This is a genomic window from Kitasatospora humi (assembly GCF_020907985.1).
Taxonomy (GTDB): domain Bacteria; phylum Actinomycetota; class Actinomycetes; order Streptomycetales; family Streptomycetaceae; genus Kitasatospora; species Kitasatospora humi.
Map to the genome: position 1 here is coordinate 1 of NZ_JAJJPA010000002.1, position 372569 is coordinate 372569.

At 71.9% G+C, this 372569-nt stretch carries 319 protein-coding genes, 1 tRNA gene and 6 pseudogenes; 177 read left to right on the plus strand and 149 right to left on the minus strand.

Going from position 1 to position 372569, the window contains the following annotated elements:
* The 8 genes from LN042_RS02500 to LN042_RS02535 all read right to left on the minus strand — a co-directional run.
* On the minus strand, positions 1 to 1092 hold a 1092-nt coding region (locus LN042_RS02500; protein WP_230048086.1), incomplete at its 3' end, for a glycerate kinase family protein.
* Positions 1089 to 1925 carry a sugar phosphate isomerase/epimerase family protein gene (locus tag LN042_RS02505; protein WP_230048087.1) on the minus strand — a complete coding sequence of 279 codons (837 nt, stop codon included), beginning with the start codon at positions 1923 to 1925 and terminating at the stop codon, positions 1089 to 1091. The genes LN042_RS02500 and LN042_RS02505, both read right to left, overlap by 4 nt.
* Positions 1922 to 3070 (minus strand): dihydrodipicolinate synthase family protein, encoded by a 1149-nt coding sequence (locus LN042_RS02510; RefSeq protein WP_230048088.1) that lies wholly within the window; start codon positions 3068 to 3070, stop codon positions 1922 to 1924. Before LN042_RS02510 ends, LN042_RS02505 begins: the two co-directional genes overlap by 4 nt.
* Positions 3070 to 4221, minus strand: coding sequence for a Gfo/Idh/MocA family protein (locus tag LN042_RS02515; protein WP_230048089.1), 1152 nt, complete (start codon positions 4219 to 4221; stop codon positions 3070 to 3072). Before LN042_RS02515 ends, LN042_RS02510 begins: the two co-directional genes overlap by 1 nt.
* Before the next feature lie 129 nt (positions 4222 to 4350).
* Complete coding sequence (locus LN042_RS02520) at positions 4351 to 5331, minus strand: hydroxyacid dehydrogenase (RefSeq protein ID WP_230048463.1); 981 nt, start codon at positions 5329 to 5331, stop codon at positions 4351 to 4353.
* 122 nt (positions 5332 to 5453) lie between these two features.
* Positions 5454 to 6368, minus strand: a complete 915-nt coding sequence (locus LN042_RS02525) for a carbohydrate ABC transporter permease (protein ID WP_230048090.1) — start codon at positions 6366 to 6368, stop codon at positions 5454 to 5456.
* Positions 6365 to 7327, minus strand: coding sequence for a carbohydrate ABC transporter permease (locus LN042_RS02530; RefSeq protein ID WP_230048091.1), 963 nt, complete (start codon positions 7325 to 7327; stop codon positions 6365 to 6367). Before LN042_RS02530 ends, LN042_RS02525 begins: the two co-directional genes overlap by 4 nt.
* Positions 7324 to 8673, minus strand: coding sequence for an ABC transporter substrate-binding protein (locus LN042_RS02535; protein WP_230048092.1), 1350 nt, complete (start codon positions 8671 to 8673; stop codon positions 7324 to 7326). The genes LN042_RS02530 and LN042_RS02535 overlap by 4 nt, the downstream gene beginning before the upstream one ends.
* 286 nt (positions 8674 to 8959) lie before the next feature.
* Between LN042_RS02535 and LN042_RS02540 the strand changes: the two genes are divergently transcribed.
* Together LN042_RS02540 and LN042_RS02545 are read left to right on the plus strand one after the other, a co-directional pair.
* Positions 8960 to 10894, plus strand: coding sequence for a DUF2264 domain-containing protein (locus tag LN042_RS02540; RefSeq protein ID WP_230048093.1), 1935 nt, complete (start codon positions 8960 to 8962; stop codon positions 10892 to 10894).
* Positions 10895 to 10899: 5 nt separating this feature from the next.
* Complete coding sequence (locus tag LN042_RS02545; RefSeq protein ID WP_230048094.1) at positions 10900 to 11679, plus strand: sugar phosphate isomerase/epimerase family protein; 780 nt, start codon at positions 10900 to 10902, stop codon at positions 11677 to 11679.
* A 70-nt stretch (positions 11680 to 11749) separates the two neighbouring features.
* Here the strand turns inward: LN042_RS02545 and LN042_RS02550 are convergent, their stop codons facing one another.
* Positions 11750 to 12808, minus strand: coding sequence for a LacI family DNA-binding transcriptional regulator (locus LN042_RS02550; protein WP_230048095.1), 1059 nt, complete (start codon positions 12806 to 12808; stop codon positions 11750 to 11752).
* A gap of 334 nt (positions 12809 to 13142) precedes the next feature.
* Here LN042_RS02550 and LN042_RS02555 point away from each other — a divergent pair, with 334 nt between their 5' ends.
* The 3 genes from LN042_RS02555 (at position 13143) to LN042_RS02565 (ending at position 15868) form a co-directional block, all read left to right on the plus strand.
* On the plus strand, positions 13143 to 14273 hold the full coding sequence (locus LN042_RS02555; protein WP_230048096.1) for a LacI family DNA-binding transcriptional regulator: 1131 nt from the start codon (positions 13143 to 13145) through the stop codon (positions 14271 to 14273).
* Between the two features lie 154 nt (positions 14274 to 14427).
* Positions 14428 to 15348, plus strand: coding sequence for an aldose 1-epimerase family protein (locus tag LN042_RS02560; RefSeq protein WP_230048097.1), 921 nt, complete (start codon positions 14428 to 14430; stop codon positions 15346 to 15348).
* Positions 15349 to 15382: 34 nt separating this feature from the next.
* Complete coding sequence (locus tag LN042_RS02565; protein ID WP_230048098.1) at positions 15383 to 15868, plus strand: gluconokinase; 486 nt, start codon at positions 15383 to 15385, stop codon at positions 15866 to 15868.
* Here the strand turns inward: LN042_RS02565 and LN042_RS02570 are convergent.
* A complete protein-coding gene (locus LN042_RS02570) occupies positions 15825 to 17624 on the minus strand; it encodes a cation:proton antiporter (protein ID WP_230048099.1) in 1800 nt (599 codons plus the stop codon). The genes LN042_RS02565 and LN042_RS02570 overlap by 44 nt on opposite strands.
* Positions 17625 to 17974: 350 nt before the next feature.
* Between LN042_RS02570 and LN042_RS02575 the strand changes: the two genes are divergently transcribed.
* From LN042_RS02575 to zwf, 6 genes are all read left to right on the plus strand, one after another.
* The gene (locus tag LN042_RS02575) at positions 17975 to 18226 is read left to right on the plus strand and encodes a hypothetical protein (RefSeq protein WP_230048100.1); all 252 of its coding nucleotides are present in this window, start codon (positions 17975 to 17977) and stop codon (positions 18224 to 18226) included.
* Positions 18227 to 18560: 334 nt separating this feature from the next.
* Entirely contained in the window at positions 18561 to 20630 is a 2070-nt protein-coding gene (locus LN042_RS02580; protein WP_230048101.1) for a hypothetical protein, read from the plus strand.
* Between the two features lie 82 nt (positions 20631 to 20712).
* Complete coding sequence (locus tag LN042_RS02585; RefSeq protein WP_230048102.1) at positions 20713 to 22533, plus strand: glycoside hydrolase family 15 protein; 1821 nt, start codon at positions 20713 to 20715, stop codon at positions 22531 to 22533.
* A 29-nt stretch (positions 22534 to 22562) separates the two neighbouring features.
* Entirely contained in the window at positions 22563 to 23513 is a 951-nt protein-coding gene (locus LN042_RS02590; protein WP_372495665.1) for a cyclase family protein, read from the plus strand.
* 137 nt (positions 23514 to 23650) lie between these two features.
* Positions 23651 to 25231 (plus strand): GMC oxidoreductase, encoded by a 1581-nt coding sequence (locus LN042_RS02595; protein WP_230048103.1) that lies wholly within the window; start codon positions 23651 to 23653, stop codon positions 25229 to 25231.
* Positions 25232 to 25247: 16 nt separating this feature from the next.
* Positions 25248 to 26621, plus strand: coding sequence for a glucose-6-phosphate dehydrogenase (zwf, locus tag LN042_RS02600; RefSeq protein ID WP_230048104.1), 1374 nt, complete (start codon positions 25248 to 25250; stop codon positions 26619 to 26621).
* A 6-nt stretch (positions 26622 to 26627) separates the two neighbouring features.
* On the opposite strand, the gene LN042_RS02605 is transcribed toward zwf, so the two are convergent.
* Positions 26628 to 27575, minus strand: a complete 948-nt coding sequence (locus LN042_RS02605; RefSeq protein ID WP_230048105.1) for a DUF389 domain-containing protein — start codon at positions 27573 to 27575, stop codon at positions 26628 to 26630.
* 199 nt (positions 27576 to 27774) lie between these two features.
* Between LN042_RS02605 and LN042_RS02610 the strand changes: the two genes are divergently transcribed.
* The 3 genes from LN042_RS02610 to LN042_RS02620 all read left to right on the plus strand — a co-directional run bounded on the left by LN042_RS02610 (position 27775) and on the right by LN042_RS02620 (position 31690).
* The gene (locus tag LN042_RS02610; RefSeq protein WP_230048106.1) at positions 27775 to 29178 is read left to right on the plus strand and encodes an NAD(P)/FAD-dependent oxidoreductase; all 1404 of its coding nucleotides are present in this window, start codon (positions 27775 to 27777) and stop codon (positions 29176 to 29178) included.
* Positions 29179 to 29244: 66 nt separating this feature from the next.
* Positions 29245 to 30657, plus strand: a complete 1413-nt coding sequence (locus LN042_RS02615; protein WP_249800556.1) for a cytochrome ubiquinol oxidase subunit I — start codon at positions 29245 to 29247, stop codon at positions 30655 to 30657.
* A complete protein-coding gene (locus tag LN042_RS02620; protein WP_230048108.1) occupies positions 30650 to 31690 on the plus strand; it encodes a cytochrome d ubiquinol oxidase subunit II in 1041 nt (346 codons plus the stop codon). Before LN042_RS02615 ends, LN042_RS02620 begins: the two co-directional genes overlap by 8 nt.
* Before the next feature lie 44 nt (positions 31691 to 31734).
* Here the strand turns inward: LN042_RS02620 and LN042_RS02625 are convergent, their stop codons facing one another.
* Positions 31735 to 32769: a hypothetical protein gene (locus LN042_RS02625; RefSeq protein ID WP_230048109.1), complete on the minus strand. Its 1035-nt coding sequence runs from the start codon at positions 32767 to 32769 to the stop codon at positions 31735 to 31737.
* Between the two features lie 401 nt (positions 32770 to 33170).
* Here LN042_RS02625 and LN042_RS37115 point away from each other — a divergent pair, with 401 nt between their 5' ends.
* The gene (locus LN042_RS37115; RefSeq protein WP_283843534.1) at positions 33171 to 33296 is read left to right on the plus strand and encodes a hypothetical protein; all 126 of its coding nucleotides are present in this window, start codon (positions 33171 to 33173) and stop codon (positions 33294 to 33296) included.
* On the plus strand, positions 33296 to 34234 hold the full coding sequence (locus tag LN042_RS02630; protein ID WP_230048110.1) for a class I SAM-dependent methyltransferase: 939 nt from the start codon (positions 33296 to 33298) through the stop codon (positions 34232 to 34234). The genes LN042_RS37115 and LN042_RS02630 overlap by 1 nt, the downstream gene beginning before the upstream one ends.
* Before the next feature lie 119 nt (positions 34235 to 34353).
* Here LN042_RS02630 and LN042_RS02635 read toward each other — a convergent pair whose 3' ends face one another.
* A complete protein-coding gene (locus LN042_RS02635) occupies positions 34354 to 34947 on the minus strand; it encodes an AAA family ATPase (RefSeq protein ID WP_308191754.1) in 594 nt (197 codons plus the stop codon).
* 301 nt (positions 34948 to 35248) lie between these two features.
* Here LN042_RS02635 and LN042_RS02640 point away from each other — a divergent pair, with 301 nt between their 5' ends.
* Positions 35249 to 35476, plus strand: a complete 228-nt coding sequence (locus LN042_RS02640) for a hypothetical protein (protein ID WP_230048111.1) — start codon at positions 35249 to 35251, stop codon at positions 35474 to 35476.
* Positions 35477 to 35663: 187 nt separating this feature from the next.
* Positions 35664 to 36092 (plus strand): DUF6098 family protein, encoded by a 429-nt coding sequence (locus LN042_RS02645; RefSeq protein ID WP_230048112.1) that lies wholly within the window; start codon positions 35664 to 35666, stop codon positions 36090 to 36092.
* A gap of 77 nt (positions 36093 to 36169) precedes the next feature.
* Here LN042_RS02645 and LN042_RS02650 read toward each other — a convergent pair whose 3' ends face one another.
* Positions 36170 to 37012, minus strand: coding sequence for a hypothetical protein (locus tag LN042_RS02650; RefSeq protein ID WP_230048113.1), 843 nt, complete (start codon positions 37010 to 37012; stop codon positions 36170 to 36172).
* Complete coding sequence (locus tag LN042_RS02655) at positions 37009 to 37578, minus strand: potassium channel family protein (RefSeq protein ID WP_230048114.1); 570 nt, start codon at positions 37576 to 37578, stop codon at positions 37009 to 37011. Before LN042_RS02655 ends, LN042_RS02650 begins: the two co-directional genes overlap by 4 nt.
* A gap of 448 nt (positions 37579 to 38026) precedes the next feature.
* Between LN042_RS02655 and LN042_RS37120 the strand changes: the two genes are divergently transcribed.
* From LN042_RS37120 to LN042_RS02670, 3 genes are all read left to right on the plus strand, one after another.
* Positions 38027 to 38875, plus strand: coding sequence for a glycoside hydrolase family 30 protein (locus LN042_RS37120; protein ID WP_283843535.1), 849 nt, complete (start codon positions 38027 to 38029; stop codon positions 38873 to 38875).
* Positions 38862 to 40478 carry a ricin-type beta-trefoil lectin domain protein gene (locus LN042_RS37125; protein ID WP_283843540.1) on the plus strand — a complete coding sequence of 539 codons (1617 nt, stop codon included), beginning with the start codon at positions 38862 to 38864 and terminating at the stop codon, positions 40476 to 40478. Before LN042_RS37120 ends, LN042_RS37125 begins: the two co-directional genes overlap by 14 nt.
* A gap of 281 nt (positions 40479 to 40759) precedes the next feature.
* The gene (locus LN042_RS02670; RefSeq protein WP_230048115.1) at positions 40760 to 41479 is read left to right on the plus strand and encodes a G1 family glutamic endopeptidase; all 720 of its coding nucleotides are present in this window, start codon (positions 40760 to 40762) and stop codon (positions 41477 to 41479) included.
* 109 nt (positions 41480 to 41588) lie between these two features.
* Here the strand turns inward: LN042_RS02670 and LN042_RS02675 are convergent, their stop codons facing one another.
* From LN042_RS02675 to scoE, 5 genes are read right to left on the minus strand one after another with little or no spacing between them, the layout of a single operon-like run.
* Entirely contained in the window at positions 41589 to 43163 is a 1575-nt protein-coding gene (locus LN042_RS02675; RefSeq protein WP_230048116.1) for a long-chain-fatty-acid--CoA ligase, read from the minus strand.
* Between the two features lie 9 nt (positions 43164 to 43172).
* On the minus strand, positions 43173 to 48470 hold the full coding sequence (locus LN042_RS02680; protein WP_230048117.1) for a type I polyketide synthase: 5298 nt from the start codon (positions 48468 to 48470) through the stop codon (positions 43173 to 43175).
* A gap of 33 nt (positions 48471 to 48503) precedes the next feature.
* Positions 48504 to 48761: an acyl carrier protein gene (locus LN042_RS02685; RefSeq protein WP_230048118.1), complete on the minus strand. Its 258-nt coding sequence runs from the start codon at positions 48759 to 48761 to the stop codon at positions 48504 to 48506.
* Between the two features lie 56 nt (positions 48762 to 48817).
* A complete protein-coding gene (locus LN042_RS02690; RefSeq protein ID WP_230048119.1) occupies positions 48818 to 49363 on the minus strand; it encodes an FcoT family thioesterase in 546 nt (181 codons plus the stop codon).
* 5 nt (positions 49364 to 49368) lie between these two features.
* Positions 49369 to 50262, minus strand: coding sequence for a (3R)-3-[(carboxymethyl)amino]fatty acid oxygenase/decarboxylase (gene scoE, locus LN042_RS02695; protein WP_443667695.1), 894 nt, complete (start codon positions 50260 to 50262; stop codon positions 49369 to 49371).
* Positions 50263 to 50908: 646 nt separating this feature from the next.
* On the opposite strand from scoE, the pseudogene LN042_RS02700 reads away from it, so the two are divergent.
* A pseudogene (locus tag LN042_RS02700) lies at positions 50909 to 51502 on the plus strand (oxygenase MpaB family protein); the annotation flags it as partial.
* Between the two features lie 5 nt (positions 51503 to 51507).
* Here the strand turns inward: LN042_RS02700 and LN042_RS02705 are convergent.
* On the minus strand, positions 51508 to 52467 hold the full coding sequence (locus LN042_RS02705) for a LacI family DNA-binding transcriptional regulator (protein WP_230048121.1): 960 nt from the start codon (positions 52465 to 52467) through the stop codon (positions 51508 to 51510).
* A 295-nt stretch (positions 52468 to 52762) separates the two neighbouring features.
* On the opposite strand from LN042_RS02705, the gene LN042_RS02710 reads away from it, so the two are divergent.
* The 6 genes from LN042_RS02710 to LN042_RS02735 all read left to right on the plus strand — a co-directional run bounded on the left by LN042_RS02710 (position 52763) and on the right by LN042_RS02735 (position 62960).
* On the plus strand, positions 52763 to 54064 hold the full coding sequence (locus LN042_RS02710; protein WP_230048122.1) for an ABC transporter substrate-binding protein: 1302 nt from the start codon (positions 52763 to 52765) through the stop codon (positions 54062 to 54064).
* A 2-nt stretch (positions 54065 to 54066) separates the two neighbouring features.
* Positions 54067 to 55032, plus strand: coding sequence for a carbohydrate ABC transporter permease (locus tag LN042_RS02715; RefSeq protein ID WP_230048123.1), 966 nt, complete (start codon positions 54067 to 54069; stop codon positions 55030 to 55032).
* Between the two features lie 101 nt (positions 55033 to 55133).
* Positions 55134 to 55946, plus strand: coding sequence for a carbohydrate ABC transporter permease (locus LN042_RS36820; protein WP_230048124.1), 813 nt, complete (start codon positions 55134 to 55136; stop codon positions 55944 to 55946).
* Positions 55943 to 57829 (plus strand): DUF5107 domain-containing protein, encoded by a 1887-nt coding sequence (locus tag LN042_RS02725; protein WP_230048125.1) that lies wholly within the window; start codon positions 55943 to 55945, stop codon positions 57827 to 57829. The genes LN042_RS36820 and LN042_RS02725 overlap by 4 nt, the downstream gene beginning before the upstream one ends.
* 106 nt (positions 57830 to 57935) lie before the next feature.
* Positions 57936 to 60407, plus strand: coding sequence for an RICIN domain-containing protein (locus tag LN042_RS02730; protein ID WP_230048126.1), 2472 nt, complete (start codon positions 57936 to 57938; stop codon positions 60405 to 60407).
* Positions 60408 to 60548: 141 nt separating this feature from the next.
* Positions 60549 to 62960 (plus strand): ricin-type beta-trefoil lectin domain protein, encoded by a 2412-nt coding sequence (locus LN042_RS02735; protein ID WP_230048127.1) that lies wholly within the window; start codon positions 60549 to 60551, stop codon positions 62958 to 62960.
* Between the two features lie 208 nt (positions 62961 to 63168).
* Here LN042_RS02735 and LN042_RS02740 read toward each other — a convergent pair whose 3' ends face one another.
* From LN042_RS02740 to LN042_RS02775, 8 genes are all read right to left on the minus strand, one after another.
* Positions 63169 to 65241, minus strand: a complete 2073-nt coding sequence (locus LN042_RS02740) for a SpoIIE family protein phosphatase (RefSeq protein ID WP_230048128.1) — start codon at positions 65239 to 65241, stop codon at positions 63169 to 63171.
* Positions 65242 to 65580: 339 nt separating this feature from the next.
* Positions 65581 to 66681 (minus strand): SAM-dependent methyltransferase, encoded by a 1101-nt coding sequence (locus tag LN042_RS02745; RefSeq protein WP_230048129.1) that lies wholly within the window; start codon positions 66679 to 66681, stop codon positions 65581 to 65583.
* A 36-nt stretch (positions 66682 to 66717) separates the two neighbouring features.
* Positions 66718 to 66954 (minus strand): acyl carrier protein, encoded by a 237-nt coding sequence (locus LN042_RS02750; protein ID WP_230048130.1) that lies wholly within the window; start codon positions 66952 to 66954, stop codon positions 66718 to 66720.
* A gap of 23 nt (positions 66955 to 66977) precedes the next feature.
* Positions 66978 to 68378, minus strand: coding sequence for a preATP grasp domain-containing protein (locus LN042_RS02755; protein WP_230048131.1), 1401 nt, complete (start codon positions 68376 to 68378; stop codon positions 66978 to 66980).
* A complete protein-coding gene (locus LN042_RS02760; RefSeq protein ID WP_230048132.1) occupies positions 68372 to 70873 on the minus strand; it encodes an amino acid adenylation domain-containing protein in 2502 nt (833 codons plus the stop codon). Before LN042_RS02760 ends, LN042_RS02755 begins: the two co-directional genes overlap by 7 nt.
* Positions 70866 to 72656, minus strand: coding sequence for an ABC transporter ATP-binding protein (locus LN042_RS02765; protein WP_230048133.1), 1791 nt, complete (start codon positions 72654 to 72656; stop codon positions 70866 to 70868). Before LN042_RS02765 ends, LN042_RS02760 begins: the two co-directional genes overlap by 8 nt.
* On the minus strand, positions 72653 to 74371 hold the full coding sequence (locus LN042_RS02770; protein ID WP_230048134.1) for an ABC transporter transmembrane domain-containing protein: 1719 nt from the start codon (positions 74369 to 74371) through the stop codon (positions 72653 to 72655). Before LN042_RS02770 ends, LN042_RS02765 begins: the two co-directional genes overlap by 4 nt.
* Positions 74372 to 74444: 73 nt before the next feature.
* Positions 74445 to 75500, minus strand: coding sequence for a methyltransferase (locus LN042_RS02775; protein ID WP_230048135.1), 1056 nt, complete (start codon positions 75498 to 75500; stop codon positions 74445 to 74447).
* Between the two features lie 1011 nt (positions 75501 to 76511).
* On the opposite strand from LN042_RS02775, the gene LN042_RS02780 reads away from it, so the two are divergent.
* From LN042_RS02780 to LN042_RS02830, 11 genes are all read left to right on the plus strand, one after another.
* The gene (locus LN042_RS02780; protein WP_230048136.1) at positions 76512 to 77645 is read left to right on the plus strand and encodes a glycine amidinotransferase; all 1134 of its coding nucleotides are present in this window, start codon (positions 76512 to 76514) and stop codon (positions 77643 to 77645) included.
* A 40-nt stretch (positions 77646 to 77685) separates the two neighbouring features.
* Positions 77686 to 77871, plus strand: a complete 186-nt coding sequence (locus LN042_RS02785) for a hypothetical protein (RefSeq protein WP_230048137.1) — start codon at positions 77686 to 77688, stop codon at positions 77869 to 77871.
* The gene (locus LN042_RS02790; protein WP_230048138.1) at positions 77868 to 79127 is read left to right on the plus strand and encodes a cytochrome P450; all 1260 of its coding nucleotides are present in this window, start codon (positions 77868 to 77870) and stop codon (positions 79125 to 79127) included. Before LN042_RS02785 ends, LN042_RS02790 begins: the two co-directional genes overlap by 4 nt.
* Complete coding sequence (locus tag LN042_RS02795) at positions 79124 to 79951, plus strand: O-methyltransferase (protein ID WP_230048139.1); 828 nt, start codon at positions 79124 to 79126, stop codon at positions 79949 to 79951. The genes LN042_RS02790 and LN042_RS02795 overlap by 4 nt, the downstream gene beginning before the upstream one ends.
* A complete protein-coding gene (locus LN042_RS02800; protein WP_230048140.1) occupies positions 79948 to 81030 on the plus strand; it encodes an LLM class flavin-dependent oxidoreductase in 1083 nt (360 codons plus the stop codon). Before LN042_RS02795 ends, LN042_RS02800 begins: the two co-directional genes overlap by 4 nt.
* Positions 81023 to 81940, plus strand: a complete 918-nt coding sequence (locus tag LN042_RS02805; RefSeq protein ID WP_230048141.1) for a 3-oxoacyl-[acyl-carrier-protein] synthase III C-terminal domain-containing protein — start codon at positions 81023 to 81025, stop codon at positions 81938 to 81940. Before LN042_RS02800 ends, LN042_RS02805 begins: the two co-directional genes overlap by 8 nt.
* Positions 81941 to 82047: 107 nt before the next feature.
* Positions 82048 to 83928 (plus strand): condensation domain-containing protein, encoded by a 1881-nt coding sequence (locus LN042_RS02810; RefSeq protein ID WP_230048142.1) that lies wholly within the window; start codon positions 82048 to 82050, stop codon positions 83926 to 83928.
* Between the two features lie 46 nt (positions 83929 to 83974).
* Positions 83975 to 85234 carry an ATP-grasp domain-containing protein gene (locus tag LN042_RS02815; protein WP_230048143.1) on the plus strand — a complete coding sequence of 420 codons (1260 nt, stop codon included), beginning with the start codon at positions 83975 to 83977 and terminating at the stop codon, positions 85232 to 85234.
* A gap of 54 nt (positions 85235 to 85288) precedes the next feature.
* Positions 85289 to 86545 (plus strand): ATP-grasp domain-containing protein, encoded by a 1257-nt coding sequence (locus LN042_RS02820; RefSeq protein ID WP_230048144.1) that lies wholly within the window; start codon positions 85289 to 85291, stop codon positions 86543 to 86545.
* Positions 86542 to 87507: a fatty acid desaturase family protein gene (locus tag LN042_RS02825; protein ID WP_230048145.1), complete on the plus strand. Its 966-nt coding sequence runs from the start codon at positions 86542 to 86544 to the stop codon at positions 87505 to 87507. The genes LN042_RS02820 and LN042_RS02825 overlap by 4 nt, the downstream gene beginning before the upstream one ends.
* Before the next feature lie 567 nt (positions 87508 to 88074).
* The gene (locus LN042_RS02830; protein ID WP_230048146.1) at positions 88075 to 89472 is read left to right on the plus strand and encodes an APC family permease; all 1398 of its coding nucleotides are present in this window, start codon (positions 88075 to 88077) and stop codon (positions 89470 to 89472) included.
* A gap of 7 nt (positions 89473 to 89479) precedes the next feature.
* On the opposite strand, the gene LN042_RS02835 is transcribed toward LN042_RS02830, so the two are convergent.
* Positions 89480 to 89890, minus strand: coding sequence for a hypothetical protein (locus tag LN042_RS02835; protein ID WP_230048147.1), 411 nt, complete (start codon positions 89888 to 89890; stop codon positions 89480 to 89482).
* A 401-nt stretch (positions 89891 to 90291) separates the two neighbouring features.
* Here LN042_RS02835 and LN042_RS02840 point away from each other — a divergent pair, with 401 nt between their 5' ends.
* The gene (locus tag LN042_RS02840; protein ID WP_230048148.1) at positions 90292 to 90495 is read left to right on the plus strand and encodes a cold-shock protein; all 204 of its coding nucleotides are present in this window, start codon (positions 90292 to 90294) and stop codon (positions 90493 to 90495) included.
* Between the two features lie 146 nt (positions 90496 to 90641).
* Here the strand turns inward: LN042_RS02840 and htpX are convergent, their stop codons facing one another.
* From htpX to LN042_RS02865, 5 genes and pseudogenes are all read right to left on the minus strand, one after another.
* Positions 90642 to 91547, minus strand: coding sequence for a zinc metalloprotease HtpX (gene htpX / locus LN042_RS02845; RefSeq protein ID WP_230048149.1), 906 nt, complete (start codon positions 91545 to 91547; stop codon positions 90642 to 90644).
* A gap of 5 nt (positions 91548 to 91552) precedes the next feature.
* Entirely contained in the window at positions 91553 to 91837 is a 285-nt protein-coding gene (locus LN042_RS02850) for a hypothetical protein (RefSeq protein WP_230048150.1), read from the minus strand.
* On the minus strand, positions 91834 to 92607 hold the full coding sequence (locus LN042_RS02855; RefSeq protein ID WP_230048151.1) for a PspA/IM30 family protein: 774 nt from the start codon (positions 92605 to 92607) through the stop codon (positions 91834 to 91836). Before LN042_RS02855 ends, LN042_RS02850 begins: the two co-directional genes overlap by 4 nt.
* 61 nt (positions 92608 to 92668) lie before the next feature.
* A pseudogene (locus LN042_RS02860) lies at positions 92669 to 93310 on the minus strand (dienelactone hydrolase family protein); the annotation flags it as partial.
* Positions 93311 to 93579: 269 nt separating this feature from the next.
* Positions 93580 to 95700 carry a YbdK family carboxylate-amine ligase gene (locus LN042_RS02865; RefSeq protein ID WP_230048152.1) on the minus strand — a complete coding sequence of 707 codons (2121 nt, stop codon included), beginning with the start codon at positions 95698 to 95700 and terminating at the stop codon, positions 93580 to 93582.
* A 220-nt stretch (positions 95701 to 95920) separates the two neighbouring features.
* Here LN042_RS02865 and ddaH point away from each other — a divergent pair, with 220 nt between their 5' ends.
* Positions 95921 to 96754, plus strand: coding sequence for a dimethylargininase (gene ddaH, locus LN042_RS02870; protein WP_230048153.1), 834 nt, complete (start codon positions 95921 to 95923; stop codon positions 96752 to 96754).
* Positions 96755 to 96919: 165 nt separating this feature from the next.
* On the opposite strand, the gene LN042_RS02875 is transcribed toward ddaH, so the two are convergent.
* The 3 genes from LN042_RS02875 to LN042_RS02885 all read right to left on the minus strand — a co-directional run bounded on the left by LN042_RS02875 (position 96920) and on the right by LN042_RS02885 (position 102544).
* Positions 96920 to 99505 (minus strand): beta propeller repeat protein, encoded by a 2586-nt coding sequence (locus LN042_RS02875; RefSeq protein WP_230048154.1) that lies wholly within the window; start codon positions 99503 to 99505, stop codon positions 96920 to 96922.
* 550 nt (positions 99506 to 100055) lie between these two features.
* On the minus strand, positions 100056 to 101264 hold the full coding sequence (locus LN042_RS02880; RefSeq protein ID WP_230048155.1) for an ATP-grasp domain-containing protein: 1209 nt from the start codon (positions 101262 to 101264) through the stop codon (positions 100056 to 100058).
* Positions 101261 to 102544, minus strand: a complete 1284-nt coding sequence (locus LN042_RS02885) for an ATP-grasp domain-containing protein (protein ID WP_230048156.1) — start codon at positions 102542 to 102544, stop codon at positions 101261 to 101263. Before LN042_RS02885 ends, LN042_RS02880 begins: the two co-directional genes overlap by 4 nt.
* A gap of 409 nt (positions 102545 to 102953) precedes the next feature.
* On the opposite strand from LN042_RS02885, the gene LN042_RS02890 reads away from it, so the two are divergent.
* The 4 genes from LN042_RS02890 to LN042_RS02905 are packed head-to-tail and all read left to right on the plus strand — an operon-like array spanning position 102954 to position 106915.
* A complete protein-coding gene (locus LN042_RS02890; protein WP_372495666.1) occupies positions 102954 to 104120 on the plus strand; it encodes an MFS transporter in 1167 nt (388 codons plus the stop codon).
* The gene (locus LN042_RS02895; protein WP_230048158.1) at positions 104117 to 105124 is read left to right on the plus strand and encodes a thiamine pyrophosphate-dependent dehydrogenase E1 component subunit alpha; all 1008 of its coding nucleotides are present in this window, start codon (positions 104117 to 104119) and stop codon (positions 105122 to 105124) included. The genes LN042_RS02890 and LN042_RS02895 overlap by 4 nt, the downstream gene beginning before the upstream one ends.
* A gap of 20 nt (positions 105125 to 105144) precedes the next feature.
* Complete coding sequence (locus LN042_RS02900; RefSeq protein ID WP_230048159.1) at positions 105145 to 106119, plus strand: alpha-ketoacid dehydrogenase subunit beta; 975 nt, start codon at positions 105145 to 105147, stop codon at positions 106117 to 106119.
* A gap of 34 nt (positions 106120 to 106153) precedes the next feature.
* Positions 106154 to 106915, plus strand: a complete 762-nt coding sequence (locus LN042_RS02905) for an SDR family NAD(P)-dependent oxidoreductase (RefSeq protein ID WP_230048160.1) — start codon at positions 106154 to 106156, stop codon at positions 106913 to 106915.
* A 61-nt stretch (positions 106916 to 106976) separates the two neighbouring features.
* Here the strand turns inward: LN042_RS02905 and LN042_RS02910 are convergent, their stop codons facing one another.
* Positions 106977 to 107948, minus strand: a complete 972-nt coding sequence (locus LN042_RS02910) for an alpha/beta hydrolase (RefSeq protein WP_230048161.1) — start codon at positions 107946 to 107948, stop codon at positions 106977 to 106979.
* Positions 107949 to 108397: 449 nt separating this feature from the next.
* On the opposite strand from LN042_RS02910, the gene LN042_RS02915 reads away from it, so the two are divergent.
* Genes LN042_RS02915 through LN042_RS02940 form a run of 6 tightly spaced genes read left to right on the plus strand, consistent with a single transcriptional unit; the run spans position 108398 to position 114287 of the window.
* Entirely contained in the window at positions 108398 to 109528 is a 1131-nt protein-coding gene (locus LN042_RS02915) for a hypothetical protein (RefSeq protein ID WP_230048162.1), read from the plus strand.
* Entirely contained in the window at positions 109528 to 110889 is a 1362-nt protein-coding gene (locus LN042_RS02920; protein ID WP_230048163.1) for a DUF8614 domain-containing protein, read from the plus strand. Before LN042_RS02915 ends, LN042_RS02920 begins: the two co-directional genes overlap by 1 nt.
* An 8-nt stretch (positions 110890 to 110897) precedes the next feature.
* The gene (locus tag LN042_RS02925; protein WP_230048164.1) at positions 110898 to 111650 is read left to right on the plus strand and encodes an SDR family NAD(P)-dependent oxidoreductase; all 753 of its coding nucleotides are present in this window, start codon (positions 110898 to 110900) and stop codon (positions 111648 to 111650) included.
* A 21-nt stretch (positions 111651 to 111671) separates the two neighbouring features.
* Entirely contained in the window at positions 111672 to 112451 is a 780-nt protein-coding gene (locus LN042_RS02930; RefSeq protein ID WP_230048165.1) for a hypothetical protein, read from the plus strand.
* A 25-nt stretch (positions 112452 to 112476) separates the two neighbouring features.
* Complete coding sequence (locus tag LN042_RS02935) at positions 112477 to 113304, plus strand: nitrilase-related carbon-nitrogen hydrolase (RefSeq protein ID WP_230048166.1); 828 nt, start codon at positions 112477 to 112479, stop codon at positions 113302 to 113304.
* Complete coding sequence (locus LN042_RS02940; RefSeq protein WP_230048167.1) at positions 113301 to 114287, plus strand: alpha/beta hydrolase; 987 nt, start codon at positions 113301 to 113303, stop codon at positions 114285 to 114287. Before LN042_RS02935 ends, LN042_RS02940 begins: the two co-directional genes overlap by 4 nt.
* A 71-nt stretch (positions 114288 to 114358) precedes the next feature.
* Here the strand turns inward: LN042_RS02940 and LN042_RS02945 are convergent, their stop codons facing one another.
* From LN042_RS02945 to LN042_RS02960, 4 genes are all read right to left on the minus strand, one after another.
* Positions 114359 to 114616: a phosphopantetheine-binding protein gene (locus tag LN042_RS02945; RefSeq protein ID WP_230048168.1), complete on the minus strand. Its 258-nt coding sequence runs from the start codon at positions 114614 to 114616 to the stop codon at positions 114359 to 114361.
* Between the two features lie 62 nt (positions 114617 to 114678).
* Complete coding sequence (locus LN042_RS02950; RefSeq protein ID WP_230048169.1) at positions 114679 to 116313, minus strand: AMP-binding protein; 1635 nt, start codon at positions 116311 to 116313, stop codon at positions 114679 to 114681.
* A gap of 67 nt (positions 116314 to 116380) precedes the next feature.
* On the minus strand, positions 116381 to 117631 hold the full coding sequence (locus tag LN042_RS02955) for an MFS transporter (protein WP_230048170.1): 1251 nt from the start codon (positions 117629 to 117631) through the stop codon (positions 116381 to 116383).
* Positions 117628 to 118713: an ATP-grasp domain-containing protein gene (locus LN042_RS02960; RefSeq protein WP_230048171.1), complete on the minus strand. Its 1086-nt coding sequence runs from the start codon at positions 118711 to 118713 to the stop codon at positions 117628 to 117630. Before LN042_RS02960 ends, LN042_RS02955 begins: the two co-directional genes overlap by 4 nt.
* A gap of 637 nt (positions 118714 to 119350) precedes the next feature.
* Between LN042_RS02960 and pdxR the strand changes: the two genes are divergently transcribed.
* The gene (gene pdxR, locus LN042_RS02965; RefSeq protein WP_230048172.1) at positions 119351 to 120772 is read left to right on the plus strand and encodes a MocR-like pyridoxine biosynthesis transcription factor PdxR; all 1422 of its coding nucleotides are present in this window, start codon (positions 119351 to 119353) and stop codon (positions 120770 to 120772) included.
* Here pdxR and LN042_RS37940 read toward each other — a convergent pair.
* Positions 120712 to 121131: pseudogene (locus LN042_RS37940) on the minus strand (nitric oxide synthase oxygenase); the annotation flags it as partial. The gene pdxR and the pseudogene LN042_RS37940 overlap by 61 nt on opposite strands.
* A gap of 202 nt (positions 121132 to 121333) precedes the next feature.
* Positions 121334 to 122005, minus strand: coding sequence for an amidohydrolase family protein (locus LN042_RS02970; RefSeq protein WP_230048173.1), 672 nt, complete (start codon positions 122003 to 122005; stop codon positions 121334 to 121336).
* Between the two features lie 3 nt (positions 122006 to 122008).
* On the opposite strand from LN042_RS02970, the gene LN042_RS02975 reads away from it, so the two are divergent.
* On the plus strand, positions 122009 to 122293 hold the full coding sequence (locus LN042_RS02975; RefSeq protein WP_230048174.1) for an Lrp/AsnC ligand binding domain-containing protein: 285 nt from the start codon (positions 122009 to 122011) through the stop codon (positions 122291 to 122293).
* A gap of 191 nt (positions 122294 to 122484) precedes the next feature.
* On the opposite strand, the gene LN042_RS02980 is transcribed toward LN042_RS02975, so the two are convergent.
* Entirely contained in the window at positions 122485 to 123399 is a 915-nt protein-coding gene (locus tag LN042_RS02980) for an IS982 family transposase (protein WP_230048175.1), read from the minus strand.
* Positions 123400 to 123487: 88 nt separating this feature from the next.
* On the opposite strand from LN042_RS02980, the gene LN042_RS02985 reads away from it, so the two are divergent.
* From LN042_RS02985 to LN042_RS02995, 3 genes are all read left to right on the plus strand, one after another.
* Complete coding sequence (locus tag LN042_RS02985; RefSeq protein ID WP_230048176.1) at positions 123488 to 124357, plus strand: LLM class F420-dependent oxidoreductase; 870 nt, start codon at positions 123488 to 123490, stop codon at positions 124355 to 124357.
* A gap of 280 nt (positions 124358 to 124637) precedes the next feature.
* Positions 124638 to 125186 carry a hypothetical protein gene (locus LN042_RS02990; protein ID WP_230048177.1) on the plus strand — a complete coding sequence of 183 codons (549 nt, stop codon included), beginning with the start codon at positions 124638 to 124640 and terminating at the stop codon, positions 125184 to 125186.
* 315 nt (positions 125187 to 125501) lie between these two features.
* The gene (locus tag LN042_RS02995; protein WP_230048178.1) at positions 125502 to 127136 is read left to right on the plus strand and encodes a PP2C family protein-serine/threonine phosphatase; all 1635 of its coding nucleotides are present in this window, start codon (positions 125502 to 125504) and stop codon (positions 127134 to 127136) included.
* A gap of 157 nt (positions 127137 to 127293) precedes the next feature.
* Here the strand turns inward: LN042_RS02995 and LN042_RS03000 are convergent, their stop codons facing one another.
* Positions 127294 to 128181 (minus strand): NAD(P)H-binding protein, encoded by an 888-nt coding sequence (locus tag LN042_RS03000; protein ID WP_230048179.1) that lies wholly within the window; start codon positions 128179 to 128181, stop codon positions 127294 to 127296.
* Between the two features lie 63 nt (positions 128182 to 128244).
* Between LN042_RS03000 and LN042_RS03005 the strand changes: the two genes are divergently transcribed.
* The gene (locus tag LN042_RS03005) at positions 128245 to 128841 is read left to right on the plus strand and encodes a TetR/AcrR family transcriptional regulator (RefSeq protein ID WP_230048180.1); all 597 of its coding nucleotides are present in this window, start codon (positions 128245 to 128247) and stop codon (positions 128839 to 128841) included.
* Between the two features lie 117 nt (positions 128842 to 128958).
* On the opposite strand, the gene LN042_RS03010 is transcribed toward LN042_RS03005, so the two are convergent.
* Positions 128959 to 129516 carry an SDR family NAD(P)-dependent oxidoreductase gene (locus tag LN042_RS03010; protein ID WP_230048181.1) on the minus strand — a complete coding sequence of 186 codons (558 nt, stop codon included), beginning with the start codon at positions 129514 to 129516 and terminating at the stop codon, positions 128959 to 128961.
* Between the two features lie 165 nt (positions 129517 to 129681).
* On the opposite strand from LN042_RS03010, the gene LN042_RS03015 reads away from it, so the two are divergent.
* The 3 genes and pseudogenes from LN042_RS03015 to LN042_RS03025 all read left to right on the plus strand — a co-directional run bounded on the left by LN042_RS03015 (position 129682) and on the right by LN042_RS03025 (position 131775).
* On the plus strand, positions 129682 to 130335 hold the full coding sequence (locus LN042_RS03015; RefSeq protein ID WP_230048182.1) for a TetR/AcrR family transcriptional regulator: 654 nt from the start codon (positions 129682 to 129684) through the stop codon (positions 130333 to 130335).
* 8 nt (positions 130336 to 130343) lie between these two features.
* Positions 130344 to 131623 (plus strand): annotated as a pseudogene (locus LN042_RS03020) (MFS transporter).
* Positions 131620 to 131775, plus strand: coding sequence for a hypothetical protein (locus tag LN042_RS03025; protein WP_230048183.1), 156 nt, complete (start codon positions 131620 to 131622; stop codon positions 131773 to 131775). Before LN042_RS03020 ends, LN042_RS03025 begins: the two are co-directional and overlap by 4 nt.
* Before the next feature lie 222 nt (positions 131776 to 131997).
* Here the strand turns inward: LN042_RS03025 and LN042_RS03030 are convergent, their stop codons facing one another.
* Complete coding sequence (locus LN042_RS03030; RefSeq protein WP_230048184.1) at positions 131998 to 132543, minus strand: hydrogenase maturation protease; 546 nt, start codon at positions 132541 to 132543, stop codon at positions 131998 to 132000.
* 178 nt (positions 132544 to 132721) lie between these two features.
* Here LN042_RS03030 and LN042_RS03035 point away from each other — a divergent pair, with 178 nt between their 5' ends.
* The 6 genes from LN042_RS03035 to LN042_RS03060 all read left to right on the plus strand — a co-directional run bounded on the left by LN042_RS03035 (position 132722) and on the right by LN042_RS03060 (position 140311).
* Positions 132722 to 133870 carry a 4Fe-4S dicluster domain-containing protein gene (locus LN042_RS03035; RefSeq protein WP_230048185.1) on the plus strand — a complete coding sequence of 383 codons (1149 nt, stop codon included), beginning with the start codon at positions 132722 to 132724 and terminating at the stop codon, positions 133868 to 133870.
* Entirely contained in the window at positions 133867 to 134331 is a 465-nt protein-coding gene (locus LN042_RS03040; RefSeq protein ID WP_230048186.1) for a Crp/Fnr family transcriptional regulator, read from the plus strand. Before LN042_RS03035 ends, LN042_RS03040 begins: the two co-directional genes overlap by 4 nt.
* Positions 134332 to 134378: 47 nt before the next feature.
* Complete coding sequence (locus LN042_RS03045; RefSeq protein ID WP_230048187.1) at positions 134379 to 135158, plus strand: FAD/NAD(P)-binding protein; 780 nt, start codon at positions 134379 to 134381, stop codon at positions 135156 to 135158.
* Positions 135159 to 135950, plus strand: coding sequence for an NADH-quinone oxidoreductase subunit B family protein (locus LN042_RS03050; protein ID WP_230048188.1), 792 nt, complete (start codon positions 135159 to 135161; stop codon positions 135948 to 135950).
* Entirely contained in the window at positions 135947 to 137326 is a 1380-nt protein-coding gene (locus tag LN042_RS03055; RefSeq protein ID WP_230048189.1) for a Ni/Fe hydrogenase subunit alpha, read from the plus strand. Before LN042_RS03050 ends, LN042_RS03055 begins: the two co-directional genes overlap by 4 nt.
* A gap of 240 nt (positions 137327 to 137566) precedes the next feature.
* A complete protein-coding gene (locus LN042_RS03060) occupies positions 137567 to 140311 on the plus strand; it encodes a bifunctional acetate--CoA ligase family protein/GNAT family N-acetyltransferase (protein ID WP_230048190.1) in 2745 nt (914 codons plus the stop codon).
* Positions 140312 to 140615: 304 nt separating this feature from the next.
* On the opposite strand, the gene ppsA is transcribed toward LN042_RS03060, so the two are convergent.
* Positions 140616 to 142982 carry a phosphoenolpyruvate synthase gene (gene ppsA / locus LN042_RS03065; RefSeq protein ID WP_230048191.1) on the minus strand — a complete coding sequence of 789 codons (2367 nt, stop codon included), beginning with the start codon at positions 142980 to 142982 and terminating at the stop codon, positions 140616 to 140618.
* 434 nt (positions 142983 to 143416) lie between these two features.
* Here ppsA and LN042_RS03070 point away from each other — a divergent pair, with 434 nt between their 5' ends.
* The 8 genes from LN042_RS03070 to LN042_RS03105 all read left to right on the plus strand — a co-directional run bounded on the left by LN042_RS03070 (position 143417) and on the right by LN042_RS03105 (position 149103).
* Complete coding sequence (locus tag LN042_RS03070; protein WP_230048192.1) at positions 143417 to 144103, plus strand: response regulator; 687 nt, start codon at positions 143417 to 143419, stop codon at positions 144101 to 144103.
* Positions 144104 to 144215: 112 nt separating this feature from the next.
* Positions 144216 to 144503 (plus strand): SHOCT domain-containing protein, encoded by a 288-nt coding sequence (locus tag LN042_RS03075; protein WP_230048193.1) that lies wholly within the window; start codon positions 144216 to 144218, stop codon positions 144501 to 144503.
* A 24-nt stretch (positions 144504 to 144527) separates the two neighbouring features.
* Positions 144528 to 145520: an Acg family FMN-binding oxidoreductase gene (locus tag LN042_RS03080; protein WP_230048194.1), complete on the plus strand. Its 993-nt coding sequence runs from the start codon at positions 144528 to 144530 to the stop codon at positions 145518 to 145520.
* 237 nt (positions 145521 to 145757) lie between these two features.
* Positions 145758 to 146444 carry a CBS domain-containing protein gene (locus tag LN042_RS03085; protein WP_230048195.1) on the plus strand — a complete coding sequence of 229 codons (687 nt, stop codon included), beginning with the start codon at positions 145758 to 145760 and terminating at the stop codon, positions 146442 to 146444.
* Complete coding sequence (locus LN042_RS03090) at positions 146441 to 146965, plus strand: universal stress protein (RefSeq protein ID WP_230048196.1); 525 nt, start codon at positions 146441 to 146443, stop codon at positions 146963 to 146965. The genes LN042_RS03085 and LN042_RS03090 overlap by 4 nt, the downstream gene beginning before the upstream one ends.
* A gap of 400 nt (positions 146966 to 147365) precedes the next feature.
* Positions 147366 to 148031 (plus strand): OsmC family protein, encoded by a 666-nt coding sequence (locus LN042_RS03095; protein ID WP_230048197.1) that lies wholly within the window; start codon positions 147366 to 147368, stop codon positions 148029 to 148031.
* Positions 148022 to 148480 (plus strand): CBS domain-containing protein, encoded by a 459-nt coding sequence (locus LN042_RS03100; RefSeq protein ID WP_230048198.1) that lies wholly within the window; start codon positions 148022 to 148024, stop codon positions 148478 to 148480. Before LN042_RS03095 ends, LN042_RS03100 begins: the two co-directional genes overlap by 10 nt.
* Positions 148477 to 149103 carry a CBS domain-containing protein gene (locus tag LN042_RS03105; RefSeq protein ID WP_230048199.1) on the plus strand — a complete coding sequence of 209 codons (627 nt, stop codon included), beginning with the start codon at positions 148477 to 148479 and terminating at the stop codon, positions 149101 to 149103. Before LN042_RS03100 ends, LN042_RS03105 begins: the two co-directional genes overlap by 4 nt.
* On the opposite strand, the gene LN042_RS03110 is transcribed toward LN042_RS03105, so the two are convergent.
* From LN042_RS03110 to LN042_RS03130, 5 genes are all read right to left on the minus strand, one after another.
* Positions 149096 to 150811, minus strand: a complete 1716-nt coding sequence (locus tag LN042_RS03110) for a sensor histidine kinase (RefSeq protein WP_230048200.1) — start codon at positions 150809 to 150811, stop codon at positions 149096 to 149098. The two genes, LN042_RS03105 and LN042_RS03110, sit on opposite strands and share 8 nt — an antisense overlap.
* Positions 150812 to 151021: 210 nt before the next feature.
* A complete protein-coding gene (locus tag LN042_RS03115) occupies positions 151022 to 151840 on the minus strand; it encodes an ABC transporter permease (RefSeq protein WP_230048201.1) in 819 nt (272 codons plus the stop codon).
* A complete protein-coding gene (locus LN042_RS03120) occupies positions 151837 to 152829 on the minus strand; it encodes an ATP-binding cassette domain-containing protein (protein ID WP_372495667.1) in 993 nt (330 codons plus the stop codon). Before LN042_RS03120 ends, LN042_RS03115 begins: the two co-directional genes overlap by 4 nt.
* 206 nt (positions 152830 to 153035) lie before the next feature.
* Positions 153036 to 155417 (minus strand): glycoside hydrolase family 65 protein, encoded by a 2382-nt coding sequence (locus LN042_RS03125; RefSeq protein ID WP_230048203.1) that lies wholly within the window; start codon positions 155415 to 155417, stop codon positions 153036 to 153038.
* A complete protein-coding gene (locus tag LN042_RS03130) occupies positions 155414 to 155698 on the minus strand; it encodes a hypothetical protein (RefSeq protein WP_230048204.1) in 285 nt (94 codons plus the stop codon). The genes LN042_RS03125 and LN042_RS03130 overlap by 4 nt, the downstream gene beginning before the upstream one ends.
* Before the next feature lie 489 nt (positions 155699 to 156187).
* Here LN042_RS03130 and LN042_RS03135 point away from each other — a divergent pair, with 489 nt between their 5' ends.
* Positions 156188 to 156886 (plus strand): CBS domain-containing protein, encoded by a 699-nt coding sequence (locus LN042_RS03135; RefSeq protein ID WP_230048205.1) that lies wholly within the window; start codon positions 156188 to 156190, stop codon positions 156884 to 156886.
* Positions 156887 to 157083: 197 nt separating this feature from the next.
* On the opposite strand, the gene LN042_RS03140 is transcribed toward LN042_RS03135, so the two are convergent.
* Together LN042_RS03140 and LN042_RS03145 are read right to left on the minus strand one after the other, a co-directional pair.
* Complete coding sequence (locus LN042_RS03140; RefSeq protein WP_230048206.1) at positions 157084 to 157473, minus strand: SCO5389 family protein; 390 nt, start codon at positions 157471 to 157473, stop codon at positions 157084 to 157086.
* A gap of 24 nt (positions 157474 to 157497) precedes the next feature.
* Complete coding sequence (locus LN042_RS03145) at positions 157498 to 158469, minus strand: ATP-binding protein (protein ID WP_230048207.1); 972 nt, start codon at positions 158467 to 158469, stop codon at positions 157498 to 157500.
* A gap of 349 nt (positions 158470 to 158818) precedes the next feature.
* Here LN042_RS03145 and LN042_RS03150 point away from each other — a divergent pair, with 349 nt between their 5' ends.
* From LN042_RS03150 to LN042_RS03180, 7 genes are all read left to right on the plus strand, one after another.
* The gene (locus LN042_RS03150) at positions 158819 to 159784 is read left to right on the plus strand and encodes a metal ABC transporter solute-binding protein, Zn/Mn family (protein WP_230048208.1); all 966 of its coding nucleotides are present in this window, start codon (positions 158819 to 158821) and stop codon (positions 159782 to 159784) included.
* A 44-nt stretch (positions 159785 to 159828) separates the two neighbouring features.
* The gene (locus LN042_RS03155) at positions 159829 to 160728 is read left to right on the plus strand and encodes a metal ABC transporter ATP-binding protein (RefSeq protein WP_230048209.1); all 900 of its coding nucleotides are present in this window, start codon (positions 159829 to 159831) and stop codon (positions 160726 to 160728) included.
* A 31-nt stretch (positions 160729 to 160759) separates the two neighbouring features.
* A complete protein-coding gene (locus LN042_RS03160) occupies positions 160760 to 161629 on the plus strand; it encodes a metal ABC transporter permease (RefSeq protein WP_230048210.1) in 870 nt (289 codons plus the stop codon).
* Positions 161626 to 162462 carry a metal ABC transporter permease gene (locus LN042_RS03165; protein ID WP_230048211.1) on the plus strand — a complete coding sequence of 279 codons (837 nt, stop codon included), beginning with the start codon at positions 161626 to 161628 and terminating at the stop codon, positions 162460 to 162462. The genes LN042_RS03160 and LN042_RS03165 overlap by 4 nt, the downstream gene beginning before the upstream one ends.
* 20 nt (positions 162463 to 162482) lie before the next feature.
* Positions 162483 to 162998, plus strand: a complete 516-nt coding sequence (locus LN042_RS03170; protein WP_308191755.1) for a Fur family transcriptional regulator — start codon at positions 162483 to 162485, stop codon at positions 162996 to 162998.
* Between the two features lie 317 nt (positions 162999 to 163315).
* Complete coding sequence (locus tag LN042_RS03175) at positions 163316 to 163618, plus strand: hypothetical protein (RefSeq protein ID WP_230048212.1); 303 nt, start codon at positions 163316 to 163318, stop codon at positions 163616 to 163618.
* A gap of 115 nt (positions 163619 to 163733) precedes the next feature.
* Positions 163734 to 164036, plus strand: coding sequence for an ArsR/SmtB family transcription factor (locus LN042_RS03180; RefSeq protein ID WP_230048213.1), 303 nt, complete (start codon positions 163734 to 163736; stop codon positions 164034 to 164036).
* Between the two features lie 169 nt (positions 164037 to 164205).
* Here the strand turns inward: LN042_RS03180 and LN042_RS03185 are convergent.
* Both LN042_RS03185 and rpmG read right to left on the minus strand, forming a co-directional pair.
* A pseudogene (locus tag LN042_RS03185) lies at positions 164206 to 164334 on the minus strand (GTP-binding protein); the annotation flags it as partial.
* Positions 164330 to 164521 carry a 50S ribosomal protein L33 gene (gene rpmG / locus LN042_RS03190; protein WP_230048214.1) on the minus strand — a complete coding sequence of 64 codons (192 nt, stop codon included), beginning with the start codon at positions 164519 to 164521 and terminating at the stop codon, positions 164330 to 164332. The gene rpmG and the pseudogene LN042_RS03185, both read right to left, overlap by 5 nt.
* Before the next feature lie 145 nt (positions 164522 to 164666).
* On the opposite strand from rpmG, the gene rpmB reads away from it, so the two are divergent.
* From rpmB to rpmF, 5 genes are read left to right on the plus strand one after another with little or no spacing between them, the layout of a single operon-like run.
* Complete coding sequence (gene rpmB / locus LN042_RS03195) at positions 164667 to 164903, plus strand: 50S ribosomal protein L28 (protein ID WP_230048215.1); 237 nt, start codon at positions 164667 to 164669, stop codon at positions 164901 to 164903.
* Entirely contained in the window at positions 164903 to 165208 is a 306-nt protein-coding gene (gene rpsN, locus LN042_RS03200) for a 30S ribosomal protein S14 (RefSeq protein WP_230048216.1), read from the plus strand. Before rpmB ends, rpsN begins: the two co-directional genes overlap by 1 nt.
* 23 nt (positions 165209 to 165231) lie before the next feature.
* Entirely contained in the window at positions 165232 to 166419 is a 1188-nt protein-coding gene (locus tag LN042_RS03205) for a CobW family GTP-binding protein (RefSeq protein ID WP_230048217.1), read from the plus strand.
* Positions 166420 to 166447: 28 nt separating this feature from the next.
* The gene (gene rpsR / locus LN042_RS03210) at positions 166448 to 166690 is read left to right on the plus strand and encodes a 30S ribosomal protein S18 (protein WP_230048218.1); all 243 of its coding nucleotides are present in this window, start codon (positions 166448 to 166450) and stop codon (positions 166688 to 166690) included.
* A 19-nt stretch (positions 166691 to 166709) separates the two neighbouring features.
* Positions 166710 to 166874, plus strand: a complete 165-nt coding sequence (gene rpmF / locus LN042_RS03215) for a 50S ribosomal protein L32 (RefSeq protein ID WP_230048219.1) — start codon at positions 166710 to 166712, stop codon at positions 166872 to 166874.
* A 272-nt stretch (positions 166875 to 167146) separates the two neighbouring features.
* Here rpmF and LN042_RS03220 read toward each other — a convergent pair whose 3' ends face one another.
* Positions 167147 to 168847, minus strand: a complete 1701-nt coding sequence (locus LN042_RS03220; RefSeq protein ID WP_230048472.1) for an IS1182 family transposase — start codon at positions 168845 to 168847, stop codon at positions 167147 to 167149.
* A 178-nt stretch (positions 168848 to 169025) separates the two neighbouring features.
* Here LN042_RS03220 and LN042_RS03225 point away from each other — a divergent pair, with 178 nt between their 5' ends.
* The 6 genes from LN042_RS03225 to LN042_RS03250 all read left to right on the plus strand — a co-directional run bounded on the left by LN042_RS03225 (position 169026) and on the right by LN042_RS03250 (position 173808).
* Positions 169026 to 169853: an inositol monophosphatase family protein gene (locus LN042_RS03225; RefSeq protein ID WP_230048220.1), complete on the plus strand. Its 828-nt coding sequence runs from the start codon at positions 169026 to 169028 to the stop codon at positions 169851 to 169853.
* 233 nt (positions 169854 to 170086) lie between these two features.
* Complete coding sequence (locus tag LN042_RS03230; protein ID WP_249800574.1) at positions 170087 to 171064, plus strand: collagenase; 978 nt, start codon at positions 170087 to 170089, stop codon at positions 171062 to 171064.
* Between the two features lie 104 nt (positions 171065 to 171168).
* Positions 171169 to 171372, plus strand: a complete 204-nt coding sequence (locus LN042_RS03235) for a hypothetical protein (RefSeq protein WP_230048486.1) — start codon at positions 171169 to 171171, stop codon at positions 171370 to 171372.
* A 125-nt stretch (positions 171373 to 171497) separates the two neighbouring features.
* Positions 171498 to 172148, plus strand: a complete 651-nt coding sequence (locus tag LN042_RS03240; protein ID WP_230048222.1) for a hypothetical protein — start codon at positions 171498 to 171500, stop codon at positions 172146 to 172148.
* A 200-nt stretch (positions 172149 to 172348) separates the two neighbouring features.
* Positions 172349 to 173134 (plus strand): DsbA family protein, encoded by a 786-nt coding sequence (locus LN042_RS03245; RefSeq protein ID WP_230048223.1) that lies wholly within the window; start codon positions 172349 to 172351, stop codon positions 173132 to 173134.
* Between the two features lie 17 nt (positions 173135 to 173151).
* Positions 173152 to 173808: a vitamin K epoxide reductase family protein gene (locus LN042_RS03250; RefSeq protein ID WP_230048224.1), complete on the plus strand. Its 657-nt coding sequence runs from the start codon at positions 173152 to 173154 to the stop codon at positions 173806 to 173808.
* 104 nt (positions 173809 to 173912) lie between these two features.
* Here LN042_RS03250 and LN042_RS03255 read toward each other — a convergent pair whose 3' ends face one another.
* Positions 173913 to 174131, minus strand: coding sequence for a hypothetical protein (locus LN042_RS03255; protein WP_230048225.1), 219 nt, complete (start codon positions 174129 to 174131; stop codon positions 173913 to 173915).
* A 277-nt stretch (positions 174132 to 174408) separates the two neighbouring features.
* Here LN042_RS03255 and LN042_RS03260 point away from each other — a divergent pair, with 277 nt between their 5' ends.
* The 3 genes from LN042_RS03260 to LN042_RS03270 are packed head-to-tail and all read left to right on the plus strand — an operon-like array spanning position 174409 to position 177334.
* Positions 174409 to 175482 (plus strand): ABC transporter substrate-binding protein, encoded by a 1074-nt coding sequence (locus tag LN042_RS03260; protein ID WP_230048226.1) that lies wholly within the window; start codon positions 174409 to 174411, stop codon positions 175480 to 175482.
* A 29-nt stretch (positions 175483 to 175511) separates the two neighbouring features.
* Entirely contained in the window at positions 175512 to 176546 is a 1035-nt protein-coding gene (locus tag LN042_RS03265; RefSeq protein ID WP_230048474.1) for a FecCD family ABC transporter permease, read from the plus strand.
* Positions 176543 to 177334: an ABC transporter ATP-binding protein gene (locus LN042_RS03270; protein ID WP_230048227.1), complete on the plus strand. Its 792-nt coding sequence runs from the start codon at positions 176543 to 176545 to the stop codon at positions 177332 to 177334. The genes LN042_RS03265 and LN042_RS03270 overlap by 4 nt, the downstream gene beginning before the upstream one ends.
* A gap of 60 nt (positions 177335 to 177394) precedes the next feature.
* On the opposite strand, the gene LN042_RS03275 is transcribed toward LN042_RS03270, so the two are convergent.
* The 7 genes from LN042_RS03275 to LN042_RS03305 form a co-directional block, all read right to left on the minus strand.
* Entirely contained in the window at positions 177395 to 178339 is a 945-nt protein-coding gene (locus LN042_RS03275; protein ID WP_230048228.1) for an L-tyrosine/L-tryptophan isonitrile synthase family protein, read from the minus strand.
* Between the two features lie 74 nt (positions 178340 to 178413).
* Positions 178414 to 179787 (minus strand): cytochrome P450 family protein, encoded by a 1374-nt coding sequence (locus tag LN042_RS03280; RefSeq protein WP_230048229.1) that lies wholly within the window; start codon positions 179785 to 179787, stop codon positions 178414 to 178416.
* Between the two features lie 23 nt (positions 179788 to 179810).
* The gene (gene asnB, locus LN042_RS03285) at positions 179811 to 181631 is read right to left on the minus strand and encodes an asparagine synthase (glutamine-hydrolyzing) (protein ID WP_230048230.1); all 1821 of its coding nucleotides are present in this window, start codon (positions 181629 to 181631) and stop codon (positions 179811 to 179813) included.
* A 31-nt stretch (positions 181632 to 181662) separates the two neighbouring features.
* The gene (locus LN042_RS03290; protein WP_230048231.1) at positions 181663 to 183033 is read right to left on the minus strand and encodes an MFS transporter; all 1371 of its coding nucleotides are present in this window, start codon (positions 183031 to 183033) and stop codon (positions 181663 to 181665) included.
* A 182-nt stretch (positions 183034 to 183215) separates the two neighbouring features.
* Positions 183216 to 185483, minus strand: coding sequence for a heavy metal translocating P-type ATPase (locus LN042_RS03295; RefSeq protein WP_230048232.1), 2268 nt, complete (start codon positions 185481 to 185483; stop codon positions 183216 to 183218).
* Complete coding sequence (locus tag LN042_RS03300; RefSeq protein WP_230048233.1) at positions 185480 to 185710, minus strand: hypothetical protein; 231 nt, start codon at positions 185708 to 185710, stop codon at positions 185480 to 185482. Before LN042_RS03300 ends, LN042_RS03295 begins: the two co-directional genes overlap by 4 nt.
* Positions 185711 to 185801: 91 nt before the next feature.
* Positions 185802 to 186386 (minus strand): sigma-70 family RNA polymerase sigma factor, encoded by a 585-nt coding sequence (locus tag LN042_RS03305; RefSeq protein WP_372495668.1) that lies wholly within the window; start codon positions 186384 to 186386, stop codon positions 185802 to 185804.
* A gap of 79 nt (positions 186387 to 186465) precedes the next feature.
* On the opposite strand from LN042_RS03305, the gene LN042_RS03310 reads away from it, so the two are divergent.
* The gene (locus tag LN042_RS03310; RefSeq protein ID WP_230048234.1) at positions 186466 to 186753 is read left to right on the plus strand and encodes a hypothetical protein; all 288 of its coding nucleotides are present in this window, start codon (positions 186466 to 186468) and stop codon (positions 186751 to 186753) included.
* Between the two features lie 314 nt (positions 186754 to 187067).
* Here LN042_RS03310 and LN042_RS03315 read toward each other — a convergent pair whose 3' ends face one another.
* A complete protein-coding gene (locus LN042_RS03315) occupies positions 187068 to 187868 on the minus strand; it encodes a hypothetical protein (protein WP_230048235.1) in 801 nt (266 codons plus the stop codon).
* A 456-nt stretch (positions 187869 to 188324) separates the two neighbouring features.
* Here LN042_RS03315 and LN042_RS03320 point away from each other — a divergent pair, with 456 nt between their 5' ends.
* Both LN042_RS03320 and LN042_RS03325 read left to right on the plus strand, forming a co-directional pair.
* Complete coding sequence (locus LN042_RS03320; protein ID WP_230048236.1) at positions 188325 to 190853, plus strand: sensor histidine kinase; 2529 nt, start codon at positions 188325 to 188327, stop codon at positions 190851 to 190853.
* Positions 190854 to 191355: 502 nt separating this feature from the next.
* Entirely contained in the window at positions 191356 to 193218 is a 1863-nt protein-coding gene (locus tag LN042_RS03325; RefSeq protein ID WP_230048237.1) for an APC family permease, read from the plus strand.
* A gap of 267 nt (positions 193219 to 193485) precedes the next feature.
* Here the strand turns inward: LN042_RS03325 and LN042_RS03330 are convergent, their stop codons facing one another.
* From LN042_RS03330 to LN042_RS03405, 16 genes are all read right to left on the minus strand, one after another.
* The gene (locus tag LN042_RS03330; protein ID WP_230048238.1) at positions 193486 to 194247 is read right to left on the minus strand and encodes a hypothetical protein; all 762 of its coding nucleotides are present in this window, start codon (positions 194245 to 194247) and stop codon (positions 193486 to 193488) included.
* Between the two features lie 16 nt (positions 194248 to 194263).
* Entirely contained in the window at positions 194264 to 194998 is a 735-nt protein-coding gene (locus LN042_RS03335) for a hypothetical protein (RefSeq protein WP_230048239.1), read from the minus strand.
* A 5-nt stretch (positions 194999 to 195003) separates the two neighbouring features.
* Entirely contained in the window at positions 195004 to 196329 is a 1326-nt protein-coding gene (locus LN042_RS03340) for a hypothetical protein (protein WP_230048240.1), read from the minus strand.
* Positions 196326 to 196640: a hypothetical protein gene (locus LN042_RS03345; protein ID WP_230048241.1), complete on the minus strand. Its 315-nt coding sequence runs from the start codon at positions 196638 to 196640 to the stop codon at positions 196326 to 196328. Before LN042_RS03345 ends, LN042_RS03340 begins: the two co-directional genes overlap by 4 nt.
* A gap of 382 nt (positions 196641 to 197022) precedes the next feature.
* On the minus strand, positions 197023 to 198600 hold the full coding sequence (locus LN042_RS37130; protein WP_504871016.1) for a GlnX family signal transduction membrane protein: 1578 nt from the start codon (positions 198598 to 198600) through the stop codon (positions 197023 to 197025).
* A 233-nt stretch (positions 198601 to 198833) separates the two neighbouring features.
* Positions 198834 to 199511 carry a response regulator gene (locus LN042_RS03360; protein WP_230048243.1) on the minus strand — a complete coding sequence of 226 codons (678 nt, stop codon included), beginning with the start codon at positions 199509 to 199511 and terminating at the stop codon, positions 198834 to 198836.
* Positions 199512 to 199539: 28 nt separating this feature from the next.
* On the minus strand, positions 199540 to 202089 hold the full coding sequence (locus tag LN042_RS03365) for an ATP-binding protein (protein WP_230048244.1): 2550 nt from the start codon (positions 202087 to 202089) through the stop codon (positions 199540 to 199542).
* A 221-nt stretch (positions 202090 to 202310) separates the two neighbouring features.
* Positions 202311 to 202931 (minus strand): K(+)-transporting ATPase subunit C, encoded by a 621-nt coding sequence (kdpC, locus tag LN042_RS03370; RefSeq protein WP_230048245.1) that lies wholly within the window; start codon positions 202929 to 202931, stop codon positions 202311 to 202313.
* Between the two features lie 18 nt (positions 202932 to 202949).
* Complete coding sequence (gene kdpB, locus LN042_RS03375; protein WP_230048246.1) at positions 202950 to 205061, minus strand: potassium-transporting ATPase subunit KdpB; 2112 nt, start codon at positions 205059 to 205061, stop codon at positions 202950 to 202952.
* On the minus strand, positions 205061 to 206722 hold the full coding sequence (gene kdpA / locus LN042_RS03380; protein ID WP_230048247.1) for a potassium-transporting ATPase subunit KdpA: 1662 nt from the start codon (positions 206720 to 206722) through the stop codon (positions 205061 to 205063). Before kdpA ends, kdpB (LN042_RS03375) begins: the two co-directional genes overlap by 1 nt.
* A gap of 1 nt (position 206723) precedes the next feature.
* Positions 206724 to 206813, minus strand: coding sequence for a K(+)-transporting ATPase subunit F (gene kdpF, locus LN042_RS37135; protein ID WP_141633550.1), 90 nt, complete (start codon positions 206811 to 206813; stop codon positions 206724 to 206726).
* A 366-nt stretch (positions 206814 to 207179) separates the two neighbouring features.
* Positions 207180 to 207722, minus strand: a complete 543-nt coding sequence (locus LN042_RS03390; RefSeq protein ID WP_230048248.1) for a universal stress protein — start codon at positions 207720 to 207722, stop codon at positions 207180 to 207182.
* 276 nt (positions 207723 to 207998) lie between these two features.
* A complete protein-coding gene (locus LN042_RS38280) occupies positions 207999 to 208073 on the minus strand; it encodes a 50S ribosomal protein bL37 (protein ID WP_504871017.1) in 75 nt (24 codons plus the stop codon).
* Positions 208074 to 208098: 25 nt separating this feature from the next.
* Positions 208099 to 208917 (minus strand): SDR family NAD(P)-dependent oxidoreductase, encoded by an 819-nt coding sequence (locus tag LN042_RS03395; protein WP_230048249.1) that lies wholly within the window; start codon positions 208915 to 208917, stop codon positions 208099 to 208101.
* Between the two features lie 380 nt (positions 208918 to 209297).
* Positions 209298 to 211151, minus strand: a complete 1854-nt coding sequence (kdpB, locus tag LN042_RS03400; RefSeq protein WP_283843537.1) for a potassium-transporting ATPase subunit KdpB — start codon at positions 211149 to 211151, stop codon at positions 209298 to 209300.
* A gap of 204 nt (positions 211152 to 211355) precedes the next feature.
* Positions 211356 to 212039: a hypothetical protein gene (locus tag LN042_RS03405; RefSeq protein WP_230048250.1), complete on the minus strand. Its 684-nt coding sequence runs from the start codon at positions 212037 to 212039 to the stop codon at positions 211356 to 211358.
* A 344-nt stretch (positions 212040 to 212383) separates the two neighbouring features.
* On the opposite strand from LN042_RS03405, the gene LN042_RS03410 reads away from it, so the two are divergent.
* Together LN042_RS03410 and LN042_RS03415 are read left to right on the plus strand one after the other, a co-directional pair.
* On the plus strand, positions 212384 to 213136 hold the full coding sequence (locus LN042_RS03410; RefSeq protein ID WP_230048251.1) for a DUF4118 domain-containing protein: 753 nt from the start codon (positions 212384 to 212386) through the stop codon (positions 213134 to 213136).
* A 129-nt stretch (positions 213137 to 213265) separates the two neighbouring features.
* Complete coding sequence (locus tag LN042_RS03415; protein ID WP_230048252.1) at positions 213266 to 213775, plus strand: hypothetical protein; 510 nt, start codon at positions 213266 to 213268, stop codon at positions 213773 to 213775.
* Positions 213776 to 213964: 189 nt separating this feature from the next.
* Here the strand turns inward: LN042_RS03415 and LN042_RS03420 are convergent, their stop codons facing one another.
* Both LN042_RS03420 and LN042_RS03425 read right to left on the minus strand, forming a co-directional pair.
* On the minus strand, positions 213965 to 215911 hold the full coding sequence (locus tag LN042_RS03420) for a potassium transporter Kup (protein ID WP_230048253.1): 1947 nt from the start codon (positions 215909 to 215911) through the stop codon (positions 213965 to 213967).
* A 43-nt stretch (positions 215912 to 215954) separates the two neighbouring features.
* A complete protein-coding gene (locus LN042_RS03425; RefSeq protein ID WP_230048254.1) occupies positions 215955 to 217415 on the minus strand; it encodes a DUF2254 domain-containing protein in 1461 nt (486 codons plus the stop codon).
* Positions 217416 to 217871: 456 nt separating this feature from the next.
* Between LN042_RS03425 and LN042_RS03430 the strand changes: the two genes are divergently transcribed.
* Positions 217872 to 218834 (plus strand): isoaspartyl peptidase/L-asparaginase family protein, encoded by a 963-nt coding sequence (locus LN042_RS03430; RefSeq protein ID WP_230048255.1) that lies wholly within the window; start codon positions 217872 to 217874, stop codon positions 218832 to 218834.
* Between the two features lie 75 nt (positions 218835 to 218909).
* On the plus strand, positions 218910 to 219785 hold the full coding sequence (locus LN042_RS03435; RefSeq protein WP_230048256.1) for a MurR/RpiR family transcriptional regulator: 876 nt from the start codon (positions 218910 to 218912) through the stop codon (positions 219783 to 219785).
* A 639-nt stretch (positions 219786 to 220424) separates the two neighbouring features.
* On the opposite strand, the gene LN042_RS03440 is transcribed toward LN042_RS03435, so the two are convergent.
* Positions 220425 to 222590: a beta-sandwich domain-containing protein gene (locus tag LN042_RS03440; protein ID WP_230048257.1), complete on the minus strand. Its 2166-nt coding sequence runs from the start codon at positions 222588 to 222590 to the stop codon at positions 220425 to 220427.
* A gap of 191 nt (positions 222591 to 222781) precedes the next feature.
* Complete coding sequence (locus LN042_RS03445) at positions 222782 to 224053, minus strand: ROK family protein (protein ID WP_230048258.1); 1272 nt, start codon at positions 224051 to 224053, stop codon at positions 222782 to 222784.
* Positions 224054 to 224516: 463 nt separating this feature from the next.
* Here LN042_RS03445 and LN042_RS03450 point away from each other — a divergent pair, with 463 nt between their 5' ends.
* The 5 genes from LN042_RS03450 (at position 224517) to LN042_RS03470 (ending at position 232342) form a co-directional block, all read left to right on the plus strand.
* Positions 224517 to 225809 (plus strand): ABC transporter substrate-binding protein, encoded by a 1293-nt coding sequence (locus LN042_RS03450; RefSeq protein ID WP_230048259.1) that lies wholly within the window; start codon positions 224517 to 224519, stop codon positions 225807 to 225809.
* Between the two features lie 124 nt (positions 225810 to 225933).
* A complete protein-coding gene (locus tag LN042_RS03455; protein WP_230048260.1) occupies positions 225934 to 226893 on the plus strand; it encodes a carbohydrate ABC transporter permease in 960 nt (319 codons plus the stop codon).
* Entirely contained in the window at positions 226890 to 227735 is an 846-nt protein-coding gene (locus LN042_RS03460) for a carbohydrate ABC transporter permease (protein WP_230048261.1), read from the plus strand. Before LN042_RS03455 ends, LN042_RS03460 begins: the two co-directional genes overlap by 4 nt.
* Positions 227736 to 227881: 146 nt before the next feature.
* Positions 227882 to 229684: a glycoside hydrolase family 35 protein gene (locus LN042_RS03465; RefSeq protein WP_230048262.1), complete on the plus strand. Its 1803-nt coding sequence runs from the start codon at positions 227882 to 227884 to the stop codon at positions 229682 to 229684.
* A 183-nt stretch (positions 229685 to 229867) separates the two neighbouring features.
* Positions 229868 to 232342 (plus strand): RICIN domain-containing protein, encoded by a 2475-nt coding sequence (locus tag LN042_RS03470; protein ID WP_230048263.1) that lies wholly within the window; start codon positions 229868 to 229870, stop codon positions 232340 to 232342.
* A gap of 101 nt (positions 232343 to 232443) precedes the next feature.
* Here the strand turns inward: LN042_RS03470 and LN042_RS36830 are convergent, their stop codons facing one another.
* Positions 232444 to 232770, minus strand: coding sequence for a hypothetical protein (locus LN042_RS36830; RefSeq protein ID WP_249800581.1), 327 nt, complete (start codon positions 232768 to 232770; stop codon positions 232444 to 232446).
* Between the two features lie 181 nt (positions 232771 to 232951).
* On the minus strand, positions 232952 to 233668 hold the full coding sequence (locus LN042_RS03480; RefSeq protein ID WP_230048488.1) for a hypothetical protein: 717 nt from the start codon (positions 233666 to 233668) through the stop codon (positions 232952 to 232954).
* Positions 233669 to 233677: 9 nt separating this feature from the next.
* Between LN042_RS03480 and LN042_RS37600 the strand changes: the two genes are divergently transcribed.
* On the plus strand, positions 233678 to 233827 hold the full coding sequence (locus tag LN042_RS37600; protein WP_308191756.1) for a dsRBD fold-containing protein: 150 nt from the start codon (positions 233678 to 233680) through the stop codon (positions 233825 to 233827).
* Positions 233828 to 233909: 82 nt separating this feature from the next.
* On the opposite strand, the gene LN042_RS03490 is transcribed toward LN042_RS37600, so the two are convergent.
* Positions 233910 to 234875, minus strand: coding sequence for a pyridoxamine 5'-phosphate oxidase family protein (locus tag LN042_RS03490; RefSeq protein WP_230048266.1), 966 nt, complete (start codon positions 234873 to 234875; stop codon positions 233910 to 233912).
* A gap of 250 nt (positions 234876 to 235125) precedes the next feature.
* Positions 235126 to 235992 carry a universal stress protein gene (locus LN042_RS03495; protein WP_230048267.1) on the minus strand — a complete coding sequence of 289 codons (867 nt, stop codon included), beginning with the start codon at positions 235990 to 235992 and terminating at the stop codon, positions 235126 to 235128.
* A 526-nt stretch (positions 235993 to 236518) separates the two neighbouring features.
* On the opposite strand from LN042_RS03495, the gene LN042_RS03500 reads away from it, so the two are divergent.
* The 7 genes from LN042_RS03500 to LN042_RS03530 all read left to right on the plus strand — a co-directional run bounded on the left by LN042_RS03500 (position 236519) and on the right by LN042_RS03530 (position 243570).
* Positions 236519 to 237028, plus strand: a complete 510-nt coding sequence (locus tag LN042_RS03500; protein WP_230048268.1) for a flavodoxin domain-containing protein — start codon at positions 236519 to 236521, stop codon at positions 237026 to 237028.
* A gap of 114 nt (positions 237029 to 237142) precedes the next feature.
* A complete protein-coding gene (locus LN042_RS03505; protein ID WP_230048269.1) occupies positions 237143 to 237274 on the plus strand; it encodes a class I SAM-dependent methyltransferase in 132 nt (43 codons plus the stop codon).
* On the plus strand, positions 237275 to 237640 hold the full coding sequence (locus tag LN042_RS03510) for a hypothetical protein (RefSeq protein WP_230048270.1): 366 nt from the start codon (positions 237275 to 237277) through the stop codon (positions 237638 to 237640).
* Between the two features lies 1 nt (position 237641).
* Entirely contained in the window at positions 237642 to 238553 is a 912-nt protein-coding gene (locus LN042_RS03515) for a carbohydrate kinase family protein (protein ID WP_230048271.1), read from the plus strand.
* Positions 238554 to 238618: 65 nt separating this feature from the next.
* Positions 238619 to 240721, plus strand: a complete 2103-nt coding sequence (locus tag LN042_RS03520) for an HAD-IIB family hydrolase (RefSeq protein ID WP_230048272.1) — start codon at positions 238619 to 238621, stop codon at positions 240719 to 240721.
* A 686-nt stretch (positions 240722 to 241407) separates the two neighbouring features.
* Positions 241408 to 242139: an NAD-dependent epimerase/dehydratase family protein gene (locus LN042_RS03525; RefSeq protein ID WP_230048273.1), complete on the plus strand. Its 732-nt coding sequence runs from the start codon at positions 241408 to 241410 to the stop codon at positions 242137 to 242139.
* Between the two features lie 213 nt (positions 242140 to 242352).
* Positions 242353 to 243570 (plus strand): glycosyltransferase family 2 protein, encoded by a 1218-nt coding sequence (locus LN042_RS03530; protein WP_230048274.1) that lies wholly within the window; start codon positions 242353 to 242355, stop codon positions 243568 to 243570.
* Positions 243571 to 243580: 10 nt separating this feature from the next.
* Here LN042_RS03530 and LN042_RS03535 read toward each other — a convergent pair whose 3' ends face one another.
* The 8 genes from LN042_RS03535 to bla all read right to left on the minus strand — a co-directional run bounded on the left by LN042_RS03535 (position 243581) and on the right by bla (position 252668).
* The gene (locus LN042_RS03535) at positions 243581 to 244450 is read right to left on the minus strand and encodes a glycosyltransferase family protein (RefSeq protein ID WP_230048275.1); all 870 of its coding nucleotides are present in this window, start codon (positions 244448 to 244450) and stop codon (positions 243581 to 243583) included.
* A 311-nt stretch (positions 244451 to 244761) separates the two neighbouring features.
* Positions 244762 to 245667, minus strand: coding sequence for a GlxA family transcriptional regulator (locus LN042_RS03540; protein ID WP_230048276.1), 906 nt, complete (start codon positions 245665 to 245667; stop codon positions 244762 to 244764).
* Entirely contained in the window at positions 245664 to 246248 is a 585-nt protein-coding gene (locus LN042_RS03545) for a cysteine hydrolase family protein (protein ID WP_230048277.1), read from the minus strand. Before LN042_RS03545 ends, LN042_RS03540 begins: the two co-directional genes overlap by 4 nt.
* A gap of 525 nt (positions 246249 to 246773) precedes the next feature.
* On the minus strand, positions 246774 to 248039 hold the full coding sequence (locus LN042_RS03550; RefSeq protein ID WP_230048278.1) for a hypothetical protein: 1266 nt from the start codon (positions 248037 to 248039) through the stop codon (positions 246774 to 246776).
* A gap of 1010 nt (positions 248040 to 249049) precedes the next feature.
* The gene (locus LN042_RS03555) at positions 249050 to 250078 is read right to left on the minus strand and encodes an MBL fold metallo-hydrolase (protein WP_230048279.1); all 1029 of its coding nucleotides are present in this window, start codon (positions 250076 to 250078) and stop codon (positions 249050 to 249052) included.
* Positions 250079 to 250145: 67 nt separating this feature from the next.
* A complete protein-coding gene (locus LN042_RS03560; protein ID WP_230048280.1) occupies positions 250146 to 250544 on the minus strand; it encodes a DUF6234 family protein in 399 nt (132 codons plus the stop codon).
* Between the two features lie 103 nt (positions 250545 to 250647).
* Positions 250648 to 251676: an MBL fold metallo-hydrolase gene (locus tag LN042_RS03565; RefSeq protein ID WP_230048281.1), complete on the minus strand. Its 1029-nt coding sequence runs from the start codon at positions 251674 to 251676 to the stop codon at positions 250648 to 250650.
* Positions 251677 to 251759: 83 nt separating this feature from the next.
* Complete coding sequence (gene bla / locus LN042_RS03570) at positions 251760 to 252668, minus strand: class A beta-lactamase (RefSeq protein WP_230048282.1); 909 nt, start codon at positions 252666 to 252668, stop codon at positions 251760 to 251762.
* Positions 252669 to 252750: 82 nt separating this feature from the next.
* Between bla and LN042_RS03575 the strand changes: the two genes are divergently transcribed.
* Positions 252751 to 253695, plus strand: coding sequence for a LysR family transcriptional regulator (locus tag LN042_RS03575; protein ID WP_230048283.1), 945 nt, complete (start codon positions 252751 to 252753; stop codon positions 253693 to 253695).
* Positions 253670 to 254572 (plus strand): serine hydrolase, encoded by a 903-nt coding sequence (locus LN042_RS03580; protein WP_230048284.1) that lies wholly within the window; start codon positions 253670 to 253672, stop codon positions 254570 to 254572. Before LN042_RS03575 ends, LN042_RS03580 begins: the two co-directional genes overlap by 26 nt.
* A 140-nt stretch (positions 254573 to 254712) precedes the next feature.
* Here the strand turns inward: LN042_RS03580 and LN042_RS03585 are convergent, their stop codons facing one another.
* Positions 254713 to 255114 (minus strand): MerR family transcriptional regulator, encoded by a 402-nt coding sequence (locus tag LN042_RS03585; RefSeq protein WP_230048285.1) that lies wholly within the window; start codon positions 255112 to 255114, stop codon positions 254713 to 254715.
* Positions 255115 to 255173: 59 nt separating this feature from the next.
* Between LN042_RS03585 and LN042_RS03590 the strand changes: the two genes are divergently transcribed.
* On the plus strand, positions 255174 to 256529 hold the full coding sequence (locus LN042_RS03590) for an MFS transporter (protein WP_230048286.1): 1356 nt from the start codon (positions 255174 to 255176) through the stop codon (positions 256527 to 256529).
* Between the two features lie 495 nt (positions 256530 to 257024).
* Here the strand turns inward: LN042_RS03590 and LN042_RS03595 are convergent, their stop codons facing one another.
* Entirely contained in the window at positions 257025 to 257564 is a 540-nt protein-coding gene (locus LN042_RS03595) for a PadR family transcriptional regulator (RefSeq protein WP_230048480.1), read from the minus strand.
* 126 nt (positions 257565 to 257690) lie between these two features.
* Between LN042_RS03595 and LN042_RS03600 the strand changes: the two genes are divergently transcribed.
* Positions 257691 to 258467 carry an alpha/beta fold hydrolase gene (locus tag LN042_RS03600; protein WP_230048287.1) on the plus strand — a complete coding sequence of 259 codons (777 nt, stop codon included), beginning with the start codon at positions 257691 to 257693 and terminating at the stop codon, positions 258465 to 258467.
* Between the two features lie 20 nt (positions 258468 to 258487).
* Here LN042_RS03600 and LN042_RS03605 read toward each other — a convergent pair whose 3' ends face one another.
* The 4 genes from LN042_RS03605 to LN042_RS03620 form a co-directional block, all read right to left on the minus strand.
* A complete protein-coding gene (locus LN042_RS03605) occupies positions 258488 to 258934 on the minus strand; it encodes a hypothetical protein (RefSeq protein ID WP_230048288.1) in 447 nt (148 codons plus the stop codon).
* A gap of 112 nt (positions 258935 to 259046) precedes the next feature.
* Entirely contained in the window at positions 259047 to 260567 is a 1521-nt protein-coding gene (locus LN042_RS03610; RefSeq protein WP_230048289.1) for a multicopper oxidase family protein, read from the minus strand.
* A gap of 275 nt (positions 260568 to 260842) precedes the next feature.
* Complete coding sequence (locus tag LN042_RS03615; RefSeq protein WP_230048290.1) at positions 260843 to 261919, minus strand: iron ABC transporter substrate-binding protein; 1077 nt, start codon at positions 261917 to 261919, stop codon at positions 260843 to 260845.
* A 248-nt stretch (positions 261920 to 262167) separates the two neighbouring features.
* The gene (locus tag LN042_RS03620; protein WP_230048291.1) at positions 262168 to 263133 is read right to left on the minus strand and encodes a GlxA family transcriptional regulator; all 966 of its coding nucleotides are present in this window, start codon (positions 263131 to 263133) and stop codon (positions 262168 to 262170) included.
* 128 nt (positions 263134 to 263261) lie between these two features.
* Here LN042_RS03620 and LN042_RS03625 point away from each other — a divergent pair, with 128 nt between their 5' ends.
* On the plus strand, positions 263262 to 263555 hold the full coding sequence (locus LN042_RS03625) for a putative quinol monooxygenase (protein WP_230048293.1): 294 nt from the start codon (positions 263262 to 263264) through the stop codon (positions 263553 to 263555).
* Between the two features lie 78 nt (positions 263556 to 263633).
* Positions 263634 to 264266, plus strand: coding sequence for an MSMEG_1061 family FMN-dependent PPOX-type flavoprotein (locus LN042_RS03630; protein ID WP_230048295.1), 633 nt, complete (start codon positions 263634 to 263636; stop codon positions 264264 to 264266).
* 48 nt (positions 264267 to 264314) lie between these two features.
* Here the strand turns inward: LN042_RS03630 and LN042_RS03635 are convergent, their stop codons facing one another.
* A complete protein-coding gene (locus LN042_RS03635) occupies positions 264315 to 264725 on the minus strand; it encodes a RidA family protein (RefSeq protein WP_230048297.1) in 411 nt (136 codons plus the stop codon).
* Positions 264726 to 265025: 300 nt separating this feature from the next.
* On the opposite strand from LN042_RS03635, the gene LN042_RS03640 reads away from it, so the two are divergent.
* From LN042_RS03640 to LN042_RS03650, 3 genes are all read left to right on the plus strand, one after another.
* Positions 265026 to 265793, plus strand: a complete 768-nt coding sequence (locus LN042_RS03640; protein ID WP_230048299.1) for a DUF72 domain-containing protein — start codon at positions 265026 to 265028, stop codon at positions 265791 to 265793.
* Between the two features lie 7 nt (positions 265794 to 265800).
* Entirely contained in the window at positions 265801 to 266079 is a 279-nt protein-coding gene (locus tag LN042_RS03645; RefSeq protein ID WP_230048301.1) for an acylphosphatase, read from the plus strand.
* Between the two features lie 188 nt (positions 266080 to 266267).
* Entirely contained in the window at positions 266268 to 267158 is an 891-nt protein-coding gene (locus tag LN042_RS03650) for a G1 family glutamic endopeptidase (protein WP_230048302.1), read from the plus strand.
* 98 nt (positions 267159 to 267256) lie between these two features.
* On the opposite strand, the gene LN042_RS03655 is transcribed toward LN042_RS03650, so the two are convergent.
* The 3 genes from LN042_RS03655 to LN042_RS03665 all read right to left on the minus strand — a co-directional run bounded on the left by LN042_RS03655 (position 267257) and on the right by LN042_RS03665 (position 269748).
* Positions 267257 to 268039, minus strand: coding sequence for a hypothetical protein (locus LN042_RS03655; RefSeq protein ID WP_230048304.1), 783 nt, complete (start codon positions 268037 to 268039; stop codon positions 267257 to 267259).
* Positions 268040 to 268225: 186 nt separating this feature from the next.
* Positions 268226 to 269191 carry a helix-turn-helix domain-containing protein gene (locus LN042_RS03660; RefSeq protein WP_230048306.1) on the minus strand — a complete coding sequence of 322 codons (966 nt, stop codon included), beginning with the start codon at positions 269189 to 269191 and terminating at the stop codon, positions 268226 to 268228.
* A 128-nt stretch (positions 269192 to 269319) separates the two neighbouring features.
* Complete coding sequence (locus LN042_RS03665; protein WP_230048307.1) at positions 269320 to 269748, minus strand: SHOCT domain-containing protein; 429 nt, start codon at positions 269746 to 269748, stop codon at positions 269320 to 269322.
* A gap of 828 nt (positions 269749 to 270576) precedes the next feature.
* On the opposite strand from LN042_RS03665, the gene LN042_RS03670 reads away from it, so the two are divergent.
* From LN042_RS03670 to LN042_RS03690, 5 genes are all read left to right on the plus strand, one after another.
* Complete coding sequence (locus LN042_RS03670; RefSeq protein ID WP_230048309.1) at positions 270577 to 271152, plus strand: IS607 family transposase; 576 nt, start codon at positions 270577 to 270579, stop codon at positions 271150 to 271152.
* On the plus strand, positions 271145 to 272788 hold the full coding sequence (locus tag LN042_RS03675) for a transposase (RefSeq protein WP_230048481.1): 1644 nt from the start codon (positions 271145 to 271147) through the stop codon (positions 272786 to 272788). The genes LN042_RS03670 and LN042_RS03675 overlap by 8 nt, the downstream gene beginning before the upstream one ends.
* Positions 272789 to 273184: 396 nt before the next feature.
* A complete protein-coding gene (locus tag LN042_RS03680; protein ID WP_230048311.1) occupies positions 273185 to 273661 on the plus strand; it encodes a hypothetical protein in 477 nt (158 codons plus the stop codon).
* 195 nt (positions 273662 to 273856) lie between these two features.
* On the plus strand, positions 273857 to 275188 hold the full coding sequence (locus tag LN042_RS03685) for a VWA domain-containing protein (protein ID WP_230048483.1): 1332 nt from the start codon (positions 273857 to 273859) through the stop codon (positions 275186 to 275188).
* A gap of 2 nt (positions 275189 to 275190) precedes the next feature.
* Complete coding sequence (locus tag LN042_RS03690; RefSeq protein WP_230048313.1) at positions 275191 to 276099, plus strand: peptidase; 909 nt, start codon at positions 275191 to 275193, stop codon at positions 276097 to 276099.
* 64 nt (positions 276100 to 276163) lie between these two features.
* Here LN042_RS03690 and LN042_RS03695 read toward each other — a convergent pair whose 3' ends face one another.
* The 3 genes from LN042_RS03695 to LN042_RS03705 form a co-directional block, all read right to left on the minus strand.
* Positions 276164 to 276544, minus strand: coding sequence for a tautomerase family protein (locus LN042_RS03695; RefSeq protein ID WP_230048314.1), 381 nt, complete (start codon positions 276542 to 276544; stop codon positions 276164 to 276166).
* Positions 276545 to 276563: 19 nt separating this feature from the next.
* Positions 276564 to 277277 (minus strand): LamG domain-containing protein, encoded by a 714-nt coding sequence (locus LN042_RS03700; protein WP_230048316.1) that lies wholly within the window; start codon positions 277275 to 277277, stop codon positions 276564 to 276566.
* A gap of 172 nt (positions 277278 to 277449) precedes the next feature.
* Positions 277450 to 277902: a hypothetical protein gene (locus LN042_RS03705; RefSeq protein ID WP_230048318.1), complete on the minus strand. Its 453-nt coding sequence runs from the start codon at positions 277900 to 277902 to the stop codon at positions 277450 to 277452.
* A gap of 307 nt (positions 277903 to 278209) precedes the next feature.
* On the opposite strand from LN042_RS03705, the gene LN042_RS03710 reads away from it, so the two are divergent.
* The 3 genes from LN042_RS03710 to LN042_RS03720 all read left to right on the plus strand — a co-directional run bounded on the left by LN042_RS03710 (position 278210) and on the right by LN042_RS03720 (position 280704).
* Positions 278210 to 279721: an alkaline phosphatase family protein gene (locus LN042_RS03710; RefSeq protein ID WP_230048319.1), complete on the plus strand. Its 1512-nt coding sequence runs from the start codon at positions 278210 to 278212 to the stop codon at positions 279719 to 279721.
* Complete coding sequence (locus LN042_RS03715) at positions 279718 to 280296, plus strand: hypothetical protein (protein ID WP_230048321.1); 579 nt, start codon at positions 279718 to 279720, stop codon at positions 280294 to 280296. The genes LN042_RS03710 and LN042_RS03715 overlap by 4 nt, the downstream gene beginning before the upstream one ends.
* Before the next feature lie 111 nt (positions 280297 to 280407).
* Entirely contained in the window at positions 280408 to 280704 is a 297-nt protein-coding gene (locus LN042_RS03720) for a hypothetical protein (protein WP_230048322.1), read from the plus strand.
* A gap of 76 nt (positions 280705 to 280780) precedes the next feature.
* Here LN042_RS03720 and LN042_RS03725 read toward each other — a convergent pair whose 3' ends face one another.
* Positions 280781 to 281674, minus strand: a complete 894-nt coding sequence (locus tag LN042_RS03725) for an aldo/keto reductase (protein WP_230048324.1) — start codon at positions 281672 to 281674, stop codon at positions 280781 to 280783.
* Between the two features lie 70 nt (positions 281675 to 281744).
* Between LN042_RS03725 and LN042_RS03730 the strand changes: the two genes are divergently transcribed.
* On the plus strand, positions 281745 to 282734 hold the full coding sequence (locus LN042_RS03730; protein WP_230048326.1) for an ArsR/SmtB family transcription factor: 990 nt from the start codon (positions 281745 to 281747) through the stop codon (positions 282732 to 282734).
* Between the two features lie 146 nt (positions 282735 to 282880).
* On the opposite strand, the gene LN042_RS03735 is transcribed toward LN042_RS03730, so the two are convergent.
* Entirely contained in the window at positions 282881 to 283825 is a 945-nt protein-coding gene (locus tag LN042_RS03735) for a GNAT family N-acetyltransferase (protein WP_230048328.1), read from the minus strand.
* Positions 283826 to 283971: 146 nt separating this feature from the next.
* Between LN042_RS03735 and LN042_RS03740 the strand changes: the two genes are divergently transcribed.
* Complete coding sequence (locus LN042_RS03740) at positions 283972 to 284889, plus strand: DUF6891 domain-containing protein (RefSeq protein WP_230048330.1); 918 nt, start codon at positions 283972 to 283974, stop codon at positions 284887 to 284889.
* 253 nt (positions 284890 to 285142) lie between these two features.
* On the opposite strand, the gene LN042_RS03745 is transcribed toward LN042_RS03740, so the two are convergent.
* Positions 285143 to 286591, minus strand: a complete 1449-nt coding sequence (locus LN042_RS03745; RefSeq protein WP_230048332.1) for an aminotransferase-like domain-containing protein — start codon at positions 286589 to 286591, stop codon at positions 285143 to 285145.
* Here LN042_RS03745 and LN042_RS03750 point away from each other — a divergent pair.
* Both LN042_RS03750 and LN042_RS03755 read left to right on the plus strand, forming a co-directional pair.
* On the plus strand, positions 286590 to 287825 hold the full coding sequence (locus tag LN042_RS03750) for an aminotransferase class V-fold PLP-dependent enzyme (RefSeq protein ID WP_230048334.1): 1236 nt from the start codon (positions 286590 to 286592) through the stop codon (positions 287823 to 287825). The genes LN042_RS03745 and LN042_RS03750 overlap by 2 nt on opposite strands.
* Positions 287822 to 289186: an MFS transporter gene (locus LN042_RS03755; RefSeq protein ID WP_230048335.1), complete on the plus strand. Its 1365-nt coding sequence runs from the start codon at positions 287822 to 287824 to the stop codon at positions 289184 to 289186. The genes LN042_RS03750 and LN042_RS03755 overlap by 4 nt, the downstream gene beginning before the upstream one ends.
* A 207-nt stretch (positions 289187 to 289393) precedes the next feature.
* Here the strand turns inward: LN042_RS03755 and LN042_RS03760 are convergent, their stop codons facing one another.
* Positions 289394 to 290107 (minus strand): TetR/AcrR family transcriptional regulator, encoded by a 714-nt coding sequence (locus LN042_RS03760; protein WP_230048337.1) that lies wholly within the window; start codon positions 290105 to 290107, stop codon positions 289394 to 289396.
* 144 nt (positions 290108 to 290251) lie between these two features.
* Here LN042_RS03760 and LN042_RS03765 point away from each other — a divergent pair, with 144 nt between their 5' ends.
* Complete coding sequence (locus LN042_RS03765) at positions 290252 to 290977, plus strand: hypothetical protein (protein WP_230048338.1); 726 nt, start codon at positions 290252 to 290254, stop codon at positions 290975 to 290977.
* Between the two features lie 63 nt (positions 290978 to 291040).
* Here the strand turns inward: LN042_RS03765 and LN042_RS03770 are convergent, their stop codons facing one another.
* Complete coding sequence (locus tag LN042_RS03770) at positions 291041 to 292276, minus strand: FUSC family protein (protein ID WP_230048340.1); 1236 nt, start codon at positions 292274 to 292276, stop codon at positions 291041 to 291043.
* A 151-nt stretch (positions 292277 to 292427) separates the two neighbouring features.
* Between LN042_RS03770 and LN042_RS03775 the strand changes: the two genes are divergently transcribed.
* Complete coding sequence (locus LN042_RS03775; RefSeq protein ID WP_230048342.1) at positions 292428 to 293363, plus strand: DUF3626 domain-containing protein; 936 nt, start codon at positions 292428 to 292430, stop codon at positions 293361 to 293363.
* The gene (locus LN042_RS03780; RefSeq protein ID WP_230048344.1) at positions 293360 to 294133 is read left to right on the plus strand and encodes a nucleotidyltransferase domain-containing protein; all 774 of its coding nucleotides are present in this window, start codon (positions 293360 to 293362) and stop codon (positions 294131 to 294133) included. The genes LN042_RS03775 and LN042_RS03780 overlap by 4 nt, the downstream gene beginning before the upstream one ends.
* A 129-nt stretch (positions 294134 to 294262) precedes the next feature.
* Here LN042_RS03780 and LN042_RS03785 read toward each other — a convergent pair whose 3' ends face one another.
* Complete coding sequence (locus LN042_RS03785) at positions 294263 to 295621, minus strand: cytochrome P450 (protein ID WP_230048346.1); 1359 nt, start codon at positions 295619 to 295621, stop codon at positions 294263 to 294265.
* A gap of 222 nt (positions 295622 to 295843) precedes the next feature.
* Here LN042_RS03785 and LN042_RS03790 point away from each other — a divergent pair, with 222 nt between their 5' ends.
* Entirely contained in the window at positions 295844 to 296893 is a 1050-nt protein-coding gene (locus tag LN042_RS03790) for a TIGR03617 family F420-dependent LLM class oxidoreductase (protein WP_230048348.1), read from the plus strand.
* Positions 296894 to 296978: 85 nt separating this feature from the next.
* On the opposite strand, the gene LN042_RS03795 is transcribed toward LN042_RS03790, so the two are convergent.
* From LN042_RS03795 to LN042_RS03830, 7 genes are all read right to left on the minus strand, one after another.
* Positions 296979 to 297626 carry an NADPH-dependent F420 reductase gene (locus LN042_RS03795; RefSeq protein ID WP_230048349.1) on the minus strand — a complete coding sequence of 216 codons (648 nt, stop codon included), beginning with the start codon at positions 297624 to 297626 and terminating at the stop codon, positions 296979 to 296981.
* Between the two features lie 760 nt (positions 297627 to 298386).
* A complete protein-coding gene (locus LN042_RS03805; protein ID WP_230048351.1) occupies positions 298387 to 300798 on the minus strand; it encodes an RICIN domain-containing protein in 2412 nt (803 codons plus the stop codon).
* A gap of 43 nt (positions 300799 to 300841) precedes the next feature.
* Positions 300842 to 301861, minus strand: a complete 1020-nt coding sequence (locus LN042_RS03810; RefSeq protein ID WP_230048353.1) for a LacI family DNA-binding transcriptional regulator — start codon at positions 301859 to 301861, stop codon at positions 300842 to 300844.
* Positions 301862 to 301912: 51 nt separating this feature from the next.
* Complete coding sequence (locus LN042_RS03815; RefSeq protein ID WP_230048354.1) at positions 301913 to 303712, minus strand: glycoside hydrolase family 36 protein; 1800 nt, start codon at positions 303710 to 303712, stop codon at positions 301913 to 301915.
* Between the two features lie 41 nt (positions 303713 to 303753).
* Positions 303754 to 304599 carry a carbohydrate ABC transporter permease gene (locus LN042_RS03820; RefSeq protein WP_230048356.1) on the minus strand — a complete coding sequence of 282 codons (846 nt, stop codon included), beginning with the start codon at positions 304597 to 304599 and terminating at the stop codon, positions 303754 to 303756.
* Complete coding sequence (locus LN042_RS03825; RefSeq protein ID WP_230048358.1) at positions 304599 to 305537, minus strand: carbohydrate ABC transporter permease; 939 nt, start codon at positions 305535 to 305537, stop codon at positions 304599 to 304601. The genes LN042_RS03820 and LN042_RS03825 overlap by 1 nt, the downstream gene beginning before the upstream one ends.
* Entirely contained in the window at positions 305534 to 306901 is a 1368-nt protein-coding gene (locus LN042_RS03830) for an ABC transporter substrate-binding protein (protein ID WP_230048360.1), read from the minus strand. Before LN042_RS03830 ends, LN042_RS03825 begins: the two co-directional genes overlap by 4 nt.
* 385 nt (positions 306902 to 307286) lie before the next feature.
* Here LN042_RS03830 and LN042_RS03835 point away from each other — a divergent pair, with 385 nt between their 5' ends.
* Entirely contained in the window at positions 307287 to 307874 is a 588-nt protein-coding gene (locus LN042_RS03835) for a DinB family protein (protein ID WP_230048362.1), read from the plus strand.
* A gap of 94 nt (positions 307875 to 307968) precedes the next feature.
* Here LN042_RS03835 and LN042_RS03840 read toward each other — a convergent pair whose 3' ends face one another.
* Positions 307969 to 310173, minus strand: a complete 2205-nt coding sequence (locus LN042_RS03840) for an RICIN domain-containing protein (RefSeq protein WP_230048364.1) — start codon at positions 310171 to 310173, stop codon at positions 307969 to 307971.
* Between the two features lie 226 nt (positions 310174 to 310399).
* Here LN042_RS03840 and LN042_RS03845 point away from each other — a divergent pair, with 226 nt between their 5' ends.
* Both LN042_RS03845 and LN042_RS03850 read left to right on the plus strand, forming a co-directional pair.
* On the plus strand, positions 310400 to 311401 hold the full coding sequence (locus LN042_RS03845) for a LacI family DNA-binding transcriptional regulator (protein ID WP_230048366.1): 1002 nt from the start codon (positions 310400 to 310402) through the stop codon (positions 311399 to 311401).
* 545 nt (positions 311402 to 311946) lie between these two features.
* Positions 311947 to 315930, plus strand: a complete 3984-nt coding sequence (locus tag LN042_RS03850) for a Pls/PosA family non-ribosomal peptide synthetase (RefSeq protein WP_230048368.1) — start codon at positions 311947 to 311949, stop codon at positions 315928 to 315930.
* Positions 315931 to 315957: 27 nt separating this feature from the next.
* Here the strand turns inward: LN042_RS03850 and LN042_RS03855 are convergent, their stop codons facing one another.
* A complete protein-coding gene (locus LN042_RS03855) occupies positions 315958 to 316695 on the minus strand; it encodes a glucose 1-dehydrogenase (RefSeq protein ID WP_230048370.1) in 738 nt (245 codons plus the stop codon).
* A 60-nt stretch (positions 316696 to 316755) separates the two neighbouring features.
* On the opposite strand from LN042_RS03855, the gene LN042_RS03860 reads away from it, so the two are divergent.
* The 6 genes from LN042_RS03860 to LN042_RS03885 all read left to right on the plus strand — a co-directional run bounded on the left by LN042_RS03860 (position 316756) and on the right by LN042_RS03885 (position 320703).
* Positions 316756 to 316962 carry a hypothetical protein gene (locus LN042_RS03860; protein WP_230048371.1) on the plus strand — a complete coding sequence of 69 codons (207 nt, stop codon included), beginning with the start codon at positions 316756 to 316758 and terminating at the stop codon, positions 316960 to 316962.
* Positions 316963 to 317133: 171 nt separating this feature from the next.
* The gene (locus tag LN042_RS03865) at positions 317134 to 317508 is read left to right on the plus strand and encodes an HAD family hydrolase (RefSeq protein ID WP_230048373.1); all 375 of its coding nucleotides are present in this window, start codon (positions 317134 to 317136) and stop codon (positions 317506 to 317508) included.
* A 128-nt stretch (positions 317509 to 317636) separates the two neighbouring features.
* A complete protein-coding gene (locus LN042_RS03870) occupies positions 317637 to 318263 on the plus strand; it encodes a winged helix-turn-helix domain-containing protein (protein ID WP_230048375.1) in 627 nt (208 codons plus the stop codon).
* 4 nt (positions 318264 to 318267) lie between these two features.
* On the plus strand, positions 318268 to 319485 hold the full coding sequence (locus LN042_RS03875; protein ID WP_230048377.1) for an MFS transporter: 1218 nt from the start codon (positions 318268 to 318270) through the stop codon (positions 319483 to 319485).
* 77 nt (positions 319486 to 319562) lie between these two features.
* Positions 319563 to 320090, plus strand: coding sequence for an STM3941 family protein (locus LN042_RS03880; protein ID WP_230048379.1), 528 nt, complete (start codon positions 319563 to 319565; stop codon positions 320088 to 320090).
* 25 nt (positions 320091 to 320115) lie between these two features.
* Positions 320116 to 320703, plus strand: coding sequence for a GNAT family N-acetyltransferase (locus tag LN042_RS03885; RefSeq protein ID WP_230048381.1), 588 nt, complete (start codon positions 320116 to 320118; stop codon positions 320701 to 320703).
* A gap of 198 nt (positions 320704 to 320901) precedes the next feature.
* Here LN042_RS03885 and LN042_RS03890 read toward each other — a convergent pair whose 3' ends face one another.
* Together LN042_RS03890 and LN042_RS03895 are read right to left on the minus strand one after the other, a co-directional pair.
* A complete protein-coding gene (locus LN042_RS03890; RefSeq protein ID WP_230048383.1) occupies positions 320902 to 321465 on the minus strand; it encodes a GNAT family N-acetyltransferase in 564 nt (187 codons plus the stop codon).
* 210 nt (positions 321466 to 321675) lie between these two features.
* Positions 321676 to 322599, minus strand: a complete 924-nt coding sequence (locus LN042_RS03895; RefSeq protein WP_230048385.1) for a tetratricopeptide repeat-containing protein — start codon at positions 322597 to 322599, stop codon at positions 321676 to 321678.
* Between the two features lie 679 nt (positions 322600 to 323278).
* On the opposite strand from LN042_RS03895, the gene LN042_RS03900 reads away from it, so the two are divergent.
* From LN042_RS03900 to LN042_RS03910, 3 genes are all read left to right on the plus strand, one after another.
* Positions 323279 to 323812, plus strand: coding sequence for a GNAT family N-acetyltransferase (locus LN042_RS03900; RefSeq protein ID WP_230048387.1), 534 nt, complete (start codon positions 323279 to 323281; stop codon positions 323810 to 323812).
* Between the two features lie 639 nt (positions 323813 to 324451).
* Positions 324452 to 325954, plus strand: a complete 1503-nt coding sequence (hpnR, locus tag LN042_RS03905; RefSeq protein WP_230048389.1) for a hopanoid C-3 methylase HpnR — start codon at positions 324452 to 324454, stop codon at positions 325952 to 325954.
* An 83-nt stretch (positions 325955 to 326037) separates the two neighbouring features.
* Positions 326038 to 327225 (plus strand): Rieske 2Fe-2S domain-containing protein, encoded by a 1188-nt coding sequence (locus tag LN042_RS03910; RefSeq protein ID WP_230048391.1) that lies wholly within the window; start codon positions 326038 to 326040, stop codon positions 327223 to 327225.
* A 124-nt stretch (positions 327226 to 327349) separates the two neighbouring features.
* On the opposite strand, the gene LN042_RS03915 is transcribed toward LN042_RS03910, so the two are convergent.
* The gene (locus LN042_RS03915) at positions 327350 to 328216 is read right to left on the minus strand and encodes an aldo/keto reductase (RefSeq protein ID WP_230048392.1); all 867 of its coding nucleotides are present in this window, start codon (positions 328214 to 328216) and stop codon (positions 327350 to 327352) included.
* Positions 328213 to 329097 carry an NAD-dependent epimerase/dehydratase family protein gene (locus LN042_RS03920; RefSeq protein ID WP_230048394.1) on the minus strand — a complete coding sequence of 295 codons (885 nt, stop codon included), beginning with the start codon at positions 329095 to 329097 and terminating at the stop codon, positions 328213 to 328215. Before LN042_RS03920 ends, LN042_RS03915 begins: the two co-directional genes overlap by 4 nt.
* A 103-nt stretch (positions 329098 to 329200) precedes the next feature.
* On the opposite strand from LN042_RS03920, the gene LN042_RS03925 reads away from it, so the two are divergent.
* The 3 genes from LN042_RS03925 to LN042_RS03935 all read left to right on the plus strand — a co-directional run bounded on the left by LN042_RS03925 (position 329201) and on the right by LN042_RS03935 (position 332746).
* Positions 329201 to 330136 (plus strand): LysR family transcriptional regulator, encoded by a 936-nt coding sequence (locus tag LN042_RS03925; protein ID WP_230048396.1) that lies wholly within the window; start codon positions 329201 to 329203, stop codon positions 330134 to 330136.
* Positions 330137 to 330507: 371 nt separating this feature from the next.
* Positions 330508 to 331773 (plus strand): APC family permease, encoded by a 1266-nt coding sequence (locus tag LN042_RS03930; protein ID WP_230048398.1) that lies wholly within the window; start codon positions 330508 to 330510, stop codon positions 331771 to 331773.
* A gap of 256 nt (positions 331774 to 332029) precedes the next feature.
* Positions 332030 to 332746 (plus strand): CBS domain-containing protein, encoded by a 717-nt coding sequence (locus LN042_RS03935; protein WP_230048399.1) that lies wholly within the window; start codon positions 332030 to 332032, stop codon positions 332744 to 332746.
* A 233-nt stretch (positions 332747 to 332979) separates the two neighbouring features.
* Here LN042_RS03935 and LN042_RS03940 read toward each other — a convergent pair whose 3' ends face one another.
* A complete protein-coding gene (locus LN042_RS03940) occupies positions 332980 to 333918 on the minus strand; it encodes an aminoglycoside phosphotransferase family protein (RefSeq protein WP_230048401.1) in 939 nt (312 codons plus the stop codon).
* Between the two features lie 199 nt (positions 333919 to 334117).
* On the opposite strand from LN042_RS03940, the gene LN042_RS03945 reads away from it, so the two are divergent.
* Positions 334118 to 336892 carry a SpoIIE family protein phosphatase gene (locus LN042_RS03945; RefSeq protein ID WP_230048403.1) on the plus strand — a complete coding sequence of 925 codons (2775 nt, stop codon included), beginning with the start codon at positions 334118 to 334120 and terminating at the stop codon, positions 336890 to 336892.
* 107 nt (positions 336893 to 336999) lie between these two features.
* Positions 337000 to 337818, plus strand: coding sequence for a methyltransferase domain-containing protein (locus LN042_RS03950; protein ID WP_230048405.1), 819 nt, complete (start codon positions 337000 to 337002; stop codon positions 337816 to 337818).
* An 11-nt stretch (positions 337819 to 337829) separates the two neighbouring features.
* Here the strand turns inward: LN042_RS03950 and LN042_RS03955 are convergent, their stop codons facing one another.
* Together LN042_RS03955 and LN042_RS03960 are read right to left on the minus strand one after the other, a co-directional pair.
* The gene (locus LN042_RS03955; RefSeq protein WP_230048407.1) at positions 337830 to 339035 is read right to left on the minus strand and encodes a PP2C family protein-serine/threonine phosphatase; all 1206 of its coding nucleotides are present in this window, start codon (positions 339033 to 339035) and stop codon (positions 337830 to 337832) included.
* A gap of 262 nt (positions 339036 to 339297) precedes the next feature.
* Positions 339298 to 339579, minus strand: a complete 282-nt coding sequence (locus LN042_RS03960) for a dsRBD fold-containing protein (protein ID WP_230048409.1) — start codon at positions 339577 to 339579, stop codon at positions 339298 to 339300.
* A gap of 361 nt (positions 339580 to 339940) precedes the next feature.
* Here LN042_RS03960 and LN042_RS03965 point away from each other — a divergent pair, with 361 nt between their 5' ends.
* The 4 genes and pseudogenes from LN042_RS03965 to LN042_RS37145 form a co-directional block, all read left to right on the plus strand.
* Positions 339941 to 340387, plus strand: a complete 447-nt coding sequence (locus tag LN042_RS03965) for an archease (RefSeq protein WP_230048411.1) — start codon at positions 339941 to 339943, stop codon at positions 340385 to 340387.
* A 41-nt stretch (positions 340388 to 340428) separates the two neighbouring features.
* Positions 340429 to 341412, plus strand: a complete 984-nt coding sequence (locus tag LN042_RS03970; protein WP_230048413.1) for a CapA family protein — start codon at positions 340429 to 340431, stop codon at positions 341410 to 341412.
* 188 nt (positions 341413 to 341600) lie between these two features.
* The gene (locus tag LN042_RS37140; protein WP_283843552.1) at positions 341601 to 342188 is read left to right on the plus strand and encodes an RtcB family protein; all 588 of its coding nucleotides are present in this window, start codon (positions 341601 to 341603) and stop codon (positions 342186 to 342188) included.
* A pseudogene (locus LN042_RS37145) lies at positions 342100 to 342846 on the plus strand (RtcB family protein); the annotation flags it as partial. The gene LN042_RS37140 and the pseudogene LN042_RS37145, both read left to right, overlap by 89 nt.
* Positions 342847 to 342919: 73 nt before the next feature.
* Here LN042_RS37145 and LN042_RS03980 read toward each other — a convergent pair.
* From LN042_RS03980 to LN042_RS03995, 4 genes are all read right to left on the minus strand, one after another.
* Positions 342920 to 343786, minus strand: coding sequence for a universal stress protein (locus LN042_RS03980; RefSeq protein ID WP_230048415.1), 867 nt, complete (start codon positions 343784 to 343786; stop codon positions 342920 to 342922).
* A 319-nt stretch (positions 343787 to 344105) separates the two neighbouring features.
* Positions 344106 to 344714 (minus strand): GNAT family N-acetyltransferase, encoded by a 609-nt coding sequence (locus LN042_RS03985; RefSeq protein WP_230048417.1) that lies wholly within the window; start codon positions 344712 to 344714, stop codon positions 344106 to 344108.
* Between the two features lie 147 nt (positions 344715 to 344861).
* Positions 344862 to 345119: a dsRBD fold-containing protein gene (locus tag LN042_RS03990; RefSeq protein ID WP_230048418.1), complete on the minus strand. Its 258-nt coding sequence runs from the start codon at positions 345117 to 345119 to the stop codon at positions 344862 to 344864.
* 260 nt (positions 345120 to 345379) lie between these two features.
* Positions 345380 to 346348, minus strand: coding sequence for an ROK family protein (locus LN042_RS03995; RefSeq protein WP_230048420.1), 969 nt, complete (start codon positions 346346 to 346348; stop codon positions 345380 to 345382).
* Positions 346349 to 346467: 119 nt separating this feature from the next.
* On the opposite strand from LN042_RS03995, the gene LN042_RS04000 reads away from it, so the two are divergent.
* Complete coding sequence (locus tag LN042_RS04000; protein WP_230048422.1) at positions 346468 to 347106, plus strand: hypothetical protein; 639 nt, start codon at positions 346468 to 346470, stop codon at positions 347104 to 347106.
* A gap of 160 nt (positions 347107 to 347266) precedes the next feature.
* On the opposite strand, the gene LN042_RS37605 is transcribed toward LN042_RS04000, so the two are convergent.
* The 3 genes from LN042_RS37605 to LN042_RS04015 form a co-directional block, all read right to left on the minus strand.
* Positions 347267 to 349228 carry an Ig domain-containing protein gene (locus tag LN042_RS37605; protein WP_230048424.1) on the minus strand — a complete coding sequence of 654 codons (1962 nt, stop codon included), beginning with the start codon at positions 349226 to 349228 and terminating at the stop codon, positions 347267 to 347269.
* 100 nt (positions 349229 to 349328) lie between these two features.
* Positions 349329 to 350015, minus strand: coding sequence for a DinB family protein (locus tag LN042_RS04010; protein WP_230048426.1), 687 nt, complete (start codon positions 350013 to 350015; stop codon positions 349329 to 349331).
* A 266-nt stretch (positions 350016 to 350281) separates the two neighbouring features.
* Positions 350282 to 351118, minus strand: coding sequence for a pentapeptide repeat-containing protein (locus LN042_RS04015; RefSeq protein WP_230048428.1), 837 nt, complete (start codon positions 351116 to 351118; stop codon positions 350282 to 350284).
* A gap of 226 nt (positions 351119 to 351344) precedes the next feature.
* Here LN042_RS04015 and LN042_RS04020 point away from each other — a divergent pair, with 226 nt between their 5' ends.
* From LN042_RS04020 to LN042_RS04030, 3 genes are all read left to right on the plus strand, one after another.
* Positions 351345 to 352016, plus strand: a complete 672-nt coding sequence (locus LN042_RS04020; RefSeq protein WP_230048430.1) for a CHAP domain-containing protein — start codon at positions 351345 to 351347, stop codon at positions 352014 to 352016.
* A 715-nt stretch (positions 352017 to 352731) separates the two neighbouring features.
* Positions 352732 to 353490 (plus strand): GNAT family N-acetyltransferase, encoded by a 759-nt coding sequence (locus LN042_RS04025; RefSeq protein ID WP_230048432.1) that lies wholly within the window; start codon positions 352732 to 352734, stop codon positions 353488 to 353490.
* A 110-nt stretch (positions 353491 to 353600) separates the two neighbouring features.
* Entirely contained in the window at positions 353601 to 354941 is a 1341-nt protein-coding gene (locus tag LN042_RS04030) for a proline-rich domain-containing protein (RefSeq protein WP_230048433.1), read from the plus strand.
* Between the two features lie 72 nt (positions 354942 to 355013).
* On the opposite strand, the gene LN042_RS04035 is transcribed toward LN042_RS04030, so the two are convergent.
* Positions 355014 to 357092: a phosphocholine-specific phospholipase C gene (locus LN042_RS04035; RefSeq protein WP_230048435.1), complete on the minus strand. Its 2079-nt coding sequence runs from the start codon at positions 357090 to 357092 to the stop codon at positions 355014 to 355016.
* Positions 357093 to 357415: 323 nt separating this feature from the next.
* On the opposite strand from LN042_RS04035, the gene LN042_RS04040 reads away from it, so the two are divergent.
* Entirely contained in the window at positions 357416 to 358069 is a 654-nt protein-coding gene (locus LN042_RS04040) for a DUF6518 family protein (RefSeq protein ID WP_230048485.1), read from the plus strand.
* A gap of 538 nt (positions 358070 to 358607) precedes the next feature.
* On the opposite strand, the gene LN042_RS04045 is transcribed toward LN042_RS04040, so the two are convergent.
* Positions 358608 to 359963 (minus strand): ricin-type beta-trefoil lectin domain protein, encoded by a 1356-nt coding sequence (locus tag LN042_RS04045; protein WP_230048437.1) that lies wholly within the window; start codon positions 359961 to 359963, stop codon positions 358608 to 358610.
* Between the two features lie 235 nt (positions 359964 to 360198).
* On the opposite strand from LN042_RS04045, the gene LN042_RS04050 reads away from it, so the two are divergent.
* Positions 360199 to 360822, plus strand: coding sequence for a histidine phosphatase family protein (locus LN042_RS04050; protein ID WP_230048439.1), 624 nt, complete (start codon positions 360199 to 360201; stop codon positions 360820 to 360822).
* 160 nt (positions 360823 to 360982) lie between these two features.
* Here LN042_RS04050 and LN042_RS04055 read toward each other — a convergent pair whose 3' ends face one another.
* Complete coding sequence (locus LN042_RS04055) at positions 360983 to 361981, minus strand: zinc-dependent alcohol dehydrogenase family protein (protein WP_230048440.1); 999 nt, start codon at positions 361979 to 361981, stop codon at positions 360983 to 360985.
* A gap of 114 nt (positions 361982 to 362095) precedes the next feature.
* On the opposite strand from LN042_RS04055, the gene LN042_RS04060 reads away from it, so the two are divergent.
* Both LN042_RS04060 and LN042_RS04065 read left to right on the plus strand, forming a co-directional pair.
* A complete protein-coding gene (locus LN042_RS04060) occupies positions 362096 to 362476 on the plus strand; it encodes an ArsR/SmtB family transcription factor (protein ID WP_230048442.1) in 381 nt (126 codons plus the stop codon).
* 52 nt (positions 362477 to 362528) lie between these two features.
* The gene (locus LN042_RS04065) at positions 362529 to 363584 is read left to right on the plus strand and encodes an alpha/beta hydrolase (RefSeq protein ID WP_230048444.1); all 1056 of its coding nucleotides are present in this window, start codon (positions 362529 to 362531) and stop codon (positions 363582 to 363584) included.
* A 101-nt stretch (positions 363585 to 363685) separates the two neighbouring features.
* On the opposite strand, the gene LN042_RS04070 is transcribed toward LN042_RS04065, so the two are convergent.
* A tRNA-OTHER gene (locus LN042_RS04070) sits at positions 363686 to 363760 on the minus strand.
* 510 nt (positions 363761 to 364270) lie between these two features.
* Here LN042_RS04070 and LN042_RS04075 point away from each other — a divergent pair.
* Both LN042_RS04075 and LN042_RS04080 read left to right on the plus strand, forming a co-directional pair.
* Entirely contained in the window at positions 364271 to 364906 is a 636-nt protein-coding gene (locus LN042_RS04075) for a PadR family transcriptional regulator (RefSeq protein ID WP_230048446.1), read from the plus strand.
* A complete protein-coding gene (locus tag LN042_RS04080) occupies positions 364903 to 366420 on the plus strand; it encodes an FAD-dependent monooxygenase (RefSeq protein ID WP_230048448.1) in 1518 nt (505 codons plus the stop codon). The genes LN042_RS04075 and LN042_RS04080 overlap by 4 nt, the downstream gene beginning before the upstream one ends.
* Before the next feature lie 55 nt (positions 366421 to 366475).
* Here the strand turns inward: LN042_RS04080 and LN042_RS04085 are convergent, their stop codons facing one another.
* Positions 366476 to 367360, minus strand: a complete 885-nt coding sequence (locus tag LN042_RS04085; protein ID WP_230048450.1) for a class I SAM-dependent methyltransferase — start codon at positions 367358 to 367360, stop codon at positions 366476 to 366478.
* Positions 367361 to 367407: 47 nt separating this feature from the next.
* Here LN042_RS04085 and LN042_RS04090 point away from each other — a divergent pair, with 47 nt between their 5' ends.
* From LN042_RS04090 to LN042_RS04110, 5 genes are all read left to right on the plus strand, one after another.
* Positions 367408 to 367977: a helix-turn-helix domain-containing protein gene (locus tag LN042_RS04090; protein WP_230048451.1), complete on the plus strand. Its 570-nt coding sequence runs from the start codon at positions 367408 to 367410 to the stop codon at positions 367975 to 367977.
* Between the two features lie 340 nt (positions 367978 to 368317).
* The gene (locus tag LN042_RS04095; RefSeq protein WP_230048453.1) at positions 368318 to 368863 is read left to right on the plus strand and encodes a GNAT family N-acetyltransferase; all 546 of its coding nucleotides are present in this window, start codon (positions 368318 to 368320) and stop codon (positions 368861 to 368863) included.
* 172 nt (positions 368864 to 369035) lie between these two features.
* Complete coding sequence (locus LN042_RS04100; protein ID WP_230048455.1) at positions 369036 to 369764, plus strand: DUF5995 family protein; 729 nt, start codon at positions 369036 to 369038, stop codon at positions 369762 to 369764.
* Positions 369765 to 369877: 113 nt separating this feature from the next.
* Positions 369878 to 370177: a GNAT family N-acetyltransferase gene (locus LN042_RS04105; RefSeq protein ID WP_230048457.1), complete on the plus strand. Its 300-nt coding sequence runs from the start codon at positions 369878 to 369880 to the stop codon at positions 370175 to 370177.
* Between the two features lie 153 nt (positions 370178 to 370330).
* Positions 370331 to 371878: an FAD-binding oxidoreductase gene (locus tag LN042_RS04110; RefSeq protein WP_230048459.1), complete on the plus strand. Its 1548-nt coding sequence runs from the start codon at positions 370331 to 370333 to the stop codon at positions 371876 to 371878.
* A 154-nt stretch (positions 371879 to 372032) separates the two neighbouring features.
* Here LN042_RS04110 and LN042_RS04115 read toward each other — a convergent pair whose 3' ends face one another.
* Positions 372033 to 372362 carry a MazG-like family protein gene (locus LN042_RS04115; RefSeq protein ID WP_230048461.1) on the minus strand — a complete coding sequence of 110 codons (330 nt, stop codon included), beginning with the start codon at positions 372360 to 372362 and terminating at the stop codon, positions 372033 to 372035.
* Positions 372363 to 372569: the final 207 nt, after the last annotated feature.

The following is a 372569-nucleotide window of genomic DNA, read 5'->3' on the forward strand; positions in this document are numbered from 1 at the left end:
CAGCCGCAGCCAGACCGGCGAGCCCGCCTCGGCGGCGAGCGCGGCGCCCGCCCGGTGGAGCCAGTGGGCCGCCCGGGCGCGGGCCGCCTTCGGGTCGCCGGCGATGCTGCTGAGCGTCAGCACGCCCTCGCCGGTGGACTCCCCGGCGACGATCCGCGCGGCGACCCCGGACCGCTCGGCGCGCGCGAGCACCTCGCCGACGACCTTGCCGAGCAGGCTGGTGGCGTCGAACCTGCCTTCGCCGGTGACGACCAGGTCGGCCCCGGCCAGTGCCTCCGTCAGGCCGAGCAGGTCGGCGACGGCTGCCGCGCCGGGCGTGACGGTGGCGCCCCAGGCGGCCATCAGGCCGTAGGCGGCGCCACCGGCCGCGCCCGCTCCGGGTCGTCGCGGATCGCCACCGAGCAACTCGGCGAGGCGGCCGAGGCCTTCGTCGAGCCGTTCGATGTCGGCGGGCGAGGCGCCCTTCTGCGGACCGTACACGGCGGCGGCGCCGGCGGGGCCCAGCAGCGGGTTGGCGACATCGGTGAGCAGCCGCACGCCGCCGAGCGGCGCGGCCCGGAACCGGCCGCGGTCCACCCAGTGGGCCCGGCCGAGGGCGCCGCCGCCGTCGGGCAGCGGCACGCCGTCGGCGTCGAGCAGCCGCAGGCCCAGGGCCGCCAGCAGACCGGCCCCGCCGTCGGTGGAGGCGGAGCCGCCGAGGGCGACCATCAGCCGCCGTGCTCCGCCGTCGAGGGCAGCGGCGATCAGCTCGCCGGTGCCCCGGCTGGTGGCGGTGAGCGGGGCGAGGTCGCCCATCAGCGTGATCCCGCTGGCGGTGGCGAGTTCGACCACGGCGGTGCCGTCCGGGAGGAGGGCGTACTCACCGTCCACGGGCCGGCCGTCGGGGCCGGTGCAGCCGCCCATCCGGATGAGGGCGGCACCCGGGTGGGCGGCCATGACGGCGGCCAGAGTGCCTTCTCCGCCGTCGGCCATGGGTCGGATCACCAGGTGGTCCGCCCGGCGGACGGAGCGCCAGCCGTCGGCCAGCGCCCGAGCCGCGTCGGCGGCGGTGACGGTCCCCTTGAAGGAGTCGGGTGCGAAGACGACCCTCACGGGGTTTCCACGTGGGCGCGGTGGCGCTCGATCACGGTCCGCAGGGTCTGCTCCCCGGGGGTGTCCCAGATCCGCTGGTTGAAGATCTCGACCTCGATCCAGCCGGTGTAGCCGGCCGCGTCGACGAGGTCGGTCATGGCCCGGAAGTCGATGTGGCCGTCACCGACGTGGCCGCGCCCCAGCAGGACGTCGGGGGGCAGCGGCAGCGTCCAGTCGCAGACCTGGTAGGAGGCGATCCGCTCCCCGGCGCGGGCGATCTGCTCGGCCAGCCGCGGGTCCCACCAGACGTGGTAGCTGTCCACCACGACACCGACCTGCTCGACGGGGAACTGCTCGGCGAGGTCGAGTGCCTGGCCCAGGGTGGAGACCACGGCCCGGTCGGCGCAGAACATCGGATGCAGCGGCTCGATCGCCAGACGCACGCCGAAGTCACCGGCGTGCGGGGCGAGTTCGCCGAGCAGCTCGGCCACCCGGGCGCGGGCGCCGGCCAAGTCGCGGCTGGGGTGCGCAGATCCGGCACCGGGAAGGCCGCCGACCACCATCACCAGGGTGTCGGTGCCCAGTTCGGCCGCCTCCTCCAGGGCACGCAGGTTCTCCGCCAGCGCCGCCTGGAGGCCCTCGGGGCCGGGAGCGGTGAGGAAGCCGCCCCGGCACAGGCTGCTGACCGCCAGGCCCGCATCGCGGACCAGCTTCACCGCGGTGGCGAGGCCGGTCTCGGCGACCTTGTCCCGCCACAGGCCGATCGCCGGGACGCCGGCGTCCACGCAGCCCTGGACGGCCTCGGGCAGGCTCCAGTTCCTGGTGGTGATCTGGTTCAGGGACAGCCGACTCATGCGTCCACCCCCGCCACGGCGAGGAACCGGCGCATCCGGTCGACGGCGAGGTCCGGGTCGGGCAGCACGCCGGCCTGGTCGGCGAGCCGGAACAGCTCCACCAGGTGCGGCACGGAACGACCGCTCTGCGCACCGGCCACCATGGTGAAGTGGTCCTGGTGGCCGGCGAGCCACGCCAGGAAGACGATGCCCGTCTTGTAGTGGTACGTCGGCGTGGTGAACAGGTGCCGGGCCAGCGGCAGGGTCGGGGCCAGCAGGGCGTCGTAGCGGTCCAGGTCGCCGGAGTCGAGCGCGTGCAGGGCGGCGGCGGCCCTGGCGGCGATCGGGTCGAAGACGCCCAGCAGTGCGTGGCTGTGGCCGAGTTCATCGCCCCGGATGAGCTGCGGGTAGTTGAAGTCGTCCCCGGTGTAGAGCTTGACGCCATCGGGCAGGGCGCGGCGCAGCGCGATCTCCCGGTCGGCGTCGAGCAGGGACACCTTGATGCCGTCGATCCGGTCGGCGTGCTCCTCGACGAGCGCCAGCACGGTTCCGGTGGCCCGGTCGAGGTCGGGGGAGCCCCAGTAGCCCCGCAGCGCCGGGTCGAACATCTCGCCGAGCCAGTGCAGGATGACGGGCTGCCTGGCCTGGCCGATCAGGTGGCCGTAGAGCCGCAGGTAGTCGTCGGGGCCGTGCGCGGTGGCGGCGAGCGCCCGACTGGCCATCAGGACGGGCTGCGCACCGGCGTCTTCGACCACCTCCAACTGCTGCTCGTAGGCGGCCAGGATCTCGGACGGATCCGGGTCGGGAGTGGTGAGTTGATCGGTGCCCACGCCGCACGCGAGCCTGCCTGCGACGGCCCGGGCCTCGGCTCCGGAGCGGGTGATCAGCTCCTTGGTGGCGGCCCAGTCCAGGCCCATGCCGCGCTGGGCCGTGTCCATGGCGTCGGCGACGCCGAGGCCGAGCGACCACAGGCGGTGGCGGAAGGCCATGGTGGCCTCCCAGTCGACGGCGGCGGCCGCACCGGGCGCGTTCCCGCCCTGCGGGTCGGCGACCACGTGAGCGGCGGCGAGAGCCACGCGGCTGGTCGATGGACGGAGCCGAGCGGGCAGCGGCTCGGGCTCGCGCAGGACCAACCGGCCGGTACCGGGGAGCTTCAACTCGGCCATCAGATCTCCAGTTCGGGAACGTCGAAGCGGCGGCCCTCGGCGGCGGAGCGCAGGCCCAGCTCGGCGAGCTGCACGCCCTTGGCGCCCTCCAACAGGTCCCACTGGTACGGGGAACCGGTGACGGCGTGCTTGAGGAACAGCTCCCACTGGACCTTGAAGCCGTTGTCGAACTCCTCGTTGTCGGGCACCTGCTGCCACTGCGAGCGGAACGACTCGGTGGCCGGCAGGTCGGGGTTCCAGACCGGCTTGGGGGTGCCGGCGCGGTGCTGGAAGCGGCAGTTGCGAAGGCCCGCCACGGCGCTGCCCTCGGTGCCGTCGACCTGGAACTCCACCAGCTCGTCGCGGTCGACCCGGACCGCCCAGGAGGAGTTGATCTGGGCGGTGATGCCGCCCTCCAACTCGAAGACGCCGTAGGCGGCGTCGTCGGCGGTGGCCTGGTACGGCTTGCCCTGCTCGTCGACCCGGGTGGGGATGTGGGTGGCGGTGTGGGCGTACACCGAGCGGACCGGGGCGATGAGGTTGTCCAGCACGTAGCGCCAGTGCGGGAACATGTCCAGGATCATGCCGCCGCCGTCCTCGGCGCGGTAGTTCCAGGAGGGCCGCTGGGCCGACTGCCAGTCGCCCTCGAAGACCCAGTAGCCGAACTCGCCGCGCACGGACAGGATCCGGCCGAAGAATCCGCCGTCGACCAGCCGCTTGAGCTTCAGCAGGCCCGGCAGGAACAGCTTGTCCTGCACCGCGCCGTTGCACACCCCGGCATCGCGGGCCAGCCGGGCCAGCTCCAGCGCGGCCTCGACCGACTCGGCGGTCGGCTTCTCAGTGTAGATGTGCTTCCCGGCGGCGATCGCCTTGCGGATGGCCTGCTCGCGGGCCTGGGTGACCTGGGCGTCGAAGTAGATCTCGGTGAGCGGGTGGGCCAGCGCCTCGTCCAGCGAGGTGGTCCAGTGCTCCAGGCCGTGGCGGTCGGCCAGCTCCTTGAGCTTGTGCTCGCTGCGGCCGACCAGGATCGGCTCGGGCCACAGCAGTTGGCCGTTCTCCAGGGCGAGGCCGCCCTGCTCGCGGATGGCCAGGATGGAGCGGACCAGGTGCTGGCGGTAGCCCATCCGGCCGGTCACGCCGTTCATGACGATGCCGATCACTTTGCGGGACATGGGCGGGCTCTCCTCGGGTGGTGTGAAGCCTCGGCAGCGGGCCGAGTGCGGTGGTGCTTTCCAAACATGCGTCGGGATCCCGCCGGGTCATGGCGATGACGACCCCGGCGGGGGAGACCTGGTGACCCGTCAGGCCGTGCGGTCGACCGCCTCCGGCAGGACCGGATGGGCGAACGGCAAACCCGCGGTGTAGCAGGCGAGTTCGTCGGCGACGGCGGCTGCCATCCGGTGCAGCTCGTTGCCCAGCGAGCCGGCCACGTGCGGGGTGAGCAGCACGTTCGGCAGCTCGTACAGCGGCGAGTCGGCCGGCAGCACCTCGGGCGTGGTGACGTCGAGCACCGCGTTGAGGCGGCCGGCGGCCAGCTCCGCCACCAGGGCGTCCTGCTCGACCAGCGACCCGCGGGAGGTGTTGACCAGGGTGGCGCCGTCCGGCATCAGCGCCAGCATCCGGCGGCTGATCAGGTGGCGGGTGGCGGGGAGTTCGGGGGCGTGCACGCTCACCACGTCGCTGAGCGCGCAGAGTTCGTGCAGGGCCACGGCTCGGGCGCCCAGCGCTTGCGCCTCGTGCTGCGTCACATACGGGTCGTGGAGCAGGAGTTCGAGGTCGTACGGTCGGAGCAGCTCCAGCACCCGCCGGCCGATCTGCGAGGCGCCGACGATGCCGACGGTCTTGCGGTAGTTGCCCATGCCGGGGTGGGCGTGCTGCCAGTCGCGCCGCGCGCGTTGCTCCCGGTACTCCGAACTGATACGTAGCACCTGCTTGTTGGCGAACAGGACGGCGGCAACGGTGTATTCGGCGACCGGCAGGGCGTTGGCCCAGGCGGCCGAGGTGACCTGGATGCCGCGCTTCCAGCAGGCCTCGGTGATGTGGTGCTTGACCGACCCCGCGGCGTGCAGCACGGCACGCAGCCCGGGTGCGGCGGCCAGCACGGTTTCGTCGATCGGCGGGCAGCCCCAGCTGCTGACGATGACCTCCGCGTCGGCGAGGGCGGCGAGCGCCTCCGGGGTGCCGAAGTCGTCGATGACCAGGGCGGGATCGAGGTCGGCGAGGCTGGTGAGCCGGCCGAGCGTGCGGCGGTCGAACAGGCTCGGGGCGAGCTCGGGGTGCATGGCCAGCACTGCTCGCGGCCGCGTACGGCCGGCGGGCGGCAGCTCCGCGTCGCCGGTGGCCGCGGTCTGCGGGTTGGACACTGGGGTCTCCGGAGTGTCGGTGAAGTGGGCTGGTCGGTCGGTCACTTGATGCTGCCCGCGGTGAGGCCGGCCTTCCAGTGCCGCTGCAGGGCGATGAAGGCGACCACCAGCGGGACGATCGCCAGCAGTGAGCCGGTGACGACCAGCGGGTAGTACGAGGGCTCGCTCCGGGTCTGGGTGTTCCAGGAGTAGAGCCCGAGGCTGACCGGGAAGAGCTTGCTGTCGGAGAGCATCACCAGCGGCAGGAAGAAGTTGTTCCAGATGGCCGTGAACTGGAACAGGAACACCGTCACGAAGCCGGGCATCACCATCCTCAGGCCGATCGACCAGAAGGTGCGCAGCTCGCCGGCGCCGTCCACGCGGGCCGCCTCCAGGACCTCGCCGGGCACGTACCCGGCGCAGAACACCCTGGCCAGGTAGACCCCGAAGGGGTTGACCAGGCTGGGGACGAAGACGGCCCAGAAGGTGTTGACCAGGCCGACCTTGGAGGCCAGCAGGTACATCGGCAGGGCGAGTGCGGTGGTGGGCACCAGGACGCCGAGCAGCACCAGACCGAAGAGCTTCTCCTTGCCGCGGAAGCCGTAGACCTCGAAGGCGTAGCCCGCGCAGACGCAGACGAAGGCGCAGCCCAGCGCTCCGAGCCCGGCGTACAGCAGGGAGTTGAGGTACCAGTGGAAGTAGATCCCGGCGTCGGCCGCGGCCAGGTCGTGCAGGTTCTGGCCGAGGTGGAAGTCGGCCGGGGTCAGGGTGTTGCCGCCCAGCAGGTCCGGGGTGTTCTTGGCGGCCGCGGTGAGCAGCCAGCCCAGCGGCAGCAGGGTGTAGAGCGTGAACAGCACCAGGGCGCCGTTGACGGCCGCCTTGGAGGGGCTCCACGGCCGCCGCCCGGCCCGGCCGGGCGCGGGTGTCGGCCGGGGCTGGGGCGCGGCGGCCCGCTCGGGAGGAGAGAGCGTCTTCATGCGGCGGCCTCCGCCCGGCGTTCGGTCCGGCCACGGGTGAGCCGGGTGACGATGAAGGACAGCGCGGCGGCGACCAGCGCGAGCATCACGGACGAGGCCGCGGCCAGGCCGTAGTCGTCGCGGTCGAAGGCCGCGGTGTAGGCGAACATGTTGGGCGTCCAGGAGCTGACCACGGCGGGCGCGGTGCGGTACATGATCATCGGCTCGGTGAACAGCTGGAGCGAGCCGATCACGGTGAACATGCCGACCATCGTGATCGAGGCCCGGATCAGCGGGACCTTGATGCTGAGGGCGGTGCGCAGCGGGCCGGCGCCGTCCACCACCGAGGCCTCCAGGACCTCGCGCGGGATGGCCTGCAGCGCGGCGTAGAAGATCACCATGTTGTAGCCGGTCCACTCCCACACGGCCATGTTGACCACCGCGGGCAGCGGGTGGCCGAGCAGGTCCAGGTGGCTGCCGGCCGAGTTCAGCGCGCCGATCACCGGGCTGATGCCGGGGGTGTAGAGGTAGGTCCAGACCAGTGCCGCGATGATGCCCGGCACGGCGTGCGGCAGGAACAGCGCCAGCTGGAAGAACCGCTTGGCCCGGGCCAGCACGGAGTCCAGCAGCAGGGCCGCCAGCAGCGACAGGCCGAGCATGACCGGGATGTAGAGCACGCAGTACTGGACGATGGTCAGGAAGCCGGTCCGGTAGGCCGAATCCCCCAGTGCCCGGGCGTAGTTGCCGAAGCCGGTGAAGACCGTTCGGGCGTCGCCGAAACCCAGACCGGAGCGCTGCTCGGTGAACAGGCTCAGGTAGACGGCGTAGCCGATCGGGACCAGCATCACGGCGGTGAAGAGCAGCAGGAACGGGGCGATGAGCAGGGCGGGGGCCCCGCTCCTCCCGCGCCGCCTGACGGTGGCGGCGCGGGAGGCGGCGTTGTCGCCCCGCGGCGGAGCCGCTGATCGGGACCGTGTCACTGGGCGACCTTGAGTCCGCGGGTCTTGAGTGCGTTGACGGTGGACTGCTGGGCGGCGTCGACGGCCGCGCCGATGGTGCCGCCGCTGCCGAGCTTGCCGAAGGCGTCCGACATGGTGCTGTTGGCGACGCTCATGGCCGGTCCCCACTGCCAGTCGGGCAGGATCGCCTTGGACTCGTCGACGAAGACGGAGTAGATGTCCTGGCCGCCGTAGAAGTCGGTCTTGAAGGCCGACTTGGCGGTCGGCACCAGCTCCGGGTCGGCGGGGAACAGCGAGGAGGTGCCGGAGGCGATGCGGGCCTGGATGCCCTCGGGCGTGGTGGTCGCCCAGGTGGCGAACTCCACGGCGGCCTTGGCCTTCTTGCTGTCCTTGGAGACGGCGAAGGTGGTGCCGCCGAGCATGCCGCTGGCGGGCTTGCCGTCCCAGCTCGGGACCGGGGCGACCGCCCACTTGCCGGCCGCGCCGGGGGAGCTCGCCAGGTCGGACTGCAGCACGCCGCCTCCCCAGGCCGCGCCGACGTAGGCGGCGGTCTCGCCCTTCTGCAGCGAGGCGACCCACTGCTGGCTGAACGAGGTCTGGACGCGGACCAGGTCGTTGGAGACCAGCTGCTGCCAGTAGTCGGTTACCCGCTTGGTCTCGGGGCTGTTGAGGGCGACGTTCCAGGTGTCGCCGACGCCGGTGAACCAGTGCGCGCCGTTCTGCCAGGAGAGCGCCTCGAGGGTGCTCGGGTCGTCCGGGAAGAAGGTGCCGATCCGGGTGTTCGGCTCGGCCTGCTTCAGCTTCTGCGCGTCGGCGAGGTACTCGTCCCAGGTCGTCGGCGGGGTGGTGATGCCGGCCTGGGCGAAGAGGTCCTTGCGGTAGAACAGCGCCTGCGGGGAGGCGTCCAGCGGCAGGCCCCAGCTCTTGCCGGCGAGGGTGGTCAGCTCCACGGACTGCGGCAGGTACTTCGCCTTGAGGCTGTCCGGGACGAGCTTGGTGATGTCCTGGACGGCGCCCTGGCTGACGAAGTCGGGCAGCGCCGCGTACTCGACGTTGAACACGTCCGGGGCGTTGCCGGCCTTGACCGCGTCCGTGATCTTCGCATAGCCGCCCGCGACGCCGGACGGGATCTGCTGGAAGGTGACCTGGACGTCCTTGTGCGAGGAGTTGAACGCGTTCACCACGTCCTGGGTGCCCTTGGCCCAGCCCCAGAAGGTGATGGTGACCGGGCCGGAGTCCGCGCCGTTGGAGCTGGATCCCCCGCCGCTGCCGCAGGCCGCGACGAGGGACAGGGAGAGCGCGCCGATGGTGGCGACGGCGGCGAGGCGCGCTCTGCGCGAACGGGCGCTGGTGGGGGAGATGGACATGGCTCGGCTCCTGGGGCGGGGGCGGTGTGCCGTTGACGGCCGATCGTCGAACGGACGGTCGGCGGATTGCGGCTATCCTGCGACCACCTCCGATCAGAGTCAAGAGGAACGGATCAATTGATCCGAGTTGATCCGATCGTAATCATCGTCAACCGTCAATCTGCCGCCCGTCTGGCCTTCCGCTGCATGACGCCCTGGCGGGCCTGATCATTCGGTCCGATCGTCTTGACGAATGATCGAGCCGTTTCTAGATTCGGTCAGCCCGTCCCGAGCAAGGAGCACAGCCATGCCCTCGATCGCGTTGCCACCCGAGGACCGGACGGTCAGTCCGTACACCGGATGGACCAGGGCCCACTGGGAGGCCGCCGCGGACGGCCTGCTGGAGTCCGTGACGCGGTTCGCCGGCCCCGAGCAAGCCCTGATCGCACTCCCCGGCGAGCGGCCCAGCATCTCGGGGCGGCGCTCGGACGCCCTGGAGGGATACGCGAGGACCTTCCTGCTCGCGGCCTTCCGAGTCGCCGGAGCCGGCGGCGCCGACCCGAACGGACTCCTGCGGCGATACGGGCAAGGTCTGGCCGCCGGCACCCGGACCCCGACCGCCGAGGGCGACCTCGCCGACGGGGACCCGGTCTCCTGGCCCGGCATCGCCGATCGGCACCAGGCCCTGGTGGAGGCCGCGTCGATCGCCGTGGGCCTGCGCCTCACCCGCCCGTGGCTCTGGGACACCCTCGACCAACCGACCCGCGAACAGGTCCGGGCCTGGCTCGCCCCCGGCCTGCGGCCGTCCCCGGTCGACAACAACTGGTGGCTCTTCCCCGCCATGGTCGGCGGCTTCCTGGTCGAGGCCGGCCTCGACCACGACGGTGCCGGGCAGCGCGCCGTCGACCGCGGGCTGGAGCGGATCGAGCAGTGGTACCTCGGCGGCGGCTGGTACACCGACGGGCGCCCGCGCGCCTTCGACCACTACAACGGCTGGGCCCTCCACCTCTACCCCGTGCTGCACGCCCACCTGACCGGCGACCAGCGGCTGCTCGACACCTACGGCCCCCGCCTCGCCGCCCACCTGGCGGGCCACGCCCGCACCTTCGGCGCCGACGGCGCACCCGTGCACCAGGGCCGCTCGCTCGCCTACCGCTTCGCCGCCGCAGCGCCGCTCTGGGCCGGCGCCCTCACCGGGCACACCCCGCTCTCCGCCGGCACCACCCGTCGCCTGGCCTCCGGCGCGCTGCGGTACTTCATCGACGGCGGCGCCCTGGACGCCGACGGCCTGCTCACGCTCGGCTGGTTCGGCCGCTACCCCGCCATGGTCCAGACCTACTCGGGGCCGGCCTCGCCGTACTGGGCCGCCAAGGGCTTCCTGGGCCTGCTGCTGCCCGCCGACCATCCGGTGTGGACGGCGGTGGAGGAGCCGGGCCCGGCCGAGACGGCGGACGCGGTCACCGCGCTCCCGCAGCCGGGCTGGCTGATCCAGTCCACCGCGGCGGACGGCCTGGTCCGCCTGCACAACCACGGCAGCGACGACCAGCCGGCCGACCAGGTGCTCCCCGACAACCCGCTCTACGCCCGCCTCGCCCACTCCACCGCCACCGGGCCCGCCTTCGTCGGCGCCCCGGACAACCACATCGGCCTGGTGGCGCACGGCGAGCTCAGCGAGCGCGGCCGGATCCGGCCGCTCGGCGCCGGAGCCGGCTGGGCCGCCTCCGCCCACCACCCGCGCGCCGGCGGGCGCGAGCTGCCCGACACCACCATCACCTCGCTGGTCCTCGCGTCCGGCGCCGACGAGGTCCGCGCCCACCTGGTCTGCGGCGCCGAGCCCGGCACCGAGGTCCGGCACAGCGGCTGGGCGGCGGCCGGTGCCACGGCCACCGAGCGGGTGGACGGGCCGCGCGCCCGGGTGACCGCCACCGGCCCGGGAGGCGTGCGGCTCACCTCGGTGCTGCAGAACGTCCACGGCTTCACCGCCGCGGACTGCCCCGGGCTGCCCGGCGGCACCGCGTTCGGCCCGGCGGCCGCGGTACCGGTGCTCACCGGCCACACCGGCGCCGGGCCTTCGCTCTTCGTCAGCACGGGCAGGCTGAGCCGGGCCGCGGAACCGGTCCGCGCACCCCGGGTGCACGTCGACGGCGACCGGGTCCACGTGCGGTGGCCGGACGGCACCGAGCACCGGGCCGTCCTGGCGCCCGGCCGGGTCACCGTCACCACCGTGCACCCGGAGGGCTGACCGGCATGCGACTGGCCTTCTCCACCCTCGGCCTGCCGGGCCGCCCGCTCACCGATGCCCTCCGACTGGCCACCGCGCACGGCTGGGCGGGCCTGGAGCTGCGCTGCGCGCTCGGCGAGCCGGTGCACCTGGAGCTGACCGCCGCCGAACGGGCGGCCGCGGCCCGGGAGTTCACCGCCGCCGGGATCACCCCGCTGACGGTCGCCGGCTACCTCGGCGTCGCGGCACCGGGCGGTGACGCCGAGCCGGTCGCCGAGCTGCGGGAGCAGCTGCGGCTGGCCGCCGACCTCGGCGCGCGGTACCTGCGGGTCTTCCCGCGCGGCGGCACGGGGCCGGCGGCCGAGACCGACCGGCGAGCCGCGGCGCGCCTGGCGGCCGCGGCCGACACGGCGCACTCCCTGGGCGTGCGGATCCTGCTGGAGACCCATGACTCGCACCGCGGCGGGCGGGACGTGGCCCGGGTGCTCGACCTGGTGGGCCACCCGTCGGTCGGCGCGCTGTGGGACGTGATGCACACCCACCTGGCGGGCGAGGCCCCCGCGCAGTCCCACGCCGCCCTCGCCCCGCACCTCGGCTACGCGCAGGTGAAGGACATCGCCGGCCCGGACGACCTCGCCCCGCTGCCGCTCGGCGCGGGCGTGCTGCCGCTCGCCGACTGCGTGGCGCTGCTGGCGCCCGACTGCTGGGTGTCCTGGGAGTACGAGGCGCCCTGGTTCCCGCACGTCCCGCCGCTCGACGACCTGCTCGGGCCGGGCGCGGCCCTGCTGGCCCGGCTGGCCGGCTGACGGGCCGGCGCGGCGACGACACGGCCGGGCGGCCGGGCAGCCGGACCCGTGCTGGGTGCCGTCAGTCGGCCTAGCCGCCGACGCCGCCGCAGGACGTGCGGATCTTCAGCTCCGGCAGCAACTGGACGTGGTGGACCGGCAGTTCGTTCTCGCTGTCGATGCGGCGCAGCATCAACTCGAGCGCGCCGGCGCCCACCGCGTGCTTGGGCGGGGCGACGGCGGTCAGCGGGGGCGAGGCCAGCGCCGCGAACACGTCGTCGTAGGAGATCAACGCCAGATCGTCGGGCGCGCGCAGGCCCCGGGCCCGCAGCAGCGGGGCCAACTGGATCGCCTCCTGGTCGTTGTGGATCAGGAACGCCCGCACGCCCTGGCCGACGGCCGCGGCAATCCGCGCGGCGAGCCCTTCCGCGTCGATGCCGGGGCGGGCGACGTCGATGACCGGGTACGGCCGCAGACCGAGCAGCCGGACGCCCTCCTCGTAGCCCGCCCGCACCTGGCCGGCCGTCCAGGAGTCCAGCCGGGCGGCCAGCGCCACCGACTCGTGCCCGAGCGAGGCCAGGTGCCGCAGGGCCAGCAGCACGCCGTGCCGATGGTCCGAGCCCACCGAGTCCAGCTCGGCGGCGGCGCTCTCCGCGGGCGCGAGGCGTTCGACCAGCACGGCGGGCACCGGCAGCTCGCGGAGCCAGTCCGCGTCCACCGCGCCGGTCCCCGGGCGCCAGTTGGGGCTGAGGAGCAGGCCGTCGAGCCCGGTGTCGAGCAACTGGTCCACCTGGGCGCGGTCGTCCGCCGACTCGTACGCGGAGATGCCGAGCACCAGCCTGGCGCCGGCGGCGGTGGCCGCGGCACGGGCCCCGGCGATGATCTCGTCGAAGTACGAGCCGACGGTGGGCACCAGCATGCCGACGACCCGGTCGCGGCCGGCCGGGCCCGTCGCTGCGGCGTCGCGGGGCAGCGAGACGGCACCGTGGGAGCGGCGCAGCAGACCGGCTTCGGCGAGGGCCGCCACGTCCCGGCGCACGGTCACCGCCGCGGTGCCGATCCTCTCGGCCAGATCCACCACCCGGACCGTGCCCACTTCACGGACGACCTCGAGGATCCGGGCCCGCCGTTCCTCCGCGGTGATGGTCATGCTTCTTCTCCCCGTCCGGCCCGCCGAGGCTGGCGGCAGGCTGCGGCAGACCGCTTGGATATCACTTGCTCATCTTCTGATCGAGTACACAGTAGGCGACTGGTCGGCTGAGCGGAAAGCCCGGCGGGGAGCGCGCGCAGGTCGCCGCGCGCCCGCCGGGCCGGTGCCGCGGACGAGCAGGTGATGTGGACGGCGGTCTGCCGCCAGCTGAACGGCAAGTCGATTCATGCGGAAGTCATCTGCCCGAACAGGTATTGACCGGACAGCGAACCTGGCAAATCCTGTCAGCCGACGGTCGCACGGCCCCGTCAGCTGATGGACCAGGGAGTTACGCATGACCGGCTCGGCTCACCGATCGGCCGAGGCCACCGCCCCGCGGGGCAGAGGGCTGAAGTTCCGCACGCTCGCGGACCGCCTGCGCCGGGAGATCGACGAGGGCCTCTGGCCGCCGGGCAGCCGGCTGCCGACCGAGCAGGAGCTCGCCCGGGCGCACGGGGCCTCGGTCAGCACCGTCCGCCGCGCCGTCGCCGATCTGGTGGCCGAGGACTTGGTGGTGCGCCGCCAGGGCTCCGGCACCTATGTCCTCGCCCCGGCGGCCGCCGGCGGCCGCTCCGCCCTGATCGGCGTCATCGTCCCCGACACCGCCTTCTACTACCCCCGGGTGCTGCAGGGCATCGAGGAGGAACTCACGGCGGCGGGTGCACGGTGCGTCATCGCCAGTTCCAGCTACGACCAGGCCCGGGAGCTCAGGGCCATCGCCGACATGCTCGACGCGGGCGCCGAAGGCCTGCTGCTGGCGCCGACGCTGGCCGGGCCCGAGACGCCGGAGGCCTACCTGGACCGGCTGGCCGGGCTCCCGGTGCCGGTCGTCCTGGTGGAACGGCGGGGGACCAGCCTGGGGGACGCCACCGAGAGCGTCTGCACCCACCACGAGGCCGGCGGCTACGACGCCGTGCGCCACCTCGCCCGGCTCGGCCACCGGACCACCGGCCTGGTGCTGCGGCTGCACAGCCCGACCACCGAACCGGTGCGGCGGGGCTTCCACCAGGCCGTGCGCGAACTCGGCCTCGCCGGCAGTGAGTTCCGGGCCGCGCTGGAGGAGTGGAGCCCGGCGGCGGCCGACCGCTGCCTGACCGGGCTGCGCCGGGCGGGCGCCACCGCGGCGGTCTGCTTCGGCGACCGGCAGGCGGCCCTGCTGGAGGCCGCGGCCCGCCGGGCCGGGCTGCGCGTCCCCGACGACCTGGCACTGATCGCCTACGACGACGAGATCGCCGACATCGCGGAGGTTCCGCTGACCGCCGTCTCCCCGCCCAAGCACCTGCTGGGCCGCACGGCGGCCGGGTTGCTGCTGAACCGCCTGGATCACCCGGAGGACTCCCGCCGCCAGGTCCTGCTCCGGCCGGCGATCACGGTTCGCGAATCCTGCGGCGCCGCCCGGCCGCGGCTCGCGCTGACTCCGGGCTGAGCGGCGCGGAACTTCCCGACGGGGCATCAGCGCGGACCCGGCGCGGAGCCGAGACCCAACGCCCGGCGCGGAGCGAACACCGGCGGGCGAGCCGCTCCGTCAATCGCACCGTGTCGCGCTTGCTTCGGACCGGCCGCGACCCCAGGCTCGACACGTGAGCGACTACGAGACGGGACGTCAGCTGGTCCTGCGTCACCAGGACCAGCTGGCCGTGATCGTGGAGACCGGCGCGGCGCTGCGGTCGTACGCGGTCGGGGACCGCCAGGTGCTCGACGGGTTCGCCGCCGAGGAGCGGATCACCGGCGGGCGCGGCCAGATCCTCGTCCCGTGGCCGAACCGGGTTCGCGCAGGCCGGTACCGCTGGGAGGGGCAGGACCTGCGGTTGCCGCTGACCGAACCGGAGCGCGGCAACGCCATCCACGGGCTGCTCCGCTGGGTCTCGTGGCAGGTGCTGGAGGCGGACGCGGGGCACGTCGCGCTCGGGACCACCCTGTGGCCCCAGCCCGGGTACCCCTTCCGCCTCGACGTGCGCGCCGACTACCGGTTGGGCGGGGCGGGACTGGAGGTCGCCGTGACGGCGTGGAACCGCGGTGGGAGTGCGGCGCCGTACGGCGTCGGCCAGCATCCCTACCTGACCGTCGGCACGCCGACCGTCGACGACGCCCTGCTCACCGTTCCCGCGCAGACCTGGTCGAGGACCGACGAGGACGGCCTGCCCCTGGGGGAGGAGGCGGTCGCCGGGACGCCGTACGACTTCCGCCGGCCCAGGGCGATCGGACAGCAGCGCCTGGACACCCCGTTCGGCGCCCTCGCCCGGGACGAGCGGGGACGGGCAGTGGTGCGGCTGGCGCATCCGTCGGGTGACCGGGGGACCGATCTGTGGCTCGGCGAGGGCGCTCGGTACCTGCAGGTCTTCACCGGCGACACGCTCGGGGCGGGCGAGCGGCGCCGCGGCGTCGCCATCGAGCCGATGTCCTGCCCGCCGGGCGCCTTCAACAGCGGAGAAGGAGTCGTGAACCTCGCCCCGGGAGCGCGGCACACGATGCGCTGGGGGATCAGCCCGTGGCACGGGTAGCTCCGGTCCGGACGCTGCCGTGATCGTGGTGGTCATGGGGGTGTCGTCGTCGGGCAAGAGCACGGTCGCGGGCCTGCTCGCCTCTCGTCTCGGCGTCCCCTTCCTGGACGGCGACGACGTGCACAGCCCGGAGAACCTGAGGAAGATGAGCTCCGGGATCCCCCTCACCGACCTGGACCGAGCACCTTGGCTGGACGCCCTGGCGTCGTGGATCGGGGAGCACGAGCAGCGCGGTTGCGGTGGGGTGGTCGCCTGTTCGGCGCTCAAGCGCGCGTACCGCGACCGGCTCCGGAGCGCGGGGCGGATCTGGTTCCTCCAGCTCGAGCTCGCACCTGACCTCGCCGCGCGCAGGATCTCCGGGCGGACCGGGCACTTCATGCCACCGGCGTTGCTCGCATCGCAGTTCGACGCGCTGGAACCCCTGGAGCCCGACGAATGGGGCGCCACCGTCAGCGCCGCCGGCACCGTCGGCGAGGTCATGGCCGCGGTGGAGTCCCTACTGCCCCGCGATCCCGGATGAGGGCGGCCGGCGGGCCCAGCAGCACCTCGGCATCACCGGGGTGCGCCTCGGGGCTACGGCCGCGGGTCACCGGTGCCAGCGAGCCGTCCGCCCTGATCCGGAAGAGCACCTCGGTGCCCTCCGGAACCGCGCCATCGGACGGCCTGGTGATGATCACCGCCCCGGCCGCGTGCCGCCGGTCGAGCTCGGCCCTGCTCAGCGCCGGACCGAAGAGGATCTCCCCGCCGGTGAACGGAGCGATCACGCCGTGGCTGCCCGCGGGCGGCCCCGTGCGGTAGACGCCGGCCTGCGAGCCGCCCCGCAGCACGGTGGCGGCCAGCGCGTTGAAGTCGTCCTCGTCGGTGAGCAGCAGCACCGCGGTGACCCCCTCCAGCTCGGCCCCCTCTCCGGTCGCCGCCGCGAGCAGCTCGCCCGGCGCCAGTTCCAGGCCGGCTCGGCGGATCCGGTCGCGCTGCTCGCCGGCACCGGCCCACATCAGGACGTCGATCCCCGCGTCGGCGAAGGCCCTGCCCAGGTCGACGGCCCAGGGATCGCCTCCCACCAGGAGCGGCCTGGCGCGGGCCGCTCTGCGCACCCCGAGTCGACCCGCCACCGGGCTCGCGGTGAACGCGTAGAGCACCACCGTGCCCACGATGACGAGGAACGTGATCGGCAGGATCTTCGCCGCCCCGGCCACCCCCTTGGCGGCGAGCGACGCCGAGAAGGTGGCGGCGGTGGACGCGGCGACGATGCCGCGCGGGTCCATCCAGCCGATGAAGGACCGCTCGCCGCGGGGGAGGTCGGTGCGCAGGGTGGAGACCGCGGCCACGACGGGACGCACCACCAGGACCAGCAGCGCGATGAAGCCCAGCGTGGGCAGGAACAGGTGGCGCAGGGAGGCCGGGGTGATCGTGGCGGAGATGGAGACGAACAGGACCCCCAAGATCAGCTGGACCAGGTTCTCGAAGAACGGACTGCGCGCCGGCAGGTCCAGGCCGCGCACGTTCCTGACACCCACGCCGATCAGGACGGCCGCGAGCAGGCCGGAGTCGTCGCGGAGCGCGTCGCACACGGCCGCCACCCCCACCACCACCGCCAGCTGCGCCGAGGTGCCGAGGATCTCCGGGAGCCGCAACCGGCCGAGCAGCAGCCACAGCGCCAGCACACCCACGACGCCCCCTGCCAGACCCGTTCCGGCGCTCTCCAGGAACTGGACCACCTTGTGGGCCGGGTGGCTGCGGGTGCTCGCGCTGACGGCGTGGAAGACGAGGGCGCCGAGGATCCCGCCCACCGGGTCGACGAGCGAGCCCTCCCAGACGAGGATGTGCTGTAGCCGTTCCACCGGTCGCACGAAGGCCAGCAGCGGACCGACGACGGTGGGGCCGGAGACCACCAGGATGGCTCCCAGCATCACCGCGGCGCGGTACGGCAGTCCGAAGCACAGCTCCGCGAAGAGCAGGCCGCCCGCCCAGGTGATGGGCACGCCCAGCGCGATCAGCCGCACGACGACGCGCCGCGTGTGCCCCTTCAGCCGTCTGCGGTCCAGTCCGGTGCCGGCGTCGTAGAGGATCACCGCCACGGCCAGTGAGACCAGCGGAGTGAACGCCGGCCCGATCAGGCGCACCGGGTTCACCACCACGGTCAGTGCTCCGGCCGTGAACCCGGCGGGCAGCAGCAGCACCAGCGCCGGCACGCGGAGTCGGTCGGCCAGCACCTGGCAGCCGACCGCGAGCACCAGGGTCAGGCCGATGCCCAGCAGGATCTGTTGCTGCGTCACCGCTCCTCCTGCTGCCTGGCGGGTGGCCGATCCGGTGCCGCGGCGTGTGCCGGACCGGCTGCCGGACCGGTGCCGACCGCACCCGTGGGGGTCGGCAGGCGAACCCACAGGCGGCAGGGAGGGCGGTCACGGCTCCGACGACCGGAACCACCGGACGGGGCCCCGAGCCGTCGGCACCCCCGAGGCGCCGCTCGAGCCGGGGCCGGGGCCCCGTCGGCCACTTCCGCAGATTATCGGGGCGGCGTCCGTTTCCTCGGAGCCACACCGACAGCGCACCCTGTCGTCGGCGGGACCGGAGGGACCGGAGGGCACGAGTCGCCGAGACCGGACGGTGCCGCTTCGATGGTCGTATGGAAGCACATCCAGTTGATGCGTATGCAGATGAGCTGCTCGGCCTGGCCCCCGGCCTGCCCCGAGCGGCGGCGGACGAGCTCCTGCGCCGCGTCTTCCGGCACGGAGTGGAGGAGGGCGCGAAGACCGCGCTCGCCAATGTCGCGCAGCGGGAGAACGCCAAGGACGCCGAGAACCGCAGGCTCGCCGAGCGCCTGGTGGAGCTCGGTGAGGACCCGCTGTCGGTGACGCGGATCATGCGGGGACCCTAGCCGTCGGGCGTGCCGTCCGGGCAGCCCGCGCCGGCGGCCGCCAGGTCACCCGGGTCGGGTTACGCCGCGTCACCTGTCGGCGTCCTCCGAGTTGCCGCTCGGTCAGGCCCGTGTGGTGATTGCTGACGGAAGGGAATCGAGCCGATGGCAGCCCGGCCGAACGGGGTTCGGCGGCTGGGCACCGGCTCGAAGCCTGTCCGGTGATCACGTACGCGCTCACTCGGGGCCCTTCGGCCGACCGCGGCGTCCCTGGGCGCAGGGCATCGGCCTGCCGCACCGGCCGGCAGCCGAGCAGGTCTCAGGTGCCGCACAGGCAGCCGGTTGGAGGACGAGGATGGCGGGACCACAGGCCACGGGTGCCACGGCCGCGGGTGCCACGGCTGCGGGCGGGCGCGGCGGCGTAGCGAAGATCGTCGTCGCACTGGGGCTGGTGCTCGTCGCACAGGCCCTGTTCGTGCTGTGCCTGGTCAGCGCCCAGCAGTTGCTCCAGCCGCGGGACATGCCGTTCGGCGTGGCGGGGCCGCCCTCGCCCGTGGTCGCCGAGGTGGCGTCGAGGACCGGGCTGAACCTGACGGCCTATCCGAACCCGTCGGCCGTGATGACCGCGGCCGAACGGGGCGAGCTGTACGGCGCGTACCTCAGCGACGGTTCGTCCGACACGTTGATCGTGGTCCCCGCGAAGAGCTTCTTCGGCCAGACCGAGCTGGAGCCGGCGTTCCTGGAAGCCGCGCACAGACTGGACCGGCCGGTCACGGTGCAGGCGGTCAAGCCGCTCGCGTCCAGTGACCCGGTCGGCGCAGTGACATCGCTGTTGCTGCTGCCGCTGCTGATCGGCGGGTACCTGGCTGCCGTGCTGGTCTACAAGGCGGCCCACGGCACCGCCGCCGCACCGTGGCGCGCGGCCATCCTGATCGGATACGCCCTGGTGGGCGCGGTGCTGACCGACCTGATCGTCGGCCTGGGGATCGGCGCGTACGCCAGTGCCCACTTCTGGCCGCTGTTGCCGTGTTTCTGGCTCATCACCTCGGCGGTGGCGCTGGCCGCCGCCGCGGCGCAGGCCCTGGTGGGCAAGCTGGGCACGCTGCTCGTGGCGGTGCTCTTCATCGTCGTCGGCGGTCCACCCGCCGGGGGGCTGGGCACCTACCTGCTGCCGGTCTACTGGCGCAACATCGGCGTGGTCCTGCCGCCGCAGAACGCCGTCACCCTGATCAACCACGTGCTCTACTTCGGTGGCAACGACATCACCACCCCGATCGTCGTCCTGCTCCTCTACGCCGCCGCCGGAACGGCCGTCATCGCCTGGTTCGGTCGCATCCGCCCGGCTAGGGCGGCCACTCGGACGGGCGGCCCGGAGACCGAGGCAACCTCGCCGGGGGCTCCCGCGGCGAAGCCGCCCGGCCGCCGACGGGCTATGGTCGGGATGCTCGCGGCGCTGGGTGTCTGCGCCGTCATGCAATGCCTGTTCGCGACCACTTACATGACCGCCGAGCACGCCCCCAAGGCCTCTGACATGCCGTTCGGCGCGGTCGGATCCTCGCCCGTGCTGGCCGCGGCCGAGAAGAGCATCTCCCTGAAGGTCACTCAGTACCCCGACGAGGCCGCGGTCAAGGCCGCCATCGACCAAGCCCGGATCTTCGGCGGGCTCGTCTCCTCGGACGGCTCGAACACCCTGATCGTGGCGCCGTCCATGAGCGACCTGGCGCCGCTCGACCTCGCGGTGCGGTTCGAGGACGCGGCCAGGACCACCGGCCAGAGCCTGGCGGTGCAGCAGTACGCCCCGCTCCCGCTGGCGGCGAAGGACCCGTTCGGCCTGGTCCAGGGCCTCATGCTGATCCCCATGCTCATCGGCGGCTACATGAGCGCGACCCTGCTCATGGCGGCCACCGGTAGGGCGGCGGGCCGCTGGCGCGCCGCCCAGCTCGCCGGATTCGCCGTCGTGAGCGGCCTGGTCGTCGACCTGATCGTCTGCTACGGGCTGCAGGGGTTCCCCAGCAGCCGGTTCTGGATCACCTGGCCCATCTGCTCGCTGATCGTCGCCGTGGTCGCCTTCGTCGCCGCGGTCCTGCAGAAGCTGCTCGGGCCCGTCGGAACGCTGGTGACGGTCGTCGCGATCATCCTGTTCGGCAACCCCTCCTCCGGCGGCGCGAACGGAGTGCCCTACCTACCCGCGTTCTGGCGCGACATCGGTCCCTACCTGCCGCCGCGCAACGGCTACATCCTGCTGCACCAGACGATCTACTTCAACGGCCACGGCGTCAGCGAGGCCCTGACCAATCTGCTCATCTACCTGGGCGCCGCCGCGGCCGTGCTCATCGTGCTCGACCTGCGCAGCTCCGAGGCCCCGGTGCCCGTCGACGCCACCGAGGCCGCCGCCATGACCGCCCCGATCGGAGCCACGGCGTGAGTGCCGCCGACTTCTGCCATATGAGGACAATCACGGCAAAATGGAATCGCTGCGGCAAGGAACCCGAGACATCGGAGTGCTCATGGACCGCTACCCGCCCATCGCCGATCACGGACTGGTGGGGGACCTGCAGACCGCCGCGCTGATCTCCTCACAAGGCGTCGTGGACTGGTTCGCCGCCCCGCGGTTCGACTCGCCGAGCATCTTCGCCGCCCTCCTGGACCACGACCGGGGCGGGTACTTCCGGCTCGCCCCGGTGGAGCACGAGCCGACCTGCCGTCAGCTGTACTACCCGGACAGCGCCGTGCTGGTCACGAGGTTCATGTCCGAGGACGGCGTGGGCGAAGTCGTCGACTGGATGCCACCGGACACCGGCAACCGGGTGACCGACCGGCACACCCTGATCCGAGCGGTCCGCGCGGTGCGCGGCACCGTCCGGTTCACGCTCGACTGCCGGCCGCGCTTCGACTACGGCCGGTCCGACCACCAGGTGAGCGTCGACGGCCAGGACGCCGTCTTCCGCGCGCCCGGGGCGGCCCTGCACCTGCGCGCGCTGTTCCCGCTGCACCGGCACGAGCGGGACGTCCGCGGCACGGTCACGCTCAGCGCCGGCGAGGCCTCGGGCGTCGTCATGACGTCCTGCGGCCCCGACGGCGAGGCCCCGCCGCCGCCCTCGGTCGGCTGGATCACCGAGCAGCTGTGGGCGGCCGTCGACTACTGGCAGACCTGGGTGCGCCAGTCGAACTACCAGGGACGCTGGCCGGACGCGGTCTACCGGTCCGCCATCACCCTCAAGCTGCTCACCTACGCCCCGACCGGTGCGCTGGTCGCGGCGGCCACCATGGGCCTGCCGGAGCAGGTCGGTGGTGAACGCAACTGGGACTACCGATTCACCTGGGTGCGCGACGCTTCCCTCTCGGTGCGCGCGCTGCTGGACCTCGGCTTCACCGATGAGGCCGAGGCGTACACCCGCTGGCTCGGCGAGCGGCTGATCGAGCGGCTCGACCTGCCGGGCGAGCGGCTGCAGATCATGTACCGGATCGACGGGGACCCGCAGCTGTCCGAGGAGATCCTCGAGCACCTCGAGGGGTACCGCGGGTCCGCCCCGGTGCGGGCCGGCAACGCCGCCATGGACCAACTCCAGCTCGACATCTACGGCGAGGCCCTCTACGCCCTCGCCGAGGGACGCAAGGACGGCGTCCAGCCGGGCTACCAGGTCTGGATGGCGGCGGCGCGCACCCTCGACTGGTTCGCGGACAACTGGGACCGCCCGGACGAAGGGATCTGGGAGACCCGGGGCGGCCGCAAGGACTTCACCTTCAGCCGGGTGATGACCTGGGCCGCCTTCGACCGCGGGATGCACCTGGCCCAGGAGTTCAGCAGGCCCGCCGACATGGTCCGGTGGCGCGGCGTGCGGGACGCCGTGCTGCACCAGATCATGGAGCGCGGCTGGAGCGAGCAGGAGAAGGCCCTCGTCCAGCACTACGACGGTGACGTCCTGGACGCGTCGCTGCTGCTCGTCCCACGCGTGGGGCTGCTGGCGCCGAAGGAGCCGGCGTGGCTGTCCACGCTTGACGCGATGGACCGCAAGCTGGTGTCCGACAGTCTCGTCTACCGCTACGATCCGGCCGCGTCGCCGGACGGCCTGCGCGGCTCCGAGGGCACGTTCAGCCTCTGCACCTTCCTCTACGTCGACGCGCTCGCCCGGGCCGGCCGGCTGCGGCAGGCCCGCTACGCCTTCGAGAAGATGCTCACCTACGCCAACCACGTGGGTCTGTTCGCCGAGGAGATCGGCCCGTCCGGTGAGCAACTGGGCAACTTCCCACAGGCGTTCACCCACCTCTCGCTCATCATGGCAGCCGGGTCGCTCGACGAGGCCCTGGACCGCGCCAACCGGCGCTGACCGCAGGGGGAGCGCGGATGGACGGCGGCGTGCACAGGACCCCGGAGGGCGCCGGGGCGGCGCGCCTCGGCCGGGCCGCGTTCGACGACCTGTACCGGCGGGTCGTCGCCGCCGCCCCCGCCGTGGCCCGTCCGCGCGGCGCCCTGGAGACGATCACGCCGGCGCGCGTCCTCGCGGCCGCACGCGAGGTGCGGACGGGTCGTCACGTGAGCCTGGCGGCCCCCGTGACGACGGGCGCGCGGCCGGACAACCCGGAACCCGCCCGCCACCCGATGACCGGGGCGGTGGCCGGACGGCTGGAGGGTCGGGGGCTGGAGTTCGCCCGGGACCGGATCGAGATGAACGTGCACGGCGACGCCGACAGCCACCTCGACGCGCTGTGCCACGTCGTCTACGAGGGCACGCTGTACGGCGGCGTCCCCGCGACCACCCTGACCGACGAGGGAGCCGAGGCGCTCTCCGTCGGCCTGGCGGCCGAGACAGGAATCGTGGGCCGGGGGGTGCTGCTGGACATCCCCGGGCTGCGCGGCGTGCCGTGGCTGGAGCCGGGCGAGCACGTGACCGCCCAGGAGCTGCTGGCCGCCGAGGAGGCCCAGGGGGTGCGGTTCGGGGAGGGCGACCTGCTCTTCGTCCGCCTCGGCCACCGGCGGCGGCGCCGCGAGCTCGGGCCGTGGGACGCGGCCGCCGACCGCGCCGGCCTGCACCCCGGGGTCGTGGAACTGCTGGCCGAGCGGCGGGTCGCGGTGCTCGGCAGCGACAGCAACAACGACTGCGCGCCCAGCCTGGTGGACGGGGTCGCCTTCCCGGTCCATGTGCTCGCCATCCACGCACTGGGGGTGCACCTGCTCGACTACCTGCAGTTCGAGGACCTGCTGCCGCTCTGTGCCGGAACGGGTCACTGGTCCTTCCTCTGCGTGGTCGCCCCGCTGCGGCTGGCCGGCGGTACGGGCTCCCCGGTCAGCCCGGTCGCCGTCCTGTGACGTCCGCCCGGATGCCCGGATGCCCGGATGCCCGGATGCCCGGGTGCGCTCGCGGTCCCGCGGCCGCCGCCCTAACGTCGTAGGAGGTGGCCCGGCCCGGCCCCCGGGCGGTCAGCGGCCCTGGAAATGGAGTCCCCGTGGCTGACAACCAGCACTACGACGTCATCGTGATCGGCACCGGAGCGGGCGGCGGCACGCTCGCCCACCGGCTCGCTCCGACCGGCAAGCGGATCCTGATCCTCGAACGCGGCGGCTACCTGCCGCGCGAACGGGACAACTGGGACTCGACCGCCGTCTTCGTCAAGGCCAAGTACCGGGCGCCTGAGTACTGGTACGACAAGGACGGCAATGCGTTCCCGCCGGAGGTCAACTACTACGTCGGCGGGAACACCAAGTTCTACGGCGCCGCCCTGTTCCGGTTGCGCCCTGAGGACTTCGGCGAGGTGCGCCACCACGACGGGATCTCACCCGCCTGGCCGATCCGGTACGAGGACCTGGAGCCGTACTACACCCAGGCGGAGCACCTCTACCTGGTCCACGGCAGGCACGGCGAGGACCCCACCGAGGGTCCGGCGAGCGCGCAGTACGCCTATCCCCCGGTCGAGCACGAGCCGCGCATCCAGCAGCTCAGCGACGACCTCGAGAAGCAGGGCCTGCACCCGTTCCACCTGCCGATCGGCGTCGACCTGACCCAGGACGCCACCGGCCGGGCGACCCACGACAGCGTCTGCATCCGCTGCGACCGGGTCGACGGATTCCCGTGTCTGGTCGGCGCGAAGTCGGACTCGCAGGTCCTCTGCGTGGATCCGGCGCTGCGGCACGACAACGTCACGATGATCACCAACGCGGACGTGCGGCGGCTGGAGACGGACCCCACCGGCCGGACCGTCACCGGCGTGGTCGCCCGGCTCGGCGACGGCACCACCGAGACCTTCTCCGGCGACATCGTCGTAGTGGCCTGCGGTGCGGTGAACTCCGCGGTCCTGCTGCTGCGTTCGGCCAATGACAAGCACCCCGCAGGTCTGGCCAACAGCTCCGACGTGGTCGGGCGCCACTACATGCGCCACAACAACCTGGCGCTGATGGCGGTCTCCAAGGAGCCCAACCCCACCGCCTTCCAGAAGACGCTCGCCCTCAACGACTGGTACTTCGCCGGGGCCGACTGGGAGTTCCCGATGGGCGGCATCCAGATGCTGGGCAAGTCCGACGCCGACCAGATCCACGGCGAGGCGCCCCGCTGGGCCGGCGTCGTCACTCCGGACATGCCCTTCGAGGTGCTCGCGCACCATGCCGTCGACTTCTGGCTGTGCGGCGAGGACCTGCCGCAGAAGACCAACCGCGTGGTGCTCGACAAGGACGACGACATCCACCTCAGCCTGGACGAGAAGAACAACGTCACCGGGCTGAAGCGGCTGCGCCACAAGCTCCAGAGCATGCTGGGAAAGCTGGGCATGCACGAGCACCACCTGCTCGACCACAGCATCTACCTGCACAAGGGCATGCCCATCGGCGCGACCGCCCACCAGGCCGGCACCGTGCGGTTCGGCACCGACCCGGCCACCTCCGCCCTGGACGTCCACTGCAAGGCCCACGACCTGGACAACCTCTACGTCGTGGACACGAGTTTCTTCCCGAGCATCGGCGCGGTGAACCCGTCCCTGACGGCCATCGCCAACGCGCTGCGGGTCGGCGACCACATCGCCGACCGAATGCGGTGAGCAGGAGGACCGAGAGATGGCAGCACAATCGATGGACGCACTGGTCATCTTCGGCGCGACCGGGGACCTGGCCAAGCTGGAGACGTTCCCCGCGCTGGTGGGCCTGGCCGACCGCGGTGTGCTCGACGTGCCCGTCGTCGGCGTGGCCAAGAGCGGCTGGGGGCTGGACCAGTTCCGCAACTACGCCGAGGCGTCGCTGAAGCTGAACGGCATGGACCCGACCACGCCGGCGGCGCGGAAGATGCTCGGTCTGCTCCGGTACGTGGACGGCGACCTGGGCGACGACGCCACCTACCAGGCGATGTCCCGCGAGATGGGCGAGGGCACCCGGGCTCTGTTCTACCTGGAGGTCCCGCCGCCGCTGTTCGGCCGGATCGCCAAGGGGATCTCCGACGCCGGCCGGGCCAAGGGCGCCCGGGTCATGGTCGAGAAGCCCTTCGGCGCCGACCTGCGCAGTGCGGGCGAGCTCAACGCGACCATGCACGAGTACTTCCCGGAGGACGCCATCTACCGGGTGGACCACTGGCTCGGGCTCGATCCCGTGGGGAACGTGCTCTTCGCGCGGTTCGCCAACTCGATCATCGAGCCGCTGTTGAACCGGACGCACGTCCGCAGCATCCAGATCACCATGGCCGAGGCGTTCGACGTCTCCGACCGGGGCCGGTTCTACGACCGCACCGGCGCGGTCCGCGACGTCATCCAGAACCACATGCTCCAGGTCCTCGCCACGGTGCTGGCCGAGCCGCCGTCAGGGGAGGGTCTGGACTCGTGGCGCGACGCCAAGGCCAACGTGGTGGCCTCACTGCGTCCGCTCACCCCCGAGCACATCGTGCGCGGCCAGTACGACGGGTACCTCGACGTGGACGGCGTCACCCCGGGATCGACGACCGAGACCTTCGCGGCCGTCCGGCTCGCCGCGGACTCCTGGCGCTGGGCCGATGTGCCGATCCTCATCCGCGCCGGCAAGTGCATGCCGGTGACCGCGACCGAGGTGAACATCCAGTTCCGCAGCGCGCCCCACGACGTCTTCGGGCTCCGGCCGACTCCGGCCGCGAACTGCCTGCGGTTCCGGATCTGGCCGGAGACCCAGGTGACCCTGACGCTGGCGGGCAAGCAGCCCGGCGGCGGCTGGCAGGCCAAGCACGAGGAACTCACCTTCAGCGAAGTCCCCGGATCGGACATGCGCCCGTACGACCGCCTCATCGGTGCGGCGCTGGACGGTGACCGCTGGCTCTTCGCCCGGCAGGACACGGTCGAGGCCGCCTGGCGGATCGTCGACCCCATCCTCGGCGACGTCGTGCCCACCCACCCCTACGCCAAGGGCAGTTGGGGCCCCAAGGAGGCCGACGCCCTGCTCCCCGAGGGCGACCTCTGGCACGACCCGGCCTGATCCGGGTCAGGGAGCGGGGCGCGGCATCCGCGCGACCCGGCGCCAGATGCGCCGCACGGCACGCAGCACCGCCAGGCCGACCACGATCAGCACCACCACGTTGAGGAGGAGTTGCAGCAGCGAACCCCACGCCTCGTGCCAACTGTCGAAGGCGAGGGAGACCGCGATGTCCGATGCGGCCGGGATCGTCGTCACCGAGATGAAGACACCGAGCAGCGCGCTGCCCCGCGCCTCGGTGATGGACACGATGCCCACGACACCCGCGAGCACCGCGACGACGAGCGAGAAGAAGTTGGGGGTGTCGATCAGGTTGGAGACCGGCCGCAGCCCGAGCCGGTAGGCGCGCGGCTCCAGCTGGAAACCCCGGACGAGTAGGGAGAACGCCAGCGTCACCGCGATGGCCAGCAGGAAGCCGAGCGCCAAGGCCAGCAGGCCCTGGCGCACCCGGCGCCGGTTCCTCCGGTCCAGCCCCAGTGCCACGCTGAGGATCGCGTTGTACTCGGGGCCCACCACCATGGCGGCCACGATCAGGATCTGCGAGTTCGTCAGGATCCCGACGGAGCCGATCAGCCCGGCGATCACCAGCAGCAGGTAGAAGCTGGGCAGATAGGTGCCCTCCTCCCGGATGCGCGCCTCGACGGCCGACCACAGGGGCGCGTACAGCAGCGCCGTGGGCTCCTCGGCCTCGAGCCGCTGGGCGCGGGCGGAGAACACCGTGCCCGCGTCGTCCACCGTGATCGAGCCGTCGCGATCGACCCCGAGCTCGCGGAGCAGGCCCAGGACCTCGTTGGCGGCGCCCCTGAGCACGTCGCACTCCAGCGCGTCGCCCGCCGGGCTGCGCACCGTCGCCCGGTGCCGGACGACGTTGAGGACGTGGCGGTTCGCCGTGAGCCGGTCGACCAGCTCGTCCGAGAGCCCGGGAGGGCTGACCAAGCGCAGGTGAACCAGACCCATCACAACCTCCGCCTCCGCGGCGCCAGCGTTGAAGCCACTGGTAGCAGCATGACGGAAACCGCGTCGGGCGCCGTGGACGGCTGGGCGGGAGCGGCCCAGGTGTCTCGCCTTACCCCGTACGGATGACTGCCTCCCCCGCCGAGGATCCGGAGCGCGTCGCAGGCGGCTCGTTCGAGCTGTGGGTGCTTTAGTCCCTTCCATGCACGCGAAGACGTCGGAATCGCAGCTGCCGGACCACATCGCGCCGCGCCGAGTGGTGATCATCGGTGGGGGCTTCGCGGGGCTGTTCGCCGCCCGGGCGCTGCGGCGGTCACCGGTGGAGGTGACGCTCGTCGACCGCCGGGCCCACCACCTGTTCCAGCCGCTGCTTTACCAGTGCGCCTCGGGCATCCTGTCGGAGGGTCAGATCGCCCAGCCGCTGCGCGCCGTCCTGCGCAGGCACGACAACGTGCGCTGCCTGCTCGCCGACGCCACCGATGTGGACGCCGACCGCCGGTTGGTCCTGGTCACGGAGCCGGACGGTGGGACGCTGTCGCTGCCGTACGACGACCTCGTGGTCGCCGCCGGCGTGCGGCAGTCGTACTTCGGCCACCCGGAGTTCGCCGCCCACGCACCGGGCATGAAGACGCTCGAGGACGCCCTGCGGGTGCGCCGACGCATCTACCGCGCCTTCGAGATGGCGGAGGCCAGCACCGATCCGCGGGAGCAGCAGGAGTGGCTCACCTTCGCACTGGTCGGTGGCGGTCCCACCGGAGTGGAACTCGCCGGGCAGATCCGGGAGATCGCCGGGCACACCCTCGACCGGGAGTTCCGGACCATCGACTCGTCCCGGGCACGCGTCCTGCTCTTCGAGGGCGGCGACGCCGTGCTGGCGGCGTTCGGGACCACGCTCGCCCGTCGCGCGGCCCGGACGTTGCACGGTCTCGGGGTGGAGGTCCACCTCAAGGCCATGGTCACGGACGTGGACGACAAGGGCCTGACCGTGCGCGAGCAGGGCGGCACCGCTCGGTACGACGCCCGCACCGTCCTGTGGACCGCCGGAGTGGAGGCACCCCCGTTCGCCCACGCACTGGCCCGGGCGACGGGCGCCGAGCAGGACCACGCCGGCCGTCTCCTGGTGCAGCCCGACCTGACGCTCCCCGGATACCCGCAGATCCGCGTGGTGGGCGACCTGATGAGCCTCGACCGGTTGCCCGGCATGGCCGAGGTCGCCATGCAGTCCGGCGCCTACGCGGGACGCGTGATCAGGCACGGCACCGAACGACGGGCCAAGAAGGCCGGCCCGTTCCGCTACCGCGACCTCGGTAGCGCCGCATACATCGCGCGAGGACGAGCGGTCGTCAGAGCGGGCCCGGTCAGAGCCTCGGGCGTGACGGGTTGGCTGATCTGGCTCCTGATCCACATCGCGTTCCTCACCGGCTTCCGCAGCCGGCTGGGCGCCCTCGCCAGTTGGTTCCTGGTCTTCGCCACCGGTGCGCGGCGCGAGCGCGCGTTCACCGGAGGCGAGAACGGCGCCACCGCCGTCGGCCCGTCGCCGGCGGTGACCGGGCCGACCGCGACCACCCGACCGTCGACCGAACGCATCGACCAGCCGCAGAGGTGATCCGTGCACAGCGCCCTCAACCTCCTGGCCCAGACTCCGCCCCAGACGCTGCCGGCCCGGCAACTCATGGCGTACACGCTGGCATCGCACATCCTCCTCGTGCCCATGGGCGTCGCCCTGCCGTTCATCACGCTGCTGGCGCACTACCGCGGCCTGCGCCGCGACGACGCGGTCGCCCTGCAACTCGCCCGGCGCTGGTCCGCCGTCATGGCGGTCCAGTTCGCCATCGGCATCGTGACCGGGACGGTCCTCACCTTCGAGTTCGGACTGCTGTGGCCGGGCATGATGGGCCGTTGGGGAGACGTCTTCGGTCTCGGATTCGGCGTGGAGGCCTGGGCGTTCTTCCTCGAAGCCGTCCTGATCGCGATCTACCTCTACGGCTGGCGCAGACTCGACCCGAAGGTGCACTTCTGGCTGGCCGTGCCGCTGCCCTTCGCGGCCCTGATGGGCGCCTTCGGCATCATCGCGGCGAATTCCTGGATGAACACCCCGCAGGGCTTCACCCTGGACGCCCAGGGCAAGCCCGTGCACGTCACCGTGCAGCAGGCCGTCTTCACCCCCATGTTCGGACCGGAGTACTGGCACTTCGTCGTGGCCATGTTCCTGACGGCCGGCTACGTGGTCGCCGGGGTCTACGCGGTCGGCTGGCTGCGCGGCCGACGCGACCGCTACCACCGGCTCGGGTTCACGATCCCGTTCACGGTGGCCGCGATCCTCTCGCCCGTCCAGCTCGTCGTCGGTGACGCGATCGCACGCGCCGTCTTCCACCGGCAGCCCACCAAGTTCGCGGCGATGGAGATCGTCTGGAACACCAACACCCATGTGCCGGAGTACATCTTCGGCCGACTGAACGCCGGCGGGACCATCTCGGGCGGCCTGAGGATCCCCCAACTCGACTCCGTGCTGGCCGGCTTCAAGCCCAGCACGCAGGTCACCGGGCTGACGGCGACGCCCGAGGCGGACCGGCCGACACCGACCGAGGCCACGCTGATCCACTGGACGTTCGACATCATGGTCCTCCTCGGCACCGCGCTGCTCCTGCTCGCCCTGTGGTACGCCGTGGTCTGGCTGCGCAAGCGCGACCTGCCGCAGTCGCGGTGGTTCTTCCGCTGCGCCGGCGTGGCGGGGGCGGCCAGCCTGATCTGCGTGGAGTGCGGCTGGATCACCACCGAGGTCGGCCGACAGCCGTGGATCGTCTACCAGAACATGAGGGTGGCCCAAGCCGTCACCTCGACGCGCGCCGACTCGGTGTGGACCATGCTCGGCGTCATCCTCGCCCTCTACGTGGTCCTCTTCGCGGCCTTCATCACCGTGCTCCGCAAGATGCACCACCGCTGGCGGATCGCCGACGAGGGCCTGGCGCGGAACCGACCGGTGCACCCGCCGGAGATCGTCACCCCCTACGGTCCGCGGGAAGAGGCCGGCATGGCCACCGGGCCGTCCCGTCCGGCGGCGCAGGACGGTGACCCCCATGGCTGAGGCCGTCGCGTGGATCATGCTCGTCGTCCTCGCCGCGTACGCCTGTGCGGGCGGCACCGACTACGGCGCGGGGTTCTGGGACCTGTGCGCCGGGGGAGCCGAACGGGGCGAGCGGCCCCGCCGGCTGATCGACCACGCCATGGAACCCGTGTGGGAGGCCAACAACGTCTGGCTCATCTTCCTCATGATCATCATGTGGACGGGCTTCCCTCCGTTCTTCGCCGCCGTCTTCAGCGCCATGTGGCTGCCCCTCGCCCTGGCCGTGCTCGGGCTCGTGCTGCGCGGCGGGGGCTTCGCGCTGCGCAAGCCGACCCGGCGGCTGGCGCAGCGCCGGGTCTACGGTGCCGCCTTCGCCGTCTCCTCGCTGCTGACACCCTTCTTCCTCGGTGCCGTGATCGGCGGCATCGCCTCCGGGCGGGTCGCCCCAGGGGTCACTGCCTCGGCCGACGCCTGGTCGAACCCCACCTCGATCATCACCGGCCTGATGACGATCGGCGCCACGGCCTACCTGGGGGCGGTGTTCCTGACGGCCGACGCGCACCGGTACCAGGCGCCGGACCTCGTCGACTACTTCCGACTCCGCGCGTGGTGCAGCCTGGCCGCCCTCGTGGTGCTGGCCCTCATCGGTCTGCCCATCACGCACCACGACGCCAGGTTCCTGTGGAGCCGGATCACCACCGGCGCCCCCCTCGGGCTGGTCATCGCGGGCGCGGTCGTCGCACTCGTCACCGCGCTGCTGCTCGCGCGCAGGGCGCTCAGGTGGTGCCGCTACACGGCGGTTGCCAGCGTGGTCCTGGTGATCGCCGCCTGGGGCGTGGCGCAGCGCCCCTACCTGCTGCCCACTTCACTGACCGTCAGCCAGGCCGCCGGGGCGCACCACACGCTGGTCTGGCTGGTGATCGTCACCGGCATCGCCGTCGTTCTGGTGGGTCCGAGCCTCGCAGTGCTCTACTGGCTGGACACCCGGGGCAAGCTGGAAGCGCTCGCCGACTCCGACACGGAGCAGGAGGTCCCCCCGGCCGAGCCCGCGTGAAGCGCGCTGACGGGCTGCCGGCCGCGCCCGGTCGGCACGGGACCTCAGGAGGAGGGGACGCGCAGGAAGGCGACGGTGGTCTTGTCCTTGTCGAACGTGCACGTTCGAGGCGAAGCCTTTCCCGGGCCCGGGTCCGTCGTCCAGTCGATGTCACAGATCTGGGCCCTCACGTCCACGAACTGGTACTGGCTGGTGGATACCGGCTCCTCCATCGTCACATTGACCTGCCCTGCCGAGTCAGGCTCCAACTCGCTGCTGACCACGACATCGCAGGGATTCTTGGACGTGGCGTTGCAGATCCCTTTCGAGAGGCAGTCATCGAGACGCCAGGAACCGCTGCACGCTTTGACGAGATCCATGCTGCGCGGCACGGCCTGCACAATGAGGCCGATCTTGTCGCCGGCCGCCAGCTTCGAGCCGGTGATGGTGAGTGAGAGATCCTCGGTGCCGCCGCCGGATTTCATGGTGGCCGAGATTCCGGGATAAGCCGCGGACGCTTGACTCCTGACTTCGAGGCGGGCAGCGGCAAACATCGCAACAGTCGTCAGGATCAGTGCGCAGACCAGGAGCACCGAGGTGATTCCGGCTTTGACTCCGGGACGTGCACCGGGAGGTTTTTGACGCTTCATCCGTGCAGTCATCCATGCGAACGCACGCTGCCAGCCGCACCAATAAAAGCCGAGCGCCAGCATGAGCACGAAAAGCACGGTGGCCGAGAGCGACGCCCAGCGGCACGTGTCGGACGTGGTCTGCAACGGGATGTTGATGACGCAGATCACCAGTGGGGTCAGGCCGATGCACGCGGCGAAGATGGCGGGGAGGAAGTACGGTGGCATGGTCCTGCGGTTCGGCAGGAAGATGGACACCACCGCAGTGGTGAGGGCGAGCAGCATCAGGCCGCCCACCAGGGTGGCTTCCAGCGGATCGTTCCGGAGAATGGCGGTGATCTCCGAGTTCTGAAAGCCGAGGAAGTTCAACGCCGCGACGAAACCGGCCAGGAGGAAGCCCAGGATGTTCTTGACCTTGTCCACCAGGCTGGCTTCGGGGTCCGGCGGAGCTTCGGGGTCGGTCGTCGCCATGCAGGAACCTGCTCTCTTGCCCGGGCACCGGGTGGAACGTGGTGTGTCTAGCGCAAGTCCTTCCCGCCGCAGTCGCGCCGCAGCCGAAGATCACTCGATCAGACGAAAAGAGGATCATTGCCCTTTTCGGCCGTCAATGCGGGAGAAAGCGGAAGGGCGGGCCCGGGGGAGCGCGGGCGTCAGCGGGGCTGCGACCGGCTCCGGGGCGGTGGCTTGACGGGGAGCTGTTCCAGCCGCGCGTCGGTGTGGCGCCCGGAGGCGTTCGGCGGGTCGGTGAGCACCGGGACGGCTACTTTGGCCAGAGGGGGTGTCGGCGCAGTTCATCGGGCCACTCGCGGTGGAGGCGCGGCTGCACGTGACCTCGTCCTCCTGTCGGCAGCTCGGTGGCGGGAGGAGGAGTGATGTCAGTCGCGGAACTGGACGAGGCGAAGCAGGAGGCGTTCGCGAGTCGCATGGTCCAGGTGCTGAACGACTCCTGCCTGGGGTTGATGGCGGGTCTGGGGACGAGAGCGGCCTGTTCGACGTGATGGCGGGCATGCAGCCGGCCGGCAGCGGGGAGATCGCCCGGGCCGCCGGGCTGAACGAACGCTACGTCCGGGAATGGCTGGGAGCCATGGTGACGGGCGGCGTCGTCGACTATGACCCCGAACGGAAGACGTACGCGCTGCCCCCGGAGCACGCGGCCTCGCTCACTCGGGCGGCCGGACCCGACAACCTGGCGCGGATCGCGCAGGACCTCGGCATGTTGGCGGAGGTCGAGCAGCAGGTGCTGCAGGCCTTCCGGACCGGGGGTGGGGTGCCGTACTCCGCCTACCCGCGCTTCCAGGCCATCCAGGCGGAGGAGTCCGGGGAGGTCTTCGACCTCGCCCTGGTGGCGGGGATCGTACCGCTGGTGCCCGGTCTGCCGGCGAGGTTGCAGGAGGGCATCGACGTGCTGGACGTCGGGACCGGGCAGGGACATGCGGTGAACGTCCTGGCCAAGGCGTTCCCGGCGAGCCGCTGCCACGGAATCGACATGTCCGAGGAGGGCATCGCGGCGGCACGGGCCGAGGCCACGCAGTGGGGCCTGGAGAACGCCGAGTTCCAGGTCGGTGACGGCGCCGAGCTGACCGGCTCGTACGATCTGATCACCGCCTTCGATGTCATCCACGACCTGGCCCGGCCGGCCCGCACGCTTGCCGCCGTCTCTCGGGCGCTACGGAAGGACGGCGTGTTCCTGATGGGCGACATCGCGGCCTCCAGCCGCCTCGAGGAGAACATCGGCCACCCCCTGTGCCCGGCGCTCTACGCCTTCTCGGTGTTCTACTGCATGAGCGTCTCGCTCGGCGAGGGCGGCGAGGGCCTGGGCACGGTGTGGGGGGAGGAGAAGGCCCGGGAGATGCTCGCCGAGGCGGGCTTCGGCCACGTCGACACCCAGCGGGTGGAGGGCGACATCCTGAACGTCTACTACGTGGCCCGCCACTGAGCGGGCTCGACCACGACCGGTGAAGGCCCCGCTCGCCGGTGCGCTCCCACCGGCCGTGCGCGGCTCAACGCTACGGCTCGCAGGCCCGACTCCCCGGCCGACGAAGCCGAAACGGGTGCTCAGCGAGTCGTTGCTGCACCCGCCTCCCCGGTGGCGCGGGTCCGGACTTGTCCGGCGATGCGGGCCGTGGCGAGGCCGGCAAGGATCCGGTCCACGCTCTGGTCGGGGGTCTGACGCGACGTGTCCAGCCAGAGCCCGCGGCGCGGGGTGTTGCGGCGCAGGGCTTCGTCGAGGGCGTCGACTGTCCAGGGGCCGCCGTAACCGTTCTTGTGGCGGCCTGCTTCTCGTTGCGCGACCTCTTCGGCCGAAGGAGCGAGGACGACCAGGTACAACGGCCTGGTCGTCACCGAGTCGAGGTAGGCGTCCAGGTGCTCACCCAGCACGACGTCCTGGACGACTACGGTCCAGCCCGCCCGCGCGTACAGGTCCGCGACCACGGCGGAAGCTTGGTGACGCAGACGCAACTGCGCCGTCGCCTCGGCAGTCGGCCGTGGAGTGAAGTCTTCGCTACCGGACACGATCATTCGCCGGAAGCTGTCGCCCCGCAAGTGCATCGAACGGGGGAGCCGCTCGGCCAGCAGTTGCGCAACCGTCGACTTCCCGGACGCCATGACGCCCGTGACCAGTACCACCGCGGAACCCAGATCCTGCACGGTCGCCCCCTGTCCCGGTCCCAGTGACTCAGCATCGTCGTGGAGACTCCCTGGTGGGACGGGTTCCCTCCGACGAGGTCGTCCGCCGGACCGGGGCTCCGCGTTGGTCACCCATGGTGCCATGCTCGATGTACCGCGCCACGTCGGCAGTTCCTCGCCGTCTGCCTGCCGTCCACCGCGCACCGCCGACCGGTACCCGCGCTGCTTCAACGCTCGCCTCCCCTCGGTGGGTTGCCCGGTGGCAGGCCGGGTAGCCGCCTCGGCGATCGGTCTTCGAACACGCGAACCCAGGGAGGCAGTCGTGGAGGAGATTCCCCAGGGCGGCGCCGGAGGCGCTCCGCTCCATGACACCGACGAGAAGCACCTGCTCCACCCGCCCGGGCACGACCGCCAGGAGCGGGGCACGGACACCGGCCGGACGGACGCGGACGAGCAGGGCAACGCCACAACGGCCGAGCCGAGCCGGGCCCGCCGTCTCGATCCCGACGAGGTGGCGCCGGAGGAGGACGGGCCGGTGACGGAGAGCTGACCTGCTGTGCCGCCGGCCGATCGGCGGCAGTCATCACCGCCCCCTCATCGGCGGGTCCGCCTGTCCCCTCGGTCGTGGCTGGGTTCGGCGCGGCCGCCGGAGTGCGTGTCGACTCCGCGGTCGCGGGGCACACGCCCGGGACCGGATGATGCCCGGGGCGACTGCCACAGCCAGTGGGGTGCCGACGATGAAGGTCATCGACGACCTGGACGACCTCACCGAACTGGCCACCGGTCCGGTGGAGGTCTTCGTCCGCTTCTCGCAGGGACCGGACCACGACGGTGAGACGAGCCGCGACTATGAGGCCGACGTCGAACTGCCGGGGCTGTCGGTCGCTTCGGTGCGCCCGGAACCGTGGTGGAACCGACCGCCCGAGGAGTGGGTCGCGCGTCGGATCTGCCAGTACGCCGACCGGGCCGAACGCGACGAGCGCCGGCGGGCCTGGCTGCTCACCGGCAGGGTGGTGGGCCGAGGGCCGGACTACGAGCCGTTGATCGCCCAACCGTGTCCGCTGGCCTGGCTCGGCCCCGCACTGCTGGCCCAGGCCCGCCGCTGCTACGAGGAACGGCTCCGGCCGGGCCGCGACGGCACACCGGCCGACGGCGGCGGGCAGTGACCAGGGACGGCTGCCCGCTGCTCGACGCCGTACCGGCCTCCTGCGGCGTCAGGCCTCGGTGACGGGCCCCGGCCGCGTCAGGACACCGCACCCCCGTCCACCGGCCGGGTCTCCTCGGTGCGTTCGGGGAGCAGCAGGACGGCGCCCACGAGGAAGCACAGCGCACCGATCAGGGTCTGGGTGTTCGCCCGGTCGAGGTCGCGCACCTGGCCGGTGACCGGGTCGACGTAGCCGGCCACCGCCGAGACGCCGAACGCGATGGACCCGACCAGGTTGGCCAGGGTGATCCACCACGCCCAGGACCGGGGACGCCAGGCGGCCCAGCCGTGGCAGGCCTCGTACCAGGCCAGTGCGCTGGCCACCAGGAAGCAGGCGGAGCCGATCGCGTCGGGCCGCCACACGTGCTGGTGCGCGGCCGACGCGGAGAGGTTGTCGGCCGTGGCGACCCCGGTGCTCACGTTGAAGTAGAGGGTGCCGACGAACTGGACCGCGGTGGACCACCAGTCGATCCGGCCGGGCTGGAAGACGAGGAAGCGCCGGTGGCGCGGGTTCTGCGCGGGGGAGGCGGCGTCGACCGTCTCGCGGTAGCAGAGGAAGGAGGCCGAGGTGAAGAACAGGGAGCCGGTGAAGTAGGTGATGGTGTCGCCCCGGGCTCCGACGGCGTCCGCGTAGCCCGGTACCGACCCGAGGGCGAACAGCAGCGATCCGACGGCGAACAGGACCGCGATCCACCACCCCCGGGAGGTGGGCGCCCACCAGGTCGATCCGGTGGCCGGTTGCTGGTGCTTGCGGTGGTGGCGCGACTCCAGGCGGACGACCATGCCGTCGGCACGCAGGTGGTCGACGAACGTCGCCGGGGCCCTGCGGCGCGGGCGGTGGCCGGTGGGGCTCCCTCCGGCCGTCCCACCGGCCCGGCTCATCGTCCCTCCCCGGACCGGCGCGGGGCGTTGCGCCGTTGGCCGTGCCGGACCGCCTCCACGATGACCCTGACCCCGAGGCCGAGGATGCCGAGGTCGGTGATCATCTGCACCGTGACCACCAGTCGTGCGGCGTCGGACTTCGCGGTGATGTCGCCGAAGCCGACCGTGGAGAACACGGTGACGGTGAAGTAGAGGCTGTCGGTGTGCGACAGGTGCCCGCCGAAGTTGTCGGGGGACAGCCCGGCCAGCGCCACGTAGCTACCGGCGAACAGCAGCAGGAAGAACGGAACGCTGGTGGCCAGTGCCTCGACCGCGGAGACGACCGGTAACGGGGACCGGACGATCCGGCGCACCTGGAAGACGACCAGGACGACGAACGCCGCGAGCCCCGTGACCAGCATCGTGACGGTGGACGCAAGGGAGGAGCGGTCCAGCGGCAGCGCGTAGTACAGGGCTCCCAGCGCGGCGACCGACCCCACCACCCGCAGCACCATCCGGGTGACCATGCTGCGCGAGAGCCGGCTCCTGGGTCGGAGGCCGTAGTCCGATCTGGTGCTGCCGGTCATGACGCCGGCCCCCTGCCCGCGGCGGTCGGCCGCGACTGCCCCGGCCGCCGGGGCCTTGGTGCGCCCGGGGCTCCGTCGGGCGTCTTCATGCTTCCTCCCCCGGGAACGTCCACCTGGAGATCGGGCACCTGCGCGAGCAGCGGCACGGTTCCCGGCGCCCGGCGATCGCGCGGCGGGGCGGGAGCACCGCCGACCTTCTCCATCCTCCCCCGTGGCGGCCCTGCTCGCGAGCGTCGGACGGCCGTGTCACCCGGCTGGGCCGCCGAGGAAACATGTGGCGGGTCATGGGTTGCCGGGCGGTTGACCGTGGCTGACGCCCTGCCTAGCGTGCTGGACACCCGGGGCCGGCGGAGGACCGCCGGCGACTCGTCGGGTGCGGGGGCGGGCGCCCGCCTCGATCGCCCCAAGCACGGCGTGTCCAGCTCTCAGCGGCGACAGACGAGGAGACATGGCTCCGATCCGATCACCCTTCAGGCGCACCACGTGCTTTCTCCTGCCCCTCATCCTGGGTCTCACGGCCTGGCTCGGCACCGTGCCCACGGCGGCGAGTGCTGCCGTCTCGACCGCGATCACCATCGACGGCACCCAGCCCGGGAGGGTGTTCGACGGGGTGGGCGCGATCTCCGGCGGCGGCGGCAATTCCCGCCTGCTGATCGACTACCCCGAGCCGCAGCGCAGCCAGTTGCTCGACTACCTGTTCAAGCCCGGTTACGGTGCCTCGCTCCAGATCCTCAAGATCGAGATCGGCGGCGACACCAACACGACCGACGGCGCCGAACCGAGCATCGAGCACACGAGAGGCGCCGTGGACTGCGACCAGGGTTACGAGTGGTGGCTCGCGCAGCAGGCCAAGGCCCGCAACCCCGACATCAAGCTCTACGCGCTGGCTTGGGGTGCTCCCGGCTGGGTCGGCGTCGACGACCCCGGCAACCCCACTCCCGGAAGCCCGTACTTCTGGTCCGCTGACATGCAGAACTACCTGGTGTCCTGGCTGGGTTGCGCGGCGCAGCACGACCTGAGCGTCGACTACCTGGGCGGCTGGAACGAGCGGGGCTACAGCAAGAGCTGGTACGAGAGCCTGAGGACGACGCTGAACGCCAACGGCTACCACCCGAAGATCGTTGCTGACGACGGCTTCGGTTGGGGCGTCGCCAACGACGTGGCCACCGATCCGGCCTTCGCCGCGGCGGTCGACGTCGTCGGCACCCACTACCCGTGCGGCTACCTCGAGAACGGCTCGAAGTGCAAACAGCACGGCCACGGCGCAGGGGCTCGGCAAGCAGCTGTGGGCCAGTGAGAACGGGTCGCAGGACGCCGCCGACGGTGCGGCGGCGGTGGCCCGGGCCGTCAACCGCGGCTACCTCGACGGCAGGATGACGTCGTTCATCAACTGGCCGGTCATCGGCGCGCTCTACCCGGAGCTCGACTTCAGCGGCGACGGCATGGGGATCGCCCAGCAGCCGTGGTCGGGGAACTTCAACATCGGCAAGACGACCTGGGTCACCGCGCAGACCACCCAGTTCACCCAACCGGGTTGGCACTACATCGATTCGGCCGGCGGATACCTGGGAGGCAGCAGGAGCAACGGAAGCTACGTGACACTGAAGTCGACGAACGACACCGACTACAGCACGGTCATCGAGACCATGGACGCCGCCGCGCCGCAGACCGCGACGTTCACCGTCCGCGGGGGGCTGTCCACCGGGACCGTCCACGTCTGGGCGACCGATGTGAACTCACCGCACGGTTCGGACTACCTCAAGCGGCTGCCCGACATCACGCCGGACAGCGGGTCGTTCACCGTCACGCTCGATCCCGGCCACGTCTACACGCTGACGACGACCACCGGCCAGGGCAGGGGCACCGCAGCCTCCCCGACGGCCACCGGGTTGGCACTGCCGTACTCCGACACGTTCGAGACCACGCCCGCCGGCACCTCACCCAAGTACTTCTCCGACATGAACGGCGCGTTCGCCGCCCAGCCGTGTGCGGACGGCCGCGCCGGCACCTGCCTGCAGCAGATGGCCCCGACCGCGCCGCTCAACTGGACGCACGAGGACTACCACGCCCCCTACACGATGGCCGGCGACAGCTCCTGGGCGAACTACACGGTGTCCGCCGACGTCGACCTGCGGCAGTCGGGAACCGCCGAACTGCTGGGCCGGGTAGGCGGGCAGGCGAAGAACAACGAAGGCCTGGACGCCTACCACCTACAGGTCTCCGACACCGGCGCCTGGTCGATCGTCAAGAGCGGAATGACCTACGTCGGCGGCAACAGCTGGAACTGGTCATGGATCACGCTGGCATCCGGGACCGTTGCGGCGCTCGGCACGAACACCTGGCACAGCATCGCGCTGACGATGCAGGGCTCGACGCTCACCGCGGCCATCGACGACACCGAAGTGGGCACGGCCGGCGACAGCTCGTACGCCAACGGCCGGGCAGGGTTGGGGATCACCGGCTACCAGACCGACCAGTTCGACGACTTCTCGGTCGCCCCCGGAGCCGACAGCGGTCCGCACGTGGGCCCGGTCGCCTCCGGGCTCGCCGGCAAGTGCCTCGACGACAACGCCGACACGGCGGCCGGCGGCACCATCGCCCAGATCTGGGACTGCGACGGCGGCGCCGCGCAGGCCTGGACCTACGGCAACGGCACCGTGATGATCAACGACAAGTGCCTCAACGTCACCGGCGGCGCGACCGCCGACGGCACCTCGGTGGAACTGGAGAGCTGCAACGGCAGCAGCAGCCAGCAGTGGATCCCGCAGGCGGACGGCAGCCTCAAGGGCGGGCAGTCCGGCCGCTGCCTGGACGACCCGGCGTTCCGCACCGCGAACGGGACCGAACTTGAGGTCTGGGACTGCAACGGCGGCGCCAACCAGAGGTGGACCCTGCCCTGACCGGAGACGCCGGGCAGCGGCGTCCGCCACCGTGCGGAGGGAGGGGTCCGGTGGCGGCCCTTCCCTCCGCGGTCAGGCGTCACCGCGTCACGGGGGGACACGAAGTACCGCTGGCCGAGCAGTCCTTCCGGCTGGTGGCCGCGCAATTCAGCCAAAGTTCAAGGACACCAAGGCTCTTGACCGTCTCATGACAGTCAGAGATCCTGTACTGCCACCCCTCGCAGCCCCACGGCTTGGGCTGGCGCATGAGCATCCTGATCGTCCCCCACACTGGAGCCAGCATGCGCAAGTTCCTGATACGTGCCGCCACCCTCGCGGCAGCAGCCACCACCCTCGCCGCCCCCGTCGCGCCGACCACCGCGGCGGCCGCACAGGGACTGTCCTTCCGCCCCCTGAGCTACAACATCAACGGCTACAACTGGGGCGGCTACGCCGCCACGGGCAGCGGCTTCACCTCGGTCTCGGCGAGCTGGACCGAGCCGCACGCGACCTGCAACTCCACCAACGACCTGTACGCCCCCTGGGTCGGCATCGACGGGTACGGCACGTCCACCGTGGAGCAGACCGGGGTGGCCACCGACTGCTCCAGCGGCAGCCCCGTGGACCAGGCCTGGTACGAGATGTACCCCGCTAGCCCGGTCTACCTGAGCACCGGTTCCTACCCGGTGTCCGCCGGCGACGTCATCAACGCCTCGGTGACCTACGCCGGAAGCAGCAAGTACACCCTGAAGCTGACCGACTCCTCGCGCGGCTGGACCTACACCACGACCAAGTCCCTGTCCTCCGGGCAGCGGGCCAGCGCCGAGGTCATCATCGAGTCGCCCACCGGTGCCTACCCCAACTTCGGCACCCTGAACTTCAGCTCCGCCACCGTCAACGGCAAGTCCCTCGGCTCCTTCAACCCGGTCGCCCTCGACCCCTCGAACGGCGCCTACGAGGCCCGCACCAGCGCGCTCGGCTCCGGCGGCACCAGCTTCAGCGAAACGTATCTGCAGGAGTAGTCGCACCTGCGCTGGGGCGCGCACCCGCCCCAGCGCACCGAACGGCCCCGAAGCCTGCGGGCCGGCTCCGGACGCGGCTGACGGCAGGGCAAGTCCCGAGCAAGCAAGCTCAGTTGACCTGTCGCTCGGTGGAACTCCAGAAGCGCTCCCGCAGTTCGCGCCGGAGCACCTTGCCGCTGGGGTTGCGCGGTACCCGGTCGACGAAGTCGTAGCCGGTGGGGATCTTGAAGTCGGCGAGGCGGCTGCGCAGGAACGCCATCAGCTCCCTGGGCCGCACCGAGGCCTGCTCCCGCACCACGACGAAGGCGTGCAGCGCCTCGCCCCAGCGCTCGTGCGGCTTGCCGATCACCGCCGAGTCGAGCACCGCCGGGTGGTCGGCGAGCGCGTTCTCGATCTCGGCGGGGTAGACGTTCTCGCCGGCCACGATGACCACGTCCTTGATCCGGTCGCGCAGGTGGACGAAGCCGTCGGCGTCCAGGTAGCCGGCGTCACCGGTGTGCACCCAGCCGTCGACCAGGGTCTCGGCGGTGGCCTCGGGCAATCCCCAGTACCCGAGCATCCGGCCGGGCGTGCGCAGGCAGATCTCGCCGCTCGCACCGGTCGGCAGCTCCCGGCCCGACCGGTCGACCACCTTGACCGCGAACCCGGGGTACGGCCGCCCGGCCGCCAGCAAGCGCGGGCTGCCCGACACGTGCTCCTGCGGCGGCAGGCAGACGGCCGTGTTGCCGGTCTCGGTCAGTCCGTAGATCTGGGTCAGCTCGCAGCCGATCCCGTCCAGGCAGAGCTCCAGCAGATCGGTCGCGATCGGGGAGCCGCCATAGACGATCTTGCGCAGCCCCGCGAAGTCGGCGCGGGAGACCCCGGGTTCGGCGAGCACCATGCGGATCATCGCAGGCACCATGCAGGTGGTGGTCACGCCATGGGCCCGGATGGCGGCCAGCGCGTCACCGGCCACGAACATCCGCAGCGCGACGTTGGTGATGCCGGCGCTGAACCCCTGGACCGCCCACCAGAGGCCGCCGACGTGGAAGCCCGGCACGGCGATCAGGCTGACATCGCCGTCCCGCCAGTCGACCCAGTCCAGGTCCGCGCCCGCCAGGGCGTCACGGACCGCGAAGAAGCTGCGATGCGCCAGCACCACGCCCTTGGGCAGGCCGGTGGTGCCGCTGGTGTAGAGCTGCACCACCTCGTCGTCCGGTCCGGCATGCCAGTCCGGATCGGCGTCGGACTCGTCGCCGAGCCAGCTCAGGAACCCGCTGCCGGGACCGGCCGGGCCGTCCAACTCCACCATCGCGCACGGTTGTTCCAGATCCCCGGTGGCCTGCCGGGCGATCGGCCGGAAGTCGTCCTCGACGAACAGCAGCACGGCTGCGGAGTCCCGGAGGATGTGGCCGATCTCGTGCGCCGTCAGCCGCCAGTTGACCGGGACCAGCACCGCGCCGCTCTTGGCGCAGGCGAACAGCAGGTCGTAATAGTGCTCCGACTCCCGCCCGAGGTACGCCACCCGGTCGCCCGGCCGCACCCGGGCGGTGAGCAGGGCCCGCGCCGTCCGGGTGCTAGCCCGGTGCAGCTCGGCATAACTGACCGTCCGGCCCTCGACGATCAACGCGCACGCCTCGGGCCGGTGTTCGGCGTGGAACGCGGGAACCGCCGCCAGCGTGCCGAGTTCGGGGAAGTGCCGCATGCGCGCCTCTCAGTCCTGTCCGGCCTCGGCCGCGCCGCCCGGCTCCCAGCACGCGGCGAGGTACTCGGCGACGCCGCGCACCGACGGCGACTCGAAGAGCAGCTTGGCCGGCAACGGGCGCCGCACCAGCGCCTCCAGGGCGTTCTTCAACTCCATGGCCACCAGCGAGTCCAGGCCCAGCTCGAAGAAGCCGCGTTCCGCCTCGACCTCCTCCAGGTGCTCGAACTGCAGCAGCCGCGCCACCTCGGCCCGTACCAACTCGGTGAGCACCGGCAGCCGTTCGTCGGCCGACAGGGCCTGCAGAGCGCCGAGGTCGGTGCGCCGGACGGGTGCCGGGGCGGCCGTCGACACCGCCTGGTAGAGGCCCTCCCGCCCTGGGCGGCCGGCGGCCAGCACGTCCCAGTCGCACCGCGCGACGATGGCGGTCGGCTCCGCGCCACCGAGCAGCGTCAGCAGCGCGGCACCACCCTCGGCGGGGGTGAGCGGACCGACGCCGCCGCGCTCCAGGGCGACCAGCCGGTCCGCGCTCAGCGCGGCCGCCATGCCGACCTCGGCCCACGGGCCCCAGTTCACCGCGAGACCCGGTCGCCCGGAGTCGACCCGTCGGACCATGAGCTCGTCCAGGAAGGCGTTGCCCGCCGCGTAGTTGGCCTGCCCGACGGGTCCGATCACCGCGGAGAGCGAGGAGAAGCCCACGAAGTACCGCAGCTCGGGGAAGGCCGCCAGGGCCTGGTCCAGCAGCAGCGTGCCGTACACCTTGGACTCGAACACCGAGTCGAGGTGCTCCCAGGACATCCCGGTGATCGGCACATCGGCGAGGGCACCGGCCGCGTGGACCACCCCGCCGAGCGGCTGCCCGCTCTCCCGCACCGCCGCCGTGATCCGCTCCACCCCGTCGGCGGTGCCGACATCGGCCTGAACGGTCGTCACGGTCACGCCGAGGGCGCGCAGCCCGTCCAGCGCCGCCTGCGCCTCGCCGACCGGCTCGCGGCGCCCGACCAGCAGCAGCTGCCGGGCCCCGGCCTCGGCCAGCTTGCGGGCCGTCACCAGACCCAGGCCGCCCAGGCCGCCGGTGATGACGTGCAGCTGCTCGGCGTCCAGTGCGAACGGTGTGCCACGGGTCTGCGGGGCGGCCTGGGTGGCCTGGGCGGCCTGGGCGGTCGGCAGCGGCAGGATGCGGCGCACCTGGCGCCGGCCCGCGCGGTAGGCGATCTGCGACTCGTCGGCCTGTGGTGCCGCCCACTCATCGACCAGCACCCGGTGGTCCTCGCCGTCGGGATCGAGGTCCAGCAGGGTGACGCCGAAGGCCGGGTACTCGGTGCGCAGACTGGTGCCGAAGCCCCACAGGGTGGCCGCGGCCGGCACCGCGCTGCCCGGTGCGCCCGAGCGGGCGCCGCTGGTCACCAGCCAGAACCGGTCGGCCGGGCTGACCCCGTCGGCTGCCAGCCGCTGCACCAGGTCGAGCAGCTCGCGGTAGTTCCGCTCGCACTGCGCCCGCGGCTCGGTCGGGTCGGACGGGTGCCAGAACCAGCACAGGTCGGCTCGGCGTTCACCCAGCAGACGTACCGCGTCCGCGGGGTCGGCCGCCCGGGTCAGCCGGGTACCCCGATCGGCGGCCTGCGCCACCAGGCAGTCCCAGTCACCGGGCACGGCACCGAGAAGGACCACCTCCCGGTGGCCGCCCGCCGAGCCGACCGGCAGCTCCTGGTCGACCCAGCACGCCCGGTGGAAGAGCCGATGCCCGCCGCCGGACCGGTCGTGCTCCACCCGCTTGGCGGTCAGGCCGTCCACCAGCAGCACCGGGCCGTACCGGTCGGCCAGCAGCAGGTCGGCGGTCACCGTGCCCCGCGCGGTGTCCACCTCGGTCATCCGGCTGACCGCGCGCAGCGCCGCACCGCGCGGCTCGCGCAGCAGCCGCAGTGCCCGCACGCTCAGCGGCAGGTAGGTGTGGCCGTCGTTGGTCGACTGGAGCGCGCTGTCCAGGATGCCCGGCGGCAGGTGGCCGGGGGTCGGTTGGATGTCGCCGCGGAGGTCGGCCACCGCGGTCAGGCCCGCGCGGCGCACCCGGGACAGCCGACGGAACTCGGGGCCGTACTCCAGACCCAGTTCGGTGAACACGGCATACAGCTCGTCGGTCCCGGCCTCCGTGCAGTCGGCCGAGTCCACCGTGGCCGCCACCGCCTCGAGTTCGCCGAGCAGTGCCGCGTCCTGCGGGGCGGCGGCGCGGAGTTCGGCCGAGGCGTGGCAGCGTTCGAAGCCGTCGGCGACACGGCTGACCACCTCGACCGTCAGCCGGCCGTCGGCGTGGCTGTGCAGCCGGGTCCGCACGTCGCAGGGGCCGTCGGCGCCGAGGAACAGCGGCTCGTGGATCACCAGGTCGGCGAGCTCGCGGTCGGTGCTGCCGAGCACGGCGTGCTGCACGGCGAGGAACTGCTCGATGAACCCGGCGGCGGGGAAGACCGGTTGGCCCAGCACCACGTGATCGCGCAGGTAAGCGGGCCGCGAACTGTCCAGCAGCGCCGCGAACTCGCGGGTTTCACCAGCGAGTTCGGTCGTCGGCGGGACCTCGCGGCCGAGCAGCGGATGGCCGGACCGGACCACACCGCCGCCGAAGGCCGTCTTCGACGTCGGAACCCAGTAGCGCCGCCGTTCGAAGGCGTAGCCCGGCAGGTCCACCAGCCGGGCCGGCCGACCGGCGTGGAAGCGGTGCCAGTCCACGTTCCGGCCCGCGGCGAACGCGCGGGCCGCGACGGCCCGCAGCACCTCACCCGGCCCGTGCGCGGGGCGCGGACCACCCAGCCAGCGGTGCCGGTCGCCCGGCAGGCAGCGCTTGGCCAGCGCCGTCATGGTCCCGCCGGGCCCGATCTCCAGGAACGCGTGCGCACCACGCCGGTCGATCGTCCGCACGCCGCCGGCGAAGTCGACCGGGGCGAGCAGCTGCCGCGCCCAGTAGTCGGGGGAGGCCAGCTCGACCGGGTCGGCGACCGCGCCCGTCACCGTCGAGACGATGGTGAAGAGCGGCTCCTGGAAAGACACTTCGGCGGCGGCCGCGCGGAACTGCGCAGCCGCCCCGGCCATCAGCGGCGAGTGGAAGGCGTGCGAGACACCGAGGTCACGGGTGGTGACCCCGGTGTCTCGCAATGCCCCGGCCACCTCGGCGACTTGCTCGGCCGCGCCTGAAACGACGCATTGGTCAGGCGAGTTGATGGCAGCGATCGAGACCTGCGGGGCGTCGGCCAGGAACTCGGTGACGGTTTCGACGGGTGCCATCACGGCGGTCATCGCGCCCGCCCGGTCGGCGGACTGCATGATCCGGGCCCGCGCCGCCACCAGGCGCACCGCGTCCGGCAGCGGGAGCGCCTCGGCGACGGCCAGCGCGGACAGCTCGCCCAGGCTGTGTCCGATCAGCACCGACGGTGTGACGCCCAGGTCCAGCCAGAGCCGGGCCAGCGCGTACTCGAAGGAGAAGAGCGCGGGTTGAGCCCGCAGGGTCTGGCGCAGCACCGCGCTGTCCGGCTGTTCGTCGCCCAGCAGCAGCTTCCTGACCGAGAAGCCGAGCTCCGCGGCGAACAGGGCGTCGCAGGTGTCCAGATGGCGGCGGAACTCCGGGAACGCCTGGTGGAGCGCGGCGCCGGTGCCCGCGTACGGCACGCCCTGGCCGGCGAAGAGGAACGCCGTCCGGCTGACCTTGCCCGGGCGGGCTCCGGCCTCCCGCCGCGCGCCCGCCTCCCGGGTCAGGACCCGCAGCAGCTCCGCACGGGAGCGGACCGGCGCGGCGATCCGCAGGTCGTGCGCCGTCCGGCCGACGTTGCCGGTGTAGCAGAAGTCCCGCACCGACAGCTCGGGATCGGCTTCGACCCGGCGGCGGTAGTCGTCGAGCAGTGCGCGCAGCGCACCCTCGGTCTTCGCGGAGACGGTCAGCACCCCGGTGTCCTGGTCCTCCTCCGTCACCGCCGGGACGTCGGTCGCCGGACCGCCGGTCGCCGCCGCGACGGCCGCCGGCGCCTGCTCCAGCACCACGGACGCGACCGTGCCGGCGAACCCGAAGGAGTTGACCACCGCGCGCCGCGGCTCGTCGGCCGGCCATGGCGTGCGCTGCCGGGGAACCGTCACCGGATAGTCCTGCCACGGAATGTGCGGCGACGGGTTGTCCAGGTTGAGGTGCGGGAAGAAGGCGCCCTCGCGCAGCTGAAGCAGGGTCTTCATGAGGCCGCCCATGCCGGCGGCGGCCTCCATGTGTCCGATGTTGGTCTTCACCGACGCCACGGTGATCGGGTCCTGGTGGCTGCGGCCCGACCCGAACACCGCGTTGATCGCGCCCATTTCGATCGGATCGCCCAGCGCGGTGCCGGTGCCGTGCGCCTCCACGTACCGCACCTTTGACGGGTCGAGCCCGGCGGCGCCCAGCGCGGCCGTCATCACCGCGGCCTGGGCGGTGCCGTTGGGCACGACCAGGCCACCGCTGGCGCCGTCCTGGCGGATCGCGCTGCCCCGCACCACCGCGAGCACCCGGTCGCCGTCGCGCTGCGCGTCGGTCAGGCGCTTGAGCACCACCATCCCGCAGCCCTCGCTGCGTGCGTAGCCGTCCGCCGCCGCGTCAAAGGTCTTGCAACGACCGTCCGGCGCCAACATGTTGGCGTTCGACAGGACGATGTGGCTGAACGGCTGGTGGATCGCGCTCACCCCGCCGGCCAAGGCGATCGAGCACTCCCCGCTGCGCAGGCCCTCGACCGCCAGGTGGAGCGCCACCAGTGAGGACGAGCAGGCCGTGTCCACGCTGATCGACGGGCCGGTCAGCCCCAGGAAGTAGGAGAGCCGCCCGGACACCGCGCTGTGGGCCGTGCCGGTGCCGATCGCCGCGTCCAACTCCTCCAGGGCCAGGCCGCCGAGCTCCAGCACGTAGTCCAGGCAGCTGACGCCGACGTACACCCCGCCGTCCCCGTGCCGCAGTGCGGCCGGGTCGATGTTGGCGTGCTCCAGCGCCGACCACGCGCACTCCAGCACCAGCCGCTGCTGCGGGTCGACGAACTGGGCCTCCTTCGGTGAGATGTTGAAGAACCGCGCGTCGAACTGCGCGAGGTCCTCGAGGAATCCGCCGCCGGCGGTGCGCACGCTGCCCCGGTCGGCCGGGTCGTCGGAGTGCAGCTCGGCGACGGCCCAGCGGTCGTCGGGGACCGGGCCGGTACCGCAGCCGCCGGCCGCCAGGAACGCGCCGAACCCGTCGAGGGTGTCGTTCCCGCCGGGGAAGCGCAGGCCCACGCCCACGATGGCGATCGGCTCGGACCGGCCCGGGAAGCTCGTCGACACCGGAAAACACATCCTTTCTGCAAGGCAGTCGAGTCAGGCTCGGGGCCCGAAGAGGTCGGGCAGCACCGTGCTGCCCAGATGCTCCGAGAACCGTTGGACGGTGGGGTGGTTGAAGAGCGCGGTGGTGCCGATGGGACGGCCGAGCCGCTGTTCCAGCCGGGTCAGCACCTCGGCGGCCAGCAGCGAGCTGAGGCCCAGCTCGAAGAATCCCTGGTCGAGCGGGAGTTCCTCGTCCTCGTCCATCAGCAGGGAAGTCCGGACCTCCGAGCAGACCAGCTCCAGCAGTGCCATCGGCCGGTCCGGACGCGGCAGGGCCAGCAACCTCCGTGCATCATCGGTCAGTTCGGTCACTGGGGCACCGCCGGGGGCGGGTCCAGGATGACGATCCGCACCTGTCCTTCGGCGGCGCCTCCGGTCGCGTCCCAGAATCGGCACTCGGTGGAGATGATCAGCATGCCCGGCTTGTCGTCAACGGGCGTGCGCTGCACGGCCTTGGTCAGTCGCAGTTCGCCGGAGAACGCCCGGGCGCTGATCGGGCGGCGAAACCGGCTGCTGAAGTCCGTGATCAGGATCTTCGGCAACTGCCGCTCCCAGTAGTCCTCCAGGGTCCACGACTCGAAGGGACCGGGGCTGCCGTCGGCCACCAGGGTCGCCACCGCCACATAGAACATCTGGTTGAAGCAGATGTTGAACTCCACCGCGTTGAAGTGGCCGGTGTCGTCGATGTAGCAGGACGCGTCGATGGCGAACTCGTAGCGCTGGACGAATGGTTCCGAGTGGAACAGGTCCCCGGAGCCGATCACCTCCGCCGTGCGCAGGTAGCGGCAGTCCGGCTTGTACGGCCGCAGGACCCGCTCCAGCAGCAGGGGAGGTGCGTCGACAGCGCGGGTCATCGCGGTCACCGGGCCGCGGCGGCCGGCAGGTCGGCCGGCCCGGGGTGGAACGGGTGGTCGTCGTGCACGGTGATCCGGTAGGAGGCCGCGGGCTCCGAGCTGTCGGCGTGGCGGGCCCGGTGGACGAGCGCACGGTTGTCCCAGATCAGCAGGTCGCCCTTGTGCAGGAACTGCAGGTGGATGTCCTCGCGGTCGAAGTCCTCGCTGAGCTGGCCGCTGTGCGCCAGCAGCTCGGTCAGCAGCTCGTCCTCGCGCCCCTCGATCTCGTAGCTGAACGCGGCGCTGAGGTAGAGGATCGGCTCACCGGTGACCGGGTGCTCGAAGACCGTGGGGTGCTCCACCGGCGGAGTCTTGCGCTCGATGTCCGCCAGCACGTCCTGGATCGGCCGGTAGACGTCGCTCGGGCGGATCTTGAAGTACCGGCGGGCGCTGTGCCGGGTGACAGTGCCGGCCACCCGCTCGCGCAGCTCGGGGGAGAGCCGCTGGTAGGCCCTGGCCATGTCGATGTAGTACGTACCGCGCTCCTTGGCGGGGACGACCTGCGGGTAGACCATGGTCAGGCCGAACGGGCGCGGCATGAACTGGTAGTCGGCGTGCCAGAATTCGCCGGTCCGCGGCACCCCGACCCGGCCGTCCGCGGCCGGGACGTTGGAGGAGACGAAGATCTCCTCATGCTCGGGGTGGTGGTACATCGGCTCGTAGTAGACCTCGGGTTCACCGAAGCGGCGGCCGAGTCCGACGAATTCCGCCGCGCTGAGGTCCTGCCCCTTGAGAACGACGATCCGCTCCCGGTAGACGAGTTCCTTCAGTAGCGCGATGTCCTCGGCGGAGGCCGCCGCCGCATCGAACTGCTCCACCGTTACGCCCATCGATTGTCCGGGCCGGCGCTCATATCTCATGTGGCTATCCCTCCACAGCAGCCGAGAAGTACGAGAGGAAAGGAGAGGAAGGGGGAAGGAACGACGCTGGGTTGCTCACGTGCCGTGCGGTGGGATTCGACCGCGTCAGGGCGGGCACCAGCCCTCAGAAGACGCGAAGCCCCTGGTCAGCGCTGCTGGTCGGCACGTGCGGAACCCTGCCAGAGTGCCAGAGTGATCGTCAACTGCCGGTTCTGGCAGCCGAAATGAACTCGCGCGCTCTTATGGATGAACACCAGGCTTCCAGTGGATGGTGGAACGGTGGATGTCGACCGGAGCGACCAGAGTGAACTGACCTGCGGACCCCCGCCGGGCCGGAGCATCGCCGGGAGCGGGCGCATGGGTGAGGAGCGTCACCGGCGCTGAATTGAACCAGCGTCAGCTCCGCTACGTTGGCTTCCGTTTCCGACACCAGGTGCGCTCACCGCCGGGAGTTGTCGGCCTCGCCGGCTGTTGAACCACGGGGCCACCCCGCCCGTAAGGCCCGTGCGCAGGAAGTCCCTGCGGAGACAGACCAGCGAAGGGCCCGACCATGAGCACCCGCACCGCCCCGCAGGACCAGGACGCACTCGATGCGGGCCTCTTCGGTCCGTCCTCGGTGACCTGGCACCTGCACGCGGACCCTGCCATGTGGATCGGCGGCATCAGCGCCCTCCACTTGCAGGCGCTGCATCCGATCGCGGCGCTGGGCATCGTGCAGAACTCGTCCTTCGAGGATGACCCCTTCGGGCGGCTCGTGGGCACCGGCTCCTTCATCGTTGCGACCACCTGGGGCACCCGGGAGCAGGCGGAGCGGGCGGGCGCCCTGGTCCGGGCCGTGCACGAGCGGCTGCGCGTCCACGACCCGGTGACCGGTGAAGTGCATCGGCTCGACGCCCCCGACCTGCTGCTCTGGGTGCACTGCGCGCTGGTCAGGTCCAACCTGCACGCCGTCCTGCGGGGCGGTACCAAGCTTCCGGCCGGGCAGGCGGACCGCTATGTCCGGGAGCAGCGGCGGATCGCGGCCCTGGTAGGGCTGCCGCCAGGCGACGCACCCGGCACGGTCGCGGACCTGGAGGACTACCTTTCCGGCATGCGGCCGGTGCTGGCCGCCACCGCCGAGGCGATGCTGATCCACCGCTTCCTCTGCCGCCCGCCGTTGCGGGGGCGGCTCAGGACACTGCGCCCGGTGTGGAACGCGGCCTCCCGCCTCGGGTACGCGCTCATGCCGTCCTGGGCCCGCGATCACTACGGACCGCCCGGGACCACCGAGCCACTGGCGACGGCAGCACTGCGCACCGCCCGAGCCGCGGCCTTCCTGATCCCCAGGGGTAGGAGGCTCGACTTCCCCGCACCCCACCTGAGTCGGGCCGTCGCCCGGCTCGGAGGGGCGAGTGCTCCGTCCGTCCGGCGGCTGCGGGACCACCGGTGAACCACGGGAAGCACCGCGAGGCCGGGGCCGCGGGCGCGGGCGTCCACGTCGTGGGTGGCGAAGACCGCGGTCGTCCCGGGGGCGGCCAGCAGGGCAGCCGCGGTCGCCGCGAAGCCGCCCGCGAGGGTGGGTTCGGCAGCCAGGTGCACGGCGGCGTCGGGGAGAGTCAGGCCGTCGGCAGCGAAGGCGCGCCGGAAGCCGGCCACGCGCGGGGTGTGGTCGGGGCTGGCGAGGACGGCGACGTGCTCGTGCCCGAGCTCGCGCAGGTGACGTCCGGCCAGGTAGCCGGCGCGCTCGTAGTCGATGGTGACCACCGGGAACCGGTCGGGCGCGTCGGTCTCCCAGGCACACAGGGCGACCGGGAAGGAAGCCGCGGTCAGCAGCGGCAGGTGGTCGATCAGGTCGCGGTCGCCGGCGACCAGGAGTGCGTCCACCGAGCGGCTGGTCAGACCCGCCAGGTGGCGCTTGGCCCGGTCGCCGTCGAGGCGGGTGGTGCACAGCAGCAGGTGGTAGCCGTTCTCGTCGAGGACGTCCTCGACCTCCTCGACGATGCCGGCGTAGAAGGAGCCGACCACCGTGGGGACGAGCAGGCCCACCGTCATGGTGGCGCCGGTGGCCAGGGAGCGGGCCACCAGGTTGGGCGTGTAACCGAGTTCCTCGATGGCCGCACGCACCCGTGCCGCGGTCGCCGGGCTGGCGTTGCGTCCCCTGATCACGTTGGAGACGGTCTGCTTGGTGACTCCGGCGCGTTCGGCCACGTCCTGCATCGTCACCATGGGATGGGTCCTTTGCTTTTACCGGTCAACTGAAGCCGTCCGCAAGGTAGCCACCGCTGTGGTGCTCGTCAAGGCTCAGTCTGATCTCAACTACCCTTGGGGCAATAGACATTCGAGTTCAGGACGACAATGGGCCACCCGCCCGATCGCCTGGCTCGAAGAGTTTGGACCTGACTCTTGATTTACCGGTCAACACGCCCCTAGGGTTCCCAACCATTCGGCAACGACCCGGTGTGGGGCTGGTGCTGACGGCACGTCTGCTCGGCTTCTCGTGCGCCTTGGAGAGGAAACACTCATGGGTAGAACAGCCATGTCCGCCGGTCGCGTCGTCGGAGCCGCCACGGCGGTGGCCCTCGTGCTCGGCGTGAGTGCCTGCGGTAGCAGCGGCTCGGGCGACAGTGCGAAGGCCGGCGGCGGTTTCACCTACTGGTCGATGTGGCGTTCCGACGAGCCGCAGGCCAAGGTGCTGACCGCCGCGATCGCCGACTTCACCGCCGGCACCGGCATCAAGGTGAACGTCAACTGGGTTGGCCGCGACATCGCCAAGAAGATCGGCCCGGCGATCGCCGCCAACCAGGCACCGGACCTGTGGGACGAGTCGGACGACAACGTCTACGGCGCCACCGCCTCCGCCGGGCAGGCGCTGGACCTCTCGCCGGTGCTGGAGATGCAGGTGCCGGGGGAGAACGTCCCGGTCTCCCAGGTGATCCCGGCCAAGTACTTCGACATGGAGCCGAAGGACCCGTCCGGTGGCACCCACTACGTGATTCCCTACGAGGTCGCCACCAACGCGATGTTCTACAACGCGGCCGACCCCGCGATCACCGCGGCCATGCCGACTCCGCCCACCGACTGGGCCGGACTGCTCAAGGTCTGCGACGCGCTGAAGGCCGCGGGCAAGGCGTGCGTCGCCTCCGAGGGCGAGGACCCCTGGAGCAACGAGCTCTTCTTCGACTACCTCCTCAACGGCGCCGGAGTGAACGTCGCCCAGCTCGCCGCGGACAAGTCCGGTGCGGCTTGGGACAATCCGGCGGTGCTGGCCGCCGCGAAGCAGGTGGACCAGCTGGTCAAGGGCGGCTACCTCATCCCGGGCTACGACGCCACCAAGTACCCGGCGCAGGAGACCAACTGGGCGAGCGGCAAGGCCGCCTTCTACATGGACGGGAACTACGTCACCTCCGAGGTGGCCAAGGAGGTCCCGTCCAGCTGGAAGATGTCCTCGCTGCTGCCGCCGACCGCCAAGGTCCCCGACGCCACCTTGTTCGGATTCGCGATTCCCAAGCGCGCCAAGCACATCGACGCGGCGGAGCAGTTCATCGCGTACTTCATGCAGAAGAAGGAGATGATCGGGATCTCCACCACCGCCCTCAACATCACGCCGCGCGCCGACATCCCCGCCCCCGCCGAGCTGGCCGGCGCCCAGCAGGCCCTCAACTCCCCGACCGTCCGCCAGACCTTCGACGGAGCGGCCGGCTCCTGGCGGCCCAAGGTCCTGGACCAGAACTACCTGGACTTCTGGCACGGCAAGACCACGCCCGAGCAGTTCGTCGCCAAGTGCAAGGCCGACCAGGTCTCCTACTGGCAGACCCAGGGCTGACCATGGCGACGACGATCCAGCACCCGGCCCGGGCGGACCGTGCCCAGAACCGGTCCGCCCGGGCCGGCGCCACCGGCGTCGGCCCGTTGGAGCGGCAGCGGCGGCGGACGTTCTGGCCGTTCACCGCACCGGCGCTGGCCGTCTACCTGGTGCTGTTCATCGCCCCGGTCGGCTACGCGCTGTGGACCAGCCTGTACAAGTGGGACGGCATGGGCGCGATGCAGTGGCGCGGCCTCAAGAACTACAGCCTGCTGTTCCAGGACCCGAGCTTCTGCACCTCCCTGGTCAACACCCTGGAACTGATGGTCATCGGCGGCACGGTCACCTTCGTCATCAGCTTCGCCCTGACCCTGGTGCTGCGGGAGATGCGGGCCCGGCTCTTCGCCCGCTCGGTGCTGTTCTTCCCGTCGCTGGTCAACGGCATGGTCTTCGGGATCGCCGCCGGCTTCCTGTTCTCCCCGTCGGGCCCGGTCAACCAGGCGCTGCGGCTGTTCGGGGTGACCACGCCACCGAAGTGGCTGTCGACCGACAACCTGCTCCCGATGGTGCTGGGCACCCTGATCTGGACGGCCACCGGCTACTACACCTCGATCATCATGGCGGCGGTCGACCAGATCCCCGACTACTTCTACGAGGCCGCCGAGTTGGACGGCGCCGGCGCGTTCCAGCGGTTCCGGCACATCACCCTGCCGTGCGCCTGGGACGTCATCTCGGTGTGCGCGGTGCTCTGGACGGTCAGCTCGGTGAAGATCTTCGAGTTGATCCTGCTCTTCGGCGGCAGCACCAACGCCTTCCCGCCGGTCAGCAGTTGGAACACCGCGCTGTACGTGTACACCGAGGCGTTCCCGCAGGGCACCGTCCCCCGGCTGGGCATGGCCACGGCCGCCGCGATCACCAGCTTGGTCATGGTCACCGTCATCACGATCGTGCTGCGCCGCGTGCTGCGCCGCGAACCGATCGAGTACTGACGAGCCATCGGGCTGCTACGGCGAGCCGCTCTCGAACCTCGACATCCCAACGCGGAAAGGCATCACCCGTGCGAAGCAGAGACGGATCAAAGGGACTTGCGGTGCGGATCGGCACGACGGCCGTGTGGCTCCTCGTCGCCGCCGACCTGCTGCTGGTCCTGTGGATCTTCCTGACCTCGCTGCGCGGCGGCTCCGACATCCTCAAGCACGGCTTCAGCCTGCCGACCAGCCCGAGATTCGGCAACTACGCCACCGCGCTCGACCAGGGCGGCTTCGCGCAGGCCGCGCTCAACAGCGTGCTCACGGCGGTCGTTTCGTCGCTGGTCGCCGTCGTGCTGGCCGCGCCCTGCGCGTACGCGCTCGCCCGGCGCCGCTCGCGGACCTCGTCGGCGCTGACCATGACCTTCGCCATGGGCCTGGGAGTGCCCGGCCAGGTGCTGGTGGTACCGCTCTTCGTCGGCCTCGCCAAGCTCGACCTGACCGACAGTGACCTCGGCCTGGCGCTCGTCTACGTCGGGCTGGCCATGCCCTTCACCGTCTTCCTGCTGACCGGCTTCTTCAGTGGCATCCCCGCAGTGCTGGAGGAGGCGGCCGTCCTGGACGGCGCCGGCCCGCTGCGCGCCTTCGTCCAGGTGGTGCTGCCGGTGGCCCGGGGCGGCCTGATCACCGCATTCCTGCTGCAGTTCATCACCAACTGGAACGAGACCCTCTTCGCCATCGTGCTGACGAACAGCCAGAGCAAGGTCACCCTCCCGGTGGCGCTCGCCGAGTTCGTCGCGGCACAGCAGTTCAACGGACTCGACTACGGCACGATGTTCGCCGGAGTCTGCATCATCCTCGCCCCGATGATCGCGCTCTTCTCCTGGATGGGCACCCGGATCATCCAGGGCATGACGGTTGGGATCGGCAAATGACCTCGACACTGCGTACCGATGTGCTCCGGATCGAGGGCACCCGCGACCCGCTCGGCGGGACCCTGCCGATCCTCCACGGCATCTCCCGACTGACCGGCGCAGGCGTCGGAGTGGACGACGAGATGCGCCGCAACCTGGCTTACGGGATCCCTCACACCCTGCTGCCCTACACCCGCCAGGCCGGCTACGACCGGGTCCGGGCGGAGCGTGAACTGCCCAGCGTGGTCCTGGAGAACGAAACCCTCACCGCCACCTTCCTGCCCTCCCTCGGCGGGCGGCTGTGGTCCCTCGTGCACCGCCCGAGCGGGCGCGAACTGCTGCACCGCAACCGGACCTTCCAGCCCGCCAACCTCGCCCTGCGCGACGCCTGGCTCGCCGGAGGAGTCGAATGGAACCTCGGCACCACCGGGCACTGGCCGCTGACCTGCGAGCCGCTGCACGCCGCCCGCCTGACCGCGCCGGACGGCACGCCGGGCTTGCGGATGTACGCCTTCGAGCGGCTGCGGCGCCTGACCCTGCGTTTGGACACCTGGCTGCCCGCCGGTTCCCCGGTGCTGTACGTGCACATCACCGTGCACAATCCGGCGCCGACCGAGACCCCGGTCTACTGGTGGTCCAACATCGCCGTGCCCGAGCACCGGGACGTCCGGGTGCTCGGGCCGGCGGATCACGCCTTCCACTGCGACTACGTCAGCGACCTGCGACGGGTGGAGTTCCCGGAGGTAGCGGGGAGCGACCGCAGCTACCCCGGCCGGGTGGAGCGCGCTGCGGACTACTTCCTGGACATCCCCGACGGCGAACGCCGCTGGATCGCCGCGCTGGACGGGACCGGCTCCGGACTGGTGCAGACCTCGACCGGGCGGCTGCGCGGCCGCAAGCTGTTCTGCTGGGGCACCGCCACGGGCGGCAAGCACTGGCAGGAGTGGCTCTCCGGCCCCGACTCCGCCTACCTGGAGATCCAGGCCGGCCTGGCCCGCACCCAGTTGGAGCACCTGCCGATGCCGCCCGGCGCCACCTGGTCCTGGACCGAGGCGTACGGCCTGTTGCAGGTCGACCCCGAGGCGGTGCACGGGAGTTGGCAGGCCGCCACCGCCGCCGCCGGCGCGGCCCTGGACGCACTGGTCCCGGCCCGGCGACTGGAGCTGGCCGAGGCGTTCGCCCCCGAGTTCGGCGCCCCGGACGAACTGCTGGCCGAGGGCGGCGGCTGGGCCGCATTGGAGATCGAGGCCGGCGCACTGCCCGACTCGCCCCTGCTGTGCTTCGGTTCACCCACCGCCGCGCAGGAACCCTGGCGGCAGCTGCTCAAGTCCGGCACGCTCCCGGTGTGCGACCCGCCGGCCGAACCGGTCACCGGGGCGCACTGGCGAGTGCTGCTGGAGGAGGGCGCCGACGACTGGCACGCGCTCTACCAGCTCGGGCTGCTGCGCCTGGCCGACGGTGAGCCCGAGGCCGCCCGCTCGGCCTTCGAGCGCTCGATCGAGGCGCAGCCCTCGCCCTGGGCGCTGCGGGCGCTCGCGTTCCTCGCCACGGATCCGCCGCAGGCCGCCCACCTCATGGCGCAGGCCCACCAATTGCGTCCGGATCTGCTTGAGTTGACCATCGAGGTGCTGGAGGCCCTGCTGCGCGCCGACCAAGCAGACCAAGTCCTCGCACTGATCGAGGAGTTGCCACCCGCCCACCGCGCCCACGGCAGGATCAGGCTCGCCGAGGCGAACGCCGCGCACGCCTCGGGCGACGACGACCGCGTCCGGCGGCTGCTGGCCGAGGGCATCCAGGTCGACAACATGCGCGAGGGCGAGATCTCCCTGGACACCCTCTGGCTCGCCGTCCACCCCGGCCAACCGGTGCCGCCGCACTACGACTTCCGCATGGCGGGCGACTGACCCGGCGGTCCGCGCTCCCCGGCCAGGGCACCACAGACCACTCTCCAATTTCCGCAACCCCCCATAGGGGTGCAGGGACGCACCCCGCCACGGAAGAGGAGTACCAGTGTCCGCTCCCCCGAGAAGGCTCATCAGCGCCTTCGCCGCCACCGCGCTGACCGTCCTCGGTACCGGCGCGGTGGCATCCGCCCCCGCATCCGCCACGACACCCGTTCCCAGCTACACCATCGCCATCGGCGCCACCGGCTCGTACGCGTACGCGGACGACACGCCAGCCAGTAGCTACATCGACAAGGACGGCACCTTCTACTTCCAGGAGTCGCACTCGCTGTACGGTGCGAACGACCCCCGGCAGTGGAGCTTCTACACCGGCAAGGACTTCGACAGCGCCACCCTGTCGGACGCGATCAGCAACGCGGTCAACCCCGCCAACCCCGATGACGGCAACGGGGACACCACGTGGCGGTGCAACAACAGCCCCACCGGCCTCCAGTCCAGCTACGCGCCGAAGGGATCGGGCTACGCGCAGAAGAACTACTGCGACCTGGTCGGTGTCTGGGTCGACCCCGACACCGGCAACTGGTACGGCCTCGTGCACAACGAGTTCACCCCGCAGCCGTTCGGCGACGGCCTGCACTACGACTCGATCGACTACGCGGTCTCCACCGACCAGGGAAAGACCTGGTCCATCCAGGGCCACGCGATCACCTCCCCGTACAGCACCACCCGAGGGGACGACTCCGCGTTCCCCAACCAGACGTACGACTACGGTGACGGCGATCCCCGCCTCTTCGTCGACACCGCGTCGGGCTACTTCTACGTCTACTACGGTTCGCGGATCATCCCCAAGGGCGGTGTGGGCGGCGGCAACGGCGGCCTGGCGCACGTCGCGCGCGCCCCCATCTCCGGGAAGATGGCCGCCGGTTCGTGGCAGAAGTGGTACGACGGCAAGTGGTCGCAGCCCGGCGTGGGCGGTCTTGAGAGCAACATGGTGCCGGTCACCCCCAGCACCCCGACGGGTTACACCCCGCCCGCCAAGGACTACAACCCGGCCAATACCGGCAGCGTGGACCAGCAGATCGCCTCCGGCGAACTCCCGTCCAAATCACAGCTGTTCATCATGAACATCTCCTATGACGCCTACCTGGGCCTGTACATCGGCGAGCCCGAGGTGGTGTCCGGCACCGAACCGCAGCAGTTCTACGCCACCAAGGACCTCGCAACCCAGAAGTGGTCCCTGATCGGCGACAGCGGCAGCTACACCTCCAGTTCCTGGTACCGCTGGATGATGGACAAGGCCAACGGGACCGACTCCACGGTCATCGGGAAGACCTTCCGCTCGTACTGCGCCATCTCCTGCGCCGGCTCTGACGGCGAGTACGCCGACATCACCATCGGCTCGTCCAAGCCGGCCGCGCCGCCGGTCGACCTGACCAAGACGTACCGGATCCGGAACACGGACGGCCGGGTCCTCGCCCAGCCGGCCGGTACGTCGACGGCCACCTCCCTGGCGCACCCCACCCACTCCGCCGTGGAGTCCTGGAGCTTCCTGTCCGACGGCGACGGCTCCTACCGCGTCGTCAACGCCGCCAGCGGGCAGCTGCTGGGCGTCGACTCCACCTCGACGGCCGGCCGGGCCTGGGGCGCCGGACTGACCGTCACCGGCGCCGCCGGCGGCAACGCCACCGTCGGCCAGCAGTGGTTCATCCTGCGCAGCGCCGCGAAGCAGTACGGCGGCTACCAGTTGGTCAACCGCTACAGCGGCCTGGTGATCGGCATGTCCGGCGACGCGGGCCGGCTCACCGAGACCACACCCGCCCGCTCCTGGACCGACACCACCGGCGGCCAGGTCGGCGGCGGGCGCACCGCCGCCGAGCAGACCCTGACCTTCACCGCGACCGGCACGGCCCCCGAGGCGGTCGTGATCACCGGTCCCGGCGACCAGTCCGGCGCCGCCGGCAAGGCCGTCTCGGTGCAGCTGACCGCGACCGACAACACCGGTAAGCCGCTGACCTTTTCGGCGACCGGCCTGCCCGCCGGGCTCTCGATCAGCTCCTCGGGCCTGATCACGGGTACCCCCAGCGCGGCCGGCGTCTCCACCGTCACGGTCACCGCCTCGTCCGGCACGGCCGGTGCCTCGGCCTCGTTCAGTTGGACCGTCGCACCCGACCTCAGCGGGAACCACACGCTGACCACCGGCGGCAAGGCACTGGATGACGCCAACGGCAGCACCACCGCCGCCAACCAGCTCACCACCTGGAGCGCGAGCGGCGGCAGCGACCAGCGGTGGCAGTTCGTCCGGCAGCCCGACGGCTCGTACGAACTCGTCAACGGCACCTCGCAGATGTGCGCCGACGTCAGCGGCGGCTCCACCGACGCGGGCGCCCAGGTGATCCAGTGGCCGTGCAGCGGCGCCGCCAACCAGCACTGGAACGTCAAGCAGCTCCCGAACGGGTCCTACACCGTCAGCTCGGCCAAGAGCGGACTGCTGCTCACCACCGCCTCGACCTCCGACGGCGCCATGGTGACCCAGCAGCCGGACACCGGATCCCCGCTCCAGCAGTGGTCGCTCACCTGAGCCGGGCCCGTCCCAGCGGGCGGGCCTGAGACCGGGTCCCCGGGCGCGAGCCCGGGGCCCGGCACCTCCGGCCGCCCCGCCCTCGACCGAGGCCTTTCCGCACAGCGCGCCCGATCCCTCCACTCACCCCGGAGACCCCACATGGGACGCAAGAACCTGTTGTCGCTCTGCCGCACCACCGCCGGCGCAGCCCTCCTGCTGGTGGGCTCGCTCACCACCCTGGCCACCCCCTCCGCCGCCACCACGGCCACCTCCACCGCCGTCACCATCGACGGCACCCAGTCGGGCCGTACCTTCGACGGTGTCGGCGCGGCTTCCGGCGGCGGTGGCAACTCCCGCCTGCTGGTGGACTATCCGGAGCCGCAGCGCAGCCAGCTGCTCGACTACCTCTTCAAGCCGGGCTACGGTGCCTCGCTGCAGGTGCTGAAGCTGGAGGTCGGTGGCGACACCAACTCCACCGACGGCGCCGAGCCCAGCATCGAGCACACGAAGGGCACCATCGACTGCGACAACGGCTACGAGTGGTGGCTGGCCGAGCAGGCCAAGGCCCGCAACCCGCACATCAAGTTCTCCGGCCTGTCCTGGGGCGCCCCCGGCTGGATCGGCAACACCACCGGTAGCGGCGGCTACTTCTGGTCCCAGGACACCATCAACTACCTGATGGACTGGATGGGTTGTGCCAAGAAACACCACCTGGACATCAGCTACCTGGGTGGCTGGGACGAACGCGGCTACGACAAGGTCTGGTACGAGAACCTCAAGCCCGCTCTGATCTCGCACGGTTACGGCGCCACCAAGGTGGTCGCCGACGACGACTGGGGCTGGGGCGTGGCCAACGACATGGCCACCGACCCCGCGTTCGACAACGCCGTCGACGTCGTCGGTGACCACTACCCGTGCGGCTACAACAGCTCCTTCAGCTCATGCCCCAGCACGGCGACCGCCCAGGCGCTGGGCAAGCCGCTGTGGGACAGCGAGGGCGGCTCCGAGGACGCCGACGCCGGCGCCGGCGCGGTGGCACGCTCGATCAACCGGGACTACATCGACGGCCGGATGACCTCGTTCATCAACTGGCCGGTCATCGCCGCGCTCTATCCCAACCTGTCCTTCTCCACCGACGGCATGTCGGTCGCCAACCAGCCGTGGTCAGGCAACTACAGCATCGGCAAGACGACTTGGGTCACTGCACACACCGCCCAGTTCACCAAGCCGGGGTGGAAGTACATCGACTCCGCGAGCGGCTACCTCGGCGGCGACCGCGCCAACGGCAGCTACGTCACGCTCAAGTCCCCCAACAACCGCGACTACAGCACGGTCATCGAAACGATGGACGCGACCGCCGCGCAGACCGCCGACTTCACCGTCACCGGCGGGCTGTCCACCGGCAAGGTGCACATCTGGGCCACCAACGTCGACTCCGGCAACCCGAACGACTGGTTCGTCCACCAGGAGGACATCACTCCGGTCAACGGCCGCTACACGCTCGGCCTGCAGCCGGGCCACGTCTACACGGTGACCACCACCACCGGCCAGGGCAAGGGCACCGCCGCTCCGCCGGCCGCCGCCCCGCTCCCACTGCCCTACGCGGACGACTTCGAGACGCCGGCCACCACCACCTCGCCGAAGTACTTCAGCGACATGAACGGCGCCTTCCAGACCGTCCGCTGCGGCGGCGGCCGGACCGGCACCTGCCTGCGCCAGATGGCCCCGACCGAGCCGATCCGCTGGACCGACGAACCCTATGACGCCCCGTACACCATCATGGGCGACGGAAGCTGGTCCAACTACACCGTCACCGCCGACACCATGTTCGAGCAGCCCGGCACCATCGAACTGCTCGGCCGGGTCAACCAGCAGGGCCGCAACAACAACGGACTGAACGCCTACCACCTGCGGGTCAGCGACACCGGCGCCTGGTCCATCGACAAGAGCGACACCAAGTGGAACTTCACCACCCTGGCAAGCGGCACCACCACCGCCCTGGGAACGGGTAGTTGGCACACCGTCTCGCTCACCATGCAGGACAGCACGCTCACCGCCGCCATCGACGGCCACACCCTGGGCCACGCCACCGACACCGGCTTCACCAACGGCCAGGCCGGCCTGGGCGTGACCGGCTACCAGACCGACCAGTTCGACAACTTCAAGCTCACCCCGGGCACGCCCGTCACCCACACCGGCCCGGTCACCTCGGCCCTACCCGGCAAGTGCGTCGACGACAACGGCGACTCCACCGCCGACGGCAGCGCAGTGCAGCTGTGGGACTGCACCGGTGGCAGCTCGCAGGTGTGGACCTGGTCCAACGGCACCCTGACCCACGACGGCAAGTGCCTCGACGTCACCGGCGCGGCCACCGCCAACGGCACCCCGGTCGAGCTGTGGGACTGCAGCGGCGGCGCCAACCAGCAGTGGACGCCCCAGCCGGACGGCACCCTGAAGGGCACCCAGTCCGGCCGCTGCCTCGACGACCCGGCCGCCGCCACCACCAACGGCACCCGGCTGGAGATCTGGGACTGCGGCGGCGGCACCAATCAGCAGTGGAAGCTGCCGTAGCAACCCCGGACCGACCCCACCGCGGCACGGGGTGTTCGCACTCCGTGCCGGCGGCATCGGGGACGGCCGCATCCCGCCCGATGGCGCGTGGTTGCGTCGGGCGCCGCCGGAGGTGGTCGACGGACCGCTGGTCCGGCGTCCGGCTCGCAGCGGGCGGGCTTCCTGCGGAGCGCCAGCGGGCGCGCCACGGCGCCCGGGGCGGCGCCGGTCACGGGGGCGGGGTGTCCGGCGGGGCGGTGAGGACGCGGGCGATCAGGAGGGCGACGTCGTCCTGCGTGTCGGGGCGGCGCAGTGCGGTGAGGATCAGGTCGCAGGTGTCCTCCAAGGGTCGGCGGGGGCCGGCGAGGACGTCCGTGAGGGTCTGCAGGCGCCGGTCGATGTCCTGGTCGCGGACTTCGATGAGACCGTCGGTGTACAGGACGAGGTCGTCGCCGGTGCGCAGGGTGAGGTCCCGGGCGGGGAACGGAAGGCCGCCGACGCCGAGTGGCGGCCCGGGGTCGAGCCCGATGGGGCGGGGGGCGTGGCCGGGGCGGGCGAGGACGGGCGGAGGGTGGCCGGCGGAGGCGAGGCGGCATCGGCCGCTGGCGGGGTCGTAGAGGGCGATCAGACAGGTGGCCATGGCGGCGCCGAGGTCGCGGGTGGTGGCGTCGAGGTGACTGAGCAGGTCGGCCGGGTCGGGGCCGAGGCGGGCGAGGGCGCGGGTGGTGGTGCGGAGCTGGCCCATGGTGGCGGCGGCCTTGATGCCGGAGCCCATGACGTCACCGACGACCAGCGCGGTGCGCCCGTCCTGCAGGCAGATGGCGTCGAACCAGTCGCCGCCGATCTCGTCCGCGGCGCTGGCCGGCTGGTAGCGGTGCGCGATGGCCAGGCCCGGTGGTTGGGGGCCCTGCTGGGGTGGCAGGAGGTGGCGCTGCAGGGCGAGGGTGGCCTGCCGCTGGTGCTGGTACCAGCGGGCGTTGTCGATGGCGACGGCGGCGCGGGCGGCGAGTTCGGTGGCGAGCAGGACGTCGTCCTGGTCGAACGGGGCGGGGTTGCGGGTGCGTTTGAGGTCGAGGGCGCCGAGGACCTTGCCGCGGGCGATGAGCGGCACCGCCAGGTAGGAGTGGACGCCCGCTTCGGAGAGGAGGTCGGCGGCCTGATCGTCGCGGGCGATTCGGGGCATGTCGGCGGCGCGGACGTGGGAGAGGAGGACGGGGTGGCCGCCGACGGCGGCCTGGGTGACCAGGCGCCCGGGGTGGTAGCGGGTGACCTCCCCGACCCGGTCGGCGGCTTCCGTGGCGGGGGTGGGGTACGCGGCTTTGATCGCCATCGCACGGAAGCGGGCCGGGCCGTCGTCGGCTCGGGTCGTCGCGCCGGGCAGCGCGGCGTCCAGCAGGTCGACGGCGGCGATGTCGGCGACCTCCGGCACGGTCACCTCGGCCAGCTCCCGAGCGGTGGTGGGCAGGTCGAGGGTGGTGCCGACCCGGATCGAGGCGTCGGCGATGAGCGACAGGCGGCGCCGGGCCCGGGCTGCGGCGAGGGACTGCTCATAGGGCTCGGTAACGTCGACGACGGAGATCGCCAGCCCCATCACCCGGTGCGCCTGGTCCTCCAACCGGTAGAACGACGAGGTCCACGCGTGATCCCGGCCGTCGTGCGGCATGTGTCCGACGGTGAACTCCTCCAGCACCGGGCGGCCGGTGGCCAGCACCCGGCGCATCCGGTCCTCGATCGCCGCGACCTCCAGGTGCGGCAGCACCTCGTGCGGGGTGCGGCCGAGGTGCTCGGCGGCCGGCACCCCGTTGATCCTTTCCAGGGCCGGGTTCACCAGCACGTAGCGCAGCGCCTCGTCCAGGACCGCCAGGCCGATCGGCGACTGGTCCACCAGGCGCGCCGACAGGGCCAGGCCACGTTCGACCCGTTGCAGCGTTTCGCGGGTCGAGGCGATCCCGAGCGCGTACCAGGCGCCGGACGACGCCTGCATGCGCATGTTGCGCATCTCCACCAGCACCGTGTGCCCGTCCCTGTGCCGGACCGGGAACGCCCCCGCCCAGGTACCCTCGCCGGCCATCACCCGGGCGAACGCCTCCAGCACCGCCTGGCGCCGGTCCGCCCCGACGAGCAGATCCGCCGCCGCACGGCCCAGCGCCTCCTCGGAGGTGTAGCCGAACAGCTCCTGGGCCTGCGGGCTCCAGAGGGAGATCCGCCCCTGCTCGTCCACGACCACGGCCGCCACCTTCAGGACGTCCAGCAGCCCGCCCGCCGCCAGCGCCGCATCGGCAGGTCCCAACCGCTCTGCCATGGCGCGCCACCTCCTCGCCGTGCCTCTCCCGGACGCGACCGACCGGGATCCGTCTCCATCCAGCATCTGCTCTTCGCCGCCGTTCGCAGCCGGGCGGTGGGGCGACGGTGGGGGCTGTGTTCACGAGGTCCGCGGGGTCGAGCCGATCACGCGGGCGCCAGCGAGCTCGAAGGCCGCCGCCGGCGGAGGGCGGCTGGGGGTCCAGGCTGTGCACTCCGGCCGTGACGGGCCGCCGTGACGGGACCAGCCGGCACGACCTCGCCGCGTGTGCCCCACCCGGCCGGCGGGCCGGGTGGGGCACACGGGAGCGGCGTGGCTCCGGCTACCTGACGCCGGGCCTCACAGCGGCAGCAGGAGCTTGCGGTACACCGGATGGCTGTGCAGCACGTCCCCGTGGTGCAGCGACGAGAATCGCGCGGACAGCGCCGCGCCTCCCGCGTGCAGCGTCGCCGAAAGGTGGTAGTCCGGGTGCAGGCCGTCGTCGCTCAGTGTCGTGCGGAAGCCCAGCTGCAACCGATCGCCGGGCTCCACCGCGACTTCCCGCGGGAACAGCGGGAAGTACACCGATGCCCAACTGGTGTCGTCCCGCAGTGCGTCAAGCGGTACCTCGTCGGGCAGACAGGACATCTGCATCCAGGTCAGGACGCCGTCCACCCGTCCCGGGCGCTCCACGGTCAAGGTCACCTGCTGTTCCTGCTCCGACGACAGGTCGCCGTTGAAGTCGAGGACCTCGACGGGCTCGTCGGTGGAGATCACGGCGCTGCGGTCCGGGTCGCGGATGCGCAGCCGGACGTCGAACGGAGCGCCGTTCCAGTCGAAGATCCGTTCCAGGAGCGGGATCGCGCCGGGACCGAAGGCCGGCTCCCGGCCACCCAGGACGGCGCTGAGCGACACGGCCGCGGCTCGCGTCACGCAGCGGTGCGGCACGACCCGGCCACCGGGATTGAGCAGGCGGCGCCGTGCGTCGCCGAGCACCACGGCGGCACCTTCGGCACCCGCGACGGAGCCGATGACTTCCGCGACGCAGACGTCCGCCTTCGGTTCCACAGTGAGCTCCGTCGACGTGCCCTTCAGCAGGGTGATGCTGTTCTCCAGGCCCGACTCCGCGATCAGCTCCGAGGCGGCGGCGCAGGTGTCGTCCATCACCTCCATGGCTATGGCGTGGCGGGCGCCGGCTGCGATGCTCTCCCGCGCCCACAGGACGTCCGCTCCGGTCCCGATGTCGAGCACGGTCCGGTTCCCGGCCAAGTGCCGCAGGGCCGCCCGGAAGCGCGCATTGCGGTTCTCGTCCGAGGTCAGTACCCGGTACTGGCCGGCGTCGTAGACGGGGTACTCACCCATGCTCGGCCACATCACCGGAGCCGCCGGGGTCAACGGCGCGTCGTCCACCAGGACTCTCACCCCGACCCGAGCGGTGAGCAGGTCAAAGTTCTTCGGCATGTGCCACCCGTTCTCACTCGATCCGGTTTGCGGGGCTCAGGAGGCTGCGGCGAGCCGTTCGCCGAGCAGTTCGGAGAGCACGCTCAGCTTCCTGCCGGTCACCACCTCGATGGCGTCGATCGAAACGTGGAAGCGCTCCTGGATCAGCGCGGCCAGGTGGACCGCGGTCAGCGACGTTCCGCCGCACTCGAAGAAGTCCGCGTCACCTTCCGGTGTTTCACTCTTGAGCACCTCGGCCCAGAGGGCGGCCAGTTCGGACTGGGGGTGTTCCATGCTGCTGTCCTTCCGTAGGGGGTTCAGGGGCGGGAGGCCGAGGGCGTCGGGCCGAACAGCGCGCCCATGGCCCGGTCGCAGGCCCACGCCTGGTCCGGGGTCTCGGCGAGAATGCAGTACATGACGCCGTTCGTGCCGTCGAAGGCGTTGGTGAACACCACGCCCGTGCGCTCCTCGGGCCGGTAGGCGAGCCCGGCCTCGGTCAGCCGGGCCTTCGCGGCGGCGAAGGAGGGGGTGGACCACCCCTCCGGCCAGACGCGTTCCAGGATGATCCGGTCACGGCCGAAACCGGGGCCGGCGACGGACCGGCCGATCACGCCGTAGATGTGGGTGGAGCCGGTGACCCGGCCGTTGAACTCGGTGAAGAGCACCTCGCGCTCCGGCGTGACGATCGCGTCCGGGCCGAGCACGCCGCGGTATCCGATCGCGTGCAGTGCCTGCGCGAGCCGTTCGGCGCCCCGGCACAGCTGCTCGAGGACCTCCGGCTCCAGGCCCTGCGCGGGCATCACCTGGCCCACGGCGTAGGGCGCGGAGAGCAGTTCGCCGGTGCCGCCGAGGTGGACCCCGGTGGCGCTGATCAGGTACTCGGCGAAATAGGCCGAACTGTCCCGGTGGTAGCGCTCCACCACCGGGCGGCTGCGTCCGCCGCCGGTGAGCCACGACCAGCGGTCCGCCAGATAGTCACGGACGTCCCCGGGCGAGGTGACCGGCACCACCCGCCGGGCGCCGACGGGCCGCACGGTCGGATCGGCACTGAGAATCTCGTTGCCCCGCCCGCCGGAGAGGAAGTCGTGTTTGAGGACGACCGCTTCGCCCCCCTCCAGCAGATCGAGGACCATGCGTTCCGCGGCGTCCGCGCCGGTGCACACCCCGCCCTGCGGAACCGGCACACCGGCCCCGCCGGCCACGGCCCGGAACATGGACTTGCTGTTGACCAGCAGCCCGCCGCCCTGGGCGGCGAAGCCGTGGCCCGGCATGGCGTGTGCGACCCCCAGCTGCACGGCCAGTCGTGACACGGCCGGATCGGGCCAGAGCGCGGACAGGTGGGTCACCTCGCGCCCGCCGACTGCCTTTCGCAGCTCAGCGACGAACTCCGGATCGGCCAGCCGGCCCGGGGTGAGCATGCCCTGGGAGGCGGCACCCTCGTCGCCTCCGCCGGCCGGCGGGACCACGAAGCTCAGGCTGTCCTTCCGGACGGCCGTCAGGGAGGTGACGTAGTCGACGAAGTCCTCGTCCGGTGGGGTCGGCAGGACCAGCACGTCGCCGTCACGGGCGAACCAGACGAGTCGCTGCACCCACCAGCCGGTCCAGCCCCGGTCGGTTCGCACGTCCTCGCTGAAGTCGTTCCCGATCAGGATCCTGGTGCGGTGGCCGCCGGCCACCTCGTCAGCCCAACCGGCGTGGTCCTGCGGCAAGTTCAGCATCGCTGCGTCCGATCTATGAGGTGGGCCATGCCAGCGATGGTCGGCGTGGCGAGGAAGTCCAGCAGTGGGACCTCGACGCCGAGCTCCTCGCGCACCGCGTCGAGCAGGGCGAGCATCCGGAGCGAGTCCCCGCCGGCCGCCATGAAGTTGCTGTGCAGACCGGCCCCGGACGTTGCCAGCACCCGGCACCACAGCCGGGCCAGCGCCAGCTCCAGCTCGGTGCGCGGATGCTCGTCGTCCGACTCGGCCGTCGGGGCCGCGTGCGGGTCGGGCAGCGGGAGCCGGGAACGGTCCAGCTTCCCGGTCGGGCCCAGCGGCATCGACTCCAGCGGGACGACCTGGGCGGGCACCGCGTAGTCCGGCAGGATGCGGCTCAGGTAGCCGACGAGCTCGCGCGCGTCCGGCGGGAAGGCGGTGGCCGCCGAGACGAAGGCCACCAGGCGGGGCGGGGCCGCCCGATCGTCCACCACCACGGCAGCCTGGGCCACCGTCGGATGGGCCCGCAGCGCGGATTCGATCTCGCCCGGTTCCAGCCGATGGCCGCGGATCTTCAGCTGCCGGTCCCGCCGGCCGAGGAAGACCAGCGTGCCGTCGGGCAGCCGGCGGGCCACGTCACCGGTGCGGTAGCCGCGGGTACCGTCGGGGTGGGTGGTGAAGGCCGGTGCCGCGGTGTGCGACGGGCCCCAGTAGCCGAGCGCCACCCGGTCCCCGAGCAGTTCCAGCTCGCCGTACACCTCGGTGGGGTGGCCGTCCGCGTCGAGCAGCCGCACGCCGACGCCCGGGACCGGCCGACCGACCGGCAGCGTCGGCCGATCCAGGTCGGCGCGGGTGGCGAGGTGCTGGAGCGCGAGGGTGCACTCGGTCGGCCCGAGTCCGTTGATCAGCACGGCTCCGCGTGGGAAGGCGGTCAGGAACCGGCGCAGGTCCTGCCTGGTGGCCTCCTCGCCGCCGAGCACCACCGCACGCACCCCGGTCAACGACGGCTCCGGCCCGCTCGCCCGCTCGGGGAGGTCGCCGACCAGGTGACGGAAGAGCGTGGGTGTGCAGTGCAGGACCGCGGCGTCGAGCGCGGCCAGCCGCGCCCGCAACTGCGGTGCGGGCAGCAGCGGATCGGTGACGTGCAGGGTGGCGCCGGTCAGCAGCGCGCCGAACAGGTCCATGACCGCGGCGTCGAAGGTGAAGCGCGCCAGCAGCGGTACCTGGTCCCCGGCACCGATTCGGACCCGGTCCGCGTAGCCCAGGGCGTGGGCGAGCACATTGCGGTGGCTCTGCAGCACGGCTTTGGGAGTACCGGTGGATCCGGAGGTGTGCAGCAGGTAGGCGAGCGAGTCCGCCCCCGCCGGACCGGACGGCACCTCCTCCGGCGCCGGTCCCGGCTGCTCCATGGAGAGGACGGGCAGTTCGCGGGCCAGCACCCGGGCCCGGTCGGCCAGGGCCGGATCGCAGGCGAGCACGGACACTTGGGCGTTCGCGAGGATCCGGGCGAGTCGTCCGTCAGGTTGGCGCGGATCGAGCGGAACGTAGGCGGCACCGGATTTGAGCACCGACCACACGCCGATCGCCGCGCCGACGTCGTGCTCGCAGAGCAGCGCCACCCGGCCGCCGGCAGCGGTGTGCGGTCGTAGGCGGTGGGCGATCCGGTCGGTGACCGCGTCGAGTTCGGCGTACCGGTACCGTCCGGACGGTCCGGTGACGGCGATCCGATCGCCGTGCGCGGCGACCACCGCCCGGAAGCGGTCGACCAGGGACTCCGCCGCACCGGGCGGCGCGGGCGCGACGTACCCCGGTGGAGTGGGCACCGGCCAGTCCGCCTCCGCGACGGGCTGGTGCTGGACGGGCAGCTCGCGCACCGGTCGGCTCGGGTCGGCGACGGCGTTGCCGAGCAGGGTGGCCAGGTGGTCGAGCAGCCAGGCCGCGCCGGCCCGGGTGAAGCGGCTGCTGTCGTAGCGCAGGCTGAGGGTGCTCACGCCGTCCTGCCGGTCCCATCCGAAGGTGGCGTCGATCCCGGCACTGATCGCGGTCGTCAGCGGCGCCGGCTGCACGGCGATGGTGACCGGTGCGGCCCCCTGCGGCAGCTCCGCGCCGTGTGCCAGCGCCTCCGCGCCGGCCCGAGCGGTCTCGCGCACCAGCTCGTCGAACGGGCCGGCGGGGTCGACCGCCAGGCGCAGCGGCACCAGCGCGGGTGCGAGCTCCGGGCGCAGCAGCCGGGGGTCGAGACCGATCAGCAGCTCGGTGCTGCCGGTGTGCCGGTGCAGCACGGCCGCCAGCGCGGCGAGCAGGACGACCGGCTCGGACGGGGCTCCGGGCAGTGCGGCGAGGGCTGCCGTGGTCGCGGCCGGGAGCCGATGCTCCGCGGTCCCGGGCGTGAACCCGCCGGTGGCGAGCCGCGGCAGATCACCCGGCAGCTCCGTCGCGGTGGCGCCGTCCGGCGAGGAGAGGTCCGCCACGACGCAGCTCGGGCCGGCGACCGTGCCGGCCTCAGTGCGCTCACTCACCGACGTGCACCTCCTCGGGCCGACCGTGCCAGGACGCCCAGAGCGCGGCATAGCGGCCACCGCGTGCCACGAGCTCGTCGTGCGGGCCGACTTCCACGATCCGTCCCTCCTCCATGACCACCACCCGGTCCGCGTCGCGTGCGGTGTGCAGGCGGTGGGCGATCGCGACCACGGTGCGGCCGGCCAGCACCGCGGCCAGTGAACGCTCCAACTGCCGGGCGGTGCGCGGGTCGAGCATCGCCGTCGCCTCGTCCAGCACAAGCGTGTGCGGATCGGCCAGCACCAGTCGGGCCAGAGCCAGTTGCTGGGCCTGGGCAGGGGAGGGGCGGGTCGCCCCGGAGCCCAGTGGGGCGTCCAGCCCGAGTTCCGCGGCCCAGTCCCAGGCGTCCACGGCGCGCAGCGCGCGCTCGAGTTCCCGGTCGTCCGCAGTCGGCTTGGCGATCAGCAGGTTGTCCCGCAGGGTGCCGCTGAAGACGTGGTGCTCCTGGGTGACCAGGACGACCCGGCGGCGCAACTCGGCCAGTGGCAGCGCGGTGAGTGGTACCCCGCCCACGGTCGCCGAGCCGGTCCTGGGCTGGTGGATGCCGGTGAGAAGCCTGCCGAGGGTGGACTTGCCCGCCCCGGAGGAGCCGACGATGGCCAGCCGCTCCCCGGGCTCGATGACCAGATCGAGGTCGTGCAGGACGTCCCGCCCCGCCCGGTAGGCGTAGCTGACCCCGCGCAACTCGATGGGCTCACCATTGGCCGCAGCGGCGCCGCCCCCGGCCGCAACCGCCTGCGGCCGCCCGGCGGGCAGCACCGTCTGCGGCCGCTCGGCTTGCTCGCCGACACCCATGAGGCGCGCCAGTGAAGCGCCGCCGACCTGCAACTCGTCCATCCAGAACAGCAGTCGGTCCACCGGACCGATCAGCTGCTGGACGTAGAGCGTCACGGCCGTCACCGCGGCGAGCGTCACCACGCCGTGGATGTAGAGGAGTCCGCCGATCGCCAGCGACGCGACGACCGGCAGGACGTAGCCGGTGTCGGCGATCGGCAGGTAGACGCTGCGCAGCCACAGGGTGTACCGCTCGGCTGCGAAAGACTCCGCGATGTCCTGGTTGAGCCGCTCCATGCGCTTGTCCGCGACGCGCAGCGCATCCACCGTCCGCGCGCCCTCGACGGTCTCGGCGAGCGTCTCGGTGATCCTCGAATAGGACGCGTTGGCCCGCAGGTAGCCCGGCCGGGCGCGGCCCAGGTACCACCGGGTCGACGCCCAGAGCACGGGCACGGCGATCAGGCAGGGCAGCACCAGCACCGGGCTCACCAGAACGATCGCTCCGATGGTGAGCAGGATCGTGCACAGCGCCATCAGGGCGTCCGGGGCTGCCAGTTGCACGGTACGGGCGAGCACATCGATGTCCCGGGTGGACCTGGTGACCAGGTCGCCGGAGCCGGCCCGCTCGACCGTGGCCAGCGGAAGCTTGAGCAGGCTGTCGACGAACTGCTCGCGCAGGCCGGCCAGCACCTGCTCGCCCAGGCGCACGGAGCCGAACGTGGCGTACCGTTCCAGCACGGCCTGGGCGATCACGGCGACGCAGATCACCAGCCCGGTGACGGCGGCCGTGTCCAGGTGCCGGCCGGCGTCCTGGATCAGCCGGCCGAGCATCCAGGGGGCGACCAGTCCGGCGACGGTGGCCAAACCGTGCAGGAGCAGGTTCCGGGCGAGCTCGCGCCGGTTGTCCCGGATCAATTCCTTGGAGCGGGCGCGTACGGCGCGGGTGGACGCGACGGGCAGGGCGTTCACGACGCGGCCACCTCCCGGGTGACGATGGATCGGTACTGGGGGTTGGCGAGCAGCTCGGTGTGGGTGCCGTGAGCGACGACCTTGCCGTCCACCACCAGCACGACCTGCTCGGTGCGGTCCAGCAGCAGTGGGCTGGTGGTGAGGACGAGCGTTGAGCGGCCCGCGCGCAACGCCGACAGGCCGGCGGCGATGGTGCCCTCGGTGTGCGCGTCGACCGCGTTCGTCGGTTCCACCAGGACCAGCACCTCCGGGTCGGCCAGCACGGCCCGGGCCAGCCGCAGCCGTTGCTGCTGACCGCCGGAGAACTCCCGCCCCGCGTTGCCGATCACCGTGTCCAGGCCCTCGGGCAGCCGGTCGACGATCTCGGTGGCCGAGGCACCGTCCAGTGCCCGGGCCAGCAGCTGCGGGTCGGCCGCCGCGCGGTCGCGCGGGTCGAGTTCACCGCGCAGCGGGCCGGAGAACAGCCGGGCCTCGCTGTCCACGACCAGGACGCGGCGGCGCACCTCGTCCAGCGGCAGATCGGCCAGCGGGACCCCGGCCAGGGTGGTGGCCGAGTCGGTGTAGCGACCCAGCCGGTCGGCGAGCGCTCCGGCGTCGGGCGTGCCCGTGCAGACCACACCGACGATGCGTCCGGCGGGCAGCACGAGCCCGGACTCGGGATCCTCCAGGACCGTCGCCGCGGCGGCCGGGGCCGGGGCCGGCGTCGCCGTGCCGGAGCTCAGTTCCGGCCGCAGTCCCAGCAGCTTGACCACCCGGCCGGCCGCCACCAGGGCACGGGTCAACTGGTCGACCATCCCGGTCGCCCGGCGCAACTGCTCGGCCAGGAAGACCGCGTAGCCGTAGAACGAGACCAGCAGGCCGGCGCTGATCCGTCCGGTGTCGACGTAGTGCGCCCCGAGCCAGACCACCGCGGTGACCAGTAGACCGGGCAGCAGCAGCTTGACCCCGGTGATCCATGCCTCGATCGCGGCCACCCGGACGCTTTCCTGCCGGACCCGCTGCGAGGCGGTCCGGTAGCGGTCGGCGAAGACCTCTTCGCCACCGATTCCGCGCAGCACCCGCAACCCGGCGACGATGTCCACCGCCAGATCAGTCAACAGGGCCTGCTGTGAGCGCAGTTGATCCTGACGACTGTGAAGTACCCGCATCAGCCGGGCCATCGCCCAGGCGATCGCGGGGACGCCGAGCAGCACCAGCAGCCCGAGCTGCCAGGACTGCGCGAGCATGATGCCGGCGACCAGCAGCGCCGAGACCACCGCCCCGCTGCCGCGGGCCGAGCTCTCCAGGGCGACACCGACCCGGGTGACGTCGGCGGCCCCCACGCTCAACGCCTCTCCCGCGGAGACCTTCTTGGGCAGGTCCGCACCGAGCCAGGCGGCCTGACGGGTGATGAACTGCGTGGTCGCGTAGCTGGCGCCGTAGCGGTTCCGCACCGAGCAGCGATCGCGCAGGGTGCCGGTGACGGCTTGGCCGACGCCCAGCGCCAGGACGACCCCGCTCCACAGCAGCAGGTTCTGCGCGCTGCGCGCGATCAGCCCCGCGTCGACACCCCGGCCGACGGCGGCGGGCACCAGCCCCTGACACACGGCGCACAGCACGCCGTACACCAGGGCGAGCAGGGCCGTCCCGCGCCGGGCGTCGACGAGCCACCACAGGTAGCGGGCTGGTGAGCGGTGGTCGGGGACGCCCGGATCAGAGTCAGGAAAAGGACGCATGTCTTCCCAGGGTTGTTTCAGGCCGGCGGAAGGTCGGACCGGGAGCGGTCCGAGAGGGTCGGCGCGTTGGTGACTAGGCCTTGATGCCGGTGGTCAGCCCGTGTTCGAACGGAAGTCCGGCGATGGTCGTCACGTCACCGAAGCCCGCCCGGCGCAGCCAGTCCTCGTAGTCCCCGGCCGGGTACGCCATGCCCCCGCCGCTGGCCAGGACGTTCAGGTAGAGGGAGAGACGGGCGGAGTAGATGCCCTGCGTCTCGTCATCGGAAGCGTTGAAACCGTAGACGATGACCCGACCGCCGGCGGGCAGCGCGTCGTACGCCTTGCGGAGGAGCGCGACGATCCGGTCTCCCGGGAAGATCTCCAGGACGTGACTGAACATCACGGTGTCGTAGCCGGTCGGGAAGGCGTCGGCGAACAGGTCGACGCCCCGCAGGTCGACCCGGCTCTCAGTGTCGGCCGCAGTGGCTTGCTCGGCGAGCCTGGCGACACTGGGCATGTCGAGGATGGTCACCTGGAGCTCCGGGTACCGCGCCACCAGTGCGGCGGTGGTGGTGCCTGCCCCGCCGCCGACGTCGAGCAGCCGACGGGCAGGGGAGAACAACGCTTCCTGCTCGACCAGGCCGGGAAGGGTCCGGAGCGTGAAGGCGCTCATCGAGGCGTGGAAGACCGATTCCAACTCCGGTGTGCGGGACAGTCGCTGATAGAGCGTCGGCTCATCACCCGGGAAGGCCGCGAGCGCGGTATTGGTGCCGGCCCGGAGCGCCGTGGTCATCTGCCCGAACGCCGGGTAGTAGATGTCCCGCCAGCCGACGAGGATCCGGCGCCAGCTGTCCGGGGAGTCCGCTGCGAGCAGCTGCTCGGCGGTGGCGGCGTTCCGGTAGTCGCCGTCGTGCCGCTCCAACAGGCCGGTGGTGCACACGGCGTGCAGCAGGACGCGCAGCTGGTGAGCGGGCAGACCGGTGAACTCGCGCACGGCCTCGAAGGACGAATCGGAATTCTTGGAGAGGAACTCGAAAACACCCAGTTCGGCCGCGGAAACCACGGCATTGAAGAGAGCCGGGGCGTTCACCAGGAATTGGAATCGTTCGAAGACCGGATCCTGCGATAAGTCGGCCGAAGATCGTTTCATCTCATCCCCATGATAAAGTCGCTCACCGTCGATAGGGCAGAGCGATGTCTCGAAGCTTCGCACCCCCTCTGTCATACTGTCAAGCGACTTTTCCCCGAGTTCCGGGGAGGGCCGTTCGGGACCGTTAATGCATGGTGGGGGTGCCGGTCGGTCCGTCCGCGGGTGTCGTCGGCCACCGCAAGCCATCGTGTGCGGCCGGTCCCGGTGAGGGTTTTGTGCAGTCGGGCCGAAAAGCGGTGGCCGTTCGGGCAGTGGGGCGGCCGGGGATCTCGCCGCAGGCCGGGCGGGGAGTGGTCGACGACGGCGTTGTGCAGGTCGCCGTCGGCCGGCGCCGGAACGGTTCTTGGGAACGGTCCGGGCCGTCGTGGTGGCTGCCGCCGGTAGGGATCCTACACGGGTTCCTTGGTGTTCAAGTGAGCCGATTTGCTTGACGCGCAAGGTTTGTAGCGCCGTAGGGGCTGTCGGTGGCGCGGTCGAGGGGGCCAAGCGGGCGACTCGGCGGCAGTCGGGGCCCGATCCGCGTGACCGGGTCGAGCCGCGGGGCGGGCGCTGCGGGCCGACCGGCGGCAGGGGGTGCGCGGGCCTCGATGGTCCGCTCCTCGGTGCTGGCGGGAGCCGTTCGGGCAGTGGGGCGGCCGGGTGGTCGGTCGCGCCGGCCTCGGGCCGGACGTCAGTCCACCGCACACGAATAGGACGGAAGCCCTCGCGTCCGCGGCAGCCCTTCGCGGAAATCTCCGGCTGCCACCGTGCACTGTGCAATCAGCCGCGCCGGGTGGCGGCCGGGCTATATAAGCGGCCTTGAAATGTCCAGTTTGTGTGATTCAGGGCGCGTGCGGCCCTATGCGGCGGGCGCGGTTCTACCTAAGGGTATTGCCGTCGCCGAAGGAGCGTGCCTACGGTGTACCAGCTGATCCTCCGGGCCTCGCCCGATTTTCCAGACCTGTCCATTTCGGTCGTTTCCGGCCGGCCTCGTCCGGCGTAGCTTCCCACATTCGGGAGCGTGTCACGCTTATGAAGCTGAACAGTTACGATGAGTGGTCGCCCCTGCGTGAGGTCGTCGTCGGCTCGGCGGCGAACTACACATCGCACGAGCGCGAGCTGTCCTTCGACCTCTTCTTCCACGACAACCTGGTCCGCTCGGAGTGGTACTACCCAAGGCTGAGCGTCGGCTCCACCGGCGCCACGCGGTCGACGATCAAGCAGCGCTACGTGGAGGAGCTGCTGGAGGACATCGAAGGCATCGTCGACGCCCTCCGCTCGCTGTCGGTGACCGTGCACCGGCCGCTGGACCTCCACGAGTCCACCGCGGAGGTGCGCACCCCGGCCTGGTCGGCCGCGGTGGTACCGCCGTTGAACGTCCGCGACAACACGCTGGTCCTGGGCGACGAGATCATCGAGACACCGCCGATGATCCGCTCCCGCTGGTTCGAGACCCAGTTCCTGAAACCGGTCTTCAACGAGTACTTCCGCCAGGGCGCCCGTTGGACGGTGATGCCCCGTCCGCTGATGACCGACGCGTCCTTCGACCAGTCCTACGCCCGGGGCGGCAGTCGGGTGGGCGGGCCGACCGAGCCGATCGAGGATCCGCAGTCCTCGCCCTATGACGTCGGGTTCGAGATGATGTTCGACGGGGCGCAGTGCCTGAGGCTCGGCCGGGACGTGCTCGTCAACATCTCCACCGAGAACCACGCGATGGCCGTGGACTGGCTGGAACGCCATCTCCAGGGACGCTTCCGGCTGCACCGCGTCCACCAGCTGAGTGACAGTCACATCGACAGCATGGTACTGGCGTTGCGCCCGGGCACCCTGCTGGTCCGCTCCAAGGAGGTGGCCGACCAGCTGCCGGAGCCGCTGCGCGGTTGGGACCTGATCGTTCCGCCGGCGCCGACCGCGAACAACTTCCCCGGCTACGAGGACGACGACCTCATCCTCACCAGTCCGTTCATCGACATGAACGTGCTCTCGGTGAGCCCGGACACCGTCCTGGTCAATGACGCCTGCCCGGAGCTGATGCGGACCCTGGAGCAGCACGGCTTCACCGTGGTGCCCGTCCGGCACCGCCACCGGCGGCTGTTCGGCGGCGGCTTCCACTGCTTCACCCTGGACACCGTCCGGGACGGCGGCCCGGAGGACTACCTGGGCTGACCACCGCTGTTGTCCGACCGACCGTCACACAGGGGGAACGGTGACCGCAGTCCCGCAACAGCCGGCCGTGCGGATCACGGCTGTCGGCACGGCCGTGCCGACGACGTCGTTCAGCCGGCGCGAGCCGCTGGACGAATTCCGGACCACCGATCCGCGGACCAGACCGGTGCTCCTCAACAGCGCACCGGTCCCCAAGGCAGCCGTCGAGCACGGGGAGCGGGGATGACAGAGCCCAGGCACAGCACCGCCGCAGCAGGTGGCGCGCCGAGTGGACCCGACGTGGTGACGGATGAAGTCGACGTGGTGTCGCTGCCCACGGTGCGGCAGAACGTCTTCGATCCGCCGCCCGAGTTGACCGCCCTGCGGGCCGAGGCACCGGTGCGCCGGCTGCGCTATCCAGACGGCCACCTCGGCTGGCTGGTCACCGGTCACCGTGCGGCCCGGGCCGTGCTCGCCGACCCGCGCTTCAGCGCCCGCTCCGAACTGAAGCGGGTGCCGGTGGCCCGACCGGGCTCGGACCCCTTCTACGGCCGCCCCGCGCTGCCGGGCTGGCTGGTGGACATGGACCCGCCCGACCACACCCGCATCCGCCGCCTGCTGACCGGCGAGTTCACCGCGCGCCGGATGAAGCAGCTGGTGCCCCGGATCGAACGCGTCGTCGACGAGCGGCTGTCCCACCTGGCACGACAGGCCCAACCCGCCGACCTGGTCGAGGCGTTCGCGCTACCGGTGCCGTCCCTGGTGATCTGCGAGCTGCTCGGGGTCCCCACCGCGGCGCGGGAGGACTTCCAGCACCAGAGCACCCTGCTGTTCCGCCTGGACGTCTCCGCGGACCAGGCCACCGAGGCGATGGACTGGTTGGACGGCTTCCTGCGCGAGTTGGTCCGGCACCGGCGCGCGCGTCCCGGGGACGACCTGCTGAGCCGACTCGTGGCCGACGGCTCGATGACCGAGGAAGAGGTCGCCGGCACCGGCGTCCTGCTGCTCACCGCCGGTCACGAGACCACCGCGGGTTCGATCGGCCTGGGCACCTTCGCCCTGCTCTGCCACCCCGAGCAGCTCGCGGCCCTGCGGGCGGATCCGACGCTCACCGACAACGCGGTCGAGGAGCTGCTCCGCTACCTGACCATCTTCCAGTTCGGAGTGCCCCGCACGCCGTTGGAGGACGTCGAACTCGCCGGCCGGCTGCTGCGGGCAGGGGAGTCGGTGACGGTCTCCCTCTCGGCGGCCAACCGAGACCCGGAGGCGTTCGCGGAGCCGGACAGCCTCAGGCTGGACCGCAGGACATCCGCCCACCTGGCCTTCGGCCACGGCATTCACCAGTGCATCGGTCAGAACCTGGCCCGGGCCGAGATGCGGGTGGCCTTCCCGGCGCTGTTCCGCCACTTCCCCGAGCTGCGCCTGGCCGTCCCACTCGACGCCGTGCCACTCGGCCATGACATGGGCTTCTACGGAGCACACCGGCTACCGGTCGCCTGGTGACGGCCGCGCCACGCCCCAGCAACCAGGACCAGCCGGTCCACCGACCCGACAAGGCGGGAACCCCTGTGATCGACGACGCGTTCATGGCAGCGGTCAACGAACTCTCCGTGCCGGAAATGGGCACCGACGCCACCGCACCGCTGCTCTACTGGCTCATCCGCACGGTCCGCCCCCAGCACGTGCTCGAAGTGGGCATGGGCTACACCACGCCGTTCCTCGCCCAGGCACTGCGCGACAACGCGACGGCGGTGGACCTGGAGCGGTCCCGGCTCGGCGATCCGGCCGCCGCCGAACTCCAGCCGCTGGCCCACGCGGAGTACTACGAGCAGCCGTACCGTCCCCGGCTGGTGTGCATCGACCGGATGACCGACCCCACCTCCTCCGCGCCGCGCGCCCTGAAGGTGCTCGACGACCTCGGTCTCACCGGAGTCTGCACCGTCGTCGAGGGCGATATGACCGGGGCGGGGGAGCGCGTCCAGCAGGAGCTGGGTCTGATCGACTTCGCCTGGATCGACACCTGGGACACACTGGCGTTCGTGCGCGAGTACTGGCAACTGATCAACCCGGCGGGCGGGATGCTCGCCGTGCACTACCTGATGACCTATCCGCAGGGCCGGGCCATCCTCCACTACCTCAAGTCGCTGGCCGGCCCGGAGGGCGGGCTGGAGATCACGAACCTGCGCGAGCCCCACCGCACCGGGCAGAACAGCACCACGCTGATCCGGCGGATCCGTGACTACGTCGATCCCGAAGACCTGCGGCCCCAGGGCACCGCCAACGACCCCACCGGGGTCCTCGACCGTTTCGCCGGCGGTGGGCGATGACCGCCGACCCCGGCCGGGGGGAGTCGATCGCGGCGGAGCCCGGCCTGCGGATCTACTCGGTGACCCCGGAGTCCGTGACCTCCGATCAGCGACTCGACGGCGACTACCGCACCCGGCTCGGCGTGACCGCGGCCGCCTCGGAGGCAGCCGGTTGGACGGGCATCCTGGTCCCGCACAACCTGCACGAAGTGGATCCGTGGATCGTCGCGGGCCACCTGGGCGCGGTCACCAGCAACCTCGTCCCGCTGCTGGCCCTGCAGCCGGCTTGCACCCCGCCGCACACGGCGGCGGCCTGTGCGGCCGCGTACGCGATGCTGTACGGCCGCCCGTTGTACTTCAACCTGGTGACCGGCGCGCGCGACGACGAGATGCGCCGGATCGGCGACGAGTTGACGCACGATCAGCGCTACGAGCGGTTGCGCCACTACGGGCGGGTGCTCAGGGCGCTGCTGAACGGCGAGTCGGTGGACGAGACCGGCGAGCACTACACCTACCAGGGGTTCCGGCTGGAGCCGCGCCCGGAAGTCCTGGCGCAGTGCAAGGTGTTCGTCGCCGGTTCCTCCCCGGCCGGCCTGGCCGTGGCCAGGGAGATCGCCGATGTGGTGGTGACCCACCCGGCCCCGTACGCCCAGTGGCGGCAGGAGTTCCTCGATCCGCTGCGGGAGAGCGGCTACACCGGCGAGATCGGCATCCGGATCGGGGTGCTGAGCCGCCCCGATCCGGCCGACGCCTGGCGGGAGGCGCACGAGCGCTTCCCGGAGTCCTGGCTCGGGCGGCAGGAGGCGCTGCTCAAGACGCAGTCGTCGAACCAGTGGTCGCGGGTGCTCGCCCGGCAGGCCGTCGCCGAGGAGGCGGAGGCGTCCGGCGGGCGCGATCCGTACTGGCTCGGGGCTTTCCGCAGCGGTCGGGCCAGCGCGCCGTTCCTGGTCGGTGATTACGCCGAGGTCGCCGAACGGCTCGCCGAGTACGCCTCGGCCGGCGTCGGCCACCTGTTGCTGAGCGGAGGCGCCGAGGAGGACTACCCGCACATCCGGCGGGCACTGCCGCGCATCGGGGAGAGGGGCGACGGCCTTGCCTGACGTCCACCTGTCGGCCATCGGATACGCGCTGGGCGAACCCCGCGAGCTCTCCGAACTGCAGGCGGTGCTGCCCGATGACCTGTCCGTCCTGGCCGAGGACATCGTCCACTACCGGGCGAGCGATGCCGAGATCTGGGAACTGGCGGCGGCCGCCGCCGAACAGAGCCTCGCCGGATGCCCAGAGCCCCCCGACGCACTGGTCTACGTCAGCCAGAACGAGCCGGACTCCGCCACCGCGCTCGCCCGGCTCGCCAATCGGCTCGGGCTGACCACCTGCCCGTCCATCGCGCTGTCCGGCCACGACTGCGGCAACTTCGGGCCCGCGCTGGGCGTCGTGCGGGACATGGTCGTCGCGGGGACGCGCCGGCGGGTCCTGCTGGTGCTGGCGGACCGGGCCCGGGAGCCCCGGCAGCGGCTGATGGCAAGCGGCCTGTCCCTGTTCAGTGACGGTGCGGCGGCCTGTCTGGTGACCGCCGACGCCCCGGGGACCGACGGTGCGACCTTCGTGCTCGAGGCCGCCGCGAGCCGCACCGAAGTGCGGTTGGAAGAGCCGGAGGTGGCCGGCACCGGGATGCTGACCACGGTCCGGCTGGCTGCCGAGACCATCGCCGAACTGCTGGCGGACACGGGTCGGTCCCGGGACGACTTCCGGCACGTGGTGTTCGCCAACTACCGCACCGCGTCACAGAAGTTCCTGTGCACCGCGATGGGGTTCGGGTACGAGCGGATCCTGCCGGGCGCCGTCGCCGATCAGGCGCACTGCTTCGCCGCCGACATCCTCATCACCCTGGCCCAGCGGCACGCGGACGGCTCGCTCTCCCCGGGCGACCGCTTGCTCGCCTCCGCGACCGGCCCGCACGCGTGGAACACCCTCGCCCTGTCCGTGCCGATCAGGCAGGCCGGCCGGTGAGCAGGGTCGACCCGTCGGTGGCCCGTTCACTCGGCCCCCGGCCGGGGCGCTGAGCACGAACCCTTCCGGCAGATCAGAGCAGACGAGAGAGACTCAAGGGTCAGGACATGGCAAGCATAGTGCGCGGCGGTCCACTGACGCTCGCTCAGCGGCGGATGTGGCTGCGCTCATACTGGCGCGGGCAGGGGGAGTACTTCCCTGCCTGGCAGAAGAGTTGGGCGGTTCCCGGAGGGGTGGAGGTCGCCACCGCCCTCGACGCCTGGGCCAAGCTGGCGGCCCGGCACGAGATCCTCCGCACCGTCTTCCTGATCGGCCCGGACAGCGAGCCGATCCAGGTGGTCCTCGACGCCGACGGCTTCCGCCCGCCGGTCTCGGTGGCCGACGCGGCAACGGCGGAACCGGGCCGGTCGGCGGAGGCGGCCGGGCCGCTCACCGTCGGTGCCGCCTTCGCCCGCCCGCTCTGGTCGGTCCGGTTGCTCGTCGCGGACGGTCTGGTCAGCGGTGTCGACCTGGTCTTCGACCACATCATCAGCGACGGCAGCGGCCTGCAGAACTGGCGGCAGCAGTTCCTCGACCACTGCCGCGGCCGGGACGTCCCGGTGCGGGTGGTCCAGCCGCTGGACCGTGAGGCTTCGCCGGCGCGGCCCCCGGCCGCCGTCGCCCCGGAAGACCATGCGGCCCGCAGCCCGCAGATACCCGCGCCGGGGCACGGCAGGGCGACCACCGGACCACGCTACCTGCTCTCCTCCACCACCTACCGGGACCTGCTCCCATGGGTGGACGAGCTGTGCGAGCGGACCGCGGCCTCCCGATCGATGGTCTTCATGTTCGCCATCGCCTGGCTGCTGAACCGCTACTCCGGCCACCCGCGGGCGCTGTTCGCCAACTACGTCTCGGGCCGCGTCGGCCGGGACGACGGCATCGAGTGCCAGGTCCGGCCGATGGACATCCCGGTGGAGATCGACGACTCGCTGAGCTTCGCCGAGGCCCTGCGCGCGGTCAACTCCGAGACGCTGCACGCCTACCAGCGCGACCTGCTGGCCGGCCCGGTTCCGCCGGAACACCGGGCCCGGACCGCCGCGGCGCGCGGGGTGGGTTTCGTCGTACCGGTGTACTTCAACTTCCAAGGGCACCCACGGGCCGACGGACCGGTCGCCGGGCCGCGCAGGCAAGCCGTGGTCACCGCGCGCGAGGACGAGTGGGACGAGCTCGGTCGGCCGTGGTGCGTCGTGGTGTACGTGTACGTGAAGGAGGACGAGGTCGTCCTGGACGTCGACACGGATGTCCGGATGCTGTCCGCCGGGACGATCCACACCTTTGCGGACCTCCTGCCCGAATTGATCCGGCTGATGGCCGAGCGACCGTCCGCGCCGGTCCACTCGGCCGACGCACTGCTTCCGCCGGACTTCGCGATGCCCCCGAACTCCGTTCTGCTGGGCGACACATGGGTGAATCCCGACGCGGTCCGCCGGGTACTGGAGTCCGCCCCGGGAGTGCGAGCGGCCGAGGCGCGGTGCGAGTCGGGGCAGCTGCGGGCCCACCTGGCGCTGGAGGTCGGCGCCGACCTGTTCGACATCCATGAGCACCTGCTGTCACAGCTCCGCCTCCACCTGGACGTGGCCGTGCCGCAGTGCTACCTCCCGTTGCGGCTCGACGGCGTCCCCTGGTGGCCGGCCGGCGCCGACCGGGCCGGCTGGTCTCCCCGGGAGGCCGCGCCGGTGCTGCCACCGGGGACGGAGGCGGAGCACGAGCTGTGCGCCGCGATCCGGGAGACGCACGGACTGGACGTCGAGAACCTGGCGCTGAGCTACGTCGCCGCCGGCGGACGCCTGCTGAGGGCCCCCGCGGTCGTCGAGGCGCTGCGTCGCCGCAGGCTCATCGGCCTGCAGTCCTACCACTTCACCACCCCCTGGACGTTGCGCGCCGTCGCACGCTCGCTGCGGCCGGAGCCGGACCGGCACACCGACGGTGCCACCTACCTGGGCTGAACCGCCGGCCCATCCAACCCCCACCGACCAGCTACGGAGCGATAAGATGCCCGGTTCCCCGGCTTCCACGGCCCCGCCCGTGCTCATCATCGAGCCCACCTCCTCCGCGCACGGGCTGATCCACGAGGCCCGCGCCGCGGGTCTGCACCCCGTCGTGGCCACCTACGACGAAGGCGACCGGCGGCTGCCGGACCCGGTGCGGGAGCGCGTCGGCACGCTCGTCCAGGTGGACTGCAACGACGAGCTGAGGCTCGGCGACCTCATGGCCCGACTGCACGCCCGGACCCCGTTCGTCGGCGTGCTGCCCGGGGACGAGTTCTACGTCGCCACCACGGCGCGGCTGGCGGATCGGCTCGGGCTGCCCGGATTGCCGGCCGAAAGCGCCGCCGCGCTGCGCGACAAGGCCCTGATGCGGGGCAGCGTGGCGCGGGCCGGGCTGCGCGTCCCGCGCTACCGCGAGGCGGCGGACGCCGAGACGCTCGCGGCCGCGGCCTCGGCGGTGGGCTTTCCGGCGGTGCTCAAGCCCGCTGCCTCCGCCGGCAGCATCCACGTGACCCGTGTCGACGACCCGGTTCAGCTCGAACGGGCGTACCGCGCCTTGCTGAGCGACACCCGCCCCGACGACGTGGGCGGTCACCTGGACGGCAGGGTGCTCCTGGAGGAGTACGTGCCCGGGCCGGAGATCAGCGTCGAGGGATACGTCCACCGGGGCCGTGCGGTCGTTGTCTCCGTCACCGAAAAGATCCTCAGTCCGGAGCCGCACTTCCTGGAGGTCGGTCACGTCTCCCAGGCGGAGCTGGACCGGCCGACCAGGGAGCGGGTCGAGTCCTACGTGGACGCGGTGTGCCGCGCCCTGGACGTGCACCTCGGACCGTTCCACTGCGAACTGCGACTGGTCGACGGCGAGCCGGTGCTGGTGGAGATCGGCGCGCGCCTGCCCGGGGGGCGGGTCACCGTGCTCACCGAGTGGGTGACCGGGGTCTCGCTGCCGCGGATCATGCTGGCCGCCTACACGGGAGGTGACGTGCCGTCGGCCGCCGTGGCCGGTGCGCCCGTCGCCAAGTACGCCGGCGTGCACCACTTCACCGCGCCGGGTACCGGCGTCATCAGCTCCGTGTACGGGATGGAGCAGGTCCGGGGAGCCGGGTTCGTGCGCGAGGCAGTGCTGCGGGCACGCCCCGGTGACCTGATCGAGCCCTTCGGTGACTTCCGCTGTCGTCTCGGCTTCGCGATGTTCACGGCCGACACCCACGCCGAGGCGGTGGCCCGCCGGCAAGCCCTGGCCGCAATGGTGACCTTCGCCTAGGCGGAAGACCGGCCGGCCGACACCCACTCGTCGCAATCCCGCAGGGAGCCCACAGTGTTCGACCCTCCGCACCTTCTCGTCGTCGGCAGCGGCGACCCCCTCTACCGGGAGTACGCCCTGGCCGGCCTCGCCGAGAACCACACGATCACGATGATCGACCGTTCCCCGGCCACCTGGCAGGCGAAGTACCTCGTCGACCATGCCGTGGCGCCACTCGACGCCGTCGACCAGGTAGCCGCCACGGCAAGGGAGTTGTCCGGCCGGCACCACTTCGACGGTGTGGTGACCTGGGGGGAGTTCGCCGTGCCGGCCGCCGCCCGGGCGGCGGCCGAGCTGGGTCTGCCCGGCATCCGCCCCGAGGTGGCACAAGCCTGCCGGGACAAGGGCCTGACCCGCGGCGTCCTGGCCGCGGCCGGCGTCCCCTCGGCCAGATCGGTGCGCGCCGCCACCCCGGCGGAGGTGCGGGCCGCCGCGCTGGAGATCGGCTTTCCGGTGGTGGTGAAGCCGACCTCCAGCGCCGGCAGCCGCGGTGTGATCCGGGTCGACGGGCCGGAGGGCCTGGCCCGGGCGCACGAGTTCGCGGCCCGCTCCACCGCCGTCGCGGCCGACGGCAGCCGCCCGGTGCTCGTCGAGGAACTGCTCGTCGGTCCCGAGGTCAGCGTCGAGTGCGTCAGCTACCGGGGGGAGACCCGGGCGGTGGCGTTGACCCGGAAGTCCGTGGGCCTGCCCCCGTACTTCGAGGAGCTCGGCCATCTGGTGGAGCCGCAGGACGGCGACCTGTCCGACGAACCGGCGGCCCTGGTGGCTGTCGCCGCGCTCCGCGCGCTCGGAGTGGACGACAACGTCAGCCACGTGGAACTGAAGCTGACGGCGGACGGCCCGAAGATCGTCGAGGTCAACGCCCGGGTGGCCGGAGACATGATCGGCTACGCCGTCCTGCTGGCCACCGGGATAGACCTGGTGCAGGCAGCCGCCTCGATCGCGCGCGGGCAGCGCCCCGATGTGCGGGCCCGCTACCGGCGGAGCGCCGCGGTCCGCTTCCTCTACCCCCCGATCACCGGGCACGTGGTGGAGCAGTCCGCGCCCGACGGGCTCCGCGCGGAGCCCTGGCTCGACCGCCTGATCTGGGAGCAGCCGATGGGTACCCTGGTCGCGCCCCCGCCGGACGGCGACGTCGACTCCCGGCTGGCCCAGGTGGTCGTCACCGCCCCCACACCGGAGCAGGCCGTGCTCCGGCTCGACCAGGTCTTCGACCAACTCCGCTTCCGGGTCGAGCCTGTCGCCGGGGCCGCCGCGGTGCCGGGACGATGACCCGCCCCATGCCCGCCGGCTCGGTGACCGCGCGGCCGGGTCGGCTGTTCCTGAGGGCACGGGTCTCCAGGCGGGACGAGGCCGTGTTCGTGCTGAAACTCCTGCTGGCAGTCGTGCTGGTGGCCGGTGGCGCACTCCTGGCGCTCCGGTCGAACCTGCTCGTGGCCGCGACGGGTGTGGTGCTGCTGGGCGCGACCTACACCCACCTGCTGGAGCTTCAGCACCAGTGCCTGCACCACTCGGCCTTCCGGCGGCCCGGGGTGCACCGAGCGGTCGGGGTACCCCTGGGGTTGGCGCTGCTGGTGAGTTACAGCCACTACCGGGTCCGGCACCTCCAGCACCACCGCTACCTGGGCACCCCGCGCGACTCGGAGTTCTTCGGTTTCGACACGCGTCGGCCGATCACGGTGGGCGGACTCTGCCGGGGGCTGTTCGACCTCGGGCGGATGGCGGCAGTGCTCCACAGCATCATCCGCTGCGTCCGGGGCAACTGGACCTACGACATGGGACAGATATCGCACCGCCTCAGCCGTGACATCCGGAACGAGTACCGCTTCATGGGCCTGCTCGTCCTCGCCGCCGGCGGCGGCTTCGCGCTGGGCCTCGGCGGTTTGGTGCTGCGGCTCTGGCTGCTGCCGCTCCTGATCGGGCTGCCGCTGCACTTCCTGGTGGAACTGCCGGAGCACCTCCTGTGTGACTCGGACTCCACCGACGTACTGCGCAACACCCGCTCCATCCGCGGGACTTGGTTCAGCACCTGGTACACCAACGGCAACAACCTGCACGTCGAGCACCACGCCGCCATGACCGTCCCGATCAACCGGCTTCCGGAGCGCCACGAGGACGTCCGACGTTTCGCCGTCCACGTCGAGCGCGGCTACCCGACCTTCTACCGCCGCGTCTTCCGCGAGGCGCGCCGCAACTCCCGCATCCGCCGAGCGCCCGACGCGGGCCGGGGGTGACGCCTGCCGCACGGGCGAGCGAGCCGACCGGTCCACCCGTCCGTGTGACGGGCGGACCGGTCGGGCCCGGCCCGACGAGGGCGACGGCGACGATGAGACCTGCGAGGTACTCGGCGCTCATACGACCCGCCTCGCTTCGCTCGTTATGCGCGAGCGCAACGCGCACCCCACGATGGTGAGTTCGCTGCGCTCACGCACAGTTCTCCGGAACATCGACGCGACCCTCGCATCGGCGTCATGCGTCCGAGACCCGGCTTGGCCGGTCGCCCCATCCCGACCGGCCCTACGGTGATCGGCGCGGTCCGGTGGCTGCTCGGCCAGGGGGATTCCCGCTCCCGCTGGGACGGCATCGAAGCCGTCCCCGACACCGCCGTGCGCCTGGTCCCACGCCTGCGCAGCCGCCGACCAGCCGCCGGACGTCGGTCCGCTCCCAGCGGGCAAGCTCCGGGCGACGGACCGGCTGCCCCGGAGTCGGCCGTGCCACCCACGTGTCCGTCGGCATCTCCCGAGCACAGGACGCACAATGACCAGTAGTCAGATACCGACCACAGCGCGGGACGGAGACCCATGCCGGACCAGCACGGCAGGACCGCCGGACTACCGGTCGACGAGGACCCGCTCGCCCGGTTCGGCTACCGGAAGCAGCTGCGCCGCACCCTGCACCTGCGCGACCTGCTGGTCTACGGCATGGTCTTCATGGTCCCGATCGCCCCGTTCGCGATCTTCGGAGTGGTCTTCGAGCTCTCCAAGGGCATGGTGGCACTGACCTACCTCGTGGGCCTGGTCGCCATGCTCTTCACTGCTCTTGGCTACCGCGAGATGTCCCGGGAGTTCCCGATCGCCGGCTCGGTCTACGCCTACGCCGCGCGCGGGTTGCGCCCGGAAGCCGGGTTCCTGGCGGGGTGGGCGATCCTGCTGGACTACCTGCTCGTGCCGACGCTGCTCTACGTGACGGGCGCGGTCGCCCTGCAGTCGGTGGTCGGCGGCGTGCCGCAGTGGTTGTGGATCGTTGTCTTCGTGGTGTTCAACACCGTCGTGAACCTGCTCGGCATCCGAACCACGGCCCTGATGAACAAGCTCTTCCTGCTGGCCGAACTGATCGTGCTGGCCCTGTTCGTCGGGCTGAGCGTCTCCGCCATCGCCCGCGGGGTGGGCGGGGCGCACTGGACCCTGGACCCGCTGTACGACCCGCGGGTCTTCTCCGTCTCGGTGGTCTTCTCGGCGCTGTCCGTGGCGGCGCTGTCCTTCCTCGGCTTCGACGCCATCTCCACGCTGGCGGAGGAGGTCCGGGGCGGCGCGCGGGTCGTCGGCCGGGCGACCCTGCTCTCGCTGTGCATCGTGGCGGCCCTCTTCGTCGTCCAGTCCTACCTGGCCGCGCTGCTGCTGCCCGGCCGCACCGGCCTGCCCGGCCAGGCCGCGGAGAACACCGCCTTCTACGACGTCGCCGGCATCGCCGGCGGGGTCTGGCTCAAGAACGTCGTCGCCGTCACCAGCGCACTCGCCGCGGCGGTGGCCAACGCCCTGGTCGCCCAGGCCGCGACCTCCCGGCTGCTCTTCTCGATGGCCAGGGACGGGTTCCTGCCGCGCTTCCTGGCCCACGTCAACCCCAAGGGCCAGGTGCCCGAGCGGGCCGTCTTCCTGGTCGCCGGGATCAGCCTGATCCTCGGGCTGGCCCTGGTCGGCCAGGTCGCGCTGCTGTCCTCGCTGGTCAACTTCGGCGCGCTGTTCTCCTTCCTGCTGCTGCACGTCTCGGTGGCGAGCTGGTTCCTGATCCGCCGGCGGCAACGCACCTACGGCATGCATCTGGTGGTTCCGCTGCTGGGTTTCCTGATCATCGGCTACGTGCTCTGGAAGGCGAGCCCGCACGCGCAGATCGGCGGCGCCTGCTGGCTGGCGGTCGGCATCGCGATCCTGGTGGTCCGGCGGCGGACCGGGCGCTCGGTCGACCTGAGGCTCCACTCCTGAGCCGCGGTCAGGCCTGGCCCGCGGCGCGCGGCGGACTCTCCGGCCACACTTCGAACGCCTGTGAGATCCCCGCCGGCGGACCGGCACGGAAACGGCTGCGGATGAGCGCCGCGACCTTGACCACGGCATCGGCTCTACCGCCGAGCTCCACTTTCACCGGATCGGCATCCGTGTCCGCGGCGGCATCCTGCTGTGCGGCGGCGTCTTCGATCGGCGCCGACGTGTCCACCTGCCATCGGGTGCGGACCGGCTGCTCGGCGGCTGAGACGTAGTCCCTCGCCGCGCCGGGACTCGGGACGGCGATCAGCCTGAATGACCGGCCCACCGTGTCGGCGACGACGTTCGCCACGTACGGCGCACCGGTGATCGTCATGTGCACCATCGCACTCGGTTCCCGCGACGGGTTGGCACTGGTCATCGCTCTCCTTCGGTCGGCCCCTCTCCCAGCGTCTGCCGGTGGCGGTTCTGCCGCACGTGCGCGGCGGAGAGTCCCGGCCCACGTCCAGGGCGGCCGGCGGCCCATTCGCCTGGCTGTTCGCCTCCGCCGTGGCCCGCGCGGGCGTCGCAGCGCGAGCACGCGCGACGTCGGCCGAGGCGCGGGTGCGGGCGCGACGGCTCCGCGCCGCGTGTCCTTCGCGGCTCCCTGGTCGTGGGATTCGCTGCGGTGTAGCGTCATTACCAAGCAGTCGTGGTTCCGAAGTCCTCGCCCGCGGTCATGTGTCGTGGGCGTTTTTGCTGTTCGGCAATTCTCCGGGCCAAGGCGATCACCTCCGGTCCCGCACTCGTGGGGCCCGATCAGTTCCCTCGAAGGAGAATCGCATGGCTACTGGCACTGTGAAGTGGTTCAACGCCGAGAAGGGCTTCGGCTTCATCGAGCAGGACGGCGGCGGGCCCGACGTGTTCGCTCACTACTCGAACATCGACGCCCAGGGCTTCCGCGAACTCCTGGAGGGCCAGAAGGTGACCTTCGACGTCGTGCAGGGCCAGAAGGGTCCGCAGGCGGAGCACATCCGCCCGGCCTGACCACCGCGCACGAGCGGGCTCCCCGCACGGTCCACGTGCGGGGAGCCTTGCCGTCTCCGTCAGCCCGCGAGCCCTTCCGTACGCCCGGGGGAGCGGGGCACCGGCGTTCCCGTCGGCGGGGCGCGAGGCGGGTTCCGGTTCCGGGCTCAGGCCGGCCCGCCCAGCTCCAGGGAGATCTTGGCGAGCTGCTCGAGGCGGCGCTCCAGGCTCGGGTGCGTGGAGAGCAGGCTGGCCAGGCTGGCGCCGTCGCCGAGGGCGGGTGCGAAGAGGAAGGCGTTGAAGGATTGCGCGGTGCGGAGGTCTTCGGTGGGGATGCGGGCGATGGTACCGCTGACCTTGGTCAGGGCGGAGGCAAGCGCGGAGGGCCGTCCCGTCAGCATCGCGGCGGAGCGGTCGGCGGCAAGCTCCCGGTACCGGGACAGCGCCCTGATCAGCAGGAAGCTGATCACGTAGACGATGGCGGAGACCGCCATGATGAGGGTGAGGAGGATGGCGGTGTTCTGGTCGTTGCGGCTGCGTCCGCCGAACAGTTCGGAATAGAAGGCGAAGCGGACCAGTAGTCCGGCCAACACCCCGAGGAACGAGGCGACCGTGATCACCGCGACGTCGCGGTGCGCGACGTGGGACAGCTCGTGGGCGATGACGCCCTCCAGCTCCGGGGCGTCCAGGCGGCGCAGCAGGCCAGTGGTGACGCACACGACGGCATGGTCGGCGTTGCGGCCGGTGGCGAAGGCGTTGGGCAGGTCGACGGGTGAGACGGCGACCTGTGGTTTGGGCATGTCGGCGGTGGCGCACAGCCGGTCGATGACGCCGTGCAGGCGTGGCTCCTCCGCTGGGGTGACCACCTGGCCGTGCATGGCGAACAAGGCGATCCGGTCGGAGAACCAGTACTGGACCGCGAGCAGCCCTGCGGCGATGACCACGACCAGGACCCAGGACTTGAGCAGCGCGATCAGCACGGCGATGAACGCCACGTAGAGCAGGCCGAGGAGGAAGAGGGTGGCCAGCATGCGGGCGGTCAGCTGCCGGTCGGGCTCGAATCGGCTTCGCATCGCCATCACCTCGGGGTCGGGCGCTCGTCGGTGAGCAGCGCGCGGACTTGCGCGAGGCTCATGTCGCTGTCGGGTGGTACCGGTTCCGGGGGCGCGGGGTTCCGTGCGGACAGCGGGGCATCGAGGCCGCGCACGGCGTCCGGCAGGACCGGCAAGGCTTCGGCGGAGGCATCCTCAGTGTGTGCGTCGGCGTCGGCGGCGCTTGGCCGGCCGGCGTTGACCTCGCTGACCTTGTCGAGATCGTCCTCGGTGAGGGGGTACCGGCCTTCGCGGGGAACCCAACCGTTCATGACTCGGCCTCCCGCTCAGGCGGGGTCGCGGGCTTGCCGGGATCCAGGGTCGGCGTGGGGGTGGCCGCGGTCAGCTCTGCTTTCATCCGGGCCAGGTCCGCCTCGACGTCGTGGCCTTCGGCGGCGGCATCGAGCTGGTCCTGGATGTCGTCGCGCCCGGCGGGCAGGGTCGCGTCCTCCAGCGCGCCGGAGGCCATCAGCTCGTCCAGCGCCCCGGCGCGGGCCTGCAGCTGCTCGGTCTTGTCCTGGGCCCGCTGCATCGCCGTACCGATGTCGCCCATCTCCTCGGAGACGCCGGTGACGGCCTCCCCGATGCGGGTCTGAGCCTCGGCCGCGGTGTAACTCGCCTTGACGGTCTCCTTGCGGGTACGGAACGCGTCCACCTGCGCCTGCAGCCGCTGCGAGGCCAGCGTGAGTTTCTCCTCCTCGGCCTGGAGCGAGGTCTCCTGCCCCCGCAGGTCGGTGATCTGGGAGGTCACGGCCGCCCGCCGGCTCAGCGCCTCGCGGGCGAGATCCTCCCGTCCGACCGCGAGGGCCTGCTGCGCCTGCCCCTCCAGCTTGGCGGAGGACTGGTCGAGTTGGGTGATCTGCAGTTCGACGCGTTTGCGGCTGGTCGCCACGTCCGCCAGGCCGCGCCGCACCTTCTGGACCAGGTCCAGCTGCTTCTCGTAGGAGTAGTCGAGCACCTCCCGAGGGTCCTCGGCGCGGTCCAGCGCCTTGCCGACCTTGATCCTGAACAAGGCGGCGATGCGGCGGGTGATGCTGGTCATCGCGACCCACCTCCTCCTCTTCCCGGGGCCGGGGTCGGGCCCGTCGGTGCGTGGGGAGCCTTCATAGTCGAGTCTGCGCCGCGCTGCCCGGCAGGTGGCCGGTGAACCAGTCGGTGGCCAGATCGGCGACCTCCTCCAACGCTCCGGGCTCCTCGAACAGGTGAGTGGCGCCGGGGATGACGGCGAGCCGGTTCTCGCAGCGCAGCCGTTCCCCGGCGTCCCGGTTGAGTTCGAGGATCCGGGGGTCCTCGCCGCCGACGATGAGTAGCGTGGGCGCCGTGACTGCGGGCAGACGGGGGCCGGCGAGGTCGGGCCGTCCGCCGCGGGACACGACCGCCCGGGCCGGGGAGTCGGGTTCGGCCGCCGCCCAGAGTGCGGCGCCGGCTCCGCTGCTGGCGCCGAAGTACCCCACGTCGAGGCCGCGCGTCTCGTCCCGGTCGAGGAGCCAGTGGGTGGCGTCGGTTAGGCGGCGGGCGAGCATGGCGGTGTCGAAGACGTTCGCCCGGTCGGTCTCCTCTTCCTCGGTGAGAAGGTCGAAGAGCAGCGTGGCCAGCCCGGCCCGGTTCAGAGCGTCGGCGACGAACTGGTTGCGCGGGCTGTGCCGGCTGCTGCCGCTGCCGTGGGCGAACAGCACGATGGCCCGTGCTCCCGGGGGCACGACCAGTCGGCCTCCGAGTCGAACTCCTCCTGCCGGCACGGCGACGGCTGTGCGCATGACCTGTCACTTCCTCCCGGTGGGGGCGGCGACGAACCGGCCGGGCTCGTCTTCGGGTCCCAGAGCGACGCTGACGCCGTCGAAGCCGCCGGACGAGGGCAACGGTTCTCCGCCTCCTGTTGCCGTCCCGGGCCGGCGCTGCGGTTCCCGGCAGCCGCCGCCGTCAACCGGACCCCGGCCCGGTTGGCAGCGGCCATCGAGGGAGCCGTCACCGCTCACCGCCACGGCGACCTCCGCCCCACGTCCCCGGGCTCCGTTCACAGGCCGGGCGTGTAGGGCGCGATGCCGACGATGAGGATGTCTCGTCGGCCGTCCTCCCCATCGTCGCCGAGGCGGACCGGACCGACGTAGTGGCTGACGCGGCGGTCGTGGACGCCGTACCCGTCCAGTGGGTCGGTCAGCACGAAACTGGCGTGGATGGCGTCGGCGGGCAGCGCGTCCGGCTGCCGGCCGGCGCTTTCCGGGGTGGCGATGACGTTCTCGCCGCCCGTGATGTTCTGGCGGCCGATGAGGTGGGCGAAGGTGAAGGTGGCCGGTGAACCACCGTCCTGGTGGAGGCAGTTCGGTGAGGAGACGGCTACCTGGTGCTGGCTGCGGACGCCGAGCGCGATCAGGTGGACGCCGATGTAGACGGGCACGCGGTGCAGATCCTCCAGCCACAGGGCGTGGTCGAGGTCGGCCCGGATGAGGGCGTCGAGCATCCGGTTGTCGTGCAGGGAGGGCGGGATGTCGGGTAGCCGGCGACGCACCCGGGGGTACTCGGGGTTGTGCTCGTCCTGCCAGTACTCGGTGACGGAGCCGAACTCGTCGTCGGGGGCGCCGGGGATGTAGGACAGCGCACCGGTCCAGGGCAGGTAGACGGCGTGCGAGTAGCGGCGGAGCCGGTTGGTCCCTCGCGCGTACGGGTCCGGAGGCAGGTCCCGGTAGGCGTCCGCGAGTCGGGCGAAGTCCTCGGCCAGGGTCACCGTGTCGATGCCGAGGTCGGCGGCGGTCAGGCGGGCGTAGCCGTCGCGGCGCACCCGCCCGCCTCGTTCCGTCGGGTGGGCGTGCGGCTTCGGGGTGGCGTCCATCGGATACTCCAAGCGTTCGCGGACGGCCGGCGGCACGGGCCCGTCCCCCAGCGGCTCCCTGCCGGCTCTCTCCAAGCTGACATGCCCGTGGTGACCGCGGCGCAGTGAGGTCTGCCATGCGGATGAGCCCGACGGAGCGGTGTCCGGGGGGATCATGCAGCTCGCCAGGTCGTCCACGACCGCGTGCAGCCCGCCCGCGCGGTGGACGGTGCGCTGGCGGTGGGCGCCGCTGCCCCGGGTGGCCAGTCGGTCCACGAAGTCGGTGACCCGTTCCAGGTCTCCCAGTTCCTCCAGCACGGCACCGATGTGCTCCACCAGTCCCAGCGCGCGGTCCGGGGCGGGCGACGTCCGTCCGGTCAGCGCGTCCGCCCCCGGGCCCGGCCAGCCGTCGCGAGTGGCGTACCAGTAAGCGCTTCGCAACAGCTCGCCGCTCAGCCGGGGGCCTGTGTCACCTCGCTCCGCGAGGCGGGCGGAGGTCAGCACCAGCCCGCGGACCACCGCCGCCAGGGCCACGGAGTCGACCGCCTCCGCCGGAACATCCATGCACCGCACTTCCAGGGTCGGCAGGTTCGGGTGCGGGCGGGTGTCCCAGAACGGCAGGTCGGCGAAGGACATCCCCCCGACCTCCGCCATGGCCGTGGCGAAGCGCCGGTAGTCCTCGAAGGACTCGACCCTGGGCGGCGGTCCGAGGCCGGGAAAACGCAGGCGCAGCACCGAGCGCCAGCTCGCGTACTCGGTGTCCCGGCCGGAGTGGAAGGGCGAATTGGCGCTCATTTCCACCAGCAGCGGCAGCCACGGTCGCAGATGGTTGCCGACCAGGGCCGCCACCTCCCGGTCGGGCAGGAACACGTGGACGTGCAGCGCGCAGAGCGCGAAGTCGTCCATCAGCGTCCGGAAGAGCTTCACGCCGTCGCGGTACCGGGGGTGATCGCCAACCGGCACCGCGCCGCCGCCGATCACCGGCGTTGCGCTGGGGCACACCCGCAGGTTCCCGGCCGCCGCGCACCGGGCCAGCTCGCGGCGCAGCCGGACCAGTTCGGCGGACAGGGCGTCCATCGTGGCGCACGGCGGCGTCCGCACTTCGACCTGGAGGTCCGTGAACTCACCGGACACCAGCTCCCCCAGCACACCAGCGGCCCGGGTGGCCAGCCGCGGGCCGGCGGGCACCACGACCCGGGTGTCGGCGTCCACGAGGAAGTACTCCTCCTCCACGCCAACCGTGGGCGGCAGCTCCCGGCTCCACCCCGAACCGCCCGGTACGGGCCGCCGCCGGGAGCCTTCCGCGCGCAGTGCGCCGCTGTCGTCCACACCACCAGCTTCGCTCGACTTGTCGGTGCCGTCCTGTCCGGCCCGTACCCGCGACGTGGTCCCCGGGCGGTGCTCTCGCAGGAGGCGTGCCACGGGTACCGCGCGTTTCCCACGGTGGCGGCTGGGCAGCCGTCCGAGTGAGGAACACGCTGGGCCAGGCGCCGGCTCGCCGACGGCGAGCCGCGACCGGGTCCGGGCCTCGAGCACCTTGGAGCAGCTGATGCCCACGACCCCCGCCGTCCCGACCCGTACCGCCGTCCGGCGCCGCTACCTGCTCTGCCCGCCGACCTACTTCGCCGTGACGTACAGCATCAACCCGTGGATGGATCCCTCACACCCGGTGGACACCGGGGCCGCGCTGAGGCAGTGGGAGACCCTGCGCCGCGCGTTACGCGGGTTGGGCCACCAAGTCGAGACCATCACGCCGCAACCAGGACTGCCGGACATGGTGTTCGCCGCGAACGGAGCCGCGGTCGCGGACGGGCGCGTCCTGGTGGCCCGGTTCCGGCATCCCGAGCGAGCCCCCGAGGCGGCGGCCCACCGGGCCTGGTTCCGGCGCGCCGGCTACCGGCCGACCACGGCCGCGTTACCGAGCGAGGGCCAGGGCGACTTCCTGCCGATCGGCGGCCGGATCCTGGCCGGTTCCGGGCCGCGCACGAGTACCGCCGCACACCGCGAGGCGGAGCTGATCCTCGGCAGACCGGTGGTGAGCCTGTCCCTGGCCGACCCGCGCTACTACCACCTGGACACGGCACTCGCCGTACTGAGCGAGGACCAGGTCATGTACTACCCGGCGGCCTTCACGACCGAGAGCAACCGCACCCTGCACGCACTGTTCCCCCGGGCGATCCTGGCCACCGGGCAGGACGCGGCCGTGCTGGGACTGAACGCCGTGAGCGACGGCCGCCGCGTGCTGCTCCCCGAGGCGGCGCACGGCCTGGCGGCACAGCTGGAGGCGGACGGCTTCGTTCCCGTGCCGCTTCGCCTGCCCGAGCTCCTGAAGGCGGGCGGTGGTCCCAAGTGCTGTGCCCTGGAGCTGCATCCGACCTCGTGAGTGAGCAGCCGTGACCGCGCCCTCCGGTACCGGTGGTGACCTTCGCCGAACGGACGGACAGCCTGGAGCAGCGGGCGGCCTGACAGGGCGGCGTCGATGGCGAGCAGCCCCCGGCGCGAGTCCACGGGACTCGCGCCGGGGGCCGGAGCCGGGTGGCAGCCGGGATCACCTGGGCAGGTCGAGCCGCCACAGACCGCGGCCGTGCGTGGCGGCGACCACCGCGTCACCGGAGGGCAGCAGGGTGAGGTCGGTCACCACCGAGCTGGGCAGACCGCGGCCCAGTCGCGCCCAGTGCGTGGGGTCGTCGGCGTCCGCCGTGTAGACGAGATGGTCGGTGGCCAGGATCAACCGGCCCTTCGCGATCACCAGCGCGTCGGCCGGCAGGTCGGGCAGGTTGCCGCTGATGTCCTGCCAGGTGGCGCCGCCGTCGAGTGACTCGAAGACGTGCCCGGTGCCGGCGCCGGGTATCCACTTGGCCGAGTACGCGCCGAAGACGGCGTAGACGTGCGCCGGGTCGGCCGGGTCGCTGACCAGGCGGGTGATGTACCGGTTCGGCAGATTCGGTGCCGTGACGGTGTGCCAGGTGCCGCCGTAGTCGGTGGCGATGCCGCTCTTGAAGCCGTCTCCGTTGTCGTCCGACGGGCTGCAGGGAGCGCACCAGCCGACGTAGTCGACGCCGTTGTCCGCTTCGACGGCGGTGGTCGAAGCGGTTGCGCCGAGGTCGTGGACGATCTTCCAGTCGCAGCTCCCGGCCGCCGCCGAGCAGACCGTGTCGAAGCCCTGCTGGGTCTCCCACACGTACCGGCCGGCGCTGACCCAGTGGTCGGGGTTCGCCCGGTCGGCCGTGAAGGGCGCGATGAACTGCATGTTCGGATCGCAGTTCGGGATCGGGGCGCTGATCTGGCAGCTGGGGCTGATCTCCCGGAACGCCGCGGTCGTGCCGTCGGAGCGGCCACCGTCGGTGGTCACCGTGATGTCGCCGCGGACGTACTCGAGCGCGGCGCGGTCGGCGTTGTTCGGGTCGACGATGACGTCGCCGCCGTCGCCCGCGAACGGCTGGATCACGTTGCGCGAGCCGCCGGGCACCACGGTACCGCCGTTGTCCTGCAGCCCTCCCCAGAGAGCGGCACCGCCGTTGCGGGCGCGGGGGTCGCGACCGGCGCCGACGTAGAAGTACTGGAGGGTGTGCAGCCCGGCGTTGAGGTCCTGCCAGCCGGCAGGCGTGCCGCCGGACCCGGACCGGGACCAGACGCCGCCGTCGCTGCCGACGTAGAGGGTGCCGTCGTCGCTGGTCGCGATGGCGTGCTGGTCGGTGTGCACGGTCGGGGGGCAGCCCGCCGGCGTTCCGTAACAGGGCAGGGTGTAGTTCCAGAACGGCGCGGCGGTGCGCCACGTCGCTCCGCCGTCGCTCGTCTCGTAGATCTCCTCCAGGCCGACGTAGACGTGCTGGGGGTTGTGCGGGTCGACCTTGACGTACTGGTTGTACCAGGAGCCGACACCCGGTTCGTAGCTGGACGGGAACGCCTGCGCCGATCCGGACCTGCCGAGCGTGCTCGCGTCCGCGACCAGCGTCCACGGCCCGTTCGGGTCGCCGCCCGCCGACTTGTAGACGCCCTTGAGCGCGGTGGACTGCATCGGCGCGGGACGGTTGCCGGCCAGGTACGCCGGTGACTGGATCACCGCGTACAGGGCGCTGCCGTCGGGGGCGTAGTCGAGGCTGGTCCGGCCGATGTCCGAGTTGTCCAGGCCGGCCGGCTGGATCCGCTGGAAGGACCCCGGTGCGCCGCCCCGCGTGGACAGGTAGAGCCCGTCGTACGGGGTGCCGCTCCGGAAGCCCAGCGCGGCCAGCACGGTGTTTCCGTGGGTGCCCGGGCGGACGGTGACGCTCGAGATGATCGAGGTGCGGGTCGGGTCGTTGCCCGGATTCGGGTCCGGCGAGAGCACCGCCTGCCACGGCTCGTCCAGCCGCCCGGTGAGCCGGTGCCGCCACAGGCCGTGGCTGGTCGCCGCGAACGCGTACGTGCCGTTCGTCGTCAGCGTTGCGACCTGGGCATTCAGGAGTTCCGAACCGCCGACCCGCTGGAACGTCCTGCCGTGGTCGGTGGACCGGTAGACGCCTTGACCGGTGTAGTTGTCGGCGCTGGTGTTGGCCTCCCCGGTGCCGACCCACAACGAGTGGTCGGCCGGATTCACCCACAGCGAGCCGATCGACTCGGTGGGCTGGTTCTGGAACTCCGGTGTCCAGGTCTTGCCGGCGTCGTTGGAGCGCCAGACGCCGCCGTCGGCGAACCCGGCGTAGACCCATGGACCGTCGGTGGCGAGCGCGGACGCCCGCCCGGTCACCAGGCCCCAACCGGAGCCGTAGTCGGAGAAGTTCGGATCGGCGTAACCGGGGGTCTCGCTGTTGGCGGAGCCGCTGGTGACCTCCGACCAGGTGCCGCCGCGGAACGGCAGCCGGTCACCCGCGGCCGCGCCGTCGGCGAGCGCGGCGCCGGAAACCGTCTCGGCCGGAGCCGTTCGTGCCGCGGCGAACTGGGCGGACCCGGCGACCGGGTCGTCCGGATCACCACCGTCATCGGTGGCGTCCAGGCCGCCGCCGGCGTTGTCGGGGTGCAGCTGCCGGGCGGGCGACGCGAGTTGACGGCCGGTGGACGGGTGGGCAGGCAGGGGAGCGGCAAAGCCGGCTGTGCCGCCTGAAAGGAACGCCGCGGCCGCTACCGCGACCACGAGCAGGCGGGAACGTTGGAGCATCAGATGCCTCCTGGGCACGAGAGAGCGCATTGCGAGTCGCGCGGTGCTCCCGCCACCACAGGACGCCGGTGAGCGTAGAGGGTCCTCCCCTGGCTTGCCTAGCCCCAACTCGCTTGCCACTTGGCCGGAATCGACCATAACCCCGAGTTATGGGCTGCTGGGATCTCCCAGCCGCTCCGCCTGACCGTGCAGGCTTGGAGTCCGCAAGCCGGACGGATCTCCGGCCGCCTTGCACCCCTCACCGCGCCCACTCCCGTTCGAGTGACCAGCTCCCGCCACGTCTCCCGAACGGGAGTCATCGACCCACGCCGACGGTGAACTCGGCGAGCCCGGCCGACACTTCGCATGGCTCCTCCGCTACCCGGTGGGACGCGGTGCAGTTGGTCCCCGACCCGGCACGCCTGGACCGCAGCTCCGAATCGGCACACCGTCAGCTCGGAACCGCCGGATGACGACACCGTGACAGCACATCGGACATGACGAACCCGGTCATTCCATCCGCAGGGCCGCGCGGAGCCGGCCGTCCACTTGGGCCAGGCGTTCGGCCAGCTCAGCTCCGCTGTCGGCCACCAGCAGCGCGTAGCCGAAGCGTCCGCGGAAGTCGCTTGCGGGTGAGCAGCGCGCCCGGCGCAGTGGTCGATTCGGCTTCCCAGCAGCCCTCGATCTCCTGCAGTCGGGCTGCCAGGTCTGCGGGGTCGGGCAGTCGGGCCGGCCGCTCGGTGGTGAAGAAGCGGATGGCCGCATGCCGGGCGGACCGGGCGGAGTCATCGGAAGGAGGCTGCGGCAGGCCGGCGTGGGAGCGGACGGTGGCCTCCCACATGTCGAACCTCCGGGCGTGCTGGACCAGCCACGGGATGCGGTCGCCGCCGAGCCGGGCGCCGACCTCCATCACCACCGGACTGGTCGCGGTCAGCCGCGCTTCCAGGTGGAAGGCGCCCACGGTGATGCCGAGGGCTCGTACCGCCCGTTCGGCGGTGGCCACCAGCTGGGCCCGCGTGGCCTCGGGCAGTGGGGCTTCCACCACGTGGCCGGTCTCCACGAACACGGGCTCGGGGCCCAGTTGTTTGGCGGTGACCGCCAGGACGTGCACGACCGGGCCCTCGGCGGTCTGCCGCAGGTAGCCCTCGACGCTGTACTCGGGCCCGGCGACGTACCGTTCGACCAACAGCCGCTCGGCGATCACCTGACCGAGGTCCACATGGGCCCGGGTGTGCACGGCCGCCAGGTATTCGCGCAGGTCGGCGAGCGAGTCGACCCGGCGGACCAACTGGCTGCCGGAACCGTTCACCGGCTTGACGACGGCAGGGGTGCCGACGGCCGCGAGGACGGCGGCGGCGTCGTCACCGGGTTCGAGTGCCGTCCCGGCCGCGACCGGTACCCCGGCCTCGGCCAGGGTCTGCTTCATCAGCCGCTTGTCGCGCAGCCCGCGCGCGGCCACCGGGTCGATGCCGGGCAGGTCGAGCTTGCGGGCGACCACTGCGCAGGTCTCGACCGCGTACTCGTAGCCGGGGATGACGGCGGCCAGCGGTGTACGGTGGTGGAGGGAGCCGGCGGCACTCACCACCGCTTCCTCGTCCCGGATCTCCAGGCGGGTGAAGTCCGCCTCCTGGGCGTCCAGCACAGCCCGTACCGGAGGCGGGAGTTCGCTCCGGTCGCGGCGGTCGAAGACGTGCGGGCGCAGGCCGAGCCGGCGGGCGGCGTCGACCAGTCCGACGCCCGACGAGCCCGGCTCGACGATCAGCGCGGTGGCGGTGGTCACGAGGACGCCTCCGCGGTGGCGGCGTCGGACACGTCGTAGAAGCCGTGCCCGTCCAGCCAGCGCAGGGTCCCGAGGTCGCGCAGCAGCACCTCGTCCACCTCGTGCGCGAGGGAGACCGCGAGCGGATAGGTCGAGTCGTCGATGGTCGGGGAGATGGGACCGCCGGGCTGAACCATCACGTGCAGCTCGCGGAAGCTCTCCAGCGCCCGGACCTCGTCCAGGCCGCGGTAGCCGCGCAGCCGGCCCTTGACCGGCGAGACCAGGCCGGCCCAGGCGACGCTGTGGCGCATCCGGTAGTCCTCCTGGTGGCGGGCCAGGAACCGCCCGGGGTCGGTGAAGGCGTCGACGGTCCAGCTGATCTGCGACTCACCGGTGGCGTCCTGGGTGTACCCGGGCAGGTCGAGTCCGGAGATCCGGGCCCCCACCTCGATGACGCACGGGCCCTGCGGGGTCAGCTTGATCTCCACGTGGGCCGGGCCGTGCGCGATGCCCAGCGCGTCGAGGACCTGAAGGCCGTAGTCGACCACCGACTCCTGGACCTCGCCGCGGCGGGGCAGCAGCTGGCAGGCGACCGCCAGGTCGCGCTTGCCGTTGGCGCTGATCCGATGAGTCTTCCAGATGTCGCACACGTGGTGGTGGCCATCCCGACTGACCGTGTTCAACAGGTACTCGGCGCCGACCAGGTACTCCTGCGCCACCACGCCGTCACCGGGTTCGGAGAAGATGTTCTCGCGGCCCGCGAGCGTGCGGTAGGCCCGCACCGACTCGTCGGGAGTGTCGCACCAGAACACCCCGTCATTGGCCGCGCTGCGCAGCGGCTTGAGGATGGCCCGGCCACCCAACTGCTCGTGCCAGGCGCGCAGTTGCTCCTCGTCCTGGACCAGGATCTGCTCGGCGCCGCGCAGCCCGGCTGCCTTGACCTGCTCGATCATGGCGTACTTGTCGCGCCGAGCCCGGCTGAGTGCGGTCCCGTTGGTCGGCACCGGGTGGCTCCGCGAGAGCTGCTCGCTCAGCGCGTCGGCGAGCTCCACCCCGAGCTCGCCGCCGGCCAGTACCGCCAGCGGCTCGAACGGCTCCAGTAGGGCCGCGGTCTCGATGACGTTCCCGGTGTGCACGAAGTCGGCCAGATAGGGATTGGGATCCGGCTTACCCGCGTAGAGCGTGGGGGCCTCGACAGTGCTCTGGACTCTGATCGGTTCGATACCGCGCTCGATGAAGGCGGTGGCGAGACGGCGGGACAGGGCATAGGTGTCGACGAGCACCACGCGCCGGGTAGTCAATTGGCTTGGCCTCTCTTGCGGCTGGCTATCGGGAGGGGCGGGAACGGGTCGACTAATCGCTCGCAGGGAAGGCCGCCGGGTGGATTCACGGCTATTCGTCCGCTGGCTCTGCGCACGCGTGATCGACGTCTGGAAGCAAACACGGAGCTTGACGTGCTGTCAACGGTGCGCTGACCCGTTGTCGCTGTTGTGATGATCACTTCAGAACCGCCGCGATCAGCTTGTATGGTGCAGGGGACCGAAGTTCGGGCCTTCTCACGAGAGATTCCGCCGGTGGGGCAATTTGCCGCCACCGACTTCCGCGCGCCCGGACGGCTGTAACTTGGGGGAGTGGGGTCGCGAAATCGTCGCGAACACAAGGAATCTGATAAACCGTCACTTCGGCGGACTGCCACGTAGTTTTTGGGTGGTGTTCGCCGGCCAGTTGGTCAATCGGGTCGGCAGTATGGCGGTCCCCTTCCTGGTGCTCTACTTGGGCAACCAGGGCATGTCCACCTCGGACGCGGGGACGGTCCTGGCCGCCGTCGGACTGGGCGGGCTGGTCTCCCAGCCACTGGGCGGCGCGCTGGCCGACCGCTTCGGGCCGAGGGCGGCCCTGGTCGCGGGGCTGGCCGCCAGTGCGGTGAGCATCGTCTGCCTGGGCGCGGCCCGCGGTCTGCCCGCCATCCTGGCGGCTGCGGTGCTGGTCGGCGTGGTCGCCGACGTCTACCGCCCCGCCGCGGCCGCACTGGTCGCCGCCGTGGTGCCCGCCGACTCCCGGCCGCGCGCCTTCAGCCTGATCTACTGGGCCGTCAACCTCGGGGTGGGCCTCGCCGGCCTGCTCGCGGGCGTGCTGGCACGTCACGGCTTCGGCCTGCTCTTCCTCGTCCAGGCGGGTTCGGCCGCGGGCTTCGCCCTGCTGGTCGGCCTCCTGGTGCCGGGGCGGATCGCGGCACCCCGGTCCCGGCTCGCCGCACGGGAAGGCGGAGGCGGACCGCTGCGCGACCGGCTGCTCCTCGCGCTGATCGCGCTCAACATCGTCAGCAGCCTGATCAATGCCCAGGTCACCATGGGGCTACCGCTGGCGATCAAGGACAGCGGTCAGTCCTCCGCCGTCTACGGCTCGGTCTTCCTGGTCAGCGGTGTGCTGATCGGGGTGCTCCAGCCGCCGCTGGCCGGCTGGCTGGAGAGGTTCGACCGGATCGTGGTGCTCGCCGTCTCCTGGGCGGTGTTCGGACTGGGCATCGCGGCCACCGGTCTGGCGCACACCGCGCTCGAGTACCTGGCCACCGTGGTGATCTGGACCGTCGGCGAGATCGGCGCGGCCAGCTTCATCGGCTCGATCATCGCCGATCTCGCCCCCGCGCACGCCCAGGGCCGGTACCAGGCGGCCTTCGGCTGGTCCTATGCCGCCGCCCAGCTGATCGGCCCGCCGGTCGGCGCCTTCCTCTACGGCTCCGTCGGGCCGTGGGCGCTCTGGTGGTCCTGCGCCCTCCTCGCCGTGCTCGGCGCGGCCGGCGGACTCGCCCTGGTGAAACCGGTCCGCCGTCGCACCGCGCCGCCCGCATCCATCCCCGTTCTGGAGAACGCACTGTGACGCAAACCCTGCAGGAGCGCAGGTCACCCCTGCCCAGCTCGCCCGACATCGACCTGTTCGAGCTCTACCGGCGGATGCGGGTGCTGCGCCGGATGGACGAGGTGCTGGCCGAACTGGTCGCCGAGCGGCTGATCACCGGCCCGATGCACCTCGGCATCGGCCAGGAGGCCGCCGGGATCGGCGCCACCGCCGCGCTGCGACCCGGCGACATGGTCACCGCGACCCACCGCCCGCACGCCCAGTACGTGGGCCTGGGGCTGCCGTTGGGCCGCACCTTCGCAGAGATGATGGGCCGGGTGGACGGCCAGTGCGGCGGCCGCGGCGGTCACATGCTGATCGCCGACGCCGAGCACGGCCTGCTCGCCCCCTCCGGCATCGTCGGCCACTCGCTGCTGTTCGCGGTGGGCCACGGCCTGGCCCAGAAGCGGGCCGGCCAGGGCGCCGTCACGCTCTGCGTGACCGGCGACGGAGCGGTCAACTCCGGTGCCTTCAACGAGTCCTTGAACATGGCAGCGCTGTGGCGCCTGCCCGTCGTGGTGCTGGTGGAGAACAACGGGTACGGCCTGAGCGTGCGGCTCGACCGGCACTCGCACCAGACCGAGCTGTACCGGCGGGCGGCCGGCTACGGGATTCCCGGCGAGGTGGTCGACGGCAACGACGTCGAGGCGGTGCACCAGGCGGTGTCGGCCGCCGTCGCCCGAGCCCGGGACGGGCAGGGGCCGGTGCTGGTGGAGGCCCTGACCTTCCGGAACAACGGCTTCTCCAGCTCCGACCGGGGCGGCTACCGGGACCCGGACGAGGGCGCGGGAGTGACCGATCCGCTGGAACTCGCGGCCCGGCGCCTGCGGGAGCGCGGCGCGTCGGTCGAGGAACTGGCCGAGATCGACCGGCTGGCGGCGGTGGAGATCGACGAGGCGGTGGCGTTCGCCAAGGCGAGCCCGTGGCCGGACACCGAGGCGCTGTTCGAGTACGCGGCCAAGTGGGACGAGGGGGCACGGCGGTGACCGGCACGACGACGACCAGGATGACCTACTCGCAGGCCCTCAACGACGCGCTGCGCCGCGAGATGGCCGCCGACGACCGGGTGGTGGTGCTCGGCGAGGACGTGGCCCACTACGGCGGCATCTTCTCGGTGACCCGCGGACTGCTGGACGAGTTCGGCGCCGACCGGGTGCTCGACACCCCGATCTCCGAGAACGGAATCGTGGGCGGGGCGATCGGCATGGCGATGAGCGGCCTGCGGCCGGTCGTCGAGATCATGTACACCGACTTCCTCTGCCTGGCCCTGGACACCATCGCCAACGGCGTGGCGGCCTTCCCGTTCGCCTTCAACGGCCAGGTGTCCATGCCGATCGTGGTGCGCACCCAGGGCGGGGCCGGGATCAACGCGGGCCCCCAGCACTCCAAGTCGCTGGAGGCCTGGACCGCCCACCTTCCGGGCCTGCACACGGTCATGCCGTCCAGCCCGGCGGACGCCAAGGGCCTGCTCACCGCCGCGCTGAGGTCGGACGAGCCGGTGGTCCTGGTGGAGCACAAGCTGCTCTACCGGAGCGAGGGCGAGGTCCCCGAGGGGGACCACCTGGTGCCGCTGGGGACGGCCGAGGTGGTGCGCCCCGGCCGCGACGCCACCGTGTTGGCGCTGTCCCGGATGGTGCCCGAGGCGTTGACGGCGGCGGAGCAACTGGCCCGGCAGGGACTGGAGGTGGAGGTGGTCGACGTGCGCTCGCTGCGGCCGCTGGACACCGCCACGCTGGCCGCCTCCGCGCGCCGGACCGGACGCGTGGTGGTCGCGGCGGAGTCCTGGGTGCGTTACGGGCCCTCAGCGGAGATCGCAGCGGCGGTGACCGAACTCGCCTTCGACGACCTGCGCGCGCCGGTGGTGCGGCTGGGCTCGCTCGGCGTCCCCTATCCGGCGAGCCCGGCGCTGGAGCCGAGCGTCCTGCCGAACGCCGCGGCGATCGAGCACGCCGTGGAGCAACTGGTCAAGCGCACCGCCTGATTCCGTGAACGAACCGAGTGAAAGGGGTGCCGTGGTGCGCCTTCTCGACAAGTCCGTGCTGGTGACCGGCGGTGGCACCGGGATCGGCCAGGCCGTCGCCCTGGCCTTCGCGGCGGCCGGGGCCCGCGTGGCGGTCTCCGGCCGCCGGGCCGAACCGCTGGCCGAGACGGTGGCGCTGATCGAGTCCGGCGGCGGCCGGGCCTTCGCGGTGCCCACCGACGTCACCGACGAGTCCGAAGTGGCCGCGCTGGTACGGGAAGTGGTGGAACGTCACGGCCGGCTGGACATCGCCTGCAACAGCGCGGGGGTGCCGGGCTCCGGGCGAAAGCTGCACGAGTTCGGCCTGGACGACTGGCGCCGGATCGCCGACACCAACCTGCAGGGCGTCTGGCTGTCCATGAAGTACGAGATCCAGGCCATGCTGGAGCAGGGCGGGGGAGGCGCGGTGGTGAACGTCGCCTCGATAGCCGGTCTGGTGGGCTACCTCAACGCGGCTCCGTACACCGCCGCCAAGCACGGTGTGGTCGGGCTGACCCGCAACAGCGCGATCGACTACGGGCCCCAGGGGATCCGGGTCAACGCGGTCTGCCCCGGGCCCGTCCTGACGCCGATGCTGGAGCAGGCCCGGCGCGATCGCGGCCCGGGCGCCGACGAGTTCTACCTGCGCAACATCCCGCTCGGCCGGTTCTGCCGGCCCGAGGAGGTCGCGGCCGCGGTGCTGTGGCTCGCCTCGGACGAGGCCTCCTACATCACGGGCCAGGCGCTCGGTGTGGACGGTGGCTGGACCGCGCAGTAGCCCACGACGGAGGGCCCTTGGGAACCGCCCCGCCCGCCGGCGGTCCAAGGGCCCTCCGCGTTCAGTGCGCGGCGAAGGCCCGGCGCAGCGCGGCGCTCTGCTCGGCCAGCGCCCGGCGGGAGAGCTCGGCGTGCGGCACCGCGGCGTCGAAGCCGTGGAACGCGCCGGCGAAGTGGTGCAGTTCGACCGAGACGCCGTCCCGCAGCATGTTGGCGGCGTACTCGATGCCCTCGTCGCGCAGCGCGTCCACCTCGGCGACCAGCACGTAGGCGGGGGCCACACCGGTGAAGTCGACCTGCCGGGCCGGGACGGCGTACGGGTCGTCGGTGCCCAGGGCCCCGCCCAGGTAGTGCCGCCACATGTGGTGGCTGTCCTCGATGTGCCAGGCGGACGTGCGTGGGTAGCGGCGGAACGAACGGGAGTCCAGGGCGTCGTCCAGGGCCGGGTAGAGCAGGAGTTGCAGGACCGGCGTGGGCCCCTGCCGGTCCCGGCACATCATCGCGGTGACGGCCGCCAGGGTGCCGCCGGCACTGCTGCCGCCGATCGCGATCCGTTCGGCGTCCAACCCCAGCGGGGCGGCCTCGGCCGCCACCCAGCACACCGCCGCGTAGCAGTCCTCTGCGGGCGCCGGGAACGGGGCCTCGGGCGGGCGCCGGTAGTCGACCGAGACGATGGCGCAGTCGGTCTCCAGGGCCAGTGAGAGCAACCGGTCGTGCTCGGTGTCCAGATCCCCGGCGACGAACGCCCCGCCGTGGAAGTAGACCAGCACCGGTGCGGGCTCCCGGAGCCCCTCGGGACGGTAGACGCGCACCCCGATCTCGCGGCCGTCCCCGGGAACGGTGAACCGAGTGTCCTCGGTGCGCACCGACGCCGCCGCCGGAACCGGTCCGCGCAGCGCCCGGGAGATCTTGACGGACCTGGCGAAATTCCGACGCGATCCGAGCGGGTCCGCGAAGGCCACATAAGGCTGCAGCCGGGCCGCCCGGGCCAGCTCGGCGTCCAATCGGTCGGAGAAATCAGTATTCGACGTCATGCGCCAAACCCTACCGGTCGAAACTCGAGTGGCGGCGTGTCGGCCAAATATTCAGCCGGGTTCGCTCCCGCCAGATGAACGGGCTACGCGCGTGGACTCCGAGCTGCGTTCGCGCTACGTGACACGCGGTGCCCGGTTGGTCCGATTTCGCCGATTGACGGTTCATCAGAACCGCATGACCGCAGGTCCGCGCCGCCTCAACCGCCTTCCAAGAACTGGAGACTGGGAGTCCGAATCGCTATTGACAGGGTCACAGCGCGCTGACTACCGTGCGAGTGGCCGAAGCGGGGGAGCAAGACGGGGGTGCTGGTAGAAGGTTTCGCCACCGTGGCCTCCCCGCATAGTTCAGTCGAAATCCAAGCAGATTTTCGATGCCATCTCGGCGCCGGTTTCGGCTGTTTACGCGCATGCCAGCCCGGCAATCTGACACCTGGGACTGAGACCTCATCATGGGCACTACTGCCAAACTCACAATAGACACCCTTCTAATCCTCGGCTTCGGCCTCCAGCATTCCGGACTGGCGACCCTGCGGGTCAAGCGCGTCGTCAAGGCGAAGACCGGAATGGAAGCCATCGCCTGGCGGTCGGTCGAATCGCTCTGCAACGTGGTCTACATCCTCTGCGCCGGAGCGCTGTGGCAGCACACCGATGACGTGGTCTGGCACCTGAGTGGTGTGCCGATGGTCATCATGTACGTCCTCGCAGTGGCCCACTGGCTCTGGTACTGGCAGCTCCACTTGTTCGAGTACGACTGCGGGCTCGCCTTCGGCTCGACCACCCTGGTGGCGCAGATCGCCAAGGCCGAGGGGCCGAAGCTGATCGCCTGGAAGGTCGGCACCCGCCGCTGGATCCGCTTCCCGGTCCACACCGCCTTCTTCGGCATGTTCCTGTGCCTGCCCATCATGACAACCGACCTGCTGCTGCTGGCCATCGTCCTGAACGTCTACAACGTGATCGGCAGCATCCTCTACGACAAGCGCCTGATCGCCCTCGCCGGTGACGCCTACCGTCCGTACCTGGACCTGACCGGCCTGATCTGGCCGCCCGTCTACCGGATGCCGCGCGGTGCCGCCGACCTGGAGATGGCCTCCCCGCAGCACTGGCGCAAGCCGTCGATGCACCTGCCCGGCCTGATCGTCGGCATCGGCCTCGGCGTGCTGTACCACTTCCTGATCGGTGCGAAGGCGACCACCCCGATCGAGATGGCCAAGGCCGGCGGTGCCGGTCTGGTCGGCGCCGTCATCGCCGGCCTGGTGATCGGCACCATCGCCAAGCCGAAGGCCGACGACTGGGGCCAGCAGCAGACCGACCTGTCGACCACCGTCGCGCTCTCCGCCGCGATCGGCGTGGTCACTTGGGCCACCATCGGCTGGGTCCAGACCGGCACCGCGCCGGCCTTCACCGCCTTCCTGCCGCTCTGGTTCACCGTGCAGTACCTCGGCCACGTCTTCGCCTTCCTGGCGAACCGCAAGAAGTGGTCGGTCAGCCTGATCCCAGCCGAGTCGGCCGACACCGCACAGTCGACCCCGGCAGCCCCGCTGACCGTGGCGGCCTCCGTCGCCGAGCCCCGGAGCGCCTGATGCCCCTGACCTCAACCGCCGAGCCGCAGGCCCGGACCGAGCTGCTCGACATCCCGGTGCGCGTCCCCGCGACTCGGACCCCGTACTGGCACAGCGACTACCCGCTGCTGGCGGTCACTCATGTCGACCCGCAGTACGCGCAGTTGAGGGAGCTCTTCCCGACCGGCTGGGCCCACCTGGTCCAGACGAAGACCCTGATCGACGCGGTGGCCGCACTGGAGGCCCCCGAGGCCGTGACCGCCGACGCGCACCTGCGCCGGATCGCCCCGCTGCTCACCGCGGCCGCCCACGAGCTGACCCAGTTCGCCGAGGCCGAGCAGGACGGCGCGGCGGCCGGAGCAGTGCCCCAGGCCCGCTGTGCGGCGGAGCGCCTGCTGCACTACGCCCACACCCAGGTGTGGAAGGACGTCACCCTGAGCGAGCCGCAGCAGGGCACCCCCTGGCTCTACTGCGGCCCGCTCAACACCTGGGCGATGAACACCGTCCACCTGCCGCTGGGCTTCCTGGTCGTGCTCCCCAACGCCTCGCTGCAGCGGGAGATCGACACCGTGAACGAGGTACTGCCCGGCATCCAGCCCCGGATCGGTGAACTCCTCGGCGGCACGGCCAAGTCGGTCCAGGCGGAGCACCCGACCATGCAGATCGTCGACCTGTTGCTGGCCGGGGGTGAATCCCGGGTCGGGCACAAGAACTTCGCCCACTTCTTCCCGTTGGAGGCGCCGCACTCCCGGGTGGCCGGGCCCGAGTTCACGGTGGTCTTCGCCAATGTGCACGCGGAGCGGATGGAGCGCTGCTCGGTCGCTCTCCTCGACCGCTACCAGGAGGCGGGTGCGACCACCGATCTGGACGCGACGCTGCGTGCCTCCCTGCGCTGGTTCCGTTGCCACGACCTCGCCCACTTCTGGCGGCGGGGCAACGTCCAGGGGAGCGGCAACCCGGCGCCGGGTCTGACCCCGTTCGAGGCCATGACGCTGGAGGAGACCTACGCCGACGTGCTGGGCGTCGTCTCGGCCGCGTCGTTCTTCCCGAGCGCCTCGCTGGGACAGGCCTACCTCGCGGAGCTGCTGCGCTACCTGTCGCGCCGTCACCACCACTTCGCGGACAGCGGTGCGGCCGTGCTGACGGCGGGCTGGCTGGTGACCAGAGGCCTGTCGCTGCAGAACCGCGACGACCACTGGCTCGACAAGGCGCTGCCCATGTTCGAGGAACTGGCCCTGTGCCTGCACCGCGCGCTGTGGGAGGCTGACCCGACGGACCTCGACGAGCTGCGCGACGCGCTCGCCACCGGACTCCGGTACCGGGACGGGCTCGACGAGCTGTACCGGACCACTCCGACTGACCTCGAATACACCTTCGGATAAAGGGAACCATGCACAACCGCAGCGTCATCATCTCCGGGGCCTCCTCGGGCATCGGTCTGGCCACCGCGCGGCGCTTCGCCGCCGGTGGTGACCGGGTGATCAACTTCGACCTCCAGCCCCCGGCCCCCGAGGACGCCGTGGGCGAGTGGGTCCAGGTCGACGTCACCGACTTCGCCCAGGTCGCCGCCGCGGTCGACACCGTCGCGGCGACCCACGGCGGCATCGGCGTCGCCATCGCCAACGCGGGGATCAGCCTGCGGCGGACCTTCCTGGAGATGACCGAGAAGGACGTCCGCAAGCTGCTCGACATCAACCTGATGGGCGTCATCGCGCTGTGGCAGGCCGCCGCCCGGCACATGGTGCAGGCCAAGGACGGCGTCCTGCTCGCGACGGCGTCGACCAACGGCTCTGCCGGTTATCCGTACTACGCGGACTACAACGCCTCCAAGGCGGCCGTGCTCGCGCTGTGCCGCTCGCTGGCGCTGGAGCTCTCGCCGCACGTGCGCACCGCCTGCGTGAGCCCGGGCTACGTCATGACCCCGATGCAGCGGGCCGAGTACACCGACGAGATGCTCGCCGAGGTGAACAAGAAGATTCCGGCCGGCCGGCACGCCGACCCGGCGGAGATCGGTGAGGCCTTCTACTTCCTCGCCTCGCCGCAGGCCAAGTTCATCACCGGTCAGCAGCTGATCGTCGACGGTGGTGAGCTGGCCGGCGGCACCGCCTCGGCCCATGGTGTCCTCTTCTCGACCGAGCCCTGACCAGAAGGAACGATCTCCCCCATGACGACCACCACTCAGGACCAAGCGACCACCTTGCCCGCCGTCGCCGACGTCCTCGGCGCCGCCGCCGAGGCGTGCGAGAAGATCGACCTGGGCTCCGGCCTCACCGCCTTCGTGATCAGCCGCCCCGGGCAGGTGCTGAACCTGTCGGGACAGGAGCGGATCTACCGGGCTCTGATTCCGGTGACCACGAGCAGCTTCGGTGCGGACATGACCCCGTACTGGGCGCAGCGCAGCAAGGAGGGGTACCTCGAGCGGCTGGCCGAGTTCGTGCTGATCTCGGACGCCGACGGGGCCATGGTCGGTTGGACCGGCTACCACGTGCTGCCGTACGACACCTTCACCCTGGTCTACCTCGACTCCACCGGGATGGTGCCCACCCGCCAGTCCGGCGGCGTGATGCGCCAGTTGATGCACCGTCGGATCGTCGAATCCGGGCTGCCGGAGTGCCCGGCGGACCGGCCGGTGTACCTGACGGCGCGCAGTGAGAGCCCGATCTTCTACCGGCTCATGCGAAAGCTGCTGGAGTCCGGCGAGCTCTACCCGCACCCGCACCAGGACGCGCCCGAGGAGGTGCTGGAGGCGGCCCGCCACCTGGCGAGGTGGCTCGGCCAGGAGGACATCCTGGACGCGCCGAGCCTGACCGTGCGCGGCGCCTACCAGGCCCTGGACGAGCTGTACGGCGAGCTGCCGACCACCGGCGACGCCGACCTGGACAAGCTGTTCCGGGGCCAGCTCGGCCCGCTCGACGCCTTCCTGCTGGTCGGCCAGGCCCGCTGACGTCGCGCTGGAGCGAGGACATCCCATGCGTCTCACCCTGATCCAGGAGGGGACCGACCGTACGCTGTCGTTCGACCGGCGGATCGCCGTGGCATGCGAGCGGATCGCCGCTTGCCACGGCTCGGACCTCGTGGTCCTGCCCGAACTCTGGGCCACGGGTTACTTCCACTTCGACGACTACGCCGAGACCGCGCAGCCCCTGACGGGCGGCGCGGTCGAGGCGCTCTCCGAGGCCGCTCGCGCGGCAGGCGCCCACGTGCACGCGGGCAGCCTGGTGGAGCGGGACGAGCAGGGCCGGCTGTACAACACCAGCCTGTTCCTCGGACCGGACGGCCGACTCCTGCACACCTACCGGAAGATCCACCTCTTCGGCTACGACTCCCGCGAGGGCGGGCTGCTGACAGCGGGCCAGGGCATCGCCGTGGTCCCCGCCCCGTTCGGCCGCACCGGCCTCGCCACCTGCTACGACCTGCGCTTCCCCGAACTGTTCCGGGCCCAGGCCGCTCAGGGCGCGGAGCTGCTGATCGTGGCGGCCGCCTGGCCGCTCGCCAGGATCGAGACCTGGCGGCTGCTGCTGCGCGCCCGGGCGATCGAGAACCAGGCCGTGGTGGTCGCGGTGAACGCCGCCGACACCCAGGGGGACGTGGCCCTGGGCGGTCACAGCCTGGTGATCGATCCCTGGGGCGAGATCCTGCTGGAGACCGGCACGGCCGCCGAGGTCCGCTCGATCGAGCTGGACCTCGGCGGCGTCGCCCAGGCCCGTACCACCTTCCCCGCGCTCGCCGACCGCCGGCCACCGGCCGCCTTCGAGCTCTCCCCACCACCTGAACACATGAACGGGCACCGACCTTGACGCTCATCGTCCCCGATGGAACCGATCCCGAACTCGTCCGCGCGGCCGGCCTCCAACCGGACCTGGACTTCGCCGACCCGGTGCGCGTGCGTGCCGCGTTCGAGCGGGCCTTCAAGTTCTCCAAGGCCCTGCGGCCCGCTGCTCCCGAGGGCCTGACCACCACCGACCGGTACGTGCCGGCCCGGGAGGGTGCGCCCGACGTCCTGGTGCGGGTCTACGACCCGGCGGACCGCGTTCCGGCCTCGGCCGCCCTGGTCTTCTTCCACGGCGGCGCCTTCGTCTCCGGCGACCTGGAGACCGAGGACGCCCGGTGCGCCGAGATCGCCCGCAGGACCGGCGCGCTGGTGGTCTCCGTGGACTACCGGCTGGCTCCGGAGCACCCGTTCCCGGCCGGTTTCCAGGACTGCTACGACGTCCTGGTCTGGGTGGCCGAGAACGCCGCCGAACTCGGCGTGGACCCCGACCGGATCGCGGTCGGCGGCAGCAGCGCCGGCGGGGCGCTGGCCGCCGCGGTGTCGCTGGCCGCCCGCGACCTGGGCGGGCCGCGGATCATGCTGCAGATGCTGCTCTACCCGGTGATCGACGACGCCCTGGAGACGGCGTCGATGCGGGCGTTCACCACCACGCCGGGCTGGAACCAGCCCAACAGCGTGCACATGTGGAACCACTACCTGGGCACCGGCGACCGCGGCGAGGTCTCGCCGTACGCCGCTCCCTGGCGGGCCACCGACCTCACCGGCCTGCCGCCGGCCTACGTCATGACGGCCGAGTTCGACCCGCTGCGCGACGAGGGCATCCGGTACGCCGTGCGGCTGCTGGCCGCCGACGTGCCGACCGAGCTGCACCAGTTCCCCGGCGCCTTCCACGGCTTCGACGCGGCGGCCCCCGAGGCCACGCTGACCCGTCGCTCGCTCGACGAGCAGTGCGCGGTGCTGCTGCGTGCCGCGGCCGTGGTCGCGGAGCCGGCCCCGGCCGGCGTCTGACGTACCACCGGGCACCACGAAGCGGCCCGCCCCCGGTCTTCCGGGGGCGGGCCGCTTCGTCGTGCGGGGGCTCAGGCCTCGTCGCGGGCCTTCGCGATGGCGGTGGCGATGCCGGTCACGGTGAGGTCCGCGAGGACGTCCTCGGCCTCCAGGTAGACCGAGAACTGCTCCTCGATCTCCGACAGCATGGCGATGATCAGCAGCGAGTCGCCACCCAGCTCGATGAACGACACGTCGTGCGCGACGTCGTCGCGGTGCAGCAGCGTGCGCCACAGCTGGGCGACGTCCTCCACCGGCACGGCCGGGAGGGTGGTCTGTTCTTCGGTCATATCAGTGCTCTCCTGGTGCTTACCGGCCCGCTGCGGGCCGGGTGAATCGGATCGGCGCGGTACTACAGCGGTGCCAGCTGATCGGACACCGCCGCTTTGACCGCCTCACGGTTGATCTTCAGGTTCCGGTTGAGCAGCGGGCTCTCCGGTGTCAGGGCACCCGCCACCAGGGCGAGCCGGCGGATCTGCAGCCCGGCACCCAGGCGGGTGTTGAGCTGGCTGATCGACCCCAGGACGGCGGCGCGGGTCCGCTCCTCGGGGCCCTCGTAGAAGGCCGCGGCGGCCAGTACCCCGTCTTCGACCGGGAAGAGTGCCGCCTGGTGCACGCTGTCCGGCTTGCAGAGCTCGGCCTCCAGATCCTCGATCTGGATCTTGTGGCCACCTGTGGTGATGATGATGTTCTTCTTGCGGCCCTTGAGGTGCAGGTAGCCGTCGGAGTCGAACTCGCCGATGTCGCCGGTGGCGATGGTGTCGGCGGCGCGGAACACCGCGGCGGTGTCCTCGGGGGACTCGCCCTCGTAACCGACGCACAGGTGCCACTGGTGCTGGACGAGTACCTCGCCGTCCGGGGCGATCCGGACGGTGTCCGGGTACACCTCGGTGCCCACCGAGCCGGCCCGGTTGCCCTCCCGCCGGTTCCAGGTCAGGTACCCGATCTCGGTCATCCCGTAGATCTGGTAGAGCTCGAAGCCGGCCCGGGTGAAGAAGTCCAGCATCTCGGGCCGGACCGGAGCGGAGCCGACCAGCGCCAGACGCAGCGAGCCGCCGTACATGTCGTGGAATTCGCTGAACACCGAGCGCCGCCACTCGAACGCCTCGGCCTCGGGCATCCGCTCCGCCAGGGCCGCCCGCTCGTCCAGCTCCTGACGCCTGGCGGGGTCCAGGTTGCGGTAGCGCTTCTCGACGAACTCGTAGAAGTTCGGCGGGCCGAGCATGATGGTGGGCTTGGTCAGCGGCAGGGTCGGCAGCATCCGGGCCGCCGTGGTGATGACGACCTCGCAGCCGTTGCGGATGGCGAGGTAGCACAGGTACCGCTGCTGGAAGGTGGACAGCGGCAGCGCGATCATGATCCGGTCGTCGGAACGGCACGGGTAGGCCGCGCTCTGCGCCTCGACCAGGGCCTGCACCCCGGGCCAGGCCAGCAGCAGGCACTTCACCCGGCCGGCCGTGCCCGAGGAGAAGGCCAGGGTGAAGACCTCGCGGTCGCTCACCCTGACTTGCTTGCCCTCGGGGGCCGGCGGCTCGGCGATCGGCTCGACGGCGACCTCGGTGAGGACCTGCTCCAGCGGTGCGACCTCGGGACCGTCGGCCGGGGAGCGGCTCTCCTTCCCGGCGAACACCGCGGCCAGACCGTAGCGGGCGGCCACGTCGGCGTTGGAGGTGCCCTTGAAGTCCGGCACCGGGACCGCCACCGGGACGGCTCCCAGCTGCAGCAGGGCCAGGTCCAGGGCGAGCCACTCGTAGGAGTTGTGCCCGCGGATGCCGATCCGGCGGCCGCGGCGGACACCGCGCTCGGCGAGCCGGGCGGCGAGCGCATCGACGTCCTCGCGGACCCGGGACCACGGGATCAGCCGGGTGGTGTCCTTCTCGACGAGGCGGACCCCGCCGGTCCGGGCCGAGCGCAGCCAGGCCGTCAGCACCTCGGGAGTGCTCTCGGCGGCAGGGCCGGTGACAGGGGATGCGTGGTCAGTTTGCACTGCGGTTCTCCCGGATACGGCCACGCGGTGCCGTCTTGGTGGAATCGGTGGATGAGGGGTGGCTTGATCAGACCTCGGCTGCGGCCGAGCGCGCCCCGCCGCGGTTCGCAGAGCGCCCGGCGACGGCGATCCCGGCACAGGCGAGCACGCCGACCACCAGACAGCCCGCCCACAGGGCGCCGGCGGAGCGGCCGTAGACGAAGATGCCGATCGCGGGCCCCAGGGCGAAGGCCGCGGCCTGCACGGTGGACAGGTAGCCCTGGTAGCGGCCGATCCGGTCGGCCGGGGAGAGCGCCGCCGTCGCGCTGCTGACCACCGGCGAGAAGAGCATCTCGCCCACGGACCACACCAGCACTCCGGTGGCGACCAGCAGGTAGGAGTGCAGGGCCCCGGACATCGCGATCCCGACCGCCATCGCGGCGGTGCCCAGCACCAGCGGGATCCACCAGGGCAGGCGCCTGGTCCAGGCGCTCAGCGGCATCTCGGCGACGATGACCAGCACACCGTTGAGGGTCAGCAGGGAGGCGTAGGCGCTGTCGCTGTGTGCGGCGCTGACGGCCAGTGAGACGGACGAGGAGTACTGGACGTACACCACGGTGATGGCGAGCACCGCTGCGAAGAACATCAGCAGTCCGAGCTGGGTGCGGCCGGCCCCGGTCTTCTGGTCGGCCTGCTCGGTCGCGGCGGTCGCGGCCGGCTCCGCGGGCGGGCGGCGCAGCCCGAACCAGAGAACGGCGGCGAACACCGTGTAGCAGCAGGCGCTGGTCAGGAAGAGGCCCTTGAGGCCGTGCGGAGCGATAAAGACGGCGATCACCGGGCCGAGTGCCGCACCGAGGTTCAGCGCCAGCCGGAAGAACGCGAAGGTCGGCACCCGGTCCCGCTCATGGGTGTTGTCGACCAGCAGCGCGGAGGCGGCGGGCAGGTAGGCCTGCGCGAACATGGCGGCGAGGAACACCCCGACCAGCGCCACGGTCCGGTTCGGCGAGAAGCCGATCACCGCGAGCCCGCCGGCGGCCAGCAGGGTCGAGGAGACCAGCGCGGCTCGTCGGGAGAAGCGGTCCGAGGCCCAGCCGCCCAGCATCGAGCCGACCGGTGTGGCCACGCCGACGAAGAGCAGGACGATCGGCATCTGACCGAGCGAGAAGCCGAGTTGGCGCAGGAAGAGGACCAGGAAGGTGGAGAAGAACGAGCCGGTGCGGTTGAGGAACACCCCGGCCACCAGCACCTTGACCGGGCGCGGAGCCTTCAACACCACCTGGAAGACCGAGCGTTCGGCCTCCGCGGGCACCGACTGCACGGAGTCTGCGGTCGCACTCATCGCGAGTCCAGCGGCGTGCCCTCGACGACCACGTCGGCACGGACGCCGGCGAGCAGCGACTGGCACTCCTCGCGGGTGTCGGCACTGACGATCGCCAGCCCGATCCGGGAGAGGAACCCCGCGGGCGGCAGCCGGACCTCGGTGCCGGCCGGGACGAAGGTGGTGAACTGGTCGAGACCCGCGCGGTCGGCCTCGCCGCCCAGCGTCACGGACTCCAGCCGGATGTCGTGCTCGGGGTAGATCATGCCGATCGCCGCGTGCCGCGAGCGGTCCGTGGACAGGTCGGGCTCCTGGCCGACCGCGACGTCGGCGGCGGCACCGGCCACGTCGACCCCGCTGGAGAGCGTGCCGAGGTAGGGGATCAGGTCACCACCGAGGCGGACGTTGATCTCCACGATCCGCGGGCCCCGGCTGGTCAGCTTGAACTCCGTGTGGCTGACCAGCCGGTCGAGGCCCACCACCGCGTGCGCCCGGACCACCATGTCGACGGCGGCTGCCAGGTCGGGGTGCGGTGCCGGCGGGACGATGTGGCCGGTCTCCTCGAAGTACGGCGGGAAACCGATCTCCTTCTCGGCGACCACCAGGGGAGTGGTGCGCCCCTGCCAGGTGACGGCGTCGACGCTGTACTCGGGGCCGTCGAGGTACTCCTCGATCAGCACCCCGGAGTGCGCCGACACGATGCCGTTGCTGTTCGCGTCGGCCGCCACCGTGAACGCCGCGAGCAGTTCCTTCTCGTCCTGCACCTGGACGACACCGATGCTGCCGCCGAGGGCGCGGGGCTTGAGGACGACGGGGTAGCCGATCTCCTCGGCCGCGCGCACCGCATCCTCTTCGGTCGCCGCCACCGCGAACCGCACCGGGCTCAGACCGGCCTCGGCGAGCACGGCGCGCAGCGCGCTCTTGTCCTTGCAGCGGCGGACCGCCTCGGCATCGGTGTACGGCAGCCCCACGGCGGCGGCGAGTCGGGCCACCGGCTCGACCAGCAGCTCGTCATAGGTGAGCAGCCCGTCCGGTGCGACCTCGCGGATCAGGGCCTCCAGCACCTGGGGATCGTACGAGTCGATGCGGTGAAATTCCGTCACGTACGGCTGCTGCCAGGATATTTCGGAATCGCCTGCGAGCACGATGTCGACCCGGCGACTCATAGCGGCCAGAGCGTATTCACGAAATGGCTTGCCGCCACTGCCGATAACAAGGAGGCGCCGGTTCGGCATTGAGGGTTCCCCGCTCGTTCGATGGTCTGTCGTGCTCATGCTAAAGGCTGTCGTGATCGTCGGTCAATGATCGGCAGAATCTGATGAATCGTCAGCTCACTGCTTTGACAAACATGTCACGAGAGGTGCGGCGAAACAGATGGACGGCACACGGTGCAGACGGCCTGCGATGATGAGGCGGGCCGTAAACGGCAGAAAAGGGAAGCGTGCGAACCCTGTTCGCTGCCGCGCTGATGCAACCAGTCAGGCCCCCGTCGTTCGCCCCGCCTCCTCGGCGCGCACACCACTGAAGTCGAACGGTCGACCGCAGGTGAGTCCTCAGGACTCTACCGCCAGAGGTGAGCGGGGCGCTAGCGGTCTCCTGGATCTTCCGCGTCGGGTGCTGACGAATGCGGCCGGAGCGCCCGCCGGCGGAGTAGCCCGCCATCGCCGGCGCCGGGTCGTCGAGTTGAAGCCGTCACATTCGATTCTTCGGCGACCGCTCGGGAAGATAAGGTCCGGTTCCATGCTCATCGAATGGTCCGCCGCGTCGCTCGATCTCCATCTCGAATTCGATCTGAGTCATCGGCGCGGAAGGGCGGACCGGCTGGCCGCGGCGATTCGCGAGGCGATCGACAACGGCAGGCTGCCACCGGGCGCCCGGATGCCGTCGACCCGCAGCATGGCCCTGGAACTCGGAGTCGCCCGGGGAACGGTCGCCCGTGCGTACGAGCACCTCGCCGTGGGCGGCTACCTGGAGGCCAGCCACGGCTCGGGCACCCGGGTCGCGAGCCGGCGGGACCGGCTGGAGGTCGAGCCGGTCCGCGACCAGCCGTCCGGCCGCCTTCCGGCACCGCGATGGAACCTGCGACCCGGCCTGCCGGACGTCACCCTCTTCCCCCGGGCCGCGTGGGTCGCGGCCACCCAGCGGGTGCTGCGCGAGGCGCCGGCGGAGGCGCTCGACTACGGTGACCCGCGCGGACGCCTCGAACTGCGCAGGGCGCTCGCCGCCTACCTGGGAAGGACCCGGGGGGTGATCACCCACCCGGACCGGATCGTGGTCTGCCACGGGTTCACCCAGGCGCTCGGGCTGCTCGCCAAGGTGATCGCCGACCTGAGGACGCCGACGATGACGTTCGAGGACCCCTCGTACCCCCTATTCCGCGAGATCGTCCGAACCGCCGGGCTGGACACGCTCACCGCCCAGGTCGACGAGCAGGGAGTGCGCACGCAGACCATCGGCCGGTCGAGCGCGGTGCTGATCACGCCCATCCACCAGTACCCGCTGGGCTCCGCGCTCTCCGCTCCGCGCCGCCGGGAGCTGGTCGCCTGGGCCCGTGAGTGCGACGCCGTCATCATCGAGGACGACTACGACGGGGAGTTCCAGTTCCATCGCAAACCCATCGGCGCGCTTCAGGCCATGGACCCGAGCCGGGTCATCTATGCGGGTACGACCAGCAAGACCCTGGCCCCCGGGCTTCGGCTGTCCTGGCTGGCGCTACCGGCAAACTGGGTCGAGCCGGTCACGGTGGCCAAACGCAACGCCGACCAGCACTCGGCGGCGCTGAGCCAGATGGTACTGGCCCAGCTGATCACCTCCGGCGCCTACGACCGGCACATCCGGCGCTGCCGGACCCAGTACCGGGAGCGCCGTCGCCAACTGGCCGCAGCGCTGGCCGCGCACGTGCCGCAGGTCGAACTCGTGGGCCAGAGTGCGGGCCTGCACGCCCTGGTGCGCTGGGATCCCAAGGGGCCGAGCGAGCGCGAGGTGCTGCGCGCGGCGAGGCGCGAGTCGTTGGCCCTCAGCGCCCTGGGGGACTACTGGTCGGAGCCCGGGCCGCACCGGCCTGGCCTGGTCCTCGGCTACGCCACGCCACCGCAGCACGGCTACGCGGGGGCGCTGGCGGCGCTGACGCGGACCTTCGGCCGGGTCTTCGAGCAAGGGTGAAGTACCGTCGCGACCTGATGGACGGTCGTCCGGCCTGTCTCTGAGCCGACGTACCGGCTGCGCAACGGAGCCGCCGGGTGACCGGTTCCGCCGATTTCCGGGCTGATGTCGGAAGTGGCGGAATCGGCCTGCCACTTCAGCCCGAGTTCGGCGATCCCCGGGTGGTTCGGATGACTGATCGGAACGCCCAGCAGAACGTCGTCCGGGACGTCGAAGGCTCGCGGATGCTCCCCGGGCTTCTGGATGAGGACGGGCGACACGTCGAACCGTTCGCCCGCCCCCTCCAGCCCAATGCCTCTGGCGAATCGGTGAGTTCCACGTGCAGCGGATCGCCGATCGTGCTGCCGGTATGCGGCGTAGCGGACAACTGTGGCTTCAGAATGCGGAACTGTCCCTGCTCCGCCCGGGCACCTCCCCGGGGACCGAGGTGCTCGGAAAGGCTGACCCCATCCGGGGCTGCGGAACGTGGCGGTTCATCATCCGTTGTGCGTCGAGGGCGCATCCAGCGGTGCACATTTCCCAAACCGGTACGCGGCGAAAGCGGCGCCCCGGGAAGGCGGCTCAGTGGAACGGTGGAGAAGTGGACCGCTGGGCCGCGGTGCGGTGATCTACCGTCATGGTGCTCACTCTGACGGCACGCGAATCGGCCGAACGGGATCTCTTGGCGCATTCACACATTGGGTGAGGAGGAAACCCGTTGCGCACGGAGACCGCCGGCCGCGCCGACGCCCCGGAGCGCGTCGGCGCACCGGAACCGGTACGCCGACGCGGCCGCTGGATCGAGCACTGGGAGCCCGCGGAGCCCAGGGCGACGGCGCGGGCGCGCTGCTCGGGGCCGGCCAGTCCGCCGTGCTCCATGACCAGCGTTCCGGCGGGCAGACCGGGGTTGCGCTCCAGAACCCGCTCGTAGACGTCGAGGAGGGTGCGGACCGCCCGGTCGCCGTAGGCGTGCGTACCGACGCGCCAGCCGCGCCGGACCACCGCCTCGACTGCCTCGACCAGTGCGTCCGGCTCCCACATCAGCACTCCGGAGTAGGAGTGGTCGCACGCGTACGGCTCCTCAGTGGCGCCGGCCTCCAGTCCGCCGTCGAGACCGAACTTCACACCCCACACCGACAGCCACTGGTCGGAGGTGCCGCGCCAGTCCTCCATGACGTCGAGCAGTTCTTCCACCTGCGCCGTCCTGGTGAAGCCCAGTGCGGAGACGAGCGGCCGGGTGTTGCGCCTGGCCACCGGATGGATCTGGCCCTGCTCGGGGCCCGGACCGAGGCGTTGCTGTGGATCGCCGTCCGGCCGGGGGCGCTGCAGGCGACCGCGCAGGCCCTGAGTGCCCACCCGCACGTCTGGTTCTGTGCGGCGACCACCGGCCCGGCCAATCTCGTCGTCGCTGTCGCCGCCGCGGACCTCGACGCCCTGTACGGCTTCCTCACCGACTCCGTCGGCCCGTTGGAGGCGGTCACCGCCATCGATGTCACCCCGCTGCTCGCCACCGTGAAACGCACGGGACTGATCCGCCATTGAAGACCGGGGAAGGCCCACGCCAGACCGGGGCACTCCTCCCGCCCCGCGGCGCTGCGCGGGCCGACTGCCCGGGGCAGGCACACCGGCGCGCCTGCGGCTCGTTCGCCGGGCGGCGCCCCAGCTCCTGGCGGACGGCGTGCCGCGTCGCTCGTGCCCGTGTCCTCGTGCCTAGATGACTGATGCCAAGGGATTTAGTGGTCGTAGGCGGTCAGCGAGCGCATGACGGGTTGGCCGGTGTGGTCGTTGTGCCAGATCGCGGCGGTCAGCGCGAGGATCCGCTGGAGGACGCGGACCATGACGCCGCCGGGTGTGCGGCCGTGGTGCCGTTCGAGGTCGAGCTGGCCCTTGAAGGTGTCGTTGACCGACTCGATGACCTGCCGTAGCGGCCTGAACAGCTGCGATCCGGCCCGCACGGGTTCGCCCTTGCGGGCCGGCCGCAGGAGCCGGATCTCCAGCTCGGTGAGCTCACGCTCGAACGTGGCGCCGTAGTAGTTCTTGTCCCCGATCAGCGTCTGGCCGGGCCGGGCAGCCACGAGGGCGGTCTCGGTGTCCAGGATGTCCAGCAGGGTGGTGCGCTCGTCGGCCTTGGCGCCGGTGAGCGCGAAGGCGACGGGCAGGCCGTGCAGGGTGCACACCAGGTGCAGCCGCAGGCCCCAAAAGAACCGCGAATGGCTGGCGCAGTAGCCGTACTCGGCCCATCCGGCCAGGTCGGAGCGCTTGACCGTCTCGCGGGAGCGTCCGCATTCGATCGGGGTGGAGTCGACCACCCAGACGTTGTCCGTCCACAGGCTGGTGTCAGTGGCCAGTTGCCGGTTGACGTGGGCGATCAGGTCCGCGGTCTTGCGCAGGCGCCGGTTGTAGCCGGACTGCCCGGGCAGGTACGGGAACAGGTGCTGGAGGTTGCCGCGGGCGTAGCGGATCCAGCGGCGCTCGGAGACGAAGCCGAGCAGTGCTTGCATCACCGACAGCGTGACCAGTTCGGCGTCGCTGAGCTTGGGCGCGATGCCGATCTCGGGACGCCACGGAGCCAGATGCGGCGATTCCTTCAGCAGGTCGTCGGTCTTCACGTAGAGTGCGGTCGCGAGGGAGTCCAGATCAGGCGTCACAACCGATCTTTGGACTCCCTCGCTTCATGTCATGCGTGCCAGCGAGCCCTTGGCATCAGTCATCTAGGGTGGGGCAGGAGGTGCCTGGATGCGGGTAGGGCTGCACGCGCTCGGTATCGGTGACGGTGCCCGCCCCGAGGTGATCCGGGCCGTGGCCACGGCTGCGGAGGCGCACGGCTTCGCGAGGCTGTGGTGCGGCGAGCACGTGGTGCTCGTGGACACCCCCGCCTCCCGCTACCCCTACTCCGCGGACGGCCGGATCGCCGTACCCGCGGACGCGGACTGGCTGGACCCACTGCTCGCCCTGAGCTTCGCGGCAGCGGTCACCCACAGGATCGAACTCGCCACCGGGGTGCTCCTGCTGCCCGAGCACAACCCGGTCCTGGTCGCCAAACAGGCCGCCACACTCGACGTACTCTCCGCCGGACGGTTCAGCCTCGGTGTAGGCGTCGGCTGGTCGGCCGAGGAGTTCGCCGCTCTCGGAGTCCCCTTCACCGGACGCGGACGCCGCACCGACGAGTACCTCGCCGCCATGAGCGCCATCTGGACCCGGGACCCCGCCTCCTACACCGGAGAGTTCACCCGGTTCGACGCGATCCGGGTCAACCCCAAGCCGCTGCGCGACGGCCGGCTCCCGGTCGTGATCGGCGGCAACAGCGACACCGCACTGCGGCGCGCGGTCACGCTCGCCGACGGTTGGTACGGCTTCAACCTGTCCGTGGCCGACATCCCGGCGCGCATCGCCGTCCTCGCCCGGGAGTGCGCCCGCCACGGTCGCGACCTCGAGGAGCTCACGGTCGCCGTCGCCCCGAGCGACGGCACCCCGGAGCACCTGCCCGGGCTGGCCGCGGCAGGCGTCACCGAACTCGTCGTCGTCGCTGCACCCCCGACCAGGCCCGACGAGGCGGCCAGGTGGGTCAAGCAACTCGCCTGGACATGGATCAGCTCGGGCACGTGACAGCAGGTCGCGGAACAGCTGCGGAACAGTACCTGCCGTCCACGTCGACGCACGCCTGAAGCACCCGGTCGACGAAGCGGCGCACTGTGACCCTCACCGCCGGGGAGTGTCACGACCGGACCCATCGCGTCCGCGTCAAGACGGACGGGCAGGACAGAGTCCGCCGAGATCAAGCCACTCCAAAGCCGAACGCCCTTGTGATCAAGGGAATTTGAGTTCGGTCTGCTACTCCTTGGACGGCCTCGCGACAAGCCCACCATCGAGCAGAAAGGCACCCCCCATGCCGCTCCGTCAGTCGCGGTCTGCCGCCCGTGCCGCCACGGCACTCGTGGCCGTGGCCCTGGCAGCCGTCGTCGCCCCCGGCACCGCGACCGCCGCCGCCAAGGCGCCAGTGCTCAGCCTCACCACACGGGACCTCCACTCGGCCCCGGCGGCGGTGCACCCGGCCACCTTCACCAACTGCACCATCAGCACCACGGGGAACATCGCCATCACTCCCGGGACCAGCATCGGCGAGGGCGTCAACCTCTGTTCCGGCAACTACGAGTTGGCGATGCAGACCGACGGCAACCTGGTGATCTACGGGCCCAGCGGTTCGGCGCTGTGGTACAGCGGCACGGTGAACTCCGGAACCACCGTGGCGGACGCGCAGACCGACGGCAACTTCGTCGTCTACTCGGGCAGCACCGCCCTGTGGAACTCGCGGACCGGCGGGAACCCCGGTGCCTACCCCTGCTTCCAGCCGGACGGCAACCTCGTGGTCTACCGGCCCAGCGGCACCGGCCAGTACACGTGCAATGGCAGCTCCCTCTGGGACAGCAACACCTGACCGGCCCGCCGGCACCGCCGCCGTCCGATTCCCAGACGGCGGCGGTGCGGGCTCCCGCCTTCGGGCTCCGCGAGCGTTGGTCTGACCGTCCAGGTGGAGCCCGGGTCCGAGCAGTTCATGAGTGTGTCGAGCGACTGCCGAGTCCCTGAACGCATTCGTTGCACACACCGTTCCCGGTCCGCCAGGAAGAAGCACCCCGGGCGCCATGGCGCAATCTCCTGCAACGCGGGATGATGCAGGGGTCTCAGGTACCTGCGTGCCGGTGGCTCTCGCACGGCGCAGCAGTGTTGGGAGCCTATGTGTCATGCTCGTCTCATGGATGTCGACGCCGAGCACGAGGTCATGCGGCCCGGAGGGACCGGTGACGGGGGAGTCTTCTCGTCGCGCCGGTACCTGGTTCGCCAGCAGCCGGCCGTCCGGAACGCGGCTGCCGATTCGGCGGTGTCCGCGGTTCAGGAGGTCCTGGCCGGCGTGCCGGGGTCGGTGACCTTTCTCCAGCCGGTCCTCGGCCCGGGCGGAGAGGTCGCGGATCTGCGCTTCGCGGCGGCCTCGCCCGACGCGGTGGACATCGGCGGCCGACGGGGTCGGGAGCTGATCGGGCTCGGGGTGCTCCAGACGTATCCCGGGGCGGCCGACAGTGAGCTGTGGCGGGGCTATCTGAAGGCCCTGGAGACCGGTGAGTGCTACGAGGGTGAGCTGGAGTACGAGGAGGTTGCGGCCGGCATCCCGCACCGCTCGCGCTACGGGGTGCGGGCGGTGCCGTGCCGCGGCGGCCTGGTCGTCTCCTGGACCCGTCTGGACACGGGTGAGCGTGAGCAGCGCCGTTTGGCGGTCATGCAGCGGCTGGCGGGGATGGGCTGGGCGGACTGGGACCTGGTTCGCGATGTGATCACCTGGTCGGAGGAGGTCTACACGATCTTCGACCGTGATCCGGCTCAGGGGCCGATGACCCTGGAGGAACTGCCTTCGCACGTCCCGGCCGAGGACCTTCCGGCGCTCGGCGGGGCTGTTCATCAGCTGTTGGGCGACGGTCAGCCGATCGATCACACCTTCCGGATCACTACTCCGGGCGGACAGGTGCGGCACGTGCGGATCGTCGCGGAGGCCGAACTCGACGCGCACGCCGATCCGGTGGAGGTCCACGGCTTCTTCCAGAACCTGACCGCACTCAAGCACGCGGAACAGCAGCTCCTCGACCACCAGCAGGAGGTGCTCGCCCAGCAGAGCCAGTTGGCCGCCGAACGCCAGTTGGCCGCCCGTCTCCAGGAGACCCTCCTGCCGGTGTCCCGCCAGACCCGGCTCTTGGCGGGCCTGACCGTCGACGTCGCCTACCAGCCCCTGCAGGAAGGCCTCAGCCTCGGCGGCGACTGGTATAGCGCCATCGAACTGCCCGACAACGACGCGCTGTTCGTCGTCGGCGACGTCGCCGGCCACGGGCTGGACGCAGTGGCCACCATGGCGCTGCTGCGCTTCACCGGCAAGGGCATGGCCATCACCGGCACGCCGCTGCCCGCCATCCTGACCCGTCTCAACACCCTGCTGCTGCACACGCCGGACCAGGGCTTCGAGACCGCGACCATGATCATGGCCCGCTACGACCCGGCCGCTTCCCGGCTGACCTGGGTCCAAGCCGGGCACCTTCCGCCGCTGCTAGTGCGCGACGGCCGGGCCCGCTTCCTACCGGCCCCCGCGGGCACGCTGCTGGGAGCCACCACGGACGCGCACTACGAGGCGTCCACCCTCGACCTGCTGCCCGGGGACCACCTGTTCCTCTACACGGACGGGCTGGTCGAGACCCCGGGCGAGACCCTCGACGAGGGGCTGGCCCGTCTGGCGCGCAGCGCCCCGATCCACGTGGGCGATCGGCGCTGCGTCGACGCTCTCGTGCGGGCGCTCGTCGGACCGCAGGCGCGCCGCGACGACATCTGCGCCCTGCACATCGCCCGCTGACCGCATGTAGGTCGCGGCGGCCGCACCTCGCGCACCACGTCGACTCCTGATCGAACGGATCACGCCGCGAACGGTCGCCCGGCGCCGCACCGCATGGGGGCCACCCGCCGACGGCTGACCGGTGTGAAGGAGCAGGTGGTGGGCTCGGTGGACGAGGTCATGAACCCTCCGGACCCTCCGTGAACGCGGTGGCGTGGTCAGCGGCCCACTGGCGGAACGTTCGCGGCGCCGTCCCGAGGATGTCGGCCACCGTACTGGTGACGTACGCGGGCTGTCCGACCGCACTGCTCCACGCGGCGAGCAGCATGTCGACGACAGGGCTGGGCGCCCTGCCCTTCGACAGGCTCCGGAACTCGTCCGGTGTCATCTCCTCGAACGCGATCCGTCGCCTCAGGGCGTCACCGATGATGCCCACCTGCGCGGCGTGGGTCAGCGATTCGGGGCCCGTGAGGACGTAATCACCTCCGACGTGCCCGTCCTGATGGAGCGTCCGTGCCGCGACGGCTGCGACGTCGCGGTCGTCGACCGGTGCCGTCTCGGCGGCGCCGTAGGGCCACCGGACGAGCTCACCCTTCCGGATCGCGGGCGCCCACCAGGCCAGCGAGTTCGACGCGAGCATCCCCGGCCTGATGATCGTCGACTGGAGTGCGTTGGCTGCGATGAGCCGCTCGATGTCGGCGTGCAGCACCGCCATGGGGTTGGGCTGCTGGAAGAAAGGGTGCGGCGTCTGGTGCGGGGAGGAGAGGAAGACGACCCGCCGCACGTGGGCTGCCAGCCGCTCCACGACCGCCGCGGCGGTCTCAGGCGGTGCGGTCCACACGAGGAAGACCGCACCGGCGCCGTTCAATGCCGGGTCGAGCGATTCCGGCACGGTGAGGTCGCCGGTGAAGACCTCGACCTCCGCCGGCAGCATCGCCGCCGCCTCGGGGCGGCGGACGAGGGCGCGGACCGGCACGCCCGCGTCGAGGAGTTGGTCGTGGACGACGCGGCCGATCCGGCCCGTCACCCCGGTCACGAGCACGGGAGGAATGTCTGTCTGACTCATGCCGCCCATGAAAACGTTACTCGGTTAAAAACGCAACTCAGTTATGAATGTTACAGTGGTCAGATGAGCGAGCCGACGGGACTGCGAGCCCGCAAGAAGGAGCGGACGCGCGACGCCATCGCCGATTCGGCCGTATCGCTGTTCCTGGCGCACGGCTTCGACCGCGTCTCGGTCAACGACATCGCCGCGGCCGCCGAAATCTCCAAGCCGACCCTCTTTCGGTACTTCCCCACCAAGGAAGACCTGGTCCTTCACCGGTTCGCCGACCACCAGGGCGAGGCGGCACGCGTCGTGCGTGACCGCGAGTCCGGCATCAAGCCGCTGACGGCGCTGCACCGGCACTTCCGGGCCGCCCTCGACCGCCACGACCCCGTCACCGGCCTCAACGACCACCCCGAGGTGGTGGCGTTCCATCGGCTGGTGTTCACCACGCCGAGCTTGGCGGGACGGCTCACGCGCTACCAGCTCGAGGACGAAGAGGCACTGGCGGACGCTCTCGGCGAAGGCATTCAGGCCCGCCTGCGAGCCGCCCAGGTCCTTGCCGTCCAACGGGTTCTCGCCCGGACCAACTGGCAGAAGATCGCCGACGGTCGAACCGCCCGCGACGTCCACCCCGAGGCCGTAGCCGACGCCGACCAGGCATTCGACCAACTGCGGTAACAGGCGACGACGCGCCCGCTTGAACGATGCCCCGCGGCCTTCAGCGCGCGCGTTTGCCGGCGGGGGACGTGCGTCTGGCGGGCCTGGTGCCGGGCGCGCGTGTCACGGCTTGGTTGCTCAGACCTGTGCCATGCCGCCGTCGGCGAAGAGTTCGACGCCGGTGATGAAGCCGGAGGCGTCGCCGGCCAGGAAGGCGGCTGCCTTGCCCATCTCGCGGGGGTCGGCGATCCGGCCGGTGGGGTTGCCCTCGCCCATCTTCCGGACCGCGGCGGGGACGGCGTCGACGCCCTGCGCCATGGCCAGGGCGCTGCGCAAGGACTCGGTGTCCACGGCGCCGGGGCTGAGGACGTTCATGCGGATGCCGGAGCCCTTGATGTCCTGGATCCAGGACCGGATGAAGGCGCGCACCGCGGCCTTGGAACCGCCGTACAGCCCCATGCCGGCCGGCGGCTGGATGGACGCGGTCGACCCGATGATGACGACCGTGCCGCCGGGCGGCAGCAGCGCGATCGCCGGTTGGACGGTGAACAGGACGCCCTTCGCGTTGACGTTGAAGGTCCGGTCGAACTGCTCCTCGGTGATCGCGCCGAGCGCGGCGTGGGCGCCGACCGGCGTCGCCCTCGCCTCAGGGAAACCCGAGGAGCGCGAGCAGGCCGAACGCCTCCTCGACCTCATGGACGGACTCAGGTACGGCACAACGGACTGATGTCGACCCGGAAGTGTCGGCAAACGGCGCGCTTGAGCGCACCGCCGTCCGCCGGCACTCGCGCCCGAAGTTCGACCTTGGCGTCCGGTCCCCTGGCGTAGACAGTGTCTATCGCCAGCTGGTAGACACTGTCTATGGATCCTGAGAGCTCCCTTCGGGAGCGGTTGATCGACGTCGGAGTGGACCTCGTGACGACCGAGGGCCCCGCGTCGCTGGGGCTGCGCGAGATCGCCCGCCGGGCGGGGGTGTCGCACGGGGCGCCTCGCCGGTACTTCCCCACGCACCACGCCCTGCTGTCGTCGATCGCCCGGCGCGGCTTCGAAGAGCTCGAAGCCCGGTTCGTGGCCGCCATCGCCGGCGCCACGTCGCCACGGGCCCAGTTGCAGGGCGCCGCCCGGGCGTACGTCGGGTACGCACTCGAGTGCCGCGGCATGTTCGAGCTGATGTTCCGTCACGATCTGCTCGACAGCGAGCAACACGCCGCGGGCGAGCGACGGTTGCGGGAGTCGACCGTCCCGCTGTTCGAGCGCATCGTCGTCCTCGTCGCCCGGTGCCGGGCGGAGCAGGGCGCCGCGCAGCAGTCCCGGCCGGACGCGGCCGTGCCGCCGCCTGCCGTGGCGGCTGCCGCCTTGTGGGCGAACCTGCACGGCACCGCCCAGCTGTGGGCGTGGGGCAGCCTGCAGCTCGCCCTCGACGCCGCGCCACCGGCCGGCGCCACCGGCGGCGACCAACTCGACCAACTCGTCGCAGCGGTGCTGGACGCTCACCTCGGTCCGGTGAACTCGTGACCGCAAGGATGCGACGGCACGCGGCACTTCTCGTCAGCGCGGCCGGCGCGATGCTCGTCGCGCTGGACGGCACGGTCCTGCTGGTGGCGCAGCCCAGCCTCCAACGCGACCTCGGCGCGAGCATGTCGCAGATCCAGTGGACGAGCACCGGCTACCTGGTCGCGGTGGCCTCGCTGCTCGTCATCGCCGGACGCCTCGGAGACCGGTACGGGCACCTGCGGCTGCTGTTCGTCGGCGTCCTCGGATTCGGGGCCACCTCGGCCGGTATCGCGCTCGCACCGTCGGTCGACTGGGTGATCGGCCTGCGCACCGCACAGGGCTCCTTCGGTGCGCTGCTCCAACCCGCGACCCTGGCGCTGCTCAGGTTGACGTACCCGGCTGACCGCCTCGGTACGCCGGTGGCCATCCGTACCAGCGCGATCGGGGTGGCCGCGGGGGCCGGCCCGGTCCTCGGCGGTGTCCTCGTCTCGCATCTGGGCTGGCGTGCCGTGTTCTGGATCAACGCCCCCCTCGCGCTCCTGATCGCCGCGCTCACCTTCGCCGTCCGGCCGCCCGCGCCCGAACGGACCGGCTCGTCGCGACTCGACCTGACCGGCGCGGCCCTGCTCGCGGCCGCACTCGCGGTCCTGGTCCGCACCCTGGCCGGCGTACCGGCCCACGGCTGGGCCGGTCCGCCCACACTGCTCGGACTCGTCGCCGCCACGGGCCTCGGGGTGGCGCTCGCCGTGCACGAACGCCGCGCCGCGCACCCGATCGTGCCGCCCGCCGTGGCGCGGTCCGTGCCGGTGACGGCCTCGATGGCGATCCTCCTGGTCGCCACCGCCGGCCTGTACGGCGCGTTGTTCACCGCCACCTTCTACCTCCAGAACGTGCTCCGCCTCGACGCGTTCTCCAGCGGCCTGCGCGTCCTGCCGCTGACCGCGTTCATGGTCCTCGGCGCACCTGCCGCCGGCACGTCGCCACCGTCATGGTCACCGCCACCGGGACCGTCGTCGGTGACGCGCCACCCGCCTACGCCGGGGTGGTGGGTGGGATCAAGCAGACCGCCATGAACATCGGCCCGACCCTCGGCATCGCCGTCGCCGCCAGCGCGACCGGGGCGTTCGCCGTCGGGCTCCCGGCAACGCCGGCCCCGGCGATGGGTCCCACCCTGCTGTCCCTGGCCGCCCTCACCGCCCTCGGCCTGCCGCTGGCGGCCTGGCTGCCCGATGCGCGGCCGGCCGGGCAGAGCCCGTCGCGACCGCCCCGGCCGACGGCCACGCACGACACGGAGAAGCAGGCGACATGAACCCCGACCCCACAGTCGACGACAGCACCGATGACGTCGCCCAGGCCGACGACTTCGACACCTCGGAGATGATGCGCCAGGTGTTCCTGCGCGCACTGTCCAGTCCTCCGCGGGACCACCGGCAACCGGCGCCAGGTACGACCGGCCGCTGATCCAAGGAGTTCCTGAGGGGATCGGCGAATCCGCTCTTCGCACATGCGGGTCAGGCTTGGCCGTGGACCACCTGACTCGGTGCGACGGTGCGGTCCAGCGCCGTCAAACAGGTGTGGCGGGCGGCGAGTTCGGCTTCGAGCCGGGGCAGCTCCTCAAGCGAGCGCAGCCAGAGGGTGATCAGCAGGTTGGCAGTGCCGGCGATGGTGGCGACGGAGCCACAGTCAGTCTCGCCCCGGGTGTTGCGACCGGCACGTCGACGACGAGCCGAGCAGCGTATTCCGCGAGCGGTGCGACGCGAGATCTTTCGCGATCCGCACGACGAGTGGTTCCACGGCGGCGGCGACCGGGGCCGACAGTCCGGTGCCCAGGCCGCTGTCGGCTCCTTCGACGGCGTAGACGACCAGCTGCCCTGGCAGGCGGTCCAGTTCGCGGGCGAGTTCGACGGCTTCGCCGAGCCCCAGGCCGTGGGAGCTCGTCGTGCCGCCGGACCGGGGCAGCAGCTCGGTGTCGAGCTCCAGGCGGTGGACGCGGCCGGGGTGGCCGGGGTGGGCGTGGGCCGCGTCCACCACGATGGCCAGGTCGGCGCACGCCCACAGGCTGAGGAGCCGGGCGGGGTCGCCGTCGCAGAGGCGTAGCAGCGGGCTGCCCGGGAGCGGCTGCCGCGCGGCTCGTTCGGCCAGCCGGGCGACGACCGCCCAGCCCACACCGTCATCGCGCCGGAACTCGTTCCCGACACCGATGACGACGATCCGCGGAGCGACGCCCATGGTGCCCCTCCCTTCCCCGCTGATTGCGCCGGCCGACCCGGTGGGCCTTCTTGCTGCTCGCACGAGGGGAGGGACTGAGCCACCTGGCCCACACCCCCGACCGTCGGCGGACGCCCAGCTGTCGGTCCTGCCGATACTGAGCCGGAGAGCACCAGCATCGGCGTACGGAGGTCGGCGGATGACGGACGACGACGGTGCCGCGGTGATCGACAAGGACGGCATGGACGCACTCGTCGCCGTCCTTGCCGCGCGCGGCCGTACGGTCATCGGGCCCACCGTCCGTGATGGTGCCATCGTTCTCGCCGAGATCTCCGGCGGCGCGGAGCTCCCCTACGGTTGGGGGGTCGAGCTGGAGGCCGGAACCTACCGGCTGGCCGCCCGCGAGGACGGTGCCGCATTCGCGCACAGCGCGGGCCCGCAGTCCTGGAAGACTTTCCTGCACCCGCCGCGGGCCCGGGAGTGGAGCGCCGACCGCACGGCCGACGGCGGCCTGGTGACCACGCCGGACGCGACGCCGCCGCCGTCGTACGCATTCCTCGGGGTGCGCCCCTGCGATCTGCGGGCCATCGCCGTGCAGGACCGGGTGCTGACCGGCGGTCGGCACGCCGACCGGGGGTACCGGGGGCGGCGGGCAGGGGCGTTCCTGGTGGCGGTGGAGTGCACCGAACCCGGCGCCACCTGCTTCTGCGTCTCGATGGGGACCGGGCCGGCCGTGGGACCCGGCTACGACCTGGCGCTGACCGAGGTGCTCGATGCCGACGGCCACCGCTTCCTGGTACGGGCCGGGAGCGAGGAGGGCGAGGCGGTCCTCGCCGAACTGCCCAGCCGCGCCGCCGACACCGCCACCCGGACCGCGGCCCGGGACCGGGTCGCGGCGGCGGCCGATCGGATGGGCCGCAGCATGCCGCCGGTGGACCTGCAGGGGCTGATGCGCGAGACCCTGAACGCCGAGCGGTGGGACGACGTGACGGCCCGTTGCCTGACCTGCGGCAACTGCACCATGGTCTGCCCGACCTGCTTCTGCACCACCGCCGAGGACATCACGGACCTGACCGGCGATCACGCAGAGCGGTGGCGGCGCTGGGAGTCCTGCTTCGACCGGGACTTCACACACCTGCCGGGCGGCCCGGTCCGCGACTCCCCGCGCAGCCGCTACCGCCAGTGGGCCACCCACAAACTCGGCACCTGGTACGACCAGTTCGGCAGCTCCGGGTGCGTCGGGTGCGGGCGCTGCATCGTCTGGTGTCCGGTCGGCATCGACATCACCGAGGAGGCGCACGCGCTGAATCGGGAACGCGCGAGCGGTGCGGGGGAGGGGGCGGGATGACCGTCGTTCGCCACGGTTTCCTCGGCGCCCTCACGCCCGCCCACCGCGACCGGCTGCTCGCCCTCGCGCACGACGTGTCCTTCCCGGGTGGAACCCGGATCTTCGAGGAGGGGGGCGAGGCCGACCGGTTCTGGATCGTCGGCTCCGGCCTGGTCGCCCTCGACGTTCACGTCCCAGGTCGGCCGGAACCCGTCGTGGAGACCCTCGGAGAGGGTGAACTGGTGGGCTGGTCCTGGCTGTTCGAGCCCTATCGCTGGCACCTGGGTGCGCGGACCCGCACCGCCGTGCTGGCACGGGAGTTCGACGCGCGGCAGGTCCGGGGCGCCTGCGAGGAGGACCCGGCTTTCGGGCTGGCGGTGACGCACTGCGTCGCGCAGGTGATCGCCCGGCGGCTGCAGGCCACCCGCACTCGACTGCTGGACCTGTACGGGCCGCCTCCCGGACACGGCGGCGGGACGTGACGGGGGCCTTCGCAGAGACGGCCGCCGCGCCACCTCTCCCGTACCGGGTGGCGCAGCGCCGGACCGACACGCCCGACACCGCCACCATCGTCCTGGAACCCGTCGGTACGGCTCTACCGCCCTTCACCCCTGGGCAGTTCGCCATGGTGTACGCCTTCGGTGTCGGTGACATCCCGCTGTCGGTCAGCGGAATCGACGGTCGGCGGTTGACGCACACAGTTCGCGCGGTCGGCGCGATCTCCGGTGCGCTGCACGGCGTGCGGCCGGGGCAGACGGTCGGTGTGCGCGGCCCGTTCGGCACCGGCTGGGAACTGTCCGAGGAGGCAGGGCGCGACCTGCTGGTGGTGGCCGGCGGCATCGGACTGGCGCCGCTGCGCCCACTCGTCCGGGCGGCGCTCGCCGAGCTCGGGCGGTACGGGCGGCTGAGCGTCCTGATCGGAGCACGCTCGCCGCACGAGCTGCTCTACTCCGATGAGACGGCTCACTGGCAGGCAGGGGCCCGGGTCCTGACCACCGTGGACCACCCCGCCCCTGATTGGATGGGTGACGTCGGCGTCGTCACGACCTTGCTGGACCGGGCCGTCTTCGACCCGTCGACGGCCACCGCCTTCGTCTGCGGCCCCGAGCCGATGATCCGGGCCACCGCCGACGAGTTGGTGCACCGAGGCGTTGCACCGGACCGGATCCGAGTCTCCCTCGAACGCACCATGCACTGCGGCACCGGCCACTGCGGCCACTGCCAGCTCGGTCCGCTGCTGCTGTGCCGGGACGGCCCTGTCGTCACCTGGACCCGCGCCCGCCCCCTCCTCCTGATCCGGGAGCTGTAGGTGCACACCGACACCAACCCACGCCCGAAGCTCGCCGTGTGGAAGTTCGCCTCCTGCGACGGCTGCCAACTCACGCTGCTGGACTGCGAGGACGAACTCCTCGGCATCGCCGACAAGATCGACGTCTCGCACTTCCTCGAAGCGTCCAGCGCGGTCGCGCCCGGACCGTACGACCTCTCCCTGGTCGAGGGTTCGGTCACCACCCCGCAGGACGCCGAGCGGATCCGGCACGTGCGCGCCGTCTCCCGGCGCCTGGTGACCATCGGTGCCTGCGCCACCGCCGGAGGCGTGCAGGCCCTGCGCAACTACGCCGACGTCGCCGAGTTCCAAGCCGCCGTCTACGCCAGGCCGGACTACGTCGCCACCCTCGCCACCTCCACGCCGATCAGCGCCCACGTCCCCGTCGACTTCGAGCTGCGCGGCTGCCCGATCGACCGCCGCCAGCTGGTCGAGGTCATCACCGCCCACCTGGCCGGCCGCACACCCGACGTCCCCCGGCACAGCGTCTGCTTCGAATGCAAGCGGCGCGGCACGACCTGCGTCACGGTGGCACTCGGCACACCCTGCCTCGGCCCGGTCACCCACGCCGGGTGCGGCGCGATCTGCCCCAGCTACGGGCGCGGCTGCTACGGCTGCTTCGGCCCCTCGAACTCCACCAACTTCCCCTCCTTCGTACCGCTGCTGCGCCGCGACGGCATGGACACCCTGGACGTGGTGCGCGTGCTGCGCACCTTCAACACCGCCGCCGAGGAGTTCGACGCGGTCTCCCGGGCGGAGGACGAGCAACGATGACCCATCGCGGCTCCCGCGTGCTGCACGTCGGCTCACTCGCCCGGGTCGAGGGCGAGACCGCGCTGCACCTCGGCCTGGACGGCGACCAGGTGACCGAGGCCCGGCTGGCGATCTACGAACCACCGCGCTTCTTCGAGGCGTTCCTGCGCGGCCGCGCCCACACCGAGCCGCCCGACATCACCTCCCGGGTCTGCGGAATCTGCCCGGTCGCCTACCAGTTGAGCGCCTGCAACGCCGTGGAGGACGCCTGCGGGGTCGTCGTGGACGGACAACTCACGGCGCTGCGCCGGCTGCTCTACTGCGGTGAGTGGATCGAGAGCCAGACCCTGCACATCCATCTGCTCCACGCCCCCGACTTCCTCGGCTGCGACAGCGCCATCGAGCTGGCCCGCACCCACCGCGCCGACGTGGAACGCGGCCTGCGGCTCAAACAGGCCGGCAACGCCATCATCGAACTGCTCGGTGGCCGGGCGATCCACCCGGTCAACGTCCGCGTCGGCGGCTTCCACCGCCTGCCCACCGCCACCGAACTACGGCCGCTGGCCGAACGGTTGCGCCGGGCCCGGGACGACGCCGAGCAAACCGTGCGCTGGGTGGCCGGCTTCGAGTTCCCCGACGCCGGATGCGACCACGACCTGCTCGCGCTCTCCCAACCCGGCACCTACGCCATCGAGTCCGGCACCCCGACCGTCATGCCGGCTCCGCACACCGCCGGCCTGCCCGCCGGCAGCGATCGGGCGCTGCCGACGCGAACCTTCGCGGTCCGCGAGTTCGACGACCATGTCGTCGAAAGCCAGGTGCCCTACTCCACCGCCCTCCACTCCCAGCTGGACGGCCGCCGCCACCTGACCGGCTCGCTCGCCCGCTACGCCGTCAGCGGCCGCTGGCTGTCCCCGCTCGCCCTGCAGGCCGCCGCGGAAGTCGGACTCGGTGACCCCCGGCAGGGCACGATCTGCCGCAACCCCTTCCGCAGCATCATCGTCCGCGCGGTCGAAGTGCTCTACGCGGTCGACGAGGCGCTGCGCCTGATCGAGGCGTACGAACCCGCGCCGCACCCCGGCGTCGAGGTGCCCCCGCGAGCCGGAACGGGCCACGGGGCGACGGAGGCGCCCCGTGGCCTGCTCTACCACCGGTACACCCTCGACGCGCGGGGGACCATCACCGACGCCTCGCTCGTTCCGCCCACCGCGCAGAACCAGGGGGCCATCGAGGAGGACCTGCGCCGCCTGGTCCAGGAGCGCATGGCAGCGGGCGAGCCCACCGACGCCGAACTGACCACCTTGTGCGAACGTGCGATCCGCAACCACGACCCGTGCATCTCCTGCTCGGCCCACTTCCTCGACCTCACCCTCGATCGGACCGGATCCACCCGCTGACGCCATGCGTCGCGGACCAGACAGCGGGCGGGGCCGGGAAACCCCGACACCCGACGGCGTCGACACGCGCAGCCACTGCCGGGAGGGCGGTCGGGTTCTTCGGATCGGGCCGCACGCCCCCAGTCGCCAGGTGTGGCCCGGGGGCCCAGCGGCCGGGGCCGACCGGCCCTGTTCGAGCCGCTCGTATGCTCGGATGGTGGAGGTGTACCGCTCGGAACGTCCTGCCACCGAGGAGTGGCCATGTCCATCGCTCAGCACCGGCCGTCCACCATTGAGGCGCTGCTCGTCGACGGCACCACGGTCGAGATCAGGACGATCGGCCCGCCGGACCACCAGGCGGTTCTCGAGCTGCACGCCAGGCGGATGTCCGAGGAGAGCCGCAGGCTGCGCTTCTTCGGTGCCAGCCGCCGGGCCCCGCAGCTGGCGGCCGACCGGTTGTGTGGCCCGTCGAGGACGGGGACCCGAGCGCTGGGTGTCTGGGCCGGCGGTGAACTGGTCGGGGAGGCCGACTACGAGCGGGTCGAGGAGCGACCGGACACGGCGGAACTGGCCCTCGCGGTCGCGGACGACTGGCAGCACCGGGGTGTCGCCACGTTGCTGCTGGAGCACCTGATCCACGCGGCGCGGAAGCAGGGCGTCCGCACCTTCGAAGCCGACACGCTGGAGGGCAACGTGGCCGTGCACCGGGTCTTCTCCGACCTGGGCCTGCCGGTCCACCGTCGCCTCGAACAGGGCGAGATCCGGGTCAGCGTCCCGCTGGACGAGAGCGACGAGCGCTACCGCGCGGCGGTGGACGAGCGGGGCCGAGCCGCTGACGTGGCCAGCCTCGGCGCACTGCTGCGGCCGGCCTCGGTCGCGGTGGTGGGAGCCTCACGCCGACCGGGATCCGTCGGGCAGACCGTGCTGCTGAAGATCCGCCGGGCGGGCTTCACCGGCGAGCTGTGGGCCGTCAACCCCCACGCCGATGTCGTCGCCGGAGAGCCGGCCCACCCGTCACTCGGCACGCTGCCCGGGACCCCCGACCTCGCGGTGCTGGCCGTCCCGGAGGCTGCCGTGGCGGGCGCCGCCGAGGAGTGCGGCCGGGCCGGAGTGCGGGCGCTGGTGGTGCTCACCGCGGGGCTGGGCCCCGATACCGCACGGCAGTTGATGCACGCGTGCCGCCGGCACTCGATGCGGCTGGTGGGTCCGAACAGCCTGGGCATCGCACTGACCGACCCGACGGTCCGGCTGGACGCGGAGTTCGGCGCGGTGTGGCCGCTGCCGGGCACCGCAGGAGTCGCCGTGCAGTCGGGCGGCGTCGGGATCGCGCTGCTGGAACGCCTGACCTGGCTGGGCATCGGCGTCTCCAGCTTCGTCTCACTCGGCGACAAGTACGACGTCAGCGGCAACGACCTGCTGCAGTGGTGGGAGAGCGACCGCCGAACCGACCTCGCCCTGCTGCACCTTGAGTCCTTCGGCAACCCGCGCGCCTTCTCCCGTACCGCCCGCCGGATCACCCGCAGGATTCCGATACTGACCGTCGACGCCGGCCGCTCCGCCGCCGGCCGCCGCGGCGCCGCCTCGCACACCGCTGCCGCCGCCACACCGACCGTCACCCGCGAGGCACTGTTCCGCCAGGCCGGGATCACCGCCACCCGCAGCATCGGCGAACTCGTCGAGGCGGCGGCGCTGTTGCACGCCCAGCCGCTGCCGGCGCCGCGCGGCGCGGTCGTGGTGGTGTCCAATGCGGGCGGCATCGGCATCCTGGCGGCCGACGCCTGCGCCGACGCCGGACTCTCCCAGCCCGAGCTGCCCGGTGAGCTGACGGCCGAGCTGCGCGGCCTCCTCCCGGAGGGCGCCTCGGCCGCGAATCCCCTGGACACCACAGCGGCCGTGGAGCCCGCCGAACTGGCCGACTGCCTGGGCGCGTTGGAACGCAGCAGCAGCGTGGACGCGCTGCTGGTCTGCCTCGCCCCGACCGCCCTCGCCGCCTCCGAGCGGTTCGATCCGGTCCGCGCCCTGCTCGATGGTCCGTCCCATCGCAGCATCCCGATCGCGGCCGTCCTCCTCAGCCAGGACGTCCCGGTGCGCTACCTGAACTGCTCCGACGGCGGACGCATACCCGCGTACGGGGATACCCAGGCCGCCGCCCGCGCTCTCGCGCACGCCTGCGACCGTGCCCGCCGGCTGGCCGAGCCGCCCGGCGCGGAGGTGACCGTTCCCGACTGCGACCCCGACTCCGCCCGACGGCTCGTAGACGGCTTCCTGGCCGCGCACCCCGACGGGGGCTGGCTCGACCCGACGCTGACGGCCGAACTCCTCGACTGCTACCGCCTGCCGCTCACCACCTCGATCTGGGCGCCGGACGAGCGCGGCTCGGTCATCGCCGCCGAGGCGCTGCGGCAGCTCGGGCACGACGGCAAGGTCGCCCTGAAGGCGTACTGGTCGGGACTGGTGCACAAGAGCGACCTCGGAGCCGTCCGCATCGGCCTCGCCCGTGACAGCGAAGTCCGCTCCGCCTACCGGGAGTTCACCGATCACTTCGGCGATCGGCTGACCGGTGTGGTGGTCCAGCCGATGGCCGCGCCCGGCCTCGAACTGTTCGCCGGCATCGTCCAGGACCAGGTATTCGGCCCACTGATCGCCTTCGGCCTCGGCGGAACCGCCACCGACGTCCTCGACGACCGCACGGCCCGACTGGCCCCGCTGACCGAGCTCGACCTCAAGGCAATGACCACCGAACTGCGCAGCGCCCCGCTGCTGTTCGGCCGGCACGGCGCTGCGGCGGTCGACCTGACGGGCATCGAAAGGGTCCTCGCGGGGTTGTCCCGGATGGCCGCCGACCTCCCCCAGCTCACTGAGGCCGACCTCAACCCGCTGATCGCCCGGCCCGACGGAGTGCTCTGCGTGGACGCCCGGATCCGCCTGGAGCCCCGGCCGTCCTTCGACCCCTACCTGCGACGCCTCCGCACGCCCGCGGCAGCCGAGGAGGTCCCGGAACCATGAACCACAGCGCCCTCGACGGTCCCGCGCCGAGGCACTGACAGTGGCCCTCCGCCGGTGAGCCCACCGGCCACCTCCCGCGCAGGAGCCTGATCCCGGGCGCCGAGCGCCGAGCAGCCGTGCGCCGAGCGCCGAGCAGCGCGGTGGACGGCGTTGTGGCTGCCCATCGGGCCCTCGACTCCACCGAGGACGACACCGACGTTCGGCTCGAACACCCCCACGCCTACGGCGCCGGGCGACGCTCCTGACGCGTGACGCAGCGCGTACCGGCACAGGGCGTTCCCGCCCGGTTCCCGCTGTCGTCTGGTCAGACGGTGTCGCTCTCGGCCGCGGCGACGTGCTGCTTGACGGCGGCGAAGCTGTCGGGTGTGACGGAGACGGAGTCGATTCCGGCCTGGACCAGGAAGTGGGTGAACTCGGGGTCGTTGCTCGGACGTTGCCCGCAGAGGCCGACGGTGCGGCCGGCCGCGTGGGCGGTCGCGATCAGGCTCTCGATGCTGCGGGTGACGGCGCGGTTGCTCTCGTCGAAGAGGTGGGCCAGGAGGTCGGAGTCGCGGTCCACGCCGAGGGTGAGTTGGGTGAGGTCGTTGCTGCCGATCGAGAAGCCGTCGAACCGTTCGGCGAACTGCTCGGCGAGCAGGATGTTGGCCGGGATCTCGGCCATCACGTAGACCCGCAGCCCGTTCTCACCGCGTGTCAGGCCCTCCTCGGCCATCACCGCGAGCACCTGGTCGGCCTCCCGCGGAGTCCGGCAGAACGGGATCATCACCACCACATTGGTCAGACCCATCTCGTCGCGGACCCGGCGCAGCGCCCGGCACTCCAGGGCGAAGCCCTCGCGGTAGCCATCGCTGTAGTACCGGCTGGCGCCGCGCCAGCCGATCATCGGGTTGGCCTCGACCGGCTCGAACGGCCGGCCGCCGATCAGCCGGGCGTACTCGTTGGTCTTGAAGTCACTGGTCCGCACCACCACGGGGTCCGGCCAGCGGGAGGCGGCGATGGTGGCCACCCCCTGAGCCAGCCGCTCGATGAAGTAGGAGGGCCGATCGGGATGTCCGGCAGTGAGTCGGTCCACCTGCCCACGTTCGTCGTCGCAGAGCCGTTCCGGGTGGACCAGCGCCATCGGGTGGACTCGCACCTGATGGGCCACCATGAACTCCATCCGGGCCAACCCCACACCGTCGGCGGGCAGTTGCCACCAGCGGAAGGCGGCTGCGGGGTCGGCCAGGTTGAGCATCACGCCGGTCCGCGTGGCGGGGAGCGTGCCGAGGTCGGTCTCCGACTCCTCGAAGTCGACCCGCCCGGCGTAGACATGGCCGTCCGCGCCCTCGGCGCAGGAGATCGTCACCTGCCGGCCGTCGTTGAGGACGGAGGTGGCGCGACCGGTGCCCACCACGGCCGGCACTCCGAGCTCGCGGCTGACGATCGCCGCATGCGAAGTGCGGCCGCCGTGGTCGGTGACGATGGCTGCGGCCCGCTTCATCAGCGGCTCCCAGTCCGGGTCGGTGACCGCGGTGACCAGGACCGCGCCGGCCGGGAAGCGGTCCAGGTCGACGGGCGTCGCGAGCGCGCAGACCGGCCCCGCGCCGATGGCCTCGCCGACCGCGATCCCGTCGACCACACGCTCGCCGGTGCCGGTGAGCCGGTAGCGGCGCAGCACGGCGCCACGGCGGCGGGACTGCACGGTCTCGGGTCGGGCCTGGACGATGAAGAGCTCGCCGGTGCGGCCGTCCTTGGCCCACTCGATGTCCATCGGACAGCCGTAGTGCTGTTCGACGGCGACGCCCCAGCGGGCGAGTGTGACGACGTCGTCGTCGTCGAGCACCCGTCGGGCCCGCTCCTCGTCAGTGGTGTCAAGGGTGCGGGTCAGGCCGTCGGGAGCGTAGACGGCCTTGCGGCGCTTGGGGCCGATCTCGGTGTGGAGCACCGGGTTCAGCGCCGGGTCCTTGAGGGACGGCTTGAACACCAGGTGCTCGTCGGGATCGACCTGCCCGCTGACCACGGTCTCACCCAGTCCCCAGGCAGCACTGACCTGAACCACCGCCGGGAAGCCGGTGTCGGTGTCCAGGGTGAACATCACGCCGGCCCCGCCCAGGTCCGAACGAACCATCAGCTGAACGCCGATCGACAGCGCCACCGCCAGCTGGTCGAACCCGAGCCGCTCGCGGTAGTCGATCGCCCGGTCGGTGAACAGCGAGGCGTAGCAGCGCCGACATGCGTCCAGCAGCGCCGTGGTGCCACGGACGTTCAAGAAGGTCTCCTGCTGCCCGGCGAAACTCGCCTCCGGCAGGTCCTCGGCCGTCGCGCTGCTGCGCACGGCGACATCCGGGTCCTCGCGTCCGGCTCCCAGCGCGAGCGTGCGGTAGGCCTGTGCGAGGTCGTGTTCGAGGCCCGGCGGTAGTGGAGTGTCCAGCACGGCGGCGCGAATGGCGGCGCCGACTTCGGCGAGTGGCGCGCCCTGACGCAGGAGGCCGATCTGCTCGGCGATCCGCTCGCGTAGTCCCTCGACGTCGAGGAGTTCCCGGTAGGCGTCGGCAGTGGCTGCGAAGCCGTCCGGCACGCGTACACCGACCGGGCCGAGATGGGCGATCAGTTCCCCGAGGGAGGCGTTCTTGCCCCCGACCAGGCCGACGTCCTCGCGGCCGAATTCGGAGAACGGGATGACGCGGCGCATGACTTCCTCCTCGGGTCAGCCGGTGCCGCCTGGTACGGCAGCGGTCGACCGGACGGTGTGCGAAGGTCCAGCGGCGGGCGCGGGCGAGGCTGGGACGGGTGCGCTCCGGATCCGAGGCATCTCCTCCGCCTCCTCGCTGGCCGGAGCCGCGGCGGCTCCTCAACCCCACGATCCCCGTTGCCCTGCTCTGGCCCAAGGGACGCATGGCACCGGTTCGAAGGTCCGACCGGCATTGCCGGCGAATTGTCGTCGTTCGTGTGATCTCCTACGACCACTGTCCCCACCGTGCACTGCGGCCGCAGCCGGTGGCCAGGGTCCATCGGGGTGCGACTCGCGACCGGCCGTGGGCGCGGCCCGGGCACAGCCGGTGCGACCAACCCCGGCGGCGCGCAGAATCGAGGGGAGAGCACCCAACCGGTTCAAGGAGATCGGCGATGGACGGAAGCGTGCCCGGCCCGCCAGTGAGGGTGTTCCTGCTCGACGACCACGAGGTGGTCCGCCGCGGGGTGCGGGACCTGCTGGAGGCCGAGCCGGACCTCGAGGTCGTCGGTGAGGCGGCCACCTGTGCTCAGGCACTGGCCCGGGTGCCGGCCTTGCGACCGCAGGTTGCCGTGCTCGACGTGCGGCTGCCTGACGGCGACGGGGTCACCGTCTGCCGCGAGCTGCGCGATCGGATGCCCGAGCTCGCCTGCCTGATGCTCACGTCCTTCGACGACGACGACGCCCTGCTGGACGCGATCATGGCGGGGGCGGCCGGGTACGTGCTGAAGCAGGTCAAGGGCTCCGACCTGGTCAGTGCCGTACGGACCGTGGCCTCGGGCCAGTCGATGCTCGATCCTGCCACCACCCGCAGGCTGATGGACAGCCTGCGCCACCACGACGAGGAAGACACGGACGCAGTGCTCGCCCAGCTCACCCCGCGCGAGCGCGAGATCCTCATGCTGGTGGGAGAGGGGAAGACCAACCGGGAGATCGGAAAGGAGCTCTACCTCGCCGAGAAGACCGTGAAGAACCACGTGTCGCGGCTGCTCGCCAAGCTCGGGGTCGAACGCCGTCTCCAGGCGGCGGTGCTCGCCGCCCACGCCGCCGACGCCGACCACCACACCTCCCGGCCGCACTGAGCCCGGGCGGCCCAGCGGTCAGGGCCGACCGGCCCATGTGACGGCGGTGCCCGCGGCCGCACCGTGGACATGAGAGGGCGCAAGCCCCATCACCCACGGTCGGGAGCACGTGATGATGGACTGGAACGGTGACGGTATGAACGGCTGGGGTTTCGGTCTCATGACCGTCGGCATGCTGCTCTTCTGGGGCTTGCTCGTCTTCGGCGCCGTCGTCGTGGCCCGCCGCCTCGGTCACATGTCCCGACGGCACCCCGCCGCGCCGCCCACGGCTCCACCCACCGACCGGTTCCCGCCGGAGCAGCTCCTCGCCGAGCGCCTCGCGCGCGGTGAGATCGACGCCGACGAGTACCGGCACCGCCTGGAGGTCCTGCGCACCGGTACGGGGAAGAGCTCGAACTGACCACGTCGATCCAGGGAGGCCGCCATGGTCACCATGGCCCTCGACGCCGCCGCGCTGGAGAAGCTGATCTCCGCCGCGGTCGCCGCGCCGTCCATCCACAACAGCCAGCCGTGGCACTTCCGGCTGCGCCCGGAGACCGCCACCCTGGAGGTCCTGGCTGCGCGGGAGCGCTCAGTCCCGGTGGCCGACCCGCTGGCCCGTGCGCTGCACATCTCCGTCGGCGCCGCGATCCTCAACCTCCGCACGGCGGCCCGCCGGCTGGGCTGGGCGCCCGAGGTCCGGCTGCTCCCCGACCCCTCCAGGCCGGACCTGCTGGCCGAGGTCGTGCTCGGCCGGCGGTCGCACGCCGTCCCTCCCCGCACGGATGAGCTCTACGAGGCGATCTGGCACCGGCACACCATTCGCACACCCTTCACGGGGCCCGAGGTGCCGGCCGGCGTTCGCGGGGAACTCGCCGAGGCCGCCCGTGCGGAAGAGGCCGTCCTCCACTTCCCCGGCGGCACGGAGCGGACCAGGATCCTGCACCTCACCGCCGAGGCCGAGCGCCGCGGTACCACGGACCCGGAGCGGAGCAAGGAAAGCCGGGGCTGGATCCAGTCGCCCGGTGCCCCGCCGTACGGCATCCCGGCAGCCGCCCTCGGCCCGCAGGACGCCTCCGGGCAGCTGCCCGTGCGGGACTTCTCGGCCATTCGCCCGGCCGAGCACCTGCCCCCGGTCCCGTTCGAGACGGAGCCGTGCATCGCCGTTCTCGCCACCGCCCGCGACCGGCCGGTGGACTGGCTGCGGGCAGGCATGGCCCTGGAACACGTGCTGCTGCTGGCCACCGTGCACCAGGTCCGGGCTTCGCTGCTGCACCAGGCGATGGAGTGGCCCGACCTGCGCTGGGAGACCCGCGATCCCGAGCACGGGCCCGGCTACCTGCAGATGCTGCTCCGGCTCGGGTACGGACCGGAAGGGGCGCCGACCCCCCGACTGCCGGTCGCCGAGGTGCTGGATGTCGAGTCCTCCGTGTCGTGAGGCGGGTGGCGGGACGCGCCGGGGGACGCGTTGGTCGTGGCGCGGTGGGGTCAGGCGGAGTGGGACAGCTCATGATGTGAGTCGGTGCCCCCGCCGTTGTGTCCGCGCGGGCCGGGGCGGGTGAGGGTGCCCGGCCGGTGGAGACCGATCGCCCATGAGCCGCCGGGGCGGGGTGGTCGTAGCGTGGGAGGGAGGTGCGGCTGCCGTCGGCGGCCCGGTGACCAGGTGAGGCGAGCCATGCACCATCGCACCGTCGAGGAAGTGATGACCCGCGAGGTCGTAACGGTGGCCCCGGAGTCGGGGTTCCGGGAGATAGCGGAGCTGCTGACCGAGTACCGGATCAGTGCCGTGCCCGTGGTCGATGCCGAGGACCGGCCGGTCGGGGTGGTCTCCGAGGGTGACTTGATCCGGGCCCAGGCGGCCCAGGAGGACGCGTCCGGCCTGCTGCCACCGCCGATCGACCGGCCGGCGACCAGCACCGCGGTGACCGCCGAGGACCTGATGGGCAAGCCGCCGGTGTGTGTCGGACCGGAGGAGAGCGTCGTGGTGGCGGCCCGGCTGATGGACCGTCATCACGTGAAGCGACTGCCGGTGGTGGGGGAGGGCGGTCGGCTGGTCGGCGTGGTCAGCCGGCACGACCTGTTGCGCGTGTTCCTCCGGGACGACCACGCGATCCACCGCGAGATCGTCGAGGAGGTGCTCGACCAGGTGGTCGGGGTGAGTCCCGCGGCGGTCGGGGTCGAGGTGGTGCAGGGGCGGGTGGTGCTCAGCGGCCGACTCGGCCCGCCGTACCTGGTGCCGATCGTGCTGCGGCTGTGCGCGGCGGTGGACGGGGTGGTGTCGGTGACCGACCGGATCGAGCGGGTGGCTGAGCAGAGCCCGGGGGAGAGCACCGGCCAGGCGAGCCGGAGGGAAGGGTCATGACCAGGGAACCCGCGGTGGAAACCGCATCGGAACCTGCGGCGCTCGACCCGAACGGGGCCCGACCGACGATCGTGGTGGGAGTCGACGGCTCGGCGTCGGCCGCGGCCGCGGTGCAGTGGGCGGCGCGGCAGGCGAAGTTGGAGCAGGCCGACGTGCTGGCGGTGATCGCCTGGGATTACCCGGCGCTGGTCGGCTTGGGTGTGGTGGTTCCGAGCCAGGAGATCGAGGACGCCGCCGGGGAGGCCCTGGCGGAGACGATCACGCGCGAGCTGGGGAGCGAACCGGAGGTTCCGGTGGCCCAGCGGGTCGTCTACGGCTACCCGGCCGAGGTGTTGCTGGACGCTTCCCGTGACGCCCATCTGCTGGTGGTGGGCTCCCGGGGGCTGGGCGGTTTCGCCGGCACCGTGCTCGGCTCGGTCGGCCGTGCCTGCGTGGAGCACGCGGCCTGCCCGGTCGTGGTGGTGCGCGGCCCGGAGACCGGTCACCACCACGGGCACGGTGCCGGTCGCCACCTTGACTGACGTCAACCGCCCTCCCCGGTCACGGTCGCACGGCCGCTGAGCCGATCCTGCCGCAGTCGCAGCCACAGGTGGCGCTCACCGGCCGCCCACGGCTCCGGCGTGCCCTGCTGTTCGAGGTGGGCCGGCGCCGGGCCGGTCGTCGATCGGCAGTGCGGTACCGCCCGCGAGCACACTGCAGCCGGTGCGGCTCGGCTCGTCAATCCATGGCGGCCTTCATGGCGGCCTCCCGCTGTCCGTTCGTTCGCCGGGCTCGGGGCCGCCCGTCCCTGCCCCCGGAACAGGAGAACCAGGCCCGGCAGGACAGGGCCGACCGGCCCAGCTACCGGAGCCCGCCGACCCTGTCCGGTGGCGGGCGGAAGCGGTCTGCTGAAGGTACGCGGCACGAAGGGTTGGAGGAGCCATGCTGACCGATACGATCTCGCATCAGCAGAGTCTGCTGCACACGCGCGCCGGACGGACCATCGTCGTCTCGCGGTACCCCTCCGGCATCCTGGCTGCCGAGCCCGGCCGGGTCGTGCTGGACACCGCCGTGGTGCCTGGCGACGGCGCCGGGGCATGGGCCTCGCTGACCCCGGTCGAAGCCCGCAAGCTGGCCGGCCTGCTGCTCCAGCAGGCCACCGCCGTCGAGGGCAACGCGCCGCGGTTGACCGGACGGCTGGAGGCGGTCGCCGTGCGGGACGACATCTACGCGATCACGGCCCGCGGCCACCTGCTGACGGTCGATCAGCCGGTCGACCACGGCGGCGCCGACAGCGGACCGACCCCGGCCGAGCTGCTGGTCGCCTCGCTGGCCGGCGGTGTCGCGCACTACGCCGGACGTCACCTGGACCACCACCAGGTGCCACGCGACGGGCTGCGGGTGACGGCCGACTTCACCATGGCCACCGATCGCCCGGCCCGGGTCAGGTCGGTGGACCTGAAGCTGTTCGTCCCGAACCTGCCGCCGGAGCGAGCCGACTCGCTGCTCGCGGTTGCCAGGTTCTGCACCGTGCACAACACCCTGATCGAGCGGCCGAACGTGACCGTCACGTTGGACGGGAGCCCGGAGCAGAAGCCATGCGAGTAGCCGACCTGATGACCGAACCACCGGTGACGGTGAGCCCGGAGACCAGCGCCCGGCTGGCAGCCCGGCGGATGGCCGAGGAGAGGGTCGGCTGCCTGCTGGTCGTCGCGGCCGGCGAACTGGTGGGGGTCGTCACCGATCGCGATCTCGTGCTGCGCGGCACGGCTCTCGCCGCCAACCCGCACACACCCGTCGACCGGTTGATGACGGTCGAACCGGCCGTGCTCGCCCTCGACGACGATCTCGACACCGCCTACGGGGCGTTCCGCCGCACCGGCGTGCGGCGGCTACCGGTGCTCGACGGACGGCGGCCGGTGGGCCTGCTCGCCGTGGACGACCTGCTGCTGGACGTACTCGACCGGCTCTTCGACCTGCTCGGCCCGATCTCCTGGAGCGCACTGCGCGACGGCGGCTCGAGCACACCGCCCACCCTCGTGAGGAGGACACCATGACCCGCCGATGGACCACCGTGGGCGAGGTGATGACCCACGCGGTGATCGCGGTCGGCCGCGACGCCGGCTACCGGCAGATCCTGGAGAAGCTCCAGGAGTGGCGGGTCAGCGCCGTCCCGGTGCTGGCCGGCGACGGCCGCGTGATCGGGGTCGTCTCCGAGGCCGACCTGCTCCTCCACGGTGACCGCGACCCCGGCCACGCCGGCCGGTTGACCGCCCGGGAGCTGATGTCGGCGCCCGCCGTGTGCGTGCACCCCGACAGCCCCACCGCGCTGGCCGCCCGCGAGATGGCGCACTACCGCCTGAAGCGGCTGCCGGTGATCGATGGCGACGGGCTGCTGGTGGGCATCGTCAGCCGCAGCGACCTGCTGAAGGTCTACCTGCGGGAGGACCAGGAGCTCGCCGACCAGGTCAGGTTCGAGGTCCTCGCTCTGCTGCGTCCGGAACAGGCCGCCGGGGTCGAGGTGAGTGCGATGGAGGGGCGGATCAGCCTGACCGGCACCCTGCCCGACGCCGACCTGCTGCCCGTCCTCGAGCGGATGGTGCGGGCGGTGCCCGGGGTGGTCGACGTCGAGGCGAACCTCGTCAGCCCGGTCCGCGCCGGGGCCGCGGCGCTCAGGTGACCGGCAGCGGCACCCGCCAGACCAGCTCGGTTCCGCCCGCCGGCAGGCCGTGGGCGCGGAACCCACCGCCATGTGCGGCCGCGCGCTCGGCCAGGTTGGCCAGCCCGCTGCGCCGTCCGCCCTCCGGGAGGCCCACCCCGTCGTCCGTCACCGTGACCACCAGCTCTGCACCGGCGGCCACTGTCACTCGGACGTGCTCGGCCTTGGCGTGCCGTGCCGCGTTCGACAGCGCTTCCTGGAGCACCGCGACCGCGTCGTCCGCCACCGCCGGCGGCACCCGGCTGTCCAGCAGGCCGGTCATCACCAGGCCGGGGGTGAAGCCGAGTGCCTCCGCCGCGCGCTCCACCGACTCGGAGACCCGCGCCCGCAAGCCTGTGGCCTGCGGGCCGGAGCGCTCGCGCAGGCCGAAGATGCTGGAGCGGATCGTCTTGGCGGTCTCGTCCAGATCGTCGATGGCCCGTTGCACCCGGTCGGCCGCCTCCGGGTGCTCGATGAGGCGCAGCGCGCTCTGCAAGGTCATTCCGGTGGCGAACAGCCGCTGGATGGCCAGGTCGTGCAGGTCGCGGGCGATCCGGTCGCGCTCGCGCAACAGCGCCACCTGCTCCGAGTCGTGGCGGCGCTCCGCGAGCTCCATCGCCACCGCCGCCTGCGCGGCGAAGCCGGTCAGCGGTATCGACTCGTCCTTCTCGAACAGCGGTCGCCCGGCCTCGCGGGCGAGCATCAGGACGCCGTGGATACCGCCTTCGGACGTGCCGATCGGCACGGCAACCGCGGGCCCCAGGCCCGCCCAGCGCGGCGGGCCGACGGTGATCCGGGGATCGTGCTGCACGTCGGCGCTGGCCACCAGATCGCCGGTGAGCGCCGCGGTGCCCATGAACGAGCCGACCAGCGGCAGCACCAGACCCGCGTGTTGCTCCGCATCGCGTCCGACCGCGATCCGCACCGTCAGTTCCTCGGTGCCGACCACCGGTAGGGCGACCACGGCGAGGTCGGCACCGGCGATCTCGGCCGACTGGGCCACCAGTAGGTCGAGGACCTCCGCCTCGGCGCTGCCGGACAGCAGGGCGTTGGTCACCTCGGCGCCCGCCGTCAGCCAGCGCTCGCGCAGCCGGGCTCGGGCGTAGAGGCGGGCGTTGTCGATCGCCACCCCGGCCGCCACTGCGAGGGTGGTGAGCACCGCTTCGTCCTCGGCGTCGAACGGGCCGCCGCGCTTCTCGGTCAGGTAGAGGTTGCCGTAGATCCTGTTCCGGATCCGGATCGGCACGCCAAGGAAACTGTGCATCGGGGGATGCCCGGCCGGGAACCCGGCGGCGGAGGGGTGGTCGGCCAGTTCGGCCACCCGCAGCGGCTCCGGGTGGCGGATCAGCTCGCCCAGCAGCCCGCGCCCGGTCGGTAGGTGCCCGATCCTCGCGGCCCGCTCCTCGTCGATGCCCACCGGAATGAACCGGGACAGCCGGCGGTCCTCACCGACGACGCCGAGCGCGCCGTACCGCGCGTCCACCAGGGTGACGGCAGCCTCGACGATGTGCCGCAGCGCCTGTTCCAGCTCCAGGTCCCGGCCGACCGACAGGACCGCCTCCAGCAGACTGTGCACTCGGTCGCGGGTGCCGCGTGCCGCGTCCAGCCTGCTCTGCAGTTCGTCGAGCAACTGGTCCAGCCGCAGCCGCGGCGACTGTTCGGCCGGGTCCTCGTCCGCCGCACCGTTCATCGGGGCCTCCCGGATCGCCTTCCTCCTCAGCCTATGCAGCCGGATCCTGCTGTGCGCCCGCTCGGCCCGTCCGATCCTCCCGGTGCCCCGCCGGCCGTGCTGTACGGCGGCACCAGCCGGTGGCCGGGGAGCAGGCTGACCGTCACGCCTCGTGGAGGCCGATCCGTCGCACCACACCGTTCCCTTCGTGCGGAGGCCGTCCGACCGGCGTCACACCGCTCTGCGGTACAGCCACACGCCCAGCGGGGCGAAGACGGCCACGATGCCCGCGTCCCAGGCCAGGGCCAGCCAGACATCGGTCGCGGCGGGGGTGCCCAGGACCAGATCCCGGACCGCCTGGGCGCTCCTGGAGACGGGTTGGTGGTCGGCGAAGGCCTGGAGCCAGCCCGGCATGGTGCGCACCGGGATGAACGCGGCCGAGGCGAAGACCAAGGGGACCAGCAGGGGGAAGGCGGCGGCCTGCGCGGTCTCCGGGTCCCCGACGGCGAGCCCCACCACGGCGAAGATCCACGACATCGCGAAGCCGAAGGCCAGCACGAGCAGGACTGCGGCGAGGAAGGCCGGCACCCCGGCGTGCAGGCGGAATCCGACCGCGAAACCCATCCCGGTCATCAGGGCCACCACGAAGACGTTGCGGGCCAGGTCGGCCAGGGTCCGGCCGGACAGGACCGCCGAGCGGGCCATCGGCAACGAGCGGAACCGTTCCATGAGGCCGGTCTGCATGTCGGTGGCCAGGCCGATGGCGGTGTTCATCGCCCCGAAGACGGCCGTCTGGATGAAGATGCCGGGCATCAGGTAATCGACGTAGGGGACGCCGATGACGCTCCGGCCGATCACTCCGCCGAACACGTACCGGAACATCAGGACGAAGACCAGCGGCTGGATGGTGGAGAAGACCAGCAGCCGGGGGACCCGGACCAGGCCGATCAGGTTGCGTCCGGCCACCGCCAGCCCGTCCCGCACCGGGGCGGCCAGGGACTCCCGCACGCCTCCGGTCGGCCGCCCGACGGCGGCCTGCCCGGCCGTCATGACGCGCCGCCCGTCTCCTGCTCCGCCGCCGGCTGGTCCAGCGTTTCCGCGTGCTGCCCGGTCAGCGCCAGGAAGACGTCGTCGAGGCTCGACTCCCGCACCGCCACGGTGCGGGGCGCGAGCGCCTGGTCGTCGAGCAGGTGCAGCACGTCGAGTAGCAGCCCGGAACCGTCCTGGGAGGTGATCCGTACGATCTCGTCCTGCCGCTCGGCGGTGCGGGAGAACCGGTCCGTGATCATCCGGGTGGCCCGTGCCGCGCGGTCCTCGTCGGCCATCCGCAGCTCGATGACGGTGTTGCCCAGCCGTTCCTTGAGCATCGCGGGGTCGTCGTCCGCGATCACCCGCCCTGCGCTGAGCACCGCCACCCGGCTCGCGAGGCGGTCGGCCTCCTCCAGGTACTGCGTGGTCAGCAGCACCGTGGTGCCGGTGCTCACCAGCTCGCGGATCATGTCCCACAGGGCGATCCGGCTGCGCGGGTCGAGGCCGGTGGTCGGTTCGTCCAGGAAGAGCACGGGCGGCCGCGGTACCAGCGCGGCGGCCACGTCCAGGCGGCGGCGCATGCCGCCGGAGTAGGTGCGCACCGTCCGGTCACCGGCGCCGGCCAGGCCGAACCGCTCCAGCAACTCGTCGGCCCGCGCCCGCCTCCCGTCTCGGGACACCCGGGTGAGCCGGCCGATCAGCCGCAGGTTCTCCCGCCCGGTGAGGTTGGGGTCGACGGCCGCGTACTGCCCCGCCAAGCCGATCAGCCCGCGCACCACCGCGGCCTCGCCCACCACGTCGTGTCCCAGGACTTCGGCCCGGCCCGAGGTCGGTCGCAGGATGGTGGTCAGGATCCGGATCGCCGTCGTCTTGCCGGCGCCGTTCGGGCCGAGCAGTCCGAAGACCGTCCCGGCCGGCACCTCCAGATCGATCCCGTCCAGCGCGGTCAAGGACCCGAACCGCTTGGACAGCTCCCGCACGCTGATCGCCGACGAAGCCAAACCACTCACCTGCCCAGGCCGAGCCCGGGTCCGAGGGGCGGCTCAGGCCCGGCAGCACTGTTCCATCATCCGCCCGGCACCCGCGGCCCGCCGAGCGCGGAGGTCGGCCGCCGGCCACCCGGCCCCGCGTCGTCCGCCGCGTACGGGGTACTCGCCCTCGGCATCGTGGGCGGCGGGGTCGTCGTGGCCGGCGGTCTCGGGAGCATCTTCGGGCATCAGAGTGAGAAGGTGCGGCTCTCGCCCGGCCCGATCGCCGTCGTCGAGCCCCGGATGGCGACCCGGATCGGCGGCTGGTGGCCCTCGCGCAGGCTCACCGTGGCCGTGTGCCGGTCGACGGCGATGTGCACGCCCCAGTGGCCGCGGTAGCGCAGGTCGAGTTCGAGGCGGCCGAGTGCGGATGGCAGACGGGGATCCAGCCAGAGGATGTCCTCGCGGATCTCCAGGCCGGTGTAGCAGCGCTGCAGCAGGTCGACGGCGCCGGCCATCGCGCCCAGGTGGATGCCCTCGGCGGTGGTGCCGCACTGGAGGTCGAGCAGGTCGCTGCCCAGGGCGTTGCGGAAGAACCGCCAGGACCTGCGGCGGTCGGCGCGGGTGAGCACCCAGGCGTGGACCACCGCGCTGAGGGTCGAGCCGTGGACGGTGCGGCGCAGGTAGTAGTCGGTGGTGCGGCGCAGCAGTTCGTGTCCGGCCCGGTAGCCGAGCCGGCGCAGCAGGTTGCGCAGTTCGTGCGGGGAGAACAGGTAGCAGAGCATCAGGACGTCCGCCTGTTTGGACGCCTTGTAGCGGTTGACGGTGTCGCCCTCCGCTTCCAGGATCCGGTCGAGGCGCTGCAGGTCGGGGTAGCGCTGCCGGTAGGCCGACCAGTCCAGCTCCTCCAGGCGCTCGTAGCCGGCGAACTGGCTGATCACGCCGTCGTGGAACGGCACGTGCAGGCGCCGGCCGACCTCCTGCCAGCGGTCCAGTTCGGCGTGGTCGATCGCCAGGCGCTCCAGCAGCTCGTCGCGGCGGTAGTCGGGCAGCAGCTCGACGGTGTCCAGCGCGCGGGCCAGGACCCAGGAGGCGAGCACGTTGGTGTAGGCGTTGTCGTCCAGGCCCGGGCCCTGGGCCCAGGGGTAGGCGTCGTGGTACTCGTCGGGCCCGAGGACACCGCGGATCGAGTACCGCTCGCCGCTCGGGCCGTGGGCGGCGAGGGCAGACCAGAAGCGGGCGATCTCCAGCAGCATCTCGGCCCCGGTGGTGGCGAGGAAGTCGAGGTCGCCGGTGGCCTGGTAGTGCTGCCAGATGTTGTAGGCGATCGCTGAGCCGACGTGGCGCTGCAGGTGGCTGTGGTCGGGCAGCCAACGGCCGGAGAGCGGGTTGAGGTGCAGCTGCTGGGACTCCTCGCGGCCGTCGCTCGCGCTCTGCCACGGGTACATCGCCCCGCGCAGGCCCGCCGCCTGGGCGGCCTGCCGGGCGGCGTCCAGGCGGCGGTGCCGGTAGCTGAGCACGGCTCGGGCCAGTTCGGGGAAGCGCAGGTTGAGCAGGCTGAGCACGAACAGCTCGTCCCAGAAGACGTGGCCACGGTAGCCCTCGCCGTGCAGGCCCCGGGCCGGAACGCCGACGTCCAGGTCCACCGAGTGCTCGGAGTAGGTCTGCAGGATGTGGAACAGGTTCAGGTGGAGTGCGAGTTCGCTGTCGAAGTCGGCGTCGATCCGGCAGCGCCGCCACAGTTCGGCCCAGCGCAGGGTGTGCTCGTGCCGCAGGCACTCGAAGCCGGGCGCGTGGGCGGCCAGCCGCCGAGCGGCGATGAGGGGCGCGTCGATGGCGGGGTCGCGTGAGGTGTACACGGCCACGGTCTTCTCGATGGTGACCGGATGGCCCTCGGTGACGTCCACGCTGAGCACCTCGGCTGCCCAGCCGTCCCGCAGTTCGTCGGTGCGACGGCTCTCGGGCGGCGTCGCCCGGGTGCGGGCGGCGAGTGCGATGTGCAGCGGCGAGCTGGAGGCGGTGACCTGCAGCCACAGGATGCCGTCCTCGTCCATGCCCTGCCCGGCGGGGAGGAGGTGACGACTGGCCAAGCCCCGGTAGCGGGCGACGCCGGTGTTGGCCACGGTGCCGTCCAGCGCCGAGCGGACCTCCAGGGTGCCGGACCAGTTCTCCGCCAGCAGCTCGGTCTCCAGCGCCGCCAGGTGCGGCTGGGCCTGGCTGGCGATCCGGCGCTGCACCAGACGGGTCCGGCGACCGGCCGCGTCCACCACCAGCGCGCATCGGGTCAGCACGCCCTGGCGCAGGTCGAGGTCGAGGCGCTGTTCGGCCGGCGGTCCGGTGAACCAGTCGCCCTCGGTGGGGCGGAAGGTGAAGGACTGCCAGTTGGGACAGTTGACCAGATCCTCGCTCTCGACCGTCCGGCCGCCGACCACCGACGTCGCGCGGTTGTAGACGCCTGCCAGGTAGGTGCCCGGATAGTGCACGCCGTCCGCGTGTGACTCGGGCGCGGCGGCACGGCTCACCAGGTAGCCATTGCCGACCGCGCAGAGCACTTCGCGCACGCCCTCCTCGGCCACCTCGAAGCCCTCGAAGCGCAGGTGCCAGGAGTCGGAGAGGTCCGGTTCGGTCACGGCAGCAGGCCTGCCGTGCGGATCAGGTGGCCGGTGACTCGCCGCGGGCTGATCCGTACTCGGGTCCGGCGGGTGCCGCCGACGCCGGGACCGGGGTCGGCGTGCGACTCCAGGGACTCCAGGGACTTCAGGGACTCCAGGTAGGTGACGGCGGTCCCGGACCCCGCAGCCACCTCCTCGCGGCCGAGGCCCGGCCGGCGCCGACGGTGCAAGACCCCACGGCCGACGTCTCCCGGATGTCTGGGGCAGTCCTGGGCCTTGTGCGTGCCTTCGGTGCTCATGAACATCCTCCTGCCTGCCGTGGTGCTGTCGGGCCACCGCAGCGATCCCTTTCATGGTCGGTCGAAGCGGTGACTGCGGCGAGGCCGTTCGGGCCCTTCGCAGGTCGTCCGGCCCTGGCCTGTCGGGCGACTCGGAAGCAGTGTGGAGCTGAGAGCTGCTGCTGCATGGCGGAGTCGGGGGTCGAGACGCTACCGTCCAGTACCCACCGCATCCCGCGTAGCGCTGCTCGCCGGCGGGACCACCGCCGCGGCCCGCCCGATCGGTCCTGCCGACCGTTCAGCTCGACGGGTGAGCGGGAGGTCGGGATGCTGATTCCGTGGGCCGTGATCGTCTCTGATACCGGTGGACCGCCTTTCCGCGGTGAGTCCGCGCGGACCTGCTGTCGTGGCCGGGTCGGTCCTCGGGAGGGGACCGAACGGCCCTGGGACGGCCGCGAGGACGGGCGCAGAGTGGTGGTAGGGAAAGCCGAGCTGTGAGGAGTGAGGACCATGCAGCACCGCACTGTCCACGAGGTGATGACCCAGGAGGTGGTCACCGCGCGGCCCGACACGCCGTTCAAGGAGGTCGCGGCGCTGTTCCACCGCAATGACGTCACCGCGATCCCGGTCGTCGACGATCAGGGCCAGCCGATCGGCGTGGTCTCCGAAGCCGACCTGATCCGTAAGGAGGCGGTGCTGCCCGACCCCGAGGGCCGTGTCCCCGGCCGGTGGCTGAACCGCAAGGACCGGGCCCGCGCCGAGGCGGAGACCGCCGGCGGCCTGATGACCAGTCCGGCCGTCACCGCACGGGCCGGCTGGAGCATCGCCGAGGCCGCCCGTGCGATGGACAAGCACAAGGTCAAGCGGCTGCCGGTGGTGGACGAAGTCGGCCGATTGGTCGGCATCGTCAGCCGCAGTGACTTGCTGCAGGTGTTCCTGCGGCACGACTCGGCGATCCGTGAGGAGATCAACCACGACGTCCTCGGTCAGACCCTGTGGCTGGCTCCCGGCGAAGTGCAGGTGGCCGTGCACGAGGGCGTGGTGACACTGACCGGACGGCTGCCCCGCCGGAGTCTGGTCCCGATCGCGGAGCAGCTGTGCCGGGCGGTCGACGGCGTGGTGGCAGTCCACCAGACGCTGACCTGGACCGAGGACGACACCGAACTCCACCTGGAGAAGCCGCACGCCTACGGAGCCGGTCGGCACTGACCGAGCGCACGGTGAGTGTCGATCCGCCGGCGGTCCTCGGCGGAGAGCCGCACGGAGTGGAGCAGGGGCCATCGGGTGGACCCACGGCTGGTGGGCGACCATGAGTGCCCTCTGATCTGAGCCGACCGGGGCACCCCGGCCCGAGGCACGCGAGCGCCACCACGCACCTGCTGAAGCCTCCGGGGTCTCCGGGGGCTTCAGCAGCTGCGCAGTTCGGGTGTCTGGTTGAGGACTTGGGTGCGCTGGGAGGTGAACTCGCGGTAGGCGTCGCCTTGTTCGATGCCGGGGCGGAAGGCGGCGACGCGGTGGCAGTTGACGAAGGCGAGTTTGACACCGAAGTGCTCCTCCAGGCTGCCGCGGATGGCGTTGCTGGCCAGGGCGCGCAGCAGCTGGGCGCGCTCGTCGTCGGTGGGCGTGGTGTTGTTGTCGACGAACTCGGCGGTGGTGGTGACGAGTTCCTCACGGAGGCCGGCGACGACCTGGTAGGCGTAGGGGAGCGAGGTGCGGACGGTTTCGATGAACGCGGCCTGGCTGACCTCGCCGGCCTCGGCCTGGGTGAGGAGGGCGGGGGAGATGTCGAGCGACATGGGTGTTCCCTTTCATGTGCGGGATCAGTTGGTGGAGGGGATCCGGAGGGCGGCAGGGCCATGGGTGAAACCGGGGTCGACCTGCTGTGCCAGGTCTGCTCCGGTGCTCGCGTTGGCCCAGGCCGCGGCGTTCTTCAGGTGGAAGGCGACAGCCTGTGCCTGGAATGTCCGCCAGTCCTGGGGGCGGGCGTCGACTGCCGCGTGCAGCCGGTCCAGGGCGGCCCGGTTGGCGTCCTCAAGCTGGGCCAGGGGCGCGTTGTGGCCCTGCTCCTGGGCGCGTACGTAGGGCGAGTGCTCCAGGCAGACGAGGAGGTCGTCCCCGACGTGGCGGCGCAGGAAGTCGACGTCCTCGGGGCCGGTGACCTTGTTGCCGACGACGGCGAGCGCGACGGAGTGTTCGGCGGCGTAGTCGCGGTACTGGCGGTAGACGGAGACGCCCTTGCGGGTGGGTTCGGCGACGATGAAGGTCAGGTCGAAGCGGGTGAACAGGCCGGAGGCGAAGGAGTCGGCACCGGCGGTCATGTCGACGATGACGTACTCGTCGCTCAGGTCGACGAGGTGGTTGAGGTAGAGCTCGACGGCTCCGACCTTGGAGTGGTAACAGGCCACACCCAGGTCGGCGCCGGTGAACGCGCCCGTGGCCAGCAGGCTGATGGCGCCGGCCGGGCGGGCGAAGCGCTGGTGGATCGGGTCGTCCCCGGCGGGCCGGAGCAGGCGTGAGCCCCGTCCGGCCGGCGTGGTCTTGACCATGGCTGCGGCCGAGGAGATCAGCGGGTTGCTGCCGCGCAGGTACTCCTTGATCTCCGGGAGGTGCTCGCCGAGGGCGGGGAGCAGGAACGCCTGGTCCTCGCTCATGCCGAGGGCGACGGCCAAGTGCTGGTTGATGTCGGCGTCGACGGCGACCACGGTCCGGGCGGACGCGGCCAGGTGACGGGCGAAGAGTGCGGACAGCGTGGTCTTGCCGCTGCCGCCCTTGCCCACGAAGGCGACCTTCACGGGAGCTCGCGATCTATCGAAGATGAAAACCATTAACGCTAAGGACTGTGGTCGATGTCCTGACGCTGTGTCAAGTCGGCCATCGGCTCGGTGGTGGCCCCAGGGTGCGCGGGCGGCTTCGGTGCCTGTCGCGATCGACGTCGGCAACGGCCGGGGCGGCGGGGCAGTGGGGCGGCGGGATGTGGCATGCCGATGGGGCGCCGGCCGAGGGTCAAGCTTTGGCAATGATTTTCATCGTGTACTAGAAGCAGGTAGAGATGAAAATCATTTCTACGTAGGGTGGGTGGTGTCCACCGGAGCCGGGTCCCGTGTCACGGGAGTCCCGCACGTTCGAGGAGTTGTCCCCGTTATGACCGCTCTGCCTCCCCGCGAGGTCCGCCGTCGGCCCCTGAGATTCGCGCTCGCCGCCGCGGCCGTGGCGGCGCTGGCCGCCACCAGCGCCTGCTCCACGTCCTCCAAGGCCGCCTCAGGTGGTGCCTCGGCGGCCGGGGGCTCGAAGGTGATCCAGGTGGTGGCGGCGGAGAACTTCTGGGGCAGCATCGCCACTCAGCTGGGCGGCGCACACGCGAAGGTGACGAGCATCATCACCAACCCGGACACCGACCCGCACTCCTACGAGCCGACCGCCGCCGACGGCCGCACCATCGCCGGCGCGGACTACGCGATCACCAACGGGATCGGCTACGACGCCTGGTCGGACAAGCTGCTGGCCGCCAACCCCGCCGGCGGCCGGACCGTGCTCAAGGTCGGGGACCTGTTGGGCAAGAAGGAGGGCGACAACCCGCACCAGTGGTACTCGGCGGACAGCGTCCACAAGGTGATCGACCAGATCACCGCCGACTACAAGAAGATAGACCCGGCCGACGCGGCCTACTTCGACACCCAGAAGAACTCCTTCGAGACGCAGACGCTGGCCAAGTACAACCAGCTGGAAGCGGACATCAAGGCGAAGTACGCCGGCACCCCGATCGGCGCCTCGGAGTCGATCGTCACCCCGCTCGCCGAGAGCGTGGGCCTGAAGATGCTGACCCCGGAGACGTTCCTGGACGCGGAGAGCGAGGGCACCGACCCGACCGCCGCCGACAAGGCCACCATCGACCAGCAGATCTCCGGCAAGCAGATCAAGATCTACGTCTTCAACACCCAGAACTCCGACCCCGACGTGGTCGCGCAGGTCAACGCCGCGAAGGCGCAGGGCATCCCGGTCGCCCAGGTCACCGAGACCCTCGCCCCGGCGAACGCCACCTTCCAGGACTGGCAGACCCAGCAGCTGCAGGGCATCGAGGACGCACTGAAGCAGGCGACCGGCAAGTGAGCGTCAACCCGACCGAAGAGGTCCGAAGCGAAGAGACCCGTGCAGTGTCGGAAGGCACCGGCTCGACGCCCGTGGCGCCGCCGCCCTCGGCCGGCGGCGAGCCGGTCCTGGCGCTGCACGGCGCGGCCGTCCGGGTGGGTGGGCGGACCCTCTGGTCGGGGGTCGATCTGACCGTTGGGGCAGGGGAGTTCACCGCTGTGCTCGGCCCCAACGGGGTCGGCAAGTCCACCTTGATCAAGGTACTGTTGGGGGTGCTGCCGGCCGCGGCCGGCGAGGTGCGGGTGCTCGGCGGCGCCCCCGGAGCGCGCAACTCCGCCGTCGGCTACCTGCCGCAGCGGCGCAGCTTCGACGCGAGCGTGCGCATCCGCGGCGTGGACGTGGTGCGGCTGGGCCTGGACGGCGACCGGTGGGGGATCCCCGTCCCGGGCCTGGGCCGCGCCAAGCGTCGGGCCGCGCGCGAACGCGTCGAGGCGGTCATCGAGCTGGTCGGCGCCTCGGCCTACGCGCACCGGCCGATCGGGCAGTGCTCGGGCGGCGAGCAGCAGCGGCTGCTGATCGCCCAGGCGCTGATACGGCGCCCGCAGGTGCTCCTGCTGGACGAGCCGTTGGACAGCCTCGACCTGCCCAACCAGAGCGCGGTCGCCGCACTCCTCGGCCGGATCTGCCACCAGGAGCAGGTGGCGGTGGTGATGGTCGCGCACGACGTCAACCCGATACTCCACCACCTGGACCGGGTCGTGTACATCGCCGAGGGCGGCGCCGTCTCCGGCACCCCGGCCGAAGTGATCACCTCCGACACACTGACCCGTCTGTACCGCACGCCCGTCGAGGTGCTGCGCACGAGCGACGGGCGGCTGGTCGTGGTCGGCCAGCCCGAGGCGCCGGCACTGCACAACGACCGCCACGACCACGGGACGGAGGGAAGTCGTGCTGCTGGGATCTGACGCCGCGTCACCTGTTTTCTCCTGGAACCTCTTGAGTGACTTCCAGGAGATGTGGTCCTACGCGTTCATGGTCAACGCCTTCCGGGCCGGCCTGGTCGTCGCGGTGGTCTGCGGGGTGGTGGGCTGGTTCATGGTGCTGCGCCGCCAGACCTTCGCCGGGCACACGCTGTCGGTGGCGGCCTTCCCCGGCGCCGCGCTGTCCGTTCTGGCGGGCTTCAGCCTCTCGCTGGGCTATTTCGGTTTCTGCATCGCGGCGGCACTGGTGATCGCCGGGCTCCAGCGGCGGGGGCAGGGCAGCGGGGCGGAGGAGTCCGCCGTCACCGGCACGGTGCAGGCGTTCGTGCTGGCCTGCGGGTTCCTGTTCATCACGCTCTACAAGGGGCTGCTGGAAGGACCGGAGGCGCTGCTGTTCGGCAGCTTCCTGGGCATCACCACCGGCCAGGTGGTGGTGCTGGCGGCGGCCGGTGCGGTGGTGCTGGCCGTGCTGGCGGTGATGGGTCGTCCGCTGCTGTTCGCCTCGATCGACCCCGAGGTCGCCACCGGGCGAGGTGTTCCGGTCCGGCTGCTGTCGACGGTCTTCCTGGTGCTGCTCGGCGCGGCGACGGCGGAGGCGAGCCAGATCACCGGCACGCTGCTGGTCTTCGCGCTGATGGTGATACCGGCCGCCACCGCCCAGCAGCTCACCGCCCGGCCCGGGTTGAGCCTGCTGCTGTCGGTGCTGCTCGGCCTGGCCGCGTGCTGGTGCGGGCTGATCGCCGCGTACTACCAGCCCTACCCGCTGGGCTTCTTCGTGACCGGGTTCGCCTTCGCCGGCTACGTCCTGGCCCACCTGGTGCGCATCGCCCGCGAGGCCCTCGGCCGCCGACCGCGCGGTCCGCTCGCGATCGGAGGCGCGGCATGAGCACGGTCCTCTCCCAGGAGTTCTTCCAGCACGCCCTGCTGGCCGGGACGTTCATCGCGCTGGCCTGCGGGCTGGTCGGCTACTTCCTGGTGCTGCGCGCGCAGATCTTCACCGGCGACGCGCTCAGCCATGTCGCCTTCACCGGTGCGATGGCAGCGCTGGCGGGCGGCTACGACCTGCGGCTCGGGCTGTTCGCCGCGACCATCGGGGTGGGCCTGCTGCTCGGCGGTCTCGGTCGCAAGGGGCGCCCGGACGATGTGGTGATCGGCAGCGTCTTCGCCTGGATCCTGGGTCTCGGCGCGTTCTTCCTCACCGTCTACACCACCTCCCGCAGCGCGGCCCAGGGCGGCGCGGGCACCACCGTGCTGTTCGGCTCGATCTTCGGGCTGAACGGCAGCCAGACCATGCTCGCCGTGGTCATCGCCGCCGCGATCTGCCTGGTTCTCCTGCTCGTCGCCCGACCACTGCTCTTCGCCACCCTCGACGAGGCGGTCGCCGCCGCGCGCGGGGTGCCGGTGCGGCTGCTCGGCTTCGGGTACCTGGCCCTGGTCGGCGCCTGCGCCGGGGAGGCGACCCAGGCGGTCGGCTCGCTGCTGCTGCTCGGCTTGCTCGCCGCACCGGCAGGTGCGGCGATCCGGCTCACCGACCGGCCGTTCCGGGCCCTCGCCCTCTCGGCCGGCCTCGCCGTCGCGGAGATGTGGGGTGGTCTGCTGCTCAGCGCCGAAGTGCCGAAGCTGCCTCCGAGCTTCGCGATCATGGCCACCGCCAGTGCCGTCTACGCCGCCACCTTCCTGGTCCGACCGGCGCGGCGCGCCGTCCCGGCAGCGGCCTGACCAGCATGACGGGGGACGCCATGATCGAGACGAGCGGGACCGCACTGCCCGCGGCCGGCGTCCAGCCGCCGGCTGCGGCGAACGGGCGGCACCGTCGAGCCGTCGACGACCCGACCGGTGTGCCGCCGCCGGGGGAGGTGGCGCTGATCGGCCGCCCCACCCCGCAGCGCGCCACCGTGCTCCAGGCCCTGGTCGACACCGAGGGCTTCGTCAGTGCCCAGGCCCTGCACGCCCGGCTGCTCACCACGGGCGGCCGGGTCGGCCTGAGCACCGTCTACCGGACGCTGACCGCGCTGGTCGCCGCCGGTCGGGCCGATGTCGTGCGGGACGAGGCCGGGGAACGGTCCTTCCGCTACCGGCAGGGCTCCGACCACCGCCACTACCTGATCTGTCGTCAGTGCGGCCTCAGCCTTCCGGTGGACTCCGCGGCGGTCGAGAGCTGGGCCGACGAGATCGGCGCGACCTCCGGCTTCACCGCCGTCGAGCACACCGTCGAACTGACCGGCACCTGCAGCGACTGCACCGCTGCGGGCTGAGCCCACCTCTCTCACCCTCCTGACGGGAGGGCCACGCCCAGACCTCTGTCACCCCAACGGGCCGACCACGGCGCTGGACGCTGCACCACCCGGTCGGATGGCGGCCGCCGCCGGCCCCCACCGCGCCGGCCAGGACCAGGGTGTCCCGTCCCGCGTGCAGCAGGAGGCCGATTTTGATCCCACTGGTGTCCGCAAGGCGCGCTCGACATATGCAGACATCGTTATATGCTGACTTTTAGATGCACTGAGCAGTCAGGCGGGCGGTCGACGCATGTCCGCGGCCTTGTCCTGGCGCCGTACGTGAGAGGGAGCCCCCGATGTCTGCCGCAACGCTGCACCGCACCCACGCCGAGCACCCGCACGCCCACGGGGAGGGCTGCGGCCACGTCGCGATCCCACACGGCGACCACGTCGACTATGCGCACGACAGCCACCTGCACCGGGTGCACGGGGACCACGTGGACGAGTGCGCTGAGACCGAGCACGCCGTCCACCAGGACCACGACCACCAGCACGGGCCGGACTGCGGCCATGTGGCGGTGCCGCACGAGGACCACGTGGACTACGTGCACGACGGGCACCGGCATGCGGGCCACGAGGGCCACTGGGACGACCACTGAGACCTGTGGGTGACCGAGGGCGGGCCGGGGAACCATCCCCGGCCCGCCCTCGGCGTGCCCGCGGTCCGCAGTGGGGTTGAAATCCATTGTCAGGTATTAAGGTATGCATATGGCAATGGATCCAGCTCCCGGTGAACCGTCGGCCGATCTTCAGGCCGCCAGCGAGCTCCTGCGTGCCCTGGCCGCCCCGGTTCGCCTGGGGATCGTGCGCGAGTTGGCCGGCGGTGGCCGGCCGGTCCACGAACTCGTCGAGGCCCTTGGTGTGAGCCAGCCGCTGGTGTCCCAGCACCTGCGACTGCTGCGCGGCGCTCGGATCGTCACCGCTCATCGAAGGTCCCGCGAGATCGAGTACACGCTCACCGACGAGCACGTCGCCCACATCGTGCTGGACGCGATCCGGCACGCCGGGGAGGCGTGAGGCGGGAGGCGTGTCGTCGCGGTCGGTGCGAGGTCAGTGGGCGTGGGCCGGTGCGGTGGGGCAGTACTCGGCCCAGGCCGGGAACTGGTCGTCGTAGGCCGACCAGGCGTCCGGTCCCGCCGTGAGCTGCGCGTCCGTCAACAGGCACTCGGCCAGGGGAGATGCCCTACTCCTCGGTTTCGGGCACGTGGTCGCCGTTGAGTTCGGCGACCCAGCCGGGGGCTTCCTGGGCGCGGGCGACGTCGAAGCGGCCGGTGCCGAGGACTTCGGCGGGCGGCGGGATCCGGCCGCGGTCAGCGCCCTTCGCGGAAGTCGACGTGCCGGCCCACGACCGGGTCGTACCTGCGCAGCACCGGGCGCTCCGGGTCGTTGCGGCGGTTCTCGCGGGTCACGTACGTGTAGCCGGTCCCCGCGGTGGACCGATGGGGCCCCTCCCGGCCGAAGGCTGGGGGATCGATGTCCGGGCGCGGTTCGTTGCGGGCCATCAGTCATCCTCTCGGGGGTTCATTCGCACTATACCGAAATGGAAGTCGTTTTCATCTGAGGTACTGTTGACTCCGTCAGGACGGGCCGTGCGCCCGTCCACCGTGCCGCGCTGCCCTGCCGCGCCCGCGACCACCGGAGTCCACCATGTCCGCTCACTGCCAACTGACCGGCCGCAAGCCCGGTTTCGGCAACTCGATCTCCCACTCGCACCGTCGCACCCCGCGCCGGTTCGACCCGAACATCCAGCGCAAGCGCTACTGGCTGCCCAGTGAAGGCCGCTACGTCCGCCTCACGCTCAGCGCCAAGGGGCTCAAGACCGTCGACGTGATCGGCATCGAGGCCGCTGTCGCCCGGATCCGCGCCCGGGGGGAGAAGGTCTGATGGCCAAGCAGAGCAAGATCGCCAAGAATGAGGCCCGCCGCCGGATCGTCGCCCGCTACGCCGAGCGCCGCGCCGAGCTGAAGCGGATCATCGCCCGGCCGAGCAGCACGCCGGCCGAGCGGGAAGCCGCCCAGCAGGAGCTGGCCCGTCAGCCCAGGGACGCCAGCGCCACCCGGCTGCGCAACCGTGACAGCGTCGACGGCCGCCCGCGCGGCTACCAGCGCGCCTTCGGCATCTCCCGGATCAACCTGCGCACCCTCGCCCACGCCGGCCACCTGCCCGGTGTCCGCAAGTCCAGTTGGTGAACCGTGACCCCCGAGGAGGCCCTGTGTCCCAGGATGTGAGGCTGCCGGTGGTGGTCGTCGCCGGACTGCACGAGGCCCAGCGCCGCCAAACGGTGCTGGAACTGCTGGAGGGCTGCGTCGACGCGGTGGTCCTCCATCACGACCTGCGGGACGCGTCCCACGGTGTGGTGCACCGCCACGTCCGGGACGGCAAGGGCGAGTTCGCGCCCACCACGGTCCCGCTGACCAACGACTGCCCGTGCTGCGCCGTGCGCGAGGACCTGCTGCCCGAACTCGCCCGGATCGCCGAGGACGGTCAATACGGCCTCGCGATAGTCGAGTTGTGGGGCGGCAGCGACCCGCACCCGGTGGTGGAAGTGATCGCGGGCGGCGAGGTGGACGACACCTGCATGCACGAGGTGATCGAACTCGCCGGCGTCGTCACGGCGGTGGACCCGCTGCGGCTGATCGGCGAGCTGTCCGTCTCGGACGCACTGCACGAACACGGACAGCACACCTGCGCCGACGACGACCGCACCCTCGCCGAGGCGCTCGCCCACCAGATCGAGTACGCCACCGTGCTCACCGTGCCGCGGGCCGGCCGCGAGGGTGGCGCGCCCGAGCGGTCCGCGGGCCTCGCGATGCTGCGCCAACTGCACTCCACCGCCCGGGTCGTGCGGCTCGGGACGGGTGAACTGCTCCGCGCGGCGCTCGGCGGCTTCGACGTCGCCGCCGCGCGTGACCGGGTCAATCCGGCCTTGGCGCTGCTGCCCCAGGAGAGGGACGAGGCGGGCGTGGCCACCGTGGTCTGGGAGCGCCGCCGCCCGCTGCACCCGACGCGGCTGCACCAGGCGCTGGAGCAGCTGGTGCCCGCCGCCCAGCGCAGCCGCGGCCGGTTCTGGCTGGCCAACCGCCCCGACCTGATGCTCGCCTGGGACGCCGCCGGGGCCAACCTGGCGGTGGAGGAGTGCGGCCCCTGGCTCGCCTCGCTGCCCGATGCGGCCTGGGAGCTCTACCCGCCCACCCGCCGGGCCGCCGCCGCCCTCGACTGGCACCCCCTGCACGGCGACCGCATCCAGCAACTCAGCTTCACCGCCGAGGGCCTGGACACCGACGGGATCGTCGAACTGCTCGACTCCTGCCTGCTCACCGACGCCGAACTACTGGCCGGCGAACCCGGGTGGAAGACCCTGCCCGACGCGTTCGCCGACCTGCTGGACGCCCCGTCCTGAACCCCTGACACGAAGGAGACACACCCCGATGGCCAAGCGCACCGGCCCAGGGCGGCCCGCCAAGCCGCGCCCCAATCCGCTGCTGGAAGCAGGCATCACCTACATCGACTACAAGGACACCAACCTCCTGCGGAAGTTCATCTCCGACCGCGGCAAGATCCGTAGCCGCCGCGTCACCCGGCTCACCGTCCAGCAGCAGCGCGCGATGGCCCGCGCCATCAAGAACGCCCGCGAGATGGCGCTGCTGCCGTACTCCTCCACCACCCGCTGAGAATCCTGGAGCAACCGACATGGCCGTCCCCAAGCGCAAGATGTCCCGCAGCAACACGCGCCACCGCCGCGCGCAGTGGAAGGCGAGCGCCCCGCAGCTCGTCCCGATCACCGTCCAGGGTCAGGAGTTGCTGGTGCCGCGCAACCTGGTCAAGGCGTACGAGCGCGGACTGCTCACGCCCTGAAGTGCGGCTCCGAACCGCGCGCCCCGTCAGCTCAGAACCGCCGAATGAGGAAGTTCCATCGTGAATCGTGCAGGTCACCGGCCCTGGCGTGAGAAGCCGTTGGAGTGCTCGCGCAGCTCATTGCGTTGATCGTTTCGGGGAGATCGTCCGTCACCGTGCTACCTGCTGGTGCGTCAGCACCAACAGGGCTCGCACCAGCGCGGTCGCGTGCCGTGGATGCATGCGCACTTTGGTCAGGATCCGGGCTCTGTTGCTCTATTCGGGCTCGTCGATCAAGCCGCGAGTTGGTGGGCGAGTTGGGAAAGTCGGCTGGTCCGGGGGCGTCGGGGGTCTTCGGCCCAGTGGGCGTCGAGCCGGATGACGTTGATCGCGGTGGCGGAGTAGGCGTGCTGGAGGCTGGTCTTGGGCAGGCCGCGGTAGCGGGCCCGGCGTAGGCCAGTGACGTCGAGAGCCTGGTTGATGGTGCCCTCGACACCGGCCCGGAGGGCGTACTTGGTCTGCCAGCTGTCGGTCTTCTGCTCGGCGCGCGCGGTGGCGACGGTCTCGTGCAGCTCGCGGGGCCGCAGGGTGAGCATGCGGTTGCCGCGCGCGGCGGTGGTGCACTTGTTGCGGGAGGGACAGGTGTCACAGTCGGAGCGGGCGAACTCGATCACGATGGCGTCGTGGCCGTGCTGCTGGACGGGATACCAGCCGGTGCTGGTGCGGCCTTCGGGGCAGTGGACTTGACGTGCTGTCCAGTCGATACGGAAGGCGCTCTTGTCGAAGCCTTCGGCGGCCCGGGCCTGGCGGGAGTGGTCGGCCAGTAGTGGAGTGATCATGGCGATGCCGTCGTGGGCGGCGGCGGTGACCAGGTCGGCGGAGGGGTAGCCGGAGTCCAGGTAGTGCTCGCCCGGTTTGACCTGCCGCTCCGTCAATCGCTGTTGGATGCCGGCGGTGGCGGTCACGTCCGGTGCGGTCGAGGCGGTGGTGACCACGTCCGTGATCAGGTTCGGAGTCCGGGTCCTGACCCCCACCAGGGCGCCGTCGAAGGTGTCGTCGCAGGTCTCGGTGAGGTGGACCTTGTAGCCGCTCCAGAACAGCTCGTCTCCCTTGGCGGACCAGCGGGCGTCGCGGTCGTAGGGGGAGGCGAGCCGCAGATGGCCGGGCGGGACGCCGTCCACTTCGGCCTCCCGCTTCCTGACCACCTCCCGTCCCCGGGCGTCGGTGTGCACGTAGTAGGTCTGCATGAAGATCCGCCGCAGCAGCTGGACCGCCTCGATCTCGCGCAGCCACACCGGGGCGGCGGGTGCGTGAATCGCGTGCAGCAGCGCGAGGGCGTCCTGGCCGTAGACCTCGGCCAGCCGGTCCCGCTTCGTCTTCGACGAGGGAAGCCGCCATGAGTCGACCCTGGCCGCGTAACGCAGTTCCCACTCTGCCACCGGTACCGCTTGTGCGAGCCAGGTCGCAGCAGCCGCGGCCAGCGCCTCCAGCGCCGCCCGCACGCTCTCACCGGCGAGCTCCAACCGGTTCAAGTCCCGCACCGCGCTGATGACATGGGTGGAGTCGGTGCGTTGCTTGCCCCCGGCCGCGATCAGCCCCTCCTGACGGCAGTGTTCCACCAGCCTGTCGAAGATCAGGCGCTCCATGCCGTGCTCGACCAACCTGGCCCGGAACTTCGCCAGCACCGTGAAGTCGAACCCCGGATCGGTCAGCTCCAGGCCGAGCGCATACTTCCAGTCGATTGCTCGGACCGCCATCCCGGCGGCCTGGCGGTCGGTCAGGTTCTCCGCGAACTGCAGCACCGTGACCAGCGCCAACATCCCCGGTGACAGGCCCGGCGCCCCACGCACCCCGAACGCGGACGCGAACGGCTCGTCCGAGAAGACCTCCGCCAGCTTCTCCCGCGCCCGCATCGCCAGCGTCCCCTTCGGAAACGCCGCCGCCGCGACCAGCTCCGTCTGCTCCGGGACCTCCGGCAGTCCCGCCGCCCTCATCGACACCCACACCACCCCCGCGACCGCCTGCCCACGAGACAGCCGCACAAGCGATCATGCCGTAGTCAGCCGACCCACGACCCGAATTCGGCAACAGAGTCCTGAACCAAAAGAGAATTGGCACTCCATTTTCCTTCACGGACAGCGGTTTGCCGCGGGGGTGTGCTTGGCTGGGGGCGTGATCGATGACTTCCTGACCCACCGCCTGGGCGCCGTCGAGGAGGCCGTGCACGAGGCCGCGGCCGCGGAGATCATGCCTCGCTTCCGCAAACTGGCAGACCACGAAGTGGAGTCCAAGGCCGGCGCGCACGACTTGGTCACCGTCGCGGACCGGCTCGCCGAGGAGTACCTGACCGCCGAGCTCACGGGGCTGCTGCCGGGGTCGGTCGTGGTTGGCGAGGAGGCGGTGCACGCCGACCCTGCCGTGTACGGGGCGCTGCGTGGAAGCGTGCCGGTGTGGATCGTTGACCCGGTCGACGGCACCCGTCAGTTTGTGCACGGGGACCCGGCGTTCTGCACCCTGGTTGCGCTGGCACACCACGGTGAACTGCTCGCTTCTTGGACGTACGCACCCGCGCTGGGGGAGTTCGCCACCGCCGTGCGTGGTGAGGGGGCGTACCTCAACGGGCGGCGCTTGGTGAGCGGTTCGCCCGAGTCGGGCTCCGAGCTGAGGGTGGCCATCACGCACCCGGACTACACCAGCCCTGAGGAGAAGGCGGTCCTGGCCCGCCTTGAGGTGCCCGGCGTGCGGCCGCGGTATTGCGGCGCGGCCGGGCTGGAGTACCTGCGGGTGGCACGGGGCGACATGGATGCCCTGGCGTTCAGCTGGCCTGCAGCCTGGGACCACGCGGCAGGCCTGCTGCTGGTCGCGGAAGCCGGCGGTGCCCACTACACGGTGTCCGGGGCGCCATTTTGGGTGGACCGGGACAACGCGCTGCCCTTCGCGATCGCGCGGGACGACGCAACCGCCATCCGCGTCCGTGACCTGCTGGCGGCTACCACATAGCGGTCCTTGACGGGGTCGCCGCCAGCAAAAACCAGTGCTGGAAGCACACCGAGGCGTTCTCGTGCAGGTGGGCAGCTGCAGTGGCGAGGTTGGGGTCGGTGATGGACTGGTTACATGGCCCAGTAGCAGGCGTGGTGGCCGACCACGTCACCCACGGTAGTGGTGACCGTGATCTGTTCGGTGTCTGTCGCCTTGCACGGTGACGGTCCTGGGCGGGTCTCGAGCCAGGTTCGCTGGCTGGCGTTGAGGCGGGTCCTGTTTGGTCGAACAACACCACCGACAACGTCGTGGTGTTCTCCAGCCGGCTCGACTACGTCATCTACGCCGGGGCGATCTACGGCGTGCCGACCGGCAACGGCGGCATCACGCTCTACGGGGACCCCTCGACCCCGGGCAGCCAGGACTACTACATCCTGTACCAGGACCCCGCTCCGGACGGCTACACGGACAACATCTGGAACCTCAACTACGAGTACACCCACTTCCTGGACGCCAGGTACGACACCAAGGGCACCTGGGCCGAGATGGAGACCGAGCCGAACATCTGGTGGATCGAGGGGATCTCCGGCTACATCTCCTACAGCTACCGGGGCATCGCCGACACCGACGCGATCACCGACGCGGCGCAGCACACCTACCCGCTGAGCACCCTGTGGCAGACCACCTACGCCAACAGCGGCGACGACCGGGTCTTCCCGTGGGGCTACCTGGCGGTCCGCTACATGCTCGAACAGCACCCGGCCGACGTGCAGCAGATCATGACGTACTTCCGCAACGGTGACTACACCGGCGCGTACGACTACTACACCGGCACCATCGGCACCAGGTACGACGCCGACTTCAACACCTGGCTGAACGCCCTGGCGGGCACTGGCAGCCTCCCGTCCTGCACCGCCCCGGACAGCCGGGCGATGGGCCAGAACTGCTCGCGCGGCGGCCAGGCGGCCACCGCCGGCAACCTGGACTACCTCTACATCTGGCTCCCGGCCGGGACCACGACGCTGACCGTCACCACCAGCGGTGGCACCGGGCAGGCGTCCCTCTACTACGACTCCGACACCTGGGCGACACCGACCACGTACACCGCTTCCTCCACCAACCCCGGCACGGCCCAGCACCTCACCGTCAGCAACACCACAGCCGGCTACCGCTACCTCAGTCTCTATGCCGTCACCGACTTCAGCGCGGTCACCGTTTCCGCGCAGTACTGACCCGACCCGCGTGCGGTCCCCGGCCGATCGACCACCGACCTCGGACCGCACCCGGCACGGCGGCGGCGCGCCGCTGCCCGAGAGCGTTCGACCGGCCCAGGCGCGTGCGTACCCGTCCGTGGGGCCGCCGTGCGGCGAGCGCCAAGCCCGCTCCGGCCACCCCGGCGACCACCGCCGCGAAGGCGAGCAGCAGCGACTCCACCGCCCGCGCGCTCGGCATCGCGGGCATCGTCGTCGGTGTCCTCGGTGCGGCGGCGGGCGTCGTGCTCGGCCGCCGCGGCCGCGGCACCGGTGGCTCGGCGGCCTGAGGCATCAGAGCCTGAGGCACGCGACCGGGTGGTGCGGGACAGGATCCCGCACCACCCGGGTGCGCCCCACAGCGGCGCCTGCCGCACGGGGTCGGAATCGAACGGGCCATGTCATACTCGGCCGCATGGAGCCAGGGGCAGCGATACGCACGGCACGCGCGGGAGTGTTCACCGCGCTGCTGCTGGCGCTGTCCGCGGGTGGTCACGTCCTGCTGACCGGGACGGCGCTGCCCGCTCCCGTCGTGGCCGTCGCCGCCGTCGTGGTCTTCGCGGCCGCGCTGCTGCTGTCGGGGCGCGAACGCGGCTTCGGCCAGATAGCCGCCGTCCTGGTTCCGCTCGAACTGGCGTTGAACGCCTTCTACAACGCCGGCCAGGCCACCTGTGGACCCGGCGGCGCACGGGGCGGCGGGCTGCTGCCCGACCTGCTGTGCGGAACCGGTCCCGTCCACGACCTCGGGCCCGTCCCCGTCCTGCCGGGGCAACTCACCAGCGGTCAGCTGACCGTGGTCGTCCTCGCCCACGTGGGGGCGGCGCTGGTCGCGGCCCTGTGGCTGCGGCAGGGCGAGAAGGCGGTCTTCCGCCTGCTGACCGTCGCCGCCGTGCGCACCTGGCGGCCGGTGCGGATCCTGCTGGCCTGGCTGCTGCCCGCCGAGCCCGAGCAGGCGTTGCCTGCCTGGGCGTTTTCCGACGACGAGCGCCGCGGTCCGCAGGAGGTCCTGCGGCGCTGCACCCGGCGGCGCGGCCCGCCGTCCCTCGTCCCCGCGCTGATCGGCTGACCGGAACCGAGACGCCCGCTCGTATGAGCGAGCCGTCCCCCGGGACCGGCCTGCCCGCAGCGTCCTCCAGCAGCCCTACCGGGCACGCCGCGCCGTCCCGCGTACGCGCCGCGCCTGCCCGCATCCCCACCCCCTGCACGGAGACGTCCGCGCCCTGGTGAACCGCGCCCAGGGTCCGTTGGACGGGAGACGAGACCATCATGAGCAACAGGAACAGCCAGGACGCCAAGAAGTCCGCCCGCGAGCGGATGCACGCCGAGCGCGAGCGCCGGCAGCGGGCCGCGTCCCGCCGCAGGAAGACGATCATTGGCGGTATAGCCGTGGCCGTCGTGGCGGGCGCCGTCGGCATCAGCATCGCGTTCGCGAACAACGGCGGCAGCAGCGGCCCGCTGGTGGTGCCGGCGAACGCCAGCGGCACCAACGGCACCACGATCGTGTACGGCAACCCGAACAACCACAACGTGCTGGACGTGTACGAGGACTTCCGCTGCCCGATCTGCGACAAGCTGGAGAAGGCCGACGGCCCGACCATCCAGCAGCTCGCCGACAACGGCACGTACACGATCCACTACCACATGGCGACCTTCCTGGACGCCAACCTCGGCGGCAGTGGCTCCAAGAACGCGCTCGCCGCGGCCGGTGCGGCGCTGAACGAGGGCACCACGCAGTTCAAGCAGTTCCACGACGTGCTCTACGCCAACCAGCCGGCCGAGACCAGCGACGGCTTCGCCGACACCAACCACCTGCTCGACCTGGCCAAGCAGGTGCCCGGGCTGGTCACCCCCGACTTCACCAAGGCGGTCCAGGACGGCACGTACAAGACCTGGGCGGGCAAGGTCGGCGACGCGTTCAACAGCAGCGGCGTCACCGGCACTCCCACCCTCAAGCTCAACGGCAAGCAGCTCACCGTCTTCGACAGCCAGGGCAACCCGATCACCCCCGCCCAGTACACCCAGCTGATCCAGCAGACCGCCGCCGCCAAGTGACCCAGGGGAGCCCGCACATGACCGCCGCCGCTCGATCCACCGCACGGGCCGCCGACCGGCCGCCGGCCCGTCGGCTGACCGCCGTCGTCGACAGCGGCCGGGCCTTCGGCCTGCTGCTGCTCATCGCCGGAGCGCTCGGCCTGGCCGCCTCGATCACCCTCACGCTGGAGAAGATCCGGGTCCTGGAGAACCCGAACTACGTGCCCAGCTGCAACATCAACCCGATCATCAGCTGCGGCTCGGTGATGCGGACCTCGCAGGCTTCTGCCTTCGGGTTCCCCAACTCACTGATCGGGCTGGGTGCCTTCGCGGTGGTGGTCACCATCGGCGTGGTGGTGCTGACCGGGGCGCGGCTGCCGCGCTGGTTCTGGCTGGGCCTGCAGGCGGGCACGCTCTTCGGGGTCGGCTTCGTCACCTGGCTGATGGGCCAGACGCTGTACTCGATCGGCGCGGTCTGCCCGTACTGCATCGTGGTGTGGATCGCCACCATCCCGCTGTTCTGGTACACGACCCTGCACAACGTGCGGCACGGGGTGATCCCGTTGCCCGCCCGGTCGCGCCCGGCGACCGAGGTGGTCGCCCGCTACCACTGGGTCGTCCCGGTGCTCTGGTACCTGGTGATCGCGCTGCTGATCCTCAACCGCTTCTGGTACTACTGGCGCACCCTGCTGTGACGGGACCTCACTGACCAGCCCGCGTCCGGCATTCGGAACGAGCTCGGACCCGGCCCCGGAGGACCGGGTGGGTCGGAGCCCAGGTCGGTACGGGCGCGGGGTGGTCAGGAGGCCGCGGCGGCGAGGGCGTCCAGGGCGCCGCTCTTGGCCTGGGCGACGAGGTCGCGGAACTGCTCCTCGCTCATCTGCACCTGCTGGCCGAAGTCGTCGGTGATCCGCACCCGCCGCTCCTCGGGCGCCGCCGGGTCCAGGAACAGCTGCGGGCAGCCGCAGTTGCAGTTGCCGCAGAAGGTCGCGACGGGCTGCGTGCTGGTGTTGCTCATCTCTGCCACCTCGGGGTGTCGCTGTCGTGCGCGTGCTCTGTCGCCTCTTCGATGCCCGGTCCATCGGCATGGCCAAACCCGCTGCCAGGCAACGGAATTCGCGGCTTGGGCGCTGATGGGACGGGGTGCGGGTGCGGCATGCTCGGCCCGTCAGCGGCGTCCTCGGGGGGACGGAAAATCTTGGTGGGGCGAGGGAACTCGAGCGGCGCTGCGCCCGACTACCTGGGCGGGCTCGCAGTGGCGGTCCCAGCGAATTCGGATCACCAGGAGATTCCCCATGCGTTCTCGCGTGTTGTACGGCGTGGCGGCCGCCGTCGCCCTGCTCGCCACGGGCTGCGCCGGCAGCGCCAAGTCCGGCGACGCGGCGTCGACCGCGGGGGCGAACGCCCCCTCCGCGGCGGTCTACCCGGTCAAGGTGACGGACTGCGCGGGGGCGGAGACCACGTTCACCTCCGCCCCGAAGAAGATCGTCACGAGCAACGCCTCCAGCCTGGAGATGCTGCTGTGGCTCGGTGCGGGGGACCGGGTGATCGGCACCGGGTTCCCGCCCGGCGCGGGCGCCATGCCGGCCCGGTTCGCCGACCAGGCCGCCAAGGTGCCGGTCCTGGGGCAGACGGTGATCCCCAAGGAGAAACTGCTCGGCTCCGGCGCGGACCTGTACGTCGACACCTTCGCCTCGATGGGGTCGATGGGCGGCGGCATGGGTGCGGCGCCCACCGAGCAGGAGTTCGCTGCTGCCGGCATCAAGCACGTCTATCTGCACTCCACGGCCTGCGCCACGACGCTCAAGGGACCGCAGCAGGACCTGTCCCAGGTCGAGGCCGACATCAGGAGCCTGGGTGCGATCACCGGCACCTCCGCCACCGCCGACCAGCTGGTCGCGGGGATGGAGAAGAAGGTCGGCATGGTCAGCGATGCACTCAAGGCCACTCCCGCAGGCCAACTGCCCTCGTACTTCTTCTTCGACTACGACGCCGGGACGAAGCAGCCGATGGCCGAGTGCGACAAGCAGGTCGCCAATGCGGTGATCACCCTCGCCGGCGCCCGGAACATCTTCGGCGACTGCGACGGGGACTTCAAGGCGGTCTCCTGGGAGGACGTGGTCGCCAAGAATCCGGACTGGATCCAGCTCGGTGTGCGCAACCAGGGCAGCGACGCGGCGAACCAGAAGGCGTTCGACGCGGCCGAGCAGTTCCTGCGGACGTTCCCGGCGACCAAGGGCCTCAAGGCCGTGCAGGAAGGCCACTTCGTGCGGATCGGCTCGGAGGTGACGACCATCGCGGGTGTCCGCGACGCCGACACCGTCCAGCAGATCGCGCACATCATCCACCCCGACCTGGTGAAGTCGTGACCCAGGAGGCCGCTGTCGCCCGTCAGCCCGTGCGCACCGTGCGCACCGTGCAGGCCGGCCTGGTCGCCGCAGCGCTGGCCGTCGCGCTGCTCGCCGCGCTCACCGTCGCCGTCTCGCTGGGCGCGGTCGACATCCCGGTCGGCGAGGTGTGGACGGTGCTCGGCCACCGGCTGGCCGGAGATGCGCCGCAGCCGGGCACCCGTGACCTGATCGTCTGGCAACTGCGCGCCCCACGTGCCCTGTTGGCGGCCGTGGTCGGTGCCGGGCTCGGCCTGGTCGGCACCGCCGTCCAAGCCCTGGTCCGCAACCCGCTGGCCGACCCCTACCTGCTGGGCATCTCCTCGGGTGCCTCGCTGGGCGCGGTCGCGATGATCGTGCTCGGGGCGGGGGTGGGCTCGGCCCTCGGGTTCGGCGTCTCGGCGGCGGCATTCGCCGGGGCGCTCGCTTCCTTCGCCCTGGTCTGGGCACTCGCCCGGCGCGGCGGGGGGTTCGCGCCGATGCGCCTGGTGCTGGCGGGAGTCGGCATCGGGCAGTTCCTCTCCGGTTTCACCAGCTTCCTGGTGCTCCAGGTCGGCGACGACCAGCAGACCCGCGGCGTGCTGTTCTGGCTGATGGGCAGCCTCGGCGGCGCCACCTGGAGCCAACTTCCCATCCCCGTCGCAGCCGTGGCATTGGGACTGCTCGTGCTCCAGGCCCGCGCCCGCTCCCTCAACGCGTTGCTGATGGGTGACGAGACGGCGGCCGGCCTCGGTGTGGACGTCGCCCGGTTGCGGCGGGAGCTGTTCGCCGTCACCAGCCTGCTCACCGGGGTGCTGGTGGCCGTCTCGGGGGCGATCGGCTTCGTCGGCCTGCTCGTCCCGCACGTCTGCCGCCTGCTGGTCGGCGGCGACCACCGCCGACTGCTGCCGCTCTCCGCGCTGGCCGGGGCCGTGCTGCTGGTCGTGGTGGACACCATCGCACGTACCGCGCTGTCCACCCAGGAGGTGCCGATCGGCGTGGTCACGGCGCTGATCGGGGCACCCGTCCTGCTCTACCTGCTGGATCGACGCCTGGAGCACCGTTGAGAATCTCCGTCGAGGACCTGACCGTCACCCTGTCCGGGCGCGACGTGCTCTCCGGTGTCCAACTACTGGCCGCAGACGGCGAGATCGCCGGACTGGTCGGCCCCAACGGCAGCGGCAAGTCGACCCTGCTGCGCACCGTCTACCGGCACCTGAGGCCGTCGGCGGGCCGGGTGCTGCTGGCCGACCGGGATGTGCGGTCGATGACGCCGATCGAGGCGGCCCGGCACATCGCCGCGCTGCCCCAGGAACGCGGCGGTGACTTCGAGTTCACCGTCCGGGAGATCGTCGCGATGGGGCGCGCGCCCTATCAGCGGGCCTTCGCGGGGGAGGGTGCCACCGATCGCGAGGTCGTGACCGCGGCCCTGGAGCAGGTGGGGCTCGGCGGGCACGAGGGGAGGAGCTTCGCCGCACTCTCCGGTGGTGAGCGTCAACGCGTGCTGCTGGCACGGGCGTTCGCCCAGCAGCCGGACGTCCTGGTACTGGACGAGCCGACCAACCACCTCGACGTGCGCCACCAGGTCGAACTACTCGCCCTGTTGCGGGCCCAGCGCCGCACGACGCTGATCTCGCTGCACGACCTGAACGCCGCGGCCTCGCTCTGCGACCGGCTGCACGTGCTGCACGAGGGCACGGTGGTGGCCTCCGGCCCACCGCGCGAGGTGCTCACCCCAGTACTGCTGGCTAAGGTGTTCGGCGTGCGGGCGGCCGTGGTGGAACACCCGCTCACCGGTGACCCGCTGATCGCCTTCGACCATCGCGCCGCTGTCGCGGAAGGCGCGCGGGCGTAGCTCGCCGAGCCGCCCCGAAGCCCGGTGCCCGCCTGCTGGTGGACACCGGGCCGGCGGCCTCTACGCGGTCTCGAAGTGGCTGGGCCGGCCGTCGCGCAGGACGAGTCGGCCCAGCCGCTCGGCATCGCTGCGGCGCATCAACTGCCAGCTGCCGTCAGGTCGGTGGACGACCGCGGAATGCCATGGTGTGGTCCAGGCGTCCTCGGCGTCGAGCAGGCGGATACCGAACTTGGCAGCGCCGCGTCGCTGGGGATGGATGGACAGCCGCACCGAGCGGGGGTGATGCTCGGCGATGAGTTCGCTCCAGGCACGGCTGCGCTGGATGACGCCGTAGGCGCGCTGCCTGCAGTCGCGTTGCAGGGCCGACCTGGTGCCCTCGAAGCCGACGGTGTCCTCGGTGAGGAAGCGGGTGATGCCCCGGTAGAGGGCCAGTGTGGCGTCATCCGACTTCATCTCGGCACGCACATCCTCGACGGTTGGTGCGAACCGTGCGTGGACGTGGGCGCGCTTCGCGTCGTACGGGAGGTCGCCGAGGACGTCGCGCAGGTCGAACACCGAGAGGTGGTGCAGGCGTTCGCGCCGGATCATGGCGGCCAGCCCGTCGGAGTAGGCGTCGATGTGGTGGTCGGGGACGTGGATCAGGTCGCCGAAGATGTGTCCGTCGGAGCAGATCACCATCCTCGCGCCGGGCGCGTACACCTCGCGTACGGCCGCGCAGAGGTCGTTGAGGAAGGTGAGGGAGAGGCGTTCGCCCTCGTCGGGGAGGTGTCCGAGGACCTTGGCGGGGCTGGGTGACTTGCAGGGGAAGCCGGGCAAGGCGAAGACGATCGGATCGCCGACGGCGACGAAGTCGGCGACCTGGCCCAGCTGTTCGGGGAAGGCTTCGACGGGTGCCGGGACGTCGGGGTCGGCGGCGCGGCGGTGCGGCAGGAGCAGGTTCAGGATGGCGGCGCAGGTGCGGGCGACGGACGGCGCGTGCGGCGTTCTGGTGCCGACGGGCGGCATGCGGTCCTCCACGAGGGCATGACGGTACGGCGCCCCGGCGATGTGGCGGTGCCGGGGCGTGGGAAGAGAAGGGTTCAGCGGCTCAGCGACTCAGCTGCGCGAGAGGGTCGGATGCGCTTGTCGTAGGCGACGGGCAGCTGGTTGACACCGCGGGCCAGGACGGCCGGGATCCAGACGAGTTCGCTCAGCTCACCGGCGGGCCGAAGACCGGGCAAGCGGGTCAGCAATGTCCCGATGGCGATCTGCAGTTCGGCGCGCGCCAGGGCCGCGCCGGGACAGAAGTGGATGCCGTGGCCGAAGGCGAGGTGGGAGTTCGGGGTGCGCTCCAGGTCGAGGGTGTCGGCGTCGGGGAACTGCTCGGGGTCGCGGTTGGCCGCGCACAGCGAGACGATCACTGAGTCGCCGGCCGGGACGCGGGTGCCGTGCAGTTCGCTGTCCTCGGCGAAGAACCGCCAGGTGGTGAGCTCGAACGCGCTGTCGTAGCGCAGCAGTTCCTCGATCGCTCGGGGCAGCAGCGCGGGCTCGTGGCGCAGCCGGGCGAGCTGGTCGGGGTGGCGGAGCAGGGTGATCAGCATGGTGGTGATCTGGTTGGTGACCGGTTCCTGGCCGGCGACCAGCAGCTGGAAGATCATGGAGTCCAGCTCCTCCTTGCTCAACTCCCCCCGCTCCTGGGCGATGACCAGGCGGCTGAGCAGGTCGTCGGACCAGTGCTCGCGCTTGTGGGCGACGACGTCGGCGATGTAGCTCTGCAGCCCGCGCAGCCGGCCCTCGTACAGGGGGCGGCCGGGGTCCTGCGGGCCGACGGGCTGGACGACCTTGCCCCAGTCCCGGTCGAAGCGCACCGCCAGCTCGGGCGGCAGGCCGATGACTTCGGCGAGGACCTTGAAGGGGTAGTGCGCGGCGAAGCCCTGGACGAGATCGGCGCCGCCCTCGTCGGGGAGCGCGTCGACCAGGGCGTCCGCCAGCTGCTGGAACCGTGCGCGCAACTCCTCGATGCGGCGCGGGGCGAAGGCGTCCAGGATCAGACGGCGCATGTCGGTGTGCTTGGGCGGATCCTGGTGCAGCAGATGGACCTGGAGCTGGGAGTGCTGGGGCTCGGGCATGATCGAAGCCAGGCTGCGCCAGTAGTCGTTGCCCAGGGAGTGGTTCTTGCCCAAGCGCGGATCGTTCAGCGTGTGGTGGGCGGCCTCGTAGCCGGTGACCAGCCAGGCGACGATGCCGCTGGGGAAGCGGACCCGGTGCACGGGACCGGACTCGCGCATCGCGCGGTAGAGGTCGTAGGGGTCGCTCTTGTACGCGGGGCCGAGGAGCGGAACCGGCTCGCCTGCGCCTGCGCCTGTGCCTGCGCCTGCGCCTGCGCCTGCGCCTGTGCCTGCGCCTGCGCCGGCGGCGGCGCCGGTGAAGGGGCAGCGGGGCGAGGCGGTCGGGTCCTGTTCGGACTGGGTCATGACGGGGTTCCTTCGACGGGGGTTCAGAGGGTGATGGCGGGGCGGTGGTGGTCGAGCCACAGAGCGAGGTCCACCACCCGTTCCAGGCGCAGCCGTTGCCCCCAGGGCAGCTGGTCGGCGGGGGTGTCGAGGCTGGTCTTGATGACGTTCTCGTCGGCGATGTCGCGGACCTGCGGCACGTCGAGGGCCTCGCGCGCCAGTTGTTGCAGGCCGCGGTTGTAGTCGGGGTGGTGGGTGCTCGGGTAGTGGTTCTTGGGTCGCCACAGCACTGACTCGGGGGCGATCCCTTGCGCGGTGGCGCGCAGCAGGCTCTTCTCCCGACCGTCGTAGCTCTTCATCGCCCACGGGACGTTGAAGACGTACTCGACGAGACGGTGGTCGCAGTACGGCACCCGGACCTCCAGACCCTGGGCCATCGAGAGCCGGTCCTTGCGGTGCAGCAACTGGCGCAACCAGCGGGTGAGCGACAGGTGCTGCATCTCGCGTTGGCGGTGCTCGGCCGGATCCTCGCCGTCCAGGTGCGGGACGGCCGCGAGCGCGTCGCGGTAGGTGTCGGCGCGGAACTCGCCGATGCGCAGGGTGGTGGCGAGGTCGGGGTGCAGCGGCATCGCGGCCGCGTCACCGGTGACCAGCAGCCAGGGGAACGTCCGGGCGGCGAGCGCCTTGGGAACCCGGAACCAGGGGTAGCCGCCGAAGACCTCGTCGGCGGCCTCGCCGGACAGAGCCACCGTGGAGTGCGCGCGGATCTCACCGAAGAGCAGGTGGAGCGAGGTGTCCATGTCGCCGACACCGATGGGCGAGTCGCGGGCGACGACCACCGCCCTGCGGTGCTCGGGGTCGAGAAGGGCGCGTGGATCGAGGACGACGGTGGAGTGGTCGGTGCCGATGAACGCGCCCGCCTCGGTGGCGAACGGGGTGTCGTGCCCGGTGCGCAGTACGTCGCCGGTGAACTTCTCGGCCTGATCGCTGTAGTCGACGGCGTAGGACCGCAGCCGGGCCTGTGGGCCCTCGATGTGCCGCGACTCGTCTGCGGCCAGGGCGGTGATGACGGTGGAGTCGAGGCCGCCGGAGAGCAGGCTGCACAGCGGCACGTCCGCCTCCACCTGGGCGCGGGCGGCGCGGTTGACCAGGGAGCGGACGTGCTCGATGGTGCCGGCCTGGTCGTCGGTGTGCGGGCGTGCCTCCAGCTGCCAGTAGCGGTGTTCGGTGATGCCGGACCGGTCGAGGGCGAGCAGGCCGCCGGGCTGGACCTCGTGCACACCGGTCCACAGGGTCGGGCCGGTGTTGAACAGCAGGCTGTACGCCTCACGTAGCCCGGCCGCGTCCACCCGGGGGTGCACCTCGGGATGGGCGAACAGGGCCTTGGGTTCGGAGCCGAAGGCGAGGCCGCCGTCGACCTCCGCCCAGTAGAGCGGTTTGACGCCGAGCCGGTCGCGCACCAGCAGCAGGCGCTCGCGCCGCCCGTCCCAGATCGCGAAGGCGTACATGCCTTCCAACCGCTCGGCGACGCCGTCTCCCCACTCCCGGTAGCCGTGCAGGACCACCTCGGTGTCGCTGCGGGTGTGGAACTCGTACCCGAGGCGGCGCAGTTCGGCGCGCAGTTCATGGTGGTTGTAGACCTCGCCGCTGTAGCTGAGGACGACCTGCGCATGTGTCATGGGCTGGATGCCGCCGGCCAGGTCGATGACGGACAGGCGGCGATGGCCGAGCGCGGCGTGGGTGCCGAGCCAGACGCCGCCGGCGTCGGGGCCGCGGCGGGCCATGGTGGCGGTCATCGCCTCGATGACCGGGGCTTGCGTGCGGGCGTCGTGGTGGAACGACACCCAGCCGGTGATTCCGCACATGGGAGTGCTCTCTCGTTGGGGTGACGCGCGGTCAGGTGAGGGGCGCGAGGGCGGCGGAGCGCCGGCCGTGGCGGACGAGCAGCAGGGCCGCCAGGCAGGCGGCGGCTGCGGCGAGCCCGAGCCCGGCCCGTACGCCGCTGGTGTCGGAGCCGCCCAGGCCCCAGGCGGCGGTGGCCAGCGCCGGGCCGAGGGTGAAGCCGAGGCTGCGGGCGAGCTGGACGGCCGATCCGGCGGTGGCGGTCCGGGCCGGTGGCACGGCCGTCATCACCAGGGACTGGACCGGCCCCCCGTACAGGCCCATGCCAACCCCGGCCAGTGCGAGCCGCCAGGCGATGTCGGGCAGCGACCAGTGGGTGTCCAGCGGGATGAGCAGCAGCAGGCCGAGCGCGGTGACGGTGGCGCCGGTGGCGGCGAGCGGGCGGGCGCCGAAGCGGTCGGCGAGGCGTCCGCCGAGCGGCCCGGCCATGCCCATGCCGAGCGGGAAGCAGAGCGTGGTCAAGCCGGTGGCGGTGGCGCTCACCGCATCGTCCAGTTGCAGGTGCAGGGCGAGCACGTAGCGCATCGCGGCGAAGCCAGCGGCCAGCGCGAGGACGGCTGCGTGGACCCCGTAAGTGCCGGACTCCCGTAGCACCGAGGTGACGGGTCGTCCGCCGGGTCTTCTCAGCCACAGCGCGGTCAGCGGGACGGCCGGCACGGTGAGGAGCAGCCAGCCGGGGGAGTCGGGGGCGAGGGTCAGTGCCAGCAGGATCGCGGTGACGGCGCCGCCGACCAGGGCGGCGTCACCGAGCGAGGCCCGGTCGGGCCGCCGGAGTCGGCCGCCGAGTGGCGAGTGGCGGTGGGCGATCAGCAGGGCGGCCAGGCAGACGGGCAGCTTGACGAGGAAGATCGCCCGCCAGCCGAGGTGGTCGAGCAGCAGCCCGCCGAGCGCCGGCCCGGTGACCGCGCCCAGCGGCCCGAGGGTGGCGGGCACGCTCATCGCTCGTCCGCGCAGCTCGGGCCGCACCGACCGGGCGGCGAGCACCGGCATGAGGACGAACAGCACGGCACCGAAGGCGCCTTGAGCCAGCCGGGCGGCGATCAACCAGGCGGCCCAGGGGGAGAGGGCCGCTGCCGCACTGGACAGGGCGAAGCCGCTGACCGCGAGCAGCAGAGCCGACCGGGTGCCGACCTGGTCGAGCCACCGCCCGGCCGGCAATAGCAGCGCCACCACGGGGAGTTGGTAGCCGAGTACGGCCCACTGCGCGGTCTCGGCGGAGATGCCGAAGCCGCGGGAGAGGTCGGGGAGTGCCAGGTTGACGATGTTCATGTCGAGCATCGCCACGAAGGACAGCATCCCCGCGACCGCCACCAGACTCCAACGGTCCTTGTCGGCAGGCTGGTTGAGCTCGGTAGTGGAACTCATGACGACACCTCCCGCGCCGGACGGCTGCGACATGGGGAGTGCTGGTCCTGCTGCGGCATGATCCGCCCCTCTGTCGTGACGACACCGTCGGGCGACGGTGTCGTCACAGCAGTCGGCCGCGAGCCACCGGAAGTTCCGAACGGATGGCTGATTTCTCGGACGGACTTTCGGGTGGCTCGGGCTCAGTCGCCGAGCCAGGGGCGGCCCTGCCCGCACCGAACGGGCTGCCAGGTGCGCAGCCGCAGGCTGTTGGCCACCACCAGCACCGAACTCGCCGACATGGCGAGCGCGGCGAGCATCGGGTTGAGCAGCCCGGCCGCCGCCAGCGGAATCAGCACGGCGTTGTAGCCGAACGCCCACACCAGATTGGCCCGGATCGTGGCCAAGGTGCGCCGGGCCAACCGGACCGCGACCACCAGCGACTCGATGTCGCCGCGCACCAGGGTCAACCCGGCCGCGCCGATCGCGGCGTCCGTTCCCGAACCCAGCGCGATGCCGAGATCGGCCGACGCCAGGGCGACCGCGTCGTTCACCCCGTCACCCACCACCGCCACACTCCGCCCGGCCGCGCGCAGCTGTGCGACCAGCTCGGCCTTGCGCTCGGGCGAGGCGCCCGCGTGGACCTCGCTGATGCCCAGTTCCTCGGCCACCGCCCGGGCCGCGCCCGCCTGGTCCCCGGTGGCCAGGACGGTCTCCAGGCCCATGCCGCGCAGCCGGTGCACCGCGCGGTAGCTGCCGGGCCGCAGGGTGTCGCCGACCGCCAGGAGCGCGGCCGGTCGCCCGTCCAGTTCGGCGACCACCGCCGTCTGCCCGGCCGCCTCGGCGCGGGCCAGCGCGTCACGCAACTCCCTCGGCAGGTCAGTGGAGTCGGGCCGCACCACGCGCACCAGCACCCCCTCCACCGTGCCCACCACGCCGAGGCCCGTCATCGCCCGGAATTCCGACACGGGCGGGAGCGGTGTCCCCGCGGTGGCCACGAGTGCCCGGCCGACGGGGTGCTCGGAGCGCTGCTCGACCGCTGCGGCCAGCCGGAGCACCGCGTCGAGCTCGAACCCGTCGGCTGCCGTACTCGCCAGCAGCGTCATCCGACCGGCCGTCAGGGTGCCCGTCTTGTCCAGCACCACGGTGTCGATCCGGCGCAGGCTCTCCAGCACCTCCGGCCCCCGCACCAGCACGCCGAGCTCCGCACCTCGCCCGGTGGCGGCGAGCAGCGCGGTCGGTGTCGCCAGACCGAGCGCGCAGGGGCAGGCGACCACGAGCACCGCGACGGCAGCCGTCAACGCGTCCGCGGTGCCTGCGCCGGTGCCCAGCCAGAAGCCGAACACGCAGACCGCGATCCCCAGCACGACGGGCACGAACACTCCGGCCACCGTGTCGGCCAGCCGCTGCGCACGGGCCTTGCCGGCCTGGGCGTCCGTCACCAGGGCGGTGATCCGGGCGAGCTGGGTGTCGGCGCCGACGGCGGTGGCCCGCACCACCAGTGTGCCGCCGACGTTGAGCGTCCCACCGGTCACCTTGTCGCCGGGGCCGGCCTCCACCGGCACGCTCTCGCCGGTCAGCAGGCTCAGGTCGAGCGCTGAGCCGCCCTCGACGACCACTCCGTCGGTGGCGACCTTCTCGCCGGGCCGCACCACGAACTCCTGGCCCGGCAGCAGTTGTTCGATCGGGACCAGCCGCTCGACGCCGTCCTCGCGCAGGCAGACCTCCTTCGCCCCGAGTTCGGCCAGCGCCCGCAACGCCGAGCCGGTGCGCACCCGCACCCGGCCCTCCAGGAACCGGCCGCACAGCACGAACAGCGGGACTCCGACCGCCGCCTCCAGGTAGATGTGCGCGCCGCCCCCGGCGTCGGCGGTCAGTGAGAACGGCATCCGCATGCCGGGGGCACCCGCGCCGCCGAACAGCAGCGCGTAGGCGGACCAGCCGAAGGACGCGAGGACGCCGAGACTGACCAGGGTGTCCATGGTCGCCGTGGCGTGCCGCAGGCTGCGCCAGGCACGCTGGTGGAAGGTGGCCGAGCCGAGCGTCACCACATAGCCCGCAAGCGCGAAGCACCCCCACTGCCAGCCGCGGAACTGCAGCGCGGGCACCATCGACACCGCGATCACCGGCACCGCGAACAGCGCGAGCAGGACCAGCAGCAGCGGGTCCACGTCGCCGTCCACCTCGTCGGGGGCTGCGGGGGCCGACGCCCGATCGGCGACCGGCTCGGCCGTGAAGCCCGCGGCCTCCACCGCCGCGACCAGCTCGGCGACAGGGACGTCCACCGGGTGCAGCACCCGGGCCCGGCCGGTTGCCAGGTTGACCCCGGCCCGGACGCCCCCGAGGCGGGCCAGCCGCTTCTCCACCCGCGCGACGCAGGCCGCGCAGGTCATCCCGCCCACGGCCAGATCGGTCGTCGCGATGTCCTGGTCGCTCGTCGCCGCGGCGGCGCCATGGGCCTGAGGACTCATCGCGACACCTCCACCGCGGTGAGCGGGCGCAGGCCGTCCATCTGCATGCCCGGCACCTGCGGGCCGGTCGGCGCGTCCGTCGGATCCTTCGGGCCGGATGCGGACGGTCCCACCAGTCGGCCGACCCCGTACGAGGCGCCGAACAGCAGGACGAGCAGCAGGGCGAAGCCGAGCAGGACCCGGCCGGGCCGCGCCGCCGCGCGCCCACTGGGCGAAGGTGTGGTCATCGAACTCAAGGTGGTCTCCAGGGGATGGTCCGCCGGCGCCGTGCACGCGGACGCCGACGGACGGGTTCGGATAGAGCAGGGGGAAGGCGCGTCAGGCCGCCAGCGCCGTGGCTCCGCTTCCGGCGTCCGGCTCCTCATCGGAGTCCGCCGCGCGCAGCAGCGCGACGAGTTGGTCCCGGGCCCGGGCGACCCGCGAGCGCACCGTGCCCACCGGGCAGCCGGACAGTGCCGCAGCCTCCGCGTAACTCAGCCCGACGACCTGGGTCAGCACGAACGCCTCCCGTTGCCGGGCCGGAACGAACGTCAGCAGGTCGATCAGCACCACCTCGTCCTCGAACCCCACCGTCGAACACGGCTGGAGCTCCGCGGCCTCCTCCCAGTCGGCCAGGGAGGAGCAGCGCGGCCGGACCGCCGCGCTGCGGTAGCGGTCCACGACGGTGCGCCGGGCGATCGACAGCAGCCAGGTGCGCGCCGAGGAGCGGCCGGCGAACGCGGGCAGGCCGCCCAGCGCCCGCAGGAACGTCTCCTGGGTCAGGTCGTCCGCCGACTCGACGTCCGTGAGGTGCGCGACGAACCGCCACACATCGCGGTGGGTGGCCCGGACGAACCTCTCGACGTCCTCCGGACAGCCCTGACCGGCGGTCAGTGCCAGGGTGGTCAGCCGTTCGTCATCCACGGCCCACCCCCGGCGTGCGGCCCGCACCGGCCGCGGACGGCGTTACCGCCTCGGGCGGCCGGTGGGGGAGCATGGGCCCATGACATGTGCCGATTGCCGCGCCTGCCGCGCCGCGATGTCCGCGCACCTCGACGGCGAGCTCGCGCCGGGGCCGGAGGCAGCCCCGGAGCACTCCGCTCACCTGGCGCGGTGTGTCGACTGTGCCGACTGGCTGGCCGGCGCCCGACGGCTGCGCGAGCTGACGCTCACCGCGCGGGGGCCGTCCCCGCAGGAGACGCAGCGGCTCATCGCCGCCGTGCTGGAGGCGGTCAGCGGCCAGGTGCGGGTGGGGAACGACGGTCGTTCTGTTGGTCACGAAAGGTCCTGAGGGCAGGAACGAGGACGGCGCCGCACCAGCGGAGCCGTCGAGCGGCAGCGGCCCACCGCACCACCGGCCCGGACGCCTGAACCAGGCCGGCGGGCATCGCGACGCGGCCCCCTGAGCTCAGGGCACCTCGTCGTCGGACAGCGGTGCCGACCCAGGCCGGGCACCGTGTCTCACGGGTGGTGTGGCGGCCAGACCCGGCGGCTCGCTCAGCCGTGGTGGCCGCGAGCGCGGGGATGACCGGCCCGCGGGCACACCGCGCAGCGCCGTCGCGTGCGCAGCTCGGCGCAGGGGGCGTGAGGTGTGTGGCGGGCGCTTCAGAAAGCCGGGGCGACGCTGCGGGGCGGCCCGCGCCGCACGAGCGCGTGGGAGAGCAACGCCAGGCGGGGCAGCCGGGTGTGACGGGACCTCGGGTGGGTCGGTGCCGGCGGTTCCCACCCGCGCGGGGTGAGGGTGAGCAGCGCGAGCACCGGCAGGAACACCCCGGCCAGGGTGCGCAGCGCCTCGAACAGGCCGACGATCGCCGCCTCGCCCCGCCAGAGCAGCAGCGCGCAGGCGAGGGCTGCCAGGAGGTGGGCGGCCAGCATTCCGGCGGACAGACCGTCAACCAGCGGAGCCGAGCCCGCCCCCGCCATGCCGTGTACCGCACCCGTACCCTGCATGCCGGCCATGCCGCTCATGCCTTGCATGCCGGTCATCGGCGTCATGGTGGCCGAGCCGGTGGCCGGCAGTGCGTCGGGGTCCAGGCCGGCCATCCTGGCCAGCTCGGCCGGGCTCAGCCCGGTCGGGTTCGCGCCGCGGGGCGTGCACAGCAGCAGGCTCACCAAGTCGGGTGCCCCGCGGACCGCCTGGGCCGGCGTGGTGCCCATCGAGCCGGTGTGCTCGAACAGCGTGTGCAGGGCGGCCTGGACGGCCACCATCCACCCGCTGACCGTCGCCAGTCCGCGCCGGCGCCCGGCCAGCAGCCAGGTACCGCCAGCCGTCCCGGCGAACGCCCCGCCCAGCACCGGCATCGGGAGCCCGGTCTCGGACATGCTGACGTGCGCGGTGGCGGCCAATGCCACGCACAGGGTGGCGAAGACCACGGCGCGGAGCACGCGAAGCTGGCGGGTCGTCACAGTGCCCACATCCTCGCACCCCCTTACCCGCGCTGTCCCAGCACCTCCCGGATTCGTCACCCACCATCCTGGCGGCCGCGGTTACGCGCCACGACCGGTGCCCGGATCCGCCACCGCTGCGGGCCCCAGGTGGACCACAAGCCACAGGTACCAGCGGCGTCAGGCAGCGGAGTGGCGCAGGGCAGCGAGCCGGGCGACCACCTGGGCCTGTGAGCTGCGATGATCCCCTTGGAAGGCGGGACAAGGGCACGGTGGTCCCTGATCTTGGGAATCAAGGGGTCTGCTCGCGATTTCGGGCACTCAACGTGACTTCCGTCGGCTGGGTCGTGCGGTGTTCGGGGTCGGTGGCTGCCGACGAGCCGGCTGCGGGGAAGGCGGAGTGACCATGGAGCTGCGGGGCACCCCCTGGCTCCACAGATGGCGCCCCCGATTGTCCGTGGCGTGAAGGAGAGGGCCGTGCGCGGGAAGCTGCGGGTGTTCCTGGGGGCGGCGCCCGGGGTGGGCAAGACGTACGCGATGCTCGTCGAGGGCCGTCGGCAGCGTGCGGACGGCCTGGACGTGGTCGTGGGTTTCGCCGAGACGTACGGCCGCCGGGGGACCGAGGAGCAACTCGGTGATCTGCCGGTGGTGCCGCGGCGGGTGGTGCGGTACCGGGGGATCGAGCTGTCCGAGATGGATGTGGACGCGCTGCTGGCCCGCCGTCCGGCGTTGGCGCTGGTGGACGAGCTGGCGCACACCAATGTGCCGGGCAGCCGGAACGCGAAGCGCTGGCAGGACGTGGGGGAGCTGCTGGCAGCCGGGATCGACGTGGCGACCACGCTGAACATCCAGCACCTGGAGAGCCTGAACGACGTGGTCGAGCAGATCACCGGGATCGTGCAGCGCGAGCGGATCCCTGACGAGGTCGTCCGGGCGGCCGACCGGATCGAGCTGGTGGACCTGAGCCCGGAGGCGCTGCGCACCCGGATGGCCCGGGGCGAGATCTACGCCCTCGACAAGATCGACGTCGCGCTGGACAACTACTTCCGGGCCGGCAACCTCGGCGCGCTGCGCGAGTTGGCGCTGCTGTGGCTGGCCGACCGGGTGGAGGAGGAGCTCGCGGACTACCGGGCCCGGCACGGCATCCGCGCACCGTGGGAGACCAAGGAGCGGATCGTGGTGGCGTTGAACGGCGCCCCGCAGGGAGAGAACCTGGTCCGCCGGGGCGCGCGCACGGCCACCCGGGTGCACGGTGACCTGATCGGTGTCCACGTCCGTCCGGACGACGGCACGCTGCAGTCCGAGCCGCCCGGGCTGGAGGCGCAGCGACGGCTGCTGCGGGAACTGCACGGCGGCTACGTGGAGATCAGCGGCAACGACGTGGCCCGCGCGCTGGTGGACTTCGCCCGGACGGAGAGCGCGACGCAGATCCTGCTCGGCCCGACCAGCCGCTCGCGGCTGCGGGAGCTGGTCACCGGCTCGGTGATCAACCGGGTGATCCGGATCGCCGGGCCGATCGATGTCCGGGTGCTGCCGCCCCCGGACTCGCAGTCGCTCGCGGTGCCGCCGGGGCCCCGCCGGCGCCGGCCCGCGCCGGTGTCCGCGCGGCGGCAGTGGGCGGCGTGGCTGCTCGGTCCGGCCGGGGCGGTCGCGCTGGCCGCGGTGCTGTCCCCGCTGCGCGGCTCGCTGGGCCTGTCCGGGGCGCTGCTGTGCCTGCTGCTGGCCGTCGCCGGGGTGGCCCGGCTCGGCGGCCTGCTGCCGGCCGCCGGCACGACCGCGGCGGCGGCGCTGGCCGCGGACTTCTTCTTCACCACGCCCGTGCACAGCCTGGTCGTCGATCGGGCTGCGGACGTCGCGCCGCTGCTGGTCTTCCTCGCCGTCGCGGGGATCATCTCGCACCTGATCGACGGCCTGGCGCGGCGTTCGCAGCAGGCGGCCCGGGCGAAGGCGGAGGCCCAGGTGCTGGCCCGGCTCGCGGGCGAGACGGTCGAGTCCGGTGCCCGAGCGCTGCCCGAGCTGCTCGCGGAACTGCGGGAGGTCTTCGCCCTCGACAGCGCCGGGGTCCTGGTCCGCTCGGGCGAGGAGTGGCAGCCCGTCGCGGCCTCGGGCGAGCCGTTGCCGCAGCGGCCGGAGGACGCCGCGTTCGCCGCCGACCTCGGGCAGGGTGCCGTGCTCGTTCTGGCCGGTCCAGCGCTGAGCCAGGAGGACGCCCGGCTGCTCGGGCCGTTCGTCACCCAGCTGCGGCTGGCCCGGGAACGGGAGCGGCTTGCCGCCGCCGCCTCGACGGCGGAGGCACTGGCCCACACCGACCGGCTCCACATCACCCTGCTGGAGGCCGTCGAGCACGACCTGCGCACACCACTGGCGGCGATCGCCACGGCAGCGGCCCGCCTGGATGCGATCGACGAGGACACCGGGCCGCGCGAGATCCGCAGGCTCGGCGCCGGGATCGGCACGGAATCGGCCCGGATGCTGCACCTGGTCGCGAACCTGCTCGACCTGAGTCGGCTGCAGGTCGGCGCCGTGCCGGTGACGCCGTGTCCGACCGAGCTGGCAGCGGTCGTCGACGCGGCGCTCGCGAGCCTTCCGGAAGAGGAACGCACGGTCGGGGTGCGGATCGACCTTCCCGACGACCTGCCGAAGGTCGAGGCCGATCCGGGCCTGCTGGAGCGGGCGTTGGCCAATGTGGTGGCCAACGCCCGGACGTGGTCGCCACCGGGCGCGGAGGTGAAGATCGATGCCGGCGCCGTCGCCGGTCGCATCGACGTGCGCGTCATCGACCGGGGACCAGGGATCGCGGCGACGGACCCGGAGAGCCTCTTCCAGCCCTTCCGCCGCACCGAGCGGCATCCCGACGGTACGGCCGGCGGGGTGGGACTGGGCCTGGCGGTCGCTCGGGGGTTCGTCGAGGCCATGGACGGCGAGCTCACGGTCGAGACCACACCGGGCGGGGGAGCCACGTTCGTCTTCGGTCTGCGGGCAGCACCACCGACCGCCCACAGCTGACGCGGCACCGCCCGCTGTCGCGCCAGTGACGCGTCAAGATGAGCTCCTGCGGCGCCAAGGAAGTGTCAGGGCCCGGCCGAAGCCGATGCGCCGCCGCATAGCGTGAGCCGCGTGAGAGGGCCCGCTTCCGCCCATGAGGGCGGGGACGGGCCACGCTGATGACACCCAGCCCGGTGGGCCTCCACCGGGTCCGACATCGGCGGCCAGGTGGTGAGGGAGGGGACGCGCGGCGAGGCACGGGTCAGGCCGGAAGCAAGCCTGCCCGCATCGGCGGGTGAGGTTACGACCGAATCCGAACCCCCGCCGCGCGCCCCCGGCACCTGTGCGATAGCGCGGTACCTGCGGGCCCGTGCTCCATCGGCTTCCGGACCATCGAGCCGTTCGGCGCGTCAAGATCCTGTCAGGATCGCCCATCCAGCCGTCAGGACGCCGTACGGACTGCTGCGCCCACTCCCACGGATACCTGACGATCGGACGACAACCGTCCCATGGAGGTCGATCGATGTCCGGCACCACCGATCCGTTGCCCGCCGCGGTCCAGGAGACCGCCGAACCGGTGCCTCCTGATACCGGCGCGCCGAACGAGCGCCACCGGCTCACCGCCCTCGGTGGCCTCGCCGCCCTCTCCCTGGATGCCATGGCGTCGGTGGCGTACGGGCCGGAGTCGATTGTCCTGGTGCTGGCCGCCGCCGGCGGATACGGGCTGGGATTCACGCTGCCGGTCACGGTGGCGATCGCGGTACTGCTGGCGGTGCTGGTGGCCTCCTACCGCCAGGTGATCGCGGCCTTCCCCGACGGCGGTGGCTCCTACGCCGTCGCCAAGGCGCACCTGGGACGCAGGGCCGCACTGACCGCCGCCGCCTCCCTGGTCATCGACTACATCCTGAACGTCGCGGTCTCCGTCACCGCCGGCGTGGCCGCGCTGACCTCCGCCTACCCCGGCCTGTACGCCGACCGGGTCTGGCTCTGCCTGGGCGTGCTGATCCTGGTCACAGCGGTCAACCTGCGCGGGATCGCGGAGTCGGCCCGCTGGTTCATGGCACCGACGGCGATCTTCGTGCTCTCCATCCTGGCGATCATCGTGATCGGCCTGTTCCGCGACGCACCGGCCTCCACCGCGGCCGCCGCCGGACACTCCTCGGCCCTCGCCGGCAATGCGACCACCGTCGGCGCGCTGCTGCTGCTCAGGGCCTTCGCCGCCGGCTGCTCCGCGCTGACCGGCGTCGAGGCGGTCGCCAACGCCGTCCCGGAGTTCCGCACCCCGCGCGCCAAACGGGCTCAGCGCACCGAGGTCGGCCTCGGCGCGCTCCTCGGCGTGATGCTGATCGGACTGGCCGTGCTGATCGGCCGCTTCCACCTCCAGCCGGTCGAGGGGGTGACCGTCCTCGCCCAGCTCGCCGACGCCTCCCTCGGCCACGGACTCGGCTTCTACGTCGTCCAGTTCGCCACCGTCGTCCTGCTCGCCCTGGCCGCCAACACCTCCTTCGGCGGTCTTCCGGTTCTGATGCACCTGCTCGCCCGGGACAACCACCTGCCGCACGTCTTCGCCCTGCGGGCCGACCGCCAGGTGCACCGGCACGGCGTCCTCTTCCTCTCCGCCGTCTCCGCCGGCCTGCTGGTCGCCTCCGGCGGCGACGTCAACAGCCTGGTGCCGCTCTTCTCGATCGGTGTCTTCGTCGGCTTCACCATCTGCCAGATCGGCATGGTCCGGCACTGGAAGCGCTCCCGCTGCGGCGGCTGGCGCGGCAAGGCGGCACTCAACGGCTTCGGCGCCCTGCTCACCGGCACCGCCACGCTGGTCGTGGCCGGCACCAAGTTCACCGAAGGCGCCTGGACCATCGTCCTGGCCCTGCCCCTGCTGGTCCTGCTCTTCGAACTCATCCACCGCAGCTACGCCCGGATCGGCGACCGGCTGCGGCTCGGCCACATCCCCGGCCCCCTCACCCCGCAGCGCTCGCTCGTGGTCGTCCCGGTCACCTCGATCACCCGGCTCACCCGCGACGCCCTGTCGACCGCGCTCTCGCTCGGTGACGAGGTCTTCGCCGTCACCGTCGTCCACACCGCGCCCGACGCCGAGGACCGCCAAGCCGCCGAGGCGCTGCGCCGCGACTGGGAGCTCTGGCAGCCGGGCGTCCCGCTCCTCGAGGTCCCGGACGCCCACCGCCGTCTCGGCACCCCGCTGGCCGCCTTCGTCAACCACCTCGCCGCCGAGAACGCCTACGACCGCGTCACCGTCCTCATCCCCGAGGTCGAACCCGCCCGTCTGTGGCAGCGCGCCCTGCAGAACCAGCGCGGCGCCGTCATAGACCGCGCCCTGCGCCGCCACACCGACGCCGTGGTCTGCCGGCTCCGCATGCGCATGTAGGGGCATCGATCGCGCAGCGCACCCGCTGGTGGGCGGGTGCTGCCTTGCCCGCGATCGGGGTCTCGATGCGCCCTCGTGAACAGCACCCTCTACGCCGGCGCGGTGGCCCGCGAGGGCGAGCCCGGCCTGTGGTGGACGGCATCACCGTGCCTGCGCGCACGGAACTCCCGCAGCTGCGGGCGGACGCCGAGCACGGTCGAGTGTGCGGTGGAGAGGCGGTGAGGCCGCCAGGTGTTCACCATCCGGGACACCCGGCTGCGGGCGGGTTCAGTGCTCTCCCCGAGGGCCTGTTCTCCCCGATCCCGTCGGCTTGCCACCGGCAGCTCCGCGGTCCATCAGGAAGGGCATGAAGGCCATCAGCAGGCCGAACGTGCCGGACAGCAGCAGGCCGACCGAGTCCAGCCCTTCGCGGCGGTAGTGGGCCTGTGCCCAATGGGTGACCGAGAGCAGGGCCGGAATACCCACCACCACGGTCATCGTCAGGACGAACAGGGCCATCAGCCGCCCGAGGTCGTGGAGCAGCAGGAGGAAGAGACCCGCGCCGTACGCAACGAAGAGTCCGGTCACGCCAAGCCAGTCGGTGCGCGGATATGCGAACCACAGGACGACCAGGAAGAGCAGGTTGTACGGCACCGAGAGCACCCTGACGGCCGGGCTCAACCGCCTGGCCGGGGCTTCGTCGCGCGGCGGGGCGGCGTGTTGGTGGAACAGCCAGCTCCGGGCCGCCGCCGGCCCGATCTCGCTCAACTCCACGTCCTCGCCCGGCCACTCCGCCTTGACCACCTGCTGTGCCTGCTCGGTGGTCAGTGCGGGGTACTTCGCCCGCAGCACATCCCGCAACCGGCCGCGGCGGCCCGGTACCACCTCGGCGAGCTCGGCCCTCAGCTCGGTGAGTTGCTGCTCCTGCGGGACTCCGGCGCGCTGCCGGGCGAGGCGCCGCGCCCTGGCCTGCTTCCGCAGGCCCCACAGGCTGCTCAGGACTGCGAGGGACAGCACCACGTAGGTCGCGGCGACGGCGGACCCTGCCACGTCGCTCCTCCTGTCGTCAGCCGAACGCCCGCCGGATCCGGTCCTCGATCGCGGCCGCGACCGACGGACCCGGCCCCGCGTGTGCGATCCGCGATTGCTGCTGCGGCAGTGCGGTGAGCGGGTCCTGGAACGAGAGCTCCCGCAGGGCGGTGCCCACGACCGTCGCCCAGTCCGCCCACTGCGCGAGGTGCTCGGTGCTGAGTACCACCAGGGCCACGTGCTGCCCGTCCGGGTGCGGGATCGCCACCTCGATCTGCCGCACCAGGCTCTCACTGGTCCCCTCCAGGCCGTACAGCTCCCCGGGCACCGTCACCAGGCGGTCCTCGGTGGCGACCGCTGCGCGGCCGCAGGGCAGGTCGAGTACCCCGACTTCCGCCTGGGGCCGGGCGGCGGCCCACCGCTGCGTGGTCTGCGTGGCGAAGGCTAGCGGGCCGCCGGTCTCGGTCCGGGTGACCACGATGGTGAAGACGGCGTGGATCACCTCGCCGTCGTCCGTGCGGTAGATGCAGTTCGCGAGGTACACCAAGCCCTGCGCCAACTGCGCCTGGAGCAGGAGTTCGGCGTTGACCGCCGTGTCGAGCCGCTGTTCCCGGGGGACGTCGGGTCCGATGGCGTCGAAGGCCGCCGCCAGCCGGTCGAGCCGCTCCTCGGCCGTCCCCTCGAGCGGCACCTCGACGAACCCGACCGGTGCCGAGAACCAGAGCAGCGGAGTCGGGGGAGCGACCGCTGAAGCGGCGTCAGTCATCGTCATGGTCGTCAATTCCCGTTCAGGGACCAGCCGAAGGCGAACCCTCCGGCGATCAGGGCAAGGGTGCCGCCGACTTTCCCGCGCACGCTGGTGCCCTCTCCATGGACGAAGCCGAGGCTGTTCACCGCGTTGCCGCCGGCCGTCGTGCCGTTCACCAAGTTGCTGTCGGTGCCGCTGAAGAGTGACGCGGCCGTCGGCTCCGTCAGACCGGCCATCGCCGCGCCCTGCACAGCCTTGGCCGAGTAGTCCGCCGCCTTCGTGCTGACGGTGACACCCTTCTTCTTGAGCCAGTCGACCGTCGCCTTCTGCGCGGCTTCGGTCACCGGGTTCAACGCCTCCGCGCCCTTCAGGCCGGCCTGCGTCGTCTCGTACCCGGCCTTCACTGAGGCGCCGAGCCCCTTGGCGGCCCGGGCGGCGGTCACGCCGTCCTTGATCTCGCCCACCCCGGGGATCACGCCCAGTGCGTCGCCGCCGAGAGTCAGCCAGTTGCCCATGTTCTTCGAGTTCGGTGGAAAGAAGGCCTTCCATCCCTGCTGGTGGTAGTAGGTCGCCGCGTGCGCGAGGAAGGCGGCCGCGCTCAGCGCGATCGCCAGCAGGGCCACGGCAGGGCAGAAGAGCGCGACGATTCCCGCGACCGAGGCGGCCACGGTGAGGAAGTCGGCGCCGTGGTCCTTGATCCAGTCCCACAGGCCAGGCTTGTGCGGGGCCTGGTCGTCGGCCGCCTTGCGGATCGCGGCGGCCCGGTCGAACGCGTACCCCCTGTGGTCGCTGTACAGCTGGGAGGCCTGCCCGAGGACCTGGTTGAGCTCGCCCTGGGTGCTGCTGAGCTTGGCGGCCGCATCGTCCAGTGCGGACTTCGCCGCGTTGTAGCGACGCTGCGCGTCCTGCTGCTGGGTGGCGTCCGGGAAGGTCTGGTTGACCAGGTTCAGGTCACCGTTGGCTGCGGCCTCGTCGTGGACCGTCTGGGCCTCCTTCAGGTTCGCCCGCAGCGTCTGGGCCTGTTGCTCGAAGGCTGTCGCCTTCGGCCGGTTGGTCTCCAGCTCCGTCCACCACTTGTCCAGCTCCTGGCGCGCCGCGTCGACGGAGTCGCTCGCGTGCTTGAGCCGGTCCGGCAGCTTGGTCAACTGGTCGGAGAACGCCTTCTGCGCGTCCCCGGTCCACGTCCCGCCGGGCCGGCCGAGCTTGTTGATGGTGTCGTACACGCCCTGGAGGTGCTGGGCGGCAAGCGACAGGGTCTTCGACAGCGCCTCGACGGCGGCCGGATCGCCCGGCGCGGGGTCGAACCCCAGTCCCGACCAGTCCGTCGTGGCCGCTGCTCCGGCCGGGGTGCTCACTGCGTCACCCCGGGGCTCGGGGCGCCCTGGAGGCCGGAGGCGAGGTCGGACTCGGTCTTGCCGTAGTTCTTCAGCACGGTCTGCAGGCCCTCGTGCAGGGCCTGCGCGTCCTTGCCGAGCTGGCCCAGCCCGTAGCCCCACCGACTCTGGAAGTGCTCGCACGCGCTGGTCAATTCGGCCGTCCCGAGCCCGCTCGCGCCGGCCGAACCCATCGCCTTCAGCGCGGTGTCGAGCTCGCTCTTCGCGTCGTCCAGGCCCTTGGCCAGCCGTTCCAGATCCGGCAGATCGACGACGAACCGCCCATCTCCCATGCCCCCGGTACCTCCTGTTTATGTCACTGACTATCAGTCAGGTCACGACCTTAAGGCAGCGGACACCGTCCCTACGAGCAAAGGGCATTAAGGCTTTGTCAGTGTTTCGACGCAGCCCGAAAGCCGTGGATCGTCGGAGGTGCGAGGCTCGCCGTCCAGGCCCACGCGACCTCTGCGTCCCGCGTAGGCGAGGCGGACGGCCGCCTGCGAGCGTTGCTGTCCGGCCCGCGGTGCCGTAGCCACCGTGTGGTCCTGCGCGGGGACTTCCGCGCCGCTGCCGAGGCTGACCGCGAGGTCGCCGTCCTCGATCGCGGGGGCGGCGGGCACTTCACCTCCCGCTCCGCATCCACGAGGTGCGAGCACCGCGGGAGCGGGCGGGCCGTCAGCGGAACTCCCGCAACCGCGGGCGGACGCCGAGCGCGGTGAGGGCGAGCGCGGCCGTCAGCGCGAGGCCGCCGGTGAGGGCGACGTCGAGACCGAGATCGTCGTCGGCGTCCGTGACGGCCTGGCCGAGCGCGTGCTGATTGATCGCCAGGACGTCGTCGAGGGCACGGCTGAGCTGGTCGAAGTCGGCGTCGGACTGGCCGGAGGCGGTGCCGGTGTCGAAGGTGACGGCGTCCTTGAGTCTTCCCTGGTTGCGGAGGCCGCGGATCGTCCGGTCGTCCTTCTCGTACTGCTGGAAGGCCGTCAGGAGGTCTTCGGCGGCGTCCTGTTCGCCGGGGAAGGTGATGTTGTCGAGCTCGGTGCCCAGGTAGCCGCCGAACGGGACGGTGCGGTGGTCGGCGCGGTGCCGGTCGGCGGCCTGGGCGAGCTCGGCGTCGTAGCTGTCGATCGTGGCGCCGTCGAGGCGGGCGATGGACTGGCTCTTGTCGAGGAAGCTCTGCTGGTAGGAGTCCGCGCGCGCCGGGTCGGTGAGGTAGCGGCTCTCGTCGGCGTTCATGTCGTAGGCCACCGCGCGGGCGCGGCTGAGGGCTATGACGGAGTCGTAGGCGTTGCTCTTGGCGACGATGAGGTGGCTCTCGGCGCGGGAGGCGAGGGTGAGGCCCGCGGCCGCGGTGAGGACGGTGAGCAGTGTGACGGCGGCCAGCGGTGGGTTGAGGACCCGGTGGAAGCGCACCGCGAGCAGGCGCTGCAGCAGCACGAGGGCGGCCAGCGCGAGTCCGGTGGTGATGAGGATCCACCACCAGCCGCCGCTGACGGCGCCGCGCTGGGCCGTGTAGGTGCGGTCGACGGTGGCGGCGCTGGCGGCGGTGACCTGGTCGGCGGCCGGCAGGAGTTGCCGGCGGAGCAGGTCGGTGGCCTGGCGGTAGGCGGCGAGGGCGTCGGCGGAGGGCTGCCCGGCCGGGGCGTGGGCCTGGTCCTCGAGGAGCCGGGCGCGGGCGACGAGGGCCTCGTACTGGCCGAGTTGGTCGAGGACGGTCTGGACGGCCCGCTGTCCGGCCGGGTCGCCGGCGGACGCTTCCGCGGCCTTCTGGAGGTCGCCGTCGGCTTGGGTTCGGCGCTGGTCGTAGGTATCGAGGGTCTGCCGGCGCTGGGCGGCGTAACCGGGATCGGAGCCGAGCAGGAGGAGGTTGGCGACCTGGGCGTCCATGTCGCTGAGGGCGAAGTACAGGTCGGCGGTGCGGACGGCCTGCGGGGCGTCGCGGTGGCCGATGTCGTCGATGCCGTTCCGGGCGCCGCTGAGCACGGCGGTGATGGTGGCGGCCGCTGCCAGCAGCGCCGCGAGGCAGACGCCGGTGAGGCCGCGCACCAGGCGCGGGGTGTTCCACCAGGCCCGGTTCAGCGGTGCCGACCACCGTCGCGGGCCGGGCCTGGTGGCCCGGCCCGCGACGGGTGCCCCCGTGAGGGGTGCGCGGGAGGCGCGTGGCGCGGATGCCGGACCGGCCGTACCGGGACGTGCCGCCCCCGACCGGCTCGTCTTCCCGAGCCCGGTCGTGCCGGCCGGTATCCGCTCTCTCATTGCCGCGTGCTCCCCGTCACCCCGACCGCCGGTGGTCCGAAGCCCTTCCGTCCACCGGCGGAAACGGTCCCGGTCTGCTTCCCCACGGAGCGGACCGGGCTTCCGGAAAGAACGCTAGGTGCCGGAAATCCTGATGCCGCATTTCCTGACGGCATCTTCGCGCCGACCAGCGCGGTCTTGACGGTTCCTTGATCCGGTCGGCGTCGTCCGGCCTCGGACCGGGTCGGTGGCGTTCAGGGCTGGTAGCGGTAGCCGATGCCCGGTTCGGTGATCAGGTGGCGCGGTCGGCTCGGGTCGGGCTCCAGTTTGCGGCGCAGTCCCGCGATGTAGACGCGCAGGTAGTTGGTGCGGTGCTGCTGTTCCGGGCCCCAGACCTGGCGCAGGATCTCCCGTCCGGGCACCAGGTGCCCGGGGACGGCGAGCAGCACCTTGAGGATCTGCCACTCGGTGGGTGTGAGCCGGACGACGCCGTCCGGACCGGTGACCGTGCCCGCCGTGACGTCCACGGTGTGGTGGCCGATCCTCGCTGTCTCAGGCGGACCGGTGTCGGTGGCCGCGCGCCTGAGGGCCGCGCGCAGGCGGGCGAAGAGCTCGTCGACCTCGAACGGTTTGGTGAGGTAGTCGTCGGCGCCCGCGTCCAGGGCCCGGATCTTCTCCTGGAGCCCGCTGCGGCCCGACAGGACGATGATCGGCACCGTCAGGGCGGAGCGCAGCCCGCGGATGACGTCGATGCCGTCGAAGTCCGGCAGGCCCAGGTCGAGCAGCACGGCGTCGGGTGTGTCCTGGCCGGCGGAGTCCAGGGCCTGCTGACCGGTGCTCGCGGTGAGCACGGAATAGCGCCGGGCGTGGAAGTTGATCCGCAGGGCTCGCAGCAACCCGGGCTCGTCCTCCACCACCAGGATGTGGCTCATCGCCTTCCCCCCTCTCGACTGGTGATCACTATCCCTCCTCCGCGACCGACTGCTCTGCGCCGTCCTGCGCGGCGGGGAGGACGAGGAGCATGGTGGTGCCGCCGCCGGGGGTGTCCTCGACGTCGAGGGTGCCGCCCATGGCCTCGGCCAGGCCGCGGGAGAGGGCGAGTCCGAGACCCAGGCCGGTGGTGTTGTCGTTGTCGCCGAGGCGCTGGAAGGGCAGGAAGACCTGCTCGCGGTCCTCGGGGGCGATGCCGGGGCCGTGGTCGATGACGCGGACCTCGACGCGGTCCTGGTGGTGGCTGGCGGTGACCAGGACGGGTGCGCCGGGGGCGTTGTGGCGCAGGGCATTGGTGATGACGTTGGCCAACACGCGTTCCAGCAGCGGCGGGTCGACGAGCACCGCGGGGACGGCGTCCAGGTCGAGCGGCTGGACGGCGGCGTCGGGGCGGGCGAGGGAGTCCATGGCTCCCGCGAGGACGTCGATCAGCTCGGTCGGGGCGAGGTGGAGGGTGAGGGCGCCGGCCTGGAGGCGGCTCATGTCGAGCAGGTTGTCGACCAGGCGGGTCAGTTTGACCAGTGATTCGTCGGCGAGGTCCAGGAGTTCGGTCTGGTCCTCGGGGGAGAACTCGACGTCGGGGCTGCGCAGCGAGCCGATGGAGGCGAGGGCGGCGGCGAGCGGGGTGCGCAGGTCGTGACTGACGGCGGCCAGCAGGGCGGTGCGCATCTTGTCGGCGGCCTTGATGGGTTCGATCTCGGCGGCGACGGTGGCGAGCCGGTCCCGTTCCAGCGCGGCGGCGACGTGGGCGGCGAAGGCGGTCAGCACGCGCTGGTCGGAGGCGGGCAGCCGCCGCCCGGCCAGCACCATCAACGCGTTTCCGTTGACCGGGACTTCGCTGACCTCGCGGTCGCCGGTACCTGCGTCGTCGCTGTCGCTGCGGGCGATGGCCTCGCCGGTGGTGCGGTCGAGCAGGGCGACGGAGTCCATGCCGAAGGCGGTGCGGGTCTTGTCCAGCAGGGCGGGTACGGCGTCGGCGCCGCGCAGCACGCTGCCGGCGAGGGTGGAGAGGGTTTCGGCCTCGGCGGTGGCGCGGGCGCCGCGGGTGGCCAACTGGGCGGCGCGGTCGACGACGGAGGAGACGGTGAGCGCGACCGTCGCGAAGACCAGCAGGGCGACGATGTTGTTGGGTTCGGCGATGGTGAAGGTGTGGATCGGTGGGATGAAGTAGTAGTTGAGCAGGAGTGAGGCGATCAGCGAGGCGAGCAGCGCGGAGACCGCGCCGCCGAGCAACGCCACGGCGACCACGCCGAGTTGGAAGATCAGCGCGTCGGTGGTGAGGTTGATGGCGTGTCGGAACGGTGACAGGCAGGCGGTCAGCAGCACGGGCAGGACCAGGCCGGAGAGGTAGCCGGCGATGGTGCGCCGCTTGGAGTGGCGACGGCCGAGGGAGGGCAGGCGGCCGCGTCCGGTGAACTCGTGGGTGACCATGTGGACGTCGATGTCCTCGGACAGGTCGATGGTGGTCTGTCCGTTGCCGGGGCCGGTGAGGAAGCGGTTGATCCGTCCTCGCCGGGAGGTGCCGAGGACCAGCTGGGTGGCGTCGTGGGCGCGAGCGAAGGCCAGCAGCGCGGTGGGGACGTCGTCACCCACGACCACGTGGTACGTGCCGCCGAGGGACTCGACCAGCTGCCGCTGCTGGGCCAGCGCGCCGGGCGAGGCGCCGGCCAGCCCGTCGCTCTTGGTCACGTGGACGGCGAGCAGTTCGCCGCCGGCGGTGCGGTCGGCGATCCGGGCGGCACGGCGGATGATGGTCTCGCCCTCGGGACCGCCGGTGAGGGCGACCACGACGCGTTCACGGGTCTCCCAGACCCGGTCGATGTTGTGGGTGGCGCGGTAGTCGCGCAGGCCCTCGTCCACGCGGCCCGCGACCCAGAGCAGGGCGAGCTCGCGCAGGGCGGTGAGGTTGCCGATGCGGAAGTAGTTGGAGAGCGCGGCGTCCACTTTCTCTGCCTTGTAGACGTTGCCGTGGGCCATGCGGCGGCGCAGGGCCTGCGGGGCCATGTCGACGAGTTCGATCTGGTTGGCCTGGCGGACGATGTCGTCGGGGACGGTCTCGCGCTGGGGGATGCCGGTGATCTTCTGGACGACGTCGTTGAGCGATTCCAGGTGCTGGATGTTGACGGTGGTGATGACGTCGATCCCGGCATCCAGGAGCTCCTCGACGTCCTGCCAGCGCTTGCCGTGCCGGCCGCCGGGGATGTTGGTGTGCGCGAGCTCGTCGACGAGGACCACCTGGGGCCTGCGGGCGAGGATGGCGTCGAGGTCCATCTCCGGGAAGTCGGTGTCCCGGTAGTGGCGGGTCAGGCGCGGGATGAGTTCCAGACCCTGGAGCAGGTTCTCGGTGTGCCGGCGGCCGTGGCACTCGATGAAGCCCACGACCACGTCCGTCCCGCGGTCGCGTCTGCGGTGGGCCTCGTCCAGCATCCGGTAGGTCTTGCCGACGCCGGGGGCCGAACCGAGGTAGACCCTCAGCTGTCCCCGGCGCTTCAAGGAGCCGGGCGTGAGGTCACGGGACATGGGCGCTGCTCTTTCCTGCGAGAGAGGGCCGGATGGGGACGGACGGTTCTGGCGCCACGTGCGACGGTCGGCTCCGCTCAGCGGACGCGCACATGGGCAACCGACCCGGGCGCAGGAGGAAGAACCCCTGTGCCCGGGTCGGTCCGGTCAATCGTCGAAAGGTCGTGCGGTTGTCACTTCGGCTTCGCTGAACACAGTCACTGCAGCTTCGCTGAACATCGTCACTGCTGCTCGCTGAGTGCCTTGTTGAGCAGGACGACGTTGACGCCGGGGTTGCCGAGGAAGCCGAGCGAGCGGCCGTCGGTGTACTTGTCGATCAGCTGGTCGAGCACGGCCGGCGAGAGGTTGCGGGCCTTGGCGACCCGGTTGACCTGCTCCTTGGCGTAGGCGACCGAGATGTCCGGGTCCAGGCCGGAGCCGGAGGAGGTGACCGCGTCGGCCGGCACGCTGGCCGGGTCGACGCCGTCGAAGGCGGCGACGGCGGCGCGGGTGTCGTTGACCGACTTGAGCAGCTTGTCGCTGTTCGGACCCAGGTTGGTGCCGCTGGAGCCGTGCGGGTCGTAGCCGGTGCCGGCGGCGGAGGGCCGGGGCTGGAACCACTTCGGGTCCGGCTGGGCCTGCTCGTTGGGGTCGTTGGGGTTCTTCTTGGGGAGGTTGTAGTTCTGGCCCAGCAGGCTGGAGCCGATCTCCTTGCCGCCCGACTTCACGATCGAGCCGTTGGCCTTGTCGGCGAAGGCGACCTGGCTGATGCCGGTGATCAGCAGGGGGTAGGCGATGCCGAGGATGACGGTCATCACCAGCAGCATCCGCAGGGCGGTCCAGTGGGTGCGCAGGATGGACATGATGGTCTTCCTCCTTTCTCAGCGCAGGCCGGGGATGAACTGGACGATCAGGTCGATCGCCTTGATTCCGATGAACGGCACGATCAGGCCGCCGACGCCGTAGATCCCGATGTTGCGGGTGAGCAGCGCGCTGGCGTTGGAGGGACGGTACTTCACGCCGCGCAGGGCGAGCGGGATGAGCCCGATGATGACCAGCGCGTTGAAGATGATCGCCGAGGTGATCGCCGAGGTCGGGCTGTGCAGGCCCATGACGTTCAGGTGCTTCAGGCCCGGGTACACGCCGGCGAACATCGCGGGGATGATCGCGAAGTACTTGGCGACATCGTTGGCGATCGAGAACGTGGTCAACGCGCCGCGGGTGATGAGGAGTTGCTTGCCGATCTCGACGATCTCGATCAGCTTGGTGGGGTTGGAGTCCAGGTCCACCATGTTGCCGGCCTCCTTGGCCGCCATGGTGCCGGTGTTCATCGCCACGCCCACGTCGGCCTGGGCCAGTGCCGGGGCGTCGTTGGTGCCGTCGCCGGTCATCGCGACCAGCTTGCCGCCCTCCTGCTCCTTCTTGATCAGGGCCATCTTGTCCTCGGGGGTGGCCTCGGCGAGGAAGTCGTCCACGCCGGCCTCGTCCGCGATCGCCTTGGCGGTCAGCGGGTTGTCGCCCGTGATCATGATGGTCTTGATGCCCATCCGGCGCAGCTCGTCGAACCGCTCGCGCATGCCCTCCTTGACCACGTCCTTGAGGTAGATGACACCCAGGACGCGGGCGGGCTTATTGCCGATCTTGGTGGCGACGACCAGCGGGGTGCCGCCGGCCGCGGAGATGCCGTCGACCAGCTGGGCGACGTCGTCACGGACCGTGCCGCCGTTCTCGGTGACCCAGTTGGCGACCGAGCCGGCCGCGCCCTTGCGCACCTGGTGCAGGCCGTCGGACTCCTCCAGGTCGACGCCCGACATGCGGGTCTGGGCGGTGAACGGCACCCAGGTGGCGTGGGTCAACTCGCCCTGCTCACGGGCCCGCAGACCGTAGTCGGTCTTGGCCAGCACGACGATCGAGCGGCCCTCGGGGGTCTCGTCGGCGAGGCTGGACAGCTGGGCGGCGTCGGCCAGTTCGTCCTTGCTGACCCCTTCGGCGGGCAGGAACTCGGCGGCCTGGCGGTTGCCCAGGGTGATGGTGCCGGTCTTGTCGAGCAGCAGGGTGTTGACGTCACCGGCAGCCTCGACCGCGCGGCCCGACATGGCCAGCACGTTGCGCTGCACCAGGCGGTCCATCCCGGCGATGCCGATCGCCGAGAGCAGGGCGCCGATGGTGGTCGGAATCAGCGCCACGATCAGCGCGACCAGCACGATCATCGTCTGCGGCGCGCCAGCGAAGGTGGCCATCGGCTGCAGGGTCACGACCGCGACCAGGAAGACGATGGTCAGCGACGCCAGCAGGATGTTGAGCGCGATCTCGTTGGGGGTCTTCTGCCGGGCCGCGCCCTCGACCAGGGCGATCATCCGGTCGATGAAGGACTTGCCGGGCTCGGTGGCGATCTTCACCACGATCTTGTCGGAGAGCACCTTGGTGCCGCCGGTCACCGCCGAGCGGTCACCGCCCGACTCGCGGATCACGGGGGCGGACTCGCCGGTGATCGCCGACTCGTCGACCGAGGCGACGCCCTCGACCACGTCGCCGTCGCCGGGGATCACCTGGCCGGCCTCGACCACCACGTGGTCACCGAGCCGCAGCGCGGTGCCCGGGACCTCCTCCTCGTCCTGCGAGGCGGGCCAGTTGACGAGGCGTCGGGCGACGCTCTCCGTCTTGGCCTTGCGCAGCGTGTCGGCCTGGGCCTTGCCGCGGCCCTCGGCCACCGCCTCGGCCAGGTTGGCGAAGATCGTGGTGAGCCACAGCCAGACGGTGATCGCCCAGGCGAACACCGACGGGTGGGCGATGGCCGAGATGGTGGTGACGACCGAGCCGACCTCGACCACGAACATGACCGGGTTCTTGATCATCACCCGGGGGTCGAGCTTCTTGACCGCGTCCGGAAGGGACTTGGCGATCAGCTTCGGGTCCAGCAGGCCGCTGGATGCTCTGTGCGGAGCGGCGGCCGTCCCCTGGTCGGCCGGTGCGGGGGTGTGAGTGGTGGACATCAGTGCAGACCTTCCGCGATCGGCCCGAGTGCGAGAGCCGGGAAGTAGGTGAGGCCGACGACGATCAGGACGACTCCCGACAGCAGGCCGATGAACAGCGGCTTGTGGGTGGGCAGGGTGCCGGCGGAGGCCGGGACGGGCTGCTGCCTGGCGAGCGAGCCCGCCAGCGCCAGCACGAAGATGATCGGCAGGAACCGGCCGAAGACCATCGCCAGGCCCAGCGCGGTGTCGTACCAGGCGGTGTTGACCGTGATCCCCGCGAACGCCGAGCCGTTGTTGTTGCCGGCCGAGGTGAAGGCGTAGAGCACCTCGGAGAAGCCGTGGGCGCCGGAGTTCAGCATCCCGGCCCGCTCACCCGGCAGCGCCATGGCGACACCGGTGCCGATCAGCACGATGGCCGGGGTGGTCAGGATGTAGAGGGAGGCGAACTTCATCTCGCGCCCGCCGAGCTTCTTGCCCAGGTACTCGGGGGTGCGCCCGACCATCAGGCCGGCGATGAAGACGGTCACGATCGCCAGGATCAGCATGCCGTACAGGCCCGAGCCGGTGCCGCCGGGCGCGATCTCGCCGAGCATCATGTCCACGAGGGCGACACCGCCGCCACCGGGCGTGAGCGAGTCGTGCATGCCGTCGACCGCACCGGTGGAGGTGAGCGTGGTGGAGGAGGCGAACAGCGCGGTGGCCCACTCGCCGAAGCGCTGCTCCTTGCCTTCCATCGCCGCGCCGGCCGCCTTGAGCGCGGTGCCGGCGGGGTGGGTCTCGAAGAAGGTCAGCAGCGCGGCCGAGCCGACCCAGAACAGGCCCATCACGGAGACGATCGCGTAGCCCTGGCGGTTGTCGCCGACCATCTTGCCGAAGGTGCGGGGCAGCGAGAACGAGATCACCAGCAGCAGGAAGATCTCCAGCCAGTTGGTGAAGCCGTTCGGATTCTCGAACGGGTGGGCGGAGTTGGCGTTGAAGAAGCCGCCGCCGTTGGTGCCCAGCTCCTTGATCACTTCCTGGGAGGCCACCGGGCCGCCCGGGATCGACTGGGTGTCGCCGCCCAGGGTGGTCAGGTCGTGGAAGCCGTGGAAGTTCTGGATCACCCCGTTGGCGACCAGCACCACGGCGAAGACGATCGAGATCGGCAGCAGCAGGCGCAGGCAGATCCGGGTGAGGTCGACCCAGAAGTTGCCGACCCGGTCGGTCTTGCTGCGGGTGAAGCCGCGGATCAGGGTGGCGACCACCGCGATGCCCACGGCGGCGGAGACGAAGTTCTGCACCGCCAAGCCGGCCATCTGGACCACGTGACCGAGCGCGGCCTCGCCGCTGTAGGACTGCCAGTTGGTGTTGGTGACGAAGGAGATCGCGGTGTTCCAGGCCTGGTGCGGCGCCATCGGCGGGAAGCCGAGCGAGAGCATCAGGTGGTTCTGCACCCGGATCAGGCCGTAGAGGAAGAGGACGGAGAGCGCGGAGAAGGCGAGCACCGAGCGCAGGTAGGCGGTCCAGCGCTGATCGGCGTCGCCGTCCACGCCGACCACCTTGTAGAGGCCGCGCTCGACTCTGAGGTGCTTGGCGGAGGTCAGGAGGTGGGCGATGTAGTCGCCCAGCGGGCGGTAGCAGAGGGCCAGGGCGCCCACCAGGGCGAGGGCCTGCAGCCACCCAGCGAGAGTGGAGCTCATGTCAGAACTTCTCCGGGTAGATCAGCGCGACGACGAGGTAGCCGACGAGGGCGACGGCGACGATGAGACCTGCGAGGTTCTCGGCGCTCACAGCTTCTCCACCCCCTTCGCGATCAGGGCCAGGACGGCGAACACGGCGACCGTGACACCGACGAAGACGAGGTCCAGCATGGGCTCCACCAACTGGTTCAGGGACTGTTGACCGCGGACTCCCCTGGAGGCGGCCCGGCGGCACCGGCGGAAGACCGGCCAGTGCAGCAAACCAGCCGTTTCCGGCGCGCAGCGGATTCCTGACACCCTCCATACGGGTGACTCCGGAACATTGACGCGACCCATATATCGGCGTCATGCATCCGAGACCTGGGCTTGGCCGGAACGTGTCCGGGCGGTGCCGACGCTGACGACACCTGGCCGGGTGGCCGGATGCCGAAGAACCGGGCTGCGCTGCTCCCGCCGCTCAACTGGTGGGAAGCGGCTCGGTCGGGAGGTGCCACCGACGCCTGCGCCGGAGCGACTCCAGTTCGTGCTGCAGCGCGGGCCTGGGGACCGCGAGGACGGGGCAGACGGCGTGCTCCGCGCAGTACGACACGACCGAACGGCGAAGCCCCCGCCGCAGCAGACTGCCACTGGCGCCGAGGACCAGCAGGTCGTCGGGTCGGTCCGCCAGATGGATCAGTGCCCTGCCGACCTCGCCGCGCAGGACGACGGCGCCGAAGTCCACGTCCGGGCCGTCAGCGCCGAAGGCTTCACCGATCGCCGTGCGGAGCCGTTCGGCGGCGGCCTCGCGAACCTCGGCGAGCAGGGGCGGGCAGGGCGAGAGACGGTAGCCGTGCTCGCCGCCCGGAGGCTCCCAGGCCAGTGCGGCCAGGACCTCGCAGTCACCGCGCCTGGCTTCGGCCACCGCATGGTGCAGCGCCGCGAGGCTGCCGAGTGATCCGCTGACGCCCACGATGATCCGCCGCTTCGTCGACGCGTTCCATCGCTCGTCCGTGTACATCATGTCCTTCCTACAGGTAGGTCCCTGGCAGGAGATGCGGTCGGGGAGCGGGGCGCGGCGATCATTGACACATTCCTGATGAACGCAGGGCCGGACCCTACGCAACCCTGACGATGGCGGCCCGTGCGGCGCACGGCCCCCCGAGTCATCCGGAGCGGGCCTGTCGAGCCGGCGCCCGGTGCTCGGGCAGGCCGAAACCCCGGGGTCCGGCGGACTCCCAGGGCTTCGGCGGTGTGGAACCCGGCGCCGGTGGCACGCGGCGCCGGGGGCTCGGGGCGGCTACTGGCCGGGCTTGCGGCCGTGGTTCGCCTTCTTCCTGCGGCGGGTCTTCTTCTTGCGGGAGCGCTTGGACACGGACGGCCCCTCCTGTCGTCGGGTGTCAGCCCTTGGCGGTGGTCAGCTGGTCGGCGAGCTTGGCGAGACGCCGCTGGGACCGCTCCTCGTGGACGACGACGGCGGTGGGGGCGATGTCCCCGTCGTCGTAGTACTCGCCGTTGGTGAGCTCGACGGTGGGCAGGCACAGGCGGACGACCGCGGCGGCGCCCTCGGCCGGCGGTGCGCCGACCCGCCCGTAGAGGGGGAGCAGGGCGGTGTCGCACAGACCGGGGTTGACGCTCACCGAGGTGATGTCGGAGCCGGCCGGAGCCATGGAACCGGCGGCCATGCTGAGCGCCAGCTGGGACTGGGCGTAGGCGGCCACCCGGGAGTACTTCTTGACCCGGTTGGGGTCGGTCCAGTTCATGGAGGCGGTGCGGTGCAGGGAGGAGGAGACGTTGATGATCCGGGCGTTGCCGGCGGCCGCGAGCGGGCCCTGCAGCTGCTTGGCGAGCAGGTGGGCGGCGAGGAAGTTCACCTGGAAGGAGACCTCGACACCGTCATCGGTGAGCGTGCACCGCTCGGGTGCCATGACCGCCGCGTTGTTGACCAGCAGATGCAGTGCCGGGAAGGCCCGGGCGACGCTCTCCGCCAGGCTGGCGACTGCCGCGAGACGGGTGAAGTCCGCTGCGACCAGGTGGAGTTGGTCTCGCGCAGCGCCGCGCTCGACCAGCCGTTCGACGGCGTGCTCACCCTCGTTGGCGGTGCGGGCGTGGACGATGACGGTGGCCCCCTGCTCGGCGAGCAGCCGGGCGGTCTCCCAACCGATGCCGGAGGAGGCACCGGTGACGAGGGCGGTGCGGCCGGAGAGGAATGCGGACATGGTCCATCCATGGTGTGCGGGCACGCCCGGGGTGCCGGGTGCGCGCGGGTGCGCGCGACCGGGTGCCGGAGGTGCGGGAAGTGTGTTCGGAAGGCCCCGCCAGTGCCGGGAATCGAGGCTGGACGGCCTCGGGGCCGGGGCGGGGGAGAGCGCAGACGGGCCACTGCTGGCGCCCGTCTGCGCCGAGCACTCGGTGGGTCGACCGCAGGGAGGCTACGGGTTACCGGAGTGCGCTGATGGCCGTGACGGCAACGCGCGTCCGCGGATGCGGCGGACGGTCGTGGTGGCGTGCCGGACGGTTCATGTCGTTCATTCAAATCCACTGGCAGCAGGGGGACAAGCCCGACTCGCCCGCTCTGATGAATCCTTGATGCGTTTGATCAGAACAGGAACTGGGCGATCAGCAGGTCGATCAGTTTGATGCCGAGGAACGGCAGGACGAGTCCGCCCAGCCCGAAGACCCGCAGGTTCCGGGCGAGCAGGTCGGCCGCCGAAGACGGCTTGTAGCGCACCCCGCGCAGAGCCAGGGGGATCAGCGCGATGATGATCAGTGCATTGAAGATGATCGCCGAGGTGATCGCCGAGGTCGGACTGTGCAGGGCCATGATGTCGAGGTCGCGCAGTCCCGGATAGGCCCGGCCGAACACGGCCGGGATGATCGCGAAGTACTTGGAGACGTCGTTGCCGATCGAGAACGTGGTCAACGCGCCGCGGGTGATCAGGAGTTGCTTGCCGATCTGGACGATCTCGATCAGCTTGGTGGGGTCGGAGTCCAGGTCCACCATGTTGCCGGCCTCCTTGGCGGCGGAGGTGCCGGTGTTCATCGCCACCCCGACATCGGCCTGGGCGAGGGCCGGGGCGTCGTCGGTGCCGTCGCCGGTCATCGCGACGAGCTTGCCCTCGGCCTGCTCCCGCCGGATGAGGTCGAGCTTGTCCTCGGGGGTCGCCTCGGCGAGGAAGCCGTCCACGCCGGCCTCCCGCGCGATCGCCCGAGCGGTCAGCGGATTGTCGCCGGTGACCATCACCGTGCGGATGCCCATCCGGCGCAGCTCGGCGAAGCGCTCGCGGATGCCGTCCCTGACCACGTCCCTGAGCTGGACGATCCCCAACACCCTTGCCCCCTGGCGGTCGTGGACGGCGACCAGCAGCGGAGTGCCGCCGTGGGCTGCGATGACGTCGACGGCCTCCAGCACTTGTCCCGGCACCAGGCCCCCGCGCTCGTAGACCCAGGCGGAGACGGCCGCCGAGGCGCCCTTGCGGACGTGGACCGTCGGCGCGTCCGGCCGGCTGAGATCGACGCCGCTCATCCTGCTCTGGGCGCTGAACGGCACGAACTCCATGTGCCCGAGTTCGTCCTCGGCCCGCTGCCGCAGACCGTACCGCTTGGCGAGGACCACGATGGACCGGCCCTCGGGCGTCTCGTCCGTGAGGCTGGACAGCTGGGCGCCCTCGGCCAGTTGGGCCTCCGGGACACCCGGCGCGGGTAGGAAGCGGACGGCCTGCCGGTTGCCGAACGTGATGGTGCCGGTCTTGTCGAGCAGCAGGGTGTCCACGTAACCCGCGGCCTCCACCGCGCGGCCGGACAAGGCCAGCACGTTGCGCTGCACCAGGCGGTCCATGCCCGCGATGCCGATCGCCGAGGGCAGCGCGCCGATGGTGGTCGGGATCAGTGCCACCAGCAGTGCCACCAGCACGGGGGTGGACTGCTCGGCGCCCGCGTAGACGGCCATCGGCAGCAGGGAGACCACGGAGAGGAGGAACACGATCGTCAGTGACGCCGGCAGCGGGTTGAGCGCGATCTCGTTCGGCGTCTTCTTCCGCGCCTCCTCCTCTAACCGGGTGAGGCCCACCCGCCAGTGGCGCAGCCGTCGTGCGGTCGTGCCGGTCCTGGCGCGCCGGAGCGGTTCCGCCTGTGCCTTGCCCCGGCCCTCGGCGACCGCCTCGGCCAGGTTGGCGAAGACGACCGTGAGCCAGAGCCAGCCGCTGATCAGCCAGGCGAACAGGCTCGGCGAGAGCACGGCGGAGAGCGTGGTGAGCGCGGATCCGGCCTCCACCACGAACATCAGCGGATTGCGCACCATCAGCCGCGGATGCAGCTTGCGCAGCGCTTCGGGGAACGCCTTGACCAGCTGTCTCGCGTCGAAGAGCGCACCGCCCGCGCGCTGGCGGTGACGGGCCGGCGGCGGGGACGCGGGACCGGGGGCGACGGCTTCGTCGGGAGCCAGGGAAGACATGTGGGTCAGCCAACCGTGCCCCGACAAGGAACTCGCCGACTCTGACGACATCCTGACGCTGCGCCGGCAACGCTTGTCGGAGCATTGACACGAGCGGCGTCGGAACGGGCCGGCCGGATTCCGACCCGGATGGTGCCGGGTTCGAACGAATCCGGCCGCCCTGGCGGAAGCGGCCGGCATCGTTCCCGTGCGACAGGAGGTGGCCTACCGGGTGGGCCTGGCGGTCTGAATTCCCATGCCGCTCCCGTTACTTGATGACAGGGCCGAGACCGCGGCCCGTACACAGCCGAGGAGCGACGGGGTGGACGACCAGCCGCCGGACCGCCAAAGCAGCAGCTGCGTCCCCTCGGCCCGCCAGCTGAACGGCTCGGGAGCGGACAGGAGTTCGCCCACCCCGGCCACCGAGAGCGCGCTCTGTCCGTGGTGCGGATCGCGGCAGTAGCTCTCGTGGGCCGCATCGAACCGCGCCACGCCCGTCCGGACGCGGCCCGCGGGCACCGGCTCCACGACCCGGACGGAATGGAAGGCCGGCTCGTGCCGCACCTCGGCGGTGTCGACCGGGAACGGCAGGGTGACCAGGGCGATGCCGTAGAAGTGGGACGATCCGTTGTAGCGGCAGGAGTAGCCGGCCGATGTCACTGGCAGCCCCGCCACCTCGCCGGCGACCTGGTCCGTGAGGCGCTGCGCCGACCCGTAGTGGAACGGCGGGCCGGGAAGGGGGATCCGTGAGCTGGTGAACGACGGCCGGGCCGTGAAGCCGTGCCGGGCCACCAGCGCATGGCTGATCGCCCTCGTGCGGCGCCGTTCTCGCAGCGGGGGGATCCGGGGCGACCCGAGCACGAGGGTGGCAAGACAGACGAAGAGCAGGATCGGGACGATGACGCCCATGGCGCCTCCACTGGGTGAGGTCCTGTCAGCACCCGCCGGCCCGGAATGAGCACGGCATGCGTGACCTTCTTGCCGACCAGACTTCCCGGCACGCCATTCGCTGACAGTACTCGGATGGGAACGATGCGCAAGAGGGGGTGGTGCCCCGGGTTCTCAGCGCGGCGCGTCGGATCAGCCCAGGACGGATGCGACCGCGGTCCGGGCGACCGACCTCCTTCACCACTCCGTCCTACCGCCCGACTGCCGCCAACGGACGGAGTCCCGCGCAAGGAATCCGTTAACAGCCTGCCGTTCCGCTTGCCTGCGGCCCCGGGCCTGTTACACCGGAACTCGGAGGTGCAACGATGCGCCGGTACACGACAACCGGTCCGCTCTCGCTGATCGGGGCGGCACTGGCTCCCCTCGTCCTCAGCGCCGTGCTGCTGCCGCTGCGCGGCCACCTGGCGAACACCAACGTGGCCCTGCTGCTGGTCGTGGCGATCGTGGCGGTCGCCGCTTCCGGGCACCGCCTCGCGGGTGCCGTCGCCGCCCTCAGCGCCGCGGTCTGGTTCGACTTCTTCTTCACCCGTCCGTACGAGCAGTTCGCGATCAGTCGCTCCTCCGACATCGTCACCGCCGCACTGCTCTTGGCCGTTGGCCTGATCGCCTCGCAACTCGCCGCCAAAGCCCGGAAGTTCGAGGTCGTAGCGATCACGGATGCCGGCTACCTGACCCGGATCCACGAGACCGCGGCCCGCGCCCGGTCCGCCAACTCCGCCCCGGTCGTGGTCGAGTACGTGCGGGCCCAACTGGTGGACCTGCTGCAACTCCGCGGCTGCCGCTTCGAGTTCGGCTCGCTGCTCGGCCACCCGCCGCGCCTGGAGGGGGACGGTTCGATCGTCGTCGGACGGAAGGTGTGGGACACGGACGTGCTCGGGATGCCCGCCGAGGAAGTGGAGTTGCGGGTGTACGGCAACGGCAGGTACGTCGGCCGCTTCCTGCTGGATCCGGTTCCCGGCAGCATGCCGAGCAGGCAGACGCTGGTCGTCGCGGTGACCCTGGCCGACCAGGCCGGTGCAGCGATCGGCTCCCTGTCCCGAACCACAGCAGCGGCCTGACCGCTGCGCCCGGCTGCGAGAAGGGCCGCACAGAACCGCGTCGGCCGGTGCGTCAGGATTGCGCTAAAAAGGGCCCCGAAGGCGTCAGCGCAGGCGACGGGGCTCGCGGGGCCTTCTACGGTCGGGGTGGTGCAGCGCCACCAACCCCTCGTCACGGACCGCCGCTGGCCGGCCGCCGCCCGCCATGCCTTCTGCAGTGCGGCGGTGCTCCTTGCGGCGGCCCTACTGATCGACTGGGGTTCGGGCCGTCTCACACCGCTGCGCGCGGGGCTGTGGGTCCTGCTGGCCACTGTGACGTTCGTGGTCCTCCTGCCGGCCAGGGTGGTGGCGGGTGAGGGCTGGCTCGAGGTCCGCGGACTGTGGCGCCGCCGTCGGGTAGCCACCGACGCGCTGGTGAGTGTTCGCGCGTCGGGCGCCGTCGCCATCCGTCTGATCATGCGCGACGCCCACGGTGGCCGGCTGGAGCTCGATCCACGCGTCCTGGCCGCCAACCCGCTCCTGTGGCACCGACTGGACACGGACGCCTCCCACGCGCGGAAGTGCGGCACCCTGCGCGAGGGCGCGGAAGTGCTGCGCGAGCTGGACGAGCGGATATCCGGTGACCAAGCCCGCGCCCTGTTCACCCGCTCCGGTCTGTAGAAGGCACGGTCCGACCCCGGTCCTGGTGATCACAGCGCCGTTTCCCGCGGCGAGTGCGCTTCGAAGCGGAGGCGGAGCACCGCTCGGCCTCTTGCCGTCAGTAGTGACTTCCAGCGGGACTCCAGCGCTGGTCGACAGCTTGATGGTGGGCTCCCACCCCGGCCGGGCCGCCTGTCGGGCGAAGCGCGCCTACACCTCGATGTGTGAGCCCATGATGACCGTGCGGTTGCGGGGCAGGCCGAAGTACTCGGCGGCGTCGGCGGTGGTGTACGAGGTGGCGATGAACAGCCGCTTGCGCCAGGGGGCCATGGTCGGCTCCTTCCCGCGGCGGAGTTCGATCTTCGACAGGAAGTAGGACGCCTGGTCGAGTTCCAGGCGCCCTTCGGTACGAGCCGGGTCGACGAGTGCCAGTGCGCCGGGCACGTCCGGTGTCTCCATGTAGCCGAAGCGGGCCGCCACGTGGATGATCCCGTCCTCGGCGTAGCCGAGGTCGTCGACGACGATCCGCTGGTCGGCCGGGACGCGGGGCACGGTTTCGGTGTCGATGGAGAGGATCACGACCTGGTCGTGCCGCACGTGGTTGTGCTCGACGTTGGCCCGCATGGCCAGCGGGGCGGTCTGGTTTCCCCGGTTGAGGAAGACGGCCGTGCCCGGGACCCGGAGGGTGGGCACCTCCCCGCTGTGGAGCCGGTCGACGAACTCGCGCAGCGGACCCTCGCGCCGTTCCCGCTCCGCGGTGACGACCTCGCGGCCGCGCTGCCACGTCGTCATGACGGTGAACGCGGTGACACCGATCAGCAGCGGCAGCCACGCGCCGTGGACGAGCTTGGTCACGTTGGCCGCGACGAACAGCAGGTCGACGGAGAGCAGCACGGTCGCGCCGACGGCGATCAGCCACACCGGCGTGTGCCATCGCGCGCGGGCGACGTAGAAGAAGAGCAGGGTGGTGATGGTGATCGTCCCGGTGACCGCCATGCCGAACGCGAAGGCCAGCGCCGTGGAGCTGCGGAACGCGAAGACCAGGGTGAGGACCGAGACCATCAGCAGCCAGTTGATCCACGGGACGTAGATCTGACCCATGGTGGACTCGGAGGTGTACGCGATCCGCAGCCTCGGGAGGTAGCCGAGCTGGGCGGCCTGGGAGGTGACCGAGTAGGCGCCGGTGATCACCGCCTGGGAGGCGATCACCGTCGCCGCCGTGGCCAGCAGGACCATCGGCAGCCGCCCCCAACCGGGCAGCAGCAGGAAGAACGGGCTGCTGACGTTCTTCGGATCGGCGAGGACCAGGGCTCCCTGCCCGAGGTAGCTCAGTACGCACGCGGGGAAGACGAGGACCAGCCAGGCGCGGGTGATCGACCGGCGGCCGAAGTGCCCCATGTCGGCGTAGAGCGCCTCGGCACCGGTCACCGCGAGCACGACCGCGGCCAGGGCGAAGAACGCGGTGCCGAAGTGCCCGAACAGGAACCCCAGGGCGTAGCCGGGCGACAGCGCCCTGAGGATCTCCGGGTGGTCGGCGATGCCGGTCGCACCGAACGCCCCGATGGCCGCGAACCAGACGATCATCACCGGCCCGAACACCCGGCCCACCGCTGCCGTCCCCCGGCGCTGCACCAGGAACAGGACCACGATGATCGCCGCGGTGAGCGGCACCACGGCGCCGGCCAGCGACGGTTCGACCACCGTGAGCCCTCCGACCGCGGACAGCACCGAGATCGCCGGCGTGATCATGCTGTCGCCGAAGAACAGCGACGCGCCGAAGATGCCCAGCGCGGTGAGCACGGCGGTGACTCGCCGGCCCCGCTGCGAGCCCGAGCGCCGCAGCAGGGTGATCAGCGCCATGATGCCGCCCTCGCCGTCGTTGTCGGCGCGCATCGCCAGCAGCACGTAGGTGACCAGGACGATGATGACCACCGACCAGAACACGAGCGAGACCACGCCGTACACGTTCTCGGTGGTGACCGGGACGGGGTGCGGGTCACCGGGGTTGAACACCGTCTGCAGTGTGTAGATCGGACTGGTTCCGATGTCCCCGAACACCACCCCGAGGGCGCCGACGACCAGCGCGAGGCGCGCGGTGTCGGGCGCGCTGGGGTGGTGAGCCTCGGGGGGCCGTGGTGCGGAACCACGATCGGTCATGGTGCTGGTCCTCCCTGGTGCACTGCGGCGGACCATACACCGATCACCCTGCGGAAACGCTGGTGGACGCGTGCCGCGTCGTCCCCGATCGCTGGACGTATGTCCTCGCTGCCGCGCTCGCGGCCTGCGGATCCGATACCTGGTGGAGTGCGAGCAGCGCCTCATGGCGCCGCAGCACGTCCGCGCGGTCGGCCGGCTCGGTGACGGTGGCTTCGCAGCAGTCCCGGATCATGGCGCCCTGCGCCAACAGCACCTCGCGGCGGCGTGGGATCGTGGTCTGCTCCATCACGCGGCACAACGCGTCGAGTTGGCGGATCATCACGGCCGGCATGCCCGCCGAGCTCTGGCGGATCTTCTCGAAGGCGCGCTGGACCAGGCGGTCGTAGTCGGCCTGATAGGCCAGGACGCGGATCCGGCCGGCGTGGTCACGGTGGACGCGCTGCGGATGCCAGCTGTGGCTGATCCGGCACAGGCAGTGGCTGAGCCAGTCGATGCAGGTCAGCGCGGTGAACGTGTCGTTGACGGCTGGGGACAGGGCACGGATGGCGATCTCCACCAGCTGGTCGAAGCCGAAGGAGACGTCCTGGGTCAGTGTCCGGTAGGGGCCCGTCACCTGCACCCGGGTCAGCTGCGCGGCCAGTTGCGGTGCGGCCGCAGGGGGCCAGACCACGGCCAGGGGCTGGCCCTGCACCAGGAAGTGCCCGGGGCGGTAGGGCAGGTGGAGCACGGCGCCGGCGGCTGCGGCGAGGCGGACCAGTTCGTCGTGCTTGAGGAACTGCAGGTAGCCGGTCTCGGGCGTCGCTATCACCGTCCCCGACTCGTCCACCAGGCGCAGCAGCTCGTCCGCGTCCGGGCCGCAGTCGATGCCGGCCGGCGGCTGCCGGTCTGCGCCGCTCTGCGCCTCGATGGCGCGGGCCAGATCGTCGGCGATGACCGCGATGACCTGCGGCAGCTGGATCATGGTGGCGATGTGGTGGATGAAGTAGATCAGCACCCCCAGGTCGACCAGGGTGAGGCCGAGCGCGAAGGTGATCGACAGGTGCGGGACGAAGTCGCCGTGCAGGCCGGGGCTTACCGCACCCAGGGCCAGCACGGTGTAGCAGAAGCTGGCCACGAAGGTGCCCAGGGTCAGCTGGGTTCCCCGGTCGCGGATGAAGGTGCGCAGCATCCGCGGACCGAGCTGGGTGGAGGCCAGCGTCAGCGCCACGATGGTGATCGAGAAGACCAACCCGACCACGGTGATGAGAGCCGCGGCTATGGTGGTGAGGATCTGGCGGGCGCCGTCGGCCGTGCCGCTCAACACCCAGTCGGCGTAGGAGAGTCGGCCGTCGTACGCCAGGCGGTCCAGGGTGACGGTGGCCGCGAAGAGCAGGGCGAACAGCAGTGCCTCGGCGGTCGGGACCAGCCAGAGGTTGGTGCGCAGCCGCTCTCGGCGCCAGGAGGCCCCGGCAAGCAGCTGCTTCTGACGCAGCGTCGGCATCGATGGGAAAGGCGGAACGGACACGGGAAGCTCCAGTAGGCAGGACGGCGTCCACTGCCGACCAGGCTTCCCGGCACACCGGGCATCGAGCCTACCCGAGCGACTGCGTGCCGGAGCCTGTGGCGAGCACGACGGCTGCCCATGGCGTCAACTAGCGCAGACAGCCTCCTGGACCGCCGCGGCCGGGCAGCTGTTCCGCTGCCGGGTCACCCTCGGCAAGAGCAGCGCCAACGTGGAGGGCTCGGCCCCGTATGCCGAGCGTCTGATGGACGGGTCCGCCACCCGGCAACGCTTCCGGCACGCCCCGGACACCGAAGGTGTCCACGCTCCACCCGCGCGGAGCTCCGGCTTCGAAGAGACGATGCCTTCCAAATAGAACAGTATTGAGAAGAGTTTCTCCTTCTGTAATGATCGGAACAGATCGCCGCCGGAGCCTGCGGATGTCCGGCAGCACACGGCAACCAAGGAAGAGGCAGCCCAGTGGAAGAGCGGACTCTGCACGCCGGACGACCGTCGACAGCACGCGAGCTGCGGTTGTTCCAGGCGGGGCCGAGCGAGGGCGGGTACGCGCTGGTGTTGCACGGTGGCGCCGGGAGCCGACCGCGCGAACTGTCCCTGGAGGAGCGGGGCGAGTACACCGAGGGGCTGGCAAGGGCCTATCGCGCGGGCGCTGCCGTGCTGGAGCGGCACGGCAGCGCGCTGGACGCGGTGTGTGCCACCGTCGCGGTCCTGGAGGACGACCCCCTGTTCAACGCGGGGCGAGGGGCGGCGCTGACCGCACGCGGCGAGGCGGAACTCGACGCCTCGGTGATGACGGGCGACGGGGCGGCCGGCGCTGTGGCGTGTTCCCGGTTCGCGAGGAATCCGGTGTTCGCGGCCCGCAAGGTCATGGAGGAGACCAGGCACGTGCTGTTGGTCGACCCGGACGAGGATCTGGTCGCCGGCTGGGGGCTTGCGACCACGACGCCCGAGTACTTCGTGACCGAGGCGCGGCTGAGGCAGCTCGCCGAGGTGCGGTCCGCGCAACTGCCGGCGCCGCGCCACGGCACGGTCGGTGCGGTGGCGCGGGACCGCCGGGGCAAGCTGGCGGCCGCGACGTCCACCGGCGGCATCGTCAACCAGAGCGAGGGCCGGGTCGGTGACACACCGATCCTGGGAGCCGGCACCTTCGCCAGGGACGGAGTGGTGGCGGTCTCCTGCACGGGCGAGGGCGAGGCGTTCGTACGAGGTGTTGTCGCCCATGACGTCGCGGCGCGGATCAGCTATCTGCGCAGCGGCCTCGCCGAGGCGGTCACCGGGACGATCACCACCGAGTTGACCGCGCGGGAGGCGTCCGGTGGGCTGATCGCCGTCGCCGCCGACGGCACGATCGCCGTGGCGCACAACTCGCCCGCCATGTTCGCCGCGTTCGATGACGGCAGCCGGCTCGTGACGCTCGTCTGAGCGGGCGCGCGTCCCGGTCGCGGTCGGCACAGCCGCCGATCGCGTCCGGAGGGGGAGCCGGGGCAAGATGGCAGGATGCTCATCAAGGACGAGATCTTCATCCGCATGGACGAGTTCACCCCGGCGGAGAAGAAGGTCGCGCGCGTCTTGCTGTCCGACTACCCGGGCACCGGACTGCAGAGCGCGGCAGCGGTGGCCAAGGGCGCCGGGACCAGCACTCCGACGGTGCTGCGCCTGGTGGCCCGGCTGGGGATCAGCAGTTACCCGGAGTTCCAGCGCCGGCTGCGGGCGGAGATCAACCAGCGGATGAGCAGCCCGGTCAGCCGCGCGGTGCACAGTGAGCTCACCGACGTGGGCTCCCCGCTCCAGCAGGCGGTGGAGCAGCGCGCACAACTCGTGGAGCGGTTGCTCGGCAGCGTGCCTCCCGGTGAGTTCGAACGGGCGCTGCGTCTGCTGACACGCGACGCGAAACACGTCGTGGTCCACGGAGGCTACTTCTCCCGGCACGCGGCCGCCCTGCTCGCCACACAGCTGGACCAACTCATCGCCGGCGTCGATCTGGCCGAGGAGCCGCTGGGTCGCGATGCCGGCCGCTGCCTTCGCCTTGGCAAGGGAAGTGTGGCGGTCGTCTTCGACCTGCGCCGCTACGAGGTGACCGCCTCTCAGCTGGCGGCTCTCGCCAGGCAGCGCAGGGCGAGCGTGATCGTGGTCACCGACGAGGGGTTGTCCCCGGCCGCGGAGGACGCCGACGTCGTGCTGCCGGTCCCGATCGGCGGGGTCCCCTTCGACTCCTTCGCGGGGCTGTTCGTACTGGTCGAGGCCCTCGTCGAGGGTGTCTTCCGGATCCTCGGCACGCGGGGGGTCCAGCGGATGCAGCAGTGGGAGGAAACCGTACGCATCCAGCGCGTACCGCCCTCGGGGGCCGGGCTCGCGGTCGGCGTCCCTGAGTAGACGCTCGTCGGTGGACCCAGTGCTGCAACGCCGAACCGGTGTCCGGCTGTTGCGTCAGCAGGGACCGGGGAACCGGTGGTGTCGGTCCAGTAGCGAGCGGGTGTGGTCTCGGCCGGGGTACCGGTGGCGTTGAGGCCGAGCTGCCCGCCGGGGGCGTTGGTGATGCGGTGGGAGCCGTCGCCGTTGCTCGCGAACGACCAGGCCGCCCGGGCGGATCCACCGATTCCGTGGTGGGGTCCGGGAGGGTTCCGAACGGCACGGTGCACTTGACTGCCGGAGTGGGCCGGAGTCATGGAGCAGGCGCTCACCTGCCGTGCTGGCGCTCACTTGCCGTCGGCGGTGCCAGAACCCGTCGGAAGTGCTCGTGCCGACCCGTAGAACGTGCCTCGGTGTTCTCTCCTGCCCGCCCGCGTGCGACAGGGCCCTGCGGGCCGACGTCCTCCGGTGCTGCTCGGGGGACCGGTTCGGCCGCTCGGGACGGACTGGCGCCGGCTGGTCCCCCAGGGGCGTGAATCGGGGGACCAGCCGGCGCTCGTCAGGTCACTTCGACGGGTTCGGCGGGCTGTGAGTTGCCAGGGTCTCCGTCGGGGCCGTTGTGATGGGTGGGTCCGCGGTGAGTGGTCCCGGGGACCGGGTGGATCACGGCTGGACGGTCAGTGCGAACACGTGGATCGCGGGGGCGTCGGGCAGGGTGACGGAACGGACCGTCTTGCCGGGCGTCAGCGGGACGGTGTTGGTGAAGACGCCGTAGCTGGTGCCGTAGTTGGCCGGGCCGCTGGGCGTGTTGCGGTGGTCCGTGGTGAACGCGGTCTTCGCGCCGTAGGCGTCGGTCGGGGCGCAGCACCAGTTGGGGAAGCCGAGTTGGCCGGTGCTGGCGGTGCCGTCGGTGTAGGTGACGGTGACCGTGCCGGAGGTGAAGCCGGCCTCGGCGCCGAGGAAGCCCAGCGCCTGACCCTGGCCGCTGAAGGTGATCTCCTGGCCGGTGGCCGACACGTTGTCGTTCGCGCCCGCGGCCGCTGCCGGCCAGGTGAAGCTGAGGCCGTTGGCGCTGATCGTGGCACCGGCGGTGGCGCCCGCCTTGGCCAGGGCCTGGCTCGAGTAGCTGTCTCCGCCGCCGTCGAAGTTGCCGGGCGTGGTGTCGCTCTCGTCGGTGGCGCCGACGTCGTTGAACGCGGCCGCCAGCGAGGGGTAGGGCACGGTCTGGACGATCGTCTGCTCACCGCTGACCGTGTCGACCTTGCTCGAGTGCGCGCGGTAGCTCGCGGTGGCGGTGATCGTTGTGACCGTGGTGCCGGGCGCACCCTGGGGGCCGCGCACGGTCACCGTGGCCGAGGCCGTCCCGCCCGGCGCGACGCGCGGCAGCGCGACGGTGTCCGGGGCCACGGTCCAGCCGGCCGGAGCGCTGATCTGCAGCCGGCCGTCGGTCAGGGGGACGGTGCCGTTGTCGGTCAGGGTGATCTGGTAGGTCCCGGGCAGCTGCGGCGTGCTGACGTCGCGCCAGCTGATCGCGGTGGCCGGCGCGGGGCCGTGGTCCGCGGTCGGGTGGACCCGGTAGAGCACCGTGGCGTGCGGCGGCACGCCGGCCGCGATCACCCCGGTCGTGTTGGTGGCGGTCTTGCTCACCAGGTCGTCCAGCTTGTAGCCGCCGGCGACGGGCAGGCCGGCCTGCGCGGCGGTGGTGCTGATCGTCTGCGCCGAGTCGGAGGAGTTGAACAGCGCGACCGCGCGGTCCCCGTCGGCCAGCGGCTTGCTCAGCACGTCGTAGCCGGCGCCGTGCTGCACCACGCTGCCCTGGATGCCGAGCCGGTCCTGGTCCACCGCGATGACGTCGCGGTTGCCGAGCACGGCCAGTGCGGTCGGGGAGAGGTGGGTGAGGTCGGTGCTGGAGATCAGCGGCGCGGCCATCATCGCCCACAGCGAGACCTGGCTCTGGATCTCGTCCTGGCTGAGCCCGGAGTCGCCGGCGAGCAGGAAGTCGGGGTCGTTCCACCGCCCCGGTCGCTGCAGTGCGGTCAACCCCACGTTGTAGCTGTAGTTGTAGTCGATCGAGGACCACTTGTCGGGGTCCTGGCCGAGCGCGATGTCCGCGCCCTCGCGCCACAGGTTGCCGAGCTGCGCGGACCAGCCGATCACCGAGTCCCAGTTCGCCGCGCCCTGGAAGTAGGCGGGCGCGGAGATCGAGAAGACGATGTGGCGGCGGGTGTTGAGCAGTGCCCGGCTCATCGCGGTGTAGGTGTCGCGGTAGCTCTGCTCGTCGGTCTCGCCGGCTTTGGTGGGCACGTTGCAGCCGTCGAGCTTGACGTAGTCGACATCCCAGGACGCGAACAGGTCCGCGTCCTGCTGCCAGTGGTCGAGGGAGCCGGGGTAACCGCCGCAGGTGCTGGTTCCGGCGTCCTCGTAGATGCCGAACTTCAGGCCGAGCTTGTGGAGTTGCTGCCCGACGTAGGCCATCCCGTCCGGGAACAGGGCCGGGTTGGCGACCAGGTCGCCCTTGGCGTCGCGCTGTTGGGACATCCAGCAGTCGTCGATGGTGACGGTGTCGTAGCCCTTCCGGGCCAGTCCGGTGGTGACCAGGGCCTGGGCGTTGCCGAGGATCGTCTTCTCGTCGATCCCGCACTGGTAGTACGACCAGTCGTTCCAGCCCATGGGCGGCGTGGGGGAGTAGTCGGGGTACTGGGCGACGGCGCCGGGAGCGGCGGACGAGGCGGCCGCGGGCTGGGCGAGGACCGTTCCCGCGGATACGGCGGCGAGTGTGGAGCAGCAGGCAACGGCGGCACGGAGCCACCGGGGAAAGGCAGTGGGCATGCTTCGACCTCACGGGGTCTCGGGGGCGCATGGTCGCTGGCACTGTCTTGGCAGAGCTTTTTTACGCGAACTGCTCATTCATGACAAGAGTCCGGGACAAATAAGCAGTAACGCGCATGGCCAGCGCAAAATGCCGCGCACGGGAGCATGCGGGGTCCCGGGTCAGCAGCCTGACAGGTCCCGGGCCTTGGTCAGCCGGGCTGCTGCGACTCGCGGACCTCCACCACCGAAGGGTCGTGGAAGATCGTCTCCAGGGCCAGGTACGCGCCGCCCTGGGCGGCGTTGGAGAGGCCGAGGGTCGAGGCGGTGACCACGACGTGCGTGGCTGTGGGTGAGATCCGGCGATCGTCGAGGTGGCGCTGGGCCTTGTCGATCAGGTAGCGCCCGAAGACCGCGAAGTATCCGCCGAGGACGATCCGCGAGGGGTTGAGCACGTCCACCAGGACGGCCAGGCCGAGGGCCAGGTCGTCGGCGATCTCGGCGAGCGCGGCGAGCGTGCGCTGGTCACCGGCGTCGGCCCGGGCGAGCAGCTGGCCCAGGCGTTCTGCCAAGTCGATCGACCGGTCGTGCACCGGGTCCGACGGGTCGGCCGCCCTGTCCAGGAAGGCCTGGAGTCCGACGGATGCCTCCCAGCAGCCGGTGCGTCCGCAGGCACAGGGCCGGTCGTCGCGGCCGAACCTCATGTGCCCGATTTCCGAGCCGCGCCGCAGCTTGCCGTCGAGGATGCCCGCGCCACCCACACCGATGCCTCCGGTGACGTAGACGAGCTCTTGCGGATCGGCTCCTCCGGTCGTCAGGTACTCCGCGAGTGCGCCGCCCTCGGCGTCGTTCTCGACCAGCACGGGCGGAGCGTGGGGACCGAGCCGTTCACGCAGCTCGGCGCAGGCCGGCACGTCGCGCCAGCCGAAGTTGACCGCCACCCGGACCGTCCCGGAGTCGCGGTCGATCGATCCCTGGGTCACCAGGGTGATGCCGACGGCTGCCATGCCCTGTTCGCCCACCGCGTGCAGGCAGTCGGCGACCAGGTCGCCGACCTTGTGCAGGGCGGCCTGGTGGGTCAGTGACGGCACGTCGAGTGCGAGGCGCTCCTCGTGGACCACGGTGCCGCGGAGGTTCAGGGCGATGACCGTGATGTGGTCGACGCCGACCTCCGCTCCGATTCCGCAGATCCAGCGGCCGTCGAGGTCGACCATGCGGTGCGGCCGCCCGACCGCACCGGCGCGGTCGAGTTCCCCTTCGCGGACGAGGCCGCGCCGGATGAGGTCCGCCACCAGGACCGACACCGTCGCCTTGGGAAGCCCGAGCGCGGTGGCCAGTTTGGTCCGCGACTGCTCGCCGCTCTCCCGGAGACGGCGGAGCACCACGCCGAGGTTGTTGCGGCGCAGCGATGCCTTGTCGGCAGCCTCGGAATGGCCGGGGGACAGGCTGCCGATGCCGGCGGAGGTCTGTTGCCCTTGCCGCACTTGCTCTCCTCTGCCGGTCGCGTTCCCGCAGGCCGGCCCTTGTCGGGTCAGCGGCCGCCGGCGGCACCCACTGCCACGGCGCAGCCGACGAGCGTTCAGTCGATGCCGAACGGCCTCGTGCCGTCCATATTAGTTGAGTCACTGGGCTAAATAAATCCCCACTCTCCCTACCGAGCATCCTCTCCGGCGAAGGCGCCGGCTGGCGCCCCGAAACGTCATGGTGACGGATCGGAAGCCCGGATCGGGAGACCCGCGGGCGTGGTCCCTCCTCGCCGATGCCGTCCGGTGGGCCGTGGCGGCATCGCTGATCTCGGCTGTGCAACGGAGCATCCGGAGCTCTTGACAGCCAACATCTTTAATTTACACACTGGCCCAACTAACAGCCCGCAGCGTTCGGCGGGTTCCCCTACCACCGCGCCTGGCGCCTGGAGCCGCGCGGTAGGCAGCAAAGAGGGCCTCCCCCATGAAGTCACGCGTGTTCAGAGTCGCCGCCACCGCCGTCGCCGTCGCCTCGCTGGCGAGCCTCGCCGCCTGCGGCTCGAACGGATCCACCAGCAAGGCCTCCGGGCCCGTCAGCATGGAGTTCTGGGGCTGGGCCCCGGGCTACGACAAGATCACCGCCCAGTGGAACGCGGCCCATCCGGACGTCAAGGTGACGTTCAAACAGATCCCGTCGGGCGGCAAGGGCGGCTACGACCAGATGACCAACGCGATCGCCGCGGGCAAGGCGCCCTGTCTCGGGCAGGTCACCTACAACGACATCCCCCAGATGGTCGTCAAGAACGCGCTCATGGACATCACCCCGTACGCGTCCGGGGACACCGGCAAGTACCTGGACTGGACGGTCGCAGCCTCCTCGGCCGGCGGCAAGACCTACGGCATCCCGGTGGACACCGGCCCGATGGCCCTGTACTACCGCACCGACCTGTTCCAGAAGTTCGGCATCACCGCGCCGCCCGCGACCTGGGACGAGTACGCGGCCGACGCGGCCAAGGTGCACGCGGCCGATCCGAGCGTGGCCTTCGGCACCGCGCCCCAGGACGCCTACGACATGGCCGGGTTGAGCTGGCAGACCGGCAAGCCCTGGTTCGGCACCCAGGGCACTGCCTGGCAGGTCTCCATCGACAACCCGGGCACCCAGCAGGTCGCCAAGTACTGGCAGGACCTGAAGGACAAGCAGGAGGTGATGAACAACGGCAACGCCTGGGACCCTAACTTCGACAAGGCGTCGGAGGCCGGCAAGGTCGCGACCTTCGTGAACGCCGCCTGGGCCGTGCCGGGCATCACGGGCGACCTCAAGGACCTCTCCGGCAAGTGGGCGGTGGCCCCCATGCCGACCTGGACGACCGGCGACAAGACCAGCGCGAACTCCGGTGGTTCAGCCACATCGGTGCTGAGCGGCTGCAAGACGCCCAAGCAGGCCGAGCAGTTCGCCGCCTTCCTGTCCAGCGACCCGGACGCGGTCAGCACCGGCATCACGGTCGGCGGCCTGTACCCGGCCTCCAAGGCGGGCCTCGACAACCCGCTGCTCTCCCAGCCGAACCCGTACTTCGGCGGCCAGAAGATCTACGACGTCTTCAAGCAGTCCGCGGCCAACATCCCCACCACCTGGGTGGTCGGGCCGACCTTCGGTCAGGTCGAGGCGGACTACTCGGACGCGATCGGCAAGAGCGGCCTGCCACAGGCCACCACCACGGTGCAGCAGAAGACGGTGGACAAGATCAAGAGCCTCGGGCTCTCCGTGACCGGCGGCTGACCACGGGCAGGCGGCCGACGACCACGGGTCGTCGGCCGCCAAGGGCCCGCGGTGCCGCTTGTGAGGTGGCGGCACCGCGGGCCCCGCCACCGCCCACGCCCGCAACCGTGCAAGGAACCACACCATGAGCACCCAGACAGCACCACCGCCCGCACCGGCGCCCGCGCGCGTGGTGGCCGGGTCGAGCCGCCGCCGCCACCACCGCCGGACCGCGCTGAGCGCCGCCGGGTTCCTGGTGCCGTTCGGCGTGCTGTTCACCGCGATGATGCTCGCGCCCATCGGGTACGCGATCTACCAGAGCTTCTACAAGGTCCATCGCCAGGGCCTGTTCGGCGGTGCGCAGACCACCGAGTTCGCGGGCCTGGACAACTTCACCGCCGCCCTGCACGACGGCGACTTCACCGCCTCGCTCGGCCGGGTCGCCCTGCTGGGCGTGGTGCAGGTCCCGGTGATGCTCGGGCTGGCACTGGCCCTTGCACTGCTGCTGGACGCGCGCTCGGCCCGGCTGCGCAAGACCTTCCGGATGGTCTTCTTCCTGCCCTACGCGCTGCCGGGTGCGATCGCCGCGGTGATGTGGTCGTTCCTGCTGGTCAAGGACCTCTCGCCGTTCACCGGCCCGCTCGGCGCGATCGGGATCCACACCGACTTCCTGTCGGCCGGCTGGATCCCGGTGTCGATCGGCAACATGATCACCTGGGGCTGGACCGGCTACAACATGCTGATCATCTATTCGGCGCTGCAGTCCCTGCCGGCCGAGGTGATCGAGGCCGCAGCCCTGGACAACTGCACCGGCTGGCGCCTGGCTTGGCACATCAAGATCCCGATGGTGCGGTCCTCCCTGGTGCTCACCACGGTGTTCTCCATCATCGGCACCGCCCAGCTCTACACCGAGCCGGCCGTCCTCGCCGCCGCCCGCATCCCCGGCGCCTCCAACAAGTTCAGCCCGATCATGAACACCACGCTCACCGCCTCGCAGGCGGACCAGAACCTGGCCGCCGCCGAATCGGTCCTGCTGGCGCTGGTGACCCTGGTCCTCTCCTTCGGGCTCCTGAAGTTCACTCAGCGAAAGACGGCCGACGCATGACCAGCACCCGCAGCCCGCTCACCGGACGCCTGGCCGTCAACGCGCTGCTCGGCCTGATGGCCCTCTACACTCTCATCCCGTTGTGGTGGCTGCTCGTCTCCGCGACCAAGGGCCAGGGGTACCTCTACAAGGGCAGCCCGCTCTGGTTCTCCCACTTCGACCTGGGCGGCAACCTCTCGAGCGTCTTCTCCTTCCAGGGCGGGGTCTTCTCCTCCTGGCTGGCCAACAGCGCCCTGTACAGCCTGGTCGGCGCCGCGGTGAGCACGCTGCTGTCGGTCATGGCCGGCTTCGCCCTGGCCAAGTACCGCTTCCGCGGCCGCGAGGCGATCTTCAACGTGATCCTCGCCTCCGTCCTGATACCGGCCCCGATGTTCGCCCTGCCGCTCTTCCTGATGCTGGCCAAGCTGCAACTCACCGACACCTACTGGGCCGTGCTGCTGCCCAGCTTCGTCAGTCCGTTCGGCGTGTACCTCTCGCGCATCTACGCCTCGGCCTCCGTGCCCGACGAACTGCTGGAGGCGGCCCGCATCGACGGCGCCGGAGAGTACCGGACCTTCTTCCGCATCGCGCTGCCGGTCATGGGCCCGGCGCTGGTGACGATCTTCCTCTTCCAGTTCGTCAGCGTCTGGAACAACTACCTGCTGCCCTCACTCATGATCAACGACTCCTCCAAACTGCCGGTCACCGTCGGCCTGGTGCAGTGGCGCTCGGAGTTCGCCAACGGCGTCTCCCCAATGCTCCCGATCACCGGGGCGTTCGTCTCACTGATCCCGCTGCTCATCGCATTCATCGCACTCCAGCGCTTCTGGCGCAGCGGCCTGACCGCAGGCGCCGTCAAGTAACCGCAGCCGCACCGGTGGCGCCGGCCGGCGGCCAAGCGACCCGCGACGACTCGCCGCCTCCCCTGTGACCGGGCGGCGCCGGACACCCCCGACCCGACCGGTGCCCGGCGCCGCCCGCCCGTAACGACACCTGAAAGCAGCATCGAATGAGCACGCGACCCGCCCTGACCACTGACGGCCGCCGTTTCCTGCGCGGCGGTAGCGAGCACCGCGTGGTCTCCGCCGCCGTGCACTACTTCCGCATCCATCCCGACCTGTGGCGCGACCGCCTGGAGCGCGTGCGCGCGATGGGCTGCAACACGGTCGAGCTGTACATCGCCTGGAACTTCCACCAGCCCACCCCCGAGGCGGCCCGCTTCGACGGCCGGCAGGACGTGGCCGCCTTCATCCGCGAGGCCGACGCGCTCGGCCTGGACGTGATCGCCCGCCCCGGCCCCTACATCTGCGCCGAATGGGACCTCGGCGGGCTCCCCGCCTGGCTGCTCGCCGACGACTCGATGCGGCTGCGCACCTCCGACCCCGCCTACCTGGCCGCCGTCGACCGCTGGTTCGACCAGCTGATCCCGCTGCTCGCGGACCTCCAGGCCTCGCGCGGCGGCCCGATCGTCGCCGTCCAGGTGGAGAACGAGTACGGCAGCTACGGCAACGACGCCGCGTACCTGGAGCACCTGAAGGACGGCCTGATCGCGCGCGGCATCGACTGCCTGCTGTTCACCTCCGACGGCCCCGAGTCGCGGATGTTCGCCGGCGGCATCCTGCCGGGGGTGCTGGCCACCGCCAACTTCGGCTCGCGCCCGGCCGAGGCGTTCGACGTCCTCGCCAAGCTCCAGCCCGACGCTCCGCTGGTGTGCATGGAGTTCTGGAACGGCTGGTTCGACCACTTCGGCGAGCCGCACCACGTGCGGGACGCCGCCGACGCCGCCGAGGCACTGGACGGCATCCTGGCCGCCGGGGGCTCGGTCAACATCTACATGGGCCACGGCGGCACCAACTTCGAGTGGTGGGCGGGCGCCAACCACACCGGCAAGACCCTCAATGACCCCGGTTACCAGCCCACCGTCACCAGCTACGACTACGACGCGCCGATCGGCGAGGCCGGCGAGCTGACCGCGAAGTTCCACGCCTTCCGTGAGGTGATCGGCCGCTATCTGCCGGTGCCGGAGGCCGAGTTGCCGGGGCAGCCGGCACGGGTCGCCCCGCAGGCCGTCCCCGCCACCCGGATCGCCGCCCTGCGCGACAGCCTGGACCTGCTCTCCGTCGTGAAGCAGCGCCCGGCACCGGAGCCGATGGAGAAGCTCGGCCAGTCGTACGGGCTCATCCACTACCGGCACCGCGTCACCGGGCCCGCCGGCCGGGCCGTGCTGACCGTCGACGGCATCCGGGACCTGGCGCAGGTCTTCCTCGACGGGCGGCTGGTGGGCGTGCTGGAGCGCGACAACCCGTCCCCGACGCTGGAGTTGACGATCCCCCAGGGCGGCGCTGAGCTGGAGATCCTGGTCGAGCCGTTCGGCCGGGTCAACTACGGCCCGCACCTGGTCGACCGCAAGGGCCTCATCGCCGGCGTGCGCCTGGACTACCAGCACCTGTTCGGCTGGGAGATCCGGACGCTGCCGCTCGACGACCTGACCGCCCTGCCCACCACCCCGGACGCCGGCACCGCGGCGGGCCCGGCGTTCCACCACGCGGTCGTCGAGCTCCCGGAGGCGGCCGACGCCTTCCTCGCCATCCCCGGCAGCGGCCGCACCCTGGTCTGGGTCAACGGCTTCCTCCTCGGCCGACTGCGGACCGAGAAGGGCCCCCAAATCACGCTGTACGCACCCGGGCCGCTGTGGCGGACGGGTGCCAACGACGTCCTCGTGCTCGACCTCGCCGGCAGGACCGAGCCGCTCACCGTCGAACTGCGGGACCAGCCCGACCTCGGACCGACCGCCCCGGCACCCCAGGGCTGACCGGGCACGACTCCGACCGAGCCCGCCGCGTCCGGAAGGCCGACGCCGCTGCGCCGCTCCTTCCGGACGAGGCGGGCCCACCCTGATGCCCCGGTCCCCGGGGCATCACAGACCACTCTCCAGTTCCGCACGCCCCCACCCGAGGGGTCCGCCAATGTGCCCCTCCACGGAAAAGGAGTACCAGTGTCCGCTCCCCCGAGAAGGCTCGTCAGTGCCTTCACCGCCACCGCGCTCGCCGTCCTCGGTACCGGCGCAGTGGCATCCGCCCCGGCGTCCGCCGCGACACCCGCTCCCGGTTACACGCTCTCCGTCGGTGCCACGGGCTCGTACGCCTACCCGGACGACACGCCGGCCAATGCCTACACCGACAAGGACGGGACGTTCTACTTCCAGGAGTCGGTCTCGGCCTACGGTGCGCACGACGGCCGTCAGTGGAGCTTCTACTCCGGCAGCGACTTCGACACCGCCACCTACGACAGCGCGCTCAGCGAGGCCGTCGACCCCGCCAATCCGAACGACAGCAGTGGTGACACCACGTGGCGGTGCAACAACAGCCCCACCGGCCTGCAGGCCAGCTACGCGCCGCAGGGCTCGGGCTACGCGCAGAAGAACTACTGCGACCTGTCCAGTGTCTGGGTCGACCCGGACACCGGGAACTGGTACGGGCTGGTGCACAACGAGTTCACCCCGCAGCCCTTCGGCGACGGCCTGCACTACGACGCGATCGACTACGCGGTCTCCACCGACCAGGGCAAGACCTGGTCCATCAAGGACCATGTGATCACCTCGCCCTACAGCACCGTGCGCGGTGACACCACCGCGTTCCCGCAGCAGACCTTCGACTACGGCGACGGTGACCAGCGCCTGTTCGTGGACACCGCCTCCGGCTACTTCTACGTCTTCTACGGCTCCCGGATCGTCGACAAGGGCGGCAGCTGGGGCGACTTCATGGAGCACGTGGCGCGGGCCCCGATCTCCGCGAAGATGGCGCCCGGCAGCTGGCAGAAGTGGTACGACGGCAAGTGGTCGCAGCCCGGCATCGGCGGCAAGGAGAGCGACATGATGCCGGCCGACGCCACCAACCCGACCGGCTACCTGCCACCCGCCAAGGAGTACAACCCGGCGAACCCCGGCACGGTCAGCCGGCAGATCGCCGCCGGCACCCTGCAGCCCACCTCGCCGCTGTTCGTCATGAACGTCAGCTACGACGCCTACCTGGGCCTCTACCTGGGCACCCCGCAGGCCGTCGACCAGAGCGGCAACGCCCCGCAGCAGATCTACGCCACCAAGGACCTCACCACCCAGAAGTGGACCCTGCTCGGCGACACCGGCGGCTACCACACCGCCTCCTGGTACCGCTGGTTCCTGGACAGCGCCAACCTGACCAACTCCACCATCATCGGCCGCGACGCCCGCCTCTACTGCTCGTTCGGGTGCTCCAACGGCTCGTCGGGTGAGTACGTCGACCTGACCATCGGCTCGTCCAAGCCGGCCGCGCCGCCGGTCGACCTGACGAAGACGTACCGGATCCGGAACACGGACGGCCGGGTCCTCGCCCAGGTGGCCGGCAGCTCCGCGACGACCTCCCTGGCGCACCCCACCAACGCCGCCGCGGAGTCTTGGAGCTTCCTGTCCGACGGCGACGGTTCCTACCGCGTCGTCAACGCCGCCAGCGGGCAGCTGCTGGGCGTCGACTCCACCTCGACGGCCGGCCGGGCCTGGGGCGCCGGACTGACCGTCACCGGCGCCGCCGGCGGCAACGCCACCGTCGGCCAGCAGTGGTTCATCCTGCGCAGCGCCGCGAAGCAGTACGGCGGCTACCAGTTGGTCAACCGCTACAGCGGCCTGGTGATCGGCATGTCCGGCGACGCGGGCCGGCTCACCGAGACCACGCCCGCCCGCTCCTGGACCGACACCACCGGCGGCCAGGTCGGCGGCGGGCGCACCGCCGCCGAGCAGACCCTGACCTTCACCGCGACCGGCACGGCCCCCGAGGCGGTCGTGATCACCGGCCCCGGCGACCAGTCCGGCGCCGCCGGCAAGGCCGTCTCGGTGCAGCTGACCGCGACCGACAACACCGGTAAGCCGCTGACCTTCTCGGCGACCGGCCTGCCCGCCGGGCTGTCCATCAGCCCCTCGGGCCTGATCACGGGCACCCCGAGCACGGCCGGCGTCTCCACCGTCACGGTCACCGCCTCGTCCGGCACCGCCCACGCCTCGGCCTCCTTCGACTGGACCGTCGCCACCGACCTCAGCGGGAACCACACGCTGACCACCGGCGGCAAGGCACTGGACGACGCCGACCACAGCACCGCCGCCGGCAATCAGCTCATCACCTGGAGTGCGAGCGGCGGCAGCGACCAGCGGTGGCAGTTCGTCCGGCAGGCCGACGGTTCGTACGAACTCGTCAACGGCCTCTCGCAGATGTGCGCCGACGTCAGCGGCGGCTCCACCGACGCGGGCGCCCAGGTGATCCAATGGCCGTGCAGCGGCGCCGCCAACCAGCACTGGAACGTCAAGCAGCTCCCGAACGGGTCCTACACCGTCAGCTCGGCCAAGAGCGGACTCCTGCTCACCACCGCCTCGACCTCCGACGGCGCCCTGGTGACCCAGCAGCCGGACACCGGCTCGCCCCTCCAGCAGTGGTCACTCAGCTGAGCCACCTCGCCCGCCGCAGAGCGCGGGCCTGAACGCCTGGTCCCCGGGTGCACCGCACCCGGGGACCAGGTGTCACCGCCGCGCGCCGCGCGGGTCGCGCTTCAGATCCTGGGGGTCGTGTCAGGCGTGGTGGTGATGCGGATCGTCCCGGCCGCCAGGCCCGGGGCGGTTGCGGTGATGGTGATCGTGCCGGGGCGGCGCTCGGCCCGTACGAGTGCGGTGGCGATGCCGGCGGTGGCGGGGGCGGGGTTGGCGTTGATGCCGGCATCGCCGATCAGTCGGCCAGCGCCGCTCACGTTGAAGGTCACCTGGACGTCGTTGCCCGGGACGGTGGTGCCGTTCGCGTCGACGATCGTCGCGCGACCGCGCCTCTGCGCGCCGGAGCCGATGGCGGCTGCCCACCGGGGCGGGGGAGTGGATGGTTGCAGGGGTCACCGCTCCGGTAGCAGCCGCTGGCGACCATCGAGATGCGCAGGGATCACCGCGAACTTGGCCACCGGCGAAGCCCGTTGTCCTTCCGATGCGCTCACATCGCACCAACGGGCCACCCGGTGGGGACCTACGGGTCAAGGCTCTGCAAGCCCTGAACCACTGGGTGGTGCGTCTAGGTCAGCGATCTGGACGCGAACTGGAAGGGTCGGCGCCGACATCATCAGACGCAGGGAACGATGGCGATCCGGCCACGCTACGAGCACTGCGCCCGGCCGCCTGGGTAGCCAGCAGGTCCTGCAGCCGGGCGTGCCGGAACTGATAGAAGGGCCCGGCTGTGCGCAACACGTGGCGCGCCCGAGCGTCTTCGAAGAAGTCCATCTTGTGGGCCGGGCGGTCCCCCCGATGCACCATGACAGTGAGATAGGCGTCCATGGCCGTGACCAACGTCAACGTACCGGCGCCTGCCGCGCCCGCCTCGAGCTCCCGCACCGCGCCGAACGCGATCGATGACACCGCCGCCGCACCGGTGCCGACCACGAGAGGAAACGCGGCCAGGAAGCCCGCCGTGGTCCGTCGCACTCGTCCGAGTGCGACAGCCGGGGTCACCGGGTAGTCGTTGAGTTCCGGATCGCCGCGCAGTACGGTCGGTGAACGGCTGGCGACTGGAATGACGATCCTGGATCGCGGGGTCGAGGCGGTGCCCGAACGGGTGCCGGGCGGCGAGCCGGCCAAGGCCGATCTCGCCAGAGAACGAACGCGGTTCCCGGTCACGAACACCACCAGCGCGTTCTCGCCGGCAGCGGCCTTCCGCACCAAGCGATGGTCCCTGCGGCCGGACTCTTCGATCGAGGAGGGGCCGTCGGCAAGGCCCACGCGGTCCTCGACACCGGGCACGGCACTCTGGTGAGCCGCCGTGCCGCCGCTCACCGCAACCCCGATGACCCGCCGGTGCCGGAGATCGGTGACGAGTTTTCGGCCGGCCGGGCGCTGGTCGACCTGGGGGAGCGGCTGCCGCGGGCCAGGCGGGCCGGGCGGGCCGGGCGGGCCAGGTGAGCCAGGCGGGCCGGGCGGGCATGAGCGCCACCGGGGCCTGAAACGCGCCGTCCGGGAGCGGGAGCCGGCATGTCGGCTGGTGTCAGCGGGTCGGTTCGTCGGTGGTCCGGATCACGCGGCCGCTGATGTCCGTTGGTTTGATCCGGATCCACAGGTCCCGCTCGCCGCCCGCCCATGGCGACGGCTTGTCCCGTTGCTTCAGGTGGGCCAGCGCCGGGCGGTCGTCGATCCGCTCGGCGGTGCCGGTGGCCAGCACGCTCCAGCCGGTGCGCTGCACCTCGTCTATCCGGTCGACCTCGAAGGCGACGCGCTGACCGACGGCGGCGGCCAGCGGGCCCTCGGCGGCCGTCCGGAAGATCAGGGTGCCGTCCAGCACCCAGTAGTTGACCGGGAGGACGACGGGACCCGCCGCTGTGCCGAGGGCCACCCGGCCGACACCGTCGGTCGCCAGTCGCTCCCAGCATTCGGCACGTGCCAGCTCCTCCAGTACCGGGTGCGCGGCGGCGCCGGCTCGGCCGGGCGGCAGGTCGAGTCCGCCGCCCAGCAACTGGTCGACCGACGTGCCCAGTACGGCGGCCAGCCTGGCCAGTGCTCCCCGCTCGACCTCGGTGGGCGAGGTCTCCAGGTACTCCAGGTACGGCACCGCCATGCCAGCCTGGACTGCGGTTTGTTCTCGGCTGAGTCCCAGTTGCTCGCGACGCAGCGCCACTCGCCTGCCGAGGTCGCCGGGGCTGCTCGGCCTGGCTCGCGCCGGACCGCCGTCGGCGGGCTCCCCGGCGCCGGCCTGGTCGCCGCGCTCCGCTGTCGAGGGGGCGTGCGGCCGGCCGGACGGCTGGTGCGGGTGACCGCTCGCGTCCTGGCCGGTGAAGTGGTGCAGGTGAGTGTCCGGACCGGGGAAGAACAGGGTGGAGTGCCCGGTGTCCGACCACAGGACTTCCCAGGGCGGTTCACCGTCCACGCGGTGCAGCGCGATCACCTCCCCGTCGCGCCGCGGTACGCCGGGGCGGGTGCCTTCCACGATGACGCGGTCTCCGGTGGCGGCTCTCATGGCGGCCTCCCAACTGGATCTTTGGCGGTGGGCGGAATGGCCCTCGGTCGCCGAGCGAATGACGCAGGTTCCTCCGCTCGACTCTCTGCGCTCGATGCTGAGCCACTCCTCGGGATCGGGCATCGAGTCAAGGTCGGGCATCGAGGACCCGCGGCGCACCACCGCCCGGCCAGCCGGTTCGACGGCTCTCGAAGCGTTTTCGAGCAGTTGGCCGTATCTTCGCCGTCGATCGACTGATACCCGCTCCGGCTCAGTGGTACGGCACCAGCGCGACGGGACAGCGCACGTGGTGGATCACCGCGTGCGCCACCGCTCCGAGGTGCTCCCCCACGGGGCTGCGACGGTGGCGTGCGCCGATCACCAGCAGTTCGGCCGTTGCCGCGGCGTCCACCAGGGTGATTCCGGCGTGACCGCGCAGCAGCTCGGTCGCTGCCGCCAGCTCGGGGTAGCGCTCCTGCCAGGGCCTCACCGCCTCCTCCAGCGCTCGCCGTTCGGGCCCGGCCAGTTCGTCCTCGAGGCCGCCGATCGCGCCGAAGTGCATGTACTCCGTACCGGCCGGCGGACCCCAGGCGTGGACCACGGTCAGTGGAGCCCCGCGCAAGGCGGCTGTCTCGAAGGCGAAGGCCAGTACCTCCTGGCACGGGTGCGCGAGGTCCAGGCCCACGACCAGGCCCCGTTCCGTGCCGCCGTCCGGACCCGGCCGGTCCGCCGTGTCGGACGGCGCACGCACCAGCACGAGGGGGCACCTGGCCTTGCCCAGGACCTGCCGGCCCACCGAACCGACCAGGAAGCCGCGCAGCGCGCCGAGCCCGCGCGAGCCGAGCACCAGGACCGCGGCCCGGTCCGAGGCGGCCTCCAGCGCGCCGACCGCGTCGTCGTCCGGCAGGTGCGCCGCTCGCACCTCCAGACCGGGCAAACGGGACCGGACCGCGTCCACCTGCGCGGCCAGCTGCTCACGGCCCCAGCCTTCGGCCTGCCCGGTGCCCAAGGGCCTGCTCGGTCGTGCCTGGAGTATCTCCAACGGAAGCTCGCGCCGTGCCGCCTCCCGCGCGGCCCACTCGACGGCCGCCCGGCTCGCGTCCGACCCGTCGAATCCGGCGATCACCAGTCTGCCCACTGAGCGCCTCCAGTGTCGGGCTGCTGCTCACAGCGGTGGGTCCCGCTTTCCATCGTGCTCACGGCGCAGTGAGCCGCGCACGCCGATCGTCGGCATCCGGTGGCCACCCGCTTGGCGCGAGTGCCGGTATCGCCGACTCAGCGGGTCCGGGTCGCCGAGCACGATGGCTCTCGCCTCCCCGCGGTCGGGGCGAACCTGTGGCGGGCCGCCGGCTCGCCGCCCCGACCGGTGAACAACTGGCCAGCTCCGGAGCCGTCGGCGGATCGGCAGCCGGCCCAGCAGTCGATCTCCGCCCAGTCGCGGTGGTCCCGTGGCGGCCGCCCCTCATGCGGAACGCCAGACGATCCAGGGTGCCCCGGTGGTCCGGCGCCACGGCGCCGGCGAAGTCGTGCTGGTCGGCAGGCCGGAGTGCCGCACGCCCCGCGTCATGGGGAGCGGCCCTTTCCCGTGACGACCGGCGGGGCCAGGCTGGAGGTAGCGGTCGGCCGCACAGGCCGGTCGGAGCGGCATTTTCAGGAGGTGTGCTGTGAAGACGCAGCGGATCCTGGTGGCCTACGGCAGCAAGCACGGTGCGACGGCCGGTATCGCCGAGGAGATCGCCCACACGCTGGAGGGGGACGGCTTCGAGGCGGCGGTGGTGCCCGCACGGCAAGTGCGCGACGTCGAGGGTTTCGACGCGGTGGTACTGGGCGGCTCGCTCTATGCGGGCCACTGGCACCGTGATGCCGTGCGCTGTGCCCATCGCAACGAGGAGGCGCTGACGCAGCGGCCGGTGTGGCTGTTCAGCAGCGGCCCGGTGGACAGCTCGGCCGAGCAGCACGAGATCCCGCCGGTGCGCTCGGCGGCCAAGGAGATGCGCCGCCTGCACGCGAAGGGGCACGCCACCTTCGGCGGCAGCATCACCGCCGAGACGCCCGGGTTCGTGGCCCGGAGCCTGGTCAAGCACAACAAGGGCGGCGACTTCCGAAACCCGGAGCAGATCCAGCGCTGGGCCCACCGGCTCGGTGAGGAACTGCGCGCGGGCGAGAACGCCTAGCCCAGCGTGCCCCCGGTGCGGCACCGAGTCCGATGGCGTCGCGGAAGTGGATCGCGCGCGACTGTGGTCGGCGGCACGGGCCAGGTCGTCGTGACGGATGGGGAGCCGGGCCGCATGCGGGGCCTCCGGCAGCGCGAGAACGTGCGGGTATGGCGGCACGACATCACGTGTGACCCGCTGCCGGAGGGGGAGTTCGATCTGGTGCATGTCCGTCTGGTGCTGCTGCACCTGCCGCAGTGCGAGTAGGTGTTCGCGCGCGTGGTGCGGGTGCCGCGGCCGGGCGGATGGCTGCTGGTGGAGGACTTCGACTGCGGGTACGTGCCGGTGCCGGCCGCCCCGGGAGAGAGGGAGGCCGCGCTCTTCGAGCGGGTGCACGCAGCGTTCCTCGATCAGCTGCGTGCGGCCGGCGCCGATCCGCCGGCTCGCGGCGGCGCCCACCGTCACCCCGGCCGACCGCAGCGCCCCGCCGACAGCACCCGCAACGCCATCAGCGCCGTGACCAGGGTGAACGAGACCTGCGGCGAGTTGCCATGGGCGATGCTGCCCACGATCAGCGCGGTCGGGATCTTATGCTCGCTGGATGGAGACGAGTGGAGTGGTCCGGCAATGTGAAGTGCTGGTTGTCGGAGCGTACTTCGCGGATCTGGTGTTCCACGGTCTGCCCCGGCCGGTGGTGCCGGGTGGTGAGGTGTTCGCCGAGGGCTTCGCGGTGGTGCCCGGCGGCGCCTACACGATGGCGATGGCGCTGCACCGGCTCGGGCGCGAGGTGCTGTGGAGCGCGGACTTCGGTACGGACCCCTTCAGCGCCCAAGTGCTGCCCTGCGCCAGGCAGGAGGGGCTGGAGGAGGCTGCCTTTCGACACCACCCCTTCCCCGTACGGAGTCTGACCGTCGCCCTGTCGTTCGCCAACGACCGGGCGATGGTCAGCTACCAGGACCCGATCGATCCCGAGCCGCTCCTCCCGCTGCTGCGACGGCACCGCCCGCGGGTCCTCATGCTTCCCCAACTGCGCTGGGACGACGAGACGGTGGCGCTCGCACGGGCCGCGCGGCAACTCGGCACGCTGATGGTCATGGACTGCCACGACACTCCCGCGACCCTCGACGACCCGGCGGTTCGCCGTGTCCTCGCACAAGTCGACGTCTTCACGCCGAACGCCGCCGAAGCCCTGTGCCTGACCGGTGCCACCGATCTGGACGAGGCGATCACGGAACTCGCCCGCCTGGTGCCGACGTTGGTGGTCAAGCGCGGCGCGGACGGCGCCACGGCCGTCCAGGCCGAGAAGCGCCACGATGTTGCGGCTGCCCCAGCGGAGACCGTCGACACCACGGGAGCAGGTGACTGCTTCAACTCCGGTCTCGTGCACGGACTTCTCGAAGGCTGGAGCCTGCCGGCCTGCCTCGCCGCAGCAGTGATCTGCGGAGCCGCGGCGACGACCGGCCCCGGCTCCAGCGCGGCCCTGCACGCCGACGACCTCGCACAGCGGCTCAGCCGGTCACCCGCGCCACCCCGGTGTCCACACTGAGCCGGTCCGCCCGATCGTGACGTGAACACTTCACCACGCCGCGTGGGCGTGTTAGCGTCGCTCGGATGTCGAGGATTCTGGTCACCGATCTGGACGGCACCTTACTCGGCGGCACCCGGGACGACCGGCGCCGACTGCGGGACGCTCTGGCCCGCCACCCCGAGGTGACGCTGGTCTTCGCCACCGGTCGAGGACTGGCCTCCATCCAAGACGTGCTCCGCGATCCACACGTCCCGCAACCGCGGTGGATCCTCGCCGACGTCGGCGCCACCGTCCTCGACGGCACCGACTTCACCCCCGTGGACCCGTTGCAGGCACAGCTGCGCGCCGGCTGGCCGGGAGCGGACCGGGTACGCGCCGCGTTACGCCGCTTCCCCGCGCTCACCTACCAGCAGGACGTCGTCCAGGACGGCCGCTGCTCCTACTTCCTGGCCCCGGACCAGCTCACCGCCGAACTCACCGCAGCCGTGGGAGCCCTCGGCTGCGGCTGGGTCTACTCCGCAGACCGCTACTTCGACGTCCTGCCGCCAGGAGCCTCCAAGGGCAACGCCCTTCAGGCCCTGGCCGGGAAACTGGGCTGGGCACCGGAGGACATCCTGGTCGCCGGCGATTCCCTCAACGACCTGTCACTGTTCCAACTCGGCGCCCACGCAGTGGTCGTCGGCGGCGCCGAGGCCGCCCTGCTCACCGCGGTCGCCGACGACCCGCGCATCCACCGCCCCCGCCACAGCGGCGCGGCCGGCATCCACGCGGCACTCCAGGCCCTGGGCTGGGTCTCCCGCCACCCGGAACGCCTCGGCGGCCGGCACTCACTCGTCGTGGCCTACCACCGCCCCCCGATGCACTGGAACGGCGAAGGCTGGCAGCCGCCCGCCAGCCCCAACGGCATCCTGCCCACCCTGACCAGCGCCTTCACCGACGGCCTGCCAGGCATCTGGGTCACCGCCCTGGCCGCCGACGACCAGCAGGCCACCCGCCCACGTCCCCCTGGGCTGCCCCTGTCCCCCGTGCCGCTGAGCACCGCCCAGTGGACCGGCTACTTCCACCGCGCCGGCAAGGAAACGCTGTGGCCGGTACTGATGTCCGAACCCGACCGATCGGTCTTCGACCACCACACCTGGGCCGACTACCGCACGGTGAACGCACGCTTCGCCGAACACATCAGCGCCGAAGCCGCCCCCGGCGCCACCGTCTGGCTGCACGACTACAACCTGTGGCTCGTCCCCGGCCTGCTGCGCACCGCCCGCCCGGACCTCAGAACCGGCCTCTTCCACCACACCCCGTTCCCGCCACCGGACCTCTTCGCCACCCTGCCCGTCGCCGCCGAACTGCGCGCCTCCCTCGCGTGCCTGGACTGGGCGGGATTCCACACCGCCGCCTTCGCCGACCACTTTCGACGCACCCTGGCCGGCGAAGCCGGCCTGCCGCGCACCGCAGTCCACCCGCTCGGCGTCGACCGGCCCGCCATCGAGGCGCTCGTCCGACGGCGCACACCACCGCTGCGTCGGCCGGCCACCGGCCCCCTGGTGCTCTCGGTCGAACGCCTCGACTACGCCAAGGCCCCCATCCAGAAGGTCGACGCCATCGCCCGGCTCCTCGCCCGGCGACCCGAGCTGCGCGGCCGGCTGACCTTCCGGCTCGTCTGCCCGCCGCCCGAGCCCGGCCTCACCGCCTACGACAGCACCCGCCACCTCCTCGAACAGCGCATTGCCGATGTCAACCGCGCCTGGGCGAGCGGCAGTTGGCGGCCGGTGGACTACCTCCCCCGCAGCCTGTCGTTTCCCGAGGTCGTCGACGAGTACCTGACGGCCGACGTGCTCTGGGTGACTTCGCTGCAGGACGGGATGAACCTGACGGCAAAGGAGTTCATCGCCGCCCAGGCCGCACTCCCCACGCAGGGCGCCGGCGGACCGGGCGTCCTGGTGCTCTCCCGCCACGCGGGCGCCGCCGACGAACTCGGGGACGCGGCCCTGCTCACCGACCCCCGTTCACCGGACGACCTCACCTCCGTCCTGGCGCGGGCACTCGCCCTCGCCCCCGGCGAACGCCGAAGGCGCATGGACCGGCTCTCCCGTCTGCTCGGTCACCAGCGGCCCGCCGACTGGGCAGCCGGGATCGTCCACGCGATCCGGGTCGGCGGCAACGCCGTCACGCCGTCGACGGCGTGACCGCTCACGCGAGCCGAGCGCGGCCGCACGCCACCGGGCCAGGGACCTTCCCACGTACTACGGCCACAGAAGTACGGCGGCGTCCGTTGAACGTCGACAGCCCCGCACCGACGACGCGCCCAGTCAGCTGCGGGTCCCTGACCACGCAGGCCGGCGTCCTGGAACGGGCCGTCCCGTGCGGCGCCATGGGGCCTGCGGTCTACGCCGCGACCGTCCTGATCTGCCCCCACGTACGGCTTCCGGCAGCGGCCTGACCACCGTGTCGCAACGAGGGAACTACCGACCAGCAGGTTTGGTCCGTCACCCTGCGGGCACGCCGAGCTCAGCCCGGACGGCACCGGCCGCGACCGCATGCTCCTCTCCTTCCACGCCGACCCCGCCGGCCTCACCCCCGAACCGGTCAACACCAAGTCAACCGCTCGACGCCGGATAGCAGTCCGAGTACGAAGGTGCGGGCCGCCGAGGTATGCGGCTCGACCAGCGTCAACCGCCCCACGACGCGGGCTACTTCCAACAGGTCGTGCCGGCTGTCCAACTCGGCTACCGTGCCCGCGTCGCTTGGCGGCGGTACGGACCCGCTGTACCTGGAGCCGGTCCGCAAGACGGCTGAGCCGGCGTCAGCCCGCGACGAAGTGGCGGACAGACCCGCAGTCGTCGGTCCTGGCCGCCACTGCTAGTTTTGCCGGATGCGTGTTCTGGTGATCGGTGGGTCCGGATACGTCGCCGGCCTGGTGAGACCGGTCCTCGCGGCTCAGCACGATGTCCGTGTGCTCGATCCGCGGCCGTCGGCCGGCGATCACGACCGTGACCACGTGCTGGGTACGGCCACCGATCCCGTCGCGCTGGCCCGGGCCATGCGCGGGGTCGACGCGGTGGTGCACGCCGCACTGGGGGCCGTCGATGAGGACGGCTTCGCGCGCGCGGCCCAGGCGTTCGAGGTCAATGTGACCTCGGTGCACTTGACGCTGCTGGCGGCGCATCAGGCCGGGGTCCGCCATGTCGTGCACCTCAGCAGCCTGTCCGTCTACCAGGACTGCGCGGAACGCCGGTTGGACGAGTCGGTACCGCCCGACGCGACCGATCTCTACGGGCTGACCAAGCGGCTCGCGGAGCAGGTGTGCGAGGCCGCGGTCGCGCAGTGGGGCATGTCGGTGACCGTGCTGCGCCTGGCCTGGCCGACCACGGACGAGGCGTGGCCGGCCTGGGCCCTGCCCGGCGCCGAACCGGTGCTGAACCGCGCGGCGGACGGCACGCTGCTGCCGGCGCTGGCGGCCGGCGACCTCTCGCGGGCGGTGCTGGCCGCGCTGGAACACCGGGAAGGCTTCGCCGTCTTCCACGTCACCGGCGACGGCTCGGGTCGGCGCTGGAACCCCGCCAAGGCGGGCAACGGCCTGGGGTGGCGGGCACTGCGGCGCTGAGGCGCTGAGGATCCATCAGCAGGGTGCTGGTTTTCGACTTCGTGGGGGCGACGAAGCATGTCCGGGGCAGTGAACACCGGTATCCGTCATGACGCTCCATCGCCCGACGTGACGCCGCCGGTCTTCGCTGACCTCGATGGTCGGCGGTCTCGCCGGGTCCGCCGTGCGACGATCGTTCTCGGCCCGGTGCTGTTGGCGGTCGTAGTGGTCTGGGTGACCACGGCAGGTTGGCAGGGGCCGCTGGCCGCGTTGGGTGGTGTGACGCGGGACGTGCTCGCCGCCGTGCTGGCGTTGAGCCTGCTGCGGCTCGCGGTGGTGTGCTGGGCGGTATGGCGGCGTCCCCGGGTACGGGGCGTCGTGAGCGGGCCGGACCGGCCCGCGCCGGTCACGCTGATCATCCCCGCCTACAACGAGGAGGCCGGGATCGCCGCGGCCATCCGCGCGGCGTCCGCCTCGATCCATCCCGTGGACATCGTGGTGGTCGACGACGGCTCCACCGACCGGACCCGGGAGATCGTCGAGGGGTTCCCCGACGTACTGCTGATCCGCCAGGCCAACCAGGGCAAGGCGAGGGCCCTCAATGCGGCGCTGGCCGTCGCGCGTACCGAATTGGTCGTGATGGTCGACGCCGACACGGTACTGGCGCCCACCGCTGTCGGCACACTGGTCGAACCGTTCGTGGATCCGGGCGTCGCAGCGGTGTCCGGCCACATCAGGATCAGCAACCGCGCCGGTGCGGTGACCCAGTGGCAGCGTCTCGACTACGCGGACTTCAACCTCGAGCGCGTCATGTTCGACCGCCTGGGAGGAATGCCCACGGTTCCCGGCGTCATCGGGGCCTTCCGCCGGACCGCGGTGCTCGCCGCCGGCGGGGTCGGGGAGCGGACGCTCGCCGAGGACACCGATCTGACCATGGCCCTCCACCAGCAGGGCTGGCGCGTCGTCCACCAGCCGACCGCCCACGCCTGGACCGAAGTCCCCTTCACCCACCGCGACCTGGCCCGGCAGCGATACCGGTGGTCCTACGGCACCCTCCAGGCGATCTGGCTGCACCTGCGCTCACCGCGCACCCGCGGCAACCGCCTGAACCGCATCGGCCTGCCGTACCTGCTGGTGTTCCACATCCTGCTGCCGCTGGCCGGCCCGCTCGCCGATCTCGCCCTCGTCCTCGCGCTGCTGCACGGCGACGCGGTGACCGTCGGCCTCTGGGGCGCCCGCCTGGCCGTGCTGATGGCCTCCACGCACCTGGCGCTGCGGCTGTCCGACGAGCCGCCCGCACTGGTGCTGCTCCAACCCGGCCTGCACGCCTTCTACGGAAACCTGACGTTCGCGGTCCTGGTCCGGTCGATCGTGGCCGCCCTCACCGGCACCCCGGTCCGCTGGAACAGGGTGCAACGGCAGGAGGCCGCCCGCACCCCCGCGACCGGCTGACCGGGCGGCCTCACCCAGCCGCCGCCCGCACCATCTCGAACACGTCGGGGCGCACCCGGCCGGCGCGCACCTGCGAAGCCACGAACTCCTCGCCGATGTCGCCACACTCCAACGCGCTGCCCAGCAGCTCGAAGAAGAGCAGTTCCTGGTGCGCGTCAGGATGCCGGTGGTGCACCTGCGGCGCAGGTACCGAACCCCCGACCGCGTGCAGCTGGTAGTCCAACGGCAGCCCGGTACGCCACGGTTGGGTGCGCACGTCGGTGTAGTGCAGCAGTCGCGTGCGATCGGTCAGGGTGTCCAGGTGGTTCCACTCCTCGGGCAGCGGGCCGATGCTCCCCGGCGCCTGGTCCGCCAGCCGCAGCCAGTCCAGCAGGTCCAACCGCCCGGCCCGGACCTCCTCGATCGCCGCGTCCCAGCGCCAGTGCCGCAACCGCTCACAGTCGAGCAGCATGACCGAGGTGGACCACACCCGCGTCGGCACGCCACGGTGCCAGTCGTCGCGTTCGCGGCACCGGACCGCCGCCCCCGCCATGTCCTCCTGGAGCAGGGCCGCCACATCGCCGACGGCGACGATGTCCGGATCGAGCACCAGCGCCCTTCCCCGGTACCCCATGAGCTGCGGCACCAGCATCCGCAGCGGACTGACGGTCAGGCCGTTCCACCGGATGAGCTCGCCCGCGTACCGGATCCGCCGCCCGTGGAGCCGGGCCGGCAGCCGCGGTGTCTCCTCCACCCGCAACACCCGTACGTCGAAGGTGTCGGCCTGCGCGGACCGGAGCTTGAGCGAATGAGCGGCGACCTTCGCCGCCAGCAGCTGATCGTCGTTGGTGTGGACGAAGACGACCGGCCGCGGCACTGTTCCGGACGCCGGTACGGGCATGGGCTTGCCTCCTGTTTCCCGAGGCGGTCCGCACCACGGAACTGATCCGCCAACAGCTGCCGAACCACCGCTCGGCTCTCCTCCTCGAGCGGTGGTCGTCCAGCGTACCCGGGTCGGATTCCGGCCCACCGGACGGATCGGCGGCGCAGCCCCGGCAGGAGCCCCGCCCTTTGGTTCGTCACGGGGGTAATGGTGGTTGCCTTGGGAGGTGGGGACGTCTGCCTGTCCTGCCGACCACAGCCGCCCGGCCGGTGAGCCGGGAGGTGCATCGCGGCCGGCTGGAGCGCGACCTGTCACGGCCCCGCGGGTTCTCACGCCCGCGCGCGGAGGCGGCGGAGCATGCGGGCGTCCTGGAAGCCCACGGCCCGGGCCGCGGTCTCGGTGGTGGCGCCGTGGGAGATGAGGTGTTCGGCGCGTTCGAGCCGCAGCTCCTGCTGGTAGCGCAGCGGGGTGAGTCCGGTGGCCTTGGTGAAGTGGCGGGTGAGGGTGCGTTCACTGATGCCGGCCGAGGAGGCGAGGTCGGCGAGGCTCAGCCGGGTGGTGAAGCGGGCGTCGATCTGGTCCTGCACCTGGTGGACGGCATCGACGAGGTGGGAGCGGTGGCGGAGCATCGCGCTGGTCTGCTGCTCGTTGCCGTTGCGCCGGGTGTAGACGACCATCCCACGGGCGATCCGTGAGGCGGCTGCGGGCCCGTGCCGGACGGCGATGAGGTGCAGGGCCAGGTCGATGCCGCTGGCGATGCCGGCCGAGGTGACCACCCGGTCGTCCACCACGTACAGCACGTCGCGCACCACGGTGGCTTTCGGGTAGTGGCGGGCGAGTTCGTCCTGTGCGTCGTGGTGCGTGGTGCAGCGGCGGCCGTTCAGCAGCCCGGCACGCCCGAGCGCGGCCGCGCCGGTGCAGATGCTGGCGACCGTCCCGCCGGCCGCGTGGTGGGCGGCCAGTTGCTCCAGTGTCGCCGGGGACAGCTCGCCGTCGGCCCGCAGCGCCGGCGCGCGCCAGCCCGGGACGACGATGAGGTCCCCGGCCGACAGCCGTGGCCACTCGGTGGCGGCCCGCAGCGGGAGCCGCTGTGCCGTCGGGACGTCTTCCTGCTCGGCCACGTAGCCGATCTCGTATCCGAGGCCGAGGTCGGCCGCGGTCGAGAACACCTGGGCGGGCCCGGCGAGGTCCAGCAGATGCAGCTGCGGGACGAGCAGGAAGACGACCTGGGTCACGATCCGGTCAGCTCCTTCACGGTGGCGATCCTGGCGAAGCGGCCCGAGAGCGCGTACTCGGTGCGGGTGATGATCTCATCGGTGGAGAGGGTGAGCGGGTCGGCGAGGATCTCCGCCAGGCTGCGCCCGGCCGGGGCGTCCCGGTGTTCGATCGGGTGGGTCGCGGTGGCGTCGGTGACGAAGGTGACGTCGTAGCCCAGGTCGGAGGCGACCCGGGTGGTGGTCTCGCAGCACTGCTCGGTGCGGATACCGCTGACGGCCAGTTCGCGGATGCCGCGCTCGGTGAGCAACTGCTGCAGGTTGGTGGTGGTGAACGCGTTGTGCGAGGTCTTGGTGATGACGGGCTCGCCCTCGGCGGCGGCCAGCCCGTCGATCAGCCGCACATGGCCGAGGGCGGGGTCGAAGACGTTCCCGGAGCCCGCATCGGCGTGCAGGAACCAGACGACGAGGTCCCCCTCGGCGCGGGCATGGGTGACCAGCTTGTTCACCTGGCCGACGATGGCGGGGTTGGAGACGACCGCCCACTTCTCGAGCCGGCGGAAGGATTCCTGGACGTCGATGACGAGGAGTGCTCTGTTCATGCCTCGATCTTGGCGGGCGTGGGGCTCCGGGCTGAAGACACCATTGTGCCCGGATCCGGAACGATCCAGTCAGTGCGGTGAGACCGGCCAGGGCGGTGATGCGCGCTTGCGGGCCGAGCCGCCAGTACACCGCTATGGAGGGCTCCCGCTCTGGCGGGAGGGATCGGGTGCATGCCGGCCGCTGTGAACTTGTCCAGCTTGTAGCGGGCCTGACGACCGTCGCCGGGTGGGGCCCGACCAGTTGCTTGACAACAGCCGGTTGACGTTTCCGTGGCGGGCGGGCGGCGGGCGAGTTCTAAGAACCAGCACGGTCATCGACACGACGCAGCGCGCGGCGTCCTGGTGACCACTCGCTGGTCCGGCAAGGCCAGTCCGCCCACTGGAACGCCTTGCCGTCGACGCCATGGTCGGCTTGCCGAAGCTGTCGCGCAGCCGGCAGGCGAGCGGATCGACCTGCCGTGCTCCACCCGCATCAACGCGCACAGCGGAGATGCAGGGTTCGAGCGGCGATCGGCTCATTGGAACTCATGAGCCAAGGCGTGACAGCCTCTTGCCGTAGTCAGGTGCGGTCAGGTCGTGCTGTAGGGCTACCGGGACCTCCGCCTGCACCAGCCCGGACCGGAGCGTGAGGACGCCCACCGCGGTGCCTCCCTTCGCGCTGTGCGACATGTCCTGGGGATGCCGGGCAAGGGTCAACTGCGTGCCCATGCCGGGCCAGCCTGTCACCGTCAGGTCGGCCGCCGCGACCACCGGGGTCCTGCTCCCGAAGCCGTCGTCGAGGTAGCCGACGACATCGCCCTTCTTGACGACGGTCACCGAGGTCAGAGCCTTCTGCACCTGCGTGATGAGCTTCTGGCTGACGGTCAGGGCCTTGCGGAGGCTTTCGTCGAGAGTGGTCGTGCTCTGTTGGCCCATCACGACGCCCAGGACCAGCTGGTTCCTGCCGTTGACCTCCTGGTGTGCGGCCCACAGCAGGTTGCCGCCCGCCGCCGAGGTCGAGCCGGTCTTGATCCCGACGACGCCCGGGTTGGCCAGGGCGGTGTTGTTGTTGTCGATCCGACCGACCCCGGCGATGGTCACCCCCGGCATCGCGACGACCGCGCTGAACGTCGGGTCCTGCATGGCCGCCCGGGCCAGCGCGAGCTGGTCGACAGCGGTGCTTCGGGTACCGGCGTCCAGGCCGCTGGGGTCGGTGTAGGTGGTGTCGTTCATGCCGAGCTGCCGGGCGGCCCCGTTCATCCGCTGCAGGAACGCCGCCTCCGTTCCGGCGTCCCAACGACCCAGCAGACGCGCGATGTTGTTGCCTGACGGGATCAGCATCAGCTGAAGCATCTGGCGCTCGGTGAAGCGCTGGCCCTGGGCGACCACGGCCGTCGACTCGTCCGAGACGGCGGCTCCCTGCGCTTCGTTCGCCGTCTGCGCGTCCACCATGATGGCGGGGCCGTCCTCGCCGTCCTTGAGCGGGTGGTCCTGGAGGAGGACGTAGGCGGTCATCACCTTGGCCATGCTGGCGGTCGGGATCGGTTTCTGATCGCCGTACGTCCCCAGGCTGCCGATGCCCTCGACCTCCACGGCCGCCTCGCCCTCCGCGGGCCATGCGGGCACCAGCGGTGCGCCGGCGATCGTGTACGACGGCGCACCCGTCATCACCAGGGCCGGTCCGGGCAGCGGACGCAGCAGCTGCACCACGCAGAAGGCGACCGCCAGCAGCATGACCAGCCCGGTGGCGATCCCCGCCCGGCGCAGGCCGCGACGGCGCGCGGTCCGTGCCGGCTGCGGAGCAGCGGCCAACCCGCGGGGGAACCGGCGACCGCCCTGCCTGGTGAGGGCTCGGCGAGGCCGGCGACAGCTTCGGCGGCCTTGGCTGCCTCGGCGCAGGCGCCCGGCGCTTCCTCGCTCCCCGCGACCTCCGCCGTGGTTCCCGCGTCAGCGCGTGGGCCGTCCGGGGCGTTCCCACCAGGCGCCACGGGCACGGGCTCGGCCTGCTTGTCCGGTGCCTCGCCACGGTCCTCCTCTGCGGCAAGGAGCCCGGTCGGCTCGGTCGCCGCGGTTGCGTCGGGCCCGGCCTGCGCGTCGGCGCTGCCGTCGCACGGGCCTGAGTCGATGGCATCGGGCCGGGCCTCGTCCCCGGCCGTGCCCGCCGACTGGGCTGCTCGCGTGGCGGGCGTGGCGGGCGTGGCGGGCTCCGCTTCGGTTGCCGACGCGACGGCATCGGCGGACCGCTCGAGGTCGGACCCATCGCCCTCCGGCCGGTGCTCCGCTGCCCTGTGAGCAGCCCCGAGAGCAGTCCCGTGAGTCGGTACGGCCGGCACGGTCTCGGGGACGTCCGTTCCTTCGGATTCGCTCCTGGTCGCGCCCTCGCCGTCAGCCGGGAGCCCCTGTGAGCCGGGTGCCGCCTGTGGGGCGCCGGACGACTCGGCGTTCAGCCCGGTCACCGGCCGACCGGTGTGTGGCAGCGGCTCTGCCGGCTCCCCGCGGCGCGGCTCGGTCGTCACCTCGACCGCTTGCCTCGACATGTCCTGCTCCGCCCGACCAGTGGCGTTCGCCGTCACTCGGTCCTCCCCCTTGGCATCGTCGGGGCTGCCGATCGGGCACCCCGTCAGTGATCTCGGTTCTGCTGACGATCTTGTTGAGCCGGCTGGTTCCGCGGAGCGAACCCGACGGCCTATTCGCTGTGAGGTTGCCGACGTCGGCACCGGCGGCCATTCCCCTGTGGCTTCGACACCAGCGGACGAGCGCGGGAGTGCCCACTGTTGGCCTGCGCTCGATGAGTGGCTGCCGACCGGCGCGACTCGGTGCCCTCAGGGGGTGAAGGACTCCAGGTGGTCGAGGCGGATGAATCGGGTGGTCGGGCTTGCCGCGCGTACTGCCTGTTCGAGTGCGGTCAGGCCGCCCCAGTCGCGTGCCGGGTCGGTCAGGGGGTAGTCGAAGTCGTCCCAGTGGGTGGGGATGACGTACGGCGGGTGGTCCAGGACGTCCATCAGGTGGGGGACGTAGTCCGGCACCGAGGCGCCGCCGGGCTGGAGCAGCAGCACGTCCGGGGCGAGGCCGGTGAGTTGGCGGGCGTCGTAGTTGGCGGCGCCGTGGTCGAGGATGCTGAGCCGGTCGCCGATGGTGACCAGGTAGGCCAGGGTGCCGCCCTCCACCAGCTCGGAGATCACCCGCGGGCGGGGTGGGGGAGTGCCCGGTCGGGTGCCGGGAAAGGGGACCTTCTTGCGCGGACCGGTCATCGAGTGCAGCGAGGGGATGACCTGGATGGTGTAGCCGTCGAACTGCAGGAGCTCGCCGCCGTGCACGACCGACAGTTGGTCCTGGGGTGCGCCGAGCGCGGTCAGCAGGTTGGCGTGGGTTTCGGTGCCCAGCACGGTCGCGCCGGTACTGGCGGCGATGTGCGGGATGTCGGGCAGGTGGTCGTAGTGGCCGTGGGTCACCAGGATCTGGTCGGCGCGCAACTGGAGGCTGTCGATCAGGTCGGTGTCCACGGTGATCGGGGTGGCGGGGTCCGCGCCTCGCGGGGTGTAGGTGCCGGTGTGGAAGCGGGTGATCCAGGGATCGATCAGGAGGGTGGTGGGCTTGTCCGGATCGCCGAAGCGGATCTCCCAGCCGTTGTTGCCCAACCAGCGCAGGCGCACCCCCGAGGAGCCCGGTGGGCCGAGTCGACGCCGGCTCCTGTCCGCCGCGCGCGGGGCGGCCGGGGCGGGGGAGGCAGCGAGCAGGGCGCCGGCGCCGGCGATGGTCGCAGCGCCGGTTGCGGAGGCGCCGAGCAGTTGGCGGCGCGACAACGGGTTGATGGCGGGGCGGTTCTGAGGCGGTTTCTTGAACGGTGACACGGGCAATGTCCTTGAGCGGTGGTGGAGGAGGCCATTTCGATGGCCGGGGACGCGACGACGGCGATGGTCAGGGGCAGTTGTCGGAGCCGCTGTAGCAGGCCCGGTAGTCGGGCGCCGGCCGTGGTGGCGGGTCGAAACGGTGGATCTCGTGGTAGTGGGCGGCCATGACGGCTGCCAGGGCGAGCGCGCACAGCAGCTGTAGCGCGGTCGTCACGCGGGAGCGCAGCCAGGCGGCCGGGACGGCGAGCACGAGGGTGGCGATGAGCATGTCGAGGGTGACGGCCATCTCGGCGCGATCGACCTGGGTCTGGTCGTACTGGCCGTCCGGATGCCGGCCGATGCCGATGGTCCCGTAGAACCAGAGGCCGGCGACGGCGAGGACGAGCAGCGCCCCGCACGCGATGTCGGCGGCCAGGCTCGGACGGGTTCGAGGACGCGGGCGCGCGGCACGTCGCTCGTGGATCACGCCGCCGACCTGCGGCAAGTCGCGGCTGCCTGCCTCGAGGACGAGCACTCGCCGCCGCGCGGACCCGGGCAGTGCCGGATCGCCGCAGGAGGGGCGTCGGTGCTCAGCAGCACGCGTGCGCCCCCATGGCCTGCGCCCGCGGTGTGCTGGTGACAGTGGTGGTTTCGGCATCGGCGATCCGGCCGCGCAGCATGGTGTCCATGACGGCCAGGAAGCGGTCTACCCGGTGGTGGCCGAGCACGAAGGGATTCGGCCCACCCGGCTGGTCGCGGAGCTGCTCGACGCGTTGCAGACCGTGGTCGTTGGGGTGGTTCGACAGTTCCACGTCCACGCCCGCCCGCGCGGTGCGGGCCCGGAAGGACTGGACGGAGGCCAGGTACGTGCGCAGTTCCGGGAGCGTGGCGGGCGGGTTCATGCCGCCCCACAGCATGGCGGTGTGGTGGCGGCCACCGGTTCGCACCGGGAAGATCGGTGAGACTGTGCCGGGGGTGTGGCCCGGCGTGTAGTGCAGGCTGATTGTCGTGCCGCCGAGGGTGAGGCGCTGGCCGTCCGTGATCTCCAGGTCGCGGACGGGGGCGTTGGCCGGGCGGGTGCGGGCGACGAGGTCCCAGTCGGCGGGCGACATCATGACCCGTGCCCCGTAGCGGTCGGCGAGCAGCTGGGCGCCGCCGAGGTGGTCGTAGTGGCCGTGGGTGACGACGATGTACTTGATCGTCGCCGGGTCGGCTCCCAGCTCGCGCAGTCCGGGGACGATGAAGTTGTCGGCGTCCGCCGGCGAGGTGAGCGAGTCGATCAGGATGATCCCGTCGTCGGTCAGCACCGCCATGGCGGAGACCCAACCGGCGCTCAGCATGGCGAGGTTGTCGAAGAGCCTGATGGGCGCCGGGGCGGGCGGGTACTTGAAGACGACGCCGGGCGTCAGCGCCTTGGCCAAGGCGCAGAGGACCGGGTCGGTCCCGGCCAGCCCGCGAGCGCGGTCGTAGTAGGCCTGGCCGGCGCCTTCGGCAGCGGCGGCCCGGGAGGAGAGCACGAGCGGGGCGGTGCCGGCGGCGAGGGCCAGGGCGGTGAGTTGACCGAAGCGGCGCCGGGGGAGCTGGGCGGCGACGGTGTCGGGGTGCGGTGGACGCGTCACGGGGATCCTCCTGGACGATGGGGGAGCAGCTGATCAGGACTGCGGTCGTGGGCGTGGGCATGCTGTCGAAGGCCGGTGCGAGGTCAGTCGAGGGCGTTGACGGCGGCCTTGGTCGCCTGGGCGATCAGGTCGTCGTCCGAGGTGGCGTTCTGCTTGCCGCGGTCGGACAGGACGACGATGACGAGGGGGCTGCGACCGCCGTCCGGCCAGGCGACGGCGATGTCGTTGCGGGTGCCGTAGTCGGCGTTGCCGGTCTTGTCGCCGACCTTCCACCCGGCCGGGACACCGGCGCGGATGTACGGGCCGCCGGTGGTGTTGGCCAGGAGCAAGTCGGTGAGCTGCTGCCGGCGGGCGGCGGGCAGGGTGTCGCCGAGCACGTACTGGCGCAAGTCGGCGGCGAGGGCGCGAGGTGTGCTGGTGTCGCGGACATCACCTGGGATCGCCGTGTTGAGGGTGGGCTCGGTGCGGTTGACGTTGGTGGTCGTGTCGCCGAGGTCGCGCACCGTCTGCTGCACCGCCGCGGGGCCGCCGGCCTCGGCCGTGAGGAGGTTGGCGGCGGTGTTGTCGCTGTGGTCCAGGGAGGCGGCCAGCAGGTCGCGCACTTTCATACCGTCGGCCACGTGGGTGGCGGTGATCGGCGCCCACGCCAGGACGTCCTGCTGCCGGTACGTCACCACCTTGTCCAGTTCGGCGTCGGACGCGTGGCGTAGCAGGGCGCCGGCGGTGAGCGCCTTGGAGGTGGAGGCGAAGGCGAACCGTTCGTCCGCGCGGTAGGTCACCTCCCGGCCGGTGCCGGTGTCCAGCGTGTAGACCCCCAGCCGGGCGCCGAAGCGTTGCTCAAGCTGTTTGAAGGAGTCGGTGGTTGAAACGGTGGCGGTGGCGGCTGCGTGGGACCGTGCCGGTGCGCCGGTGCCGTTCGTTGCGCAGCCGGTCAGCAGGGCCGCGAGCGGCGGGGCGGCGAGCAGGGCGGTACGGAGCTTGGTGAGGTCCATGGCTGACAGCCTCCCCTCGTCCTCTCATGCGATCAAAGACAGAAGTGGCAGGTCTCATGCTCTTTTGACATAGCATCGGGTCATGGACTTGGTGGGGGCGTGCCGGGTGTTCGTGCAGGTGGCCGAGCGGGGGAGCTTCACCCTGGGTGCCGCGGCGGCAGGAGTGCCGCAGCCCGTCGCGAGCCGGCGGATTGCCGCTCTGGAGAAGCACCTGGGCAACCTGCTGTTCGACCGGTCCGGCCGCCGCGCCGCGTTGACTCCCTTCGGACGGGACCTGCTCGCGTCCGCCAAGCGGCTGGTGGAGCTCGCGGACGCGCTGGAGTGTGACGCCGAGCAGGCCAGACTCAGGCCGCTGGCATTCGCCGTTCCCGACATCTGCCCAGCCCGGCAGTTGGCGGTACTCGATTGCACGGCACGGGAGTTGGGCATGGTCCTCGCCTTCCGGGCGGCGGACCCCGCCACCCGGGTGGAGCTGCTCAACGCCCACGACGTACGCCTGGCGCTCCTCGCCGTTCCGCCCCATGAAGCCACCTGGGCCGTCCCACTGGGCGTGGCCACCGCGGCCGGCGCCGACACGCGGCCACTGCGCCTCGAGACGCTGCGGCCCCGAAGGCCGCAGCGCACCTTCCAGCGGATCTGGATCCAGCCGGAGGACGACCTGCCGCACATCCGGGACCACCTGAAGCAGCTCGGCCATCGCGCGGCCCTGCTGCCCGCACAGATCACGGTCGCGGCCTCGCTCACCGCGGCACTGTCCGAGACCCTCCGTACCGGCGCCCTACTCCTCTGCTCGGCCGCGCAGGCGCACGAACTGGGGCTGCACTGGCGTGCGTTCGCGGGAACGCCCGTCGCTCGCGGGTACCAACTGCGTGCCGGCACGGGTGACGACGCACGACACGTGAGCCAAAGACTCCGGGAACCGATCGCCCGCTGCCTTGGCGTCCCAGCCAACGCAAGGGCCGACGTACCGGCCGGAGGAGAGACGGAGGTGAGGAACGGGGATGAATGTTCAGTGGGCCATCCGTGAGCTGCGGGCCACCCTCCAGGAAGCGGGGCTGTCCGGCTCCTTCCTGGTCCGGGACTTGGCCACCGGGGACGAACTCGGCATCGCCCCGGACGTCGAGCTACCCATCGCATCGCTGGTCAAGGTGCCCCTCGCGGTGGCCGTGCTGGAGCGCATCCATGACGGGCGGATCGACGCAGCCACCATGATCGACGTGGTGCCCGGGCGCCTCACCTCGCCCGGACCGACGGGACTGAGCAGGTTCCGCCATCCGGCCCGGATCGCCGTGGAGGACCTGCTGTACCTCAGCACCGCGTACAGCGACAACGCCGCGGCGGACACCCTGTTCGGCCTCGTCCCGCCCTCCGAGGTCAACCGCACCCTGGCGGACCTCGGTATCACCGGCATCACGGTTCGGCACCTGATGCGCGACCTCACCCAGACCCCTGCGGAGCGGTTCGAGCCGCGCGAGGTGCACCTCGCGCAGGCCCTGGCCATCGGCTCCCGCACCGCGGGGCACGGCCACCCGGTCCGCCAACTGGACGTCAGCCGCGCCAACTCCGGCACGGCCCGCGCCTGCGTCGACCTCCTCCAGGCCCTGTGGGCGCCCACCCGTGTCCCGGCCGCCGTCGCCGCCCAGGTCCGCTCACTCATGGGCTCGAACGTCATCCGGCACCGACTCGCGCCTGACTTCAGCTCCGACGCCTCCCTGTGGTTGTCCAAGACCGGCACACTGCTCAACCTGCGCCACGAGATCGGGGTGGTCGAACACGACGATGGCTCGCGGTACGCCATCGCGGCCCTGACGGAGTCCACCGTGCCCGCAGCCGTCCAGCCCACGGCGGAGGCGGTGATGTCGCACGTGGCCCGAGCCCTGCACGACCAGCTGCGGGCCCGCTGAGACAGGGTCACCGCCGGCCGCACCGAGAACTGCCAAGATATCCGCGGCGGCTCGAACCTCCCGAAACGGGGACCATCCGCCCCAACACCGGAACGCTAACGTCGACCTTGGACATGAACGGACCTCACGGGACAGGGCACCTAGGCATGGAGCGCCTCGCCGGGGTCGTTCGTCAGGAGCACGCACTGGTCGAAGTTCATGCAGCCGCACGCCATGCAGTCCGCCACCGCCTGGCGCAGCGCCTGCGTCTGGGTGATGTGTTCGTCAAGTTCGGGGAGTTTGCGGGCGGCCAGCTCGCGCCACTGGCGGGAAGCGCCGGGTGAGGTGTCGGCGTTCAGCAGGCGGGCGATTTCCGCGAGGGTGAAGCCGGCCCGCTGTGCCATCCGGATCAGCGCGACCCGCCGGACCGTGCTGGCCGGCCAGACCCGCCGGCCCGCCTCGCGACGGGCGCCCGGCAGCAGACCGCGCTCCTCCCAGTAGCGCAGCGCGGACGCCCGCACCCGCACCGTCCGGGCCAGTTCGCCGATCCCCAGATACCGCACGCCAATGCTCCTTGGGCCGGGTTGACTTCACGTGCGCTTGAAGCACGAGTGTGACGTGCATGTTCTCATCTGTGGGGCGCCTGCTGCCCGGGGCCTACCGCCCGCTGTTCGCCGTCCGCCCGTTCCGCCGCCTGCTGCCCGTCTTCGCGCTGTCGGACCTGGGGGACGGCATGAGCACCGTGGCCGTTGCCTGGCTGGCGCTCTCGCTGGCCCCGCACGGTGGGCAGGGCACGCTGGTCGCGGTCAGCGTCGCCGCGTACACGCTGCCGGGCGCGCTCGGCGCCCTGGTGCTGGGTCGCTGGCTGCGGCGGTTGTCGGCGCAGCGGCTGCTGGTGGCCGACGCCGTCCTGCGGGCCCTGCTGCTGGGCGCGATCCCGGTCGCGCGCCTGACCGGCACGCTCGGTCCGGCCGGCTACGTCGTACTGCTGGGCGCCTCCTCGCTCCTCCACGCGTGGGGAAAGGCCGGCAAGTACGCCCTGTTCGCGCCGCTGCTGGACGACGGTGTGCGGCTGGCCGCGAACACCGTGCTGAGCACCAGCCTGTCGGTTGCGACAGTGCTCGGCCCGGTGCTGGCAGGTCTGCTGGCGGGCACGGCGTCGCCGGCGTGGATCATCGGCCTGGACGCGGTCACCTTCGTCGTGCTCGCCATACAGGCCAGTCGGATCGTTCTGCCGGCGGCACCGGCCGGGTCGCCCGGTGCCGGTAGCGCGCGCCAGGGGCTGGGAGTGCTCCGGCGGCACCCGGAACTGCTCGGACTGCTGGTGCTGACGTGGCTGTTCAACCTCGCCTACGGGCCGGTCGAGGTCGCGCTGCCGTTGTTCGTCGTGCGCTCGCTGAGCGCCGGCGCGGGCCTGCTCGGCGCCTACTGGGCCGCGTTCGGCGCCGGAGCCGTCGTCGGCGCGCTGGGCGCCGGAGCAGCCAGGCGACTGCCACTGTGGCCGACCATGTTCGCCATCGTCGCCGGCCACGGCATCGCCCTGCTGCCCTTCACGGCCGCCCACACCGCCGTGCCGTCACTGATCGGCTTCGCCCTTGCCGGGGTCGTCTACGGACCGTACTCCGCGCTGTCGCTCTCGCTGCTCCAGGACAGGGCGCCGAGCGGATCGCTCACCACCGTGCTTGCCGCCCGTAGCGCGGTGCTCATCACCGCCTCGCCACTGGGCGCCACACTGGGCGGGCTGCTCCTGAACCGCGTGGCCGCTCCGGTCCTGCTGGGCGGCTGTGGCATCGCCATGATCCTCACGGCCGCCCTCGCCGCCGCCCTCCACGGCTGCCACGCTTTGAGGCGGCGTCAGCGAGCCGTCACGCCCGCTGTCCCGACCCCGGGCGCGGGCCCCTCGCACGATGCTGCCTCCGGCGCGCAGGCGACCTCTGCCTCAGCCTGGCGCGGGGCGTCGAGCAGCACCGGCGCCTGACAAGATCGGACTGGATGCCCTCACCGCGGGCTGCGGCTACGCCCTTGCCGACGGATGCGCGACCAGCTCGACCAGGCGTAATCCGTGCCGGTTGCCGGTGGTGGCAAGGTCCGCAGTGGCGTTCCACCCGGTATTGAGAGGACGTTCTGAGCCGCTTTGCCTGATTCTGCTATTGGCCCGGGTCAGGAGGGCTGGTGGGCCGGGAGTCCGGGTGGGGTCGCATCGGTAGCAGGTCCTCGGCCCCGGGTGACGAACGCCGCGAAGTCCCGCGTTACGCCAGGTCCTTACGCATCAGCCCAGGGCGCTGGAAAGGGTGGACATGATCCGGCGGGCGGTGACCTCGCCCCGGTGGTGGTCGAGCTGGGCGGTAACGAACACCTGCCACGCCCGGCGACGGCCGTACCGCGGAGCGGCCGGCCCTCTCGGCCCCGTTCGCGCCGACATGCGCGCTGGCGAGGTCCGACTGGCCGCAGGACGCGCCGTCGGCCTGGCGCGTCAGTTCGTGTCAGCCGCGGAGGTGAGTGCTTTCAGGGTGGTGTCCAACCAGTGCAGCTCGGTGCGGCTGGTGGCGCGGGCGATGGTCAGCAAGCCCTGGCGGAAGGGGTCGTCGAACTCCCCGGCGGCAAGCGGGCGTTCGCCCTCGTAGAAGAAACTGCTCGGCTCCTGGAGGAAGGCCAGGCGGCGGCGGAGGACTGCGGCTTGCCGGTCAGGGTCCGCAAGGTGGCGCAGGAAGGCCAGGACGGTGAACCAGTGGTTCTCGTCACTGATCTCGACACCGTCGGCCTCACGCAGGCGGCGGCGCAGCTCCTCCCGGCCCTTGCCGGTCAGGGTGAGGACGTGGCGGGGTGCCGCCCGAGTGCCCGGCTCGGTCTGCCGGCTCAGCAGTCCGGCTTTCTCCAGTCGCTTGACGGCCGGATAGAGCGTGCCGTCAGCGATCGGCCGGACGTGGCCGGTGAGATGCGCGACGCGCCGCTTCAGCTCGTAGCCGTGCAGCGGCTGCTCGTACAGGAAACCCAGGATCGCCAGTTCCAACACCACGCCATCATGCCTCACCATCTCTATACATCGGTGCCGATGTATAGTCTCGGCGATGCTTTCGGACGGCCGGGCGATCGGCGACCGGGCACCCGACCGAGCGATTCGAGTGATCGAGGAGGAGTCATGCGCGACGCCAAGGTGACCCCCGGAGGGGCGCGAATGCGCTGGGTGGAGATGCCCGGAGACCCCCGGCTCGCCACCCGGGTCTACCTGCACGGGCTCGGTGCCTCCGCCGCGCCGTACTTCGCGGCTTCCGCCGCGCACCCTGCCCTGGCAGGCCACCGCTCGCTGCTGGTCGACCTGCTGGGCTTCGGTATCAGCGACCGCCCCACCGACTTCGCCTACACCCTGGAGGACCACGCCGACGCCGTGGCGACGGCCCTGGAGGCGGCCGACGTCCAGGCGGCGGACGTCATCGGGCACAGCATGGGCGGCGCAGTGGCCATCGTGCTGGCCGCCCGCCACCCGCACCTGGTCGGACGGCTCGTCTTGGTCGACGCCACCCTCGACCCGGCGCCCGTGGGGCACGGCCGCCCCGGGCCGAGCGGCATCGCCGCCTACACCGAGGAGGAGTTCCTCGCCGGTGGGTGGCGCCAGGTCCGCGAGAGCGTCGGACCGCACTGGTGGTCCACCATGCGCCTGGCCGGGCGCGAGGCGCTGTACCGCAGCGCGGTGCACCGGGCCCTCGGCACCCAGCCGGCCATGCGCGACATGCTGATGGCCCTGCCGATCCCGCGCACCTACCTGCGGCCCGAGGCCGACCAGCCGCTTCCCGGCGCGCAGGAACTCACCAGGGCGGGAGTCGAGGTGGTGTCGATCCCGGACTGCGGGCACAACATCATGCTGGACAACCCGGAGGCCTTCGCCCAGGCCACCGCCCTTGCCCTGCGCGAGGTCTGACACAGCGGGAGCCGCACCGCTCACCCCTCCGGTCGGCGAGACGGCGGCTGCCACGGCGAGCAGCGCCCGCGCGCCGCGCCGGCGTGGCCCCCGGCCAGGCGCTCGGCGCCGTCGAAGACGACGCGGACGGCATCACCCGGGTGCAGCCGGTTGTCGCGGTCCAGCAGGCGCGGGCCCGGGACAGGAGTGCCGTCGGGCTGGCGCACGGTGGCGTACCAGCGCTGGTCACGGTCGATCACGGTGTGTTCAACGGAGACGACCACAGCATCGGTGGTGTGGCCGTGTAGGACGAATGGGAGTTGGACGGCACTGGAGGCGCCGGGGAGCCAGGCGAGGCCGGCCAGTGCCCACACCGCGACCGCTGCCTGGCAGCCGACGTCGATGCCGGCCACGAAGAGGAAGACGACGGCGGTCATCAGCGCGTAGCAGAGCGCCAGCCCGGTCAGCGCCCAGGCGTTCAGGTACACCTCGCCGACCGCCTCCCGCTGTGGTCGGCCAGGCCCACGGTCTGGGTGGAACCGTAGGTTCCGTGGCATGTCCCACCCGCGCTTCCGCAGGTGGGACGGGGTGTAGCAGCGCCTACGGGACGACGTTGATGAAGCTCATCATGCCGTTGTCCTCGTGGGCGGCGATGTGGCAGTGGAACATCCACGGGCCGGGATAGTCGGCGAAGGCGATCCGGATCACCACTCGACCGGGGACCCCGTTGGTTTCGTGCGGGACCACGACGGTGTCCTGGCGGTGGGTGTAGCGCTTGGGGTCGCCGTTGACCGAGACGACCTGGAAGGCGGTGGTGTGAAGGTGGAACGGGTGGTCCTCACCGGCGGTGTTGGTGATGGTCCACTGCTCCACGGTGCCCAGCTTGGCCGGGGTGTCGAAGATCGAGGAACCCGCGCTGAACTGCTTGCCGTTGATGTAGAACACGGTGCCGTCGGAGTTCTCGGAGAGCTGCAGGTTGCGCTGCTGGGCGATCGGCTCGGTCGCCAGGTCGGCCGGGGCGGTCGGCATCGGGCCGGTGACGGTGGGGAGGCGCTTGGCCGGACTGCCGGCGACCTTGAGGGTGGCGAGCGCCGTGTCCGGGTACTGGTCGCCCTGCGGGCCGTTGCTGTAGGCGGTGGTGCGCAGGGTGGTGGTACCGGGTGTGCAGTTGGCGGTGACCAGCACGTCGTACCGCTTGCCGGGGGGCAGCAGCAGGATGCTCGGCGTGGTGGTCTGGGCGACCGGGGTCCCGTCCTCGCCGATCACGGTGAAGCTGTAGCCGTCGAGCTGGAGCTGGTAGAAGATGTCGGCCCCGGCGTTGACCAGCCGCCACAGCTGGGTCTCGTTCGGCTTCATGGTGAGCACCGGTCGCAGCTGACTGTTGACCAGGCGCACGGTGGGGGCGTTGGAGTCGATCGAGTTGCCGCCGGTGTTCTGCGGGATGTGCCCGGTCGCGTCGATCTGAGCGTCCTTCAGCACCAGGGTGTGCGTGGTGATGTTGCGCAGGTCGCGGGGCAGCAGGGTGCGGTCGTCCCCGACGATCAGCGCGCCGGACAGACCGGCGAAGATCTGGTCCTCGACGTCACCCGGCATCGGGTCCGTCATCCCCGACATGTCGTACGAGCCGGGCGAGGTGCAGCTGGTGCCCATGGCGTGGCTGTGGTACCAGAAGGTGCCCTGCGGGTGGTCGGCTGGAATGGCCAGCTTGTAGGTGGTGGTGGCCCCCGGGGCCACGCACAGGAACGGGTCGTCCGACTGGCCCGTGGGCGACACGTGCAGGCCGTGGAAGTGCAGGTTGGTGGCGACCGGCAGGTGGTTGACCAGCTTGATGGTGACGGTCGACCCGGGCTGCGCCCGGATGGTGGGGGCGGTGAAGGTGCCCGAGTAGGAGTCGCCGGAGACCTTCTTGCCGCCCACCTGGAACGCGGTCTGGCCGGCGCCCAGTGTGATCGTCACATTCTGCTTGGCGCCGGTGTCGGCGTCGGCCGGGTCATGGAAGGCCAGCCCCGGCTTCATGCCCTTTTCCTGCACCGCGGTGGACGGCGGCTGCGTGTCGCCGGGCGAGGCGGCCATCGCCTCGGTGCCGACCGCGGCCGAGATCAGCAGCGCCACGGCGGTCATGGCGTGGATGGTGCGTCTGGTCCGCCGTATGCGTAGTCGGTGGCTTTCACGCATCGTGATGTCCCTGGACATCTGGTCTCCGAAAGGGTGGATTGATTGGGGTCGTGTGGTGCTCACTCAACCTTTCCGGATCCCAGGGATATCGGACAAGCGTTTGCCTCAAATATGGCTGTTCTTTGTCGGCTCAGCATCTTGACATACTGCATGTGGGGGCATAGCAAAGGCCCGCCTTCGGTGACGGGTCGTCACCGAAGGCGCGCCGGCTCGCCGTCAGCTCAGAGCAGACCGGCGTCCTGGAGGAGCTGGAGCGCCTCTTTTCCGTCACCGAGGTCGGCGACGTTGGCCATGGTGCCGATCGAGTCGAGCGGCGGCAGGTTCTCCTTGCTCTTGACGCCTGCCACCAGCGGGTACTCGTAGCTCTGCGAGTCGGCGATCAAGGTCTGAGCGGGAGCGCTGGCCAGATAGGCGAGGAACGCCTGGGCGGCCGGCTGGTGCTTGCTGCTGGCGAGCACGCCGGCACCGGAGACGTCCACCAGCGCGCCGGCGTCACCCTTGGCGAAGTAGTGCAGCGCGCTCTTGGTGGCCGCCTGGCCCTTCTCGTCGCGCAGCCGGTACCAGTAGTAGTGGTCGATCACGCCGCCCTGCACCTCCCCGCTGTTGACCGCGGCGGACAGATCCTCGTTGCTGTCGTAGCTCTTGGCGTTGGCCTTCAGCCCCTGCAGCCACTTCTTGGCGGCGTCCTCGCCCTGGGACTTCAGCACCCGGGTGACGATCGGGGCGAAGTCGGTCTCGCTCGGCGCGATGCCGAGGCGGCCCTTCCACTCCGGCTTGGCCAGGTCGAGCACGGAGGTCGGCGGGGCGGTGTCCGCCGGGGTGCCGGTGGTGGCGACGAATGCGGCGGTGCGGGCGGAGACCCCCACCCAGTCGCCCTTGGGCGAGCTGTCCGCGGCCGGCACGGACTTGAGGGTGTCGTCCGCCACCTTGGTCAGCAGCCCCTTCTCCTCAAGGATCGTCAGGGCCGGCGGGTTCTCCGCGTAGAACACGTCGGCCGGAGAGGCGGAGCCCTCCTGCAGGATCTGGTTGGCCAGCTCCGCCTCGTCGCCCGAGCGCAGGTTCACCTTCACGCCGGTGCGCTTGGAGAAGTCGTCCGCCAGCGCCTTGGTGGTCTGCTCGTGCTGACCGCTGTACACCGTGATCGACTGGCCCACCAGCGCCTGGCCGCTGGCCGGCGCGGCGGCCGCGGCCGGCGAGGCGTCCGAGCCGGCGCCGCCGCCCGACCCGCATGCCGTCAGGGCCAGACAGGAGGCGGACAGGATGGCGATCGCGGCGGTGGCACGCGCGGTTGTGGACACGGTGGGCTCTCTCTGGTTCGGGGCCTGACGAGAGGACTCTAGAGGAGGTAAGCCTTGCCTAACAAGCGGATGGCTGAAAGTTGGAGAACCGTTGACGTCCGGCTCCCGTTGGCGGCCGGTTCCGCCGACGCCTCTCCTCGGGCCCGCCGCGGCCGACCGCTCCGACGGTGGGCCGGTGACCGCCCCCCACCGCCCGAGCGGTGCGGGCCGGTCCCTCAGCGGCCGCCCCGGCGGTGCGGGCCGGTCCCTCAGTGGCCGCCCCGGCGGTGCCCGCCCGCCGTGACGCCCGTCCGCTCGCGCAGCAGCAGCCGCAGCGACCCGGCGTTCTCGTAGCCGACCCGCCGGGCTATCACCTCGATCGGCTGGTCGGTGGTGCGCAGCAAGTGCACCGCCTGCTCGATCCGCAGCTCCTGGACGAACCGCACCGGCGAACTGCCCAGCACCGCACGGGTGGTGCGCTGCAGTGTGCGTTCGCTGATGCCCAGCGCCCGGGCGGCGGCCTTGACGTCCAGCGGCTCGTCCAGCCGCTGGCGGGCCCAGCGCTCGAAGGCGGCCACCGTGGGGTCGCTCTGGGCCAGGGTGCTGGGCAGGGTGTGCGCTGTCTGCGAGGGCCGCTCGTCTATCACCAGGTGACGGGCCACCAGGTCGCTCAGCGCCGGGCTGGCCCGCCGCACCAGGGTCAGCGCCAGATCGACATGACCGAAGGCGGCGCCCGCCGTGGTCACCCCGTCCGAATGGGTCACCATGGCCTCCCGGTCGAGGTGGACGCGCGGGTAGCGGCGGCCGAAGTGCGGCGCCAGCCACCAGGTGGTGGTGGCGTGCAACCCGTCGAGCACTCCGGCCTCGGCGAGCAGGAAGCTGCCGGCGCAGGCGGTGGCGATCGGGGTGCGGCGCTCCCGGGCGCGGCGCAGCAGCTCCCGGGCCGGGGCGAGGCCGGGGCCTGCCACCAGCTCGATCAGCTGGTCCGGGTCGAACCGCGCTACGGCGGGCACCAGCAGCAGGTCGCAGTCGGCGACCCGCTCGACCGGGGCGACGGCGACGGTGAGTCCGGCGCCGGTGCGCACCGTCGGAGTGAAGCCGACCGTTTCGACCTCCCAGCGCGGCGGCGGCTGCGGCAGCCTGTCGCGCAGCCCATTGGCGCAGTGCAGGATGTCCAGCACCGCCGTCAGGCCGGAGTCGAACACGCCGTCAAGTACCAGAACACTGATCCGCATGTCGGAAACGGTATCGGATGTGTCGTTCGCGCCACTGCGATGGATGATCGAGGAGACCGTAGCTTTCTGTCCAGCGGCCGGGCGAGGTGCCCGGCCGACGACGGTGACGACGGAGAATGGAGCACCCCATGTCGAAGCTCGGTTTGCTGGTCCGGATCGAGGCGAAGCCCGAAGGCGCCGAGGCGGTCGGCCAGTTGCTGCGGGACGCGGTGGACCTGGCCCGCGCCGAGGAGGGCACGGTCAGCTGGTACGCCTTCCAGGAGGGCCCCACCGTCTTCGGTGTCTTCGACACGTTCGACGACGAGGAGGGCCGCGATGCCCACCTCAACGGGCGCATCGCCGACGCCCTTCGGGAGATCGCTCCCACGCTGCTGGCGGCGGCTCCGGAGGTCAAGCGCACGACCATCCTCGCCGTCAAGTAGCTGCTGATCGCATGGCCCCTGTCGCTTGATCGGATACCCTCGGCCTCTCGATCGGCTATCGAGGGGCAGGGGGCCGTCATGCGGACGGATCTGGTCGAAGTGACGTCGGCGGACGAACTGAGGGAACTGCTGGGGGAGATCACGCCGGCGGCAGCCGACAAGGTGCGGCCCGGCCTGCACGAGTACGACAAGGCCTGGCTGGCCGCGTCGCCGTTCTGCGTGCTCTCCACCTCGGCGGCCGACGGGAGTTGCGACGCCTCGCCGAAGGGCGACCCGGCCGGCTTCACCCTGGTGCTGGACGACACCACGATCGCCATTCCCGAGCGGCCCGGCAACCGGCGTGCCGACGGGTTCCACAACGTCCTCTGCAACCCGCAGGTCGGCTTGCTCTACCTGATCCCCGGTCGCCCGGACACCCTTCGGATCAACGGCCGGGCCCGGATCCTGCGGGACGCACCCTTCTTCGACCGGATGGTGGTCAAGGGACACCGTCCCGAGCTGGCCCTGCTGGTCGAGATCGAGCAGGTCTTCTACCACTGCCCCAAGGCCCTGTTGCGCGGCGGCCTGTGGAAGGCGAAGGACTGGCAGCTGCAGGCCGCGCCGTCCCGTGCCCGGATCGCCAAGCTCCTGGAGCAACGCCCGGAGGCGTTGCGGGAGTTGGAGGAGTACTACGGCCCCCGGTACGGCGAGAGGCTGTACCACGGTTCCTGAAAGGAACCGGGCGACAGGATGGCGCAGTGCCGGCCTCCTTGGAGCAGGTCAGGAGTCCAGTACCGCCGCCACCGCCTCGATCTCCACCAACTGGTCGCTATAGCCGAGCACCGTGACGCCCATCAGGGTGCTCGGCACGTCGTGGTCGCCGAAGGCGTCACGCACCACCTGCCAGGCGGTCACCAGATCCTGCTGCCGGCTGGAGGCCACCAGCACCCGGGTGCTGATCACGTCCTCCAGCGCCGCACCGGCATCACCCAGCGCGGTCCGCAGGTTGGCCACGGCCTGCGCGGCCTGGCCGGCGTAGTCACCGACCGCGACGGTCGCCCCGTCCGCGTCCAACGGGCAGGCCCCGGCGAGGAAGATCAGCCGCGCCCCGGCCGGCGCGGTGGCCGCATAGGCGTACTCGGCGACATCGGACAGCGAGGCGGAGCGGATCAGGGAGACGGCGCGCGGCACGGGAAGTCCTTCCGGAGGGCGTAGGGCAGGGACCCGAAGGGCGGAGCGGTTGCCCCGCGGGGAGGAGGCCGGCCCCGAGGTCGGAGCGGGCCGCCGTCATCCTGCCAACCGGCGGCGGGCGGGTGCACCCGGTTTTCGGCCTCGGTCCGGACCGGGCTCCGCCGGCGCCTCCGGGACCCCCGCGCGGTCGCACGCAGCGCGAAACGAGCGCCGCGGCGGCCTACGATCGGGGAGAGGGGCCGCGGCGGTCGTGAGCGACCGGTGCAGCCCGGGCACCGTACAGCGAGAGCGTTCGAAGCGATGGTCCTGTTCGTCGGCACCTCGGGCTGGCAGTACGACGACTGGCGCGGCGTCCTCTACGAACCGGGGACACCGCGCCGGCAGTGGCTCGCGCGGTACGCGGACCGGTTCGCCACCGTCGAGAACAACGCCGCCTTCTACCGGCTGCCGTCACCCGACACGTTCGCCGCCTGGCGCGACCGGACGCCGCCCGGCTTCCGGATGGCGGTCAAGGCGAGCCGCTACCTCACGCACGTCAAGCGGCTGCGCGATCCCGCCGAGCCCGTCCAGCGGCTCTGCACCGCCGTGGCCGGCCTGGGCGACCGGCTCGGCCCGGTCCTGCTCCAGCTGCCGCCCACCCTGCGGGCCGACGCCGGGCTGCTCGACGCCTGCCTGGGGTGCTTCCCGCCGCGGCTGCGGGTGTCCGTCGAGCCGCGCCACGCGTCGTGGTGGACGCCCGCGGTGCGCTCCGTGCTGGCCGGGCACAACGCGGCGCTCTGCTGGGCCGACCGCCGGTCCCGCCCGGTCACCCCGCTGTGGCGCACCGCCGACTGGGGCTATCTGCGCTTCCATGCCGGGCTGGCGCACCCGTTCCCCCGGTACGGTGGGCAAGCGCTCGGCCACTGGGCGGCGCGGGTCGCCGAGACCTGGCCGGACACCGCCGACGTCCACGCCTACTTCAACAACGATCTCGGCGGAGCCGCCGTTCTCGACGCCACCGCCTTTGCGGCGGTCGCCGCCCGCCAGGGCCGCACCGTCGCGCCCGTCCCCGTCCTTACGACCCGATGAGGTACCCGTGATCCGCAATCGAGTGATCGTCACCGGCGAGGTGCAGGGAGTGTTCTTCCGCGACAGCTGCCGCATGCTGGCCGAGGAGAACGGTGTGAACGGCTGGGTGCGCAACCTGCCGGACGGCAGTGTCGAGGCCGTCTTCGAGGGGCCGCCGGCCGGCGTCGCCCAGCTGCTCCGCTGGAGCCACCACGGCCCGGACGGCGCGGTGGTGGAGCACGTCAGCCAGCACGAGGAGACGCCCGAGGGGCTGACCTCCTTCGAGGTGCGGCCGAGTCCGTTCTGACGGCGGGCGCGCCGACCGGCCCGTATACCACACCGTGCGGGTACCGATGACGTTTGGTGACACGTTGTCATCCGGGCAGCCCTCGCTGACTTGTCGCCCGTCGGGCAACCGGCTTGCCTGGTGCTAGCTCTGCTGCTGCGTCAGTGGTGGAGCCAGAGCACCATCCCCACCCCCTTGAGGGAGCAAGCATGCCCGCACCACGTCGTCTGGCGCTCACCACCTCGGTCTCCCTGCTGGCGGCCCTCGGCACCGCGGCCCCCGCACTCGCGGCTCCGACCCACCCGGCCACCTCGGCCCTCCCGGCCGCGGTGGCCGGCCCGGCCGCCCAGCGGCGCGCGGCGTTCCCCGGCCACCCGCCGCTCGTCCACCACCTCGCTGCCCGCCGGCACCGGGCCGGGCCGATGATCCCGGGCACGGGACCCGTCCACCCGGTCGGACCGCACGGCGAGGCGCCGGCCAACCAGGACTACAGCGCCAACTGGGCCGGGTGGGCCGCCAACCCGCAGAGCAACACCGGCCCGTACCGGAACGTGAGTGCGAGCTGGACCGCGCCGACCGCCGGCTGCACCACTCGGAACACCTACTCGTCCTTCTGGGTCGGCCTGGACGGCGACGGCAGTGACACCGTCGAGCAGACCGGCACCTCCGCGGACTGCTCGGGCGGCTCGCCGGTGTACTACGCGTGGTACGAGATGTACCCGGCCTACCCCGTGGAGTTCTTCGACCCGGTGGTGCCCGGCGACCAGATCACCGCGAGCGTCGTCGCCGACGGCGCGGGCGGCTTCACCCTCACCATCAACGACTCCACCCAGCGCTGGCAGGAGACCGTCACCCAGCAGCTCCCCGGAGCCCGGCTGGCCTCCGCCGAGGTGATCGCCGAGGCGCCGAGCAGCTACTCCGGGGTGCTGGCGCTGACCGACTTCGGCACCGTCCGGTTCACCGGAGCCAGCGTCAACGGCGGTCCGGTGCAAGCCGCCAACCCGTCGAAGATCGACATGGCCGCCAACGGCGTGGTCAAGGCCACCACCTCGGACCTCTCCGGCGGCACCGACTTCTCGGTGGCCTGGCAGAGCTCCTGAGGAAGCCGCGACCGCCCGGCGACCGGTCGAGACGCCGATGCGGCGCCGGGGCACGCACCACCGTGCCCCGGCGCCGCACCGGGCGCGCTCGGCCTGGATCAGCTGTTGCTCAGCTTCTCGGCTTGGTACATGCCGCAGGCCGCCGTCTGGAAGTAGCCGGCCGAGACCCAGTAGCCCGACGGGATCGGGGAGTCCGCGCAGGCGGTGATGCCGTTGTAGACGATGCTCAGCGTCCCGCCCAGGTACTGGCCGCAGCTGCTGAGGGTGGAGTTGCCCGTGATCACGTAGTTGCCCGGGATCGGCGAGTTGCCGCAGAATTGCATGCCGTTGTAGGCGGCGGTGAGGTTCGCGGCCTGGTAGATGCCGCAGGCCCCGAGCGTGTAGTTGGCAGTGATCACGTAGTTCGACGGGATCGGCGAGTTGCCGCAGATCTGGATGCCGTTGGACACGGTCCTGATCACTTCGCTGTAGTACTGGCCGCAGGGTCCGGAGGGGCCTTCCGAGGTGATCACGTAGTTGCCCGGGATCGCCCCGTTGCCGTTGCCGCAGACGGTGATGCCGCTGTACGGGGTGTTGAGGGTGCCGCCCTGGTAGCTGCCGCAGTTGTTGGTGGTGTAGTTGGCGGTGAGCACGTAGCCGCCGGGGATCGGCGAGTTGTCGCAGATCTGGATGCCGTTGTACGGAAGCTGGATGGTCTCGGTGAGGTAGCCGCCGGTACAGGTGTTGGTGAGCGTCTCCGAGGTGATCACGTAGCCCGGCGGCACCGGCTGGCTGCCGCACACGGTGGCCGCCTGCGCGGTGGCGCCGAACCAGACCAGGCCGCCGGCCACCATGGCCAGCACCGCGACCATGCGCCCCAGCCAAATTCCCGCGAACTTCATGGGTCCCCACTTCTCTCGTGCCGATCCGGGACGGACCGGGCATGACCTGCCGTCATGGCCGTGGGTTCACGGCCGATCGGCTCGGCAACCACACTGGGGCGGGCGCGGTGCGGCAGCCAACAGCAGCCGGGCACGGACAAACAATCGTGGAAAATCCCCGTCGTCGGCCCCTGCGCGTCCTCGGGATCAGGGGCTGCTGCTCGCCCAGCCCTGATTGGCGTCGACGGTCGCCAGCGGTGCCACGGAGGTGCCGCTCGCGGTGCCGAAACTGACACAGGTCGGGGTGGGTGTGTCGATCACCACCAGCGGGTTGCGCGCACTGGTGTCGAGCTTGGCGAAGAGCAGGACGGTGCCGCCGACGGCCTGGGCCGGGTCGCCCGGGTTGACGGTCACCGGGTGCCGCCAGACCCACTCGCCCCAGGTGATGGTGGTCGGCACCTCGACGGTCTGCCCGGTGGGGCTGGCGAGTTGGGCGTAGACCTGCCCGGCGTAGGCCTGGGCGTACTGGTAGACCCAGTGGGTCCGCGCCTGGCAGCCGGAACCCCGGGCGGGCCACGGCGGCGGCGAGGGGGCGGGGACGACCACGACGGAGGGCATCAGCGTCGGCCGGGAGGCGGTCGCGGCCGCCGCGCCCTGGGTGGGGTGCCCCGGCAGCGCGGCGCCCACCGGGATGCCGACGGCCAGCCCGACGACCAGGGCCGCCAGCGTCCGCACCCGCGGGCTCGCCATCCATCGACGCGGCCCGGGCGGTGGCGCGGGCGGTTCGAGCGGCTCGGCGGCGGGCTCCGGCGGCTCGGCGGCGGGACCTTCGGGTGCGGGGCCGGCGGGAGCCGAACCGGGAGTCGGGGGCGCCGGGTCCGAGGCGGCCGCCCGTGCGACGGCCGCCTGGGCTGCCTGGGCCGCCTCCCAGCGCTCCCGCCACGGCGCCGTCTCGGTGTGGCCGCAGGCGTGCACGAAGGCCTCGACCGTCGGCCAGGTCGGCAACTCCACGCCGCCGGCCGCCTCCGAGAGCGCCGATATGGAGCGGTGGGCCCGCCGACTCATGGTGGCGAACGTGGGGTTCCCGGCGGCTTCGCGGGCGGCTCGCAGCAATGCGGCGAACTCGGCCACCGGGCCGCCGGACATGTCCAAGTCGCGCTGCCTGCGGCCCATTCGTGCCCTTTCCGGTCGGATCTCGTGTGCCGGGCGGTACTCTGGCACATCCGGAGGCCGGGCGGAGCAGCGCTTTTCGGCCGACTGGCCGTGATCGGGGGCGTCGCGGCGGGAGTTCGCCGGGCGGCTCAGCCGAGCAGCTTGTCCTTGGCCCGCTGGTACTCCTCCTCGCTGATGGCACCGCGGTTCTTCAGATCGGCCAGCTTGGCCAGTTCGTCGACGTGGCTCGGGGCGCCGCCGCCCGCCCCGCCGGTGGCGGCGTCGCCCGGTTCGCCGGCGGCCGCGTCGCGGATGTAGGCCCGGAAGGCCGCCTCGGACTGCTTGGCCTGCTCCGCGTCGCGCCGGCCCATGCCGTGCCCGCGGACGACCAGGTAGATCAGGATGCCCAGGAACGGCAGCACGATCACGAAGAAGAGCCAGCCCGCCTTCCCCCAACCGCTCAGGTCGTGGCTGCGGAAGATGTCCGTGATCACCTTGAAGAGCAGGAAGAACCAGAGGATCCAGAGGAAGAACTCCAGCATCGTCCAGAACACGTTGAGCAGCGGATAGTCGTGCATCGAAGGCGCTCCTTCGCGGGCCGGCCAAACGGCGCCGCCAGCGGCGTCGTCATACGGGCGGGACGGACGGCTGATCAAGGCAGCCGTACACGCGATCGTATGACCGGTAGGTCCGTCTTGCCCGATTTGGTGCGCCGTGCGGTGCCGCGGCCGACGGGAGCAGGTGGTAAGAAGTCGGCCCTGGGTTGGGCGGCGGTGCCGGCCTTCGAGGCGGGCCACGACATTGCGTTGCCCGAGCCGTCCGCGACCTTCGTCGCGGAGGTCACCGACGGTACCCGGCAGCGGTCGCCGGAGTACGGGCCCGTCCCGCCGGCCGGAAAGTGGTCGCGGGAGGGGTCTTCAGCTGCTGGCCTTCGAACCCGCGTTCGACATAATTCGCCTCTCCTGGAGGCGTGAAGTGCCCGCTGGCCTGCAGACTCTCCGCTTGCGGCCCGAATCGCCCGTTTCTCTAGGCATAGGGAAACGGGCAGGTCAGCGGCCTGGCCGATCGAGCCAATGGGCCAACAATGGGCCGAAGAACGGTAGAGACAAACCCCTCTGAACCGGGGCAAGTTGGCGATCGCGGGGCGAGGTCCGTGATCGACGCTCTATCGTCGATCATGCGGCGGCTGCGAGACGGCCTTCGGCCGGGTCCTCGAAGACCGCACCGGAGAGCCTCGCCACCTGCGGAAACGCGAGCGCCTAGAGAAACGACCTGCGGCAGCCGAGAAGGTGAAGCCGCAGGCCAGCGGGCATGCCGTTGCTCCAGAGGCTTCGAATTACGTCGAACCCGGGTCGAAGTCGGGAAAGGCAGCGTAACCATGTGTGAGTGAGTGTCGTTGTCAGAGCGTGAACCTCACGGAGTGGGCGAAGACGCAGGGCGTGCATCCGCAGACCGCGTATCGCTGGTTCCGCGAGGGGACGTTGCCGGTACCAGCTCAGCGGGTCGGTCCGCGCACGATTCTGGTGAACATCGAGGCGAATGCCGCACCGGAGGTGGTGGGCGGTCTGGGCCTGTATGCCCGCGTCTCCTCGCATGACCAGAAGGCCGATCTGGAACGGCAGTTGGCGCGTCTGGTCGCTTGGGCGGCCACTGCCGGTCATCGTGTCGTGCGCGCGGAGTCCGAGATCGGGTCGGGCATGAACGGCGCCAGGTCCAAGGCGAAGCGGCTTCTGGCCGATCCGGACGTGACCACGGTCGTGGTCGAGCACAGGGACCGGCTGGGCCGGATGAACGTGGAGCTGATCGAGGCCGCGCTGTCCGCGATGGGCCGTCGTCTGGTCGTCCTGGACGAGGGCGAGGCCGAGGATGACCTGGTACAGGACATGGTAGATGTCCTCACCTCGTTCTGCGCGCGGCTGTATGGGCGCCGGTCGGCGAAGAACCGTGCCCGCAAGGCGTTGGAGGCCGCCGGGCATGGCTGAGCCGTATAGGCCGCTGCGTGCCGTCGCCCGGTCGTTCGTCGCCGGCGGTCCGTCGGGTGTGAGTATCCGTGATCGGCTCAAGGATCTGACGCCCGAGGACGAGAGGGTGTTGCGGCTGGTGGGCGCGCATATGGGTCGGCTGGCCTGTGGTGATCTGGCGCGTCGGTGCCGCGAGGGCCTGGAGCATTCCACCGACACGTGGGCCGCGCGCAAGCGTGAGCTGACGGCCGAGTCGTCCTCGCGCTGGGCCGGATCGGTCACCGCCGGCACGCATGACCAGTGGGGCGTGTCCCGTCGCGCGCAGCACGCGCACCTGCTGTCCCTGGATGCGGGTATCCGCACGATCCGGCACCGCCTGTCCCTGCCGATCGGCGAGGCGGGCCGCCGGGGCGAGCCGGGTGGCTACCGCAGTCGGCACGAGTGGTTCGTCAAGACCCGGCGCCTGGCGGCCCTTGAGGACCGGTACGAGCTCGTCCGTGCCGAGCGTGAAGCGGGCCGGGTGAGTGTGGTGCGCGGCGGGCGGAAGATCCTCAACACCCGTCACCACCTGGCCGCCGCCAGCCTGAGCGAGGGCCGGTGGCGCGAGTGGTGGGAGGCCGCGCGCTGGTTCCTGACCGCTGACGGGGAGTCCGGCAAGCGCTACGGCAACGAGACGATCCGCGTCACCCCCGACGGCGAGGTGAGCATCAAGCTGCCCACTCCGCTCGCCGACCTGGCGAACGCGAAGCACGGCCGGTACGTCCTTGCCGCCACGGTGGGATTCCCACACCGGGGCGAGGAGTGGCGCGATCGGATCGAAGCGAACCGGTCCGTGGCCTACCGCATCCACCTGGACGTTCAACGCGACCGCTGGTACCTGGACGCGAGTTGGACTCGTAAAAACCTTCCCGTCGTGCCGCTGGAGACGCTGCGGGCACAGGGCGTGGTCGGCGTGGACACCAATGCCGACCACCTCGCCGCCTGGGTACTCGACCAGCACGGCAACCCGGTCGGTGGGCCCCGCCGCTTCGACTACGACCTCACCGGTACCGCCACCCACCGCGACGCGCAACTGCGTCACGCCCTGACCCGCCTGCTGCACTGGGCCAAGGCCACCGGCGTCAAGGCCATCGCCGTCGAAGACCTGGACTTCACCGATTCCAGGACCCGGGAGAAGCACGGCCGCAAGAAGCGCTTTCGGCAGCTCATCTCGGGCATCCCCACCGGCAAACTCCGCGCGCGCCTGCTGAGCATGTGCGCGGAAGCCGGGCTCGGCGTCATCGCCGTCGATCCCGCCTACACCTCCAGGTGGGGCGCGGAACACTGGCAGAAGCCGCTCACCACCACAAACCGCAGGACCAGCCGACACGCCGCCGCCTCGGTGGCCATCGGCAGGCGCGCCCTCGGTCACCGGATCAGGCGACGGACGGCACCGCCCCGCGCACACCAGAGCGATGTGCACGGGCATCGGACCGCCCAGGCCCGACCCGGCGACCGAGGGAGTGAGGGAAACCGCCCCCGCATCCCCGGACCACGGACACGATCCGTGCGCGCCAGACGCGGCAGGAACGCGGTGGACCAGAACGCCCAAGACCGTTCGGGGCGTTCGGCTGAGCACGGGTCCTGGCAACAGGACTCACTTCCGCTCAGTCTTTAGGAACGGTTCGCGACCCGCGGCGGAGCCGGCGCCGATCGGCTCGGACGCCGCCGGTCGCCCGGAGTGCCGAGTGCCGAGTGCCGACCGACCGGGTGGGAGTCCGATCGCCGCGATGCCGCGGGCTGCCGACCGGAGAGGGCCGCAGATGACGTCAACTAGCTGACACGGGAGCTCACTTGGCGTCACAGCGTGGCGACCGTCACGCTCCGGGTTCCAGCCAATGCGTGTCTGAAACCTTCACTTCTCGTCTCCGTGGCCTTCATTCTGATGAAGCGTCAGGTAGCGTCTTTGGTGCAATATCACATTGCGACGGCGTTGGAGTGCCCGACGCCGTGCGCCGCCCGGTGTTCATCGCCCGGCGCGCCTCACTTCCTCGACTCCGGAAGGACGACACCCATGTCCCGATCCCTGTTGCTCGCTGCCGGCGCGGCGAGCCTCGCGCTGCTCGGCGTGGCACCGCAGGCGGCCGTCGCGCAGCCGGTCACCGTGCGTTCGGCGGCGGACGCGCAGCCGGTCTGCGCCGGCGGCCTCCAGGCCGGGCTGGCCACCACGGTCTGCGCCACGGTCTCCGGCGACACCGTCTCCGTCACCGGTCAGATCGCGCTGGCCGGTCCACCGAGCGACCCGACCGGCACCGGCACCGGCGGCGGTCCGCAGCCCCGGCTGCTGGACGTCCAGCTGGCCGCCGACGCGGTCGGTGGTGCGAACCTGGCCACGGCCGCGCAGAGCGTGCCCTTCACCGCCTCGACCGTGGCGCTCACCCCGCTCGACACCAGCGCGCCGTGCGGCTCCACGGTGCACGCGAGCCTCGCGGTCTCCGCCTACCCGTGGGCCCCCGCGCCGGTCGCCGTGAACGTCCCGGTCGCCTGCTGACCCGCGCCTGACGCGGCGTCACCGGCCGGTCGAACGGCCCCGCCGCACCCGGTGGAAGCGGGTGCGGCGGGGCCCCGGCACGACGGTACTCCGACTGGTCGTCATGCGCACCACTGGTGCACGGCCGTACCACTACCGGCGGCCGCGGTTCCAATTGGCCCGGTCCAGCTGATGGTTCATAGGATGCGCGCCGTGATGATCATCCGACGACGATTGCCGGGCCGCCCAGCCGCGCTGCTGACGGCCCTGTTGACCATGGCCTTCGCCACCCTGGGCGTGCTGCCCGCGCAGGCCGACAGCCCCAGTCCCAGCCCCACGGAGCAGACAGCGGGCGGCGACGTAGCCCCCAAGGTCGATCTGGTCCTGGACGTCAGCGGATCCATGGGAATCGCCGACATCGACGGCCGCAGCCGGATATCGGTCGCCCAGCAGTCCATCGACGATGTCATTGACGCCCTGCCTTCGGAGGCTGAGTTCGGCATCCGCACCCTGGGCGCCACCTACCCGGTCAGCGACAAGACGGACGGCTGCACCGACACCAAGGTGCTCTACCCGATCGGCCACACGGACAAGGTGGAGGCCAAGACGGCCGTCGCCACCCTGCGTCCGACCGGCTGGACCCCGATCGGCCTGGCGCTGCGCGGCGCGGCCCAGGACCTGGGCACCGGCGCGGCCACCCACCGCGTGGTGCTGATCACCGACGGCGAGGACGACTGCGCCCCGCCGGACCCGTGCGACGTGGCCCGCGAACTGGCCGCCCAGGGCACCCACCTGGTGGTCGACACGCTCGGCCTGGCCCATGACGACAAGGTCCGCCAGCAGCTGCTCTGCATCGCCAACGCCACCGGCGGCACCTACACCGACGTGCACAGCCAGCAGCAGCTGACCGACCGGCTGAAGCAGTCGGTCCAGCACTCCGACAACAGCTACCGCGCCACCCCGGCGAACATCACCGGCACCGACCAGTGCGCCACCGCCCCGCTGCTCTCGCCCGGCGTCTACGCCGACCGCGAGAAGTTCGGCGAGCACCGGGTCTACCGGGTCCCGGTGAAGGACGGCCAGGAGCTGCGGGCCTCGGTGAGCGTCACCCCCGACCGGGCCGTGGCCCGCGACTACGGCGTGCTGCTCCAGGCCACCGACGCCGGCGGCCAGGAGCTGGTGCGCGGAACGGACGCGGGCAGCGGGCGCACCGACGTCGCCTCCACCGGCCTGCGCTGGTCCGCGGCGCGGAGCGCCTCGCCGACCGCCACGGCGACCGGCAGCACCGGCGCCGTGGCCGGCGACCAGGTGGTCTGCCTGGTGGTCAGCAACTCCTTCGCCGGCCAGCCGGGCGTGCAGACCGACCCCGGACTGCCGCTGGAGCTGACCGTGGACGTCAAGGCGGCCTCGCCCGCCCCGGACGGTCCGGCGCTCGGGCTCGGCCGCGGTTGGATCATGCTGCTGGTGCTGACCGGCGCCGGGCTGGTCTGCGGGCTGCTCTGGGGCTGGATCGCGCGTTGGCGGATCCGGATCTGGCAGGAGAACTGACCATGCGTAGCACCCGTACCCTGCCGGCCGCCCTGCTGGCCGCCGGCGCCGCCCTGACCGGCGTGGCCACCGCGGCCCCGGTGGCCGTAGCCGACACACCGTCGCCCACGGCCTCCGCCGGCTCGGCCGCCCCGGTCACCACCTCCGGCACCTCGTTCCTGACCGCGACCACCCTCGCGCCCGGCCAGGACGCGGTGGTGGCCGGCTCCACCGGCGACTACATGTACTGGGCGTTCGGCGCCTCGGCCGGGCAGACCGACACCGTCACGGTGAACGTCACGTTGCCGCAGGCCTCGGACCGGCACGGCCCGCAGACCTGGACGGTGGACCTCTTCGACGGCCTGCGCCGCCGCCAGGCCTGCACCGCCGGTCCGCAGAGCGGCACTGCCGACCAGAACACCGGCACCCTGGCGCTGAGTTGCACGCTGCGGCAGATCCGCTCGTGGGCCGAGCCGTGGTCCGGCGACCCGCTGCCCGGCAGCTACTACGTGCGGCTGTCGGTCACCGACGTGCCGCAGAACGACCTCGGACTGGCCACCCAGGTGCGGGTGCACGTCAGCGGCAAGGGCAGCGCGGACGACGCCCAGCCGGAGGGCGGCAGCCTCAAGGCGCCGCTGGTGCCGCCGGTCAACCCCGGGGCCACCGGCGCCCCGACGGCGGCCGCCACCCCGGGTGCGTCGGCCGCCCCGTCGCCTGGCGGTGCCACCGTCGCGGTACCGGCCGCGGTCACGTCGCACTGGTACACCGACCTGTTCTCGGGGTGGAACGACCGCTGGTTCTGGACCCTCGGCGGCGCCGCGCTGGCCTCGCTCGCCGGCATCGGCGGCTACACCCTGACCCGCCACCCGCGCGGCCACCGGCGCACCGTGGAGCGGACGGTCACCCGGGTGGTCGAGACCGAACGGACCTGACGGGACGTCGGAACGGGTCCGGTGCCGCAGGCGGGCGCCGGGCCCGTTTCCGTTCTCCGGTGCGTCAGGCGTACTGGGCCAGGCCGTGCCCCAGGGACCAGTCGACGGACCGGTTCTCGGTGAGCGTGATGAACACGTTGCGCGGCTCGGTGCCCGCGTACTCCTGGGCGAGCTCGGCGATCCGGCGGTAGAGGGCCCGCTTCTGGGCGGGGGTGCGGCCGGCGCGCAGGGTGATGGCGACGTAGACGATGCCCTCGTCGCGGTGCACGCCCGGGTAGTCCCCGGCCCGCAGGGTGCCGCTGCAGCCGTCGTGGCCGGTCAGCACCTGGAAGTGGTCGTCGGCCGGGATGCCGATGGTTTCGATCAGCGCCTGGTGCACCGCGCGGCCGAGCGCGTCGAGGCGCGCGGCGTCGGCGTGCAGTGCGTCGATCCGGACGAACGGCATGGCGAGTCCCCCCTGGAGGTCAGTCGGCTTCCTCCTCAGCAGTGTACATACCAGTAGGTACAGGAGGCTGCGGAGTGCTCGGCACCCGGTCGACCGAGAGGCTGAGGCAACTCCAGCTCAGCTGGCGGGGGCCGCCCGGTGGTGGCGCCGGGTGGTACGTGCCGTCCGACACCGAGAGGTTGACGATCAGGTAGGCCTGCCAGTGCGGCCCCACCCCGGTGCCGTCCCGGAAGACCGTGGCGCCGTTGACCGTCCAGTCGACGGAGGTCGCGCCGAGGGTGACCGCCAGGTCGAGCTGGGCGCCGGGGGCGACACCCGCCGAACCGCCGTCCCAGTACAGGTAGGCGTCGTGGACGTGGTTGGAGAGTTCGAGGATGCCCGGATGCTCGGCGTGGTACTCGAAGACGTCGATCTCGTTGCCGCCGTCCCGCCAGGTCCAGATCGCCGGCCAGGCGCCGATGTCGGCGGGGAGCACGATGCGGGCGCTGAGCACGTCGCCGGTCTGCACCTGGAAGCCCTGCGGACTGCCCTCGGTGGTCAGCAGGTTGCAGCTCCACAGGCCACCGAAGAAGCGGCGGGTCGCGGTGAACCGGCCGCCGGGGCAGTAGGAGCGGTTCAGTCGGTCGAGCTTGTGGTCGCCCGGGTTGGTGGGGCCCATGTTCGGATAGGCGCTGGTCCGACCCGCCGTCCACTGCTGCGACGAGCCGAAGTCCGCTTCGAAGACCACTGCCATGGGCTGCGCCACCCCTTCCAGGAAAACATTGCACGGTGTGGTTTCCCGAGCGCGGTGGGTGAAAACCGATCGCCGCTTCGGCCGCGTGGAAAGTCGGCCCAGCTGCGGGGGCGGAGGTCGGCCCGGCTGCCCGGCTGCCCGCCCGCCTGCCCGGTGTGCCGGCGAGCGGCCGTCAGGTGCGGTCCTGGAGGGTGTGCGCCCGCAGTGCCGCCAGCAGCGGCAGGATGTCGTCCCCGGTGTCGCTCTGACTGACCGCCACGATCGCCGACACCACGGTGCGGCCGATGTGCCCGGCCGCCGCCGGGCTGCTGTCGGCGGTGTCGCCCCACACCTCCAGCGCGTCGCCGAGCACCTCGCTCAGCCGGTAGACCGCGTTCTCCCGCATCCGCTCGGTGAGTTCCGGCATCTCCTCGGGCGTGGCGGTGCCGTCGCTGAAGGCGATGGTCAGCAGCGCGCGCAGGGTGCGGTGGCCGTAGTCGGCGAGCAGGGCGGGCAGCGGCTGCTCGTACTCCTCGGTGGCGCCGAGTGCGACCAGGGCCTGGTCGTCATGGCGCCAGGAGGCCTCCAGGGCCGCCAGGGCGCGCAGCGTCTCGTCCCGGGTCAGTTCCATCCCGTCGTCCGTCATGCCCAGCTCCCGATCTCACCGTCCGTCATGTCTCGCAACGGTACGCATCGACCGGTTCGCCGGGGGTGGAAAGTCGGCCGGGTCACCGTTGAGCGTGACGTGTGCGGCCGGCTTCGGCCCGACGCGATGGGACCGGGCTTATCCTTGGCCAGGCCCCGGGCTTGCCCTTGGCCGGGCCGGGGCTGACGGGCGGTCAGCAGCGGCGGTCGGTGAAGCTCCCAGGTGACGCGGATTTCACCGGACATTCACACAAGTTTACGAATATCAGGGTGCAACGCGGGTAGATCGCGCGCCAACATCATGTGTCATGACGATTTGGGGAACCAGCCGGCTCCGCCGGAACGGCACCGGGGTGCGCCCGCGGTCCATCGCGGCGGGCCTGGCCGCCGCGATGGCTGCGGCCGCACTGGTCGGCAGCACCGCCGGCCCGGCAGCGGCGAACTCGCACGACTTCCACCCGCCGAAGATCAAGCACGTGTGGGTCATCATGCTGGAGAACAAGTCCTACGAGGCTTCGTTCACCGGTCTCAACCAGAACAGCTACCTGTGGAAGACGCTGCCGCAGTACGGCGAGCTGCTCCGCCAGTACTACGGCACCGGCCACTACAGCCTGGACAACTACATCAGCGCGGTCAGCGGCCAGGCGCCCGACGCCGCCACCCAGAACGACTGCCCGCAGTACACCGACGTCGCCCCGGGCACCCCCGCGGCCGACGGCCAGGTGCACGCCGCCTCGGGCTGCGTCTACCCCGACTCGGTGGGCACGCTCTTCAACCAGCTGGATGCCAAGCACCTCAGCTGGAAGGCCTACATGCAGGACATGGGCAACACGGACGGCCGTGAGGACCCGTACCACTGCGGCATTCCGGGCGACCCGTCCGGCGCCGGTGTGGCGGACCCGGGCGGTGCCACCCCCCAGGACCAGTACGTGCCCAAGCACAACCCGACCGCCTGGTTCCACTCGATCATCGACCACCCCAACGACTGCGCCAACGTCGTCCCGCTGAACGGCCGGCCCGCTCAGTCGGGCCACGGTGCGCTCAGCAGCCTGGCCGACGACCTGAAGAGCGAGAGGACCACCCCGGCCTTCTCCTGGATCACCCCCGACAACTGCTCGGACGCCCACGACTCCACCTGCAAGGGCGACAACCTCTCCGGGGACCCGAACAACCACCAGGGCGGCCTGTACGCCTCGGACCTGTTCCTGCAGAAGGTGATCCCCCAGATCATGGCTTCGCCGGCATTCCAGGACGGCGGCATGATCGACATCACCTTCGACGAGGCCTTCCCGCCCTACAAGCTGTACGGCAACTCCACCGCCGACTACACGGGCAACTCGGACCCGAGCCTCAACACCCCCACCGACACCGCCCAGTCGGTCGTGGCCTGCTGCAACGAGCTGCCCGGCCCGAACGTCACCCAGCCCGGTGACCAGGCCTTCGGCCAGGACACCACCCCCGGTGGCGGCATCACCGGTTCGCTGCTGATCTCCCGCTACATCAAGCCGGGCACCATCAGCGACCAGCCGTACAACCACTACTCCTGGCTGCGCAGCATGGAGGACCTGTTCAAGATCGACCACGGCGGCACCGACGGCCACGGCCACCTCGGCTACGCCGGCATGGCGGGCCTGCGCCCGTTCGGCCCCGACGTCTACAACAACCCGAGCGGCAAGGCCATGCAGCCCGCCGCGATGGGCAGCAACGGCGTCTACTCGGCCACCGCGGTGCCGGCGAACAAGCAGTCGGCCGACGTCCAGCCCGACTTCACCGGGCCGAACGCGGCGACCGACAGCCTGAAGCCGGGAGCCGGTAAGTGAGTCGCAGCACCACCAGCCGGAGCCGCGCCCACCACGGGCGCGGCTCCGGCCGCGGCCGGGCGGCCGCACTCCTACTGGTCCTCGCCGGCCTGACGGCCTCCTGCGGCGGCCAGAGCCCGTCACCGGACCTCGGCGCGGTGCCCATCCCGAGCGCCCCCGCCTCCCAGGCGCCGGTCACCGCCGGCCCCGGACATGCCCAGCTGGTCGCCATGGGCGACCCCGTCCACCTCGACCTGGGCAGTCAGCAGGGTCAGATCACCGCCACCGGCCCCGAGTTGGCGGTCACCGGCCCCGCGGTCGGCGGCAAGCCGCCGGAGCAGTCCAAGGGCACCGTCACCGTGGTGCTCAAGGTCACCGACGGCAGCCGCTCGCTGGACCCCGCCGACCTGGCCGCCACCGACGAACTCGGCAAGCCGATCGCCCTGACCGCCGACGCCGGCGCGGTCACCGCCACGCCCGGGCACGACGCCACCCTGCACCTGTCCGGCACCTTCGCCGCCGGGCACGCCACGCTCAGCTGGAACGCCGCCGGCAAGCCGCTCGCCACCTGGGACTTCGAGGTCGAGCTGGACTGACCGGCCCCGTCCGGCCGCCGCCGTCCCACCTGGCGGGGCGTCAGGGGTTCGTGTGCGCCCGGTAGGGTGGACCCGCCACGATGGCGATGCGACCTTCCGGGAGGGGAATCAATGGCGGTCCTGCTGATAGGGCTGGGCTTCTTCATGGCGGTGCTGCTGCTGGCCGCGCTGCGCCCGGCCCTGCGGCCCGAACCGGGGGCGAGCGGGCTGGTGCAGGCCGCCGGCGGCGTGCTGCTGGTGGCCGCCGTGGGCGTCTGGGTCTATCTGCGGCTGGGCGACCTCGCTCCGCTCGGTGACGTCGGCCACCCCACCGAGCTCTACCAGACCGGGCTCGGGTCGGGCCTGGGACTCGCCGTGGTGGTCGCGGCCTGGTGGCGTCGGCAGCAGCAGGGGGAGCCCGAGGAGTAGCCGGCGCCGGTCGCGGTGCGCGGGTGGGGCCGGCGCGTCCAGTGGGTCGGGCCCGGCGTGTTCGGGCCGGGCGCGTTCAGCCCAGCGCGTTCAGCCGGGCCAGCTCGTCCGGTGTCAGTCGCAGGGCGCCCGCGGCGACGTTCTCGGCCAGGTGCGCCGGATCACCGGTGCCCGGGATGGCCAGCACGTGCGGGCCTTGGTGGAGCGTCCAGGCGATCCGCACCTGGGCCGCCGTCACCCCGTGCGCCCGTGCCACCGCAAGCACCTCCGGCGGCTCGCTGCCGCGTGCCCCGGCCTCCCGCCCGGGGCCGGCGATCGAGTAGAACGGCACGTAGGCGATGCCCTGTTCGCCGCAGGCGCGCAGCAGCGCCTGCCGTTCGCCGGTGGCGTCCCCGATGCCGTACAGGTTCTGCACGCACACGACCGGTGCGATCGTCCGGGCCTCGGCGAGCTGGTCGGCCGTCACATTGGACAGGCCCAGCTGCCGGATCAGCCCGGCCGCGCGCAACTCGGCGAGTACACCGAAGCGTTCGGCGACCGAATCGGTGCCGAGCACCCGCAGGTTCACCAGGTCCAGGTGGTCGCGGCCGAGTTGGCGCAGGTTCTCCTCCACCTGGCCGCGCAGTTGCTCGGGGCGGGCGTGCGGCAGCCAGTCGCCCGCCGGCCCGCGGCCCGGTCCCACCTTGGTGGCGATCACCAGATCGTCCGGGTAGGGGGCCAGCGCCCGGTTGATCAGCTCATTGGCGGATCGCAGCGCGGAGAAGTAGAAGGCGGCGGTGTCCAGGTGGTTGATGCCGAGGTCAACGGCCTTGCGCAGCACCTGGATCGCCTGCTCGCGGTCGCGCGGCGGGCTGCCCGGCGCGAAGGCGGCGCCGCACTGCGGCAGGCGCATGGTGCCGAAGCCGACCCGACGGACCTGGAGGTCGCCGAGGGTCCAGCTGTCGGAGGGGGTAGCGGTTCGCGAAGTCATGCCGGAATGATCACCGCACACCGCGGTGCGGTGGAAACGATTAGGACATCTGTGAATCCGAGGTGATGGCGTGCCGGCTGAACTCGACTTCTCGGCGGACGACCTGGCCCGGCTGCGGTTCGCCGTCTCGCCGCTCTGGGAGGTGGTGGCCAGCTACCGGCTGCTGCGATCGGGCGCCGCGCATCCGGTGCACCGGCGATGGGCCGAGCAGGTCAGGCCGCGGGTGGCGGCCGCCGGGCTGGACGGCGGCTGGCTGGCCGAGCTGTTCGCGCATCCCGGATACGCCCCCGACTTCCTCAACCCGGCCCCGAGTGGACCGACCCCCACGCTGGCCGAGGAGTTGGCCGTGCTCACCGCCACCCCGGCCGACCGGGTGCGCCGCGACCTCGACCACCTGGCGCGCCATCAGGGCTCGTTGGGACCGCGGCTGCGCGCCCTGTCCGCGGACCCGCCGGCCCGACTCGACCGACTGGGCGCCGAGATCGAGGCGTACTGGGAGCTGGCGCTGGCGCCCTACTGGGCCCGGATCCGCGCCGTGCTGGACGCCGACCTCTTCCACCGGTCCCGACAGGTCGCCGAGCACGGCGCCGGACAGGTCCTCGACGACCTGCACGAGTCGCTGAGTTGGGACGGCACCCGGCTGCGGCTGCGCGGCCGCAAGCAGTCCATGGCCCGCCGGCGCACCGGCCCGGGGCTGGTGCTGGTCCCCGTCGCGTTCGGCGCCGGCCGCCTGCGCAGTCGGGTGGCGCCGCCGGACCCGCCGCAACTCGCCTACCCCGCCCGGGCCTCAGGCACCCTGTGGGAGACCGGGCCGACCACGGACGGCGCCGCGCTGGCCGCCGTGCTCGGCCGTTCCCGCACCCGCCTGCTGATCGAGCTGGACACCCCCGCCAGCACCACCGAACTCGCCCACCGCACCGGCCTGTCCGCGGCCGCCGTCTCCCAGTACCTCACCGCCCTGCGCGCCGCCGGGTTGGTGAGCGCGCACCGGGCGGGGCGCTGGGTGCTGTACGCCCGCACGGCGGCCGGGGAGACGCTGCTGGCGGCCGCCGGAGCCTGAACCGCCGTGCCCCCGGACGATGGGTGCCCGGCCGGGATGGAGTGGCCGCCGACCGCTCCACGCGGGGAAGCCGGAACTCCGCCGCGGTCAGCGGGGTTCACAGCCGGCGCTGGGCCGCCCCGGCCCGGTCGGCTCCGAGCCCTTGGTCAGTCGACTCCCAGCACCTTGCCGTACACCGCGCAGCCGTGGCGGACCGTCATGCCCATCCGCTGGTACAAGGGCAGCGCGCCGGTCTCCGAGTGCGTCCACAGGGTGCAGCGGCGGCGGCCCTCGCGGTAGCAGGCGCGGAACGCCTCGCTCAGCAGCAAGCGGGCTATCCCCCGGTTGCGGTGGTCCTTGCGGACCGCGACCCGCTCGACGCAGCCCTCGTCACCGCCGGGGACGCCCAGCGACAGCACCGCGCCCACCATGTCGTCGCCGGCGAACGCCACCGGTGAGAGCGCCGGTGCGAAGGTGTCCCGTTCGACGGTGCGCCGGGCCCATTCCCGGTACGTCTTGCGCCGCTTCTGCCACTCGTCGAAGGCGTCCTCGGTGAGCTGGTGGGCGGCTCGCTCGTCGCCGGGGCGGAACCACCGCACGGTGACCCCGGACGGCGGCGCGGGCACCACCGGTTCGGCGGTGAGCGCGATCTCCAGCAGCCACTGGGCGACGAACGGCTCGTACCCCCGGGACCGCAGCAGTGCCACCGCCGCTCGATCACCGTTCGAGACCGTCTGGCTGAGCCGTTCGCTGCCCGCCTGCCGGGCCCGCGCCTCGGCCCAGTCGAGCAGTGCGCCACCCAGCCCCTGCCCCCGGTGCTCGGGGTGGATGTCGACCGTGCTGCGCCGACCCCCGTGCACCCGGGCCCAACCGGCCAGCTGCCGGCCCGAGTCGTGCACCAGCAGGGTGTCGGCGGCCAGGTCGAGACCGGGCAGGGTCAGATCGGCGACCGTCCGGTCGGGCTCGGTCTCGGAGCGGCCCGGCAGCTCGCGTTCGCAGGCGGCGACCAGCTCGTGGATCGCGGGTGCGTCGGCCACGGTCGCCGCCCGGCACCGGTAGGCAGCCGGGAGGGAACTGGGAGCCAGTGACGGCGGGGAGAACGGATCGACCATGACGCGACTATCCGTCACCCGATCTCCCGCTGTCGACCGGGTTGGCGAATCCCGGACACCGCCGAGGAGGCCGGAACCAGGCGTCGCCGCCGAGAGCCGGGCCCCGGTGGAGCGGCACTGTCTCAGCCGTGTGCCAGAGTCGGCGCATGCTCGATATCGTGGTGCAGACGGAGAACTGGGAGCGGCACGTCCGCGTGTCCGCCGAGGAACTGGCCGGGTTGGTCCGGCGGATCGGCGGTGACGGTGACCGGTTCCTGGTGATCCAGCGGATACCCGATCTGCCCGACGTCTACGCCCAGGTCTGGCACGAGACCGGCGGTGGCTACACGCTGGAGCACCGCGACGGTGCTGCCGACCGGCACTTCCAGGCGCCGGTCGACGACCCGGAGGCCGTCATCGCGGCGCTCACCGGCTGGGCCCGCCGGCAGTCCGGTTGGCAGGCCGAACTGGTGTGGTCCCGGCTGGAGATGGGGCCGAGCGAGGAGGTCCCGCCGCTCGACCTCGACGAGGCCGACCGCCGGGATCTGGAGAGGCGCGTTCGCGAGGTGCTCGTCGGCGGCTACGCCTCGCGGGCCGAACTGACCGAGCTCGCGGAGGAGTACCTGGTCACCGCCGACCGCCGGCCGGTCTCGCGCGAGCAGGCGGCGGCGCTGGTCGACCGGCTGTGGCTGGCACGCGTGGCTGAGCAGGCCGGCTGGCAGGGCATGACCGACCCCGAGCGGCTCACCCATGCGTTCACCGCGCTGGCGGAGGCCGGCATCACCGCCCGCGAGAACTTCACCTGTTGCCGTAGCTGCGGCCAGGCGGAGATCGGCGGCGAGGGCGAGCCCGGCGCCCGGGGCTTCGTCTACTTCCACGCCCAGTGCACGGACTCCGCCGTGGCCGGCCATGGGCTGACGCTCCTCTACGGCGGGTTCGACGGCTCCTCCCGGACCACCGCGGCCGTCGGCCACGAGGTCGTCGCGGCGCTGGCAGCAGTCGGCCTCCGCACCCAGTGGAACCAGGACCCGGGCCACGCCATCACCGTCACCCCGCTGGACTGGCGCCGCCGCCTGATCGGCTGAGGTCGTTCCCTTCCCCGAGCCGCGCCCGCTGCCGACCGAGTGGCCGCGCGCTCCCGGGCCGTCCTCACGACCGCGCCCCCGGACGCCGTGCCCGGGCAGCAGCCCGCCTCCGGAGGACCCGGAGCGCTCGCTGCGCGGTGCGGCGCCGAACTCCGGAGCGGGCACGCGGACAGGCCCACCGGATGCCGCCCGTGGCCGGGGACCTATCCGCTGTGCCACGGGCGTCTGCTGCCCCGCGCTGCGTGGCCGTCCGTCAGCCGGTGGGCCGCCAGCGTGGGCGCGACGTCAGCTGCCCGTCGGGGGGGAGGCCGCGGGTCGCGGCGGCCAGGCGGGCGGCGGCCTCGGCGAGGTCGGCGGGTTCGGCTGCGGCGGCGAAGCCCAGCCGCAGGTGGGCGGCGGGCGGTTCCGCGGGGAAGTGGTGGTAGCCGAGATTGACGGTGATCCGGTGCGCTGGGGACGCTTCCGCGACGGCTGCCTCCGTGAGACCGGGCGGCAGCCGCAGCCACAGGTGCAGGCCGCCCTCGGGGACGTGCAGGAGGGCCCAGTCCGGCAGTTCGCGGGCCAGGGCACCGGCGAGGACGGCACAGCGGTGCTGCAGGGCGCCGGCCAGGGCGCGCAGGTGGCGCTCCCACGCGGGGGTGCTGAGCAGTTCGACCGCCGCTTCCTGGAGGGGGCGGGCGATGAAGAAGTCGTCGACCCGTCGCATGCCGAGCAGGCGCCGCATGACCGGGCCCCGGGCGACGACGGCGCCGATCCGCAGACTGGGTGAGGCGGGCTTGGTCAGCGAGGTGAGGTGGATGACGGTGCCGTCGCGGTCGTCGGCGACCAACGGGCGTGGCACCGGCCGGCCGTGGCCGAGATGGCGGGCGAAGTCGTCCTCGATGAGGAAGGCCCCGGCGGCGCGAGCCACCTCGACGACCTGCCGGCGCCGCTCGGGGGAGAGCACGGTGCCGGTGGGGTTGTGGAAGGTCGGCTGGCAGTAGAGCACCCGGGCGCCGGTCATGGCGAAGGCGTCGGCGAGCAGGTCGGGGCGCAGCCCGTGCTCGTCCATCGGCACGGGCACCGGTTGCAGCCCGGCGGAGCGCGCGGCGGCGAGCGCACCGGGGTAGGTCGGCGACTCGACCAGGACCGGGTTGCCGGGCGAGGTGATGGCCCGGAACAGCATGGACAGCGCTCCCTGCCCGCCTCCGGTCACCAGGACGTCCTCGGGGTCGACGTCGCCGCCGGCCTGCCGGGCGAAGACGCTGCGCAGCGTCGACAGGCCCGCCGCCGGAGCGCGGTGCCAGGCGTCGGGGCGGCGGGCCGCGCGGGCCAGGGCGCCGCCGAGCAACCGGGTGGGCTGCAGGCTCTCGTGCAGGTAGCCGCCGGACAGTGCGATGGCGCCGGCCGGCACGGTGGCTGACTGGTCGTCGGGCCGCTCCGGCGGGACATGGCGACCGGCCAGGGCGACCGCCTGCCAGGAGGTGTCCGGTTCGCCGGCGGCCTGCGGTCGCCGAGTGGCGACGTACGTACCGCTGCCCGGGCGGGTGACGACCGCGCCCTCGGCGGCCAGCAGGGCGATCGCGCGGGAGACGGTGACCGGGCCGACTCCGTGACGCGTGATCAGGTCGCGGCTGCTGGGCAGGCGATCGCCCGGGGCGAGGCGAGCGATCTCGGTGCGGAGGATCGCCACAAGGGTCTCAGTACTGCTACTGTCAGACATGAAGAATAAGAATAGCGCTTTCGCCTCCAGCTCGGAACTGCTTCTCGACCTCGACGCCCTGCGGGCCGACACCCCGGGGTGCGAGGCGGTGGTCCACTTCAACAACGCCGGCTGCGGCCTGATGGCCCGTCCGGTGCTGCAGACGATGCTCGACCACCTGACCCTGGAGGCCGCCATCGGCGGCTACGAGGCCTCGGCCGCCCGCGCCGGCGAGGTCGCCGACTTCTACGCCTCGCTCGCCGAGCTGCTGGGCGCCCGCGCCGGCAACATCGCCTTCGCGGCGAGCGCGACCCACGCCTACACCAAGGCCCTCTCGGCGATCGACTTCCGGCCCGGCGACGTCATCCTCACCACCCGCAACGACTTCATCTCCAACCAGATCGCGTTCCTCGCCCTGCGCAAGCGCCACGGCGTCAGGGTGGTGCACGCCCCCGACCACCCGGACGGCAGCGGAGTCGACGTCGACGCGATGGTCGCGCTGATGCGCGCCCACCGCCCGCGCCTGGTCGCCGTCACGCACGTGCCCACCAACTCGGGCTTGGTGCAGCCGGTCGCCGAGATCGGCCGGCACTGCCGGGAACTCGACCTGCTGTACCTGGTCGACGCCTGCCAGTCGGTGGGCCAGTACCCGATCGACGTCGAGGAGATCGGCTGCGACCTGCTCACCGCGACCTGCCGCAAGTTCCTGCGCGGCCCGCGCGGTTCGGGCTTCCTGTACGTCTCCGACCGGGTGCTCCAGGCCGGTTACGAGCCGCTGTTCATCGACATGCACGGCGCCCGCTGGACCGCTCCCGGCTACTACCGTCCGGTCGACACGGCCGCCCGGTTCGAGGAGTGGGAGTTCCCGTACGCCACCGTGCTCGGCTGCGCCGCCGCCGTCCGCTACGCGCTGCGGGTCGGCCTGGAGCCGGTCGCCCAGCGCACCCCCGCCCTGGCCGGGCGGCTGCGCGAGCAACTGGCCGCCATCCCCGGAGTCCGGACGCTGGACCGGGGACCCGCTCCCGCCGCGCTGGTCACCTTCGCGATCGACGGCTGGGAGGCGGAGCCGTTCAAGGCGGCGATGGACGCCCGCAGCATCAACTCGGCGCTCAGCTACCGGGAGTTCGCTCAGTTCGACTTCTCCGACAAGGAGATCGAGTGGTGCCTGCGGCTGTCGCCGCACTACTACAACACCGAGGACGAGGTCGACGCGGTGGCCGGTGCCGTCGCCGAGCTGGCGAGGAGCGCCCGATGACCCAGGTCTCACCGTCCCAGGCCGCGACCACGGCCACCACGAACACGACCACGAGCACTACCGCGGCCACGGCCGGGAGCTCGGTCGCGACGAGCGCGCCACCGCCACCGAGCCTGTGGCGCAACGGCGACTTCCTCAGATTCTGGCTCGGCGAGACGGTCTCGCTGCTCGGCACCCAGGTGACCAACCTCGCGCTCCCGCTCACCGCCATCGGCGCGTTCGGCGCGACCGACGAGCAGGTCGGGCTGCTGCGGTTCCTGCAACTCGTCCCCTACCTCTGCCTCGCCCTGCCGATCGGCGTCTGGACCGACCGCGCCCGCCGGCGGCCGGTCATGCTGGGCGCCAACCTGGTGCGGCTGGTCCTGCTCGGTCTCGTCCCGCTGCTCTACTGGTGGCACGGGCTCAACCTGCCCGTGCTGATGACGATCGCCTGCACGGTCGGCATCGCGTCGGTGGTGTTCGACGTGAGCTGGATGTCGTACGTGCCGGTGCTGGTGAAGAGCCCCGAGCACTACGTCGAGGCCAGCGCCAAGATGGGCGCCAGCTCCTCCGCCGCCGACGTGGCCGGGCCGGGCCTGGCGGGTGTCCTGGTGTCGGCGCTCAGCGCCCCGGTCGCCCTGGTCGTCGACGCCTGCTCGTACCTGGTTTCCGTCGTCTCACTGCTGCTGATCCGCACACCCGAGCCGCGCCCCGAGCCGGCCGCCGAGCGGCACCTGTGGCGCGAGCTCCGGGAGGGTCTGGGCTGGGTCATGCGGGACGGCGTGCTGCGGGCCCTCGCGCTGATCGGCTTCTGCTGCAACTTCTCGATGATCACCGTGTGGACGATGTTCCTGCTCTACGGCACCCACGACCTCCACCTCGGCTCGACGGTCCTCGGCACCGTCTTCGCGATCGCCTCCATCGGCGGTCTGATCGGCGCCCTGATCTCGCGAAAGGTCATCGCGCGGTTCCCGCTCGGCCGGGTCTACCTGGTCGCCCAGTCCGCCCTCCTGCTCGGCCCGAGCCTGATCCCCGCTGCCGCCGGGCCGCGACCGGTGATGATCGGGATCTTCATCCTCTCCTTCTTCACCACCTACCTCGGTCTCGGGGTCGCCGGGGTCATCATCGTCAGCCTCCGCCAGGCCGTGACGCCGCAGTCGATGATGGGGCGGATGACCGCGGCGTTCCGGACCCTGCTGTTCGGCGGTGGCTCCCTGGGCGGCCTGTCGGCCGGCCTGCTCACCGCGCAACTCGGCGCCCGCGGCGCGCTGACCGTGGCCGCCGTCGGCTCCGCCGTCGTGGTCATCGGCCTGGTGCTCTCCCCGGTCAGCCGCCTCAAGGACCTGCCGCCGGCCACGAAGGGGCCGGCGACGGCCGGCTGAGACCCGAAGCCCGAACCTCCCTGGAGCACAGGGCGCAGCACGGCACTCGCGTGCTGCGCCCTCGCGCCCTGTCGGACGCCCACGAGCCGTTCGCCGCACTCGCCTACGGGAATGGCCGCGACCCCCGGATCCGACAGCAAGATGATCTCGCTCACTTGGTGAGCATCTTGCAGCGCCCGCACACCCCGCGAACCCCCTGGCGACGTCTCACCCGCCGAGCCGGTCCAGCAGGATGTCCAGCCCGGCTGCGAGCTCCGCCTCCGGATCGTGCTCGACCAGCAGTGCGGCGAGCGCGCGCAGGCGGGGGTACTGCTCGGCGGGCAGGCGGTGCAGGCCGAGGCGGAGCAGCGGCTCTGGCTCTTCGGGGTTGTCGATCACCTGTCGCTTGTCGACCAGCAGGTAGCCGATCACCCAGCCGACCACCGCGCGGTAGAGGCGCAGGGTGGCGCGGTCATCCAGTCCGGCGCGGTCCAGCAGCGCCAGGACCTGCTCGTTGAGCTGGAGCATGGGGAGGGGCCGACGGGCCAGCGGGAGGCTAAGTGGCCGGGTCGCCACCAGGGGGAACACCGCGGGGTGGGCGTCGGCCACCTGGCAGAAGGCCCGGGCGATGCGGTGCAGTGCCGCTCGCCACCCGCCGTCGCCGGCCTCGTCGGTGCTCGGCGGCGGTACCTCGGCATCGGCGCGGAGCAGGTCGTTCACCTCGGCGTAGAAGGCCTCCACCATGCCGTCGAGGAGCGCCTGCTTGCCGTCGGCGTAGCGGTAGAGCGCCATCGGCTCCACGCCGAGGTCGGTGGCCAGACTGCGCATGGTGAGCGCGGCCAGTCCCTCGCGGTCGACCAGGTCGATCGCCGCGCGGAGGACTCGTGGCCTGCTCAACCTGGCCCGTCCGGCCGGCGGGTCGGGGAACCGGTCGCTTCCCACGGCTGCCTCCTGGGCTGCTTTTACGGTCTCCCCCCGGGGCCTTGACGCCCGCCGGGGTGGAGCGGAGGCTTGTAAGTATACAAGCGATATGTCCGAAGTATCCGTATGAGATACGTATGTCCCGTAATCGTCTCCAGGGGGGCGATGTCCGACATAAAGATCGAAGTCACCAATGAGAGCAAGACGCTCACCGACAGCCAGGTGAGCGCGGCCGTCCCGGCCCTGCAGACCCAGGTCCACGACCACTTCGCCCCGGTCTGGGGAGTCGACGCGGACCTGTCGTTCGTCGCGTCCAGCGCGCTCTCCGACGACGCATGGTGGCTCGTGGTGCTGGACGACTCCGACCAGGCCGGCGCCCTCGGGTACCACGACCTGACCGCGAACTACCTGCCGATCGGCAAGGTCTTCGCCGGTACCGACCGGACGTACGGCGAGAACTGGACCGTGACGACCAGTCACGAACTGCTGGAGATGCTCGGCGATCCGGAGATCAACCTCGTGGTCTTCAACCAACCGAACGCCGGCAGCGGCACGCTGTACGCCATGGAGGTGTGCGACGCGTGTGAGGCCGACGAGTACGCGTACCCCATCGGCGGCACCCAGGTCAGCGACTTCGTCTATCCCGCCTGGTTCCAGCCGAGCCGAACCGCCGCCACCACTCGGTTCGACTACCGGGACCAGATCAAGCAGCCGCTCCAACTCCTGTCCGGCGGCTACATCGGCGTCTTCGACGTCACGGCCGGCACCGGGTGGAGCCAGCAGACCGCCGAGGTCTCCGCCGCCTACGCCACCCGGGCGCGGGTCGGCAGTCGCCGCGAGCGGCGCCGGACGCCGCGCGACCAGTGGCTCCCGAGCGTCCGGAGAGCGTGACTGCCGACCGCCCCTCGCCCGCCGACCGCCCGCCCGGCTCTCCAGCTCACCACGCGCGTCCCGTCACCGCCGCCCCCGCACCGCCCGCGTCACCCGCTCCGCGAGGCGCCCCGCGACGCCCAGGCGCTCCAAGGGGGAGCCGTTGGCCACGGCGGCGCGGTCGAGTTCTTCCATCAGCCGACGGGTTCGGTGTTCCAGGTCGAGTTCGTCCAGGATGCGGTCGACTTCGGCGAGCAGGGAGCCGTGGAGCTGCCAGGCCAGCGGGTGCTCCTGGATGCGGCGCAGCATCTGCTGGGCGAGGTGGTCCCGGATGGTCCAGGCGGCGGCGAGGTCGGAGATGAGGCGGTCCTCGGCCTCCTCGGCGTTGCGGCCCACCTGGTCGGTCACCATGACGGCGAAGCTGACCAGTGCACCGCCCAGGTGGTCGAGCAGTTCCTCCATGCCGAGGGCCAGGTCGGGCGCCAGCAGTTGCTCGCCCTGGCCGCGCCGCTTGGCGAGGTCGGTGAGCGAGCGGGCCAGGACGCGGACCACCACGACGCAGATCTCCAGGGTGTCCAGGCCGGTGCGCAGCACGATGCGGGAGAGCAGGCCCTCCCGGATCCGGGGGTTGAAGCGGAGGCTGTCCTCGGCCTGGCGGAGGGCGGCGTCGACCTCGGCGATCGCCTGGTCGAGTTCGCGGGCCTCGTGCAGTCGGGCGGCCACGCGGGCCACCGGGGCCGGACGGCCGAGCTCCTCGGCGATCTGCAGCAGCAGGTGGCGGGCCCGGCGGGCCAGGTCCTCGATGGACTCACCGGCGGTGTCCACCCAGACCGGTGGCGCGAGCACCAGGTTGAAGAGCAGCCCGACCACCGCGCCGATCAGGGTCTCCAGGACCCGGTCCCAGGCCTGGGTCTGCACCCGGGTGACGCCGAGGATCAGCATCGCGCTGATCGCCACCTCGCTGACGAACTCGTCGACCCGCACCAGGTGACCGATCATCAGCGAGGCCGCGATGATCAGCGCCAGGCTCCACCAGGACAGCCCGACCACCGCGCTGAACAGGATCGCGATCAGCACCCCGGTGACCACCGCGGCGATCCGGCGGATGCTGGTGGTGAGCGTCGAGTAGACGGTCACCTGCACCACCAGCAGTGCGGTCAGCGGGGCGGTGAGCGGGGCGGGCTGGTTGCTCAGGTGCACGGCCACGATGTAGGAGATGGTGGCCGCGGCGGTGGCCCGGATGGCCTGGTCGACCACCGGCTGCCGCAGCCACTGCTTCACCGTCGCCGCCGTGAGCGGCTCGCTGCGTGCGAAGGGCATGCTCCGGCTCCTTCCCGCGCTCCGGCCCGCTCAGTGCGGCTTCACCGAATTCGCACCCGGATGCCCGCCCAGAACGATCATCTGACGACCGATCGGAACGAGCCGGCAATCCGGTGGCGGCTGAGGATCACGGTCAGGCACAATGCCGGCCATGACTGCTGACTCGGCACTGGGTGTGACACCCGCGGAGCGTGCGCTGCGGCATGTCGCGGGGCTCGCCGTCGGGCCACCACTGGACCGACGGCTGCGGGTGACTCTCAACTTCCACCCCGACCGGTGGAGCGGCGGTGCGCCGATCCTGGCCCGGATGGCGGCGGACGGGGTCTACCACTCGCAGTTCACCACCGGCACCAGCAACGGCGGGCTGAGCGCCTTCCCCGGCGGCGACCGCTGGCGCTGGGAGAGCCGGATCTTCAATGAGGCCTATGACGCGACCGCGCCCCAGCACCGCCCCGTCTACGGAGCGCTGAACTTCCGTCACCGGCCGTACGGCGCCGCGCCGCGCTTCGGGTCCGCGCACTTCCGCCTGACGCCCGAGACCCTGGAGCGCACCACCTTCTGCTACCCGGACAGCTTCACCGAACCCACCGACTTCGGGGTGGCGGCACGGATGGGTCTGATCGCGCTGGCCGAAGCCGACCGGCGGGACGTGCTGGACGACTACATCGAGGCCCAGGTGCACGGCCCGGTCCGGTTCGACCGCGATGTCACCGCGCTGGTGCTGGACCCGAGTCACCGCGGTACCGAGGTCGAGGCAGCGGCCCGCCGGCTGCCCTGTCCGGTGGAGTGGCACCCGGGATGGCGGATCGCGGCGGCCGCGCTGCGCCGCTACCCCGACTTCCGCGGCCCCGAATACGTGGCACTGGCGGAGGAGATCGCCCAGGACGGCATGCTGGACCCGCGAATCCTCGGTGACGCGGCCCGCACCGGACGCCACGACCCGCAGGCCTTGAAGAAGGTGTGGCACTACCTGGCCCGGTTCGGCGCGCCCACGGCGGACGAGGCAGGGACGCCTGCGGCGGGCCAGGCAGCGGCGCCCGCGGCGGACGAGACGGAACCGGACGACAGGAAAGGCGCCGAGTCATGACCGACGAGCGGTTCCTGGCGCACCTCACCGAGCGGCTGGCCGCCCTGCCCACCGTACGGGCCGTCGCCCTCGGCGGCTCCCGGGCCCAGGGCACCCACACCCCGGCAAGCGACTGGGACGTGGCCGTCTACTACCGCGGCCCGTTCGACCCCGTCGACCTGCGCGCCCTGGGCTGGCCCGGCGAGGTCTCGGAAATCGGCGGCTGGGGCGGCGGTGTGTTCAACGGCGGTGCCTGGCTCACCGTCGACGGCCGCCGGGTCGACGTGCACTACCGCGACCTCGACGACGTCGAACGAGTTCTGGCGGAGAGCCAGGACGGCCGGTTCCACATCGAGCCGCTGCTGTTCCACCTCGCCGGCATCCCGAGCTACCTGCTGCTCGCCGAACTCGCCGTCAACCGGGTGCTGCACGGGAGCCTGCCGCGCCCCGACTACCCGGAGATGCTGCGCCACGCCGCCGCCAAGGAGTGGCACGGCCGGGCCGCACTGACCCTGGGGTACGCCAAGGCCGCCTACCCGAAGGGCGGGCAGGTCACCGAGCTGGCGGGCGCGCTGGCCGTGGCGGCGGCCCAGACGGCGCACGGGATCCTGGCGGCACGGGGGGAGTGGGTCACCAACGATAAGCGGCTGCTGCACCGGGCCGGCCTGCGCGGGCTCGACGAGGTGCTGTGCTCCCTGACGCCGGACCCGGCGGCGCTGGCGCAGGCCGTCGCGGCGGCGGAACGGCTCTTCGCGCAGGCCGCGGACCCGCAGGTGGCCACGACGCCGTAGGGAACCGCAGACCCGCGGGCGCCCGCCACCTCGCGGAAGGCCACCAACCGGCAGAGCGCCGCCACTCGCCAGAGCGCCGCGAGCCGGCAGAGCGCCGCCAACTCAAGGAAGGCTGCCGCAGGCCGGCTGTCAGCGCCGGTTGACCCGAAGTCGCAGCCCCCGCGGCGTCAGGGTGCTCTTGGCGACCGGCTTCACCGGCGGGCCCGCCACCGGCGTGAACCGCCAGCGGGCCGCGAGCGCGGCGAGCGCCAGGGTGGCCTGCGTCAGTGCGAACTGATCGCCGATGCACTTGCGGGGACCGCCGCCGAACGGAATGAAGGTGGTGCGGTCGGGCTTGCGGTCCGACCAGCGCTGCGGGTCGAAGCGTTCGGGCTCGGGGTAGAAGTCGGCGCGGTGGTGGAGCAGGTACGGGCTCCAGGCGACCGTGGAGGCCGTAGGGAACGCGTGGCCGCCGAGTACCACGGGCCGGGTGGTCTCCCGGGTGAGCATCCAGGCCGGCGGGTAGATGCGCAGGGTCTCGGTGACCACGTTCGCCGTGGTCCGCAGTGCCGGGAGATCGGCCGCGGTCGGCGGCGAGCCGCCCAGCACCGCGTCGGCCTCGGCCTGCAGCGTGGACTGCACTCGGGGGTGACGGGAGAGCAGATGGAGCGCCCAGCCCAGCGTGGCGGCCGTGGTCTCCGTCCCGGCGACGAAGAACGTCCGCAGCTGGTCGCTGATCTCCTGGTCGGTCAGCACCGGGCGGCCGTCCGGGTCCTCCGGGGCCACGGCACCCAGTAGGCTGGCGAGCAGGTCGCTCGGACCGGTGCGATCGGTGCGGCGGTGGTCGATGATCTCCCGAAGTGTCCTGCCGAACCGCTCGGTTGCGAGCTGGTAACGCCGGTTGGCCCGGGTCGGCAGTCGGTTGAGCACGGTGGGGCTGATGATCTGCCGGAACGAGCCGTTGAGCAGCGTCGTGAGGTCAGCCAGCAGCAACCGCTCCACCCGGTGCGGGATTTCGGCGGCGAACATGGCCGCCACCGAGCTGCGCATCGTCATGGTCATCAACTCGCCGCTGACGTCGATGACTTGGCCATCCTGCCAGGAGGCCATGCGGTGTTCGGCCGCAGCCGTGAAGTGCGGGGCGTACTCCGGGATCCGGTGCGGATGGAACGACGGCTGGCAGAGCCGCCGTTGGCGCCGGTGGCCGCTGTGCGGGCAGCCGGCCAGCCCGGTGCCCACCACGTCACGGGAGCGCTGGTAGATCGGGCCGACCTTGTCGAAGGTCCGGTCGTCCAGCAGCAGCCGGCGGGTGAGTTCCGGATCGCACACCACGACCACCGGGTGGTTGCCCAGCCGCACTCGGACCAGCTCGCCGTACCGCGCCAGCCCACAGACGAAGTCCAGCGGGTCGCGCAGCAGTTGCAGGGCGTGTCCGAGCACGGGCAGCGCGCCGGGTGCCGTCGGGATCGCGGACGCCTTCTTGGGCGGGATCGTGGACGTGGTGGCCATGGCTCCGTTCCGTCGGCTCCGGGGAGACCGCTACTCGACTCCCGCCCTACCCAGCTTCGCAGCCGCTGACGCCGCCGCGGCGCCGACAGGCCGTCGGGTGCCGTTGACGCCGGATGCCCGTCGATCGCGCCCGGTCCGGGGAGCGGCGGCGGCCTCTCGCGAGACAGGAGCGCCACCCGGATAGGCTTGCCTGCCATGATCCGCCGCCCTCGGGAGAACCACATGACCGATGCACCCCTGCGCCTGGACGTCACCGCCGCCGGTGGCCCCGCCGAGGGGCTTGCGCTGGCCGTGGCCGCCGAGCGCCGCGGCCTGGACCGGATCAGCTTGTCGGAGACCTCGTACAACCCGTTCCTCCCACTCGCCCGCGCCGCCGACCGCACCGAGTCGATCGAACTCGCCACCGGCGTCGCCATCGCCTTCGCCCGCACCCCGATGACCCTCGCCTACGAGGCCTGGGGGTTGCACGAGGCTTCCGGCGGGCGGGCGGTGATCGGACTGGGCTCGCAGGTCAGGACGCACGTCGAGCGACGCTTCGGGATGCCCTGGGACCGTCCGGCCGCGCGGATGCGAGAGTTCGTAGCCGCCGTCCGGGCGATCTGGCACAGCTGGCAGACCGGTGAACGGCTGGCGTTCCGCGGCGAGTTCTACCGCCACACCGTGATGACCCCGGTCTTCGCCCCCGACCCGATCCCGCAGGGCACCCCGCCGATCCTGCTGGCCGGCGTGGGACCGCTGATGACCGAGGCGGCCGGCGCGATGGCCGACGGGTTCCTCAGCCACCCGTTCACCACGACCGAGTACCTGCGCGGCACGGTGCTGCCGAGGCTGCGGGCAGCACGTGGCAAGGCGGAGGCCGAGCAGGCTCCGTGGACCGCCCGCCCGTTCGAGGTGGTCGGCCATGTGCTGACCGCTACCGGCCGCACCGAGCGGGAGTTCACCGAGAATCTCCGCCTGATCCGCGAGCGGATCGCCTTCTACGCCTCTACCCCTGCCTACCGGGCCGTACTCGAGACCCACGGCTGGGGCGAGCTGCACGACCGGCTGCACCCCATGTCGGTGCGGGGGCGGTGGAGGGAGATGGGCGAACTCGTCGACGACGAGGTCCTGGCCGCCTTCGCGGTGGCCGGGACGCCGGCCGAGGTCGCCCGGGAGATCCGGCGGCGGTACGCCGGCCTGGTCGACCGCCTCTGCGTCAGCGGTCCCGACGGCGCCGACCAGGAGCCGCTGCTGGACGTGCTGACCGAAATGCGGGCGCTCGACCGGGGCTGAGCGCGGCCGGGCGGGGTGTGCAGTCAGGGGTTGCACACACCGCCCGGCCGGTGATCAGCCCGTGGCGGTCAGGCCCTCACAGCGGTCACGCGGTGACCACGGCGAAGTTGAACGGCGTGTCGCCCAGCTTGCCGTACAACCGGATCCAGAGCGGCAGGACCAGCTCGGTGCCGCCCGCGGTGGACAGGTCGCCCAGGTCGATGATCTGGGCCGTGCTCCAGCCGAACTCCCGGAGCAGGTCGGACACCAAGGCCTTGGCGTCGGCGTCGTCGCCGCTGACGAAGACGTTGTGGTGGCCGGGGACCAGGCTCGGCTGGACCATCACCGCGTTGTTCATGGTGTTGAGGGTCTTCACCACCCGCGCGCCGGGGAAGGCCCGCTGGATCTGCTCGGCCAGGCTCAGGCCGTCCTTCTGGAGGATGCTGGGCGGGAAGCCCGCCGAGAAGTCCAGCGGGTTGGAGACGTCCACCACCACCTTGCCGTCCAGGTTCTCCGCGCCGGCGGCGATCAGCGCGTCGAGGGAGACGAGGCCGAGAGTCGCGTTGACCACCAGCTCCGCGTCGGCCGCGGCCTGGGCGAAGGTGCCGTGCGAGCCGCCCTGTTCGGCGGCCCACTGCGCGGCGGTGGTGTTGTCCGCCGTGCGCGAGCCCAGGGTGACCTGGTGCCCGTTGGCCACGAAGGCGCTCGCGAGGCGACGGCCGACCTCACCGGTGCCAAGAACAGCGATCTTCATGATCATTACCTCCCAGCGTGTAACGGAGTTGACTGGCTGTCAGAGTAGACGGTCAATCCGACCGGCAGGGTTCAGCGCTTGGGAGCCGGGAGGGGTGGCGACCCTTCGAGCGGCCGCGCAGGGAAGGTGGGCCATTGCCCGAAAGGGCAATGGCGAGCGTCCGGCCGGGTGAGCGGGTGCGGCCCGGGTGCCGCGGCGACGTCAGTCCGGGCCGGGTCGGTGCGGGTCGGTCCTGACGCGGCCTGAACCGTGGAACCGGCGTGTCCTGACGGCGTGTTGACGCTTGAGTCAGTGCTCGGGCCAACGGGAGGAGCGCGGGGCGCCGACGGCGCGGGCGGTCGGCGCAGGGTCTCCCCTGCGGTGGCGGATCCGTACGACACCGCCCGGCCCGGACACCCCGCCGGAGCTCTTCGAACAGCGCCGGACTATGCGAAGTCAGCCCGGGCGGCGCACGGCGGCGGCGATCGGCGGCCGGACCGGCACGACCTCGGCGGCACGCGCCGGCCAGGCGGTCCCGCCGGGGCCTCACCTGCCGTACCGGCGCTCGCGGTTGGCGTAGGAACGCAGCGCGCGCAGGAAGTCGACGCGGCGGAAGGCGGGCCGGTGGGCGTCGAGAAGTGCCTCCCGACGTAGGTGGACTGCCAGAGCAGGAAGCCGGGGAGGCTCGGTCCGCAGGGGTTGCGGATCAGCGCGGGAGCCCGTGCCCGCCGCCGGGCAGAGCAGTGGTCGACGGCGGGCACGGGCTCGGATGCGGGGAGGATCAGCCGGTGACCTGGACCACCGCGGTCTGGCCGGCCGGGACGGTCACCGTCGCGTAGCTGTAGGTGTTGCCGTCGACGGTGGTGGTCTGCACGGGCTGCGCGACGCCGTTGACGGTGATCCCGCTGTGCCCGCCGGTGAACTGCGCCGTCCAGGTGAGGGCGCCGGAGCCGGAGCTGTTGGTCAGGGTCGACTTGGTGAGGCCGTCATGGCGCAGCGTGACCGTGTGCGAGCCGATCGGGATCGAGGTCAGCTGCAGGTAGCCGATGTCGCCCGGGAGTTCGGCGTGCGTGGTGAGGGCGTTCGCGGCGGCGTTCGGCTGGACGCCCATCAGGCCCTGCACGGTCTGGCTCAGCAGGGTGAAGGAGACTTCGGGGTAGTCGCTGTTGAGGAACCCACCGGAGTGCTGGTTGTTGACGTTGTTGTAGACGTACTGCATCCACTTCCAGCCGGTGGCGCTCATGTTGTGGGCGAAGAAGACGTCCGGCAGGTAGGTGTCCGCTTCGAGGTTGCTCGGCGCGCCCGTCCCGGAGGCCTGGCCGTCGATGAAGTTGAGGTAGTTGGTCTCCCGGTAGCCCGGGTTCATGATGCCCTTGAGCGGCATGAACCAGGAGTTCTCCTTGCCCCAGTCGGTGAAGGCGGTGCCGCTGGTGCTGTAGGCCCGCACCACGGTGTTCCAGTTGTTGGGGTTCCCGCTCCACCCGTTGTTGTAGTAGTTCTTCAGCGTGGTCGCCAGGTTGGTGTACTTGGTGGCGTCCGCGGTGTCGCCCTTGGCGGTGGCCAGTGCGGCTGCCGCCAGGTAGGCCTGGTACTGCGAGCCGATCGAGTCGCCCGACTCGGCGAGGGTGGCGCCGTTCTCGTTGTAGCTGGCCACCCCCTGGAAGATGTCCCCGCTGCCGGCCTCGGCGATCGGCACGCCGTTGTTGTTGAGCGGGCCGGTGTGCCCGGCGATGAACGGGCCCACCGTGTTGGCCACGTAGGTCGAGAGCGTGGGGTCGTTGAGGTAGTCGCTGTCGCCGGTCCACTGGTAGGCGTCGTCGACCTTCTGGGCCAGCTCGAACGGCGCCGGCAGCTCCCGCACGAAGTCGGTCGGGCTGTTGTAGTCGATCGAGCCGGCCGTCTTCGCGTCGAAGTTGACGGACCAGTAGGGATCGTAGTTCTGCCCGGGTGTGGCGGAGGCGGCGAACGCCTTCAGCATGGTCTTGTTGTCCGCGTCCAGGCCCAACAGGTGGGCTCCGGCCACCTGGTGGGAGAAGTCCCGGGAGTAGAAGTCGGAGCGGAACGGGTAGCCGGCCCAGTAGGTGTTGCTGTAGACGCCCTGCCCGGTGCCGCCGGTGTTGTTCTCGTCCGCGTTGATCGGTCCGGTCGAACCGGGCTGGCTGGCGAAGGAGTTGGCTTTGGTCTTGGCCCAGTTGAAGAGCGCGGCCAGGGTGGCGTTGTCGGAGCTGAGCTGCGGGTTGTTCGGCGCGGACTGGGCGACCGAGACGTCGTCGACGTTCACCCAGCCGGTGGGCGCGGAGCCGATCGCCACGGTCACCGCGTCTCCCGCGTGCACCTGGATGCGCGGCAGCGTGTACTTGGCGTAGACCGACTGGTTGGGCAGCGTCAGGGTGGCCGCGGTGCTGCCGTTGACCTGGACGCTGAACGTGCCGCCCGCGGCGCCGCCGGCGATCCAGGCGCTGACGTCGTAGCTGCCGTCCTCCGGCGCGGTGACGCGCTGGCTGACCTGGTAGCCGGTGCCGGCGTCCAGGTAGGCCGCGGTGCTGCCGAGGTGCGGGTTGTTGCCGGCGATGCCGCTGTGCGCGCTGAACGTCCAGCCGCTGGTGCCCTGTTCGAAGCCGGAGTTGGCGAACTGCAGCGGGTCGGCCCGGGTCAGCAGCCACAGTTGGTTGCTGCCGCCATTGCAACTCCACTGCTGGATCTGGGTGTTGGGTGCGGACGTGCCATACGGCAGATCAAGGCAGAGTGCTGGGCTGTTCTGCGGGTGGACCACGGTGCCGCCGTTGCCGGCGGTGAGCGTGAACTGCTGGCCGGCACTGCCGTCGCAGGTGTTCTCGACCAGGGTGGTGCCGGAGGTCGTGCCCGGCAGGCTGAGGCAGGAGTTGGTGGCGGCCCGGTCGGCGATGGTCCAGCCGCCGTTGCCGTTCGCCGTCAGCTGCCAGCGCTGGTTCAGCAGGTTCTGGCAGGGTTGCTGCACCACCGGGGTGCCGGGATCGGTGGCGGCCCACTTGCCGCCCAGGCACTGGCCGGTGGCGGCGGAGGCGAGGAAGTAGGAGCTTCCGGAGACCACGGGATCGCCGGCGGCGGCGGCCTGGCCGACCGGTAGCAGGGTGACCGCGCCGGCGGCCAGCGACACCAGGCCGAGGTGCGCGTGGACGCGGCGGTGGAGGCGGGAGCGGGTGGGGTGCGGCAAGGGATCCTCCGACAGGGGGTGTTGGGGGAGTGCCCCGGCGGCCTCAGCTGGGCGGCCGCCGGTCGAAGTGGGGGCCGGTCGTGCCGCGCACGACGACCTCGGGCTGGAACATCAGTTCGCCGGGCGGGACTTGGCGCCCGGACAGCAGACCGACCAGACCGCGTGCGACCTCGGTGGCCAGCCGGTCCACCGGTTGGCGCACGGTGGTCAGCGGCGGGTCGGTGAACTCCATCAGCGGGCCGTCGTCATAGCCGATCACCGAGACGTCCTCGGGGACCGACAGGCCCTGGCGGCGGACGGCGCGGATCGCGCCGAGTGCCATCTGATCGCTGCAGGCGACCACTGCGGTGCAGCCGTCGCGCAGCAGCCGCTCGGTGGCGAACTGGCCGCCCTCGACCGAGTAGGTCTGACGGACCACCAGTTCGGCGTGCTCGCCCAGGCCGAGCGCGGCCATGGCGGCCCGGTAGCCGGCCACCCGGCGGTCGGCGGGCCGGTTGCCCATCGGTCCGGCGGCCATGCCGATCCGGGTGTGGCCGAGCTGGTGCAGGTGGCGCACCGACAACTCGGCCGCGTAGCCGTCGTCGCTGGAGTAGGCGATCGAATGGCCGCCCTGGAAGCAGCCGTTGATGCAGACGTACGGCACCGCCCGGCTCTCCAGCAGGTGCAGCACCTCGGGGTCGAACTGGTTGAGGGTGTTGCTGGCGGAGCAGAAGACGATGCCGGTGGCGCCCAGATCGAGCAGCGACTTGAGGAAGTCCCGCTCCTGGACCCCGCCCGGCAGGGCGGGGCAGACCACCGCGCGCAGCCCGTGCGGGGCCAGGGCCAGCCCGATCTTCTCGGCCAGCACGCTGAAGATCGGGGTGGACAGCCCCGGCGTGATCACCCCGACCACACCGCCGCCGGTGATGCTCCGCTCATAGCCGAGCTCGTCAAGCGCCTGTTCGACCAGCTGCCGGGTCTTCGGCGAAACACCGCTCTTGCGGTTCAGAACCCGGCTGACGGTCGCCAGGCTCACGCCGGCGCGATCGGCGACCTCGGTGATCTTCACCTTCTCCTGCTCCATGCCACCCTCGATTGCGTTGCTGCCTGTGCTGCCTGATCGGCGGCAACTATGTCATCCCGCGTCCGGTGCGACCCGGCAGAGCCCGCCGGGCGGCACCGCCACGGTGTGCAGGCCGGGCGTGAGCTTGAGGGTGAGCGGCGGCTGCGGGCGGCCGGTGGCGTCGAAGACGCTCAGCCGCACCGCCCGGGGCGCGCCGGTGACGTCGAGCAGCAGGCGGCCGACCGGGGTGGCGTTGATCAGGGCCAGTTCGTCCCAGCCGTCGGTGGACAGCGCGGCCGGGCGGTCGGTGTAGCTGGTCACCACCCACTGGCCGCCGTGACGGGCCGTCACCTGCGGGTAGAGCTCATCGGGGCGGCCCGGTTCGTAGTGGCCGCCGGTGAGCGCCGGCCGCAGCTCGCGCCAGACGCCCAGCCAGAAGGTGAGGGTCTCCCGGTGCGAGTCGGACAGCTCGGAGAGCCGCGCGGAGAGCTGCGGCACCGCGTGCAGCGCGCCGTGCAGCTGGCGGGCCACGGCCTGCGGGGCGGCCTGCGGGTCCCACATCAGCATGTCGGAGTGGACGGCGCCGCCGGGTGCCAGCAGGCCGATGTCCAGGGTGCGGATCCGATTGGCGAGCGCGTCGGCCGGGCAGTCGACCGCGCGCAGGGCGTTGCCGAACGCGGTCATCGCCGGGCCGGTGTACGGCTGGCGCAGCTCGATCACGAACTCGTCGCCGCGCAGGGCCCGCAGTTCCTCCCGCAGCCGGGTGAGCAGCTGGTCCATCGCCTGGCCGACGTCGTGCACGTAGCCGGGTCCGAGCTCCTCCGGGATGGGTGCGCCGGAGTAGGTGCCGGCCTCGTCCAGGAAGTCGACCTTCAGCCCGTCCAGGCCGTAGGAGTCGACCACGTCGCGGCAGGTCCGCACGATGTGCTCGCGCACCTCGGCGTGGCGCGGGTCGAGGATCCGGCAGTCCAGGCCGCGGTCGTACTCCGGGGCGTAGCGGGCCAACTGCTGGTGGGCGGCCGACCGCTCGCCGAGCAGCAGCGGGGCGATCCAGGCGACGTAGCGCAGACCCAGGCCGCGCACGGTCTCGACATGGGCGCGCAGGTCGGGGAACTTCGCCGGATCGGCCCGCCAGTCACCGCAGCCCGAGTAGCCGCGGCCGTTGGCGTGCAGCTGCCAGCCGTCGTCCAGGAACAGCTGGCCGCAGCCCAGCTCGGCGGCCAGCGCCGCCTCCCGTTCGACGGCGGCCGCGTTGACGTCCTGGGTGAAGGCGTACCAGGTCGAGTAGACCGGGGTGCGGCCGAACTCCGGGACGGGCAGCGGGGCACCGCCGGGCAGCGCGGCGAACCAGCCGCGCAGCTCGCGCAGCGCGCCCGCCACGCTCTGGCCGGGCGCGGCGAGCCGCACCCGCAGGGCGGCGCCCGCGGTCAGCCGGCAGCGCAGCCACACCCCGAAGCGCTTCTCCTCCTCCGAGACACCGAACCGGATCGCGGTCTGCGCGGCGGTGCGATCGGCCCCGAAGGCCAGCAATGCCGATCCGTCGGCGTCGTAGAGGCAGCCGGTCGGCGCGGAGTCGATCAGGGAGACCGCCCGCCAGGGCGACCAGTCCGCGGGCAGGGTGCGTGCCCAGCCGGCGTTCGGGTGCCAGTAGCCGACCGCATCGCCCAGCGGCACGTCCAACCGGAGGGTGGCGTCCACGGGTTCGGTGGCGGTGATCAGGACCTCCTCCTGATCTCCCGTCAGCTCTGCTGCGGCGGAGAATGCTTGGAGGGTGACCCGCACGCCGTGCAGCTCCAGCCGGTGAGAGCCGGTGTGCCACTGGTCCGGGGTGAAGGTGGGCAGCGCGGTGAGGTCGATGGAGCCGGTCTCCACGGGAGGCCTTCCTGGATCGGGGTCGGTTGACGGTGCCCGGGTCACTGCTTCACGGCTCCGGCGAGCATCCCGGAGACGAAGTGCTTCTGGAGGAAGAGGAACAGCACGGCCATCGGCACGGCCGCGACGGCGGTGCCGGTCAGCAGCTGGCCGTAGTCGATGTCGGAGCTGCCGGTCAGCGCGGCCAGGGCGACCGGGATGGTGTACGAGGACGGGTCGCGCAGGGCGACCAGCGGCCAGAGGAAGTCGTTCCACTGGAACAGGAAGAGGTACATCGCCAGGGCCGCCAGCGCGGGCCGCATGGTGGGCAGCGCCACCCGGAAGAACAGGCCCAACTCGCCGCAGCCGTCGATCCGTCCGGCCTGCAGCAGCTCGTCCGGCAGCGCCCGCATCGACTGGCGCATCAGGAAGATGCCGAACGGGAGCGCCAGGTTCGGCAGGAGCACCGCCTGGTAGGTGTTGAGCCAGCCCAGGTTCACCATCAGCTTGAACAGCGGGACGATGGTCAGCTGGGTCGGCACCACCAGGGCGAGCAGCAGCACCGAGAACAGGAACCCGCGGCCGCGGAACCGGTACTTGGCGAAGCCGTAGCCCGCCAGGGTGCAGACGATCCCACCCAGCACGGTGTAAGTGGTGGCCAGCAGCAGGGAGTTGATCACCACCCTGCCGAAGCCCACCGAAGTCTGCAGGTGGGTGAGGTTGGTGCCGAGTTCACCGCCGGGCAGCAGCCGGGGCGGCCGGCCGAAGATGTCGTGCTGGTTGTGGGTGCTGGCGATCAGCAGCCAGTACAGCGGTGCCACCGTGAAGGCCAGCAGCACCAGCAGTGAGCCGGTCAGCAGCACCTGGCCGCGTGTGGTGGCACGGAAGGCCGGGCCGGTGCGGGCCATCAGTCCTCCTCCTTGGCCAACTTGACCTGGATCAGGCCGAGGACCGAGATGATCAGGACCAGCGCGTAGCCGATCGCCGAGGCGTAGCCGAAGTCGAAGTATCGGAAGCCGGTCTGGTACAGGTAGACGCCGATCGTGGTGGTCGCGTTGTCCGGGCCGCCGCCGGTCATGATGAACGGCTCGTCGAACAACTGCAGGGTGCCGATGGTGGAGAGAACCACGGTGAGCAGCATGGCCGGACGCAGACCGGGCAGCGTGATGTGCCAGAACCGGCGCCAGGCGCCCGCACCGTCAACGGCGGCGGCCTCGTAGTGCTCATCCGGGATGCCCTGTAGCCGGGCCAGGTAGATCACCGCGTTGTAGCCGGTGTAGTGCCAGGTGAGCGCCAGCATCACGGAGACCTTGGCCCAGAACGGGTCGGTCAGCCAATGCACTTCGGGCAGTCCGACCAGGCCGAGCAGCCAGTTCACCGCTCCGGAGTCCTGGTTGAGCAGGGCGCCCATCATCAGGCCGTAGGTGACCAGGCCGGTCACCACCGGCAGGAAGAAGCCCAGCCGGAACAGCGGCTTCCAGCGCAGCAGTGCGGAGTTGAGCGCGACCGAGAGGCCGAGCGCCAGGCAGAGCATCACCGGCACCTGGACCACCAGGATCAGCGCGGTGTTGCCCAGCGCCTTCCAGAACAGCGGATCGTGGATCAGCCGCTGGTAGTTGCCCAGGCCGGTCCAGCTCTGCGTCATCCCCTCGGTGTGGTACAGGCTGAGGACGAAGGACCAGCCGATGGGATAGAGCCGGAACCCGGCGAACAGGGCCAGGGCGGGCAGGATGAAGAGGTAGGGGGCCAGGCGGGCGGTGCTCCGGCCGGGGCGGCGCCCGGGGCCGGCCGGTCGGGTGGGCGCCTCGCCGCGCCCACCCGACCGCTCCCTCAGGGCCAGGCTCATGCCTGCGACCTGCGGGTCTGCTGGGCCAACTGCGTGGCGGCGGCCCGCAACACGGTGGCCGGGTCCGCGCCCTGGAGCAGCACCTTGGTCTGGGCGTCATCCACGGCCTTGAGCGCGCGGGCGTAGTCCGAGGTGTAGTTGGTGGGCGCGGAGGGCTTGGAGAGCTCCTCGACGAAGACCTCGGCGTACTTCTGACCGCCGAAGAACGGATCGGCCTGGTGGAAGACCGGGTCGTCATAGGCCTTGAGCAGGGCAGGGAAGATGCCCTTGGCCTTGAAGATGGAGACCTGCGAGTCCGGCCGGGTGAGCGCGAACTCGGCGAAGGCGAAGGCGGCGCGCTGGTTCTTGCTGGTGCCGGAGACCGCCAGGTGGGTCGAGTTGACGATGGCCGACCGGGATCCGCCCTGGGTGACGGCGGGCGGCAGGATCAGCTGCCAGTCACCCTTGGTGTCGGGGGTCAGGGTCTCCAGGTACCCGCCGTACCAGGCGGGGTCGGGGCAGACCGCCACCTTGCCGGACTTCACCGCGGTGTCGTAGCCGGTGGTGCCGGGGGAGCCCTGCACGTCGACCAGCAGGCCGGCGTCGTTCATCTCCTTCACCAGGGTCAACGCCCGGACCGCCTCGGGGGAGTTGAGGGTGATCTTGCCGTCAAGGTTGAAGTAGAAGACGCCCTGGAGCTGCATCAGCAGTTGCAGCAGGTTCGCGGAGTCGGCCTGTGAGGCGGACTTGTCGACGGCGAACAGCCCGACGCCGGTGGCGGCCTTGACCTTCTTGCCGGCGGCGATGACGTCGTCCCAGGTGGCCAGCGTGTTCGGATCCACGCCGGCCTGCTTGAACAGGTCGGCCCGGAAGAAGAAGCCGGCGGCGTTGGCCTCCCAGGGTAGGGCGTAGACCTTGCTGCCGCGGGAAACGGTCTGCCACAGGCCCGGTGCGAAGGCGTCGGCGTACTGGTTCGCACCGAGCTGGCTCAGATCTGCCAGGCCGTTCGGGAACTTCTCGATGTAGCTCGGGAGGTAGTCCACGCCGATGTGCAGCAGATCGGCCAGGCCCTGTCCGCCGGCCTCCATGGCGATGGTGATCTTGTCCCAGATCGCCGGGTTGCCGATGTCCTGGACGTTGACCTGCACCTTGGGGTGGACGGCGTTGAATGCCGGTATCAGTGCCTTGAGTTCGGCGGCCGGGTTCTTCCAGCTCCAGACCGTGATCGAGCCCGAGGGTTCGCCGGTGCCGCCGGTGACCGCACCGCTGCCGCTCGAACCGCTGCACGCGGCCAGCGCCCCGGCGCCGCCGGCGGCCAGTGCCGCGGCACTCAGCCCCCTCAGAAACGTGCGCCGACTCGGTTCGCCCACGACTCTACCGCTCATACTCGGGTCGTTCCTCCCTGGAAGCGTGCCTGTGCACCGCAACGGCGGTGGGGCACGAGTGGTACGGCCGTCCGGGGTGCCGACGGCCGAGGAGGAATGTAGCCAACCGAACGGATCTGAACAACGGTTTGCGCAGCATTTTCGTTCTGTGATGCGAAAACGTGGCGCAACGTGATCTGGGCGGGAGCGTTCTGGCTGGTAGATGTGGGTATGCGCTGGTTCGGCGTCAGGAGGTGGTGAGTGGCAGCTCGCAGTGGATCGTGTTCGATCGCGTTCGGTTGTGAGGGCGGCACGCGGCGTGCTTGCCGACCGACTGACTGACGGGCCGTCAGTTCGCGGGAGATAAATAGCTGGACACCGGGTGGCGCGCCGACAGACTTGCCGCATGACTGAATCCGACGTGAAGGCCGACCTCCGGCTCTACCTCCAGGACGCCCGCGACGCACTGCTGTTGAAGCTGGAGGGCCTCTCGGAGTACGACATGCGCCGGCCGCTGACGCCCACCGGCACCAACCTGCTGGGTCTGGTCAAGCACATGACCAGTGCGGAGGCGGTGTACTTCGGCGATGCGTTCGGGCGGCCGTTCGCGGCGCCAGGGCTGTGGATCGCGGGCGCGGCCGAGGCCAACTCGGATTTCTGGGCGCGCGCTGACGAGTCCAGTGCGGAGCTTCTCGGCCGCTACCGCGACGTCTGGATCCACTCCGACGCCACCATCGCCGAGTTGCCGCTGGACGCGGTCGGCACCGTGCCCTGGGGCGATCGGCTGCAACTGCCGCTGAGGCGGATCCTGATCCATGTGATCACCGAGAGCCAGCGTCACGCCGGTCAGGCCGACATCGTGCGCGAACTCGTCGACGGCGTGGTCGGTCAGCGTGCCGTTGACGACTGCATGCCGGAACGGGACGGGACTTGGTGGCGGGACCATCTGGGCCGGGTGGAGCAGGCCGCCCGCGAGGCTTCCGGGGACAGCTGACGCTCCTGCGCTGGGCGGGAGTCGGCGCGACGGCCGGCCCCCGCGGTGGCGGGTGGGCTGACGGCGGGCCGTGCGGGCCCGCCGTCGTCATCTCTCAGTCAACGCTCCAGTGCTGCAACGGCGAACCGCTGTCGGCCTGTTGGGTGACCAGTGAGCCGTCACCGGTCGACGCGGTGGTGAGCAGCAGGCCGCTCTTCACCGAGGTGACGGTGTAGCTGCCGTCGGGTTGGCTGGTGAGGTTCCAGTGCTGGTTGCTGTTGCCGGTGCAGGGCCACTGGATCACCTTGGCGCCGGCCGCCGTGGAACCACCGCTGACGTCGGCGCACAAGCCCGACTCGGCGTTGGTCAACTGGTAGCTTCCGTCAGTCTGTTGGGTGAACTGCCAGCTCTGGTTGGCGCCGCCGTTGGCGGTCCAGGTGATCAGTTGGGTGCCGGCCGTGGTGCTGTGGTTGGGGTCGTCCAGCGCCTTGCCGCCAGTGGTCAGGATGTGGGCGCCGTTGAGGTTGCCGCCGGAGACGCTGCCGACCGGGGTCACGGTGAGCGTTTGGGCGGCGGCGGTGCGGCCGCCGCCGACCGGCGAGCCGGTGGTGTCGGTCCAGTACCGGGCGGGCGTCGTCTCCGCCGGTGCACCGGTGGCGCCCAGACCGAGTACCAGACCGCTGTACCGGTTGACCAGGCGGTAGTTGCCGCCGGCCGGAACGATGAACCACTGCTGCCCGACGCCGCTGCCGCTGCTGACCGACGGCGTCGCGCCCCAGGCGCGCCCGGCGTTGCCACCGGCGTCCACGCCGAGGTGCGCGCCGGTGGCGGCATTGGTGATCAGGTAGGAGCCGTCACCGACCGACGTGAACGACCAGGCCTCCAGCGCGGAACCGGCGGGTGCGGCCAGCGAGGTGGTGGCTGAGCTGCCGGAGACCTGGGCCAGCACCCGGCCGTCGCCGTTGCTGATCCGGTAGCTGGTGGCGGGGTCGAAGGGCGCGGGGGCGGGCGCGGTGGCGTCGATGGTGGTGTTCACGTACTCGCCGGACGCGCCGTTGGAGCAGCCGAACGCGCAGTAGGAGCGGAAACTCCGGCCGACGATGGTGGAGTTGGTCAGGTTGGTGCTGTCCAGGAACCAGCGGTACCAGGAGGCGGTGTGATAGCTGCCGGTGTCGCCGAGCAGCGTCCACTGCTGCGTGGCGAGGTCACGGGTGGCGTAGATCTGCTGCGGGGCGTTGCCACTCTGGTCGACGGCCTGCGGCTCTCCGATGTACAGGCCGAGGTAGGCGTCGTAGCTGACGTTCATGACGAACAGCGGGGTGGTCGGGGCGAGTGTGCCCGCCGCGAGCTGCTGGCTGATGGTGCCGGGGGTGGCCGGGTCGTACTCCCGGGCCGGCGGCAGGTAGCCGCTCGGGTTGGTGGCGTCGGCAGGGACCATGTCGCTCTCCAGGCCACCCACCCCGGGTTGTGACCACTGGCCGTCGTACCACTTCTGCCAACTCCCGGGCGCCATCTTGGCGGAGATCGGAGCCCGCGCGACGTGTTCCAGGAAGTCGCCCCAGCCGCCGTTCTTGTCGACGATCCGGGAGCCGTAGAAGACGTAGAAGTAGCCGGAGGCGGTGTCGACGAACAGGCGCTGGTCGCCATCGCCGTAGTAGTACGTCTGGGCCGGGAACGCGTTGCTGTCGCCGCGCTGGGTGCTGTACGGCGAGGTGATCACATGGTCCTTGATGGTCCAGGTGCGGCCCTGGTCGGTGGAGACCGCGTAGTCGATCGCGTCGAAGTGGAGGCCGTCGCCGAACGGCTGCGGGGTGAACTCGTTGTGCACCAGTCCGTACCAGTCGCCGGTGTCCGGATCCACCCAGACGCCCGACAGGTCGCAGTAGTTGGGCTGCGCGTACCCCGAACCCGCCGGCGCCTTGGTGGCCGTCAGACCGGTGGGGCTGTTGTCGCAGCGCCAAGTGGTGTCGCCGTTGCGGTCGTTGGGGTTGGCCGGGTTGACCGCGTTGTCCAGCGTGCTGTCGGGGGCGGCGGTGTCGAAGTTGCTGCCCGTGTAGAAGCTCCACTGCCGGGAGTCGGTCGCTCCGTAGAGGGAGTGGGCTTCCTGGAAGTGGAAGCTGCCGTCCTTGTCGAGGTAGCCGCCGGCCGGGGTGTCGTCGGGGTGGGCGTAGCCGCCGGTCGAACCGGTGGTCACCGTGTAAGAGCCGGTGAGCGGGGCGGTCGTCGCCGCGGTCGCCGGCGTCGCGACGGCGCCTGCGGCCGCGGCGGCCAGCGCCAGTGCGGCCAGCGCACCGCCCCACCGCTGTCGGGGAGTTGACACAGGTGCTCCTTCTCAATGGTGCTGTTCCGAGGTGGTTCCGAACGGTAGGGCTCTCTTGACCGGTAAAACAAGAGGAAGGCCGCAAAAATGGTGCGGCGCTGAGACGAGGTTTGCTTCCAGGGACGTTGTAGCTTCCGAGTTGCCCAAGGATTCCCTTGACGGTCTGTCAAGATGCGACTATTTTGCGAAGGAAAAGTATGGACCGGTCAAATTTGAGGGAACAGCCATGGTGACGATGCAGGACGTGGCAGAGCTGGCCGGAGTCACGAAGCAGACGGTCTCCAATGTGCTCTCCGGGCGGGTCGCGGTCCGGCCGGCCACCGCCGCCCGGGTGCGAGCCGCGATCGAGGAGCTCGGCTACACGCCCAACCTCGTCGCCCGGTCACTGGCCACCGGCAGCACCAAGACCATCGGGCTGTTCGTGCCGACCGTGGTCGGCTCGTTCTATGCGGAGCTGATCGAGGAGGTCGAGGACGTCCTGGAGGCGCACGGTTACCACCTGCTGCTGTGCACCACCCGGCTGGACGGCGAGCGGGCCCGGCGTCACCTCGCCGGACTGACCAGCCGCCTGATCGACGCGCTGCTGATCGCCGGCGACCGCGACCTGATCGACCACCTGCCGCTGCTGGCCGACGCCCGCTTCCCGGTGGTGCTGTGCGCCTGGGAGACCGAGGCTCCGGACAGGTTCCCGGTCGTCACCATCGACTACGAGAGGGCCGGCTACCTGGCCGGGCGTCACCTGCGCGAACTCGGCCACCGCAAGGTCGCGGTGCTGGCCAGTCCGGCCCACACCGTGCGCATCGAGGGCTTCCGGAGGGCCTTCGCGGCGGACGGGCTGACCGTGCCGGACTCGGCGGTGCACTACGCGCCCGAGCCGAGTCCCGCCGGCGGCTTCGAGGCCGCCACCGCCGCCCTGGGGGCGAACCCCGAGGCGACCGCGCTCTTCGCCACCCACGACGTGCTCGCCCTCGGCGCGCTGGAGGCCGCCCGGGCCGCCGGGCGCTCGGTGCCGCAGGACCTCTCGGTGGTGGGGCACGACGACACCTTGGAGGTCCAGGTCGCCCGGCCGAGCCTCACCACGGTGTCGATACCGAAGCGGGAGATGGCTCGGCAGGCGATCGAGCAGCTGCTGCGCGCCGTCACCAAGTCCGGTACCCGGACCAACTCCCTCCAGCTGCTCCGGCCCGAGTTGGTGGTCCGGGAGAGCACCGGGCCCGCTGCGGTCTGAAGGGCGCCACGACGGCCCGAGGTGTGCGGCCCGGAGGCCCCCGGGTCGAGGCCCGGGTCGCGGCGGGCGGGTGCGGCCCGGAGGTCTCGGCGCGGCCCGGCACGCGCGTTCGGAGGCCCCTGCTGCGGCCATCCGTTCGAGAAATGAATTCGCCGGGAGCGCGGATTTTCGGGGATATGCCAGGTTCGCTGCTCCGGGCTTTGACCGTTATTTGAGCCGGCATCCGAAGATGAGAATTCCGGCCGCGACACGCGCACCCGATCGAGTGAATTTCGCCGAGTCCGCGCCAGGCGCCTGCGAGCATCGCCATCGAGCACTCGAACAGTCGTCCCCAAGTGGCTGACCTGCATCTATTCCCTGCCCCAGGGCAGATCCATGAGAATTTCCTTTGATACCGGCAAGGTGTCCTCGGCGGACCAAAGCAGTTTGGCATCGTGAACGCCGAAGCTGTCCGCCCGGGATGAACCCACACCCTCATCTCCCGTGCCGTGAACGGCGCATTCGGCGTCGCAGTCGACAGTCCGCGAGTAGAGGGAGTTAGCTGCATGGCTCCGAGCCAGAATCCGGTGTCCACTCTGCCCCAGCACCGGCCCGCTCGTGAGATCGCTGCGTGGCCCGTCACCCACCCGGCACCGCCCCGCACGCTGATCGACATCCTGCTGGCCACCGCCGCCGCCAGCCCGCAGGCACCCGCGCTGGACGCCGGCGGCGTGCTGCTCGACTACCAGGCGCTGGTGCGCCGCGTCGCGGCCTACGCCGAGGAACTCGGAAGGCACGGCATCGGTGCCGGCGACCGGGTCGGCGTCCGCGTCCCGTCCGGCACCGCCGACCTCTACGTCGCGATCCTCGCCGTGCTCTGGGCCGGCGCCGCCTACGTACCGGTGGACGCCGACGACCCAGACGAGCGCGCCGAGCTGATCTGGCAGGACGCCCGCGTCTGCGCCGTGATCGGCGCCGACCGCCGACCGGCCATGAGGTCCGCGGTCCGCCCCGGCTGCCGGGCCGGCGGTCCCGGCCCCGGCGGCGACGCCTGGATCATCTTCACCTCCGGCACCACCGGGCGCCCCAAGGGCGTCGCCGTCACCCACCGCTCCGCCGCGGCCTTCGTGGACGCCGAGGCCCGCCTCTTCCTCCAGCAGCAGCCGCTCGGCCCCGGGGACCGGGTGCTGGCCGGCCTGTCCGTCGCCTTCGACGCCTCCTGCGAGGAGATGTGGCTCGCCTGGCGGCACGGCGCCTGCCTGGTCCCGGCACCCCGGTCCCTGGTCAAGGCCGGCAACGACCTCGGTCCGTGGCTGGTCGAGCGCGGCATCACCGCCGTCTCCACCGTGCCCACCCTGCTCACCCTGTGGCCCCGCGAGTGCCTGGCCCGGGTGCGCCTGATCATCGTCGGCGGTGAATCCTGCCCGCCCGAGCTGGTGGCACGCTTCGCCGCCCCGCACCGCGAGTTCTGGAACACCTACGGTCCCACCGAGACCACCGTGGTCGCCACCGCCCACCGGATGCTGCCCGGCGAACCGATCAGGATCGGCCTGCCGCTGCACGGCTGGCGGATCGCCGTGGTCGACGAGACCGGCCGGCCGGTCGCCTGGGGCGAGACCGGCGAACTGCTGATCGGCGGCGTCGGCACCGCCCGCTACCTCGACCCGGCCAAGGACGCCGAGAAGTTCATCGCCCACCCCGCCCTGCCCGGCGCCCGCGTCTACCGCAGCGGCGACCTGGTCCGGGCCGACCCGCGCGGCCTCCTGTTCGTCGGCCGGGCCGACGAACAGGTCAAGCTCGGCGGTCGCCGGATCGAACTCGGTGAGGTGGACGCCGCCCTCCAGGCGCTGCCCGGCGTCCGGGCCGCCGCGGCAGCCGTGCGCACCAACCCGTCCGGCACCCGGTTACTGGTCGGCTACCTGGTCCCGCAGCCCGGCGCCCCCTTCGACCCGGCTGCCGCCCGCACCCAGCTGACCGAGCGGCTGCCCGCCGCCCTGGTCCCCCTGCTCGCCACCGTCGACCAGCTGCCCACCCGCACCTCCGGCAAGGTCGACCGGGACGCACTGCCCTGGCCGCTGCCCGGCCCGGCCGACCGGACCGGCCGGGCCGAGCGGCTCACCGGCACCGCCGGCTGGCTCGCCGAACACTGGGAGGCCAGCCTCGGTCTGCCCGTCTCCCGCGACAGCGACTTCTTCGCCCTCGGCGGCTCCAGCCTGGTCGCCGCACGGCTGGTCTCCGTGCTGCGCACCCGCTTCCCGTCCGTCGGCGTCGCCGACCTGTACGCCCACCCGGTGCTGGCCGACCTCGCCGCCACGCTCGACGAGGAGCACGGCGGCACCGACCGGCACCCGCGGGGCGGCGCACCGACCGCGCCCCGCGAGCAGCGCCAGGTGCGCCGCACCCCGCGCCGCGCCGCCGTCGCCCAGAGCCTGGTGCTCGCCGCCCTCTACACCGTGGCCAGCGTGCGGTGGGTGCTGGTCATCGCCGGGGTCGACAACCTGATGGGCGGCCACCTCAGCTGGGCTCCGCACACCCCGTGGTGGCTGATCATCGGCGGACTGGTGCTTCTCAGCAGCCCACCGGGACGCGCGCTGCTCGCCGGCACCGCCGCCCGGGTGCTCACCGCCCGGCTGCACCCCGGCAGTTACCCGCGCGGCGGCCTGGTCCACCTGCGCCTGTGGGCCGCCGAACGGACCGCCGCCGGCTTCAACACCGGCGAACTGGCCGGCACCCCCTGGGCCCGCCACTACGCCAAGCTGCTCGGCTGCCGGGTCGGCCAGGGCGTCCACCTGCACGCCGACCCACCGGTCACCGGACTCGCCGCCTTCGGCGCGGGCTGCTCGGTGGAACCCGGCGCCGACCTGGCCGGCTGGTGGCTGGACGGCGACCTGCTGCACCTCGGTGCCGTCGAGATCGGCGCCGAGGCCCGGATCGGCGCCCGCGCCACCCTGATGCCGGGCGCCCGGATCGGCGACGCCGCCGACGTCGCCCCCGGCAGCTGCGTGCTCGGCACCGTGCCGCCCGGCACCCACTACCACGGCTCACCGGCCCGTCCGAACAACGAACCGCAGGCCGGCTGGCCGGCTCCGCGCCGCCGCCGTGCCACGTCGCCCCTCTGGAACCTCGCCTACGGCCTCGGGATGCTCCTCTTCGGCCTGCTTCCGCTGATCGCCGCCGCGCCCGCCCTGTGCGTGCTCTACCCGGTGCTCGACGCCGCCCGCACGCTGTCCGCAGTGATGCTCCAACTGCTGCCCGTCACCGCGCTGTTGACCGTGCTCACGCTGGCCTGCTACGCGGTGCTGCTGATGCTGCTGGTCCGCCTGTTCAGCCGGGCCGTGCAGCCGGGGTTCCACCCCGAGCACGGCAGGGTCGCCTGGTGCGTCTGGGCGGTCTCCCGGCTGATGGACACCGCCCGCAGTTCGCTCTTCCCGTTCTACGCGAGCCTGTTCACGCCGGTCTGGCTGCGGCTGCTCGGCGCCGGCGTCGGCCGGCGGGTGGAGGCCTCCACGGTGCTCGCGCTGCCCGGCCTGATGCGGGTCGACGACGGTGCGTTCCTCGCCGACGACGCCCTCATCGCTCCCTTCGAGGTGCGCGGCGGCTGGCTGCGGATCGGTCCCTCGGCGGTCGGTCGGCGCGCCTTCGTCGGCAACTCCGGCATCGTCGGGCCCGGCATCGAACTGCCCGACCGCGCACTGGTCGGAGTGCTCTCCGACGCCCCCCGGAACGCCGCGCCCGGCTCCTCCTGGCTCGGCCGACCCGGCATCGAGCTGCCCCGGATCGCCGACGCGGGTGACGAGGCCCGCACCTACGCGCCGCCGCGCCGCCTGCTGCTGGCCCGCGCCGCCGTCGAACTCTGCCGCCTGCTGCCGGTGATCCTCACCGTGCTCCTCGGCGACCTGGTCTTCGGCGCCCTGGAGGCGATCATCGACCAGGACGGCCTGGCCGCCGCCCTCGCCGTCGGCGGCGTGGTGCTGGCCGGCGCCACCCTGGCCGCCTGCCTGGTCACCACGCTCGCCAAGTGGGTGCTGATCGGCAGGTTCCGCTCCGGCGAGCACCCCCTCTGGTCCGCCTTCGTCTGGCGCAACGAGCTCTACGACACCTTCGTCGAGGAACTCGCGATGCCGTGGGGCGGGCAGACCCTGCTCGGCACCCCGTACCTGAACCTGTGGCTGCGCAGCCTGGGCGCCAAGATCGGCCGCGGCGCCTGGTGCGAGACCCACTGGCTGCCCGAATCCGATCTGGTCAGCGTCGGGCGTGGCGCCAGCGTCAACCGGGGCGCCGTGCTGCAGACGCACCTGTTCCACGACCGGGTGATGCGGCTCGGGCCGGTCGTGCTCGACGAGGGCGCCACCCTCGGCCCCAACTCGATCGTGCTGCCCGGCACCACGGTCGGCGCCGGCGCCTCGATCGGCGGTGCCTCGCTGGCGATGCGCGGCGAGGAGATCCCGGACGGCACCCGCTGGATCGGCAACCCGATCGCGGCCTGGCCCGGCGAGCACGCGATCACCGTGCCGGCGCACGCGCGGGGACGGCACCGGGCACACGGCTGATCCGGGATCCCGTCAGGGTGACCGGGCTCAGGCCAAGCCGCCCGTGGCCCGCAGGTTCTGACCGGTCACCCAACGGCCGTCCGGGCCCACCAGGAACGCCACCACGTCCGCCACGTCGGCCGGCTCACCGAGCCGGCCGAGCGCCGTCATGGTGGGAAGCACCGCCAGGATCTGCGGCGTGACGGTGCCCAGCAGCAGTTCGGTGTCGGTGGCGCCCGGTGACACGGTGTTGACCGTGATTCCGCGCACTCCGAGCTCCTGGGCCGCGACCGCCGTCAGCTGCTCCAGCGCGCCCTTGCTGGCCACATACGCACCCGTCCCGGCCCCCGGCCGCACCGTGGCGGCGGACGAGACGTTGACGATCCTGCCGCCGTCCCGCAGGCGGCGCGCGGCATGACGGACCGTCAGGAACGCCGCGCGGGCGTTCACCGTGAATATCCGGTCGAACTCGGCCAGTTCGATCTCGGCGATCGGCTTCGGGGTGAACGACTGGGCGGCATTGTTCACCAGGATGTCCAGGCCGCCCAACTCCTCCTCGGCCAGCGCCATCAGCCGCTCGGCCTCCGCCGGGTCGCTCAAATCCGCCCGGACCGCGATGGCCGACCCGCCGGCTTCGGCCACCGTGCGCACCACCTCTTCGGCCGCCGCCTCGTTGCTCCCGTACCCGAACACCACCCGGGCCCCGTCGCGGCTGAGCCGCTCCACGACCGCCCGTCCAATACCCCTCGAACCGCCGGTCACCACGGCGGTCTTCCCCTTGAGCACGATGTCCTCCAGTTCGGCCAGCGGTATCGTTGGCGCTCCGTCGACGGTAGCGGAGGATTGTTGCCGAAGTCTGTCCTGCTGATCGACCTGGACGACACCCTGATCCCGGACGTGCCCGCGGCCCGTGCGGCCATCACGGGCACGCTGCGGACCCTCGGGCTCGCCGACGGCGCGGCGGGCGTCGATGCCGTGCTGCGGGTGGCGCGTGCCCGCTGGCGGGCCTGCCCGTACCGGGAGTTGCCGGAACTCGCCAGGGTCAGCTCCTGAGAGGCGCTGTGGTTGGGCCCGTCCACTCCCGGCCTGCCGGCCGAGGCGGCGGCGTGGTTGGCGGAGCACGCGCGGGCCGTGTGGCGCGAAGCCTTGCCCGGTAAAGATCCTGAGTGTGGGTCAGGTCTGTTCCGCACCCTTCGTGCCGGCCTGGTCCGCCCGTTCGACGCCGTGCCCTCACAGCTTTCCGCACTGGGCGCGAACCACGAGCTCTGGCTCGCCACCGAAGGCGCCGGCTCGCTGCAGCGCCGCAAGCTGGCCCTCTCCGGCCTCACCGACCGCTTCGCCCGCATCCTTGTCTCCGCCGAAGTCGGCTGCTCCAAGGGCGATCCCGGCTTCGCCCAGGCCCTCCTGCGCCTCCTCGACACCGCCGACCGCACCGTCTGCCTGGTCATCGGTGACAGCGCCCGCACCGATCTCGCCCTGGCCTCCCACGGCAGTTGGCCCGCCCTGCACATCTGCGACCCGGCAGCTTGCGCGGTCGACGAGCCGGGGGTGCGCCACGGCCGGGGGATCGCCGATGCTGCCAAGTGGTGCGGCTGCTGAGGGAGATGCCGGGTGCCGGCCTCGCCGCGCGGGGCCCTTTTCGATCTCGCTCCCGGAGCCGACCGTCCCGGCGCCGCCAGAGCAGCGGTCTTGTCGAGCGTGATATTTCGAGCGTAGTGTTTCGAAACATGTCTTCCGAAGAAGCTCGCCCCGCACCCGAGCGCCCGTCAGGTGCCGGACGTCCGCTGCGGCAACTGACGGATCCCAAGACCATGAGGGCGGTGGCCCACCCGACCCGGCTGGCACTCCTGGAGGCGCTCAACCAGCGCGATCCGCTGACCGCTACGGAGGCTGCCGAGATGATCGGCGAGTCACCCACGAACTGTGCCTTCCACCTGCGCACCTTGGCCAAGTACGGCTTCGTGGAGGAGGCCGGTGGGGGACCCGGCCGGCGCCGACCGTGGCGGCTCAAGCACATCGGCTTCGTGGTGGACGACAGTGAAGGCGAGACGGAAACGGCCCATGCGGCCGAAGCCCTGGCGAAGCTGCTGTGGGAGACCTGGCTGGGTCGAGTCAGCACGGTGAACGCCCGTCGTTCCGAGTTCAAGGGGCCCTGGCAGCAGGTCACCAGCGGGACCGAGAACGTGGCCTACGTGACTCCGGAGGAAGCCCAGCAGCTGAATGCCGAGCTGCGCCAATTGCTCGACCGCTATCGGGAGCGACTGGAGGAGCCCTCGCGCCGCCCGACCGGGAGCCTGCCGGTGGAGATGGTGCTGTTCACGTACCCGCTCGAGGCGACCCGGCCGGAGGCGTGAGCTGATGCGCAGGCTGTGGGGGGACCGCAACGCCCGGCTCTACCTGGCGGGGCAGAGCCTGTCGACCTTCGGGGACTCGGCGCTATGGCTGGCGCTGGGAATCTGGGTCAAGATGCTCACCGGGAGCGCTTCGGCGGCAGGCCTGTCGTTCTTCATGTTCGCCTTGGGAAGCCTGGCCGGACCGGTCGGGGGCGTGATCGCCGACCGGACGCGCCGGCGGCCCCTGCTGATCGCCGCCAACCTCGCAACCGCGGTCCTTGTGCTGCTCCTGCTCCTGGTCCACGACCGGAACCAGGTGTGGCTGATCTACGCCGTGATGTTCGGCTACGGTCTGTCGGCCGGCGTCCTCGGCCCTGCACAAACCGCGCTGCAACAGACGCTGCTCCCCGAGGAGCTCCAGGGCGAGGTGAACAGTGCCTTGCAGACGGCCCAGTGGGGAACGAGACTGATCACTCCGCTCCTCGGCGCCGGGTTGCTTGCCGCAGTGGGGGCGACACCAGTGATCATTGGGGACGCCGTGACGTTCCTCGTGGCCATCACCACGTTGGTCGCCGTACGGGTCCACGAGGAGACGCCGGCACCGACCGAGCGGCACTGGCTCACGGAGGCGATCGCCGGCGGACGCCACATCCGCGCCAGCCCTGCGCTGCGGCAACTCACCCTGGCCGGCACGCTGGCCGTGACCGCCTTCGGGCTCTCGGAAACAGCCCTCTTCGCTGTGGTGAGCAAGGGCCTGCACCGCCCCAGCGCCTTTCTGGGCGTCATGGTCTCGCTCCAAGGGGTCGGTGCAGTCTTCGCCGGGGTCACGGGGACTGCGCTCCTCCGCCGGCTCAACGAAGGCCGCCTCGTCGCCCTGGGCCTGGCCACCGCCGCGTCCGGGTTCCTCCTGCAGATCGCACCGTCGATTCCAGCCGCGGTCGTAGGATCAGCCCTCATCGGGTCCAGCCTGCCCTGGATCAACCTGGGCACCATGACGCTCCTCCAGCGCCAGACGCCACCGCAGTTGATGGGCCGGGCGGACGCGGCGCTCGGCCTGGCCCTCTCCACGCCGCAAACGGTCGCCATCGCCCTCGGAGCCGGACTGATCACCGTGATCGACTATCGAATCCTGCTGCTCGCCATCGCAGCACTCATGCTCGCGGCGTGCGCCTTTCTGCTCACCCGCCCCGAGCACCGTGACACTGCTCCGAGGCGACCGGCACCGGCTGACGCTGCCCCGTGACCGCAGGACAGGCTGCGGCGGACCCCGGACGAGGAAACGCCTGGTCAGGGAAGTCGGGCGGGCGCTACCTTGGGCGCGTGATCAACGAGACCGGCTTGCTGCCGCCAACCGTCTATCCCTCTGACAAGCGCCGGGTCGCCCTGATGCTGCTGGGTTCGGTGGCCTTCGTCGTCCTGGGCGTGGTGCTGCTGACCTGGCACGGCTCGGTGAAGGCGGTGATCGGCGGCGCGTTGGCGGTTCCGTTCTTCGGGCTCTGCGCGGTCCTGTACACGATCCGGTTGACGAAGGGGCGGCCGGAGTTGGTCATCGACCACGCCGGCTTGGAGCACGTCCAACTCGGGCGGATCGGCTGGCAGGAGATCGCCGGGGTACGGATCCGCGAGGTGACGGTGCGAGGCGCCCGCCAGCGCTTCATCGAGCTGCTGCTGCACGACCCCGCCGGCTACCTGGCGCGGGCACCCCGGATGGTGAAGATGACCGCCTCCGGCAACCGCAGTCTGGGCTTCGGCCCGGCGAGCATCTCCGCCAACACACTGCCGGTCGGCCTGGAAGAGGTGCTCGCGGCGATGCTGCGCCACCAACTCCGGCTGACCGTCCACCGCTGACACCGCCTCAACCTGGTAGGCCCCCATGGTCCCGATCGACCCCGTCGTCCCCGCCGGCCGCCTGGCGACACCGCCGCACCCCGAGCTCAGCCTCCCCACCGGCCACCTGCTCCGCCCCTGGCACCCGGATCGCGACGCCCAGGCGCTGCTGGCAGCCGGTCAGGACCCGGCGATCCAGCGGTGGAACCTGCTCGGAGTGGACTCCCTGGCGGACGCCCGCCGCCGCATCCAGCGCATGCACCAACGGCGGCAGACCGAGCAAGCCGTCATCTGGGCGATCGCCCGGACCGGTGCCGACAGCCCGGCCATCGGCCTGATCGGCTGGCGCGAGCTGGACCTGGCGGGCGGCAGCGCAGAGATCGTCTACTGGCTGCTGCCCGAGGCCCGTGGCGGTGGCGTTGCGGTGGCGGCGGTGCGGCGGCTCAGCCAGTGGGCGCTGGACGAACTCGGCCTGCACCGGCTGGTGCTCTGCCACTCGACGGCGAATCCGGCCTCCTGCCGGGTGGCGGCCAAGGCCGGCTACGCCCTCGAAGGCACCATGCGCAGCGCCCTGCTGCACGCCGACGGCTGGCACGACCAGCACCTGCACGCCCGCATCACGGGCGACGCCTGATCCTGAGCGCCTGCGGGCCCGGCCGCGGCTCTGCGGACCCTGCGGGCCCGGCCGCGGCTCTGCGGACCCTGCGGGCCCTACGGGCCCGGCCGGCATGGGGGCCCTGCGGATCCGGCCGACCCTGGGGATCGGCGGTCCCGGCAGCCCCGGCCGCCGATGCAGCCCTGCGGAGCGTGCGGGCCCGGCGGCCCGGCGCGACTACCGTTCGCCGGCGGCCGCCTCCCACGCGGCACGGGTCATGCGGAACTCGGTGAGCGGCATGCCGTACCAGCGCTCGGTGACGCCGGTGTCCACCATGCCGAGGCGGCGGCAGACGGCAGCCGAGCGCTGGTTGTCGGGCCGGACCACGGCGCGGACCTCGGCGAGGCCGTCGGCGAAGCCCTTGGCGAGGGCGCCGCGGGCCGCCTCCGTCGCGAAGCCGTGCCCCCAGGAGTCGGGGTGCAGGTGCCAGCCGACCTCCACCACGTCCGTCGCACCCTCGGCGTCCGTCATGGGCAGCAGCAGGACCGTCCCGGCGACCACGCCCGTGTCCAGGCGCTCAAGTGCCCACGCCCCGAATCGCGGATCCGCCGCGCCGCGCTGCCGGCAGCGCTCGATGAACGCGGCCGCCTCTTCGGGCTTCTCGAAGGCGCGCGGGGTGCTGCCGAGCCACTGGGCCACCTCCCAGCGGGAGTAGAGGTCGAATGCCCGGTCCCGGTCGGCAGGGTGCCACTGCCGTACCGTCAGGCGGTCGGTGGGGAAGACGATCTCGGGCTGTGGCATGCGGGAGCTCCTGGAGGATTGGATGACCGAGGCTGCGGTGATTTCCTGCGAGCAGCATTTTCGGTGATCTTGAAGCTCATGGCCATGGTATTTCGGCACCGAATTTTTCCTGGCGTGCGGCCACGCAGTGCGGCCGGGGCGTGGCACCGGTGCGGTCCGTCCCGGCCGGCCGCCCCGCGGTGGCGCGATCGCAGTCGGCGGGAGCACCGCTCAGGCCAGCAGGAGCCCCGCGGCCTGCTCGGGGGACAGGTCATCCGGGATCGAGGCGAGCCGGTCCGCGATGCTGCGCTTGCCGGTGAACTTGCTGAGGTCCTTGACGCAGGCCTTCGCCTCGGCGTCCGAGCCGAAGTCCCACACCAGCAGCCGGTGCACCATGGCGACGGCCTCGACCGGGCCAAGCCCGGCGCTGTCGGGGGTGCCGGTCAGGCGGCGGAAGGTCGGCACCAGGCGGGCCAGTGCGCAGCGTGCCTCGCCGAGCAGCGGGTGGCCGGTCGGCAGGCTCTGCTGGATCCACGGGATCAGCGTCTGCAGCTGCTGGGCCGCGGGGAACACCTCACCGGCCCGTGCCAGATTGGCGGCCATCCGGACCTGCACCGTCAACACCCGGGCGTCCTGGGCGCCGTGTGCCGCGGTGAGGGCCGGCAGCAGCTCCTGGAACCGCTGGACGGCGGCGCGCGGATCACCGTTGTTGCCGATCGCCGTGGCCAGTTCGAGATGGGTCACCAGGGTCTCGGGGTCGGTCGGACCGAGGTGCTGGGCCATCTCCGCGACCACCTGGCCGAGCAGGTGGACGGCCGCGCCGGGGTTCCCGGCCGCGTCCTGCCGGCAGGCCCGTTCGCGCCAGGTGATCAGCGCCTCCCGGTCGTACCGGCCGAGCAGGGACGTCATCTCACGGGCCACCAGCTCCAGCACCTGGCCGGCCACCTCGTCCGACGGAGCCTCGGCGGCGGCGGCCCGCAGGCGCAGCAGCAGCGCCCGCACGCCGCCGTCCTCGGTGGCACCGGTGTCGGCGCCCGCGGGGGCGGCGTTCTCGGCGTTCTCATCCGTAACGGGAACGGCGTCGGCCGGTATCAACCGGGCGGCCGCGACATGGGCGGGGCCGAACGCGCCGAACGGTTCTGCGGGGACGGACACGGGCGACCTCATCGGATGGGTGGGCGGATCGGCAGCGGCACGCGGACGTGCCGGAACATTCTGGCCTGCGCCGGGCGGGCGCGGCCACTCGTTGGTGGGCGCTGAGCCGGGCCACCTGGAATGCGGCGTCCGGGATCCGCAGCGAGGGCGAGCGGAAGCCGAGGGCCGCAGCGAGGGCGAGCGGAAGCCGAGCGGGCTCGCTGCCTCGAAGGCCCGGGTGCCGTAGTAGCGGGGCGAGCCCTCCAAGAACACCAGCGGCACCCCGGCCCGCTCCGCGACCGTCAGCGCGTGCCGGACCAGCCGGGCGCCGATCCCGCCGGCCCCGCTCCTCGGGCAGCACGGCCAGTGGGCTGAGCGACGGCACGTCCACCAGCCGGCGCGGGCGTCCAGGCGGACGGCGCTGATCGGCTGGACGCCGGCCATGCCGCAGCTGCGCCGGATGATCCTCGACCCGGGCGCGGAGACCGCGGCGGGCGCCGACCTGACCTGGCTGCGCCTGGCTGCGCCTGGCTGCGCCCGGCTGCGCCCGGCTGCGCCCGGCTGCGCCCGGCTGCGCCCGGCTGCGCCCGGCCGTGCTCGCGGCCGTCCGGGCGCTCGCCGAGGCGCCCGCTGCCCTGACGGCTGGTCAGTAACCTGCCGTCACTGGTCCGATCGACGAACGCGTCGGTACGATCACCGGATGATCAACGACTACCTGCTGCGCGGCGACCGCGTCGCCATCCGATCCCTGCGCCGCGACGACCAGGACGAGTTCACCCGGCTGGCGCAGGAGAACGCCGAGGTCCACCACCCCTGGCTGGCCCCGCCGCGCACCGACGCCGAGTTCGACGCCTACATGACGCGCCTCGAGGAGCCCGTCCGCGAGGGCTTCGCCATCTGCCTGCCGGACACCGGCGCGATGGCCGGCTACGTGACCATCAACAACATCGTGCAGGGTGCCTTCCGCTGCGGGGCGCTGGGTTACGGCGGCTTCGCACACGGGCGCGGGCTGGTCACCGAAGGGGTTGGCCTGGTGGTGCGGTACGCCTTCGGGCCGCTCGGGCTGCACCGGCTGGAGATCAACGCCCAGCCGGCCAACGTCAAGTCGATCGCCGTGGCCAAGCGGCTCGGCTTCCGCCTGGAGGGGCTGTCACCGGACTTCCTCTTCATCGACGGCGCCTGGCGCGACCACGAGCGCTGGGCGATCACCGCCGAGATGCTCGACGCCGCCTGACGGGGAGACACATCCTGATCGGACGCCACCGCACCGACGGGCGCTCGCGGCCGTCGCCCAGCGGGGTGTCCAACCCCACGCCCGCCCGGGGTGCCGTCCGGAAGTCACCGTCCCCGTGTCCGGTCACGGTGGTGCGACAGGTGCACGGCGGGGCCCCGGAGCGTGCCCGCCGCCGGACGCGGAGGGCCTGGCGGCCTGCCGCCACGTCCGCCACGCGGTACCCGGCACGGCGCGGCGGTCGCTGCCGTTCGGACGGACTCGCGGCACCCGGGGCGACCACGGCGCCGCCGCACCGGGCATCCCGTTCGGCGACATGCCGCACGCTGCCGCCCTGCTCGGCGGCCCGCGCGTCGATTGGCCGGCGGCTCCCGTGCCCGCCCCGCTGACGGCCGGTCCGTGTCCTGCCGGAAGCCCTCCGGCCGGCACGCCCTGCTGCTCGCCGGAGGTGGCCCCGGCGCCTCCCGACCACCGCGGACGCCGTGCTCGCCGGTCCGTTCCGCGGCTCGGCGGCTGCGCGGCTCGGCGTCCGGCTGGACGCGAGCGCCGTCCGCCGCCGGCGTACGGCCGGATGGCCGTACCCGCGTGCGGGAGGCGGCGAGCAGGCGCAGGCTCGGTCGGGATGCCACTGTGGAGGTGCCCGTGAGACTGCTCCTGGTCCATCCGAGCGCGTTGATGTACTCCGAGATCTTCTTGAGGCTCGAGCCACTCGGCCTGGAGCGGGTCGCCGCGGCGGCCCGCAACGCGGGCCACCAGGTCCGCCTCGTCGATCTGCAGGTGACCAGGCCCTCACGGCTGGACTCGGTCATCGACGACTTCACGCCGGAAGCGGTGGGCGTGTCGCTGAACTACCTGGCGAACATCCCCGAAGCCATCGACATCGCGCACCGGGTGAAGCGGGCCGTGCCGGGCTGCTTCGTCTTCTTCGGCGGTCACAGCGTCTCCTTCGTCGCCGAGCACGTCCTGGAGCAGGCCGCCGGCGCGGTCGACGCCGTGATCCGCGGCGAGGGCGAGCCCGCGATGCAGCCCCTGCTCGAAGCGGTCCGCGACGGCGGCCTGACCACGGTGCCCGGCATCGTCACCCGCGAGGGGCGCGGGCCGATGCCCCGCATGATGCACGGCCTGGACGATCCCCGGCCGGCCCGCGACCTCACCGCCCACCGCCGCCGCTACTTCATCGGCGAACTCGAACCCTGCGCCTCGATCGAGTTCACCCGCGGCTGCCCGTGGGACTGCTCGTTCTGCTCCGCGTGGACCTTCTACGGCCGCAGCTACCGCAAGGCCACCCCCGAGGGCGCCGCCGACGAGCTCGCCTCCACCCGCGAGCCGAACGTGTTCATCGTCGACGACGTCGCGTTCATCCGACCCGAGCACGGCGACGCCATCGCCGCCGAGATCGAGCGCCGCCGGATCCGCAAGAAGTACTACCTGGAGACCCGCGCCGACGTCCTGCTGCGCAACCAGGAGGTCTTCGAGCGCTGGGCGCGCCTCGGCCTGCGCTACATGTTCCTCGGCATGGAGGCCCTCGACGCCCAAGGCCTGGAGCTGTACCGCAAGCGCGTCGATCCGGACGAGAACGTGCGCGCCCTCAAGGTGGCCCGCAAGCTCGGCATCAACGTGGCCATCAACCTCATCGTCGACCCCGCCTGGGACACCGAACGCTTCCGCATGGTACGGGAGTTCGCCCTCTCGGTGCCCGAGATCGTGCACCTCACCGTGATGACCCCTTACCCCGGCACCGAGATCTGGCACACCGAGTCCCGGCGCCTGACCACGCTCGACTACCGGCTCTTCGACATCCAGCACGCCGTGGTGCCCACCGCCCTGCCGCTGGACGAGTTCTACCGCGAACTGGTGCGCACCCAGGCGGTGATCAACCGCAAGCACCTCGGCGTGAGCACGGCCCTCGGCGCGGCCCGCATCCTCGCGGGCAACCTGGTGCGCGGACAGACCAACTTCGCCCGGATGCTCTTCAAGTTCAACAGCGTCTACAACCCGGAGCGGCAACTCGCCGACCACCGACGGCCGGTGAGCTACGAACTGCCCCTGCCCGTGCACGCCGCGCCCGGCGACCGGCGCCAGCTCTACATCCATGCCGCACCCGTCACGCACCGCCGCCCCACCGCGCCGCCGGTGCCCGACTGACCCTCGCCCACCCGGCCCCGGAGCCAAGCCCCTGCCTTCCGCTCGGACGATCCGCTCGGACGATCTGCACCTTGGGAGACCTCATGCCCGACAACTGGACGGTGGACGGAGCAGCGCAGCCCGACGGCCATCAGCACGGAAGCGGGAGCAGCGGAACCCCAGTCGACATCAGGCGCGTCGGCATCAACCCCGACTACTGGTACCCGGTGGCCACTTCGCGGAAGGTGCGGAAGGGCAAGACGCTGGCCGCCGCGTTCGCCGGGGAGCGGATCGCCCTGTACCGCGGCGAGAGCGGCACCGTCCACGCCCTGGAGGATCGCTGCGCCCACCGCCAAGTGCCCCTGAGCATGGGCGTGGTGGAGGGTGACACGCTCCGCTGCTGCTACCACGCCTGGCAGTACCGGGGCAACGGCCGCCTCTCGCAGATCCCGTACCTCTCCAAGGAGACCGAACGGCCGCCGAAGGGCGTGCGCGCCTATCCGGTCCGCGAGGCGCACGGCCTGGTGTTCGTCTTCCCGGGAGACCCGGAGAAGGCGGCCACCGTGGCGTTCCCGGCGCTGCGCGAGCTCGACCCCGCCAGGCACCGGACCATGATGTTCTCCCGGCTGGTGCGCTGCCACTACTCGTTCATGCACGAGAACCTGCTCGACATGAACCACCAGTTCCTGCACCGCGGGATCCTCGGCATGATCCACCCCGAGCTGCTGGAGCGCCGCCGGACGGCCCGGTCGGTGGAGGCGCGGTACCTGTTCACGCACAGCGGCAGGAAGCGGAACCGCGGAGCGGGCCTGCTCGCCGCCGAAGGCATCGGCGGCAAGAACTCGGCGGATCTCATGACGATCCGCACCGAATACCCCTACCAGACGCTCGAACTCGTTCCGGAGAACGCCGAACTCCCGTCGTTCTCCCTCTGGGTGGCGTACGTGCCGAAGGACGCCGAGCAGCGCACCAACCAGGCCTTCGGACTGCTCACGATCGCCAAGCCGTCGATCCCCGGAGCCCTGCAGCTGGCGTGGCCGGTCATCCGGCGTTTCACCGAGCGGGTCTTCGCCCAGGACCGGATGGCGGTCGAGGCCGAACAGCGGGCCTGGGAGGAGCAGGGTGAGGACTGGAACCGCGAGATCTTCCCGCTGATCCTGGAGGTCCGCGAGCTGCTGTGCGCCAACGGGGTTCCGCTTCGTCCGGCGGTGCGGCGGACAGGGGCCCCGGCGCCGTGCGCCCTCGCCGTGCCGGAGGCCGAGGTGCGCCCGGACGGTCCGGCCGTGCCGTAGGCCGAAGTACGCCTGGACGGCCCTCGCCGGGCCGGAGGCCGAGGTGCGCCCGGACGGGTCCGGCCGTGCCATGGCGGCCCGTCCAGGCCCAGGAGCACCTGGCACACGTGCCGGCAGGCCCCCGTCAACCGCCCAGCAGGGCCAGCTCCTCGGTCGACAGCCGCAGCAGGCTTGCCGCCGCCGAATCGCGGATCGACGCCGGTCGGCGCGCGCCCGGGATCGGCAGCACCACCGGCGCCTGCGCCAAGTGCCAGGCCAGGCAGACCCGTTGAGGGCTGACGCCATGCGCACGTGCCACCGCGTGGAACGGGGTGCCGCCGGCCGGAACAGCCGCGCCGGGGTCGTCGACCGCACTCGGCGAGATCCCGCCGAGCGGACTCCACGGCATGAACGCCAATCCCAGCGAGGCGCACAGGTCGAGCGTGTCCCGCGTCACCTGGTGGGCGGGGGAGAACCGGTTCTGCACGGACACCAGTCGCTCGCCCAGGATCTCGTGGGCCACCCGGATCTGCTCGCAGTCCACGTTGGAGAGCCCCACCAGCCGGATCGTCCCCGCCTCGGCCAACTCCCGCAGCGCGCCCACCGACTCCGCGAACGGCACCTCCGGGTCGGGCTTGTGCAACTGGTAGAGGCCGATCGCCGCCACTCCCAGCCGCGCCGCCGACCCCTCGGCCGCCCGCCGCAGGTGCTCCGGGCGGCCGTTGACCGTCCACGATCCGTCACCCGGGCGGCCGCGCCCGCCCTTGGAGGCGACCAGTACCTCGGCAGTGCCGCTGCCGTACGCGGCGAGCGCGCGGGCGACCAGCCGCTCGTTGTGGCCCAGCTCATCGGCGTGCCACTGGTAGCAGTCGGCGGTGTCGATCAGCCGAACTCCCGCGTCCAGCGCGGCGTGGATGGTCGCGATCGCCTGCCCTTCGCCGGGCCGCCCCTCCACCGAGAGCGGCATCGCGCCCAGACCGATGGTCCCCACCGGCAGTCGACTCCCCGTCATGCCCGCGCCTCCTCGATCACCTGCGGCAGCCAGTCGTCCAGCACCGAGAACCGGAACCCCAGCTGCCGCGCCCTTCCGTTGTCCATCGGGTAGCAGCGGTCGAAGGACAGCGGCGACAGGGCCGAGCCCGCGCCCACCACGAGCCGGGGCTCGGCGCCCACCACCCGGCCGACGGCCTCGCACAGCTCGCGCACGTCCAGCGCGCCGTGCGAGGCCGCGTTCACCGCGCCGGTGAAGTCGGCCCCCGCGGCCCAGGCGAGGAACCGGGCGATCTCGTCATCCCGGATGAACGAGGCGGGCTGCGGGGCGGCGTGCACCGCCACCGGCAGCCCGTGCTCGATCCGGTGCACGTAGTGCGCCAGCCGTCCCGTGAAGTCGGCTCCGCCGACCACGTGGGCGGTCCGCACCAGGGCCACCTCGAAGGCGGCCGCCCGCATCAGCACCGCCTCCGCCTGGCGCTTGCCCTCGCCATAGTGCGATGCGACGAAGTCCTGGTCACTCCATGGCAGTTCCTGGTTCACCGGCCAGCCCGCGGGGTCGACCGCCGCCTCCGGGAGCGGGCCCGCCCCGCCGGTCTGCGCGTACACCTCCACCGTGGAGGTCAGCACGTACCGCCGGGTCCGCCCGGCGAAGACCCGCGCCCCGATCGCCGCCTGCACGGGTGTGTAGCAGACCTGGTCCACCACGACGTCGAACCGCCGGTCGCCGAGCGCGGCCCGCAGCGCCCCCTCGTCGTCCCGGTCGGCGCACAGCCACCGCACGCCCTCCGGCGGCGGCACGGATCCCCGGTTCAGCACGGTCACCCGCGCCCCGGCGTCCCGCAGTTCCCCGATCAGCCGCCGCCCGAAGTACCGGCTACCGCCGATCACGCAGACATCCATCGCCAAGCCCTTCCTCTCCGGTTCCTCTCCGGGCCGCCGAGTCTGCCGACCGCCGATCAACAGCAGTAGTCTTCACTTCGGCATCACGTGTTAAGGAGAACTGTTGATCGACGTCCAGCGGCTGGCCGTGCTGCGCGAGGTCGCCCGGCTCGGCAGCTTCAACCGGGCCGCCCAGGTGCTGCACTGCACGCCCTCCGCCGTCTCCCAGCAGGTCGCCGCCCTGGAACGCAGCCTCGGCACGCCCGCCGTCGAGCGCTCCACCCGAGGGGTGGCCCTCACCGACGCCGGACGCCTGCTGGTCGAAGCCGCCGACGCGATCGCCGCCGAGCTGGCCGACACCCAGCAGCGCATCGAGCGGCTGGCCGTCGCCCGGACGGCGCTCACCGTCGCCACCTTCGCCAGCGCCGGCCGGCGGCTGCTGCCCGGAGTGCTGGCCCGGTTCCTGGCCGACCACCCGGAAGTGGAGCTGTCCGTCCTGGAGGAGGAGCCGGAGGCGAGCCTGCCCGCCGTCCGCGAGGGCCGGGCCGACCTCGCCCTCGCCTACCACTTCGACGGCCCGCCGCCCGCCCGGCCCGGCGACCGCTCCGGCCTGGACTGGACGCCGCTCGGGCCCGACCCGCTGCGCGTCGTACTACCGCGCGAACACCCCGCAGCCGCCCGCACCGAGCCGCTCCAGCTGGCCGAGCTCGAGGAGGAGCGCTGGATCCTGGGCTGCCGCAAGTCCGCCGCGCAGTTCGCCGGGCACGCCGAACTCGTCGGCGTCGAGCTGCGGATCTCCTGCACCGCCACCGACTACGACTTCGCCCAGTCCCTGGTCCGAGCCGGCGTCGGCATCGCGCTGATCCCCGAGATCGGCCTGACCCACCATCCGGAGCTGGTCGCCCGAGCGCTCGCCGACCCCACCCCGCGCCGCCACCTCGGCCTGGCGCTCTCCCGCCGGCGGCGCGGCCCGTCCGCCCGCCTGGCCGAGGACCTCGCCGCCCGCCTGGAGTCGGCCGCCGGACGGGAGTCCGGGGCGATGCCGGCCACTGCCCGGTAACCGGACTTAGCCGGGCTGGAGGGGCACCACCGAGCGGATCCGTGGAACCCGCGAGCATGGGCCCGCCCACCGACCTCACCAGCTCGGTGCGGACCCGTCGGGCTGCGGGTAGTCCTGCACCGCGACACCGCGCTGACCGACACCGTGCTCGCCGACACCGCGCTGGCCGACACCGCGCTCGGTCAAGGAATCCTCCGACGTTCCCAGGATCAACCGGCTGCCGTCCGGCCACCTCATTGTGGTTCGCGTGCGGTTGATTGCCAAGAGTCCCGGGCGGCGGGAGGTCGGGGGAGGGGACTCCTCTATCGTCGTCCGGTACCGGGTTCGGCCAATGCAGCGGGGTGCGGGTGTGCGCCGCCGAGGAGTGAGTCATGGGAAAGCCGTCGGCGCTGGTCGGCGCGGCGCAGCTGCAACGGCGGCTGGGCGTGTTCGACGCGGTGGTCGTCGGCCTCGGGTCGATGATCGGCGCCGGGATCTTCGCCGCGCTCGCCCCGGCCGCCGCGGCGGCCGGCTCCGGGCTGATGCTCGGTCTGGCCCTGGCGGCAGTGGTGGCCTACTGCAACGCCACCTCCTCCGCGCGGCTGGCCGCGCGGTATCCGCAGTCCGGCGGCACCTACGTCTACGGGCGTGAACGCCTCGGGGACTTCTGGGGCTACCTGGCCGGCTGGGGCTTCGTGATCGGCAAGACGGCGTCCTGCGCGGCGATGGCCCTGACGGTCGGCTCCTACGTGTGGCCGGCCCAGGCCCATGCGGTCGCGGTCGCGGCCGTGGTGGCGCTGACCGCGGTCAACTACGTCGGCGTGCAGAAGGCCGCCTGGCTCACGCGGGCGATCGTCGCGGTGGTGCTGGCCGTGCTCGCCGCGGTCGTCACGGCCTGCCTCACCGGTTCCACCGCCGACAGCGGCCGCTGGGCGATCGGCGCGGACACCGGCTTCCACGGCGTGCTCCAGGCGGCCGGGCTGCTGTTCTTCGCCTTCGCCGGCTATGCGCGCGTCGCCACCCTGGGCGAGGAGGTCCGCGATCCGCGGCGCACCATTCCCCGCGCCATCCCGATCGCGCTCGGCATCACGCTGGTGGTCTACGCCGTCGTCGCGCTCGCCGTGCTCGCCGTCCTCGGGCCCGAGCAGCTGGCCCGCGCCACCGCACCGCTGGCCCAGGCGGTCCGGGTGGCCGGCGCGCCGGGCCTCGTCCCGGTGGTGCGGGTCGGCGCGGCGGTGGCCGCCACGGGTTCGCTGCTCGCGCTGATCCTCGGCGTCTCCCGCACCACCCTGGCCATGGCCCGCGACCGCCACCTGCCCCACGCCCTGGCAGCCGTGCACCCGCGCTTCGCCGTGCCGCACCGCGCCGAGCTGGCCGTCGGCACGGTCGTCGCCGTGCTGGCGGCGGTCGCGGACGTGCGCGGGGCGATCGGTTTCTCCTCCTTCGGCGTGCTCGCCTACTACGCCGTCGCCAACGCCTCCGCTTGGACCCTGACACCCGAGGAGGGCCGCCCGCCCAGGATCGTGCCGGTCCTCGGCACGGTCGGCTGCCTCGTGCTGGCCTTCGCGCTGCCGGCGGCGTCGGTGGCGTGGGGCGCGGCGGTGCTCGCCCTCGGTGCCGCCGCCTACGGTGTGCGCAAGCTGCTGCCCGGCGCCTGAGCGGGAGCCGGAGAACGCTGCTGCCCGGCGCCTGAGCGGGAGCCGGAGAACGCTGCTGCCCGGCGCCGGAGAGGGGGCCCGCCGGCGGCCGCCGGCGCTCGGCGGGGGGCCGCGTGCCGACCTCTGACGGCTGGGTGCGCCCCGGCGAGGTGCGGTGACAGGGAACGCGGGAGGAGGATGGGAGGGGCGCCGGCACCGGCCGCTGCGGGAGCCGCTGCGGCGGCGGCCGCCGGTGCTAGCAAGGAGGTCAGCGACCGTGGACGACAGCAGACTGGGGGACGGCGCCGCCGCCTTCGCCGCGCGCGGCCCCGCGCCCCACGAGGCTCAGGTGCGCTCCTGGATGAGCCCGACGGCAGTCGCCGTGACCACCGACACCGACTTCGCCACCATGATCGCCGCGATCACCGCCACCGGGCGCGGCATCCTGCCGGTGATCCGTGCCGGGGGCGGTCTGGTGGGTGTGGTCTCCCCGTCCGACCTGCTGGCCGCGTACCGTGCCGGGCGGGACGGAAGCGGCGTCAACGGAACGATCAGGGCCGAGGACTTGATGAGCCGACCGGCCGTCAGCGTCCGCGACGACCAGCCGATCGCCGAGGCGGCCGCGCTGCTCGGACGGGACCGCCTGCACCATCTGCCGGTGGTCGACCGCGACGGTCGCTTGGTCGGGCTGCTCTCGGTGCACGACCTGCTGGAGGCACTGCGGCAGGACGACGACGCGCTGTGCGGTGAGGCCCTGCGGCTGGCGCTGGAACCGGGCAGCGGGGTGGCGCCGAGCTCCCTGCTGGTGCGGTGCGAGCGCGGCCACCTGACCCTCGGCGGCCGCACCCGCACCCGCACCGACGCCCTGCGGCTGGTCGAGGAGGCCGGCCGGATCAACGGCGTCATCAGTGTCATCGACCAGTTGCACTGGGACTTCGACGACCTCGACGACCTCGGTGACACCGGCGGAACCGCCGCCGACCGACCCGGCTGACGGCGACCCGGCCCGATGGCGCGACGGCGACCGGGCACCACGGGTGGTGCAGCGGTCCGCTCTGGCCGCCGGCCGCCCGGCTTCGACACCGTGCGCTGGAGGCCGGCCGGCCGAGGAGCGGCAGCCGGCACGGACCGCGACTCAGCGACAAGGGCGTCCGCCGGGGCGGCCGAGTGTCCCAGCCTCGCCGTCGGGGTGGGGAGCCGACCGACGGCCGGCGGCCACCAGGGAGGTCACGGCCGAGCGGGCCCGATGAGCAATTCCGCCAAGTGGTCCGCGAATTCGTTGATCCGGTCCAGCCATGGCCCGCTGCGGGCCACCCGGAAGCCGTGGCGGCGGCCCCAGAAGGCGGCCTGGACGGCGTGGAACTGGGCCCACCGCCGGACGCGTTCGCGATCGAGTTCCGCAGCCTCGGCGAAGACGTCCAGGGCCCGGTGGACCGACTTGCGCAGGTCGCCCGCTTCGAGGAGCGCGAGCGCGCGGGACTTGAGCAGCGTGCCGCCGTCATAAGCGGGGTCTCCGACACAGCCCTTGGGGTCGACGGCCAGCCACGCCTCACGGTCGGCGCGCAGGATGTTCCGGGCGTGGAGATCCCCGTGGACGAGGATGTCCGGCTGGGTGCGGCCCAGCTCATCGACGGTCATGACGGCGGCGTCCACCGCGCGGGGCGGCATGGTGTGGGGCAACTCCACGGCGTCCTTGCGCAACTGCTCCTTCCAGACACCGGCCTGGTCCCGCAACCGGGGCAGGCCGGGCGGCGCGGGGATGGCCAAGCGGCGGTTGATCCGCCCGGCGACCGCCACCACCTCGTCGCCGTCCTCGACCTCCGCCAGGGTCGACGCCCGGGCCCGCTCCAGCAGCATCGCGAACCGGTCGTCATCGCGCTCGAACAGCCGGACGGCTCCGCGTCCGTCCCACGCCGCGAACGCGTCCGGCTCGTGGACGTTGCCGGGATGCGGGAAGGACACCTTCAGCACGGCGGGCCCCCCGGTCGACCGCTGCACGGGGACGATGATCCCGACACCCCCGTGCATGACCTCGCCGTCCGTCCGGCACCCCCAGCCGTTCATCAGCTCGGCCACCAGCTCGGGCAGTCCGGCGAGCCATGCTGCTCCGCGCTCCCCTTCGCGCTCGATGGTGCTCCGCACGAACGCCCCCGGCATCTCGATCACCCAGGCACCCTACAGCCGGCCGGCCGGGCCGACAGGTCGCCACGGCCCGGCCCCGCCGTCCCGGACTCGCAGGCCCGGGCGTCCGGCACCGGCGCCGGGGCGGTTTTTCTCGACCCTTCCGGACCTCCCGTTGTGCAGATCTCCGGGCGGAGTGGCAGCGTGGAGGGAGTTGAGACCCGGATTCGCGGGGACGGCCTGGATGGATGCAGCGAACGGTGACGCCGTTCGGAGCGCGGAGCCCGGCGGGCCAGAGGAACACCGGTCCGCCCGGGGCCGGCTGCGCTCCCGGCTGCGGGCGCCCAGCGTCGCCGGGCAGGTGTTCGTGTGGCTGCTGGCCGTGGTCGTGCTGCTGGTCGGCGCGGCGCTGACGGCGCTGGTGCTGCAGGCCCGGCACTACGCCACCAATGACGCCGAGAACCGCACGCGCGTCGCGGCCGTCGCCCTGGCGCAGGCCCCCATGGTGGCGACCGCGATGGACGGCCCCGATCCGACCGCGGTGCTGCAGCCGTTGGCGAACCAGGTCATGACCAAGGGCCACTTCGACTACGTGGTCTTCGCCAACCCGGCGGGCATCCGCTACACCTCCGACAACCCCGCACTGATCGGCAAGCACGTCATCGGCCCGTACCAGGAGGCATTCAAGGGGCCGATCACGATCAGCTTCAACGCGCCCATCGGACGGGTCGTGGAAAGCACCGCGCCGGTCGACAGGACGGACGGTTCGGTCGCGGGCGTGGTCCAGGTCGGCTACACCGTCGCGCACACCAGCAGCATGGTGGGCCAGCAGCTCCCCGTCCTGATCGGCGGCGCGGCGGTCGCGCTCGTGGTGGGAACCGGCGGGGCGGTGCTGGTGCGGCGGCGGCTGCGCCGCCAGACCCGCGGCTTGGGTCCGGCCGAGATGACGCGGATGTACGAGCACCATGACGCGGTGCTGCACGCCGTCCGCGAGGGTGTGGTGATCGTCGGCGGCGACGGACGGGTGCTGCTGGCGAACGACGAGGCCCGGCGGTTGCTCGACCTGCCGCCCGAGGTGGAGGGGCGGCCGGTCGCCGAGCTCGGGCTCGCTCCCGCGCTGGCCGAGCTGCTGGCGTCCGGGCGGGCTGCCACCGACGAGGTGCACCAGGCCGGGGACCGGCTGCTCGCCGTCAACAACCGCCCCACCGCGCCGTTCGGCGGAGAGTCGGGAAGCGTCGCGACCGTCCGTGACACCACCGAGCTGCGGGCACTGGCCGGGCAGGCCGAGACGGCCCGGGCCAGGCTGCAACTGCTCTACGACGCGGGACTGCGGGTCGGTACCACCCTGGACGTGAAACGGACCGCGCAGGAGCTGGCGGACGTGGCGGTCCCCCGCTTCGCGGACTTCGCCACGGTCGAGCTGGCCGACCCGGTGCTGCACGGCGAGGAGCTGTTCTCGGACCTCGGCATCGAGCAGGGCCCGCGGATCCACCGCACGGCCACCAGCGGCAGCGGCGACGACTGGCCGTTCATGCCCGTGGGCACGGAGATCAGGCCGCTCCCGGGCACCCCGGAGGAGACCGCCCTGAAGACCGGGCGCGCCGCGCTGGCCAACGACCTGGCCCAGGAGCGGGCCTGGCGGGCCCGCGCCCCGGAAGCCGCCGACCGGGTGCTCTCGTTCGGGATGCACTCGCTGATCACCGCGCCGGTGCGGGCGCGCGGCCTGTCCCTGGGCACGGTCAACTTCTGGCGGGCCGGTGATTCCCCGCCGTTCGACGAGGAGGACCTCGCCTTCGTCGAGGAACTGGTGGCCCGCGCGGCGGTCTCTGTGGACAACGCCCGCCGGTACACCCGTGAGCATCGGATGGCCGAGACGCTGCAGCGCAGCCTGCTGCCCCGGGGACTGCCCGAGCTGAGCGCACTGGAGGCGGCCTACCGCTATCTGCCGGCGCTGCACGGGGTCGGCGGGGACTGGTTCGACCTCATTCCGCTGCCCGGTTTCCGCGTGGCGCTCGTCGTCGGTGACGTCGTCGGCCACGGCCTGCACGCCGCCGCCACCATGGGCCGCCTGCGCACGGCCGTGCTCAACTTCTCCGCGCTCGACCTGCCTCCGGACGAACTGCTCGCCCGCCTCGACGAACTGGTCACCCGCCTCGACCAGGTGGAGACGGCCGTGGGGGAGCAGGACATCGAGGGCGAGGGTGAGCGGGCGCCCGTCACCGGAGTCACCTGCCTGTACGCGATCTACGACCCGGTCTCCGGGGACTGCACCATGGCGCGGGCCGGTCATCCACCGCCCGTGCTGCTGGGACCGGACGGCGGTGCGGAGTTCGTCGACCTGCCGGCCGGACCGCCGCTCGGCGTGGGCGGTCTGCCCTTCGAGACGGCCGAGTTGCGGCTGGCGCCCGGGAGTGCCCTGGTGCTCTACACCGACGGGCTCGTCCAGAACCGGGAACGCGACCTGGGGACCGGGCTCGAAGTGCTGCGCAACTCCCTGGCAGGCGCCGACACCCGCTCGCCGGACGACCTCTGCCAGACCGTGTTCGATGCGCTGCTCCCGCCGCGCCGCAGCGACGACATGGCGCTCCTCATCGCCCGCACCCGGCTGCTCGACAGCGACCAAGTGGCCAGCTGGGACGTGCCGTTCGACTTCGCCGAGGTGTCCCGCGTGCGGAACGAGTGCGTCGACCAGCTGACCGCCTGGGGACTGGGGGACGCGGCGTTCACCGCCGAGCTGATCCTCAGCGAGCTGATCACCAACGCCATCCGCTACGGTGCCGCGCCGGTCCGGGTCCGGCTGCTCAGGGACCGCAGCCTGGTCTGCGAAGTGTCGGACGGCAGCAGCACCGCCCCGCACCTGCGCTACGCCGCCACCACCGACGAGGGCGGCCGGGGCCTGTTCCTGGTGGCGCAGCTGGCCGAGCGGTGGGGGACCAGGTACCCACCCCGGGGCAAGGTCATCTGGAGTGAACAGCCGCTGACCGCACCGGAGTTCCAGTTCGAAGAGATGCTCCTGTAGCCGCGCCGCGGGCATCCCGGCGGGTCACCGTCCGAGCGGCGGCTACTCCTCGGCGCCGGCGCGCGGAACCGGGCCGACGAGCGACCCGCACGCCTATAGTGAGCGCCATGACCGACCCGCGCCCCACCTCGGCCTTCCACGCGGCCAACGCCGACTCCTCGGTCACCGCCCGGCTGATCGCCGCCCTGGACAGCCAGGCGGCCAACCCCGGGGTGCGCCGGCTGCGCGAGTGGGCGCACGCGCGCCTTGCCGCCAGTCCCGGCGAGCGGGCACTGGACGTCGGCTGCGGCACCGGCTCGGAGGCCCGGGTGCTCGCGGCGGCAGTCGCCCCGGACGGCGCCGCGCTCGGCGTCGAACCCCACCCCGGCCTGCGCGCCGTCGCCGAGCAGCGCGCCACCGAGGCCGGCAGTCCGGTCCGGTTCCTGGCCGGCGACGCGCTCGCGCTGCCGCTGCCCGACGCCGAGCTGGACGTGGTCTGGTGCGAGCGCGTCCTCCAGCACCTCACCGATCCGGCGCGTGCCGTCACCGAAATGGCCCGCGTGCTGCGCCCGGGCGGCCGGATCGCACTGCTCGACACCGACTGGGCAACCTTCGTCATGCACCCGGCCGCCCCGGAGGTCCGGCCCGCGCTGGCCACCGTCACCCAGGCCACCGCCGCCACCCCGGATGCCGGGCGCCGCTTGGCGGGCTGGCTCGCCGGGGCGGGTCTGACCGTCGACACCGTCGGCGCGGACGTCCTGCTGCACGACCCCCGCTCCGTCACCTGGCCGATCGTCCAGGGGCTCGGCTCGGCGGCCGTGGCGCGGAAGCTGATCACCGAGGAGCAGCGCGACCTGCTCTACGCCGACCTCACGGCCGCCGCCGCGCAGGGCGCCTTCCACCTGTCGGTGACGATGTTCGCCGTTGTCGCCCACCGGCCCGGCTGACCGGCCGGCCGTCACCGGGGCGGGCGCCACTCGAAGAGCAGGATGGTCGCGTCGTCCTGGAGGTGGTTGCGTTGGTGTTCGAGGATGTCGCGGATGAGCAGCCGCAGCACCTCGGCCGGGCGCTGACCGGAGGACGTGGAGCGGATGATGAAGTCCGTGAACCGGTCGAGGCCGAACTCCGAGCCTTCGGTGTCGCGGGTCTCCACGACACCGTCGGTGTAGAGCAGCACCCGGTCACCCGGCTCCAGGGTCGTCTCGTGCACCTGCCGAACGGCCGGCGCGAGTTGCAGGGCCAGACCGATCGGCAGCTGCGGGGGGCTGTCGAACACCCCGTGGACCACCCGCTCGGCACGGATGAGCAGCGGCGGCGGGTGACCGCAGTTGACCCAGCGCAGCACTCCGGTGATCGCGTCGAGCCGGCACAGCACTCCGGTGCAGAACTGGTCGGGCAGCCATCGGGCGAGCGCCTGCTCGACGGAGATCACGACGTCAGCCAGGTTGCCGCCGCCGCGGCGGGCGTTGCGTGCCGCCGCCATGGCGACCGACGTGGTCAGACCCGAGGTCAGGTCGTGGCCCATGGAGTCGAGGATCATGGTGTTCAGCACGTCCTTGACCACCGTGTGGTCGTAGGCGTCACCGGCGACCTCGTACGCGGGCTCCAGCACGGCGGTCGAGACGCACCTGGTGCTGCCGACGCTGTGGGGCGGCAGGAAGGCCCGCAGCATCTCGGTGGGCAGCCGCATGGCCGCGGTGCGGCTGAGGCCGGCGAGCCAGTCGCTGTAGGTGCGCTTGGAGGTGATCAGCATGGCGAACAGATGGGCCAGCATCCGGCTGCGGCGCATCCGCGGCTCGTCGAGCCGGACGCAGCACACCCCCAGCACGCCCAGCCGTTCCGCGCCGTCGACCAGGGGCAGCCAGACGGTCACGCCGTCGTCGGCCTCGGCCACCTGCGGTGAGACCGTGCGGTACGCCGCGCCGGCGGACGAGCCGTCCACCGGCAGGTTGTCCATGGCCTCGTCGAGCGGGATGAGCAGCTGCTGCTGGAGGTCGACGAGGTAGATCAGCGCGGCCTCCAGGCCGAGGGCCGAAGCACACCGGTTCCCCAGACCGGGCAGCTGCACCGGCAGCGCTGTCTGCGCCTCGGCGATCAGCTCTTCCAATCGGCTCTCGGCGACGGTGACGGCGGAGCCGGCGGGCGCGTTCGGTGGGTCCGACACGGGGGATCACCCCCTTCCGCGCCCAGTCTCACACCGATCGCGGCCGCTCTCACGTCGGAACCGGACAGGGCGGACCCGGCCGCGGGCCGTACGTGCCGGACCCGGCGGACCCGGCGGACCCGGCCGCGAGGCGTACCTGTTGGACCCTTGGACCCGCCCGACCCACCGAAACGCCGCACCCGGCCGCGGCGAGAGGGCCTCCCGCACCGCACCGCGGCGCGGCCCGGACGGCCGAGGCGTGCCGGTTCCCGGCGCCGCCGGCTCAACCGTGCGCCGGCGGCTCGTTGGCGGCCGCGTCGACCATGCCGGCCCGCAGCAGCTGGTAGCCGAGGTCGACCAGGGCGCGGCCGGCGGCGTACTCGTCGCCGATCTCCGGCACCATGGGGTCGTTGGGATTGCGGTGGGCGTCGCTGCGCGACTCCAGGACGTTGTCGCCGGTGTCGAGCACGGCGTGCACCTTGGTGACGTCGCCCTCCTCGTAGATGTCGAGGCGCAGGCTCCAGCGCTTGGTGTGCAGCAGCCTGGGGGTGGCGGTCTCACTCATGTCCGAACCTGTCCTTTCCACGCGGGTGACGCGGTGACGGCCGATCGGTTCGGGCGCCGGTCGCCGTCGGAGCCATACCTCCAGCATCCGAGCGGCCGCTGCCGGTGTACACGGGTCACCCGGCCCTGTTCGGCGGATCGCACGGGCCCGGCGGGGAGTCCGCTGCCAGGGCGGCCCCCCGGGCCGCCCGGCCGATCGCGCCGCCCGGCCGATCGCGCCGCCCGGCCGATCGCGCCGCCCGGCCGATCGCGCCGCCCGGGTCGGCGCAGCAGGATGGAGGTACGGGCCCGAACCGGCAAGGAGGGCCCGGGAGATGCGCGGGCCAGGCGGTGCGCGCAGGTGACGTGAGGGGGCCCGGCGAGTGACCGGAGGGCAGCGCTCGGCAAGCGGCCACCGGGCCGTGGCGCACACGGCGGACCTGCGACTGGAGGCATGGTCGCCGACCGTGGCGGGCTGCGTCACGGAGGCCGTGCGCGCTCTGGTCGAGGGCTTCGCCGACACGTCGGCGGCCCGGCCGGTCGGCGACCGCACGTGCGAGGTCACCGCCGCGACCGACGAGGACCTGCTGGTGGCCGTCCTGGAGGAGGTCGTCTACCGGATGGACGCCGACGGCGAGATACCGCTCGACACGGAGGTGTTCGAGATCCGGACCACGGCGGCCGGCCGGGCGCTGTCGGCGCGGTTGCGGATGGCGGACGCCGACACCGCGGAGCTGGTCGGTGCGGTGCCCAAGGCGGTCTCGCTGCACGACCTGCACCTGCGGGGCGGTCCCGGCGGCTGGTCCTGCCGGGTGACGGTCGACGTCTGACCGGACACCGTCCGACCGAACACGGCGAGCGGAGCGGAGACATGGCGCTCACGGTGGCACTGGCCGGCGACACCATGCTCGGGCGCGGCGTCGCCGAGGAGCTGCGGCGCGCGCCGGCACCGGCCACCCTGTTCGCCGCCGAGGTGCGGGAGGCCCTGGCGGCGGCCGACCTCGTGGTGCTCAATCTGGAGTGCTGCGTCTCCGACCAGGGGCAGCGCTGGCGGGACCCGCTCAAGCCGTACTTCTTCCGGGCCCCGCCGTCGGCCGCCACCGTGCTCGCCGAGCTGGGGGTGGACTGCGTGACCCTGGCCAACAACCACGCCCTGGACTACGGATTCGACGCCCTGGCCGACACCCGGGAGCTGCTGGAGCGGGCTGGTGTCCGCACCGTGGGCGCGGGCCAGGACGTCTCCGCGGCAAGGGAGTTCGCCGTCCTGGAGGTCGGTGGCGGGCGGCTCGCCGTGGTCGCCGCCACCGACCACCCGCAGGAGTTCGCGGCCGACGAGCAGCGCCCCGGCGTCGCCTGGGCCGATCTGTACCAGGGCGTGCCCGACTGGCTCGGCGCGCTGGTCGAGCGGGCCGCGCGGCAGGCCGACGCCGTGCTGGTCACCCCGCACTGGGGTCCCAACATGACCTCACGCCCGCCCCGGCACGTGCGCGCGGCGGCGGCGGACCTGCTGGCCGCCGGGGCGACCCTGGTCGCCGGGCACTCCGCCCACGTCTTCCACGGGGTCGCCGACCAGGTCCTCTACGACATGGGCGACTTCGTGGACGACTACGCCGTCGACCCGGTGCTGCGCAACGACCTGGGCCTGCTCTTCCTGGTGACCCTGGACGGCCCCGACCCCGGTCACCCCACCCCCGTCCACCTGGAGGCGCTGCCCCTGGTCCTCGACTACTGCCACACCCGCCCTGCCCGGGACGAGGAGTGGGTGTGGATCCGCGAGCGGTTCACCACCGCCTGCGCCGAGTTCGGCACCCCGGTGGGCGAGCGTGCCGGACGGCTGACCGTCGACTGGAGATGAGTGACGTGGACATCAAGCTCACCGAGGAGAGCGCCTACCGCTTCCGCATCGAGCGGCAGGGCGGGATGCGGGTGCCCGGAGTGGTGTACGTGTCCCACGAGTTGCTGCCGCAGGCGGAGGGAGACAAGGCACTGGAACAGGTGGCCAACGTGGCGACCCTGCCCGGGATCGTGCGCGCCTCCTACGCCATGCCCGACGTGCACTGGGGCTACGGTTTCCCGATCGGCGGGGTGGCCGCCACCGACATCGAGCACGGCGGCGTCGTCTCGCCGGGCGGCGTGGGCTTCGACATCTCCTGCGGCGTGCGGCTGCTGGCCGCCGGCATCGACCGCGGGGAACTCGACCCCGGGCGGATGCGCCGCCTGATGGACGTGCTGGACGCCACCATTCCGCGCGGCATGGGACGCGGCGGCCTGTGGGAGCTGTCCGGCACCGGCGAGATGGACGACCTGCTGGCCGGCGGCGCCCGGTACGCGGTGGAGCACGGCCACGGCGTGCCGCGCGACCTGGACCGCTGCGAGGACCTCGGCGTGCTGGTGGGCGCCGCCCCCGGGCAGGTGAGCAGCCGCGCCGTGGCGCGCGGCCTGTACCAGGTCGGCAGCCTGGGCAGCGGCAACCACTTCCTTCGAGGTCCAAGCCGTCGACCGCCTCTACGCGCCCGACACCGCGGCCGCCTTCGGGCTCCATGCCGGCCAGGTCTGCGTCATGATCCACTGCGGCTCCCGCGGCCTCGGCCACCAGGTCTGCACCGACCACGTCCGCACCATGGACCGTGACCTGCACCGCTACCGGATCGACCTCCCGGACCGCCAACTCGCCTGCGCCCCCGTCGACTCCGCGCCCGGCCGCGGCTACCTCGGCGCCATGGCGGCCGCCGCGAACTACGGCCGCGCCAACCGGCAGTTGCTCTCCGAGGCCGCCCGCCGCGCCTTCGTCACCGCGGCCGATGCGGGCCTCGAGCTGGTGTACGACATCTCCCACAACATGGCCAAGATCGAGACCCACCGGGTCGACGGCGCCGAGCGGCGGCTCTGCGTCCACCGCAAGGGCGCCACCCGGGCCCTGCCGCCCGGCGATCCGAGCCTGCCGCCCGACCTCGCCGACGCCGGCCAGCCGGTGCTGGTCCCCGGCACCATGGGCACCGCCTCCTACGTGATGGTCGGCCTGCCGGGCAACGACGCCTTCCACTCCGCCTGCCACGGCGCCGGCCGGGTGTGGAGCCGCCACCACGCGCTGCGCATGGTGCGCGGCGAGCGGCTCCGCGACCAGTTGGAGGCGGATGGAGTCGCGGTGCGCCCGTCCTCCTGGCGCGGCCTCGCGGAGGAGGCGCCCGAGGCGTACAAGGACGTCGACGCCGTCGCCGCGGCCACCGCGGGCGCCGGACTCGCCCGCCTCGTCGCCCGCCTGGTACCGCTGGGCGTCGTCAAAGGCTGACCGCGACCGGCCGACCCCGCACCTGAACCGGGGCCGCCGGCGGGCGGCGCGACGGCGGGGTGCGCCCCCGGCGTCAGTCGTGGGGGATGACGGCGACCGGGCAGACGGAGTGGTGGATGGCGGCGTGGGCGACCGGGCCGATCCGGGGTGCCGGGCCGCTGCGGTTCCCGCCGCGGCCGACGACCAGGAGCCGCGCTCCGACGGCGATGTCCACGACGGCCCGGGTGGGGCTCTCCTGGCTGAGGTGCTCCACGACGTGGACGTCCGGGTACTTCTCCCGCCACGGCAGCAGCGCGGCGCTCAGCGCTTCCCGGTCCGCCTCGGGCGGGGTCTGCGCGGCCGGGTGCTCGCGGGCGATCACCGGCCGGCGGCGGCTGGTCGCGTGCACGGCGAGCAGTGCGGCGGAGCGCCGCCGGGCGGCGTCGAAGGCGAAGTCGAGGACGCCTTGGTACCCGGCCCGCAGGCTGATGCCGACCGCGACGCCGCCGGGCGGTGTGGCGGCGGGCGGTGTGGCGGGCGACTCGCGGTCGGTGCGGACCAGCACCACCGGGCGGTCGGCGTGGGCGACGCTGTACAGCGCCAGTGACCCCAGCAGGTAGCCGCGGACGGTGCCGAGCCCCTGTGAGCCGAGGACCACCAGCTCGGCGTCCTGAGCGGCCGACAGCAGGGCGTCGGGGGAGTCGGCGGGCAGCAGCTGGGTGATGAGCTGCAGACCGGGATAGTCCTGCCGCATGGTGCGCCGGGCCTCCTGGAGCAGGCGCTGGGACGCGGCGGCCTGTTGGTCCTCCCGGACGATCTGCTGGCCCGTCACCGGCGGCAGGATCCACAGGTGCACCATCCGCAGCGCCAGGACCCGCCGCCGGGCCTCACGGGCGGCCCAGTGGGCGGCGGACAGGCTTTCGGGTGAGCCGTCGAGACCGACGATGATCTCGGGTCGCATGCTGGTCGCCCCGCTTTCCTGGCGTGGGTTCGGACTGGTCACGCGCGGATCGGCGGCACGCCACGGGCTGACGGGCGACGATCGGACCGGCGGACGCCTGCGGTCCGGTGCCGCTCATCGGGACCCTCCAGCGGCGTCGGCCTGCGGCCGGTGGGCGTGCCGGGCCCGGCGGACCCGAGCCGGTCCGGTGGGCGCTGCCGCCGGACCCCGCTCTGCTGTTCATCGTCCTCCTGCCGACCGGTTCGCGCGTGCGCACGGTCCCGAGGAGGGCCCAGCCCGCGCCGGGTGGGCCCGCGAAATCCCGGAGCCGGCCGGGGAGTCAGCCCCGCCGGGGCGTGCGCAGCCGGTCGCGCGCGGCGAGGAACTCGGCGCGCTGCCGGCTCACCAGCCACTCGTCGGCCAGCAGCGACCAGATCTCCTTGGCCTGCCGGCCGCCATCGTGGGGGTAGCGGGCACGCAGCACCCCGTCCAGGCTCATTCCGGCCCGCTCGGCGACCGCCTGGCTGCGGGTGTTCTCCGGGCTGGTCACCCACTCGACGATCGGCATGCCGCGCTCCACCAGGGCGTACTCGATCAGGTGCCGCACCCCTGCGGAGATCAGCCCGAGCCCCTCGCCGGCCGGCTCGGCCCAGACCCCGATCTCGGCGACCCCCTGCGCGGAGTCGAAGTGCGGGAACATCACCCCGCCCACCAGGGTGCCGTTCAGCCAGATGCCGTAGATCCGGGCGGTGTCCGCGGCGGTGCCGTCGGCGTACCGCTGCAGGGTGGCGCGTGCCGAGTCCAGGTCGGTGCTGCGCGATGCGAAGTTGATGAACGGGTCCAGGTTGGCCCGCGCCCGGTCCATGTGCGCGAGGAACTCCTCGGCGTGGTGCGGCTCCAGTGGGCGGAGCTCGGCAGGCAGGGTCTCGGACAGCGGTACGGCGAACACCGGTTCTCCTCGGGGCACAGCATGCATAACAAACGTTTGGTACGTGGCAGGAGCCTAACCCGGCCGGGAGCGTCCGGGGTGGGCGGGGCCTCGCGGGCTTGCGCGGGCGGGGAGCTCGGCGTGCCTGGCCGAGGGCCCTCGGGCGGGCTACTCCCGGGCGGCCGGGTCGTTGCCGGTCGCCTCCGCGGTGCCAGCGCGGAGCAGCTGGTGGCCCAGCTCCACCAGGGCCCGGCCGGCGGCGAATTCGTCGCCGATCTGCGGCACCTGCGTGTCCCGCGGATTGCGGCGCGCGCTGCTGGTGGTCTCCAGCACGCCCTCGCCGGTGTCCAGCACGGCGTGCACCGTGGTGTCGTCCCCGTCCTCGGTGAGCTCCAGCCGCAGCTGCCACTCCTTGGTACGAACCATCCCGACCAGCCTCCTAGACGCCAATCCCCATCCTGCGCCCACCCGGACCGCCCCGCCGAACGCACCGTACTCCGCCCGTGGGGTGTGGCATCCTGGGCCGGTGCTCATGGTTGGCCGGGTAATCGGCGGTGGCGACCTGCGGAGGGTGCTGCCGCTGCTGGAGCGGCTGGCGGGCGGCGCTGGGCCCGGGCCCCGGGCCGGAGGTGGCCCGGGTGGCCGCCTCCGGGGGAGCGGCTGACGGGCGCGGGCTGAGCGCTCGGTCAGCGGGTCGCGGCGAGGGCCAGTGCGGCCGCCCCGATCACCCCCGCGTCGGTGCCCAGCTGCGCCGGAGCGACCACCAGGCCGCGGGTGTACGAGAGCGTGGCGTAGCTGTCGAGGTGGCGCCGCAGCGGAGCGAGGAACAGCTCGCCGGCCTGGGCGACACCGCCGCCGATCACCGCCGCCTCCAGGTCGACCAGCGCGGCAGTGCCGGCGATGCCCACCGCGAGCGCCCGGGCCGCGCGGTCGAAGGCGGCCAGCGCCGGCGGATCCCCCGCCCTGGCGGCCCGGGCCACGGCCACCGCGGAGTCGTCGTCGCCACTCGGCCGCCAGCCGGCCGCGCGGGCGTGGCGGGCGATGGCGGTGCCACTGGCCAGCCCTTCCAGGCAGCCGCGGGAACCGCAGGCGCACGGCTCGCCGTCCGGATCGATGCTGATGTGGCCGAGGTGGCCGGCGTTGCCGCTCGGCCCGGGATGCACCTGGCCGTTCAGCACCAGGCCGGCGCCGACGCCGGTGGAGACCACGATGCAGAGCGCGTTGCGGTACGGCCGCGCGGCGCCGCGCCAGTGCTCGGCGGCCGCCATCGCGACCGCGTCGCCGCCCAGCACCACCGGCCGGTCACCGACCGCGGGGTGCTTCTGCACCTGCTCGACCAACGGAAAATCGCGCCACCCGGGGATGTTGACCGGGCTGACCGTGCCGGACCGGATGTCCACCGGCCCGGCGCTGCCGACGCCGACGGCGGTGGCCTCGGACCACAGCGGGTGCTCGGCCAGCGCGTCCACGGCCCCGGCCACCGCGGCGAACACCGACTCGGCCGACTCCCTGGCCGGGGTGGGAACTTGGCAGCGGTGCAGCAGGGTGCCGGCCCCGTCGACGAGCCCGGCGGCGATCTTCGTGCCGCCGATGTCCACGGCCGCGATCAGGGCGGTTCCAGGGTTGCTCACTCGGGGCACGGGGTGGCTGCTCATGATCTGGAGCATACGGGGCCGGCGTTCGGTGCGACGGAGGAACCGCTCCCGCGGTCACGGGCTGTCAGCCGTCACCGCTAGCGTCCCCACCACGACGTCCGGGAACGGGGGAAACGATCGTGAGCTTCCTGGGGATGTGGGTGGTGGTCCCGTTGCCCGACGCGGTGGTGGCGGAGCTGGCGCCGGTGTTGAAGCCGGTCATAGCAGAGCAGCAGAGCTCGCCGGAGACACGCGCGTTGTGGGAGGAGTGGGTGCAAGCGCCGGAGCGGGTCCGGGGGTTGCGACGCCGGCGCCGGCCTGACGAACCGGTGTCGGAGGCCGAGAGCGAGGCGTTCATGGAACTGTCCAGCGCCTGCCCGCTGGACGAGCACGTCGAGCTCCTCTACGAGGCGATGAACCAGTCGCCGAAGGAGTGGCACGACCTGGCAGTCTGCGCCGGATGCCGCAAGGGCTATCCGGCGGCAGCACTGGCGCACGGCCTGGGCCCGGCCCGTTTCGCGATGCTGCCCGGCTGGTTCGGCGACTTCGTGCTCACCGCCGAAGAGGTCCGCGCCGGCTTGCCCGCCGTCACCGCCGCGCTGGAGCTGAACCCCGAGCAGCGGCGTGCCGTCGAGCAGCGCACCGCCGAGTGGCTCTGCGAGATGGGTGACGGTGACCCGGGGGAAGCGGATGCGATGCTGGACCGGCTGGTGCCGCTGTGGCGCGGGGCGGTCGAACGCGGGGCAGGCCTGCTGGGTTGCATGATCATCCCGAGCTGACACCGGGCCCGGCGGCTGGGCCACCCGACGGACCGGCGGTGGTCTGCCCGTACGGACCGGCGGTGGGTCCGCCCCCGGCCGTTCGACCGGGGGCAGACCCACCTGGATGCCTCAGCAGTGCTCCACCTTCAGTGGTGCCCCACCTCAGTGGTTCTCCACCTCAGTAGAGCTTCACCGAGGCGTCGTCGATCAGGAACGCGGTCTGGCCGCTGGTCTCGTGGGCGACCAGCTTGATGCCGACCGTGGAGCCGAACTCCGGTGACACGAAGGGCGTCAGGTCCAGTTGCTGCAACTGGTAGCCCTTGGTGGCGTTCTGGTTGTTCCACGTCCGCACGGTGCCGAGGTAGTTGCCGCTCCACTGGTCGTAGAGCTCCAGCGAGAGGAAGTCGACCGGCGGGCCGGCGGCAGCCGTGGTGCCCGGGGTGTTGCCGGTGATGTTCAACCAGAAGGAGAGGTGCTCCTTGGTGTAGCCCGGGGTGGTCTCGATCCACTGGGTGATCGAGTCGTCGGTCGCGGTGTTCTGGCCCAGCCAGGCGTACTTCGTCCCGCTGTGCGGCTGCTGCGCGCTGGACGGAGTGATGATGTTGTAGCCGGACGGGTTCCAGACGCCGTGGTCACTGGTGCCGTTCTCGAAGCCGGCGTCATTGAGCTGCTCGATCGCGGTGCAGCCGAGCTGCGGGCCCTTGAAGAAGCCGGCCTTGAAGGTCTGGCTCTGCGAATTGCCCTGGTCGTCCTGGCCGGTGACGGTGATGGTCTTCCAACCGGTGCTGCTGGTGGTGCCGGTGATGTGGCCCGTGGTGGCGTTGATCTTCAGGCCACTGGGCAGGCCCTTGGCGCTGTAGCGGATCGGGCGCCCGGCGGTGTCGGAGGCGAGCACCGGGATGTCCACCGGCTTCCCGCTCTGCACGGTCTGCTCGCACGGCTGGGTGACCAGCAGCGGGGAGTTGGTGAACAGCGGGTCGTCGCCCGTGCAGAGGTGGTCGTAGTTGGACCACATGGTCTGCACCGGGAAGCTACCGGTGGAGAGCTTGAGGTTGAACATCCCGCCGTTGGTGCCGACCGGGATCCAGGAGCACTTGTCGGCGATCTCCTGGCCGGTGGCGTCCGTCCAGGCGCCGATGGGGTTCTGGTCGGTGATGGTCTCGGCGTACTCGTGGCCGCCGATGATGCCGTAGCCGTCGAGGCGGCCGCGCGGACCGGGGTTGATCCAGTTGGTGCCGCACGGGCCGACGTCGGTCAGGTACGGCATCAGGGTGTAGGCCACGGTGCCGGCCGAGGGGGTCCGCATGAAGGTGTGCCAGGCGCAGTAGCCCAGCTCCTTCCACTTGTCGGAGTCCTCGCCCTGCGGGGTGTTGATGATGTACTGGACGTTGCGGTTCTGGTCCGGGGTGGCGTTGCCGAAGTGCTTTGCGGCGGCGAGCGCTTCGGCCGCGATCTGCGGCTCGGTGGCGGCCTGCGGGGAGGGTGCCGTGTTGTCGTACCAGACGCCGGCCAGGGTCTGCCCGGCCTGCGGGAAGCCGACGTGGTTGGCGCCCGCGGGGCAGGAGGTGGAGCCGGGCGTGATGCCCTCGCAGTACTGGGTCATCACCTTGGACCAGGTGTCGGTGCTGCTGCCCAGGCCCTTGAAGAACTCCTGCTGGTAGGGCGCGGCCTGGTCGGGGTCACCGGACAACGTGGTGTCACCGGTGGCGGGGTCGGTGCCCTGGGTGCCCCACTGGCTGCCCCAGTAGATCAAGTAGACCTTCGGGGGCCCGGTGGTGACGCCGATCGAGTCCTGCCCGCCGCGGTAGGTCATCTGCAGGTCGTAGTTGTTGTGCGTGATGACCTTGCCGGTGGCGTTCGCTCCGGCCGCGTTGGCGGCCTTCTGCTTGGCGAAGGTGTCGGCGTTGGGCATCACGTTTGGGCGGGTGGCGCCGAGTTGCACCCAGGTGCCGTTGATCTGCTGCCAGCCCTCGCTGGCGGGGTGGGTGTCCGGGCTGGTGGCGGCGGTGGCGCTGCTGGGCGGAGTGATGGGCTGCGCGCCGGCCGTACCGCTGAGGCCGGCGGTTGCGACGCCTAAGGTGAGGCCGGTCAGCAGCAGTCGTTTCAGTGCGCTACCGGCGCGGGAGCGTGCTGTGGGCACGAGGGGTCCTGACTCTCAGTGAACGGGAACGGCGGCAACCGTCGACAGGCGCTCTGCGGCGGCGGTCGACGGTGCCGTGTGCAATAACACATGTCACCCGTCACAGGGTCAAGGCCTCCGGCGCGATGTTCTCCGGACGACCCGGGTGCCGAGCCCGACTATCGGACGGCAGGCCCCGATCCCGGTGGAGGTCGCGCAGCAGGGCGATCTCGGCACCGTGGTGCAGCACTTCCTGGTTCACCCACCAGACCACCTCGACGAACGGCTCCTCCGCATCGCCGCCGTACGGATAGGTGCAGTGGCCGACCTCGTCGAGCGCCGCATCGTCCGTCCTGAGCAGCGCGCCGCGCCAGGCCTCGGCGGCCGACGTCAGGATGGCGACCGCCGAGGCGGCGTCGGTGCCCACCGGACAGTCGTCGAAGGTCATCGACCGCCCGCCGACCGTGTAGTCCGCGCGCAGCGCGAGCAGCTCGCTGAGGTGGGTCATCCGCCAGGCGATCGTGGTGAACGGCGGCGGCCAGGGGTGCTCACCGGACGCGCTGTCGCGTCCCCAGTCGCCGCCGCCGAGCAGCCGGGTCGCCCGAGGCCCGGGCCCATCCGTCCGGGGCCGCACCGACCAGCAGCCGGCCACCGGCTCCCAGAGGTACTCCTCGTCGGTCAGCGGGTCGGTCCTGATCGGCGTTCCGTTGCCGCTGTCCATCACCGGACCGGTCAGCCGGTCCCGCAGCCGCTGGTACGCGAAATCGAACTGTGCCAGTAGGGGGCCGAGCCGTGCGGGTGTCGCCACCGTGGTACTCCTCCGTGAGACGGCAAACGCGTCGAACGCTGCCACGGCGGGCTCCCGGGCGCATCTCCTTTTATCGCTGACCGGCCGTCAGGTCGCTTGCCCGGCTTGGGTGACCCGCCAGGACCACCGGGACGCCTCGGCTGGGCGCTTCGCCGCCTGCCCGGGGCCGCCGGGCGCTTCGCCGCCCGCCCGGGCTGAGCGAGCGGCCGACGGTCAGCGAGCGGCCGACACCTGGAGCCGCCCGGGGCCGTGTGGCGCCGGCGGGCCTAGGACCAGTGCGCGGGCCGGGTGAGGGCAGCCGGCAGCGCGGTGGCGGCGTCGCCCTTGGCGGCGTTGAGCTGGGCCTGGGTGAGGAAGAGGGCACCGGTGAGGTCGGCGCCCCGCAGGTCGGCGTCCCGCAGGTCGGCGCCGATCAGGTCCGCCGAGCGCAGATCGGCCTTCCTGAGGTCGGCCGCGACCAGCAGCGCGCCGCGCAGGCTGGCGCCGCGCAGATCGGCGCCGGCGAGCTTCGCACCCATCAGGTCGGCACCCCGGTGGTTGCGCTTCTTGCCGGGCACCTTGGCCCGGGCCAGCTCGCCGGCTCGGAGCAGCAGCTCGTTGGCCTCGCCGCGCAGCGCCATCACGTCGACCTCGGTGATCGACTCGGCACTGCCCCGGGTGAGGCCGTCCACCTTGTCGTGGGCGCGGCGCAGTTGCTCGTGCACCGAGCGGGCCTCGGGCAGGTCGAGCGCCTCCGCGATGTACCAGAGCAGCTCGTGCAGGTGCCGCATGACCGGGAAGACCTGGAACATCAGCCGTGAGCTGCCCGGTTCCTCGCGCCAGCTCCTGCCGCCGAACGTCACCTGGGAGACCTTCTGGCCGGCGCCGAAGCAGTCGAAGACCGTGCAGCCGGAGAAGCCCTCCTGCCGCAGCTCCGCGTGGATGCCGCAGCGGAAGTCCTGCTGGAGGTTGTGGCACGGCCGGCCGGCGTCCTTGCCGGTCGCGAAGTCGGCGGAGCGGGCGAACGGCAGCGCGACGCAGCAGAGGCCGAAGCAGTTCGCACAGTCGGCCAGCAACTCCTGGCGGCTGTCGTGGCGGGCTGGGGTGTTGGGCTGCTGGGACACCTTGGTTGATCTCCTGCCGACTGTCTCGGAACCGCTCCATTCTCCCAGACGCCCCGGCCCCCGCCGAACGCGGAGGCCGGGGTCGCACATCTGCGCCAACCGGGTGGACCCGGGCGTCGTGCCACGCCGGTGCGTCGGCCGGGCGGCGCGGGAGTGGTCCGATGGTGCTCCCGATCCCCGCCGAACGGAGGCGTTACCGATGCGCTCGTTCCGCCGCGCCCTTCTCATGACCAGCACGACCCCCAGGCCCGCACTGCCCCGGCGCGCGGTCGCGCTGGGGGCGCTGCTCGCCGCCGCACTGGTCGCGGCGGACGGCTCGACGGCCTTCGCGGCGGATGCCGCCTTCGGCTGGCACCCGGGACTCGGTGCCGCACTGCTGGCACGCGCGAACGAGGGGCGCGGAGCAGGGACCTGTTCCACCGTCAACCCGGAGCGGAACGTGCTCGGTGGCACCGCGTTCGGCGAGAGCTGCACCGGGAACGGCGGTGAGCCCGAGTACTGGTGCGCGGACTTCGCCAAGTGGGTATGGCAGCACGCGGGCGCCGACGTCACCGGCCTGGACGGCTGGGCGCACAACTTCGTGGACCATGCGCACGCCAACGGCAGCAGGGTCCACACCGATCGCGGCTACCGCCCGCGGCTGGGCGATGCCGCCGTCTACTCCGTCCACCACGTCGGCATCGTGACCGCCGTCAGCCGGGACGGCTCCGTCGAGATCACCAACGGCGACTGGGGCGGCGAGGACATCCCGGGCGATCTCCGCACCGAGGAGGCACACTTCGCCAGGACCTCCCGGGTGGTCACCGAGCGGGTGGCGGCCGCACAGGCACCGGTCAACAGCTTCCAGACGGCGCAGCACTACGTCGTCACGGCCTATGTCACGCCCCGAGGACGCTGAATCGCCTGGAGGGCACTCGACGAGCCGGCAACCCCTGCCAGGGATTCTCGGGTGCCCTGGCTGCTGCCCGTGCCGGTAAGAGGTCCGGGCCGTTCGGTCACCGCATGGCCCGGCGGGCGTGGATCGTCGCGGCCGGCATCGAGACCATCGCCGAACTCGGCTACGCCCAGGCCTCGTTCGCCCCCATCGCCGAGCACACCTAGCTGAGTGGCACCCGGCTGATCTGCTGCGACATCGCGGGTGAGGACGACCTGGTCCGAGCGGTCATGGCCGACGTCCACGCGAACACGGCGCGGCCCTACGACCGCCGCTCCGGCCGCTACGCCCCGCTCGTCGAACCGGCCCGCGGTCCGACCGGCAAGCGCGGAGGTCGCGGTGCCTGACACGGTCGCCCGCGCGACCCCTTGCGGACCCCTTGCGTGACCTCTTGTGCGACCCCTTGCGCGTCGCCCGACCCGCGTGGGACGATCTTCCAGCCCCGCACAACGCGGGCACTTCTCATCGAAGGAATGAAGACCTATGGCCCCGGCGTCCTTCAGCGGCCGCCGCCGGTACTGAGCGACTGCTCCAGCCCAACCAGCAGTAATCGCCGTACCGTTCACCCCAGCGGTGGCCCCACGAAAGCGCGGACTGACGTCTCGTCAGCAACCGCCGCGCTCGCTCGTTGAAGCATCCTGCCTTCATCCATCTCGTTTTTCGTGAGGTCAACACCACCGTGGACTCCGTCGTCCAGAACTTCGCCGTTGCCAACCTGCGCCGCCGCCCCGAGGTCGTCGAGACCGGGGGATTCGTGGTCGGGATCGACCCCGGCACCGCCAGTCCGTTCATCAACTACGCCACCCCGCTGCCCGGCGCCCGGCCGGGCGAGGCCGATGTCGCCGCGCTGATCGCGGTCTTCCGGGAGCGCGGTCTCAAGCCCCGCCTGGAGTTCGCGCCCAACACCGCGCCCGAGGTGGCGCCGGCGCTGCTCGCCGCCGGCTTCACCGTCGAGGAGACCCACGAGTACCTGGTCTGCACCCCGGACACCCAGACGCCGCCGCTGCCGGCAGCCGACCGTCCGACGGTCGAAGTCCCCTCGCTGGACGAGGAGTTCGCCGCCATCGACGCGGCGCTCGCCGAGGCGTTCGGCGGCGTCTTCGCCCACTCTCCGGAGGGCGTCGCCCGGTTGCGCCGGACCCAGCAGAACGGCGGGGCCGTGCGGTTCGTCCGGGCACCCGACGGGAGCTGCGCCGGCGGGGCGTCCTGCTCGGCCCCGGCGGTGGGCACCTCGGAGCTGTCCGGGGTCGGCACCCGGCCGGAGTTCCGCCGCCAGGGCATCGCGGGCGCCGTCACCGCCGCGCTGACCGAGGCGATGTTCGCACAGGGGGCCCAGTCGGTCTGGTTGGAGTACTCCGGCGATGGCTCGCGCCGGGTCTACGAGAGCGTGGGCTTCCGGCCCCAGGGCACCCGCCTGTACATCTCCCTGGAGGGCTGAGCGAGTTCGAGGCGGGGGCGGTCCCGGCTGCCCCCGCCGCTGCGCATGATCAGTAAGATGACGCCCGATCATGGGGGCGCCCTCGTCGGCGCGGACGAGGGAGCCACAGCGTGTTCGGAATCATCAGGCCGTGCGGGCACCGGCTGTCGGAGAAACTGAAGACGTCCTGGATGGCGCACCTGTGCGGGCTCTGCCTGGCGCTGCGGGACGACCACGGCCAGCTGGCCCGGACCGCCACGAACTACGACGGGCTGATCATCTCGGTGCTGGTCGAGGCGCAGCGTCCGGCCGCCGCGAAGGCGCACGGCCGGCGCACGGCCGGACCGTGCCCGCTGCGCGGCATGCGGTCGGCCGAGGTGGCGAAGGGCGAGGGGGCCCGGCTGGCGGCAGCCGTTTCGCTCGCCCTGGCCTCGGTCAAGGTCCGGGACCATGTGCTGGACGCCGACGGGGTGTTCGCCCGCCGCCCGGTGGCGGTCGGCGCCCGCGCGGTGGCCCGCCGCTGGGACAGGCAGAGCGCGGGCAGCGGTGCGGTGGTCGGGTTCGACACCGCCGTACTGCTGGACGCCGCCTCCCGCCAGGGCGAGTTGGAGCGGGCCGCGATACTCGGCAGCTCGGTGCTGCTGGTCACCGAGCCCACCGAGACCGCGACGGCGGCCGCCTTCTCCCACACGGCGGTGCTGGCCGAGCGCCCCGGCAACGCCGCCGCGCTCAGCGAGGTGGGCCGCCTCTTCGGCCGGCTCGCCCACCTGTTGGACGCGGCCGAGGACCAGGAGGCGGACGACAAGGCCGGTGCCTGGAACCCGCTGACCGCCACCGGCACCTCCCGGGCGGAGGCCGAGCGCCTCTGCCGGGATGCCGTGCACGGAATCCGCCTCGCTCTCAAGGACGTTGAGCTCACCGACAAGGCGCTGACCCATCTGCTGCTGGCGCACGAGACCGAGGCGGCGGTGGAGCGGGTCTTCGGGTACCGGCACGGCCCCGGCTGCGCCACCAAGTCGACGGGCGCCACGGGCTCGCACCACCCGTACCAGGGGAATCCGTCCCCGGGGAACCCCTACCAGGGCAACTCCTACCCGGCCGGGCCGTACCAGGGCGGTCCCTACCAGGACGCGCCGCCGCCCGGCAACCCGTACCACTACGGCGGGGGCCGGCCGCCGATGCCGCCGCAGACGCCGGGCAAGCCGCCGCGCGGTCCGCTGGCGGGGTGCGCGATGTGGGCGCTGCTCGCCTGCACCTGCCAACTGCTCTGCTGCGAGCACGACCACCCGTTCACCCGCGAGCCGCGCAAGGGCTTCTGCCAGCGGCATGAGTGCTGCGACTGCTGTGATTGCTGCGACCCGTGTGACTGCAGCTGCCAGAGCTGCCAGTGCTGCTGTGAAGCCGAGAGCGACGGCTGCTGCGACGGGTGCGACTGCGATTGCGACTGCTGCAGCTGCTGCGACTGCAACTGATTCCATCGGCAGGGGCGCGGCTTCCCTGTGGAAGTCGCGCCCCTGCCACCTCTTCTGCCTAGCCGACGGGCATCAGCCGCTCACGCTCGTGCGACCGGTTTCGATGTGGCCGGTGGCGCGACGGCTCCAGCCGGAGTCACCGCTGACGGTGACGGTGAAGTCGTACCAGCCGTTGCAGATCGCGACGTTGTTGAAGAAGTCGGTCACCGTCGCGCCCGGGGCGACCTGATAAGTCCAGGTTCCGGAACGGTAGTTGGTCGAGGTGATGGTGAACGTCACGGCGGCGCTGCCGGTGTTGGCCAGCTTGAACCAGACGGCCAGCTGACCCGTGTCCGGCGCCGGGGCGTAGTAAGTCGACGCCTCGGCGGTCTTGCCGGCCGCGGTGGCGTCACCGGTGAAGTGGCGCAGGAAGCGGTTCGGGCCGTACACGCTCAGGTCGTACTGGCCGTTGCCGTAGTTGGCGCCGATGTTGAAGAAGTCGCTGGCGCTTCCGTCGGTGCCGGTGGCGGCGTTGTGGGGCGCCACGGTGTACTGCCAGGGACCGCCGGTGCGGTGGGCGTTCGCGTAGATCGAGTAGTGGGCGTAGGCGGTGGCCTGCGGACCCTGGTTGGCCATGTCGATCCAGAGCAGGATCTGGTTGTTGGCGTCGTACTCGATCCGGTCCACCCAGGCGTTGGGCTGGTAGGGCAGCGCGCGGGCCGGCTTGGTGCCGGGCTCCTGGGTGGGCATCGCATTGGTGCCCGGGCTCGGGTTGATCTGCAGGTTGGCGGTCGCCTGGCTGATGGTGGCGCTGGTGTCCGGCAGGCTGGGCACGCCGTACACCGGGTTGGCGAAGTCGAAGGCGCCGGTGAGGTCGCCGCAGACCTGCCGGCGCCAGGTGCTGATGTTGGGGCAGACGGCCGGGGTGCCCAGTGCCGCCGTCCAGGTCTCCAGGAACCGGATGACGCTGGTGTGGTCGTAGACCTGGGAGTCGACCCAGCCGCCGCGGGTCCACGGGGAGGCGATGATCATCGGGACCCGGAAGCCGAGGCCGATGTTGGTGCCGCCGTAGAACTCGCCGGCGGTGTTGGCCGGGGCCGCCGGCGGCGGTACGTGGTCGAAGAAGCCGTCGTTCTCGTCGTAGTTGAGGAACAGGACGGTGGAGTTGAAGACGTCCGGGTTGGCGGCCAGTGCCTGCAGCACCAGGTTGACGAAGTGCGCGCCGTTCTCCGGCGGGCCGTCCGGGTGCTCGGAGAACAGCTGGTTGGCGACCACCCAGGAGACCCGCGGGAGGGTGCCGTTGACCGCATCGGCCTTGATCGCATTGGCGATGTCGTCCGGCGTGGAGCCGCTGCTGGGCACCGAGCCCATGCCGTACTGCGCCAGCGGGCTCGAACTCGGCGCGCTGGTGAACTGGTTGAAGTAGGCCAGGCCGTTGTCGCCGAAGTTGTCGGAGGCGTTCTGGTAGACCTTCCAGCTCACTCCGGCGTTCTGCAGCGCCTCCGCGTAGGTCTGCCACTTCAGGCCGGACTCGGAGCCGCCGTCGTAGGCCGGGCCGCCCGCCGTGCCGGCCGGGTCGATCATGCCGGACCACAGGTAGGTGCGGTTGGGGCCGGTCGCCGAGAGGATCGAGCAGTGGTACGCGTCACAGATGGTGTACGCGTCGGCCAACGCGTAGTGGAACGGGATGTCCGACCGGTTCATGAAGCCCATGGTCCGATTGCTGCCCTTGGCGGCGACCCAGGAGTCCATCTTGCCGCCGTTCCAGGCCTGGTGCTGGGTGGACCAGGAGTGGTCGAGCGACCCGTCGCACTGGGCCAGCGTCTCACCGCTCGACCCCCACCACCAGGTGCCGGTCGCGCTCAGCTGCCACGGGTACTGCCGACCGCTGCCGTCCTGCTGGTTGAACACGCTGTTGCCGTCGGGCAGTTGGATGGCCGTCCGGTCACCGAAGCCGCGCACGCCCTTCAGCGTGCCGAAGTAGTGGTCGAAGCTGCGGTTCTCCTGCATCAGGACCACGACGTGCTTGACGTCGGTGATCGTACCGGTGGCACCGGCACCGGTGGTGGCGGCGGTGGCACGCTGGGCGGCACCGGGGAGTGCCTCCAGGCCGACGGCCGCGCCGAGCGCGGCGGCGGAGCCCAGGAACGTGCGGCGGGTGACGGGGGACACCAAGGCCTCCGGGGGGGAGTAAGCTATACAACTTTGGTAGTAGGACTATCCGGCAAGCAGGTTGCGACTCGTCGGTAACAATGTGGCGGTCAGATGAAACCGAGCGGACGGTTCACCGTCAAGAGGGTCGGCGACGCGCGCACTTGCTGAGCGATTCCAGTGAAGGACGCCGACTGGGTGGTGGTGTCGCGCCTGCGCCCGGTCGGGCCCGCGCTCCGGTGAACCGCTCGGGCAGCGCGGGGCGTCCCATGGGGAGAGGCGAGCCCTTGCTCAGCCAGTTGTTGCTGTGAACCGGACGATCAGGAGAAATGCCCCCCGTGACCATGACCGAGCGCCCAGTACAGATGTCCGCCTCCCGGGCCGTCCCGGTCCGCCCATGGGTGCTCTGCGCGGTGGCCCTGCTGGTGGGGTTGGCAGGAGGCGCCCTGACTTCCTTCGGTCAGAGCGTCCTCCCGCACGGTTGGAGCGCGCTCGCGAACTCCGCCTCGACGTGGGTCGTGATCGCTTTCCTCGCCGGTCTCCGGGCTGATCGGCGCTGGCCGTGGGCGGCGGGGGCGGGAGCGCTCTCCCAGCTCGGCCTCGTCGTCGGGTACTACGCGACCTCGGAGGTGCGAGGCTTTGCCGCTGACACGGGCTCGGTGGTGATCTGGATCGTCGCCGGAGCCGTCGCGGGCCCGGTCTACGGCGCAGCCGGGGCACTCCTGCGCCACGGCCGACGCGCCGTCAGGACGGCGGCGGCCGGCGTCACGGGATCGGTGTGGGCCCTGGAAGGGATCGCCTTCCTTGCCCTGGCGACGAGTTCCGACGGAGGGCCGGGAACGACCGCAGGCTGGTGCTATCTCGTCGTCGGCATCGGATTGCCCCTCGCCCTCACTCGAGGTGTGCGGGACCGGGCATGCGCTCTCCTGGTGCTGGCCGCCGGCACGGGTGCGGCCGGAATCGCAACGTACTTCCTCGAGGAGGCATTCAAGCGCTGAGCCCGCGAGCCCGACCAGGTCCCTGGCCTCCGGGCCGCGGTCACTGCCGGCATCGGGCCGGATGCAGAGCTTTCCTTGAGGTACGGGCCGGGTGGCGAGTGCCATGCTGGTCGGCAGTTGATTCGGCGAGCGGGGGAGTGGCGTGGACGGTCACAGTGGCGGGGGCGGCTTCGGGGGATACCACGGTGGTGGGCACCACCACGGCGACTCGGGGACTCCTGTCCCCTGGGTCGCCGTGGCGGGTCACAGCGGTGGGGGCGACTTCGGGGGGCACCATGGTGGTGGGCAGCACCACGGCGACTCGGGGTCTGCCGCGCCCTGGGCGGGCGGTGGTGAAGAGGCGGGCGGGCAGCCGGTGATGTCCGGGGCCTCGGTGGGGCTGGCGGGACTGGTGGGGCGGCGGGGGTGGCTGGCCGCCGTCGGGGTGCTGGTGGCGTTCTGCGGACTGGTGCTGCTGCTGTCGCTGTTCACCCGCTGACCTGGGGCTGGTCTGCGGCGGGGCTGCCGCAACTGCCGGTCGTGGCAGCCCCGCCGCACATCAACTGGGCAGTCTCCACTGCTGGTTGGCGTTCCCGGTGCAGTCCCAGATCTGTACCTGGGTGCCCGGGGTGGTGGACCAGCCGGTGTCGTCAAGGCACTTGTTGGACTGCGGATTGTAGAGCGAGCCGTTGGGCTGCGGGATCCAGACCTGGGCGGCCGTGTTGTTGCAGGTGTAGAGGTCGACGGTGGTGCCGTTGGCGGTGCCGCCGCTGTTGATGTCCAGGCACTTGCCGAGCGCGTGCAACGTGGTGCCGGCCTGGACGAAGGTCCACTGCTGGGCGCTGGTGCCGTTGCAGGTGTAGACCTGGACGGGGTTGAAGTCGGCGGTGCTGCCGTTGCGGTCGTCCAGGCAGAGCCCGGCGTAGCCCACCACCGGTCCGCCACCCGAACCGCCGCCGCTGGAGCCGCCGTTGGTGGTGTAGGCGGCGACGTAGCCGACGCTCATCGTGCCACCGGAGGCGGTGGCCGAGGTCGGCGTGGTGCAGCCGCACACGCCGTTGGGGAACCCGCCGCCGATCGCCAGGTCGAAGATGATGGAGAGGTTGTGGTCGAAGGCCTGCTGCCAGACGGCCGCGCCGACCTGACTCTCGGCGACGCTGAAGTAGGCGGCGCCGTCCAGGTACCAAGTGATGGTCTCGGCCGAGGTGTTGGTGCGGTCGAGGATCATCGCGTAGGTGTGGAAGCCGCCTTGGCAGCCGGCGCAGGCCCGCAGCCCGCTGCCGATCCCGTTGCCCTCGTTGCAGACGCCGCCGGGGTAGGTGCCGCAGTGAATGGTCCCGGCCACCTCGGAGAGGGAGTTGACGTCCTCCATGATGTCGATCTCACCGTTCTCGGGCCACTGACCCGGACCCAGCATCCAGAACGCCGGCCAGTAGCCGGGGCCGCCGGTGGGTTGCCGGATGTCGGCGGTGACCTCCAGCTTGCCGCCGGCCGGTGCGCCGACCAGCGCGCTGGGTGTGCGGATCCGGCCGGAGGTCCAACTGCCGCCGTTGTTCAGGGCGGTGATGTCGAGATGGCCATTGCCGTCCAAGTGCACATTGCTGGTCGAGTCGGTCATGGTCTCGATCTCGCCGGTACCGAAGTTCGAGCCGGGACCGGTGTCGTGGGTCCAGTCGGCGGCGGACGGCGCGCTGCCGGCGGCGCCGGAGAAGTCGTCGCTGAACACGGTCGTCCAGCCGGCCGGGGGCGGGGGCGGCGTGGCGGCCGCTGCCGGGGTGGCGGGGGTGATCACGACGGCGAGCGCGGCCACCAGCGCCGCGACCGCCGAACCGGCGGCCCAGCGGTGGAGCAGGCGGGGCACGCGGTGGAGGCGGCGGAGGCGGCGGAAGGTGTGGGGGATGGTCCGGGAAGGCATGCGCGGCTCCCTGATTCGACTGACGCGGATTCAACTCCTGGAGTAAGGGACACGTCAATACGCCGAACGGCGTTGGATCGACGGGATCGTCGATTCAACTAATGGACGATCACGGTCCTGCGTGGCCTGGTGACCGATCAGCTGTAGAAGGGGAACCGGGGGCGTACGGACGCACGTCAGGGAGGGGAGGATGCGGCGGGAGCCGCCCGGGGGACGAACAGGGAGCACACAGGACATGACCGGCACGGCGACCCGCTACCTCTACCTGGTCCGGCACGGCGAGGCGCTGCCCGACGAGAGCGGTCTGTCGGCGAACGGGCGGCGGCAGGCCACGCTCATCGGGCAGCGCCTGGCCAAGCGGCCGATCTCGTTGGTGCAGCACGGTCCGCTCCGCCGGGCCGCGCAGACCGCGCGACTGATCGCGGAGCAACTGCCGGGCGCCGGGCTGTGCGAGGTGGAGTGCGCCGGTGACTACGTCCCGTCCTTCCCGTTGCGTTCGGAACTTCCGCCGGAGGCAGCGGACCGGCTGATGGGCTTTCTCGCGCAGGCCACGCCCGAGGAGCGGGAGCAGGGGCCCGGGCTGGCCCGGCAGGCGGTGGAGCGCTTCACCGGCCCGGTCGTCGGTGACCACGAGCGCCATGAACTGGTGGTGACCCACAGCTTCCTGGTGGCCTGGCTGGTCCGGCACGCCCTGGGTGCGCCCGAGTGGCGCTGGCTCGGGCTCAACCAGGGCAATGCCGCGCTGACGGTGATCCGGTACGCGCCCGGGCGGCTGCCGTCGCTGCTGGTGCACAACGACGTGGACCACCTGCCCGCCGAGCTCCGCTGGACCGGGTTCCCGCCCGAACTACGGGTCTGACGCGCCCGGGTTCGCGCCCGAGCGCCGGTGTGACGCGCTCGCGTTCCCGCCCGAGCCCGCCGGGGGCCGGCCGGTGTGACGTCCGCTCCCGCCCGGCGGGCTGGGCGGCTGCGCACCCGCCTGACCGGCCAGCGCGGTGTCAAGGCCAGCGGCCGACAGCTCAGTGCGACACGGTGACCACGATCTTGCCGATCTGCGCGTTGGACTCCAAGTGGCGGTGTGCGTCGACGATCTGGTGCAACTCGAAGGTCCGGTCCACCACCGAGCGGAAGGCGCCGGACCGCAGCCCGGCGACGATGAAGGCCTCGGCCCGGCGCAGCCGCTCGGGGTGCCGGCTGACCTCGTGCATGGTGTACGACCGGATGGCGAGAGCGGGCAGGCCGAGCTCGATGCCGGGGTACGGGGTGGGCTCGCCGCTGAGCGCGCCGTAGACGACGTGCGTGCCCTCGGGGGCGACGAGCCGGGCCAGTGCGGTGATGCCGGGGCCGGCGACGGCGTCGAAGACGAGCTCGGCCCCCCGGCCGTCGGTGGCCGCGAGCACCCGTGCGGCGACGTCCTCCTGCTCGGTGACGATCACCTCCGCCGCGCCCTCCTTCAGCAGCGCCTCCTTCTTGGCCTCGGTGCGCGTCAAGGCGATCGCGCGGGCGCCGATCCGGTTGGCGAGGTGGATGGCCGCCAGACCGGTGCTGCTGGAGGCCGCGTTCAGCAGCACGGTGTCGCCGGGCCGCATGCCGCCGGCCTCCACCAGTGCGCCGTAGGCGGTGAGATAGGGCATCCAGACCGAGGCGCCGGCCACCGGGTCGAGTTCCGCGGGGCGGTGCAGCAGCGCGTCGGCGGGAACCAGGGCCCGCTCCGCGTAGACCCCGTAGTCGTTCTGCGAGAAGCCGGGCACGGTGCTGACCGGCTGGCCGGGCCGGAAGCCGGCGACGCCGTCGCCGACCGCCTCGACCACGCCGGCGGCCTCGGTGCCCAGTCGTGCCGGGAACTGCTTGACGTCCTCGATGTAGTTGCCGGTGCGGAACAGCACATCGGCCCGGTTGAGCCCGATCGCATCAATCCGGATCCGCACCTCGCCGGGGCCGGGCTCGCCGACCGCCACCTCCTGAAGTCGCATCACCTCAGGGCCGCCGAGCTCGTGGAACAGCACTGCCTTGGTCATCGCTTCGTCCTCCCCTGACCTCATTCGGTCCGTCCCGGCGATCTGACCGGGCTCCCCACTCAAACGGAAAGTTCGACCGCTGTCAAACTTTGATGCTGGTCGTACCATGGGCCCATGGACGCCGATCGCACCCCGCACCACCCCGACCTTCGGACCGTCACCCTGCAACAGGTCCTCGAAGCCCTGGTGGACCCGGTCCGGCGCAGCATCGTCGCGCACCTCGCCGGCGCCAGCGCCGATGTCAAGTGCGGTGAGTTCGAACTCCCGGTCAGCAAGTCCACGGCCACCCACCACTTCCGGATCCTGCGTGAGGCCGGGTTGATCCGGCAGTACTACGCGGGCACCGCGCGGATGAACGAGCTTCGCGGCGAGGAGGTCGAGGCGGCCTTCCCGGGCCTGCTGGCGGCGGTGATCGAGGCGGAACACGCTGATCGGGAACGGACCGGGCACCAGGGGCCGGCCGGGGCCCTGCCCAACTCGGCTACCGTCGGGTAGTTTTGTCGCGACCTCGACCGGCGGCCGGTGGGGGCGGCGAGAGGGAGGTCCGATGGCGGTTCCGTTGCAGGTCCGACTGCAGGCGGCGGCGCTGCGCGCGGTGTACGGGCTGCCCGCGCCGCTGCGCCGGGCGATCGCCGGGCCGCAGGTGCGCCGCGACGGACAAGTGCTGGCGCTCGACGCCCAGTTGCTGCTGCGGCTGCAGCAGCTCTCCGGCGAGGGCCTGGTGCACCGCAGCGGCCTGGTCGACCCGTCCCGGACGGGAGTCGAGTACTCGCGGCACACCCTCGGTGGCGCCCGGATCGAGCCGATGAGCGTCCGCGAGATCCCGATACCGGCTGAGCACGGCGAGCTTTCCGCCACCCTCTACACCCCGGCGGGCATCGGCGACGAGCCGTCCGGGCTGCTGGTCTTCTACCACGGCGGCGGCTGGGTGCTCGGCTCCCGGGCCAGCCACGACGGCGCCGCCCGGTTCCTGGCCCGGCACGCGGGCGTCCGGGTGCTCTCGGTGGAGTACCGGCGCGCGCCCGAGCACATCTTCCCGGCGGCCGTGGACGACGCGCTGGCCGCCTTCGACCACGCCCACGCCAAGGCGGCCGACCTCGGCGTGGACCCGGACCGGATCGCGGTCGGCGGCGACAGCGCCGGCGGTAACCTCGCGGCCGTCGTCGCCCAGCTCGCCGTCGCCCGGGGCGGCCCGTCCCCGGCCTTCCAGCTGCTCTGCTACCCGGCCACCGACGGTTCCCGGCGCCGCCGCTCCCGCGAGCTGTTCGGCGACGGTTTCCTGCTGACCAGTGCCCAGATGGACTGGTTCGCCGACCACTACGCGCCCGTCGGCGTGGACCGCAAGGACCCGCGGATGTCCCCGCTGCTCGCCGCCGACCTCGGCGGTCTGCCACCGGCCTACATCGCCACCGCCGGCTTCGACCCGCTGCGCGACGAGGGCGAGGCCTATGCCGAGCGGCTGCGCGAGGCCGGCGTCCCGGTGGCGCTCAGTCGGCAGCCCGACCTGATCCACGGCTACCTGAGCTACCTCGGTGTCGGCCGCCGCTTCCGCGAGGCCGCCGCCGAGGCAGCCGGCGCGCTGCGCATGGCGCTCAGCCGCTGAGCGTCCGGCAGCACGACTCGCCGGGCAGCTTGCTGACCGGCTCCCCAGCCGAACCGCAGGTCAGGATGGCCGGGCGGCGGATCCGCTCGGCCACTCCTCCGTAGCGCTGACCGGGAATCGAACCTGCAGCCTGCGGCCCCTCGCACCGCCGCCTCCCCCGGTTGGGCCACAGCGCCTCGCACAGCATCGGTGCGATTCGAACGCACACTGCGCAGGGCCTGGACCGACCCCCTCCACAAGTGCCGGGCGCACGGCCTGCGTTCGTCCGCTCGCCGGCCAGGCAGGAGTCGAACCGGCGACATTCCGCTGTGAAGGCGGACACGCTGCCACCTCAGCTACGGACCAGTGCGTTGCCGAGGAATCGAACCCCGCCATCCCGTAGGAGCAGGGCTTACAACGCCGCTTGCGTCCCAGCGCTCAACGCGTGTGCGTGCCACGGGAGTAGGCAGTCGGCGCGGCGCGGGCGACCGAATGCCGCAGTGGCCTGGCACGAGCGGCCCCCGGGGTGTCCGAGCGGCAGTCGGTGCCGGCCGCTGACACGGCTTCGCGCTGCGGCAACGCCACATCATGGTGCCGGCTCCGCGGCGGCGACGCTTCGTGAGCCGATCCGCGCCCGACTACGCGGCTTGCCGCAAGTAGCCGATCCCGTATAGTCGGTCCCGACTATTAGGGGGCGGCGACAACAGATGGCGAAGCGGAAGATCTCCAACACGCTGGCGCTGGCCGTGCTGGGCCTGCTGCGGGAACAGCCGATGCATCCGTACGAGATGGCGACAACCCTGCGGGAGCGGCACAAGGACGGCAGCTTCAAGGTCAACTCAGGGTCGCTGTACGACACGGTCGGGGCATTGGCCCGGCACGGCTGGATCGAGCCGGTGGAGACGGCGCGCGACGGCAGGCGGCCGGAGCGAACCGTTTACGCGACAACCGAGTCGGGCCGGCACGAGTTCGTCCGCTGGATCGATGAACTCCTCCGCACGCCCGTCGCGGAGTACCCGAAGTTCATGGCCGCGGTGTCCTACCTCGGCGCACTCGGTCCGGACAGGGCGGCGGAGGCACTGGCCGAACGGGCGGGGCACCTGGCCCAGCGGATCGAGGAGACGAACGCGGTGCTGGCCGACACGGTCGGCTCCGGCAGGGTCCCCCGATTGTTCATGATCGAGGCCGAGTGCGCATTGCACTCCTGGGAAGCCGAGTTGGCCTGGACGCGGCGGACGATCGCGGAGATCCGCGACGGCAGCCTGAGCTGGCCCGAGGTCCAACGAACCGAACAGGGATGGACCTGGTCCGGCCCGACAGACTCGAAAGGAAGCACTCCATGACCGAGGTGTTGATCGTCGGAGCCGGCCCGGCCGGGCTGTTACTCGCCGGCGAGCTGCGACTCGCCGGCGTCGATACGGTCGTTGTCGAACGCGACGCGCAGCGGCCGGACTTCTGCCGGGGCTTCAACCTCAATGCCCGCGCCCTGGATCTGCTGGCGCGGCGCGGCCTCGCCGAAAGGCTTGTCGGCGAGGGCTGGCAGGTGCCGCACGCCGCCTTCTCCGGCCTGCCGGTGACGCTCACCCTCGCGGGCACGCACACCGACCACCCGTACTCGCTTGGGATCCCGCAGACCCGGGTCGAGGAAGTGCTCGAGGCGCACGCTCGCGACCTGGGAGCCGACATCCGGCGCGGACACCAACTGCGCTCGCTGGAACAGGATTCCGAGTCCGTCACCGCCACGGTCAGCACCGGTGACGGTGAGTACCGCGTCCGGGCCGGCTACCTGGTCGGTTGCGACGGCGGCCGCAGCACCGTCCGCAAGCAGGCCGGCATCGAGTTCCCCGGCACCGAGGCGACCCGCTTCTCCCTGCTCGGTGACGTCGAGTTCGCCGACCCGCAGGCCTTGCCGTTCGGCGCGACCACCGGCCCCGGCGGGACGGTCTTCGTCATTCCCCGCCCCGGCTACCTGAGGGTGATCACCACCGACCGGCAACCTCCCGCGGACAAGGACACCCCGGTCACCCTGGACCTGCTCCAAGCCGCCGTGGACGGCGCGCTCGGCCGCCACGTCGAGCTGCGCGCCGCGCGCTGGCTGACCCGGTTCGGCAACGCCGCCCGGCTGGCGAGCGAGTACGTCCGGGGCCGGGTCATCCTGGCCGGGGACGCCGCGCACATCCACCCGCCGGCCGGGGCGATCGGCGTCAACGTCGCCCTGGACGACGCGTTCAACCTCGGCTGGAAGCTCGCCGCCACCGTGCGCGGCACCGCGCCGGCACACCTGCTCGACAGCTACCACGCCGAACGCCACGCCGCCGGTGCGCGGGTGCTGGCCAACACGCGGGCCCAGGTGCTGCTCGGCGACGCCGACGACCGGCTCGGGCCGATCACCGACCTGCTCACCCGCATCGCCGGCCACCCCGCGGGCAACCGCGCCCTCGCCGAGACCATCACCGGACTGGACACCCGGTACGAGATGTGCCCCGGCTCCGACCACCCCTGGCTGGGCCGTCTGGCGCCCGATCTCGCACTGACCACGGGCGGCGGTGTCGTGCGGCTGGCCGGGCTACTCGCCTCGGGGCGCGGCGTGCTGCTCGACCTGACCGGAGGAGGCGCCGTCCGGGAGTCGGCCGCAGGGTGGGCCGACCGCGTGGACACCGTCACCGCGGCATGCCCCGACCACCCCGAACTCCGCGCCGTCCTCCTCCGGCCGGACGGGCACACCGCCTGGCTGCGCACCGCCGGCGGCGATCACGTCGACGGGCTCCACCAGGCGCTGCGCCACTGGTACGGCCCGGCAGTGGCAGCCGGCGCCGCGCCTGCGGAAAGGTGCCACCCGCGAGCCCGCCGGGCTTGAGGACCCGAGCCGGCTCGGCGCGCCGCGACCGGTGGGTCCGCCGGCACCCACCGCATCACTCGACCGGACGGCGGCCCAACCAGACCTGGCGCTCGGCGCGCACGGTCAGGTCGTCGCGCCGCAGCACGCTGTGCGGGCCGTCGTCGGCGGTGAGCTGGTCGAGCACGGCCAGGTCATCGGCGGTCGCGAGGCCGGCGACCCGGTCCCGCAGGCCGCGCAGCACCAGCTGGGCGTAGCGACCTGCGGCCTTCGAGTCGGTCGGTGTCGGCTCGGCCGTGAACCGCCGCTCGGCCGCGACCTCGAAGCCGGCGCCGGTAAGCAGAGGCCCCCAGTCCGCTCCCAAGTACGGCAGCTCCACAGCCAGTTGGGCTTCCAGCAAGGCGCGGCAGCGGTCCTCGAGGCCGGGCCGGCCGATGCCGAGCTCCTCCGGCAGGAACCGGGGCTGCGAGTCGATCTCGACCAGGGCGAAGAGCCCGCCGGGCCGGAGCGCCTCGAACACCTCGCGCATCGCCCGGGCCGGCTGCGCCATGTGGTGCATCGCGGTCGCGGACCAGGCCAGGTCCAGCTCGCCGCCGAAGTCGGGCCAGGCCTCGTCCAGGTCCGCCTCGATGGCGCGCACCCGGCTCGCCGTCCCGCTGGTCTCCGCTGTGCCGAGCAAGCGCTCGGTCATCTGCGGCGACCCGTCCACGGCGATCGCCTCGGCCTCGGGGAACCGGGCCAGCAGTGCGAAGGTACCCGCCCCGGTGCCGCTGCCCAGGTCGACGAACCGCCGCACGCGCCCGGCGTGCTCGGCGACCAGGTCGACCACCTCGCTGTGCAGCGAGTGCAGCAACTCGGCGTCCAGGTCGAGCATCTCGGCCAGGGCGGCCTCCCGCTCCGCGGCCTCCGGGCCGCCGTCGCCGCCGTGGTGGTGATGGTGGTGGTGTGTGTGATCAGCCATGCCTCGACGATACGAGGCGCTTGCGCCAATGGCATAGCCTCTTGCCCATGGCGCAAGAATTCAGCGAACTGGACGCCCTGGTGCGCAAGCGGATCCGCGGACTGCGGCTGGCGATGGGCTGGTCGCTCGACGAACTGGCCGGCCGCTGCTACCTCAGCCCGTCCACACTGAGCCGCATCGAGACCGGAGCCCGTCGGATCAGCCTCGATCAGTTGGCCTCCCTGGCCCGCGCCCTGGACACCTCGCTCGACCAACTGGTCCAGGCCGGCACCGACGAGGACGTGATCCTGCGACCCCGCCCGGACTCCGGGCCCGGTGTCACCAGCTGGGCCCTTGGCCGTGACCCGGCAGTCACCGTGGCCCGCATGCGGATCACCCGACCGGCCCCGACCGGCCCCGCCGACCTGAAGGCCCATCCCGGGCGTGAGTGGTTCACCGTGCTCTCCGGCACCGTCGTGCTGCTGCTCGGCGACCGCCGCATCCTGGTCGACGCCGGCCAGGCCGCCGAGTTCTACACCATGACCCCCCACGCCATCGGCGCCCAAGCCGGCGGCGCGGAGATCCTCGGCATCTTCGACCGCGATGCCCAGCGCACCCACCTGCGGCAGGAGAACTGACGGCCGATCAGTTCCGTTCTCCGGAACAGAGCGCGGACGAGCACGCCGGGCAGACCGGTGACGGGCGGCGTGACCTCCTCGGGCGCCGCGTCGACGACCGTCACCGCACCGCCACCGCCACCGCCAGCGCACCGCCACCGCACCGCCACCGCACCGCCAGCGCACCGCCAGCGCACCGCCACCGCCGGCAGCCCGGCGGTGGTCTGCTCGCCCCTCGCCCGTCAACTCCACCCGCTCGGCGATCCGTTGGGCGGTCCTTCCGCTCACGCCCGGCGATCCGGTCGGCGCGGCAAGGGAATTCGGTGGCAGGTCGACCGGTGCGGATGCTAGATGTGGAACCATGCTCAGAGGTGCCAAGACGCTGCTCCGGGCCCGGCAGCACGACGATGTCCCGCTGTTGCAGGCCGAGTTGTACGATGACGTTCCGGTCCGGGTCCAGGGTGACAGCCGTCCCTGGCGTCCCGTCCCGGCCGGCGGTGACTCGTCACCGTTCGCCGTGCCGGCGCCGGCGGCGGAGGTCGCGCACTTCTCGGTGGTGGAGCTGGCCTCGGGGGAGTTGGCGGGAGCGGCTCTGCTCTGGGGGATCGACCAGCACAACCGCATCGCCCACCTCGGTCTGGCGCTGCGGCCTGCCTGGCGTGGCCGGGGGCTCGGGAGCGATGCGGTGGAGGTGCTCTGCCACTACGGGTTCACCGTGCTCGGCCTGCACCGCCTGCAACTGGAGACGCTGGCCGAGAACACCGCCATGGTCCAGGCAGGGGCCCGGTCCGGCTTCGTGCTGGAGGGGCGGCTGCGCCGGGCGGGCTGGGTGTACGGCGAGTTCCGTGACGAGGTGATCATGGGACTGCTCGCCGAGGAGTGGCAGGACGGTCGCCTCGGCCAATAGGCGTGGTCGTGGGGTTCTGTGGTGCGCCGCTGCCGGCCGCGGGCGGTCGTTGGATGCCGTGACCGTGGACCACCTGTGCCGCTCCCGGGCGCGACGCGGCCGAACGAGGGCCATCTGACGCATCGTCAGTTCGTCGGCGTATGGTGTGGTGCACGTCGCCCAGGAGGTCCCCATGAGCACCGAACCCGCTCCCGCGCCCGTCACCCAACTGCCGGACACGGTCGAAGAGGTGATCCAGCGGATGAAGCAGATCGACGCCGAGCTCGACACCCGTGACGGTGTCGCCTGCTTCAACCGGATGTATCTGAAGGTCACCGAGCTGGTGGCGGCCGGCATCACCCAGGGGTTCTTCGCGGACGCCGCGTTCATGGAGCGGATGGACGTGGTCTTCGCCGACCTGTACCTGCGCAACATCGACGCCGACCAGGCCCGCAAGCCGGTCAACGCGGCCTGGCGCCCGCTCTTCGACCTGCGGGGCAACCACCGGATCCTGCCCGTCCAGTACGCCCTCGCGGGAATGAACGCGCACATCAACCACGACCTCGCGCTCTCCGTGGTCCTCACCTGCAAGGAGCGGCGCACCACACCCGACACCGCGCCGGTCCACGCCGACTACCTGAAGGTCAACCAGCTGCTGGCCGAGGTGGAGGCCACAGTCCGGGCCGAGTTCGAGCCCGAGCTGGTCAAGCTGGCGACCGAGGACGCGCAGACGCTCACCCACCTCCTGAGCAGCTTCAGCATCGAGGCCGCCCGGGACGCCGCCTGGCTCTCGGTGCAGATGCTCTGGTCGCAGCGCGGCAATCCGTTCACCTACGACCTGGCGTGCGTCGGGATGGCGGACAGCACGGGCATGGCGGGCCGGCTGCTGCTCACGCCCGTGGTGCCGGCCGACCCGAGCTGACGACCGGCCCGGCGAGCGGTGAGGACGACGGCGACGGCGGTCGCGCGGCAGCGAGGGGAGGCCGGCGACGATGGCCGGTGACGGGCAGGTCCCAGGTGAGGACGGCAGGATGGATGGAGATCGAAGTCCGGGACGTCGAGGCGAACAGCCGGTTCGAGGCATGGGTGGCCGGCGAGTTCGCGGGCTTCGCCGCCTACCAGCGGGACGAGCGGCTCGCGGTCTACCCGCACACCGAGGTCGAGCCCCGGTTCGAGGGCAAGGGCGTCGGCTCGGCGTTGGCACGGGCGGCCCTGGAGGACGCCCGCAACCGTGGGCTGGCGGTGCGGGCCACCTGCCAGTTCATCCGCGGTTGGATGGCGCGCCACCCCGAGTACGCGGATCCGGCCCGCCGGAACGGGCGAGCCGCCGACTGAGGGGCTGCCCGGGTGCTGGTTCGGCGACGAAGGGCCCGTTCCGCCGAAGGGCGCAGCCTGACGCGCCCTCATCCGTGCGGCGGGCGAGGATGGCGGCGTTGTCGGCCGCGCGGCGGGCGCGGCGGGACCGGGCACCCAGGAAGAAGCAGAGGCATGACGATCGATCGACGGCGGCTCCTGACCGCATTGGGCGCCGCCGGCGCCATGGTGATGACGGGGGCGCGCGGCGCGGCGGCCCACCCCGGCCCGGGGAGTCGCGGCGGCAGCGACCTCGCTCCCACCCTCAACGCCTGGCCGGGCCGGCCCCGGGGGACCGCCGCCGCACCGCCCGACTGGAAGGCACTGAAGGCCCGCCTGGGCAGCCGGCTGGTGCTGCCCGGTGACTCGGCCTACAGCTACGAGCGGCTCGGCTTCAACGAGTTGAACGACGGCCAGCTGCCCGCCGCCATCGCCCGGTGCGCATCGGCCGGCGACGTCCAGGCCTGCCTCGACGTGGCCCGGGGGCACGGGATCCCGATCGCGGCACGCAGCGGCGGACACAGCTACCTCGGCTACAGCATCCCCAACGGCGGCCTGGTGATCGACCTGCGCTACCTGAACCAGGTGCGGGTGCTCTCCGACGGCACCGCGCTGGTCGGCGCCGGCGCCCGGCTGATCGAGGTGTACGCGGGCCTCGCCCAGGCCGGTCGGCTGCTCCCGGCCGGCTCCTGCCCCACCGTCGGCGTCGCCGGGCTCACCCAGGGCGGCGGGATCGGCGTGCTGACCCGCAAGTACGGGCTGACCTGCGACCGCCTGAGCTCCGCCCGGCTGGTCACCGCCGACTCGAAGCTGCGCCTGGCCTCGCCCGACTCCGAGCCGCAGCTGTACTGGGCGCTGCGCGGCGGTGGCGGCGGCAACTTCGGCGTGGTCACCCAGTTCGCCTTCCGCACCGAGGCAGCACCCCCGCTGACCGTCTTCGTGCTGACCTTCCCGCCCGGCTCGGCCGCCGACACCATCGGCGCCTGGCAGAGCTGGGCGGGTGCGGCGCCGTTCGAGTTGTGGTCCAGCTGCCAGATCGCCGGTGGCACGCCACCGACCGTCAAGATCGTCGGCTGCTACGTGGGCGACCAGAAGAGCCTGACTCCGCTGATCGACCAGCTGGTGCGGGCCGCCGGGGCGCAGCCGACGCGCTTGGTGGAGAGCAAGGACTACCTGGACGCCATGAAGTTCATGGCGGGCTGCGCCAGCGACACCATCGCGCAGTGCCACCCGACCTGGGAGGGCGGCACCCTGCCGCGGGCCTCCTTCGTCGCCGAGTCCCGGATGCTGCCCCCGGCACCACTGGACGCGGGCAAGGTGGCGGCCCTGATGGTCGGCCACAGCGGTGTCTTCCTGCTGCTGGACGTGCTCGGCGGCGCCGTCGCCCGACTCGCCCCCGACGCGACGGCCTTCCCGCACCGACACTCCCTGGCCAGCGCCCAGATCTACGCCGACACCACCCGGGCCGGTTACCCCGCCACCAAGAAGGCGGTGGACGCGATCCGCGACGGGCTCGCCGCCCTCGGTGCGACGGGCGCCTACGTCAACTACATCGACGCCACCCTGCCGCACTGGGGGCAGGCGTACTACGGCATCAACCTCCCGAAGCTGAAGAAGGTGGCGGAGCACTACGACCCGGACCGGGTCTTCGCCTTCCCGCAGTCGGTGGTGAACGCCACCTGACGATCGGCCCGCCCGTCAGGGGCGGCCGATCCGCACCCGGCAGTGGCCCGACGCGGCCGCTGCCGTGTCGTCGCACCTCGTCTGCCGCGACGGCCCCGACCCGGTCGGGCCGTGCGGCCGTCGGCCCGTCGAGCACCAGCAGGCCGTGCCGTGTTCAAGCGGTCGCCTCCCCCGGCAGGTCGCGGCTGCGGATGGCGCGCAGGTGCTCCTCGAAGAACCAGCGCGGATCGCCGCCCATCCGGGCGAGGAGGACCAGGGCACTGACGGCGACATCGCAGGCTTCCTTGCGGACATCGGTCCAGGTGTGGCTGTGCCCCTTGCGGGGATTGAGGCCGAGCGCTCCGATGACGGCTTCGGCCACTTCACCGGTCTCCTCGGAGAGCTTGAGGGCCTGGCCGAGCCAGGCCAGCTCGCCGGTCAGCCTGGAATGCGAATCCAGCTTCAACGCAAGGGAGTTGACGGTCTCCCAGGTCTCGTCGTCCATGCCGCGGGATCCTGCCGCTGTTCGAGTCGGTCGATCAACCCAGGCGGTTCTCGGCGAACCCAGGTCGAAGGCGCCGTTTTCGATTTCCCGCAGGATCCGGTTCCACTGAGCTCAGCGCGGCGCCCGGCGGTCGGGGAACGACCGCCGGGCGGCACGCGGATCCGCAAGCTGCGGTCCGTCACGGTCGACACGTTGGACAAGGAGCCC

Excerpts from the sequence above, each read along its gene's own strand:
- LN042_RS02920 (WP_230048163.1), top strand. The coding sequence starts at position 109,528 with ATGCCCCTGACCTCAACCGCCGAGCCGCAGGCCCGGACCGAGCTGCTC.
- LN042_RS03450 (WP_230048259.1), top strand. The coding sequence starts at position 224,517 with ATGAAGTCACGCGTGTTCAGAGTCGCCGCCACCGCCGTCGCCGTCGCC.
- LN042_RS03725 (WP_230048324.1), bottom strand. The coding sequence starts at position 281,674 with ATGACTTCGCGAACCGCTACCCCCTCCGACAGCTGGACCCTCGGCGAC.
- LN042_RS03640 (WP_230048299.1), top strand. The coding sequence starts at position 265,026 with ATGGTCCTGTTCGTCGGCACCTCGGGCTGGCAGTACGACGACTGGCGC.
- LN042_RS03365 (WP_230048244.1), bottom strand. The coding sequence starts at position 202,089 with ATGTCCCGTGACCTCACGCCCGGCTCCTTGAAGCGCCGGGGACAGCTG.
- LN042_RS03490 (WP_230048266.1), bottom strand. The coding sequence starts at position 234,875 with ATGAGAGCCGCCACCGGAGACCGCGTCATCGTGGAAGGCACCCGCCCC.
- LN042_RS02835 (WP_230048147.1), bottom strand. The coding sequence starts at position 89,890 with ATGACCAGTGCCAACCCGTCGCGGGAACCGAGTGCGATGGTGCACATG.
- LN042_RS02505 (WP_230048087.1), bottom strand. The coding sequence starts at position 1,925 with ATGAGTCGGCTGTCCCTGAACCAGATCACCACCAGGAACTGGAGCCTG.
- LN042_RS03420 (WP_230048253.1), bottom strand. The coding sequence starts at position 215,911 with ATGACCGATCGTGGTTCCGCACCACGGCCCCCCGAGGCTCACCACCCC.
- LN042_RS03695 (WP_230048314.1), bottom strand. The coding sequence starts at position 276,544 with ATGCCGTTCGTCCGGATCGACGCACTGCACGCCGACGCCGCGCGCCTC.
- LN042_RS02740 (WP_230048128.1), bottom strand. The coding sequence starts at position 65,241 with ATGGCAGAGCGGTTGGGACCTGCCGATGCGGCGCTGGCGGCGGGCGGG.
- LN042_RS04080 (WP_230048448.1), top strand. The coding sequence starts at position 364,903 with ATGACCGAGGTGTTGATCGTCGGAGCCGGCCCGGCCGGGCTGTTACTC.
- LN042_RS03850 (WP_230048368.1), top strand. The coding sequence starts at position 311,947 with ATGGCTCCGAGCCAGAATCCGGTGTCCACTCTGCCCCAGCACCGGCCC.
- zwf (WP_230048104.1), top strand. The coding sequence starts at position 25,248 with ATGGCAGCACAATCGATGGACGCACTGGTCATCTTCGGCGCGACCGGG.
- LN042_RS03745 (WP_230048332.1), bottom strand. The coding sequence starts at position 286,591 with ATGTCTGACAGTAGCAGTACTGAGACCCTTGTGGCGATCCTCCGCACC.
- rpmB (WP_230048215.1), top strand. The coding sequence starts at position 164,667 with ATGTCCGCTCACTGCCAACTGACCGGCCGCAAGCCCGGTTTCGGCAAC.
- LN042_RS03280 (WP_230048229.1), bottom strand. The coding sequence starts at position 179,787 with ATGACCCAGTCCGAACAGGACCCGACCGCCTCGCCCCGCTGCCCCTTC.
- LN042_RS02945 (WP_230048168.1), bottom strand. The coding sequence starts at position 114,616 with ATGACCGAAGAACAGACCACCCTCCCGGCCGTGCCGGTGGAGGACGTC.
- LN042_RS03630 (WP_230048295.1), top strand. The coding sequence starts at position 263,634 with ATGCGGACGGATCTGGTCGAAGTGACGTCGGCGGACGAACTGAGGGAA.
- LN042_RS03440 (WP_230048257.1), bottom strand. The coding sequence starts at position 222,590 with ATGCCCACTGCCTTTCCCCGGTGGCTCCGTGCCGCCGTTGCCTGCTGC.
- LN042_RS02975 (WP_230048174.1), top strand. The coding sequence starts at position 122,009 with ATGGATCTGGCCCTGCTCGGGGCCCGGACCGAGGCGTTGCTGTGGATC.
- LN042_RS03835 (WP_230048362.1), top strand. The coding sequence starts at position 307,287 with ATGACTGAATCCGACGTGAAGGCCGACCTCCGGCTCTACCTCCAGGAC.
- LN042_RS03795 (WP_230048349.1), bottom strand. The coding sequence starts at position 297,626 with ATGAAGATCGCTGTTCTTGGCACCGGTGAGGTCGGCCGTCGCCTCGCG.
- LN042_RS02605 (WP_230048105.1), bottom strand. The coding sequence starts at position 27,575 with ATGGGTCTGGTTCACCTGCGCTTGGTCAGCCCTCCCGGGCTCTCGGAC.
- LN042_RS03590 (WP_230048286.1), top strand. The coding sequence starts at position 255,174 with ATGTTCTCATCTGTGGGGCGCCTGCTGCCCGGGGCCTACCGCCCGCTG.
- LN042_RS02575 (WP_230048100.1), top strand. The coding sequence starts at position 17,975 with ATGGAAGCACATCCAGTTGATGCGTATGCAGATGAGCTGCTCGGCCTG.
- LN042_RS02755 (WP_230048131.1), bottom strand. The coding sequence starts at position 68,378 with ATGCTGAACTTGCCGCAGGACCACGCCGGTTGGGCTGACGAGGTGGCC.
- LN042_RS03275 (WP_230048228.1), bottom strand. The coding sequence starts at position 178,339 with ATGCCGCCCGTCGGCACCAGAACGCCGCACGCGCCGTCCGTCGCCCGC.
- LN042_RS02545 (WP_230048094.1), top strand. The coding sequence starts at position 10,900 with ATGCGACTGGCCTTCTCCACCCTCGGCCTGCCGGGCCGCCCGCTCACC.
- LN042_RS04040 (WP_230048485.1), top strand. The coding sequence starts at position 357,416 with ATGACCGAGCGCCCAGTACAGATGTCCGCCTCCCGGGCCGTCCCGGTC.
- LN042_RS03920 (WP_230048394.1), bottom strand. The coding sequence starts at position 329,097 with ATGGATGTCTGCGTGATCGGCGGTAGCCGGTACTTCGGGCGGCGGCTG.
- LN042_RS04060 (WP_230048442.1), top strand. The coding sequence starts at position 362,096 with ATGGACGCCGATCGCACCCCGCACCACCCCGACCTTCGGACCGTCACC.
- LN042_RS03345 (WP_230048241.1), bottom strand. The coding sequence starts at position 196,640 with ATGGGAGATGGGCGGTTCGTCGTCGATCTGCCGGATCTGGAACGGCTG.
- LN042_RS03930 (WP_230048398.1), top strand. The coding sequence starts at position 330,508 with ATGGGAAAGCCGTCGGCGCTGGTCGGCGCGGCGCAGCTGCAACGGCGG.
- LN042_RS02900 (WP_230048159.1), top strand. The coding sequence starts at position 105,145 with ATGACCTACTCGCAGGCCCTCAACGACGCGCTGCGCCGCGAGATGGCC.
- LN042_RS02645 (WP_230048112.1), top strand. The coding sequence starts at position 35,664 with ATGAAGGTCATCGACGACCTGGACGACCTCACCGAACTGGCCACCGGT.
- LN042_RS03685 (WP_230048483.1), top strand. The coding sequence starts at position 273,857 with ATGATCATCCGACGACGATTGCCGGGCCGCCCAGCCGCGCTGCTGACG.
- LN042_RS03250 (WP_230048224.1), top strand. The coding sequence starts at position 173,152 with ATGACCGCCGCCGCTCGATCCACCGCACGGGCCGCCGACCGGCCGCCG.
- LN042_RS37115 (WP_283843534.1), top strand. The coding sequence starts at position 33,171 with ATGTCAGTCGCGGAACTGGACGAGGCGAAGCAGGAGGCGTTCGCGAGT.
- LN042_RS02855 (WP_230048151.1), bottom strand. The coding sequence starts at position 92,607 with ATGACCAGCATCACCCGCCGCATCGCCGCCTTGTTCAGGATCAAGGTC.
- LN042_RS03245 (WP_230048223.1), top strand. The coding sequence starts at position 172,349 with ATGAGCAACAGGAACAGCCAGGACGCCAAGAAGTCCGCCCGCGAGCGG.
- LN042_RS02555 (WP_230048096.1), top strand. The coding sequence starts at position 13,143 with ATGACCGGCTCGGCTCACCGATCGGCCGAGGCCACCGCCCCGCGGGGC.
- LN042_RS03995 (WP_230048420.1), bottom strand. The coding sequence starts at position 346,348 with ATGAGCAGCCACCCCGTGCCCCGAGTGAGCAACCCTGGAACCGCCCTG.
- LN042_RS02775 (WP_230048135.1), bottom strand. The coding sequence starts at position 75,500 with ATGAAACGATCTTCGGCCGACTTATCGCAGGATCCGGTCTTCGAACGA.
- LN042_RS03360 (WP_230048243.1), bottom strand. The coding sequence starts at position 199,511 with ATGAGCCACATCCTGGTGGTGGAGGACGAGCCCGGGTTGCTGCGAGCC.
- LN042_RS03885 (WP_230048381.1), top strand. The coding sequence starts at position 320,116 with ATGGTCCCGATCGACCCCGTCGTCCCCGCCGGCCGCCTGGCGACACCG.
- LN042_RS03095 (WP_230048197.1), top strand. The coding sequence starts at position 147,366 with ATGCTGACCGATACGATCTCGCATCAGCAGAGTCTGCTGCACACGCGC.
- LN042_RS03325 (WP_230048237.1), top strand. The coding sequence starts at position 191,356 with ATGTCCGGCACCACCGATCCGTTGCCCGCCGCGGTCCAGGAGACCGCC.
- LN042_RS04095 (WP_230048453.1), top strand. The coding sequence starts at position 368,318 with ATGCTCAGAGGTGCCAAGACGCTGCTCCGGGCCCGGCAGCACGACGAT.
- LN042_RS02825 (WP_230048145.1), top strand. The coding sequence starts at position 86,542 with ATGACCCGCCCCATGCCCGCCGGCTCGGTGACCGCGCGGCCGGGTCGG.
- LN042_RS02550 (WP_230048095.1), bottom strand. The coding sequence starts at position 12,808 with ATGACCATCACCGCGGAGGAACGGCGGGCCCGGATCCTCGAGGTCGTC.
- LN042_RS03700 (WP_230048316.1), bottom strand. The coding sequence starts at position 277,277 with ATGGCAGTGGTCTTCGAAGCGGACTTCGGCTCGTCGCAGCAGTGGACG.
- LN042_RS04100 (WP_230048455.1), top strand. The coding sequence starts at position 369,036 with ATGAGCACCGAACCCGCTCCCGCGCCCGTCACCCAACTGCCGGACACG.
- LN042_RS02510 (WP_230048088.1), bottom strand. The coding sequence starts at position 3,070 with ATGGCCGAGTTGAAGCTCCCCGGTACCGGCCGGTTGGTCCTGCGCGAG.
- LN042_RS02745 (WP_230048129.1), bottom strand. The coding sequence starts at position 66,681 with ATGCCGAAGAACTTTGACCTGCTCACCGCTCGGGTCGGGGTGAGAGTC.
- LN042_RS03740 (WP_230048330.1), top strand. The coding sequence starts at position 283,972 with ATGCTCGATATCGTGGTGCAGACGGAGAACTGGGAGCGGCACGTCCGC.
- LN042_RS03455 (WP_230048260.1), top strand. The coding sequence starts at position 225,934 with ATGAGCACCCAGACAGCACCACCGCCCGCACCGGCGCCCGCGCGCGTG.
- LN042_RS03790 (WP_230048348.1), top strand. The coding sequence starts at position 295,844 with ATGACCGATGCACCCCTGCGCCTGGACGTCACCGCCGCCGGTGGCCCC.
- LN042_RS02580 (WP_230048101.1), top strand. The coding sequence starts at position 18,561 with ATGGCGGGACCACAGGCCACGGGTGCCACGGCCGCGGGTGCCACGGCT.
- LN042_RS02790 (WP_230048138.1), top strand. The coding sequence starts at position 77,868 with ATGACAGAGCCCAGGCACAGCACCGCCGCAGCAGGTGGCGCGCCGAGT.
- LN042_RS02750 (WP_230048130.1), bottom strand. The coding sequence starts at position 66,954 with ATGGAACACCCCCAGTCCGAACTGGCCGCCCTCTGGGCCGAGGTGCTC.
- LN042_RS03870 (WP_230048375.1), top strand. The coding sequence starts at position 317,637 with ATGTCTTCCGAAGAAGCTCGCCCCGCACCCGAGCGCCCGTCAGGTGCC.
- LN042_RS03600 (WP_230048287.1), top strand. The coding sequence starts at position 257,691 with ATGCGCGACGCCAAGGTGACCCCCGGAGGGGCGCGAATGCGCTGGGTG.
- LN042_RS03220 (WP_230048472.1), bottom strand. The coding sequence starts at position 168,847 with ATGAGGGCGGCGGGACTGCCGGAGGTCCCGGAGCAGACGGAGCTGGTC.
- LN042_RS03775 (WP_230048342.1), top strand. The coding sequence starts at position 292,428 with ATGACTGCTGACTCGGCACTGGGTGTGACACCCGCGGAGCGTGCGCTG.
- LN042_RS37120 (WP_283843535.1), top strand. The coding sequence starts at position 38,027 with ATGGCTCCGATCCGATCACCCTTCAGGCGCACCACGTGCTTTCTCCTG.
- LN042_RS02715 (WP_230048123.1), top strand. The coding sequence starts at position 54,067 with ATGGCGACGACGATCCAGCACCCGGCCCGGGCGGACCGTGCCCAGAAC.
- LN042_RS37130 (WP_504871016.1), bottom strand. The coding sequence starts at position 198,600 with ATGAGAGAGCGGATACCGGCCGGCACGACCGGGCTCGGGAAGACGAGC.
- LN042_RS02675 (WP_230048116.1), bottom strand. The coding sequence starts at position 43,163 with ATGCGGCACTTCCCCGAACTCGGCACGCTGGCGGCGGTTCCCGCGTTC.
- LN042_RS03545 (WP_230048277.1), bottom strand. The coding sequence starts at position 246,248 with ATGAACAGAGCACTCCTCGTCATCGACGTCCAGGAATCCTTCCGCCGG.
- LN042_RS04075 (WP_230048446.1), top strand. The coding sequence starts at position 364,271 with ATGGCGAAGCGGAAGATCTCCAACACGCTGGCGCTGGCCGTGCTGGGC.
- LN042_RS02585 (WP_230048102.1), top strand. The coding sequence starts at position 20,713 with ATGGACCGCTACCCGCCCATCGCCGATCACGGACTGGTGGGGGACCTG.
- kdpA (WP_230048247.1), bottom strand. The coding sequence starts at position 206,722 with ATGAGCTCCACTCTCGCTGGGTGGCTGCAGGCCCTCGCCCTGGTGGGC.
- kdpB (WP_283843537.1), bottom strand. The coding sequence starts at position 211,151 with ATGTCTTCCCTGGCTCCCGACGAAGCCGTCGCCCCCGGTCCCGCGTCC.
- LN042_RS02725 (WP_230048125.1), top strand. The coding sequence starts at position 55,943 with ATGACCTCGACACTGCGTACCGATGTGCTCCGGATCGAGGGCACCCGC.
- LN042_RS03720 (WP_230048322.1), top strand. The coding sequence starts at position 280,408 with ATGGCGGTCCTGCTGATAGGGCTGGGCTTCTTCATGGCGGTGCTGCTG.
- bla (WP_230048282.1), bottom strand. The coding sequence starts at position 252,668 with ATGGACCTCACCAAGCTCCGTACCGCCCTGCTCGCCGCCCCGCCGCTC.
- LN042_RS03100 (WP_230048198.1), top strand. The coding sequence starts at position 148,022 with ATGCGAGTAGCCGACCTGATGACCGAACCACCGGTGACGGTGAGCCCG.
- LN042_RS04115 (WP_230048461.1), bottom strand. The coding sequence starts at position 372,362 with ATGGACGACGAGACCTGGGAGACCGTCAACTCCCTTGCGTTGAAGCTG.
- LN042_RS02625 (WP_230048109.1), bottom strand. The coding sequence starts at position 32,769 with ATGGCGACGACCGACCCCGAAGCTCCGCCGGACCCCGAAGCCAGCCTG.
- LN042_RS03460 (WP_230048261.1), top strand. The coding sequence starts at position 226,890 with ATGACCAGCACCCGCAGCCCGCTCACCGGACGCCTGGCCGTCAACGCG.
- LN042_RS03655 (WP_230048304.1), bottom strand. The coding sequence starts at position 268,039 with ATGAAGTTCGCGGGAATTTGGCTGGGGCGCATGGTCGCGGTGCTGGCC.
- LN042_RS03675 (WP_230048481.1), top strand. The coding sequence starts at position 271,145 with ATGGCTGAGCCGTATAGGCCGCTGCGTGCCGTCGCCCGGTCGTTCGTC.
- LN042_RS03960 (WP_230048409.1), bottom strand. The coding sequence starts at position 339,579 with ATGAGTGAGACCGCCACCCCCAGGCTGCTGCACACCAAGCGCTGGAGC.
- LN042_RS04020 (WP_230048430.1), top strand. The coding sequence starts at position 351,345 with ATGACCAGCACGACCCCCAGGCCCGCACTGCCCCGGCGCGCGGTCGCG.
- rpsR (WP_230048218.1), top strand. The coding sequence starts at position 166,448 with ATGGCCAAGCGCACCGGCCCAGGGCGGCCCGCCAAGCCGCGCCCCAAT.
- LN042_RS03915 (WP_230048392.1), bottom strand. The coding sequence starts at position 328,216 with ATGACGGGGAGTCGACTGCCGGTGGGGACCATCGGTCTGGGCGCGATG.
- LN042_RS03875 (WP_230048377.1), top strand. The coding sequence starts at position 318,268 with ATGCGCAGGCTGTGGGGGGACCGCAACGCCCGGCTCTACCTGGCGGGG.
- LN042_RS03945 (WP_230048403.1), top strand. The coding sequence starts at position 334,118 with ATGGATGCAGCGAACGGTGACGCCGTTCGGAGCGCGGAGCCCGGCGGG.
- LN042_RS03755 (WP_230048335.1), top strand. The coding sequence starts at position 287,822 with ATGACCCAGGTCTCACCGTCCCAGGCCGCGACCACGGCCACCACGAAC.
- asnB (WP_230048230.1), bottom strand. The coding sequence starts at position 181,631 with ATGTGCGGAATCACCGGCTGGGTGTCGTTCCACCACGACGCCCGCACG.
- LN042_RS03525 (WP_230048273.1), top strand. The coding sequence starts at position 241,408 with ATGCGTGTTCTGGTGATCGGTGGGTCCGGATACGTCGCCGGCCTGGTG.
- LN042_RS02610 (WP_230048106.1), top strand. The coding sequence starts at position 27,775 with ATGCACGCGAAGACGTCGGAATCGCAGCTGCCGGACCACATCGCGCCG.
- LN042_RS03810 (WP_230048353.1), bottom strand. The coding sequence starts at position 301,861 with ATGGAGCAGGAGAAGGTGAAGATCACCGAGGTCGCCGATCGCGCCGGC.
- LN042_RS04085 (WP_230048450.1), bottom strand. The coding sequence starts at position 367,360 with ATGGCTGATCACACACACCACCACCATCACCACCACGGCGGCGACGGC.
- ddaH (WP_230048153.1), top strand. The coding sequence starts at position 95,921 with ATGCCCACGACCCCCGCCGTCCCGACCCGTACCGCCGTCCGGCGCCGC.
- LN042_RS03060 (WP_230048190.1), top strand. The coding sequence starts at position 137,567 with ATGTCCATCGCTCAGCACCGGCCGTCCACCATTGAGGCGCTGCTCGTC.
- LN042_RS03580 (WP_230048284.1), top strand. The coding sequence starts at position 253,670 with ATGAATGTTCAGTGGGCCATCCGTGAGCTGCGGGCCACCCTCCAGGAA.
- LN042_RS02875 (WP_230048154.1), bottom strand. The coding sequence starts at position 99,505 with ATGCTCCAACGTTCCCGCCTGCTCGTGGTCGCGGTAGCGGCCGCGGCG.
- LN042_RS03910 (WP_230048391.1), top strand. The coding sequence starts at position 326,038 with ATGCCCGACAACTGGACGGTGGACGGAGCAGCGCAGCCCGACGGCCAT.
- LN042_RS37140 (WP_283843552.1), top strand. The coding sequence starts at position 341,601 with ATGCCCGACGTGCACTGGGGCTACGGTTTCCCGATCGGCGGGGTGGCC.
- LN042_RS03410 (WP_230048251.1), top strand. The coding sequence starts at position 212,384 with ATGCGCCGGTACACGACAACCGGTCCGCTCTCGCTGATCGGGGCGGCA.
- scoE (WP_443667695.1), bottom strand. The coding sequence starts at position 50,262 with ATGAGATATGAGCGCCGGCCCGGACAATCGATGGGCGTAACGGTGGAG.
- LN042_RS03290 (WP_230048231.1), bottom strand. The coding sequence starts at position 183,033 with ATGAGTTCCACTACCGAGCTCAACCAGCCTGCCGACAAGGACCGTTGG.
- LN042_RS03780 (WP_230048344.1), top strand. The coding sequence starts at position 293,360 with ATGACCGACGAGCGGTTCCTGGCGCACCTCACCGAGCGGCTGGCCGCC.
- LN042_RS03390 (WP_230048248.1), bottom strand. The coding sequence starts at position 207,722 with ATGATGTACACGGACGAGCGATGGAACGCGTCGACGAAGCGGCGGATC.
- LN042_RS03520 (WP_230048272.1), top strand. The coding sequence starts at position 238,619 with ATGTCGAGGATTCTGGTCACCGATCTGGACGGCACCTTACTCGGCGGC.
- LN042_RS03575 (WP_230048283.1), top strand. The coding sequence starts at position 252,751 with ATGGACTTGGTGGGGGCGTGCCGGGTGTTCGTGCAGGTGGCCGAGCGG.
- rpmF (WP_230048219.1), top strand. The coding sequence starts at position 166,710 with ATGGCCGTCCCCAAGCGCAAGATGTCCCGCAGCAACACGCGCCACCGC.
- LN042_RS03625 (WP_230048293.1), top strand. The coding sequence starts at position 263,262 with ATGTCGAAGCTCGGTTTGCTGGTCCGGATCGAGGCGAAGCCCGAAGGC.
- LN042_RS03175 (WP_230048212.1), top strand. The coding sequence starts at position 163,316 with ATGTCTGCCGCAACGCTGCACCGCACCCACGCCGAGCACCCGCACGCC.
- LN042_RS03070 (WP_230048192.1), top strand. The coding sequence starts at position 143,417 with ATGGACGGAAGCGTGCCCGGCCCGCCAGTGAGGGTGTTCCTGCTCGAC.
- LN042_RS03240 (WP_230048222.1), top strand. The coding sequence starts at position 171,498 with ATGGAGCCAGGGGCAGCGATACGCACGGCACGCGCGGGAGTGTTCACC.
- LN042_RS03255 (WP_230048225.1), bottom strand. The coding sequence starts at position 174,131 with ATGAGCAACACCAGCACGCAGCCCGTCGCGACCTTCTGCGGCAACTGC.
- LN042_RS03395 (WP_230048249.1), bottom strand. The coding sequence starts at position 208,917 with ATGTCCGCATTCCTCTCCGGCCGCACCGCCCTCGTCACCGGTGCCTCC.
- LN042_RS03405 (WP_230048250.1), bottom strand. The coding sequence starts at position 212,039 with ATGGGCGTCATCGTCCCGATCCTGCTCTTCGTCTGTCTTGCCACCCTC.
- LN042_RS02615 (WP_249800556.1), top strand. The coding sequence starts at position 29,245 with ATGGCGTACACGCTGGCATCGCACATCCTCCTCGTGCCCATGGGCGTC.
- LN042_RS02815 (WP_230048143.1), top strand. The coding sequence starts at position 83,975 with ATGCCCGGTTCCCCGGCTTCCACGGCCCCGCCCGTGCTCATCATCGAG.
- LN042_RS02925 (WP_230048164.1), top strand. The coding sequence starts at position 110,898 with ATGCACAACCGCAGCGTCATCATCTCCGGGGCCTCCTCGGGCATCGGT.
- LN042_RS03105 (WP_230048199.1), top strand. The coding sequence starts at position 148,477 with ATGACCCGCCGATGGACCACCGTGGGCGAGGTGATGACCCACGCGGTG.
- LN042_RS02910 (WP_230048161.1), bottom strand. The coding sequence starts at position 107,948 with ATGACGTCGAATACTGATTTCTCCGACCGATTGGACGCCGAGCTGGCC.
- LN042_RS03110 (WP_230048200.1), bottom strand. The coding sequence starts at position 150,811 with ATGAACGGTGCGGCGGACGAGGACCCGGCCGAACAGTCGCCGCGGCTG.
- LN042_RS03165 (WP_230048211.1), top strand. The coding sequence starts at position 161,626 with ATGAGCACGGTCCTCTCCCAGGAGTTCTTCCAGCACGCCCTGCTGGCC.
- kdpB (WP_230048246.1), bottom strand. The coding sequence starts at position 205,061 with ATGTCCACCACTCACACCCCCGCACCGGCCGACCAGGGGACGGCCGCC.
- LN042_RS02935 (WP_230048166.1), top strand. The coding sequence starts at position 112,477 with ATGCGTCTCACCCTGATCCAGGAGGGGACCGACCGTACGCTGTCGTTC.
- LN042_RS03435 (WP_230048256.1), top strand. The coding sequence starts at position 218,910 with ATGCTCATCAAGGACGAGATCTTCATCCGCATGGACGAGTTCACCCCG.
- htpX (WP_230048149.1), bottom strand. The coding sequence starts at position 91,547 with ATGCGAAGCCGATTCGAGCCCGACCGGCAGCTGACCGCCCGCATGCTG.
- LN042_RS03890 (WP_230048383.1), bottom strand. The coding sequence starts at position 321,465 with ATGCCACAGCCCGAGATCGTCTTCCCCACCGACCGCCTGACGGTACGG.
- LN042_RS03115 (WP_230048201.1), bottom strand. The coding sequence starts at position 151,840 with ATGACGGCCGGGCAGGCCGCCGTCGGGCGGCCGACCGGAGGCGTGCGG.
- LN042_RS03015 (WP_230048182.1), top strand. The coding sequence starts at position 129,682 with ATGGATCCTGAGAGCTCCCTTCGGGAGCGGTTGATCGACGTCGGAGTG.
- LN042_RS02535 (WP_230048092.1), bottom strand. The coding sequence starts at position 8,673 with ATGTCCATCTCCCCCACCAGCGCCCGTTCGCGCAGAGCGCGCCTCGCC.
- LN042_RS02850 (WP_230048150.1), bottom strand. The coding sequence starts at position 91,837 with ATGAACGGTTGGGTTCCCCGCGAAGGCCGGTACCCCCTCACCGAGGAC.
- LN042_RS03710 (WP_230048319.1), top strand. The coding sequence starts at position 278,210 with ATGACGATTTGGGGAACCAGCCGGCTCCGCCGGAACGGCACCGGGGTG.
- LN042_RS02670 (WP_230048115.1), top strand. The coding sequence starts at position 40,760 with ATGCGCAAGTTCCTGATACGTGCCGCCACCCTCGCGGCAGCAGCCACC.
- LN042_RS03085 (WP_230048195.1), top strand. The coding sequence starts at position 145,758 with ATGCACCATCGCACCGTCGAGGAAGTGATGACCCGCGAGGTCGTAACG.
- LN042_RS03825 (WP_230048358.1), bottom strand. The coding sequence starts at position 305,537 with ATGAGCCTGGCCCTGAGGGAGCGGTCGGGTGGGCGCGGCGAGGCGCCC.
- LN042_RS03765 (WP_230048338.1), top strand. The coding sequence starts at position 290,252 with ATGTCCGACATAAAGATCGAAGTCACCAATGAGAGCAAGACGCTCACC.
- LN042_RS03005 (WP_230048180.1), top strand. The coding sequence starts at position 128,245 with ATGAGCGAGCCGACGGGACTGCGAGCCCGCAAGAAGGAGCGGACGCGC.
- LN042_RS03610 (WP_230048289.1), bottom strand. The coding sequence starts at position 260,567 with ATGACCGCCGTGGCGCTGCTGATCTCGGCCGCGGTCGGCACCGAGGCG.
- LN042_RS03335 (WP_230048239.1), bottom strand. The coding sequence starts at position 194,998 with ATGACGATGACTGACGCCGCTTCAGCGGTCGCTCCCCCGACTCCGCTG.
- LN042_RS02990 (WP_230048177.1), top strand. The coding sequence starts at position 124,638 with ATGCCGCTCCGTCAGTCGCGGTCTGCCGCCCGTGCCGCCACGGCACTC.
- LN042_RS03770 (WP_230048340.1), bottom strand. The coding sequence starts at position 292,276 with ATGCCCTTCGCACGCAGCGAGCCGCTCACGGCGGCGACGGTGAAGCAG.
- LN042_RS03735 (WP_230048328.1), bottom strand. The coding sequence starts at position 283,825 with ATGGTCGATCCGTTCTCCCCGCCGTCACTGGCTCCCAGTTCCCTCCCG.
- LN042_RS02540 (WP_230048093.1), top strand. The coding sequence starts at position 8,960 with ATGCCCTCGATCGCGTTGCCACCCGAGGACCGGACGGTCAGTCCGTAC.
- LN042_RS02810 (WP_230048142.1), top strand. The coding sequence starts at position 82,048 with ATGGCAAGCATAGTGCGCGGCGGTCCACTGACGCTCGCTCAGCGGCGG.
- LN042_RS02770 (WP_230048134.1), bottom strand. The coding sequence starts at position 74,371 with ATGCGTCCTTTTCCTGACTCTGATCCGGGCGTCCCCGACCACCGCTCA.
- LN042_RS04050 (WP_230048439.1), top strand. The coding sequence starts at position 360,199 with ATGACCGGCACGGCGACCCGCTACCTCTACCTGGTCCGGCACGGCGAG.
- LN042_RS02705 (WP_230048121.1), bottom strand. The coding sequence starts at position 52,467 with ATGGTGACGATGCAGGACGTGGCCGAACGCGCCGGAGTCACCAAGCAG.
- LN042_RS03845 (WP_230048366.1), top strand. The coding sequence starts at position 310,400 with ATGGTGACGATGCAGGACGTGGCAGAGCTGGCCGGAGTCACGAAGCAG.
- LN042_RS03300 (WP_230048233.1), bottom strand. The coding sequence starts at position 185,710 with ATGACCACACCTTCGCCCAGTGGGCGCGCGGCGGCGCGGCCCGGCCGG.
- LN042_RS03310 (WP_230048234.1), top strand. The coding sequence starts at position 186,466 with ATGACATGTGCCGATTGCCGCGCCTGCCGCGCCGCGATGTCCGCGCAC.
- LN042_RS04065 (WP_230048444.1), top strand. The coding sequence starts at position 362,529 with ATGGCGGTTCCGTTGCAGGTCCGACTGCAGGCGGCGGCGCTGCGCGCG.
- LN042_RS03140 (WP_230048206.1), bottom strand. The coding sequence starts at position 157,473 with ATGTCGCTCGACATCTCCCCCGCCCTCCTCACCCAGGCCGAGGCCGGC.
- LN042_RS03170 (WP_308191755.1), top strand. The coding sequence starts at position 162,483 with ATGATCGAGACGAGCGGGACCGCACTGCCCGCGGCCGGCGTCCAGCCG.
- LN042_RS03010 (WP_230048181.1), bottom strand. The coding sequence starts at position 129,516 with ATGAGGTCGAGGAGGCGTTCGGCCTGCTCGCGCTCCTCGGGTTTCCCT.
- LN042_RS02915 (WP_230048162.1), top strand. The coding sequence starts at position 108,398 with ATGGGCACTACTGCCAAACTCACAATAGACACCCTTCTAATCCTCGGC.
- LN042_RS02525 (WP_230048090.1), bottom strand. The coding sequence starts at position 6,368 with ATGAAGACGCTCTCTCCTCCCGAGCGGGCCGCCGCGCCCCAGCCCCGG.
- LN042_RS02710 (WP_230048122.1), top strand. The coding sequence starts at position 52,763 with ATGGGTAGAACAGCCATGTCCGCCGGTCGCGTCGTCGGAGCCGCCACG.
- LN042_RS03075 (WP_230048193.1), top strand. The coding sequence starts at position 144,216 with ATGATGGACTGGAACGGTGACGGTATGAACGGCTGGGGTTTCGGTCTC.
- LN042_RS03990 (WP_230048418.1), bottom strand. The coding sequence starts at position 345,119 with ATGGTTCGTACCAAGGAGTGGCAGCTGCGGCTGGAGCTCACCGAGGAC.
- LN042_RS03665 (WP_230048307.1), bottom strand. The coding sequence starts at position 269,748 with ATGCACGACTATCCGCTGCTCAACGTGTTCTGGACGATGCTGGAGTTC.
- LN042_RS02735 (WP_230048127.1), top strand. The coding sequence starts at position 60,549 with ATGGGACGCAAGAACCTGTTGTCGCTCTGCCGCACCACCGCCGGCGCA.
- LN042_RS03000 (WP_230048179.1), bottom strand. The coding sequence starts at position 128,181 with ATGAGTCAGACAGACATTCCTCCCGTGCTCGTGACCGGGGTGACGGGC.
- LN042_RS02995 (WP_230048178.1), top strand. The coding sequence starts at position 125,502 with ATGGATGTCGACGCCGAGCACGAGGTCATGCGGCCCGGAGGGACCGGT.
- LN042_RS02685 (WP_230048118.1), bottom strand. The coding sequence starts at position 48,761 with ATGGCACTGCTGGAGCTGGTCTGCTCGGAGGTCCGGACTTCCCTGCTG.
- LN042_RS02930 (WP_230048165.1), top strand. The coding sequence starts at position 111,672 with ATGACGACCACCACTCAGGACCAAGCGACCACCTTGCCCGCCGTCGCC.
- LN042_RS04045 (WP_230048437.1), bottom strand. The coding sequence starts at position 359,963 with ATGCCTTCCCGGACCATCCCCCACACCTTCCGCCGCCTCCGCCGCCTC.
- LN042_RS02800 (WP_230048140.1), top strand. The coding sequence starts at position 79,948 with ATGACCGCCGACCCCGGCCGGGGGGAGTCGATCGCGGCGGAGCCCGGC.
- rpsN (WP_230048216.1), top strand. The coding sequence starts at position 164,903 with ATGGCCAAGCAGAGCAAGATCGCCAAGAATGAGGCCCGCCGCCGGATC.
- LN042_RS03180 (WP_230048213.1), top strand. The coding sequence starts at position 163,734 with ATGGATCCAGCTCCCGGTGAACCGTCGGCCGATCTTCAGGCCGCCAGC.
- LN042_RS03150 (WP_230048208.1), top strand. The coding sequence starts at position 158,819 with ATGACCGCTCTGCCTCCCCGCGAGGTCCGCCGTCGGCCCCTGAGATTC.
- LN042_RS03650 (WP_230048302.1), top strand. The coding sequence starts at position 266,268 with ATGCCCGCACCACGTCGTCTGGCGCTCACCACCTCGGTCTCCCTGCTG.
- LN042_RS03295 (WP_230048232.1), bottom strand. The coding sequence starts at position 185,483 with ATGAGTCCTCAGGCCCATGGCGCCGCCGCGGCGACGAGCGACCAGGAC.
- LN042_RS03465 (WP_230048262.1), top strand. The coding sequence starts at position 227,882 with ATGAGCACGCGACCCGCCCTGACCACTGACGGCCGCCGTTTCCTGCGC.
- LN042_RS03680 (WP_230048311.1), top strand. The coding sequence starts at position 273,185 with ATGTCCCGATCCCTGTTGCTCGCTGCCGGCGCGGCGAGCCTCGCGCTG.
- LN042_RS04105 (WP_230048457.1), top strand. The coding sequence starts at position 369,878 with ATGGAGATCGAAGTCCGGGACGTCGAGGCGAACAGCCGGTTCGAGGCA.
- LN042_RS03900 (WP_230048387.1), top strand. The coding sequence starts at position 323,279 with ATGATCAACGACTACCTGCTGCGCGGCGACCGCGTCGCCATCCGATCC.
- LN042_RS02955 (WP_230048170.1), bottom strand. The coding sequence starts at position 117,631 with ATGAGTGCGACCGCAGACTCCGTGCAGTCGGTGCCCGCGGAGGCCGAA.
- LN042_RS02840 (WP_230048148.1), top strand. The coding sequence starts at position 90,292 with ATGGCTACTGGCACTGTGAAGTGGTTCAACGCCGAGAAGGGCTTCGGC.
- LN042_RS03620 (WP_230048291.1), bottom strand. The coding sequence starts at position 263,133 with ATGCGGATCAGTGTTCTGGTACTTGACGGCGTGTTCGACTCCGGCCTG.
- LN042_RS03035 (WP_230048185.1), top strand. The coding sequence starts at position 132,722 with ATGACGGACGACGACGGTGCCGCGGTGATCGACAAGGACGGCATGGAC.
- LN042_RS04055 (WP_230048440.1), bottom strand. The coding sequence starts at position 361,981 with ATGACCAAGGCAGTGCTGTTCCACGAGCTCGGCGGCCCTGAGGTGATG.
- LN042_RS03135 (WP_230048205.1), top strand. The coding sequence starts at position 156,188 with ATGCAGCACCGCACTGTCCACGAGGTGATGACCCAGGAGGTGGTCACC.
- LN042_RS03785 (WP_230048346.1), bottom strand. The coding sequence starts at position 295,621 with ATGGCCACCACGTCCACGATCCCGCCCAAGAAGGCGTCCGCGATCCCG.
- LN042_RS03505 (WP_230048269.1), top strand. The coding sequence starts at position 237,143 with ATGCGGGGCCTCCGGCAGCGCGAGAACGTGCGGGTATGGCGGCACGAC.
- LN042_RS02830 (WP_230048146.1), top strand. The coding sequence starts at position 88,075 with ATGCCGGACCAGCACGGCAGGACCGCCGGACTACCGGTCGACGAGGAC.
- LN042_RS03535 (WP_230048275.1), bottom strand. The coding sequence starts at position 244,450 with ATGCCCGTACCGGCGTCCGGAACAGTGCCGCGGCCGGTCGTCTTCGTC.
- LN042_RS03090 (WP_230048196.1), top strand. The coding sequence starts at position 146,441 with ATGACCAGGGAACCCGCGGTGGAAACCGCATCGGAACCTGCGGCGCTC.
- LN042_RS03030 (WP_230048184.1), bottom strand. The coding sequence starts at position 132,543 with ATGGGCGTCGCTCCGCGGATCGTCGTCATCGGTGTCGGGAACGAGTTC.
- LN042_RS03705 (WP_230048318.1), bottom strand. The coding sequence starts at position 277,902 with ATGACGGACGACGGGATGGAACTGACCCGGGACGAGACGCTGCGCGCC.
- LN042_RS02520 (WP_230048463.1), bottom strand. The coding sequence starts at position 5,331 with ATGCACCCCGAGCTCGCCCCGAGCCTGTTCGACCGCCGCACGCTCGGC.
- LN042_RS03750 (WP_230048334.1), top strand. The coding sequence starts at position 286,590 with ATGAAGAATAAGAATAGCGCTTTCGCCTCCAGCTCGGAACTGCTTCTC.
- LN042_RS03660 (WP_230048306.1), bottom strand. The coding sequence starts at position 269,191 with ATGGGCCGCAGGCAGCGCGACTTGGACATGTCCGGCGGCCCGGTGGCC.
- LN042_RS02565 (WP_230048098.1), top strand. The coding sequence starts at position 15,383 with ATGGGGGTGTCGTCGTCGGGCAAGAGCACGGTCGCGGGCCTGCTCGCC.
- LN042_RS04090 (WP_230048451.1), top strand. The coding sequence starts at position 367,408 with ATGGCGCAAGAATTCAGCGAACTGGACGCCCTGGTGCGCAAGCGGATC.
- LN042_RS02985 (WP_230048176.1), top strand. The coding sequence starts at position 123,488 with ATGCGGGTAGGGCTGCACGCGCTCGGTATCGGTGACGGTGCCCGCCCC.
- LN042_RS03820 (WP_230048356.1), bottom strand. The coding sequence starts at position 304,599 with ATGGCCCGCACCGGCCCGGCCTTCCGTGCCACCACACGCGGCCAGGTG.
- LN042_RS02620 (WP_230048108.1), top strand. The coding sequence starts at position 30,650 with ATGGCTGAGGCCGTCGCGTGGATCATGCTCGTCGTCCTCGCCGCGTAC.
- LN042_RS03055 (WP_230048189.1), top strand. The coding sequence starts at position 135,947 with ATGACCCATCGCGGCTCCCGCGTGCTGCACGTCGGCTCACTCGCCCGG.
- LN042_RS03040 (WP_230048186.1), top strand. The coding sequence starts at position 133,867 with ATGACCGTCGTTCGCCACGGTTTCCTCGGCGCCCTCACGCCCGCCCAC.
- LN042_RS03025 (WP_230048183.1), top strand. The coding sequence starts at position 131,620 with ATGAACCCCGACCCCACAGTCGACGACAGCACCGATGACGTCGCCCAG.
- LN042_RS03980 (WP_230048415.1), bottom strand. The coding sequence starts at position 343,786 with ATGCGACCCGAGATCATCGTCGGTCTCGACGGCTCACCCGAAAGCCTG.
- LN042_RS02650 (WP_230048113.1), bottom strand. The coding sequence starts at position 37,012 with ATGAGCCGGGCCGGTGGGACGGCCGGAGGGAGCCCCACCGGCCACCGC.
- LN042_RS03690 (WP_230048313.1), top strand. The coding sequence starts at position 275,191 with ATGCGTAGCACCCGTACCCTGCCGGCCGCCCTGCTGGCCGCCGGCGCC.
- LN042_RS03830 (WP_230048360.1), bottom strand. The coding sequence starts at position 306,901 with ATGAGCGGTAGAGTCGTGGGCGAACCGAGTCGGCGCACGTTTCTGAGG.
- LN042_RS02780 (WP_230048136.1), top strand. The coding sequence starts at position 76,512 with ATGAAGCTGAACAGTTACGATGAGTGGTCGCCCCTGCGTGAGGTCGTC.
- LN042_RS04110 (WP_230048459.1), top strand. The coding sequence starts at position 370,331 with ATGACGATCGATCGACGGCGGCTCCTGACCGCATTGGGCGCCGCCGGC.
- LN042_RS03080 (WP_230048194.1), top strand. The coding sequence starts at position 144,528 with ATGGTCACCATGGCCCTCGACGCCGCCGCGCTGGAGAAGCTGATCTCC.
- kdpC (WP_230048245.1), bottom strand. The coding sequence starts at position 202,931 with ATGTCCATCCTGCGCACCCACTGGACCGCCCTGCGGATGCTGCTGGTG.
- LN042_RS03950 (WP_230048405.1), top strand. The coding sequence starts at position 337,000 with ATGACCGACCCGCGCCCCACCTCGGCCTTCCACGCGGCCAACGCCGAC.
- LN042_RS02515 (WP_230048089.1), bottom strand. The coding sequence starts at position 4,221 with ATGTCCCGCAAAGTGATCGGCATCGTCATGAACGGCGTGACCGGCCGG.
- rpmG (WP_230048214.1), bottom strand. The coding sequence starts at position 164,521 with ATGGCCCGCAACGAACCGCGCCCGGACATCGATCCCCCAGCCTTCGGC.
- LN042_RS02690 (WP_230048119.1), bottom strand. The coding sequence starts at position 49,363 with ATGACCCGCGCTGTCGACGCACCTCCCCTGCTGCTGGAGCGGGTCCTG.
- LN042_RS03130 (WP_230048204.1), bottom strand. The coding sequence starts at position 155,698 with ATGAGCACCGAAGGCACGCACAAGGCCCAGGACTGCCCCAGACATCCG.
- LN042_RS03970 (WP_230048413.1), top strand. The coding sequence starts at position 340,429 with ATGGCGCTCACGGTGGCACTGGCCGGCGACACCATGCTCGGGCGCGGC.
- LN042_RS03260 (WP_230048226.1), top strand. The coding sequence starts at position 174,409 with ATGCGTTCTCGCGTGTTGTACGGCGTGGCGGCCGCCGTCGCCCTGCTC.
- LN042_RS02630 (WP_230048110.1), top strand. The coding sequence starts at position 33,296 with ATGGCGGGCATGCAGCCGGCCGGCAGCGGGGAGATCGCCCGGGCCGCC.
- ppsA (WP_230048191.1), bottom strand. The coding sequence starts at position 142,982 with ATGCGCCGCGTCATCCCGTTCTCCGAATTCGGCCGCGAGGACGTCGGC.
- LN042_RS02655 (WP_230048114.1), bottom strand. The coding sequence starts at position 37,578 with ATGACCGGCAGCACCAGATCGGACTACGGCCTCCGACCCAGGAGCCGG.
- pdxR (WP_230048172.1), top strand. The coding sequence starts at position 119,351 with ATGCTCATCGAATGGTCCGCCGCGTCGCTCGATCTCCATCTCGAATTC.